The organism is Nocardia brasiliensis, from assembly GCF_042691675.1.
GTDB lineage: Bacteria > Actinomycetota > Actinomycetes > Mycobacteriales > Mycobacteriaceae > Nocardia > Nocardia brasiliensis_D.
On the sequence record NZ_CP170507.1, the window covers coordinates 4210734 to 4665201 of the forward strand.

The window sequence follows — 454468 nt, forward strand, 5'->3', positions numbered from 1 at the left end:
AAAGTGCGAGAGGGTCCACCGTGGTGTCCCGTTGATCTTGAACGTCGCCGTCGACGGTGGGGCAGCCATGATCAACGGGACGTGGTGGTGGCAAAGTGCGAGAAGGGGCACCGTGGTGTCCCGTTGATCTTGAACGTCGCGGTCGGGGGTGGGGCAACCAAGATCGACGGGACGTGGTGGTGGCAAAGTGCGAGAAGGGGCACCGTGGTGTCCCGTTGATCTTGAACGTCGCGGTCGGGGGTGGGGCAAGCATGATCAACGGGACGTGGTGGTGGCAAAGTGCAAGAGGGCCCACCGTGGTGTCCCGTTGATCATGCCTCCGGCGACATCTGACTGCCCTGTTTTGATCTGACAGGCATCCATACGGTTCACAGGGGCTGTAACTGCTGTGGACCGTGGGCAGGCTTTGTCAGCACCTGCGAAACCTGGTGCGATCCACGAAGAGAGCCCAGCAGCGGCGCTGAGCGCCTGCCGAACCGTCACCCGAGTGCCCTGGCCTGTTCGAGAACTCCCGAGACGGGACCACAGCCAGATGACCACGCTGGAACCTGCACCTCGCGTATCTAACTGTTGAAGAAAGCCGGGTACGGCACACGAGGTGCCCAGCACTGCTGGGTAACAGCGTTGGTAGGCAAACCTTCTCGGGGAAAGACCTGGGTAGGCGCACCCTCCCAAGCAGCTCGGGCCGATGGGATGCCGTAGTGCGACGTCGGATGGGCGCACCTTCCCGGGAAGGATGTGGGCCATGATCAACGGGACTTGGTGGTGGCAAAGTGCGAGTAGGCCCACCGTGATGTCCCGTTTGATCTTGAATGTCGCGGCCCGGGGTGGGGCAACCATGATCAACGGGACGTGGCGGTGGCAAAGTGCGAGAAGGTCCACCGTGGTGTCCCGTTGATCTTGAACGTCGCGGTCGGGGGCGGGTGTACATGATCAACGGGACTTGGTGGCGGCAAAGTGCGAGTAGGCCCGCTGTCATGTCCCGTTGATCATGAACGTTGCGGCGGGCGGAACGTTGCGGCGGGAGGCGGGGACGCCATGGTCAACGGGACGCGACGGTGGCAAAGTGCGAGAGGGTCCACCTTCATGTCCCGTTGATCATGAAATGACGGCTATGCGGGGTGGCTGTCTAGCGGTTGACTTCGGTTCGCTGGCTGCGCCAAAGGGGGAGGTAGGAGAGGGCTGATTCATTTGCCTTGCCGTCCGACAGAGTGGGTGCGGGGGTGGGGTGGAATGTCAGGCGGGGGTGGGGTGTTGCGACGGGGTGTGACGGAAGCTGGAATGAACGTACTTGTTGTGTACGCGCACCCGAAGCCCGATTCACTGACTGGGGCGCTGAAAGATGTTGCCGTCGAGCGGTTGCGGGCGGATGGGCATGCGGTGCGGGTTAGCGATCTGTATGCGATGGGGTGGAAGGCGCAGGCGGATACGGATGATTTCGGGGCGGTGGAGGAGGCCAATTTCATGTTGGCTTCGGGGGAGGCGTATCGAGCGGGGACACTGAGCCCGGATATTCGTGCTGAGCAGGAGAAACTGCTCTGGGCGGACACGGTATTGCTGCATTTTCCGCTGTGGTGGTTCGGTATGCCCGCGATCATGAAGGGGTGGGTGGATCGGGTGCTCACCTGCGGGTTTGCCTACGGGGCGGGGGGTACGGCGGTGCCGCGATACGGTGCGGGGGTGCTGGCGGGGCGGCGGGCGATGCTGGTGGTTTCGATCGGCGGGAAGGAGGCGTCGTATTCCGATCGGGGGATCAACGGGCCGGTGGAGGATCTGCTGTTTCCGATCCAGCATGGAATCCTGTACTACCCGGGGATGGATGTGCTGCCACCCTTCCTGGTGCACGGGACAATTCGGGTCGACTCGGTCCGCTTCGACGACATCGCCGATGATCTGCGTGAGCGGTTGTCGGGTTTGGCGACGGTCGAACCGATCCGGTATCGCCCACAAGGCGGCGGCGACTATGACCGAAGCCTGCGATTGGTGGCTGGCCGAGAGAGGCCGGGGGCCAACGGATTCGGACTACACGTAGCCGGGTGAGCCGATCAGGGCAGCGGTGCGGCGCCGCGTTGGACGAGCAGGACACCCATGAGCCCGGCTTCCTGGCCCTGCGCGTGGATCATCGAGCGCGCTGTTTCCTTGACCGGTCCGGACGGGAGGAGCTGGTCGGCGGCTTGCGCCATGGCGATCCCACCCTGATGGTGCCGAAACATGAGCTGTAGGAACAGGATTTCGGCGTCCCGGCCACGGGCGGCGGCGAGGGCGTCGAGTTCGGCCATCGTCGCCATCCCTGCCATCGTCGTGCCCGGGGACTGCTTCGGATCGGTCTGCGCGACCGGAGCCGAATGCTGGTGCGGCACAGACTCATCGGCCTGCATCCACGCCATAGGCCGCGCGGACACCGGCGACGCGTTGGCTAGGCGCAGCCACCCTAGCATCGTGCCGATCTCGAGCCGTTGCGTGTCGTCGAGCTGTTGAGTCAGGCGTAGCACGGCGGGATCGATGTTGCGGTCCAAGCGCTGCACCATGATCAGCGCCTGCTGATGGTGCGCGGTCATGTCCTGCACGAAACCGATCTCCACCGCACTGAGAATCGGTGCGGCCGTGTGCGTTTCCGGTAGAACGAGTGGGCGCAGGGCCGCACCGAGCACGAGTAGGGCAAAGGCGAGTGAGGCGAGCGCGGCACCCCGGATCCAGCGTGGCACCGCTACGACCCGACGATCGATTCTTGGTCCGCCGGTGGCGAGTACACGTCGTTGTCGAGCTGCAGCACCATGAATCCGTTGTCGGAGCAGGTGACATAAAGCTGCGACCCACGCCATTCCGGCGGTGAGAGGCACCAGTCGGTGGAGACGTCACCGAAGGCCAGCCTGCCGGTGCGTGGGGTGAGCGCGTCCGCGGGATTGAACTGCCCTTCCAGCACCGCACGAATGGCGGGTGGTGTGCTCATCAGTGGCACGCCGATGATCGACGCGAGGGCATGGGGCGAGTTCCACAAACTGAGGTTCTGACCTGTCCGAGCCGGCGGATTGTAGTAGGCGATCTCGTGGATATTGCGGGGGTTGCGTACGTCGAAAACCCGTATGCCAGAGGAGATCCAGCCGCACGCGAGCGCTGTCGGGTTGTCTCTGCGGTCGGCTGTGCAGTAGTGCGATTCGTAGGCGAAGGCTGAACCGCCCATGGATGAACCGATATTGCTGTCGAGGTTCTGCGGCAGATTTATTTCCAGCTTGATCTTCGCGGCGACCTTCGGGTTGGTGTCGTCGGTGATGTCGATGAGTTTCACACCGCCCGAACCACCTTCGTCGACGGTGTAGAGGTAGGGCTTGCCGTCGTAGGTCACCGGGATGCTGTGCTGGGTGGCCCAGCCGTCGGTCCAGAAGACCCGGCCGATGTGGTGCACCTGCGGGTTCGGGTCGCGGCGTTGCACCGCGCTGATATCGAGCACGGTGAAACCGCCGAGTGCGGAAATGTACATCCGGTTGCCGTCGGCACTGATACCGAACCCGTGTGCCTCGATGCCGGTCAGGCCCTGCCAGACGACGTGCGGGTTCGCCGGATCGGAAAGGTCGACGGCGCTGACGAAGCCGGGTGCGATACCCGAGGCCCAGTACGTGTTGCCGTCGGGGGAGAAGCCGCCCTCGTGCGTCGTAATGGGCAGTGGCATCAGCATATTCGTGCCGGGACCGGGGTTGAGCAGGCGCGGATGGGCGCAGTCGGAGATGTCGTAGACCGATAGGTAGCCCACGCCCATGCCGACCGGGACACCGGTGCCGACCAGCAGCTTGCGTGCGGTATTGACCTTCAGGCTCTCCCAGGTGCCCGCGAGCATCGCGGGTTCGGTCAGGTTGGCGGTCGGTCGCGGGTTCGCGGGGTCGGATACGTCGAGCACCTGGACGCCGCGGCCTTCGCTGATCAGGTCACCGGGGAAGAAGGAGCCCATGTACGAGCAGTGCTCGAAGCTGGTGGAGGTGATGCCCGCGCCGCGACCGGCGAAGCCGCCGACGAACGACATATTGCAGCGATAGCCCTGGGTGGAGCGGCCGCTGTCTCGGTCGGCGGCGGTGACGTCGCCCTGCATGCCGTTCTCCGGCATCGAACCGGGCCCGCAGTCCGCCCGCGGGACCGAGGTGCGGCCGACGTCGAGGAATTCCTGCACGGCGTTCTGGATATCGGACTGCAGGTCGGCCGATGCGCTGCTCGGCAGCATCAGCGCGGCGGCGAGGCCGACCGTAACCAGGGCCAGCGGTTTGAATCGGCGCAGGCTCGTCAGTGAGCGCATCGTCGGAATCCCCAACCTTCATCAATGAGTTGTCGTCGTCCCACTGCTGACTGGGACAGCAGTAGGAACTGACTGAATGGTAGGTACTACCGTTAACTTATGCGGGCGATTTCGACGAAATGCCGTGACGCGGTGCCGCCGACCGCTCGTCGAGGCAGGTCGATCGGTCAGGCTGCACACCGCTTTTGCGAGCCGCATGCCCAGCACAGAGGGTGTGCGACTGGCAAAAGCAGTGTGGTGTGCGGTTGGCTGGCGGACGGGGGATGGTGTGCGTGCGGCACGGGTCTTCGGTGACTTGCGTGCCAGGGTTGTGCCGCTCGAGAAAGGAGCGCGCGGTCGGACCGGCGGACGGCCGTCCGCACGATCGGTGAGCGGTGAGCGGTGAGCGGGTTCGCGGTTCGCAAAGAGGCGCACGCGGTGCGGTCAACCGGTGGACTGCTTGTGTCGTCTGCTGTGGGCGCGAGGAGTGTGTGTCTAGCGGAACGGCGCGGCGGTGTTGACCGGCCGGACTGCTCAAGGGGCGTCAGTCTTGCGTGAAGGGTCCGCGGCTGGCAAAGCGTTTGCGGTTGATCGGTGGACTGTGCAGGCAGCTGGGCAGTGGTCGGCAGTCTTCGCCGTGGCGACCACATGACCTCCTGCGCGAGCCACGGCCGCGATCGAGCACGGCCAAGGGGGCTCAGCGTGAGCGGAAGGTGCGGCCGGAGGTGGTGCGGGCTTCAGTCGGTTGCCAGTGCGGACGCGTCGTGCGTGAGGAGTTCGGTGCAGGTGTCGAGCAGAACCTGGCGTAGTTCGGCCGATCGGTCGGCGAGTGCGGACTGGGCTCGCACGTATTCCGCTCGCCCGGAGGGGGTTTCGATGCGCACCGGTGCGTAACCGTATTCGGATAGATCGTAGGGGCTGGCACGCATGTCGAGTTCACGTGCGGCGCAGGCCAGTTCGAAGCAGTCCAGCACCAGCGACGACGGGATCAGCGGGACGAGTTTGAAGCCCCATTTGTACAGATCCATGTTCGCGTGCAGGCAGCCGGGTTGTTCCCGACCGACCTGGTCGGCGCGGGTCAGCGGTTCGGCGTTGCGGCCGACAGCCTCGGGTGTGAAGAAGCGAAACGCGTCGAAATGGGTGCAGCGCAGCGACATCGACTCGACGACCTCATCGGTGCCCGACCGACCCAGACGCAGCGGCACCTGCTGGTGCCGCACGTCGTCTGTGCGGTACACCATCGCCCACTCGTGCAGCCCGAAACAGGACAGCTGCGCGGGTCGAGACGCGGTGGCGCGCAAGAGAGTCACGACGAACTCGATGGTGTCGCGGCGGCGTGCCAAATAAGCCGGGTCGGCCGTGAAAACGCTGGACGAATGCCCTTGTCGCGCAACAGAACCCGATCCGACATCCGGAAGCCGATAGTACCCTCGAGCTCCCTCGTATTCGCGAGCCCCAGCCAGCCCGACCCCGAACCCCGGATGCCAACGCCGCAGCTGCGCCGGCTTGTGCCCGTAATAGGTGAACAGAAAATCGATCACCGGATGCGACGACCCCGCCGCCCGCCGCTCGACATACGGCCCGACCAGCCGATCCACTCGCACCAGATGCGCAGCAGCCCGTGCCCGCCACTGCGCTTCATCAAGCACCGCCACCTCTGCTCGCTGTGCGCTCATGCGACAGACCAGAGTGGGTTGGACTCCGGCCACCATCCGACAACCGAGAGTGGGTTGGACTGCGGCAACCGTGCGACGGCTGGGTGTGGGCCGTGCTGCGGTGACCATCCGTCAGCCGGATGCGGGTCAGGTTCCGTCAACGGTGCGACGGCTGGGCCTGGACCGGTCTGCGCCCACAGTGCGACAGCCGCAGGTGGGTTGGACTGCGGCAACCGTGTACTAGCCCGGCGTGGGTTGGACTCTGGCGACTGTATGTCAGCCGAGCAGGGGTCGGTCTGCGATGACCATGCATCAGCTGGGTGTAGGTCGGACTGCGGCGACCATCCGTCAGCCGGATGTAGGTCAGGTCCCGGCAACGGTGCGACGGCTGGGCCTGGACCGGCCTGCGGGCACAGTGCGACAGCCACAGGTGGGTTGGACTGCGGCAATCGCGTGCCAGCCCGGCGTGGGTTGGACTCTGGTGACTGTATGTCAGCCGAGCGTGGGTCGGTCTGCGACGACCACGCATCAGCCGGGCATGGGTCGGACTGCAGCGACCATGCGACGGCCGAGTATCGATCAGACTCCGGCAACCGTGCTTCCTGCCGGTTGCACGCGATTACCGGAGTCACGTCGTACTGGCACGACCGTGAGTGGTCATACCGGCAGCACCGTGCGCGAAAGTGCCCCCGGAGGAACCAGTGCGAACCCATACGAACCACGCTCATTCGATGATCCGGTGTGTCCCGTCGCGGACCGTGCCGACGAACTCTTCCACCAAATCCTCCAGCGCCACAATGCCTGTGGTGTTGCCGCGGGTGTCCACGACGCGACCGAGGTGGCTGTTGGTGCGGCGCAGTCTGGCGAGGGCTTCGTACAACGGGGTGTGCATGCTCACGGTAGGTAGCGGGCGGATGTCGGTGCGCGGGATGGGGGTTCCGGGGCCTGCGCTTTCGTCGGCGACCTTGTCCAGTACGTCCTTCACGTGTAGGTAGCCGACCAGTGAACCGTCGCTCGCTTGCACGGGGTAGCGGGAGAAGCCGGTTTCGGCGACGCCGGTTTCGATGTCGCCGAGGGTGGTTCCGTTGCCGCGCAAGGGGACTGTCCTGGTGGTTTCCAGTGACACCATCACATCGGCGACCACTCTTTCGCTGGTGCCAAGTGCCTGAGTGAGTCGCCGGTGCTCCTCCTCGTCGAGCAGGCCCTCCGAGCGTGACTCGCCGATCATCTCGGCGAGTTCCACCGACGAGACGGTTGCTTGCAGTTCGTCTTTCGGTTCGATCCGGATCAACCGCAGCGAGAGATTGGCGGCGAGGTTGTAGATCGCGATCAGCGGGCGGGCCAGTCGCAACCACATGAGGTGCACCGGAACCAGCAGCAGTGCACTGCGTTCCGGACCGGCCAGGGCGATGTTCTTCGGGATCATCTCGCCGAACAGGATGTGCAGGACCACCACGATGGCCAGCGCGACCGCGAACGCCACCGGGTGCAGCAACTGTTCGGGCATGCCGAGGAAATTGAACGGCCCCTCCAGCAGGTGGGCCACCGCCGGTTCGCCGACGCGACCGAGCAGGATCGAGCAGATGGTGATGCCGAGCTGTGCGGCGGCCAGCATCATCGACAGGTTCTCACCGGCTCGAATCACGATGTTGGCGTTGCGCTTTCCTTGGGCGGCCAGCGCCTCCAGGCGATCACGGCGGGCCGAGATCAAGGCGAACTCGGCGGCGACGAAGAACGCGTTGCCCGCGAGCAACACCACGGTGAGCAGGACGCCGAACAGATCACCCATGACTGTGCTCCTGCTCGTGTTCCGCCTGAATCTGGCGGAATGCCAGGTCATCCGGGGCGACCGGAACCAGGCGAACCCGGTCGATCCGTCGTCCGTCCATGCGTTCCACCCGCGCGATCCAGCCGCCGGTGCTCGGCTGTTCGATCGAAGACCATTGCTGCGAGCGCGGATTCGGCAGCACCACCTCGTCACCGGCCACCGGGATGCGGCCGAGACGGGTGAGCACGAGGCCGCCGAGCGTCTCGTATTCGCCTTCGGGGGCGTCGTATCCGGTGGCCCGCGACACCTCGTCGATGCGCAGCAGACCGGAACAATCCCAGCCGTCGGACACCCGGCGCACGTCGAGTTCTTCCTCATCGTGCTCGTCGCGGACATCGCCGAGGATCTCCTCGATGATGTCCTCCATGGTGACGATGCCCGCGGTGCCGCCGTATTCGTCGACGACCAACGCGACCTGCATGCCGTCGGCCCGGATGCGTTCGAGCACCGCGTCGCCGTCGAGGCTGGCGGGCACGATCGGGACCGGGTGCGCCAGCATCTGCAGCGGGATGGTGCGGCGCACGCTGGCCGGATGGGTGAACGCCTGTTTGACGTGCACGACGCCGAGGGTGTTGTCGAGGTCGCCGTCGATCACCGGGAAGCGGGAGTAACCGGTGCGGCTGGCCGCCGCGATGAGGTCGGCGATGGTGTCCAGCTTGTCCAGCGACTCGATCTTCACCCGCGGGGTCATCAGTTCCTCGGCACTGCGCTCGCCGAACTGCAGGGACCGATCGATGACCAGTGCGGTGCGCTGGTCGAGTGCGCCGCGCAGCGCGGACGTGCGCACCAGGGAGCCGAGTTCCTGCGGTGACCGTGCGGATCGCAATTCCTCGGCCGGTTCCACACCGAGCCTGCGGACCACCCAGTTGGCGGTGTTGTTCAGGAAGTGGATCAGCCACTTGAACACGACGGAGAAGGCGACCATCGGCGCGGCGGTGGTGCGCGCGGTGGCCAGCGGCTTGGCGATGGCGATGTTCTTCGGCACCAACTCGCCGTAGATCATCGACAGTGAGGTGGCCAGCACGAGCGCGAGGGCCAGCGAGATGCCGCGCGCGGCGCCGTCGCTGAGACCGATGCCGGTGAACAGCGGATCGAGCAGCCGCGCGAGCACCGGTTCGGCGATGTAACCGGTGATCAGGGTGGTGATGGTGATGCCGAGCTGGGCCCCGGACAGCTGGAAAGACAGCGTGCGATGGGCTTGCCGGACCATTCTGGCGCGGACGTCACCGGCGCGCGCGTGCGCTTCGACGGTGCTGCGTTCCAGTGCGGTGAGCGAGAATTCGGCGGCGACGAACAGTGCGGTGCCTGCCGTGAGAGCGATGAACCCCAGCAGGCTGAGCGCCGTTAATGCGACGGACATCGTCAGCACCACCCGAACGGTACTGGGAACTGGCCGGTGGGGAACGGGGCTGGGGGAAGGAGGACGCCGGGTTTGTCACCCGGCTCGGTAGAGGAGCCCTCCTGTGCTGCGCCCTCGGACGCGGGTGACAACTGGATCCTTTCGCAAGCCGGAGACATGGGGCCGGAGACCGGCAACCCCCATGTTACCGGCCCACGCATGTGGTCGCGTGGGCCGGTGGGGTGCTGTCGCGGGCGTGTCGGACGGTGATCACGACGCTTGGGGCCGTCGAGGGCCGGTCGCGGCCCGTCTCACGTCCGCGCGATGCCGCGGCATCTCGAAATTCGATGCAGGCCACCTGCGACGCTGCCGGGCACGAGACCGACGGGGGCGCGGACACCGAGCGTCGCGGGCGGACAATCAGACGCAGCTCACCAACCGCTGGGCAGCGGGCGTCCTTCGGCGAAACCGGCGGCGGACTGCACGCCGAGCACGGCCTTCTCGTGCAACTCGGCGAGGCTGCGCGCGCCCGCGTAGGTGCACGCGCTGCGCACGCCGGAGCAGATGTGGTCGATGAGGTCTTCCACACCGGGGCGTTCCGGATCGAGGCGCATGCGCGAGCTGGAGATGCCCTCCTCGAACAGCGCCTTGCGGGCCCGGTCGAAGGCGCTGTCGGTGGCGGTGCGGGCGGCGACGGCCCGCTTGGACGCCATGCCGAAGCTCTCCTTGTAGGCATTGCCGTCGCGGTCGACGCGCAGGTCGCCGGGGGATTCGTAGGTGCCGGCGAACCAGGAGCCGATCATCACGTTGGACGCGCCCGCGGCCAGCGCGAGAGCGACGTCGCGCGGGTGCCGCACGCCGCCGTCGGCCCAGATGTGCACGCCGAGTTCCTTGGCGGCGGCGGCACATTCGGCGACCGCGGAGAACTGCGGGCGGCCGACGCCGGTCATCATCCGGGTGGTGCACATGGCGCCGGGGCCGACGCCGACCTTGATGATGTCGGCGCCCGCGGCGGCCAGGTCGCGGGTGCCCTGCGCGGACACCACATTGCCCGCTACCAGCGGCACGCCGAGGCCGAGATCGCGCACGGCGCTGAGGGATTCGAGCATCTTGGCCTGGTGGCCGTGCGCGGTGTCCATGACCAGGACGTCGGCGCCCGCGTCGACCAGGGCCTTCGCCTTGGCGACCACGTCACCGTTGATGCCGACCGCGGCGGCGACACGCAACTGGTTCTGGGCGTCGACGGCGGGCTGGTAGATCCCGGCGCGGACCGAGCCGGTGCGGGTCATCACGCCGGCCAACGTGCCGTCCTCGGCGGTGAGCACCGCGAGCTGGGCGTGCTTGGCCTCGAGCAGTTCGAAGATGTCGCGCGGCGAGGTGCTGGCGGGGGCCTGCACGAAATCGGTGATCGCGACATCACGCAGCCGGGCGAATCGGTCCACATCGGTGCACGACGCCTCGGTGACGACACCGACCGGGCGGCCCGCGTCCACCACCACTACGGCGCCGTGGGCGCGCTTGTGCATCAGGGCGACGGCTTCGGACACCGAGCGTTCCGGGTCGAGCGAGACCGGGGTGTCGGCGGTGAGCGAGCGGCTCTTGACGAAGGCGATGGTGTCGGCGGCCGCGCTGATCGGCAGATCCTGCGGGAGGACCACGATGCCACCGCGGCGGGCGACGGTTTCGGCCATCCGGCGTCCCGCGACCGCGGTCATGTTCGCCACGACGATGGGGATGGTGGTGCCGGACCCGTCGACGGTGGAGAGGTCGACATCGAACCGTGAGGCGACATCCGTCCGATTAGGGACGAGGAAGATGTCGTCGTAGGTCAGGTCATACGGCGGCTGATGGCCAGGGAGAAACTGCACTTAACCGATGATAACCAAGTCCGGCCGTTGGCGCGCAATTCGCCAGCACTCCACCGAGATGAACATCACACGCGGCGTCGGCGGCCCAGGCTGCGATGACGCCGCCCCTTGCCCCCACAAACGCACCATCCCACCTACCCGCAAAACCCCGGCGCGCCCTCAGCGAACCGCGCAGCGCAGCCCCCGAGACGGTCCCGAGAACGACGCGACGGGGGTGAGTCAGGCGGCGGCTTGGGCGCGGGAGAGACGGATTGTGGTGGCGCACATGACGACTACCGCGAGGCCGGTGAGCACGAGGCCGAAAGTGTTGGTGCGGAAGCGTTCGTCGAGGACGGTCACGCCGATGAAGGCCGCTGCGAGCGGTTCGGCGATGGTCACCGCGGGCAGTGAGGCCGAGAGCGGACCCGCTTGAAATGCCCGCTGTTGCAAGTAGACGCCGGTGAGTCCGGCCGCGACCAGTGCCCAGGTCTGCCAGCTGACGAGCACGTCGCCGATGCCGTGCTCGAACAGCCCGGTGACGTAGGAGGTGAGCGCGGCGGCGAGGCCGTAGAGCGAACCGCTCGCGGTGCCGAGGAGTAGGGCGCGGCGGCCGGGGGCGGGGGCACGGAGGCCGAGTGCGGTCGCGGTGCCGATGAGGCCGACCAGGATAGTCAGGGGGATCAGCCAATCCCGCAGCGGGGCATTGGTATTGCCCTCGGTGGGGTTGCCGACGAGCAGGAAGCAGGCGAGTGCCGCGGTGAGCGCGAGGGCGGTGGCCCAGGTCCTTCCGGTGATCCGGCGACCATTGAGTTTGGCGGCCAACGGCAGCGCGAACACCAACGCGCTCACCAGGATCGGTTGAACCAGCAGGACGGCACCGAGGGCGAGCGCGGCCACCTGCATCCCGTAGCCGCCCACATCGCCGACCACGCCTGCCCACCATCGCGGGTTGCTCAGCAGCCCGCGAACGAGCGAATCCCCTTCCGGCACTGCGGCGGCCGCGCGCTGCTGCGCGACCGCCGCCAGCGCGAAGAACAGCGCGGCCAGCAGCGCGCAGCCGATGGCGCCTACCGGATGGTTGGACACATCGGTCAGTTTGCCCCACGATTGCCGCGCTCCGGAGCGCGCTCTGGACGCACGGCGCGTCGTCGCCCATTCCCGGGCGTGTCGGCACCGGTCGAGCCGCCGGAGCGGCCGCTGAACCCGGAGGTAGTGCCTGCGGAACGACCCTCGAACCCCGAGGTGGAACCCGCTGAGCGGCCGGTCGATCCTGAGGTGCCTGCCGCGTTCCGCCCGGAGCTTCCCGACCCGGCCGCACGGTTCGAACCGCGCGCCCCGCCGGTCCCCGCCCCGACCTTCGCCGCGCCGCGCCCGCCCCGGCTCGCCCCGCCCCGGCTCGCCGCCGAACTGTCATCGCGAGAGGATCCCTTGACCGAACCGTCCCTCCGGCGTTCACCCGCCGAGGCCTCGGCCCGGACCGGTGCACCGCCACCGCGAGTCTCGGCCGAACCCGACCGACGGCCCGCTCCGGAGCGCCGCCGCCCGGTGCCCGAGTTCGACGCCCCTTCTGCCACAGGCTGCTTCGGCGGCGCGGGCGCGGCGACCGGTACCCCCGACGGCCGTCGCGCGCCGGTGATCTCGATCAGCCGACGATCGCCCGGCCGAACCTCGATGCCGACGATCTCCACGCCCGCTTTACGGGTCATCGTCTCGACTTCACGCCGTTCCTCGTCCATGACCAGGGTGACGACCACGCCGTCCTCGCCCGCCCGTGCGGTGCGTCCGGCCCGGTGCAAGTACGCCTTGGACTCGGCGGGCGGATCGACGTGCACGACCAGGGAAATGTTGTCGACGTGAATGCCGCGCGCCGCGACATCGGTGGTGACCAGGACCGGAATGGAGCCGTCGGCGAAGGCCGCCAGCGTGCGGGTCCGGTTGTTCTGCGCCTTGCCGCCGTGCAGCGCGCCCGCCGGAATGCCGGAGCCGCGCAGCTGCTTGGCCAGCCGATCGGCGCCGTGCTTGGTGCGCACGAACATGATCGTGAGCCCGTCGCGCGCGGCGATCTCGGCGGCGACGGTGCGCTTGGCGATCTTGTCCCGCACGTAGAGCAGGTGGTGCGTCATGGTGGCGACGGACGCGGACGCGGGGGCGGTCGAATGGGTGACGGGGGAGCGCAGGTAGCGCTTGACGAGCTTGTCCACCTCACCGTCCAGCGTGGCCGAGAACAGCAGGCGCTGACCATCTTTCGGGGTCTGGTCGAGCAGCTTGGTGACCTGCGGCAGGAAGCCCATGTCGGCCATGTGGTCGGCCTCGTCCAAGGCGGTGATCTGCACGTCGGACAGCGCCGCGGCGCCCTGCGCGATCAGATCGGCGAGCCGGCCGGGCGTGGCGATGAGCAGGTCGACGCCGCGCGCGAGCCGCTCCGCTTGCCGCCGGATCGGCGCGCCGCCGACCACGGAGGCGACCCGAAGGCCGATCGCGAGCGCGGGCTCGTCCAGGGCGCGTTCGATCTGCGCGGCCAGTTCCCGGGTGGGCACCAGCACCAGGCCGCGCGGCCTGCCCGGCTTGGTCGACCCGCTCGCCAGCCGGGCCAGCATCGGCAGCCCGAACGCGAGGGTCTTGCCGGAGCCGGTCGGGCCGCGGCCGAGGACATCCTTGCCCGCGAGCGCGTCCGGCACCGTCGCGGCCTGGATGGGGAATGGTGTCTCGATGCCGTCGCGGCGCAGTGCTTGCACGAGCACAGCGGGCAGGCCCAGGTCCATAAAGGTCACGCCGGGCGCAGCGGCGACGGGTGTCGAGGAGGTCACGGGTGGTTTGTGCCTTTCGTATGACGCGCTCGAATCCGTGCACGCGCTGTTCGGTGGGTCGGGGCGGTGACCGAGTTCCGGGGCACCGCGCGCTGCGACATCGGGTACAGCGCGAGAAGACGATGCGGCCGACCGAGCGGCGGGCCAAGGGTCCAGGATACGTCCTACGCGTGTCAGCCGTGGAACAGCCGACCCAGCTCGACGAGCCAGGGCACCGCGACGGCCATCGTCGGAACCACCAGAATGGCGGCCGAGCCGAGGTAGGCGGCACCGGCGATCCGCACGTCACCGGTGCGTCCGCTGAGTCGCTGAATGCGAATCAGGGTGGTCGGCCCACCCGCCGCGAGCGCGCCCTGCGGTGCGGTGGACTTGGAACACGCGACGAGGGCGCGGGCCAGCGGTTTCGGTCCGGTCACCTTCACCGCGGAATCGTCGGCGAGCAGTTCGATGAGTAGTTTCACCGAACCGAGCGCGGCCTTGCTGCGCACCACCCGCGGAAACGCTTCGTGCACCGCGGTGAACGCCTCGAGCACCAGGTCGTGCCGGGCCCGCAGGTGTGAGCGCTCATGGCTGACGATCGCGGTGATCTCGGCGTCGGCCAGGTTGGTCAGCGTGCCCTCGCTGATCACCACGCGCTGCCGCAGACCGGGCAGGCAGTAGGCGATCGGCTCGGTCGCGGCCAGCACCCGGATATCGGAGGCGCGGCGGCGCGGACCGCTCTGATCGAGCAGGTCGACCAGCATCCGGTGCCTGGCCCGGCGCCTGCGCGTGTGCACGCCCACCCGGACGATCGCGTAGATCAGCCGCGCACCGACCAGCAGCGTCAGCGCGAACACGAAGACATAGGCCAGCCACAGCGGCAGCCCGAGCGCGTCGATCTCGCGGGTGGGTGCGGTGGTGGGCCTGCCGTCGGGTCCGGGCACGAGCAACTCGGCGGCGATGGCCAGACCGGAGCCGAACGCGCTGAGCACGGCGGCCAGCGCGATCGCCTGCCAGAGCACGAGCGCGGCACGGGGCGTCCGGTATGTCCAGGTCGCCCGGCTGAGCAGGGCCGGAGCAGGCCCCGCGAGAAGCAATGCGAGTCCGGCGAATACCGGCGCGGTTGCGTTCATCGACTCAGCTCACTGCGTTGGGGGCCAGGACCCGAGAAGTCTACTGCGGTGGCGGTGTGTCCTCGGATGCTTCGAGCTTAGCGAGTGCCTCCCGCAGCGCGGCAGCCTCATCCTTGCCGACCTGTTCCACGAAGTGCACCAGCGCGGCGGCGCGGCTGCCCGCCGCGTCGGCCTGTTGCAGCGCGTCCACCATCAGGCTCGCGACGAGTTCGTCGCGAGTGTGCACCGGCGCGTAACGATGAGCACGGTCGTCACGCTGCTGGACCACGAGATTCTTCTTCGCGAGTCGTTGCAGCACCGTCATCACCGTGGTGTACGCGAGCTCGCGGCGTGCGGCCAATGCCTCGTGCACCTGCCGGACTGTCTGCGGTTCGTCGGTCGACCACAACTGGTCCATGACCGCTTTCTCGAGTTCACCAAGTCCTGCCATTCCCCAATTTTACGGACTCAACGACGCGCATGCGTACTACAGGGTGTCGTAACTATGGAATAGCTGGTGTGTCATTTGTCATACGGACGCGGATTCGGGCATGACGGGCCCGCCTGCCTTGCCGAGAACATGGCGGGTGCCGATCGGCACGACCATCGGTCGGCCGGAGACCGGATCCCGCAACACCGAGGCGTCGAGGTCGAAAACTTCGCGCAGCAGGGCGACGTCGATGATGTCGGCGGGGCGGCCCTGCGCGACGATCCGGCCGTCCCGCATGACGATCAGCTCGTCGCTGTAGCGGATCGCGAGATTGAGGTCGTGCAGCACCATCACCACGGTGCGGCCGAGCTCGGCGTGCAGCCGATCGACCAGGTCGAGCACGTCCACCGCGTGCGCGAGGTCGAGGTAGGTGGTCGGCTCGTCGAGCAGCAGGATGTCGGTGCCCTGCGCCAATGCCATGGAAATCCAAGCCCGTTGGCGTTGGCCGCCGGAGAGCTCGTCGAGGGCGCGGTCGGCGAGGTCGGCGATGCCGGTCTGCTCGAGCGCGGTCAGCACCTCGGCTTCGTCGGTGGCCGACCACTGCTGGAACCACGACTGATGCGGATGACGCCCGCGCGCAACGAGATCGGCGACGGTGAGGCCTTCCGGCGCGACCGGTGACTGCGGCAGCATGCCGATCACCCGGGCCACGTCCTTGGTCTTCATCGTCGAAATGGCCTTGCCGTCCAACAACACTCGGCCGTGCTGCGGGCGCAGCAGTCGGCCGAGCGAGCGCAGCAGCGTGGATTTGCCGCAGCCGTTCGGGCCGATCACCGTGGTGATCACGCCGGGAGCGATATCGAGGGAGAGACCGTCGATGATCACCCGGTCGCCGTAGGCGAGCTTGACGTCGTCGGCGGCAAGCCGGGTCAGTGCCCGGTCCGCGCTGGTCGCAGCGTCTGTGGTCATGACAGCGTCGCCTTCCGATTCATTCGCACGAGCAGATACAGCAGGAACGGCCCACCGAAGGCGGCGGTCACGATGCCCACCGGCAGGTCGGCCGGGAACACCGAGCGGGATGCCACATCCGCGCCGACCACCAGGATGGCACCGATGAGCGCGGACCCGATCAGTGGTTCGCCGGGAGTGCGCAGGACGCGCCGCGCGATCTGCGGCGCGGCCAGCGCCACGAAGCTCACCGGCCCGACGACCGCGGTCGCCACCGAGGAGCCGACCACCGCCGCGCCGATCAGGATCGCCTGCTGGGTCTGGATTCGCACACCGAGCGAGCGGGTGGTGTCGGCGCCGAGCCGAAGCGCGGCCAGCGTGCGCGCCGAGCCGAGCGCGACCACCACCACGATCGCGAGCGCGAATGCCGCGGGGAGCAAACCGGATCGGTCGGCGTTGTTGAGAGAACCGTTGAGCCACAACTGCGCTCGCTGGGCGTCTTGCAGGCTGGCGCGGGTGAGCAGCCAGCTGATGCCGGACAGCAGCAGCGCGTTCATGCCGACGCCGATCAAGACCAGGCGCATTCCGGTGACGCCCCGATCGCCGGTCGGGCTGCGCCCCCAGGCCAGCAGGTAGATCGCCGCGGCGGTGAGCAGACCGCCCGCCAGCGCGGCCAGCGGTCCGCCGAGGGTCGCGGCCAGGCCGCTGCCGCCGCCGATCACCAGCACCGTGACGGCGCCGAAGCTCGCACCGGCGGTGATGCCGAGCATGTCCGGCGCGGCCAGGGGGTTGTGCAGGATGGACTGGGTGATCGCCCCCGCGAGTCCGAGCGCCGCACCGACCACCAACGCGGTGAGCGCCCGCGGCAGCCGGGAATCGAGCACGATGAACCGCTGCGCTCTGGTCCCGCCGCCGGTCAGGACGTCGATCACCCGACCGAGCGGGATGTGTGATTCACCGGTGGCGATGTCGAGGCAGAACAGCAGGAGCATCGCCGCGGCCAGCGCGGCGACCACCAGCACCATGACCGGGCGCAGCACCAGTGAAACGGGCCCGACCCGCAGCGCGGGCCGAATGCTCTCGGTCTTCAGCGACAGTGTCACAGGCTCACCAACTTCCGACGCCGCACGAACGCGATGAAGAACGGGGCGCCGACCGCGGCCAGCATGACACCCACCTGGAGCTCGCCTGGCCGGGCCACCACCCGTCCGATGATGTCGGCGATCAGCAGCAGTAACCCGCCGATCACGCCGGAATACGGGATGAGCCAGCGATAGTCCGGTCCGGTGATGACCCGGGCGAGGTGCGGCACCACGAGCCCGAGGAACGCGATCGGACCGACCGCCGCCGTCGCCGCACCGGACAGCAGCACGATCGCGGCCAGACCGAGGGCGCGACTGCGGCCGATGTTCACCCCGAGCCCGCGCGCGACCTCGTCGCCGAGACTGAGCAGGTTCAACCCGGGCGAGGCCACCAGCGCCAGCAGCACCCCGAACGCCAGGAATGGCAGTACCTGCCACAACACCGCGGCGTCGCGGCCCGCTACCGAGCCGACGACCCAGAATCGGTAGGTGTCCAGCGCCGTAGGATCCAGGAGCACAACGGCATTCGTCATCGCCTGCAAAAACGCGGTGACTGCAGCCCCGGCCAGCACCAGACTCAGCGGGCTCGCCTTGCCGCCACCGACCGCCGACGCCCCGAACACCACCAGCCCGGCGATCAGCGCGCCCGCGAAGGCGAACCAGATGTATTGCTCCGGTGAGGTGAACCCGAACAGGTAGATGCTCAGCGCCGCAAGGAAGGCCGCACCGGCGTTCAGGCCGAGCAGCCCGGCGTCGGCGAGTGGGTTGCGCGTGTAGCCCTGGATCAGCGCGCCCGCGATGCCCAGCGCCAGCCCGGTGACCAGTGCCAGTGCCGTGCGAGGCAGCCGAAGTCCACGTACGATTTCCTCGGCGGTGGAACCGGCCGGACAGCTGAACGGTCCGCCCGGGCAGGTGACCGCGTTGTGCACGGCGTCGTAGACGGTGCCCGGCGAGAGTGACCTGGTGCCGATCGCGATGCTGGCGAGCACGGTGAGCAGGAGTAGCGCGGTCAGGACGACGAGCCCGGAAAGACGCCGCCGCCGTACGGTGCCAAGCGTGGTCACGGTGACGAACTACTCCTGAGATTCGATGTAGCAGAGTACTGATTGGTCTGGTAAGCCTAACCTATCTTGCGGTGCGTACCGCGACGGCCAATCCTCGAGGAGGTTCAATGCCCGAGCTCATGACCACCTGCCCGCCACGCCATACGCAGATGGCGTTCGAGCGCACGTGTGACAGGTTGCGCGCCTTGCAACCTGAGCATCCGCGTGTGTATGCGGTGGCGGCGATGGTCGAGCAGGGCAAACGTCGCTGGTGGCGGCTGGCCGACGGGGTGCGCGAGGGTCGCATCGAACTGATGTATCGCAGGCACGCGGCGGAGATGATCCGCGCCGATGTCGCGGCGGAAGTGGTGGCGACCGCGCTGATCCACGCGGTGGTCGGCCGGGTGGTCGCCCTGCTGGTGGCCGAGGGGCGGGCCTGGGATCCCGGTCTGGAGAACCTGTGGATCCACACCGACAACGACGGCGGCATCGACTGGGCCGGACTGGGGGACACCACCATCCGGGTGGTCGACGGTGATCCGCTGGCCGGCGAATCCGGCGCGGTGACGCTGCCGTGCGAGGGCGCCATGTATGTCTGGCTGGCGCACCGCTGCGAGCCCTCGCTGACGCTGATCCAGTCGAGCATGGCCCGCTACTCGGGTCTGAGCGCGCGCCGATTCTGGTTGCTCGTCGGTGAATCCATCGCGGGCGCTTCGACATACGTGCCGGAGCTCGCGCGTACCGACGCGGTCGTGGGGACGCGTCGCGGTCAAGGGATGTTGGCAGCATTGGAGCGGCGTGGATTGCCGGTTCGGCGCACGACGGGCTTGCTTAGTTAGGTAAGCCTGACCTATACTCGGAACCGGCGTACGGATTGGTCGAGAGTCCCGAGGGCTGCGGTGACCCCTGATCCATTGCCGCGATGGGCTCCACCGTTCAACGGTGGAGCCCATCGCTCTGTGTTGGTGACCGCTCGGTGGTGTGTGACCTATCTCGCTTTTCATTTTCTGGCGTGGCGCGTTTTCCCGGGTCTACTGTGACCGCCGACACGGATACGAAAACCCCTGACCCCGTGGGGTATTCGTCCCATTCCGCGCAGACCGGCGTGCCGACCACCGCCGCGTAGCCGATCGGCTCGGTGCCCGTGTCGCCGACCCTCGGTGCGCCCGCGCGCACCGCATCCGAGTCGCCGACGCGCGTTTGCCTTGTCCGGCAGACGTTCTCGCCGTCGCTCACGTTGTGCCTAGGAAGTGGTGCCGGGTGCTCGCCGAATCGTCCCGTATCCGTTCGTTCGCGGCTGTCCTGTCCGCGGCCGCGCTGCTACTCGTCCCCGCCTGCGGTGGCGATCAGGTGCAGCTGCGCAGCCAGGTCGACCGGCCGGGCGGCGCCGCCGCCGCGCCGCACTGGGACTACGACGCCGAAGGTCCCGATCATTGGGCCGAGCTCGATCAGGAGTTCGTGACCTGCCGGAGCGGGCACGAACAGTCGCCCATCGATCTGCCGGGCCACACCCGCTCGGACCCGGTCGAGCACATCAGCCTCGACTACGGCACGGTGCCCACGGTGCGGCTGGTCAACAACGGGCACACCGTGCAGGCAAACTTCCAGCCTGGCAACGGAAATCGCCTCGTCACCGGGGAAGTGCCGTACGAGCTCACCCAGTTCCACTTCCACCTGCCGAGCGAACACACCATCGACGGCGCGGGCGCCACCATGGAATTGCACCTGGTGCACAAGAGTAGTGCGGGCAAGATCGCCGTGCTCGGCGTCCTGTTGCGGGCGGCGGACGGACCCTCGGCATTCGACTCGATCCTCACGGCCGCACCGGAAGTGACCGATGCCGAAGCGACCGTCGAAGGCGCCGTGGACCTGCGTGCGCTGCTGCCCGCCGATCTCGACCAATTCCGCTATCAGGGTTCGCTCACCACACCGCCGTGCAGCGAGGGTGTCTCATGGACCGTGCTCGAGCATCCGGTCCCGGTGGCGACCGCTGCCGCGGACCGATACCGAATCCTGTTCGCGCACAGCAATCGTCCGATCCAGCCGCTGAACGGACGATCGGTCACCCTGGCGGGCGGGTGAGCCAGCGGTAATCGGCCGCGGGGGCTGTGCAAAAGTGGACCGCATGACAGAGCAGGAGACCCAGACGGCCGCGTGGCTGGCGAACATCACGCCGGAGTTGATGACCAAGGCCAGCGAAGGCACGTTCACCGACCTGATCGGCCTGCATTACACCGAAGTGAGTCCGGAGCGGGTGCGCGCCGAGTGGACCGTCAAGCCGCACCTCTACCAACCGGCGGGCATCCAGAACGGCGGCGTGTACTGCACCGTCATCGAGACGCTCGCCAGCGTCGGCGGCGGCGTCTGGTACGGCGGCCGGGGCACGGTCGTCGGCGTGAACAACAACACCGATTTCCTGCGCGCGGTCCGCGACGGCACCCTCACCGGCGAGGCCACTCCGGTGCACCGCGGCCGGTTGCAGCAGCTGTGGCAGGTGGTGATCACCGACGAGCAGGACCGGCTGGTGGCCCGCGGCCAGGTGCGGCTGCAGAACCTGCCCGCCGAGGCCTGACCGGGCGCTCGCCCCGAGCTATCGGAACGGGCGTGCCAGAATGTCCGTCACCTATCCACCCCGACCCGGTGAGGAGCCCGGATGCGACTGTCGCCGCATGAGCAGGAACGGCTGCTGCTGAGCTACGCGGCCGAGCTGGCCCGGCGCAGGCAGGCCCGTGGGCTCAAGTTGAACCACCCGGAGGCCGTCGCGCTGATCACCGACCACGTGCTCGAGGGCGCGCGGGACGGTCGCTCGGTCGCCGAGCTGATGTCATCCGGCCGAACAGTTCTCACGCGTTCCGACGTGATGGAGGGCGTGCCGGAGATGATCCACGACGTCCAGGTCGAGGCCACCTTTCCGGACGGCACCAAGCTGGTGACCGTCCACCATCCGATCGGCTAGGAGGGCCGCATGACAGACCACGGCGAAGCCCTCGACTGGGCGTGCACGCCATGATTCCCGGGGAGTACTTCTGTGCCGAGGGCACCATCGAGTTGAACGCCGGTGCCGATCGGATCGGGCTCGACGTGGTCAATACGGGCGACCGTCCGGTGCAGGTCGGCAGCCACGTGCACTTCCCGCAGGCCAACGCCGCGCTGCGCTTCGACCGCGTCGCCGCGCACGGCCGGCGGCTGGATATCCCGGCGGGCACCGCGGTGCGTTTCGAACCGGGTCTCGGACAGCGGGTTTCGCTGGTCCCGCTCGGCGGCACCCGCGAAGTGCACGGCATCAGCCTGAACCCGCCCGGACACCTGGATGGACCGCATGAGTGAACTGAGCCGCGCCCGCTATGCCGAACTGTTCGGCCCGACGACCGGTGACCGAATTCGCCTGGCCGACACCGACCTGCTGATCGAGATCACCGAAGACCGCAGCGGCGGACCGGGTCTCGCGGGCGACGAGGCGGTCTTCGGTGGCGGCAAGGTGCTGCGCGAATCCATGGGGCAGTCCCGCGCCACCCGAGCCGAGGGCACCCCGGACACCGTGATCACCGGCGTGGTCATCGTCGACCACTGGGGAATCATCAAGGCCGATGTCGGTATTCGGGACGGCCGCATCTGCGCCATCGGCAAGGCGGGCAACCCGGACACCATGGACAGGGTGCACCCCGACCTGGTGGTCGGCCCGTCCACCGAGATCATCGCGGGCAATGGGCGCATCCTCACCGCGGGCGCCATCGACTGCCACGTGCACTTCATCTGCCCGCAGCTGATGGACGAGGCGCTCGGCGGCGGCATCACCACCCTGATCGGCGGCGGCACCGGCCCCGCCGAGGGCAGCAAGGCGACCACGGTCACGCCCGGCTCCTGGCACCTGGCCCGGATGTTCGAGGCCACCGACGGCTGGCCGCTGAACATCGTGCTGCTCGGCAAGGGCAACACGGTCAGCGCCGAGTCCATGTGGGAGCAATTGCGCGCCGGCGCATCGGGTTTCAAGCTGCACGAGGACTGGGGTTCCACCCCGGCCGCGATCGACGCCTGCCTCACCGTCGCCGACGCGGCGGGCGTGCAGGTGGCGCTGCACTCGGACACGTTGAACGAGGCCGGTTTCGTCGAGGACACCCTCGGCGCCATCGCGGGACGAGGCATCCACGCCTACCACACCGAGGGCGCGGGCGGCGGGCACGCGCCCGACATCATCACGGTCGCAGCGCATCTCAACGTGCTGCCCAGCTCGACCAACCCGACTCGCCCGCACACCGTCAACACCCTCGACGAGCACTTGGACATGCTCATGGTGTGCCACCACCTCAGCGCGTCCATCCCGGAGGATCTCGCGTTCGCCGAGAGCCGGATTCGCCCGTCCACCATCGCCGCCGAGGACCTGCTGCACGACCTCGGCGCGATCTCGATGATCGGCAGCGACTCCCAGGCCATGGGCCGGATCGGCGAGGTGGTCATGCGCACCTGGCAGACCGCGCACGTGATGAAGCGCCGCCGCGGCGCGCTGCCCGGCGACGGCGCCGCCGACAATGCCCGCGTCCAGCGCTACATCGCGAAATACACCATCTGCCCGGCCGTGGCGCACGGCCTCGACCACGAGATCGGTTCCGTGGCGGTCGGCAAGCTCGCCGACCTGGTGCTGTGGGAGCCCGCCTTCTTCGGCGTCCGCCCGCACGCCGTGCTCAAGGGCGGTGCCATCGCCTGGGCGGCGATGGGCGACGCCAACGCGTCCATCCCGACGCCGCAACCGGTACTGCCGCGCCCGATGTTCGGTGCGGCACCACTCGTCGCGGCCGCCACCTCGCTGCACTTCGTCTCCGAGCAAGCCATCGACGACGGCCTCGCCGACCGGCTGCGGGTCAACCGAAAACTGGCCCCTGTCAAGAATGTTCGGGATCGCAAGAAGACCGACATGCCCCATAACGACGCGATGCCGCGCATCGAGGTGGACCCGGACACCTTCACCGTCCGCATCGACGGCGAGGTCTGGACCGAGCAACCCGCCACCGAACTCCCGATGGCACAGCGCTATTTCCTGTTCTGAGCGTTACGGCGACAGGTCGACCATCATCGTGGCCAGCTCGAGCGCGGCCGCGCAGGGATCGAGTGATGTTGTGCGCGAAAGGTTCTGGACGCGCCAGGTGATAGCGCCGTTGGACGCGGCGACAACGGCGCAGCCGGTGGGGTCGTGCGGGTCGCGGACGTAGAACGCGGTCGCGGTCACCGTGCCGAGCACGTGTTTGGTGATCACCATGTGTTCGGTCTGGAAACCGTCCGACCTGGCGCGGTCCCACAGTTGCTGGAGCGAGTCCGTGGCGGAGAAGGTGAAGCTGATGTCGGCGCCGCCGGCGCCGATCTGGGCAGCCCACCGGCAGGCCCGCGGAGTGTGCTGCGCGATGAGCTGGTCGGCGTGGACGGCGTCGCTGATCTGCTGGGTGGACAGCGGCGCGCAGTCGGCGAACGGGTCGGCGGGCGCCGTGCGGGCGGCCTCCGGTGGGGTACCGCTGCTACATCCGGTCAGCAATCCGGCCAGGGCAATGGCGGCAAGTCCGGCATTGCGGACAGAGAACGGGATCATCACCGCTCCCTTCTGGATCATCAACGGGTCAGACCAGGTCACGGTACCGAGCAGTACTCGACCATGCGACCTGAGCAGGCGCGATCTTGCTCTCAGTGGTCGAGATCGCCGGGCAGTGACCCGCCGCGCAGGCGATGGTGGCGGAAGGCGAGGCGGACGATATCGGCGATGCCCGGGTCGGCGATCGTGTAGACATTGCGCCTGCCCTCTTTACGCACATGCACCAAACCGGCCAGTTTGAGTTTGGCGAGGTGCTGGCTGACCGCGGGCACGGTCTGGCCGATGTCGGTGGCCAGCGTGCCGACGTCGCGTTCCCCTTGGCTCAGCAACCAGAGGATCTGCAGCCGGGCGGTGGCCGCGAGCATGCCGAAAACCGCTGCCGCGTCCTCTAGTTGAGCCGCCGGGATGGGGCCCGGCTCGCCGTGCTCGGTCACGTCCGCCTCCAACCTGTCGGTAGCGTGGCACGGAGTCGAATACTTGCGCAACTGATTGACGAACCCCGGGCGACGGGTTTCTAATGATGGGTGCGCAATTCTGCGTAGATGAGCAACCAACGCAGTGTCTTTATCAACGAAGTGGGGTGAGCGGCTGATGCCGGTTGACAGTATCGACGTCTCTAGCCGGGCCGCCCTAGCGAAACGGGTTGTGCCGGTTCGTCGTTGATCTGCCCGCGCGATCCGCGGCCGAGGATGACCGGTCGGCCGATCGCCTGACGCGGCACCGATTTTCAGCATTCTTCGACCCGACAGGTGCGCGTACGGCGCGGGCCTGACAGTTCGATGCGATCGTCCCGGACGGCCGCACCGATGTCCGGGCGCGGCTGCACACTGCCCGCGTCCGGGCTAGGCGCGCGCCGTTACCACCAGACGCTACGAAGTATTGGAGTTCCGCCATGGCGACCATGTTCAAGAGGGCCGAAACAGCGCACCGCGCACCGAATCTGGAACGTCAGTCGATCTGGTTCACGATCGGGCTCTACCTGCTGATCAGTGCCGGACTGCTGACGATGCATTATGCGCACCCGCAGGGGCCAGTCGGCTCGTCGTCGGTCTCACCCGCGCACGCGTCCTACGGCCAATAGCCGATGCGTGCCCGCAGTAGCGCCATGGCCGCCGACCGGTTCGATACCGAAGTCCTGCAACAACATTGGATACCGCTGGCGTCCTCGGACGCCGACACCGCCGCGGTGCTGCGGGAGCGGTTGGGTGTGGACTTCGCGGCAGCCCGGAATCGGGTCTGGGAAACGGATAACTTCCTCTACTTGCCGGTGGTCGCGAACTACAAGCGCGGCGACACGATCGAACGCGAGACGATCGTCTTCGCGCTCGGCACCGAATTCCTGGTGACGCTGCAACCCGACGAGCACTTCGTGCCGTTCGACAAGGCGATCGCGAAGATGCGCCGCAACCCGGCCCTCACCGGCTCCGCGCACGGCGTGATGTACGCGCTGCTGTGGGCCCTCAACGAGGCCTCCGAGCGGGTCATCTACTACGCGAGCGACGCGCTGGAGGCGATGACCGACGACATCGAGATGGCCACCAACGGCTACGACCAGCGCGGTCGCGAGATCGGTGTCGCCGACATGCGCGGCACCATGTCGCGGATGAACACCGCCGAGGAAATCGTCTCGCGCACCCAGGAAACCCAGCTCCAATTAGCCCGTGCCGCAAGGCATCTGATGGCCGACATCACCGTGCACAGCGCTGCGCTGGAGAGTCTGATCGCCATCCTGATCGCCGACATCGACGGGGTGAAACAGCATGCGGGCTTCGAACACGACAAGGTCCGCTACCTGCAGCAGTCGGTGATGACCTGGCTGGATGTCAAGCAGAACCAGATCGTCAAGGTGTTCACCATCATCACCGCGGTCTTCCTGCCGCCCACCCTGATCGCCACTTTCTACGGCATGAACTTCACCTGGATGCCGGAACTGGAATGGCAGCACGGCTTCCTCGCCACCACCCTGATGACCTTGGTGGCGGCGGTGATCCCGCTGGTCTACATCAAACGAAAAGGCTGGTTGCGCTGAGCGGCTACGGCAGTTGGTCGACGAGCGCATCCGTTGCGCCTGCGGTGAATACGGTGCGCACCGCGCCGAGTCCGGGCATGCTGGAGGGGTTGGCGTAAACGGGTAATCAGGGGTGGTGGTCACTGTGGACGACGAAGCCGCGATGGATGCCTATTCGCGCACGGTGATCGCGGTCGCCGCCTCGATCACGCCACACGTTGCCAGCGTGCGGACCAGGCGCGGGCACGGATCGGCGGTGGTGTTCACCGAGGACGGCTTCCTGCTGACCAACGCGCACGTGATCGGGTCGGCCACCGGGGGAGAGGTGGTGTTCGCCGACGGGGTGGAAGCCCGGTTCGATGTGGTCGGCGTGGATCCGCTGTCCGATCTGGCGGTGCTGCGCTCCCGTAACGGCGCCCCGGGGGCGGTGACGCTCGGCGATGCCGACGAGCTTGTCGTGGGTCAGCTGGTGGTCGCCGTCGGCAGCCCGCTCGGCCTCGCGGGCTCGGTCACCGCCGGGGTGGTGAGCGCGCTCGGCCGGGCCGTACCGGTCGCCTCGCGCCGGGCAGGGCGGGTGATCGAGGACGTGATCCAGACCGATGCCGCGCTCAATCCCGGCAATTCCGGTGGCGCGCTGTCGGATTCGTCGGGCCGGGTGGTCGGCATCAATACCGCCGTCGCGGGCATCGGTCTGGGACTGGCGATTCCGATCAACGCGACCACCCGTCGCATCATCGGCTCGCTGCACACCGACGGCCGGGTACGTCGCGCCTACCTGGGTTTGGTCGGCATGCCCGCACCGCTGCCCGCGGCGGTCGCCGCGCGCACGGGACAGTCGGCCGGGGTGCGGATCATGGAGGTGGTGCGCGGCGGCCCCGCCGACCAGGCCGGATTGCGGCGCGGCGATCTGGTGCTGAGCGTCGCCCGCGCCGAAGTCCATGACGCACAAGGTATTCAACGGCAGCTGTTCGCCGACGCGATCGGCACCAAACTACCGGTGACGGTGCTGCGCAACGGCGCGATGGTGGACGTGATCGCCGTCCCGATCGAACTGACCGTCGACTGACCGGAGCTGACGCAGCCAGCCGCGCACCTTCTGTTCCGCCGCGCACCGAATCGCCAGCGATTTCGTGCGCGGCGGCGCAGAGGGTGCGCGCCAGGGAGGGGCTAGTCGGCGACGGTGACGGGGGTAGGGACTTCGGCGGGCGCGTTGTTCCATCGCGCGTCGACGACCAGGCCGATGAGGCCGATGGCAACCAGCGCGCCGGAGAACACGATCATCGCCGGATGGGTGGTGCCGGTGAGCGCGTCGCCGAGGATGACCGTTCCGACGGTGCCGGGCAGCACGCCGACCAGCGTGGCGATCATGTACGGCCAGAAGCGGATCGAGGACAATCCGCAGCAGTAGTTGATCACCGAGAACGGCACCGGCGCGATCAGGCGCAACGAGCCGACGGCGAGCCAGCCGCGCCGCCGCAGCCGATCATCGACGGCCCGCACGGCCGGATGGGTGAGGCGCGAGGCCACCTGCTCGCGGTCCAGCGCGCGCACCAGCAGGATGGCGAGCGCGGCACTGACCGTCGTCGCACCCACGGCGAGCGCGATGCCGAGTATCGGCCCGAACAACAGTCCGGCGCTCACGGTGAACACGGTGCGCGGGATCGGCGCGACCGTCACCAGCGCGTGGACCACGAAGAACAGCAACGGAAATATCGGGCCGACCGAGGTTGCCCAATCCTGGATCTGCCGCGGACTCGGCAGCGGGACCAGCAGCGCCGCGACGAACAACACGAGCGCGCCGACGAGCAGCCCGAGCACGCGCGGGTCACGGATCAGCCTGGTCACCGGGGCCAGGTTACCGGGTGGTAGTGGTACTAGGGAGCAACCCGTAGCCGCAGTGCCGCTAGCATCAGAGGAAACGGGACGAATGCTCGTTAACCAAAGTAGTCGCTGAACTGGGCGAATACCGCGGTTTCGGCACACACCACGAGTGCGCTGGCGGTCGAGTGGAAGAGGAACAGCAAGCTATGCCGATTGCTTCAGAGCCCGGGCCGGGCGCGGAACCGGTTCCGCAGTTCTCCGCGTGGCGCAAGGGCGTGGCCGGGGTGCTGGCGAAGGTCCGGCGGGTCGATATCGCCGAGCTCCCCGAGGAACCAGAGCACCTGCTCGACGAAACCACCTACGACGGGCTGACCATCGCCCCGCTGTACACGCGCCGGGACGAGTTGCCCGAGCAGCCGCTGCCCGGGACCTTTCCGTTCGTCCGAGGCAGCGATGCCACCCGTGACGTGCACCGCGGCTGGTATGTGAGCGCCCACTTCACCGGCCACGACGCGGCCGCGGTGAATCGGGAGATCCTGGCCGGACTGGAGAGCGGCATCAGCGCCGTGTGGCTCGGTGTCGGCGATCGCGGCGTGCCGGTGGCGGAGCTGCCTGCCGCGCTGTCCGGACTGTTGTTCGATCTCGCCCCACTGACCCTGGACGCGGGCGCTGCCGCAGTCGACGCGGCAGCGCAGGTGTTCACCGCGCTCGACGGCTATGCCGCGACCTCCCGCAAGGAGATTCAGGTTTCGCTCGGCGCGGCACCGCTCACCAGCCGGTTCGCCGGGACCGCTGATCTCGAGCTGGCGGCGACCGTGACGTTGGCCGGTACCGCGGCGGCGCGCGCGGAGACGGTGCGCGCGATCACCGTGGACGGCACTGTATTCCACAATGCGGGCGCCTCCGACGCGCAAGAGCTCGGTGCCGCCGTCGCCGCGGGCCTGGCCTACCTGCGCGCCCTCAGCGAGAACCTGGACATCGCGGACGCGCTGGAACAGTTGAGCTTCCGTTTCGCGGCCACCGACGATCAATTCGCCACTGTCGCGAAATTCCGTGCCGCACGCCAGCTCTGGGCCCGGGTGGCGCATGTCTGCGGGGCGCCGAACTTCGGTGGCGCACCGCAGCACGCGGTGACCTCCGCGGCCATGATGACCCAGCGCGACCCGTGGGTGAACATGCTGCGCACCACCCTCGCGGCGTTCGGCGCCGGTGTCGGCGGCGCGGACACGGTGACCGTGCTGCCGTTCGATTCGGCGCTGCCCCCCGGCGAGCTCGGGATCTCGAAGTCGTTCTCGGACCGGATGGCTCGCAACACCCAGCTGCTGCTGCTCGAGGAATCGCACCTCGGCTTCGTGCAGGACCCGGGCGCGGGATCCTGGTACGTCGAAGACCTCACCAGCGCGCTCGCCGCCAAGGCGTGGGAGTTCATGCAAGAGCTGGAGGCCGCGGGCGGCTACCTCGCCGCGCTGGACTCCGGGTTGCTCGCCGATCGGATCGCCGCGACCAAGGCGGCCCGCGATGCCGATGTCGCGCACCGGAAGACGGCGGTCACCGGGGTGAACGAATTCCCGAATCTGGCTGAGCGGCCGCTGTCGGAGCAGGCCCGCCAGGCCGATCGGGTGGCCCGCTACGGCGCCACCTTCGAGGCGCTGCGCAACCGTTCCGACGCCTACCTGGCCGAACACGGTGCCCGGCCGAAAGCGTTGCTGGTGCCGCTCGGTTCGGTCGCCGAGCACAACGTTCGGGTCACCTTCATCGCGAACCTGCTGGCCTCGGGTGGTATCGAGTCCATCAACCCGGGACCATTGGAGGTGAGCGGAATCGCGGCGGCGGCAACCGAAGCCGGTGCCCCGATTGCCGTGCTGTGTGGTTCGGACAAGCGATACGGCGCGGAAGCCGGTGCGGCGGTGGCGCAATTGCGCGCCGCTGGCGTGGAGACGGTGCTGCTGGCCGGTGCCGCGAAGGCGGTGGCCGAGCTCAGTGACGCGCAGCGTCCGGATGGATTCCTCGCGGCCGAGATCGACGCGGTGGCCGCGCTGTCCGACCTGTTGGAGAAGGTGGGAGCCTGATGACACTGAGTCATGTTCACAAGCAGGGCGAAATCAAGCACGTGATAGGCAGTTTCGCCGATGTGCCGCTGGCCGAGCGCGCCCCCGAGCCCGCCGCGGTGGATGCCGCGCAGGTCGATGCCTACGTGCGCGCGGCCGCCGAAGCCAACCACTACTCGCCCGAGCAGTTGGTGTGGTCGACACCCGAAGGTATCGACGTGCCACCGGTGTTCACCAAGGCCGACCGGGATGCGGTTGCGGCCGAGGGCTATCCGCTCGACAGCGTGCCGGGTATCGCGCCGTTCGTGCGCGGTCCGTACCCGACGATGTACGTCAACCAGCCGTGGACCATCCGCCAGTACGCGGGTTTCTCCACGGCCGCGGACTCGAATGCCTTCTACCGCCGCAATCTTCAGGCCGGGCAGAAGGGTCTTTCGGTCGCTTTCGACTTGGCCACGCACCGCGGTTACGACTCCGACCACCCGCGCGTGCAGGGTGATGTCGGCATGGCCGGTGTCGCCATCGATTCCATCCTCGACATGCGCCAGCTGTTCGACCACATTCCGCTCGACCAGGTCAGCGTGTCGATGACGATGAACGGCGCGGTGCTGCCGATCCTCGCGCTGTATGTCGTTGCGGCAGAAGAGCAGGGCGTCACTCCCGAGCAGCTGGCCGGAACCATTCAGAACGACATTCTGAAGGAGTTCATGGTCCGCAACACCTACATCTACCCGCCGAAGCCCTCGATGCGGATCATCTCCGACATCTTCGCCTACACCAGCGCGAAGATGCCGAAGTTCAACTCGATCTCCATCTCCGGCTACCACATTCAGGAAGCCGGCGCGACCGCCGACCTCGAACTGGCCTACACCCTGGCCGATGGTGTCGAGTACATCCGGGCCGGTATCGCCGCGGGGATGGAGGTGGACAAGTTCGCGCCGCGGCTGTCGTTCTTCTGGGCCATCGGCATGAACTTCTTCATGGAGGTGGCCAAGCTGCGCGCCGGGCGGCTGCTGTGGAGTGAGCTGGTCGCGAAGTTCGAGCCGAAGAGCGCGAAATCGCTGTCGCTGCGCACGCATTCGCAGACCTCCGGCTGGTCGCTCACCGCGCAGGACGCCTACAACAATGTCGCGCGCACCTGCATCGAGGCGATGGCGGCGACCCAGGGCCATACCCAGTCGCTGCACACCAACGCGCTCGACGAGGCGCTGGCGCTGCCCACCGATTTCTCCGCCCGTATCGCCCGTAACACCCAGCTGCTGATCCAGCAGGAGTCCAACACGACTCGGCCGATCGACCCCTGGGGCGGTTCGTATTACGTCGAATGGCTGACCCATCAGCTGGCCAACCGGGCTCGTGCGCACATCGCCGAGGTGGAGGCGCACGGCGGCATGGCGCAGGCGATCGGCGAGGGCATTCCCAAGCTGCGCATCGAGGAAGCCGCGGCGCGCACCCAAGCGCGCATCGACACCGGTCAGCAGCCGGTGATCGGGGTGAACAAGTACCAGGTCGAAGAGGATCACGAGATCGAGGTCCTCAAGGTCGAGAACTCGCGGGTGCGCGCGGAGCAGATCGAGAAGCTGCGGCAGCTGCGGGCCGACCGTGATTCGGCCGAGGTCGAGCGCGCGCTGGCCGAATTGACCCGTGCGGCAGCCTCTTCCGAGGGCGGCATGGCGAACAACCTGCTGGCGCTGGCCATCGACGCGGCCCGCGCCAAGGCCACCGTCGGCGAGATCTCCGACGCGCTGGAGCGGGTATACGGCCGTCACCAGGCCGAGATCCGTACGCTCTCCGGTGTGTACCGCGACGAGGCAGGGAAGGTCAGCAACATCACCAAGGCGAGCGATCTCGTCGAGCAGTTCGCCGAGGCGGAAGGTCGTCGCCCGCGCATCCTCGTCGCGAAGATGGGGCAGGACGGCCACGACCGCGGCCAGAAGGTGATCGCCACCGCCTTCGCCGACCTCGGCTTCGACGTCGACGTGGGCCCGCTGTTCCAGACCCCGGAAGAGGTGGCGCAGCAGGCGGCCGACAACGACGTGCACGTCGTCGGGGTGTCCTCGCTGGCGGCCGGCCACCTCACGCTGGTGCCTGCCCTGCGGCAGGCACTGGCCGATGCGGGGCGACCCGACATCATGGTCATCGTCGGGGGCGTCATTCCGCCCGGTGACTTCGCCGCGCTGTACGAAGCCGGTGCCGCGGCGATCTTCCCGCCCGGTACCGTCATCGCCGACGCCGCGATCGACCTGCTGAAGAAGCTCGCGACCGAACTCGGCCACCCCGAGTTGTCTTCCGAAAGCGGCAGCGGCGCCGAGGATTCCGCCGCCGCCGAATGAGCGAGCGCAATTCCGCGGTGCCCTCGGCCGAAGGCGGCCCACAGCCGGACTCGTCCGGTGCGGGTCGCCTTCGGTCCGAATCCGGGGCGCCCGCGACAGACGCTCACGGGTCGGCCACGCGGGTTGAGCATGGCGTTGCGTCGAGCACCGGTGGCACCGGTGAGTCCGTTTCGCGTCCGACCGGCCGAGGCCGGGCGATCGATGTCGACGCGCTGGCGGAGGCGGTCCGGGGCGGGGAGCGGGCCGCGTTGGCGCGGGCGATCACGCTGGTGGAGTCGACGCGGGCCGATCACCGGGAACAGGCGCAGCAGTTATTGCTGAAGCTGACTCCGGACAAGCACAGCTCCGCGACCGCGGCCGTATCCAATCGTGTTGGCATCACCGGTGTTCCGGGTGTCGGCAAGTCGACATTCATCGACGCGCTGGGGATGGACCTGATCGGCAAGGGGCACCGGGTCGCGGTGCTCGCGGTCGATCCGTCGTCCACCAGGACCGGCGGCTCCATTCTCGGCGACAAAACCCGGATGGCGCGCCTGTCGGTGGAGCGCAACGCCTATATCCGCCCGTCGCCGACCGCGGGGACCCTCGGCGGGGTGGCCAAGGCGACCCGCGAGACCATCGTGCTGCTCGAAGCCGCCGGATACGACGTGATCCTGGTGGAGACGGTCGGTGTCGGACAATCCGAGGTCACCGTCGCGAATATGGTCGATGTCTTCTGTTTCCTGACCCTGGCCCGCACCGGAGATCAGTTGCAGGGCATCAAGAAAGGCGTGCTGGAACTCGCGGACCTGGTGGCGGTCAACAAGGCCGACGGCAAGCACGAGATGGAAGCCAAGTCGGCCGCTCGCGAACTGGCGGGCGCACTGCGCCTGATCCACCCGCACGACGCGCTGTGGCGCCCACCGGTGCTCACCATGAGTGGTCTGGAAGGCATCGGCCTGGACAAGTTCTGGGACACCGTCCTCGAACACCGTCGTGTCCTGACCGACGCGGGCGAATTCGACGAGAAGCGTCGTCGGCAGCAGATCGACTGGACCTGGACCATGGTGCACGACCAGCTCCTGCGCCGCCTCGCCGACAACCCCGCCGTGAAAGCTATTCGCGCCCAGGTGGAGAAGCAGGTCCGCGACGGTACCCTCACCGCCGCGCTGGCCGCCGAAGAACTCCTGCGCGCCTTCGACGGACGCTGAACTACTCTTCGGTGCCGCGCACCCGAAGGAGTTGCCGTAGTGGACATCTCGGCGCGGCACATGGCACGCTGGAGTCGGTTCACGCAACCGCGCGAATCATCCACACATATCGTCAGCGCCAGGTAGGTCGGTGGAGCGCGTTGGCGTGCTCGTCGGTCGGCGGGCACGGCCCGCTCCCTGCGGTGATGGCTGTGTTCGAGACCGGCGACGTCTCGAAAGGACACAGTATGAACACCGACCCCGTCAACCTTGCCGACGGCGAATACGTACCCGATGTCGCCGGTGACTCGGCCGCCATAGTCCAGGAATTCTTTGACCACCTCGCGACGAGTCTGCGCGACCGAGGCCTTCCGGATGAGCTGTTCACCGGTATGCGCGGCGAGCTCGTCGAGCTGGAAGCGGCCGATGCGGATCGTCTGGTGGACGAGGCCGCGCGCTACAACTTGCGGATGACCCTGGCCCTGGTGGTCGCCTATCGGGCATTGCGGCCGCTGCTCGGGACCGACGCCACGATTGCCGCGCTGCGGGCGGCGTTCGTCGAACCGCTCGGCGATCTCGTCCAGTCCGGGACCCGGGCGATGCTCGATGCCGTCGATGACCCGTTCGCGGCCATGGTCGCGGTCTCCAAGGCGCGAGAGGAACATTCCTTCGGCGCCGGTTTCACCTTTGTCCGCTCCGCGGACGACGACCGGAGCTACCACCTCGACGTCGTGCGTTGCTTCTATCACGAAGTGCTGGTTGCCCATTCGGCCTCGGAACTGACGCCGGTGATGTGTGAGTTCGATGCCAACTGGATCGGCGCCATCGATCCGGCCCAGCACGGCTTCCGCTTCGACCGCGCCACCACGATCGGGCTGGGCGGATCGCACTGCCCGTTCCATTGGGATCGCACCGAGAGCTGATCGCTCACCGGCCCGCCGACTGACCTCCGGCGCACCGAATTGCGCGCCGCGCGCAGATCAGCTAGCAATTTCGCGCGCGGGGTGAGAAGTGACGCGGGGCATCATCGCCGACGGGCCGTTGGCGGCGAATCAGGTTGAGTCGCCCAAGGATTCGAGCAAGGTACGGAGGGTGGCGGCCAGGCGGTTCCGCTGAGTGGGGGTGAGCGGCCCGAGGAGGCGTTCTTCAGTGGCGAGGTGATCGGGGAGCGCCGCGTCGACGACGGTGCGCCCCGCATCGGTGAGCGAGACACGGATGCCACGCCCGTCGGATTCGCTGCGGGATCGGCTCACCAGGCCACGTTCCTCCAGGCGATCCAGGCGCTGGGTGATGGCCCCGGAGGTGACCATGGCCGAGTGCATCAGCTCGGTCGGGGTCAGGTGCGGGGTGGCACTGCGTCGCAGCGTGGCCAGGACATCGAACGAGGCGGCGTCGAGATCGTGCGCGGCAAAGTTCTTCCGGAGCTCGGCACCGGCGAGCTGGGACAGCCTGGACAGCCGCCCGAACACGGCCATGGGGGAGACATCCAGGTCAGGGCGCTGCTCCTGCCATTGCGCGAGCACATGGTCGACGTGATCGGTCACCACCGCACTCTAGCGAATACCTCAGCGGTGAGGTATCTCATGCGGGAATTACTCAGCGCTAAGTTAAGTTACTTAGAGCTGAGCAACCAGCAGCGGACCGGTGGTCCGGAGGAGGACGAAATCATGCGCATCACGGTGTTCGGCGCGACAGGCGATGTCGGCAGCCGGGTGGTGACCGAGGCACTCGCTCGCGGCCACGAAGTCGTCGCCGTGCTGCGGGACCCGGCCCGCGCGGCCACCGTGCCCGCCGCGGCCGAGGTCCGGATCGGCGATGCGGCCGATCTCGACGATGTGGTAACCCTCAGCGCCGGACAGGATCTCGTGATCACCGCGACCCGGCCCGCGGTCGGCCGGGAACACGAGCTGTCCGGCGTCACCACGGTGCTGCTGAAGGCATTGGCGCACACCGGCGTCCGGTTGCTGGTGGTCGGTGGTGCCTCGACGCTGATAGTCCCCGGCTCCGACGGCACCACGCTGCACGAAACATCGGACTTCCCAGCGGAATTGCGGCCGATCGCCCAGGCGTGCGCCGATCAGCTCGCGCTGTGCCGAGCCGAAACCGTGGCGGACTGGACCTACCTGAGCCCGCCCGCCGAACTGGTGCCGGGTGAGCGGACCGGCACCTACCGTTCGGGCACCGACGAACTGCTCACCCGCCCCGACGGCGAATCGACCATCTCCATGGAGGATTTCGCGGTCGCCTTGCTCGACGAGGCCGAACGGCCCGCTCACCGCCGCAGCCGGTTCACCGTCGTCTCAGCTTGAGGGTCGACCGGATCTCAGTATTCCATCATCGAGCACCTGGGCGTGCGGCATGCGCGGGCCTACTCGATACCGAACAGATCTGCCGCATTCTGGTGGCAGACCTTGCGTAGCCAATCATCGCCCAGGTCGAGGCGTTCCAGCGCGTAGACGGCGTGGCCGTAGGAGTAGGGGATGTTCGGGAAGTCGCTGCCGAACATGATCCGGTCGGCGAAGGCGTGCAGCCTGCCGCGTTCGCTGGGCGGGAAGGGGTCTTCGGCCTCGAAGAAGTCGGTGAACGTCATGGTGGTATCCAGGCGGACGTCCGGGTAGCGCTCGGCCAGGTCCAAGAACTCGGTGTACTCGGGGGCGCCCATGTGCGCGACGATCAGTTGTAGTCGCGGAAAGCGTTGCAGCAGAGTGGCAACGGGTTCCGGTCCGGTGAATTCACCGGCGACGGGCCCGGATCCGCAGTGGATCAGTACCGGAATTCCGGCGTCCTGAATCATCCGCCAGACCGGGTCGAGCAGCGGGTCGCCGGGATGGAAGCGCCCCACCTGAACGTGCACCTTGAACAGACGGGCACCGCGTTTCAGCGCCACCCCGACATAGTTTTCGGCGCTCGGCTCGGGGTAGAAGGTGGCGGTGTGCAGGCAATCCGGTGTGCGCTCGGCGAACTCGGCGGTCCATTCGTTGAGCCACGCCGCCATCTCCGGCTTGTGCGGATAGACCAGCGAGCTGAAGGCGCGAACACCGAAGCCGCGCAATGTCTTCAACCGGACCTGTTCGTCGTCGCGGTAGGCGATGGGCCAGGTGCGGGCGGTGAGCGGGCCTGCCGAGTCGAAGTAGGCCCATACCTTGCGCATCACCGGCTCCGGCATGAAATGCGTGTGCACGTCGATGATTCCGGGCACGCCGAGCCGGTTGCGGAAATCGGCGAGGTAGGTGTTGTCGTCGTTGTCGTCGCGCACGGCCTCTCCTGTCATATCGACCTCACGCCTCCCGTGCGATCGGCGGGTAGACCGCTCGAGCGAAGTCGCCGACTTTGGTGATCAGGCGGTCGAAGAACACGGCTTGATCGGTGCCGATCACAATGTCGGCGTTGGGTTCCCGGCCCCACATGCCCGCCCAGTCGGCCACGGTGGTGGCGCGCGTCAGTGTCCCGGCCAGTTCGACGTCGACGGTCGCCGGACGGGTGACGGCGAGGGCGGGATCGAGCGCGACCGCCGCGGCGAACGGGTCGTGCATATGCGCGAGGTAACCCAGGTCGTAGAGCCGGTGGAAATCGAAATAGAACCGCACCGCATCCGTGACGTACCGGACGATGGGATTGCTCGTCATCGACCGGGAATCGAGCGGGTCCGTTTCCGCAACCAGCTCCACCGGAAAGCTTCCGGCGCGCTCGGCGAGCAGCGAAAGGTGCTTGGGCCGCATTTCGATGGTTTCGGTGATGTCGAGCGCGCAGACGATCGGCCTGCGGTCCGGTGGCGCGGCGGAGAAGGCGTCGAAGACCTCCTTGGCCGCCTCCGGGTCCACGTGCACGTTCCATTCGTTGGTGGGGGTGGTGTTGCCCGGATGGTTGAACGCACCACCCATGATCACCAAGCGGCGCAGCAGCGTCGGCAGCGTGGGTTCCAGCCGGAGGGCCAGCGCCAGATTGGTGAGCGGACCGGTGCACAGTCCGACGATCTCACCGGGATGCGCGCGCACCAGGTCGACCCACATCTGCGCCGCGGACCGTGCCGAAAGTGCCCGTGCCGAGGGCGGGAGTTGGGCGTATCCGACGCCCTGGGGCCCGTGCGTGTCCTCGGTGGTGCGCAACGGAATCGCCAGCGGTTCGGCGGCGCCGAGCGTGACCTCGATATCGGGCGCTCGGCAGACATCCAGCCAGGCCAGATTGTTCGCCGCCACCTGCGGCGCGGGCACGTTCCCCGCCGTCGAGGCGATCCCGATGATCTCGGCCTCGGGTGAGGCGAGCAGGTAGAGCAGGGCAAGGGAATCGTCGACCCCGGTATCGACGTCCATAATGATCTTCTGCCGCACCCCACGAGACTAGGTGGCACGCGTGCCGCACCGTAGCCGAGGGTCTGTCGGACGAGCGCCGGTAGTACGGGCGTCTAGTACAAATGTCTGAGAACGTTGTAGCCTGGGCTGATGGGAAACCGAGAAGACCTGTTGGCGGGGGCGCGCAAGGCGATCGTCGAGCGTGGCGTCGCCAAGACCACGGCCCGGGATATCGCGGCCGCCGCGGGAGTCAGCCTGGCCGCGATCGGGTATCACTTCGGCTCGAAAGAGCAGCTGATCACCGAGGCGCTCGCCGACGCGCTGGGCAATGCGATCGGCGACAGCATGGAGGCGATGATCCGCGACGCGAGCGGCGTTCCGCTGGCGACCGGGTTCGCCCGGCTGTGGAACGCGATGCCGCGGGTGTTCGAGGAGAACCGGGACAGCATGGTCGCGAGCATGGAGAACCTGGTCCGCGTCGCGCGTTCGGCGGAGTCGCGCAATTTCTACGCCGAGAGCCTGCCGACCATCTATCGCGAGATGGGCGAGACCCTGCGGGAAACGCATCCGCAGCTCACGCAGCAGCAGGCGGAATCGATCGCACAGCTGTATTTCGTACTGGCGCAAGGTCTCGGCGTGCTGTGGGTGGTCGCGCCGGACGGCGACCTGCCGAACGGCGACCGGTTGGCCGAAGCCCTTACCGCGATCGCGGGGACACCGCCGGACCCGGCAGACTAGTCGCCGTCGCGGAAAGTCGAGCGCGGCAACGCCGGTGGCGTACCGCACTCGACCCGATCAGTCCTGCTCTATGCCCGCACCCGCGGGCACGTGCCGCAGCCGTACCACCGCGATCACCGAAATGACCAGCGCCGCAACGGCGGTGATCGCCGCCGTGACATGCATGCCGTGCAGGAACGCGGCCCGTGCCGCGTGCAACACCGACTCGCCGAGCTCGCCGGACAGCTCGGCACTGGTTTGCACCGCCGCGCCCAGGGTGTCGCGCACCGACCGGCCCGCCTCGGCAGGCAGGTCCGCGGGCAACGTGGCGGCCAGGTCGCCCCGGTAGAGTGCGATGCTGATGCTGCCCAGGATCGAGATGCCCAGCGCACCACCGAGTTCCGCACCGGTCTCGGAAACTCCGGAGGCGGCCCCGGCCTGCTCCGGCGGCGCCGAACCGACGATGAGCTCGGTGGTGATGCCGAACACCGGCGCCAGGCCGAGCGAGATGACCACCGACGCGGTGACCGCGAGCACGAGGCTGCCGGTTTCGGCGACCTGCGTCATCATCAGCAGCCCGACCGACGAGGCGGCCATGCCGCCGCCGACCAGGTACCCGGGTCGAACCACCCGGACGATGCGCGGGGCCAGCTGGGAGCCGACGATGAAGCCGATACCCGACGGCGCCATCACGATGCCGGTGCCGAGCGGCGAAAGGCCGAGCACCAGCTGGAAGTACTGGGCGACGAACAAGAAGTAGCCGAAGGCGACGAAGATGCCGATGACGTTGATCAGCAAGGCGATCCGAAAGGTGCCGAGCCGGAACAGCCGCAGATCGAGCATCGGGTCCGGCCTGGTCAGCTGGCGGCGCACGAAGAGCGCGCCGACCGCCGCGCCCGCGACCAAGGCCAGCAGCGCGCCGCCGCCGAGGCCGTCCTGGGCGATCTTCTTCATGCCGAACACCAGCGCGATCATGGCGGCCACGCAGAGCAGCGCGCTGACCGGATCGAGTTTGCCCGCCTCGGGGTCACGGAACTCGGGCAGCACCTTCGGGCCGATCACCAGCAGCAGCGCCATCACCGGCACCGCGAGCAGGAATACCGAACCCCACCAGAAGTACTCCAGCAGCACCCCGCCGAACAGCGGGCCGACCGCGCCGCCCGCCGAGAACGCGCCGACCCACACGCCGACGGCGACCGAACGCTGCCTGGCGTCGCGAAACATATTGAAGATCAACGACAGCGTCGACGGGGCCAGGGTCGCGCCCGCGATGCCGAGCAGTGCCCGGCAGAGGATCAGGGTTTCCGCGGTGGGGGCGAACGCGGCGATCACCGACACCACGGCGAACGCGGCCGCACCGCCGAGGAGGATGCGTCGCCGGCCGATGCGATCGCCGAGGGTGCCCATGGTGATCAGCAGTCCGGCGACCATGAAGCCGTACACGTCGATGATCCAGAGCAGCTGTGAGCTGGTCGGATGCAGATCCGCGCTGATCATCGGCACGGCGAGATGCAGCACGGTGAGGTCCATCGCGTAGACCAGGCAGGCGAGCGCGAGCACCGCGAGCCCTAGCCACTCCCGCTGCCCGGCGCGCGGCCGCACCGCTTCCGAGGTCTGGTCGAGGGTGCTGTCCACGGGCCGGAATCCTTCTGCTGCGGTGTCCATGAGGGTCATGCCAGTTCTGACGAACCGAGCACCACCATCTCATCGGCCACCGACAAGAAACCGCAAACGATTTTCCGCTGGACGCCGTCGGCCGGGAGACGCGCACGGATAAGCCGGCAATCCGTGCGCGTCCCGTGGATGCGAGAAAAGCGGTCGACTAGTGGGTCTTCAGGGGCCACGCGGGGCGGTCCGCACCGTAGGTGGGCGCGGGCCAGTTGTACGCGGGGTATTCGGCGATAACGGGTGCCGCGGTGATGGTGCCCGCATGCGAAATCGCGTTGGCGGGGTCGGGCAAGGCGGCTTGCGGGTGACGGTGTGTGCGCTGCGGCGTGGTGAGCAGCCAGGAGGCGGTGCGCGCCAAGGACACTCGGACGTCGCGGCCGATACCGTCGGACGCACGGGCGGCCAACGCGTCGATCACGCCAGCGGCGAGCAGATAACCGGAGGCGTGGTCGAGTGCCTGCGCGGGCAGCGTGCCGGGCACGGCGGGCGCGCCCTCGGCGATCGAGATGCCGGACGCGGCCTGCACGATGCTGTCGAAACCGCGTCGTCCGCCCCATGGCCCGACCTCGCCCCAGGCACTGACCCGCCCGTGCACCAGCCCTGGACGCATGGCGGCGGTGAGGCCCGCGTGTTCCAGTGCGCCGGGGCGATATCCGGTGACCAGCACGTCGGCAGCGGCCAGTAGATCGCTGACCACCGGCAGTTGTGTCCACAAATCCAGCAGGGTGGAGCGTTTGCCCTGGCCGGTATCGGCGTACTGCCAAGGGATTTCGGGCAGCTGCGGCGGGTCCACCCGCAGGACGTCCGCACCGAGCAGCGCCAAGGTCCGGGTCGCGACCGGTCCGGCGATCACCCGGGTCAGGTCGAGCACCCGGATTCCGCGTAGCGGCTGGAACGGTGCCGCGCCGACCGGCAATCCGGGTTCGCCGCGGTCGGCGCGCCGGTCGATCGCGACGATCGGCCCGGCCGCGGCGGCCCGGCCTGCTGGGCTGTCCGCCCACTCGTGTTCGGTGCGAACGCGCACCGCGATCGCCCCGTGCGCGGCGGCGTAGTCTTCGATGTCGGACGCGCGGCTCATCGCCATCTGGGCGACGGCGAGATCGATAGGAGCGTCGGTGGGCAGGCCGAGGGCGGTGAGCAGACGATCACGGTGGTGCGGGTAGTTGGCGTGCGTGCGGACCCACCCGTCGAAGGTGGGGAAGAAACCGGAGAGGTCGGCGAACATGGTCGCGGGCCTGCCGTTGATCCGCAGCAGCAGTTCGCTGCGGAACGCCGCGGTGATGCGGGCAGGGTCGATGCGATGGGCTACCGGATCGAGGCCGCGGACGGCGCGGATCCGGTTCGCCGCAGCGGTCAGCGCGGCGACCGACCCGGCGGCCAGCGCCCAGACCGGCAGTGTCGCAGCAAGATTGCTGCCGGGATCAGGAGAAGGAGTAATGGCGGAGGCGGTGACACCGATTCCGGCTTCGTAGTCGTGGACCAGCCGTGTGTGAGCGTTCACGCGAAAGAGCGTAATAGTTGCGTCTGAGAAGGAGATCTACGTGGGCAGAACCATCGAGTCCGGTGAGTGGCTGCGGATCCTGCGATCCGAGGCGACTCCCCGCCACCACCTGCTGTGTTTCCCCGCCGGCGGCGGGCCGGCCAGCGCGTACCGGGAGTTGGCACAGCATGTCGGCGCGGGCATCGCCGTTGCCGCGGTGCAGTATCCGGGCCGACAGGACCGGCTCGCCGAAGCGCCGATCACCGAACTCGATGCGCTCGCCGAGCGGATTGCTGAAGAAGTGCTGCGCCACGGATTCATCGATCGGCTCGCGTTGTTCGGGCACAGCATGGGGGCTACCGTCGCGTTCGAAACCGCACGGCGGCTGGAGCGCGGGGGCCAAGCGGTGACCACGGTGTTCGTCTCCGGCCGTCCCGCACCGACTTTCGTGGAAACCCAGCGCCTGCACCTGGGCACCGACGACGACCTGATCGGCGACCTGGAGCGTTTGTCCGCCGACCCGGCACCCATCCAAATGCTGCGTGACGAACCAAGTCTCGCGGAATTGGTACTGCCCGCCGTCCGCAGTGACTACCAGGCCGTGGAAACCTATCGGTACACGCCGGGTGCCCCGCTGGCCGCTGACATCGCCGCGCTGGTGAGCTCCGATGACCCGACGATGACCCCGGATCAGGCCGACGAGTGGGCCGCCTTCACCAGCGGAACCTTCGACCGCGCAACGTTCTCCGGTGGCCATTTCTATATCGACGAACGCCCTGCCGAGGTCGCCGAATGCATCACCGCACACCTCACTGGCGACCGTACGCGAGCCTGAAAACGTTCCCGGACTGTTGGTCCGCGCTAGTGCGACGGTTGTAGGCGGGTGGCCGATCCGGCTGCCCGCCGCCGCAGCCAGCCGTACCCCAACCAGGACACCAGGACACCCACCGCGACGAGCACCCGCACCGTTACCAGCGCACTCTCCGGATATATCACCCCGGTCAGGTAATGGTCGATGAACCCGCTGGGCGGCAAACCCTCCTGGCCCGCCTGATGCCTTGCCCAATTCTCCAGGTGGGTGAGCGGGCAATCGAGCCGGAACAGTACCGTGCCGAACCCCCAGCCGAACGCGATCAAGTGCAGCCAGATACTGCGCGGCCACCGCCACGCTATGAACCCACCGACCACCACATACGCCACGAACACGAAATGCGCGGCGGCGGTGGCATCGGCCAATAGCCGATACAGCACATCATCAGCCTAGCGGGACCGGGCCCGGATGGAGCGTGTCCGCAGACCGCGCGCAGGTCCGCCTAGCCGGGCTCGCCCAAGTATTCGGATTCGAGCATCAAGTCGCGGATCAGGGATTGGTACTCGAGGTGGGTTTTGTGCTCGATGGTGCGCCAGGTGGAGCCCTCGTGGTCGCGCATATAGCGGCGGTAGTCGGGGGCGCCGGGGACCTTGACATTGTCGGCCACCACGACCGTGCCCGGATGCAGCCAGCGGGCCGCCATGATCGACTTCAGATCCGGGAGGTAGGCGCTCTTCAAGTGGTCGATGAACACGAAATCCAGTGTGCCGGGCCCGAAGTCGTGCTCGATGGCGAGGTGCCGCATGGTCGCGCCACCGTCGCCGATCTTGCCGACCACCACGGTGATCCGATCGGCCAGACCCGCGTGCTCGATGACGGCGCGGGCTATCTCGGCATTGGCGGAACTCGCTTCCACCGAAACCAGCCGCGCGGCCGGCGGCATCACCCGGCCGGTGCGCACCGCGCTGTATCCGCAGTAGGCGCCGAGCTCGAGCAGCTGTGTCGGCGCGGCCCGCCGGATGGCGCTGTCGAGCAGCAGGCCCTTTTCGTCGCCGACATTCATCAGCAAGCTGCGGTTGCGCGCGAAGTCGTCGATGGTGGCGAGCACGCTGTCCGGATCGCCCGCGGTGGCCTCGGCGCGAACGTAATCGAGCAGTGCCTGCTCGCGTCCATCACCCACCTGCCCGGTGCGCAGTACGCTGCGCCCGCCGAGCGCGAATCGGATCATCGACCAGCGCAGGAAGGGCAGCCGATCGCGCACGATCGCGCCGAGTCCACTCCGGTTCGCCATATCACCCCTCAACTGTCGGTGTGTGGCCGATTCTGCCCGGGGCGCGGGTGGATTACCAGGGTGAGGGTCGGTAATCCTTGAGGAAGCAGCCGTAGAGGTCGGTGCCGTTCTCGCCCTGCACGATCGGATCGTAGACGCGGGCGGCACCGTCGACCAGGTCCAGGGGCGCGTGGAAGCCTTCTTCGGCCAGCCGGACCTTCGTGTAGTGCGGGCGCTCGTCGGTGATCCAGCCGGTGTCGACGGCGGTCATCAAAATGCCGTCAGCTTCGAGCATTTCGCTCGCGCTGGTGCGGGTCAACATGTTCAGCGCGGCCTTGGCCATGTTGGTGTGCGGATGGCCGGGCCCCTTGTAGGCGCGGGAGAACTGACCCTCCATCGCCGAGACGTTGACGATGTACTTGCGCCGCGCCGGTGCCGCCGCCATCGCGGGGCGCAGGCGCGAGACGAGGATGAACGGGGCGACCGAATTGCACAGCTGCACTTCGAGAAGTTCGGTCGGGTCGACCTCGGCGACGGTTTGCACCCAGCTGTTCGTGTGCGCCAGATCCGGCACCAGGCCGCCCGCATCGATCGCGACGCCGCGCGAAATGCGGTCGGGCGTAGCCGATCCCGCGACCAGCGCGAGTTCGGCGACATCGACGGCGGACAGCGTCGGGGTGAGCGAGGCGGTGAGCGCGGTGGGGTGCGCCTGCATCGTCTTACCGAATGTCACCACGTCGGGCAGCGCGCCCGCGGGCAGCGGACCGGATTCGGCGTCGACCAGCGCGCTGTAGGCGCCGGGGGAGCGGCGGACGGTCTGGGCGGCATTGTTGATCAGGATGTCGAGCGGGCCCTGCGCCGCGACGTCATCGGCGAGCGCGACCACCTGGGCGGGATCGCGCAGGTCGATGCCGACGACGCGCAGCCGGTGCAGCCACTGCGGACTGTCGTCCATGGCGGTGAAGCGGCGGATGGCGTCGTTCGGAAAACGCGTGGTGATGGTGGTGTGCGCGCCGTCGCGGAGCAGTCGCAGCGCGATGTACATGCCGATCTTGGCGCGCCCGCCGGTCAGCAGCGCGCGTCGGCCGGTCAGATCGGTACGCGCGTCCCGCTTGGTGTGGCTGCTCGCCGCGCACTCCGGGCACAACTGGTGATAGAACGCGTCGACCTGCGTGTACTTCTGCTTGCAGATATAGCAGGGGCGCGGCCGGATCAGCGTGCCCGCGCTCGCGCCACGGGCGTTCGAGGCGAGCGGGATGCCCGCGGTCTCGTCATCGATCCGCTGCGGCGAGCCGGTGGCCGTCGCGGCGACGACCTCGCGGTCCGCTTCGGTGACCGCCGCCCGAGCCTCGATCCGGCGGCGCTGCTTGAGCTTTTTGAACATGTGGCCGACCGCGCGCTGCACCGCCACCGAGTCGGGATGCTCCTTTTCCAGCTGCCCGGCCTGGTCCAGTACCCGCAGACAGGTCGCGAGCTCGTCCGGATCGATCATGCTTTCGGCCATCGGTGGTACAGGCATCCTTCGGTGAGCTGGGAAGTCGACCCGACCATTGTCGCAAACACCGCAGCCCGGTTACCGCCCGGTTGCCTCCGCATCGCTCAGGCGCGCAGCAACGCCAGCGTCGTGACCGCGGTTCGCTTCAGCAAGTCGACGACTTCCGGCACCGTGAGGTCGGTGGTCGTGGTGACCGAGGGCGGGTGCAGCCAGCTGATCTCGTAGGTGGTCCAGCCATCGCGAACGGCGAGGGTGACGCCGCGGCGCGGGGCGTGCTTGCTGTCCATTCGGACGACGTACGCCTCGTCGCCGAGGCCGTCGACCGTTGCGACGCCGTCGTCCTCGCTGAGGGTGGACTGGGTCCAGGTCTCGAATCGAGCGGTGAACTCGGGGCCCGGATCGGTCCGCTTGTGTACCGCCGTGCTCACCGTGAGGGTGACGTCCTCGGAGCGCTCGGCGGACGCGGGCGGGGCGAGTCGGATGGTGCAGGTCATCGAGTCGATCGCCGGGTGCAGGAGGGTCTGGTGGAGCGGGTATTTCGGCCCGGTCGGGCCGTTCGGCGCCAAGGCGAACCCGGCGCGGGTGTAGGGCGCGGTATCGGTGATCGCACACAGGTTGTCGACGTGGTGATAGCCCCGTAAGTCGGGTACCGCCTCGGCGCGCCGATCACTGCCGAAGACGCGGAGCACGCCGAGTAGCAGCAGCACCGCGAGGCAGATCGCGGCAGCGAGCGCCCCCAGTCGGCGCGGACCGGGGCCGGCTTGTTTCCACCGGCCGAGCGGCCGCGGCGGCACCGGCCCATCCGGGTACGGCCGCGGCGGCGCGATCGGCGCCAACGGCTCGTGCAGCCATCCGGCGTTGCTGAGGCGTGGAGGCCTCTGACCCGCCGGTCTCGTCATGGCCGCAAAATATCATCACACCTGGTCGTCGCGCAGGCTGTCGGCCGCAGCGCTACGGCCACACTCGTCCGCGCGTGCGGCGAGCTGATCACGTAAGGCAGTGGGAATTTCCGTACGAACCTGGATCAGCCCGTCCCACACCACATCTGGTGTCGCCGGTGTCAATGCGGCAAGGAACTCGTCGAGATCGGCCATCTCGTCGATGATGCCGAGTACCCGGGCCCGGCCCGCGGGGTCTTGGGCGAGCGCGATATCGACCAGGGTGTCGATATTGTCGCTGCGGGACGCGGCGAGGACCGCGGCGAGCAGCTGATCCTTGCTCAGATCGCCGATACAGGAGGCGAGGATCGGGGTCGCGGAGTCGGGCAGTGCGTCCACCAAAGGCAGTGCCTGAGACCAGAGTTCGTGCGCGGCGGTGGTGTCGATCACCGCGCGGAGCACGTCGGGGTCGCGCATGATCGGCAGACCGGCCATCCGGCGGCGGTCGCTATCGGTCATGGCCAGCGCGATCGGCAGCATCGCGTCCCACAGGCCCGCCGTATCCGCTTGGGCGACAAGGTCGCCGAGTTCCTCGTCGGGTTTTTCGGCGAGGCGGGCGGCCAGCGTCGCCAGCTGCGACGGCTGCAGGTGGACGACGAGCGGCAGCAGGTCGAGCCAAAAGCCTTTGTTCAGTGCGGCATTCATGATCGAGGCGAGCACCGATTCCTCCTGTACCGCAGGCCTTTCGGCGAATGCGCGCAAACTGTCCGCGTTCATCGCGCTGGTCACCGGCAGCAGCGAGTCCCAGGCATCGAGCGCCCGCACCGCCTCGATCAGGCCGTCGAGTACGTCACCACCGAGCCCGGCCGCGATATCGCCGAGGGCGGCCCGATTCTCCGGGCCGACGCTGTCGAGCAGGTCGAGCCCTTCGGCCCAGAGGTCCTGTTCGTGCGCGGCGCGGATGACCCCGGCGAGCCGGTCGGTGACCAAGCCCATCAGCCGGTCCAGCGCGGATTTGTCCTCCATCAGGAAGCCGATGCGCAGCAGGTCGGCGTCGCCCAGCACCGGCACCGCGGCCCGCATCGACTCTTCCGGGACGACGCCGACGAAACGACTCATCGTCACGTGGTCGTCGATGCGCAGCAGCTCCCTTGCCACGTCGACGACCAACCGTGCGGGCACCGCCGCGATGATGTCGGCGGTGCGCCGCGGATCGAGCTGAATCGCGGTCTCGGCCAGAAACCGGGCGGGCAGCGCCTTCGCGATATCGATCGCACGGGAAGGTTCGACCGATCCCGCGACCGCGGCGCATAGCACCGGCCCGAACGCACGCTCGGCGGCCTTGGCGCTGATCGCGGTGGGCACCAATTTCGTTGCGGCGGCCACGCGTTTCATTCGCGTGGCATCGCCGTCGAAAAGCAGATCGGTGGCTCGCTCGCGGAACGTCCGAATTGCCTCGGGGGAAAGCGTGTTCAGAAAATCGAGCGCCGCGGGGTCGGCGATATCGAGCAGGCGCGCGAGCTGCGTGGTCTCGGCGCGCGCCATCAGTTGCGCACTCATAAACCGAGCGCTCGCTTCACGGCCGGACGCATCAGCCGGGGGATGAGTCGGAGCGAGGATTCGACCGCCGCACCGAGGCGTTCGCCGCGGGCGGTGACGGCGGTGCGCAGCAGCCGATCGAGTTCGGCGAGGTCGGAGTCGGTGAGCCGGTCGAACTCAGCGGGCAGGGGTGCGCCAAGCGTTCGGGTCAGCGGTTGGGCTGCGTCCGGCATGGGATCTCCGTATCGGTGTCGAGTTGTCGAGAAGGGACGCTCAGCTGTTGCGTGGGGTGATCGCGGACTTGTCGGCCCGCATGTCGTCGACGAAGTTGGCGATCGCCTCGGCGACCAGCAGCGGCTCGGTGACCGGCAGCCAGTGGTCGGCGGGCACCGCACAACGCCACAGCCGGTCCACCCAGCGGGTCGAGGTGTCGTAGAGGGCGGCGGGCACGAACGGGTCGGTGGTGTCGACGAGCAGCTGCACCGGCACCGCGGTGCGCCGCACCCGTGGCCGCCGCAGATGGTGCAGCAGGTTGGCCTGCGCGATCCGCCCGCCCGCAAGCAGATCCGTGCGCCAGGTGCGGGCGATCCTGGCGGGCACCGGCGAGAGCCCGCCGAGCCGTTCCACCAGCAGCGTGCGCACCCGCGGCGGATAGAGCCTGCGTGCCACGGGCACCGGGTTGAGGCTCCAGCGTGCTCCGCGCAGCCACCAGCCCAGATCGCCCGCCCGGAGCCGGAGGTGCGGCGCGACGGCCCGCAGCCACAGTCCGAGATGGTCCAGGTTGGGTCCGGAAATGGCGGTGAACGAGGCAATTCGGGTATTCGCCCGCGGATCGCAGACCGCCTCCCACAGTTGCACCGCGCCCCAGCCGTGCCCGCAGGTGTGCACCGGACGCTTCGGGCTCGCCGCGTCGATCACCGCGAAGAAGTCGGCGGCCAGCCGGTCCAGCCGGAACTCCGCGAGCAGGGCCGGGGTGGCCGAGCGGCCGTGGCCGCGTACGTCGTAGGTGATCACGCGGAAGCCGTCGGTCAGCAATGCCGCGACCGTGGCCCACACCCGGTGCGTGTCGGTGAGGCCGTGCACCAGGACCAGGGGTTCGGCGGCGGGATCGCCCCATTCGAAGACGGCCAGGTCGGCGCCGTCGGCGGTCACCGTCCACTGCCGGTCCGGGCGGGGCGTGTCGGTGTCGAGCAGGTTGGTCATGTCGTTGCCTCGTTCGGGTGCGAGCGGCCGGCCGGTGACGCGATGGTCGGCTCGGACCGCCATGCCCGCGCCTGCTCGCAGGTCGCTCGAAACGATCAGCCCGTACCGCCAGTACGTTTTCCGATACTGACAGTACGAAGAATTGGCCGAGAGCGGGAGGGGTAACCCCCAGAGTATGGCGCAGGTCACGCCCGCGCCGAGCTGACCCCGGCTCTCCGCTGTGCTGATATCCGTACCGCCGGTACGTGTATGCTGCGGTCGTGCCCCGGCCCAGCGTTCGTTCGACGACCTCCCGTGCGGAGATCGTCGACGCCGCGATCCGGGTGATCGACCGGGACGGGCCGCGGCCGAGCATGGACGACATCGCCCGCGAAGCGAACATCACCAAGCCGCGCCTGTATCGCCAGTTCGCCGACAAGGCCGATCTCTACACCGAGATCGGTAACCGGATGGCCAAGGCCGCCGCGGCCGCCGCGGGCAACGATCTGACGCTCATGCTGCAACCGCCGCGGACCGCGTTGCGGCGGGTGCTCACCGGATACGCCGACAGCATTCTGCAGCATCCCAACGTTTTCCGCTTCCTGGGTCAGGCGCAGGTGACCCAGCAGTCCGACGGCACGGTCCTGCAGTTCGACCTCGGCCGGGCCGCCTCGGATCGTTTCGCCCGACAGGCCCGCGAGATCGCCGAGTCCATCCCGATCGACACCGCGGGCATCGACTATCTGTCCCGCGCGGTGGTCGGCGTCGTCGTCTCGATCACCGATCTGTGGCTGGCCGATTCCGCGTTGCCGCACCCGGACCGCACCGCCGAATTCGTCGACCAGGCCACCGAATTCGTCTGGGGCCTGATCGACGGATTCCTGCGTAGGCAAGGCATTTCCGCCGACCCGGAGACGCCCATCTTCACCTCGCTCGCCGCCGTCAACCAGGCGCAACAGCCCGCAGGCTGACCGTCGCCGAGTCCTCGACGCAACTCGGTCGACTCGACGCGTGCCCGGGTTGTTGACACCCTGCCAATAGTGCGGGAATCTGTTGACGAGGGCCCGGCTTCAAGTCGGGGAACAGCGAGCAAAAGGATCCGAAATGGCACGCGCCGCATGGAGTGACGACGAGGTCGAAGCGGTACGCGACCTTGCGAAGACGTTCTTCGAGAAGGAGGTCGTCCCGCACGAGGAGAAGTTCGTCGCCCAGGGCCACCCCGACCGCGCGCTGTACAACCGGGCTGGCGAGCTCGGCCTGCTCTGCACCGCCATCCCCACCGAATACGGCGGTGGCGGCGGCACGTTCGCGCACGAGGCCGCGATCATCGAGGAACAGTCGCGGGCGGGCGACGGCTCGATGGGTATGCCGGTGCACAGTTCGATCATCGCGCCTTACCTCGCGGAATTCGGTTCCCCGGAACTCAAGCAACGGGTGCTGCCCAAGGCCGCCACCGGTGAAATGGTGCTGTCCATCGGCATGACCGAACCGGGCACCGGCTCGGATCTGCAGAACATCAAGACCCGCGCGGTGCGCGAGGGCGACGAGTACGTCATCACCGGCTCGAAGATCTTCATCACCAACGGCTGGCTCTGCGACGGCATCATCATCGCCGTGAAGACCGACCCGACCAAGGGCGCGTCGGGCGTCTCGCTGATCTTCGCCGATGTCTCCGACGACACCCCCGGCTTCAAGCGCGGCCGCATCCTCAACAAGATCGGCGGCAAGGCCCAGGACACCGCCGAACTGTTCTTCGACGGACTACGGGTGCCCGCGACGAACCTGCTCGGCGAGGCCGAGGGCCTGGGCTTCTATCAGATGATGCAGATGCTCGCCCAAGAGCGGCTGGTCACCGGCATCATCGCGGTCGCGATGATGGAAAAGGCCGTGCAGCTGACCATCGATTACACCAAGGGCCGGGAGGCCTTCGGCAAGCCGCTGTTCGCCATGCAGAACACCAAGTTCGAACTCGCCGAGTGCGCCACCATCGCGAAGGTCAGCCGCACCTTCCTCGACGATTGCATCGTGCGGCATCTGCGCGGCGAACTCGATATCCCCACCGCGGCGATGTCGAAGTACTGGCTCACCGACCAGCTGGGTATCGTGGTGGACCGCTGCCTGCAACTGTTCGGCGGCTACGGCTACATGACGGAGTATCCGATTTCGCAGCTCTACACCGGCGCCCGCGTCCTGCGCATCCTGGCGGGTAGCAACGAGGTGATGAAGGATCTCATTGCCCGGTCTCTCTGATACGACGAGTGAGACCGCGGACGGTGCTGCGCTGGACTCACCTACTCCGCCGGCCACGCCGGCTGCGGTCCCCCTGCCGCGCCGTCGCCGGCTCGAACCCGACGAGCGGCGGGCCCAGATTCTGGCGTGCGCGATCGACATGTTCGGTGAGCGGCCGTACGCGGCCGTCTCGACCGCCGAACTGGCCCAGCGGGCAGGCGTCGCCCGCGGTCTGATCAACCACTACTTCGGCAACAAGCGCGACCTGTACCTCGCGGTGGTTCGACGCATGGTCACCCTGCCCAAGCTCGACGACATGATCGTGCCCACCGGCACCGAGCGCGAGCGAGTCGATGCAAGTGTGCACTGGCTGCTGGACACCATCGCCGAGCACGGCAGCACCTGGGTGAAGGTGACCAGCCACGAGGGCGTCGGCGACGACCCCGAGGTGCAGCAGATTCTCGATCAGGCCGACGACGCGGCCGCCGAACGACTGCTGCTCATGGTCGGCCTCGCCGATTCGGCACGGAGTGCGGCTTTGCGCGCGATGGTCCGCGCCTATGGCGGGCTGGTCAAAGTGGCGGGCCGGGAATGGATCACCCGCGGCACGCTGACCCGCCCGCAGGTGCACGAGCTGCTCGCCGACATGCTGATGACGCTGGTCACCGAATCGCTGCCGAAGGTGGACCGCCGGCGCTGAGCGCACGGCGGTCCCCGGCTATCGGAGGAGTTATCAGGTGAGGGCCTCCGGGGCCGGATCGCCGGTCGCGGCACTCTCCGCGCTGTAGCGCACCGGCCGCCGGTGCCCCGGCGCGTGCCCCTGCCGCCCGTACTTCAGCTCGATCACTTCTTCGCGCCGATGTTCCACCAGCAGCGCGCCGACGCCGAGTATCCAGAGCGCGGCCGTCACGATCGCGCCGATCTGGGTCCATTCATCGAAGCCGTACCCGGCGGCGGTGAGCGTGCACGCCAGCGACACCATGCCGAGCGCGCAGAGAATAAGGCCGGGAACGTTGTAATTGTCGCCGAGCAGATCGCCGGCTTGAGCGTGCCACGGCCGGTTTTCGCGGTCGGGCGGAGTGGTGCTACCGAGCATGGATTCCTCCTAGGAGTCAACGCAAGATCAGTGACACTGCCCGATCAGCATGAACCCTGATCGAGGAAAACAGTAGTAATTGGACATTCCAGATGATGGCGCGCCGTTCCACCCCTATTGTGGGTCGGGAGATCGGGGCGGGTCCGGGCAGTCCGAGGTTCCTGCACGGTGTGTGGTGTGGAGAGGTACCTGGCATGGCACGGGCAGATCGCCGTGAAAGTGAACGCTGGCCTGCGGCGCAGCAGGACGACCGCTGGGCCGCGGCCGAAGAGGAACAGTGGGTCGAGCCCGAGCCCGACGAGCGCTGGCAGGAACCCGCGGCGGGCCGTCGCCGGACCGGTCGGCTCCGGGTGGAAATTCCGCCCATCGTGAATCCGTATGCGATCGTCGCGCTGGTGGCCGCGTTGGTCGGCCTGTTCCCGGTCGCGATCGTCTTCGGCTTCATCGCCTTCTCGCATCCGCGCGGCCGGGTGATGGCGATGTTCGCGCTGCTGATCGGCGTCGCGGAGGTGACGGCGCTGGCGGGACTCGTGGTGCTGTCGGGAAACATGCTGCCGGACTCGCTGACTCGCGCGGACCGCCTACCGACCACGGCAAGCCTCTCGGTGCCGTCGAGCGCCGATCGACTGCCCCCGCCGACGACATCCATCGCCCCCAACACGGTAGCGACCACCACGGCAGGCCCCACCACGACGAACCAGAGCAACCTGAAAAAGGGAGCGGCGTGCACCGAGGCGCAGGTCGGCCAGATCGGTAGCGCCGCCGACGGCGGCACCCTGATCTGCCTGCTCAGCGCGGGCAGCGGCTATCAGTGGTCCGGCCCGTTCACGGTATCCACCGCGATCCAGCAGGCCGGGGCGAAATGCGACGGCAGCACCGGGAAGACCGGTCGCACCGCGGACGGCCGCGCGCTGGTCTGCGAGACCGGGGGCCGCAGCGGCACCTGGGTGCTCTGGACCGAATAGCGGGCGCTGCCTACTCCTCTTTCTTGGCCCGACTCGGCTGAACGCGGGGCGGTTCGTTCGGCATTTTCGGATACTGCGGCGGCCACGGCGCGTCCATCAGGCCCGACGCCATGTCGCGCTCCGACATTTCCAGCAGCGGGGCAATGGATTGCGGTGCGCGATCGGCCCACGGGTCACCCAGTTCGGCCAGTCGCGCCGGCACGGTGGCGATGGTCAGCTCGTCCGGGACGACAGCGTCCAATTCGGACCAGGCGATCGGCGTCGACACCTGCCCGCCGACCTTCGGGCGCACACACCAGGCCCCGAAAACCGTCTTGTGCGGGGCATTCTGGTTGTAGTCGATGAACACGCGATTGCCGCGTTCTTCCTTCCACCAGTGTGCGGTGATCTCTTCCGGATGGCGGCGCTCCAACTCCCTCGCCAATGCGACGGAGGCGGCGCGCACCTGGTAGCCATCCCAATTCGGTGCCAGCGCAACGTAAATGTGCAGGCCGCGGGAGCCGGAGGTCTTGATCCGCGACTCGATGCCCAACTCGGCGAACAACTCCCGGGTCAGCACCGCGGCGTGCTTGAGGTCGTCGAGGGTGATGCCGGGGGAGGGATCGAGATCGATGCGCAGCTCGTCGGCGATCTTCAGATTGTCCGCGCGGTTGGGCCACACGTGAAAACCGAGACAGCCCTGGTTGACCGCCCACAGAATGTGCGCGAGATCGTGGGCGACCAGCGCGTCGCTGGTGGTGCCGTTCGGCGTGGTCACCTCGACCGTGTGCAACCAGTCCGGGGCCGTTTTCGGCACCCGCTTCTGAAACCACGACTTACCGGACGCCCCGTCGGGATAGCGCTCCAACAGCAGCGGACGGCCGCCGACCACATTCAGGAACGGTTCGGCCACCGCCTGGTAGTAATGCACGAGATCGAGTTTCGTCTCGCCGCGCTTGGTGAAATAGACCTTGCCGGGATTGCTGATGGTGACCGTCCGGCCGTCGACCTCGATATCGACGGACTCGCCGCGCGCGCTCATTTCGCCTCGCTGAAAATCGCACTCAATTCGGCGGGCGGCGCCTCGTCGAGCTGAGCGTAGGTGCACGATTCGGGTGTGCGGTCGGCGCGGAAGCGGACCAGCCTGCCGCCGTGCCGCAGCCGCCCGGATTGCACGTGTTCGTAGCGGACCTCGGCGACCAGTTCGGGGCGCAGCGCCTCCCAGGACAGGTCCTTGCCGCCGGTCCAGCGGCTCACGCCGCCCGGCATCTTGCCGTCGGCCCTGGCCTGTGCCGCGGCGTCGGCCCATTCCCGCCACGGATGGTTTTCCAGCGCGTTTTCCCGCAGTGGCGCGAGTTCCTCGACGAGTTCCTTGCGGCGGGCCGCGGTGAAGCTGCTCGCGACGCCCACGTGGTTCAGGTGGCCCTGGTCGTCGAACAGGCCGAGCAGTAGCGAGCCGACCCCTTCGCCGTCCTTGTGCCACCGGAAACCGGCCACCACGCAGTCGGCGGTGCGTTCGTGCTTGACCTTGAGCATCACCCGCTTGTCTTCCAGATAAGCCAGGTCGTTGGCCTTGACCATGACCCCGTCGAACCCGGCGCCCTCGAACCGGGTGAACCAGTCCTCGGCCAGGTCGGGATCCTGGGTGATCGGCGTCAGGTGCACCCGCGCGAGCGCGGTGTCCAGAATGGTTTCCAGCAGCCGTCTGCGTTCGGCGAACGGCTCCTCGGTCAGATTCTTGTCACCGAGGGCGAGCAGATCGAAGGCGACGAAACTGGCCGGAGTTTCCACGGCCAGCTTGTTGACTCTGGAAGCGGCCGGGTGCAGCCTGTTCTGCAGGGCGTCGAAGTCCAGGCCGTGCCCGGTGACCACCACGATCTCGCCGTCCACCACGCACCGTTCCGGCAGCGCCTGCTTCAGCAACTCGGCGACCTCGGGGAAATACCTGGTCAGCGGGCGGTCGTTGCGGGAGCCGAGCTCCACCTCGTCGCCGTCGCGGAAGACGATACAGCGGAAACCGTCCCATTTCGGTTCGTAGCTCAGGCCGGGCTCGCGCGGCACTCCGGACGTGGTTTTGGCCAGCATGGGTCGGACGGGTGGCATGACCGGTAAGTCCACGCGATCCTCCTCGGTTCGGTTCTCACCCGTACCGACGACATGATCGAACGAAATTCATCGGTGCGGCCTCGGACATTCGTCACTCGCAAGCGCTTCCTGCGGCCTCGGACATTCGTCACTCGCAAGCGCGCTGTACTCGCTGATGATCGTATGCGCCGCGGCCGACAAGATCATCGACCTCGCGGATGCCGTGAACCGAGAGCCCTTAGTTGTCCAGCCAGCCGTGTTGCTCGGCGAAGACCGTGAGCCGGTCGCGGATGGTGAGGATCTCGCCCGCCGTCAGTGCGGGGCTCGCGTCGAGGAGTAGCTCGGTGATCAGGCGTTTGTGTTCGGCGGCGGTGAGCTGTCCCGAGTTCGATCTGTGTTTGGATTTGTGCGGTACCGGGGGCGGGCTCGGCTGGCCACCGACCACACTCAGATTGACCGCCTTCGGCCCACGATCACCCTCTGTCATGTCGAATTCGAACACTCGACCCTGGCGCAACTCGTCTTCGTCCAGACCGATGTCGTTGACGTGCACGAATACGTCCGGCCCGCCGTCCTCCGGTCGAATGAATCCGAATCCCCGAGAGCTGTCGAACGACACCAATTTCCCGATGGACACCAACACCTGCTCCTCGCCGCGCCGTCGCTACCCGGTCACCTTAGCCCGCGTTATCGCCGTCGTTGGACGAAAGCGCCTTTTGTAATGAATTGAAAACAGTCAGCCCCTGACCGGCCATTCCGTTGACCAGTTCACGCACTCCGTCCGGCCCGCCGAGCACGGTGAGGTCGGCTCGCCAGCCCGTGCGTGGTAGCCAGCACTCCTGTCTCCCTTGCTGTTTCAAGATCTCTCGGCGGCGTCGGTGGTCAGCGGAATCCAGGGCACCACATCGACGATGCACCCGGGCGTGACGTCGATGATGAGTACGGTCGCCCCCACCGGGATCGCTTCGGTGGCACGTGCGACGAACAGTTCCATTCCCCCTCGAATCGCCACCTGCACCTCCCCGAGCATTCCCGCGCCTCGGATCGGCGATGTGAGCGTACCCGTCAAACCGACCAGGGGGTCACTCATCGCACCGATCTCCTCGCACAGGCGTCCGACCCCGCCACACTACGTCTCGCGCAGCGCGATTCGATATCGAAATGGGCACGGCCGACACAACTTGCCGACAACGGCGGGGAACGCTCAGATTCCGGGTGTGTCATTCCCCGGAGGGGCACGCGGGTATGTTTCTTGCATGGGAGGACGACTCGCTTTGGTTGTCGGGTCCGAATGTGAGGCGCTGGGGGAACTGGGGTTCACCGGCGAACTCGCCACAGGGTTGTATGGGAATCTGACCGAGGCCGGTGGGTGGCGCTCCGCGATCGCGGAAGACGGGCCGGTATTGAATCCGACTGCGGCGCAGCTGGTCACGGCGGTGGACGAGGCCTTCGCGGCGGCCGCGGAGCGCCAGGCCACCCTGCTGCTCGCCTTCATCGGTCACGGTGTCGCGACCAATGCCGAGGACTTCTATCTACTCGGGCTCGATTCGCCCGCGGTGCCCAACTCGCGCAACGCCTTTCATCTCACACAAGAGATCCGGGAGCGGCTGAACCAGGCGGCGCTGGATGGGCTGGTCGTGCTGGTCGACGCGTGCGAGACCGGTCAGGGCGTGATCGGTGCCGCGCGGCGGTGGACCGACCTGCTCGCCCAGTCGGCGGGGCGGATGGAGATGCTGGTCGCGGCGGGCGAGGGGCCCGCGTTCTCCGGTTGCTTCACCCGAACCATGCTGGCCACCTTCGGTGTGGGATTACCGCTGCGCGGCGAGAATCTGCTGCCGGCGGATCTGGTCGATCCGATTGCCGGGGAATGCGTTCACCAACAGCCCCAATATCTTTCGTTCACCACCGGGGCGGTGTCGATGGCGCAGGGCGCGGACCCCGGTCTCTGGCTGGTGCCCAATACCGCGCGGCATCGGGACGCGGTGAGCGGCCGCTCCGCCGCGGGCTTCGTCGACCAGCTGACCCGAGGGCTGCTGGTGACGCCCGATGTCCGCGAGCAGCTCGACGCCATCGTGGACGCGGGCAGCCATCGCCTGCGGGCGGTGATCGGCCCCGCGGGCTCCGGTAAATCCACCCTGCTTGCCATGCTGATCCGGCCGAGCCTGGTGGAGGGCCTGGCGGTGACGCCCGAATACATCACTGCCGCAGTGTTTCTCACCGCTGCCAGCTCGATCGAGGCGGTCGCGGCCGAGCTGGCAGCGCAGCTGAGCGCCCGGCTGCCCGGCTTCACCGAGGCGGCGCAGGCGGTGCGCGCGCACCGGGCCAGGGACGAGTTCGACATCTTCGACCTTTCGGTGCGGCATCCGCTGGCCCGGTTGTCGACTGCGGGCCGCCGGGTGACGCTGGTGCTGGACGGATTGAACCAAGCGCAGCCGGGGACGCGGCGGTTGCTGGTCTGCGCCATCGCCGATCTGACGAAACGCGAGGATTTGCGGCACGTCCGGGTGATCGTCGGTATCCGGGACGGCACCGGCGTCGAGGACGATCCGGAACTGGCCCACATGCACCGGATCGAGATCGGCGAACCCGCCGCCGACGATATCGCCACCCTCGTCGGGTCCGCCCGCGACAGCGGTGCGCCCGCGGATCCGGCGGATTGGGTGAACTGGATCCAGATGTTGCTGGCTCAGACGCCGACCTCGGTCGGCGACGGCCACCACGTCGTTTCGGGCGGCTGGCTGCTGGCGCGAATGCTGCGCGAGGTGGCGTCGAACATTACCGACGGCGCGGTCGCCGCCGGTATCGGCCTTGACCGGATCGTCGCGCTGCGGGTCGATGCCGCGATACGCGGGATGCATCCCGAAACCGTCAGTGCCACAGGGGCGTTCCTCAGCATCCTGGTCGCCGCCGGGGTCGGGCCGGTCCTACCGATCGAGCTGCTGGATGCGGCGTTGACCGCGCTCGGCGTGGACCTGCACATCGCCCGAATCCGCGATATGACGGTGGCGATGGGTGCGCTGGTCACCCGCAGCCGCCCCGGCACCCCGCGCGAGTCACTCGGGATAACCCATGGCGCGCTGCTGCCCGGACTGCGCGCCGAGTGCAAAGAACTCGGCGTGGAAATCGAGCACGCGCACCGGGCCATCGTCGCGGCGATCAAAGAGAGTTCCAGCGACCGCGCCGCCGACTACGCGCGCGGTTCGGCCGTGCGCCACTGCCTCGCCTACGGGGATTCCGCCAGCGCGCTGCACTTCCTCGAAATGTTGGAAACCATGAGGGCCGCAGACAACCGCGATCTCTGGGCCGCCTGGGTACCTGCGTTCGTCGACGCGCTCGGCCCGCACCATCCCGATACCCTGACGACGCGCAGCCGCGAGGCATACCACCGCGCCGAGAGCGGGGACCTGATCGGCGCGATCACGGCTTTCGAACAGTTGCTCGTCGACCGGTTCCGCGTACTGGGTCGCGACCACCCGAAAACCCTTGGCACACGCACTAATCTGGCAACCTACCGGGCCCGTTGCGGCGACTATATCGGCGCCAGAGCCGACTACGAACGTCTGTTCGCCGACCAGCGCCGCCTCCTCGGTCCCGACCACCCCGACACCCTGCGTACCCGAAACGACCTGGCGTCCAACCGCGCCGACCTGGCGTCCAAGCGCGCCGACCGGAGCGAGCTCGTCGCCGCTATCACCGATTTCGAAAAGCTGGTCGCCGACCGCGCCCGCGTACTCGGCCCCGACCACCCGCAGACCATGCGAACCCGCAACAGCCTCGCCTACTGGCGCGGTGAGATCGGCGATTTGCCTGGTGCGCGAACCGAATTCGAACAACTGCTCGCCGACTGCTTGCGCATCTACGGGTCCGACCACGCCGCGACGCTGGCCGCCCGAAATGCCCTGGCCGCCTTCCGTACCCGCAGCGGCGACCTGGTGGGCGCCAGCGCCGAATTCAATCACCTTCTCGCCGACCGCCTCCGGGTCCTCGGTCCCGACCACCCCGACACCCTGACCACCCGCAGCACCCTCGCCGGTTTCCGCGCCGATGCGGGCGATCTCCCCGAGGCCATCGCCGAACTCGAGCAACTGCTCGCCGACCGGCTCCGCGTCCTCGGCCCCGATCACCCCGACACCTTCGCCACCCGCAACGACCTGGCCACCCGCCGCGCCGAAAATGGCGACATCCGCCGAGCCATCGCCGAATTCGAAATCCTCCTGGTAGCCGAACTTCGCGCGCTCGGCCCCAACCACGCCGCCACCATCCGCACCCAAAAGTCCCTCTCCTACTGGCGAGAGCAACTCGACCGATAGGCGCGGCGCGTATGTTCCTCAGAGTCGGATTGCAAGAGGTGGGCACGCTGTTGACCGATACGACGACCGACGACGAGTTGCCCGCGCCGGACGAGGCGGGCAGTGGGACGGTTAGAGCAGGTCGCGGGCTAGGCGGGTGGCGCCGACGGTCATGTAGCTACCGGTCAGCGTGACCATGGCGACGGCTGTGGGTCGGGGGATGTCGCCGCGGGCGAGGTGGGTGGTGCCGTGGGTGGTGTCGATGATGTCGACCAGCAGGGACAGGCGTTGCCATCGGGGGCGCTCGGCGGCGGGGGCGGTCAGGTAGCCGAGGCCGAGTGCGATGGCTCGGGCACCGAAGATGCGGGTCATGTAGGTGAGTTCGGGTGTGGCGCGGATTCGGAAGGCCGCGGCCAGTGTTCGTGGTGCCGCGATGGCGGCGGCGCCGAGGACGATGCGGCCGATGGCCAGGCCGCGCAGGGCGGCGGCCAGGGGTGGGTGGGGTGGTGGCGCGGTGTTCGTTGCCATGGGGTGAGTGTTCCCGACAGACGATGCGGGGTCGATTACCTCGGAGGTAATCTGCCCCGCATCGACGTCGGTCGTGTTCCGGATGCTACGCGGTCCACTTCCCGCGCACGCCCGCGAAGATCTGGGCCGCCGGATCTGCGGTGATCTTGTCGGAATCGGTGTCGTAGTCGTACAACTCGGCGTAGCGCCCCCAGTCGATCGCGATATCGAGCTGGCGCCGGGCATCTTCGGGCCCGAAGCCGCGGCGGAGCAGGTCGAGAAAGAAACCGGCACGGAGGCTGCCATCGGAGCTACCGGCGAGTCCCTTACAGATGGTGCGGACCAACGGCGCGCGATGGCGGGCCTGTTCGGCGAAAATGCGCTTGCTCTCCTGGATGTCGGCCGTGGTGAACCGGGTGCCGATCTCGGTGAGCAGCACGTCGCCGTCTTCGACGGTGCTGAAACCGAGCATTTCGGCGGCGTCGACGAGCGGCAGCAGATCGTCGATCTCGAAGTTCAGTTCATCGGCGATGTCCGGGAGATCGGCGCGGCCGCCGGTGGCATAGACGAGCTCGACCAGACCGGCCAAGCCGCCGACCGAGGCGTCGGGCAGCGGCTGCGCGGTGGGCGTGGCCTTATCCGGTTCGCCGACTTCGGGTTCGGTGTCGCGACCGGTGAGCAGGCCGTAGATCTGGTCGACCATCGCCTCGAACCACGGTGCCCGCCGGTCGCGCGGGCGAGGTTGGGGCACCGCGATTTCGGCGATGATCCGGCCCGGATTGGAGCCCAGCACCAGCACCCGGTCGGCCAGCTGCACCGCCTCCTCGATGTTGTGCGTGACGACGCAGATCGCCTTGGTGGGAAAGCCTTCGGTGGCCCACAGATTCACCAGTTCCGTGCGCAGGTTCTCCGCGGTGAGCACATCCAGCGCGGAGAACGGCTCGTCCATCAGCAACAGGTCGGGTTCCAGCACGAGCGCGCGGGCGAAGCCGACCCGCTGGCGCATACCGCCGGAAAGCTCCTTGGGATAGGCGGATTCGAAGCCGTCCAGGCCGATCATGTCGATCGCGGCCAGCGCCCGCTGCTGGCGTTCGGCGGGCGCCACATTGCGGGCGGCGAGCCCGAGCTCGACATTGTCCTGCACGGTGAGCCACGGCATCAGCGCGAACGACTGGAACACCAGCGCGGCACCGGGGTTGCTGCCGTTGAGTGGGGTGCCCCGATAGGTCACCTCGCCATCGGACGGCGCGATGAGGCCCGCGATGATCCGCAGCAGGGTGGACTTGCCGGAGCCGGAACGCCCCAGCAGCGCGACGATTTCGCCGCTGCGCAGTTGCAGATCGATACCGTCGAGCACCCGCAACTCGTCACCGGCGGCGCCGGTGAATCGCTTGCCGACACCCGAGATGTCCAGGAGCACATCGCGGTCGGCCTGGGTGGTGGTCACGGTCATGATCGGTCTCCCGTCGAACGAATGCAGAGGTAGCCGGTGTTCACAGCGAGTACCGCCGTTCGGCCAGTGCGTAGAGCCGCCGCCAGAACAGTCGGTTGATACCGACCACGTAGATGCTCATGACGAGCACGCCGATGAGGATGCGCGGGGAATCACCGGCCTCGGTCGCCTCGGCGATATAGGAGCCGAGGCCCGCGGCCACCAGGGTGGTCGATCCGTACTGCACGACTTCCGCGACGATGGAGGCGTTCCAGGCGCCACCGGCCGCGGTGATCCCGCCGGTCACGTAGCTGGGGAAGATGGCGGGCAGGATCAGCTTGCGCCACCACAGGTTTCGCGGTAGTTGCAGATTGGCGGCGGCCTCGCGCAGATCGTTGGGTACCGCGCTGGCACCCGCGATGACGTTGAACAGGATGTACCACTGCGCGCCCAACGCCATCAGAATGGTGCCCGCCCAGTTCAAACTGGCTCCGCTCCAGACGAGTACGGCGGTGATGAACGGGAACAGGAAGTTGGCCGGGAAGCTGGCCAGCACCTGCACCACGGGCTGCGCGAGCCGGGAAACCTTGGGGTTCAACCCGATCCACACCCCGATCGGCACCCACACCACGGTGGCCAGCACCAGCAGCACCACGACCCGCAGCAGGGTCAGGAACCCGAGTCCGAAGGCATGCGCGACTTCGCCGAAGCCCGCGGTCGATTCGATGTAGTCGACAACCCGGTAGGCGCCGTAGCCGATCGGCACCGCGACCACCGCGGCGAACAGCACGTCACCGGCGCGGCGCCGGATCGGCGGCGTGTGCAGTGGATGCTCGGCCAGTCCGAACACACTCATCGCCCGGTCCATCGGCGCGACCAGCGGGCCGAATACCTTGCCGAGCAGCAGCGGAACGTGCGAGCGGCGCAGCAGATTCAGCATCAGGCTGCGCGGCGCCTCGGCGGCTTCGGTGTCCTCCACCCGGAACCGCTCAGACCACGCCGTGAGCGGTCGCCAGAACAGGAAGTTCACGCCGACGACCATCACGATCATGACACCGATCGCGATGAACACCTTGCCGAGATCGCCGTCTCGGGTCGCGGTCGCGACATAGGAGCCGATGCCGGGCACCACGTACTTGTGGTTGTTCACGCTGATCGCCTCGGACGCGACCAGGAAGAACCAGCCGCCGCCGAAACTCATCATCCCGTTCCAGACCAGCGGGATCATGCCGCTCGGCACGTCGACGCGCCAGAACCGTTGCCAGCGTGACAGTCTCAGGTTGCGCGCCGCCTCGTCCAGCTCACGCGGCTGGGAGGCCAGGCTGTGGTAGAACGCGAACGCCATGTTCCAGGCCTGCGAGGTGAAGATCGCGAAGATGGCGGCGCTTTCGAGGCCGAGCTCCGAGCCGGGAAATAGTGCGATGAACCCGGCGACAGTGATCGACAGGAACCCGAGGATCGGCACCGACTGGAGGATGTCGAGCAGCGGCAGCAGCACCGTGCGTGCCCGGCGCAATCGCGCCGCCGCCGTCGCGTACACGAAGGTGAACACGATCGACAGCCCCAGCGCGGCGAACATCCGCAGCAGCGAGCGCGCCGCGTAGTAGGGGAGTTGATCGGGATCGGTGGACACCGTCGCGGGCGCGTCGGCCTCGTCGAACGGCACATTCGCACTTGCCGAGACCCGCACGATCAGCCAGATCAGCACCGCCGCGCCGACGAACACGACGACATCGGCGAACCGGTTGCGTGGCCGATCGAGCGCACTACGGGAGGGGAAGGAACGCAACAGAGTCATGCCTGCGGTCCCTTCGCATCTGTCGCGGCGATGTGCCAGCCGACGCTGGTCACCGACGGTTCCAGGCTGAGCCTGCTCACCGCGGTCTCCATCTGGCGGTCGTCGCGCTGGTCGCCGAACAGCTCGGCGCGCACTTCGACCCGGCCCGGGGTGCCGGTATTGGCGCTGGAGATCGAGATCAGCTGGAAGTCGGTGCGGGTCAGCGCCTGCACCAGCAGGGCGCGCACGTGCGCCTCGTTGGCGTCGTTGGTGACGGCGACGAACGCGTAGGAAGCGGGTTGTTCGTGACCGGCTTCCGGCTGCCGGTCGACGGCGCGGCCCGCGGCGCGCAGTGCGACGTTGACCCCGACCACGGCGACCGTGCCCGCCGCGGCCGTGCCGAACATGCCCGCGCCGGCCAGTGCGCCGACCGCCGCCGCGCACCACAGCGTGGCCGCGGTGTTGAGCCCGCGCACGTTGAGTCCGTCGCGGATGATCACCCCGGCGCCCAGGAAGCCGATTCCGGACACGATCTGCGCCGCGACACGCGTCGGGTCGGCGACTTCGCCGTGGAAGCCGTGCGCCGACAACAGCACGAACAAGGTGGCGCCGACGGCGACGAGCGCATTGGTGCGCAGCCCCGCCATTCGGGCCCGATACTGCCGCTCGAAGCCGATGACGGCGCCGAGGCCGACGCCGGTGAGCAGCCGGAGGATCATCTCCACTGTTGTCATGACCGCACTCCCTGAACATGTCAGCGCACCGTCGAAAACAGCAGGTTACGGGGCTTGTCCCGAAACGGAATCGGCTGTTGAGGTGTCGCCGGGTGAATATTTGGCAAATTGGGGATACGGACTATTACCGCCGGGCATCCGGCTCACCTCCCTCGTCTCTCGGCGCACGGCGAAGCCGGGCGTTGTTTGTTCGATCGTTGCAGAGCGCAGCAGGAGAACCCGGCAAAAACGCCGGTGAGCGCCCCTCCTCGTAAGACCTTTGGCACTTCACGGCGTGAACCCGGGGGACCGGGAGCCAATCGGGATCACCCCTTAAGCCGGGGAGATCTGTCCTGACCCGGGGCGTCTCTCGACGTTCGGGGTCGCTGGCCTGTTTCCGTGAAGGAGCCTCAGCGAACGATCGGCACCTTGCGCTGGCAAGTAAACACCCGAATGGAAATATTGGCAACCCGGATGTGATCACGGTCGCAGCCGCTGCCCAATTCCGTTGCGGCGGAGCGGCCGTCGCGGTTTCAGGACTTGTACAGCGAGCGGTAAGCGGTGATGACCGCGACGCAGTGATCGACGATCTCGTCCCGGGTGGCCCGCAGCGAGCCGTTGAGCCAGGCGGAGAACATGCCCGCGTTGCCACTGGCCATGGTCACCGCGGCGAGCCTGCGCTTGACCGGGTCGTCGATGTGCGCGAACAGGTGGTCCTGCATCAGCCGGGTGAACACCGGCATCACCGAGATGGTGGTCTGGCCGAGGCCGGTGCTGGAGTACGGCTCGACCAGGAACAGCCGGGACTTGCGCGGGTCGGCGAGCACCTTGTCGACCAGGATCCGCGCCAGTTCGCGGTCGCGGGACGGTTCGTCGGTCGCGGCGAACGCGGTCATCGGCTGCAGGAACTCCTCGGCGACCTGCCGGTAGAGCACGTCGAGCAGTTCGTCGCGGCTGGTGAAGCTCTCATAGAAGTACCGGTCGGTGAGGTTGGCCCGGCGGCACACCGCGCGCATGGTCACCCCGCTCGCGCCCGCCTCACCGATCAGATCCAGTGCGGCCTCCAGTAGCGCGGTGCGGCGCGCCTCCCTGCGCTCGGTGAGGGTCGTGCCGCCCCAGATCCGCGGGCCCGCGTCGTCGTCTGTTTCCTGGCCTGATTGCACCGCACCAGACTAGTGCGTGATCGGCGGCGAGCCCGCCGACCCGCACCACACCGCGGATCTCGCCGAAAACCGGGCCGACCAGTCGCTCAGGGCAGCACGACGCAGGCGAAGCCGAGGTTGACGCCGTTGCCGACGGTGGCCGCCGTCGACACCCACGCGTTCGAACTGTGCACCGCGTAGACGGTGTGGTTACCGGGGACCAGCGGTGTCCACTTCGCGGTCACGGTGCCCGAGGACGGGACGGTGATCCAGCCCGCGGGATCGAAAGTGCCCAGGGGGTCGACGAATCCGATGACATCGCCGGGCGTGGCGGTTGCCGTCGCGATGTAGGTGCAGTTCGTGCCGTAGGCGGTGGAGGTGCCGAAACTCATCCCTGGCGCCAGGCCGATGGCGGTGACCGCGGCGGGTGCGGCGGGTGCGGCGAGCACGACGGCGGCGGTCATGGCGCTGAAGGAGGTCAGCGCGGCGGCAACGGATTTCTTCGACCGGAACATGAATCATCTCTTTCGGACGTGGATCGGGAAGCAGCGCCGGTTCTGCGCTCCCTGTAGTTTCCGCGCGACGCGAACGAGACACGCGCGGAATGGCGGACGTCCTCCGCGCGTCATTTGCCACTTTCCAGCGGTAGCCCGGCATCCCGCCAGGCAACGATCCCACCGGCCAGGCTCGCGGCGTCGTACCCCGCCTGCTGCGCGCGACCGGCGAACCGCAGCGACACCTCACCCACCGGGCAGACGAACACCACCGGTCGGGAGCGGGGGAACGGAATGCCCTGCGCGAACATCTCGTCGAGCTGATCGTCGCGAATATTGAGCGCACCGGGCACGTGCCCGATCCGGTAGGCCATCGCGCCGCGGGTATCGACGATCGTCGGCTTGCCGGTGCGCTCCAACTCGGCCAGCTCGGCGGGCGAAAGGGTCGGTGTGGCAGCCAATTCCGCGGGTGTCGGCGGTGGTCGGCGCTCGGCGCGACCGAACAGCTCCGGCCTGCGCTTCTTGATGTAGGACAGGTACGGTTCCAGCCGGTCGCAGACGATGAACACCGCGACGATCGGTCCGTCCGTCCGCTGTGCCGAATCCGCTGCTGCCGCAAGGGTGTCCAGGGCGGCCGCGTAGCTGGCGCCGCTGGTCGGCCCGGCCAGGATGCCGTACCCGGTGGCGAGCCGAAGGGTGGCGTCCACCGCATCCCCGGCCTCGACGGTCACGATGTCGTCGTAGAAGTCGGGCTGGAACAGGCCGACATCCCACATCTCGCTCTCCGAGCGGATCCCGGGAATGAAGTCGGTGCGACCGGAAACCACGGCGACGGTGCGCAATTCGGGATTGTGCTTGCGCAGATAGGTGGCAGCGCCTCTGGTCGAACCCGTGGTGCCCAGGCCGCCGATCAGGTAGTCGACCCTGGTGATGCCGTCGGCCGCCAGGTCCTCGTGGATCTCCCGGCCGGTGCCGTGGTGATGCGCTTCGATGTTCTTCTCGTTGGTGTACTGCGACGGGTGATGGTAAGCGCCAGGATGCTGGGCCATGGTCGCCTCGATCACCGAGTACACGTCGTTCGGTGTCGTCGGGTCCGGGCACTCGGACAGTCCGGGCAATTCGACGATGTCGGTGTCGAACAGCTGCAACAGCTCGCGGACCTCGGCGACCTTGATCCGGTTGGTGACCGCGCGCAGCCCGATGCCGTGGATGGCGCCCAGGATCCGTAGTGCCTTGGCGGTATTGCCACTCGACGCCTCGATGAAGGTCTGCCCGTTGGCCAGGATGTGGTCGAGGTCGTCGCGGATCATGCCCCACGCCACCCGGTCCTTGACCGAGCCGAAGGGATTGTGCGACTCCAGCTTCGCGTACAGCTCGACGTCGGGCAGGCCGTGCACGGCGGGATCGAGCCGCAGCAGGGGCGTATTGCCGATGAGCTCGGTGATGTGGTCGTAGCGCATCAGGGCGCCCCGGTGGGTCGGCGCGGCATCGGCGGGCGCCACGGTCCGTGCGGTGGGGTGCGGCGTTGCGGCGGCAACCCGACCGGCAGGTGCGGTTCATAGTCCAGGTCGCGGTAGACCTGGAAGCTGCCCGCCCGGTGCGCGACCGACAGTTTGATCGGCGGTGGCCGCATCGAGGCCGTCGCCGCCGACAGATCCATGTGATAGGCGGCGGTATTCGGGAAGACCACCAGATCGCCGGGGCGCGGCCGCTCCGGCAGCCAGACCTTGTGATTGGTGATCAGATCCCGCTCCAGGCAGAGACGCCCGGCGAAATACACACCGACAGGCCCGGTTTCGGTCACCGGGTGCAGGCTCGGCGAGGTGTCGCCCGCCCCGCGCGTCGGCACCACCGTCCCGTCGACCGGGACGGCAGGGGACGGACGGTGCGCGGTAGTGGGCAGGATGACCGGATCGACCATCACCTCCTGATCGGCCGGAGTCACCGAGTCGCGGCTGAGATCGACATTCACCAGGACGCTGCCGTCGGCGAGTTCCTTGACGAAGTCGACCCTGGCCACCGTCACCCCGGCCTGGTCGACCAGTGCCTTGCCCGGCTCCAGCCACACGTCCAGGAGATTGTCCGAGGCCAGCTCGGCGACCGTGCGCCCGCCGTGTCGCTCCAGCGGGGCGGTGAGCAGATCGTCGAGCATGGTAGTCGCCGGAATCGTGTTGGCGTACTTGTGGAAAATCGGTGTTCCGTGCACCGCGCCGCCTGCCACGTGATAGCCGAAGGTGTTGCTGCCCCAGCTCATCGGCTCACCGCGGCCGAGCAGCGATTCCCGCAGTACGTGCACGTAGTGGTCGAATCGATCGGCGTCGGCGGTGAAGACCTGGCGGAACCCGCCGCCGATATTCAGCACCGACGGCGTGAGCCCGTAACCGTAGGCGCGTTCGATCAGCGCCAGACATGCCTCGATCGCGCGGATCCGTTCGCCGATGTCACCGGAGTCGAGATGAAAAGCGAAGCCGAGTAACGCGATCCGGCTACGGTGGGCCGAAAGCACATCGAAGGCACGCTGGATGTGCGCCAGCGGCACACCGAACCGGCTCACCTGTGCCTCGTCGAATCCGGAAACCCGGAGCAGCACCGGCACTTTGGCGCGGTCCCCGGCCAGCTCGGCGATCCGCCGCAGTTCCCACAGATTGTCCACGTTGATCGTGACGCCGCAGTCGATCAGATCCCGCAGGAACACTTCGCCTTTCGGCCCGGTCACCTCGATCCGCATGGGGCCGAAGCCCGCACCCACCGCGGCGGCCAATTCCTGTGGCGAGGCGACGTCGATGGAAATTCCGGCGTGTTCGGCGGTGCGTACGAAAGCGCGCGACTGGTTGACCTTGTGCGCGTAGCAGATTCGGTGCCGTGGCAGCCTGCGATCGAGCACCGCGCGGAATCGCCTCAGGTTCTCCGCGTAGACCTGCGGGAACAGCAGATGCACCGGCGAGCCGAACCGGATCAGCGCCTCGTCCACGGCGTCCGGGGTATCGAGAAAGGCGCGTACCAGCGGATGGATCTTCGCGGGTAGCGCCGGTAGCGGTGCCGTCATACCGCGGTTTCCGACGGCTGTGCGGGCACGGCACCCTTGGGCGCGCTGTCGGGTTTATCGGCGACGGGGTTGTAGCCGCCGTCCCGGATGGCCTCGAACGCCCTGGCCCGATTGCGCGGACTGCGGAACTCGGCGACCACCCGCTTGGTGATCAGATCAATCTCGACCACCCGGATGTCCATCGACTCCAGCACCCCGCCGATCGTCCGAACACAGTGCTTGCAGGTCATATCCGGCACGTAGAAGACCCGGTCCTCGGCGGTGGCCGCGCGATCGGCGTCGTCGCCGTCCAGGTCGGCGCTCACCTCGACGAGCGCACACCGCTCGGCGACCTCGGTGAACACCGCGACGAACTGATCGATCACCACCGGCAGGATGCTGTAGTGCCCGCCGCCGAGGTGGTGCGGCATCGCGGCCAGGCAGGCGGGGCGGGTGCCCGCGGGCAGCAGCGCGTACTGGCGCGAGATCAGGTCCAGATCCTCGTGGTACTTGGCGATCGCCTCCTGCACGCTCATTCCCTCGACATGGGTGGCGCGACGCATCACCGTGTGGGCGTCGGAGATGGTCGCGTCCTTCATCGCGCGCAGCGTCGCCACGGTCTCGGCGGAGTAGCGCACCGTGCCGTCGGGCTGGGCGATCAGCGTTACCGGGATCATCCCGCGCCGGTAGGTGGACGCCTGTAGCTCCCAATACCAGCGGGTGGCGACGGCCGAGAAGAGACCGGATTCGCGCATGCCGCAAGCGAATTCGGCCGCGCCGCGGTACGGCGTCTGCCGCGCGAGCAGGGAGTGCTGGGCGAGCGCCCGACCGGCGGCTTCGATGCCGACCCGGAAGATGTCCATCGGCTCGTGGTCGGTGGTGGTGCCGGCCAGTACCGCGTGCTCACGCGGACCGAGTGCCGAAATGCGTTCGGCGAAAGCGGTATTCGCAGCGAGAGCATGCCAGAGGGCGAGCACGGTCTCGCGCATGGCGATGGGCACCAGCGGGCCGAGGCCGTCCACCCGATAGTGACCGGTATTGGGGATGCCGTCGCTGTCGGTCCAGGTGATCCGATGGGTAGCGCTGGTGACCTGATACGAGCGGCAGGGGCGCATGAACCGCTCCAGATACAGCCGCTGCGAATAGGTGAGGTGGCTGTTCGGCTCGGTATGCAGTGCGGTGCGAGTGAATTCGAACCGGCGTCGCTCGGGGATGGGCACCGGCGCCGCGAACAGCCCCGGCTGTGCCAGCCCGGCGAGCACCCGGGACGCGGCCCGGCGGTCGTAGCGCGGGGTGTCCATAGTCATCTGACCTCCTCGGCAATCGTCATGACGCACTTGGTGAATCGGTCGATCTCGTCGGCGGTGTTGTAGATGTGCGTGCTGACCCGCACCGAGTCGTCGGAGCCCGCGTCCGCTGTCGGCGCGTCGGCCACCGTGCAGTGCAGCCCGGTGCGGACCAGGAAACCCAGTTCGCTCAGCACGAATCCGAGGTCGGTCGCCGAGATGCCGTCGAGCGTGAACGACACGATGCCGTAGCCGACCGCGCAGGGCGCGTACGCCGGACCGGGCAGGAATTCGAGGCCGTGGATGGGGCGCAGGCCGTCGATCAGCCGCAACGTCAGCTCGCGATTGTGCGCGGCGATGGCGCCGACGTCGAACGACTCGAGCACCTCGAGCGCGCTGCCGAGCGCGAGCACGCCGGGGACATTGTGCGTTCCGCCCTCGAGTAACGCGGGCATCGCTTCCGGCATCAGCCCGGCCTCGCTCACCAGCACCCCCGAATTGCCGCCGGGCAGGAAAGGCACCAGCCTATCGTGAACACGCCTGTGGCAGTAGAGGATTCCGGTACCCGGTGCCCCGAACATCTTGTGCGCGGCGAAGATCGCGAAGTCCGCGCCCAGCGCGGTGACATCCACCGGCAGATGGCCGCCGCTCTGGCTGCAGTCGAAGCACAGCAGGATCTCGGGATCGAGCAGACCGCGCAGTTCCTCCAGCGTGGTCAGACCGCCGTAGACGTGGTGCAGGTGGCTGGTGGTGATCAACCGGGTGCGCGGGGTGACCTTGGCGAGGATGTCCGCGGTGTCCGCCTCGCCGACATCTGTCACTCGATAGGGGACCAGCTCGATGCGGCGGCCGAAACGGGCGAGCAGACCGCGCAGGTGGTGCCACGGGTGCACATTCGACGCGTGATCGGCTGGGCTGTACAGGATTTCGTCGCCATCCTCGAGCACCGCCAGCCCCCAGGACAGGGTGACCGCGTTGAGCGCGGCGGTGGCGCCGCTGGTGAAGACGACCTCGTCGGGGTGCTCGGCGCCGATGAAGGCCGCGGTGCGGTCCCGGATTCTGCTCAATCGGGTGCTGAGACTGGTCGCCCACGGATAGGTGCCGCGCCCGGCATTGGCGGTTCGTGAGCTGTGATAACGGTGAATGGTCTCGATGACCGGCAGCGGCTTCTGCGTGGTCGCGGCGCTGTCCAGATAGATCTCGGTGGATTCGGCGAGGGCGGGGAAGAGCTTGCGGAGGTCGGGGGGCATCGGTGTCGACGCCGACGATAATCGCGCGTCGGACGGCCGCGCGAAATGCGACCTCGAGGCATGGGATCGCAATGACGCTCCCTCCGCAAAAGCGCTTCACAAGGTGCGCTGGACGCTCCCAACGATACGCACTTTTCGTAAGGTCTTCGAAGGTTTCTCGTGGGCAACGGCTTTGACGCACTAGGGTGGGAGTCATGGCATTGACCTTGAACGAGCGTCAAGAGTTCCTCGCACAGCCGCACGTCGCGGCGTTCTCCGTGGCCGGTGCCTCCGGTCGCGGGCCGCTCACCGTGCCCATCTGGTACCAGTACCAGCCCGGCGCCGAGCCATGGGTGCTGACCGGCGCGGAATCGCAGAAAATGCGGGCGATCAAGGAGGCCGGTCGGTTCACCCTGATGGTGCACCGGACAGAGCCGACCGTTCGGTATGTGACGGTCGAAGGTCCGGTCTCCAGGGTCGAGCCGATGACCGACGAACTGCACCTCGAGCTGGTTCACCGCTACCTGAGCGGCGACGCGGCCGAGGCGTACCTGAAGCAGGCGGCAGGCTTCGGTGCGCAGGTCGTGGTCTACCTGCGGCCCGAGCACTGGCTGTCCGCAGACCTCGGCGGGGTGTAGCCGGCGGCTGGATCAGTACTTGCCCTGCAAGTATTCGACCAGGTGCTGACGTTCGGTCGTCAGTTCCGAAATGGCGCTCTTCACCACATCGCCGATGCTGACGATGCCGATCATCCGGCCCTTGTCGACGACGGGCAGATGCCGAATTCGATGCTCGGTCATGGTGTTTCGCAGCCCGTCGACCAGGTCGTCGGGCGCGCAGGTGCGCACGTCGGTGGTCATGATCTCCGACACCGGGGTGTCGAGCAGCTCCGCGCCGCGCGCGTGCAGGCTGCGCACGACGTCGCGTTCGGAGACTATCCCGACGATCCCTTCGCCGTCACGTGACACGACAACCGCGCCTATGTTGCGCTCGGCCAAGGCGGCCAGCAGGCTCCGAACTGTTGTGTCGGGCGCGACCATTGCGACGTCGCTACCTTTTCTGCGCAAGATTTCGGCTATTCGCATACTTCACCATCCAGACGTCCGCGGCAGTTTCAGGATCCCAAGTCGATCGCCTGGTGACCAGCACGAATCCGTTACAGGTCACGTGGCGATCACAAACGCCGGGTGACACTGTGGTCCAGGTCCCGGGCGAGCAGGGCGATGGCCGCCTGGGAAATTCCCGCCGAGGTGGCCAGGTCGACCGTGGTGAGCTGGGCGATGCGGCGCAGCCGGTAGTCGACGGTGTTCGGATGCACGTAGAGCTGACGCGCGGTGAGCTGGCGGTTCATATCGTTGCCGAGATAGGCGCGCATGGTTTCGAACAGCTCGGGATGCGCTTCGAGCGGATCGAGGATGGTGGCGATGCGCCGGGTCGCCGGTCCGCCGCGGGTCAGTTGGTACTCCACCGCCAAGTCGGCCATCTGATAGAGGCCAGGGGGCTTGCCACCGACGCGAACCAGATTGAGTAGTTCATGCGCCTGATCGGCCGACTCGGGCACCTCGTCGGTATCGCTGGCGACGACTGTCGCGGTGAGCGGGACCTCCGCGGCCTCGGCTAGTCGCGCCAACGTCTCGGCGGTCATCATGGCGTCGGTGCTTTCATCTACCGGGATGAGCATGGTGCCGCCCTTGGTGCTGAGTAGCGCCAGCGCGCGCGAGACGAACACGGTGGCCAGCGCGGATTGCAGCCTGCGTAGCTTGCGCCGGGCCGCGACGTGCGCGTCGACCCGCGGATCGCGTTCGTCCGGATGCTCCGAAAGGGACAGGGCCACTACCTGATACGAGTCGGCGATCGGGATGCCCGCCTGTCGGGCGAGTGCCGAGCTGCCCCGTCCGCTCAGCAGGGCCGAGGCGAGGGTTTGTGCCGCGGTCTGGTGTTCCTTGGCGACGAGATGCTGTTCGTCGACGTAGGCATCGGCCACTGCGGCGGTGACCGCCTCCAGCAGTTCCAGCATGAGGTCGGTGGCGACCAGCAGCTCGTCGACGTCGTCGGCTCTGGCGGGCGCGGTGACCAGACCGAACGCGATGCGCACCCCTTCGTGATATCCACGCAGGATGGTGCTGAGCGGTACGCCTTCTCTGGCCCATTGGGTGGCGGCCTCGCGTACCTCGCCGAGCTGCTCGTCGCCGGGCACGGTGCGGCGGTCGAACATTTCGGCGACCAAGGCCAGGCAGCTGCGGGTGACCTTGGTGACGTCTCCGCGCAATTGCTCGCCCGGCAGGGTGCGGCACGGTGCCATGCAGGTGGCGAAGTAGCCGACCATCCGCGAGGCGACGCGGTCGGTGTTCTGTAGTGGCACCGAAGCCGGCTGGCCGCCGATTTCGAGTGCCGCGTCGGAGGAACCAGCGGACATATCCAGCGCGGAGAAGGTCATTCGGGTCGCTCCATTGCCACGTCGGGCGTAATAGAACTGTGCCCGAATCGTTCGGCTCACTATACGAAAGGGTGCTGCGCGTGGTGTGTTATCGGTGAGATCTATTGGGAGCCTACGGCATTGTGCGGTAACCCGTTTGTGACCTACCACTGTTTCGAGATATCGGCGTGCGTTCGCGCTACGTTGCAACGAATGTGTCACGCGGCGAACACCGTTGTCCGCCAATTGATTCGGAGGTTTTACTCGTCGTCGAGACCGGCTGAGAGGTAGGCGGCTGCGGCCAGCCACTGCCTGCACTGGGGGCCGTGGACCTCGTGGGCGGACAGGATGTCGCGCGCCAGCCGGTAGGTGAGGCCGGGGGGTTCGACACCGCAATCGGATACCGGGCCCGTAGCGGGACACTGCCGCAGGGTCTCGACGCCGGTGCCGATGACGGCGACCCGGCGGGGAGTCCGGAATGGCTGGCTCATTCGACCGCCCCTCGCGTGTGGCGTGTGGGGAGGTTGCTGTGTAGGCGCCGCCGGCTCGAACTCCCTGCGTACCTCCCCGATATGGGGCCAAGTCTATGCTGCCGTCGCTTACAGATGCAAGTACATTTGCACAGACGAACACGATGAACGTGAGTTGAATCCGGGCCCAACGGCGTTCGTGAACGGCCGTCATTTCAGTCCTCCAACAGGTGATGGCTTTTCGGCCGACCGCACCGTTTTCGGAGATGGCCCGGTCAGAGGGGCTTTCATGGCGGTGGGTGGCCATTGAGAGATCGAAATGGAGCCTTGCCACATCAGTTCTGGTTGGTCGAAAACGCCGCGGTTCTCTTTTTGGTGTTGCGGAACATGGGGCGCGCCACCGGTTCCGGGGTAGCGCTCGTAGAGCTTGACGCAGTTCGGCTGTCATCGCTGCTGTCCCATATGGCGAGGTAGCTGTCCGATGGCACGACGCCGTATATGTGGGTCCAAGCTTTCGGGGCATTGGTCAGGGCCCTTGACGGGTGCGTGCCATCGGGGGTGCGCGGAGAGCGGGATGCCTGTCCAGATCACGGCTCTACCGTCCTTTTCGGCGCGAGGGGGCGTCTCGCGCCGCGAAGTAGCGGTGCGCCGCACGGGTGCGGAGCGGGGCTGGCGCGAACGATTGGTACATCGGATCTGCTTGCGCAGTACCAGTTTCGCGTCTGCCGGAGAGCGGTGATCAGCGAGCTGAGCAGCCGGTTCGTTGGCGAAACACTCGTGCGTCACATCCCGAACCGGATGGTCCGAATTAGTAGGGGCGCAGCGGCGAACTTCGTGCTATCGTCCAAAGCGTTGGTGCAAATGCAAGAACGTTTGAGCGTGCATCTGCACGAACTGTTCACCCAAAACTGGCGTAACCGAGGAGTGGGGAAAAATGTCGGATACATCCACCAACAAGATCACCGGTACCTGGCGCAAGAGCACCTACAGCAATCCGAGCGGGAACTGCGTCGAAGTCGCCGAGGCGACCAACGGCCAGGTAGCTGTACGTAACTCGCGGGATCCGGAAGGCGGCGTGCTCTTCTACACCCGCCCGGAAATCGATGCGTTCGTCCGCGGCGCGAAGGCCGGGGAGTTCGACTATCTGACGAGTTGAGCGGTAACATAAGCGATCGGTGCGGTGTGTTTCGCGACAGGTGGTTGTGACACACTGTGGGCAACCCCCGAGTATCGGAGACGAACTCAATGATCGCTGAACCCGATGACGATGGTCGGCTGGATTCCGTTGTCGCGGAACGTGGCCCGACAGTGCTGCGCATCGCACTGGGCGGTCAGTTGCGCAGGCTCCGGGAGGCGAAAGGCATCACCCGTGAGGCAGCGGGCGACGCCATCCGTGGGTCGCATGCGAAGATCAGTCGTCTCGAGTTGGGCCGCACCGGTTTCAAAGAACGTGACATCCGGGACCTGCTGACGCTGTACGGCGTCGACGAGGCCGAAGAGCGGGAACGGTTTCTCGATCTGGCCAGGCAGGCGAACGAGCCCGGCTGGTGGCATCGCTACAGTGATCTGCTGCCGCAGTGGTTCGGCACCTACCTCGGCCTCGAGCAGGCGGCGAGCAAGATTCGTACCTACGAGGCGCATCTTGTCCCGGGATTGCTGCAAACCCCTGAATACGCCAGGGCAGTGGTGGCGCTGGGGTACGAGGACGCCGACACCGATCGGCGAGTCCAGGTACGGCAACGCAGGCAAGAGATTCTGCATCGGTCGGATCCGCCGATCGTCTGGGCAGTGATCGACGAGGCTGCGTTGCATCGGCCGGTCGGCGGGCCGCGGGTGCACCGCGAACAGATGGAACATCTGATGCGGCTGGCCAAACTGCCGAACGTGACGGTCCAGGTGCTGCCCTACTCGGCGGGTGAACATGCCGCCGCGGGCAGCTCGTTCAGCATCTTGCGCTTCGCCGAGCCCGAGCTGCCGGACATCGTGTATCTCGAGCACCTGACGAGTGCGCTGTATCTGGATCGCCGGCAAGACCTCGCGCTGTACCTGTCGGTCATGGACCGATTGAGCGTCCAGGCCGAACGGCCGGAGAAGTCGATCGAGATCCTCGGTAGGTACGCCGAAGGTTACTGATCACCCGGTGAGGGGATCATGCCGGCACACGTCAATACCGATGAACAACCAGGACACCACGCGTCACGAAGTCGGCCGTGGTGCACTGGAACGCGGCCCACGTCTCGCTGCGCGGCGCGGGGCTGCTCGGGCGCTGTGCGCCACAATTCCGCCGAGGGCGAGTATTCGCCTGGGCTGCCGCGTGATGCGCGGCGCCTGATGGTGTCGGCAGCGCCATGGACGGGCGAGAATGGGCCGCCGCACGCACCTGTGCCGTACCGGGAACCGAGAGCCTGGGGGGCGAGCAGAGAAGTACGAGCCTATGGCGCAAGACGATTCGATGGGGGAGTCCGCCGTCACTCGCTGCCGGTTGCGCTGCGGGATCCATGGTCGTCGGCGTCGGCCGATTCGGCGCGGACATCGAGCGCCGATTCGGTACGGCCACTCGATAATTCGACGCGGCCGTCCTGCCGACATCGGGCGTGGACGCTACTTCCTTCAGCGCGGGCGCGAGGTCATTCAGCGCGGGCGCGAGGTCATTCAGCGCGGGCGCGAGTCAATTCAGTACGCGCACCAGGTATTTCGGTGCGAGCATCATCGGGCAGCTCGACGACCTCTGTCGCCTCAGTGCCTTGTACCGCAAACCCTGCGCCCGAGGGTAGATCATCGCCAGTGGAGCAAGTTGGCTCAGGGCTTGCGGTACAAGGCAATTCGGCGTCCACCGGACATCGAGATGCCCGGAAGTATCACTGCTTGATAAAGCTGGACGCTATCCGCCAGAACGTCGACGGCTGCAGTGTGTGGAAGTCCCAGTCGTCGACCACATCGTGCGCCGTGGTGACGATCCGGTCGATATCGAAATCGTGCCGGGTGGCCGCACCTTTGGACTCGACGGCATCGATGACGAACGCGACGGCGGTTTCCCGCGAGTACGCGGTGTTCCTGTGGCCACTTCGGGCCGACGGTGTGCTCATTTTTATACCGTTCGCTGGCTGGTCGACCAGTGCGGCGTCGGCTATTCCGAGCCGGCCGCCGGAAAGTGGTTGGTTCATCAGAACGCCCCTGACGTTTGGCGGCGGCGGACCCACGGCGACTTCGGCCTTCGGCTCGCCCATGCGGCCTCCCCTGGTTGTCCCCTATAAAGCGTTGCGGGACTGAGTTTAGGTCTCCGTACCTTTCAGATGCAAGCACATCTGCACGATCGATTTGCAAGCGCACGTGCGGGATCAGGCGTCTGAATGTTTGCTGACACCGCATTCGGATAAGAGGGTCAGTTGGCGAAAAGGACGTCTGTGCTGTAGTGAATCTGGGTGCCGGGCTCAACAAACCGCTCAGCCGCGGCGCGCATGGCCAGGAAATGTTCGGTGAAGCGGTGCGCCTCGGCGGCCTCGTCATCGGTGTACAGCTGGTAGAGGAAGAATCGGTGCGGATCGATGCGGTCGGCACAGACGTCGAAGCGCAGACAACCCGGTTCGTCGCGCAGTGCGGACAGCGCGCTGCGCGAGATGGCGTCGAGGAACTCGGCGCGCGATCCCTCACGGATCTTCATGGATACGATGCGGCTGAACAAGGTTGCTCTCTCCCATCGAGAACGTGAAGGTCAATCGGTAAGAGGGGCTGCACCCGCCGATGTGGCGCGGTCGGCGAGCTCGGCCACGGCCCGGCTGATCGCCGTGTCGCCGGAGACGAGCTCGAGGGTGGCGCCCGCGGTGTGCGTCGCGGGCAGCAATTCGGCGAGCACGGCCGCGACGTCGGCGCGGGCGATATCGCCGCGTGGAACCCGTGGCGCGGCCAGGGTGACCAGGCCGGTGCCCGCGGAGTCGACCAGACGGCCCGGCCGCAGGATCGTCCAGGCCAGATCGCGCTCGCGTAAATCGTTTTCGGCCTGTGTCTTGGCGTCGATGTAGGCGGCCCAGACTTCGTCGCTCCCGGGTGCGGGAGGCTGACCGGCGCCCATCGTGGAGATTTGCACGAAACGCCGCACTCCTGCCCGTTCGGCGGTGTCGGCCAGCCGGACGGAGCCGTCCCGGTCGACAGTGTACTTGCGGGCGGCGCCGCTACCGGCGCCCGCGCCCGCCGCGAAAACCACTGCGTCCGAACCCTTTACCGTGGCAAGCAGGTCAGCCGAGTCGGCCTGTTCCAGATCGAGCAGGACCGGTTCGGCACCGACGGCGGTCACATCGGCGGCATGATCCTGATTGCGGATCAGCGCGGCGACCTCATCGCCGCGGCGGGTGAGCAGGTCGGCGAGCAACAGGGCGATCTTCCCGTGTCCGCCTGCGATGACGGTGCGCATGCGTGAGTCCTTCCGGTCGGGGGTGGTTCCGCACTCAACGTTCGGGACCACCCGGATTGCAACGGGCTTCGACGGTGGCCTGGTAACCGACCGCGGGACGCCACGGTTCCAGGTTCCAGCTCGGCTTGTCGGGCTGGACCAGTCGAGCCCAGGCCCAGTGGCATACGAATTGGTCGCGCATACCGGGCGTGTCCGCGTCGGGCGACTGCGCGATCACCTCCTGCCACGCGCGTTCGTCGGTGCCGGGAAAGGTGGTGTGCCGCCCGGCCTGGGTGGGGTAGACGAGCAACCGTGGTCCGTCGACGGCCTCGGTCCAGTCGACATGGTCGATGAGTGGCATACCGGCGTACGGGTCGACGGTCGGCACGGTGCTCGGTGCCGTGGTGGCGGGCGGAGGTGTCGCGGAAGTCGTGGTCGTCGGTGCCGTGGGCTCGGTCGCGTCGGAGCCGCAGGCAGTCGCCGTCGGCAGGATTACCGCACACAACAGCGCGGTCGTCCGGACCTGAACTGGAATACCGGCCCGCCATAGCTTGCGGACCGGCCGGTTCGGGTCACCCACTCCGGCTCCTTCCGCGTCGTCCTCGGGCCGACCGAGGTGCGTTCTTGCCTTCGAGCCTAGCGACCGGCCGGTACCTTCGACAGTCCGCGCGCCCGTAACCGACGCCGTCCACGCACGGCGACAGTCGGTGGCACCCCGGTATAGGCCACTGATTGTGGTGGCTTGCCGTGGGGGTGCCGGGGTGTGGATAGTCGTTCGATGATGTGTACACGGATCATGGCGGGGGCGGCTGGGGTCGTGATCTCGGTGGCGGTCGTGCTGGCAACACCGGCGGCGGCGCGGGCGGGCGAAGCACCGGGAACGGTGACGAATCTGACGGAGCTCACCGGGCGATTCCGGGTGGACGGCGCGGCGACGGCGGAGCGGCTGACCTACTGGTCGCGCGGCCCGCGCGGGCCGATGCAGAGCACGGGCGCGGTCTACGTGCCGCCCGGCCCGCCGCCACCGGGCGGTTGGCCGATCGTGGCCTACGCGCACGGCACCACCGGGATCGCGGACCAGTGCGCCTTCACGACGGAACCCCGCGTGTATTACCTGGATTCGCTCTACCCAGAGTTGCTGCGGGCGGGATACGCGGTGGTGATCTCGGACTATGTCGGGCTGGGCACGCCGGGTACCCATCCCTATCTGGACGGGCCGTCGCAGGCCCGCAGCGTGATCGACGGTGTTCGGGCGGCCCGGGCGGTCGCGCCCTCGCTCGGCACCCGGTGGGCGGTGCTGGGCCAGTCGCAGGGTGCGCAAGCCGCCTTGTTCACCGCGCATCTCGGACCCGCCGACGCTCCGGAATTGCAACTGCGCGGGGCGGCGGCCACCGGCCCGCCGTCGAACCTCGAACTCGCCATCCCGTTGGCCGGGCCGTGGATACCGCGTCTTCCGCTGGAGAAGACCCCCGCCTACGTGGCCATGCTGTTGGCCGGATTGCGGGCCAGCGCACCGGAACTCGATGTCGACAGCTATCTGACGCCCACCGGTCAGGACGCGCTGCGGGTGGTGGAGTCGGAGTGCATCACCGAGGCCAACGCCCGGCTGGCCGACGTCCCGATCGGCGAAATGCTGGCCAAACCGCTGAACGATCCGGCACTGGTGGCGGCGGCCAGGGCGATGCTGCAAATTCCGACCTCCGGATACACGGTTCCGCTGTTCGTCGGTCAGGGCCTGACCGACATGGAAGTTCCGCCGCCGTTGACCGCCAAACTGATCGCCGAGCTGAAGTTGTCGGGTAGTGACCTCGAGACGCACTTCTACCCCGGCGATCATCTGGGTGCCGCGCGGGCCGCGCTGCCCGACGCCGTGGCTTTCCTGCATCGCGTGCTGGATCCGAGCTAGTACCGCGGACCGGAGTGCGGTGCGACGTCGCCCGGCGCTAGGCAACGCCGGTGCGACGTGGCACCATTTCGAATGTGACGAGCAGACCTGCCGAAGCGCAGCGCCTGAGCGATCTCGCCCGGCTGCGCCGCGTTCGCGATCGGATGGACCGGGAGTACGCGCAGCCGCTCGACGTCGAGGCGCTCGCCCGCGACGCACACATGTCGGCCGGGCACCTCAGCCGCCAGTTCCGGCTCGCCTACGGTGAATCGCCGTATGGCTACCTGATGACGCGGCGCATCGAGCGCGCGATGGCGCTGCTGCGGCGTGGCGATCTCAGCGTCACCGAGGTCTGTTTCGCGGTCGGCTGCCAGTCGCTCGGCACCTTCAGCACGCGCTTCACCGAGTTGGTCGGCGTGTCGCCCAGCGTGTACCGGCGCGAGGCGACGCTCGCGACGGCGGGGATGCCGTCCTGCGTGGCGAAACAGGTCACCAGACCGATCAGGAATCGAGAAGCGCAGGTCACCTAGCCGCAGCTAGCGTGAGCGCCATGAACATCAGCATTCTCGCGAGCTTCCTCCCGCAGAACGATCCGGCGGCCGCACTGGCCTTCTACCGCGATACCTTGGGCTTCGAGGTCCGCAAAGACGTCGGCTACAACGGGCTGCGCTGGATCACGGTCGGCCCCGTCGACCAGCCCGAAACGTCGATCGTCCTGTACCCGCCGGGCTCCGATCCCGGCATCACCGACGACGAGCGCCGCACCATCGCCGAGATGATGGCCAAGGGCACCTTCGCCTCCATCCTGCTGGCCACCAAGGATCTCGACGGCACATTCGAGCGGGTGCAGGCCGGCGACGTCGAGGTCGTCCAGGAACCGACCGACCAGCCGTACGGCGTGCGCGACTGTGCCTTCCGCGATCCCGCGGGCAACATGGTCCGCATCCAAGAGCTGAGCTGAGCGACGCAGTGGTCGAGCGGCGCTGCCCGCCGCATCGCCGCTCGCCACGCCGCCTGGTTCGCGAAGGTGCCTAGCTGACCGAACGAAGACGATGCAGGGCGGTCGGATCGAGGTCGAGGGTCAGGTTGATCGGCCCGAGTTCGGCCGCGATGCGGGCGAACTCCGCCACCCACCGACTGACCGGCTCGGCGCGGTGGACCAGCCCCCAACTCAGCGTGGGATTCTCCTCGATCGGGATGTACACGACGTCACCGCGGTCGTAGTACTTGATGCCTTGCCCGCACGCGAATGCCACGGCATCACCGGCGGTCACGGTCCACAGGACCTCCTCGCGGGTGGGCTGGGGAGCATCCGGCTCGCGCGCGCCGGGAGGCACCGGCGAGAACGACTCCTCCCAGTAGTCCGGCATCGGCAACCCCGACGGCAGGATCTTGTAGTCGGCCAAGTCGGCCAGCGACACCGAGGGGCGTTTGGCCAACTCGTGCGTGCGTCCGACCACCAACACGATGGGCTCGGTGAATGCCGGGGCGCCGACCTGGAGGTCGGGCTCACGCACGGGCATTGCCAGCAGGGCGACGTCGACATCACCGTTGCGGATCAGCGCGAACGGGTCGTCGATCCGCACCTCGCGCATGCGGAATTCGACCTGCGGACAACGGGTCCGGAACAGTGCCGTCATCGGTGCCAGGTCCTGCCACATCGGGCCGAGCACGCCCAATGTCAAGGTGTCCGAGCCACCGCGCGCGGCGTTCGCGGCCGATTCGACGCCGTCGAGAATTCGACGATAACCGGCTTGGAGGTCGTCGCGGAGTTGCTCGCCGAGCGGTGTCAAAGTCACCTTGCGACTGGTTCGTTCGAACAGTGGGGCACCGATTCGCCGTTCCTGCTTGGCGATTGTCTGACTTACGCGCGGCGTCGAGATGTGCAACCTCTCCGCAGTACGGCCGAAGTGCAATTCCTCGGCCAGGGTCAGGAAGATCTCGATTTCACGCAATTCCACCCCGTCATACTCCGCGATCGTTAACCCCCGACGCAACCGGCGTTTCGCGATTGCTCATTGTTCGCGGATCGCCGTGGCGGAAAACTAAGAGTCGTAAGGGAAACCGATCCGAGCCGAGAGGAAGCGACCATGGCAGTCGTACGAACGCACCGGTACACCGTCGTGACCGGCAAGCTGGCGCAGTTGCTCGAGCAGCGCACGCTGCTGCTCCGTGGCATCAGGTCGGCGAACGCAGCGTTCACCACTGCCACCTTGATTCGCCAGGACGACGGCTCCTACCTCGATATCTGGCGCTGGGAATCGGCCGAGGCGATGCGCGGCGCCGCGGACCGACTACAGAACTTCCCGCTGGCAGCGGCGACAGCGGCGCTGACCACCGGCCACTCGGTAGTCGAGGGCAAGGTCCTGGACGAGCGGTAGCCGCGGAATAACACCTCAACCAACCGATGCGCGATCGGGCGCAGCAGAAAAGGAGATCATCATGACCTGGAGCAAGCGCAATCGGCAGCTGCACCGCGCACTGTCCATCATTTTCACCTCGACCGTCGTCATCGCCTTCATCGGCGCCGCCCTCGGCCTGACGGAGACCGCGGTGTGGCTGTTCTACCTGCCGCTGCCGCCGCTCTTCTTGCTCATGGGCACCGGTTTGTACATGTTCGTGCAGCCCTACCGCAAGGGACGCGATAATCGCCGGACCGTCGTCCACCAGCACTGATCAGGTTAGATGTAGAAGATGGAGACCCGATGACCACGGCCACGAAAAACGGCGCGAAAGCGCCCGCGCTGCCCGCTGCCGACAGCCACGATCTGATCCGGGTGCACGGCGCGCGGGTGAACAATCTCCAGGACGTCAGCATCGAGATTCCGAAGCGCCGCCTGACGGTGTTCACCGGCGTCTCCGGTTCGGGCAAGAGCTCGCTGGTGTTCAGCACGATCGCCGCCGAATCGCAGCGGTTGATCAACGAGACCTACAGCACCTTCGTGCAGGGTTTCATGCCGACGTTGGCGCGGCCCGATGTCGACGTGCTCGAGGGGCTGACCACCGCGATCATCGTCGATCAGGAGCGAATGGGCACCGACCCGCGCTCCACGGTCGGCACCGCCACCGACGCCAACGCGATGCTGCGCATCCTGTTCAGCCGGCTCGGGAAGCCGCACATCGGTTCGCCGCAGGCGTTCTCCTTCAACGTCGCCTCGATCAGCGGAGCCGGTGCGGTCACGATCGAGCGCGGCGGGAAGTCGGTGAAGGAGCGTCGCAGCTTCAGCATCACCGGCGGCATGTGCCCGCGCTGCGAGGGCAGGGGCTCGGTGAACGACATCGACCTGACCCAGCTCTATGACGATTCCAAGTCGCTCAACGAGGGTGCGCTGACCATCCCCGGCTACAGCATGGACGGCTGGTTCGGCCGGATCTTCGCGGGCTGTGGCTTCTTCGACCCGGACAAGCCGATCAAGAAGTTCAACAAACGCGAGCTCAATGATCTGCTCTACAAGGAGCCGACCAAGATCAAGGTCGACGGCATCAACCTGACCTACGAGGGCATCATTCCGAAGATCCGGAAGTCGATGCTGTCCAAGGACGTCGACGCGTTGCAGTCGCACATTCGTGCCTTCGTGGAACGGGCGGTGACCTTCGCCGTCTGTCCCGAGTGCCAGGGCACCCGGCTCAGCGAGCTGGCCCGCTCCTCGAAGATCAAGAAGATCAATATCGCCGACGCCTGCGCGATGGAGATCCGGGACCTGGCCGAATGGGTCCGCGGCTTGAAAGAGCCGTCGGTCGCGCCGTTGCTGGAAAAGCTGCTGCACACCCTCGACTCGTTCGTGGAGATCGGGCTCGGCTACCTCTCGCTCGAGCGGCCATCGGGCACGCTGTCCGGCGGTGAAGCCCAGCGCGTCAAGATGATTCGCCATCTCGGCTCGGCACTCACCGATGTCACCTACGTCTTCGACGAGCCGACCGCGGGCCTGCACCCGCACGACATCCAGCGGATGAACGAGCTGCTGCTGCAACTGCGGGACAAGGGCAACACGGTGCTCGTCGTGGAGCACAAGCCGGAGATGATCGCGATCGCCGACCATGTGGTCGACATCGGCCCCGGGGCCGGTGCGGCGGGCGGCACCATCTGCTACGAGGGCACCGTGGACGGGCTGCGGACCAGCGGCACCATCACCGGCCGCCACCTCGACGACCGGGCCACCCTGAAGAAGGCGGTCCGCAAACCCACCGGCAAGCTGGGGATCCGCGGCGCGGACACACATAATCTCCGCAATGTCGACGTCGATATCCCACTCGGGGTGCTCTGTGTCGTCACCGGCGTCGCGGGTTCCGGGAAGAGCTCACTGATCCACGGTTCCATCCCCGCCTCGGAAGGCGTGGTGTCGATCGACCAGACGGCGATCCGCGGCTCGCGGCGCAGCAATCCCGCGACCTACACCGGCTTGCTCGAACCGATCCGTAAGGCGTTCGCGAAGGCCAACGGCGTGAAACCGGCGCTGTTCAGCGCCAATTCCGAGGGTGCTTGTCCCAACTGCAACGGCGCGGGCGTCATCTACACCGACCTGGGCATCATGGCCAGCATGGAAACCCCGTGCGAGGTGTGCGAGGGGAAGCGATTCGACGCATCGGTACTCGAGTACCACTTCGGCGGGCGGGACATCAGCGAGGTGCTCGCGATGTCGGTGACCGAGGCCGAGAAGTTCTTCGGGGACGGCGAGGCGCGTATTCCGGCCGCGCACGCCATCCTGTCCCGGCTCGCCGACGTCGGCCTCGGCTACCTCACCATCGGCCAGCCGCTCACCACGCTTTCCGGCGGTGAGCGGCAGCGGCTCAAACTGGCCACGCACATGGCCGACAAGGGCGGGGTCTACATCCTCGACGAGCCGACCACCGGCCTGCATCTCGCCGACGTGGAGAATCTGCTCGGCCTGCTCGACCGCCTGGTGGACTCCGGCAAGTCGGTCATCGTCATCGAGCACCACCAAGCGGTGATGGCGCACGCCGACTGGATCATCGATCTCGGCCCCGGCGCGGGCCACGACGGCGGCAAGATTGTCTTCGAGGGCACTCCCGCCGATCTTGTCGCCGACCGCTCGACCCTCACCGGCGAGCATCTCGCGGCCTACGTCGCAGGCTGACCGGGTCCCTCGCGAGCGGCGGGGGACTCACTCGGTCGTCAACGAAATGCGTTCAGCGCCACAGTGATCGGCAGGGGAGCCGGCGTAATCCCGGACGCACCTTGCCATCCACGGTGACGGTGAGCCCGGCATGCACCGCGGCGGAGGTGAATTCCCACGCCTCGGTGCTGCTGGCCGCGTATTCGAGGACAAGGGCGTCGTCAGGGGTGGGGCCGTCGAAGTAGACGGTGACGCGCCGCGTCGGTTCCTCCTCGATATCGTCGCGGTTCGCCAGTTCGCGCACAGTGCCGTCCATGCCACCGTCTCCTTCCGGCCGGACGCGGCAACCGCGCCGGCATTTGTGAAAGTAGAGGCGCTGTACCGGCTGCAACACGTTACGCCTCATTGGCTGGACATGTCACAGGGCCCGGCCGTGCCGGTCGGGCAGTGTCACGAGCGAATGCGCACAGTCGTCACAGACTGGTCGCCCCAAACTTGTGAATTCTCAACATGATCGAGGCGGTCCCTGCCGCTCGTCGGCGAAATTGCCGAGGATGAATCACAACGTTGGACCATTCGAGAGGCACCTATCGATGAGTCAGGCCCTACGTTCGATGGGCAGGGGAGCGACCCGCAGACGATTGACCCGCGCTTTCGGCGCAATGGCCGCGGGTCTTGTGCTCGTCGCCACGATGGCGGGGGCAGGTCACAGCGCACCTCTTTATCCCGTACCCGATCCGGACCCCTTCTACGCGACTCCGGCGGATCTGGCCGACAAGAAACCCGGCGATGTTCTGGCGACCCGGGTGATGCCGCCGCTGCTGATCTTCCCCGACACCACCGTGACGGTGGTGCGGTTCCGTTCAACCAGTTCCGAGGGCAAGCCGATCGCGGCGACCACCACCGTGCTCACCTCGCGGGCGCACGCCGAGGACGGGCCGCTGCTGTCCTTCCAGCACATCATCAATGGCCTCGGCGCCGAATGCTCGGTCTCCAAGGTCCTCTACACCGGCGACCCGAACCTGATCGTCCGCGAGGCGCCGGGGTGGAACGTGCTGCTGCAGCGCGGGTGGAGCGTGGCGCTGCCGGACCATCTCGGACCGAATTTCGCCTACGGCGCGGCCAAGCTGGGCGGCCAGATCACGCTCGACGGCATCCGCGCGGTCAAACAGGTGGCCGAACTCGAGGTGCAGCAGAGCCCGGTGGCGATGGTCGGCTACTCCGGCGGCGGGATGGCCACCGCATGGGCAGCGGCGCTCGCACCGGAGTACGCGCCCGAGCTGGATATCGCGGGCGCCGCGATGGGCGGCGTGCCGATGAATCTGGTGAAAATGCTGGAGGGCCTCGGTCTCGGCGCGCACCCGGTGTTCGGGCTGGCGCTGGCGGCCGGTCTCGGCCTGGAACGTGAGTATCCCGAGCGCTTTCCGCTGAGCGAGCAACTGAACGAACGCGGTCTCGCCGCCCGCGCGCAGATGGCGAACAGCTGTACCAACGACATTCTGGCGGCAGGTGCGGGTCGCGGCGCGCTGGACTTCGCGAAGTCGACCTCGATGATCAACGACAGCACCGCACGCGCCGTGGTGGAGGAGAACAGCCTGGAGCTGTACGACGGCGTGCCGAAAACGCCGGTCTTCGAATGGCATTCGCCGATCGACGGACTGATCCCGGTGGACGCGGTGGTCAATACCGACCGGCGCTGGTGCGCGGCGGGGGCGACGGTGCAGTCCGAACAGATCCCGGTACCCGATCACCTGACCGCGGCGGTGCTCGGCATCCCGGCGGCGTTGGCCTGGCTCGACGCCCGTTTCCGAGGGGAGCCCGCCCCGAGCAACTGCTGAACCGTACGACCACGACCGAGCCGAACTGATTCGCCACGAGCGGCATTCGGCTCGGTTGTTGCGGTTCGGCCACGTGTCACACACAACTCGGGCGCTTCGCCGCGTCGACGGGTACTCGCCGGGTTAGCCTGACGGTCTGGCCTCGGTGCGACAGGAGGCATTTCGGGGCCGAAGGCCACATCTCCCGGGCGCCAGGCGAACCCGACATCGCACCCAGAGGCGTGTGCCATGAGATGCTTGCCTGCCATTGCCGTGGCACTACTGATCGTCTGCCCGAACGCGATGGGGCGGGCGGCCGCCGAGCCGCCGCCTGCCCCGCCGGGGGTACCCGCATTGCCGGGGCTGCCCGAGCTACCGCAGTTACCCGGACTGTTCCCGCCACCGGTCGGCCCGCCGCCCCCGCTGCACGAACTGATCGATCAGGTGATCCCACCGCCGCCGATCGAGCCTGCCCCGCGCCGGTCGGAGCCGATCTGGGAGGCGAGCACGCTGTCGCCCTCGGTGGTCGCCCTGCGCGACGCGTCGCTGCCAGCGAACATCGGCGATCCGATCTTCGATGCCTGGCCCGCGAACCTGGCGGAGCTCGACGAGGGACAGATCATCGAGGTCAGGGACGTCACCGCGACCACAGCCCCGTTGATGCTGCTGCCGATCCAACGCGCGCAGCTGCTCAAATACCGGACCACCAACGCGCGCGGCGGGCCTTCCTACGCCACCGCGACACTGGTCGTTCCGGCCGCGGCCTGGCCGGGACAAGGCCCGCGCCCCGTGGTGGTGAACAACCTGCCCATCGACGCGCTCGGCCGCGGCTGCACGCCCGGATACACGCTGGCGCACGGATTGAACCCGGACACCAGCGTCACCGATTTCATTCCGCCGACCAGCTACGTCGCGGCCCTGCGCGGATACGCGGTGCTCATCCCCGACCACGAGGGTCCGTGGATGGCCTACGCCGAGCCGTACGTCGCGGGCCACGCGGTGCTCGACTCGATCCGTGCGGTGCGCGGTCTGTTCCCGGACGAGTTCGGTGCGAGCAGGTTCGGCATGGCGGGCTATTCCGGCGGCGCCATCGCCACGCACGGCGCGGTGAAGCTGATCGACGGTTACGCACCGGAATTGGCGGACGTCATCGTCGGCGCGGCGCTGGGCGGTGTTCCCGCGGACTACGAGATTCTCGCGCGCAGCATGAACGGCAATCTCGCGTCGGCGGTGTTCATGGCGGCCGTCTTCGGCATCGGCCGGGAGCGCCCGGAAATCCTTGCCCGAATGAACAATCTGGCGCAGTGGGTGGCGACCTCGCCGGTCAAGAACCTGTGCGGCAGCACCTATGGCGCGATCGGCGTGCTGATGCTGCCGATCGATATCGCGGCCAACATTCCCGACCCGCTGCATTCCGAGGTCGCCGAGGAGATCTATCGAGTGACCCGGATGGCGGACATGAAATCGGCTACGCCCCTCTATATCTACAACGGCGAGCAGGAATTCTGGATCCCGGCCGAGGGGGCGCGCAATCTCTACCACGAACAGTGTCGGCTCGGCGTGCCCTCGGTCTATCGCAGCGTGCTCGGCGAACACATCATCGCGGGCGGGCTCGGTTACCCGGAGGCAATGCTCTGGCTGGACGAACGGTTGCACGGTGTGCCCGCGCCCAACGAATGCTGACGGTTTGCCGTTCGCCGGGCGAGTTGTCAAGCCTGCTGAACACTTGATGTTACATTTTGCCCCGATTGTCGCGATCTATGACGGACGACCCCTTCCCTCGATGTCGGTCGGGCCGCGTCCGGACCGGCTGCCCGCGCTATCCGACTCCGTAGCGCTTCGGTATTGTGGGCCGGTCCGGGCGGGCTCGACGCCGGGATTCGCGAAAGAGGCAGATGAACGACATCACTACCACCGCATCCGCACAGGCAATGGCCTTGGTGGGGCGGCACTACCGGATGACCGAGCACTACGAGGTCGGGCGGGAGAAGATCCGGGAATTCGCCCGCGCCGTGCACGACAAGCATCCGGCGCACTGGCACGAGTCCGCCGCCGCGGAGTTGGGTTACGACGCGCTGATCGCGCCGTTGACCTTCACCTCGATCGTGCTGATGTTGATGCAGCGCAAGATGTTCGAGTCGGTGCTCACGGCCTATGACATCGGCCAGGTACTACAGACCGAACAGTCCATCGAGGTGCACCGCCCGGTGCTCGCGGGCGACCAGTTGCATTGCGTCTCCTATATCGAGTCGTTCCGTCAATTCGGTGACAAAGACTTCATGGTGACCAAGAACGTGCTCACCAATCAGCACAAAGAACTGCTGCAGACCGCGACCTCGACCGCCGTGGCCCAGACCGGTGTGGCGATCGCCGCGGAGCTGACGGCCGCTGTCGACGGCGTCATCATGACCGGGCAGTCGACGGCCGACCGGCACGACGCCGCGACACAGCGCGCCACGCTCGGCGAGGACGCGGGTGTGGTGGAGTGCTTCGACGAACCGGTGCGGGCCGACCCGCTCGATCACCGGCGGACCCCGCACACCCTGCCGAGTTTCGACGAGCTCGCCGTCGGCATGGAACTGCCGCCGCGCTCGATGCTGCTGTCCCGCGGAGACCTGGTGAATTACGCTGGGGTGTCCGGTGATTCGAACCCGATTCACTTCAGCGACGTGGTCGCGCGCAGTGCGGGCCTGCCCGACGTGGTGTCGCACGGGCTGCTCACCATGGGCCTCGGCGCGGGGTACCTGACCTCGTGGCTGGGTGATCCCGCCGCCGTCACCGGTTACGGGGTGCGGTTCGCCGGTTTCGCGCCGGTCACGGCGACCAAGGCCAGTGCCATCGAATTTCGCGGCAAGATCAAATCGCTCGATCCCGAACGTCGGACCGCCACCGTCGCGCTCACCGCGACATGCGACGGCCGCAAGCTGTTCGGTCGCGCGACGGCGGACGTCGCGCTTCGCTGAGCCATGCCGTCGGCCGAGATTTCGCACGCCGACCAGGCACTAAAGTCGCGGTCGGTTATCGGCACAGAGTCTTTGGTCCGTAGAAACAGACAAGCTACGCATGGCAAACTCGAGGTATGCGGGCTTCGGAGGTGCGACAGTCGACTGATGCCCCGCTGGCCGCGGTGACTCCCGCGAGTGGCCCCACCGTGCTGCGCATGGTGCTCGGCGCCAGGTTGCGCAAGCTCCGTGAATCCTGCGGGCTCACCCGCGAGGACGCGGGCGAGGCCATTCGCGGCTCGCACTCGAAAATCAGCAGGCTCGAACTCGGCCGCACCGGCTTCCGCGAACGGGACCTGCTCGATCTGCTCGACCTCTACCGGGTCACCGATCCGGTAGAGCGTGAGGAATACCTGGAGCTGGCGCGTCAGGCCAACGAATCGGGCTGGTGGCACCGCGACAGCGACTGGTTGCCCAAGTGGTACGACACCTATCTCGGCCTGGAACAGGCGGCCACGCTGGTCCGTGCCTACGAGCCGAGGGCGGTGCCCGAGCTGCTGCAGACCGCCGACTACGCCAGGGCGCTGCTGTCATTGGCCCACTCCGGCGAGCCGCAGCCCGTCATCGAGCGTCGCGTCGCCCTGCGGATGCGCCGCCAGAGCATCCTCGACCGGCCGAACCCGCCGCAACTGTGGGTGGTCGTCGAGGAGGCGGCGCTGAGTCGCCCGATCGGCGGTACCGCGGTGTGGAACGCCCAGATCGAGCACCTGCTGCGGGTCGTGGCCAAGCGGCACATCACCGTCCAGGTGCTGGCCGACCACGTCGGCGGACCCGCCCTCGCCGACGGCGCCTTCACCATGCTCCGCTTCGCCGAGGCCGACCTGCCCGACATCGTCTACCTGCAGCAGCTCACCAGCGCCCTCTACCTGGACAAGCAAGCCGACCTGGACGCGTATCGCGCTGTCGCCAACCAACTTTCGGTACACGCCGCACCGCCCGAATACACCATCGGCCTGCTGGAGGCGCTGCGCCGCCGTCAGCCGCGGATCCTCGATCAGCCCGCCGGCACCAAGCCCTGACGGGCTTGTGCCCCAGGCTGATTCGGCTCGACGCTCCGCGTGCCGCGCTGCGCGCAGCGGGGGCCGACCGGCCTTGCCACCCGGCCCCGAAACCGGCGAGCGAAGGGCCTGAAGTATTGTCCCAATGGGACAATAAGGTGGTAAACTGACGGTATGAGCGACGACGGTGTCGATCTCGATGGCCGCCGGCTGCGGACCAGGCGCAGCCGGCAAGCGCTGTCGCGCGCCGCCTTCGATCTGCTCACCGAGCGGGGTTTGGGCGCGGTCGCCGTCGAGGACATCGCGGTGCGGGCCGGAGTCACCCGGCGCACCTTCAGTCGGCATTTCACGTCCATCGCGGACGCCATCCTCGGCGAGGTCGACCAAGACGTCCACCTGTTCAACGCCGCCCTGCGCCGCCGACCGGCGGCGGAACCGCCACTGCTGGCCTATCACAACGCCATCCACGATTGGTTCACCGCCGAATACGGCGGCGAACGAGCCGCTCTACTGGCCCGGCGGTGGGCGCTGTTCCAGCGATTCGAGGACGAACCCGAGCTGTTCGCCGGATATCAGCGCATCCGGCTCGAAGGTCAGCGAGAATCGGTGCGGATCATTGCCGCCCGGCTCGGCGTCGACCCGGCACGCGATCTGCGCCCGGCCACCGCGGTGGCGGTGGGCGCGGGCTTGCTCATCGCGGCCCTGCAGGCCTGGGCCTCGGGTGATGATCCGGACGCCCTGCCCGACCTCATCGAGGGCTACTTCGGCACCCTCGTCGAACTGACCACCGAATTCCGGACCGAGGAGTCACCGTCATGACCACAGAGTCGGTGAATATCTACCGCAGGACCTGCCGCCGCGTCGGGCTGGATCGTAATCCCATGCGCCGCAGGGAAGATCGAGTGCAGACCCTGGTCGCCGCGGCGCTGACGCTGGTCTTCCTGATCGCCGTGCCGGTGCTGGTGATGTCGGTGGGCGCCCGGGTCTATCACACCGAAACCGCTGCGGTGCAAGCGGAAACCGCGAAACTGCAGAAGGTCGAGGCGACGGTGACCGCAACCGGTAAGGCACCGCTGTACGCCCCGATCATGCCCGCCAAGGTGGAGTGGAAAGACGCCGACGGCGTCATCCACACCGACGACTATCATTCGACCACCGTCGTGGAACCCGGTTCGACAGTGACCATTTGGCTGAACGGCGCCGGACGGATCGTCGAACCGCCGTCACCGGACCAGGCGCTCAGCAAGGCGGTGCTGCTCACCTCCGGCGCCCTGTTCGGCGTCGTGCTCGCCCTGGTGGGTTGCTACTTCACGCTTCGTCGCGCCCTCGACCGTCGCCGCCTGCGGCTGTGGGAAATGGAGTGGGCCACAGTGGATCTGCGCTGGGGCAGCCACAGCTGATCGTGCTCGGTGCGCGTCGATCACACCGGCATGAGGCTGTGCTTGCGCGGATTCGACTTCATGGTGTCTTTGTCGCGCAGCAAGCGCAGCGCCTTACGGATCTCCAGCCGGGTCTGTGCCGGCTCGATCACCGCGTCCACATATCCGCGCTCGGCGGCGATCCACGGCGTCGCCATGGTGGCGTTGTAGAAGTCGATCATCTGATCCCGTACCGCGGCACGCTGATCGACGGGGGTGGCCTCGAGCTGCTTACGCCCGATGATGCCGACCATGCTCTCCGCGCCCATCACCGCGATCCGCGCGGTCGGCCAGGCCAGGCTGACATCGGCGCCGAGCTGCTTGCAGCCCATCACCGCGTAACCGCCGCCGTAGGCCTTGCGCGTCACGACCGTCACGATCGGCACGGTCGCCTCGATCACCGCGCGGAAGAAACGACCGCCGCGCTTGATGACGCCATTGCGTTCCTCCTCGATGCCGGGCAGCACACCCGGGGTGTCGACGACGAAGATGACGGGAAGCCCGTAGGCGTCGCAGAGCCGGATGAAATGTGTCGCTTTGTCCGAGCACTGCGCGTCGAGCGCGCCACCGAGCACCTGCGGCTGGTTGGCGACCACGCCGACGCTGCGACCGTCGACCCTGGCGAAACCGGTGATCAGATTCTGCGCGGTACCGGCGGCCATCTCGTGGAAGGCGCCGTCGTCGAAGATCCGGATCAGGATCTCGTGCATGTCGTAGCCGACCTTGTCCGAATCCGGGATGATCGAGTTCAGTTCGAGGTCATGGCTGGTCAGCTCGGGCTCCAGCCCCGGATTCACCACCGGCGGCTGTTCCAGGCAGCTGGTCGGCAAGTAGCTCAGGTAATTTCGCACCCAGTCGAAAGCGGCCTGCTCATCGGGGGCGACATGGTGGACGGTGCCGTTGCGGGCCAGGGCAGCGGCGCCGCCGAGCTCCTCCGCGCTCACGTCCGCGCCGGTCACCGCTTTGGTGACCTCGGGACCGGTGACGAACATGTACGACTTCTCGGTCGCCACCAGCACGTCCATATTGACCGGCGCGTACACCGAACCGGCCGCGCACTTGCCGAGCATGATCGCCACCTGCGGCACGTATCCCGACATGTCACCTTGGCGCCGGCACATCAGCGCGTACCAGGCCAGCGAGGTCACCGCGTCCTGGATACGCGCGCCGCCGGAGTCGTTGATCGCCACCACCGGGCAGGCGTTCTCGTACGCGAACTCCATGGCGGCGGCGACCTTGCGGCCGAACATCTCGCCGACCGAGCCGCCGTGGACGGTCTGGTCGTGCGCGATCACCACGACGGGCCTGCCGTCGATGTAGCCGCGACCGGTAACCACCCCGTCGCCGTACATGGCGCCCGGTTGGGCCGACTGGCGCATCAGCGCGCCGATCTCCACGAAGCTGCCCGGGTCGAGCATTGCGCGCACGCGCTCTCGCGCACTCGGTATGCCCTTGGCCTTGCGTTTCGCGATGCCGGTCTCGCCGGCGGGTTCCTCGGCGAGCTCCAGGATGCCCCGCAGTTCGTCCAGCTTCTCTCGCGTACCGGTCATATCGTGGTGTTGCCCTTCGAACTCTGCAGTGTCGCCGTACGGGGGCGCAGCGCCCGATGGTATCCGTGGTGTGAGCCGCTGCACAGGTGTTCGTCACATGGGATGGGACAGCTCACAGGTTTGCCCGGCACGCTCTCGGTCTATGCGACGCCCCACGCAGCCTGCGAAGGGGCGCGGGGTTTGTGCAACTTACCAGTCGGCGTGCCTCGCGCCGATGACTGGTCCCGAGGATCACGTCGATGCCTATCCGGCCGCCGACGCGCGGCGTTATGGTGACGCCGACGCAGCGCCGGAATGCGCGGTCGGCGCTGCGTCACAAACTATTTGGGGTCGGGGAACTGCGCCGGGGGCATAATTTGTGTGCGCCGAATGCACGGTCGATACCGAAATCATGATCGTTTGGCGGCTGCGCGTAACGAAAATCACTCGGGTGCTTGTGAATTCGCCCAACGAATGGGGCGCCCGCTGATGACTTCCCTGATTCGGTGCAGCGTATCCCGTTTTCATCACGAATCGTCGCTAGTCTTCTTGAGTCATGACGGCTATGCAGGTCAGTTCGAGTACCGAGAGTCTGGCGTCGAAACTTCTCGACTACTTGGCACAGCACGCGGGCGGCGCTCCGATCGGCGATGTCGCGACGACCACCCGGGATTGTGTGGCGGCGGCGGTCGAGTTGCTCGCGCCGCGACCGCCGCAGCGGATAACCGGGCCACCCGAAATCGCGGGCACCGCAACGCGTTGGGCGCGGGAGGGGGTTGCGCTGGAAACCGTGCTCGGCGCCTATCACGACGAAATCCGTTCTGGCCTGGAATTTGTCGCCGAACACAGTGACGGCGAGGCGGTCGCCGGGGCACAGTTGATCCTGCGGGTGCTGGAAATGGTCACGGTCACCGCGTCGACCGCCTATGTGGACGAACATCGCGCGGTGGCCAGGGAGCACCAAACCGCCGCGCAGACCTTGATGTCCGCGCTGCTCGGCGGCCATGCGGTCGGGGAGTTGGCCGCGCAGACCGGAATCGCGATCGCACCGGCATATCAGGTGGTGGCGCTGAGCATTCCGGCCCACCCCGAGGAACGAAGACCGGGCGCGGGCGTCGTGGCGGCCCGGCGCAAACTGCGCCGGGTGCAGGCCGCGCTGGCCGACCCGCTCGGCTCCCGCGCGTTGTCGCTGCTGTCCGCGGCGGGCGGCACCGTGCTGGTGCCGTCCGACATCCGGCCCGCCCGCATCGGCGCCCCGGCGATGACCGCCGACGTGCTCGCCATCTTGAGTGAGGCCGCCGAAGTGCCGCTGACCGCCGTGGTCGCCACCGGCGGCACCGCACGCATCCCCGAACTCGCCGCTCGCACACACGATTTGCTGGACCGTATCCGCGCCGCGGGCAGGTCGCCGGGACTGTATCGCGTGGCCGACCCGGACGAGGCGGTCGGTTGTGATCCGGCCCAGCAGGTCCGGATTCCCATGGTCACCTCGGCCAACGATCATGAAATAGGCCGCTCGGCTTGACGTTTCCTCCCTACTGTCGAATTCGCCGCGCCACCGCCGAGCACAAGGAGTACGTGTGACCACCGCGTTGACCGATCGCGATATTCTGCGCGAACTGGAACCCGTCGCCGAACGTTTGCTCAATGACCATCTGCGCAAAGCGAAGGCGTGGAACCCGCACGATTATGTGCCGTGGGACGACGGCCGCAACTTCGCCGCACTCGGCGGAATCGATTGGGAGCCGGGCCAATCCAAGCTGTCCGAGGTGGCCCGGACCGCTATGGTCACCAACCTGCTCACCGAGGACAATCTGCCGTCCTATCACCGCGAGATCTCGGAGACGTTCTCCCTCGACGGCGCCTGGGGCACCTGGGTCGGCCGCTGGACCGCCGAGGAAAACCGGCATGCCATCGTCATGCGCGACTATTTGGTGGTCACCCGCGCGGTCGACCCGGTGCTGCTGGAACAGGCCCGGATGGCGCATATGACCACGGGCATCGCGAAACCCGAGAAAGGGCAGCAATTCCTGCGTTCGGTCGCCTATGTCACCTTGCAGGAACTGGCCACCAGAATCAGTCACCGGAACACCGGAACCGCATGCGACGAACCCATCGCCGAGCGTATGCTGCAACGGATCGCCGCCGACGAAAACCTGCACATGATCTTCTACCGCAACATCAGCGCAGCGGCCCTCGATCTGCTGCCGAACGCATCGCTGCGGGCCATCACCGACATCGTCACGCGCTTCCAGATGCCGGGCCTCACCCAGCCGAACTTTCGCCGCAACGCGGTGGTGCTCGCCAAACACGGCATCTACGACCTCCGTCAGCACCTGGACGTGGTGGTGCGGCCGGTGCTGCGGGCGTGGAATGTATTCGAGCGCACGGACCTATCCGGCGACGGCGAGCGGGCGCGCGACGAGCTGGGCGCCTACCTCGACGAGTTGGCCGTGAAGGCAACGAGATTCGAAGAGCAGCGAGACCGGGTGGCGGCCAGGCAGGCAGAACGAGCCGCCGTAGCGAGATGAGCATCCGGCGGCCGATCAGCGCGGCGGCGATGGCACTCATCGCCGCGACGGTCGCTGTTCCCGCCGTGGCGGATACGCCCGGCGTACCCAGCGGCCCACCGCCCGCCGTCGACCCGTCGATGACCCGGACCGGCCTCCTCTCGATCGAGAGCGTCGGCGCGCAGCGCGACCACCTGCGGATTTCGTCGGCGGCCATGCGCCGGGTCATCGAGGTCGATGTGTTGCGCGGCACCGGTTCGGCGCCGCGACCGACGCTGTATCTGCTCGACGGCGTCGACGGCGAAGCCACCTCGGGCTGGCTCACGAAGGGCGGTGCCGCGGAGTTCTTCGCGGACAAACCGGTGGACGTGGTACTGCCCAGCGGCGGCACCGGCAGCATGTACAGCGACTGGGTGCGCCACGACACCGCACTCGGGCTCAACCTGTGGGAAACCTTCCTCACCGACGAGCTGCCGCCGATCGTGGAGTCGCTGCTGAAGTCCTCCGGCCGCCGCGCGATCGCCGGGGTCTCGATGGGTGCGCAGGCGTCGATGATGCTGGCCCAGCGCCATCCTGGGCGCTATCACGCCGTGGCGGGCATGAGCGGCTGCTATTCCACCGCGGACCCGCTGGGTCGCGCCGTCACCACGATCACCGTCGCGTCGCGCGGTGGCAATGTCGAAAACCTCTGGGGCCCACCGACTTCACCGGAATGGGCGGCACACGACAGCCTGCTCGGCGCGGCCGCGCTGCGCGGCACCGCGATCTACCTCTCGGCGGCCACCGGCGTGCCGACCGGCGCCGATCTAGTGGCCATCGCACAGTCGCCGACGATCGTCGACGCGCTGCGGCTGGCGGGCGGCGGTGCGGCATTGGAGGCCGGTGCTCGGTCGTGCACCGAGCGGTTCGCCGGTCGGCTGGCCGAGCTGAACATTGCGGCCACCGTCGAATACGGGCCCGAGGGCATGCACACCTGGCCGGACTTCGAGGCGGGGTTGCCGCGGGCCTGGCAGGTGCTGGCACAGGCGCTGGAGCTGCCGTCAGCGAAGTGAGCGAGGACGTCGTCACGGAGTGACCGAAGACGCAGCGCGGAATCACCGGCCGGTCGGCGCGTTGACATTGATATGACCTCGGCACTTCCCTCCGTCCGGTTCTCCATCCTGGACCGGTCCCGCGTCCGGCGCGGTCAGAGCCATCCCGCGGCGTTGCGCGACACCGTCGAGTTCGCTCGCCTTGCCGAGGAATGGGGTTACCACCGCTTCTGGGTATCCGAACACCACAGCGTGCCCGGTGTGGCCGGGTCGGCGCCGACGGTGCTGGCGGCGGCCGCTGCCGCCGCGACCGAACGCATCCGGATCGGCACCGGTGGAGTGATGCTGCCCAATCATCAACCGCTGATCGTGGCCGAACAATTCGGCGTACTGGAATCGCTGTACCCGGGCCGGATCGACATGGGTCTCGGCCGCTCCGTCGGTTTCACCGACGGGGTCCGCCGCGCGCTCGGTCACGACAAACGCGACGCCGAGGACTTCGATGCCCAGCTGACCGAGTTGCTCGACTACTTCGACCACGGCCGAAACGGCGTCCACGGCTGGCCCGCCGAGGGATTGCGGATTCCGGCGTTCCTGCTGGCGACCGGATCGGGTGCCGAGCGGGCCGCGCGCTTCGGGCTGCCGTTGGTGATCGCCGCGGTGGGCGGAGCGGACCGGATGGTCGAAGCGATCGAGCGCTACCGCGCCGGGTTCCAGGTCACGGCCTGGGGCGCTGAACCATATGTCATGGTGTCCGGATCGGTCGTCATCGCCGACACCACCGAGCAGGCGCGCCGGCTGCTGTTGCCGGAGGCGTGGTCGAACGCGTACTCGCGCACCCGCGGCGAATTTCCGACGCTGATCCCGCCGTCCGAGATCGAGGCGCTGACCATGACCGACCGGGAGCGCCGGATCTTCGAGGAATCGCTGCTCGGCCACGTGCACGGCACCGAGGACGAGGTCGCCGACCAGTTGGAGCACCTGGTGAACAGCACGGGTGCCGACGAAATCCTGGTGCACACAAGCACTTACGATCGGGCCGCGCGGCTGGAGTCACACCGCAGGCTGGCCCGGCTCACCGGATTGCTCGGCGCCGCGGAAGCGGGTGCGTCGAATCGGACCGGCGCGGCGGTGTAACCGATAGTCAATCGGCAAGCGGGAAGCGGACTTCCGCGGCAGCGTAACCGAAGAGCTTGCGTCCGTCCGACCGCGCGTCGATCGCGACGGTCGCGCGACGGCGACGCCGATCGAGCGAGGTCACCCGGCCGTGGAATTCGATCGCACTGGTGGTCAGCCGCGGGATCCGCAGAGCGTGGGTGTAGTGCGCGAACTGCGCGCGAAACCTGGTGACGGCAGCCGGATCACCCAGCCAGGGACTCAGAAACGCCGCGGCCAGACCGAGTTTCAGCATGCCCGGAGCGACAACCGACGGCAAACGGCTCGCCATCGCGGCCTGCTCGATGAACAGGGCCGGATCGCCGTCCCCGACCACGCCCGCGTAGTTCACCAGATCGCCGCGAGACAGCCGCACGGTTCGCCGGGGCAGTTCGGTGCCGACCGCGAGTGCGTCGAAATCGACTGTGCTGCGCGGTATCCGGCTCGCACACGGCGGCGCGACCCGGTCGGCCGCCGACGGGACGAGGTTGCCGTGCGGTGGGCCGGACCGGGTGCGGGAGTAGCCGTTCACGGCGGTGCCGCGGACCGTTTCGGCGAGCCGGGGATCGGTCCGGGCGAGCAGCGCGGTCGAACCGGTCTGCACCGTTTCGCCGTGCTGATCGATGAGCACGCTCTTGATCGCCAACACGTCGTAGTCGGCGAAATGTCGGAACGATTCGAAATAGATGTCACAGGTCAGTCGGTCGCCCGCGACCAATGGCCTGCCGATGTCGAGCACCTGATCCGCGTGCAGTATGCGGGTGGGCTGGTAACCGGTGATCAGCGTGTCCAGTATTTCCCGCTGCACCCGGCTCAGGATTATCGAAGAGAAGGTGGCCGGTGCGAGTAGGCCCGGAAAACCGAGCTCGGCGGCCGCATCCTCGCTCCAGTGCGCCGGATGGAAGTCCTGAACGGCCCGGGCGAATTCGCGAATCTTTTCCGGGCCGACTTCATAGGGCGTCGTCGAACGATACCGATGGTCGACCAGTGCCTGGACCTGATCGGATGGATTCACGGCGATGTCGCGCATGGTTGCTCCCGTATTGCTGGTGACCGAAAAGTCCGCGTCGGCCTTTAGTGACCCGGCCCGAATTGCCAAGTGAGCCGCGGCACTTGGTCCGGCGTCACCGTGCCGACCACGTCCACACCGGCGTCGGTGAACGTGCCGACGGCCCGGTCGATATGGTCGGCCGAGGTGACCACCACGGCGTCCCGCGCGCCGATTTCGCGCATGATCCGCGCGGAGTGTTCGGCGTTCTGCACGGTCGAGTCCGCGTCCGGTTCGAGGTGGATCCGCTCGGCCGGAATGCCGTGTCGGAGGAGCCAGTCCGCCATCGCCCGTGCCTCGGTGACGCCGTTGTGCGGATTTCCGCCGGTAACGATGATCGGTGACGCCGGCGCCAGCAGGGCCTGCACAAATCCGGCGTGCAGGCGGTCGATCAGCTCCGGTCGCATAGTTCCGTCGGGCAGTAGGCCGTAGCCGAGCACCACGATCGCGGTCGCCGGACCGCGCAGTGCGGGAAGGGGCTCCGGTTCCGGCGGGACGAGGGTGCGCAGCGCGTCCGGGAGTCGGCCATCGGCCGAGCCGGTGCTGTCGGCGAAGGCGGCGGGCAGGTGGGCGAGGGCGACCGCGACGGCGACCGTGCCGAACAGCGTGCGAACGGTGCTCCTTGCTCGGTACGCGGGGCTGCGAAGGTTCGAAAGGACGGTGACGAACATAGGGATCTCCGGGGTTAGCCATCGGCTCACCACCGACGGCTGGAAAAGATTCACCCATGTTCGTCACTCCGTTGTATTCGCTCCACAATTCGGCTGTTTATCTGTAGACCTCACCGTTCGGCACGGCTGCTGTTCAGTGAAAATCACGTGCGGTTGTGCGTTGCCGGAACAGGCGGTCCGGCGCACTGTGACTATTCCTTACCGGCGTAATTCTCGGCGGCGGACTGTGCCGGTTCCCTAACCGCGACAGCGGCTTTGGTGAGGTGTCCAGACACCGCGTCGATCGATCGGTCGACGGTGCGCCCGGCTTTAGCGTTTGGCGCAGTTTCGGTGCCGTCGACCGGCATACCTCGGCACTGCGACTCGGACTCTGTGCTCGAAGCAGGAAGGCATGCAATGAAACGAAGTACCTCTGGCCGGTCGTCGATCGCGGCGGCGGTGATGATGGGCGTCTCGGTGCTGGTCATGGGCATCGCCGGGGCCGGCGCGAGCGCCGCGCCCCCGGCGGATGCGACTGAGCAGGCCCTCGCCGACTACATCGCAGCGGGCCGGAAGGCGGCGCCGGTCGCCGATTCCGGCAGCGCGTCCGGCTCCGCCTGCAACTCCGGCAGTGGCGCCGGATCAGGCAACGGCTCCGGGAACTGCTACGGCGGTTCCGGCAGCAGCTCCGGGTTGTCCGGCGGATATGCCAGTGACACAGTCGGTTACGGCCCGCCGATGACCTCCTGGCTGGCCGCCTTCGGTCACGGCCTGCTCAACCCCGATGTCGCACCGCCCGGTGCGAACGACTGGAACTGCAAGCCGACCGCCGAGCGCCCGCGCCCGGTGGTGATGCTGCACGGCACCTGGATGAACGCCTACAACGGCTTCGCGTACATGGGTCAGCCGATCAAGGATGCCGGTTTCTGTACCTTCACCTTCAACTACGGTCGGTCCAACCTGGTGCAGGGCGGCGGCCTCGGCTCGGTGCTGCCCGGCGTGATGGGCACCGGCTACATCCAGGACTCCGCCAAGCAGCTGGCGACCTTCGTCGACCGGGTGCTCGCGGCCACCGGCGCCGCCGAGGTGGACATCGTGGCGCACTCGCAGGGCGGCTCGATGGCGAACTGGTACACCAAGTTCGAGGGCGGCGCGGACAAGGTGCAGAACCTGATCACCTATGGCGCCACCCATCACGGCACCTCGTTGGTCGGCATCGGCGCGCTCGGCCGGGCGATCAACAACTTCGGCATCGACATCCTCGGTTTCATCGAGATCTTCGTCGGCCACGCCGGCATCCAGCAGACCGTCGGTTCCGATTTCGTCAACATGCTCAACGCCAACGGCGACACCATCCCCGGCGTCGACTACACCATCGTCGGCACCCGCTACGACGAGATCACCAACCCGTACGACCTGACCTTCCTGCGGCCCGGCCCTGGCGTGTCGGTGCAGAACATCACCCTGCAGGACGATTGCGAACAAGACGTATCCGACCATTTGACGATCATGTACTCGCCGCGTGCCCTGTCCATCGCCCTGCGCGCCATGGACCCGGTCGGTCACCCGAACCTCGAGTGCACCTTCAACCCGTGGCTGATCGGCGGTGGCGGACAGCTGTAAAGAACGTGCACCTCGTCGGACAGGTGAAACCCGCACTCTCCGAGTCTGTCCGACGGATGCACCCCCGCCACGTGACCCGTGCGCACCGAACAGGTTCCCCTCAACCGCTCTCTGTTCGGTGCCCACTCTCCGGCCCGTGGCGAAGTGCCCACCGAGCGGCTGCCGCACACGCCGCCGGTGGGCACTGTGCATTGCCGCTGAATCTGTAGGAGGTTTACCTGGCCTGGACCAGGTTCACCCGCCATTGGCCAACTGTCCATGTCGGCTCCACCCCCTGCTGCTTGCCTGTAGTCCTCACTGTCCGGCACGGGTTTGTTCGGATGAAAGCTTCGCTTTCGAACCTTCCCGCGCCGGACTGTGCCGTTTCCGTGGATCTCGAATGCTGCGCTCGACGCAGGAAGGCGTGTCAATGAAACGAAGGACCTCCAGTCGGCTATCGATCGCGGCCGTGTTGGCCGGTGTCACCGCGCTCGTCATGGGCGTCGCGAGCACCGGTGCGAGCGCCGCACCGGCGGACCAGTCGATCGAGCAAACGATCGCGGACCGCATCGCCGTGAGCGGAAAGGCCACCGCCGTCACCGATTACGGCTTCAGTTCCGGTCTGTCCGGCGGGTTCGCCAGTGACACAGTCGGTTCCGGCCCGCCGATGGCTTCCTGGCTGGCCGCCTTCGGTTACGGCCTGGTCAACCCCGACGCCGCGCCACCCGGCGCGAACGACTGGACCTGCAAGCCGACCGCCGAGCATCCCCGTCCGGTGGTGCTGCTGCACGGCACCTGGATGAACGCCTACAACAGCTTCGCTTTCATGGGCCAGCCGATCAAAGACGCCGGTTTCTGCACCTTCGCCTTCAACTACGGCCGAGCCGACCCCGCGCAGGGCGGTGGTCTCCCGCCGCTGCTGCCCGGTGTGATGGGCACCGGCAATATCGAGGACTCCGCGAAGCAACTGGCCACCTTCGTGGACCGGGTGCTCGCCGCCACCGGCGCGCCCGCCGTCGACATCATCGGCTATTCGCAGGGCGGCGCGATGGCGAACTGGTACACCAAGTTCGAGGGCGGCGCGGACAAGGTGCAAAACCTGATCACCTACGGCGCAACGCATCACGGCTCGACCATCGACGGCATCGCCGCCCTCGGCCGGGTCGTCGACACCATCGGTGTCGACGCCATCGGCGCCAGCTCGATCGTCGTCGGCCATGCCGTCGCCGAACAGACCGTCGGCTCGAACTTCGTCAACCGGCTCAACGCGAACGGCGACACTGTCCCCGGCGTCGACTACACGATTGTCGGCACCCGCTACGACGAAGTCATGACCCCGTACCACCTGAGCTTCCTACACGCGGGCCGCGGCGCCTCGGTGCGAAACATCACCCTGCAGGACGGCTGCGAGCAAGACCTCTCCGACCACCAGACCATGATGTACTCACCCCGCGCCCTCTCCATCGCCCTGCGCGCCATGGACCCCGCCGGTCACCCCAACCTCGACTGCACGTTCAACCCGTGGTTGATCGGCGGCGGTGGGCGGTTGTAACCCTGCTGTTCAGTCGGTGGCGCTCGCGTTACCGCACGACATTTCGGTGGCGATGTCGTGCGCGTCGAGCGCCGCCGAGGTCTTGGTCGCGAGGGACTCGGCCAGCGCCATCTCCGGGCCCCGAGCGGGCTCGGGACCGATTGTCGCGCAGCGGAATTGAGCTGACGCCACGGTGTTGTCCAGCGTGAAGATCACGTCGACCGCGATCTGGCTGTGCACCGCGACGGTGATCGCCGCGATCGCCCGGCGTTCGATCACGTGCTTCAGGTGCACGGTGGCGAGTGCGAGATCGTGCACCTGTGGCGTGCTGATGCCGACGACGTTGCCGTATCGCCACCGGCGCGTGGCCGGCCTGCCCGATTGTCCTGCCGCCTCGTGCACCGCGAGGATGAGCTCGCCGAGAGCCGAGGCCGGAACAGTCACCTCATATAAATGTCGCCGGTTCACGATCGGTGCCCCCACTTTCCGCATCCGGTCGCGATCCTGTCGCACCGGCGACCGAGTTCAGAGTCAAACAATGTCCGAGAAGATCGCGGGCGCAACCGATCCGCACGACGGTGCGTCTTGGCCGAATGCAATGGCCGGTAGTTCGTCCGCGAATTCTGACGATGTCACGATTACGCAACGTTGTCTGTCGGTCGAATGTCCGACAAAGAGACAGTGGGCACCGGCCGAGCGGTCGGCACCCGGCCGCGGCACAACCGAGCGGGCAGGATCGGCGCTACAACTCGTCCAGCACGATCAGCCCGTCTTGCAGAGCCCGAGCCACCAGCGCTGCCTTGGTGTTGGCCGCCCGCCCCGCCGCCGCGTACTTGCCGCGAATACGGGTGATGTGGGTGTTGACCGTACCGATCGACAGGTAGAGCTGTTTTCCGACTTGGGTTTTCGAATCACACTTGACCCAGGCGACGAGCACTTCGCGCTCGCGCGCGGACAAGTGCGGGTCTTGCCACAATCCCATCCGGTTCGGTCGTGATCGGGGGTCCGGAACGATGGAGGTCATCAAAGTTTCCCGCTTCATACAGTGCCATCCGGTTCCGGTACCACACCTCCCCGAAGGTTGCGGACCAATAACCGACGTGCCTAATGAATATATGAGCCGTTGTCGCCCATGGGAATTCCCCAACTCTCAGCCCGTAGGTCTTGGGTCTTGCTTAGCTTCGCGAACTGGTTGCCGGCGATCCAGGTCGGATCGCACCGCGCCGGTCGACTCGACCTCGATCCGCAGTTCTCCGTTGTCGCGCAACAGGATCGCCGCGAGCGTGGTGCGGCCCGGAGGCAGGATGCGGGCGGTGACCGTGCCGCCGTCGGCATAGTCGAGCGCGTCCCGTAAGACGGTGCGCACGAGTTGCCGAAGGTCGGTGTCGACGTCGTCGAGGCCGCCGCTGTCATCGAGCACCACCGTCACACCGCGTTGTCGCGCACTGCGCGCCGCCGCGCCGACCGAGGCGTCGATCATGACGCCGCCGAGAATATCGTCGCGAAGTTCCGCCTCGACGAGTCGGCACTCGGCCTGTTCGTGCGTGGTGAGCGCCCGGCCCGAGGCGATGATCTCCAGCAGCGGGCGCGCGGCGCTGTCGAGCCGGGCGACGCGCTCGTCGCGCTCCTGCTGGGCGGCCTGCGCCGCGGCCTCGGCGGCGGCTCGTTCGGTATCTTGTTGCCGCAGCGCGAGAATCGAATGAGCCATCGGGCGGACCACCCGGGCGAAGAACGTCGCCATCAGCAGCGGAGTGAGGTTGATGAACGAGAATCCCACCCCGGTGAGCAGTCCCTGACCGGTGCCCGCGGTCCACCACGCGCAGACCGCGATCTGCGCGAGCAAGCCCGCCCACGCCCACAGCGCGGCCCCGCGCACGCACAGAAAGTTCAGATACGCGGAGCAGGCCCCGAGAAACCAGATCTGGGTGGAGTTGGCCATCGGGACCGGCAACTGCCAGATGGCCAGCGCGGTCGCGAACGGGGCGGCCGCCGCGGTGGGCACTGCGAAACGGGCGGGCAGCGGATCGCCGGGCGCGAGCAGCATGCTCAGGCCGGCACCGAGGATGACAACCGCGGCCAGGGCGGTGAACCGGATGTCGCGGATCCCGTCGTCGGCGGTCAAGGCCATGGAGCAGATCGCGACGGCGAAAAGCCCGGTCAGCAGCCACGCGGTCGGCGTCCGCATGCCGAGAATGTCACGCACATCGTCCCGGACGGTCGAGGTCGTGGTCATTGCGCCACCCACCCGGTGCTGATCCGGCAGCCACGGCCCGGCGCGGTATCGATATCGGACCAGCCGCCCGGAAGTTCGGCGAGGCGGTCGGTGATGCTGGCGCGCAACCCGATCCGGTCCGGCGGGACGGTGGCGGGATCGAAACCGACACCGTCGTCCACGACATCGACGCGCACGGACGCGGCATCGGCGGTCACCAGCACCTCGCAGTCCGCCTCGCGTCCCCGGGAACCGGCGTGCCGCTGCCAATTACGCAGCGCCTCGCCCACGGCCGCGGCCAGCGCCGCCGCGACATCACTCGGCACCGCCAGCGCGACACCCGCGGCACCCGCGGCCCGCAGCCGCACCGTGTCGTCGACCTCGGCCGCCGCCGCGCGGATGCTGGAGACCACCTGGTCGAGATCGAGGTTGTCCTGCACGGGCAGCCCGGAGCGCAGTCGTTCGAGATCGCGCAGCGTGCTGTCCGCGTGGTGGGTCAGCACGGGCGAGTTGGGCGCACGCGACGCCTCGAGCAAAGTCGCGATGACCCAGTCGTGAGCGAGTGCGTCGAAGCGCCGCCGCTCGAATCGGCGCGCTTCCGCGGCGGCGGCAGTGGTGGCCTTCGCGCGCACCGCGGAGGCGGTTTGATCCAGCGTCCGCCCGACCCGGACCAGCACGACGCAAGCCGCGCAGGGCAGCGCCGAATAGGCCACGGCGAACAGCAATTCCGGCAGCAGTGGATTGTGGGCGTCCGGGCCTCTGGCGTAGGCCGCGTTGAGCTGGCTGAGCGCCGCGGTGACGGCGAGGTAGCCGAATGGCATGCGGCGCCAGAAGATACACAGGGAAAGCGCGGGCAGTCCTGGAATCCACGTGGTCCACAAGGATTCCTCGGGAGTCACCGTGGCGCCGGTACGCGCCACGAGCCAACTGGTCGCCGCGAGGAGGTAGCCGAGCGCGAACGCGAGGACCGCGTAGCGCACCAGGTCGAAGCGCCAGCGCAATGCCGCGCCGATGATGAACACGGTGGGCCCGTAGACCAGGACGAGCGCGACCGGTGTCCACCAAGGGTCCGCCAGCGCCGACTGAGCGAGGGCGATCGGCACGGTGAGGGCCGCATAGAACAGGCCACCGGACCCGACGAAAAGGCAAGCGCCACGGACCAGGCGGGATTCGGCGCTGCGCGGTGGCGCGGCCGTTTCGGTCATCGGGGTTGGGGATCGCCGCCGAGGAAACCGTCCCGCTTCGCCTCGCGGTAGAGGTCCACCCGCGACCGGACCGGACGGCCCGCCTCGGCGTACCGACGGCGGATCCGGCTCAGATAATCGTTGACCGTGTGTTCGGAGAGGCCGAGCTTGTGTGCGACGGAGGCGGCGGTCTCGCCATTCGCGTAGTGCTCCAACACGTCTCGTTGCCGGGGCGGCAGATCGATGTTGGTCAGCGCCGGATCGCTATCGATGGCCGAGGCCCATGCCATGGTCGCGACCTGTCGGCCGGAGGCGGCCGCGCGGATCATCGCGGTGGTGCGTTCGGCCGGGTCGCTTTTCAGCGCGACCCCGAGTACGCCAGCGCGGGCCGCGGAGCGGATGAGGTCGCGCCAATCGCCGGTGGTGTAGACCAGACACGGAATGCCGAGGCTGTGCAGCAGTTCGACATTCGCGCGTGGGCTGGAACCGTCGGGCAGCCGCAGGTCGAGGACGGCCAGATCCAATTCCGTTGTCCGGTCCAGCAGCGCGGGGACGGTCGGCGCGATCGCGACGACGGTCAGGTCGGGCTGATCGGACAGGATCGCGGCCAGACCGACCGCGACCGCTTGGTGGTCCTCGACGATACCGATTCGGCGCACCGTTCCTGGCGTCGCATAGTCACCGGGCAGATCGGTGACGGCGACTCCCGCCATTGTGAGCAGCCGGCGGATCACCATGAATGGAATTAAAGCACTCGATAACCGACGTGCCAAGAGAACCTGTTCTGATATTCGGGGTAGCACCGTGTGTCATCGGAATCGAATAGTGGTGGGCGGGCAGGACGAGATTTTATTCTTACATCGTAAGCTGATTTCGACCGGTCGGTTCGGCGACCGGGCTGCCGAATGTGCTTGTGGCAGTGGGGATCAGCGTCAGTTCCTGGACGGTGGTGGTAGCCGTATTATGTGTGCGCGGATTCGTGCAGGTAATTGCGCATTTGTGCGTGAAATGCGCTCGAGGTCGTCGTTATCGAGCCGGTTGAGGTATTGCGTGATATTTCCTCAAATTACCCGTTTTTACAGTCGGCGATCGCCGGTCGAGGCCGCTTCAGCGGCGCGTCGACCAGGATCACGCAGGCGACGCCGGGTCCGGTACCGGGATGTCGAGTGTTCGGTGGACAGACATCGGTCGCCGCCGCCACGAAACTCAGTAGGTGCCGCCACCGGACTCCGGGCGCGCGTCGGATAACCACACCGGACAACTGAAGAGATTGCTGGACAACACGTTTCAGATCTTGCAGAGCGAATCAGGGGCATTTGAGTGATGAGCATCTTCACAGAGTGGCGGCGGCCGAGCGCGGGGTCCGAACGGGTCACACTGGCGGACCCGCGCGACGAAGGCAACCCCAAACAGCGGGCTTTCCGCGGGCTCGACCGAGCCGGGCTCAGTATATTGATCTACGGCCCCGGCGACATTCTGCGTTGTTTCGCTGCCCTCAGCGCGGCGGCACCGGTTTTCCGCTCGGCCGAGTTACGGGCGGAGTCGCCCTACCTGGGCCGGTTCCCCGGCAAGAGTGACATCACGTGGATGGCATTGAACGGCCCGGCGGGGTCCGCGATCTCCGTGCAATGTTTCCCACAGTGCGACATCGACTTCGTCACCACGCAGATCGCAGTGCGGGTGAGCGGACCGAACGGTGTGCTGGCGCCGCCCTGGCAGTTCGGCATCGGGACAGTGGGCGCGCGGGTGCCCGCCGGGTTCGCGGATATCTTCGGCCCCGCCGACGCGGTGCCCCTCGGCGTCCTTCCCGGTCTGGCGCCGCTGCCCGTTTCGGCGCCACGACCGCAGGATGCTGCCGGACGTCAGGTCGTGCGATAGCTGCGCGCGACGAGGGCCGAGCGCAGGTACCAGAGGCCGGAGGGCTGGGATGGGTCGAAGCCGGTGAGTTGGCCGATGCGCTTGAGGCGGTAGTCGACGGTGTTGGTGTGCACGTGCAGGACTCGGGCGGTGCGCTGGCGGTTGAGGTTGTTGCCGATGTGGCGTTGCAGGGTTTCCAGCAGTTCCGGGTGCTCGTCGAGGGGGTCGAGCAGCTGACCGAGGTATTCGCGGCCGGGGCCGGGCCGGGTGAGTTGATATTCGAGTGCGAGTTCGTCGAAGCGGTACAGACCGGCCACCGCCTCCAGGCGCTGCACCATATCGAGCAGTTCGTGGGCTTGGTCGGCGGCATTGGGGATCTGTTCGGGGGTGGCCTCGACCATGGTGGCGGTGATGCCGACCTGCGCCGCACGGGAGAGCTGGGTGACGAGGGTTTCGAGGCCCGCGTTGTCGAACTTGGTCGACGGGATCAGTACCGTGCCGCCGTCGACGCTGAGCAGTGACAGGGCGCTGTCACCGCATCGCGTCGCGAGTTCGGCCTGCACCCGTCTCAGCTTGCGACGCGCGACGACCTGGCTGTCGAGCATCGGGTTGTGTTCCTCCCGATGCGGTGGGATCGCCACGGCGAGAACGGCATACGACGCCGCGATGGCAATGCCGCACTCACGCGCCATGGTGGAGGTGCTGTGCCCGCCGAGTAGCGCGGAGGTCAGCGTGTGCACGGCCGTGTGGTGTTCACTGACCACCGCCCGCAGTTCCCGGACGTAGGCGACGGAGATCGCCGAGCTGATCATGTCCAGCATTTCCAGCACCATCTTGGCGCCGTCGACCAGGCTGTCGTAATCCTTGATGGAGGCGTCGGAGATCACGAGATCCAGCCCCATCTTGAAGCCCTCGTGGATGGAGTGGTGAATCGTGTCGATCGGCACGCCCTCGCGCGCCCAGCTCGCGGCGGCGTCCTGGAGGCGCTGCAGCTTCTCCGGAATGTCCTGGCCGTCGAGCATGCTCACCGCGAACTCGAGGCACACCCGGGTGATGGTGGTGACGTCGCCGGAGATCGCGTCGGCGGGCAATGTGCCACAGGGGATGATGTTTTCGACGAAGTGCCCGACCATCTGACGGGATAGCGTGCGGACGTCCTTGAGCGGAGACGACATCGGTTTGCCTGCGAGAGTCAGGCTTTGCCGTGCCGAGTTGTCGATCGACATTGACGACTCCTTCCGCCCCCGGGATCTAGCTGTGCGGCGCATTCACACTAATCGTTTCCTGCTGGTAAGGGAACGATTCGGGATGTTCTGTGCAGCATCGGATACCGGTCGGTTGGCGTTTGTGACCGGTCACAGCGGCGAGCCGGGGCAGCCGATTGGTCGCTTGATTTGTTGAAACCTGGTCGGACTGTTATGAATTGACCGTTGTATCCAACATTGGGTCGGGGAGTTCGAAAAGGAGGGGGTTCGTGGCGTTTCGCCATACCACCGTGAAGTTTCGTCGTCTGTTGATCGCGGCCGCGTTGCCGGTTGCGGTCGCGGTGGCGTCGGTCGGCGTTGCTCAGGCTGACCCGGGTGTGCCCGGTAGTCAGCCGGTCGCCGTCACAGCGGTGGAAAACAGCGCGGCAGCGCCGGTCGCTGAGCCGGTCGCGCAGGTCGTGCCGGTTTCGCAGGAGGCCGGTCTGCCGCTGGAGTCGATCAAGAACGACGAGATCAAGAACGAGGACCCGCTGGCCAACGGCATTGTCGGCGGCGCGCTCGCCGGAGCCACCGGCTCGGCGATCATCGGCTGCATTGCCACGATTTACGTGCTGTGCATCCCGGGTGCCGTGAACGGCGCCATCTGGGGCACCGTGCTCGGTGCGGTGGTCGGTGCCCTCGTCGGCATCATCGCGCCGAACTCGGTTCCGCGCATCCTGCCGTAAGGCCGGTGCCGGCCGTGCCCGCACACCTCTCCGGTGTGTGGGCACGTTTTGCGTTGTGGCCCAAGATGATTACGCCAGCACCGCGATGTCGAGCGCGCGCAGGCGAGCGGGATCGGCGATCACCTCGTAGCCCGCGATCCGGCCGGCGCGCACTGTCACGGTAAGAGCGAGCAACAGTTTGCCGCGCGGCGCGACCAGGATGCCGACCGCACCGTTCACCACGGCGAGCGTGGCCACCCGCGAACGACGTTGCAGCAGTACGGTTTCCTCGGCCACCGCCCGCGCGCCGCGGACCACCGCCGCCATCCCCGCGGGCAGCACGGCCGGGTCGGCGACGCGGACCGCATCGGGGGCGAGCACGGCGAGCAGGGCGTCGAGGTCACCGCCGCGGGCAGCGGTCAGGAACGCCTCGACCACGTGCCGTTGTTCGGCGAGTTCGGTTGCCGTCGCGGTCGATTCACCCTGTGTGCGCTGCCGTGCCCGGCTGGCGAGCTTCTTCGTGGTCGCCGTCGTCCGCCCGACGATCGGCGCGATCTGATCGAACGGCACCGCGAACAGATCGTGCAGCACGAACGCCACCCGTTCGTCGGGGCCGAGCGTGTCCAGCACCACCAGCAGCGCGCGGCCGACCGAATCGATCAACACCGCTTCGTGTTCCGGGTCGCTGTCGTAGGCGGCGTCGCCGAGTTCGGCCAGCAGATCGAGGGGGTCCTCGCGGCGCGCGGTCCGTGCGCGCAACATGTCGAGGCAGATCCGCGAGACCACTGTGGTCAGCCAGCCGACCAGATTTTCCACGTCATCGGTGTCGTGGCGGGCCAGTCGCAGCCACGCCTCCTGTACGGCGTCGTCGGCCTCGCTGACCGAACCGAGCATGCGATACGCGACCGCCCGCAAGTGGCCGCGATACGTCTCGAATCGCCGCGCCAGCATGTCCTCGGCCCGCATCGGTCACCTTTCCGTTCCGTCATCCGTCACACGTTCGACAGATCCGACCGCGCCCGGCCGGGCGAGGTGCGGCGTCACCCGGCGCCACACCACGATCGCAGGCCCGTCGCCGCATGAACCAGGAGGGTATTACCTATGTCCACCGCCTACGTCATCGTCACCATCGCCGCCGCGGCCGCCATGCTGATCGCGTCCGGTGTCGATGTCTTCCGCGCCCAGTGGGTACGCGACAACATGAGGCGCTACGGCCTACCCGACTGGACGCTGTATCCGTTGGCCCTGATCAAGGCGGCCGGGGCGCTGGGCCTGCTCGTCGGGCTGGCCATTCCCGCGCTCGGCTTGGCCGCCGCGATCTGCCTGGTCCTCTACTTCATCGGCGCGATCATCACCATTGTCCGGGCCCGCGGCTACGGCGACCTTGCCTATCCGATGCCGTACCTGGTGCTGGCCGCCGCGTCGCTCGGCTTGTTCGTCGCGTCGTGATCACCGCCGAGCAGTCGGCGCACTGTCGGGAGGGGCCGCCTGCTACCCGTTCAGGATGAACCGTGCCGCCTGCTCACCGATGAAGACCGCCGGTGCGTGCGTGTGGCCGCGGATGAGCAGCGGCATGACCGACGCATCCGCCACCCGAAGGCCCTGCACGCCGCGCACTTCCAGGCGCGGGGTGACGACGCTGGCCACATCGGTGCCCATCCGGCAGGTGCCGACGGGGTGGTACAGCGTGTGCGAGTAGCCGTTCAAGGTGAGTTCGAGGGTCGCTTCCATGGTCGCCGGTGCTTGCGGCGGATAGATCAGCGGGCCGAGTACCGCCTTCATGGCCGGGGTGGCGGCGATTTCGGCGCAGGTGCGCAGGCCGGACATGATCGCGGCGCGGTCGATGCCCGCGCTGTCGGACAGGTAGCGCGGGTCGATCACCGGCTTGGCCGCCGGGTCCGCGGAGGCCAGCGTGATGCGGCCGCGACTGTGCGGTCGCAGCAGCACGGTCGCCAGGATCACGCCGTGCTCGGTCGGGTCGACCAAGCCCTCGTGGTAGAACGGCGCGGGGGCGAAGATCAGCTCTAGGTCGGGCAGGTCGAGATCGGGCCTGCTGCGCACGAACCCGTAGGCCTCACCCACATTGGAGGTGAGCATGCCGCGATGCCGGAGCAGGTAGTCGAGCAGTTGGCGCGGCTTCTCGGCGCCGAACAGCGAGTCGGCGGCGACGCCGTAGCCGATGCCCGCGACGAGATGGTCCTGCAGGTTCGCGCCCACCTCGGGCGCGTGCCGGAGGGCGCGAATACCTTGGCGCGCCAACTCGTCTCGATCGCCGATGCCCGAAAGCATCAGCAACTGGGGGCTGTTGATCGCGCCGCCGCAGAGCACTACCTCGCGCCGCGCGGTGACCGTGTGCGGCCCACCGCCCTGGTGATATTCGACGCCGACCGCGCGGGTTCCGTCGAACAGGACCCGGGTGGCCAATGCCTCGCTGCGGACGGTCAGGTTCGGCCGGCGCATCGCGGGCCGCAGATAGCCGTCCGCGGTGCTCCAGCGCCTACCGCCGTGCTGGGTGACCATGGTCTGGCTGAAGCCTTCCGGCTCCGGCCGATTCGGCGGCTCGACCTCGAAACCGGCCTCCCGCACCGCCGTCAGGTAAGCCGCCGTGAGCGAGCGGGGGCTGCGTTGCCGCGAGATGTGCAGGGGGCCGTTGGCGCCTTCGTCCGGATACTGTGCGTCCTCGACGTTTTCGATCCGCCGGAACTGCTCGACGGCGGCCGCGAAGCCCCACTCGTCACCGGCCAGCAGCGCCCATTCCTCGTAGTCGGCGCGGAAACCACGCACCCACATCATCGCGTTCATCGATGACGAGCCACCGAACATCTTGCCGCGCGGCCAATAGATCTGCCGGTTCTTCAGCTCCGGCTGCGGCTCGGTGAGGTAGTCCCAATCCACCTCGGAGCGAAACAGTTTCGCGAATCCGGCGGGGATGTGCGCGAATTTGTTCTTGTCCTGCGGCCCGGCCTCGAGCAGCACCACCGAGTTGTTCGGATCGGCACTGAGCCGGTTCGCCAGTACGGCGCCCGCGGATCCGGCGCCGACGATCACGTAGTCCGCGGTAAGCCCACCTGGTTGCACTTGTCCCACTCCGATCTGCGCTGCCTACGGCAAAGATACGAGGATCGGGTTGGCCGGGGTTCGATTTCGCCCAACCGGACACAAGTCACCGACTACGGAGGTATCGAACCAGTGGATGCGGGAACAGTGATCGTCACCGGCGGCAGTCGCGGCATCGGCGCCGCCACCGCCCGCCTGCTCGCGGGGGAGGGCCGCCGCGTCTGCATTGCCTATCGCGCCGACGCCGCGGCGGCCGAGGCGGTGGTCACCGATATTGCCGCCGAGGGCGGTACCGCGCTCGCGGTGCGCGCCGATATGAGCAGTCCCGCGGACATCGCGGCGCTGTTCAGCACCGTCGACACCGAGCTCGGACCCCTGCGCGGCCTGGTCAACAACGCGGCGACGCTCGAGACCCAATGCCGGGTAGACGAACTCGACGCCGAGCGACTGCACCGCGTGATGACCGTCAACGTCATCGCCCCGATGCTGTGCGCGAAACACGCGATTCAGCGCATGTCCACCGCGCACGGTAGCACGGGTGGCGCGATCGTCAATGTGTCGTCGGCGGCCGCGCGACTCGGCTCACCCGGTGAGTACGTCGATTACGCCGCGAGCAAGGGCGCCCTCGACACTTTCACCCGCGGACTCTCCGTCGAAGTCGCCGCGGAAGGCATCCGAGTCAACGCCGTCCGTCCAGGCTTCATCCACACCGATATGCACGCTCAGGGCGGTGAGCCCGGCCGCGTCGACCGGCTCGCCCCGACCCTGCCGATGCGCCGCGGCGGTCGCCCGGAGGAAGTCGCCGAAGCTATTGCCTGGCTGCTGTCCGAGCGCGCCTCGTATGTGACCGGCACCTTCATTGATCTCGCAGGCGGGCGCTAGAGTAATATGGTGACGCATATCACATAACGATCGATCGGTCGTATTACACGGCTAGCCTGGTTCCGTACCGTTCGGTTCGAATCGTGGAGAGGACGTGATGGCAATGGCCGACGAGGACCGCGCGCGCAAAGTCGCGATCATCGAGCAGTTCTTCGAGTTCACCTCGGCGAAGGAATTCGAGAAATTGTTCGCGTTGTTCACCGATGACGTTCGGATGTCCATCCCATACCAGCTGCCCGGATTTCCGTCCCACGTGGAAGGCATGGACGCGATGCGCCGGTCAACTGCGGCGATGGACCGATACGAGCGGAACATCAATGTCGTCGGCAAGATCGAGCCGATGCTCGACCCGGACAGCTTTCTGGTCGAGTCGAAGGGCGACATGGTCGTACAGGAGACCGGGCGGCCCTACCGCAACGACTACCTGAATGTCTTCCGCTTCCGCGACGGCAAGATCGCCGAGTGGGTCAGTTACCACGACCCGGTGCGTCAGCTCGTCGCGTTCGGAATCACGGAACTTCCCGTACCCGCGGAATCCTGATCGTTCGTTCCGGCATAGGCGACCCGGAAGCGTGCGGGCGAGGTGCCGTAGCGGTCGACGAAGGCTTGGCGCAAGGTTTCGGCGGAGCCGAAGCCGCAGCGGGTGGCGATGGCGGCGACTGGTAGCCGGGTCCCGGCCAGGAGTTGGGCGGCGGCCTCGGTCCGGGATCGGCGGACGAAGCGGCCCGGGCTGCGGCCGAGTTCGGCGACGAACAACCGGGTGAGATGGCGTTCGCTGACCCCGATTTCGGCCGCTAGGGTGCCCGCGGACAGGTCCTGGTCGAGGTGGCTGTTGATGTAGGTTACGGCGCGACGGACCAGGTCGTGATCGGCCGGTGGCGCGGCCACGAACATGCTCATCTGCGCTTGGTTGCCCGGGCGATGTAGGTAGGTCACCTGCGCTCTGGCGACTTCGCGCGCGGTCTCGGCACCGTGATCGTCCTCGATGAAGGCGAGCGCCAGGTCGAAGGCGCTGGTCACGCCCGCCGCCGTGGTCACGTTCTGTTCGCGGATGTAGATCGGTCCCGGATCCATGGTGACCTTCGGGTACCGGGCGGCGATCTGATCCGCGAAGAGCCAGTGCGTGGTCACCCGTTTGCCGTCGAGTAGTCCTGCGGCGGCGAGTATTTCGGCACCGGTGCAGACCGAGGCGATCCGGGTGCTTTCCGCGGCGAGGCGCCGGACGTGGCCGACGATGCGGGCATTGTCGGCGGCGGCGCGGCTGCCGAATCCGCCGGTGACGATCAACGTGTCGAGCGGCCCGGTGAGGCGTTCCAGGCAGTGGTCGCCGCGCAAGACCAAACCGGATTGGGTGGTGATGTCGTGGCCGCCCGGGGTGGCCAGGCGCACGCGGTAGGGCGGATCGACGCCGAGCCGGTTCGCCACGTCCATGCAGCTGGATACGCCGGAGATTTCGACCAGCTCGCTGTCGTGATAACCGACGATGACGACTTCACGTACCCGCACCCGTCAAGCGTACGTCGAATGACCGGTATCCCAAGATTTCGGACATCGCCCCTCGACTTCGTTGTCCGGTGACCGCGCGGCGGGCACGGTAGCGCCATGCTCATCGAAACATCGCCCGCGGCCGACACCCGCCCGCACTCCGGCAACGCCGCTCTCGCCGTCCTGAAACGCCGATGGCCCACGCTCGTCGGGGTAGTCGTCGCGCTCGCCCTGCCCGTCGCGACGCCGGACGCGTCCTGGATCGGTGCGGTGATCTTGATCGCCGCCGCCGTCGCCTATCCGCTCTTCGGTGCCTACCGCAGGCACCTGCATGGCCGAAATCTGCTGCTGGTCCAGGCGATATCCTTTGTCGCCTTCATCGCTGTCGCGGTGGTCGTGCTGCTCATCGATGAGACGGTGGGCCGGTACTTGCTCGCCGGAGGCTTTCTAGCCCACGCTGCCTGGGATTTCGCGCATCACCGCGCGGATCGGATGGTGCCGCGCTGGTACGCCGAGTTCTGCGCGGTGGTCGACGTGCTCGTCGCGGTGGTCTTGGTGCTCGCTCCGCTGCTGTGAGCGACTATTTCAGGATGAGCAACGCCGACTTCTCGATCCGGTCGGCGATCTCCGAATACGACGCGTAACCCATGCCCGCCCGCACGAGCGCGCCCGCGTACAGCAACTCCAATGACTCGACGACATCGGGATCGGAGTCCGGGCCGAGGGCGCGGATGATCCGCTTGCGGATCTCGGTGCCGATGCGCCCGCGCAGATGCTCGACATCGGGATCGCGGCCGAGCAGCGCGCTGGTCACGGCGCCGGACAGTTCCTGCTCATCGGCCACCAGCATGGCGATGTTGCGCAATTCGGCGATCACCCGGACGGTCGGGTCCGGGTCCTCGCTCGCCGGCGACGGCGCGGAAATCAAACGCCGCCAGAAGATCTCGGCGACCAGATGTTCCTTCGAGGAGAAGTACGTGTACGCGGTCGCGGTACCGACCCCCGCCGCCGCGGCGACCATCCGGATCGTCATTCCGGCGAATCCTTCGCGCGCAAGCACTTCCACCGCCGACCGGGTGAGTTTGTCGACGGTGTCGGCCTGCTTCCCGGACAGCCTGCGGCGGGTCGCCTCGAGAATGACGGAATCGGGTTCGGACATGTGTCTGGATACTACTATGGCCGGTTCAGTTCTTGGCCGCGGCCGAGCCGGCCCGGCGGCCGTAGAAACTGCCGTCGCCCAGCGAGGCCCCGCTCACGTAGCCGCCCGCGCACAGCCCGGAGGTGCAGCGCCCCGCGGCGTAGAGGCCGGAGATGGGCTCGCCGGATACGTGCAGCACCCGGGAATCCAGGTCGGTGCGCAGCCCGCCGAGGGTGAAACCCGCGGTGAAACCACGCATGTCGAATGCGGCCAGTGAACCTTGCAGCGGGCGAACCCATTCCGGCTTCTTGCCGAGCAACGGGTCCTTGCCGTCGGCGGCGTGCAGGTTGTAGCAGTCGACGGTCGACTGCAACGCCAACGTCGGCAGCCCCATTTCGCCCTCCAGCTCGGCCACCGTTTCGGCGGCCCAGTTCGGCGGCTGCCGGAAGAAGGGGGTGGCGGTCTCGGTGGCCAGCCCGGCCTCGTAGGCGGTCTCGTCGATGACCAGATACGCCTGGTTGTCCTGCTGGATGAGCGTCGCCTGGCCGATCCGGCCGGGATAGGTGTCCTCGGCGATGAACCGCTGGCCGCGCCCGTTGACCAGGATGCCGCGCGCCATCAGCTGCGGGTCGCCGAAGAACGCCACCTCGGTCGCGTCCATGTGCGCCAGCTCCGCGCCGAGCGCCTGCGCGACCCGGATACCGATGCCGTCGTGCTCCTCGATAGCGGCCGCGGGCCTGCCGATCAGTCGCGGCGCGTAACCCTCGATCATCTGCTGGTGGTAGGCGAAACTGCCGGTGGCCAAGACGAGTCCGCGATCGGCGCGGATCGCCACCGGCTTGCCGTAACGCTTGGCGATCACCCCGACGACGCGATCGTCGTCGTCCACGACCAGACGACCGATGCGCAGGTCGTATTCGACGCGGACACCGAGCGATTCGGCGGTCTCGGCCAGCGGCTTCATCAGCATGTAGCCGCCGCTCTTGCGGCCGATCTTCTTGTCGGCCAGCCGCGGAACATGGCCGCGCGGAGCTGGTTTCGCGATCGCGTTGAACGGGGCGGCGTTCTCGCCGCCGGAGTACATCAGCCCCTCGTCGTGCGGGGGCTCCCATCCGGGCTCACCCCAAAACGCCTCGCGGAACGGCACTCCGCAGGAGACCAGCCAGTTGTAGTGTTCGACGCTGCCGCGGCAGTAGTCGGCGATCTTGGCTTTGTCCACGCCGGGACCGAGCGCCGCGAGCAGGAAGGTCTCCATATTCTCCGGGGAGTCCTCGAAGCCGAGTGCCTGCTGGAGCGGGGTGCCGCCGCCGAGGTAGATGAAGCCGCCCGCCATCGCGGCCGCGCCGCCCCAGCCGCCGGTGCGTTCCAGGATCAGCACATCGGCACCCGCGCTGGCTGCCTCGATCGCCGCGCACACCCCGGCGATGCCGTAGCCCGCGACGACGACATCGGCCTGCTGGTCCCACTCGGTGATGCTGCTCGCGCGCAACGGGCGAAGGGAGGTGGCATCAGTCATGTTTCGGTCCTTCACTCTGGCGGGCGCCCTTCTTCTGTTGCGCCACAATGGTGCCCACCAACAGGTCCAGTTTGGTGCCATTCGGCCAACCGACGTAATGGCAGAGGAATACCGCGATCTCGTGCAGCTGCTCCTCGGTGAGTTCCGCGTTGCGCAGCGCCGCGCCGATCTGGATGCCCGCGGTGTCGATGGCCCCCTGTGCGGTGAGTGCCCCGAGCAGCAGCAGCCGCCGGTCCCGGATGGACAACGCCGGACGCGACCAGATGTCGGCGAACAGGTGGTCGGCGGTGACGGCGAAGTGGCTGCCGGGGTAGTCCTGGAATTCGGTGCCGTACACCTCGGCCATCTTGGCCAGTCCGCGCTGGCGGACGGAATCGGTGGAACCGTTGTCGGTCATGAACTGTGCCTTTCGGATGCGCCGACGCCGAGCCCCGGCCCGAGATGTTCGAGGGCGAGTTCGGCGAGGGGGAGGGCGACGTCGAGCCGGTTGCCGAGGTCGAGGGCGAGACCGAGGTCCTTCTCGCCGAGATCGCGCACGTGCCGCAGGATCGGCAGCCAGAAGTCGCCGTCCTCGATCGGTGCGGTGCGATCGCGCAGCATGATGGCGCCGGGCCCGCCGGTGACGGCATCGGAATGCCGCACCACCTTGCCGAGCACTTTCAGGTCGAGCCCGGCCGCCTCGGCCAGCCGCTGCGCCTCGGTGGCCGCGGTGAACGCGACGAAGTGCAGCAGATTGCGTGCCAGCTTCATTCGCGTGCCCGCGCCGACCGGCCCCGCGTGCACGATCAGGTCGGCGAAGCAGCCGAACGGCGCACGGACCCGCTCGAAGGCCGTGTCGCTGCCGCCGACCATGACCGCGAGCGTCCCCCGCGTGGCGCCCGGTGCGCCACCGCTCACCGGCGCGTCGACGAATTCGACGCTGTGCGTGGCGCATTCGGCGGCCAGTTCGTCGGCGGTGCGATCGCTGATCGTCGAGTGCACGGCCACGACCGTTTCCGGTGCGGCACTACGCAATAGGCCCTCGGGTCCGGTGATGACGTCTCGCACCTGCGCATCGTTCACCACGGCCACCGAGATGATGTTGGCCTGCTCGGCCAAACGGGCGGGGGAGTCGGCGGCTCCGGCACCGGCCTCGGTGTACGGCAGCACCGCGTCGGCCCGCACATCACACACCGTGAGCCCGCCGGGCCAGTCGAGTAGCCGGGTGGCCATCGGCGCACCCATGGCACCGATGCCGATGAAGCCGATCCTGGCGTCACTCATCAGCGGAAGACCTGCCCGCCATCGACATTGAAGATCTGCCCGGTGACCCAGCCCGCCTCGTCGGAGAGCAGGAAGAGGCAGGCGCCCACCAGATCCGCCGGTGTGCCCATTCGCTTGAGCGGTAGCCGATTCACCATGTCCTCCACGATTACCCCGGGTGTCACCGTTTTGGTGGCCTCGGTGTCGATGGGGCCCGGTGCGATGGCGTTGATCCGGATGTTCGACCCGCCCAGCTCGAACGCCAGCTGCTGGGTCAGGCCATTGATGCCGACCTTGGCCAAGCCGTAGAAACTGGCGTACATCCATGCGGCGGTGGACGATTGGTTGACGATCGAACCGCCGGTCTTGCGCATGTGCGGCCAGACGGCGCGGGTCATGTTCAGCGCGCCGTCCATGTTCACGCTCATGAACTTCTTGTAGTAATCCCATGGCACGGTGAGCAGCAGGTTGACCTTCATCTCGCCGTAGATCGCGGCGTTGTTGACGAGATGGTCGATCCCGCCGAATTCGGCGACGGTCAATTCGGCCAGCGCCGCGGCGGATTCGGGATCGGACACGTCGACCTGACCGAACACGGCGGTGCCGCCGTCCGCGGTGATCTTCTCTACTACCGCCTGTCCGCCTTCGGCATTCTTATCGGCGACAACGACTTTCGCGCCCTCGGCGGCCAGCGCCGCGGCGTAGGCGGCGCCGATGCCCTGTGCGGCACCGGTGACAATGACGGATCTTCCCGCGAAACGGGCCATGACAGTGTGCTCCTCTTATCCAGCGGTCGCGATCAGCTTGGTTTCCAGGTATTCCTCGAACCCGGCGATGCCCATTTCCCGGCCGATGCCGGACTGCTTGTACCCGCCGAACGGCGCGTCGGCGGAATACCAGACGCCGCCGTTCACGCTCAACGTCCCGGTCCGCACCCCGTCGGTGACGCGGCGGATCCGCTCCGGGTCGGTGCCCCACACCGAGCCGGACAGTCCGTAGGGGGAGTCGTTGGCGAGCCGGATGGCGTCGTCGTCGCCGTCGTACGGAATGACCACCAGCACGGGGCCGAAGATCTCTTCCTGGGCAACGGTCGCGGAGTTCGGTACGTCCGCGATCAGGGTCGGCTCGATGAAGAAGCCGCGCTCGTGATTCTTCGGGCGGCTACCACCGGTCACGATGCGGCCGCCCTCGGCCCGGGCGAGCTCGAGGTAGCGCTCCACTCTGGCGCGCTGGCGTGCGGAGATGAGCGGCCCGCACACCGTCCGCGGGTCGGCCGGATCGCCCGGTCTGATGCCGTCGAGCGTCGCGGCGGCCGCCTGCACCGCCTCGGTGTAGGCCGCCCGCGGGACGAGCAGCCGGGTGGTGATGGCGCAGCCCTGCCCGGCGTGCACGCACACCGAGAACGCGGCCACCCCGCAGGCCGCCGCGATATTCGCGTCGTCGAGCACGATGAACGCCGACTTGCCGCCGAGCTCGAGGAACGCCTTCTTGAGTGTCGTTGCGGCGCCGCGCATCACGGCCCGCCCGGTCTGGGTCGAACCCGTGAAGCTGATCAAGTCGACGCCGAGATGCTCGGTGAGCCGCGCGCCGATCCCGTGGTCGGCGGAGGTCACGATGTTCACTACGCCCGCCGGGATGTCGGTCTCCTCGGCAAGGATCGCGCCGACGGCCGCCGCGCACCACGGTGTGTCCGGAGCGGGCTTGAGCACCACGGTATTTCCGGCGGCGAGCGCGGGACCGAGTTTGGCGAAGGTGATCTGGTGCGGAAAGTTCCACGGGGTGATCGCGCCGACCACCCCGACGGGCTCGCGGCGCAATACCCTGCGGGTCTTGATACCCATGGGTTCCGCGGTGCCGAGATCCGTTTCCCAGCTGTAGGTTTCGGCCAGCGAGGCGGAGTAGGCGAGATCGGCTACCGGACCCTCCAACTGTGGGCCACGGGTGAACATGGCGGGCGCGCCCGCCTCGGCGATGGTGAGTGCGCGCAGCTCTTCGATGTGGGATCGCAGTGCGGTGCGCAGCTGGTCGAGGCAGTGCGCGCGGAAGGCGTGGTCGCGGGACCAGTCGGTCTCGTCGAATGCGGTGCGGGCCGCGGTGACTGCCGCGTCCAAGTCCGCGGCGCTCGCGTTCGCCGCGTGCCCGAGGACCTCTTCGGTCGCCGGATTCACGGTGGCGAACACCCCGTCCGCGCCCTCGACCAGCTTGCCGCCGATCAGCAGGCGCGCACCGTCGGCGGGGAGAAGGCTGCTCATGCATTGCTCCGATGCTGTCTGGACACGTGTACGGAATATAGTCTCGGGTCCCGTTTTGTTGCAAGAACAGGTTCTAACCCAGTCATTCTGATCCACGAGTCGCACGGTTGGTGAGGAATCTCCGTGGTTTCCGTGCGAGTCGATGCGATTGTGCGCAATGGTGTTGGTAAACCACCGGAACCGTTGTCGGAGGTGTGGCCCGGTGGTACTGTCCAGACACATGTCCAGCTATGTGTCTCTCGCAGGATTTATCTCCGGTCCAGCTCGGGAGAACGTGTTATCGAATGTGTGGTGGGTGTGGTGACAGCGGCATTGGAACCTTTGACGTTCGATCCCTACGACTACCGGTTCCACGAGGACCCGTACCCGACTTATCACCGGCTGCGCACCGAAGCGCCCCTTTACTACAACGCGGGCCTGGACTTCTGGGCGTTGTCCCGGCACGCGGACGTGACCGCCGGATTCCGGGACAGCGCACGGCTCTCCAGCGCCAACGGTGTTTCCCTCGACCCGGCGGCATGGGGCCCGCACGCGCACCGGGTGATGTCGTTCCTGGCCATGGACGATCCGCGGCACCTGCGCATGCGCAGACTGGTCTACAAGGGGTTCACGCCGAAGCGGGTGGCCGAAATGCAGGGCCGGATCAAGGAATTGACGCTGTCCTACCTGGAACCCGCGGTCGCCGAGGGCTCGTTCGACTGGATCGACGAGGTCGCGGGCAAGCTACCGATGGACGTCATCTCCGAATTGATGGGTGTGCCCGCGAGCGACCGCGTCGAAATCCGCAGACTCGCCGACCTGGTCGTGCACCGGGAAGACGGAGTGCTCGACATTCCGCCCGCCGCGGTCGATGCGTCGATCAAGCTGCTCACCTACTACACCGAGATGCTGGCCGAACGCAGGCGCACGCCGAGCGACGACCTGACCTCCGCGCTGCTGGACGCCGAAATCGACAGTGACACACTGTCCGACGAGGAGATCATCGGCTTCCTGTTCCTCATGGTGGTGGCGGGCAACGAGACCACCACGAAGCTGCTCGGCAACGCGCTGTACTGGGGCGCGAAGAACCCGGGGGAGTACGCCAAGGTCGCCACGCAACCCGCGCATGTGCCGGATTGGGTCGAGGAGACCCTGCGCTACGACACCTCGAGTCAGGTGATCGCGCGCACGGCCACCGCCGATCTCGAGTACTACGGCGGCACCATCCCCGCCGGCGCCAAGGTTTTGCTGCTGATCGGTTCCGCCAACCGTGATCCCGCGGTGTTCGACGACGGTGACAGCTTCCGCATCGACCGGGCCGACAAGGGCGGGCTCGCGAGTTTCGGTGCGGGCGTGCACTACTGTCTCGGTGCGCACCTGGCGCGACTGGAAGCGGCAGTCGCCTTGCGCGAGTTCGCCGCTCGGGTGCGGTCGTATGACGTCGTCGACGCGGGAATCGTGCGGGTGCACTCCTCGAACGTGCGCGGATTCGCGAAACTCCCGATCGTCACGGAGGTGAGATAGTGCCTCGTTTCGAACCGCACCCGGCGCGCCGCCCCGTTCTGGTGGCCGGAGCGTCCTCCGGTATCGGCGCGGCCACCGCCGCGACGCTGGCCGAGCTCGGGCATCCGGTCGCCCTCGGCGCACGTCGGGTGGACCAGTGCGTGGAGCTGGCGGACAAGATTCGCGCCGATGGGGGCGAAGCCTTCGCGCATCGGCTGGACGTCACCGAGGCCGCGTCCATCGAGCAATTCGTGGCCGCGGCCGAAGCGGCGTTGGGCCCCATCGAAGTGCTCGTCTCCAGCGCCGGGGACATCGAATTCTCGCCGGTGCACGAGATGGACCCGGAGCGGTTCCGCCAGCAAGTCCAGGTGCATCTGGTCGGTGCCCACCGGCTGGTACACCGGGTGCTGCCCGGCATGCTCGAACGGCGGCGTGGTGACGTGGTACTGATCAGCTCGGACTGCGCGCCCGAGCCCCGGCCGCGCACCGGCGCCTACAGCGCCGCCAAAGCGGGTTTGGAGGCCATGGCGAACCAGATGCGAATGGAGCTGGAGGGCACCGGGATTCGCGCGTCGCTGGTGCGCCCTGGCCCCACGCTCACCGGCATGGGCATGAACTCCACCCCGGACATCATCGGCCCGCTGCTGGCGTCCTGGCAGGACTGGGGCTTTGCCCGGCATCCGAACATGCTGCGCCCGCCCGATCTGGCCGCCGCGGTCGCGGCCGTCGTCTCCACCCCGCGCGGTGCGCATCTCGTGCTCGTCGAGGTCCAGCCGGAGGCGCCGTTGCGGGACCTCACGAATGAACAAGGCAGGAGCCGACAGTGAGAATTGTCGCCGATCTGGACCTGTGTCAGGGCCACGCCGTATGTCAGGACGAGGCGCCGGACGCGTTCCGAGTGCCCAAGCGGGGCAAGGTCGAAATCCTGATGGACGCGCCGGACGAGGCCGCCCGTGCCGACGTCGAGCGCGCCGTCCACTACTGCCCGACGCAGGCGTTGTCCATCGTTTCGACGGAAGGTTCACGGTGATGGCGAGTTTCGCACGTGACGAGCTGGACGAGATGGTTCGGCGCTGGGTGCTGGAGAACCAGCGCTGCGAGGAAAAAGGGGATTGGAAACCCCTGGCGGACATGTACACCGAGGACGCCACCTACGGCTGGAACTACGGTCCGACGCAGGAATTCATGGCCGTCGGCCGCGATGAGATCCGGGAACTGGCCCTCGGCCAGGAGATGCGGGGACTCGACGGCTGGACCTACCCGTACCAGGAATTCGTCATCGACGACCGCAGCGGCACCGTGATCGGCTTCTGGAAACAGGTGTCGGAGGTGAAACGGCCGGATGGGCGCCACTATTCGCCCGAGGGCATCGGCGGCAGCTGGTTCCGCTACGGCGGTGACTACCAATGGTCGTGGCAGCGTGACTTTTTCGACTTCGGCAACGTCTCGCACCTGTTCCTGGAAATGATTACCCAGCAGGTGCTGCCGCCCGGTATGCAGAAGCGGATCGAACGTTCGGTCGCGGGCCCACTGCCCGGGTGGTATCCCATCGGTGCGGCGCCGGTCCCGTTGTGGTGAACGTGATGCCGGTGAGCAATTTCGAGCAGCTGTCGCGGGTGCAGCTCGCCGCGCTGCTGCCCGAGTTGCTGCTGTGCGGTCATCTGATCGACAGGTCCGGCATGGCGCACACCATCGCGGCCTTCGGCCGGGCGGGCATGACCGCCGTCGCTATCGAGGAGTGGCAGCTGGCCAGCCCGGTCTACACCCGGCGGATGCAGCGAGCGTTCGGTTTCACCGGTGACGACGTGGCGACCATCTTCAAAGGGTTGCAGCTGGATATCGGCGCACCGCCGCAGTTCATGGATTTCCGATTCCGTGTCGACGACCGCGACCACGGGGAATTCTGGCTCGACCACTGTGGCGCGCTGCTGGACGTGGAGCCGATGGGGGACGACTTCGTGGTCGCCATGTGCCACGACATCGAGGACCCGACCTTCGACGCCACCGCGCTGGCCACCAACCCGCACGCCCAGGTCCGGCCGATCCATCGGCCGCCGCGCCGACCGGTCGACCGGAAACCGATGTGCGCGTGGACGGTCACCATCGACGTCGCGCACGTTCCGCCGCCGGTGCCGCCGAACGCGGACCTGGTCGCGAACTCCGCCGCCGCACGACTGGCGTTGGCCGAGATCGACCTCGACGACGACGGACAGTCGGACTACGCGGGCCCGCTGCTGAGCGATCTTCGCTTCGCGGACTTCTCGAAGTCGGCGCTGGTCCGCATGGCGGATGAAGTGTGCCTGCAGCACCACCTGCTGACCCTCGGCTTTCTGGTCGCGCTGCGCTCCCGCCTCGACCCGGCCGCGGCGTTCGAGATCGGCCGCAAGCAATTCGCGGGCATCGCCGGGCTCACCGCGGAACGCCTGCGCAAGGCATTGCAGCTCGGTGACGACCCGGCTGCCCTTGCCACCGTGCTGCGCCTGCACCCGGCATGGAATCCGGTGGCCTATACGGGCATCCGCGTCTTGCGGACCGAAGGCGGTGTCCGACTTGTAATTCCACGCGACAGCGGTGCCCAATCAGATGGCGCATGGCCCGCGCTGATCGATGCCGAGCACCTCGCGCCGGTCGACGCGATGGTCCGCGGCGTGAATCCCCGATTCACCGCGCAGGCGGTGGATTCCGGCGACGATGAACTAACGGTCGAAATCACCTGTGCCGACCAACCGTTTCGCGAATCGTCCGAGGTCGCGCTGACCCGATTCAGCACCGGCGCCGCCTTCGCCTTCACCGACCGAGGCATCCTCTTGCCGCTCACGGTGGTGTGACCAGTATCGAGAGAGTGAATAGCCGTGGCACGTAACTTCGCCGACCTGTTCGAACATTCCGTCGACGCGATGCCCGATCGAGTGGCATTGCTCGCCGGCGACCGCCGCCTGACCTTCGCCGAAGTCGACGCGCGAGCCAATCGGCTGGCCGCGCACCTGACCGCCGCGGGCATCCGAGTGGGCACACATGTCGGGTTCCAGATGCACAACGGCATCGAAACCGTGGAAACGCTGCTCGCCTGCTTCAAGATTCGAGCCGTCCCCATCAATATCAACTACCGCTACGGTGTCGAGGAACTGCGCTACGTCTACGACAACGCGGATCTGCAAGCGCTGGTGTACCACGCCTCCTACGCCCGCGCGGTGCACGAGGCGGCGGGACAGGTCCGTTCGATCCAGCACCGGATCGTGGTGCCCGACGACACCGCCGACACGGATCCGCCGGTCGACGCCGTGCACTACGCGGACGCCCTCGCCGGAGGCACACCGGAGCGTGCCTTCCCGGAACGCAGCGCCGACGACTTGTTCATGATGTACACCGGCGGCACAACGGGTTTGCCGAAGGGCGTGATGTGGCGCCAGGAAGACATGTGGCGCGTGCTCGGCGGCGGCATCGACTTCTACACCGGCGTCCCGGTCGCCGACGAATACGAGCAGTCGCGGGTCGGCGCGCAACGGGAGCAGAGCACCTGGTTCGTGCTGCCGCCGCTGATCCACGCGGCCGCCATGATGCCGACGTTCACCGCGCTGTGGTCCGGCAACGCCGTGCTCTTCGAGCCGCGATTCGACCCAGAGCGGGTGTGGCAGGCGGTGGTTCGGCATCGTCCGCAGGTCATGGTGATCACCGGCGACGCCATGGCGCGGCCGTTGATCGACGCCTATCGCGCCCGCCCTGTCGACGCGTCCGGACTGGTGGCCATCGGCTCCGGTGCCGCGCTGCTGTCGCAGCCGGTGAAGAACACTCTGCTGGAACTGTTTCCGTCGCTGGTCGTCACCGACTCCATCGGCTCGTCGGAAACCGGTTTCGGCGGAATCGGTTTCGCGCAGAAGGACGACAATCCCGGTCGCGGGCCCCGGGTGCAGACGGGGCGTGGCTCGGTGGTGGTGGACGACGACGGGCGTCCGGTCCGGCCCGGCGAGGAAGGGTGGTTGGCGAAGAGCGGGTCGGTCCCGATCGGCTACTACAAGGACCCGGTGAAGACCGACAAGCTGTTCAAGACGGTCGACGGGGCACGCATCGTGGTCACCGACGATCGCGCGCGGATCGAGGAGGATGGCTCGGTCACCCTGCTCGGCCGCGGCAACATGGTGGTCAATACCGGCGGCGAGAAGGTGTTCGTCGAAGAGGTCGAGGGCGTGGTCAAGGCCCACGAGGGGATCTACGACGCCGTGGTGATCGGCGTCCCGCACGAGCGGTGGGGGTGGCAGGTCGCGGCCGTGGTGTCGGCCACGGGCCCGGTCGATTTCGGCGCGCTGGACAGTTACGTGCGCAAGCACCTCGCGGGTTACAAGGTGCCCAAGAAGATCTGGGTAGCCGACGTCATCGGCCGGGCACCCAGTGGCAAACCCGACTACCGGTGGGCCAAGGACTACGCGGCACAGCACGCGCCGGACTTTCGAGCGGACTGAACCATGAGACCGAGCGAACGCCAGCGCCGGATAACGAGAACGTGTTCTAATTCGGAGACTATGCCCAGCCCGATACCTGCGGCGATTCCGCACGTCATGGAGAAGTCCCAATGAGTACTGAGACCACGAACAGTCCGACGGCAGTGCTGCCCGCACGGATCACCGGGGCACTGATCGAGCGGTTGACCGGCCTGGTCGCCGCCGACGGTAACGCCGCACCGTACTCGATGACCGAGGTCTACACCGGCGCCGCTGTCGGTGAGCTCCCGCAGTCCACGCCGGACAACGTGATCGCGGCTGCCTCGACCGCCCGTGCGGCACAACAGGAGTGGGCCGCGCTACCGTTGCGCACCCGGCTGCGTGTCTTCGAGCGGACGCACGAGCTGATCCTGACCGAGGTCGAGACGATCGCCGATCTCATCCAGATCGGCTGCGGCAAGACCCGCCGGATGGCCGTCGAGGAATCGTGCGACGTGCCGATGGTCATCAGCCACTACCTGAAGACCGCGCGCCGAGTGTTGCGCGCGAAGCGGCGCGGCGGTCCGATGCCGATCCTGACCACCTCGACCGAGGAACACCGGCCCAAAGGGCTGGTCGCCGTGATCGCGCCGTGGAACTTCCCGTTCGCGATCGCGCTGTCCGACGCCATGCCCGCGCTGATGGCGGGCAACGGCGTAATCCTCAAGCCGGACAACAAGACCGCGCTGTGCGTCCTCTACGGCGTCGAACTGCTGCACCGGGCCGGGCTGCCGCGCGGGCTGGTCCAGGTCGTCTGCGGCGAGGGTCCCGACATCGGTCCGACGTTGATCGACAATGTCGACTTCGTCATGTTCACCGGCTCGACCGCCACCGGCCGGGTGGTCGGCGAACAGGCCGGGCGCAACCTCATCGGATGCAGCCTGGAACTCGGTGGCAAGAACCCGATGATCGTGCTCGACGACGCGAACCTCGACGAGGTGATCCCCGGCGCGGCGTTCTCGGTGTTCGCCAACTCGGGCCAGGCGTGCATGCACATCGAACGGATCTACGTGCACCGCAGCCGCTATGACGAGTTCGTGCGCCGATTGGTCGCCGCCGCTGACGAATTGAACAGCAAGATGGGCGCCGCGTACGACTACACGCCGGAATTCGGGTCGCTGGTGTCGGTTCAGCACATGGAACGGGTCGCCGCGCACGTCGAGGATGCCCGAGCCAAGGGTGCCACCGTGCTGACCGGCGGCAAGGCGCGGCCCGACGTCGGCCCCGCGTTCTACCAGGCGACCGTGCTCACCGGCGTCACGCCGGAGATGACGCACGCGACCATGGAGACGTTCGGCCCGGTCGTGAGCGTCTATCCGTTCGACGACGAGCAGGCGGCCATCCGGCTCGCCAACGACACCGACTACGGCCTGAACGCGAGCGTGTGGAGCCGAGACCTGGCCCGCGCCAACCGAATTGCCGCGCAGCTCCAAGCGGGCAATATCAACATCAACGACGGCTTCGTGGCCACCTACGCCGCTAAGGCGACGCCGTCGGGCGGGGTGAAGCAGTCTGGAGTCGGGACGCGGCACGGCGACCAAGGACTACTCAAGTACACCGACACGGTGAACGTGGGCGTGCTCAAGCGTCAGGTGCTGTCCGCGCGAGCTGGGCAGCCGTACGAGAAGCAATTGAAGATGACGCTGACGTCCTTGCGACTGATGCGTAGAACAAGGCTGCGCTGAGCCCAAGCCCTGGGCTGTGGGCGCGGTTCGCAATCCACCCGAGGAGGTAGCCGTGGCGACACCGTCGTTGCCGGCCGGATTCGACTTCACCGATCCGGCGCTGTGGGAGACACGAAGGCCCGTCGAGGAATTCGCGATGCTGCGCCGGACCGCTCCGGTGTGGTGGAACCCGCAGCCCGACGATCACTCGGGTGGGTTCCGCGACGGCGGCTACTGGGTGGTCAGCAAGCTCGCTGACGTGAAGGAGATTTCGCGCAATGCGGAGCTGTTCTCGTCCGAGCGCAAGGGCTCGATCATTCGGCTGTCCGATGACATCACTCCCGAGCAGCAGGCGGCATCGAGCGTGCTGCTGGTGAATATGGATCCGCCGAAGCATTCCAAGTTTCGCAGGATCATCACGAAAGGCTTCACGCCGCGCGCGGTGGAGGGACTGCGCGCGGCATTGACTGAACGAGCGCATGCCATTGTGCACGAGGCGAAAAAGGCGGGCGGCGGAAATTTTGTCGAGCAGGTCGCCTGCGAGCTGCCGTTGCAGGCGATCGCCGAGCTGATCGGCGTGCCGCAGGCCGATCGGCGAAAGCTGTTCGACTGGTCGAATCAGATGCTCAGCTACGACGACCCCGATTACGGCGATCCCGCGCTCGCCTCGACCGAAATCCTCGGTTATGCCTGGAACATGGCCGAACAGCGGCGTGGCCATCCGGCGGGGGATATCGTGTCCGAACTCGTGCACGCCGACGTCGACGGTGAGTCCCTGGGCTCCGACGAATTCGGCTTCTTCGTCATCCTGCTTTCGGTGGCGGGCAATGAAACGACACGCAATGCCATTACGCACGGCATGAAGGCCTTCGTGGACAATCCGGAGCAGTGGGAGCCGTACAAGGCGCAGCGGCCGCGTACCGCGCCGGACGAGATCGTCCGCTGGGCCACACCGGTGTCCGCATTCCAGCGCACGGCTACCGCGGACACCGAACTCGGCGGTGAATTGATCCGGCAGGGCCAGCGGCTCGGGTTGTTCTACGGATCGGCCAACTTCGACGAGGACGCGTTCACCGATCCGTTCACCTTCGATGTGCTGCGCGACCCCAATCCGCATGTCGGTTTCGGCGGCACCGGCGCGCACTACTGCGTCGGCGCGAACCTGGCCCGGCTGGAAATCGACCTCATGTTCAACGCCATCGCCGACGCCATGCCCAAGATCACCGAGGTGGCCGATCCGGTACGGTTGCGGTCGGGGTGGATCAACGGAATCAAGAATTGGCAGGTCCGATACGAATGAATCTTCGAGACGTACCGCTAGAGACACTCAGCGGGGAACCCGCGACGCTGGCGGAACTGGCCGGCGACAACGTGGTGCTGCTGGTCAATGTGGCGTCGAAATGCGGGCTCACGCCGCAATACGCCGGGCTCGTCGAGTTGCAGAAGTCCTATGGTCCGCGCGGACTCAGCGTGGTCGGGGTGCCGTGTAACCAGTTCATGGGACAGGAACCCGGCTCGGCCGAGGAGATCCAGCAGTTCTGTTCGACCACCTACGGCGTCGACTTCCCGCTGCTGGCGAAGACCGACGTCAACGGTGAAAACCAGCACCCGCTGTATGCGACGCTGGTCGAGACGGCCGATGCCGACGGTACGGCAGGCGATGTTCAGTGGAACTTCGAGAAGTTCCTGATCGACCGGGACGGTAAGGTCGCCGGTCGCTTCCGGCCGACCGTCGCACCGGACGCCCCCGCGCTCGTCGCCGCGGTGGAATCGTTGCTCTGAGTGCAAAATGCGAGGCCCGGTCGCGTCATCGGCGCGACCGGGCCTCGAATCATATTCAGCGCCGCCGCCTTCGATAGCGCACCGTGCATGGTTGCAGTAGCTGCACAACCATCTTGCTGTGGTCGTTGCGGTAGCTCTCCGACGGCTGCGCCATCTCGAATTCCCAGTCCCGGAGCAGAATCGAGAAGATCGCCTTCAACTGCATCAGCGCGAACGCCGCACCGACGCAGCGATGCCGACCGGCCCCGAACGGGATCCAGGTCCACCGATTGACGATGTCCTCCTGCCTCGGATCCAAGTAGCGGCTCGGATCGAACCGATCCGGATTCGGGAAGTCGTCCGCGATGCGGTTGGAAATGGCGGGTGTGGCGGCCACCAGATCGCCCGGCGCGATGCGATGCCCGCACACCTCGAAATCACCGCGCGCGACCCGCATCAACACGATCAACGGTGGATGCAGGCGCAGCGTCTCCTTGATGACGGCTTCGAGGTTCGGGATCTGGCGGAGCGCGCCGAAACTGATGTCGGAACCGTCGGCGTACAACTCGTCGAGTTCATCGACCACCTGCCGCAGCTGGTCGGGGTGGCGGAGTAGTTCGATGACGGTCCACGCCGCGGTGCCCGAGGTGGTGTGGTGCCCCGCGAACATCATCGAGATGAACATTCCGGTGATCTCGCTGGCGCTGAACCGCGATGTTCCGTGCTCGTCTTCGATCGAAACGAGGACGTCGAGCATGTCCCGGTCGTCCTTGCCCGCGGGGGGATTCGAGGCGCGGGTGTCCATGATGCCCTGGACCAGCTCGACCAGTTCCGCCCGGGCGGCGTCCCGGCGGCGGAAGCTCTCGATGGGGGCGTAGGGGTCTACGTAGGCCAGGGCGTCGGTGCCACGCTCCAGGTCGTGATAGAGCCTGGCGAAGCGCTCGTCGAGTTCGTCGCGGAACTTGACGCCGATGAGGCAGGCCGACGAGGTGTAGATGGTCAGCTCGGCGAAGAAGTCGAGCAGGTCGATCTCGCCCGCGTCGCCCCAGCGCGCCAGCATCCGATCCACCTCACGGCCGATCGTGGCGGCATGGCCCCGCATCTGCTCGGCGCGCAACGCTTGGTTGTGCAGCATCTCCTTGCGCCGCTCCGGCGGTGCGTCGAACACGACACCCTCGCCGAAGATCGGCTTCATGAACGGATACGCGGCCGCCTGATCCAGATCCTCGTCGCCGGACCGGAAGAAGAACTCGTTCGCCTCGGCGCCGGACAGCAGGATCACCTGGCGCCCGGCCAGCTCGAACGATCCGACGTCCCCGCACTCCGCCCGCACCCGACGCATCAATCCGATCGGATCACTCCGAAACTCATCGAGATGCCCGTGTTCCTGCTGTCCTCCCGAAACACGTTGTGGCGTAACCAGAGTCATCGGAATCCTCCCGAGGATCGCGGTCCGGATCTATCATGGACACGTGTCTGGACAGTACTACGACACGGATGACCGGGCAAGCTGGTCGCTGTGGTCGGCGGTGCGATTGAAGCTGGCCGGGGCGGCGCTGGTGGTCACGCTGGTCGCGACAGTCGTTGCGGCCCTTTCGATGTTCGCGGGCCGGTACGGTGCGACGGCCACCGTCACCGTGGACGCGCCGCGCAGTGGGTTGGTGCTCGATCCCGCCGCGAAGGTGAAACTGCGTGGGGTGGAGATAGGGCGGGTGGCATCGGTGCGGCGGGTGGCCGACCGGGTGCTGCTGGGACTGGAGCTCGATCCCGAAGTACTGGAGCTCGTTCCGGCGAACGTGCGTGTCGATATCCGCTCCACCACCATCTTCGGCGCGAAATATGTGAATTTGGTTGTCCCGCGGCACCCGTCAGCCGAACCGCTGCGTGACGGCGCGACGGTGTCCGCGGCAGCGGTGACGGTCGAATTCAACACGCTGTTCGAACATCTCACGCAAATCCTGGCGAAGGTGGCACCGGAACGGCTCAATGCCACTCTCACCGCCCTCGGTATCGCGCTACAGGGCCGCGGCGAACGGCTCGGTGACCTGCTGGCGCGCGCCGACGCCTACCTGAAGGACCTCAACCCGAGCCTGCCCGCCCTGCACCGCGACACGATCGCTACAGCCGAGGTCAGTGGGCTGTACGCGGACACCCTGGAAGATCTGTTGCGTACCACGGCGAATGTCACGTCGACGAGCACGACGATCGCAGACCGGGAGCCTGAGGTGGACGCGCTGCTGGTGAACGTCATCGGGCTCGCCGATACCACCACGGCCGTGCTCACCGAAAACGAGCCATCCGTAAGCGCGGCTTTAGACCTGCTCCGTCCCACCACCGGCCTCCTGAACGCGTATGAGCCCGCGCTGAACTGCCTGATCCGCGGTCTCGCTCAGGCATTGCCCGCAGCCGAATCCTTCGTCGGCGGTGTGCAACCGGGCGCGGTCTTTTTCGCCGGTTTCATGACCGGCGGGGAACCGTACGCCTATCCCGACGACCTCCCGAAGGTCAACGCCACGGGCGGCCCGCACTGCGGCGGCATCCTCGATCGCATCCCCGGCAGCCACGCCCCGTACCTCGTCACCGACACCGCCGAACGGACCCCCTACGCGCCGTCCACCGCGGTGGTAGTCAACGGGCCCAAGGTTTTCCAGCTGCTGTTCGCCGGGCTCCCCGGCGTGCCGGACCCGTAGGGCGGCTCAGCTGCGGTGGGTGAGGGGTTCGCGGAGGGCGAGGTGGTGGCGGAGGGTGGTGCCGGTGTACTCGGTGCGGTAGACGCCTCGTTCCTGGAGCTCGGGGATCAGCCAGTCGACTATCTCGTCCAGCCCGGTGGGGACGAGGTAGGGGGAGACGTTGAAGCCGTCGACGGCGCCGTGGCGGACCCAGCGGGCCAATTCGTCCGCTACCTGGGCGGGAGTGCCCGCGAAGCCCGAACGTTCGGTGGTGGCGATGACCACTTCACGGAGGGAGAGGTTTTCGGCTTCGGCGCGGGCTCGCCATTCGCGGGCGATGGCGTGCGGGTCTTGTCCGTGACGGGGCGCGCCGCGGGTTTCGGAAATGGGCCGGTGTTCGGGATCGTCGGCGGGGAGCGGGCCGTCGGGGTCCAGGTGGGAGAGGTCGCGGCCCCAGACCTGCCCGGCCAGGGACAGGGCGGTCTGGCCGGTGTACTGGCCGTCCTTGACCCAGCGGACCTTCTCTTCGACTTCGGATTCCTTCTCCGCCAACACGATCTGGGTGCCGGGGAGGATCTTGATGTCGTCGTCGGGACGCCCCGCGGCGCGGAGCCGGGCCCGGATGTCATCGGCGAAGGCGAGTGCTTCGTCGAAATGTGTTCCGTGCCTGGAGAAGATGACCTCGGCGTGGGTGGCGGCGAAGTCGCGGCCGGTGGGGGAGTCACCGGCTTGGAAGATGACGGGATGGCCCTGGGGGCTGCGCGGCAGCGTGGGTGTGATCGTGACCTGGAAGTGGTCGCTGGATCTTTCGACCGGACGGATGGCGCCCGCACGTGCCCAGGACGGGCTCTGCTGGGAGGCGGCGACGGCCCCGTCGCGCCACGAATCCCAGATCGCACGGGCGATGTCGAGGAACTCCCCGGCTCGCTCGTAGCGCCGCGCGTGCGCCAGATAGCCACCGCGGCGGAAGTTTTCGCCCGTCCAGGCGTTGTCGGTGGTGACAGCGTTCCATCCGGCGCGGCCGCCGGAGATCAGGTCGAGGCCACTCAAGCGGCGCGCCAGATCGGCGGGCTCGTTGTAGGTGGTGTTCTGGGTGGCGACCAGGCCGATGTGCTGGGTGACACCGGCCAGCGCGGCCAACTGGGCGATCGCATCCGGCCTGCCCGCGATGTCCGATTCGAGGATCTTGCCGTCCTGCTCGCGCAGCCGCAGTCCCTCGCCGAGGAAGAACGCGTCGAACAGGCCGCGCTCGGCGGTCTGCGCGACGCGCCGGAAGGTCTCGAAGTCGATCTGCGAGCCGCTGGCCGGATCGGACCAGATGGTGGTGTGGTTGACGCCTTGGAAGAACACACCGAAATGGAGCTGAGCGTCTGGACGGGGATGGACTGTCATGTCGTTGGCTCCTGTCGGTCAGTGCGCCGCGGCATAGCGATTGGCGGGACGGGCCAGCCCGAGGTTCGCGCGCAGCGTCGAGCCGGGCACCGGACGGTGCGTGACGCCGGTACGCAGCAGCGCGGGCAGCACCTCGCGGGTCAGTACCGGCAGGTCTTCATCGATGACCGCCGGGTGCAGGCGTACGCCGTCGAGGTGGGCGCTGAGGTGGGTGAGCAGGTCGACGAGAGCGGCGGCCGATCCGGAAAAGGCCAGCCGGGCAGGAGAATTCGAGGGCGCGGCGCCGAACCGTTCGACTGCGGTCGCGGCGGGCGTATCCAGGGTGACGTCGATTTCGGCGAAGGCCAGCGGCGTGCCCGCCGATCGCGCCTGTTCCGCCGATTCGATCGCGGCGGCGACCGAATCGGCCGCGACGAGCCGGACGTCGACGTCACCGTCGGCGCCGAATACCACCGGTTGCCCCTGCGGCGGGCGTGGCACGATCGCCGGGCCCTTCACCGAGAACGTCGCCCCGCGAAAGTCGATGTAGTGCAGTTTGTTCCGGTCCAGGAAGCGCCCGTGGGGGTGGTCGCGGATTACCGCGTCGTCTTCCCACGAGTCCCACAGGCGGCGCGCCACCTCGATGGAATCGCGGTATTCCCTGGCGAGTTCGTCCTCACCGGTGATCCGCGGGCGGCCCCAGGCGGCGGCCGCGCGCGCGTCGTCGATACGTTCGGCGATCCAACCGGCCCGGCCGCGTGACGCATAGTCCAGCGTCGCGATCTGCGAGGAGGTGTGGAACGGTTCGGCGTAAGTGGTTTCGACCGTCGGAAGCAGGCCGATGGTGCTGGTGGTCGCCGCGACGAACGAGGCACGGGTCACCGCGTCGATGCGGCCCGCGACGGCGTCGGGCGGCAGGATGGAATCGGCGAAGGTCGCGAGCGTGCAGCCCGCGTTCTCGGCCGCGGCGACGCGGGTGCGCAGGGTGTCGCCGGTCAGCAGACGGTCCGGCGCATGTCTGGCGCGTCGCCATGCGTCGGGGTGGAAGCCTTCGCCGTCGAGTTCGATACCGAGCGCGAAAACGCCCATCCGACACCTTCTTCCGTGCTCCGATCGAAGGGCAGTGACAACGCCATTGTCGGCGGCGCAGCCCTCCTCGAGCATGCAATTCGGTGCGGTTGGGCGCGACGGTTTGCGTCGGGATGATTCGAAGACGACCGCGCCGACCCGAATCCCGGGCTCAGGCGAGCCCGGGACTCCGAGGACTACCGCGCGGCGCGGGCCGAAAGACCCGCTGCGAGCAGCACCGTCACTCCTTCCGCGATGGCGGTGCCGCCGAGCGCGTGCGCCGCGGACAGCGTCGTGCTACCCGCCAGCCCGAGGAACAGCGTGCCGAAGGACGCGATGCCGACCACGATGCCGAGCTGCACATTGGTCACCAGGATTCCGCTGGCGTCCGCGGCCAGGTTCATCGGCACCTTGGCCAGCGTCCGCGTCATCAGCGGACTGAACGCCAGCCCATTGCCCATACCGCAGATCGCCAGCAGCACCAGCACGAGCGCTCCGACGTCCGCACCGTTGCGCAGCAGCGCGCCGATGGCGACCATGCTCGCCGCGGCCAGCACCAGCCCGAGCGGAATCATGCTGGTGTGCAAGCGATTCGGGATGCGTTCCCAGTTCAGGCTCGCGAGTGCGAACGTCACGCCCATCGGAATGAACAGTAGCCCGGCATGCAATGCGCTGTAGCCGAGAGTGCTCTGCAGATGGATGGCCATCACGAACATCCACCCGCCGAAGGTCGCCATGATCACGAACAGCGTCGCGGCGGCGAGCAGCAGTCCCGGCGCGGCCAGCACCCGGTGTGAAAAGAGCGGTTCACCACCACGCGCCGCGACCGACCGCTCGATCCCGACGAACGCCGCGAAGCCGATCACGCAGGCGCCCAACGAGATCCACGACCAGACCGGCCAATCCAACTCCCGGCCGAGCACCAAGGGGAGTACCAGTGCCAGTACCGCCGCCGTCAGCATGGTGAGCCCCGCCAGATCGAGCTTGCGATCGAAGCGCTGGGTCGCCGTGGGCAGAATTCGCGGCGCGAGCACCAGCAGCACCACGCCGATCGGCACATTGACCAGGAACACCCCGCGCCAGCCGCTGCCCCACAGATCGGCGCTGACGATCAGCCCACCGAGCACCTGCCCGGCGACCATGCCGCCGGAGATGATCGCCGAGTACACGCTGAGCGCCTTGGCCCGCGCGTGACCGGTGAAGTTTCGCTGAATGAGCGTCATGATCTGCGGCACCATCGCCGCCGCTCCGACGCCCTGGGCGAACCGGAACACGATGAGTGCGGCCTCGTTCCAGGCCAGCCCGCAGGCCAGCGATGCGGCCGTGAACAGGGCCAGTCCGGCGATGAACATCCGCCGCTGACTGAATCGGTCGCCGAGCCGTGCGCCGGTCACCAGCAGCACCGCGTAGGCGATCACGTAACCGGCCACGATCAGCTGCAAGGCCGCGCCGGTGGTGTGCAGGGAATCGCGAATCGACGGAATCGCGACATTGACGATGGAGGCGTCGAGCACCGCCATGAACTGGCCGGTGAGGATCACCGCGAGGATGGCCAGGGTGCGCCGCGCACCGTACGCGGCCGGTGGAGCTGCCGGGGGCGCGGCAACCGGCGATGCGGCGGCCGACTCCGGCGACAAGATCTGGGTCATATGCTGATCTTGCGAGCTCGATGACACCGGTAACAGGAGCCCGTTGAAACTGGTACCGGCAACACCTGGATAAGCGGTCGGATCCTGGGCCGTTGCGGTGGAGTGGTCGCCTTACCTGTCCGATGTGGCCAAGACCACTCGAGTCGCCGCCGCGCATCACCTTTCCGGAAATATTTACTTAGGCTAACGTGTTTTAGGGGTTGCAGGGCTTTTCCTACATATGACAAGGGAGGCTTGCCATGGCGGTGGATTCACCGGATGAGCGGCTACAGCGCCGCATTGCACAGTTGTTTGCAGAAGATGAGCAGGTCAAGGCCGCGCGTCCGCTCGACGCGGTGAGCGCGGCGCTGCGCGAACCCGGAATGCGGCTGGCGCAGATCGTCGCCACCGTGATGGAGAGTTACGCCGACCGCCCCGCCGTCGGGCAGCGCGCGTTCGAACTGCGCACCGACGACGCGACAGGACGCACCTCGCTACGGTTACTTCCCCGATTCGAGACGATCACCTATCGCGAACTGTGGCAGCGAGTCGGCGAGGTGGCCGCGGCCTGGCATCATGATCCCGAGAACCCCTTGCGCGCAGGTGATTTCGTCGCCCTGCTCGGCTTCACCAGCACCGACTATGCCACCCTCGACCTGGCCGACATCCACCTCGGCGCGGTCACCGTGCCGCTACAGGCCAGCGCGGCGGTGTCCCAGCTGATCGCGATCCTCACCGAGACTTCGCCGCGGCTGCTCGCCTCGACACCGGAGCACCTCGATGCGGCGGTCGAGTGCCTGCTCGCGGGCACCACACCGGAACGACTGGTGGTCTTCGACTACCACCCCGAGGACGACGACCAGCGTGCGGCCTTCGAATCCGCCCGCCGCCGCCTCGCCGACGCGGGCAGCCCGGTGATCGTCGAAACGCTCGATGCCGTGCGTGCCCGGGGCCGCGACCTACCGGCCGCGCCACTGTTCGTCCCCGACGCCGACGATGACCCGCTGGCCCTGCTGATCTACACCTCCGGCAGCACCGGAACGCCGAAGGGCGCGATGTACACCGGTCGGTTGGCCGCCACCATGTGGCAGGGGAACTCGATGTTGCAGGGGAACTCGCAACGGGTCGGGATCAATCTCAACTACATGCCGATGAGCCACATCGCCGGTCGCATATCGCTGTTCGGCGTGCTCGCCCGCGGTGGCACCGCGTACTTCGCGGCCAAGAGCGACATGTCGACACTGTTCGAAGACATCGGCTTGGTACGTCCCACCGAGATCTTCTTCGTCCCGCGCGTGTGCGACATGGTCTTCCAGCGTTATCAGAGCGAGCTGGACCGGCGCTCGGTGGCGGGCGCCGACCTGGACACGCTCGATCGGGAAGTGAAAGCCGACCTCCGGCAGAACTACCTCGGTGGCCGCTTCCTGGTGGCGGTCGTCGGCAGCGCGCCGTTGGCCGCGGAGATGAAGACGTTCATGGAGTCCGTCCTCGATCTGCCACTGCACGACGGGTACGGGTCGACCGAGGCAGGCGCAAGCGTGCTGCTCGACAACCAGATCCAGCGGCCGCCGGTGCTCGATTACAAGCTCGTCGACGTGCCCGAACTGGGTTATTTCCGCACCGACCGGCCGTATCCGCGTGGTGAGCTGTTGCTGAAGGCGGACACCATGATTCCGGGCTACTACAAGCGACCCGAGGTCACCGCGGAGATCTTCGACGAGGACGGCTTCTACAAGACCGGCGACATCGTGGCCGAGCTCGAGCACGATCGGCTGGTCTATGTCGACCGTCGCAACAATGTGCTCAAGCTGTCGCAGGGCGAGTTCGTGACCGTCGCCCATCTCGAGGCCGTGTTCGCCAGCAGCCCGCTGATCCGGCAGATCTTCATCTACGGCAGCAGCGAACGTTCCTACCTGCTCGCGGTGATCGTCCCCACCGACGACGCACTGCGCGATCGCGACACCGCCACCTTGAAATCGGCACTGGCCGAATCGATTCAGCGCATCGCCAAGGACGCGAACCTGCAGCCCTACGAGATCCCGCGCGATTTCCTGATCGAGACCGAGCCGTTCACCATCGCCAACGGACTGCTCTCCGGTATCGCGAAGCTGCTGCGCCCCAAGCTGAAGGAACGCTACGGCGCTCAGCTCGAGCAGATGTACACCGATCTCGCGGCCGGCCAGGCCGATGAGCTGCTCGCGCTGCGCCGCGAAGCCGCCGACCTGCCGGTGCTCGAAACCGTCAGCCGGGCAGCGAAAGCGATGCTCGGCGTCGCCTCCGCCGACATGCGCCCCGACGCGCACTTCACCGATTTGGGCGGCGATTCCCTTTCCGCGCTGTCGTTCTCGAACTTGCTGCACGAGATCTTCGGGGTCGAGGTGCCGGTGGGTGTCGTCGTCAGCCCGGCGAACGACCTGCGCGATCTGGCGAAGTACATCGAGGCGGAACGGAACTCGGGCGCGAAGCGTCCCACCTTCACCTCGGTGCACGGCGGCGGTTCCGAGATCCGCGCCGCAGATCTGACCCTCGACAAGTTCATCGATGCCCGCACTCTGGCTGCCGCCGACAGCATTCCGCACGCGCCGGTGCCCGCGCAGACAGTGCTGCTGACCGGCGCGAACGGCTATCTCGGCCGGTTCTTGTGCCTGGAATGGCTGGAGCGGTTGAACCAGACGGGTGGCACGCTGATCTGCATCGTGCGCGGTAGTGACGCGGCCGCGGCCCGTAAGCGGCTGGACGCGGCGTTCGACAGCGGCGATCCCGGTCTGCTCGAGCACTACCGGCAACTGGCCGCACGCACCCTGGAAGTTCTCGCCGGTGATATCGGCGACCCGAATCTCGGTCTGGACGAGGCGACTTGGCAGCGGCTGGCCGAAACCGTCGACCTGATCGTCCATCCCGCCGCGTTGGTCAACCACGTGCTGCCGTACACCCAGCTGTTCGGTCCCAACGTCGTCGGTACCGCCGAAATCGTCCGGTTGGCGATCACAGCGCGGCGCAAGCCGGTCACTTACCTGTCGACCGTCGGTGTGGCCGACCAGGTCGACCCGGCGGAGTACCAGGAGAACAGCGACGTCCGCGAGATGAGCGCGGTGCGCGTCGTGCGCGAGAGTTACGCCAACGGCTACGGCAACAGCAAGTGGGCGGGCGAGGTCCTGCTGCGCGAAGCACACGATTTGTGCGGCCTACCGGTCGTGGTGTTCCGTTCGGACATGATCCTGGCGCACAGCCGGTACGCGGGTCAGCTGAACGTCCAGGACGTGTTCACCCGGCTGATCCTCAGCCTGGTCGCCACCGGCGTCGCGCCGTACTCGTTCTACCGAACCGACCCGGACGGAAACCGGCAGCGGGCCCACTACGATGGCCTGCCCGCCGATTTCACGGCGGCGGCGATCACCGCGCTCGGCATCCAAGCCACCGAAGGGTTCCGGACCTACGACGTGCTCAATCCGTACGACGACGGCATCTCCCTCGATGAATTCGTCGACTGGCTGGTCGAATCCGGCCACCCGATCCAGCGGATCACCGACTACAGCGAGTGGTTCAGCCGTTTCGAGACCGCGATCCGCGCGCTGCCGGAAAAGCAACGCCAGGCCTCGGTGCTGCCGTTGCTGGACGCCTACCGCAACCCCCGCCCCGCCGTCCGAGGCGCGCTGCTCCCGGCCAAGGAATTCCAAGCGGCGGTGCAAACCGCGAAGATCGGCCCGGAACACGACATCCCGCATTTGTCCGCGCCACTGATCGACAAGTACGTCAGCGATCTGGAACTGCTCCAGCTGCTCTGACGGCTGTCAGGCCGCCGCCCGCACCTCGTCGGTGCGTTCGGCACCTTCGCGCCGGAGGCGACGCAAAACTACGGCCGAGCCCCCGAGGACGGCGGCGTACACGATGACGAAGCTGTTGATCAGGACCTGGGCGAACGGCCACCACGGTGGGAACAGGAACAGCCCGACGACAACGTAGTCCGGGCTGTATTCCCACGTCCACGCGCCGATCGAGACGAACAGCGCGGCCGCACCGAGCCACCACCACGGCTGCGACTGCGCCTTGTGCAGGAGATAGACGAACAGCGGGACGAACCACACCCAGTGGTGGTCCCAGGAGAACGGCGAGACCGCGCAGGCGGTGAGTCCGGCGAGGGTGACCGCGAGGAGGTGTTCGCCACGCCGGTACAGGCCGACGGTGACGGCCAGACTCACCAGCGCGACGGAGCCCGCGATGAGCAGCCACAGCCACACCGGCGCCGGGTGATGGGTCAGGTGCGCGATGGTGCCGCGGATGGACTGGTTGGACGGGTGCATATCGTCCGCGATCCGATTGGACTGGAAGAACGTCGAGGTCCAGTACTGGCGGGAATCGGCGGGCAGCACAATCCAGGCGAGAACGATGGACGCGACGAACACCGCCACGGCGGTGCAGGCCGACCGCCATTGCCGCAGCGCGAGGAATTGCACGACGAAGTAGCCCGGGACGAGTTTGATGCCCGCCGCCACGCCGACGCCGAGACCGCGCAGCGTGCTGCGGTCTGGCCGGGAGAAGTCCCACAGCACCAGCAGCATCAGCATCAGATTGATCTGGCCGTAGAACAGCGTTGTCCGGACGGGCTCGATGAACGCGCAGGTGAGCCCTAGTAGGGCGCTGACGACGGCGAGCCTGGCGTTGATCCGGTACCCGAGGATGCGCCAGCTGATCAAGACACAGCCGAACAGGGCGATCAGGTTCAGCACCAACCAGGTGTCGGCTACGTACAACCAAGGAATCAGCGTGATGGGGATGAACGCGATGGTCGAGAAGGGCGTGTAGGTGTACAGAAGCCCAGCGATGGTCGGCTCGGTATAGAGCGGCAGTCCGTGCAGGATGCGCCACGCGCCGTCCCGATACACGTGCACGTCGAGCCCGCCGTCCAGGATGCCTGCCCGTTCCAGCCACGGATCGACCGTGGTGAACAGCAGGATCACCGCCAGAACGGCGCTTGCGGCCAGTATGAAAAGCGTTGGGCCCCTGCGTGGAAATTCCAGCATCCGGGACTTGGGCACAAGTGATCAACTTACCGAATAACTCGGTCCCGAGCACGCCCCGAAGTGTCGGGTCGCGCACCTGATCGCGAATGAACTTCGTAAAACTGGTACTACCAGCACCTGGATACCGTTAGCTGTTTCGGGCACGATCATCGGATGACCGATGTGCTCGATGTGCGGGCGGTGCGCAAAGCGCGGCGTGCGGAACTGGGAACCTTCCTGAAATCGCGGCGGGCGAAGATCTCTCCGGACGATGTCGGACTGCCACCCGGCCCGCGTCGCCGGACGCCGGGCCTGCGACGCGAGGAGGTCGCGCAGCTGTCCGGCATCGGCGTCACCTGGTACACCTGGCTCGAGCAGGGCCGCCAGATCAATGTCAGCGTGCAGGTACTCGACGCGGTGGCCAGGACGCTGGCGCTGGACGACGCCGAGCGCGCGCACCTCTATCGGCTGGCCGACGTACCGACCGTGCCGAGTCCGACCTCGAACACCGCGCTGCCCGAGGAAATGCAAACCATCCTCGATCATTTGGCGCCACTGCCCGCGGCGGTGCTGAGCGCGCGGTATGACCTGCTGGCGTACAACCAGTCCTACGCGGCGCTGTGCCCGGGCTTCCTGATGGGGGAGCGCAATGTCGCGCGGCGGGTGTTCCTCACCCCGCAGTGTTGCAACACCTACAAGCACAGCTGGGATGACTTGCGCCGGATGGTCGCCTACCTGCGCGGCTCCTACGCCAAGAACCTCGACGACCCGAGCTGGCAACAGTTCATCGAGGAAATGTGTTCCGAGAGCGCCGACTTCGCGGCGCTGTGGGCCCGCAACGATGTCGCGGTTCCGGCGAACCGGATCAAGCAGATCCGCAACCTGGCCATCGGCGAACTGGAAATGTTCATCACCAGCATGTCACTACCCGCCGTGGCCGGTGCCTGGGTGCAGATCTACACCCCGACCGACGAAACGCACTGGGCCCAACTGCGGCGGCTGCTCGCGATGAGCCCGGAAGAACAGCACGAACCGTGGATCGAACACCGTCGGCAGTACCACGCCGAACCCGCGGCGGTGTGAGTTCAGCCTGCGGCCGGGGTTTCCCGGATCTCGACGATCGGCAGCACCAGCGCCGCGGGCGCGTTCGCGGGTACCACGGGCGCGATCGGGGCGATCGGTGAGATCCGCTGATATCCCGCGCCGAGCGGGGGACGGATGTCCGCCTCGCCCTTGTTCGGCCAGTAGGCGGCGGCGCGCTCGGCCTGGGCGGTGATGGTCAGCGATGGATTCACGCCGAGGTTCGCCGAGACCGCCGCGCCGTCGACGACGCTGAGCGTCGGGTAACCGAAAACGCGGTGGTAGCCGTCGATTACGCCGTGCTCGGGGTCGGCGCCGATCACCGCGCCGCCGAGGAAGTGGGCGGTGAGCGGGATGTTGAAGATCTCGCCCCAGCTGCCGCCGGCGATGCCGCCGATCTTGGCGGCCACCCGCCGGGTCACATCGTTGCCCACCGGAATCCAGGTCGGATTCGGTTCGCCGTGGCCCTGTTTGCTGGTCAGCTTGCGGCCGAACAGTCCGCGCTTGGTGTAGGTGGTGATGGAATTGTCCAGATGCTGCATGACCAGCGAGATGATGGTGCGCTCGCTCCAGTTCTTGGTGCTCAGGAAGCTGATCAGGTCCATCGGATGACGCAGCAGGATGCCGAGAAAGCGCAGCCAGCGCGGAATTCGGCCGCCGCCGTCCACCATCAGCGTCTGCAGCAGGCCCATGGCGTTGGAGCCCTTGCCGTAGCGGACGGGTTCGATATGCGTGTCGGGCGTCGGGTGGATGGACGAGGTGATCGCCACCCCCTTGGTGAAATCGACACCCGGGGTGACCTTCTTGGTCGCCGCGCCGACGATCGATTCGGAGTTGGTGCGGGTCAGCTGGCCGAGCCGGTCCGAGAGCTTCGGCAGATTGCCCTTGTCCCGCATGGCGAACAGCAGCTTCTGGGTGCCGCGGGTGCCGGCCGCGAGCACGACGTTCGCGGCGGTGTAGGTCTTCGGTTGCTTGCGCACCCAGGCACCGGTGCGGGCGGTGGACACGTCCCAGGTGCCGTCCGGGTGCGGGCGCAGATCGGTGACCGTCGTCATCGGAATGACCTCCGCTCCGGCCTTTTCCGCGAGGTAGAGGTAGTTCTTCACGAGCGTGTTCTTGGCGCCGTATTTGCAGCCGACCATGCAGTCACCGCATTCGACGCAACCGGTGCGCTCGGGCCCGACGCCACCGAAGTACGGATCCGGCACCGTCTTTCCGGGTTCGCCGAAGAACACGCCGACCGGGGTCTGCACGAAGGTGTCGCCGACACCGAGGTCGTCGGCGACCTGCTTGAACACCTCGTCGGCCGGTGTCATGTGCGGGTTGCGCACCACGCCGAGCATCTTCTGCGCGCGTTCGTAGTACGGAGCGAGCTCGTCGCGCCAGTCGGTGATGTCGCGCCACTGCGCGTCCCGGAAGAACGGCTCCGGCGGCACGTACAGCGTGTTGGCGTAGTTCAGGGATCCGCCACCGACACCGGCGCCGCCGAGGATGAGGACGTCGCGCAACAGATGGATGCGCTGGATGCCGTAGCAGCCGAGCTTCGGCGCCCAGAGGAACTTCTTCAGCTCCCAGCTGGTCTTGGGCAGCTCGTCGTCGGCGAACCGCTGACCCGCTTCCAGGACGCCGACCCGGTAGCCCTTCTCGACCAGCCGGAGCGCGGTGACGCTGCCGCCGAACCCAGAACCGACGATGAGGACGTCGAAATCCGTTGCTCGCTGGTCCATGAAGAACTCCTCGATCGGGTCGCCAGTGACTCGGATAACACTACTACCGGGTAGGTTGCGTGCCGAATGAGGGAGGGTAGGCTCGAATTCAAGAGCGGTGCTCGCTGTTGTTGACATCGCTCTCCGAATATTGCACCGTGGGTAGATGCCGACGACGCCGCGGGCCCGAGCAAGAGCCCAGACCATGAACGACATAGTCCGCATCGGCCGCGAACACCTGGCTACGCACGGTGCCGCGGCCCTGTCGTTGCGCGCGGTCGCCCGCGATCTGGGCGTGGTCTCCTCGGCGGTCTACCGGTACGTCAGCAGTCGCGACGAGCTCCTCACCTTGCTGGTGGTGGACGGGTACAACGCACTCGGCGACGAGGTCGACGCCGCGCTCACCGCAGCGCCCGACGACCCGATCGAACAACTCCGCATCGTCGCCCGCACGATTCGCCACTGGGCGCACACCGAACCCGCCCGCTACGGACTGCTTTTCGGCACACCGGTCCCCGGCTACCAGGCACCCGCCGACGAAACCGTTGCCCCCGGCACCCGGGTGATCGCCGCCTTGCAAACCCTGTTCGCCCGCGCCCACCAGGCGCGCCTACTCGAACCGCCCTCCCCGGAGCCTCGGGTATCCCAGCCCCTCTCAGCCAGTTTCACCCGCATCCGCACCGAATTCGGCCTAGAACTACCCGATTGGCTGCTGGCCCGCGGAATCACCTTCTGGACCAGCCTGTTCGGCGCGATAAGCGCCGACGTATTCGACATGTACGGCGCCGACACCTTCACCGATCGCGACGAACTCTTCGAGCTCCAGCTCGACGGACTGCTGGACATGCTGGGCTACCGGCCGACGACCTGACTCATGTTGTCGCAGCGATTATTTCGGCACCCGGCGAAATTCTGTCGCGGTCAGTCTTCGCTGCTCGATCGATCCCCGATGAAGTGTAGGAGAGCCGGGTCGTCGGAGGTGAGTCGATCGACCTGTTGGCCGCCGGTGCACTCGTAGAGTGCGACGGTCACCTGGCCGGGTCTGCGACCGATGACGCGCCAGCAGGCACCGGAGTCTTGCCAACGACGCAGCATCGTTGTCGCGTCCGGTGTTTCGCCTTGTGCGCTGGACATTCGAGGTCCTACCGGGCGGGTTCAGCGGGGCACGGTGAGCGGGTCGAGGCAGCTGGTGGCGGCGTCGACGAGGGAGCAGAGTTGTGGGGCTCGGGTCGGGCGGTAGTCGGGGGAGACGCCGCCGGCGCGGGTGATCGCGGTGTAGGCGGGGACGGCGTCGGTGGGTGTGCGGGTCAGGGTGGGGTCGGTTAGGACGTCGACGGTGTAGAGGCCGAAACGCGGGGAGTAGGAGCCCCATTCGTAGTTGTCGGTGAGGCTCCAGTAGTTGTAGCCGATGAGGTTCATGCCGTCGGCCTTGGCGCGTTGCAGCCAGTAGATGGTGTCGCGCAGGTTGTCGGCGCGGGTGTAGCCGTCCGCGCGGGGTGCGCCGTTCTCGGTCGGCATGCCGTTCTCGACGATATAAAGCGGCTTTCCGGGGAACTGACGGGAGTAGTGCTCCAGCGCGTAGTAGATGCCCTCCGGGTGTAGCGGTTGCGTCCACAGCTTCTCGACGTCAGGCGGGGTGGTCACGAGGCTTTCGGGGGTGAGGCCGTAGTAGTAGTCGATGCCGATGTAGTCGAGTCGCGCACCGATCTTGTCGATGAGTGGCTTGTTGACCAGGTCTTCGCCCGCGGGGAGGTAGGCGACATTGCTGGTGACCATGGCACCCGGCTGGACCGCGTGGATGTGGTCGTAGATGCTGTTGTGCGCCTGGGCGATTCGATCGTGCATGGCGGGCACGTCGACCGGTGACAGTCCACCCTTGCGCAATTCGTTGGCGATGTAGACCGTCGGCTCGTTGAAGGTGACCCACAGCGGATCCTTCGAGGCATAGCGGTCGACGACCTTGCGTGCGGTGGCCAGCCAGTCGTCGACGATCCCCGGGTTACGCCAGCCGCCGCGATCGACCTCCCACCCCGGATACACCCAATGATCCAGCGTCAGCATCGGCCGCATGCCCGCCGCGGTGATCGCGGCGATGACATTGTCGTAGAACCGCAGCCCGTCCTCGTCCCACTCGCCGGGCTTCGGTTGCACTCGCGCCCATTCGATACCGATCCGATAGACCCGCACGCCCAGCTGCGCCGCCAGCTCGATATCCGAGCGGTACCGGTTGACGAAGTCGATCGAATCACCGTACGGGTCAGGGGTTTTCCCGGCCGCGACGTACCGCGACCAATTGCTGTCGGGCGCATGCCCTTCCGACTGGTATCCCGACGACGCGACACCCCAGAGGAAGTCCGCGCCGAACGGCGCGACCTGAGCCGGCGGTTCCGGCCGTGCGGCAGCGGTGCTGGTGCTTCCGATGATGAGCGCGGCGGTGGTAGCCGCCAGCGTGGCCAAGAGACGGCGATGTGATCGCATGGATCTCCTGTTCAACGAGATGACCGGGGGCCATGGAACTGGGGGACAGCCTAACTGGTCGAATGTCCGTTTCAGGCGGGATCCGTGTGTGTCGCTGCGGTCCGGCGTTCGGGCAGCAGCGTGTTCGTCCGGCACAGCGCTTACTGCGAGCTCGAGTCGGTAGCACTGGAACTGCCCAGGGTGTCGGCGAAGTTGGTGCCGGACAACAGCATCGCGGCGATGAGTTCGGCAAGATGGGCGCGGCCGGTGTCGAATTCTCCGCGCACCCACGCAGCGACCAGCTCCATGGTGCCGCTGACCAGCGTGAACGCCGCCATCTCGGTGTCCAACACGGCCGGAGCCGACTCGCCGAGAACGTCACGTGTCATCGCGGCCAGGGCGGCGGCGATCGTACGGATGCTGGCTTGCCGGGCGCGTTGCAGCACATCGACGGTGTAGGAGCCCACGAGTAGTTGACCTCGACGTGGGTCGGCGATCACGAAATCGAGCGCGGCATCGGCGGCGGCCTTGACTCGGACGCGCAGGTCCGGCGGTGCGTGCATGGTCGCGGTGACCACCGCTTCGAGGCCATGGGCCGTCAGCTCTTCGGCCACCGCTTCGATCAGCGCGTCGCGATCAGTGAAGTGCTCGTAGAAATAGCGGTCATTGAGGCGCGCGCGGGCGCACACGGCGCGCTTGGTGACCTGATTCCAGCCGCCCTCGCAGAACAGATCCAAGGCGGCCTCGAGCAGTGCGGCGCGGCGAACGGCACGGCGTTCGACTGCGGTCACTCCGCCGTAGGTGCGTGTCGCTGCTGCCATGTCGAGCCATTCTTCCTCATCCTCTTGACCATCCCGCATATTTGGTGCACTCTGACACCAGAATAATTTGGTGCCGCGCTGCACCAGATACGCGGAGATGGCGCACGAGCGGGACGATCCGTTGGCGCCGGAACAAGGGAGTTCACCGATGACATGTCCCGTGCGGCAATCGGCCGGACCTGGTCAACTGACCGCCGCCGCGCCGTCATCCGCGGCGGTTTCCTGGCCGGAAGGTGACGACGTCGCGGACCGCTTCGAACGGTTCGCCGGAACGATGTACATCGCCTTCTTCGCCGCGGGCCTGTTCGATCAGGCGATGCTGCCGGAAGTGTCGGCGGCCCTGGAGAACACCGGCCGCATCCGCAACGCGCCGTGGGGCCGTGCCTTGCGCACCGCGGCCTCGGATCAGATCGCCTTCTCGGGGCAGGACGCCGACCGGCGCGCGGAGATGCGGCGGCTCAAGGAACTGCATCGCGATGTCAAAGGTGTGGGCGCCAACGGGGTCCGCTATAGCGCGCTGATGCCCGAGTCCTGGAACTGGATCTTGATCAGCACCTTCTTCGTGCACCGCGGCGCCTTCGTCGCGGTGACCGGCCATCGGCTGAGTCCTGCTGAGGATCAGGCGATTTGGGACCGGTACCGGCAGTTGACCGAGGAATTGCAGCTACCCGGCCGTTCCCGACTGGTCGAGAGCTATCCCGAACTGTGTGCGTATTACGACCGCATGGTTGCCGAGAAGTTGGCGGCCACCGCCACGCTCGAGAACGTCACCGACATCGTGTTGCGGCCGCCGTTGCCCGACTTCCTCCCGACGGCCGCGACACCGCTGTGGAAGCTGGTCGGGCCGGTTGCCGGGCACGTCGGCTACGTCCTCGGCTTCGGCATCATGCATCCGGGCGTGCGGGCACTCACGCCGGTGCGCTGGGGCAGGCGTCACGACCTGGAATTCGCGGTGCTGACCAGGTCGCTTCGGCTCGCGAATCGGTTGGTGCCCGAAGCGATCACCCAGACGCCGCTGACTCGCAATCGACGTCGATACGCCCAGCTCATGAAGCAGTACCGGGAGATAGGTTTGGCATCTTTCGCTGCCGACGAGGTCGCCTCGAGCCGCTAGTCGACGCTGCGGGGGAGGGCAGTCGGGGGAAGCGTCGGTTGTGCGGCAGGGGAGTAGCCCTGGGGTCTTGTAGAGGCTCGAGCGAGGGCACTTCGTAGTACGGGAACTGTTCAGTGGCCGGGTCGAACAGGGCGGCAGGAACGCGGAAACTGGAATATCACATATGGATACGTGGATATGCGCATCTATGAATATAGCTCAGTCCAACATCAACAACCCACACATCACCACACGACCAACCTCACGCCGACATCCACTCACCCGGCACGGACGAGAGGGGTGGCAGCCAGCTGGCTGCCACCCCTCTCTACTAGAACTTCGATCAGTCGAGCGCGGCGAGGAGTTGCGCACCGGCCGCACGGGCGGGGGCGCGCATGACGAATCGATTGAACCCCCAACGCTTCTGGTGCTCACGAAGCTCGGTGACCAGTTCGTCTACCGTGCCGATCAACACGTAAGGCGCGCTGAGCAACTCGGCGACGCTGGTGGTCGGGATATCCGCGGCGAAGCGGGCACAGGCGGCCTCGGCGTCATCGGTGATCTCCACATGCTGCACCAGCGCCTCGAACGCGGGATCGCGCCCCGCCTTGGCCGCGGTCTCCCGCACCACCTCGACCTGCGCGTCGATTTGGTCACGGCCCCAACGGGTTTCGTGATTATGCCCGTCGGGCAGCGTCCGCCCGAGCCCGGAGAACCCGACGATATCCGCGTTCGCGGCGGCATAGCGAACCACGCGCGGCCCGCTGCCGCCCACCAGCAGCGGAATCTGCTCCTGCACCGGCCGGGGCCGGGTCAGCACGGCGTCGCGCAGTCGCACATGATCTCCGTCGAAGGTCACGGTCTCACCGGCGAGCAGCCGCCGAGTGGTGTCGGTGACTTCGATCATCCGATCGACTCGCGCGGCGGCCGACGGGTGCGCACGTCCCTGCATCGTCCATTCCGCCGGGGTGTGCCCGGCGCCGATCCCGAACAGGGCCCGGCCACCCGAGACGACGTCGAGCGTGGCGACCTCGCCGGCGAGCAGGTATGGCTCCCACATCCCGGCATTCACCACGTTGGTCCCGAGCCGGATGGTCTCGGTCGCCGTCGCTGCCGCGGCGAGGGCAACGAACGGGGAAGCGAACGAGCCGGGATGGTCCGGAACCATGAGGGCGTCGAACCCGTCTTGCTCACACCCTCGGGCGAATTCCGGCCAGGTGCCGACCTCGATCACATTGGCGGTCATCGAGAACTTGATCGGAGCGTTCATGCTCGACCTCCCTTCGAGGTGCTCACGCTAATTCGGAAGCCTGTGCGGGGTAAGTGATTCCGCTATGGGCGAATTCCGTCAGTGTCGCTGCTTCTCGTCGGTGATGATGGGGAGGGTCAAGGTGACCGGGTCGGTGATGGGTGTGGTCTCGACGAGGTCCGGCATGTTGCGGGTGGCGGCGTGTTCGTCGGCGAGGATCGGTTCGCTGAGCCCAACTCGTTTTTGTACGCGCTGCATCCAGGCGGGTGCCCACCAGCAGTCGTCGCCGAGCAGTTTCATGACAGCGGGGACCAGGAGCATCCGCAGGATGGTGGCGTCGATGAACAGCGCGGCGATCATGCCGTAGGCGATGTACTTCATCATCACCAGATCGGAGAAGGCGAAGGCGCCGGTGACGACGAGCAGGATGAGCGCCGCGGCGGTGATGATGCCGCCGGTGTGCGCGGTGCCGATACGGATGGCCTCGGTGGTGGTCGCGCCCTTGTTTCGGGCTTCGACCATGCGGGACAACAGGAATACCTCGTAGTCGGTGGACAGGCCGTAGACGATGGCGATGATCAGTACGAGGACGACCGCCTGGATCGGCTGCGGCGTGAAATTGAGCAGATCCGCGCCGTAGCCGACGACGAAGATGAGGGTCAGGATGCCCAGTGTCGAGCCGAGGCCGAGGATGCTCATCAGGACGGCTTTGATCGGCAGCACGAGGGACCCGAAGGTCAGGAACATGAGCAGCGTGGTGAGGAAAAGGACCACGACGACCATGAACGGGATGCGGCCCAAGAGTCCGTCGATCGTGTCCTTCTGGAACGCGGGCGTGCCACCGACCAGCATGGTGACGTCGTCGGGCAACTCGATCGAGCGTAGATAGTCGATCGTCTCGTTGGCGTCCTTGGGATTGGTCAGCGGCGCCTCCGTGCGGAACACGCCCGGCCGTTTGGTCGAGGGCACCGGGGAGTGGAACTGGGCCGATGTTCCCTGTGACAGCTGGACGAGCCCGGGCGCTCGGTTTGCCTGGTTGAGGGCCGCGCCGATGGCCGTGCGATTGTCGGTCTCGGTGAGGAACACGAGCCGTACGGGGTCGGGCTTGCGGAGCGGGAAGGTGGCGTCGAACTCCTCTTGGGCTACCCGGGTCGGGTTGTCCGGCGGAAGGTAGGTTTCGCTGAACGTGCCGAAGGCGATGTTCTTGACCGGGGTGATCAGGATCAGCAGTCCGATACAGATGGGGATGGCGATCTTCAACGGATGCTGCATCACCCATCGGGTGGTGCGGCCCCAGAAGCCGTTTTCGACCTCCTCGGCGGTCTTGGTCCGGAGGAAACGTTTCATCCCGAGCAGGTCGACGCGTGGTCCGAGAATGCTGAGGACGGCGGGCAGAATGGTGATGGCCGACAGCGCCGCGAGGGAGACGGTCGCGATGGAGCCGTAGGCCAGCGATCTGAGGAAGCCCTGGGGGAAGAACAGCATGCCGCCGAGGCTGATGACGATCATGGCCGCGGAGAAGACCACGGTGCGTCCGGCGGTCATCACGGTGCGGCGCACCGCGATGCGGGTGTCGTAGCCCTCGGCTAGTTCTTCGCGGAAGCGGCTGACGATGAACAGGCCGTAGTCGATCGCGAGGCCGACACCGACCATCGAGACGACGCTGGAGACGAACGAGTTGACGTCGGTGAACTCGGTGATGAATCGGACGATCCCATTGGCGCTGATGATCGTGAGGACGCCGATGATCAACGGCAGCGCCGCGGCGACGAGACCGCCGAAGACGAAGAACAGCAGGACCGCGACGACGGGGAAGGCGAGCAGTTCCATGCGGTGGATGTCGTCGGCGAGGGTGTCGGTCAGTGCGCCTGCCAATGGCTGCAAGCCCGCGACCTGGACGTCGACGCCGGGGATCTCGAAGGCTCCCTGCACCGCGCGGTAGTTGTTGACCGTGTCGGTGTCGTTGTCGCCCTTGATGGCGATAGAGGCGAAGGCTCGATTCTTCTCGGGTTTTCCGAAGGCGGCCGGTTGTCCCGGACCGGCCTCGGTCGTCCAGTAGGAGCCGTTGACCTTGTCGATCTGGTCGGGATGCTTGCGGCGCAGGTTGTCGAGATTGTCGATGATCTTGCCGCTGAACGCTGGATCGTCGAGTCGCACGCCGGGAGGAGCGGTGTAGAGCACGATTACGTCGGCCAGGTGGTCGCGGCCGTACGCGTCGTCTGAGATGCGGGCCGCGAGTGAGGATTCCGAGGTCGGATCGTCGAATCCGCTGGCGCCGAGATGGTTTCCGAGGTCGTGGCCGTATCCGCCGAGTCCGAGCAGTCCGGCGGCGACGATGCCGATGACGGCGAACCGCAGGCGATAGACGAGATCTCCCCAGCGCGCGAACATCAGGCGGCTCTTCGTAAGTGGCGGCGCAACGGTGGTGCGGTGGGCGGCCTGACGGCACCGATCATCAAGAGGCTGCATCCTTTCCGATGAGGTCGCGCCCGATGTGCGCGCTCTCCAAAGTACCGGGGTCGTGGAGTAGCCTTGGTCTTCGATGCCCGCGTGGTAGTGCGGGGTGGCGGTGCGCGCTCGGCTGTGTCCGGCGGCGGTGCTGGTCGGGCTATGCGGGTCGGTGCTCGAGCTCGATGACGAGTGGGTTGCCGGTGTCGAACCAATAGCGATGTAGCTCTTGGATTTTGGTTCGGCTCGGGCGGCCGCGTAGATGAAGGGCGCATTCGCCGTAATCGGTCGGCGTGACGGTCTCGCAGAGGATGGTTCGTGCGATCGCGCGTTCGGTCGGGTCGGTGATTTCGCGGCCGACGCCGTCGAATGTTCCGTCGGGCAGGCGGATTCGGACGTGCGGGTGGGCGCGGATGTTGAGCAGCCAGCCGCTGGGCGCGCCGGGGCGCGACATCGCGATATGTGGTGGGGTCAGTTGGACAAGGTAGGCGAGGTTGTCGCGACGGATCACCCGGACGCATGTGCGGCGCTTCTTGCCGGTCTTGCGTCCGATGGTGGTGAGCACGGCGTAGCCCTGGGGTGGGTGGACCAGGAACCATGGCAGCATGGCGCCGCTGACGAGGCGACCGGCGCGCTGGGTGCGTACCAGGACGGTGTGTTTTTCGGCCTCGACCTCGGCGGCGGCCCGGATTTCCCGCAGGCGTGCGCTGTCCGGCTCCGCGGGCTCGGCGGCGTCGTTCGGTAAGTCGTCCATGGCATTCATGGTCCGCCAGGCGTGGATGATGCGGACTGGTTTTGTCGTTCGTGGAGCGTTGTCTGTCAACGACTTTGCCGAACCGGGCCCGGTGGGTCCGATGTGAGATGCCCCTCGGTCCGGGCTGCCGATGCTTGCGCTGAACGAAGACGTGTCAGGATTCGAGGATGGTGTCGAATCCGCTGCCTCCGATTGCCCGTCGGCTCGCCCAACAGCGCTGGGTGATGCGCACGGCGCCGGTCGTGATTCCGGTGGAGCGGGCGGTGCGGCGCTGGACCGATGGCCGGATGGGTGTGCTGGATCTGGTCGGACTGCCCTCGATCGAGGTCACCGTTCCCGGCCGCAAGACCGGCATTCCGCGGACCACGTCGCTGCTGTACGTGCCGCGCGGTGAGAACTTCCTTGTGCTCGGTTCCAACTGGGGTAGTCCCAAGCATCCGGTGTGGTCGGCCAATCTGCGTGCCGCCGATACTGCCACCGTCCGGCACCAGGGCGAGCAGTTCACGGTCACCGTCACCGAGATCACCGGCGTCGATCGCAAGCGGGCGTGGGATCTGGCCGTCGAATTCTGGCCGGGGTACGAAATGGAATACGAATTGTCCGGCGGTCGTCAGTTCCGGATGTTCGAACTGCGTCGCGCCTGAATCGGGCAGTCTGCTCGGTTGAAAAGTGTTCGAGGCGTGGGTGAGTCGCGCGTCACATGGTGCTGACAGTTTGTCGGAGGCTGCCGTTACGGTGAGACGGTGACGACGCATTTGACACATTGGGGAGCTTTCGAAGCAGACAGCGATGGTGATCGCCTGACCGCCGTGCGGCCGTGGCGCGCTGACCCGGAGCCGACGCGGCTGATCGAGAATGTGGCGTCCGCGCAGCATCATCCGACCCGGGTGGATCAACCTTATGTTCGTCAGGGGTGGTTGGAGCGGGGGCCGGGCGGCACCGGGCGCGGGGACGAGCCGTTCGTGCCGGTGTCCTGGGAGACCGCGCTGGATCTGCTGTCGGGCGAGTTGGCGCGGGTGTACCGCGAGTACGGGGCCGAAGCCGTCTACGGCGGCTCCTACGGGTGGGCGAGTGCGGGGCGGTTTCACCATGCGCAGAGTCAGGTGCACCGATTCCTGAACTGTCTCGGCGGGTATGTGCGCCACGTCAACAGCTACAGCCTCGGGGTGTCGACGGTGCTGCTGCCGCACGTGATCGGCGATATCGGCTGGATCATGACGCAGGCGACGTCGAAGGAATCGCTGGCTGAGCATGCGGAGCTGGTGGTGGCGTTCGGTGGGTTGTCCCCGAAGAACTCGGCGGTGTCCCCGGGCGGTGTGTCTCGGCACAACACGCGGGGCTGGATCGGTGCCGCGCGGGCGCGGGGTTGCCGATTCGTGTCGGTCACGCCGCTGCGCGATGACACTCCGGCCGAGGCGGAGGCGGAATGGCTTGCCCCGCGGCCCGGTAGCGACGCGGCGTTGATGCTCGCGCTGGCTCAGGTGCTGGACGCCGAGGGGTTGGCGGACAAGGAATTCCTGGACAAGTACACGGTGGGCTATGAGCGTTTCGTCGGCTATGTGCGCGGCGAGGTGGATGGCGTCGTGAAGTCGCCGGAGTGGGCCGCACCGATCACGGGTCTTACTGTCGAGCGCATCCGGACGCTCGCGCGCGAGATGGCGGCCGCGCGGACCCTGGTGACGGTCAGTTGGTCGCTGCAGCGCGCGCAATACGGTGAGCAGCCGCTGTGGTTGGGTGTGGTGCTGGCGGCGATGCTGGGCCAGATCGGGCTGCCCGGCGGTGGGTTCGGGCACGGTTACGGGTCGGCGGCGAGCCTGGGTGAGCCGGCGCGCGGATTCTCGCCGCCGCGGCTGCCGCAAGGACCGAACGGGGTCGACACGTTCATTCCGGTGGCGCGGATCTCCGACATGCTGCTCAATCCCGGCCAGCCCTTCGAATACGACGGCCAGCATCTGGTGTACCCGGACATTCGGCTGGTGTACTGGGCCGGCGGCAATCCCTTTCACCACCACCAGGATCTGGCCCGGCTGCGGGCGGCGTTCACCCGGCCCGAGACCGTGGTGGTGCACGATTCGTTCTGGACGTCGACCGCCCGGCACGCCGACATCGTGCTCCCCTCGACCATGACCATCGAACGCGACGACTATGGCGCGGGGGAGAACGACCGTGTCTTCTTCGCGATGAAGGCGATCACGCGCCCGCACGGGCAGGCGCGAGACGACTACGCCATCTTCGGTGAGCTGGCCGAACGTCTCGGCGTCGGAAAGGAATTCACCGAGGGCCGCACCGTCGTCGAATGGCTGCGCCACCTGTACGAGGAATGGCGGCAGCGGCACACCGAGCATGAACTGCCCGACTTCGACACCTTCTGGGCGAGTGAGCACATCGAACTGCCGGTGCCCGACCCGCAGCAGGTGCTGGGTGCGGACTTCCGCGCCGACCCGCAGCGGTTCCCGCTCACCACGCCCAGCGGCAAGATCGAGATCTTCTCCGAAACCATCGACGGCTTCGGTTACGCCGATTGCCCCGGCCACCCGGTGTGGCTGGAGCCCGACGAGTGGTTGGGCGGTCCGGCCGCCGCCGAGTTCCCCCTGCAGTTGATCGCCAACCAGCCACGCTCCAAGCTGCACAGCCAGCTCGACGTCGGCGCGTACAGTCGATCCGCCAAAGTCGCTGGGCGCGAACCGGTTCGGCTACATCCCGACGAGGCCGCCGCCCGTGGGTTGCGCGACGGCGACGTGGTCCGCGTCTTCAGCAAACAGGGCAGCTGCCTGGCCGGACTGATCATCGACGACGCCGTCCGCCAAGGAGTAGCGCAACTGTCCACCGGCGCCTGGTACGACCCGGCCCCCACCGACCCGGCCTTCTGCCGCCACGGCAACCCGAACGTCCTCACCCCGGACCGCCCCTCCTCGACCCTGAGCCAAGGCAGCACCGGCCAACTATGCCTCGTCGACATCGAACGATACGAAACCGAGCCCCCAGACTTGACCGTCGACCGTCCGCCGGCCACGGTCGAGCAAGCATGATCAACGGGACATGACGGTGGGCTTACTCGCACAATGCCGCCACCATGTCCCGTTGATCATGGACAGCTGAGGGCTAGTCGGGTAGTGGGACTAGGCGTTGGGCGGAGTCGAACAGTGCTCGTTCGGCTACTCGGGCGGCGACGAGGGCGGCTAGGGCGGTGGCGGCGAGGAGCATGTACATGACGACGATTTGGTAGCGGATGGCGGTGAGGGGGTCGACGCCGGCGAGGATGAGTCCGGTCATGGCGCCGGGGAGGCTGATGAGGCCGACGACTTTGGTGGCGTCGATCGACGGGACCAGGGCGGTGCGCAGGGCGGACCGTCGGTGCGGCAGAAAGGCTTGGCGGGCGGGCAAACCCAGGCACAGGCGGGCTTCGATGGCGGGGCGGGATTGGTGGGCGTCCTCGCGGATTCGGCGTAGCGCGATGCCGGTGGCTTGCATGGCGCCGGAGACGACCATCCCGCCGACGGGGACGACGACGCGAGGTTCGGTGGAGATGACGCCGAGCAGCAGGAGCGCGCTGAGCGTGCTGGCAGCGCCGACGGCCACGCCGATCGTGGCGGCCCGCCGCGCCTGTGGCAGGCCCGCGCCGCGACGTCCGCCGACCTGTCCGGCGATGAGCACCATCAGGACCACCCAGGCGAACGCGCCGGGCAATGCGGTGTGCCGGAACACGATCAGCAGGATCGCACCCACCGCGACCAGTTGCACTCCGGCCCGGATCGCGGCGATCACCAGTTCACGGGTCAGGTTCAGCCGCTGCCGGTAGGCGATGACGGCGGCCAGGGCGACGAGCAGTAGTGACGCGGAGACACCGGTCCAGTCGGGTACCGAAAGGCCGTCCACCATCACGACTTCCGATCGATCTGATCGGAGTGCCCATCACGGATCAGGCGTTTGTTGTCGAGTAACAAGATGTCGTCGGCGACTGATCGCACGAAAGCGTGGTCGTGGCTGACCAGTACCACGGTGCCGCCCGCGGCGAGGTGCGCGCGGATGAGGTCGGCGATTATGGCCGCGGCGGCGGTGTCCAACGCGGAGGTCGGTTCGTCCAACAGCAACACGTCGGGTTCGACGGCCAGTGCGCGGGCCAGGCATACCCGTTGGGCCTCACCGCCGGACAGTTCGGCACAGCGGCGTTCGGCGAACGACTCCGGCAAGCCGACCCGGGCCAACAGCGCCGCCACCTTCGACATCGGCAGATCGGCTCGGCCGACCCGCACCTCGTCGACTACCAGATCGGTCAACAGCACCGCCCGCTGCGGCACCAGCCCGACTCGGCGGCGCAACTCCAGCACGTCGAGTCCGGTGATCGGGGCGCCGTCGAGCAGGATCCGTCCGCTGCTCGGTTCGGCGAGCCGGTTGAGTAGCCGCAGCAGCGTGCTCTTGCCCGTCCCGCTCGGCCCGACCACCGCGGTGCACCGCCCGCCGGGCAGGGTGAGGTCGAGGTCGACAAGCAGGGGTGTCGAACCGGCGATCACGTCGACCTGGTCGAAGACGAAGGAGTGCACCGGGCCAATCCTGCTATGCGGTCGCCTGCGCGGCGCGCGCCGGTCCGCCGCGAGCCACCCGAACCGGCAGTCTTATTGCGCTGCATCGGCACTCGGCTCACCGTTAGGCTCCCGGACATGATTCTTCGTCACGTGACCATCGACTGCGCCGACCCCTACGAGCTCGCGACGTTCTGGAGCACCGTCACCGGCTGGCCGGTATCCGACGAGGACAAACCCGGCGACGACGACGCTCTGCTGATCGCCCCCGCGCCCGTGCCCGGTTTGCTGTTCATCCGGGTCCCCGAGGCCAAGACGGTGAAGAACCGCATCCACTTCGACTGGATGCCGTCCGAGGGCACCCGCGACGAGGAAGTCGAGCGCATCATCGGCCTCGGGGCGACACTGTACGAGGATCACCGCACCGCCGAAGGTCTCGGCTGGGTCACCCTCCTCGACCCCGAAGGGAACGAATTCTGTGTCGAGCGAAGCACAGCCGAACGAGGTACCGAAGCCTGACCACGACGCGCACGACCAGCCGTCGGATCCGGCGGCTTTCGGTGCTTGTCCGACCTGCGGGGATCCCCTGGGTAGCCACGACAGGCATATCCGATTCATCTTGCCGGATCCTGTGCGCGACCTGCCGGGGAAAGAGCTGACACCCGGCACCTGGATGAGCGGGGACACCGCCCATGGGTCGGTCATGATGCAGGTTCCGCAGCTCGGTGCGTTCGTCCGGGCACTGCTTCCCATCACCCTCACCGCGGGATACACCCTCACCTATGGCGTCTGGATCGCGATCGACCCGCGCGAACTGCGGCCGATCTTCGATGTCTGGTTCGAACCCGAATACGCCACGTTGCGGGTGGACGGCGCGCTCGCGAATGCCATCGAACCGTGGGGCCTGCTGGCCGCTCCGGTCGTCGCGAGGGTCCGCGACACCGGCAAGACCCCCTACTGCACCGACTCCAGTGACCCGATCCTCGAACGTGTCCTGCGCGAGGAGTGGCCGCATGAGCTGTTCCTCGACCACCTCGGCCGGGCGTGAAATCTCGAGCGGATCACGACACTCCACTGGAATGGCCTGTGCGGCGGTGCGATCGGCGCCGACCTCTACGATTCCCGGGTGACCTACGACGACTTCGACCATCTCGACACTTCCCGGCTGCCGGAGCGGCAGCAGCGCATCCTTGCCACGATTCGGGACTGGGTGCTCCGGCACGGGTATGCGCCGAACTCGCGGCAGATCGGGGACGCGGTGGGGTTGCGGTCTTCGTCGTCGGTGTCGAAGCATCTGAACAGCCTGGAGGAGAAGGGGTTTCTGCGGCGCAGCGAGACCATGTCGCGGCCGATCGATGTGCGAATGTTCCTCCAGGGGTCGGCGCCGCGGGAATCGAACGAGGATTCGGTGGCCGTGCCGGTCGTCGGCGACATCGCCGCGGGGACGCCGATTCTCGCCGAGGAACACACCGACGACATGGTGACCATGTCGCGTCAGCTCGTCGGCCGCGGCACCGTGTTCGGTCTGCGGGTGCGCGGGGATTCGATGATCGATGCGGCGATCTGTGACGGCGACATCGTGGTGGTGCGTCAGCAGAACGAGGCGCATTCGGGCGAGATCGTCGCCGCGATGATCGAGGGCGAAGCCACGGTGAAGGTGTATCGGCGGCGCAACGGTCACGTGTATCTCGAACCGCGCAACCCCGCCTACTCGGTCATCGACGGTGACGAGGCCGTCGTGCTGGGCAAGGTGGTGTCGGTGATGCGGCGCGTCTGACCCCTCGGTGGCGGGCCGCCGTACCCTGAACTGATGTCGGATGTCTCGGAACTGCCTGCCGGTGCGGGCTTCGAGCGGCTGGTCGAGTTGCTCGCCGGTCGGCGCGTGGCGGTGCTGACCGGTGCCGGTGTGTCGACCGACAGCGGGATTCCCGATTATCGCGGGCCCGCCTCGCCGCCGCGCAATCCGATGACCTATCAGCAGTTCGTCGGCGACGCGGTGTTCCGGCAGCGGTATTGGGCGCGCAATCATGTCGGCTGGCGGCGGATGGATGCGGCGCGGCCGAATTCGGGGCATCGCGCGCTGGCCCGGCTGGAACGCATGGGCGTGGTGAGTGGTCTGATCACGCAGAACGTCGACCTGCTGCACACGAAGGCGGGGCATCGCCGGGTGATCGATCTGCACGGCACCTACGCGCGGGTGCGCTGTCTGAATTGTGATGCCGTGGTTTCCCGGATGGCGTTGGCGGAGCAATTGGAGGCGCTGAATCCGGGCTTCGCCGAGGGGGCCACGACCAATGGTGTGGAGGTTGCGCCCGATGCCGATGCGGTGATCGCTGATACCGACAGTTTCCGGATGGTCGATTGCGTGGGCTGTGGGGGAATGCTCAAGCCCGACATCGTGTATTTCGGGGAGAATGTGCCCAAGGAGCGCGTGGCGGCGGCATTCGAACTCGTCGACGAGGCGGACGCACTGCTTGTCGCCGGGTCGTCGCTGACCGTCATGTCGGGTTTGCGTTTCGTGCGGCACGCGGCGAAACATGGGCGGTCCGTGGTGATTGTCAATCGCGGAAACACCCGGGGGGATGAACTGGCGACGCTCACGCTGAATGCGGGATGCTCCGATGCGCTGGTCGCGCTGGCCGATGCGCTGGGGGATGCGCGTGTGCTCGCCGATTCGGTGTAGTCGATTTCTATTGCGGCGCAGAGTGTTCTGCATCGAGTGCAAGTCGGCATCCGCTGCTGATCGATGGCGTTGGCGTCTGGATCCGACGGCCCGACCGATCTCCTGCGTCTGGACGCCGCGGGCGGCCTCGGCGCGGCCGCCCACCCAGCCGGGCGCGTGCTGGTCATCGAACCGGTCGGGGGGCTGCGAGCCCACGGCGGAATGCGAGGGCCTGCGAACCGTTGTCGCGTCGGATCGATTTCGGCAGCCCCCACCGGTTGGTTCCCCAGTTGCAGCGTGGTTGCGTAACGTATTGGCCGCCAGCACGATTCCGTTTATGCCGTGCGACGACGGGACTGTGGCATGAACGAACTGCGACTGTGGCAGCCGTGGCGGGTAGTGCAGTTGTGGCGACTGTGGCGGGTAGCGAATCTGTGGCGACTGTGGCGGGTGACGCAACTACGGTGGGTGCGGCCACTGGCCGGTTCGTTGGCGGCAGTGGCACTGGTCATCGGCGGGCTTATGGCGTTCCAGTACCAGAGCGCACCGGCGCCGCCCTTGTGGCGGATCGATAACGCGCCGATTACGAAGCCGTTGCCCCCTGATCATTGGCCGAGGCAGGGGAATTGAGCGTTTCGAGTCGGCGGTGCGGGGGTCGGCTCGACGCACATCTTGTGGTGCCCCTGTAGAGCCTTTTCCGCTGTTCGCCCGGCGGCAACGAACTCGTCGAGCCCGTATTCCCGAGAATCGGCCCGAGCCGATCGGCAGCGCTGGTTCCGCGACGCCGCCGATGCGGTGGAAATCGAAGACAAGCGTCGGCATCGGACTCTGTCCAGGCTCGACGCGGCGGTGAAAGTCGAGTTCGAGGCGGTCGCAATTGCGGCACGGAAAAAGCGTCGGCTCGTGGTTTTGTCTCGGTGTGCTCGGGTATCGACTACTCGCCGTGGGATTGCCCGCGGTTAACCACTCCCACGAGATCAAGGTCGATCGAAAAGGAGAGGATTCACATGGCAACACCCAGGAAAATCGGTGTTTTCTTTGCCGTCGCGGCCTCAGTTGCCGCGCCGCTGATTGCCACACAACCTGCGGTGTCCGAGCCAATAGGCGGTTGGTGCCCGGCAAGTGAAATGACGTTCCACACCAACCCGATCGGCATGAACACCGTGCCCGTTCGGGGCGGATTCAACGCCGACATCGGCGGCTGCACCGGGACACCCGCCGCCGACGTTGCCTTCCGCACCGAGTTCAACGGCAACGCCAGCTGCAACGACGCGCTCGGACATGTCGAAGGCACCCTGGAGTGGGGCAACGGGGAGGTCAGCCGCGTTTCCGGGCAATGGCACGTTCCCGGCGGAAACCCCGCGGCCGCCGTCACGAACGTACTCAACATCATGGACGGACCCGGTGCGGGCGGTCGACTGCACGTGGATCAGGGACCGGTGGACAGCCAGCCGCTCGTCGGCCCATGCATGAACGGAACGATGCAAGGCGGTCGGATCCCCATCCACACCCTGCACTTCAACTGAACCGACCGAAAACGCGGCCCCGGCGGCGAGCCCATCAACTCCGCCGGGGTCGCAGGCCGATCGGGGGTGGGGGAGAACTGGGGTGCATACCGATCGGGGGTGGTTGGGCTCGAAGTGGATGCCGATCGAGCCGTGTACGACTCGAGGTGCACGCCGATCCGACCGCTGCGGTGGCACTCGCGTCAGCGGAAATGACCACCCCGCGCCGCACTGCGTCGGATGCAAGTACGCAGTGCACGCTGAACAGAGGCGATCATCGGGGGAGTCGAGGTGACGCGCGACTGGCCCGACGGTATCGCCGACGCCTGCCATTGATCTTCGCGCGTCGGCGCGCGGTCCAGCGTGTCCGATCCAGGTTGTCCACGGGTTCGCATACGTTGACGTACTGGTCCGTCTACCTCCAGAGATGGGAACTGCCATGCGTTTCGACGGCGCACGATGTGCCACCCTGGTCGCCGGGAGCCTCCTGCTCGGCGCGAACCAGCCCGTAGCGTTCGCCGCTCCCGCCTCGCCGCAACTGACGATCAAGCTCGTCGCCGAGGGCAAACTCGTCGCCGACTATTCCGCGGTCTTCAGAATGACGACCTAACCAGCTCGCCCCACCACCAGACGCCCGAGCGGCGAACGGGACAAGGCTGCGGCGACACGCGGGCTCGTGCGCGGTGAAGTCCCGTTCGACGGTGGGTGCGGGGCTCTTCTGCCTTGACCTGCCAAGGTAGGGGGGTTACCTTGGATGCTCAAGGTAAGGAAGGTGGGGGACGTGCGAGGACAATTGACGGTTCCGGCGATGACCGAGCTGGCGGTGACACTGGGTGTCACGATCGAGGACCCGACGCCGCCTCGTGAATTCCGCTTCTCTCGCGCGGGCTGCGCGTTGCATGGATTCGACTGGGGTGCAACGGGCTTCCCGGTGATCCTGCTGCACGGCGGCAGGCTGACCGCGCACACGTGGGATTTCGTCTGCCTCGGCCTGCGTGGCGCTGCCCGGTTGATCGCGCTGGATTTGCGTGGTCACGGCGACAGCGAGTGGTCCGACGACTACGGAATCGACACCATGGCCGCCGACGTCGTCGCCACGGCCGACCACTTCGGCTTCGATCAGGTCCGGTTGGTAGGTATGTCGCTCGGCGGCGTGGTCGCGGCTACCGTCGCCGATTCGCGGCCCGACCTGGTGGAGCGGGTGGCACTGATCGATGTCGCACCCGGCGCCGACTTCGCGAGCACCCGGCGAATGCGGGAATTCATCAGCGGGCTCGGTCCGGTGCGAGAACTCGAGACGGTGGTGGAGACCGCGATGCGGATCAACCCCCACGCCAACCGCGAGACCGTCCGCTACCGCATGAGCACCCTGTTTCGCCGTGTGCCCGAAGGCGATTGGGTGCCGAAGGCCGATCCCCGCCCACCCGACTACCCCGCCATTCTCGCGGCCATCACCCGGCTGCCCGCCCAGCTGACCGAAGTGCCGGTGCTGCTGGTGCGCGGCCAACGCAGCAGAGTGGTTCCCCAGGCAACCGCCGAACGCCTTGTCGGCCGCATCCCCTACGGCGAACTCGTGGTCATACCGGCCGCGGGCCACAACGTCCAAGAGGACAACCCGGCCGCGCTGATCACCGCATTACATACCTTCCTGACACGCTGACCGTGATCGAGCAGTAGTCCCGACGGATCCGCGGTTCAGTGGGAATCCTGGTGAAAGTTCCTGGAGCTGGTCGAGTCCGAGGTCATGTGGTGCGGCGGTAATGGGTTGGATTGCGACGTGGTCGGCGCCTGCGTCGAGGTGTTCGAGGACTCGTCGGCGGATCGTGTCCTGATCACCCCAGGCCACGAGTGCGTCGACAAGTCTGTCGCTGCCGCCGCCGGTGAGGTCGTCTTCGCCGAATCCCAGCGCTCGCAGGTGGTTGATGTAGTTGGGCCGGTCGATCGAGCGGGCAAGGTAGTGCTGGCGTGCCAGGGAGCGCGCGGTTGCCGGGTCGGTTTCCAACAGCACGGCTTGCTCGGGCGCCAGCAGCGGCCCCTCGCCGAGAATCTCGCGTGCCCTGCAGGTGTGTTCGGCCGTCACGAAATACGGGTGTGCCCCGCTCGCGCGATCTCTGGCCAGGGCCAACATCCCGGGACGCAATGCGCCCAGCACCCGGGGAACTGGCCGCGAGGGGAGCGGGCTGTCGTACCCGGCGGCGTCGATAGCGTCGAGATAATCGCGCATCGCGGTGAGTGGCTTCGCATAGCGGTGGCCGCGAACCTCGACCTCGGGGCCATGGCTGGCGCCCAAGCCGAGGACAAACCTATCGGGATATGCCTCGGCGAGGGTATGGGCGGCCGCGTTGGTCGCGGTCGCGTCCCGAGCCCAGATGTTCGCGACACCGGTGGCCACACTGATGTAGTGGGTCGCGGCGAGCAGCAGGCCCGCGTGGGTGAACGCCTCTCTGGTGGCGAAACCTTCGGGGATCCATAGCGCCCCGTAACCGAGGCGCTCGATCTGTGCGGCGGCAGCCTGCGCGACAGGTGCCGATGCCGAGTTGAGGCCGCCCAGCCAGACTCCGACCTTGCCCAATCGAGCGGCCAGCGCGCTTCCGCGCGTGTGGGACATTCGGTTTGCCCTCCATCCGTTGTGGTGAATCTTTCGACACCGAGAGCGGTTTCATGCCCGTCGGGTCAACCGGCCGGTTCAGCCGAAGACGGGCAGCACCAGCTGTGACGGCCGGGACGGGTCGTGGAAAATCTCGATGCGGTAGGGAGTCATGGTGGTGGCTGTGGCGGTGGGTTCGCCGCTGCCATGGTTGCGGGCGAAGCGGGGAAAGGCTCCTCCGGACACCTGAACTCGCAACCGGTGGCCGCGGCGGAAGCGGTAGGCGGTGGCGGTGAGCTCGAGCTGGGCGGTGGCGACCCCGTCGTGGTCTGCGGCAGGGAAATCGGGGCGCACACGCAGAATCCCGTCGGTGACATTGCGGGACACACCGTGCTGGTCGACATCGCACAGCCGCACGAAGACATCGCCGTGACCGGAGCTGGTGCGGACATGGATGCGGGCGGTGATCTCGCCGATCAGATCGAGGTCGCGGTCGAGCGGATCACCGGTGAACACCAGGACGTCCGCGCGCGCCTCGACCCTTCGATTGTCCTGCTCTTTCGCTTTGCCGATCAGTATCAGCCCGCCGACCGACGGGGTGGGATCGGCGGGGTTGTAGGTGAACGCATCCGGTGCGGATACCGCGGGCTGCGCACCGAGGTGACCGCCCGGACGCAAAAATATCGGGACGGCCGTGGATGGCGGCGGCCAGTTGTCGAAGTGGAGCCACCGGTTCGCCTGCTGGAGGAACAGTCGCACCGGAGAGCGTTGTAGTTGCGCCCGGTCGCCGAGCAGATGCGCGGTCAGCCACGACACCTGGTCGGCGACCATGGCGGGATAGCTGGCCGGTTCACCGTGACCCCACGGACCGATGGTGATCCGGGCCCGGCACCCCGCGGCGCGTAGCCGGGCGAAGTCACGCAGTTGGGCCGGCAAGAACAGGTCGTACCAGCCGGTGACAGCGCTGGTGGGCGTGGTGAGCGAGTCGGCGCCCGCACTGTGATCGCTCGGGTTCCAGAATTCGGGGGTCTCGGCGTTGCTGGTCGCCTCGGCGAAGAACCGCACCGGTTTACCGATCGCCGCCACGTCGGCGTCGCGAAGCGGCAGTGTGCTCATGGCCGCGCGGGTGCGTCGCCGGACTCCGAACAGCGGATGTATCTGACGTAGACCCGACAGCGGTGTTTCCTGAGTGCCGATCAGCGCCGACCAGGACAACGAGTTGTCCAGAGCGAACGCGCCGCCGGGGTAGGTCGAGCTGACGAACTCCGACGCACCGACACCGATGCACATCGCCTCGAGCGGCTCATCGAGATAGGGCGCGAGCGCCCATTGGGTGTGGCCCAGATAGCTGGCACCGGCCGTGGCGATTCGGCCGTCGCACCACGGCTGCGCGCGCAGCCACGCAACAGTGGCCAAGCCGTCGTCCCGCTCCTGGTGGAAAGGCCAGAACTTGCCACCCGAGCCGAACGTGCCCCGCGCGCTCTGCGTCACGACCTGTAGGCCGCGGCGTGCGAACACCGGCCCGAACAGGCTCATGAACGGCCCGCTCCGGCCGTACGGCGTGCGGATCAACACCACCGGCAACGGGGCCTCGCCAGGTGGGCGGTACCGATCGGCAATCAGTTCGACCCCATCGGGCATGGGGATCCGCAGGCCCTTTGTCACCTTCGGGACGGGCACCACCGCGGGCGGGAGCCCCAGCCACGCGTCGACCGCCCGTCCCAGCACCGCCGATCGGGTATGCCGCCAGTCGGCACTCATGCGGTGGCTCCGCTCGAGTCAGCCAGCCGTTCGACAGGGGAGCTCTCGCGAGCGTCGAGGAAGATGGTGCCGATCTCGACCATCCGCTCGACGGCGTAGGCGGAGTCGAGCAACGCCTCGGGGGTGTGGATGCCAGGCGCCACCTTCTCGCCGCGCAGACCGATCAATCGTTCGACACCGAGAGCGACACCGAGGGCGGTCAACGGGCCCTGCCCCGCAGGGTGGAGGAGATAACGGCTGATGCTCAGTGGCGCACCCGCTGCGCCGACACCTTCGATGTCGATCCGGATCTCCAGCGAAGCCGGTTCGCCCCGCCGCCTGGACGCGGTCTCCCCGACGGCAAGGTCGAAGCGAACATTCGGCGCCTTCGTCGCGAGAGCGATGCTCGGTACGTCGGGGATCGCCATGGTGTAACCCGGCAGCACGGTGCCATCGACGCTGCGGACACTCGCCTGGGCTTCGGCATCGCTGACCCAGGTGAAGACACCGTCACGGCGCACCAGTGATGCCGCGGCCACGGCGGACCAGCGCTGCAATTCCGCTATCGCGGCCGGTCCGCCCATGTCCTGGTCGTCCAGCAGCGCCCCGATCCGGATCGTATCGATCCGGTCGAACTCGCGAGCCCACTCGAGCGTGGTAAGGACCACCAGACCGGCGAACCAATGGCTGGCCAGCAGAACCGGTGCGGCGCCGAACGTTTGAGCGCTCGCGATGACCTCCGGTGCGAGATCCACCAGACCGCTGGAGATGCTCAGATACGGCAACCCGTGCCGACGCGCGTAGTCCAACCCGTGCAGGTGCTCGTCCCACAGTGCCGCGACAACCGCCGAATAGGTGTGGCCGGGGCGCAGTCCGAGATCCTCGCGTCGCAGGTCGATGGCGGCCGCCGACGCGGTGCCGAGCTCGTCGGCAACCCGTTGCGCACGGTCGAGGTCGCGGCCCGCGATCGTCAGCGGCAGCGACGGGTGCCACTCCCGCAAGAATGCCGCGGCACCCGCGCCCACCTGCCCCGAACCGCCCATGATCAGTACCGAGTCGACTTGCTCCACGGTCATTTCCTCGTCTCTCGTAGCGTTCGCCGATAACCTACTTTTTGTAACCTACTCTTTGTAGCTAAACTGAGCCGACATCGCAAGGAGGGACATGACCACCACACCGAGCCGGTTGTCCAAGCAGGCCAGGCGGGAGCAACTGCTCGACACCGCCATCACGATCGTGCGCACCGAAGGCGCCGACGGACTGACCCTGCCCACCCTCTCCGAAGCTGCCGGAGTCAGCAGGCCGATCGTCTACGACCACTTCGCCAACCGCCCCAGCCTGCTCCTCGCGCTATACCAGCGGCTCTACGAAGCCCACCGAGCCGCCTCGGCAAAGGCGTTGTCGGAGGCTGCGAACACGCTCGAGGACATCGCCGAGGTCATCAGTGCCGCATACTTTGCCTGCGCCGTCGACATGCCGGAGTTCAACGCCATTTCCGCTGCGCTGAAAGGCAATCCGGAAACAGAAGCGATCCATCACGCCATGTTCGACAGCTATCTGGACGCAATGGTGGCCGCGCTGCGGCCGCACGCCGACCTCACGACCGAAGCGCTACGGCTGCGCTGCGTCGGCCTGATCGGGGCGGCTGAGGCGATCGGTACCGAGCTCAACCTGGAGCGGGTCACTCGCGACGACGCGGCCGCCGCGCTGACCGACCTCATCGTGCGCAGCCTCGCCACGAAGACTTGCGAATAAGGTGTGCGCCTTGATGTTTCGCGATGTCGCGGCCAGCGGCTCAATCGCCGCCGAATTGGCCAGGCGCTGAACAGAATCCAGCCGCTTGGGGAGACCCACGAACGCCGGTGACGGGCATGGCTCAGGCCGGACGGAGATGCGTGATCGGCAGGCCGTGCTCGGCCCGCAGGCGCTCGGCCACGATGCGGCGGTGGCATGCCTCCGGATCGCGCTCGACGCAGAAAAGGGCGGTCGCCGAGTCGTCCGGAAGCTCGGCCACCAGCGCGCCGAGGTCGAACGGATCGAGGATTTCACGGGCGTAGCGCTCGGCATACTCGGGCGCCAGCACGATGCGGTTGCGCTTGCCTACGCCCTGGCGGTCGTCCTCGCGGTACTGGAGCTGTCGCAGTTCGGTCGTCGGCGCCAGCTCCTTGACGTGCCGATAGCCGATGTCCGCCTCGGCCAGCGCGCGCTGCAGCCGCGCCGAGTTCGCCCAGGAGTAGTCGGGACCCCGAACGCCGCGGCGCTGGCGGAGGTCGAGCAGCAACCCCACGCCGCCGCCGGTGAGCTTCTCGACGAAGGAGTCGACCGTGAAACCGTAGACGCCGATCGTCGCGATGCGCCTCATCGCAGCACCCGGCCGACTCGGTGGCGTAGCGGGACGCCAAACCGATGTACGAGGCGCCCACCGAAATCGGCGTGGCGCGGGCACCGCACGTCTACCTGCCGCCGCACGTCACCCCGCCCCCGCACGGCGGTGGGCTCGGTCGCACCGGCCCACCGCCGCCCCGCTACGGCACGAGTGCTGGCTGGTCCGCGGCCCACAACCACGATCCGTCCGGCTGGCGACGGGCGATCTCGACGACCACCTCGCCGTTGGGCAGTGTGGACGCGGTCAGTGCCACGTCGCCGCTCACCAGCGCCGGATGCTGCTTACCCGGCGAGAGCACCGGCGCGGCCGCGACGAACTGCTCGTACACCTTGCGGATCTCCGCATGCCCCGTCGCGAGGTTCCCCGGTGGGAACGCCAGTACGGCGTCCGGCTCGTACAACGCCACCAGTCCCTCGACATCGCCCGCGTTGGCGCGTTCGATGAAGTACCTACCCAGGTCGTTCGGCTCAGTGGCCACTTTCTTGTTCGTCATACTGATAAGGCTCTCAACGAATCACGACATCTTGTGTCGTGTATTTATGCAAAGGTTTTCGTATGCGCGCCGATCGATTGGTCTCGCTGGTACTGCTGCTGCGCCGGCACGGTCGGCTGTCCGCGACCGAGCTGGCCCGCGAACTGGAGGTATCCACCCGTACCGTGCTGCGCGACATCGAGGCGCTGTCCACCGCCGGCGTCCCGGTCTACGCCGAACGCGGCAGGCACGGCGGTTTCGCACTGTTGCCCGGTTTCCAGACCGAGCTCACCGGACTGAATCACGACGAGGCGCTCGCCCTGCTGGTCGCCGGATCACGGCGCGGCGCACAGGCATTCGGCCTCGGCTCGGCGCTCGCTTCGGCCATGCGCAAGGTTGTCGATGCGCTACCCGAAAGCTATCGGGCCACCGCGACCGGCGCGGCCCAGCGATTGCTCATCGACCCGGAGACCGATCTCCTCTCGCGTCGCCTGCCCGCCGCGGAGGAACCCGACGCCATCGTGACCGAGGTCCGGCGCGCAGTGCTCGCCGGACACAAGCTGCGCATTCACTACGCGGCAGTGAACCAGGCCCCGAAGTGGCGCACGGTGGACCCGATCGGTCTGGTCACCGTGCGCGGCCAGGGCTACTTGCTGGCCACGAGCTCCGGCGCGGACCGCACCTACCGGCTGTCGCGGATCGTGGCCGCCGAGGAACTTCCCGAACCCGCACAGCGACCAGACCGGGTCGATCTGGACCGGGCCTGGCAGGAACGCAGCACGCAGTTCCGGACCGGCGGCGACCAAGTCACCGTGTTGGTACGGGTGAACCCGGCACGACGCGAGGAACTAGTGGGCACCGCGCTGGCCGTCCGCGCCGAAGAAACCGACGCGGACGGCTGGCTGCGGCTCGAGGTGACCTTCCAAGATCCCAGACACGCGGAGTGGGCACTGTGGCAACTCGCCACGAACGCGGAAGCGCTGGCCCCGCAGTGGTTACGCACCTCCCTGCGCGACCGCGCCGCCGCGATCGCCACCTGCTACGAAGTGCCCACCTGAGAGTCGCCCCCGCCTAACCGTGTAGCGCCCCATCGTGGGATGGGATGTAGCACAGTCGATCTCGCCGCGCCGCCGACCCCGCGGCATTGTCGGACGTTCTCTACCGAAACGACGAAGCCTTATGTCGTCGAGGTGCAACAATCCCGGTATGACGCGCGAGCGAGAACCGACGGCTGAGCCGGTCGAGTGCGGCGATCAATGTTGTCGTTGACTACTTTGTAGGCAACGCCTACATTGGCGAGTATGGCCGATACCAGATGGACATCGAGCGATCTTCCTTCCTTTGCCGGGCGCCGAGTCGTCGTCACCGGTGCCAACAGCGGACTGGGCCTGGTGGTCACCCGGGAACTCGCCCGCGCGGGCGCCCATGTCGTACTCGCCGTGCGAGACGTCGCGCGCGGCCGCGAGGTCGCCGGACAGATCGCGGGCGACACCGAAGTCCGCGCCCTCGACCTCGCCGACCTGACCTCGATCCGGCGTTTCGCCGACGAATGGACCGGCGATATCGACGTCCTGGTGAACAACGCGGGCATCATGCTCGTCCCCGAGGGGCGGACGAAGGACGGCTTCGAAAGCCAGATCGGCACAAACCATTTGGGCCACTTCGCGCTGACGAAGCTGCTGTTGCCGCATATCACCGACCGCGTGGTCACCGTGTCCTCGCAGGCCCACCGCCGCGGCACCATCGACCTGGACGACCTCAATTGGGAAACCCGCAAATACAGTGCGGCGGGCGCGTACGCCCAGTCCAAACTCGCCAATCTCCTGTTCACCCTCGAACTGCAGCGACGGCTGACGGCAACCGGATCGCTACGCGCGCACAGTGCGCACCCCGGCTGGGCCGCGACGAACCTGCAGAGCCATTCGGGCAGCCGACTCCTCGACACCGTGATGCACCTCGGCAACAGACTGCTTGCACAGGACGCGGCCACCGGTGCGCTGCCCATCCTCTACGCCGTCAGCCAGGACCTACCGCCGGCAAGTTACGTCGGACCCGACGGCCTGTTCGAATACCGCGGCCACCCGACCCTCGTCGGACGGACCGCCGCGGCAAGCGACACCGAAAAGGCACGTCGGCTGTGGGAATTGTCCGAGCAGTTGACCCGAGTGCCATCCACCGTCTGACCCCTTGGTGATCGGGCTGCGATACGTCAGTCGCGAGGTCGTAGCCCGGCCATGAGCTGGGCAATAGTGTCGGCCAGCAGTTCGTCCAAATTATCCGCGGCGACGAATCCCGAGCCGACGAACATGGCGAGACCTTGCAGTGCCGCGACAGCGGGCATACCGATCCGCATCGGATCACCGGCCGCGACCTCCCCTCGCGCCTGCCCCTCGGCAATCGTCGCCATCGGCACCGCGAAGGCCTTCGCAACCGCAGCAGCCATCTCCGCGCCCGAATCAGGACTGTGCTTGCGCGCGAACATCACTGCGAGCAACTCCGGATTCTCGATCGCGAACGTCAGATAGGTCCGCGCTATCGCATGCAGCCGTTCCGCAAACGTCCCCGCCACCGCGGCACCCTGGTAGACCTCCGCGAGCCGCTCGAAGCCGCTCAGCGCCAGCGCATCCAGCAGCGCCTGTTTGTCCCGAAAGTGCCGACTCGGCGCCGCATGACTGACCCCGGCATCCCGCGCAAGCTGCCGCAACGACAGCCCATCGACCCCGGATTCGCGCAGTGTCACCTCGGCCCGCTGCAACAGCGTCGCGCGCAGGTCGCCGTGGTGATAAGAGCGCGAACGGAAACTCATCGATACAAAGTATCTGTCATGACACAAAGTGTAGGCGCTGACTACTTTGTAGTCGCCGACTGTCAAGCGCGGCGCTCCTGCCGGTGCACCCGATGCATCATTGTTGCGTCTGACGGCTGAGCCGCTGGTCAGGTTTCATCGGGGCAGGCCAGGACGCTGGCACCAGTCACGCTTCGGGCACTTTCGCTTCCCGCGGCGACTTGTCGGGTCGCAGGCCGCGCCAGCTCGGGTGGCGTAGCCCTTCGGCGCTGGCTTCGCGGAATTCGATGTCGGCGACGAGTTCGGGTTCTACCCAGTGCGCCGCGACCGCGACGGGGCGTGGTGGTGGGATGTCGAAGGGGCTGTCGGGGCGGGCGATGTCGTTGAGGCGTAGCTGCAGGGTTTTGCGGTCGCGCATCGTCCAGCCGGTTCCGACGTTGCCGATATGGACCAGGCGGCCCGCGTGGTCGTAGGCGCCCATCACGATGGAGCCGAAGATGCCGGAGAAGCGTCCGCTGCCGGGAAGCCAGCCCGCGACGACGACTTCGGTGGTTCTGCGCAGCGGGGTTTTGATCCACGCGGGGGAACGGCGACCGGGTTGGTAGCTGGAGTCGAGGCGTTTGGAGATGATGCCCTCGAGGCCGTGGTCGCGGGCGACACCGAGCATGGTGGTGGCGTCGATGTCGGCGTAGTAGGGCGGGGTGCGCACGAGCGGGGTGTCGATCGCCAATTTGTCGAGCCGGGCGCGTCGTTCGGTGTACGGGAGCCCCATGATGGACTCCCCGTTGTCGGCGAGCAAATCGAATACGAGGTATTGCACCGGCACTTCCCGCCTCAGTTCGGCACCGGGCCGCACGACGTGCATCCGGCGCTGCAGTCGCCGGAAAGACGGCACCCCGGTGCCCGGCTCCGGTGCCACGATCTCGCCATCGATCAGCACGTCCCTGCCATCCAGAATCTCACCGAACGCCGAGGTCAACTCAGGAAACGAACCGCTGATGTCGCGGTTGTTCCGACTGTAGAACCGCCACTGCCCACCCGCCGAACGCCCGATCGCGCGAATACCGTCCCACTTCATCTCGATCGCCCACAGACCGGTGTCCGCCGGTGGCCGCCCGGAGACGGCCAGCATCGGCGCCGGCGCAGACTGCACAAGATCAGCATATCCGCAGCAATCGCAATGCCGAGGATCCGGAGCCCTTCTTCTACCAAGTCAGCCGGGCGTGGCGAACCTCGATCCGGCGATGATCGCCGGACCCACGCCGCCGCGCCCGTCCATCCACGAGCCCTGACTACTCGACGCCGCGACTGGTGAAGTCGAAGGATCCGCCGTCGATGCCCCAGGAGATGACCCGTTCGGGGTGAATTCGGATGACCGCGCGTTCCTGGGGTGGGAACGGCGGCTCCTCGTCATCGAGTGCCTCGGCCGTGCCGCGTACCTCGATGCCGCGAATCACATACGGCTCCAAGGAAACCTGTTGGTCGACGACGAACGACACCCGGCTGCCCGCCTCGACATTGCGGTACTTCCGACTGGCCCGCATCCGCATGCCCCCGATGTCGATCGTGCCGTCGGCGTTCACCCGATAACTGGTCGGGTTGTTCTGCACAACGCCGTCGGGTGACACCGTGGCCAGCCGACCGATCCCGGCCTGCGCGAGGAACTGCTGTTCATTGTTGGTGAAGATCATGTCGATTACTCCTCGGTGAATTCGATATCAGGTGTGCCCCGGCGATCAGAACAGGATCAGCGTGGCGCACAGTCCGGCAATGGCAATGAACTGCAGGGTGACCCGGTACTTCAGAATGCTGTCCCACTTGTCCTGCAGCGCACGGGCATTGGCCGGAATGATGCCGCTCTGCGCAGCGGCGGTCTGCTGGGTATTGATCGGTTTGGCGATGCGGACGTAAAAGGCGAGCCAGGTGAGCAGTGCCGCCACCGTGATCCCCGCCGCGACAGCGGCGCCGAACTGCCCGGCCCACAGTGCGATCAGCAGGGTGAGCACCGCGGTGACCACACCGCCCGCGCCGACAACCGGCATGCGCTTGTCGCCGTAATAGTGACCCCACCCCGCACTCATGGTCACGGCCGCATCATCGAGCTTGCGGTACACCGACCGAGTGATCATGGCCCCGCAGACATCGGTGCCATAGACGATGGCATTGGCGAGAACGGCCACGGCGGCAACGATCTGGCCGGTGACGATGAGCATTTCGACTTCCCTTCTCCTTATCTAGCAGCGCTAGAAACTGGAGCAAAGGTAACATTCGTCGGCTAGCTTGTCTAGCGTTGCTAGATTTCAGATCACCACCGAACCCTGGCAGATTTTCGGTATGCAATGTCCCGCCTGCCGCGCAGCCGCGCGGGAGGGTGAGCAATCGGCGGCCCTGGATGCCGCTGAGGTCGGTCTGGCGGAGTTCGGTGAATGGCACCGCGAGACGCGCGTCGGGGAAAACCGGTGCGGAGCACGTCGACAACCGCGGTCAATTCGAGTGGCGCGAGTTGCGCGCCGGTGCAGTAGTGCGCGCCAGCGTCGAAGGTGAGGTCTGGGCCGATCGATCTGTCCGGGTCGGTGTTGATGCCCTAGATGTCGACCAGCACCGGGGATCGGGCGGGCAAGCGCACCCGGCGAGTGTGATGTCGGCGGAGGCGAAGCGCCAGAGCGAGAAGGGGGCGCGTGCGTGTAGGCGGAGGGTTTCCCGAACGAACGCGCCGGTCGTATTCGGTTCCGCGACAGCATGATTCGCCGCGAAGGCGTCCATCGCCATTCCCACTTCGCCGGGTCGTCGCTGTGCATGCGCCGACAAGCCGCGATAGCGGGGTCGACTCGGTCGAGCGGGACCTGGGGACCGCCCGAATACCTGGACGCGGGGTACCTATCCGCTTCCACCCCGGTAGATCGTCGGCATCGAACCGAGGTCGGCGAAGTTCAGCTTCCTGTCGCCGTCAGTGCCGAACCACGCGACGTAGGTGATGCCATTGATCGTCGCCACCGCGGGCGGCCACGGGCTGGTGTCGGCGAACTTCCACCGCTGTGCCTGCCCCTCGTTCAGATTGTCGATGTCGAAGAGCAGATAGATGTTGGTATTGCGCCCACTGTAGGCCGCCACGTAACGGCCGCCGATGGTGCACAGGTTAGGCCCGCCGACTAGGACGTCGCTGAAGGTGGCCCTGGTAGGAGGCACATTGAGACCGACGTAGCGCGCATTGAGGTGTAGGCCACTGGCATCGGTGCCCGTCCATGCCAGCAGCGTGCCCCTGGCGGGGTTGAGCACGAGCCCAGGGGTGTCCACGCTGAATTCGGGCGGATCAGGGCTCGCCACCGAGGAACTGAACGGCGGGTTCTGCGATCGCACCAACTGCAGCAACTGCTCGCGCTGTGCGGTGTAGGCCAACGAGAACGTGACGTTATCCGAAATCATCGCCGGACCACCGATCACGGGTTCCAGCCAGGTACGGCGGTCGGGATAGTCGACGCCATTGTGGGACCACGCGAGCCACAGCTGGTTGTCCGTGCCCGAGTAGCCGAGATAGAGCAGCCCGGTCTGCGCGTGAAAAGCCAGTGACGGCCGCTGCCTGCTGAAGTCGCCGGGCAGCGGCTTCGCATTGACGACACCGTCGGTCTCCATGCCCGACGCGACATACATCGTGCCGCTCTCCGTGGACCACACCAGCACCAACCGGTTGTTGAACACCGTCAGCGCGGGCGCGGCGAGCGGGCGATGGGACTGCCATAGCGTGCGTCCTGTGAACATGATTCCCCCAATCGCAGTGCAGTAGTAATCAGGGGAGCGTAGTTTCGGCGGCCCGCCACGTCAGGCTTCCGGTCCGGCCAGCGGACCGCCTGATCCCTGGTCAGAGACCCAGTTTCGTAACGGCGTTGTCTTCCAAGGGGTTTGCGGTGCGGATGTAGCCGTGCACGGTGCGCGGGTTGGACCAGCGACCCTGGCGCATGATTTCGCGGTCGCTGGCACCGCCGAGAGCGGCTTGGGTGGCGAAACCGGCGCGCAGGGAGTGACCGGAGAAGAGGTCGGGATCCAGGCCCGCGCGGGCGGCGTAGCGTTTGACGAGTTCGGCGACGGCGCGGCCGGACATGGGGTCGGCGCCGACCGTACCGTGACGATTTATGGTGGGGCACAAGGGTAGGTCCGGTTGCTCGGCGAGGGCGGTTCCGGTGAAGCCGTGGCAGCGGTGGATGTCCGCGTCGGTGGTGGCGTCCTCGGCGAGCCGGGCGCGTAGACCCGATGTGCCTTCGGCGGCGTGGATTTCGAGCAGACGAACCCAGTCGGCGAAGGCGCAGACGGGGCAGGTGCGTGGGCGTTGGCCGCGCGGCAGGGCGACGCGTTGTTCGGCGACACCGGTCGGATCGGTCTTCGTCGACGGTAGCCGCACCAGCAGTACCGGTTCACCGGTGGCGTGATCGAGTTGCACGTCCACGTCGGCGATGCGCAGCCCGGCGAGTTCGCTGCGACGCAGCGCACCGGCGAATCCGATCAGCAAGACCAGCGCGTCGCGCCGCCGGGCGGGTTCGGTGGGCCAGCCGGGATCGGGCAGCCCGGCAAGCAGCTGGTCGAGGGTGTGCAACAGCACGGGGCGTTTGCGTTTCGGCTGGGTGCGGCGAGTACGGCGGATACCGCGCAGCGTGAGCCGGACGACGTCGGAGCGGGTGGGGGAGGGTAATCCGTTGGCGGCGTGCACGGCCGCGATTGCCGCGGACTTGCGTTCCAGCGTCGCCGCGCTGAAAGCCCACTCGCCGGTATCGCGGCGTGCGTCGGCCGCGGCAGCGAGGTAGACGGCGACGTCGAGCGGGTCGGCGGGCATCGCCTGCCGACTTTCCGTCAGACACCAAGCCGACCAGGCGATCCAGTCGGTCCGATAGGCGCGCAATGTGTTCGCCGACTGCGAGGCCTCGAGATAGCGGCGCAGCGAGCTCGCCTGGGTGTCGTCGAAGCGTTCACGCACCAACCGCAATGCCGCGGCGTCCACGAGGACACTGCGTACCCCACGCCGCAGCTCGGTCCGCACCGACTCCGGCATCGCGACGACCGCGGCGCGCTCTTCCATCGACCAACTCCCTGTTTCTCGACCGCATTCATTCTCCTGCTGTCGCAGTCGAATTCGCGGTACCCGCAGGCCTCCGCGAGTCGGCGTCGGTTCCGGTCGCCGTCGAGCGGCCTGGCTCGATCGGTCTGGCCGCAGCCGAGGGATGCGTGCGTGCGTGCGTGCGTCCGTACGGTCGTCGGGCCTTACGGTCGTCGTGCCGCGGTGTCCTCGGTGCGCGGGACGTCGACCTGTGCGGCGATCGCGGCCGTCAGGTCGTTGAGTGACCGCCCGCCGTTCTGACGCCAACCCCGCAACTGTTCGCCCGCGCGATCCCGGATGATCCGTCCCGCACCGGGTCCGAGCAGCTGATCGAGGATCGCCATCAGCATGATCTCGTTCTGGTAGCAGCGTCGATCGATCCATTCGAGTGCGGTGGCGGCGTCGACCGTCTTGCCTTCGAAATTCACGAAGGTGAGTGCCATGAGTTCCTCCTCGTCGTCCCCGGGGTCGAGCGCGCCCGCGAACCACTCCGCCGGGTCGATGGCCCGCCCGCCCAGTCGTCCCGGCGTGGTCCACACCTCGACATGGGCGTGCGGCCCGGTAGATGTGCCATGCGTGTTCACATGGCCGATCAGCTGCCCGGCAAGCACCCGTTCACCGCCACGCACCGCCGGATCACCATGGCCGACAATGATGTCCACGCCGACCGACCCCTGACAATCCAGCCATACCCAGCGCCCGAACCCTTGGACATCGAACCGCTCCGCACCCTCCACGCACACCCCCTCCGCAGGCGCGTAAAAGGGTGTGCCACGGGCCGCCGCGAAATCGAGCCCGTAGTGGAACCCATCTGCCCGTGGTCCGAACGGGGAGGAGATCCGGTACGTACCCGCCGCGAGTGGCCAATATCGAGTCGGCTGGTCAATTCCGTTCACACCCACCGAGTGCCCGTCACCCGCCGGGCGACACGATCCAGCCGGTCCGGATTGTTCCCGAGTGAGCTCAGCACAAGCTGAACGCTGCCGCCATCCGTATGGGCCTACTGCGCATGGCGGCACCGACTGGAACTGAGTGATCCGCAAGTGGGACAACCCTATTCGGGGCGCAGTAGGTCCAGGGTGTCGAACCGGTGCGTGTGCCAGATGCGGCGCGATCGTTCCTCCGGGTAGAGCTGGGTGATCGGCTCGGCGGCGTAGACACGGGTGGATCGGGTCCCGGGATCGTAGGGCGCCCAGCCGGGGTTGCCGGTGGTCGCGAAGTTCAGCCAGTGGGTGCGCATGTGCTGGGCGACGCGGACGACCTCGTCTACGGCGTTCGGGACAGCGGATGGATGGCGGCGCACCTCGTCGGCACTGAGTGTGCCGAACACCAGGAGGACGTCGAGGCTGTGCGAGGCGCCTTCGTCCCGGTTATAGCTCCAGCAGAGTTCGTAAGCCCACGCGCGCCCACCCCCGGCATGCTGGGCGCCCGCGAGATGCAGGCTCGGCATCCGAAACAGCCAGTCGGCGTTGACCATTTCGTACAGCTGCCCGGGGGTGGCCTCGGGGTAGGCGGCGCGGTAACCGCCATGGCTGTTCGACGCGGGCCCGAGACGTTCTAGTGTGGCGGTCAATTGTTCATCGGTCAGCTCGCTGCCGAGCCGGGTAAGGAACAGCCGGTACTCGTCGCGAGTGTGTCCCACCAGTAGGTCGATGCCTCGCCCGGCGCCAGCGGCGAGCGCGTGCCATGGCGCGTGTGCGAGAACATCACCGTCCACCACGGGCGAAAACGGTGTCGGGGTCAGCGCCATCGGCCCCCACGATTCGACGAGCCCCGGCATCTTCTGGATGACTGCGTCCATTGCGTCGATCAGCGCGCCGGGGGAGATCCGCGCCAGCTCGTCGACGGTGGCTTGCACACCGAGTTCCCCTGCGATCTCCGCGGAGATCGCGGCGGCGAGCTTTGTAGAGAAGAAGGTGCCCGGCATGCTCTGGGCGATCGCCCGCTGAAACAGCCCAGCGGCCAACGGCATAGTCATCAGCGCCGCAATGCAACCCGCGCCTGCGGACTGACCGAACACGGTGACATTGCCCGGAGCACCGCCGAACGCGGAGACGTTGTCCTGTACCCACTGCAACGCGGCGGCCTGGTCCAGGATGCCTCGGTTGTCCGGAGCACCGCCGATGTGGGCGAAGCCTTCGACACCGACGCGGTAGTTGATGTTGACCACAACCACACCGGACCGGGCGAGAGTCGCACCGTCGTGGTGCGGGTTACCGGAGGTGCCCTCCAAGTACGCACCCCCATGGATCCACACCATCACCGGCAGCCCGGCGGCACCGAGGTCAGGTGACCAGACGTTGAGGGTCAAGCAGTTTCCGGCACCATCACCGGTGCTACCTGCTTGGGGAACCGATGGGCCGAACTCCAGCGCGTCGCGGCGGCCGTCCCATGGCTGTGCCGGAACGGGAGCCGCGAACCGCCGAGTGCCGACCGGTGGTTGAGCGTAGGGGATGCCCCGGAAAACCGCGACGGCGTTCTCCCACCTGCCACGCACAACTCCGGCAGTCGTGCGGACTTCAGGGTCGATAGTCACTCGGGGTACTCACTTTCGCTCCGTGGGTCATCTGCTCGTCCACTGGTCATGAGAACCGAAAGTGTGTGGGTTTGCAGCCCAACTGGCGGGCATCGGGAGGTGCGACCCGATGTCCGCCAGCTGAATTGGGGACGGTGCTAGCGAGTTCTTCTCATCTGAAGCGGTTCATGGGGCGCGCGGTCAGTAGGAGACGACGGCGGTGGCGTGGGCGTCGAGTACGGCGGCACCGTCCTCGAGGGGTGTTCGATGTGCGCCGACGGTGCCGACACCGAGCTGTTCGAGTTCGGTTCGCCCGCCGAGGTCAGGGACGGCCACGGCGACCGGTTCGGCGGTCTTGTTGATCAGGAGGAGTTTGCGGCGACCGGTGGCGGTGACAAACGCCTGGGCGTGGATGCGGGGGTCCGGGAAGCCGAACGCGCCGGTTGAGCTGGTCGCCAGGGCATCCCCCTTACCGAAGTGGCGTAGCAGCAGTGCGAGCGCGTGGTATCGAGTGTTGGGTGCGCCGGTTTCCCAGTCGATCAGGCTGACGCCGGGGATCATGCCGGGATAGTCCATGAATTCGGCGATGCCGACCAGGTCGATGCCGAGCTCGACGAGCTTGGCCCACAGGTAGGACTGGACCGAGGCGCTCAGTGCCCAGTATGTGTCGGGGATGTCGGGCTCCGGGTTCATCACGTCGGCCGGGTAGCTGCCCAACTCGTTGATGAAGGTCGCGGTGCCGGGCGACAGGCGCTTGCGGATCGAGTCGATATAGCGAACCTGGTCGAGGAACGCGTCGGCTTGGGCGAAGAAGATGTCGCGCCAGTGCGCGCTAGGGGCATTCCCTGCTGCCCCAAAGGGGTTGGCGATTTCGGGCTGGGCATAGAAGTGATAGGAGATCGCGTCGACCGGGACACCGTCGGCGTGATTGGCCGGATCGAGGAAATGCCAGAAGTATTCCGGCTGATGGTGCACGTGGCTCAGCGACAGCCCGATGAACTTCATGTCCGGGTCCAGCGGAGCCAGGCGGGCGACGACGGCGTCGTAGAGCTTGGTGTAATTCTCCGGTGAGATCCGGTGCCCGATATCGGGCTCGCACAACACTTCCCAGTAGGCGAAGCGGTAATGGTGACCCGACTCGTGCCATCCGCCCAGCTCGTCGGTGAAACCGCCGGCGATGTACCAACTCGCGATTCGGTAGAAATAGTCGGCGACCTCGGCGCAGGTGGGGTCACGCAGTTCGGAGCCCTGCTCGTAATGCCAATGGATTTCGTCGGGATCGTCGGCGACCGGCACGGGCTCGGGAGTAACGAACATCCAGGCCGGGATGGTGGCGAAGTTCACCACGATGGGCCGACCCTCCGATGCGGCAACGAAGTCCTCGACGTAGGGGTCGAGGAGTTCGAAGTTCCACGACGTTTCGGTCGGCGTCGGCGGGGTGAGCTCGGGAACCGCGATCCGTGGATGGCTGAACCACGGCAGGAAGCGAGCGAGATCGGCGCGCAGTTCCCGCAGGGCGTCGAATGCCTTGTCGTGGATCGGAGATTCGCGGCGCAGTGGCGGCGCGGTCCACAGGTGGGTGGTGAGCGTGGTCCGTGCGGTGCTGGTCGTCTCGTCCCAGTTCACCTGCACGGTGGCGGGCGGTGCCGCGGGAGCGTCGGGGGCGGTGCGGGTCATATCGAAGGTCCGTTCTCAGGTATGCGCGGGATTCCGAGCGCAGGCAGGATCACCTGGTCGACAATCGCGGCGCGGGTGTGCGCATCGGGCAGATTCCCGGTGTCGATCTGGTGTTTGATCACCAGTGCCTCGCCGATGTCGACGACGACAGGTGTGACCAGCCGAGGGTCGATGTCACCACGCTCGGCGTAGTGCTCGATCACAGTGCGGGTGAACCGATTGCCATGGGCGTCGAACACCCGGGTGTACAGGGCCTCGACGAGATCCGGTCGACGCTGCCGTTCGGCGACGATCGCCGCGACCGCCGGTGCGGTCGGCCCGCCGAGCCAGCCGACCAACTGTTCGAGCGACCGCAGCAGATCCGGCCGCAGCCCCCCGCCGTCGAGAGCGACCGTCTCCACGGGGTGGGTATGGCCTATCGCATCGAGCAGCAACTCCTCGACCGAGGACCAGTGCCGGTAGATCGAGGTCTTCGCGACGCCGGACCGCCGGGAAACCCCCTCGATCGAGAGCCGCCCGAGGCCCTTATCCGCCACTTCAGTCACCACGGCGGCTCGGCACGCGTCGAGGACCTCATCGAGGGAGCGGCGTCGTCCCTGTTGTTCATCATCGGTGGCCATGACAGGGATAGTAGATACGCTTTAGTAGCTTAGCAAGCGTAGCTACGGCGTCGTATTCAATTAGTGCATTTGTCGCCGCTTGAGAAAGCCACGGTTTCACCCAGTTGATTGCGAATCCGCCTACTGGGTCGTGCGGGCTGGCAGCTGCGAATGGGACGGGCGTACAGGGGTGTCTAGTTTTCGAGGGATTCCGTAGCGGTTTCGTTTCGTATGTGCCAACCAAACGTAAACGAAACTGCGGCAAGAGAGTTCGACGATCGAGGAGTGGGCTGACCGCCGATAATGTTCACTTATCGGTGGTCAGAAATCCTGGTCGACGTATGGGATTTCCTGCGACACGGCCTATTTCGTTTCGTCTCAATACGTCAATAGTGACGAAACAAACGCTACGATTCTCAGGTGTCCAACGTCTGCAACTACCCGGGCTGCGCTCGACCGATCACGCGCGGCGGGGGCCCTGGCCGCCCCTCGGAATACTGTGATCATCCCGATCACACGCGATGGCGCGCGTGGCGGGAACGTCAACGGCAACAACAGGAGTCAGAGGTACCGCTCGCTTCTGTCACTGTGACGCAGCAGGGCCCGGTCACTGTCGCTCGTTTGCGTGCGGACGAGCTGCTCACCCAATTCCGTGGATTGGCCGACCAACTGGGCAACACCCTCAACGCCGCCGTCGCCGAACTGTCCACCCTCGGCGACCCCTCGGTCGCGGAAGCACAGGTCCAGGCGGTCCAAGCCGATGCGGCCCGCCGCATCGCCGAAGCCGAAATGGCCACTGTCGCCGCCGAACAGGCACGCCGCGAGGCCGAGGAAGCCCGCGCGCTGGCCGAAGCCGCCGCCGACGACGCGGCCGGTGCGGCCGAACGCGCGGAAGCCGCGGTCGCCGATGCCAACAGCACGCGGGACGACGCACTACGCGAAGTCGAACGCACCACCAGGCAAGCCGCCGACGACGTGTTCGCCGCCCGCAGCGAAGCCGAGGCCGAGGTCCGCACCGCCCGCCGCGAAGCCGCCGAAGAAATCGAACGAATCCGCACGGAGGCCGCCGAACAGGTCGACCGCGCCGAACGCCGGGCAGCGACGGAAATCGCGCACGCACAACGCGAATCAGCCGCCCAGGTCGCCGCCGCCCACGCCGAACGCGACCTCGCCGTCCAACGCGCCGCCGACGCCGAACGCGCGACCGAACGCGCCGAGCAGGCAGCCATGGAACGCATCGAAGCGGCAAACGAGGCCCGCGAGGAATGGCGCAGGGTCCGTGCCGAACTCGACACCGCCCGCACCGAACTCGCGGACCTCCGCCGCACCGCCGCAGCCGACATCGCCGCGGCCCGCGCCGAATCCGCGGCCACCATCGACAAGGCCCGCGCCGAAGCGGCACAGCGCATCGAGGCCCTGGACGAGGCGCGCGCCCAAACTCTGGCCCGCGCCGAACGCGCCGAAGCCCAACTCGACGAACTCCTCGCCGAAACCCGCCGCCGGCCCGCCACGGTCACCGACCTCGGTAGTCGCGCGTCGGTCCCATAAACTGCGAAGCGCAGCGGCGGATCGTCTGGGCGCGCAGGAGGAGAACTCGACCATGGCCGTAATCCACGAGACCACAATGGTTCCCACGAAGACCGAGCTGCTGAGTTCCTGGCTGCCGACTCGCTCGTGGTATCGCGGCGATGCGCGGCCGGTGCTGCACCGGGTCGGCGGTTTCCGGCTCGACGATCCGGACGGGGAGGTCGGCATCGAGTTCATGGTGGTGACCGACAGCTCAGGGGAGCAGCCGGTCACCTATCAAGTGCCGTTCGGCTACCGCGGGGCGCCACTCGACGGCGCCGAGGACGCGCTCGTCGGTACGTCGATGCACGGTGTGCTCGGGCAGCGGTGGCTCTATGACGGAACGCGTGATCCGGTGGTGGTGGCACAGATTCTGGCGCTGCTCGCCGGAACGGCACAGGCGCAGGCGCAGAACGACAGTGCGACAGTGGATCGTTCGGTTGCTGTGACGATCGCCGACGTCGCGGTTCCCGCCCTCGGATCCGGGCCGGTGGCGGCGGAAGACGGAGCGACCGGCACCGACATCGCGGTCGGCATGCAGGTACCGGGAAACACGGCGATCATTCGGGTCAACCGGATCCTGCGGCCGGTCACCGAGTCTGCGGAGCCGGTCGGTGCCGGTCAGGTCATAGCGCCGTGGCGACTGCCGGACGGGACCCGGGCTCGCGGTGTGTTCCTGACCTTGAACGGCACCGCCGACGAGTAGCCCCAGACATCAGGCCGCGCAGAACTCGTTGCCTTCCGGGTCGAGCATGATCCACCAGTGCCCGGCGGGTCCTTTGTCGATCTCGCGAACCCTGGTCGCTCCCAGCCCTTCCAACCGCGCGACCAGTCCGTCGAGGTCGCCGGGCGCGCTGTGCACATCGACGTGCAGACGGTTCTTGCCCGACTTGTCCTCAGGCACGTCCTGGAAGAGCAGCCGCCGACCGCGGCCGACGCCACTGGTCTGGTCGAACGGATCATCGGGATGCCGGATCGCGGCGTAGCCCCGGAAGGTCTTGCGGCCGCGATGCTCGACCACCGCGTCCTCGCCCAACTGCCCGGCGCCCAGCAGTTGCTCGATGAGAGCGCTGGGATCTTCCACCTCGTACTCCAGCGCCGCGGCCCAGAAGTCAGCGAGCTCGGCGGCGTTCCGACTGTCGATGACCAGCTTCCAACTCAATGCCATGCGATTAGTTATAGCGGCGCGCCACCCTGTTTCGGGTCATCATCGACGGTCCTAGCGCGCCACGCCAATGGCAACAACCTGGCAACATTCAGCCGCGGTCGGTGACGAGAGTGGTCAACGAGTCCAGCGGCCCCCGTCCACCGCCGCCTCGGTCACTCGGGAAAGCTCCCGACCCAGCTCGCCGCACCGAGTGAAGGCAAACACGCCGCTAACTGGACGGCCCGGCCATATCATGTAGCTATGCCCGAAAACGAGCTCGAAGGGCGTACGGAACCACTAGCCGGGGGTGCCCGGCAGGCAGTACTGGTGGCCGGTGCCTGCTCGATGATCGTGGGTGTGGTCATAGCGGTGTGGCCACACAAGTCGCTACCGACCGCGGAGCTGCTTTTCGGTCTCTACCTGCTGCTCAACGGTGGATTGCAGATGATTGTCGCGTTCGGCGCGAAGTTCGCGTCCGTGCTGCGAGCGCTGATATTCGTCAGTGGCGTGCTCTCCGTATTGCTCGCTGTGCTGTGTTTCAGCGGCGGCAATTCGGCACTGCTGCTGTCCTTCTGGATCGCACTCGCCTGGTCGATCCGCGGGATCTGCCATGCCACGGTGGCGGCCTGGGCGGACGAGCTACCCGGCAGGCAGGAGGTTTTCGGTCTCGCCACCATGGTGCTCGGCATCCTGGTCGGCGTGCTCCCGTTCGACTCGTTCGACTCGCTCGGTGTGGTGGTCGGGCTGTGCCTCATCCTGATCGGGACGATGGAAGTGCTCAGCGTTGCCGCGGTGCGCCACGGTGTGGTGGACCTGCCCGGCGTTTCACGGCGGCAATTGCGCGCATAATGGTGGTGACCGCCCCCGCACACCAGGTTTGACTTGGCACCATGGCATCCCAGCACCGCGCGCTCCGGTCGCCTGCCGAACTGATCGTGGTCACGCACGGCACCGAACGCCCACTCACGCCGAGCGTGCTCGAGCAGAGTCGCGACATCGAGTCACGATTGGCCGCACTGCTCCCGCCCGGCGCTGAGCTCGCTCGCATCTTCGGGCCCGCCAACCGCCTGCCCCGCCGGCTCGCGGGCACTCCGCACGAGCCCGTCGCAGCGGAGTACCTGAAGTACTTCTCGGTCCGCGGGCTCGACCAGGACCTCGACGCGATCGCCGCGCGGCTGCGCGAAGACGACGCGGTCGACGGCGCCTACGTCAAGCCACCCGCCGAACCCCCGATCGCTCCGTACACCACCATCGAAACCGCGACAATCGACGCACCACCGGTCACTCCGAATTTCGAAGCGCGCCAGGGCTACCTGGACCCCGCACCCCAGGGCATCGACGCGCGTTGGGCCTGGACTGTCCCCGGCGGCCGCGGCACAGGTGTGCGCGTGATCGACGTCGAAGGCGCGTGGCGGTTCACGCACGAGGATCTGCTGGCCAACCAGGGCGGGGTGATCGGCGGTAACACCTCACCGGACCGGGGCTGGCGCAACCACGGCACCGCGGTCGCCGGCGAGGTGAGCGGTGACGTGAACGCCTTCGGCATCACCGGCATCGCACCGGAAGCTCTCATCCGGGCAGTCTCGATCTTCGGCGCGGGAACAGCCGCCGCGATCCGCACCGCCGCCGACGCACTCGGTGCGGGCGATGTCGTCCTGATCGAACTGCACCGTCCCGGACCGCGATTCAACTATGCGGAACGTCCGGACCAAGCAGGCTATATCGCGCTCGAATGGTGGCCCGACGACTTGGCGGCGATTCGCTACGCGAACGGTCGCGGCGTCATCGTGGTCGAGGCGGGTGGCAACGGTGCCGAAGACCTCGACGCCGCCCTGTATGACGCCCGTCCCGTCGGATTCCCGGCCTCGTGGCGCAACCCGTTCCGCGGTGGCGCGGCCGATTCCGGGGCGATCGTCGTCGGCGCGGGAGCCCCGCCGCCCGGTTTCCACGGCCGCGATCACGGACCGGCTCGGTCCCGGCTGGCCTTCTCCAACTTCGGTTCCCGCATCGACGCCCAGGGCTGGGGCCGGGAAGTCACCACCACCGGCTACGGCGATCTGCAGGGCGGTTCCGACGAAGACCTGTGGTACACCGACGTGTTCAGCGGAACATCCAGCGCCGCACCGATCGTCACCGGCGCCGTCGCGAGTTATCAGGGCATGAGCGCCGCGGCGGGTCGGCGCAGGACACCCGCCGAGATGCGTGCCCGACTGCGCGCCACCGGCGCACCGCAGACCAGCGCACCCGGACGGCCCGCAAGCCAGCGCATCGGCAACTTGCCCGATCTCCGGGCGATGGCCGCGCCAGACTGATCGTCAGGAGACCGTCGCGCGGGTCGATGGTTCGCTGCGGCGCTGTTGCATGATGCGTGCGCCGCCGATCAGCAGGACGAGCGCGGTGGCGGCCATCATTATGGGAGAGCGTTCCACCAGCGGGACGGCCAGGTTCAGCAGGATGTCCTTGAGGGAGGTCGTGGGCCGACCGGTCAGCTGCTGGTAGGCGAGCGGTACGGCGACCGAGAGCAGCAGCGGCGGCAACACCATGGTGGTGAACAGGCCGCGGTAGCGGACGGTCAGCACGGCCGCCACGCAACCGGCGATGTACAGCGCGGCGAACGTGCCGGTCAGGTCGGTACTGTTGCCGTTCGCATCGATCAAGAACCCCAGAAACGTGCAGGCAATCGCGATCAGGACCGCCGCGCCCATCGGGAGTCCCGGGACCGTCGGCAGGACCGAACGATACTGCGCGGGCACCCGGGATCGCCCATGTTGTGAAACACCCACGTCCGGAATCCTAACCTTCGCCCGCATCCGCCGATGGCGGGGCGATCGAGCTAGCCCCAACTGGGGTACTGGGCAGTTGTCTTGCACCGCATGCGTGTTCGCACCGTCCGCCACCGCCCGCTTACCCGAAACGGGGCCGCAGCGCCTCCGCCGCTCGACCGTCCGTGAGGGGCACACCATGGGGAGCCGCTCTCGGGGTTTTGCCGCAGCTATGTGCCACTCAACGGCTGCGGCGCGAGCCCAATTCGCAAGGGGGACATTCGGCGGGACGCACTCGAAGTCGCGAGAGCCACTGCGACGTGGTCGGGGATTCGCGAAGTCCACCAGTTGCCGAGTAGCAGCGGGCGCGAGATTCGAGTAGCTCGACACTCGTGGCAGCGGGGTTCGTGGTTGGCAAGGTGATGGTGGCGAGAAAGGAGCTCATCATGAGCGAGCGCAGCGAGGTGGAGTCATGAGCGCAATCCATATTCGTGCCCCTCGACACCACCATCAGCCCGGAATGGCAGGCGGTGCGGGGATGCATGGCATGGTGGTTTTCGGCACCGGCCTCGATTGCTACCTCTCGTACCGTCCGATGTTCCAGGAACCCTACAACTTCCAGGTTCTGCTCGCGGTCGAGTTCGACGAACGGGGTAGCCGCGCATTGGGTGCGGACCGGCGGGTCGGCTACACCGGCATCCACACCCTTGATCCCGAGGACTTCCCGATCGCGGAGCTGGATCCGGCCAGCGAACACCGACGCGGCTCGTTCCGCGGCACCCTGATTCGTGGCCGACATGAGCGCGGCGGTATCGCGATCGCGAACGACGTGGTCGCCACGGTGCGCCGGGTCGTGTACTTCGCCGAACTCGGCGCTGATCGCGAACGCGGTCAGGGACTGCTGACCCATTTGTGTTTCGGACGGCCGGACCGAATGTATCTGGCGCACCGCATCACCCGTCGACCCAGTTTCGACCAGATCGTCGGGGCGCGGCTCATCCCGGGGACGGTGACCGACATGCTCGGCGAACCCCTCCCGGACGACGTCGTGAGCGAACGCTTCGAGCAGGCGCAGCCCATCATCCTCGGGCAGCGCGAGTTCACCGGAACACGCTTGCGTGCGGGGGAACTGGCGGTCGCGGCGTTCCCGCCGACCGCGTCCGCGGGTGGCGCGCAAGGGTTCCTGACCGAGATCGTCGTCGAGCGGCAGATCTATCTGGAGGTTGCCGACCTGGTGTGACCCGAGGTGGTTGTCAATACGCCGCAGGTCGCAGACGCGGGCAGCCTTTGGTGGGGGCGAGTTCAGTCTGTCGATCGACGCTTCTTTCGGGTACGGGCGTCTATTTTCGATGGCATGACCGAATCGGTTCTCCCCGCCACCACTACGGGTCGACGGATCGCCGAGGTCGATATTCTTCGCGGATTCGCGTTGTTCGGCATCCTGATCACCAATGTGGTCGTCGCGACGACGCTGTGGTCGTTCCGCGGGACGAACGACGATCCGCAACGGCGCTTCGACGGTCCCGTCGACCTCGCGGTGAGCGGGATGGTCGACGCGTTGTTCGCCGGCCGGTTCTATCTGCTGTTCGCGTTCCTGTTCGGGTACTCGTTCACCCTGCAGATCGCGGCGGCACAGCGTGCGGGTGCGTCGGCCAACGCCCGGCTGCTGCGGCGCTGTGCGGCGCTGATGGCGATCGGACTCGCGCATGTGTTCCTGCTCTGGTTCGGCGACATCCTCACCCTGTACGCGTTCCTGTGCCTGATCCTGATCCCGCTGAAGAAGTTGACGCCGCGGACCGCCGTGATCACCGGCGCGGTGCTGTACGTGGTGTGGTGCGGATGGGCTTTTCTGCCGAGCGGAAAAGGTCATGCACTCTCGGCGCTCGGCGCACTCTTCGACCTCGAACGCATACATGAGGGATATACCGGCACCTTCGGCGAAACGTTCGCCACCCAGATGTGGCTGGCCCCCGGGTTTCTCTTGCTGATCTGGTTCACCCAGGGTGTCACCAGCCTCGGCATGTTCCTGATCGGCATGGCGGCAGGTAAGCGTGAGCTGTTCAACGACCGAGACACCCTGCGGCGCTGGGCCCCTCGCGTGCTGGTCGGCGGCCTGGCCATCGGCCTGCCGGTCTCGGCGGTGACCTTCGCGGGCGCGCTCAACTGGTTCACCCCGCCCAGCATCTGGTTCGGCATCCAACAACTGATCAACCCGCTCATGACCTTCGCCTACATCGCGGGCATCATCTGCCTGACCCAGTCACCCCGCACCGCCCAGCTGACCAGCCTGTTGGCCCCCGCCGGACGCATGGCCGCCTCCAACTACATCGCCCAATCGATCGTGCTCATGCTGATCTATACCGGCTACGGCTTCGCCTTGGCCGACAAGATCCCACCGGCAGGCGTCTTCGGCCTCGCACTACTCACCTTCACCGCCCAACTAGCTCTGAGCACCTGGTGGTTACGCAACCACCGATACGGCCCGATCGAGTGGTTACTGCGAGCCGCAACCTACCTGTCGATCCCGGAATGGAAGCGCCGCCGAGAACCCGTTCTGCCACAGGCAGATTGACGGAATCGGCCCCCGCCTCGCCCCCTGCGGCACGCTGGCATAAAAACTGGCGGCGCGCGTAGCCCGGCCCAAAGGAGACGACTCGGCCGCACGAGCGGGACATGACAGAGCGTCCTCTCGCACAATCGCGCAGTCATGTCCCGCTCGGTATCTCCGATGCTTAGCGGTGGGCGGGTAGCTCGGTGTGGTGCCGGACGGTGTAAGTGACTGGCGAGTGGTCAGTTGTAGCCGCCCGGCGTACTCGACAGACATTCGGGCCGGTGGTACCGACTGGTGTACGCGGGCAGGCGCGCGGCTCGGTGTTGCTCGCTGGTGTGCGCAATCAGGCGCGTGGGCCGGTGTCGTCGACCGTGTGCGTGACTGGCGAGTGCTCAGATGCCGCCGACGGTGTGCGCGGCTGCGCGGAGGCCGGTGCTGCCGTCCGGTCGGCAGGTCAGGTCGCTGGTCGGATGGTGCCGACCGGTGTACTGGCGGGTGCCCGGTCGATGGGCGCGGCTAGGGCACTCGCGCGGCGAGTAGCAGGTCCAGTAGCTGGGTGGCGAATTCTTCGGGGGCGTCGGTGAATCCGCTGTGGCCGCCGGGGAATTCGGTCAGTGGGAGATCGAGGTGTTCGGCGAGGGTGGCGGCGGGGCGGTAGGGGAGGTGGGGGCGGCTTTCGCGGCCTGCGCCGAGGACGAGGCGGTCCACGACGGCGGCGAGGGCGGGTTCGTCGGGTAGGTATGCGGTGATGGGGCGCAGTTCGTGGGCCATCATCGGCGTGGCGTTGGCGTGCAGCCTGCGGATCATGGCGGCGGTGCGCGGTAGCAGCTCGGCGGGGTCGGGCATGCTCTTCATGGTGCCGCCGATGCCTTCGACGAAGCGGGCGCCCGCCGCCGCCACGCCTTCGGTGCGGAACAGCGCGTACACCTCGTCGACGAACGCCTGCTGCTCGGCGGCATCGGGCAGCACCGCGAAACACGGCGGTTCGTGGGCGACGACCAGGCGCAACCGATCGGGGTGGTGGGCGAGTAGGTCGAGCGCGACGACCGCGCCGCCGCTTCCGCCGAAGACGTACGCGTCTTCCCCTGCGGGAGTGAGGGTTTCGAGCAGCCGGTGGGCGTCGTCGCGTTGCACCTCGACCTGCATATCGACCGGCTCGGCGGAGTCGAGCACGCTGCGTGAGTAGCCGCGCGGGTCGACGGTGACGACGGTGAAATGTTCAGCCAACGGCTCGGCGATCGGGTCGAAGACGGCCGCGTCACCGCCGCTGCCCGGCAGCAGCAACAGCACGGGCCCGCTGCCGCGCACCTCGTAGTAGAGGGTGGCGCCGGGGACCTTCAAGGTGTCGGATTTCATGTCGCGTCCTTCTCGGTGCTGGACGGCCACTGCTCGAGCGTGACGTGCAGGGCGTCGATGATGCGTGCCCAGGAGGCCTCGGTGTCGCGGGAATGGCTGAAACCACCGGCCGCTTCCAGGGCGGAGTAACCGTGAAAAGTGCTGCGCAGCAACCGGACCGCGTCGGTGAGGTCGGGTTCGGTCAGCCCGTAGGCGCGCAGCATGCCGTAGGTGAGTTCGATGCCGCGCACCGCGCCGGGGTCCGCCTCGACCAGTCCGGGCGCGACCGGGGTCTGGGTCGCGGTGTAGCGGCCGGGGTGCTGCAGTGCGTAGTCGCGCCAAGCGTGCGCGAACGCGGCGAGGGCGTCGCGTCCCGCTCGCCCCGCGACGGCGGCCGCGATCAGGTCGGTCTTCTCGGCCGCGGCCAGCATCGTGACCCGTGCCCGCAGTTCTTGCAGGTTCTTGACGTGGGAGTAGAGGCTGGCGTCTTTGACACCGAACTTCTTCGCCAACGCCGACATCGTCACGTTGTCGAAACCGATCTCATCGGCGAGATCGGCCGCGGCGCGCGTGACCCGCTCGGCGGTCAACCCGGCTCGTGCCATCATGTCTCAACCTCCATCAACCTACGGTTATTAGTTTATAACCTAGGAGGCCTAGGTTATGCAAGTGCGCCGATCGCGGCGCGCCAATCCATTGGCGAGCGATGAGTTTCCGGCAACGGCCCCGTCGACAGTCATAAGTCAGCACCGTTCAAAGGAGAACTCATGACCCGAACCTCGTCCGTCGACGCGCACACCCTCGACGTGCCCGGCGCCCATCTGTACTACGAGGTGCGCGGCAGCGGACCACTGGTCGCACTGGTCGGCGCTCCCATGGATGCGGCGGCCTTCGCCCCATTGGCCGAGCTGCTCGCCACCGAATACACCGTGCTCACCACCGACCCGCGCGGACACAAGAACAGCGTGCTCGACGACCCCGACCAAGACTCCACCCCACAACTGCGCGCCGACGACCTGGCCCGGCTCATCACCCACCTCGACGCCGGACCGGCCGTGGTCTTCGGTTCCAGCGGCGGCGCGGTGACCACCCTGGCCCTGGTACAGGCCCGCCCCGATCTCGTCACCACCGCGATCACCCACGAACCCCCACTGCACCGCGTGCTCGCCGACCACGACGAATTGCGCTCCAGGGCAGCAGATCTCGTCGCCACCTACGCCAGCGGCGATGTACTCGGTGCCTGGCGAAAGTTCTTCGCCAATGCCAACATCGAGATGCCGGAACCGGCACTGCACGAGATGTTCGGCGGCGACCGTGATCCGGCACAGGTGGCCAGCGAACGCTACTGGTACCTGCACGAAATCCAGGGAACCAACTGGTGGGAGCCCGATCTCGGGGCACTGCGCGCGACACCCGTGCGATTGGTCGCCGGTATCGGCGCCGAATCGACCGGCCAGTTCTGTGACCACACCACCCGGGCGCTTGCCGCGCAGCTCGGCATCGAACCGACATTGTTCCCGGGCGCGCACGTCGGATTCGTCGATGACCCAGCCGCTTTCGCGACTCGACTGCGCGAAGTGCTTCGTTGAGCCGACCCACTCGCGGTCACGTCCGCTCGGCACCCGAAGTCCTGGACGACGGTGCTGCCCTCACCGCCGTCCAGGACATTCACCGCGCGACCCGAAAGGCCGCTCGGCGTCACCGCTCGCGCACGCGAGCGGTGAGGACCTACTAGGTGAGCCCCCTGATGAATTCGGCCAGGTATTGACCGCTGTAATCGGGCTTGCCGTTGTTCTGTACCGCCGCGGCGCCGATCGTGTCGATGTGGGTGTATCCGGGAAGCGTCTCGACTTGCGCGGTCGCCGGGGTCGGGAGGTAAGCGCCGACGCCGTACTGAACCACGCTGTCACCGGCGTAGGCGACGAAGTTCGGTTTGGTGCGACTCATGTTGCGGTAGCGCAGGTTTGCCATATCGCCGCTGCGCGCACCGGTGAATCCAGCGCCCATGTCGAGCAGGATGCGGAGCGGGAAATAACTCTCCCAATAGGCCGTCGGCGCGCCGGTGCCCAACTGGCGGGCCACTTCTCGGATATCGGAGGTTTCCCGGTTCGGCGCGGTCCATGGCACACCGATGACGTCGTTGTAGTTGCGCCACGTATACAGCGCGGTCCGGTCGGTCGGCGCGACCCGTTGCTGCGGGCCCGCGCTCATCCGCAGCAGGTTGCCGAACACCGGAATCTGGGTGATCGAGCCAGGATTCGGGAAGGTCTTCTCCTGCACCGGCCCACCCGACAACGCGCCGACGCCCTGCTGTAGCAGGGCGAAGTTGCCGGAGTTGTTGTCGATCAGGGTGCCGAGCAATGCGGTATTGGTGAAGCGGAACTCGCGGATCGTGCCTTCGCCGTTGTTGCCGTTGGTCGCCACCGCGCTCCAGCTCTGACCGAACAAGATGGCCAGTGTGGCCTCGATCTCGGGATCACGCGGAAGGTGTGCCAGCAGTTGGCTTTCCGCGTCCGGGTCCAGGTGTGCGGCAAGTCCGGCGAGCCGATAGAGCATCAGGGCCTTGGTGCCGATGATCGGGGCGGGCCCGAAGATGCGCAGCGGCAGCGCTCCGATGTCGAGGCCGGCCTTCAGCACGGTGTTCGTCGGGCCGAAGATCGCGTCGGTGACGTCGCGGAAGAACGGGGTGTTCTGGATCGCGGCCGGGTCCGAGGACACCATCGAGTCCTGGGCGGCGAACGCGGCGCACTGGTTGTAGCCCGCGTCGGCCTGGGTCGCGGGGTTGCCGTCGAAATCCCAGTCCGAGAAGAAGCCGGTCATCATCCCGCCCATGGAGATGCCGGTGCAGATGTATTTGCGTTGCCGCTCGGCCTGGTCGGGCACCTCGTGCAGCATCATCTCGTATTGGTCGCGCACCACCCGCTCGACGCCGATCGAATCCAGGATCGGCAGGTCCGCGGAATGCTTGAAACCGGGGAAGGTTCGTCCATCGATCGGCTTGCCGTTGAAGTAGTAGTCGACCGCGTCCAGGTAGTTCCCGCTCTGCAAAGCGGCGTCGAAACCGGTCTGCTCGTCCAGGCAGGACCCGCGCCGCGCCAACGCCCAGAACTCGACCGACCGGCCCAGTGTCTTCGCCGAGCGCACGGTATTCGCGGCGACCGCATCCGAATTCACCGCGCCGCCGAGCAATCCCTGCTGCTGCACCACCACCGCGTCGGCCTCGCGCGAGTTCACCGGCCCGTCGGCGGGCCGGTAGCGCAGGAAACCGGTGCGATCGCAGGCATCCGGGTGCGCCGGTGCGCCGCTGGGCAGCGGTAGCCGGAAACTGACGTGGGAGACCGTGATCCCGTCGCGCGTCGCCACCGGTTGTTCCTGCCGATCCGTCGCCACCGATGTCGGGACCGCCTCCTCGGCCGCCGCGACCCCCAGTGGGACCAGACCGGCGGCAACCACCGTCATCACCACCGTTGTCGCCCAACCATTTCGGCGCCTAGCGCGCCGCTCCTGTCGTTCCGACCGTCCGAGACGCCGCGCCGCATTTGCCACGATGAGTGACGTTGCCAGGCGGTGGGGTTCGCGTCACTGGGCGATTTGTCAGGAGTTTGCTGATGTGTTCATGCAGTTCGCCAAGGGTGAAAACGCTTTGCCCGCGCGCAACTCGCTCCGGCTCAGACACCGTGTGGTCCAACGGATTACCGTTCTCCTGGGTAGACAGCCATTTAGCTAATTGCCATAATGCCTTCATGTTGGACGTGGATCTGGTCAAGGCGCTGGCCAACGACAAGCGTCTGCTGATCTTGGCGTGGTTACGCGACCCGGAACAGCACTTCCCGGCGCAGCGCGACGGCGATCTGGTGCGCGACGGGGTGTGCTCGCAGAGCATCGCGCAGAAACTCGGCGTGAGTCAGCCGACCTGCGGTGAGCACCTGAAGGTTCTCGCCGCCGCCGGGCTGGTGCGCGGTACGAAGATCAAACAGTGGGTGTTCTACCAACGCGATGAAGACCGCATCGCGCAAGCGAAGGAGCTGCTGAGCAGTGAATGGTGAGCACAACGGGCTCTACGAGCGGCTGATCGGTGATCTGAATGCCGCGGGGGCACGATACCGATTGATCGACCACGCGCCCGAGGGACGGACCGAATTGGTCAGTGCCATGCGCGGACACGACGTCGCGGCAGCTGCCAAGTGTTTGATCGTGATGGTCAAGATCGGCAAGAAGCAGACCCGGCATGTGCTCGCCGTGGTACCCGGTCACGCGCGCCTTGACCTCCAAGCGGTGAAGGCGCTACACGAGGGGACCTACGTCGCGTTCGCCAGCAAAGAAAAGGCTGAACAGCTGGCAGGCAGCGTCAGCGGAACCGTACTGCCATTCAGCTATCACCCGGAATTGGAAGTCATCGCCGACCCCGCGCTGCTAACGGTGCCCGAGCTCTACTTCAATGCCGCGCGACTGGATCGATCCTTGGCTGTAGCCACCGAGGACTACCTTCGAGTGGCCGCCCCACGCATCGCACCCATCACCGCTGAGTGAGCGTCGAGCGTGCTGTAGCAATCGAGGGATACCTTCGGGCGGCCCACGCATCGCGCCGCTGACCGAGCGTCGAGCGTGCTGTAGCGACCGAGGGCTACTTTCGGGTGGCGGCCCACGCATCGCACCGCTGACCGAGCGTCGAGCGTGCTGTAGCGACCGAGGGCTACCTCGGGTGGCGCCCCGTCGCACCTATCACCGCTGAGTGAGCGTCGAGCGTGCTGTAGCGACCGGGCTACCTCGGGTAGTGGCCCACGCATCGCGTCGCAGACTGAGCGTCGAGCGTGCTGTAGCGATCGAGGGCTACCTCGGGTGGCCGCCCCACGCATCGCACCTACCAGCGCTGACTGAGTGTCGAGCGTGCTGTAGGCCACCGAGGGTTACCTTCGGGTGGCGGCCCACGCATCGCACCGCCGACTGAACGTCAAGCGTGTTGTAGCGACCGAGGAATACCAGCGGGCGGCGGCAGCCACGCACAGCGCCCATCACCGCTGATTGAGTGTGGAGCGGGGACTTGGTCGGGTAGGGGCAGGCGATGTGCGCGGCGACGTGCGCCGCCTCGTCCAGCCAGCGGATCCGTCGCGAACGACCTGCTGCGGTCGGCCGATTCGCGTCCTATTTCATCGGCGTCGCGGGCCGCGGCGAGAGTTGCGGGTGCAGCAGGGGTGGGACCGGGGGTTGCGTGTGGGGACTGTGCGACAGATATGCCAGCTCAACCGCGTGGTGGGCTCGATCGTTCCGCCCGCCCCCTCGAAATCACGCCCTCCATGGTTGTGCCACCCGCGGGCCAGCGGTGGACTTGCTGCCCGCCGAAAGACCCCGCCGCCTCGGATGCCGAATGAGGGCTCGGTGGTGTCCCGTTCGAGGACCCGCCGCACGGGTGTGGTCCGTCGAGAGGGACCTGGCTGAGGGATTTGTCGAGTGGGAGCGCGGTGGTGTTCCGTTCGAGGCCCCGCTGCACGGGTGTGGTCCGTCGAGGGGGACCTGGCTGAGGGGCTTGTCGAGTGGGAGCGCGGTGGTGTCCCGCTTAAGGCCCCGCCGCACGGTTTTGGTCTGTCGAGGGGGACGTGGTGGCTGAGGGGCTTGTCGAGGGAGGGCTCGGTGGTGTCCCGTTCGACGTGAGGCGAGGGGCCCCGGCCGGGGCGGGCGCGGTCAGCGGGGGACGGGGAGGACCAGTACCTTCGGCCTGCTGGAGTTGGACCGCACCGTCCTGCGAGGGTTGGGCGCCCGTTCAGTGCGGCGTTGGCAGGGTGGTAATGGCAAGCTTGGCGAATGGTGATCACAGGATGAGTCGGGGCGTGTTGGTAACGGGGGCTTCGCGGGGGATTGGGCGGGCAATTGCGCTGGCGTTCGCGGAGATCGGCGATCGGGTGGCGGTGCACTACTCGTCGAGTCGAGACGATGGTGAAGAGACATTGCGCGGATTGCCTGGCGAGGGTCATGTTCTCGTCGGTGGCGATATCAGGTCGCCGGAGGCTGTCGCGGAGATCGTCGGCGCTGCCGTGGACGGGCTCGGCACGGTGGACGTGTTGGTCAACAATGCGGCGGTGAACATCGCGCATCCGGTGGCCGACACCGACTATGCGGAGTGGCAGCGGGTGTGGCGGGAAACCATGGACGTCAATGTCTTCGGGACGGCCAATATGTCCTACTGCGTCGCCCGGCACATGATCGACAAGGGTATCGCGGGACGGATCGTGAACATCGGCTCGCGCGGCGCGTTCCGCGGCGAGCCCGAGTACACGGGCTACGGCGCCAGTAAAGCCGCTGTGCACGCACTGGGTCAGTCGCTGGCGGTCGAGTTGGCGCCCTACGGGATAGCGGTCGCGTCCGTCGCACCGGGTTTCGTCGCCACCGAGCGGGTGGTGCACCGGGTCACCGACGAGGTCCGCGCCCAGAGCCCCTTCGGGCGTGTCGCAGCTCCGGAGGAAATCGCCTCCGCTGTGCGCTACCTCGCGTCACCTGAGGCGACGTGGACATCCGGCTCTGTGCTGAACGTCAACGGTGCCTCGTATCTGCACTGAGACAACAGGATCGATAATTGCGGGTCCTTCGGCACACGCAACTCTGCCAACGCTTGGGTGGTCACCTGAGAACGATGGAGCGTGAAGGTGACCAGGTCCGTGCTGGGCGTGGTCTCGACGAGGTCCGGCATGTGCGGGTGGCGGCGTGTTTGCCGGTGACGGCCGGTTCGCTGAGTCCGACGCGTTTTGTACGCGCTGCATCCAGGCGGGTGCCCACCAGCAGTGGTCGCCGAGCAGTTTCATCACGGCGAGGACGAGCAGCATCCGCAGGATGGTGGCGTCGATGATCAGCGCGACGTGATCGAATACTGGGGTTCCGCGGTAATGGCTCGTCTTAGGTAGCCGGAGGCGACGCCCACCGAGATCACGTTGTCTAAGCGGCGATCCTGACATCACCGCCTTCTCGCTCGCCCAGTCGGACAGCGCGTATCGGCCGCAAGATCGAACCGTGGCGAGGGGTCAGCATCGGTAGCAGGAGGCGATGTCCGCTGGGATCACGTTGTCTAAGCGGCGATCCTGACATCACCGCCTCCTTTCGCCCACCCAGTCGGACAGCGCGTATCGCCGCAAGGTCGAACCGTGGCGACGGGTCAGCATCGGTAGCGGGAGGCGATGTCCGCTGGGATCACGTTGTCTAAGCGGCGATCCTGACATCACCGCCTCCTTTCGCCCACCCAATCGGTGGGTGGGTATACGCCTGGCATGATCGAATACATGGTGGTTCCGCAGCGGCAGGTGGCGTTGGTGACGGGGAGTTCACGCGGGTTGGGTAGCGCGGTCGCGCACCGGCTCGCCGCCGATGGGATGGCTGTCGCCGTCAACGGTTTGCGGGACGAGAAGGTGCAGGCGGTGGCGCGCGGTATCCGTGACAAAGGCGGTGTCGCCGAAGCTTTTTCGGCCGACGTCACGGACGAGCATCAGGTACGCGAGCTCGTCGCGGCGATCACCGAACGCCTCGGTCCGGTCGATGTGTTGGTGTTCAATGCGACCGGCCCCCAACCGGAAGCGCCGCTGACCGTTGTCGCATGGTCGGACCATCTGGCGCAACTCGACTTCTTCGTCAAGAGCCCAATCCTGCTCGGCCGCCAAATAATCCCCGGCATGCAGGAACGCCGCTACGGCCGCATCGTGCACATCGACTCCGAGGTCGCCGACCGGCCACCACCGGGCCGCTCCGCCTACGCCACCGCCAAACACGCCCAGATCGGCCTCACCCGCAGCTGGGCCAGCGAACTCGCCCCGTTCGGCATCACCGTGAACGCGGTCGCACCTGGCTTCGTCCCCGTCGAGCGCCACACCGACGTCCCCGACACCACCCGAGACGCCTACCTCGCCACGGTCCCGATCGGCCGCTTGGGAATCCCCGACGACATAGCCAATGCCGTGAGCTTCTTCGCCTCACCCCAAGCGTCCTTCGTCACCGGCCAACGCCTCGTCATAGACGGCGGCCGCAGCCTCACCGCCTGACCCACCCTGCGAAATTGACCCCTTCGTGTTCGCCCCTTGCGGTTTCAAACTCTCGGGGTGTGCTGTCCCGTCATGGTGTGCTGTTCTGTGGAATGCCCGGATTAGTGCGGGGCGCGTGAGGTGGGGTTCCCGGCTTTCTCTTCCGCGCCTTGGGAGCATCGGGTCAGGTTCCGGCGTGGTCGACTGGCTGTGGTGCTGTTTTCGAGCGGGTTTTTCCGGTGGTGCCGATGGTTGGAGGGTGGGTTTCATGATCAACGGGACCTGGTGGCGGCGAACTCCGAGAAGGTCCACCGCCGTGTCCCGTTGATCATGAAGGATGCCGTGGGAGGTGGCAGGTTCATGATCAACGGGACGTGGTGGTGGCAAAGTGCGAGTGCGCCCGCCGTGATGTCCCGTCGATCATGAAGTGGGCGTGCTGTCGGTGCGGTTGCACTGGTTCTCGGGGTTGCGCACCCCTCTACGGCGTCCAGCGGAGGGTGCGGATCTGGAGAAAGTGTTCGGATCGATCCGGTGATCGAGTGGTGCAGCGACCATGATCAACGGCACATGGTGCGGCAAAGCTTCCGAGAAGGCCCACCGTCATGTCCCTTCGATCATGAACGTCGCCGTCGACGGTGGGGCAACCATGATCAACGGGACGTGGTGGTGGCAAAGTGCGAGAGGGTCCACCGTGGTGTCCCGTTGATCTTGAACGTCGCCGTCGACGGTGGGACCACCATGATCAACGGGACATGGTGGTGCCAAAGTGCGAGAAGATCCACCGTGGTGTCCCGTTGATCATGCCCTCGGCGACATCTGACTGCCTGTTTTGATCTCACAGGGCATCCATACGGTTCACAGGGGCTGTAACTGCTGTGGACCGGGTGCAGGCTTTTGTGGGCACCCGTGAAACTTTGTGTGATCCATGGAGAGAGCCCAGCAGCGGTGCTGAGCGTCTGCCGAACCGTCACCCGAGTGCCCTGGCCTGTTCGGGAATTCCCGGGACGGGACCACCGCCAGATGACCACGCTGGAACCTCCGCTTCGCGTATCTCACTGTTGAAGAAAGCCGGGTACGGCACACGAGGTGCCCAGCACTGCCGGGTAACAGCGTTGGTAGGCAAACCTTCTCGGGGAAAGACCTGGGTAGGCGCCCTTCCCAAGCAGCCCGGGCCGGTGGGATGCCGCAGTGCGACGTCGGAATGGGTGCACCTTCCCGGGAAGGGGTGTGGGCCATGATCAACGGGACTTGGTGGCGGCCAAGTGCGAGAAGGCCCACCGTGATGTCCCGTTTGATCTTGAATGTCGCGGCCTGGGGTGGGGCAACCATGATCAACGGGACTTGGTGGCGGCAAAGGGCGAGAAGGTCCACCTTCATGTCCCGTTGATCATGAGTGGGTATGGAGCGGGTGACGCGCACACCCAGTGGACGGGTGAGCCGCACACCCGACGGGGTGTGCGGCTCAGGCCGTGTGGCTGGTGGAGCGGGACCTCAGCGGACGAAGGTTGATGCGCGATCTGCCAAGTTGAGCAGGAGCTGGGGGAGAATGCCGAGGAGGATGGTGGCTCCGGCGCCGAAGGTGACTACGGCGGTGGTGAGGAATGGGGTGACGATTATGGGGGTGTCGGTGGGTGGGTCGGTGAAGAACATGAGGACGATTACGCGGATGTAGAAGAAGGCGGCGATGGCGCTGCAGATGACGCCGACGATTACCAATGGGGTGGCGTCGCCTGCGGCGGCGGCTTCGAAAACGGCGAACTTGCTGACGAATCCGCTGGTGAGGGGGAGGCCGGCGAAGGAGAGCAGGAAAAGGGCGAAGACGCTGGCCAGCCAGGGGGAGCGGCGACCGAGACCGGCCCACTGGGAGAGTGTGGTGGCTTCGTCGCCTGCGGCATCGCGAACGAGGCTGACCACGGCGAAGGCGCCTATGGTGCCGACGCCGTAGGCGACGAGGTAGAACAGCACCGCCGAGACGCCCTTGTCGTTCGCGGCGACCAAACCGGTCAGGATGAAACCGGCATGGGCGACAGAGGAATACGCGAGCATCCGCTTGACGTCGGTCTGCGTGATGGCCATGACCGCGCCGACCGCCATGGTGGCGATGGCGATGGCGGCCAGCACCGGACGCCAGTCGTCGCGCAGCCCGGGCACCGCGATGTGCAGCACGCGCAACAGTGCACCGACTGCGGCGATCTTGGTCGCGGCCGCCATGAACGCCGTAACCGGTGTCGGCGCACCCTGATACACATCGGGCACCCACGACTGGAACGGCACCGTCCCGATCTTGAACAACAGCCCGACCGCGAGCAGCGCGATGCCGAGCAGCGCGAGCATCGCGTTGTCCGGGTGCAGCGCGATGGCATCGGCGATCCCGGCCAGCTCCACGGTCCCCGCCTGCCCGTACAGCAGCGCGACGCCGTAGAGGAAGAACGCCGACGAAAACGCGCCGAGCAAGAAGTACTTCAGCGCAGCTTCCTGGGACAGCAACCGCTTGCGCCGCGCGAGCCCGCACAGCAGATACAGCGGCAACGACAGCACCTCGAGCGCGACGAACATGGTGAGCAGATCGTTGGACGCCGGGAACAACAGCAACCCGCCGACCGCGAGCAGCGTCAACGGGAACACCTCGGTCGTCGCGATCCCCGCACGAAGCGCGACCCGCTCCATCGAGCTACCCGGCACCGAAGAAGCCTGCGGCGTAAACGCATCCACTCCACGCCCGAGCGTCGCCGCCGCCACACTCCAGGTGCCGGGCCCGCTGCGCGCCGCGACCCGAGGCTCGGCGCCCCGCTCGGCCATGAACAGCACCCCGAGGATCGACACCATCAAAATGGTGCCCTGCAAGAACAGCGTCACCCCATCGATAGCGACCGCGCCGACCACCGCGGTCGCCTCGGTTCCCGCCAACCGCACCACCGCGACCAACGCGGCGATCAGCCCGACGAGGCTCAGCAGCACCTGCGTGCCGAACCGGAACCGCCGCCCCATGAACGCCTCGACCAGCACACTGATCACCGCGACGCCGAAGACGATGAGCATCGGCGAAAGCAGCCCGTATTCGATGCTCGGCGCCGGAATGGCTGCGGCGAGCGTTGTTCCGTAGTCCAAGGAAGTCACTTAGGCCGTCCTCGAGAAGGAGATCACGGCGGCGAGCAGGCCCGCCGCGATGAGGGCGATGGCGACGCGAACACTGGTGCGACTCATTTGTGGACACCTCCGGGATGATCGGCCTTACCCGCCTCGGGCAGCGGCGGCACCGTGGGCACGGGGTCGTGCTTGCCGATGGTCGTCAATGTCTGGCTCACCGCGGGATTGATGAAATCCAGGATCGGTTTCGGATAGACGCCGAGGAAGATCAGCGCCGCGATCAACGGCACCACCACCGCGAGTTCACGCGGCACCAGGTCGTAGATGCGTTCGCTGCCCTCTTTGACCGGCCCGGTCATCATCCGCTGGTACAGCCACAGCACATACAGCGCCGCCAGCACCAGCGCACCGGTCGCGACGACCGCGGCGAACTGGTAGCGGCTGAAGGTGCCGACCAGCACCAGGAATTCACTGATGAACGGCGCGAGCCCGGGCAGCGACAGGGTGGCCAGGCCCGCGATGAAGAAGGTGCCCGCCAGTACCGGCGCCACCTTCTGCACGCCACCGAAATCGGCGATCACCCGAGTGCCGCGCCGCGACACCAGGAATCCCGCGATCAGGAACAGGGCCGCGGTGGAAATGCCGTGGTTCACCATGTACAGCGTCGCGCCGGTCTGCCCCTGACTGGTCATCGCGAAGATGCCCAGGATGATGAACCCGAAGTGGGAGATCGAGGTGTAGGCGATCAACCGCATCACGTCGGTCTGCCCGATGGCCAGCAGCGCACCGTAGACGATGCCGATCACGGCGAGCGTGATCACCAGCGGCGCATAGGTATTCGACGCCTCGGGAAACAGCATCAGGCAGTAGCGCAGCATGCCGAAGGTGCCAACCTTGTCGACCACCGCCATCATCAGCACCGCGCTGGACGGGGTCGCGGCGACGGCGGCGTCGGGCAGCCAGGTGTGCAGCGGCCACAGCGGCGCTTTCACCGCGAACGCGAACATGAATCCGAGGAACAGCGCGTTGAGCACCGCCGGTGCCGCGCCGAGCTGGCCGGAGTTGGCGGCGGCGACCACCGTGCGGAAGTCGAAGGTGCCCGCCGAATCGTCGCCGAGTCCTTCCCGTGCGGTGATCACGTACAGCCCGATCACCGCAGCCAGCATGATCAGCCCGCCGAACAGGTTGTACAGCAGGAACTTCACCGCCGCCCGCGACCGCTGCTGCCGCAGCTGCACATCCGCCGACCGGGGTCCGAAGCCACCGATGAGGAAGTACATCGGAATCAACATGGCTTCGAAGAACACGTAGAACAGCAGGATGTCGAGCGAGATGAAGGAGACCAGCACCATCGCCTCGACGAGCAGGGTGAGCGCCACATAGGTGTGCGACACCCGCCGTCCGCTGCCGACCTCGCGTTCGTCGTGCCAGCCGGCCAGGATCAGCAACGGCACCAGCGCGGTGGTGAGCAGCACCAGCACCAGTGCGATCCCGTCCAGCCCGACGGTGTACCCGGCGCCGAACGCCGGAATCCACTCGTGGTCCTCGACGAACTGGTACTGCGCCCCACCGGGTTCGAAGCGCACCGCCAACACCACGGCGAACGCCAGCACCGCCACCGACACCACCAACGCCACACAGCGCGCGAGCAGCCGTTGACTTGCGGGCAGCACCAGTACGACGACCGCACCGAGCACAGGTGCCAACCACAAAGTGGTCAACCAGGGAAAGTCCGTCACCACAACCTCACCGCCAGCAGGGCGGCAGCCACCAGGGCCGCGCCGGTGAACATGGACACACGGGACACAAGCACCGCCAGTATTGGACGCCACCACGCAGGCGACCGGGGATCCGCACTCACCACAACCTCACCGCCAGCAGGGCGGCAGCCACCAGGGCCGCGCCGGTGAACATGGACAGGGCATAGGACCGCACGAAACCGGTTTGCACCGGCCGGATCCGGGCGGACAGCCCGCCGATCAGCGCGGCCGTCCCGTTGACGATCCCGTCGATACCGCGGTTGTCGAGGAACACCAGCGCGCGGGTCAGGTAGCTGCCCGGCCGCATGAACGCCGCCTCGTTGATCGCGTCACCGTAGAGGTCCTTGCGGGCCGCGATGGTCAACGCGGATACGGCTTCCGGTGCGGTCTCCGGGATCTTCCGCTGTGCGTACTGGTAGTAGGCGAACCCGACCCCGGCGGCGACCACCGCCAGCGCGAGCGCCGTGACGACGGCCGCCGGGACCGCTTCCTCGCCGTGATGCGCGCCGACCACGGGTTCCAGCCAGTTCTGCAACGAGGAGCCGAAGGCGAACAACGCACCGGCCGCGACCGATCCGATGGCCAGCAGGATCATCGGTCCGGTCATCACCGCCGGGGCCTCGTGCGGATGGGTGTCCGGCTTCCAGCGCCGCTCACCGAAGAAGGTCAGGAACATCACTCGCGTCATGTAGAACGCGGTGAGCCCCGCACCGAGCAGCGTCACCGTGCCGAGCACCAAACCGCTTACGCCGCCTTGGTTGAACGCCACTTCGATGATCTTGTCCTTGGAGAAGAACCCGGCGAACGGCGGCACCCCGATGATCGCGAGATAGCCGAGCCCGAAGGTGATGTAGGTGATCGGCAGCAACGTGCGCAATCCGCCGTAGCGGCGCATGTCGGTCTCGTCGTCCATCGCGTGCATCACCGAACCGGCCCCGAGGAACAACCCGGCCTTGAAGAACCCGTGGGTGAGCAGATGCATGATGGCGAAGGCGTACCCGGCCGGGCCGAGACCGGCGGCGAGCACCATGTAACCGATCTGGCTCATGGTCGACGCCGCGAGGGCTTTCTTGATGTCGTCCTTCGCGCAACCGACGATCGCACCGAACAGCAGTGTCACCGCACCGACGAGAACAACCCCGAGCCGCGCGTCCGGTGCCAGGTCGAAGATCGGGCCGGACCGCGCGATCAGGTACACACCCGCGGTGACCATGGTGGCCGCGTGGATGAGCGCCGACACCGGGGTCGGGCCTTCCATCGCGTCCCCGAGCCAGGACTGCAGCGGCACCTGCGCGGACTTACCACACGCGGCGAGCAGCAACAGCAACCCGATCGCGGTCAGCGTGCCCTCCCCGGCCTGCGGCGCACCCGCGAACACGTCGGTGAAGTTGATCGACCCGAACGTCGAGAACATGACGAACATGGCGATCGCCAGTCCCATGTCACCGACCCGGTTGACCACGAACGCCTTCTTGGCCGCCGTCGCCGCCGTCGGCTTGTGGTACCAGAACCCGATCAGCAGATAGGACGCCAGGCCGACGCCTTCCCAGCCGAGGTAGAGCACCAGATAGTTGTTCGCCAGCACCAGCAGCAGCATCGCCGCGAGGAACAGGTTGAGGTAGCCGAAGAACCGCCGTCGCCCGGGGTCGTGGCTCATGTAGCCGATGGAGTAGATGTGGATCAGCGAGCCGACACCGGTGATCAGCAGCGCGAAACATACCGAGAGCTGGTCCAATTGGAGGCTGAAGTCGACTTGCAGCCCGGCGGCGGGCACCCAGCTGAACAGGTCGGTGTGGATGCCGCGTTGCGCGGTGTCGCGGCCGAGCATGTCGACGAACGCGATCGCGGCGACCACGAACGCGGCCAGCGCCATCAGCGTGCCGAGCAGGTGACCCCATTTGTCGCTGAAGCGGCCGGTGAGCAGCAGGACGATCGCACCTGCCAGGGGCAGGGCCGGCAGCAGCCAGAGCGTTGCCATATCTTGCATAGTCCCAGCCATGTCAGAACTTCAACAGGTTGGCGTCGTCGACCGAGGTCGAGCGACGGGCGCGGAAGATGGTCATGATGATGGCAAGGCCGACAACGACTTCGGCCGCGGCGACCACCATGGTGAAGAACGCGAATACCTGACCGTCCAGGTTGGCGTGCAGCCTGGCGAAGGTGACGAACGCGAGGTTCACCGCGTTGAGCATCAACTCGATGCACATGAAGACCACGATGGCGTTGCGCCGCAGCAGCACGCCGGCCGCGCCGATCGTGAACAGCAGGGCGGACAGGAACAGGTAGTTCTGGGGATTCACCGGTTGCCTTCCTCGTCGCTCTGGTTCTCGGCCCCGACCGAGATGACGGCCGCTTGGGTCAGCGCCCGGGTGCGGCGGTGCCGCAGGATGGTGCTGACCGACAGTTCCTCGAAGGAGCCGTCGGGCAACCTGGCCGGAATGTCGACCGCGTTGTGCCTGGCATACACGCCGGGGGTAGGCAGCGGAGTCGCCCGGTGGCCCGCTTCACGGAACCGGCGCACCGACATTTCCCGCTGACCGATCCGTGGGCCGAACTGCTCGCGGTGCGCGAGCACCATGGCGCCGATGGTGGCAGTGATCAGCAGCGCGCCGGTGAGCTCGAAGGCCCACACGTAGCGGACGAAGATCAGCTCGGCGAGTTCGCCGATCACGTTGCGTCCGGCGAATCCGGTGGCGGGGAAGGTGATTCCGGAGTCGCCGATGCCGCGGGCGATGCCGCTGATCAGCAGCAGCCCGAAGCCGAGACCCACCGCCGCCGCGGCGAGCTGCTGTCCGCGCAGGTTTTCCCGCAGCGATTCGGCCGAGTCGACACCGACCAGCATGAGCACGAACAGGAACAGCATCATGACCGCGCCGGTGTAGACGACGATCTGCACCACTCCGAGGAACAGCGCGTCCTGTGCCATGTAGAACACGGCGAGCACGATCATGGTGGCCGCCAGGCAGATCGCGGAATGCACCGCTTTGCGGGCGAAGACCATGCCGAGCGCGCCGAGGGTGGCCAGTGGAGCCAGCACCCAGAAGTTCACCGCTTCGCCGGTGGAGGTCCGGGTGAGTGGTTCTGCGGCAAGGAGGAATTCGTTCATTGCGCCGCTCCTTCCACGCCTGCGGCGGCGGGTTGCTTCGCCTCGTCCGGCACGGTGGCGCCGTTGGGTTCCGCGATGCTGCCGAGCACGTTGCCGAGGTAGTAGTCGCTCTCGTCGGTGCCCGGCTGCATCGCGTGCGGTGGCGGGGTCATGCCGGGTGCCAGCGGGGCGAGCAGCCGGTCCTTCTCGTAGATGAGGTCGGCCCGGTTGTCATCGGCCATCTCGTAGTCGTTGGTCATGGTCAGCGCGCGGGTGGGGCACGCCTCGATGCACAATCCGCAGCCGATGCAGCGCAGATAGTTGATCTGGTAGACCTGCCCGTATCGCTCACCCGGCGAAAAGCGTTCGGTCTCGGTGTTGTCCGCGCCTTCGACGTAGATGGCGTCGGCGGGGCAGGCCCAGGCGCACAGCTCGCAGCCGATGCATTTCTCCAGCCCGTCGGGGTGCCGGTTGAGCTGATGGCGCCCGTGGTAGCGCGGCGCGGTCGGCACCTTCTGTTCCGGATAGAACTCGGTGTTGGGCTTCTTGAACATCGTCGCCGCGGTGACCAGGAATCCGGCCAGCGGATCGAACAAGCCCGACTTGGCGACCTCGCGGGGGTGTTCGGGCAGCGGGGGTGTCGGGAACCCGAGGAACACCGCCGAATCCGACGCCGGTGCCGTGGGGATCGGTTCGGCGGGCGGTGGTGCGCCGCCCCGGCGTCCGGCGCGCAGGAACATGCCCACCATCAGTCCGGAGACCAGCAGGCCGCCGATGACCAGCGCCGGTGTCTGGATCTCGTAGCCCTCGGCCTGCAGCACGCGCGCCGTGGCGACCAGCATCACCCACAGCAGCGCGGTCGGGATCAGCAGCTTCCAGCCGAGGTTCATGAACTGGTCGTAGCGCAGCCGGGGCAGTGTGCCGCGCAACCAGATGAACACGAACAGGAACATCCACACCTTGGCGGTGAACCACAGCACCGGCCACCAGCCGGTGTTGGCGCCCTCCCACATGTTCAACGGCCACGGTGCCCGCCAGCCGCCGAGGAACAGCGTGGTGGCGAGCGCGGAAACCGTTGCCATGTTGATGTATTCGGCCATCATGAACATGGCGAACTTCAGCGAGGAGTACTCGGTGTGGAAGCCGCCGACCAGCTCGCCCTCGGCTTCGGGCAGGTCGAACGGCGCCCGGTTGGTCTCACCGACCATCGAGATGCAGTAGATGAGGAACGAGGGCAGCAGCAGGAAGACGTACCAGGTGCCCTGCTGTGCCTCCACGATGCCGGAGGTCGCCATGGTGCCGCCGAGCAGGAACACGGTGGCGAAGCACAGCGCCATGGCGATCTCGTAGGAGATCACCTGCGCGGTCGAGCGCAGCCCGCCCAGCAGCGGATAGGTGGAGCCGGACGACCATCCGGCCAGCACGATCCCGTACACGCCGATGGAGGTGATGGCCAGGATGTAGAGCACCGCCACCGGCATATCGGTGAGTTGCAGCGCGGTCTGGTGACCGAAGACGGAGACCTCGGGGCCGAATGGGATCACCGCGAACGCCATCACCGCCGGGATCAGCGAAATGACCGGCGCCAGAATGAAGATCGGCTTGTCCACGATGGCCGGGATGATGTCTTCCTTGAGCGCCATCTTCACGCCGTCGGCGATGCTCTGCAGCATGCCGTAGGGGCCGATCCGGTTCGGGCCGATGCGCATCTGCATGCGCGCCACGATTTTTCGTTCCGCGACCACCGCGATCATCGGGGTGAGCAGCAGGAAGACGAAGATGGCGAGAGATTTTCCGAGCACGAGCCACAAGGGGTCGTGGCCGAAGAGGGACAGATCACTCATGCCTGCGCCTCGCTTCGCTCGGCTCCGGCATGAGCGAAGCACGCTGCGCCGATGATTCGTTCGCTTCGCTCACTCATGCCGGTGCTCCTTCATCCTCTCGTCGGCGCGCCGCAGCTGCACGATGCCGCCGGGCTGGGTGGCCAACTGTTCGGCGATCGAGCTGCCGGGCGAGTGCTGGGGCAGCCAGACCACCCGGTCGGGCAGGTCGGTGATCACCAGCGGCAGCGTGATGGTGCCGTGGTCGCTGGCGACGGTCACCAGATCGTCGGTGGCGGCGCCGATTTCGGCGGCGGTGCCGGCGGACAGGCGGGCCACGGGTGTGCGGGCGATGCCGGGCAGGTTGGGTTCGCCGTCCTGCAGGCGGCCGAGGTCGAGCAGCATCCGCCAGCTCGCCAGCACCGCGGTGCCCGGTCCCGGCTGGGTCAGCGGGTGCGGCCGGTGCGCGGGCGGCGCGACGGGTGCGCCGTCCCATGCGCCGAGTTCGGCGAGTTCGGCGCGGGCCGCGGCGGTGTCGGGCAGGCCGAGGCGCACCTTCATCTCATCGGCGATGGCTTGCAGCACCCGCTGATCGGACAGTGGGGCGGACTGGCGGCGCACCATGTCGTCGCCGAGCGCGGCCTCGAATGGGCGTGGCCTGCCCTCCCAGGTGCGGAAGGTGCCGGACTTCTCCATCGCCGTGGCGACCGGGAACACGACGTCGGCGCGGTCGGTGACCGTGCTGTGCCGCTGTTCCAGGCTGACGACGAACCGCGCGGCGTCGATGGCGGCCAGTGCGCCGTTCGGGTCCGGCAGGTCGGCGACGTCGACGCCACCGATCACCAGCGCACCGAGACCGGACGCGGCTTCCAGGATGGCGGCGGTGTCGCGGCCGGCCGTCACCGGCAGGTCCGGCACGTTCCAGACCGCCCGAACCTGTTGGCGGGCAAGGGGATCCGCTACCGGGCGACCACCGGGGAGCAGGCCGGGCAGCGCACCGGCCTCGACGGCGCCCCGCTCACCGGCGCGTCGCGGCACCCAGGCCAGCGCGGCACCGGTCTCGTCGGCGAGCCGCACGGCGGCCGACAGCGCGCCGGGGATACCTGCCATCCGCTCACCGACCATGATCACCGCGCCCGGTTCGCGCAGCAGTCGACCGACATCGGCGATCTGGGTGGGATCAGCGCCCGGTGTCGCGGAATCGCCGGTGCGCACCGCGTCGAGCAGGTGCGGTTCGGCACCCGGCACGGCCTGCATCAGCGTGCCGGACATGCGGTCCAGTCCGCGCGAGGAGTACGGCGCCAGCGAGTAGATCGGTATGCGACGCTTGCGGGCGGCCTTGCGCAGTCGCAGATAGACGATCGGCGACTCCTCCTCCGGCTCGAATCCGACGAGCAGGACGATCGGCGCGGCTTCCAAGTTGTCGTAGCTGACCGTCATGCCCTGGCCCGCGACGCGCGCGGCGAGGAAGTCGGCCTCCTCGGCCGAGTGCGCCCTGGCGCGGAAGTCGACATCATTGGTGCCCAGGGCGATTCGGGCGAACTTGGCGTAGGCGTAGGCGTCCTCTTCGGTGACCCGGCCACCGACCAGCACACCGGCGCTGCCGAACGCGGCGGCCAATCCTTCCGCGGCCGCGGCGAGGGCCTCGGACCAGGAGGCGGGTGCCAGGTTGCCGTCCCAGCCGCGGACCAGTGGCGTGCTGAGGCGGTCGCGTTCGGTCGCGTAGGCGAAGGCCCAGCGGCCCTTGTCGCAGTTCCATTCCTCGTTGACCTGCGGGTCGTCCCCGGCCAGTCGGCGCAGCACCTTGCCGCGGCGGTGATCGGTGCGCTGCGCACAGCCGGATGCGCAGTGCTCGCACACATTCGGGCTCGACACCAGATCGAACGGGCGGGCGCGGAACCGATAGCTGGTGCCGGTCAGCGCGCCGACCGGGCAGATCTGCACGGTGTTGCCGGAGAAGTAGGAGTCCAGCGGTTCGGCCTGTGCGGTGCCGACCTGTTGCAGCGCACCACGTTCCAGCAGTTCGATGAACGGGTCACCGGCGACCTGCTGCGAGAAGCGGGTGCAGCGCGCGCACAGCACGCAGCGTTCCCGGTCCAGCAGCACCGCGGTGGACAGCGGAATCGGCTTGGGAAAGGTACGTTTCTCGCCCTCGAACCGGGATTCGGCGCGCCCGGTGGACATCGCCTGGTTCTGCAGCGGGCACTCCCCGCCCTTGTCGCACACCGGGCAGTCGAGCGGGTGATTGATGAGCAGCAGCTCCATCACGCCCTCTTGTGCCTTGTCGGCTACCGGCGAGGTGAGCTGGGTGCGCACCACCATGCCGTCGGTGACGGTCATCGTGCACGACGCAACGGGCTTGCGCTGGCCCTCGACCTCGACGATGCACTGGCGGCAGGCACCGACCGGGTCGAGCAGCGGGTGGTCGCAGAACCGGGGGATCTGGATGCCGATGAGCTCGGCCGCCCGGATCACCAGGGTGCCCGCGGGCACGCTGACGGTGGTGTCGTCGATGGTGACGCTCACCAGGTCGGCGGGCACGACCCCGCTGGTGTTGGTGTTCACGGTGGCTGTCATCGCACTCCTTCCGTGTCTTGTGGGACACCCGCGGCCCACGCGGTGGACCACGCCGGGTCGAACGGACACCCGCCGTGTTCGAAGTGGGCGATGTACTCGTTGCGGAAGTACTTCAGCGAGGAGAAGATCGGGCTGGCCGCGCCGTCGCCGAGTGCGCAGAACGACTTGCCGTTGATGGTGTCGCTGATGTCGAGCAGCTTGTCCAGGTCGGCCTCGGTGCCCCGGCCCTTCTCGATGCGTTCGAGCAGTTGGACGAGCCAGTAGGTGCCCTCCCGGCACGGGGTGCACTTGCCGCAGGATTCGTGGGCGTAGAACTCCGTCCAGCGCAGCACGGCGCGCACCACGCAGGTGGTGTCGTCGAAGATCTGCAATGCCTTGGTGCCCAACATGGATCCGGCCGCCGCGACACCCTCGTAGTCGAGGGGCACGTCGAGGTGTTCGTCGGTGAACAACGGTGTGGACGAACCGCCGGGAGTCCAGAACTTCACCTTGTGCCCGTCGCGCACGCCACCGGCGTAGCCGAGAAGTTCGCGCAGGGTGACACCGAGCGGCGCTTCGTACTGTCCGGGCCGATTCACGTGCCCGGACAGCGAGTAGAGGGTGAAACCGGGGGACTTCTCGGTGCCCATCGAGCGGAACCACATGGTGCCGTTGAGGATGATCGGCGGCACGCTGGCAATGGATTCCACGTTGTTCACCACGGTCGGGCAGGCGTAGAGCCCGGCGACGGCGGGGAACGGCGGCCGCAGCCGGGGCTGGCCGCGCCGGCCTTCCAGCGAATCGAGCAGCGCGGTTTCCTCACCGCAGATGTAGGCGCCCGCTCCGGCGTGCACGATGAGTTCGAGATCGTAACCGGAGCCGAGGATATTGCGACCTAGGAACCCGGCCTCGTAGGCCTGCGCGACCGCGGCTTGCAGTCGGCGCAGCACCGGCACCACTTCACCGCGTACGTAGATGAACGCGTGCGCGGCGCGGATGGCGTAGGAGCCGATGATGATGCCCTCGATCAGCGCGTGCGGGCTGGACAGCATCAGCGGAATGTCTTTACAGGTACCGGGTTCGGACTCGTCGGCGTTCACCACCATGTAGTGCGGCTTGGTGACGCCATCGGTACCCGCGCGCTGAGACGTCGAGTCGCTCCGCTCCTGCGGGATGAAGCTCCACTTCATGCCCGTCGGGAAGCCCGCGCCGCCGCGGCCGCGCAGTCCTGCGTCCTTGACCGTCTGGATGACCTGGTCCGGCTCCATCGCCAGCGCCTTGCGCAGGGCCTGGTAGCCGTCGTGGCGGCGGTAGGTGTCCATCGTCCACGACTGCGGGTCGTCCCAGTACCGGGTGAGTACGGGGGTCAGCGTCATCTCAGGCGCCCTCCGAATCCTGTTGCGGCGCTGAACTTTCCAAGAGCGCTGGGATTTCCGCGGCCGCGGGGGCTTGCATGTTCTGTTCGCGCGCGACCCGGAGTCCGGCCAGGGTGGCCTCGCCCGCCGCGCCGTCGAGCACGCCCGGTCGCTCGTCGGGGAAACCAGCGAGGATGCGCGCGGTCTCCTTGAACGTGCACAGCGGCGCGCCGCGAGTCGGCGTCACCTGCTGACCCGCGCGCAGCGCATCGACCAGGGCCTGCGCCGACTCCGGGGTCTGGTTGTCGAAGAACTCCCAGTTGACCATGATCACCGGCGCGAAATCGCAGGCCGCGTTGCATTCGACATGCTCGAGGGTGATCTTGCCGTCGGCGGTGGTGTCCCCGTGCCCGATGCCGAGGTGTCGCTCCAGCGCGGCGAGGATGGCGTCACCACCCATCACCGCGCACAGCGTGTTGGTGCACACACCGACGTGGTAGTCGCCGGTGGGGGTGCGACGGTACATCGAGTAGAACGTCGCCACCGCGGTGACCTCGGCGCCGGTCAGACCGAGCTGGTCGGCGCAGAAGTCGATGCCGGTGCCGGTGACGCAGCCCTCCTCGGACTGCACCAGGTGCAGCAGCGGCAGCAGCGCCGACCGCGGGTCCGGGTAGCGGGCGATGATCTCCTTCGCATCCAGCTCCAGCCGCTCACGGATGAACGGCTGATACGGCTCGGGCCGGACGGACAGTTTCAGCAGAATGGCTGCGCCGGATTGCGCTTCGGTGCGCTCGATAGTCATCGGTCAACTCCGCCCATCACGGGGTCGATGCTGGCGACCGCGGCGATGACGTCGGCGACCATGCCGCCCTCGCAGGTCGCCGCCACCGCTTGCAAGTTGGTGAACGAGGGGTCGCGGTAGTGCACCCGGTAGGGCCGGGTACCGCCGTCGCTGACCATGTGCACGCCGAGTTCGCCGCGTGGTGACTCGACGGCGGTGTACACCTGGCCCGCTGGCACCCGAATGCCCTCGGTAACCAGCTTGAAGTGGTGGATGAGTCCCTCCATGGACGTGCCCATGATCTTGCCGATGTGCTTGGGGGAGTTGCCGAGTCCGTCCGGGCCGAGTTCCAGATCGGCGGGCCAGGCGATCTTCTTGTCGTCGACCATCACCGGGCCGGGGCGCAGTTTGTCCAGGCACTGTTCGACGATCTTGAGCGATTCCTTCATCTCGTCCACCCGGATCACGTAGCGGCCGTAGCAGTCACAGCCGGTGGTGGTGGGGATGTCGAATTCGTAGTTCTCGTAACCGCAGTACGGCTGGGATTTGCGCAGGTCGTGCGGCAGGCCGGTGGCGCGAAGCACCGGACCGGTGATGCCGAGAGCCATGCAACCTTGCAGGTTGAGGTAGCCGATGTCCTGCGTGCGGGCCTTCCAGATCGGGTTCGAGGTGAGCAACTGCTCCATGTCGCGCAGTCGCTTCGGCATCAGGGCGAGCAGCTCACGGACCTTGGCGACGCCGTCGGCGGGCAGGTCCTGGGCGAGCCCGCCCGGCCGGATGTACGCGTGGTTCATCCGCAGGCCGGTGATGGTCTCGAACACGTCCAGGATCAGTTCGCGTTCGCGGAAACCGAACAGCATCGGGGTGAGCGCGCCGAGCTCCATGCCGCCGGTGGCCAGCGCCACCAGGTGCGAGGAGATCCGGTTCAGCTCCATCAGCATGACCCGAATGATGTTGACCCGCTCCGGGATCGCGTCGGTGATGTCGAGCAGTTTCTCCACGCCGAGGCAGTACGCCGTCTCGTTGAAGAACGGCGACAGGTAGTCCATCCGGGTGACGAAGGTGACGCCCTGCGTCCAGTTCCGGAATTCGAGATTCTTCTCGATGCCGGTGTGCAGGTAGCCGATTCCGCAGCGCGCCTCGGTGACCGTCTCGCCCTCGATCTCGAGGATCAGTCGCAGCACGCCGTGCGTGGACGGGTGCTGGGGCCCCATGTTGACGACGATGCGTTCCTCGCCCGCCCCGCGCAGCGAGTCGGCGACTTCTTCCCAGTCCTGTCCCGCGACAGTGACAACAGTGGGTTCCGGACCGGTGTCACCACTGACATCGGCCCGGGTCTCGGTCTCGTTCAGCCCACCCGTCGCCCGACCGCCGCCCCCCACGGAATCGCTTCGTGATGTAGTCATTAGTTGTAAGCCCTCCGCTCGTCGGGCGGCGGTATCCGCGCGCCCTTGTACTCGACCGGGATCCCGCCGAGCGGGTAGTCCTTGCGCTGGGGGTGACCGCGCCAGTCGTCGGGCATCAGGATTCGAGTGAGCGAGGGGTGCCCGTCGAAGATGATGCCGAAGAAGTCGTAGGTTTCCCGCTCGTGCCAGTCGGTGGTCGGGTACACCGCGTACAGCGACGGGATGTGCGGGTCGGCGTCCGGTGCGGACACCTCGACGCGCAGGCGGCGGTTGTGCGTGATCGACATGAGCGGGTACACGGCGTGCAGTTCCCGGCCCGCGTCCTCTGGGTAGTGCACGCCGCTGACGCCGAGGCACAGCTCGAATCGCAATGCGGCATAGTCACGCAACACCTGGGCGACGGCCACCAGGTGCTCGCGGTGCACGTGCAGGGTGAGCTCGCCGCGGAAGACGACCACCTTCTCCAGCGCGGTCTCGAACCGGATGCCAACCGCACCGAGCGCGGCGCGCACCGCGTCGACGATCTCGTCGAAGTAGCCGCCGTAGGGCGCCGGGGTGCTGCCGGGCAGGGTGACCGGGCGGACCAACCTGCCGTAGCCGGAGGTGTCGCCGGTGCCGGTGACACCGAACATGCCGTGGCGCACGCCGATCACCTCGGCGCCGACGGCCTGCTGTTCGTCCGCGCCGGGCAGCGTGCCTTCGGGGCCCGCCGTTGCGGCCGCGTCGATTTCGTCGTGCGCGGTGGTGGTTTCGTCGGGAGAATCGAATGTCATCGCAGCAGACCCTCCATTCGGATGGTCGGTGTCGAGGCCAGTGCCGCCGCTTCGGCGGCCCGGACGGCCTCTTCGCGATTGACGCCCAGTGGCATCTCCTGAATCTTTGCGTGCAGTGCCAGAATCGCGTTCAACAGCATCTCCGGCCGCGGCGGGCAGCCGGGCAGGTAGATGTCGACCGGCACCACATGGTCGACGCCCTGCACGATGGCGTAGTTGTTGAACATGCCGCCCGAGGACGCGCACACGCCCATGGCGAGTACCCATTTCGGTTCGGTCATCTGGTCGTAGACCTGCCGCAGCACCGGTGCCATCTTGTTGCTGACCCGGCCCGCGACGATCATCAGATCGGCCTGCCGCGGCGAGGCGCGGAACGCCTCCATGCCGAAGCGGGCGATGTCGAAACGGCCTGCGCCGGTGGCCATCATCTCGATGGCGCAGCAGGCCAGACCGAAGGTGGCGGGCCACAGCGAGCCCTTACGCATATATCCGGCGAAATCCTCGACCGTGCTCAGCAGAAAGCCACTGGGCAGTTTTTCCTCTAACCCCATATCCGACTAACCTTCACTTCCACTCGTCGCCCGAACACACTGCGCGGCAATCACTCCCAACTGAGGCCACCGCGCCGCCATTCGTAGGCGTAGGCCACGGAGACGTTGAAGATGAACAGCGCCATCGCGGCGAGACCGAAGAGACCGAGCGCATCGAAGTGGACTGCCCACGGGTAGAGGAACACGATCTCGATGTCGAAGATGATGAACAGCATGGCGGTGAGGTAGTACTTCACCGGAAAGCGTTGGCCGGTCACGTTTCCCGGCCCGCCCGCGATGGCGTGCGGGGTCGGTTCGATACCGCATTCGTACGCCTCGAGCTTGGCTCGGTTGTTCCGCTTCGGCCCGACCAGGGCCGCCATGATGATGGTGAACACCGCGAACGCCGCAGCGACCGCGCCTAATACAAGAGTCGGCACCTCGATATTCACGACTGCCCTCCCTCCAATGTGAGCCGGCCCCTCCTTGCGACCTGGAGCCTGCGGGTGGGTCGCCCGTTGCCGGACGGCAGCTTCCGAGGCGGGCTGACGTCGTTGTCCGCCTCGGCCAGACTCGCCTCATGGCCTGCTCGAGGCGGGTAAGGCTGGTGCCCGCGCTCCTGTGAGCTAGGGCACAGCCTACAACTGATCGGTCTGAGTGCTGCGGGATTGACTGCTGCGTTTGATCTAATTCGTGACCCCGATTCATGACTGAAACGGGGGTAATCCGCGCTGTTGTCACGTGACGTTGGTTGACCGGTCAGTCCGTACCGCGAAAACCTCGTGCTCGCCGATGCTTTCGCCGTTCCGATCCGCCTGCTACGCCGTCACAGACCTCCGCGACGCTGCACAGCGCATACCTCTGTTGTGTCGCGCGCGAAAGCTCTGTGAGGGCAAAGCACCGGCTGCGGACCGACCCCCGGGGGCGGTGCGATTAATGCGCAGACTGCATGAATGCGTGAACCGCTCAGGCTGCTGAGCGGTTGCGGAGCAAACCGACTACGGCCTCGGTGAGGCGGATCGGATCGATGGGGTGCGCGACCGCTGCTTCGGCTCGGGACCAGTTGGCCAGCCAGGCGTCGTCCGGGCGACCGGTGAGCACGAGCACCGGTGGGCAGTGGGCGATTTCGTCCTTGAGTTGTTTGGCGATGCCGAGCCCGCCGGTGGGGGCCGACTCGCCGTCGAGGATGGCGAGGTCGATGCCGCCCGCGTCCATGTGCTGGATCACCACGGGGCCGGTGGCCACTTCGAGGTAGTCGAAGGCGGGTAGTTCCGGGTGCGGGTGCTTGCCCAGTGCCAAGATCACCTGACGCCGAGTATCGGCGTCATTGCTGTACACGAGTACCCGCAGCGGGGTGGAACGCGTCGAGTCGGCCACGACCGCATGATATGTCGGCAAAGCTCCCTCCCGTGGCATGTTCGCCTAGATCACCTCGCGCGTCGCCACGCACCCGACGCCGAAAGCACGGGTGATCGTAAGTTGGCGATAAGCGGGTGGCGGTAGAGTCCGGCCAATGCGGGGCGATCTCACCCCGGTCCTCGTCGAAAGCGATGTGTGGGCCGATGAAATGCTGGACAGGGCCGGTATTCCGGTAGTCGATGTGCCGTTCGTGACGATCGGCAGTGGGATCGGATCGTTCGTCACCTATGACACGTTGCGGATCTACGGGGTGCCCGCGCAGTCGATGGCGGTGCTCGGGCCGCAGGAGCATCCGTGGGCGTCTTATGAGTATCTGACCCGGGTGTCGCAGATTCCGCGCGGCGAGCGGTTGCGCAGCGATTCGGCGTCGGAGCCGGACAACATCTGGGGCTTTCCCTCCTACGCGGTGCGCGAGGCCATCGCGGACAAGTCGATCAAGCCGCTGTGGAACGTCTTCGTGGAGCCGATCTTCGCGAATTACTACACGCCACGCGCGGGGATGGCGTTCGTCGGGATGGAGCGCGAATTCCATCGCATCGGCTATGCGAGCTCGTGGCACCGCGGGCAGGTTCGCATGGTGCGCAAGCGGCACGGTGGCGGCTATTTCACTATCCTGACCCCGCCGGTGGGTTCGACGCCGACCAAGCGGGTGGCGTTTCGCAGCACGTATGTGCATGTGGCAGTGGGGTATCCGGGCCTGAAGCTGCTGCCGGACCTGCAGGAGTATCGGGAGAAGCATCGTGACCCGACGCGGGTGGTGAATGCGTACGAGCCGCACGAGCACGTCTATCAGGCGTTGCAACGCAGGCCGGGAACGGTGCTGATCCGCGGCAGCGGGATCGTCGCGAGCCGCGTGTTACAGCGGCTCATCGACGACCGGGACAACATGCGGCTGAACACCCAGATCCTGCACCTGTTCCGCACCTATGTCGCCAAGGCGCACGGCAAGAACCTGTTCAACCGGCGCAAAGGCGGCGACGGCTGGGCGTACCAGGGCTTCAACTACCCCAAGTCGGTGTGGGGCGGCCAGCTCAAACAGAAGATGCGCAACCTGCAAGGGGAGCAGCGGGCGGCGGCCTACCGAGAGATCTCCGGTACCAATACGCCGATCCGGTCCTCTTGGCAGGAGCAGCTGCGTCGCGGACGCAAGCAGGGCTGGTACCAGGTGATGGCCGGGACCATGCGCGCACCGCGGCCCGCCGAGGGACGGCAGGGCGTAGTCGCCACCATCATCCCGGACAGCACGGCGGAGCTGCCGTTCCCACCACCGACGCAACCGTTCGACACGACGGTGGACTACATCATCGACTGCACCGGACTCGAGGCCGATATCCGGGAGCATCGGTTGCTCGCCGATCTGCTGGATCACACCGGTGCCGGGCGCAATCCGGTCGGGCGGCTCGACGTCGACACCACTTTCGAGTTGATCGGCACCCGAAGTGGCACCGGGCGCATCTACGCATCCGGTAGCGCGACGCTCGGCGGGCCGTTCGTCGGGGTGGACACCTTCCTCGGCCTGCAGATCGCCGCGCAGGAGATCGCGGACGATCTCGCGGCGCTGGGGTTCTGCCGCCGGATGGGTCCGCTGCGCTCGACGAGCCAGTGGTGGTCCTGGGTCACGAACACGAAGATCTGAGCTGATGCTGCCAACCTTGAACGGGCGAATTCAGACCCGTGTGCTCGCGCTGAGCGTGATCGGATGCTTCGTCGCGCTGATCATCACACCGTTGCTGCCGACCGGATCGCTGGGTCTCGGGCAGGCCTACCGGGTGACGCTGTCGGTCCTGCTCGGCACCGTTCTGGTCGGGGTGCTGTGGGAGTTGCTTTACCATTTCTTGCAACAGTTCCGCTGGGAGAAGGATTGGCCGACGCTGTTCGGCTTTCTGACCATGGTCAACGAGGGGGCGCTCATGTGGGTCCTCGTCCGTCACACGACCATCGTGCTGCCCGAGTCGCTGCGCCCGTCGCTGGTCGCGTTCCTCATCCAGTTCATCCTCACCTGGCTCGTGTTCTGGCTCATCGTGAACGGTCCGATGCGAGTGGTGTTCCATCGGTGGCGATTCCAGGGCGGCAGATTCGTGTGAGCAGGCAGATCGAGGTCCTTCCCGGTCGGCACCTGGTGGCCGGTACCGAGGGTGTGGTCGTGGTGGTCGCGCACCGGCTCGACACCGCGGTGACCGCGGATTCGGTGGCGGCGCGCGCGATGACGGCGTTGCTCGGGATCGTGCGGCAGGCCGCCTCGAACGAGCCGCGGCGCAGCGGGCGGACGCTGGCGCGGCTGGCGACGAACTGGTTGATGGGTTTGGAGAACGGGGACGAGGACGCGGTCGAGTTCGGCGTGATCACGCCGGGGGACACCGGGATCGCGGTGTTTCTGCACGGTGCGGTGACGGCGGTGCTGGCCGGGCCGCGGGGTTCGGAGATTCTGCGTGGGCGCGACGCCGGGTTCACCGTCGATCGGGTGGTGACGCCCGCGCCGGGGATCGGGGCCGGGTTGTTCGTGGACGAGCCGGGTCGCGAGGTCGAGAAGCTGCCCGAGCGTGGGTTTTTCGCGTTGACGGAGGGGACCGCGCCGGGGTCGGGAGCGGTGCTGTGGTTCGGTGCGGGAGGTGCGAGTATGCCCGCCGCGGAGCCGGTACCGCAGCGAGCATCCCCGCCGCGCCCAGGACCGGATCTGCGCAAGCGTGACGAATCCATGGATGCCCCAACAGAGTCCTACAGCGGCCCAGCGGTGCCACGGACCGCTCCGCAGGAGCCGGTTGCGCAGGATGTCCGGGCGGCAGCTGCTGAGCCGCCACGGTCCGGCAACGGCCCGTCGCATGCCTCTGGCACCGGCCCGTCGCATGGTCCGGCCAGACCGGACCTCTCGAAGCGCTCCGCGGCCCCCGAGGGTGACCCCGTGCGCGGCTTCGTCGGCGACGTCGACCTCGTAGAGACCGTGGTGCCCGCGGAGACGCTGGTGTCGCGGGTGCCCGACAGCGCCACCGTGCGCGAGTCGGCCTCGCCTGGTGTGATCGTCAAGGGATTCAAGTGCGCGCGTGACCATCTCAACGATCCCCGTGTGTCGTTTTGCGCGGTCTGCGGCATTCGCATGGATCAGCTGACCTGTGTGCTCACCGATGGTGTGCGCCCGCCGCTCGGCCTGCTGCTGCTCGACGACGGCACTTCGTTCGTCCTCGACAACGATTGCGTGCTCGGCCGCGAACCCGAGCACGCCGAAGCGGTTGCTCGCGGCGCGCGCCCGGTGCGGCTGGAGGACCGTTCCGGTGGAATGTCGCGGGCCCACGCGGAGATTCGGCTCATCGACTGGGATGTCACCGTTGTCGACGGCGGCTCGACCAACGGCACCCACATCCGCCAACCCGGCCATCCGGATTGGACCCGAGCCATTCCCGGGCATCCGGTGAAACTGGTCCCCGGCGCCCAGGTCCAGCTCGGCGGGCGCGTCGTCACCTTCGACTCCCAGCACGGTCAGCTGTAGCCGCGCGCATCGTCTCCCCAGTTGTCGCCATTGGAGATGATCAGTCTGGTTGTGGTTCTACTTGGGTATGAATTCCACCGGTGGCTCTCGTGGAGTCGGCCGTCGCTCGGCACTCTTCGGATGCGTGATGGCAGTGTTGGCAATGATCGGCGCGATGGTGGTCGCGGTCGCGCCGGAGCTGGCCGCGGCACCGAACGACACGACGTGTCCGACCAAACCGCGCCCGACAGGCAAAGTGCTGCAAGGGTATTGGGAGAACTGGGACGGCGCGGCCAATGGCGTTCACCCCGGCATGGGCTGGATTCCGATCACCGACGCCCGCATCGCCGCGCACGGCTACAACGTCATCAACGCGGCGTTCCCGGTCATCGAATCGAACGGGACCGCGCGGTGGGAGGACGGGATGAGCCCGACCGTCAAGGTCGCGACCCCGGCGGAGATGTGCCAGGCCAAGGCGGCGGGGGCCACCATCCTGATGTCCATCGGCGGCGCGGCGGCCGGTATCGACCTCAGTTCCGCCGCGGTCGCGGACCGGTTCGTCGCGACGATCGTGCCGATCTTGAAGACCTACAACTTCGACGGCGTCGACATCGACCTGGAGACCGGCCTCACCAACAGCGGTGACATCAAGAAACTGTCGACCTCGCAGGCCAACCTGATCCGCATCATCGACGGCATCCTCGCGCAGATGCCCGCCGGTTTCGGGCTGACCATGGCGCCCGAAACCGCGTACGTCACCGGCGGCAGCGTCACCTACGGTTCGATCTGGGGCGCCTACCTGCCGATCATCAAGAAGTACGTGGACAACGGCCGACTGTGGTGGCTCAACATGCAGTACTACAACGGCAGCATGTACGGCTGCTCCGGCGACTCCTACCAGGCCGGAACGGTCCAAGGGTTCGTCGCGCAGACCGATTGCCTGGCAAAGGGTTTGACCATACAAGGCACCACCATCACCGTCCCCTATGAGAAGCAGGCCCCCGGCCTGCCCGCCCAGCCGGGTGCGGGCGGTGGCTACATGTCGCCCAGCCTGGTCGCCCAGGCCTGGAACCACTACGGCACCGGTTCCGCAAACGCTCTCAAGGGCCTGATGACCTGGTCGATCAACTGGGACGGCTCCCGCGGCTGGACCTTCGGCGACAACGTCAAGGCGCTGCAACGCCGTTAGCCGCCGGGCAGCACACCGCGCTAAACCGTCTTGATTACTCCGCCGTCGGCCAAATAGTCGGCGCCGGTGAGGTTTCCGGACCGAGGGGACGCCAGGAAACTGACCAGTGCCGCGATTTCGGTTGGTTCGGTGAGTCGGCCGGTGGTGATGCCCATCTGGGTGGGGGCCTGGTCGAGAAACTCGTCGAGGGTCATCGAGTTCTGGGCGGCCACGTCGGCGGCGTAACCGTCGGGGGCCGACCAATTGCGGGTGCGGGTGGGCCCCGGGGAGACGGTAAGCGCCCGCAAACCGTGCGGACCGAACTCTTCGGCGAGTGCCTTGGTGAGATTGTTCAGTCCGGCTTTCGCGGTGCCGTAGTCGACGGGGTGGTAGGCGGCGCGTGCGCCGATGGAGGAGATGTTGATGATCACGCCGCGCCGCCGGAGCAGACCGGGCAAGGCGCGACGGGTGACCCGGACGGTGCTGAACAGATTGAGTTCGTAGGTGCGCTGCCAGGCATCGTCGGCGATCTCGAGGAAGCCGCGGGCGTCGGCGCTGCCGGGGACGACACCGCCGACATTGTTGATCAGGATATCGAGGTCACCGAGGATCTCGGTGGCTCGTTGCACCAAGGCGGCGGCCCCGTCCGGGGTGGCCAAATCGACGGTCACCGCGGTGGATGGGCCGTCGAGCGCACGCAGTTCCGCAGTGACAGTGCGTGCGGCGGCGACGACGCGCACGCCTTCGGCGATGAGTGCCCGGACTATCTCCAGTCCGATACCTTTGCTCGCCCCGGTGACGACGGCGGTCTTGCCTGCGAGTTGCAGATCCATGGCGTTCCCTTTCTTGAACTACAATTACAAAATCAGGGCAACGTAATTGCCCGCTGCTGAACGTTTGTCTATCGAGTCGACGGGGGAGGTGAATTACAATGCGCGCATTGCTGTTTCGGCCAGGGCGGCGAGTCGGGCCGGGCTGGGGTCGACTTTGGCGAGCACCCGCATACCGTTGATGGTGGCGAGCAGGAAGTCGGCTGCCGCCCGCGGATCGAGATCGGCGCCGAACTCCCGCGCGCGCTGCCCCTCCTCGATAGCGCCCCGGAAGGCGTCGCGCTGTCGGTCGAAGATGCGGCGAACAAGCAGCGTGGCCGCCTCGTCAGCGCCACCCAGCTCGACCGCGGCATTCGTGGCCAGGCAGCCGCGGCGGTCGGTGTCCGCGCAGGCTGCCTCGAGCACCAAGGTCAAGGCGGCGTGCACCCGCTCCCGCGGCGAACCCGGCCCGTCGAGCAGATCGATCAGCCGCACTGTTTCTTGCGCCTGATACCGGCGCAGCGCCCGTTCGAACAAGTCGTGCTTGCCCGTGAACGCGTTGTACAGACTGCCCCGGCCGATGCCGATCGCGTCGACCAGGTTCTGGGGAGTTGTGCGGGCGTATCCCTTGCGCCAGAAGACCTCCATCGCTTTGGCGACCGCGTCGTCGGGATCGAAACTCTTTGTGCGTGCCACAAGATGAACCATAGAGGTTTTGTAATCGTAGGTCAAATATGGCGGATGCTCGCGCCGGATGCCTGCGCAGTCGCTCAGCCAAGGGTGTCGGGGTGAGATTCAGGTGCGTCGAGCGGCGGGGCGGCTCGCTGGGCGGGTTCAAGCCGGGTGGAAGGCGGCGGGGCCGACTTCGGTGGGGTCGCAGATGTGGGCGAGGAACAGGCGCGCCGTAGGGGTGGCGGTGCGGGTGGTGATGGCGTGCCAAGGGCGGTCGAGGGGGGTGCCGGTGACCGGAAGTATTTGCAGCAGACCGGATTCGAGATCTTGGGAGATGGCGTCGCTGTGGATCAGGGTGACGCCCAGCCCTGCTCGGGCGGCGGCCAGTACGGCCCCGTGACTGCCGAGGGTGAGGGTGGGCGGGTTGATTTCGAGTTCGTCGAGCAAACTCAGGGTGGCGTCGCGGGTGCCGGAACCGCGGCCGCGCAGCAGCCAGGTGGCCTGTAGTGGGTCGGGGCTGTGGTCGGCGGCGCCGACGACAACGAGACGGCTCGGTCTGCGGGCGCGGATGACCAGGCCGGTGTTGCGGGGTGGGCGGCCCGCGATGACGAGATCTGTTTCGTGATGCTGCAATTCGAGAAACAGGACATCGCGCGGGTGCACCGACAGGCTGAGTTCGATGTCGGGGTATCGGTGGCGGAACGAGGCGAGTGGGCGCAGCAGCACGTATTCGCCCGCGGTGGCGACGACGCCGATGCGCAGCCGCCCGGTCTCGGCTTGCTGGACGGCGGCGTGGGCTTCCCGCATCAGTCCGAGGATGCTGCGACAGTATTCGGCGTAGACCCGGCCGGCTTCGGTGAGTGCGATCCCGCGCCCGGATTTGGCGATCAGCTTGGCGCCCAATTGTTTTTCGATGTGCGCGACGGCGGCGGAGACGGCGGCCTCGGTGATGTGCAGTTGGGTGGCGGCGCGGCGGATGCTGCTGAGCCGGGCGACGACCAGGAATGTTTCCATCCTGGCCGCACTGACCGCTCCCATCCGCCGACGGTAGCAAAACTTCGACCGCGACTCTGGTGCCAACGGAATTGACGTCCCCGCGCCTGCGGTGATCTGTGCAAACATCGGTGTTGTCGAGGTCAACCCGACTGCGGCGCGTGACTCCCCTTCCGCGTCGCGCTCGAACACCTCGGGGCGGTGCGCGCCCCGAGGTGTTCGCGGCGGGTCAGGAAGTTTTCCACTGCCCGGGGGCTTCCTTACCCCATTTCGTGGGGCACGAAACCTGACTATTCGGTTGAACTTTCGCAGGAACAATCAAATTGTTTGTTGTGCACGCTGCCGTCATCCTGGAATTCGCAAGGCGCGCAATCCCTTCCCGGATCCGGGCGTCCCGCAGTAGCGACTGCCAGGAGGAACGATGGCCGAAGAGACCGAGCGGGACCGGTGGGATCCGGGTGTTCAATCGTATGCGTCGATGGGATATTACGCGCCGGACTATCAGCCGTCGGATACCGATGTGCTCGCCGTTTTCCGGGTGACCCCGCAGCCGGGAGTGGATCCGATCGAGGCGTCGGCCGCGGTCGCGGGCGAATCGTCCACGGCGACGTGGACGGTGGTGTGGACCGACCGATTGACCGCGCACTCGAAGTATCAGGCCAAGTGCTACCGGGTCGACGAGGTGCCGGGTCGGCCGGGTGAGTATTTCGCCTATGTCGCTTACGATCTCGACCTGTTCGAGGAGGGCTCGATCACCAACCTGACGTCCTCGGTCATCGGCAACGTGTTCGGTTTCAAACCGCTGCTGGCATTGCGGTTGGAGGACATGCGAATTCCGGTGGCCTACGTGAAGACCTTCCAAGGCCCGCCGCACGGCACGGTGATGGAACGCGAATATCTCAACAAATACGGCAGACCACTGCTCGGCGCCACGGTGAAACCGAAACTCGGTCTGTCGGCACGCAATTACGGCCGGGTGATCTATGAAGCGTGCAAGGGCGGGCTGGATTTCACCAAGGACGACGAGAACATCAATTCCCAGCCGTTCATGCGGTGGCGGGACCGCTATCTGTTCGCCATGGAGGGCGTCAACCGCGCCATGGCCGACACCGGCGAGATCAAGGGCCATTACCTGAATGTCACCGCGGCGACCATGGAGGACATGTACGAGCGGGCCGAGTTCGCCAAGGAACTGGGCAGTGTCGTGATCATGATGGATCTGACCGTGGGATACACGGCCATGCAGTCGATGTCGCACTGGGCGCGGCGCAACGGGGTGCTGCTGCACCTGCACCGGGCCGGGCATTCCACCTTCACCCGGCAGAAGACGCACGGTGTGAGCTTCCGGGTGCTGGCCAAGTGGTGCAGGCTGATCGGCGTCGATCACCTGCACGCGGGCACGGTGGTCGGCAAGCTCGAGGGTGATCCCGCGACGACCAGGGGTTTCTATGACACGTTGCGGGAGAACCACATTCCCGCCAACCCGGGCAACGGCATCTTCTTCGACCAGCACTGGGCGAGCCTGCCGGGGGTGATGCCGGTGGCCTCCGGCGGTATCCACGCCGGTCAGATGCATCAGCTGCTGGATCTTTTCGCCGACGACGTGATCCTGCAGTTCGGTGGTGGCACCATCGGACACCCGCTGGGTATCGCGGCGGGCGCCGAGGCGAATCGGGTGGCGTTGGAAGCGGTTGTCAAGGCGCGCAACGAAGGTCGTGATCTGTTGAAGGAGGGCCCGGAGGTGTTGCGCAAGGCGGCCGAGCTCTGCCGTCCGCTCGAGGTGGCGTTGGCGACCTGGGGCGATGTCACCTTCGAGTACACCTCCACCGACGCCCCGGACGCGGTGCCGACCGCTACCCGCTGAAATCCCTTGGAGCCTCGCCATGTATCTGCGTCACGGAACTTTCTCGTATCTGCCGGAGCCCACCGACGCGGAGATCGCCGCCCAGGTGCGCTACGCGCTGCTCAACAGCTGGCCGGTGTCGATCGAATACACCGACGACCCGCATCCCCGTAACGCCTACTGGGAGATGTGGGGCCTGCCGCTGTTCGATCTGGACGAGCCCGACGGTGTGCTCGCCGAGATCAACGCCTGCCGGGCGACCTTTCCCCGCCACTACGTCCGGGTGCTGGCCTACGACGCCCGCTTCGGCAGGCAGACCACGGCGCTGAGCTTCCTGGTGCAGCGCCCGGCCGACGAGCCCGGTTTCGGCCTGACCCGCCTGGAGGGGCCGGATCGCCAGCAGAAGTACGGCCTGCGCCCCTACGCCACCGACAAACGCCAGGGACAGCGGTATGGCGGCTGAGCCCAACGGTTTCCGACTGCACCGTCCCGGCGCAGGTGACGGCAGGCCGGTACCTGCCGAGCCTGCCGAGGACGCGGTCGAGATACTGGATGATGCCGCACTGCTGGATCTTTCGACCGATATCGCGGGCAATGACGTCGAGGACACGTTGGCCAGGCTCGACGCCGAACTCGTGGGCCTGGCGAATGTGAAGCGCCGGGTGCGGGAGATCGCCGCGCTGCTGCTCATCGATCGAGCCCGGCAACGGTTCGGCTTGAGCTCGTCCCGGCCCACCATGCACATGAGCTTCACCGGCGGGCCCGGCACCGGCAAAACGACCGTGGCGCTGCGGATGGCGGAGCTGCTGCACGCGCTGGGTTACATCCGAAAACCCAAGGTGCACACCGTCACCCGTGACGATCTGGTCGGCCAGTTCATCGGCCACACCGCGCCGAAGACCAAGGAGGCGCTGGCCAAGGCGGCTGGCGGGGTGTTGTTCATCGATGAGGCCTACTACCTGTTCCGCCCGGAGAACGAGCGGGACTACGGGCAGGAGGTGATCGAAATCTTGTTGCAGGAGATGGAAAGTGAGCGGGCCAGCCTGGTGGTGATCTTCGCGGGCTATCCGGATCGGATGGAGCGCTTCTTCTCCGCCAATCCCGGCCTGTCCTCACGGGTCGCCCACCATCTCGCGTTCGCCGACTACACCCACGCCGAACTGCTCGGCATCGCCGAACTCATGGTGGCGCGGGAGAACTTCCGCTTCGACGAACCCGCGCAGGCCGCCTTCGCCGAATACCTGGCATTGCGGATGACCAGGCCGCGGTTCTCCAACGCGCGCAGCGTGCGCAACGCATTGGACCGGTGCCGATTGCGGCAGGCGAAACGGCTGGTGGAACTGCGGCGACCACTGACCAAAACCGACCTGATCACGCTGACCGACCAGGATGTCTACGGCAGCAGCGTGTTCACCGACAGCACCGAACCGCAGGACGGGCCCAGCGCGCGGGCCCCGGCGTGACGAGATCGAGGCGCCCATGCCCGAAGGACTGAAGACGCTCACCCGCTACACGATCGAGGAGGAACACCGGCACCCCGGGTCGTCCGGTGAGTTCTCCGCCCTGGTGAATGTGGTGGCGACCGCGACGAAAATCATCGCCAACCAGGTGACCAGGGGCGCCATCGTCGGCTCACTGGGCGCGTCGGAGCCGGACAATCTGCCGCCGACGGTGCACCGCAAGCTCGATGCCATCGCCAACGACATCATGGTGGCCGAGACGCAGTGGACGGGGCATCTGTCGGCGCTGTTGTCGGAGCAGATGCCGACGATTCATCCGGTGCCCGACGCCCACCGGCGCGGAAAGTATCTGCTGGCCTTCGATCCGCTGGACGGATCGTCCAATATCGACGTGAACCTGCCCGTCGGAACGATATTCAGTGTGCTGCGGACACCGGACCGCGACGACGGCGCGCCTGCCGCCGAGGATTTCTTGCAACGCGGTGTGCGCCAGGTCTGTGCCGGATTCACGCTGTACGGGCCCGCGACGATGCTGGTGCTCACCACCGGCAGTGGCGTCGACGGGTTCACCCTGGATCGGGAGATCGGCGCGTTCGTGCTGACCCATCCGCGGATGCGGATCCCGGATGACACCTCGGGTTTCGCGATCAACGCCGCCAATGAGCGGTTCTGGGAGCGGCCGGTGCGCAGGTATGTGCACGAATGCCTCGACGGGGTGGAGGGGCCGCGCGGGCGCGACTTCAATATGCGCTGGGTCGCGTCGCTGGTCGCGGACACCTTCCACATTCTGACCCGTGGCGGGGTCTATCTGTATCCGCACGACAACCGTCCGCCGGTGCGGCCGGGGCGGGTGTCGTTGCTCTATGGCGCCAATCCGGTCGCGTTCATCGTCGAGCAGGCCGGCGGGTGGGCGAGCACCGGTGCCGAGCGGGTGCTGGAGGTGCCGCCCGAGCACGTGCATCATCAGGTGCCGTTGATCTTCGGCTCGCGCAACGAGGTCGAGCGGATCGAGCGCTATCACCGGGAGCCCGAGGCCGGGCCCAGCTTCGACAGTTCGTTGTTCGGGTCCCGGTCGCTGTTTCGTCCGGCACCGCGCTGAGTTCTGTTGTCCGGCAATCGAGGAGGTGTCATGTCGGTCAAGCATCCCGTCGTCGCGATCACCGGATCATCCGGTGCGGGAACGACCAGCGTCACCCGGACCTTTCAGGAGATATTCCGTCGCGAGGGCATCAATGCTGTTGTCGTGGAGGGGGATTCGTTTCACCGGTACGACCGCAACGAGATGAAGCTCGCGATGGCCGAGGCCGAACAGCATCGCAACCTCACCTTCTCGCATTTCGGCGAGGAGGCGAATCTGCTCGCGGAGCTGGAGACGTTGTTCCGTGAGTACGGTGAGACCGGGGTCGGTTCGGTGCGCAAATACCTGCACGACGAGTTCGAGGCCAAACCCTACGGGCAGCCCGCGGGCACGTTCACGCCGTGGGAAGACCTGGCGCCCGGCAGCGATCTGCTGTTCTACGAGGGACTGCACGGCGCCGCGGTCACCGACAGCGTGAACATCGCGCGGTACGCGGATCTGCTGGTCGGGGTGGTGCCGATCGTCAATCTCGAATGGATCCAGAAGGTGATCCGGGACAAGACCGAACGCGGGTACTCCAGCGAGGCGGTCATCGATACGATCCTGCGCCGGATGCCCGACTACGTGAAATACATCTGCCCGCAGTTCTCGCACACCTACGTCAACTTCCAGCGGGTGCCCACCGTGGACACCTCGAATCCGTTTATCGCCCGCAGCATCCCGACCGCCGACGAGAGTTTCGTCGTCATCCGCTTCGCCGACCCGAAGGTGATCGACTTCCCGTACCTGCTTTCGATGCTGCACGACTCGTTCATGTCGCGGCCCAATTGCATCGTCGTGCCCGGCGGCAAGATGGAGTTGGCCATGCAGCTCATCTTCACGCCGCTGATCCTGCGCCTGATGGACAAGCGACCCAAACGATCTCGCTGATTTCGGTACAATTGTGCTGGTCAGCAGCCGACTTCTGGAGGAATCATGAGTCAGCTTCCTGTGTCACAGCAGTCCCGTTCGCCCCTGGCCGGCATCGGCGATTTCCTGCGCAAGTTGGTGCCGTTCGTCGGCTCGGGATCGGGTAACAATCTGCGGGTGGAGGAGACGCCGGACGACGACCACTATCACGTGGTGCGGGCGGAGATCCCCGGAATCGATCCGGACAAGGATCTCGAGGTCTCCGTGCACGATGGGCGACTGACGATCAAAGCCGAGCGCAGTGAGCGGCGTTCGGAGGGCGGGTACTCGGAGTTCCGCTACGGATCGTTCATGCGCACCGTCGCACTGCCGGTCGGCGCCCGCGACGACGACATCTCCGCCACCTATGCGAACGGGATCCTCACCGTGCGCATCCGGATGGGTGAATCCAGCAGCACCGCCCGCAAGATTCCGGTGAAGATGGAATAGGGCCGGGCCCAGTACCTCCGCCGGCGACCGCCCGTCGGCGGAGGTCGTCCTGTGCCGTCAAGCCGGTCAGCTGGCACGCAACACTGATTCTGGGTTACGCTCGCGTCAGACCCTAGTCAACTAGTTGCATATGCGAGGTGCTGGCATGACCACGTTCCGGGAAGCCGTCGAGACCAGGGATTTCGACGCGCTCGAGTCGCTGCTCGCCGACAACGTCGTGTTCACCAGCCCCGTCGCCTTCAAGCCCTACCCGGGCAAGGCCATCACCGCCGCCATCCTGCGCGGCGTCATGCGCGTCTTCGAGGACTTCCACTACCTGCGCGAGATCATCGACGCCGACGGCCGCGACCACGCCCTCGTCTTCGAAGCCACCGTCAACGGCAAAACCGTGAACGGCTGCGACTTCCTGCACTTCGACGACAACGGCAAAATCGACACCTTCACCGTCATGGTCCGCCCCCTCTCCGCCGCCCAAGCCCTCTCCGAAGCCATGGGCGCCCAGTTCCCCCGCATCCAGGAAGAGGCGTTGGCCGCCGCGCAGGGGCAGTCCGCTTCATAAGCATCGAATTGCTCGAATCAGCCTGCGAGAACGTCCTTTTCGAGGCGGAACACACCTCGTCCGCGATGGCGATCGGCTGAATCAGTCCGGAAGCAGCGGGACGGAGAGGCCTTCGCCTCGGGTGAGCAGGGCGGCTCGGGTGATGGCGGTGGAGCCGAAGCGGTGGCGGAGGGTGTCGAGGGTGGCGTCGAGGGTGTTGGTGGCTCGGGGGGTGAAGGGGAGAGTCAGTTGGTAGGGGTTGGCGTCGGTGAGGTTGGTGAGGGCTAGGCCGATGAGGGTCAGGCCGCGTTCTTCGATGGTGGGCATGGCGGTGGCGAGGAGGGTGCGGGCGGCGTGCAGCAGGGTTTCGGTGTGGTCGGTGGGTTCGGGGAGGGTGTGCGAGCGGGTGGCTCGGGTGAAGTCGTCGAAACGCATGCGCAGCACGATTGTTCGGCAGATGCGGTCGGCGGCGCGCAGACGGCGGCCCAGGCGATCGGTGAGGCCGTGCAGGTAGGCCTCGATGTCCTCGGGTGGGTGTGGCCGGCGGCCGAGGGCGCGTTGGGCGCCGATGGAACGGCGGCGCACGCCGGTTTCGACGCGGCGTGGGTCGCGCGCCCAGGACAGGGCGTAGAGGTGGCGGGCGGCGGCGGGGCCGAGGATCGCGCGCAGCGGGCTTTCGCCGAGGTCGGCGAGCTGGCCGACCCGGGTGATGCCGTGGTCGTGCAGGGTGCGGGCGGTGACTTCGCCGACGCCCCAGAGCCTTTCGATCGGCAGCGGGTGCAGGAAGTCGAGTTCGCCGTCGGGGGCGACGAAGCGCAGGCCGTCGGGTTTGGCGACGGCACTGGCGACCTTGGCGAGGAATTTGGTGCGAGCGATGCCGACCGAGATGGGCAGCCCGACCTGATCGCGCACCGTGGCGCGCAGTCGCTCGGCGATCCCGATCGGCTCACCCGCGATCCGGCGCAGCCCGCCGACATCGAGGAACGCCTCATCGATCGACACACCCTCGACCACCGGGGTGGTGTTGTGGAAGACCTCGAATACCGCCTTGCTCGCCTCCGCGTAGGCCGACATGCGCGGCGGGACGACGATCGCGTGCGGGCACAGCCGCCGCGCCTGCCCACCGTTCATCGGGGTGCGCACCCCGAACGCCTTGGCCTCATAACTGGCCGCGAGCACCACCCCGCCGCCGACGATCACCGGCTTGCCGCGCAACCGCGGGTTGTCGCGCTGCTCGACCGAGGCATAGAACGAATCGAGGTCGGCGTGCAGGATGGACGACTCGGCCCGCGCCACTATCCGCGGACGGGTGGCGGGTGCGTCGGACACGAACATATGTTCGCACGGCCTACCGACATCCGCCGAGCAACCGCCCAAATCTACGGCTTGGCTACGTAGCAATCCGGACTAACCGGTACGCTGACCCGACAGCACGGCACGTTCAGGATGAGGGAGTCGGTAGGTTGCGCGGATTTGGAGACCTGGAGGCGGTGATCATGGACCGCATCTGGGATCGGGACGCGGAGGACACCACGGTGCGCGAAATCTTCGACGAACTGTCCGCGCAACGCGACATCGCCTACACCACCGTCATGTCCACCATGGACAATCTGCATCGCAAGGGCTGGCTGGCGCGCGAGCGTTCCGGGAAGGCCTACCGGTACTGGCCGACGCTGACCCGCGAGGAGCACAGCGCCCGGCTCATGCTGGAGGCGCTCGGCGCGGGTGGACGTTCCGATCTGGTGCTCAGCCACTTCGTCGATCGGATCAGCGCCGAGGAATCCGCCGGTCTGCGGGCCGCGCTCCGCAGGCTCACCGCCCGCAAGACGCCCGGCGCGCTGCCGGGTGCCGAGAACGCCACGCCGTGACGCTGGCGATCGCGTTGATGCTCTACGGCAGCACGGTGGCCACGCTCGGCCCGCCGGTGCTGACCCGGCTGACCCGGCGCGGCAACGCCCCGCGGCTCGGCATCATCGCCTGGGTCGTCGCGATCGTCGGCGCGCTCGGCGCGTGGGCGGCGGCCGCGACCATGCTGACCGTCGAGTTCGCGACCTACTGGGGACATCCGCACGAGGCGCTGCGCGCCTGCTTCGCGATCATGTGGACCCCGATCCACGAGGACGGCAGCGGCGCGACCAAGGCCGCCACCTTCGCGGTCGGCGCGCTGGTCGCCACCTGCACTGTCGCGGTGGTGGCGCGGGCGGTCGCGGTGGTGCGGGATATGCGCAGGCGCACCCACGCGCACGCGAAGGCGCTGCGGCTGGTCGGGCGCCGGGTGCCCGGTCTCGGCGCGCTGGTGCTGGATTCGCCGCAGCGCCAAGCCTATTGCGTGCCGGGACGCCCCGACACCATCGTCGTCACCAGCGCCGCCCTCGACGCGCTGGCACCGGACCAACTCGCCGCGGTCCTGGCTCACGAACGCGCCCACCTGTCCGGCAGGCACGCCCCGCTGACCGCGGTGTTGCGCGCGATCGCGACCACGCTGCCCGGGCTGCGCCTGGCCACCGCGGGCGCCGCGGAGATCACCCGGCTCTTGGAGATGTGCGCCGATGACAAGGCGGCCGGCAAGCACGGTTCCGAACCGCTGCTCGGCGGGTTGCTGGCGATCCTCGGCGTGTCCGGGGCGGTACCGGCGGGTGCGCTGGGCGCCGCGGGGACGGCGGTGCTGGCCCGGGCCGAGCGGCTGGTGGATCCGGTGAGCCCGATCCGGCGGGCGACCACCCGCACCGCGCTGCTCGGGGTGATCGCGACAACGGTGACCGGATTGGCGGTGGCCGCGGCTACGGTAGCGTTCTGCAGCGCTGTGCTCTGAAGATCGAAGGGGGACCCGTGCGCCTCACCTGGGACCAGGTTTTCGCGTGGCGGCTGCGACGCCAGTACGTCACCTCGGGCGCCGCGAGTGTGTCCGAGATCGTCGGTCGGTTGAGCGGGGTGCAGGCACAGGTCACCTCGGCCGCGGAACTTGCGGTGGCGCTGCGTAGTTCGGCACCGGCGCCGGGCGCGCTGGTGCGCGAATTGACCGAGGGCACGCTGATCAAGACGTGGGCGATGCGCGGCACGCTGCACGCGCTCACTCCCGAGCTCGCCGCGGCCTGCCTCGCGCTGCTCGCCTCGGCCCGCACCTGGGAAAAACCGGTGTGGCAACGCAACTTCGGCGCCTCACCCGACGAGGTCGCGGCACTGACCGAGCAGGTGCGCCACCTCCTGGACGGCGCCACGCTCACCCGCGAGGAACTCGTCGACGCGCTCACCGCCGACGCCGCCTTCCATCGACTGGGCGAGCAGCTGCGCTCCGGCTGGGGCGCGCTGCTCAAACCCCTTGCCTGGCAGGGCGCGATCTGCCACGGACCAGCGCGCGGCAGCAAAATCACCTTCGCCGCACCGGCGCGTCAGGTCAGCGACTGGCCGGGCTTGCCGGAACCCGACGCAGCCGCACCGTTGGCGATCACCGCCTACCTGGGGGCATACGGCCCGGGCACCCCGGAGACGTTCGATGCCTGGCTCAGCCGCGGCAGCCTGCGCAAAACCGTACTGCGCCGGTGGTTCTCGGAGCTGGGGGACACGGTGACCGAGGTCGAGGTGGAAGGGCGGCCCGGCTATCTGCTGAGCGACCACGTCGATGAACTGGTCGCGACCGAGCCGACGACGTCGGTGCACCTGTTGGGCGCCTTCGACCAGTACGTCCTGGGCCCCGGCACCAAGGACACCGCTTTACTGCCGGAGGCGCACCGGGCGAAGGTGAGCCGAACCGCGGGCTGGATCTCACCGATCGTGGTCGTCGCCGGACGCATCGTCGGCACCTGGGAGCTCATCGACGACACGGTGCACATCACCATGTTCGATGGTGCGCCGTTGCCGAAGAACGGTCTCGATGCGGCCCTCGACAACCTCGCCGCGGCCCTGGGATCGGCCACCCCGCACGTGCGGGCACGGTGACCGTGGTGGGCAGATATTTGCCGAGCATGCGCACCCGGAATGCGTTGTCCCCGCCCGATGATCGAGAGTTGCGCACGGCGGGGATCCTGCTGATCCTCGCGTGTGCGTTCGTTCCGATGATGGACACGTTCATCGCCGGTGTGGCATTACCGGGTATCCGGCGCGACTTCGGCATCGAGCAGGGGTCGGCGCTGCTGAGTTTGGTGCTGGTCGGTTATCTCGCCGGATTCGGGTCGCTGCTGATCCTCGGCGGTCGCGTCGGTGACCGCTTCGGGCGTCGCCGGGTGCTGTGGGTGGCGGTAGCCGGGTTCCTTGTCACCTCGGCGCTCTGCGGTGCGGCACCCACGTTCGAGGTACTGGTCGGCGGCCGAATATTGCAGGGCGCCAGCGCGGGGTTCGTCATGCCCCAGGTGCTGGGCTTGGTCACCGCCCGGGCCGGGCAACGCCGGGAGCGCGCGATCAGTTGGTATTCGTCGATGAGTGGCCTCTCCGCGCTCATCGGTCTGATCGGTGGCAGCGCGCTGCTCGACGTTATCGGTGGCGACGCGTGGCGGTGGCTGTTCCTCATCAACATTCCGGTCGGCATCGTCGCGTTGATTCTGCTGCCACGCATGGTGCCGGACACCGAACCGAATCTCGGGCAATACATCGATGGTCGCGGCGGTGCGCTGTTGTCGTCGACGGTGTTGTCGTTCTTGTTGACAGTGTCGTTGTCGTCGATCCTCGGGCCCGCGGTGATCGCCCTGGCCGTGCTGACGGTTGTCGTCGGCTGGGCGTGGCTGTCGCAGCAACGGCGACGGGCGGGCACGACCGAGCCCGCGGTGATCCCGCAGGGCATGTTCGCCAACCCCGATCTGCGCTGGGCGCTTGCCCTGATGTTGCCGTTCTTCGCCGGCGCCGGGGGATTTCTTTACGCGCTGCCGCAAACGTTGCAGGAGGGTTTGGGGCATTCACCGCTGCTCGCGGGCGCGTTGACCGCGCCGATGGCATTGGGGTTCCTGATTTCGTCGTTCGCGGTCCCGCGGATACGTGGTCGACTCGGTGTCGGCGCGATCGCGCTGGGCGCGTCGGTGCAAGGCGCCGGTCTGGCGGGCATGGCTGTCGCGGTGACGGCGGCGAGTTCGCCGCTGATGTGTGTGGCGATGTTGCTGATCGGCACCGGGCAGGGCATCACCCTCGGCGCGATGAACGCGCACCTGCTGGCGCTGGTTCCCGCCGAACTGGCGGGCATGGGTGGTGGTGTGCTGCTCACCGCGCAACAGGTTTCCATCGCGACCGGCGCAGCCGTGCTGGGGACCGTGTTCGGTGTGCTCGTGCAGTCGTCGGGGCATCGCACCGCGATGGTGGCGGTACTCGGCGTGCAGGTGCTGCTGGCGGCGATCGTGATCATCGCCAGTTTGCGATCAGCGGCCGGTCGGCGCGTCGGCAGGCGCTAGCGACGAGATGTCGCTGAGGCTGTACCCCATTTCTTCGTGCAGGAAGCGCACCATCGTCCACCATCTGCCGCCGTCGGCGTCGAACTCACCGAATCTGCGGCTGTAGAGCGGAATCCACCGCAGGAATTGCTCGATCATGACTTCACGCGAGGGCTGCTGCTGTCCGTAGTCGTCGTAGGAGATCGACCGGTGATGGATGAAATGTCCACCGGGGAGCCGATTCTCGCAGAGATCGACATACTCCCGGGTTTGCAGAATGAGGTAGTGCCAGACCTCATCGATGGCCTGCTCGACCGGAAGGAACAGCCCGCTGAGCTCGTCGCGGTGCGCGGAGACCAGCGTCAGGTACCGCACCGCCTCGCGGACCTGGACGCGGGCGGTGGGCTCATCGACCTGATTGTGCTGCCGCACATAGCGGACCGTCTCCTCGTAGAGGTCGCCGAGAATCTGGTGTTCGGTCATCCGCGAGCTCCTTCATCGAACCAGCCAGGCGTACTTGCCGGACTTGCCGATCGGAATGTGGGTGTGGTGCGCGACGGTGACGGTCGACCCGGTCAATCTGGTTGCCGCGTCGGCCAGTTCGTCGGCGCAAGCGCGATCGAGTGCCGCGCCGTCGAAGGTGGTGTAGGCCAGCCGCGACTGTGCACCGTCGACGCGCAGCTGGTAGACGAACACCCGTGGGCTGATGTCGGCGATGACATCGTCGAGCTCGGCCTGCGAGGTGATGGCGGTGTCGGTGACGAGCAGTTCCTTCTCGCGGCCGCAGAAGCGCACGATCTGGCCGGGATCCGACGATCCGTCCCGGGTGTGCACGCAATCGCCGGTGTTGTAGCGGATCAACGGCATGAACGGGTTGCGGATGCTCGACACGACCAGGCTGTGAATGCCACGGGTGCCGGGAATCGGCTGGAGCTCGACTTCCATCTCACCGAGGTGCGGGTGGTAGCGGCCCTGCGTATCGCCGTAATACAGGTATCCGAGCTCGGTGCTACCGAACAGCTCGATCACCGGACAGTCGAGCCGTTCGGCCAGGAAGCGCCGGACGTTGCGCGGGGTGAATTCGTAGCCGTGGATGGCGCTGACCGGCTGCGCGAACCGGTCACCGGCCGCTTGCAGCAAGTAGGCCGCATGGTAGGACGAGCAATCGAGATGATAACGGCCGCTACCTCTTTCGGCGCACACCGTATCGATCTCCGTCAGCATCTGGTCGACGGCCGCCGGAGTCCAGCGTGCCGGGTCCAGCTCCTGATTGACATACACGGTGCGGTCGTCGAGCCACCGCCGTGCGATATCGGCCGGCGTGCCGCCCTTGGCTTCGTTGATCCGCGCCACGTGGTCGGTCGCCAACCGGGTGGTGACGGAGATGCGCGGGACACCGGCGGCGAAAGTGTCACCGATCTCCGGGTGGTCCCGCCATACCGCGTAGTAGGTCTTCAGCAGGAACAGTGGCGGCCGGATCAGCTGCATGCGGGCATGATTCGTTCCGGTAGACCAGACATACTGTGCGGCACCGGATTCCAGTGCCGCGCGGACCCTCGATGTCAGGAACGAATCCGGAAAAGATTCGGCGAGGTCGGATTTCGTGATGATCGGGAAGGAATTCGCCGCCGCGTGCTCGCGGTAGAAGGGGATGTCGCGGATCGCATCGACGAAGACGCTCGGCAGCGGGCGGGTGCGGGGAGTGTTGGTCATAATGTCCGGGGAGTCCGGGCCGGGCCGGGAACGCGGCTCGGCCCGGAGACCGCGACTAGGAGATGCAGCCCGCCTTGGAGATACAGCCTGCCTTGGAAATGCAGCCGTCCTTGGTGCCGGATTCGGAGTTGGCGGCTACCCACTTGTCCCAGTTGGCATCTTGCGCGAGGGTCTTGATCAGATCGTTCATGGTGTATCCCTTTCGATCGACATAACCTGGCTGCCTGCCATGGTAAAGGCTCGGTAAAGCCCTGTCCTGCCCTGTGATCGCTGTCACTGCGCGGCCGACCCGGCCGCACAGTCCGCAGCTCAGCTGTGGGTCAGGGTGCGGTCGAGGAGGGGAAGCAGCGATCCCAATGGCGCTGTAGTGCGGCGGGGTTGAAAGCGGCGGTGTCGGACATGGTGAAGCCGTGGACGGTGTCGGGGTAGACCTCGCAGGTGTAGCGGACGCCCGCGCCGTCGAGGGCCCGCTCGAGATCGCCGATGGCCTCGGGGGACATGTCGCCCTCGGCGAGGCCGAGGTGGACTTCGGCGGTGAGCTCGGAGACGAGGCGGTGCGGGCTGTCGGGTGCGTCGGTGACCAGGAAGGCGGGGTGGAATCCGGCGACGGCGGCCACCCGGTCGGGGTGGGCCGCCGCGGTGCGCATCGCCAGCAGGCCGCCGAGGCGGTAGCCGATCACGGCGACCGGTCCGGCACCGACCTCGGGCCGGGTGGTGAGGAATTCGAGGTAGGCGTCGGCGTCGCGCAGGATGCGTTCGGTGGTGTGCGCCTGGATCAAGGGCATCAGCTTAGCGATGAGCGCGGGGCGGGTCTTTTCGCCGATGTGCTCGGGAAGCTCGACCACCGGTGCTGGGCCGTGCCGGTACAGCAGGTTGGGGACGAGCACGAAGTACCCGTGCTCGGCCAGTTCGCGGGCCATGCGCTCCAGCACGGGCCGCGGGCCGAAGGCGTCCGGGTACAGCAGCACGCCCGGGTGCCGCTGGCCGCGATCGGGGAAGACGGCGAAAGCGTCGGCCCGACCACACCGGCACCCCGATTGCGCGCACTGCCCAGTCGGCTGTTGAGTCAGGCTGCGGCGCATGGCGATCGGCTGGTGTCGACCGGCCTCGCCCGGATCGGCGCGCGCAAGTGGCACTACGCGGTGCTGGCCACGCTGGCCGAATGGGGGCCGTCCAGCCAGGCCGAGCTGAGCCGGCGTACCGGCATCTACCGCAGCGACATGGTCGCGGTGCTCAACGAACTCGAACGCGACGGGTACGCCGAACGCGTGCCCGACCCCGACGACCAGCGGCGCAACGTCATTACGTCGACCGATTCGGGCACCGCGCGGCTGCACGAACTCGATGTCGTGCTTTCCGGCCTGCAGAACGAACTGCTCACCCCGCTCACCGCGGCACAACGCAAGCAGCTGGCCGCGCTGCTGACCAAGCTCGTCGACCACCACAGCGCCAATTCCTAGCGGCGGCTACTCATCCGGAGTTTTCGTGTAGCCGGAACCCCAGGTGTCACCGTCCGCGCTGTCGTGGTGTCTGGACCGCAGGTAGTCGCGGAGTGTGGTGAGCGGGGGGTGTGCGTTGTCGCTGCGCCAGATCAGCGAGTGCGGGTAGACCGGGGTCGGGTTGCGCACGGGAATGCGTCGCAGATCGTAGTGCGCGGGCCACAGGAGTCGAGCCTGCTCGCCGACGAAGGTCGCCACCGTCGCGGAATCGGCGATCACGTCCAGTAGGGCCTCGGTGCCGAAATTGGGACCGGTGGCGTCGATGGTGAGCCCGAACGCGGCGGCGAGTTCGGCGTAGTAGTCGGCCCATTCGGTTCCGGTGACGATGCCCGGTATCCAAATCCGGTGTCCGGCAAGCTCTTCGAGGGTGACCGCCGGGGCGGTGGCGAACCGGTGGTGCGGTCCGGTGAGCAGGTGGTGGGGTTCGTCGAGAACGGGAACGGTCTCGATGCCGTCCGGCAGCTGTCGGACGGGCACGGTGACGGCGCGGAAGGAGGCATCGACCTCGCCGGAGCCGACGGCCGCGATCGCCTCGTCGGCTTGGAGCAAGGCAACGATGTCCAGCTCGATCTCCGGATAGGCCCGATGGAAGTCGCGCATCAGATGTGCCGGTGCGATCCGCCGTCCGATCACGTCGACGCGCAGCGCGCGGCGGCCGGGTCGCACGGACGCGGCTGCTCGCTCCGCGGCCCGCAGCAGATCGCGGGCGTGGGGCAGGAACGCCTGCCCGTCGATGGTGAGTCGGGCGCCGCGCGCGGTGCGGGTGAACAGGCGCACGCCGAGCTGCTTCTCCAGGGCGGCAATGCGTTTGGAGACGCCCTGCTGGGTGATCGACAGCTGCACCGCTGCTTCTTGGAACTGGCCCGCGTCGGCGACGGCGGCGAAGGTGCGTACGGCATCGAGATCCACGGCGACAGACGTTAGTCGGACAACTGATCGTTGTGGCTCGCTGGTGCGGCGGTTGTTTGATCAGCAGCCACGCCGGTTGTTTGGATATCGCGGGTCAACGTCGGGTTGTTCGATCGAGTTCGCGAGGCTGGGCATGAGTACAGGCGGGTCGTGGGGGCGGCAGTTCGGGTGGCTGTGGGCGGCGTATGCGGTGAGCACGTTCGGCACCTGGCTGGCGTTCGATGCGTTCGCCCTCATCGCGATCCTGGTACTGCACGCCGGGCCCGCCGAGGTATCGGCGCTGGCCGCCGCGGGACTGGCGGTGGGTGCGGCGCTGGCGGTGCCGCTGGGGCCGTGGGTGGAGTTCCGGCACAAGCAGCCGGTCATGATCGGGATGGACCTGGTCCGGTTCGTGGCGTTGGCCAGCGTTCCGGTCGCGTATCTGCTGGGCTGGCTCAGTTTTGGTCAGCTCCTGGTCGTGGCGGTGGTCGTCGCCGCGGCGGGCAACGCATTCACCGCGGCGAGTGGCGCGTTCCTCCGGACGCTCGTTCCGTCCGCGGATCTGCTCGTCGCCAACGGTCGATTCGAGGCGACCAGGTGGACCGCCACCGCGCTCGGACCGCCGCTCGGCACCGCCGCGATCGGGCTGTTCGGTCCGGTGACGGCCGTGCTGGCCGATGCGCTCAGCTTTCTGCTCTCCGCGGTGGGGATCCGAGCGATCGGTGCCGACGAGCAACCTCCCGTACGCACCGCCGAATCACGGTTGCGCGCAGGCGATGTGCTCGACGGGTGGCGCTACCTCCTGACCCATCCCACGTTGCGTCCGTTGTTCTTCAACGCGATCCTGGTCAACGGCCTGATCATGGCGAGCTCGCCACTGGTCGCGGTCCTCATGCTCGCCCACCTCGGGTTCACGCCGTGGCAGTACGGCATCGCATTCGGCGCGCCCTGCCTCGGCGGCCTGATCGGTGCCCGGCTGGCCCGCCGATTCGTCGCCCGGTTCGGACAGCACAACGTGCTGCGCACCGTCGGGGCACTGCGCGCGGTCTGGCCGCTCGGATTGGCCTTCGTCGGCCCGGGCACCACCGGGCTCATGCTCGTCCTCGCCGTTCAGTTCGGGCTGGTGACCTGCATGGGCGTGTTCAACCCGGTGTTCGCCACGGTCCGGCTCGATCAGGTCCCGGTCGAGCGAGCCGCCCGCACTCTGTCTGCGTGGTCGATAACCAGCAACGCCACCATCGCCGCCATGACCGCCCTGTGGGGACTGCTGGCCGCCAGCACCGGTCCGCGCACCGCGATCGCGATCGCGGGCCTGCTCATCCTGGCCACCCCAGTGCTGCTTCTCCGTCACCCCTATTGCGTATCCCGTTGCGCGACATAATGTTCGAGCCCGTCGAGAATGCGTTGCAGGCCGAAGCCGAAGTGGTCGAAGCCCCGATCGAAGGAGTCCTCGGCCAAGGAGGCCATCACCGGGTAGCGGCCGCTGGCCAGTGCCCGCTCCAGGACGGGGTACTGGGCCGCCCAGAATTCGGCGTCGGTCAGGCCCGTCTTGCGTTCCACCTCTTCCTGATACAGCTGGGTGCGAGCGACCCCGTCGACGTAGCCGCTGATCATGATGACCACGGAGACGAGCTCGCGATCGGGCAAGCCCATCGGCCGGATCCGGGACAGCATCACCTCCATCCCTTCGACCGCGCTCGGGCCGAGCACGGGGCGGGCCTGATTCACCTGGAGTAGCCAGGGGTGGCGGCGGTTGAGTTCGAGTTGCTCGTAGGCCATCGTCTCGAGCGCACCCCGCCAGCCGTCGCCGCGCACGGGCTCGCCGGTCGGGCGTTGCACCCGATCCAGCATCACCCCGAGCAGTTCGGCCTTGCCGGGGACGTAGCGATACAGCGACATGGCGCCGGTGCCCAGCTGGGTGGCGACCCGGCGCATGGTGACCGCGTCGAGCCCCTCGCTGTCGGCCACCTCGATCGCCGCCTCCGCGATCCGATCCAAGGTCAGGCCGGGCTTCGGTCCCCGGCTCGGGCGCGGACCGGAATCCCACAGCAGCGCGAGGGTGCGCGTGATCTGACCGCTTCCGCTGGCCTCCGTGCTCGTCATGATGGCCAGAATAATCGCTTGGCCAAAGAACTGGGTACGTTGTACTCTTATTCGGGTACAACGTACCCAGTTTAGGGTGCAGGTTCGATTCGGAGGGTGATAGTGAACGATTACGCGGTCTTCGCCGAGGGGCTCGAGAAGAGATATGGGGACAAGCGCGCCCTCGACGGGTTCGATCTGACCGTGCGACGCGGCACGGTGCACGGTCTGCTCGGACCGAACGGCGCGGGCAAGACCACGGCGGTGCGCATCCTGTCCACCCTGATCCGGCTCGATCGCGGCTCCGCCACCGTGGCCGGGCTCGACGTGGCGAAGTACCCCAGGCAGGTCCGCGCGCGGATCGGACTCACCGGTCAGTACGCGGCGGTCGACGAGGTGCTCACCGGCAGGCAGAACCTGGAGATGTTCGGCAGGCTCTTCCATTTGGGCAATGCCGAGGCCAAGCGGCGGGCGCGCGAGCTGCTGGACCGGTTCGACCTCACCGACGCCGGCGACCAGGGGGTCGGCAAGTACAGCGGCGGCATGCGGCGCAGGCTGGACCTGGCGGCGTCGATGATCCTCGCCCCCGACGTGTTGTTCCTCGACGAACCGACCACCGGCCTGGATCCGCGCAGCCGCGGCGAGGTGTGGGATTCGGTGCGGGCCTTGGTCGCCGACGGCACCACGGTGCTGCTCACCACCCAATATCTGGAGGAGGCCGACAAACTCGCGTCCAGGATCACCGTGATCGATCACGGACGCTCGATCGCCGACGACACCCCCGACGGGTTGAAGAACACGATCGGGGCCGACCTGATCGAGGTCGTCGCGGTGGACGCGATCGATCTGCCCGCGGTCGCCAAGGTGGTGGCCCGGGTCTGCGTCGGCGAACCCGATATCGACGAGGTGGAGCGGCGCGTGCACGCACCCGTCACCGATCGCGTGGCCGCGCTCACCGAGGTGGCGCGCACCCTGCAGGACGAAGGCATCAATGTCGAGGACATCGGGCTGCGCAGGCCCAGTCTCGACGACGTCTTCCTGCACCTGACCGGACACCGCACGAGCACGGAGGAAGCGGCCTGATGACCACCATGGATCTCACCTCGGGCAAGACCCGATCCCGCGTCTACTGGACGCTGATGGATTGCTGGAATGTGGTGCGGCGCGGGCTGACCCACTATCAGCGCCAACCGGTGAACATCGCCTGGCAGCTCGGCTTCCCGATCCTGTCGGTGCTGCTGTACGGGTATGTGTTCGGTAGCGCGATGACCGTGCCCGGCGGCGGCGACTACCGGGACTTCCTGATGCCCGGCATGTTCGCGATGACGATGGCCTTCGGCTTCATCAATACCGCGACGCTGGTCGTGCACGACGCCACCAAGGGTGTCATCGACCGCTTCCGTTCGATGCCGATGTCCCCGTCGGCGGTGGTGTCGGGGCGCGGTGTCACCGATCTGATCGTCGCCTGCGCCGAGTTGACGATCCTGATGCTCACCGCGCTGGTCATCGGCTGGCGGCCCGACGGTGGCGTTCTCGGCGGTCTCGCGGCGTTCGGTTTGCTGCTGTGGCTGCGGTTCGCGCTGATCTGGGTGGGGGTGTGGCTCGGGCTGATGGTGCCGAACCCGGAGGCGGCGGGCGGTCTGTTCGCGGTGGCGTTCCCGTTGACGATGATCTCGAGCATTTTCGTTGCGCCCCAACTGATGCCGAGCTGGCTGGGAGCGATCGCCTCGTGGAACCCGATCTCCTCCACGGTCGCGGCGGCACGCGAGTTGTTCGGCACACCGGTCGGCAGCGGGGACACCTGGATCGAGCAGCACGCACTGTTGATGGCCCTGGTCTGGCCGCTGATCCTCACGGTTGTCTTCCTGCCGCTGGCGGTGCGCCGCTTCCAGCGACTGAGCCGGTGAGCTAGCCGGAGCTTCGCACTGATCGAACGGGACAGCACGGCGAGAAAGGGCGAGTGGTCGCTCGGTGGTGTCCCGTTCGGTGCCGAGGGGCGGGCGGTTAGGGTGCGGGGGTGGCGGATGGGCGGCTGATCGATACGGTGGCGTGGGTGCGGATCGAGGGCGGGCGGATTCTGTGCGCGCGACCGCGCGGTAAGGATGTCTTCTATATTCCGGGCGGGAAGCGGGAGGGGGACGAGACCGATCTGCAGACGCTGGTGCGTGAGATCGAGGAGGAGCTCACCGTCGCGTTGCGGCCGGAGACCGTCGCCCACGTCGGCACTTACCAGGCGGTGCACGAGCCGGCGATCGGCCTGGTCGTGCGGATGAGCTGCTACACCGGCGACTATCACGGCACGCTGGCCGCCAGCAGCGAGATCGAGGAGATGGCGTGGTTCAGTTACGCCGATCGCGCCCTGGTACCTCCGGTCGATCAACTGTTGTTCGATGACCTGGTGGATGCGGGCCGATTGAGTTGAGCCCTCGGCACAACACGCTACCGTCGGCGGTATGACTGTGCTCCTCGGGTGGCTGCGCGCGGCCGCCTACGCGTTGTGGGCGCTGCCACTGGCGCTCGGCCCGGTAGCCACGCGGCTGCGGGTGCCCCGGCGGCTGCTCGGCGAATCCATCACCCCGCGTGACCGTTTGGCAGTGCGTGCGGTGCTGCACTCGGTGCTCGGTGCCGCGCTGGGTCTGCTGAGCTGGTTCTTCGCGTTCCTGGCCGTGGTGGGTCTGGTGCGCGGCGTCTGCTACCCGCTGGTCGCCTCGGACGACTACGAGAACTCCTGGGGCGGGCCGACGTTGACCGGTGCGTGGTCGGTGCACGCGCTGATCGGTATCGCGATGCTGCCGGTGTGGTTGCTGCTGCTGGCCGGGCTGGGCACGCTGCAGGTGCGGGTCGCCCGCGGTCTGCTCGGACGCGCGGGCCCGCGCTGGCCGGTGCCGGTGGCGCTGTTGTTGTGTGCCGCCGGTGTGCTGTTCTTCCTCGCCTGGCTGCAGCAGGCGTGAGCGCGGCTGTGCCCGACAGCTTTCGGCTGTCGGGGCCCGGCTGCCTCAGGTGGTGACGATCGGCCGCTGGACGCGTTCGATGAGGTGTTCCACCAATGTCATCAGCACCGTCTTGCACGAGCCGCGGTCGCGGGCATCGCAGAGCAGCACGGGAGTCTGCCGGTCGAGGTCGAGTGCGTCACGCACCTCCTCGACGGTGTACACCGGTGCGCCGTCGAAGCAGTTGACCCCGACCATGAACGGCAGTCCGCGCCGCTCGAAGAAGTCGACGGCGGCAAAGGAATTGCCGAGCCTGCGGGTGTCGGCGAGCACGACCGCGCCGAGCGCGCCGCGGGCCAGCTCGTCCCAGAGGAACCAGAAGCGGTCCTGTCCCGGCGTGCCGAACAGGTACAGCACCAGGTCTCGGTCGATGGTGAGCCTGCCGAAGTCCAGTGCGACCGTGGTCGTGGTCTTCGATTCCACCCCGGACAGATCGTCGACGCCGGTGCTGACTTCGGTGATCAGCTCCTCGGTGCGCAGGGGCGCGACCTCGCTGATCGCCGAGACCATGGTCGTCTTGCCGACACCGAACCCGCCGGCGACGAGGATCTTGACCGAGGCGGCCAGGTGTGGGGTGCCGCTCGGGTCAAATTTTTCGGATTCCATCCAGTACCGCTCGCAATATGTTGAGGTCTTCGGGCCCGGCTTCCGTCGGAACGGGAGCACGGAATATCAGGTGTCCGTCGCCGATGAGGTCGCCGACGAGGATCTTCGTCACCGCGAGCGGTAAACGCAACTGTGCCGACACTTCGGCCACCGACTGCGAAACCCGGCACAGCCGAAGGATATCGGCGTATTCGGGTTCCATCCGGCGCAGTGCGCCCGCGGTGTCGTCGACGACCACCGAGGTGAGCATGTCCAGCTCGGGACCGGCGCCGGTGGTGCGCCCGCGCGTGAGCGCGTACGGGCGGACCAGCGGGCCGGCCGCCTCGTCGAACCAGGGCTCACGCGGGTGGGTCATGACAGATTCGACTCGCCTTGTCCGACGAGGTCGCGTCGTGGCGTGGTGGACAGATAGGTGCCGACCCGCTGGACGGTCAGGTTCATCTCGTAGGCCACCATGCCCAGGTTCGCGGACTCGATGGCTTGCAGTGCGAGACAGGCGTTGTCGCCGGCGGAGGTGACGAACAGCACGGCCCGGTCCAGTTCGATGACCGCCTGGCGGACCCCGCCGCCGTCGAATCGGTTGCCCGCGCTGCGGGCGAGCCCGTACAGCGCCGAGGACATGGCACCGAAGTGTTCGGCGTCTTCCCGGGTCATCGCGCTGGAGCGGCCGAGTAACAGTCCGTCGGTGGACAGCACCACCGCGTGCCGTACCCCGGCCAGCCGGTCGACGAGATCGTCGAGTAGCCAATTGAGATCACCTGTGGGAGAAGAGGACACCCCTAACCTTCCTGTTCGTCCGGGACGACAGCGGCGCGGCGGCCCTGCCTGGTCCCGTTCTCGATGGCGGACATGAGATCGCGGGCTTGTTCGGCCGACCGGGTGGTCGCCACGGGTGCGGCCGGTGCCGGGGTGGGTTCGGCCAGTGGCGGTGCGAGATTGGTCTGCCTGCTGCGCCGTGGCAGTGCGGGTCTGCCGTCGCCGTCGGGCTGCGGCGGTGCGTCGATGTGGGGTCGCGGGCCGTAGGGTGCGGGGGATTCGATGGCCAGGGTCGCGACCGAACCGGTTGCGGGTTCGGCCGATTCGCCGGGTTCGGCCACCGGCGCCGGGATGCGGCGGCGTCGGCCGGGGTCGGTCAGTTCCGCCGGTGCCGGGGCGGGCACGCGGTCGGTGACGATCAGCGCGGACGGGATGAGCACGATCGCTTTGATGCCGCCGTAGTCGGATTCGGCCAGTCGCACGGTGACGCCGTGGCGCACCGCGAGCTGGGCGACGACGAACAGTCCGAGCCGGGCGTCCGCCGACAGTGCCGCGACACCGAAATCCGGTGGGGTGCGCAGCATGTCGTTCAGCCGGGCGAGTTCGGTCTCGGACATGCCCATGCCCTGGTCGGTGATCTCGGTGACCACACCCTTGCCGACGACGTTGCCGCTGACCTCGACCCGGGACTGGGGCGGGGAGAACGCGGTGGCGTTGTCGACGAGTTCGGCGAGCAGGTGGATCAGGTCGGCGACGACGGTGCCCACGACGTGCACCTCGGGCAGCCGGGAGACCCGAACCCGGGCGTAGTCCAGGGTTTCACCGACCGAGCTGCGCACCAGGTCCATCAGCGGGACCGGGTTGCGCCACTGCCGGCCGGGCTGGCCGCCGCCGAGGATGGTCAGGTTCTCGGCGTTGCGGCGTTCCCGGGTGGCCAGGTGGTCGAGCCGGAACAGGAGGTCGAGCAGGGCCGGATCTTCTTGGCGCTGTTCGGCTTCGTCGAGGATCTCGAGTTGCCGGTGCACCACGATCTGGCTGCGGTGGGCGATGTTGAGGAAGACCGCCTTGACGCCTTCGCGGGTGCGGGCCTCGGCGACGGCGGCGCTGATCGCCGCGGCGTGCGCGTGCTGGAAGGCCCGGGCCACCTGGCCGATTTCGTCATGGCCGAAGTCGAGGACGGGGGTTTCGGCCGCGGGGTCGATGGTTTCACCGGCGTTGAGCCTGCGCATCGTCTCGGGTAGTCGGTCATCGGCCATCGCGAGGGTCTGTTTGCGCAGCCGCTTGAGCCTGCGGATGATGCGGTTGGCCAGTACGAGGGTGATCAGGAAGGCCGCGATGCTGACCGCGAGCACCCCACCGCCCGCGTAGAGCGAGTTGGCGGCGGAGTTGGCGGCCTTGTCCTCGGCCAGGGCCTGGGCTTCGCGGTTGTGCGAGATCCACGCGTCGACCAGGCCGCGATTGACCTCGGCCGCGGCGTTCTGCCACTCGGTCGTCGACAATGGCAGCGCGGGAGTGGACCCTCGGGTGCTCGACGAGCTGGTCGAGCCGGTGGACGAGGTGCTGTTGCCGGTCGAGTTCGCGCTCAGATGACGTTGGGCGAGCGCGGTTTCCATTGCCGAGAGCTGCTGCCAGGCGTTGCTGCCGGTGAGTTCTCGAAGCCGGTGGCTCTGCACTTCGGCGGCGCCGAGTTCGGTGGTCAGGTAGCCGATTTCGCTGTGGTAGAAGCCGACTTGGCGCAGGAACTCCTCGATCGGGATCGGGGCGGGTCCGTCGGTGTTGGCGAGCATGACGCCGAGCGCGTGGCTGCGCGCCATGGCTTCGGCGGCGTTGAGGAAGCGCATGCCCTCGGCGATCGCGACACCGATCTCGGCGTCGGGTGCGCTCTGTTCGGCGATCTCGGTGCCGACGAAGATGACGTCGAGGATCCGGTTGTAGAACATGTAGGCGTCCGACGGTTGCAGCTGGGCCGCGTCGGTTGCCATCCGCACCTGGGTCATCTGGCTGAGCAGGGTGTTGAACCCGGCGACGTCGTCGCCGATCTTCGAATCATCGACCTCGCGAAGGCCACTGGATACTTCGATCAGGCCCTGCATGGCCCCGTCGAGCCGGATGCGGGCCGCGGCGAGCGCGGGCGGGGTGGTGTCGTCGCCGGCGAGTTGGGCGAGGGTCAGTCGCCGTTCCTGCTGGACCGCTTCCATCAACTCGCGGGTGGACGGGATGGCCTTCTGGTTCTGGACCGCCCACTCTTCGGCCTTGGTCCCCTCGGCTACCAGATACCCCGCTGCGCCCACGCCGACTACAAGCAGAGTCAAGCTCGGAATGAGCGCGATTGCCAGAATCCGCGTACGGACCCCGAGCCTCGCTCTGAACATCGGCACAACCTAAACCAGAAAACGGACCGCACGACCGTTGTGTCCCGGTGAGTGGGACTCGAGTTGACTTTGCCCCGGCGACCGAGCTGATACCGGTCGAACCCGGCATTTCCGGCGGACTGTGCGCCGAACGGCCGGTGTGAAGGGCAGTGACTTCTGATCGGGGCCGCTCCGGCGTAGATTGTGTGTATCTCGCGGTAACACGAGATCGCAGGGACACCTATGTAGGAGGCACCGATGCCCGCACCGGAAGCCGCGGTCTTCGACCGGCTCAGCGCGCTGGCCGCGATCGACACCCCGGATGCCCGCCGGCGCAAGACGATCGCCGAGACCTTCACCGGCACCCCGCTCGGCAGCGTGCCCGTCGGCACCGTCGAGGATGTGGCGGCCGCGTTCGCCAAGGCCAGGGCCGCGCAGACCCGATGGGCCGCGCGCCCGGTCGCCGAGCGCGCCGCGGTCCTGGAACGGTATCGGGCGCTGATCGTCGAGAACCGCGAGTTCCTGATGGACGTGGTGCAGGCCGAGACCGGCAAGGCGCGCTGGGCGGCGCAGGAAGAGATCATGGGCCTGATCTTCGCGGCCCGCTATTTCGCCAGAACCGCACCGAGCCTGCTCGCCCCGCACAGTGTGCCCGGCGCGTTCCCGGTGCTGAACCGCACCTCGGTACGCGCCCAGCCCAAGGGCGTCGTCGGTGTCGTCGCACCGTGGAACTATCCGATGCTGCTGTCGATCGGTGACTCGATCCCCGCACTGATCGCGGGCAACGCCGTGGTCGTCAAGCCCGACAGCCAGACCCCGTTCTCCTCGCTGGCCAACGCCGAACTGCTCTACCGCGCGGGTCTGCCCCGCGATCTGCTGGCGGTCGTGCCGGGCCCGGGCACCGTGGTCGGCACCGCCATCGTCGAGCACTGTGACTATCTGATGTTCACCGGCTCCTCGGCGACCGGTCGCACCCTGGCCGAACAGTGCGGGCGCAGGCTGATCGGCTTCTCCGCCGAACTGGGCGGCAAGAACCCGATGATCGTCGCCAAGGGCGCGAAACTGGACAAGGTCGCCAAGGCCGCGGTGCGGGCCTGTTTCTCCAATGCCGGGCAGCTGTGCATCTCGATCGAACGGCTCTATGTCGAACGCGCGATCGCCGAGGAGTTCACCGAGAAGTTCGTCGCCGCCGTTCAGGCCGCGAAACTCGGTGCGGCTTATGACTATTCGGCCGATATCGGGTCACTGATCTCCGAGGCACAGCTCGAGACGGTGACCAAGCATGTCGCCGACGCCACCTCCAAGGGCGCGAAGGTGCTCGCCGGTGGCAAGGCCCGCCCGGATCTGGGTCCGCTGTTCTTCGAGCCGACCGTGCTCGCCGAGGTCACCGACGAGATGGAATGCGGCCGCAACGAAACCTTCGGCCCGCTGGTCGCGATCTACCCGGTCGATTCGGTCGAGGAGGCCATCCGCCTGGCCAACGACACCGAATACGGCCTCAACGCCAGCGTGTGGGCGGCCAGCAAATCCGAGGGTGAACGCATCGCCGCGCAACTGCACGCGGGCACCGTCTGTGTTGACGAGGGCTACGCCCCCGCGTGGGGCAGCACGGCCGCACCGATGGGCGGGATGGGCATTTCCGGGGTCGGGCGCCGGCACGGTCCGGACGGGTTGCTCAAGTTCACCGAACCGCAGACCGTGGTCGTCACCCGGTTCCTCAATCTGGATGCGCCGCCGATGATTTCGCAGGACAAGTGGCAGCGGTTCCTGATGACGATCGCGCGTGGCCTGCGGTTCCTGCCCGGCCGGTGACTCGACGCCCGCCAGGTGGTCGTGCCCACCTGGCGGACGCCGCCGCCGGTTCGCGTGTCCGCGCTCGGTCGTCCGGTTCGACCGCGCGGCCGGGCGTCCCGGAGGTCTAGGTCATCCGATCGGCCCCGGTGCGCGGGGGCGGCAACAGCGCCGCCTCCTCGTCGGTGAGCAGCCGCGATCGGATCAGGAAACGCACACCGTCGGGTGCTTCCAGCGAGAAGCCGCCGGTGCGCGCGGTTACCACGTCGACGGTCATATGTGTGTGCTTCCACAGCTCGTATTGGTCTGCGGTCATCCAGAATTCGGTGTGCCAGGGCAGGTAGCCGAGCAGCACGTCAGCGCTGCCGACCAGGAACTCGCGCACCGGAAAGCACATCGGTGAGCTCCCGTCGCAGCAGCCGCCGGACTGATGGAACAGCACGGCGCCGTGCTGGTCGATCAACTGCCGCAACACCGTTCGCGCCCGCTCGGTCATCGCGACGCGATGGGTTCGATACTGCTGCATCAGAACAGCCCCAGTTTCGTCGGTGAATAACTGACCAGCAGGTTCTTGGTCTGCTGATAGTGATCCAGCATCATCTTGTGGTTCTCCCGGCCGATCCCGGACTTCTTGTAGCCGCCGAACGCGGCGTGCGCCGGGTATGCGTGATAACAGTTGGTCCACACCCGGCCCGCCTTGATCGCCCGCCCCATCCGGTACGCGGTGGTGCCGTCGCGAGTCCACACCCCGGCGCCGAGACCGTAGAGGGTGTCGTTGGCGATACGCACCGCTTCCTCGACGGTGTCGAACCGGGTCACCGCGACCACCGGTCCGAAGATCTCCTCCTGGAACACCCGCATGGTGTTGACGCCCTCGAAGATGGTGGGCTGGATGTAGTAGCCGCCGGGCAGGCCGTCGACCTTGCGCGCTTCCCCTCCGGTGAGCACGCGCGCACCCTCCTGCCTGCCGATATCGATGTAGGACAGGATCTTCTCGTACTGGTCGTTACCGGCCTGGGCACCGATCATGGTGGTGGTGTCGAGCGGGTCGCCGCCCCGGATGGCCTCGGTGCGGGCGATGCAGCGGGCCAGGAACTCGTCGTAGATCGAGGAGTGGATCAGCGCCCGCGACGGGCAGGTACACACCTCGCCCTGGTTGAGCGCGAACATCACGAACCCCTCGATGGCCTTGTCGAGGAATTCGTCGTCGGCGGCCATCACGTCGGGCAGGAAGATGTTGGGGCTCTTGCCGCCCAGTTCCAGGCTGACCGGGATGATGTTCTCGCTGGCGTACTGCATGATCAGCCGCCCGGTGGTGGTTTCGCCGGTGAACGCCACCTTCGCCACCCGCGGGCTGCAGGCCAACGGTTTTCCGGCTTCGACACCGAACCCATTGACCACATTGAGCACGCCGGGCGGTAGCAGGTCCGCGATCAGTTCGACGACCAGCATGATCGAGGCCGGTGTCTGCTCGGCGGGCTTGAGCACCACGCAGTTGCCCGCGGCCAGCGCGGGCGCGAGCTTCCACGCGGCCATCAGGATCGGGAAGTTCCACGGAATGATCTGACCGACCACGCCGAGCGGTTCGTGGAAGTGGTAAGCGACTGTGTCGCGGTCGATTTCGGCGACACTGCCCTCCTGGGCGCGGATGGCGCCGGCGAAGTAGCGGAAGTGGTCGACGGCCAACGGTAGGTCCGCGGCCAGGGTTTCGCGAACCGGTTTGCCGTTGTCCCAGGTTTCGGCGACGGCCAGCGGTTCGAGGCTGCGTTCGATGCGGTCGGCGATGGCATTGAGAATGTCGGCTCGCTCGGTGGGCGAGGTGGCCGCCCATCCTTCGGCGGCGGCGTGCGCGGCCTCCAGGGCCATATCGATGTCGGCGGCACCGGATCGGGCCACCGCGCAGAATGTTTCGCCGTCCACCGGGGAGGCGTTGTCGAAATATCGTCCCTCGATGGGAGCCGCCCAGTCGCCACCGATGAAGTTGTCGTAGCGGGTGGCGTAGCTGACTATGCCGGTCTCGGAACCCGGCCTGGCGTAGATCATGGCACTCGCTCCTCACAGACTCACGCTGAGAGGGCCACTATGACCGGTGAAGGTTGGTGCGAGGTTGGTGTGCGGCGCTTACGAGCGCAACGCGGTGTGCAACCGGGCGGCGACCACGGCGCGGCGCACGTCGTCGAGGGGCAGCAGGCGCAGCGCGTGTTCGTGCACCTCGATATCGCCGGGTGCGCGTTCACCGAAGGCCACCGCGTGCTCGGCGCGGTCGCTGGCCAGCACCGCATTGCGCACGCCCACATCGAGATACGCCCGCCACTGCATCACCCCGGGAGTGTCCGAGCCCGGTAGCAGCGGCCCGCGATACAGCCACACCGCCGATGTGGTGTCGCCGGCGGCGACGGCGGCCAGCAAGTCCACCGCATCGCAGGCGACCGGCCCGGTCAGCAGGTAGCGGCGGTTGGTGATCTCACCGCCGGTGGCCCGACGCAGGTGCGAGACGTCGGCTTTGAGGGTGCTGGTGGAGACCGCGCGATCGCCGTACACCGCCGCGTGCAACTGTTCGGGGGTGAACCCGTCGGGTTCGAGGGCCAGCAACGCCAGGATCTCGAGCTGACGCGGCGGCAGCGGGACGGGGCGGCCGTCGCGCATCAGCCGTGCGGTGCCCAGACATTCGAGACGCACGCCCGGTGTGGGCGCGGGTTCGGCGGCGCGCAGCATGGTTTCGACGGCGGTGACCAGTGCCCGCACCGAGGTCATCACCGCCGGATGGCAGCGGTCCCAGGAACTGGACAGGTCCAGCACGCCGACTTGGCGGCCGTCGGGGGCGTGGATCGGCGCGGAGTAACAGACCCAGCCGTGCAGGGCGGCGACCAGGTGTTCGGCGGAGAACACCGAGCACGCGCGGTCGTCGTGCAAGGCCAGTGACAGACCGTTGGTGCCCATGTGGGTTTCGTCCCAGCAGCCGCCGGGTGCGAAGTTCACCGCTTCGGCCTGCCTGCGCAGGGTGCGGTCGCCGCACGACCACATGATGGTGCCCGCGTCGTCGGTGACCACGGCGAGATAGCCGGCGTCCTCGGTGATGCCGCGCAGATCGGCCGACAGCTCGGTGATCGGTGTGCGCAGCGGCGATTCCGACCATTTGTCGCCGACGTCGGCGAGTCCGGGGGCGACGGTGACGGCCGGGTCGACGCTGTGCAGTGAACGTTGCCAGGATTGCGCGACGTCGCTGCGTAGCAGGGTGGTTCGGGGTGGCGGCGCGGCGGTATTCGGAGCCGTCGCCCAGCGCTCCCATTCTTTTTCCAGTTCGGCCCGCTGCTGGGTCAGGGTGCGGAACTGTGCCACCTCGGGGAACCCCATCGTCGTGTGAGCTCACATTCGCTCTCTCATTCTGGCGTACGCACGACGGGAACGGGAGGGTTTGACGGCAAGCCGAACGGTCCCCATGCGGTTGCCCGTGTCGTCCCCGGCGTGGCGGCCGAGGCGCGGCGATTATGCTGCTGGCATGGCTACCGTTTCGCGGCGGGCCCGGGTCGCCGACGTGCACGAACTGGCGGCGGGCATGCCGCATGTGACGCGCCTGGACGGCCCGCACGGCAACCCGGTCTATCAGGTCGGCGGCAAGTCGTTCGTGTTCTTCCGCAACCCACGCCCCGATGCCGTCGACGCGGACACCGGGGAACGCTACGCCGATGTCATCGTGTTCTGGGTGCCTTCGGAGTCCGACAAGCAGGCGATGGTGCAGGATCCGGACTCCCCGTTTTTCACCACCGCGCATTTCGACGGTCACCCGTCGGTGCTGCTGCGGGGCAGCCGGATCGGTGAGCTGACCTATCGGGAGCTGTCGGAGGTGGTGCAGGACGCGTGGCTGTCGCGGGCCTCGCGCAAACGGGCGGCCGAGTGGCTGGCGGCGCACCCGCTCCGGTGATCACGGCAGCCGGTGCGGTGGTGCATCGACTGCCGGTTCGGTTCACTTGTTGATGAAAATGCCTGCCACGTCGGCGTTCTTGATGGGGGTTTCGGCGTTCATCTGGGCGCCGCACAGCAGATCGACCGACACCATGGTCGCGTCGACGACGGTGCCGGCGGGCTCGTGGTCGTCCTTGGTCTGCTGCTTGACGAATTTGGTGATCGTCATGCGCTTTTCGTCTTGGCCCTGCTTGACGTACTCGCTGCACGGGGTGTCGCCACCGCGGTTGAGGGCGCGCTGGACGTCGGTGCAGCCGGCGAGCACCAGCGCGACCGCCGCGATCCCGAGGCCGGTCCGTCCGGCCCGTGACAGCGTGGCGTTCATGTGCTCCTCCTGAATGCTCGGTCGCGCGGCGATCCGCGGCGATCGCCCCTCAGCCTAGAGCCACCGGGTGACCGCACGGTTCGGTGCCGGGTCGGGCGACCTCGTGTCGCTCAGGCGCGGAAGATGCACAGGGGGATGTCGAGTTCGGCGGGGGTGAGGGAGCCATGGTGGCCGAGCATGATCGACTGCAACGGTTCGGCGCCACTTCTGATGACACCGCGGGTGCCGGTGGCGGCGACGACGAGGTCGCCGATGCGTTCGGCGACCCGCGCGGAGACGCGCGGGCCGAACCAGCCGCGCTCGATCACCTCCGCGCGGGGCAGGACCGCGAAGTCGGCGCCGAGGGTGGCCCGCCAGGCGGCCGCGACGTCGGTGGCGGCGCCGGGCTCGGTATAGATATGGCGCGCACGGGGTTCCCCGCCCAGCTGGCGCACCGAGGCGCGCAACTCCGGGTGGTGGTCGACATCGATGCGTTCGGTGAGTTCGACCATGCCGTGGTCGGCGGTGACGACCAGCACGGCACCGGGTGGCAAACGTTCGGCGATCTCGGCGGCGATGCGGTCGACGTGGGCGAGTTCCAGCAGCCACGCGTCCGAGGACGGCCCGCGCACGTGCCCGGTGGTGTCGAGGTCGCCGTGGTAGGCGTAGACCAGTGCGCGCTCACCGGCGCGGGCCGCGGTGCCGATGCCGTCGACGAGATCGCCGACCGAGACGTTCGGGCGGAACTCGCAGCCGCGCAACGCCGCTCGGGTGAGCCCGGAACCGTTCTGATAGTTCGGGGCGACCTGGGTCACCGTGATCCCGTGTGCCGCAGCGCGTTCGAAAACCGTGGGCAGCGGCTGGGCTTGCTCGGGAACCAGCTCGGTCAGCAGATCGACCTTCGGGCCCTCGCCGTGCAGACGCCAGCGCAGCGCGTTCACCAGCCGATCCTGGCCGGGGACACGCATCAGGTAGCCGATGATGCCGTGCTCGCCCGGTGGCACGCCGACACCGAGGCAGCTCAGGCTGGTGGCGGTGGTGCTGGGGAATCCGGCGGTGAGGGTGGCCGGGGTCAGGCCGGACAAGAACGGCGCCACACCGGGATCGGCGGCGAGCGCGGCCGCGCCGAGACCGTCGACCAGCAGCACACAGACCCGGTCGGCGGTGATACCGAGACCGAGCCGATCGACCTCGCCCGGCACCCCGAAACCGGCCAGCAGCGAGGGGAACAGATCAGCGAGGGAGCCCGTACCGTAACGGGGCGCGTCGAACACGAGCGTCAGGATGTCAAGGCGGGTGGGCGGCGGGCAAGCCGTTATCAGGCCTGGCCGGTCTCGAACCGGGCGACCTTGCCGTCGCGCACGGTGAACCGCCAGCTGGTGCGCATCGAGCCCCAGCGGGAATTGGTGTAGTCGGCAACGAGTTCGGTGCCGCCGTCGGCGACCGACTCGACCTTCATGTGCCCGTTGGCGCCGAAGACCTCCGAGCCGGTCCACTGGGCGATATTGCGCTCCACACCGTCATCGGACATCGTCGCGTCGTCGGTGAGGGCGGCGAAGAGCCGGTCCTGGTCGTTGGCGTTGAGCGCGTCCACGAATTCCTGTACCACGGGATCTAGCTGAGTCATCGAGTTACCCCTCTCGGATCAGGTGGCAGAGCATCAGCGGTCATTCAGCAAACCTCTGGCGTCTACTCTAGGGCAGATCGGTGACCGGTGCCGGGATGGCCGCGGGCGCTGTTGTCGCGCGCCACCTGCTGGTAGACAGGACTGGTGACTGCGCAGCGTGCGTTCCGTTTCGGTGTCAACATGGTGACTGCCGACTCGCGGCGCAATTGGCTCGAAAAGTGCCGCAGGGCCGAGGAACTCGGTTACGACGTGATCGGGGTGGCCGACCATCTGGGGTGTCCGGCGCCGTTTCCGTCGATGATCCTGGCCGCCGAGGCGACCGAGCGGGTGCGGCTGAACACCTTCGTGCTGAACGCGCCGTTCTACAACCCGGTGCTGCTGGCCCGCGATATCGCGGGCGCCGATCAGCTCACCGACGGGCGGGTGGAGATCGGGCTGGGCGCGGGCTATGTGCAGGCCGAATTCGAGGCCGCGGGTATCCCGTTCGAGAGCGGCGCCACCCGCGTCGCGCACCTGGAGCACACGGTTGCCACATTGCGTACCTTGTTCTCCGATCCGGAGTATCAGCCGCGCCCGGCGCAGCCCGCGGGGCCGCCGCTGCTGATCGCGGGCTGGGGTAACCGGATTCTGCGCCTGGCCGCCCGCCACGCCGACATCATCGCCTTTCCCGGCGCTTCACCGACCGAGAACGGCGGGCCGCTGCACTTGGCCGGGCTCGCCGAGGTGGGTGAGCGCGTCGACTACGTGCGCGGGCTGCTCGGGGACCGCCTCGACAGCGTCGAATTGAACATCCTCATCCAGCGGGTGGTGCCGCCGGAGGAACGCACCGCCGTGCTCGAATTGTTCGGCCCGGCCCTGCCCGACGATGTCGCCGACCATCCCGAAGACCTGCCCACCCTGCTCTTCGGCACACCGAAGGAAATGGCCGACCGCGTGCGCGATCACCGCGACCGCTACGGATTCAGCTACATCACCGTGCTCGAACACAGCATGGAGGAGTTCGCGCCGGTCATCGAGTTGCTGCGCGGACAGTGACGCCCGGCGCGGCCACCGTCAGGGCAGCAGGTCGATGATCACCCGCGGGTCGAGCTGACGCAGCTTCTTGGGCCGTGACGTCAGACAGGGCCAGTCCCGGGCGACGGCCTCGGCGGCGGCGTGACCGGCGGGCAGCAGCACCTCGGCGTCGGGGTTGCCCGCGAAGGCGGCGCCGAGCCGTTCGGCGGCGGCACGGTCGAGTGCGGTGATGACGGTGTGCGGAAGTTCCAGCAGCACCTCGAGCACGTCGAGCCGATCGTCGGGGATATGGGCGCGCGCCGCGGCCAGCGCGGTGGCGGGCACGACGATGGTGTTGCCCGCGCCCACCGTCGCCCAGACCACCGCTTGGGCGTAGTGGGCTTGATTGGCCCAGCTGACGACGGCGGCGGTGTCGAAGACGACACCGCCCAGGGCTGGGGTCCTCACGCGGCGCCGGCGTGCGATCCGCCGGCATCCTCCTCGGATAACGGCGGCAAACCTTGAATGGCGCGAGCTCGGTTGATCAGATCCAGCGGTGGCCGCCCGCCGAAGACTTCCTCGAGTTTGGCCAGCGATTCGGCGGTGTTGAGCCGCGCCAGCACCGATTCGGCGACGAAGGCCGACAGCGATTCGATGCGCCCTTCGGCGCGCCAGTGTTCGAGGGTGGTGACCAGTTCCTCGGGCAGCGTGACGGTGACCTTGCGTGTCCGGTGCGCGCGCGAGGGGGCCATCTCACGACTTTATCTCGGGCGGCCCCGGTCCGGCAGGGGTGTCGGGGGCTTGTGTCAGAGGTGCCACGAGACGGTGCAGGGCGGTCGGCCGTCCTGCAGTGGGACGTGGTGCAGGCTCGCCACGGTGGTGACGGCGTCGAAAGTGCCTGGCGGGTCGAAGAAGTCGCCCGGTAATAGGTGGCAAGTATTAATGTGATCTGCGTCACAACGCCGTGCGCGAAATGTCGGTATCGGATGGCATGGTGTTCGGTATGTCTTCTGCCGTATCCGCTTTGTCCTCCGATGTCATCCGCGTCCTCGGAGCCAGCGAACACAATCTGCGCAACGTGTCGCTGGAAATCCCCAAGAACAAGATCACCGTGTTCACCGGGGTGTCCGGTTCCGGCAAATCGTCGATCGTGTTCGACACCATCGCCGTGGAATCCCAACGTCAGCTGTATGCGACCTTCCCGGCGTTCATCCTCAACTTCCTGCCGCGCTACGAACGCCCGCACGCCGAGGCGATGGAGAACCTGACCGCGCCGGTGATCATCGATCAGCAACCGGTCGGTGGCGGACCCCGCTCGACCGTGGGCACGATGACCGACATCTTCTCGATGGTGCGGGCGATGTTCGCCCGATTCGGTTCGCCCTCGGCCGGTTTCGTCTACAACTACTCGTTCAACGTGCCGCAGGGCATGTGCCCGGACTGCGACGGACTCGGCGTCGCCGTCCGCGCCGATCCGGATCGGTTGCTGGACCGGACCAAATCGCTCAACGAGGGTGCGATCCTGCTGCCCGGTTACGGCGTCGGCAGCGGCGACTGGCAGCTCTACGGCAATTCGGGCCGTTTCGATCCGGACAAGAAACTCGCCGACTACACCGACGAGGAGTTCGAAGATCTGCTGCACGGCACCGGCGGCAAGGTGGAATTGACCTTCGCCAAAGGCACCTGGAAAGCCAACTACGAGGGCATCGCCACCAAATTCACCCGCACCCGGCTGCAACGCGACACCTCCACGCTCAGCGAGAAGACCCGCGAGCAGATCCGGCAGTTCCTCACCGAGGGCGTGTGCCCGACCTGTCACGGTGCCCGGCTCAACGCCGCGGCACTGGCCACCAAGATCAACGGCCGCAATATCGCCGACTGGGCGGGACTGCAGATCACCGATCTGATGGTGGTGCTCGACGAGATCAGCGACCCGGCCGCGATCGGACTGGCCGCCGCGATCCGCACCTCGCTGCAGCGGGTGGCCGATATCGGACTGGGATATCTGAGTCTGGACCGGCCGACCTCGACGCTGTCCGGCGGCGAAGGCCAGCGGCTGAAGATGATCAAGCATCTGTCGAGCACGTTGATCGGGATGACCTACATCTTCGACGAGCCGAGCGTCGGGTTGCATCCGCGGGATGTGGGGCGGTTGAACACTCTGCTCGAGGCGTTGCGGGACAAGGGAAATACGGTGCTGGTGGTCGAGCACGATCCCGATGTCATCCAGATCGCCGACCATATCGTCGATGTCGGGCCGCGAGCCGGGCTGCACGGCGGGCAGATCGTGTTCGAGGGCAGCTTCGCCGAGCTGCGCGCGGCCGACACCCCGACCGGGGCGGGACTGCGCAGGCCGTTCACGGTGAAGGACACTTTCCGCACGGCCACCGGTGCCTTGCTGATCGAGGGCGCCGACGTGCACAACCTCAAGAACGTGACCGTCGCGATCCCGACCGGCATTCTGACCTCGATCACCGGGGTCGCCGGCTCCGGTAAGAGCAGTCTGATCCGGGATGTGTTCGTGGTCGAGCATCCCGAGGCGATCTTCGTCGACCAGTCCGCCATCGCCGCCTCCTCGCGCTCCACACCGGCGACCTATCTGGGGTTGATGGACCCGATCCGCAAACTGTTCGCCAAAGCCACCGGGGAATCGCCGGGCCTGTTCAGTTTCAACTCCGCCGGTGCCTGCAAGCAGTGCGAGGGCCGCGGTGTGATCATCACCGAAATCGCCTACATGGACCCGGTGACCACCCACTGCGACGCCTGCGACGGCCGCCGCTTCTCCGAGGAGGTGCTGGCACTGACGTTGCGCGGCAAGTCGATCGCCGACGTGCTGGAGCTGACCGCCGAAGAGGCGCTCGAGTTCTTCCCGGAGAAGGCGCTGCACACCAAGTTGCGCACGATGAACGAGGTCGGCCTGGACTATCTGAGCCTCGGTCAGGCGATGAGCACCCTGTCCGGCGGTGAGCGCCAACGCATCAAACTCGCCACCCAGCTCGGCAACACCGGCAGCGTCTATGTCCTCGACGAACCGACCACCGGCCTGCACATGTCCGACGTCGACACCCTGCTCGCCTTACTCGACGGTCTCGTCGAGCGCGGCAACACCGTGATCGTCATCGAACACAACCTCGACGTGGTCGCCCACTCCGACTGGGTGATCGACCTCGGCCCCGACGGCGGCAAGGCAGGCGGTGAAGTGGTTTTCACCGGAACCCCCGCCGACCTCCTCGACCACCCGACTTCCCTCACCGGAGAGTACTTGCGTAAGTACAAGGCGGCGTAGATGTTTCGGCGCTGGGCCGGGTCGCAGGCGGCCCGGTCGGCAGCCGCGCAGGTTCTGACTCCCGCGCACGGTTTCGGCGGTGCGCGGCGGGCGAAGATGTGCGCGGCTGTGAGGTGGTTCAGGTGGGGGTGGTGAATTGTTGGGTGCCGGTGATGCGGAGCAGGTCGAGGGCGGTGGCGGCGGGGGTTCCGGGGGCGGCGGAGTAGACGACGACGGATTGGTCGGTGTCGGGGACCAGCAGGGTGTCGCATTCCAGGACCAGGACGCCGACTTCGGGGTGGTCGATGGTTTTGGTGGCGCTGCGCCATTGTGCGGTGGGGCGCTCGCGCCAGAGTTGTTCGAATTCCGCACTGCCGGTGCGGAGTTCGGTGATGAGGCGGTCCAGGTCGGGGTCGGTGGGGTAGCGGGCCTTGGCGCTGCGCAGGGTGCCTGCGCCGTACGCGCCGACCGTTCGGAGTTCGTCGGGGGTGAATCGCACTCGGCCGGGGTCGGTGCCGAGGAAGCATTGCCAGATGATGTTGCGCCGCGGCGGCGGCCAGGCGGAGAAGTCGCCGAGCAGCGCCGCCGCCATCGAATTCCACGCCAGCACATCAGCTTTCGCGGACATCACCAGCGCGGGCAGGTCCGCCATCCGGTCCAGCAGCCGCAACACGCTGGGCCGGACCACCTGGGCGATGCGGCCTGCCTGCGGTGGCGCCGATCCGGCGAGTTGGAACAGCAGGTCGCGGTCGTCGTCGGTCAACCGCAACGCCCGCGACAGTGCGCCAAGCACGGCGGTCGAGGGTCGCGGTCCACGGCCTTGCTCGAGCCGCACCACGTAGTCGACGCTGACTCCGGCGAGTTGGGCCACTTCTTCGCGGCGCAGTCCGGGCACCTGACGGCGTGAACCCGTGGGTAGTCCGACATCGCGCGGCTGTATCCGGGTGCGCGCCTGCCGAAGTAGCGCCGCGAGTTCCGAGCGATCCATCACTCGATCATCCCGCAGCCGGACCGGCGCGGGGTGGTACCACCGGTCCCAGGACAACGCGGCCCTGGTGGGGTGCTGGGCGCAGGCCGAGGCTGGGTGCATGAACGCAACGACGACGGCTTTGGTGACCGGAGCGAACAGGGGACTGGGGCGGGAGACGGTCCGCAGGCTCGGCGAGTTGGGCTGGCAGGTGTTTCTGGGCGCACGCGACGCCGACCGCGGGAAGGCGGCGGCGGTCGAGCTTGCCGAGCAGGGGATGAACGTCGAATTCGTCCAGCTCGACGTCACTTCCGTCGCATCGATCGCGGCGGCGGTCGAGCTGGTGCGCGAGCGAACCGCGCACCTGGACGTGCTCATCAACAACGCGGGAATCTCCGGCGGATTCCATCCGCCGGAACAAACCCGAGCCGCCGACTTCCGTGCGGTCTTCGAAACCAATGTCTTCGCACCGGTCCAGGTGACCCACGCATTCCTGCCGTTGCTGCGCGCCGCACCGCAACCGCGCATCGTGATGGTGTCGAGCGGAATGGGTTCGCTGGCCATCACCGCCGACCCGAACCGCCTCGAATCCACCTTGCTGAACCTGCCCTACACCGCCTCCAAATCAGCCCTGAACATGATCACCTCCCAGTACTCCCGAGCCCTACCCGGAATCCAGATCAACGCCGCCGACCCCGGTTACACCGCAACGGATTTCAACAATCACATGGGTCACCAAACCCTCACCGAAGGCACCGACGCCATCGTCCACCTGGCCACCCTCGACCCCGACGGCCCCACCGGCGGCTACTTCGACCGCCAAGGCCCGATCCCATGGTGAGGGCCTCATGATCGACGGGACGTGACGGAGGCTCCACTCGGGAAATGTCTCCGCGATGTCCCGTTGATCATGAGGGTTAGCGGGCGCCGCCGTTGACGTAGAGGGTTTGGCCGCTGACGTAGGAGGCTTCGTCGCTGGCCAGGAAGGCGATGACGGCGGCTACCTCTTCGGGTCGGCCGACGCGGCCGAGGGGGGTGCGTTCGGCAACCGATTTCTGGTGGTCCTCGGGAGTCATGCCGACCCGGTCGGCGGTGGCGGCGGTCATCGCGGTGGCGATGTAGCCGGGGGCGACGGCGTTGACGTTGATGTTGTAGGGGCCGAGTTCGATGGCAAGGGTGGCGGTCAGGCCCTGGATGCCTGCCTTGGCGGCCGCGTAGTTGGCTTGGCCGCGGTTGCCGAGGGCCGAGCGGCTCGACAGCGAGACGATCTTCCCGTAGCGCTGGGCCACCATGTACTTCTGCGCGACCTGGGCGCAGTGGTAGACACCGGTCAGGTTGACCGACAACACGGCGTTCCAGTCGTCCTCGGAGAGCCGGAAGAACAGGTCGTCACGGGTGATGCCCGCATTGTTCACCAGGATCTGCGGGTCCCCCAGATCGGTGGCGATCTGGTCGAATACCGTTTGGACGGAACCGCGGTCGGTGACGTCGCAGACGTAGCCGCGTGCCGTGCCACCTGCCCGGGCGATCTGTTCGAGGGTGGCGTCGGGGGCATTGCGGTCGAGCACCGCGACGGCGGCACCCTCGATCGCGAGCCGCAGCGCGGTGGCCGCGCCGATACCCTGCGCCGCACCCGTCACCACGGCGATCCTGTCGGTGAAACGGTCCATTGATTCGTTCTCCTCTCCGAACGCGCCCGCTCCGGTCTCGACGCGGCCGACAAGCAATTGGTGTGCAGGCTAGCGACCACGAACCCGACGCGCCGAACCAGGGCATGCGCCGCCCAACGCAATTCGCCGAACCGAGGGATCTTCGTGGGTCGGATCGCGGCGTGCACCGACCAGATCTCGTTGCTGCGCTGAAACATGCGGCGGCTCCGCCACCTGTGCCGTCACCGCGCGCCTCGACTATGGGCGTTCGAGACCGCTCACGAGTCACCGAGGGTCGGACGGCACCCAGGACGACGTGGCGAGCTGTGACCGCTGGTAGGGCACCGGGGTTCAAGATGGTCGGCATGCTGGGGCGAGTATTCGAATTCGTCGGTGCACAACGTCGCGGCATCGCAATGGCGGTGCACACAACGTCGCGGCATCGCGACCGCGGTTACCCGGCGTCGGCGACCGGCCCGAGCTCGTCAGCGAGCCACTGCGGGAATTCGGTGAGGTCGGTCAGGATCACGTCCGCGCCCGCGGCGCGGAGTTCGTCGGCGTCGCACGGCCCGGTGGTGACGCCGACCGCGAGGACACCCGCCGCCTGCGCGCCGCGCATGTCGCCGACGTGGTCACCGACGAAGATGTTCGCCCGCTCCTGTCGCAGCACGGTCGCCTTCCCCGCGGACCACAGATCGCCCGCGAGATGATCGATCCGCCAACCGAATTCGTCTATGTGCAACTGTGCCAGCGGCCCGTGCTTGCCGGTGACAACCAGCACCCGACCACCGCGTCGGTCGATTGCGGCCAGCGCCGCCGCGGCGCCCGGCATCGCCGGAATGCTCGACACGATCGTCGGATACAGCTCGCGATACCGAGCGACCAGCGCCGGAATGAGCTCCTCCGGTGCCCCCGCCTCGGCAAGCAGCGTGGCCAGCGGCGGTCCCAGCCGATCGGCGAACTCGGCCCCGCGCACCGGCACATCGAACTCCGCCGCGAGAATGTCGATGGCCCGGCTGACCCCCGGTCGAGAGTCGATCAGCGTCATATCCAGGTCGAAGCCCACCGTCCAGGTCACCCCCCGACCCTATCCGCCACCGCACCCCAGCCAACGCACCCCTCTCCGCCTCGGCAACGCACCTCCTCGGGCAAACACCACGGCTGGTGACGTCGGCCCGGCACCGAACCGCCGGTTCCCATCTCAACAACGCACTTCCCCGGCAAGCATTACGGCTGGTGACCCCAGCCCGGTGTCGCAGTACCGATTCCCTCCTCGGCAACGCACCTCTCCGGGCAAGCATCACCGCTGGCGATGTCGGTCCGGTGCCGCACCGCCCGTTCCCCCGCCCGTTCCCACCGCCGCATGCTGATCGGGGCTGCCGCGCGGTCTGGTCCGGTGCGGATCGATCGAGCACCATCACCATGATCAACGGCGCATGACGGTGGCATCGACCGAGATGACCCCACCACCATGTCCCGTTGATCATGGTCACCCGCCGCTCTTCCATGATCAACGGGACATGGCTGCGGCATTGTGCGAGAAGGGGCTCCGTCAGGTCCCGTTGGGCACGTGCGGTCGCCGTTGGCGACCGGTGCGGTGTCGGACTCGGCTGGATGGTGGCGAGGTGGTATTCGGGAGTGGGAATGGTTGGCGGGCAGTGGGGTTCATCGGGGGGCGGAGATCGGGAGGGTGCCTTAGGGTCGAGGCAAGGATCGGAGCGCTGGAGGGCACTATGGGGCATGTCGAGCACAGTGCGACGTGTAAGGCGCCGGTGGATTACGCGTTCACCTATGTCGAGGACTACCGGAACGTTCCAGAGTGGATGTACGGGATACGGCATTTCACCCCGGTGGGGGAGCAGACCTCCGGGGTCGGGTCGGTATTCGACACGGCGCTGCATCTGGGCCCGACCACGCTGCACCTGCGCACCGACACGATCGAATGGGTGGCGGGTTCGCGGGTGACGATGCGTGCGATCAAAGGCATCGAGGGCACGATTCGCTGGGACTTCGCCTCGCTGGGCCCGGAAACCACCAAGGTCACCGCCACCGCCGACTACCGAGTACCCGGCGGCCTGGCCGGACGAGCCCTCGACCGCATAATCCAGGCATTCATCGGACCGGCGATCCGGCACACCGAGAAGCACCTGCGCGAGAAGATCGAGACGAGCTACCAGGAGTCACTGCGCGACGGCAGCTGAACCCGGCTCCCCACCGTCGTGATCGGGTCCCCGAATTAACCGGACAGTCAGCCTGATTCACGTGGAACCCCGCGTGCAGTCGATGAATTACCAAGCCCGCCAACATCGTTCACGCGAGTTCGATGCATCGGACGCAAGTCTGCACCGGACGCAAGGCCGAACCAGGAAAGCGCTTGCGACGGGCGGTTTGCCGCAACGGTGAAACTCAGCCGAATCACACGACCAACAGAAACGGCCGCGAGTGCAACATTGCGTCGGATGCCACCGAGTCGACCCCGGGTGAACATCGGGGCACGCCCCGCCGCGGGGATGGTGAGCGCGTGCAGCTCTTCGATGCGCGATGGCCGCGCCAGAACGGGCACGGCATCGGAGAGTCGGCCGCGATCAGTGAGCCGGAGCCGATCACCACGCCGTTGAGCACGGTGGCGCTCGCGCCCGGGTTCATAGCGACACAAGGCAATTCCCGGCCTCCACGACCGAGGACCGGTACGTCGGCCCCCGCACGGACGGCTGCGAAGCCCGATTCCGGATCCGGAACGCAGGTTGCGCGCCCATTGCCATGGCTCGTGTGACCTCGGCACCCTGTGCGGTAGCCGGTGGTCGTATGTGGTGTGCGCGTTGGTTCGGTGGCGTCCACCCATACTGCGGGCAACAGGTGGTGCATGGTTCGGAAAGCTGGTTGTTGTCGCGGGGACAGCGGACATCGGCGACCGTAAAGTTCGGCCCATGGCGTTCCAACTCGAATTGCGGCCTACTCCACCGTTGCGGTTGACGCCGGAATGCTTGGTCCACACCGGGATCGCGCGACTGTTCGTGACGGGCATGCTCGTCCAGGGCTCCGGCGCCCCACCCGAACCGTTCGGGTTCTTCATCCCCACCGCGACCCCGCTGCGCGCGGCCGCACCCGAACCGCGACTGCTCGCCGAAGCGCATCTGATGACCGGAATCGCCACCTCCACCTCGGGCAACTTCCCCTTCGGCGTCGAACACGTCCAAGCCACCTACCTGCCCGACCCCCGCGGCGGCACCGACCGCTGGCTCTACCTCAGCGGCGCCGCCCACATCGGTCGCGAAATCCGCCTCGGCTACCGAGTCACCGTAGTGACCGGTTGACCCCTCCGGCACGACCCCGGCCGCGGTCGAGCTACCGCCAACGAAACCTAGCTGAGGCGTGGATCCGCGCCGACGCATCCGGGGGCCACGGCAGCACGCCCGTTGATCATGATGGTGTTGACGTAACGGGACATGTCCGAGGATGCGATGCGCTGAGGGCGGTGAATTCATATCGGCCGTTGGTCACTGGATGCTTGCCAGGATTTCCGACCCCCTCGAGAAAAGGACAGGCCAGTGCGAACCCTCTACGTCATCGCGCACCCGGAGTCGACCCACCACATCGACGGTCTGGTGGGTGGATGGTACGACTCCCCACTCACCCCAACGGGTTTGCGCGCTGCGGCGGCCATCGCCGAGGCACTGCGGACAACGATCCCCGAGCACGCCGACGTCGAATTGTTCTCCTCCGATCTCCAGCGCGCCGCGCAAGCCGCCGAACCGATCGGCGACATCCTGCGAACCAAGCCGATCCTCGATCGCAGACTGCGCGAGAAGTCCTACGGCGAGGCCGAAGGCAAGTCCCAGGAATGGCTGCGCCAGCGGTTCGTACCCCCGCCCGCGGTGGGCGAGCGGCTGGCACACGAGGAGGGCATACCGGGAGCGGAGACCATGGCCGCGTTCGGTGCGCGCGTCTACGCGGCAATGCACGCGATCATGGCCAGCGATTGCGACCATCAGGTCATCGTGACGCACGGCGGCGCAATCACTTTCACCGTGGCGGCATGGACCGGGCTACCGATCGACGCACTCGCCTACGCCCGCTTCAACGCCCCCTCCGGCAGCATCACCGAACTCCGCGAGGACGACTACTTCCACAACCGCCAACTCGTCCGGCTCGGCGACACCCGTCACCTGTGAGCGTTCAGGACGACGCCACCGACGCCGCAGTGCCCTCATCGACCAGGGCCGCGGCCGCGCGGGTGACCGTCACCCAGGTGTTGTTGACCGCCGCATTGCCGGAGAACGTGTCCGTGATCGACGGATCGTGCAGCAGATTGACATTGGCGCCCGGCAGCGCGGCGGCGACCGACCAGCCGACACCGGGCTCCCCATGCCCCCAACCGTGCGGGACGGCAATGGTGCCCACCCGGATATCGTCACTGACCTCGAGCGGCACCACGATCGAACCGGTGGGGGAGGTGACCGCCACCGGTTCACCATCGGTCAGCCCGCGCGCGGACGCATCCGCGGAATGCATCAGGGCGGTACAGCGATCACGCCCCTTCACCATCGCGGGGACGTTGTGCAGCCAGGAGTTGTTGCTACGCAAGTGACGCCGACCGATCAACTTCAGGTCATAACCGTCCACCGGCATCGTGATCGCGCTACCGGCACGGGCGTCATCGAGAACCTTGCGGGCGGCGGCCAGGAAATCCGCCGGCGCCAAACGCACCTTGCGATCCCTCGTCCCGATCAGCGACCGCAACCTCGGCCGCAACGGACCCAAATCGATCCCACCGGCCGATGCCCGCACCTTACCGACCGTCAACCCCTTCCGCCCCCGCCGCAACACCCCATACGGACCGGTGGCCACCCCGACCGTCGCCAACCGCACCGGACTGAACTGCTCCCACACCCCATTGAGCGCCCGCCCCGTCAACCGCCGCACCGGCAACGGCACCAACTCGGTGACCAGCCGCGCCATGATCTGCCAATCCTCCAACCCATCGGCAGGCGGATCGAAAACCCGAGCGTCATAGCGCAGGTTGTTGCGCACACTGAACACCGGGAACAGCAGGTTGACGTCCTCGCGCTCCAGCGGCGAGATCGGCGGCAGAATGATGTCCGCGTGCCGGGTCGTCTCGGTGATGTACATGTCCACGGCCACATAGAAATCCAGCGAATCCAGCGCTGCGCCGAGCCGACCGCGCTGTGGCGTCGACAGCACCGGATTGCCCGCGTAGGTGATCATCGCCCGGATCCGGCCGGGGCCTTCGTTCAGGATCTCATCGGCCAATACCGCGACCGGCAGCTCGGTACGGAACGACTTGTAGACGCCGGAACGATCCGTCCACGCTCCGTACGCCATCGGCAGATACTTCGTGAACCGTGCCGCGTCCACCGGCGGGCTCGCGAACATCTGACCACCCGCCCGATCCAGGTTCCCGGTGACCGCGTTGATCGTGTTCACCAGCCAATGCGTGAGCGTGCCGGTCACCTGCTGACACACCCCGATCCGCGCGTACAACACCGCCGACGACGCGGCGGCATGCTCACGAGCGAGCACGCGAATGGTGTCCGCGTCGACACCGGCATGCGGGGCCATCCGCTCCGGCGTCGCCTCGGCTACCAGCTCCCGCAGCTGCTCCCACCCGGTGCACTGCGCGCGAACCGCCTTCTCGTCGCACAGATTTTCCGCGACCAGCACCTGCAACATCGCCAGCAGCAGATACACATCACCACCCGGGCTCACCGCCACATGCTGATCGGCCAGCCGCGCGGTCTCGGTCCGCCGCGGATCGATCACCACCACCTTCCCGCCCCGGCCCCGCACATTCCGGATGCGCTGCTTGGCATTGGGCATCGTGGTGATCGACCCGTTCGACACCGCCGGATTCGCACCCAGGATCACCAGCCGATCGGTGCGATCGATATCGGTGACCGGCATCAGCACATTCGACCCGAACATCCGCCACGCCACGAACTCCTGCGGAAACTGATCGATCGACGACGCCGAATAAAAATTCTTGGTCAACAACACCGCACGCAGCAGCGCCCCGTAGATCACCGACGAACTGTGTGCCGCCGGATTCCCCAGATACATGCCGATCGCACTCGGCCCGTACGCACCACGCACCGCACGCAGCCGCTGCCCGATCTCCCGGAATGCCTCATCCCACCCGATCGGTTCGAACCCGTCACCCACCCGCCGCACCGGCGTCCGCAACCGATCCGGATCATGATGCAGCCCACCCATCGCCGTCGCCTTCGGACAGATATAGCCCTGCGACAGCACGTCATCCGGATTCCCCTCGATCCGCGTGACCCGCTCGCCCTCGACGGTCACCAGAATTCCGCAATGCGCCTCACACAACGTGCACTGCCGGGCAACGGTGGTAGCACTCATGGGATTTACCCCTTCCGCCGGTTCGCTTGCCAAAGGCTACCAAGCAAACCGTAGGTACCTCTATGCTCACAACCCGCCGAATCAGCACCCAGGCGGGTCACGAAACGCACACCCCGCCGCGCAACCAACGGAACCCGCCCCGTCAGGCGGCACCATGATCAACGGGACCTGACGGTGGCGTTACTCGCGAAACCACTCAGCCATGTCCCGTTGATCATGGAATTGGTGGGTCCATCCGGCCTGAAGGACTATTTACCCAGGGCTGCCAGCACACTGCGGGCCTGGTGGTCGGCGCCGAGTTGGTTGGGGTGGAACGGCACCGCCGGACCTGTGGGGTTGCTCGACCAAGGGACCAGCCCTTCCGCCCACCGGACACCGGGAGGCTGGCAGGCATCGTGGCCGCTGCTCGTGCTGTAGGTGTCGACCAGCTCGACGCCCGTGGCCTGCGCGACCCGCGCCAGCATGCCATTCAGCTCGATCAGCTTGCGACCCAGCCAATCCGCGTCGGCATCGGAAATCGGGACAGTCGGGAAACAGCCGGGTCCGGTGCTGACTCCCTCGAAGTAGTCCAGCAGCAGAATCCGCGCCCGCGGCGAGCGCTCCCGAATGCCGTCGATGGTCGCGGTCACCTTCTGTTCTGCCGCGGCGATATTCAGCGACATCTGATCCACGTCACCGGCCACCAAAGTATCCAGGCACGGGGACAGCGCCGCGTCACCGGTCACGCACTGCTGCACGGTCGCCGCCAACCCCGCGTCGTTGCCGCCGATTCCGAGCGTCACCAGATCGGTGGACGCGGTGAGCCGATCGAACTGCGGGGGATTGACCCCGAACGGAACACTCTGCGGGCCGGTCATATGCACCGAGGTCGCGCCCCCACACGTCGCATCCCGGAAAACCGGGACCCCCAGTGCGGCCGCCACCTGTTTGGGATAGCTACCCCGGCTCTGCGCACACGCCAACGGCACGAACTCACCCGTCGCCTGACTCAACGACGCATCCGCCGACCACGAATCACCCAGCGCCACATACTCACCGAACACCGGCCCCGCCGACGCCACCGGCGCACCACCGCCCACCGACACCATTCCCACTGCCGCACACGCGATCACAACTCGCGACGTCTTACGCACCATGCCTCCACACCAACCGGCCCGACCCAACTGGACACACGCCCAGCGCTGGTGAACCTAACATCCGCCCACACACGACCAATCTCCGGTCACCCCAGCGCTACACGCTGCAGCCCATGCCATATCGCCGCCGCTTGCTCGCGGCCATGGTCTCGGTGCTCGCCGTAACCACCACCGGATGCATTGGCGCAGCCGACCGCGCCGACTTCGAAAAGACCGTCCGGGCACGCGGCGGCGGACTCGTCTCGGCCTCACCGGTCACCGCCGCCGTCGTGATCGTGCTGGTGATGAGGGCGCGGATACGGCGGTGCTGGAGCCCCCGGGGAATCAAGGCCGATCACGCAACCGACCACAGCCACGGAACTTTGAGCCACATGCGACATCGCCGACGCCAGCGCGCGTCCCATCGTGTCTGAGCGACCCAGCCCGGGATCGCGCGCAGCTTGCGTCTCCTTGGCGATGTGCCGCGTTGCGCGGATCCTGCACCGTAGCTGATGGGTGTGCCTGGCCGGGTGACTCGACACTCGCCAGGTGCGCGACTTCCCCACGCGCCCTTACCTTATCGTCACAGTGACGTTTCAAGGTGGACCACCAAGACCTACCGTCGCGCCAGCAGGGGAGTCCCTCCCCGCCCACCACGAACACCAAGCATGATCAACGGGACATGCTGAGGCATTTCGCGAGTAGCGGCCACAACCATGTCCCGTTGATCATGACGAACCTCGGCTTACGCGGGGACCGCGGTGACCGGCTGGTCTGTCGGGTGGTTCTGGAAGCCGGGTAGGTGGCGGTTCACTGCGGGGATCATGAGTTGGATCAGTGGGCCGATACCGAAGGCGTACACCAGGGTTCCGATGCCGACGCTGCCACCGAGTACCCAGCCGGTCGACAACACCGTCACCTCGATCCCGGTGCGCACCATCCACACCGAGACTCCGGTCCGTCGAACCAGTCCAGTCATCAGTCCATCGCGCGGCCCCGGACCCATACCGGCCCCGATGTACAGCACCGTGGCCATCGCATTGAGCACCACGGCCGCACCCATCGCACCGACCTGCGCGGGAATCATCTGCCACGCAGGCAACAGCCACAACCCCACATCGACCGACACCGCGATGACCACCACATTGCTCACCGTCCCCAAGCCGGGCCGCTGCCGCAACGGAATCCACGCCAGCAGAACGACAATCCCGGTCACCGCCGTCACCGCGCCGAAGCTGATCGGCACATGCTCGGCCACACCCTGATGAAACACATCCCACGGATCCAACCCGAGACCCGCCCGCACCATCACCGCCATCGAGAACCCGTACAACCACAAACCGACATACAACGCAACCAACCGCCGAATCAACACCCGACCAGCATGCCGACAACTGGCATCTCGAAACAGAGCCACTCATCACAAGCTGGACTCACAACCGATAGTGGAAGTGGACCGGGGCGCACGGAACGGGTCCGCAAGACTTGTGGGTAAGAAGCCCGAGAGTCGCCGTCACCTCTCGCGGCAACGGCGGCAGTGGGGTGAAGCTGGCCGGAACAGCTGACTCGCAACGGGATTCAGCGTCTACTTCCCTACCTTCAAAACGTCACTGTGACGTTTTGAAGGTAGGGAAGTAGACCCAGGGGAGAGGTCCAGAATGACCAATCCAGAACCAGGCCAATACTTTCCACCAAATTGTCCATAGACCGGAATATTTACATCACCGGATAATCCGCCAAGAGGAGATCAACATCGATCCCACGCACACGCCGCATGCAACCATCAGCTACGGCGCAGGGTGGCCCGGCCATACGAGTCAGCACAAACGCGGTACATCGCACACACCGAGCCGATATGGCCCGGCACAGCCCCGATTATCGACTCCGTTTCTGCGCCGATAATGCACATTATGTCAAGTAGAAGAGATGGCAGGCGATCCGACACATCGCCCACCATCCCCCGCCGCTCCCGACCTAGTTCCAGTTGTCGACCTTCACATCATCGGGATACGGTGCGCCCGTGCCGGTTTCGACCAGCGACTTCAAGCTCATCAGGAAGATCGCCCACTTGGTGCTGCAATGGTGCATGAACTCCACGGGCTCCTTCCATCCTCGATGCTGGAACAGAACGATCGTGTACTCACCGTCCTGCTTCAGGCCCCACACCACTTCGGTGCCGATCCATTCGTCCGGCCCGCCAACGACCTCCCAGCGCACCCGCTCGGCAGGCTTGCGGTCGAGCACCTTCATATCGAATCCGTCCGCCCCGAAACGGAACTGGATTACTCCCCCGATATTCGTGTCCCCCTTGGTGTCGGTCGTCCACCAACCGGCCAGCCCGTCGGTCGTCGTCAACGCCGCGTAGACGTCATCGATAGCCGCCTTGATCCCGGCCCGGTGCAGGATGTCCACCATGTCGAACTCCTCTTCTCGTTGTTACTGCTGCTTGTTGCGTTGAATGGTTTCGGCGATCCGCTTGATGCGCTGCAGCCTCGCGTCCCACGTGGACCCGACGGCATTGAGTTGCGCTACAGCGCGAGCGAGTTGGGCATCATCGACGCGGTAGCGCCGCTCCCGGCCCTCGGGTGTCCCGTGCACCAAGCCGACCCGGTCGAGCACGCCGAGATGACGCGCGACCGCCTGCCGGGTCACGGGTAGCCGCTCACTGAGACTGGTCGCTGTCCCCTCCCCGTCGGCAAGGAGCAGATCGAGCATGCGCCGCCGGGTCGGGTCGCCGATGGCCGACCAGAGGTCGTCGTCGACCAGGCCGCTCATCGGCTCGAAACCAGCCGGACGACGTACTCGCCCAGACGCGGCAGGTACAGGTCCCAGCCCTCGCAGTGCTCGTTGTACTGCTGCTCCAGAACGGCGACTTCCCAACCCATTTCGCGGAATCCGGTCTCGGTCATCCGGACCGTGGTGCCCTCGCCCGAAGGGGTGAGTTCGAAGGTCACGAACATCGAATTGCCGACGGCCGCCGGTTCGTCGGCCGGATGGATCCAGCGGAAGGAGAACAGCCGGGGCGGTTGCGCGTCGACCACGGTGATCGGGACGGTCTCCGCGTCCGGTGAGCTCCGGTCGCCCCAGACCAGCTCACCCACCGCACCCGGAACGGGCTCCAACTCGACATCGTCGGGCCACCACTCCTTCAGGTGGGCGGGACTGCTGATGACCTCATAGACCACTTCCGGCGACGCTTCGATGTACAGCGTCCGCTCGATCTGCCCGTACTCCATGTGAACTCCCTCGACTCGCAACGTTTGGTTGCACATGAACCTAGCCGACGATAGGCAGACACGCAACACTTCATTGCGCGTTGCTCGCCTGCCCTACGCGGAGCAGCAATGCAGAAAAGACCACCAGACCTGCGGAAACGAGTAATTCAGAGGCCGCGGCACAGGTGATCGCCTATTCTCGGTTGGGGGCTCGGGAAGCCTTTCGATCGGGTGGGATACATGGAGATGGACCGAGTGGCGGCGGCGCAGAGCGCGTTGACGCGACTGGTTGCCGGCTTCGACAGCGCTTGGGAGGACGCGGACGAGCCGCCGGATCTGGCGGCGCATCTGCCCGCCGAGGGCGGATTGCGCCGGTCGGCATTGATCGAGCTGATCAAGGTGGATCTGCAACACCGATGGCGCGAGGCACGCAACGCCAAGCGACTCGCGGAGTACCGAGAACAATTTCCCGAACTCGACGCCGCCCCACTGCCGCCGGATCTGATCTACGAGGAGATCACCGCCCGTAGCCGCGGCGGCGACCTGGACCTCGATCTCACGGAGTACGAGCACAACTTCTCGACGCAGATGGCGCAGCTCGCCGACCAACTCGACACCGGCCGCCTCACCGCCGAGAACTTCCGCACCACGGTGCTCGCCGACTCGACGGCGAGCACCGCACTCGACACCATCGCCCCCGGCGCCACGGTCGGCGACTTCGATCTACTGATCCAACTCGGACAGGGCGCCTTCGCCCGGGTATTCCTGGCCCGGCAGCGGTCCATGCAACGCCTTGTCGCGGTGAAGATCTCCCGCGACCGCGGCAGTGAACCGCAGACCCTCGCACAACTCGACCACGAGCACATCGTGCGCGTCTTCGATCAGCGCCAGATCGAGGAAAAACATCTGAAGCTGATGTACATGCAGTACGTGCCCGGCGGCACCCTGCTCGGCGTGCTCCGCCTGGTACGCACGACGCCGGTGGAGAAGCGCACCGGTCAACTGCTGCTGGACGCGGTCGACGCCGCGGTCACCTCGGGGGGCGTACTGACTCCGCAACCGTCCGCGACCCGGACCGACCTGGCGAGCCTGAGCTGGCCCGAAACCGTGGCATGGCTGGGCAGCAGGCTGGCCACCGCCCTGGACTACGCCAACCGCTCCGGCGTGCTGCACCGCGACATCAAACCCGCCAACGTGCTGCTCACCGTCGACGGCCAACCCAAGCTCGCCGACTTCAATATCAGCTTCAGCACCCACACTCCGGGGGCGAGCCCGGTCGCCTACTTCGGCGGGTCACTGGCCTACATGTCCCCCGAACAACTCGAGGCCTGCCATCCCGGCATCCCCACCACGGCCGCCGATCTCGACACCCGCAGCGACCTCTACGCCCTCGCGGTCGTGCTGTGGGAACTACTCACCGGCCGACTCCCCTTCGCCGACCAACTCGGCATCGGCGAATCGGACACCTCCCTCACCAGGATGATCGAACTGCGCCGCCAGCCGATCGACGCGCGCCTCGAAGCCGCGGTGCCACCGGACTGTCCGCAGATCCTGCGCCACGCTCTACTGACCTGCCTGTCCCCCAACCGTGACGATCGATATGCCAGCGGCGCCGAACTCGCCCAGCACCTCGAACTCACGCTGGATCGGACCGCCCGCGATCTCGTCGACCCACCCTCGCACAGCCTCCGCGGCAGGCTGCGCATGCGGCCGATGCCGGTGGTGACCTTGTCGAGCGCGGTCGGGCAGCTGCTGGGCGGCCTGTATCTCTCGACGCACAACACGAAACTGCTTCATCTGGAACTCGGACCCGACGGACAGGCCGAACTCACGCGCCTCGCCCTGCTGGTGGCCGCCATCGGCTATCCGGTCGGGATCGCGTTGCTCCTGTACTGGTGTCGGCTGGTGTTCCTGGTTCCGTTCGGTCTGCGTCGGGGCAAGCACTACGACGAGCAGACCCTGGCGAAGGCGCGAGCGGACACCCTTGCCTGTAGTGACCGAATCGCCGCTGTCGCGTTCACGGGGTGGGCCCTTGCGCTGGTGGTATTCCTGATCAAGTTGCACGACCTCGCTGATCTGTCCGCGGGGCTGCTGTTCAACTTGATCGCCTCGCATCTGGTCGCGGCCGCGGTCGCGGTGGTGTACACCTATTTCCCGGTGACCTTCTTCGTCCTGCGTTGGTATTACCCGGGACTGGTCGCCGCTGGGCACAGTTCCCCTGCCGAGTCGGTGCAGTTGCACCGGCTGGCGCGGCGGAGCCGGATCTACCTCGGCATCGCCGCTTCGGTTCCTCTCTTCGGTGTCGCGGCCGGGGTGGCGTTCCTCGATCCCGCGCAACAGCAGACGGTGATCGCCTCGATTGTCGCGCTGTGCGTGTGCGGGCTGTTCGCGTTCGTCGGCGCCTTGCGGGTGTTCTACTCACTGGATTCCGACCTGCACGCGCTCGATCGGATCGTCAACCCGCATGGGCGACCGTGATCGGGTTGCGCGTGCGCTGCGAGGCAGATGAGCGCCGCGGAGAACCGTTGCGAGGCTAGGTGGAGAAACCCCTGGAGACCGTGCGGGCGCTCGCATAGCCGTGCTCCCCCGCTGCCCTCGCGCGTCCGCTGACGGGTCATGACCAGGCAGGAAATCGGTCATACATACTCGTCGCCGCCACCGGGCCACGACTTACCTGGGTGCCCGGCCAATCCTTGCTGTTTTTGGATGGACCTGATGGGTGGAGTGGTGTGTGCTTATAGGATCTATATTCATATATACGCACATGTACGTAACCAGATGCTTTATTATCTAAATGCTTGCCAATCCATTCCATCGGTGCGCAACCGCAAAGCATGACACTGCCTCGCAGCCGTGGCCTGCCTCCCCATCGCCAGATCCTGCACGACAGCGCAGCCGCCCTCCCCCAACCGAACATCCTGTCGCCCTTCCATATCGACTTATCCCCTCCCCTCGCCCCGATTGGCGAACAGATCCACCGATTGCCTCTTGGACCGTGTGGGCCAGCCTCGACCGAAGCCGACCCACACGAATCAGTAAGCGCGAGAGAAGATCAGCCGCTTGCCGTAGGCCGCCGGTGCGGCACAGCGCACGCACTGTCCACTTTCGGCAGTCCCGGTCAACGGCACACAGCGCGGGGTTGCCGCGGTGAGCGCCTTGATGTTGTCCTCACAGCTGGGCTGTCCGCAGTGCAATGCCAGCGCCCACCCCGCGGCGACAGCGGTCTCGAACGACGCCCAGTCGTCGACTGTGCGGGTGTGTTCGTCCCGAAAGTCGGTGGCCCGCTGCAGCAAATAGGCCTGAAAGGCTTCGAGGATGTCCGGCACGGTCGCAGGCAGGCTCGCCAGCTCCACCGTCTGCTTGCCCTCATCGCCGAGTCGGCGCACCAGCACTGCGGTGCCCGCGGCGAGATCGCGCGGCCCCAACTCGATACGGATCGGGACGCCACGCATTTCCCACTCGTTGAATTTCCAGCCTGGCGTCTGGTCGCGATCGTCGACGTGCACGCGAATGCCCGCCGCACGCAGCTTTCCAGCCAGCTCGGTGGCGGCGGCCACCACCGTTGCGGCGGTGTCGCCGCGCATGATCGGCACGATCACCACCTGGTGCGGTGCCAGCCTCGGGGGTAGCACCAGGCCGCGCTCGTCGCCGTGGGTCATCACGATGCCACCGAGCATGCGGGTGCTCATCCCCCATGAGGTCGTGTGGCACAACGTGTCCCGGCCGTCCGCGGCGGCATAGCGGATGCCGAACGCCTGCGCGAAGTTGGTGCCCATATAGTGCGAGGTCCCCGCTTGCAACGCCTTGCCGTCGCGCATCATCGACTCGATGGTGATCGTCTCGACCGCACCGGCGAACCGTTCACCCGGGGTCTTCTCCCCCGGCACGACCGGCATGGCCGCCCATTCCCGGGCGACCGTGGCGTAGATGTCGAGCGCCAACTCCATCTCCGCCCGCGCCTGCGGTTCGTCGGCGTGCGCAGTGTGGCCCTCCTGCCACAGGAATTCTGTGGTGCGCAGGAACATTCGGGGGCGCATCTCCCAGCGGACGACGTTGGCCCACTGGTTGAGCAACATCGGCAGATCGCGGTGCGAGGAGATCCACTTCGCCATCATCTCGCCGATGATCGTCTCCGACGTGGGCCGCACCACCAGTGGCTCTTCGAGGTCCTTGCCGCCGGCATGGGTGACCACCGCCAGTTCCGGGGCGAATCCCTCGACGTGATCGGCTTCGCGTTCGAGGTAGCTCTGCGGAATCAGCAGCGGGAAGTAGGCGTTCTCGTGCCCGGTCTCCTTGATCCGGCGGTCCAGTTCGGCCTGCAGTAGCTCCCAGATCCGGTACCCGTACGGTCGAATCACCATGGTGCCCTTGGCCGGACCCCGGTCGACGAGACCGGCCGCGAGGACCAGCTCGTTGTACCAGGTGGAGAAGTCTGCGCTCTGGGCGGTAACTCCGCGCTCATCACGTGCCATACCGGCAAGGCTATCGCCCTGTGCCAGTGAATTTGTGAGCTGAATCGCCGCTGGTCGCGATCACTGAACCGGCATTCGCTGAAAGATGCTGAGGTGAACTAACCTTCAACCGGTGCTTGGACATTCACATGCGACCAGTGGCGCTTTGGCCTGGTCAGGGGCGGCAGCGGCGCTGCCCGTCACGATCTTGACGTACCCCACGATTCAAGGCGCGACAGGACATCTCGGCCCGGTCGATCTGCTGCTCGGGACATTCCTCACCGCGGGCGCCGCGTTGCTCCCGGACGCCGACCACCCCAACGGAACGATCGCGCATGTGCTCGGTCCCATCTCGTATTACCTCTGCAAGTTGATCTCGTGGATCTCGGGCGGACACCGCCATGCCACCCACTCCTTCGCTTTTGTTGCCGCCGTCTCCTACGGCACGTGGGCGGGCGAGCATTGGATCGGGCGGTGGTTCACTCTCGGGCTGGTGTTCTTCCTCCTGGCGCTGGCCGTGCGGGCACTGCACCTGTGCCCGCCGGGTGACGGGTTCAAGGCCTGGGGCACCATCGTCGTCCTCGCAGTCGCGGGAACTTTCGCGATGGACCATTGGATCTCGGACAAGCCGGTCTGGCTGCCGTTCTCCGTCGGCCTCGGCGCACTGGTGCACCTGCTCGGCGACTGCCTCACCGACCGCGGCTGCCGCCTGTTCTGGCCGTTCAACCTGCGCACCAGTGTGCCGATCATCGACCGAACCGGGAACAAGTTCGAAACGTGGATCCTCTCACCGCTATTCGTCATCGGCACCCTCGCGGTCCTCTGGTACTCGATCACCCATCAGCCGTAGCCGCATGATCAACGGGACATGGTGGCGGTCCTACTCGTGAAATGCCGCGGCCATGTCCCGTTCAGCGCTTACGCGGATGGTTGGCGCGGGTGCTGCCCCGGTTTCTGTTGGGTAGCCCCCGGCGTCTATGCGTTTTTTGTCGGAACTAGTGACTGTCGGGAGGTTCCAGTTGGATGAGTTCCAAATGCGTAGATGCGTATATCTACGTATCAACATATTATTTTCCTGATCTGCATCGCCCATGGACGCGATATCCGCAGTCCGTGGCCCTCGAGGCGCCACGTCTGATTCACGTTCGGACACTGCGCATTCCCCTACCGGCCTCCCTACGCAGCCCTCTCCCCTCCCCGCGCGATTCCGGCGGGCAGTCCCCTACCCCGGAGCTACCCTGAGGCGTGCTCGCATCGACGATGAACCCGCAACGCTGGACACCCCCTCCCGCTTCGTCGCGGGCGCGCCGGTCGCGTAGTACGCCACCTCTTCCGGACCTCACCCGACTGGAGTTGCCGGGTGCCGGTCCGGAGGATGTCGTGCTCGGACCCGACGGACGGGTGATCGCCGGGATCGAGGACGGATCGATCCTCAGCATCGACCCCTCCGACGGCGACGTACGCAGGCTCGCGAATACCGGCGGACGGCCGCTGGGACTGCACGCCGACCCCGACGGCACGATCTTGATCTGCGATTTCGACCGCGGCCTGCTCGAATTGAAGCCGGGTGGCGAACTCGAGGTGCTCGTCGACGAGGTCGACGGCGCGCCACTCCCCTTCGCCAGCAATGTCGTTCGCGACGACGAGGGCACCATCTACTTCACCTCGTCATCGAGCCGGTATCCGTTGAGTGAGTACATGGGCGACATGCTCGAGCATTCGGGAACCGGCAGGTTGTTCCGCCGCGATCCGTCCGGCAATGTCGAAACCTTGCTCGACAACCTCTATTTCGCCAACGGCCTGGTGCTCGCTCCCGACCGCTCCTGCGTGATCGTCGCCGAGACCGGTGCGTACCGGCTGTCGCGCTACTGGCTCACGGGTCCGAAGGCGGGCACCCGCGACTACCTCATCGAGAATCTGCCCGGCTTCCCGGACAATCTGGGCCTCGGCAGCGATGGGCTCGTCTGGATTACTCTGCCTGCCGCCCGAAACCCGTTGCTGGACCGACTACTTCCGCTCCCCGGCATCCTGCGTCGCATCGTGTGGGCGCTGCCCGAGTGGGTGCAGCCGAAACCGGCGAAGACCGTCTGGGTGCTGGCGGTCGATTTCGACGGCAAGGTGGTGCACGACCTGCAGACCGAGGGGACGAACTTCGCGATGGTTACCGGCGTCGTGGAGCGCGCTGGCACTTTGTATTTGGGCAGTCTCACCGAGTCGGCGGTGGGAGTGAGCCGGATCCCCTGACTCGGCGGGTACCGCAGAGGGCCACAACGGATTTGCGTCGACGAGACGATTTCAGTGCACGATTGTACACTGAAAGAATGAGCGAGCAGACGCACCAGCGGCGGGCCGAAGTCCGGGCGCTCGCCCGGTTGGCGGGCGACGAGCTCGGTGGTGCGGTGGGTGGGATCGGGGCGGTGCACCGGGCGATCGCCGATCGGGTCTTCGCGGCGGTGCGGTTCGGAGTCGGCCCGGCCGTGGCGCCGGTGGAGTTGGTGCACGATGCGATCACCGACGGTGTGTACCGGGTGGTGCGCGAGACGGCGGTGGTGGCGGGCAAGCTGGCCGAGCGGACGGTGGATCTGCCCGGTGCGGAGGTGCCGTCGAGGACGGTGTTCGGCGCGGGTTTCCTCGGCGCGTTGCAGGGATTGATCGGCGATGACCTCGAGGAGTCGCGACCCATTCTGGCCGGGCCGATGACGTTGCGGGTGGATGGGGAGCCGGTGCCGCCCGAGCAGATCGGAAACTATGTGGCGCAACCGAGTCCGCAGGTGGTGGTCTTCCTGCACGGGTTGGTGGAGACCGAGCATGCGTGGCGGTTCGGGGGCCGAACGAGTTACGCCGAAGGGATCGAGCAGGATCTCGGATACAGCACTCTGCAGGTTCGGTACAACAGCGGACTCCACATTTCGGAGAATGCTCGTCAGTTGAGTGAGCTGCTGGAGCGGGTGGTCGAGCATTGGCCGGTCGAGGTCGAGCAGTTGTCGTTGGTCGGGCATTCGATGGGCGGGTTGATCGCCCGGGGCGCGTGTTTCGACGCGTGCGAGTCCAAGCGGGCTTGGGTGGGCCGGGTTCGGCATCTCGTGTGCCTCGGTTCGCCGCATCTCGGTGCGCCGCTCGAGCAGTTCGTCCACTATGCGTCCGCTGCTCTGGTGCGGGTGCCCGAGACCCGGCCGTTCGGTCGGCTGTTGCGTCGGCGCAGCGCGGGAATCCGTGATCTGCGGCAGGGTTCGCTCGTGGACGAGGACTGGCGCGGCGTGGACACGGACGCGTTGAGTCGCCGGGCCATTCGCGAGGTTCCCCTGCTCGACGGCGCCGCGCACTACTTCGTCACCGCGTGCGTGACCCGTAGCCCCCGCCACCCCCTCGGCCGGATCGTCGGCGACGGCTTGGTCCTCACCCCCAGCGCCGCGGGCCGAAACCGGGCCCGCCGCATCGGTTTCGATGACTCGAACGGCCTACACGTCCCCGCCGCCAACCACTTCACCCTCCTGAACCACCACGCGGTCTACGAAGGCCTCCGCCGCTGGCTCAGCACGGCCCCCGAAAACGCCGCCGAACGCGCAACTCGGTAACCCGCCCCGGCCCGAGAGTGGCACACCCTGGAGGGCAGTTGTGCACCCTGGCGGGCCCCGGTGCGTTTCGCCGCAGTCATGTGCCACTCGACCGTCCGATCGCCGGGCATCGGCCGATAGGCGACGGGCGGTGGGCTCAGAGGAGGTGTTCGGGGTCGGCGTCGGCTTCTAAGCGGACGTCGGCGGTGAAGAGGGTTTCGACGTCGGCGTCGTCATCGGTGTGGGCTGCGTAGAGGAGTAGGCAGCCGCGGATGCCGTCGAGGAGGTCTTCGAGAAGGTCGAGGGCGGGACGGGACGGGTCGAGGCGGCTGATTCGGAACCCGGCGAGCATGGCCGCGCGGGTGTCGGCGTCGACCTCGAATTTGCGGGCCTGCTCTTCGATTTCGGCGACCCGGGCGACGACGGCCCACGGGGCGGGCACTCGGCCTTCGTGCACGGCCATGGCTTCGGCGATCAGGTCGACGACTACTTCGGTGGGGCTCTCCCCCGCGTCGAGTCGCTCGAGCACCAGGGTGGGTGTCTCCACTTGCAGTGCTTCGATGTCGTCGGCTTCGACGACCACGTCGGTGCATGGCACGCCCGCCATTTCACCGGCGACCTCGGCGGCGGCGAGCAGCCAGTGCGCGGCGGCGACCGCGGCGGAGGCTGGGTCGAGTTCGGTGAACAGTTCGACGGAGCCGAGTGGGTCGGCGCGCAGCAGGTCGTCGGCGGCCTGTACCTGTGCCGGGGACACGTCGGGGCGGGACAGTTCGACGGCTTGGCGGGCGCGATCGGACAGGTCGCCGCGTTCGGCCGATTCGATGGCGGCCTGTTCGGCGCTCACCTCGGCGGCGATGGCGTCGCGGAGGGTGGGGTCGTCGATCTCGTGCAGGGTGCGGCCGAGGCGGTGCGCGGATTCGACGACGCCACTGTAGGAGACAACCAGTCCTTCTTCGGAGGGCAGGTTGGGGGCGTGGATACCGGCCTCGACTTCCTTGAAGTTGCGGCGTTCCTCGGCGCGGCGCCAGGCCTCGCTGTTGGGGATGTCGGGGTCGCCCGCCGCACTGGCCGGATGGGTGTAGGTGCGCCATTGGAACCGCGACAGCGTGGTCAGGTGCGACGCCAGACTTGTTGCCTGGTCATGGGTTACCGTCGGGGGGAGTACGGCAACCGTCTGCGCGAGGTCACCGCGGCCGCTCGGCCAGGTGGCGACGAGCACGTTGCGGTCGGCGTCGAATGCATATCGGGTCACCCGGCAAGTCTGGTCTATTCGGGCGCGTTCCGCTCGGTCAATCCGATCCATTGACCGCGACGCGCATCGCGATTCGGCGTGGCACGCTGGAGAAAGTTCGCTCGGTGGCGGCACCCGCTGTCATTGTGTCGGAGGGGCAGGAGAGGATGGACGGTATGACTCTCGACCACGGTGACCCGGGCGACGCCCCTTCGATTCCGCAGCCGACCGCGCCGGTGGCGAATCCGGCGCGGCCGTCCGCCGCCGAGGAGGCGAGAACGGTTGCCGCGTCGACGAATACCGCGACGCTGGCGAGTTTGAGCGAGGACGGGACGCCGTGGGCGTCGTTCGTGACGTACGGGCTGTTGGACGGGCAGCCGGTGCTGTGTGTCTCCCGGATGGCCGAGCACGGCCGGAACCTGGCCGCCGATCCGCGGGCCAGTCTCGCGATCGTCGCGCCCGACCTGCCCGCGGATCCGCTGGCGGGTACCAGGATCACGCTGGCCGGTGTGGTCGAGCAACCGGTGGGTGTGGAGGCGGCGGCGGCGCGGGAGGCGCATCTGGCGGCGGTGCCCGCGGCCAAGCATTACATCGACTACAGCGATTTCTCGGTGTGGGTGTTGCGGGTGCGGCGAGTTCGGTGGGTCGGCGGGTACGGGCGGATGGATTCGGCGACTGCGGAGCAGTATGCGCAGACGACGCCGGATCCGATCGTGCCGGTGGCGGCGGGTGCCATCGCGCACCTGAACGAGGATCATGCCGCCGCGTTGTTGACGATGGCGCAGGCGTTGGGCGGGTACCCGGACGCGACCGAGGCGAGCTGTGAGCGCGCCGACCGGTATGGGTTGGACTTGCGGGTGGTGACGCCGCGCGGGGTGGCGCGGACCCGGGTGGGTTATGTCACGCCGATCGATTCGATCGACGAATTGCGGTCGGCGACAGTCGAATTGGCGCGGCGGTCGCGGGGGATGAATCAGACTTCGTAGAGTTCGAGGGGCAACTCGTCGGGGTCGAAGAAGAACGCCATCCGCTTGCCGGTGACCTCGTCGACCCGCAGTTCCTCGGTGCGGACACCCTTGGCGGCCAGCTCGTCCAGGGTCGCGGCGACGTCGCGGACGGCGAACGCGAGGTGCCGTAGGCCCGCCGCCTCCGGCCAGCTGGCGCGGTCGGGCGGGTCGGGGAAGGAGAACAGTTCGATCCGGCTGCCACCCGGGATGGCCAGGTCCAGCTTGTAGGAGCGGCGTTCGGCCCGGTACTGCTCGGCGATCACCGCGAGCCCGAGGGTCTCGGTGTAGAACCGCTTGGATCGCACATAGTCGGAGGCGATGACCGCCACGTGATGAATACCTAGGAGTTCCACCCCGCGACCGTATCCCAGGGAACGCGCCGTTCCGGACGACGCACCAGGATGTCGGGTCGCAGGACGTCGAGGCGGGTGCTGTGCGGCCGGTGCCCATCACCGGAACCCGCGGCGGCGACCCAGTGACAGGGGAACGAATCCGCAAGCTTCTCTTCCGCTGCCTGTCGCCCGAGCATGCAGGCGGTAGTGCCCTTCCCCGGAACGAGCTGCGTGCGGGCCCTGCGGTCAGCGGCGACGGGTGGTGGGCACGGTGAGCATGGCGACGATCATGTCGGTGATCTCGGCGGCGTCGTCGGGGTGGGGTTTGCGGATGCCCGCTTCGAGGCCGCGCTCGTAGTCGGCGATGAGGGCGAACAGGACGGTGGCCATGGTTTCCAGGCGTTGGCGGCGGCTGCGCGGTGGGAGGTGGGGTAGAGCGGCGGCGAGGCGGGTGGTGATGATGCGCACGGCGGCGCGGTCGGCGCCCGCGAGGCGGCGGGGGTCGGCGACGACGGGGTGTGCGCGGATGACTTCCAGGAAGCGGCCGTAGTGGGTGACCTCGTCCTGGGTGATGAGTTCGAGGCTCGGGGCGACGAGCATGGCGACCAGGGTGTTGATGTCGTGGGCGGTGCCGTCGGCCTCGTGGGTGGCGAGTAGGTGCATGCGGCGTTCTTCGAGCCAGTTCATCCGGCGCTCGACGATGGCTTCGATCAGGCCGTGGCGGGAGTCGAAGTAGTAGTGCACCGCGGAGTTGTTGCGCTGGCCCGCTGCCGCGGCGATCTCCCGCAGCGGTACGTCGACTCCCCGTTCGGCGATGAGTCGCTCCCCCGCGTCGAGCAGGGACGCGCGCGAATCGGCGATGAGCATGACTGAACTGTACTAAACCCAAGCCTTGACGGAGTTAAGCACACGTGTTTAGTTGAAGGCGTGGGAAGTCAGGCGATGGGTGCGGTACCGCCCGAACCGTTGCGGCACAGGGCAATCGCCGCGTCGCCGCACCGGCATCCGCGGCCGGTAACGGCGCGCGGAGTGCCCGAACGTCGCGCGGGCAGTCGATGATCGCGGGCGGGCCGATCTTTCAGCTGTGCTGGGTGGTGCGCGATATGGGCGCGGCGCAGCGGCAGTCCACCGAGCGATACGGGGTGGCGAAGTGGATCACGATGCCGGACGTGCACTTCGGGCCGGAAGTGGGCGAATTGCGGGGTGTGCCAGCTGATTACACGATCACGGTGGGGTTGGGGTATGCGGGCGGGCAGCAGTTGGAGCTGATCGAACCGCGGGGTGGGAACAGTTTGTATGCCGAACATTTCGAACGAGTGGGACCCGGACCGCATCATGTGGCGTGGGTGCCCGAGGACTACGACCGGGCACTCGACGAGGCGCGTGCTGCGGGTATCGAGGTGGTGGCACAGGGAAAGTTCGTGGACATCGGGATGGAGTTCGCCTACCTCGACGGCGGGCCGATCGGGTCCTACATCGAGCTCATGCGACTGTCCGACGACATGAAGGCGATGTTCGACGCGTTGATCCCGGAAGGTTTCGCCAACCCATGGCGGTAGGAACCGAAGTCCCCGAACTGGATTCGGGCCCGCTGGCGTGGGACGACACCGCGGACGTGCTGGTCGCCGGTTTCGGCATCGCCGGTGTCTACGCGGCGCTCGGCGCGGCCGAGGCGGGCGATTCGCCGACGCCCTCGCCCGGTGCGGTGTCGGCTTGCGCTCGCGTGTTGATCCTGGAACGCACCGGCGCCGCGGGCGGTGGCCCAGCGGCGGCCGGATCGACGATTCGGGGGCTGTACGCGGCCGATGCTCGCGCATCCGAGATCGCGCAGGACGGCGGCGGTTATTCGAGTGGAACCTGTCTCGGTGGGGGCTCGTTCTTCGGGCGCCGCGCCGGGGCGCACGCGGTGCTGCGCTCGCGGCGCCAGGAAGGCGACTGACATGCGCTTCACCTATGCCGAGACGATGACCAACCCGGCGTACTACCTGCCACTGGCCCGTGCCGCCGAGGAGGCGGGGTACTCGACGATGGCGGTCGCGGACAGCATCGCCTATCCGCGCGACTCCGACGCCAAGTACCCGTACACCCCCGACGGGAGCCGAGAGTTCCTGGAGGACAAGCCGTTCATCGAAGCGTTCGTGCTGAGCGCGGCGATGGCGGCGGTGACCACAACGCTGCGGTTCACCCCGTTCGTGCTGAAGTTGCCGATCCGTCCACCGGTGCTGGTCGCCAAACAGACCGCCTCGGTGGCCGCATTGAGTGGCAATCGCTTCGGGCTCGGTGTCGGGATCAGTCCGTGGCCGGACGATTTCGAAATCATGGACGTGCCGTTCGACAAGCGCGGCGCACGAATGGACGAATGCATCGACATCGTGCGCGGGCTCACCGCGGGCGGGTACTTCGAGTTCCACGGCGAGTTCTACGACATTCCGCCGATCAAGATCAACCCAGTGCCCACCCAACCGGTGCCGATCCTCATCGGCGGGCACAGCAAGCCCGCCCTGCGACGCGCGGCACAACGCGGCGACGGCTGGATGCACGCCGGCGGCGACGGAGCCGAACTCGACCGGCTGCTGGCCGAATTGGCTACGCTGCGCGCCGAATACGGGACCCGCGAGGATTTCGAGGTCCACGTGATCTCACTCGACGGGTTCACCGTCGACGGCATCAAGCGGCTGGAAGACAAGGGCGTCACCGACGTCATCGTCGGCTTCCGCCTCCCCTACACCCTCGAACAAGACACCGAACCCCTCGACACGAAGATCGCCAACCTCTCCCGCTTCGCCGAGAAAGTCATCGCCCGAACCAACCGCTGAGCAGACGCGGCACCGGTTGACGCCACCTACCCGCTAGCTGGCGAGGGCGGCTTCGGCGGCGGCGAGGGTTTGGGAGCGGTAGGTCGGGCCGAAGAGGACTACGTGGACGAGGAGGTGGTGTAGTTGGTGGAGGGGGATGCGGGTACGCCAGCCCTCTGCGAGGGGGTGGGATTCGTGGTAGGCGGCCCGGATGCGGTCCAGGTGCGGGGCACCGAAGAGGGCCAGCAGGGCCAGGTCGGTTTCGCGGTGCCCGCCATGGGCGGCGGGGTCGATGAGCATGGCGCGGTCAGCGGTCCAGACGATGTTGCCGGACCAGAGGTCACCGTGGATGCGGGCAGGCGGTTCCGGTGGGCACGCCAGGGTGTCGATACGGTCGATGACCTGCTCCAGCAAGCGGATTCCGTCCCGGCCCAGGTGGGTGGCGGCGTCGGGCAGGTAGGGCGCGAGTCGGCGTTCGGCGTACCACTGCGCCCACGGCCCGGGCGAGGGTGTGTTGTCCAGGGGCAGGTCGGCGATCCAACCGGGCCAGGGTGCGCCGAACATATCGGGCGAATTCGCGTGCAGCGCGGCCAGTTCGCGCCCGAACCGGTCGGCAGTGGTCGATGTCGGTCCGCTGTCGTCCAGCCAGGGCAAGACGATCATCCGGTCATCGGCGGCCAGTACTTCGGGGAGGAGTTTCGCCACAGCCGCAGCACCATCAGTGCCACCACCAGCGTCAGCGCCACCAGCGGTTTCAGAGCCACCAGCGGTTGCACCGGCTCCAGCGGCTCCAGCGGAACCGGCTCCAACGGCTCCAGCGGTTGCAGCGAAACCAGCTTCAGCGGCTCCAGCGGTTGCAGCGGAACCAGCTTCAGCGGCTCCACAAGTTGCCTTCCGTTGCTCCGCGGCATCAACTGCCGCGCCGAGCCCATCGGAAGCGTCACCCTCCGACTCGCGCGAGCCACTGCCATCGACACCCGCTCCTGCGACGGACGCGAGCCAGCGTAGGCCCGCCGCTTCGGCTGCGAAGACCGAAGTTGGCTCGGCGGCGGCCTTCACGAAAATGTTGCGGCCGTCGGCCAGGGTGGCACGGTGCAGGGTCCACGCGTGACTCGCGCCGAGGTCGGTGACGGCGCGGATGGGCGTGTCCAAAAGCGCGCCTAGGTGGTCGCTGAAGTTCATGCGGCCGGTGCGGTGAGGCGCTTCATGGTCTCCTCGTCGGCGGGGAAGAACGATTCGATGGCGAGTTCGGCGACGGTCACATTCATGGGCGTGCCGAAGACCGTGGTGACGCTGAGGAACGACAATTCGTGGCCGTCGCGGAGCAGGCGCAGCGGGACGACGGACTGGTCGGGCTCGGGTAGCGCGGGGTCGATCTCGCCGCCGGGATAGGCGCGCAGTTCGTCGCGCAACTCCATCAGCGCGGGCGAGCCGGTGACTTCGATCTGGCGGGACAGTCGCGCGAACACGTGCCCGCGCCATTCCGCCAAGTTGACGATGTGACCCGCCATGCCGTCGGGGTGCAGGCTGAGCCGGAGGGCGTTCGCGGGCGGAGTCAGCAGGGCGGGGTCGATGTCGGGCAGCAGCAGCGCGACACCGGCGTTGGCGTCGATCATGTTCCAGCTCTGGTCGATAGCCAGCGCCGGATAGGGCTGATGGCCGACGAGGATCTGCCGCATCGCGCTCCGGACCGCGTCCATGGCGGGTGTATCGAGGGCGGGTTCGGCGTAGGCGGGTGCGTACCCCGCCGCCAGGAGCAGCCGATTGCGTTCGCGCAGTGGGATTTCCAGGTGCTCGCTCAGGTGAACCAGCATGGTCCGGCTCGGCGTGGCGCGACCGGTCTCGATGAAACTGAGATGCCGAGCTGACGTCTCCGCGCGCCCCGCCAACTCCAATTGACTGAGCCTGCGCTCGAGCCGCCAATGTCGCAACAGGTCACCGGCTGTTTGCGTACTCACTCCCCGATCCTACGAACAACCCGGCGCCACGACGATTACCCCGGAGGTAATCGACACGGCGACGGTGTCGGGCAATCGTGGGAACGATCGGAAGAATCCCATGACCTAACCCACCATGCACCCTGATATCCCGCCCAGAGGCCGGACTTCACGACCATTGCCGACCTGACAAGTTCGCCAGAGTTCGACGCAGGGGACGTGACTGAGGCAAACGTCGAGTAGGCCCACAGTCATGTCCCGCTCGACGTATGGGGTCCACGGGCGGGACATGCCGGAGGCAAACGTCGAGTAGGCCCACAGTCATGTCCCGCTCGACGTATGGGGTCCACGGGCGGGACATGCCGGAGGCAAACGTCGAGTAGGCGCACAGTCATGTCCCGCTCGACGTATGGGGTCCACGGGCGGGACGTGACTGAGGCAAACGTCGAGTAGGCGCACAGTCATGTCCCGCTCGACGGGGGCAGGTCGATGCCGACCCGGCAGGGTTGGCCGGGGGTCGACGGACGGGACGTGGGTGAGGCGAAGGCCGAGTGGGCGCATGATCATGTCCCGCTCGACCGGGCGGGGTGGATGGGTGAGGATGAGGCGTTGAGTCGATGAGAGGGTGAGGGATGACTACTACCGCGGATTTCTTGTTCGATGGGGATACGGCGAGTGATCCGGCTGGGGAGCACGAGTATGCGCTGACGTTGCCGGATCGGTGGTCGACGTTTATCGGCACGGTCAATGGCGGGTACATGCTGGCGAGCTGCTTGCAGGCGCTTCGGCGGGAACTTCCGCAGCCGGATCTGTTGTCGGCGTCGGCGCATTACCTGCGGCCGGGTAGTCCCGGGCCGGCGCGGATCAGCACCGACGTTGCTCGCATCGGGCGGCGCACCGCGACCGGGCAGGCGTCCCTGTTTCGGGATGATCGCGAAATTGTCCGGGTACTGGCGACTTTCACCGACCTCGCGGCAGCCGACGGGCCGACTCTCGTCCGGGGCGAACCACCCGCCCTGCCCGCGCCGGAGCAGTGCATCGACCCCACCGACGGGTTTCCCGGCGAACCTCCTGAGCTTTCTCGGCGGGTGGAGTTCCGCATGGCGGAGGTTCCGGGCTTCTGGCGCGGCAACCCCGGTGGCGTCCCTGCCGCGGAGTTCTGGATGCGCTTCGCCGACGGCCGCGACCCCGATCCGATCGCCCTCGCGCTCCTCGTCGACGCCGCCGCCCCGATCATTTTCGAGCTCGGCGTCTCGGGCTCGTCCACCATCGAATTGACCGTCCACGTTCGCCACCGTCCGGCGCCGGGTTGGTTGGCCTGCCGCGTGTCCACCAACTACCTGATCGACGGCTTCCATGAGGAAGAGTTCGAAATCTGGGACAGCACAGGGACTTTGGTCGCGCAGTCGCGTCAACTGGCTATCGTCTCGCCGTAAGCCAGGCTTGGGTCCGGGCACTCCGAAGCCAGCCGGGCGCGGGCACTCTGATCAGACCGGCAGCGCTCGCCCGGACGCACCCACCGATACTTGCCGAGCGGGACATGGTCGTGGCAAAGGTCGAGTAACTACTCGCTCATGTCCCGCACGGCGGGCTCGATCGGAACCTAGGAGGTGGCGGTGCGGCAAGTTGCGGTGTGTGGGCCGAGTGAGTGCGGGGTGGTCGAGGGTGAGCAGGCGCGGATGGTTGGGCGGCTGTTGGCGGAGGCCGGGGTGACGGTGCTGTGCGGGGGCGGGGGTGGTGTGATGGCGGCGGTGGCCGAGGGGGCGGCGAGTGCGGGTGGGCTCGTGGTCGGGGTGCGGCCGGATAGCGATCGGGGTGCGGTGTGTGCGGGGTTGTCGGCGGTGTTGTTCACCAATATGGGTGAGGCGCGCAATGCGATCCTGGTGGAGTCGGCGGACGCGGTGATCATCATCGGCGGGTCATGGGGCACGCTGTCCGAACTCGCCCTGGCCCGGCACCGCGGTGGTATCCCTGTGATTTCGCTCGGCGGCTGGCAATTACTCGACGCCGAGGGGAACCCGCTGGTGGCAGCGATTTCCGCCACCGATCCCGCCGACGCCGTCGCCCGCGCGCTGGCGACCGGTTGAGCCGAGCCCGCGTGGAGTAGCGCGAATCAGGTCCACCGCGAACGGGTTCGATAACGGGCTCCGCCGAACTTCCTGGCAGTCATAACTTTCCGGTCACGCAATCTTGCGCGGCACGCAACTTCGCTACTGTTGGCAGCGTGGCATTCGTACTCGGCCTGCGGGAGCGTAAGAAGCTGGCTACGCGGGAGGCGCTGGGTTTGGCGGCGCTGCGGCTGGCGGTCGAGCGTGGGTTGGATGAGATGCTGGTCGAGGACATTGCCGCGGCGGCGGGTGTTTCGCCGCGGACGTTCAACAACTACTTCGCCAGCAAATACGAGGCGGTCTGTTCGGTGGCGGTGGATCGGGTCCGCCGGATCGCGGACAACCTGCGCGCGCGGCCGGGCACGGAAGCATTGTGGCCCGCGGTCATCCACGCCGTGCTCGACGAGTTCCGCGACGCCGAAACACCCGATCCCGCCTGGACGGCAGGAGTGCGGCTGATCACCGGTGCACCCGCGCTACAGGGTGAGTATCGCAAGGCGCAGGCCGTGATCGAGGCGGCGCTCGCCGAAGCCATCGCCGAGCGCATCGGCCGCGACCTCGGCACCGACATGTTCCCGCAGATCATGGCGGGGGCTGTCGCGGCAGCACTACAGGTGGCCATCGATCGGTGGGTCGATGCCGACCCGCCCGTTCCCGTGCTGCCCGTGATCCGAGAGGCGTTGCGGCAGCTGTCCCTTCTCCCAGGAGCGTTCCCCATGAATGTCCCCACCCAGCACACCCTCGAAGTGCCCGGCGCCACCCTCCACTACGAGATCCGCGGCGGTGGACCACTGCTGCTGTTGATCCCCGGCGCCAACGGCGACACGGACGTGTTCGACGCGCTCGCCGAACGGCTCGCCGACCGCTACACGGTGGTCGCCTACGATCGGCGCGGCTTCGCCCGCAGTCCGCTCGCCGAACCCTGCGAAGACCGGTTGGCCACCGACGCCGCCGACGCCGCCGCGCTGCTCACCCACCTCGCCGACCGACCTGCCCACGTGCTCGGCAGCAGCTCAGGCGCGATCGTGGCGCTCGAACTGCTCAGTAAGCACCCCGAATTGGTGCAGACCCTGGTGGCGCACGAACCACCGCTGGCCACGCTACTGCCCGACTCCGACACCTGGTTGGCGTTCTTCGACAACATTTACCGCACCAGCCGCACCGACGGCATGATGTCGGCCATGGGCGCCTTCGCCGAGGGCATCGGGCTTCGGATGGAGGCTCCGCAGACCGCGGACCTGGCGCCGGAAAGCGCCGAGGCGTTGCTCGCCCGAATCCACCAGAACATGCACTTCTGGATGGAGCACGAGTTGCGCCAATACATCCGCTACGCACCGGATTTCACGGCCCTGCGGCAGTCCGTCGACAAGCTCGTGCTTGGCATCGGGCACGACTCGAAAGACACCTTCCCCGCCCGCCCGAACACCGTCCTCGCCGAGGAACTCGGACCCGAGGTCGTCGAATTCCCCGGCGACCACATCGGGTACGTCAACGCGGCCGACGGATTCGCCGCACAGTTGGATGAGCTTCTTGCCCGGCGGGCGGCGGGAATCGCGCCCTGAGGAGGGCTCGGCCAGACCTTCCTGAACGGATTCGCCGCGCAGTCACCGGACGGGGGCACGGAGGAGGACGCTGCCCTGTGGAGTAATCGACGGGGAGGGGCTTGTGTTGGTGCTGAGCACGAAGCGAACGCCACTGCTGGGCGCCACGCATAAACGCAAAGGGCCCGCTCCGAACCGAGATACTCGGACGGAACGGGCCTCTGGACAACGATTTAACGGAGATGTGTCACCCCTCGGTCGCCGTTAGGGTTACAAGCCCTTATCCAATCGAACGGATGCCCAATTCCTGCATCACACGTTGTGCGGCGGCCCGGCCCGGTCCCCGGGTTGTGCTGATCTTGTCGTCCGTGATGATGTTGCCCTGCCAGATGCCGGCTTCACGGCGCCAGTCGATCTTGGTTGCGAGGTCGACGTAGCAAGAGCGGCGCCAATCTGGATCACGGCTCTTTTCGATCTCGTATGCAACGTGCCCGATGATGACCAAGCCGGTCGCGGTCATGTTGATGTAGTGGCGACGGAAGTCGACTACCTGGTTGGCCGGACCGCCTGATGTTGGAAGCTCCGCGATCGTCTTCCAAGGCTCCATATGGGTAGTTAGCAGTTCCAGCATCGTCAAGGTACGGGAAACGAACGCATCTTGGTCAGCCGTGGTTCCAATCACCTGTGCGCTACGGGCGGGTATACTGCTTTCGCTCAGTGCATAATCACGAAAGAGTAGTTCTTTGACCATTCCGCGTACCTGGTTCAGCAAGAACGCGGACGGAGAGTTCTTTGACAGGCTCTTCGATGTCTCATCGATCCTGCCCCGGAAGAATCGCGAACCGTCCACGATCTTTGTAAGCACGCGATTCAAAGGCTCCCTGGTGTTGAACGCTGCCAAGAGGCTTGCCGGAATCTGTTTAGTCTGCGCAGCATCTGCGAAATCCTGGTGAATACGTGCGAGATCCGGCTCGACGACGATTACGACCGAGATGCTGTCCGCCATGAAGTTCGAGTTGTCATCCAGCGTCTCCCTCCGCCTGGAGATCGCCATCAAGCGGTGTTGCCCATCCGTGACGGAGAACTGGGTCTCATCACCGATCACGACGAACCCCACTGTCGTAGCGAAGTTCCCGCGGGGGACGTGGATCGCGGGAACCGAGCGAACATTGAGAGTGACCGGCGGAAGGATGTAGTCTCCCTCGTTCTCAGTCAGGTACTTGGTGATCACACGTACGTGCCCACTGTCGACCGGGCGATTGGTCGCCATCCGGGGGTTACCCCCCTTCGCCGCTGGCGATGAAATCACGTGCCTGACCAGGAACGCGTACGAGAACGCAGTGGTGAGCATCAGGCGCCCACCTTGCCGAAACACAACGCAGGTGAAGACACGACCGCCCGATGATGAGGCGGCTTCGTTGGCCGCAGCCTGTGCTGCAGTCAGGGAGTCGTGCTGTGTAAGTCCCATCTCTGCCAAAAACATGAAACCTCTTCTCTAACAAGAATGAACGAGCACAGCTTACGGGAACGGGTGAGGAGTACGTGCACTTTTCAACGTATTACGTGGCGATGATTGCTAGCAGATGATCGGCGCCCACAGACTCAGCGCTAGCGGAGGGCAACAACGCCCGAGGACCCCTGTAGTCCTGCAGAGGATCGGCCCGACCCATCGACCTGCGCCCGCCTTAGCCAGATTCGTCCGTTCGACCAGCATGACCCGACTGTCGCAGAATTCGAACCTATGTTCTATAGGGTACTGCGGACTATGTTCTCAAGTAGTCGACGTATGCGGTTGTCTGTTAATGGCCATGCGTCGCTTGCCAGCGTTGTGGGGCCACCGCGTTGCCGATCGCGGGACTACCGACAGCAGGCGATCCGTGAGGGTACGTGTTTCAAATCTGCTATGCGGACCGATCATGGCGACGGCAGTTGACCGTTCGGTATTGCCGAATTGCGGACGCTTGTGGCCGCCAGGTTTGCTGCAGTGCCGACCACGCGGGTGAGACCGGCCGCAGACCCGATGGCACGCCCTGCGACAGAGGCATCAGGGCAGAGGTGATGCCAGTCCAATGTGACCTTCGAGGTGGGTACCCCACGCTGAGCAAAGCACCCGCAGCAGGACCCGACGCCGCGAGACCTGCAGCAGCTCAGGACATCTGGTTGTGCCCACCCGGGCGGCGTCACGTTCTACGATCTCGGATATGGGGGAATCCAGCTCGACAATGAAAACGACTCGAACCGCCAGATTGTTGTTACGCCGTCCGACCACTGCGGACATCGATGCGATCTTCACGATCCACAACGATCCACTCACCTGCATCCACAACCCTTCGGATGCGCTGACCGAGCGGGAGCAGGCGCAGCAGCTCTTTGCTCGCTGGGATGATCAGTGGCAGCGCCACGGATACGGCTACTGGGTCGTGCTGCGACATAGTGCGGCAGAGCCTGTCGGGTTCTGCGGCGTCAAGCCAATGGAACTGCACAGAACACCGGTGCTCAACCTCTTCTGCCGCTTCGCGCCCGCAGCATAGGGGCGAGGTCACGCAGGCGAGACTACGGCCGCTGTCGTTGCTCGGGTGTCCCAACACGTTCCCCACGTGCCATTGATAGCCCGAATTCGACCGGACAACATCGCATCTCAGCGTTTGGCCCTGCGCGCAGGACTGACCCGTGCACAACACCTCGACAGCCCGGGCTACGACGGCTTGGACTGGATCTACACAGCCGACCCTGCGGGCTGCCGATGCGACAGAGCTGTCCGCACGCCAACGCATGTTTGACCTGTCCGGTATTCATCACCACCCCCGAATTCCTGCCCCAGCACCGCGACCAGCTCGAACTGACCCGCGGCACCATCGACCGCGCCCAGCAGCGCGGGCAGCTGCGCTTGGCCGAGATGAACCAACGCACCGCCGACAACCTCCTGGCGATCATTACCGGCCTCGAGAAGGCTACGGACGCGACAGAATCCGCTACCGATGCGAGCTGACAACACCGAGCACCTGCGGGCCGCAGCCCGACAGCGGCATGAGCACACCCGAGCCAAAAGCCCTCACGGCCCTCCACGAACTGGACCAGGCCGGGCACGGATCAACTTCGAATCGGTCGCCGGTCACGCCGGAATCTCGCGCTCCTGGCTTTACAACCAGACCGACCTAAAAGACGAGATCCGGCGCTTACGCGCCCCGGCAGCAGCCCGAACGCGCAGATCGCGCTGCGACCTCAACAAGCCAGCGACGAGTCATGGCGCCGCCGCCGCCTCGAACTCGCACACAACCGGATCAAGGAACTGACCGACGAGGTCAAGACCCTCCGCACCCAGCTCGCATTGGCTCACGGCCAACGCCGAGCCGACCAGATAACCGACCAGATAACTGCGACAAGGACACCGTCCACAAGGCAGAACGACAGGTCACTGCCCTGAAGGCACCGGCGCCCTGGGGAACATTCGTGCGATGCGTAGCCGGATCCGTTTGAGCCGCGCCCTCGCATCGCGCGTCTATCCACCCAAGCGAGTCATCATCGACATCAGTCAGTTGATCAAGGTGCCGGATGGCCACGCGGGACGTGCCGCTGCGCGTCAAGAATGGTGGGCTCATGTTTGCCGGCAGAACTCCGGGCCTTCTCCGCGCTTGGGCGCGAACTTTGCAAGGGACGTGGATTGCGTACGCGTCAGTTGGTTGTCATGACGGGAAACCGTCAGGGGCGCATGTGGCTTTACCAGTGATTTTCACAGCGCGGCATCACTGCCCGACTCCGGAGCTAAAGACTCGCCGTCAACACTGTCGCCAGATCTGTGCGGGCACGCTCCAGCTGTGCCCGAGGACGGTCGCGCCGTTGCGTATCTGCGGGGATCACCTTGTGGCGTTCGCGCGGGACAGGTTCCAGCTGTACCAGGTGTCGGAGTCGAGATCGTCGCGGATCTGCTCGCGCACGGTGGCGCGCAGCTGTTCGGGGAGGCGGTCGGTGGCGGGGAGGATGTCGGGCGACAGGGTGGTCAGATATTCGGCGTCGAACGGCTTGCCCCGCTGCCAGCCGTCGATGTTCCGGTCGGCGATGAAGAGCTCGGGATTCAAGATAGCCAGTGCGAGCAGGGTGGCCATGGCGGTGCCGACCATAGCGCGCGGCAACCACATTCGGCGCAGGCTCAGCACAGCAGCGATCACCAGCAGGTAGACCAGGCCGAGCCACAGTTCGCAGACCTCCACCAGCAGCCGCAGCACAGTGAACCCATATGCCTGCTGGTAGGTCCACATGCGGCCGAGGGCCGAGGCGACAATGATCAGCGACAGTACGCTCACCGCACACAGCAGCGCGCGCAGCCAAAGACGGTCGGCCGCAGACTCTTTGGCTGCCGAGCGCAGGACCACCAAGATCACCGCCAGGGTCAGGACGGTGACCACCGACAGCTGCCAGAACCCGCTACGCGCGTACTCGGCGTAGGTGAGCCCCGCAGTGCGCTGCACATAGTCGTCGCCGCCGAACAGCGCCACGAACTGCGCGCCGACGAACACCGCGAACAGCACGGTCAGCGCACCGACCGGTAGTGCCCACTCGAGGCGGCGCAGCGTTCGAACCGGCTCGCTCCCAGCGGATTCCGCAGCTGGCAGAGGCGGACCAGCGAGCACGTACAGAGCACCGGCCGCACCGAGCCCGACAACGGTGAACAGCACGATCCACTGGACCGCCAGCGCACTGTCGACCTTCGGTGTCACCGATTCGAGCAGATACGCGAAGGTCGCATCGGCGCCACCGAGCAGCGGAACGAACACCGCGAGCAATGCGATGGTGACGGTCACCGACAGCGCGATACCGCGTTCTCGCCGCGACTTGCCGCCGCGCAGCCGCTCGACCCCCGCATACACCCACGGGATACTGGTCAATGCCCCGATCGGCAAGGCGATCATGTCGTAAAGCAGGCCATTCGCCGTCCGGCGTCCCACGACGGCTAATGACCCGGCGACACCCGCCGCCAGCACGCACAGCACGAACAACCAGCCCGCCGCACGAAACGTACCTACCGCCAGAAACGCCAAAAACATTCCGGCCCACCAGATCCGTGCGGAATTCTCGCCGAATACGGGCCAGGCCGTCGACCGCGCGGGACTCTCGTCCGCGGGAGGGGATCCCGCGAGCGAAGTAGACCTTCGACTCCGATCAGCGGCCGACGTCGATGCGGGGTCAGCATCCTCGGACTTCGCCGGAGTATCAACGACTTTCGGATCCGACTTTGTGACGCCCTGCGGAGATTCACGTGTATGTCTTGGAGCACCCTCGTCTCCCGGGCTACCCGCTGCCGAGTCAGCGGCGCGTCCGGTTCCGCTCGGCTGCCGGTTCGTCTCGGCTGCGGCATCGGTGTCGGTGTCATTGATCTGGTCTGCCTGCGCGGCGCGGGTCGAATCCTCCCCTCCGGGATTCGACACCGCCGCAACGGCTTTCCGCTCGACCACTTCTCGCGGATCGATCGAGGTTGATTTCGCCCGGCTAGCGGGCCCGCTGCTCTGGACGTGGTCTTCAGTCGAGCCCGAATCGGGTTCAGCGCGCATCGTCCGCGCAGTCAGATCCTCTGCCGCGGGATTCGATCCCCTGGCGGAGGAGGTCGGCGCACCAGCACGCGCAGACCCAATCGATGAATTGCCGTCGACCCCAACACCTTCCGCGCCCGACCCGTCGGCCGCACTGCGGGCGGATTTGCGAGCGTTGCGGTCTACCACGTACACCGCGCCGACGGCGACAGCTCCCGCAAGCACCCAACCGATTCCAGGGCGGTCCCACGGGATCAAGGCCGCACCGGCCAATCCGGCGACACCCGCAGCGGGCAGGACGCCGGGCGGGCAGGCGACGCGACGCCATCTCGGCGTCGGTACGGGGGCCGAGCGCGTCGGGCGGGGCTGCGGCGGTGGCACACGTTCCGGAGGCGTTGATACTTCGGTTGATTCGGGCATGGCCCCTCCTAAGGGTGTGCGGGATCGCCCCGCGACCTGATGTGGTGCGGGTTGGTAGGTGTGGTGGGTCAGTGGTCGGGTAGGACCACGCGGATGCGAGAACCGGGGTCGGCTACGGCGATGGTGCCGCCGTGCAAGTCGACGATCCAGCGGGAGATGGCGAGGCCGAGACCGGTGCCGCCGCCGGCGGTGCGGCCACCGCGGGTGAAGCGGTCGAAGACGCGGGCGCGTTCGGCCGGTGGGATGCCGGGGCCGTCGTCGGCTACCTCGATCACCAGTTGGCCGGGGTGCCTGCGTGCCCTGACGTGGACCTCGCCGCCGGCCGGGCCGTGTCGTGCGGCGTTGTCGAGCAGGTTGAGCAGCACCTGATGCAATCGCGCACGGTCTGCGAATACGCTTGCCGTGCTCGGTTGCACGTCGGTCGTGAACCGGACGCCGCGGCCGAGTGCCGCGGCGGCGACTTCGGACTCGGCCACGACCTCGGCCAACAGCGGTGTGACCGCAAGTCTTTCGCGGTCGAGCGGGAAAGCGCCCGCCTCGATACTGGATAAGTCGAGCAGTTCGGAGACGAGCAGGCTCAGCCGTTCGGTCTGGGCGAGTGCGGTGCGCAATGTCTTCGGGTCCGGTTCGGAGACACCGTCCACCAGGTTCTCCAGCACCGCGTTCAGGGCCGTGATCGGGGTGCGCAGTTCGTGCGAGACGTTCGCGATGAGGTCCCGGCGTTGTTGATCGGCGGCCGCCAGATCCGCGGCCATCTGATTGAATGCCTCGGCCAGCTGCCCGACCTCGTCCCGGGAACTGGCGCGCACCCGCCGGGTGTAGTCACCGTGCGCCATCCGCTTGGCCGCCGCCGTCATCTCACGCAGCGGCCTGGTGATGCCGTGCGCGAGGAACTGCGAGGTCACCAGTGCGATGACCACCGCGGCGACCGTCGTTTTCGGAGGCAACCAGCCGATCTTGACCCGGAAGAATCCGAACGCGATCCCGCCCGCACACAACATCAAGATGGCCAGCTTCAGTTTGATCGACCGGACCGGATCCAACGGCCGTGGCAGCACCTCGGCCACCTTGTCCGACAACTCGCGCAGCCGTTCGACGGGCGCATGACCCCAGGAAGCGCCGCCGGTACGAACCGGGCTCGCCACGCGGGCGCGCGACGGCTCTTTCGGAGCACTCCGGGCGCCCGCCGGATCTGCTGACGAATCCGACGTCCGCGCCGAGACCATTCCGTCGCATTGCACTCCCTCGTGCAGCGCCCCGCCACGCTCCCCACCGTCGCTGTCCACGGCGTCGCCGTCGACGCCGTGCCGTTCTACGCCACCGCGCCGCACACCATCGCCCTCCGCGCCACCGCGCCGCACGCCATCGCGCCGCACGCCATCGCGCCGCACGCCATCGCGCCGCACGCCATCGCGCCGCACGCCATCGCGCCGCACGCCATCGCGCCGCACGCCATCGCGCCGCACGCCATCGCGCCGCACGCCATCGCGCTTCGCGCCACCGCGCTCCGCGCCCTGCATCATCGTGCCTCCAGTGCGTAACCAACGCCGTGCACGGTGCGGATCAAGTCGGCACCGAGCTTGCGTCGCAATGCCTTCACGTGGCTGTCGACGGCGCGGGTGCCTGCGGCGTCGGCCCAGTCCCACACCTCTTCGAGCAGGCGTTCGCGGGCCAGGACCACGCGGGGGCGGCGGGCCAACCGGGCGAGTAGGTCGAATTCGAGAGGGGTGAGCTGGGCTTCGACGTCGGCGCGCCAGACGCGGCGTTGGTCTACATCGATGCGCAGGTCGCCGACGACGATGGTGTCGCCGTCGCGGTCGGCGGCGCGGTCCATGCGGCGCAGTAGTGCGTGCACGCGAGCGGTGAGGACGCGCAGGGAGAACGGTTTGGTCAGGTAGTCGTCCGCGCCGACGCCGAGCCCGACGAGTTGGTCGGTTTCGTCGGTGCGCGCGGTCAGCATCAGCACCGGCACCGGACGCTCCGCTTGGATCCGCCTGCACACCTCGAGACCGTCGAAACCCGGCAACATCACATCCAGCACCACCAGATCAGGCGCAATCGCCGACGCCGCCGCCACAGCCCCGGGCCCGTCGTGCGCCACATCCACCGTGAACCCCTCGGCCCGCAGCCGCGCCGCCACAGACTCCGCGATGGTCACTTCGTCATCCACCACCAGAATCCGCCGCGCCGCCGGTCCCCCAGCCGCTCCGTTCTGCTCCATGCCCGGAACCCTAGCCACCCCCTGTGGAGAGCTCCGGCACCAAATGTGGAGATTCCGTGTGGGCGGCCAGCCCCGGGCAGCCCCAGTCCCACGAAGATGGTCGCCAATCCGCACCCCGGATGAAGCTGTCGGATACGACATTGTCCATGTCCCCGCTGTCGTCTCCACCATCGGTCCGCTGCTTGTCCACCGTTGATCCTCTGCTTGCCTTGGCAGGCGCCAGAACTCGCCGCGTCGGCAGCAGCGTCGTAGCGGCTGTGCTCCCATACAGCCCCGACCCCCCACGCTCCGCCGATACCTCCTCGCAAAAGCCTCCTCGCAAGAGCTCAACGATGCCCTCCACCCAACGGTCCCCACCGCACCGTAACCAAGGTCTCCCGCAACCACGTCCCACCCGACCCAGCCATCCCCCGAACGGGACACCACAGAGTCGCCACTCGCACTTCGACGCAACCATGTCCCACTCAACAACCACAACGGCATGCGCCGGATCGCCAACGGGACACCACGGAGTGGCCACTCGCACTTCGGCACAGCCATGTCCCGTTCAGCGACCACAACCGCCAGGGCCGGTCGCCAACGGGACACCACGGTGCGGGTACTCGCACATCGGCCCAACCATGTCCCACTCGACGCCAGACCGGCCGAGCCGGATCGCCTGACCGGGACACTGCGGAGTATTCAGTCGCGGTTTCGGGCTGGGATGTCCTACTCCGGAGATAATCCGACAAGGGCCGGACGCGCTATAAGTGGAGTGTGCCGAGCTGGGCTAATAGAGTGCCCCAAGCCAGCCCACCGAACGGGACACAACAGTAGAGGTACTCGCACTTCGGCACGGCCATGTCCCGCTCAGCGACGCCAACAACCAGGGCAGGGTCGCCAACGGGACACCACGGAGTCGCCACTCGCACTTCAGCACGGCCATGTCCCGCTCAGCGACCACAACGGCCAGGGCCGGATCGCCAACGGGACACAACGGTCCGGGTACTCGCACGTCGGCGCAGCTGTGTCCCGCTCAATGACCACAACGGCCGGAAGGCGACGCTCGATCGCGACGAAGACACCGACACTGCGGCCGAGGCAGACTCGGCACCTCGCCCCGACCGCGGCCGAATGGCACCCACTCCGCGGGCCTCGACGGATTCGGCTAGCCGTACTCCGGTGCCGAGCGGGACACAACGGTGCGGGTACTCGCACGCTGGCGCAACCATGTCCCGTTCAGCCACCACAACAACCAGGCCCGGATCGCCAACGGGACACCACGGAGTCACCACTCGCACGCCGGCGCAACCATGTCCCGCTCAATGACCACAACAACCCGGGCCGGGTCGCCAACGGGACACCACGGAGTCGCCACTCGCACTTCGACGCAACCATGTCCCGCTCAGCGACCCAAACACCAGGGCCGGGTCGCCAACGGGACACCACGGAGTCGCCACTCGCACTTCGGCACAGCCATGTCCCGCTCAATGACCGCAACGGCCGGGGGCTGGTTGGCGGCGGGTCCCGGTGGGGGCCATGCGTTCTGTCGCGCCATGGCCGTTATAGGACCGGCAGCAGTTCGGTGTCGAGCGGTCTGACGGAGTGATCACTGGTTCGTCGCCGTCCTATCCCGCCAGGGGGCCAAACCGGGTGGCCGAACGAGACGACGCAGGGAGAGTGCTCGCCACCGCCGTCGGGCCCCTTCCAACGTGCTGATCCTGAATTGGGTGCAGCGCGGCAGCTGGCTCCGCCGTCGTCACCGGAACGGTGAACGTTTCACGAATCGAAATGATCGGCTCTAATGCCTCTCCCCGCGCGGCCAACGTGCGGCACTACCGTGCCCAACTGCACACGGACGGCCGGGATGCTGAACGTTCCGAGGAATCGGAGGACATTGGCTGAGCATGCTTCTCCCCGCAAAGCCGACGGGTGGCGCTGCGGGGAGGTGGGCTTGTGGCGGGAGGTGTTTAGATCGTGGCGGGTCTCGGTTCGTGATCGATGCCCTCGTGCTCGGCGCCGCGGCCGAAACGCAGGAGGCGCAGGGCGTTTGCTACGACGAGGAGGGTGGAGCCTTCGTGGATGAAGACTGCGGGGCCGATCGGCAGGCCTAGGAGGGTGGCGGGGACCAGGGCGGCGACGATCAGCAGGGAGAAGGTCAGGTTCTGGCGGATGATGCGGGCGGTCTGCCTGCTCAGTGCGACGGCGAAGGGTAGGCGGCCGATATCGTCGACCATGAGAGCGATGTCGGCGGTTTCCAGTGCGACGGCCGAACCGCTCGCGCCCATCGCGATGCCGACCGAGGAGTTGACCATCGCGGGTGCGTCGTTGACGCCGTCGCCGACCATGGCGGTGCCGTTGCGGCCGCCGAGTTTGCCGATCATGGTGACTTTGTCTTCGGGCAGCAGTCCGCCGTGGGCGGCGTTCAGTCCCATGTCGGCGGCGACGGCGTCCGCTACCCGCTGGTGGTCGCCGGAGATGAGGACGATGTCGTCGATGCCCAGTGCCCGCAGGCGTTCGACCACGGGGGCGGCCTCGGCGCGCGGGAGATCCATCACGCCGACGACGCCCAGGTACACGCCGCCGTGCCGGACGATCATCGTGGTGCGGCCGCGGTCGTGCAGTTCGTCGACGGTTCGGACGATCTCACTCGGCACCCCCTCGGGATCGAGTTCGAAGAACATGGTGCGGTTGCCTACCTCGGTGGCGCGGCCGTCGATGAGGGCCGTCACGCCGCGACCGGTCACCGAATTGACGGCGGTCGCAGTGCGTTCGGCGCCCGCGGGCACCAGCGGGGCGAGGTCGCGGGTGATCGCACCAGCCAGCGGATGGTCACTGTAGGACTCGACCGCGAACAGGGTGGCGATCAGTTCGTCGCGCAATTCCGGGTGTGCCGGGACGATGTCGGTGACCTTCGGCTGACCCCAGGTGAGGGTGCCGGTCTTGTCGAACGCCATCGACCGCACCCGGCCGAGGGTTTCCAGCGGCCCGCCTCCCTTGGCGAGCACACCGGCCTGCGCGGCACGGGCGATGCCCGCCAACACCGCACTCGGGGTGGCGATCGCCAGCGCGCACGGGCTGGCCGCCACGAGCACGACCATCGCTCGATAGAAGCTGTCGGCGAACGATTCCGAACCGGCGAACACGCCGTAGGCCAGCACGCCGAGCACGCCGGCGAGTACCACAGGCACGTAGAACAGCTGGAACCGATCGATGAACCGCTGCGTAGGCGACTTCTGGGTGTCGGCGTCACGCACCATCGTGATCACCCGCGCCAGCATGCTGTCCGCGGCGCGGCTGGTCACCAGGACATCCATCGCCCCGGAACCGTTCATCGTGCCCGCGAACACCCGATGCGTTTCCGGTACCGAGGTACTACTCGCCAGTGCGACGTCGGCGATCGGCGCCTTCTCCACGGGAATGCTCTCGCCCGTCACCGACGACTCGTCGACGCTACTCACGCCATCGACGACCACACCGTCGGCGGCGAGCCTCGAATTCGGTAGCACGACAACCACATCACCGATCGAGAGCGAATCCACAGCCACCTCGCGCACCACTCCGTCGGAGCCACGCACGAGCGCGGTGGCGGGTGCGAGTTCGGCGAGCGCCTCGATCGACCGCTGCGCGCGACCCATCGCGTACTCCTCCAACGCGTGCCCGAGGCTGAACAGGAACAGCAGCACCGACCCTTCGGCCCACTTGCCGACCATCGCCGCGCCGACCGCCGCGACCAGCATCAGGAAGTCGACCTCGAATCGGCCGCGTCGCACGGTGGCAAGCGCCGTGCGGATGGTGAAGAAACCACCGAAGAAGTAGGTCGCCGCGAACAGCGCGAGCGCCACCCATTCCGGCGCGGACACCAGATACTTCGCCGTCATACCTCCGGCGTAGGTCACGCCGGAGGCGATCGCGAAGATCAGCTCTGACCGCTCCCCCAGCAATGCGGCGCCATGGCCGTGGTCGTCTTTTCGTCCCGCTGTGCTCATGCGTCCATCATATGCATAGATCGCAATGTTTGCATAGATCCGATCGGCCTGAAGTAGTGGCGCCGACCACATGTGCCAGACATCCGGCCGCCGGATACCGCTCCGGCAGAGAGCGTTCAGACGCGGTCCCCTAGCATCGCGACCTGTGATCACCGTTGCCACGTGGAACGTCCTGCACCGCATCCACGCCGAAAACTGGTACGAGGACGTCTCCAGCCGCTGGCCGGACGAGGCGGCCCGCATCGACGCACTCACCGCCCGCGTGGCCGCGCGGACCGAGCGGGTCATCGCGCTACAGGAGGTCAGCGGCGACCAATTGATCAGTCTCCGTGCGGCATTACCCGGTCGGACGGTCCACTCCATGCAGTATCAGCGGGTACCGACGGCACGCCGGCACGCCAGCGCGCTGCGCGATCCCAGCGAGCACCTGGTGCTCATCGTCGAGGGACCGAGCCGGGAGATCACCGCCGAATCCTTCACCGACGACCCGGGCAAGGGCGCGCTGGCGGTCGCCACGGGCGGAGCGGTGGTCATCGCCACGCACCTGACCGGGGACCGGCGGCGCACCAAGCAGCTCGCCCGGCTTGTCGAATTGGCTTCCGCCACACCGGAATACCCGGCGATTCTGCTCGGCGATTTCAATATCGACCGGGATACCGTCGCGGCGAGCCTCGGCGAGAGTTTCACCGTTGCCGACCTGCCGCCCGACTCCCTGCCGACGCGCCCGCGCACCTCGGGGGCGAAGTCGCACTTCATCGATCAAATCGTCGTGCGCGACGCCACCGTGCGCGAGGTCGTGGTCGAGGACGCGGGCGGCCTCTCCGACCACAACCTCGTCCGCGCGACTATCGCGTTGTGAGCCCGGCTATTTCGTAATACCAGGTCGACATATCGAGCGCGGTGACCACGATTCGGTCTGCGCATCGACGCGGAGCCGATCAACGTCCAGCGGATTACCCAGCCACCCGCACCGACGCAGCGCCGATCAAGGTTCAGCGGATTACCGAGTTACCCGCACCGACATAGCGCCGATCAGGATTCAGCGCGTGACCGACTTACCCCACCGACGCAGCGCGATCACGGATCAGCGGATTACCGAGTCACCGCGCCGACATAGCGCCGATCAGGATTCAGCGGGTTACCCCCACCAACGCAGCGCCGATCACGGATCAGCGGATTACCGAGTCACCGCCCCGAGCCTGCGCTGCGACTGTGGCCGAGGGCGCGTCACTGCCCTTGCACCCAAAATCTGCTCGCAGAACCAGCATTCGCCGCAGCCCGCAACGAACCGACGCCGCGACCCCACCGTCGCAGGCGTCCAGCGCGAACCGACGCCACGACCCCACCGTCGCAGGCGTCCAGCGCGAACCGACGCCGCGATTCCACTGTCGCAAGAGTCCGGCGCGATTGAGAATGCTCCTATGGTCGAGATCAGCCGCGGCGTCGCCACCGTCAACGGCATCCACATGCACTACCGGCGCGCGGGGTCGGGTTCAGCCGTGGTGTTGCTGCACGGCTGGCCGCAGACCGGTTACTGCTGGCGGCGAGTCCTGCCCGCGTTGGCCGAACGACACACCGTCATCGCCCCCGACCTGCGCGGTTACGGGTACACCGACAAACCGACGACCGGCTACGACAAACGCAGCATGGCCGCCGACGTGGCCGCGCTGATCGAATCGCTGGGCTTCACCGCGGCCGCGGTGGTCGGGCACGATCGCGGCGCGCGGGTGGCCCACCGGTGGGCGCTGGATCGCCCGGATCAGGTCAGCAAGCTCGCCGTGCTCGACATCATTCCCACCAGGGAGACCTGGCGGCGGATGGACGCCGCGCTCGGTCGTCGCTACTTTCACTGGCTGTTCCACCTGCAACCGGATCTTCCGGAACGCCTTGTCGGCCATGATATTTCCGGTTATCTGCGCTACTTCTTCGAGACCTGGACCGTCAATCGGCACGGTTTGCCCGGCGAAGCCATCGATGAATACATCCGCGCCTTCAGCACGCCCGGTGCGCTGCGGGCCGGTTTCGACGACTATCGCGCCGCCGACCTCGACACCGAACACGACAACGCGGACGCAGGCCACCTCCTGAGCATGCCGGTGCTCGTGCTTTGGGGCGCCGCCAGCTTCCTCGAAGAGATTCCGGCACTGGATGTTTGGCGCGGCTATGCCGAGGACGTGCGCGGCGGGGCCATCCCCGACTGTGGCCATTTCATCGCCGAGGAGCGGCCCGAGGCCCTGCTCGCCCATCTCGACGACTTCCTCTGAAGGGTCGGCCTGCCGGGTCCGAGTTGCGGTTGGCCCAAGATCTGGTCACGGAACGGTTATCAGTCAACGTAAAGACCGGCCGGTCTGGAAGGATCGGACCCACCGCTTGGATGCTCGTGACCTGATACATCCCCGGATGAAGGGTGCGACATGGTTGGGCTGGGACGGTTCGGGATTCGAATAGCTGTCGGTGTAGCCGCGATGACGTTCACCGCCGTCGGTGCGCCGGGACTCGCGGCCGCCACGCCGATGGCGACGCTCGGCGGTGGTTCGGGGATTCTGCTCGGACGCGGGGTGTGCACGCTGACCACGATCGGGTACGACCGCCGGGACCGGCTGGTCGGATTGACCGCGGGACACTGCGCGGAAATCGGGATGTCCGTGCGGGCCGAGCGGATGCCGAACGCGGGAACCGTCGGCACTGTCGCCGCGGTGGACCATCACGACGATTACGCGGTACTCGAATTCGATCGAGCCAAGGTCATCCCGATCCGCCAGGTAGCCGCCACCGTGATCAGCGGTATCGGAACGCCGCCGCAGCAGGGCGATGTGGTGTGCAAGAACGGGCGCACCTCCGGATACAACTGCGGGGTCGTATGGGATACGCATCGGTGGTGGTTCCAGAACCAGTCCTGTTCCCAGCCGGGTGATTCCGGTGGACCGGTCACCATCGGTGACCGGCTGGTCGGCATGAATGTCGGGCACATCGGCGTGCAGGTGGTCGGCGTCACCGTGTTCGACATGGTGTGCCAGCCCGCGGTGGCGCCGTTGCACGATCCGGCCGTGGCGACCCAGATCGGCATGGTGCTCGAAGACATCGATCATGCGGGTGGCGTCGGGTCGGGATTCCGGCCGCTCTGAAGGCGTGCGACGATGAAGCGGAAAGCGGCGCGCCCCTAGCGTTTCCGCCCGACGCAGGAGCTCGACGTGCAGCCCACTCTCGTTCGCCGATGCGTCGCCCTCGGTGACAGTCAGACCGAAGGCATCGGCGATCCCGACGGGAACGGCGGATACCGCGGCTGGGCCGATCGGTTCGCCGCGCTGCTCGGCACCGCCGATCCGGGTCTGGAGTACGCCGATCTCGCCGTCTGCGGGCGGCGCGCCGCCCAGGAGCGGGCCGAACAGCTCGGACCCGCACTCGCCATGGAATTCGATCTGGTCTCCGTGTCGGCGGGTATGAATGACATCATCCGGCCGCGCTTCGACCGGGCCGCGCTGCTCGCCGACGTCGAGGCGATGTTCGCCAGCCTCACCGCGAGCGGCGCTGATGTGGTGACCTTTACCGTCTCCGACATCGGCGCCGTCGCGCCGTTCGCCCGCCCGCTGTCCGCGCGTGTGCGCACGCTGAACGCGACCTGCGTGAGCTGGCCGCACAGCACGGCGTCACCCTCGTCGACTTCGAACCCGTCGCCGCCGCGACCCACCCTGCGGCGTGGGACGAGGATCGGCTGCACCTGAGTCCGATCGGTCACGACATCGTCGCCCGCGCCCTCGCCGCCGCGCTCGCCGTTCCTGGATCCGACGACACCTGGCGGGAACCGTTGCCGCCAGTCGACCGATCCTTCGCGGGGACGCTTGCGACAGAGTTCCGATGGGCCACCCGTTACCTGGCGCCCTGGATCGGTCGGCGCCTGCGTGGAACGTCCTCGGGCACCGACCTCGAACCTAAACGCCCCGGTCTGTTGCCTGTGGTGGCGTGAGCGGAGGTTTACGGGGGGTTCGGCCCCCAGGTCGGTGACGGAGAGTGCGTCGCGCAGGTCCGGAGAGTGCATCGCGCAGATATCGACCGACACGGCTGACGCGCTGTCCCAGCAGCTGGGCAACCCGGCCACGAGCCGACTCGGCCATGATCAACGGGACATGGTGGAGGCATTTTGCGAGTAGCGCCTCCACCATGTCCCGTTGATCATGAAGCGCGCAATGCGAGCGGGATGGCGTCGACTTCGGTTGAGCGGGGCGGCGCTGCGGATCCAGTCGTGGCTGTGGGCGAGGGCGGCGCTGGCGGCCGAGGCCGCGCCGCGGGCCACAGCAATCCTTGCTAACCCCGAATCCGGACGGCGTGCCGGTGCGGGCGGCGTGACGTAGGCCGTCGGTCAAACCGGTGCATTTCGGCACTACGACCGGAAGTAGTATGGGTCGGTGCGGACATCGGCGGAGGCAGCGGCGCGACTGCGCGGGGCGTTCGTCGGATCCTCGTCGGGGGCGGTGAGCATTGCGGCGCATGCGCTCGGGGGTGGGGTTGTCTCCCCTGGTCAGTCTTCGGTCGCCCTGCTGATAGCCGCCTGCGCGGTTGTCGGTGTGGCGGTCGCGGTCCGGCGGTCCCGGCATGGGGTTGCCGAAGTGATGGTGCTGCTTGCGATCGGGCAGGCGGTCGGCCACGTGGCGCTGACGATGTCGTCCGGTCACCAGCACGGCAGTGGCATGACCGCGGTCATGGTTGTCGCGCACCTCGCTGCCATTCCGGTGGGAGCGCTGCTCATCCGAGGCGCCGAAATCGCGGTCGCGCGAGCGGTGTCCGCGGCGAACGGCACTGTGCGGGTGCTCAGCTCCCGTCCCGCCGCGCCCGCCACCGTCGCTTACGCCGTACTTGTCGGCCCGCTGAGTGCGCCGCGCCGACTGCTGTTCAGCTCCGGATTCGGACTGCGCGGGCCACCGGCGCTTCGCTGAACCTGCTTCGCTGCCGCGAGTAGTGGACCAATCACGCTGCTGCACAACGCTTCTGCTGTGCGGGCGCGTTACACCTGTAAGCGAACACTCGGCACTGTTCCGCACGATCAGTGCGACCAGTCTGCTCATCGAGCCGCATCACCGGTTCGGCGCGGCCGACGCCATTTGTCACACGTATTGCGCAGAGCCGCCAGGGCTCAGCTCTCAATGGGCTCAGTGCGTCAGTGCTGACCGAGTGAGCTACAGGTTCTCGCGCCACATGCACGACCTATTGGCCGAGCCGACGAGACAGCGCTATTGCCGTCCACGGATCGAACCAGCACGCCAGCACGCCAGCACGCCAGCACGCCAGCACGCCAGCACGCCAGCACGCCAGCACGCCAGCACGCCAGCACGCCAGCACGCCAGCACGGACCACCGTCTGCCACTCGGTTCGTCCGTAAAGGTCGGCCCCGCAACACATTGCGTGTTGTGCGCTGACAGGTTCACAAGCTCGCGCGAACCGCCGGTTTCGGTCCTCGGCTCGCGGCTCACCACCAACCCCACACGATCGGAGATTTCCATGCGCACCCCAACCAGCAAGGCAACACCCAGCTCTCGCCCATCAGCCCGTGTATTGCGCGGCGCCGCCGCAGCTCTGGCCATCCCGCTACTGCTCGTCGCCTGTTCGTCCAATGACAAGACCGACACCCGCGCCGCCGATTCCGTAACCATCCAAGACCAGTGGGTGAAGGCGGCGGACGGCGGGATGTCCGCGGCGTTCGGTGAGCTGAGCAACGCGGGCGACAAAGCGCTGACGGTGGTGTCGGCGTCGAGCCCGGTGTCCAGTCGGGTCGAGTTGCACGAGGTCGTCTCGGATGCGAGCGGGACCAAGACGATGCGTCCCAAGGCGGGCGGTTTCGTGATTCCGGCGCACGGGAAGATCGATCTGCGCCCCGGTGGCGATCACATCATGTTCATGGGCCTCAACGGTCCGTTGCGCACCGGCACCGAAACACCCGTCACGCTGATCTTCGATGACGGGTCGAGCAAAGAGTTCACCGCGCAGGTGCGTGACTTCTCCGGCAACCAGGAGAACTACGCACCCGATCACGCGAGCGGTGCGCAGGCACCGGCGCACGGTGGCTGAGCAGACCAGCTCCCGCCCGGGACGCCTCAACCGACGACGCTTGCTCGGTGGCGGTGCCGCCGCGGCGGGCGCCGCGGGCATCGGGTGGGGTGCGGTCGCGCTGACCGGCCGCGACGAAACACCACAGGCTCCGACCACCGAACCGTTCTACGGTCCGCACCAGGCCGGGATAGCCACGGTTCCGCAAGCACAGGCGGCGTTCGTCGCGTTCGATCTGAGACCGGGCGTCACCAGGGACGACATCGTCGGCATCCTGAAGATCTGGACCGGCGACGCCGCCCGGCTCACCCAGGGCCGCCCCGCCCTGGCCGACACGGAACCGGAACTGGCACAACGACCAGCCCGGCTCACTGTGACCATCGGCCTCGGCCCGGCCGTGTTCACCGCCGCGAACCTCGGGCACAAGCGCCCGCCCTGGCTTCGCCCGCTGCCGCCGTTCGCTATCGACCGGCTCGAATCGGCCTGGAGCGACGGCGACCTACTCGTGCAGGTCTGCGCCGACGAGGCGACCACGGTGTCGCATGCGGTGCGGGTGCTGTGCCGGAACGTGTCGTCGCTGGTCACCGTGCGCTGGGTGCAGCGCGGATTCCGCGATGCCGCGCCTGGTCGGACGCCACGCAATCTGATGGGTCAGGTGGACGGCACGGTGAACATCGCACCGGGCACCGCCGATTTCGATCGGCTGGTGTGGGATGACGGCGCGGCCCAGCCGTGGCTCGCCGGCGGCACCTCGTTCGTGCTGCGCCGGATCGCGATGACGCTGGACACCTGGGACGAAATCGACCAGGCGGGAAGGGAACTCACCGTCGGCCGCACCATCGCCAACGGTGCGCCGCTGACCGGCGCCGCGGAGTTCGACGAGCCGGATTTCGCGGCGGTCGACGCGAACGGCATCCCGATCATCCCGCCGTCCTCGCACATCGCTCGCGCGCACCACACGCATGACGGTGAGCGGTTCCTGCGCCGCGGCTACAACTACGACGATGCCCCGACACCGGGCGCGATCTCGAATTCGGGTCTGCTCTTCGCCGCCTATCAGCGCGACGTGGACACCCAGTTCTTGCCGGTCCAGCAACGGCTCGCGGACTTCGACGCGCTCAATGTGTGGACGACGCCGGTGGGTTCGGCGGTGTTCGTCATCCCACCGGGTGTGCCGTCACCGGGTGGCTATGTCGGAGAGTCGCTGTTCGAATCCTGACGGCGGATCCGGTGCCGACACCGTGTGTCGGCATCCGCTGATCGGTCGAGCCGGCAACACATGGCGGCCGCCGCGCCGAATCGACGCGGCGGCCGCAGACCGAAGCGAATCCGTCAGACGACGGTGTCGTGCATCGCCCGGACGTCCTTGCGAACTCCGAACGCCACGATGACCTCCATAATGCCGAGCACGATCAACCACACCCCGACAACCACGGCCAGCGTGGCCACCGACTCCAACGGCCAGGCGATCAACACCACGCCCGCGATCACCGTGATCACGCCGAAGAAGATGTTCCAGCCGCGGCCGGGCATCGTCGGCTCGGACAGCGACATCACCACCACCGAAACACCCCGGAACAGCCAGCCGATGCCGATCCAAATCGCCAGCAGCAGAATCGAAGTCAGCTCGTCGCGGAAGCAGAAGATGCCGATGGCGATGGACAGCACGCCGCTGATGAAAGCCAGCACCCGGACCCCGGTGCTACTCGGAAAGCCGAAGGCCGCCATCAGCTGGAGGAATCCGCTGACCACCAGATAGATACCGAACAGGACACCCGCGGCCAGCAACGTCGGCCCCGGCCAGATCAGAATGATCACACCGAGTACCACCGACAACAGGCCGGTGACCAGAACGGTTTGCCACGCACTGCGGGCAAGCGACTGCAGAGGACCCTCGAGCACGCTGTTTGTCGTCATAGCTGGAATGCTATGCCCTACACGGGGGGTTTCCTGGGAATTTGCTCGCGCGACCCGCTAGTTCCGTGGCCCGTGCCGTGCCGGTCAGGCAGACGGGTCCGCGGCCGACACACCCGAGCCCGCGGTCGCCGGGGCGGCGATATTGACCATCCAGGAGATGCCGAACCGGTCCTGGCACATGCCGAACTCGTCGCCCCACATCTGCTTCTCCAACGGCACCGAGACGGTGCCCGCGGCCGACAACCGGTCCCAGTAACTCCGCAACTCCGCGGCGTCCTCCCCGCTGAGACTGATCGAAATGCTGCTTCCCGGTTTGTATTCCATGCCGGGTGGGGTGTCCGCGGCCATCAGGGTGAAGCCGCTGGGGGTCTCCAGGATGCCGTGCATGACCAGGTCGGCGCCGGGCGCGTCCTGGTCGCTGAATTCGCCGAAGGTGCTGATGGTCAGGGTGCCGCCGAACACGTCGCGGTAGAACTCCAAGGCTGCGCGGGCCGTGTCGCCGAAACTGAGGTACGGGTTGAGCCGGGAGGTCATGCACACGAGGTTAGTGCTCCTGCGGAAAAGGTGCGATCACTAACGCCTGAGTGGGGTTTATCGCCGGTGGGGGTCGGGTAGTCATCCCTAAGTGACTCTCGTCGTGTACGCCTATGGGGTGGAGCGGGTGGGTCGGGTTTCGTGAGTCTCGGGTGGCTAGGAGAAGAGGGTGGCGGTTGTACTCGTGCTGCAGGCACGTGGGCTCGGTGATCTACTCACCGCGGTCCCGGCTTTACGTGCGCTGCGCCGGGCCAAGCCACACGACCGGATCGTGCTGGCCGCGCCGCACCGCCTCAAACCGATCGTCGACCTGACCGCCTCGGTCGACGCGATCATGCCGACCGCCGAGCTCGGCGGACTCCGCTGGGACGCACCGCCACCCCAACTCGCCATCAACCTGCACGGCCCGAGCACCGAAAGCATTGTGGAGCTGGAGAAGACCGACGCGGGACGCATCCTCAGCTACCGCAACCCGGCGTTCCCCGAACTGTCCGGCCCGGAGTGGCAGACCGACATGCACGACGTGGACCGCTGGTGCCACCTGCTCGAATCCGACGGCATCGTCGCGGACCGGCGCAATCTCGGTCTGGTGCCGCCGGTGTCGACTACGAGCCACCGGGGATGCGTCGTCGTACACGTCGGCGCGGGCGCACCGGCGCGGCGGTGGCCGCCGGATCGGTTCGCGGCCGTTGTCCGGCATCTGCTGGTGCTCGGCCGTGAGGTGGTGCTCACCGGGGATGCGCACGAGCGGGACATCGCGCTGAACATCGCCGCGCGGGCGGGTCTACCGACCGGACAGGTGCTGGCCGGGGAACAAAATCTGATCGAACTGGCCGCCACCGTCGCCGAGGCCGGTCTGGTGATCTGCGGCGATACCGGGGTCGCGCACCTGGCCACCGCATTCGGCACGCGCACCGTGCTGCTCTTCGGGCCCACACCGCCCCGCTGGGGTGGGCCGCCCCCGCATCTGCTGAACCGGCACGCCGTGCTGTGGGCCGGGCAGCTCGGCGACCCGTACGCCGATACCCCCGATGCCGGGCTGCTGCGGATCGGTGTCACCGAAGTGATCAATGCCGTGGACAAGCAGCTCAACAAGGGCGGTGCGCCGGGCAACGGTGTGCAACCGCGGCGGGCGACTTATCGCCGCGTGGGTTGACGGCGGCGAAAAGGCGCACGCCCGCAGGGACGGAGCCGAGCGAATCCGGCTGAGATCATCGTGCGATCAGGGCGTCCCCTCAGCACGGGCGGTTTGCAGCGCGGCCGAGTACGCGGCCAGCGCGCTCGGCCAGAACTGGTCGAGGTAGTCGCGGGCGTCGCCGAGGCCGCGGGGGTCGAGGGAGTACAGGCGGCGGTTGCCTTGCGGGCGCATCATCACCAGGCGGGCCTCCCGGAGAACCCGTAGGTGCTGGGAGACGGCGGAGCTGGTCACGCCGGTGATCTCCGCGAGTTCGCCGACCGCGCGCGGGGCCTGCGGAAGGGCCTCGAAGATGGCGCGGCGGGTCGGGTCGGACAGCGCCATGAGGGCGCGAACTCCATTAGTCGCCACTCAAATAGTGTGATCAACGAGCGACCAATTGGTCAACTCGGCGCAATACGGAATTTTCCCAGGTGAACACGCGAGGCGCGCCGTGCCGTTACCTACTTGTGACATGCCAACTGGGCTTTCGTAGCGCTGTGACGGTAGCCACACGATTGCCGAACCCGCATGGACCTCCCGTACGTTCGTCCCATGCCCGTGACCGTTCCGTTATCTTCTCGTCGGGGCGCGACCCGGACCCGACGCCACCGTGCCGCCACCCGCGCGGTGGCCGTGTCCGCGGTCGTCAGCGCCTCGCTCGGCGTCCTCGCCGCCGCCGATCAGCAATCGACCGAATCCACCGGCCACCTGGCCGCCGGAAAGCCCGCCTCCGCTAACGCCGATGTGGCCACGCAGGCCAAGTTCACCGCGTTCACCCCGCGCGAAGCGCAGATGCCGCAGATCGTGCCGGACAACGTCGTGTGGGAGCAGCACCGCATCGCGGTGGAGGCCGCTCGACCCAGGACCGTTCGCCCCATCGGCGGAATCCTGACCTCGACCTTCGGCATGCGCTGGGGTTCGCTGCACGCGGGCCTCGACCTGGCCGACGCGATCGGCACACCGATCGCCGCGGTCACCGACGGCGTCGTGATCGAGGCCGGCCCGGCCAGCGGCTTCGGCATGTGGGTGCGGGTGCAGCAGGACGACGGCACCATCGGCATCTACGGCCACGTGAACGACATCCTGGCCACCGTCGGCCAGCAGGTCCGCGCGGGCGACATCATCGCCACCGTCGGCAACCGCGGCTTCTCCACCGGCCCGCACCTGCACTACGAGGTCCACCTGCCCAGCGGCGAGCCCATCGACCCGCTCCCCTGGCTGGCCGGCCGCGGCATCGACATCCTGCGTAACCCGTCCTAGCCCAACACCTTTCGTGAGTCGATGAGGGGCTCACGAAATGGTGAATGCGAACGCCCCGGCCGCGGCCGTGTCAACGGAGACACGTTCGCGGCCGGGGCGTTCGCGCGTTCGAAGTGCCGATTGCATCACGTTGCCGCACAACGGCTTCCGGGCGCACCATGCGCGATCAGCGCGACTGCTTCGGTGCCCGTGCCACTTCCGTCGTCACCCATTCTGTAGCGCCTCGATGCGCGCGGGAACGTGTTTGTGCCACGGCGTGCCCGCGATGGCGTCGCGCCAGGTGATGTCGGTGAGTTCGTTGGCGGCTACGCCGGTGCGTTGGGTGCCGTCTCCGTCGGGCAGGTCGAGGCCGAGTCCGTTGGGGAGGGAGGCGTGGCCTGGTTGCATGCGGTCGTTGATTTCCACGGTCGAGATGGCGGTGCCGCGGCGGGTGGTGATGCGAGCGCGGTCGCCGGTGGTCAGGCCGAGGTCAGCGGCGTCGTCAGGGTTGAGACGCAGAGCGCCGTCGGAATCGCGGCGGCGCCAGGTGTCGTCACGGAAGATGGTGTTGGCGGTGAAGGAGCGACGTTCCCCCGCGGCCAGGACGAACGGGAACTCGGCGCTCGTGTGGACGGCCGGAGTGTTCGCGAGGTCACGCAGGGCGTGTAGCAGTTCCGGTATCGCGACGGGGATGCGCTTGTCGGGGTGGGGTAGGTAGTCCCACGCGTCGGCGTAGTCGTCGACGGTGAAGGTGACGCCGGAGCGGCCTGCGAGGATCGCATCGAAGAGGGCCTCGGCGTCGCGATGCCCGGCGCGGCGCATGGCGGCGGGATAGATCTTGGCGATGCGCTGGGCGAGCGCCCACAGGACCGCGGCGGAGCGGGCGTTGTCGGGCAGGGTCGGGCCCAGTGTTTCGTACAGCACGTACGGCGCGACACCTGCCAGGGATTTGTCGGTCGCGAGCAGTGCGGCAAACGCCCATTTGTACGGTCGGCGACCGAGTTTCGCGGCCGTCCGCAGCACGGCGAGCTTGCCGCCGCCGACGACGCCGAGCTCACGCAGCAGCCTGGCGTAGATTTCCGGTTCGGGCAGAGTGCCCGGCAGCGGGTCGAGGACCGGCGCGCGGAGATGAAAAGTGTTGTGCGGGAACTCGAGATTGAAGAAGGTCGCTTCCCACTTCTCGAATTGACTGGCCGCGGGCAGCACGTAGTCGGCGTGCCGCGCGGTCTCGGTGAACGCGACGTCGAGCACGACGACCAGGTCCAGGGCGTCGAGAGCTCGGCGGAACGTAGCCGAATCAGCAAGGGAGTGTGCGGGATTCGATGATTCGATGATCATCGCGCGGAAGCGGTCGGGATGGTCGGTGAGGATTTCCTCGGTGATGGAGTTGCACGGCACCATGCCGCCGAGGATCGGAGCGCCGGTGACGGGGGTGCGTTTGATGTCGACGCTGTACCCGGCCAGCGGAGCCATCCACGAATGGGGATGCATGGCACCGCGTTTGGCGAAGTTTCCGGTGAGCAGCCAGAGCAGTTTGTTCAGATACGAGATGAGGGTGCTGTTGGGGCTCTGCTGGACGCCGAGGTCTTCGTACGTGGCGACGCTGTCGGCAATGCCGATGCGGTAGGCAGCGGCGCGCAGGAGTTGTTCAGGAACACCGCAGATTTCGGCGTGGGCGGCGACGTCGATACCGGAGAACTCGCGCAGTACAGCCTCGGACCCGGTGGTGTGCTCGGTGAGAAAGTTGTGGTCCACGAGGTCGTCCTGGACCAGGACGGCGAGGATCGCGGACAAGCACCAGGCATCGGTGCCCGGGCGTAGTTGCAGATGGAGGTCGGCAAGGTCGGCGGTTTCGGTGCGCACCGGGTCCAGCACGATCATGCTGCGGGCAGGATCCTTGGCGATCTGTTGCAGCACCGTTCGCGCGCGCGGGACGCCATGCGACTGCCAGGGGTTCTTGCCGAGGAACACCGACACTTCGGCATGTTCGAAATCGCCGGTGGTGTGACCTCCGGTGAGATGCGCGTCGACCCAGCCTTCGCCGGTCTTCTCCTGCGCCAGCGCGCTGGATCGGTAGCGGGCGCCGACGGCGCGCCGCAGTGCGCCACTGTAAGCGCCGCCGAGGTGATTGCCCTGCCCCCCGCCGCCGTAGTAGAAGATCTTGTCGCCGCCGTAGCGGTTCTTGACCTCTGTGAGACGCGCGGCTATCTCGGAAATGGCGGTGTCCCAGCCGATTTCGGTAAAGCTACCATCGGGTTCGCGGCGCAGCGGTGCGGTCAGGCGAGCGCCGCCGTTCTGATAGTGGTCCAGCCGCAGCGCCTTGTTGCAGGTGTAACCGGCGGAGGCGACATGCTCCTTGTCGCCACGGATTTTGGTGAAGCGGCGGTCGTCGAGTTGGATCAGCAGGCCGCAGTTGTTCTCGCAGAGGATGCACGCCGTTTTGTGCCACTGTTCCTGGGCAGTGCTCATGACTTCGTCCCACTAACGCTCGACTTCGACACGCCTTCTGGCGCTGTATCTCCAATGTGCCTCGACTCCGGCATTCCCGCAGGCACCGAACCTGTGATTCGCTCGCTCATTTGCTGACCTGGTCGACGCGGGTGCCGTCGAGCCACGGTTTGACATCGGCGAGAAACGGGGTATCTCCGAGCCTTTCGAGATCTTCGAAGAAGGCAGTGGTGGTGCGTCCCGCCGCGGCGGTCGTGCCCGCCGAGATGAATCCGGCTTGCTCGCGGTCGAGGCCGCGGGACAGCGACTTGTCGGTGCCGAAGTAGATGGCGCGCTTGGCTTCCGCGATGACGATGGGGTTGCGGGTGGCCAATCTGGCCGCGGTCGCTTGGGTTTCGGCCAGGAGTTGGGCCTCCGGGACCAGTCGATGGACGAGGCCGAGTCGGTAACCTTCCCGCGCTGACAGCGGTGCGCCCTCCAGGGTGACCTCAATCGCCTTGGCGGCGCCGAGAAGTCGAGACAGCCGCTGGGTTCCGCCGCCGCCCGGGATCAAGTTGGCCAGTGTCTCGATCTGACCGAGTTTGACGTGGTCGGCGTCGGCGGCATAGCGCAGGTCGCAGGACAGGGCGATCTCGTGGCCGCCGCCGAGCGCGGGGCCGTTGATCGCGGCCAGATACACCACTCCCGAGCGATTCATCCGCAGGGTCGTCTTTTTCCAGCGATGCCCCCACACCAGGCCCGCGCCGAGCCCACCGCCGAAACGTTCGGCCAGCCGCGCCGCGCCGGGCAACCGCATCGCCACGTCACCGACCCGTAGGAACGGTGCCGCCACTCGGGCCGGGATGAACGGATGCGGCAGCTCGATCATGCCGGTGAGCGCGCTCGGGTCGGCATGGGTGAGGAACCGGCCGGGCAGCCCGCCGGTGAGCACGACCGCGCCCACCGTGTCGTCGGCTTCCACGGCGGCGGTCAGTATGTCCAGGTCACGAACGAATTCGGGAGTGGCGAAGTTGAGCGGTGGCGCGACGACCCGCGCCGTCAGCACCCGCCCGTCTTGGTCCAATTTGATGGTCTCCAACTGGAGGTCGGCAGCAGACATCGGGGGCTCCTTCGATGCGCACGTCAACGGCCGGACCACGAGTCTGCTTCGGCGCAAACCCGATTCATTCGAGCCCGGACCCGTTCCTGACTATGGTGTCCACCATAATAGGTGTGTCAAGTGGTACCACCCATCACTGCGGCTGAGCGGTGCCGATCGACAGCCTGGAGCCGCACCGGATCTCGGATCTGCGCCTCTTCTGGCAGAGGGTGCGATCAAGGCCTTGTCGCCTACTCGGGACGGCAAGTAGTAGGCGCACACACTGATGCGACGACGCCACGCCGCCGAATATGCGCCAGTGGGGCGACGGGCCGCCGCCGGAGCGTTGTGTCGCCGCCTAGTGCGCAGCGGCTCTACACGGCCGATGAACTCGTCGGCGACGAATGCTCCCACTGGGCCTGATCGGATAGTCGAGCTGGCTCCGGCGCAATGTCCATCGCAGTGCGACGTAACGGCGGTCCGGCGGAGCGGAATGTCAGTCGTGGCGGCTGACCGTCGGGATCAGGTCGCGCAGTTCGTGGGCGATGTCGTCCAGCGGGGAGAGGTCGCGCTGGGCTCGGCACAGGGCGATGGCGCCCTCGAATGCCGTGACGGTGAGGGTCGCGAGGCGGCGGGCGCGGGGTTCGGGGATGCCGTCCCGGACGAGCATGTCGGCGAGGGCGCGTTGCCAGCGGGTGAAGATGTCGGCGGCGGCACGCGCGAATTCCGGTGCGTCGTCATTGGTTTCGACCGCCACCGCGAACACCGGACAACCGGCACGAAAGTCACTGTCGACCAAGGTGCGCCGCCACAGCGCCGCGAACTGGTCGAGCGCGGTCACCGGATCGCTGTCCCGGGTCAACCGTTCGATGAACTCGGACATGACAGCGCCCGCCGCGACCACCGCGTCATTGATCAGCTCCGTGCGCCCACCGGGAAAATGGTGATACACCGACCCCCGCGGCGCACCGGTACTGCTGAGCACTCGATCCACACTCGTAGCACTGGCCCCATGAACCCGCAACGACTCCACCGCGCCCTCGATCATCCGCCGCCGCGCATCCCCCGACCGCGGCCGTACAGAACCCTCACTACGCGCTCGGCGTGTCGCTGCCATACCGTCATGTTATGGGATGTGCCATAAACGTGACGCCGGCATGGGTCCAAGGGGACGCCCAGGGACCAACCGCCGTCCTCGGCACTAAACCCGGCTGCCTCATGATCACCGGGACATGGTCGAGGCATTTCACGAGTAAAGCCTCGGTGACGTCCCGTTGATCATGCGAGCGAGTCCGGTGGACGGGCAAACTCGACGACTGGGCGGTCGCCCCACGTCCCGAGCCACGAGGTTGACCAAGCTGGTACGCCCACAGCGGATTCCGCATCACCACATGATCACCGGGACATGGTCGAGGCATTTTCCGAGTAAGACCTCCGTCATGTCCCGCTGATCATGATCGGATTGGCTGCCTGGCATCGGCTGGGCTGAACGACCGCCCTCTGCCAGCCTGGCAACCGGATTACGCGGGGACTCCAGCGAACCCGCGAATCGCATGATCAACGGGACGCAGCTGAGGCATTTCACGAGTGCAGCCTCGCTGACGTCCCGTTGATCACCGCGGCAAGCGCGGGGCCGACGACGGGCGCACCAAAGCCGGGTCGGCCGATGATCAACGGGACATGGTGGAGGCATTTCGCGAGTAAGGCCTCCGCTATGTCCCGTTGACCATCATCGGGGTTCGATGGGGGCAGCGGCCCCTGCCAGTGGATCGGCTGAACACCCAGCTCGCCATGCCCACCGGATCACGTGGACTACAGCGAACACGCAGCTCGCGTGATCAACGGGACGTGGCTGAGGGGTTTCGTGGGTGCGGCCTCCGTGGTGTCCCCTCTGATCGGGGTCAGGTGGCGTGGGATGCTACTCGGGTGGCGTGGAAGTCGAGGAAGGCTGCGAGGGTGTCGGCGGGGGCTTCGACCTGGGGGTAGTGGCCTACCTTGGGGAGTTCGACGACGTCGGGGGTGGGGATCAGTTCGCGGTAGCGGCGGACCATGTGGGCGCCGGAGACGGGGTCGAGCAGGCCGTCGATGAGGCGGAGCGGCACCTTGGTGTCGCGCAGGGCGCCGACCCAGCGTTCGCGGTGTTTGCGGCGTTCGCTCATGTAGCGGATCAGCTTGTGGCCGTTGCGTTTACCGTGTTTGCTGCACCACAGGGTCCAGAACTGGTCCAGTTCTTCCCTGCTCGGCTTGGTGTCGGGGCCGAAGACGCCGGACAGGCTGCTGGTGAAGGCGCGCTCGCTGGCGAGCATGGCGGCCAATGGTCCGAGCGGACTGGCGAGCAGGCGCTGAACCGGTCGGGCGCGGTGGGTCTCGGGGAACAGTCCGCCGTTGAGCAGGCATACCGATTCGATCGCCAGCGACTCATCACCCGCGGCACGGCGTTCGATATCGCGGGCCAGCAATTCCTGGGCGACGGTATCGCCGTAGTCGTGGGCGAGGATGTGGAAACGGGCTATCCCGTGTTCCCGCAACAGTTCCTCGTGGATGTCGGCCTGGTCGGCGATCGAATAGGTGTAGTTGCGCGGTTTGGCCGACCAGCCGAAGCCGATCATGTCCGGCGCGATCACCCGGCCGAACCGGTCGCTCAGGCCGGGCCACATGGCGTGCCAGTCCCAGGACGCGGTCGGGAATCCGTGGATGCAGAGCAGTGTACCGGCGGCCCCACCACCGTCGTCGCGATAGAAGATCTGATGGCCGCGATGGGTGTACCGCCTGCCGTTCGCCCGCCAGGACGCAAACTCCTCCATGCCTACCTCCTTGTCGCCGACAAGCATGGACCCCGAACCCCGTCGGCACAGGAAATTCGTCGACACCGGACGTGTCATCTACCGCGCGTCGGGTTGCCGTGAATGCGCTCTGCGAGAATGCCACGGTGCATGTCGCGATCGGCTTGGTGGTTCTTGTTGCGTCGGCGGCGGCGCTGGCGGCGCTGGCCCGTCGGTTCGGGATCTCCGAACCACTGGTGTTGACCCTGGCCGGAGTAGCGGCGTCGTATCTGCCACTGGTGCCGGAGGTCCACGTCGAGCCGGAGATCATTCTGCTCGGCTTGCTGCCGCCGCTGCTGTACACCGCGGCGATCCGGACCTCGCTGGTGGATTTCCGCGCGAACGCGGCGACCATCGCGTTTCTGTCGGTGGGCTTGGTGCTGTTCAGCACCTTCGTCGTGGCCGCTGTGGTGTGGTGGCTGCTTCCGGTGCCGTTCGCGGTCGCGGTGGCGCTCGGCGCGGTGGTGGCGCCGCCGGATGCGGTGGCCGCGACGGCGGTGGCGCGGCGGATCGGGATGCCACGTCAGATCGTCACCATCCTCGAAGCCGAGTCGCTGTTCAACGACGCGACAGCACTGGTGACGTTGCGGACCGCGATCGCGGCGTCGGCCGGTGCGGTGTCGGTGTGGAGCGCGGGCGGAGACTTTCTGCTGGCAGCGGGCGGCGGCGCGGTGGTCGGCATCGCCGTCGCGTATCTGCTTGCGCTGCTGCGCCGTCGGATCACCGACCCGGTGCTGGATACGACGCTGTCGTTCCTCGCGCCGTTCGCCGCGTACCTGCCCGCCGAAGGTATTCACGCATCCGGGGTGATCGCGGTGGTCACCTGCGGGATGATCCTCGGGCACGGCGCACCGGTCTGGCAGAGTGCGGCCTCACGGATCGCGGAACGGACGAATTGGCGCACCATCCAGTTCATTCTGGAGAGCTCGGTGTTCGTGCTCATCGGGTTGCAGGTGCGCGGGATCCTCGAAGGCGCGTGGAGCAGCGGACTCGACCACGGCACCCTGGTGGTCACCGCGATCGCGGTGCTGCTCGCGACGATGGTCGCGCGGCCGCTGTGGATCTTCCCGTGGGCGTTGGTGTTCCGCAGGATCGGCCGGACCGCCGCGGATGTGCCGCTGACGCATCCGGCGGTGGTGTCCTGGGCGGGGATGCGTGGCGTGGTGACGCTGGCCGCGGTGCTGCTGCTGCCGGAGGACACGCCGCAGCTGCCGGTACTGAAGCTGCTCGCGCTCGTGGTTGTCGCGGGAACCCTACTGCTGCAAGGGACTTCGCTGCCGTGGTTGGTGCGGCTACTGCGGCTGCGTGGGCCGAGCCGGGCCGAGGACGCGTTGCGCAAGGCGAGCCTGCTCCAGCAAGCCACTACGGCGGGACTGAGCGCGCTGGAAGCCCAGATCACGCCCGACACACCGCCAGGGGTGGTGCAGCAGTTGCGCGATCGGGTGGCGTGGAAGGCCAATGCCGCGTGGGAGCGGTTGGGGCGCGCGGAGTCCGAGCAGGCCACACCGACCGCGGAGTATCGCAGGCTGCGCCTGGAAATGTTGCGCGCGGAACGGGAAACGGTGCTGCGCGTGCGGGATTCGGGCACGGTGGACTACGAGATCCTGCAGCACGTGCTGGCCAGACTGGATCTGGAAGAGTCGATGATCGATCGATACGACGAGGCCGAGGAGGACCGCGTCGAACCGCTCGCCGTTCCGCTCGCCGCCGAGAACTGCGCGCATTTGCGGGCCGCGCCGCTGGTCATGGACCCCGTCGAACCCGACGAGTGCACCGAATGCCTCGCCGAAGGGCTGACCTGGGTGCATTTGCGAATGTGCTTGTCCTGCGGGCACATTGCGTGCTGCGATTCGTCGGTCGGCAATCACGCGACCAAGCACTACGGCAGCAGCGGGCATCCGGTGATGCGCAGTGTCGAGCCAGGTGAGGCGTGGCGCTGGTGCTACGTGGACGAGTTATTGGGCTGATCGATCGGCCCAGGGCTTGCCCGTCATTCCGAACAGGCAGCCCGCGCGGTCAGCGGCGGGCGTGTGAGTAGATGAGGCGGGCGTATTCGGTGAGGAGCTTGTCCAGGGACAGGTCTTCGCCGCTTGCGGCGATCTGCTGATAGCCGATGAGCATTGCCATGCCGAGCGAGGTGACCACGGCGGAGGTGTCGTCGTCGCCGACTACTCCCTTGATTGCCTTGTGCACAGTGCGCCTGCGGGATTCGTCGACCCGCTTGAGCGCCAGATTGACCGATTCGTCATTGGCGGCCCAGGCGCGGATGGCTGCTTCGGCGGCGTGGTGCAGGCCGACGGCGAGGTCGGACATCGCGCGGATGTCGTCATCGGGGTTGCCCTGGTTGAACTTCAGCGTCCGCAGGATCAGCACCTGCCGGTTCTCCCAATGCTCGAGTAGGGCGTCGACGAATCCCTGCCAGCTGCCGAAGTGGTGATAGAACGAGCCGCTGGTGACACCGAGCCGCCGGCACAGCACGCCGATGTTGAGGCCCTTGAAGCCGAATTCCGCGAGCACCTCCAGAGCGGTGTCGAAGTACTGCTCCTTGGTGACCACACGTGACATGCCGGGTGCCGTTCTGTTCGTTCGGGCAGGAGTGGGGAGGACCGAACAGTACCCCATTGTCTCGTCGGCTCGTACGAGGATAGCCATGCGGTCGCGATGCCGTTCGAGCGACCCCTAGTACCTGTTACCTGGCGAAATACGTAGTGCGCGTGAGTGATCGAGAGCCTGCGACCGGCTCCATCATCGGCCCGTACACATCCCGGTCATGCCCCGCCCCCGTACCCACGATCCCGACATCGTGCTCGATGCCGCCGAGACGCTGGCCGCGCACTCGGGACCGGCCGCGGTCACCACGCGCGCCGTCGCGGCCGCCACCGGGGTTTCCAATGGCGCGATCTACCACACCTTCGGCTCCCGCGCTGAGTTGCTCGGTCGCACCTGGTTGCGGGCCGCTAACCGATTCCTGGCACTTCAGTCGGCATTGATCGACGCCGCATTGGACGGACCCCGGCAGGACCCCATCGATGCCGTAATCGCTGCCGCCGAGGCACCCGCGGTGTTCGCCGAGCGATTCCCGGACTCCTCGCGGCTATTGCTGACGGTCCAGCGCGAGGAACTTCTCGGCGAGGTGCCCGACGCCATCGCTCGCGAGCTCGCGGCGACGGACAAGGTGTTGGTGGAGTTGATGATCCGGCTATCCCAGCATCTCTGGGATCGCGGTGACCGGGGCGCGGTCGATGTGCTCACCCTGTGCCTGGTCGACCTGCCCACCGCGATCCTGTTGCGTCGCGATCGAATCGCCAATCCCGTTGCCCGCGAACAACTGCGCGCCGCTGTGCGCGCCGTTCTAGCCGTGGGTCCGCCACCGTGACAGCGTCCCTTCGCTGACCACTATCCACTCTCGACACAAGGAACCTCATGCCTACCGTCACCTACCACGACAAGATCGCCGTCCTCGACCTCGGCGATGACGAAAATCGTTTCTCCCCCACCTTTCTCGACGAGGCGAACACCCACCTCGACGCCGCACTCGCCGAAGGCGCGCAAGGCCTCGTCACGACCGCGAGCGGAAAGTTCTACTCGAACGGCCTCGACCTGGACTGGCTCGGCGCCAACGGCGACCGCGCCCAGTGGTACGTCGGCCAGGTCCAGGCACTGTTGGCGCGCGTGCTCACCCTGCCCGTGCCCACCGCGGCCGCCCTACCCGGCCACGCGTTCGGCGCGGGCGCCATGCTGGCGATCGCCCACGACTACCGCGTCATGCGCGCCGACCGCGGCTATTTCTGCTTACCGGAGGTCGATATCCGTATCCCCTTCACCACCGGCATGGCGGCGCTCATCCAAGCGAAGCTCACCCCGAAAACCGCCATCGCCTCGATGACGACCGGTCGCCGGTTCGGCGGAACCGACGCCCTCGCTGTCGATATCGTCGACGCCACCGCCGCCGAAGGCGCGGTCACCGACGCTGCGCTCGGCCTGCTCGCTCCTCTCGGTGCCAAGGATCCGGGCACCCTGGGCGCGATCAAGAACACCATGTTCGCCGACGCAGTCGCGGCACTGACAGCGGATTCGGTTGCCCACCAGGCGGACTGAGTCAGATCAGAACGACTCGGCAAGCAGCGAACGGTCACGCGGCAACCCGCTGGACCGCTGGACCGCTGGACCGCGCATCGCTGAACCCGGGCATCGCTGAACCCGGGCATCGCTGACCAGCCGCGCCATCATTGCGGCGCGGGCTGAACCTCCTCCTCCGCCTCCGGCGGCGCGGCGGTCACCACATCGATCTGCTCACCGATGTACCGGATCACCACCGCCGCCACCGCCGCGACCGGAACGGCAAGGAACGCACCGACAACTCCGTACAGCGAAGCTCCCGCGGTGACGGCGAGCAACACGAGCACCGCGTGCAACTTCATGCTCCGACTCTGCAACACCGGTTGCAGCACATTCCCTTCGAGCTGCTGCACCGCGATGATGATGCCGAGCACGATCAACGCCGTGGTGAACCCATTGCCGACCAGTGCGACCAGCACCGCAAGCGCACCGGCCACGAACGCACCGACCATCGGAACGAAGCCACCGATAAACGTGATCACGGCAAGCACCAGCGCCAACGGAACACCAAGGATTACCAGCCCGGCCCCGATGAAGACCGCGTCGATCAAGCTGACCAGCGCCTGGGTCCGGATGAAACCGCCGAGGGTGCCCCAAACCCGATTCAGCACCTCTTCCACATGACGGCCGCTGCGGCTGCCCAGCACGGCATGCAGCCAGGGCAGCAGGCGCGGCCCGTCCTTGACGAAGAAGAAGGTCAGTACGAGCACCAGGAACACGGTGACGAGCACCGACGTCGCCGTGGACACGCCGCTGAACACCCCACCGGCGATCTGCGCGGCGCTCGATTGGAGCCGGGACACGATCGCGTCGACCGCGGAATCGAGTTGCTCGTCGCGGATGCGCAGCGGCGGACCTTGCAGCCAGTCGCGTACCCGATTGACCCCCTCGGTGGATTTATCGGCGAGGTCAGGCGCCTGATCCACCACCGACGGCACGATCAGCGCGATGACACCGGCCAGCGCGCCGATGAATCCGACCATCGTGATCGTCGCCGCGAGGGCGGGACGCAAGCCGTGCCGGACGAGCCACCCGGTGGGCGGCCACAACACGGTGGCCACGACGATCGCCAGCGCCACCGGCAACAGGACCACCCACAGCTTCGCGAAGACGTACATCAGCACCCAGGCGCCCGCTGCGATCGCGACGATGCACAGTGCCCATTTCGCCAGCCAGATGATCCCGGCGCCGATCACGTCGCCGCGGTCGGGCACCGCGTGGCTGCCGGTCAGCTTGTCGGTGTTCTCGGGTCGCTTGTCGGTGTTGTCGCGACTCTTGTCGATGTTGTGCTGAATGTCTTCGCTGGGCCCACTCACGGGCCAAGTCTTGCACGAGGGCTATGCACGAGCAGGTCATTGCGTGCCGCGCGCCGCGGTGCTGTCGTCACTGCCGGACGGATTCGCGAGCTCGTGGTGTGGTCGTTCGGTATCTGCTGACTGAGACCTGCTCCCCAGGGTCGGTGGTGTCCCGGTAGGTTCGACTGATCTTGTCTGAAGGAGGCCCATCTTGACCGCCGCAGCCACCCTGGAACGCAACGGGCACATCGCCGTCATCACGCTGAACCGCCCCGAGGCCATGAACGCTGTCAACGCCGCGTTGTCCCGTGCGGTGGGTGCCGCGCTAGATGAACTTGCCGCCGATCCGGAGCTGCGCGTCGCGGTGATCACCGGGGCCGGGCGCGCTTTCTGCGCCGGTGCCGACCTCAAGGAGCTGGCGCGTGGCAACGGGATTCACGATCCGGAGCATCCGGAGTACGGATTCGCCGGGCTGGTGCAGCATTTCGTGGACAAGCCGCTGATCGCGGCGGTCAACGGGTACGCGCTCGGTGGTGGTACCGAGATCGTGCTGGCCAGCGATCTCGCGGTGATGAGTGCGGATGCCTCGCTCGGACTGCCCGAGGTCAAGCGTGGATTGCTGGCTGCGGCAGGCGGGTTGCTGCGACTGCCCCGCGCGATCCCGCCCAAAATCGCGCTCGAGATGGCGTTGACCGGCACCGCGATCGATGCCGCCAGCGCCGCCCACTGGGGCCTCGTCAACCGGGTGGTACCGGCGGATCAGGTGCTGCCCACCGCCCTCGAACTGGCCGAAACCATCGCCGCGAACGCGCCGCTGTCGGTTCGTGCTTCCAAGCGAATCATCCACCGGGTCAACGACTTCGGCTCCGATTGGGATACGCCGATTTGGCAGATGAGTCTCGAGGAAGCGGCCCCCGTATTCGTCAGCAAGGACGCTGCCGAGGGTCCCCGCGCTTTCGCCGAAAAGCGCGCCCCCCGGTGGCGCGGCGAGTAGGACCGGGTTTCACGATCAGTGGCACCTGGTTGCGGCGAGTAGCGGTCTCTCCATCATGTGCCGTTGACGGCTGGGCGACGAGTCAGGGCTGTTCGGGTGGGGTGAGGTGGGTGTCGAAGAACTTGAAGATGCGTTGCCAGGCGTCGCGGGTCGCGTCCTCGTTGTAGCCGAGGCCGGTGACGCGCAGGATCGGGTCGGCGGGGGTGAGGTTGGCGAAGGCGTGGGTGACCTTCGGGTAGACCTTGATGTCGTGGTCGACGCCGAGCTCGGTCAACGCCAGATCCAATTTGCGTGGGGCACCCACTAACAGCGGGTCGCGTTGCGCGTAACTGGCGACCACTGGGCAGGCGCCCTCGAGTTGGGCGCGGTAGTCGCCGTAGAGCGTCGGATAGAACGGCGCGGACGCGTCGAAACCCTTCGGCGCGACCAGCAACGCGAACCCGCCGCCCATGCAGAAACCGACGACGGCGGTGCGCCCGGTGCAATCGGGTTCGGCGACGAGCCGATCACGCGCGGCCAGAACGTCACGCACCGGCGGTCCGTCTCCGGTGAAGACCAGCGCCCGATAGATCGCGCGAATGCACCGAACACGCCCGCGCGAGAACAGATTCGGCGCGATCGTCAGATAGCCGTAATCGGCCAGCATCCGCACTGTCCGGCGCACATCCGCACTGAATCCCACCCCATCGTGAATCACCACCACTCCCGGCCACGGCCCCTCCCCCGACGGCCGCGCCAGCATCGCCGCCAGCCGCCCGTCCGGCGCGCTGAGCTCAATCGTCTTCATATCCATCGAATCTAGGTCAGTGTCTGAGACATGTACAGGACACTCCGGGCGCGGGCACATTTGCCCGGTGGGGCGCGAACCCCGTGTGAGATCGAAGTATGGCGTGAACCGCGCGCTCACCACGGCTTCACTGGCGGGCTCGCTGTTCGACCACGGGACAGGCCGTGGCGGCGGGTTCGGGCCATGCGACCGAGAGGACGATGGCGCTGACCGGGTCGGTAGCGCGGGGTCAGCGGGGTGCGAGGGCGGCGAGGAGGCTGCGGGCGAAGCGTTCGTAGCGGGCGATGCTGAACTGTTCGGGGTCGGTGAGGAGCTGGCGGCCTGCGCGTTCGCCGGCGGCCAGTAGGGAGTCGGCCAGTAGTTCCAGATCGATGTCGGCCAGGCCGGGTCGGCGGTCGCGACCCCATTCGAGCAGGGTGCGCAGTTTTGCTCGCGCGAATCGCATTGCGGCTGTGGATCGTTCGCGGACCTGGCTCGGTGCGTCGTCAGCGGGGAGCAGTAGTAGGCGCCACGAGTCGGGCTCCGCGTTGACCGCGGTGAGCAGGTTCTTCATCGCCGCGACGAGTGTGTCGTCGAAGTCGGCGTCACTGGTGCAGACGGGCATCGCCTCGGCCAGTGTTGCCAGCGCCCGCTGCCCCTCGCGCTCCAGCACCGCGAGCAGCAGGGGTTCCACGCCCGGATATGCCGCGTAGACACGAGGTTTGGCAAGTTGCGCCTCGCGGGAAATCGCCTCCATGGTGATCGCCCCATACCCGTGCCGAGTGAGCAGCCGCAGCGCGGCATCGAGCACCTGCTCGCGACGCACCGCCAGCTGCATCCGCGGCTGGCGGGGACGCTTTACGGGCTCACTCACCGCGCTCACATTAGTCGTCGGCAGGCACCGATCGCCGAGTGAGCGCGCTCCACCCACCCCGGCCTTCTCGTCTGGCCACGCACGATGTCTGCTCCGCGCACGATACGGCTGCCCACGCATATCGCCGCTGGCCGCGCCAGATTCAGACTGCCGCGCACAACCACTCCGGTCGCGCACAACACGTCCTGCCGCACACAACCCCTCCGGGCGCGCACGACACGTCCTGCCGCGCATAACACGTCCTGCCGTACACAACACGTCCTGCCGCACACAACACGTCCAGCTGCGCACGATATGTCCGACAGCGCACGAAGCTGCTAGTTGATCCGTGCGCGTAGCGCGAAATCGGTTGCAGCAGTTGCCGCGCTGGCCGGTTCAGGAATGGGTGGGGCTGTGGGGGTTGGGCTTGGCGGGGGTTTGGCCGGGGAGGCGGAGGCGTTTGAGGGACAACGCGTTCAAGGCGACGATGATGCTGGAGCCTGACATCGACATGGCGGCGATCTCGGGGCGCAAGGTGAAGCCGAAGGCGGGGACGAAGACGCCCGCGGCGATGGGGAGGGCGATGGTGTTGTAGCCGACGGCCCAGGCGAGGTTCTGGTGCATTTTGCGTAGGGTGCCGCGGCCGATACGTAGGGCGGTCGGGACGTCGAGGGGGTCCGAGCGCATCAGGACGAGGTCGGCGGTTTCGATAGCGACGTCGGTGCCCGCACCGATAGCGATGCCCAGGTCGGCACCGGCCAGCGCGGGAGCGTCGTTGACGCCGTCGCCGACCATGGCGACTTTGCGGCCATCGCGTTGCAGCTCAGCGACTTTCGTGGCCTTGTCGCCGGGGAGGACTTCGGCGATGACGGTGTCGATGCCGAGGTCGGCGGCGATGCGTTCGGCGGTGGCGCGGTTGTCGCCGGTCAACATCACTACCTCCACACCGAGGTCGTGCAGTTCGGCGACCGCGGCTGCGGAGGTGTCGCGGGGTGCGTCGGCCAGGGCGATCACTGCGGCGGCGGTTCCGTCGATCGCGGCGAGGACGGCGGTGTGGCCGGAGCTGGTGAGCCGATCGCGGTGCGCGGCAAGGGATCCGAGAGCGATGTGCTCGCGGTCGAACAGTCGTCGATTGCCGACCACCACCCGATGGCCGCCAACCTCGGCGATGGCGCCGTGCCCGGGAATGTTCTCGAAGTTGCTTGCGGCCAGCCCGGCACCCAGGGTTTCTGAAGGCTTGCCGTCGATGTCGGGAGCACCGCGATCGGACACGTTTTCGGACTTGCCTGCGGCCATTCCAGCACCCACGGCTTTCGAACGCTCGCCGCCGACCTCGCGAGCGGCTCCGCGACCCGGAACGTTCTCGAACCTGCCTCTGATCAATCCGTCATCCAAGGCTTCCGCACGCTTGCCGTCAACCGCGCCGGTGGTGGCGTGACCGGGAGCATTCTCGAACCTGCCCGCGGTCGACCCGTCACCCGAGGCTTCCACACGTTTGCCGTCGATCTCGCGAGTGGTGTTGCTGGACTCATCGGCCGACGACGCGGTACCGACGCCGAGAGTTCCTTCGGCACTGAGGGTTGCGGCGTGCCGGACGATGGCGGCGGCGAGTGGGTGTTCGGATTCGCGTTCTAGGGCGGCGACGAGACGCAGCACCTCGTCCGGTGAATATCCGTCGGCGGTCACCACGTCGGTGACTTCCGGTTCGCCTTTGGTGAGGGTGCCGGTCTTGTCCATCACGACGGTGTCGATGCGTGCCGCGGCTTCCAGTGCCAGCGCATTCTTGAACAGCACACCGCGTTTCGCGCCGAGGCCGGTGCCGACCATGATCGCTGTGGGGGTGGCGAGGCCGAGGGCGTCGGGGCAGGTGATCACGACGACGGTGATGGCGAACAACATCGCCTTGGCGAAGGACGCACCGACCAGTAGCCACACTGTCAGCGTCAACGCGCCGCCGATCAGGGCGACCAGCACCAGCCAGAATGCGGCACGGTCAGCCAGCTTCTGGCCTGGCGCCTTCGAATTCTGTGCCTGCTGAACCAGTTCCACGATCTGTGCCAGCGCGGTGTCCGCCCCGACTTTGGTGGCGCGGACCCGCAAGGTGCCGTTGGTGTTCAGCGACGCGCCGATGACCGTCGACCCCGGTTCCTTGTGCACCGGCATGCTCTCACCGGTCACCATCGACTCGTCGACCTCGCTGTCACCCTCCTCCACGACACCGTCGACGGCGATCTTCGCGCCAGGTCGCACCAGGAGCGTGTCGCCGACCACCACTTCGGCGGTTGGCACCTCGACCGGCGTGCCGTCGCGGATCACCTCTGCCTTGGGCGGCGCCAGATCCAGCAGCACGCGGATGGCATCGTTGGCACCGCCGCGGGCCCGCATCTCGAACCAATGCCCGAGCAGCACAAAGGTTGCCAGCATGGTCGAGGCCTCATAGAAGACCTCACCACCGCCGGTCAGGGTGATTGCCAGCGAGTACAGCCAGCCCGCACCGATCCCGACCGCGACCAACACCATCATGTCCAACGTGCGCGCCCGCAGCGCCGCCACCGCACCGGTGAAGAAGATCGCCGACGAATAGAAGATCACCGGCAAACTCAGCACCAGCGCCCAAATGTCCTGCCGCAGACCGAACGGGACCGGCAGGTGCAGGCCGAACATGTGGGTGGCCATTGGCGACCACAACATGACCAATACCGAGAACACGGCGGCCACGACGAACCGGTTTCGCATGTCGGCAGCCATATCCGCCATCGACATACCGGCGTGACCGGCGTGTGCCATGTGCGCATCGTGGGTGGCGTCGGCCTCGTGGGTGGCGTGCGCGATGTGCGCGTCGTGTCCGGCGGGCTCATCGTGGTCGGCGCGCGCATCGTGTGCGGCGTGTGCGGCACGCGCATCGTGTGCGGCGTGTGCGGCACGCGCATCGCGGTCGGCGCGGTCGGCGCGGTCGGCGCGGTCGGCGCGGTCGGCGCGGTCGGCGCGGTCGGCGCGCGGAGCCCGCGTGTCGTCAGGCACGGCGTCGCCGGTGTGACTGTCGCGCACAGCATGCGGATCACGATCGGCACGCGCAGTCCGAGTGTCGCCGGGCACAGTGTCGGTGGGGTCGTCGTGCACAGTATGTGCGGTCGCCGAGGTGTCCGCGGTCAGCCCGGCATCGGCCATCGGCGCGGCACCGGCCATTGGGGCGGCGTCGGCGGGCGCAGCGGCGTCGGCGGGCGGAGCGGCGTCGGCGGGCGCAGCGGCGTCGGCGGGCGCAGCGGCGTCGGCGGGCGCAGCGGCGTCGGCGGGCGCAGCGGCGTCGGCGGGCGCAGCGGCGTCGGCGGGCGGAGCGGCGTCGGCGGGCGCAGCGGCGTCGGCGGGCGGAGCGGCGTCGGCGGGCGGAGCGGCGTCGGCGGGCGGAGCGGCGTCGGCGGGCGGAGCGGCGTCGGCGGGCGGAGCGGCGTCGGCGGGCGGAGCGGCGTCGGCGGGCGGAGCGGTTTCAGTGGCGCGGGTGCGGTGCGTGGGGCTATCGTCCGCCGCCGTGTGATCCGGCCGCCGCTGTCCGTCGGTCCGGGGCTCGACCAACGGATCGCAGATGTGGTTCGGGACCGAGCGGCCTGCGCAGTGGTAGCCGCAGTCGCGGACCCAACCGGCGAGCTCGGCGACCGAGGTGATGGCGGGGTCGTAGGCGACGGTGGCGGTTTGGGCGGTGGGGTTGGCGGCGACGTCGAGGACGCCCGGTCTGCGGCGGAGTACGGCCGTGACGACATTGGCTTGGCTGGCCCAGCGGACGCCGCGCACGTCGAGGACGGCGGTGCGGTGGCGCGGGTTGCGGTCCTGCATGTCGTGGTTCACGTAGCTCACTCCTTCGAAAGCTCGGCTCGATGATCGAGCCCACGCGTGCCGTCGGTCAGAACTTCCCCTCGACCATATACCCCTACGGGGTAGGTGTCTAACATGGATCGCGAGTGCCGAAGCGTGAAACCAGTTGTCCCGGGCTCGTAGTGTCTATCTCGTGGTTGATATCACCAGCTTGCGCGCGGCCTACGACGAGCAGATGCGCGGGGCGCCGCCGAACCTTCCCGCGGGCGTCCGTTGGGAGCAGGACGGGCCGCTCGTCCGCGTTGTCGGGAAATTCCGCGGCTTCCTCAGCGCACCGCCCGACGTGGGAGTTCGTGGCGCGGAACTGAATCGGCTGATCGTCCGGCAGCGCGACTACTTCGCTGCCCGTGGCGAGGCGGTGGAGTGGACGACCCGCGGTCACGACCGGCCGAACGATCTCCCTGACCGCCTGCGGGCCGCGGGCTTCGTCCCCGAGGAAGAGGAGACGATCCTCATCGCCACGACGGCCGAGTTGTCCGCCGAAGCGGCGCTGCCGGACGGCGTTGTCATTCGTGAGGTCGCCCAACCGCCCGATCTGCGACGCATTGCCGCCATGGAGTCCAGCGTCTGGGGCACCGACATGGGCTGGCTGGCCGACGACCTCACCGGACGCGTCGCCGCCGCACCCGACGACACCATCATCTACGTCGCCGAAGCCGCTGGCGAGGTGATCTCCGCGGCCTGGATGGTCGTCCGCGCGGGCACGGAGTTCGCCGGTCTCTGGGGCGGCTCCACCCTTCCCGCCTGGCGCGGCAAGGGCATCTACCGAGCCCTGGTCTCGGCCCGCGTCGAACGCGCCATCGCCCGCGGCATCCGTTACCTCCAGGTAGACGCCTCCGCCGACAGCGCCCCCATCCTCCGCCGTCTCGGCTTCCACGCCGTCACCACCACCACGCCGTACGTCTGGTCACCCCCGGTGCCCTGACCCATCCGAAACCCGTGCGGCACAAGACGCCGCACACCGACGCGCAGCCGCACTGCGCGCCAACGTGACCGGCCACGTCAATCAACCGACCACGCCGTCTGCACCCCCTTCTGATTCGGCACGTGAAAGCCCGTCCAGGACGCCATCGACCACACCAGTGGCGCGAGAAGAACCTCTCCCACGGTGTGCCACTCACGGTCGGCGGACGGGGGAAATGGGACGAAACGTTCCCGTGGGGGTTTCGGGGCACTTACCGTCTCAGAGAGATAGATGTAGTGAACGGGGTTGTGTCATGACCGAACCGAAGACGTCCTGTGCCGCATTCCAGCGAGTTGCGGCCATTGATCCCGACGCGGTTGCGGTTCGGTCGGTCGGCGGCGAGCACAGTTTGACCTGGCGGGACTATGCCGCACAGGTGCGGGAAATCGCGGCGGGGTTGAGTGCGCTCGGGGTCGGGCGCGGCGACACGGTCGCGTTGATGATGGCCAATCGGGTGGAGTTCTATCCGCTCGAAGTGGGTGCACAGCACACCGGGGCTACTTCGTTTTCGGTGTACAACACGCTGGTTCCGGAGCAGTTGAACTATGTGTTCGGCAACGCGGGCAACCGGGTGGTGATCTGCGAGGCGCAGTATGTGGACCGGATCCGGGCATGCGGGGTGCCGATCGAGACCATCGTCAGCCTGGACGGCAACCCGCCAGGGACGCTCAGCGTGGCGGAACTGAAGGCGTTGGGGCGCAGCGATTTCGACTTCGAGGCGAGCTGGCGCGCGGTGCGGCCGGACGATGTGGTGACCCTCTGCTACACCTCCGGCACCACCGGGAACCCGAAGGGCGTCGAGCTCACCCACGCCAACCTGCTGTTCGACGCGCACGCCTTCGCCTCGGTGCTCCCCGTCGAATTCGGCGACCGACAAACCTCCTACCTGCCGACCGCACACATGGCCGACCGATTCACCGCCCTGTACCTGCAGGAGGTGTTCGGCACCCAGATCACCGTCGTACCGGATCGCAACGAATTGCTCGCCGCGCTGCTGGACACCAGGCCCACGATCTGGGGCGCTGTCCCGCGCGTGTGGGAAAAGTTCAAGGCCGCACTGGAATTCGCCGCCGCCAACGAGCCCGACGATGCCACTCGCGCGGGTCTGCAATGGGCGCTCGGCGTCGCCGCACGCAAGGCCGCCGCGCAGCTCGCCGGCGAACCGGTCGACGACGCTCTTGCCGGGGAATGGGCGAAGGCCGATGCCGCGGTGCTGTCCAAGCTGCGTGCGAAACTCGGTCTCGACCAGGTGAAGTGGGCGATGTCGGGTGCGGCGCCGATCCCGCCGGAGACGCTCGGCTTCTTCTTCGGCCTCGGCATTCCCATTTCCGAAGTCTGGGGTATGTCCGAGCTGACCTGTGTGGCCTCGGTCAGCGCACCGCACGAAGCCCGGCTCGGCACGGTCGGCCGCCTGCTGCCCGGCCTGGAAGCCACCATCGCCGAGGACGGCGAATTCCTGGTCCGCGGTCCATCGGTCATGCGCGCCTACCGCGACGAACCGGTCAAGACCGCCGAGGCGCTCGACGCCGACGGCTGGCTGCACACCGGCGACATCCTCACCCAGGACGCCGACGGGTACCTGCGCGTCATCGACCGCAAGAAAGAACTCATCATCAATTCCGCCGGAAAGAACATGTCCCCGGCCAACATCGAGAACGCCATCAAAGCCGCGACCCCGCTCATCGGCTCGATCGCCACCATCGGCGACCAGCGCCCGTTCAACACCGCGCTCATCGTCATCGACGCCGAAACCGCGGAACCCTATGCCGTCCAACACGATTTACCCGACGCCTCCGCCGCCGCACTCGCCGCCGACCCTGGCGTCATCGGCGAGATTGCCCGCGGCGTAGCGGCGGGCAACGCCAAATTGTCCCGGGTAGAACAAATCAAACGCTTCACCGTCCTCCCGACCTTCTGGGAACCCGGCGGCGACGAAATCACCCTCACCATGAAACTCCGCCGCAAACCCATCGCCGCCAAATACGCCCCCGACATCGACCGCCTGTACGCCCCCGACCTAGCCCCCGAAGTCCACGAACCCACCACCGCCGAAACCACCACCCCCGGCTAGCCCCTGACAATCCGTCGAACGGGACATCCCCGAGCGCCCGCCCGCGATTCACCGCAGCCAAGTCCCGTTCGGCGAATAGGTCGAGCCGTCTCGAGGCCAGCGGGCGGAGATGCCACCAACCAACACCTCGGTAACGCGGCGAGCGGGACACCACCGAGCGCTCACTCGCGATTCTCCGCATCCACGTCCCGCTCGGCGAATAGGTCGAGCCGCGTCGGGACCAACGGGCGGAGACGCCACCAACCAACACCCCCGGAGCGCGCGAGCGGGACAGCATGGAGTGCTAGTCCTCGATGGACTGCCTCGGACAGGCGGAGCGGGACAGTCGGCGGTGTAAGTGAGGCTGCGGGTGCCGTACTCCTCGGTCTCTCGCGGGTGCCCGCCGCAGCCACTTTCAGGACTTGAGGATTGTGGTCCAGACTCGGATGGTGAATATGGCTTCGGCGGGCGCGTCCTTGGGGAAGAAGGGCCGGATTTCCTCGGAAAGCGAGTGATGCAGTTCTGCCAGGTCGCAGGTTGAGGTCGCGACTGCCGTGTTGCTCTGGCTCACGAGGTAATTGGCGGCTGTCTCGGGTGTCAGCGGGACCTGCCACTGCTCTTCGGAGTGTGTGGTCGGGCCGAAACCTGCTTCGAGGGCGGCCACGGGGTCGAAGTGCGGCTGGCGGCGGACCGATGGATAGCGGGACGCGTACTCGCCCGCCATCCACTCCGCGAACGCGGGGTGATCCACCAAATCGCCGTGGAAGTAGTCGCTGTAGACCGCGAGCCCGCCACCGCGGCGCAGGACACGGGCTAATTCGGACAGCACACTCGGCTGATCGAACCAATGGAATGCCGCGCCGACCGTAGCCAATTCGGCGGTGCCGTCCGCCAACGGAAGTCGCTCGGCCGCCGCCGCGACGAACTGCGCCTGCGGATGCGGCTCGGCCGCGCGCAACATTGCCACCGACGCGTCACAGGCCACCACCCGCTCCGCCGCCGCGAGCACGGCCCGCGTCGACAGCCCGGTACCACAGCCGACATCCACCGCGACGCCGACGCGGCCGATCCCCAGCTGCCGCAACGCAATCCGCAGGGCCTCCGGATGGTAGTAGAGCCGCCCGCGAACATAACGCCCAGCGATCGCCGCACTGTCGAACGGATTGCGCACCGATACCCCCTCGCCGAACCGTGCTTCCGCACCATCCAGTGCACCGCGGCACCTAGTGCATCACAGCAGTGAGTGCATCACGGCTAACGACGGTGCACCGAAACACCTTGTCGACCAGGCTATCTCGCAAGACGAACACCACGCCACAACCAGGGACCGGCGCGACACCAGCACCCGAAGAACTACAGCGTAATCCCCAGCAGGCCGTCGACCGCGGCCGTGATCGCTGCGGGGGCGTCGGTTTCGGGGCCACCGTAGTCCAGTGCCTGGCGGGCCCAATTGTCCACGGCGTCCAGGGCTTTCGGGGTGTCGAGGTCGTCGGCCAGGTGTTGGCGGAGGCGAGCGATGGTGTCGGTGGCGGCGGGGCCGGACTCCAGGGCCGTGGCGCGGCGCCACCGGTCGAGGCGGGTCTTGGCCTGTTCGAGGACCGCGTCGGTCCACATGCGGTCCTGGCGGTAGTGGCCCGCCAGCAGTCCGAGGCGGATCGCGGCGGGGTCGACGCCGCTGCGGCGCAGGGTGGAGACCAGCACGAGGTTGCCCTTCGACTTGGACATTTTCTCGCCGTCCAGGCCGATCAAACCGGCGTGCACGTAGTGGCGGGCGAACCGGCGGCCCGCGATGAGCGCCTCGGCGTGCGCGGCGGAGTACTCGTGGTGCGGGTAGATCAGGTCACTGCCGCCGCCCTGGATATCGAACTCGGCGCCGATCCGGTTGAGCGCGATCGCCGAACACTCGATGTGCCAACCGGGACGGCCCGCGCCGAACGGGGCAGGCCAGGACGGCTCGCCGGGACGCTCGGCGCGCCACAGGAGCGCATCGATCGTGTCGCGCTTGCCGGGACGCTCGGGGTCGCCGCCGCGTTCAGCGAACAGCCGCTCCATGGTGGCGCGGTCGTAACCGGATTCGTAGCCGAACTGCTCGGTGGCGTCGGCGCGGAAGTACACATCGGGGAACTCGGCGTCGTCGACGATGTACGCCGCACCCGAGGCCAGCAGCTTCTGCACGAATTCGACGACCTCGTCGACGGATTCGATGGCGCCGACGTACTCCCGCGGCGGCACGATGCGCAGCGCGGACATGTCCTCACGGAACAGTTCGATCTCGCGGGTGCCCAGCTCGCGCCAATCCAGGCCGTCGCGCTCGGCCCGCTCGAACAGCGGGTCGTCGACGTCGGTCACGTTTTGCACGTAGTGCACCTCGTGGCCCGCGTCGCGCAGCAACCGGTTGACCAGATCGAAGGTCAGGTAGGTGGCGGCATGACCGAGATGGGTGGCGTCATAGGGGGTGATCCCGCAGACGTACATGGTGGCGGTGGCACCGGGTGTCACCGGCCGCACCTGGCGGTCGGCGGTGTCGTACAACCGCAACGGTGGCCCTGCTCCGGGGATGGTGGGTAGGGCTGTATCGGACCAGGACTGCATGATTCGAGGGTAAAGGTGTGGTCGAGATCATCGCCGCCCGCCCCGGGCCAGCGGCCGCCATACGCCGCTGACCTGCCGGTCCCGACCTGCACATTTCAGCAAATCATGGGATGTCAAGATTTTCGCTCACGCAGAATCAGCTGTCGGCGGCCCGGCGAGCGGGTGCATCCCGGCGTCGCGAGCCGTGGAGTCAAGCGGAAACGGTATCGCCCCACCGTCGCCGGGGCAACGAGGAATTCGACCTCGTGGGTCGGGCCGGAGCCTGGCGGCGGCACAGCGTGCAACTCTGCGGCCGCTGCGGGATCGCCGTGATCGGCGCGGCACCCGCGCTGTCGGACTGGGTGACGACAGTCGCGTGAACCCCGCCGTGTGCAATCTCGCATTCAATGCCGGATAGGAACCGCCACTGCCCCAACCTATTTCAAAACGCTGGCCACGGAATCGGCCGGGAAGTACGCGGAGTCGGCATCACCGGGTCGTCCACCAACTCTTGGGTGCGGTCCACGAGTGCCTCGATCTCGGCGTCGGTGATGTGCTCGGCGAGTTCGTCCGCGACGGCGCCGGGCAGTTCCTTGGCGAACGCGGTGATGTCGGCGACCAGGGCGTCGCTGAGCGGTTGTCCGGCCCAGCCCCACAGCACGGTGCGCAATTTGTGCTCGCTGTGCAAGCAGATGCCGTGGTCGACGCCGTACACCTGTCCGTCCGTGCCTTCCAGCGCGTGCCCGCCTTTGCGGTCGGCGTTGTTCAGCATTACGTCGAGCACGGCCATTCGTTGCAGCCGCGGGTCGTCGGCGTGGATGAGCGAGACCTCGTTGCCTGCCGGGTCCTGCGCGCGCAGCACCTCACGGAAGCCGTCGGGTACCGCGCCGGGCGGGCAGAGGTCCACCAGGTCGAGGCGGTCGCCCTGTTCGGTGTGGTTGTCCACGCCCTCGACCCAGCGCTGCACCATGCCCACGCCGTACGGTCCGTCGCGCAGGATCGTCTCCGGGATCACGCCCCAGCCCAGCGCGGCCGAGATCAGATAAGACGCCACCTCCCGGCCCGCGAGCGTGCCATCGGGAAAGTCCCACAGCGGTCGTTCGCCGCGGACCGGCTTGTACACCACCCGCAGCGGCGGCTCGACCTCATCGAGGATGTCGCAGACCAGGGTCACATTGCTGGCGGTACTGATCCGCCCGATCACTGTCAGCTCGCCGCTGTGGAACCGATCCCCCGCCCGCGTCACCGATCACTCCTCTAGCTCGGCCGCGCCGAAGATGTCTCCGCGCTTGTATCCATTGGTGCGCACGCACATGTGTCCACGGGACGACAACGGTTCCCCGCACAGCGGGCACGGTGGCCGGCCCGCCGCGATCACCCTGGTCGACCGCAACGCGAACTCGCGGGCCTGGATCGGGGTGAGGAACACGCGGACCGCGTCCGGACCCTCCTCGGTGTCGTCGAGCACCACCGACTCGTCGACCTCGGTCTCGGTGATCGCCAGCAACTCGACCACCACGGCGTTCGCGTCGGCGTCCCAGCCGAGGCCCATGGTGCCGACCCGGAACTCCGCGTCGACCGGCGTCACCAGGGGCGCGGTGTCGCCGATGTCCTCGGGCTGCGGCGGCACCTCGGCGCCGAAGCGGCGGGCCACCTCGTCCAACAGCAGGCCCATCCGGTCGGCGAGCACCTTCACCTGCTGCTTTTCCAGCAGCACGCTGACGACTCGCGGTTCCTGGACGGCCTGCAGATAGAACGCGCGATCGCCCGGCTCACCGACGGTCCCGGCGACGAAACGATCGGGGGTGCGAAATACATGGATTGCGCGTGACACATGCACCTCCTGATACGTGACCCTGATCGACTACCCACGGCGTTGCAACGCCGACTACCCGTTTACAAGTAATCTCAGCGCTCCGCATTCCCATTATCCGCACTCCCGGTATTGCCTAGCTCGCCGCCGGGAACGGGACCGGTGGTGTCGACCGTGGCGTCTTGCTGTTCGGCGCGGAAATCGGCAACGGGGCGTTGCTGATTCGCGAGCGCGGACAGGTCGGTGCCGGTGTCGTTGAGCCGCCACACATACGGCGCGGTCGGGGTGTAGCGGATGACACTGATCGACGCGGGTTCCACCATGATCCGCTGGAACCCATCAAGATGGATACCCAATGCGTCGGCAAGTACCGACTTGATGACGTCGCCGTGCGTGCAGGCCACCCACAGCGCGTCGTGTCCGTGCTGCTCGGCGAGCGCGCGGTCGTGCTCGCGCAGCGCGGCAACCGCGCGGCTCTGCACCTGCGCCAGCCCTTCCCCACCGGGGAACACGGCGCCGGAGGCGTGCCGCTGCACGACCTTCCATAACGGCTCGTTCAGCAGTTCGGCGATCGGTCGCCCGGTCCACTCGCCGTAATCGACCTCGATCAGCCGGTCGTCGAAGACCGGTTCCAACCCGAACTTCTCCGCCAGCGGCGCCACCGTTCGCTGGCAGCGCAGCAGCGGCGAGTGCACGATCCGTTCGATCGGCAGCCCGGCGAGCCGTTCGGCAACGGCCCTGGCCTGCTCGTTGCCGTGCTCGGTCAGTTCGACGCCGGTGCTGCGACCGGCCAGGGTGCGGGCGGTGTTCGAGGTCGAGACTCCGTGTCGGAGCAGAATCACCGTCATGTAGCCACCCTAAGCCCACCCGTCGCCCGGCCCCCGCCCCTCATGGAATCGCTCCGCGATGCTGATTTCATGTGGCCGACACAACCCCGGTCGCCAGCAGCCCCATCACGATCAGACCGAGCACGATCCGGTAGCCGACGAACCAGTCCAGCGAATGCTTCGCGACGAACTTCAGCAGCCACGCCACCGACGCGTACCCGACGACGAACGCGAGCAGCGTCGCCACGATCAGCTGCGCGCCGCTGGCGTTGAGCCCCTCACCGGCGGGTTTGAAGGCGTCCGGGATGCTGAACAAGCCGGACGCGGTGACGGCGGGAATCGCCAGCAGGAACGAGAATCGCACGGACGCTTCGCGCGTCAGCCCGAGGAACAGCCCCGCCGACGAGGTGGCGCCGGAACGCGACACACCGGGAATCAACGCGAGGCACTGGGCGAACCCCATCACCAGGCCGTCCCGGGTGGTCAGCTGCTCTATCGGGCGCTGCTTACGTCCGTAGTACTCGGCGGCCGCGATGACCAGCGCGAACGCGATCAGCATGAACGAAATGAGCCACAGGTTGCGGGCCGCGGTGCGGATCACGTCCTTGAACAGGTAACCGAGCACGCCGATCGGAATGGTGGCGATGATCACATACCAGCCGATGCGGTAGTCCAGCTCGCGTTGGGTGTCCTCGTCGAGGTAGCCCGCCTGGGCGGCATTCCAGATCGGCAGTTTCGTCGTGACCTGGTCGGTGATCGGCACCGTCTGCCTGGACGACGCGCTCAACTTGCGCAGCACCGTGGTGAACCAGGCCTGCACGATCCGCCAGATGTCCTTGGCGAAATACACCAGGACGGCGGCCTCGGTGCCGAGCTGGGTGACGGCGGTGAACGAGGCGCCCGCGTCGTCGCCGAAGAACACGCCCGACACGATCCGCAGATGCGCCGACGACGAGATCGGCAGGAACTCGGTGAGTCCCTGCACGAGTCCGAGCACCAGCGCCTGCACCCAGGTCATCGATTCGCCCGTCACGCAGCCTCCTGGTGTCTCATGCCGCCTCCATCTGTTCTTGCCCGAAAGAACTGTTCCGACTGGGCAATTGGTCAACCCGGGTCGCGGGCGAGTGATGACCGCCGCAATCCCGCAGCGACAGTACAGTGTCGAGGCCGTAGCGGCATGCCCGCACCGGCGGCCGCAGCGGGTTCACAGGCATCTCTGACCTGCCGCACAGCCGCGGCCCGGTTCGGTAACTCGGCTGCCCGCACGGTGGTTCGCCGATTCCGCCCGCGACGCGCGAGGCGCTGTGCGGGTAGGCGGCCGCATGCCCGCGCACGCTCTAGGCTTGGCGCCGTGACGATTGCGCGGACACGGTGATGGAACAGCGGACGGTCGGCCGCAGCGGCCTACGGGTGTCCCGGATAGGGCTGGCGACCCATACCTGGGGTTCGCATACGGATGCCGACGAGGCGTCGGTGCAACTGGCGGCGTTCGTGGAGGCGGGCGGCACGCTCGTCGACACTTCCCCTGCCTACGCCGGTGGTGGTGCGCAGCGAATCCTGGCGGAACTGCTCGGCGACCTGGTCTCCCGCGACGATCTGGTGCTCAGCGGCTGCGCGGGTATCGCGCCGCGAGTGATGCCCGCGCCCGCAGGACCGGCCGTGCCGGACGCGACCCATATCGCGATCGATACCTCTCGCCGCGCTCTGCTGCGGCAGCTCGACCGGACGCTGCTCGAATTCGGCACCGATCATCTGGATATCTGGAATGTCGCGGTATGGGATCCGCGGACCCCGCTCGATGAAGTCGCGGCCACCCTGGAACAGGTGGTGCGGTCCGGCAAGGTCCGCTACGCGGGGGTCCGTGGCTTCGGTGCCTGGCAGCTGGCCAGCCTCGCCGCCGTCGTGCCGGTCAGCGTCGCGCAGACGCCGTACTCGCTGCTGGCCCGCGACGCGGAAACCGATTTCGTGCCCGCCGCGCTGCACCACGGCGTCGGCGTGATCGCGTCGGCGCCACTCGCGGGCGGCATCCTCACCGGCAAGTATCGCGACGGTGTTCCCGCCGATTCGCGCGGCGCGGACGAGGCCACCGCGGCCGATATCCGCAGCAGCCTCGACGAACGCGCGACCAGGGTGGTCGACGCGCTGGTCACCGCTGCCGACGGGTTGGGTACGTCGCCGTTGGCGGTCGCGCTGGCCTGGATTCGGGACCGGCCTGGCGTGGCGAGCATGATCGTCGGCGCGCGCGATATCGGGCAGCTCACCGGCGTGCTCGCCGCGGAAGCCCTCGAACTGCCGCGCGCCATCGCGGCCGCACTGGACGATGTCAGTGCCCGTACCGAGTGACAGAGGCGAGGGTGGTGTGATCGGCGCCCGGGGCGGTGCGTTCGGCGGCCGGGGCGGTGCGATCAGCGCCAGGGGCGATGCGATCAGCGCCAGGGGCGATGCGATCAGCGCCAGGGGCGATGCGATCAGCGCCAGGGGCGATGCGATCAGCGCCAGGGGCGATGCGATCAGCGCCAGGGGCGATGCGATCAGCGCCAGGGGCGATGCGATCAGCGCCAGGGGCGATGCGATCAGCGCCAGGGGCGATGCGATCAGCGCCAGGGGCGATGCGATCAGCGCCAGGGGCGATGCGATCAGCGCCAGGGGCGATGCGATCAGCGCCAGGGGCGATGCGATCAGCGCCAGGGGCGATGCGATCAGCGCCAGGGGCGATGTGAACAGCGCCAGGGGCGATGCGATCAGCGCCAGGGGCGATGTGAACGGCGCCAGGGGCGGTGCGATCAGCGCCCGGGGCGATGTGAACGGCGCCGACCCGATGCCCGGCGTCGTGGGGCACGTCTTAGGCTTACCTTCATGAGTGCGAGGTCCGGAAGCCCGTCCGTGCAGACCTGGGTCACCGGTATCCGATCCGGCTGGGCGCGCTGTGTTCTCGCGCTGCTGGCGCTGACCCTGGTGGTGGCCTCGGCTGCGTGCGGCACCGACAAAGCGGCACCAGCCGCCGGGCAGCGTGGTCCGGCCACCGCGACGCTGACCGATCTCGATCCGGTGCCGATCGGGCCCGAACCCACGCCGACGCTGCCGGTTACGGTGCGGTCCTTCGACGGTTCGGATGTCACCGTCACCGACAGCAGCCGCATCGTCGCCGTCGACCGCTACGGCACCCTCGCGCAGATCGTGTACGCGCTCGGCATGGGATCCAAGCTGACCGGCCGCAGCACCACCGCCGCCTTCCCCGCCGTCCGTGACGTGCCCAACGTGGCGGGCGGCAACGGCTCGCTGAACGTGGAAGGACTGCTGGAGCAACGGCCTTCGGTGTTCCTCACCGACACCGTCAGTGTGACGCCCGCCCTTCGTGAGCAGCTCCGCGCGGCCGGTGTCACCGTCGTCTTCTTCGATCCGCAGCGCACCATGGAGGGTGTCGGCCCGCAGATCGAGGCCGTCGCCGCCGCGCTCGGCGTGCCCGACAGCGGGAAGGCGCTCGCGAAACGCACCCGCGACGAGATCGCCGCCGCCACCGCCGCGGTGCCCGAGCAGGATCCGCAGCTCACCATCGCGTTCCTTTACCTGCGCAGCACCGCCATCACCTTCCTCGCCGGACCCGGTTCCGGTGCGGACTCGCTCATCGCGGCCCTCGGTGCCAAAGACGCGGGCGCCGGACTGCCCGAGCCGTTCGTCTCGATCACCAGTGAGGCGATGATCGGTGCCGCGCCCGACGTGCTGCTGGTGATGTCGGATGGTTTGAAATCCGTTGGCGGAGTTGACGGATTGCAGAAGGTGCCCGGCATCGCGCAGACACCGGCCGGGCGGAACAAGCGCATCGTCGACATGTCCGACTCGGTGCTGCTCAGCTTCGGCCCCAACACCGGCCGGGTGATCACGGCGCTCAGCGAGGCCGTCTACGGCGCTCGGCCCGCATGACCGGATCGGCCACCAAGATCGAACCGGCGGACCCGCCCTCGTCCAAGTCACGCGGGCGTTCGCGCACCACGCTGGTGTTCGCGGTCGCGATCGCCGGACTGATCGCGCTCGCGCTCGCCTCGGCCGCCATCGGGCAGGTGCCGACCACGCCTGCCGAGGTGGCGGGCAGTGTGCTGCATCGGATCGGGCTGGATTGGGGGCCGATGCCCGCGCATCCCGCCGGTGAAGTGACGCTGTGGGAGGTGCGGTTTCCTCGGGTGCTGCTGGCCATGCTGGTCGGTGCGGCGCTCGCGACGGCAGGCGGGCTGTTGCAGGGGGTGTTCGCGAATCCGCTCGCCGAACCCGGGGTGATCGGGGTGTCGGCCGGGGCCGCGGTCGGGGCGGGCACCATGATCGTGGTCGGTGGGGCGTTCGTCGCGGCCTGGTCGGTTGCCGGGGCGGCGTTCGTCTCGGGGTTGGCCACCACGCTGCTCGTGTATCTGCTGGCGCGGTCCAATGGGCGTACCGAGGTGGTCACGCTGGTGCTGACCGGTGTCGCGATCAACGCCTTCGCGGGTGGGCTGATCGCCTTTCTGCTGTTCGTCGCCTCGCCCGCCGCGCGCGATCAGATCGTGTTCTGGCAGTTGGGTTCACTGAATGGCGCCAACTGGGATTCGGTTACCGTTGTCGCGATCCTCACCGCCGTCGGTGTCACCGCCGCCATCCTCATCGCCCCGCGCCTGGACCTCCTCGCCCTCGGCGAAGCCTCCGCTCGGCACCTCGGCGTCGACGTGGAACGCCTGCGCCGCAACGTCATCCTGGTCGTCGCCATACTCGCCACCGCAGGCGTCGCGTTCACCGGCATCGTCCTGTTCGTCGGCCTCATCGTCCCGCACCTGGTCCGGATGCTCGTCGGCCCCGCCCACCGCGTCCTGATCCCGTTGAGCGCCATCCTCGGCGCCGTCGTCCTGCTCGCCGCCGACGTCGGCGCCCGCTCCCTGGTCCACAACGCCGACCTCCCCCTCGGCATGCTCACATCCCTCGTGGGCGGCCCCTTCTTCTTCTGGTTGCTCCGCCGCACCCGCGCCCGCGCCGGAGGATGGGCATGATTACCCATTTGCGTTGGGGCTCACAAGGTTTCGGTGCACCTCACCGCGGCTGCGGGGGCTGTGGGGTGGGTGGTAGCTCTGTGGGGGCTGGGGTTCGGTGGGTTGGGGGTGACTGGTGAACGGGGTTCGGCAGGGGTTGGGGGCGGTGTTCGCGCGGACGCATGAGTTGCCTGCGGAACCGGAGAAGGGCGCGGTTACGTTGCGGGCGCGGGGGGTGAGTGTGGATCGGCGGGGGGCGCATACGGCGCAGCGACGGGTGCTCGAGGCGGTGGACTTCGATGTTGTCGCGGGTGAGGTGGTTGCGCTGGTGGGGCCCAATGGGGCTGGCAAGTCCACCTTGCTTGCCGCGCTGGCCGGGGAACTCACGCCGAGCGAAGGGGCGGTAGAACTGGAGGGGCGGGCGTTGACGCACTGGTCGCCGCTGGACATGGCGCGGCGGCGGGCCGTGCTGCCCCAAACCCACACTGTCGGTTTCCCGTTCACGGCCCGTGAAGTCGTGGCGATGGGCCGCGCCCCCTGGGTACGCACCGAGCGCCGCGAACTCGATGACGAGCGCATCGCCGCCGCCATGGCCGCCGCCGACGTGGAACACCTTGCCGCCCGGTCCTTTCCGACGCTCTCCGGCGGTGAACGCGCCCGCGTCGCCCTCGCCCGGGTCCTCGCCCAGGACACCGGCACGCTGCTCCTCGACGAACCCACCGCCGCCCTCGACCTCGGCCACCAGGAAGCCGTCCTCCGCCTCGCCACCGCACGCGCGGCAGCCGGCTCCGCCGTCGTCGTCGTCCTGCACGACCTCGGCATCGCCGCCGCCTACGCCGACCGCGTCGCCGTCCTCGAATCCGGCCGCATCGCCGCCGACGGCCCACCCCGCCAGGTCCTCACCACCGACCTCCTCACCCGCGTCTACCAACACCCCGTCGAAGTCCTGAACCACCCCCTAACCGGCGCCCAACTAGTCCTCCCCGTCCGCCGCTGACCGCCCAGTCCGGCTGGCCCGCCCGGCTGACCGCCCCGCCCGCCTGGCTGACCGCCCCGCCCGCCCGGCTGACCGCCCCGCCCGCCCGGCTGGCCCGCCCCGCCCGCCAGCCTGGCTGGCTGCCCGGCTGGCCGCCCCGCCCGCCCGCCCGGCTGGCCCGCCCGCCTGGCTGGCCCGCCCGCCTGGCTGGCCCGCCCGCCTGGCTGGCCCGCCCGGCTGGCTGGCTGGCTGGCTGGCCCGCCCCGCTGGCTGGCCCACTCCGCTCCTGGCCATCGAACGGGGCCCCACACCCGAGCCCTCACCCGACATCGGCCGCAGCCACGCCCTCTCGACAGGGCCACACCCGGGTAGCGGAGACACGACCGGGACACCACCGAGCCCTTACTCGACAAACCCCTCAGCCACGTCCCCCTCGACAGGCCACACCCGGGTAGCGGAGACACGAACGGGACACCACCGAGCCCTTACTCGACATTCGTCGCAACCATGTCCCGCCCGGTGGCGACGATTCCACTACTGGCCCGCGAGTGGCACATGATGGAGGGCAGTACTCCACGTTGCCGCAGCCACATGCCGCTCAACGCGGCCGACGGCGTCTCCAGCCGCAGGCAAGCACAGTTAGGCGGCCAGCACGGCACCCTGGCCGATCACGGCAACCTTGGGCGGTCACGCGCCTTCGTCGTTGCCGACCTCGGCAGGAACGCGATCATCGAACGGGACACCACCGAGCCCTTACTCGACAAACCCCTCAGCCACGTCCCCCTCGACAGGCCACACCCGGGTAGCGGAGACACGAGCGGGACACCACCGGGCGCCCACTCGACGTTCGTCGCGACCATGTCCCGTTCGGCGGGCCCGGCTGGTTCAGCGCCAGATCAGTTTCAGGACGGCGGGGGTGAGGAGCATGCGGATTACGGTGGCGTCGAGGATCAGGGCGGCGATCATGCCGTAGGCGATGTACTTCATCAGGACCAGGTCGGAGAAGCCGAAGGCGCCGGTTACTACGATGAGGATTGCTGCGGCGGAGGTGATTACGGCGCCGGTGTGGGCTATGCCGTAGCGGATCGCCTCGGGTGGGTCGGCGCCGCCCGCTCGGGCCTCGGCTACTCGGGACAGCAGGAAGACCTCGTAGTCGGTGGATAGGCCGAACACGACGGTCACGATCAGCGCCAGCACGGCGAACATCAACGGGCCGGGTGTGAAATGGAATACCCCTGACCCATGACCTTCGACGAACACCCAGGTGAGCACGCCCAGCGTCGACACCAAACTCAACGCACTCATCACTACAGCCTTGACCGCCAACACGATCGACCGGAACGCCGCGTACATCAGTGCCAGAGCCGCCGCCGCGAGAATGGCTACCAGCAACGGCAGCCCACGCAGCAACCCGTTGATGCTGTCGCGTTCCAGCGCGGGCACTCCGGCCACCATCACTTCCACCCCTGCGGGTTCCGGAATCGCCCGCAACGCCGAGATCACCCGATCGGCATCCTGCTTGTCCGCCAACCCGGCCTGCAGCACATTGATGCCGTCCTTGGTCGGCACCGACGGTTCGAATCGTCCAGTGAGCCCAGGGATTCGGCTCGCCGCGTACCGAATATCGCTGAGCTGTTGCGGATCAGCACCCAGCACAACAAGTTTCAACGGCTCGGTGCGGAAACTCGGGAACAGCTCGTCGAACCGCTCCTGCGCCACCCTGGCCGGATTGTCGGCCCCCAGATATTTCTCGCTGATCCCGCCGAATTCGATGTTGCGGAACGGAATGCTCAACGCCAGCAGCGCGAGCACGATCGGCACCGCCACCGCCCACGGACGCCGCATCGCCCACTGCGCGAGACGCGAGAAGAACCCGGCATCGATCTGCGCCTCGGTCTTGCTACGAGAGAACCGTTTCCAGCCCAAGAAGTCGATCCGCCGCCCCGCGATGCTCAGCGCGGCAGGCAACGCGGTCACCGAGAGCAACGCGGCGAGCAGCACCGAACTGATGCCGCCGTAGGGCACCGACCGCAGCACCCCGTTCGGGAAGATGAACAACGCGCCGAGACTGACCGCGATGATCGCCGCCGAGAACAGCACGGTGCGCCCCGCGGTCGCGACGGTGCGCGCGGTCGCCTCCTCCACACTGCGCCCCGCGGCAAGTTCCTCCCGGAACCGGGTGACGGTGAATAATCCATAGTCGATGGCCAACCCGAGACTCACCAAAGTCATGACGGTGCTGGCGAATACGTTCACATCGATGACTCCGGTGAGCACCCGCATGATCCCCGCGGTCCCCATGATCGTCATCCCGCCGATCACCACCGGCAGCAGCGCCCCGATCACCCCGCCGAACACGAAATACAACAGAATCGCCACCAACGGCAACGCGATCAGCTCGGCCCGATGGATGTCGTTCTGCATACCGGTATTGAGACCGGCCAGCACCGGCTGCAACCCGGCCAGCTGGACCGTAGTGCGGCCGGGCCCACCACCGTCGCGCCCGGCACCCAACTCGTCCTTGATCGCCGAATAGTTCTCGACGGTGGCCGTGCCCTCACCCCGCAGCCCGACGCTGGCGAACGCGTGGGTGCGCGAGGCATCGGTGGCGTTCGCCGCGAACGGACTGTCCCAATAACTGTCGATCTTCAGAATCCGGTCCGGAAACCGCGCGCGCAGCCCGCTCAGCGCACCGGTCACCGCGGATCGCACGGCCGGATCATCGACCGTCGTCCCCGGTGGCGCCGTGTAGAGCAGGATCAGGTCGCTGTCGGTGTCGCGCCCGAAGGTCGCGTCGGCGATCTTGGACGCCGCCACCGACTCACTGGACTCGTCGAACCAACCTTCCTGAGTCAGCCGGTCCACCAGACCGCGACCGTAGAAACCGGACGCCAGCACCGCCAGCGCGAACACGCCGAGTACAAGTAGGCGATGGCGATAGACGAACCTGCCCCACCGCAGCAATCCGGAGTGCAACTCGTCCGACGAAGTACCTGATCCACCCGACGAAACCCGCGGACTCCGCACAGCCGACACAGTCAGCCGCAGGCCGGGGTGCGGTAATCGGCGGACCGCAGGATGCCGCACAGATCGGTGCGCGAGATCTTCCACTTGCCGTCGATCAGCACGAAGTGCACCACCGTCGTGCGCACCGCGGTCCCGGTGCCGTCCTTGTCCAGGCGCATGGTCGCGGTGAGCGTGCCGTCGTGATTGTCGAACACCGGGTCGGTGACCCCGTAGACAGCACGCGGATTGTCCTGCAGCGCCTTGTACATGTCGGGGATCGCGGTGCGGAAGGCGTCGCCGTCCTCGATGAGGTCGGTGCGTTCACTGTCCGGCAGGTTCGGGTCCAGCGCCCGCTTGATCTGCGCGTCCAGCTGAGCGGCGGTCGGCAGCGGCGGGTGTGCGGCGATGGAGGACGTGGTGATGGAGGCGGACAGTGACGCGTTGGCCGACGAACGTGCGGCGTCGACGGCCGCCTCGTCCGGTCCGGTGCTGCATGCCGCGGTCGCGGCCACCAGGAGGAGGCCGGTCGCGGTCAGCGCGGTGCGGGCGAGAAATGTGTATGGCATCACCATCTACATACCATCAATCACGGAGCTTATTCTTCCCAGCAACGCGCGCACGGTGGTCACTTCACGGTCCGGGACCGCTTCTACCGGCACGGCATCGGGGATCATGTCGCGCACCAGCGCGACGACGCTGCGTTCGTCGTCGAGGTCGATATCGGTGACCCGCGCCTCGGCGACGGCGACGACATCCTCCGGACCAGGCACGTCGCTGTCGAGGTCGGCCCGGTAGATCTCCAGCGTCAAGGTGGACCGGACCGTGCGAAACGCGTACGGCCGGCCGTCGCCGGTGGTCCCGAACCCATGAGCGAACGGACCAACGGTTACGTCATCGATGGCAAATCCCGACGTATGGTCGGCTATCAACCGGATCTCCCTGATTTGGACACTGTTTCAACTCAACCGTAACCCGCATCACCGACATTCTCCGCCCGCCGCCACCCCGGTACGCCGCCGTGGTGCGCCATCATGGTCAGATGGTGGAGTTGCGGTTTACTCGTCGGTAGAAGGAGTTCGGAGGATGCGCCCTCGCGGCTGGGTTGGATTGGCGGCGTTCGCGGGGCCCTCCGTGGTCACCTTCCGGACCCGTCGCACGCACCGCGCGGTTCGATCGTCCGCGATGCGCTGGCTCCCCGCTGCCCTCGCGGGCGCGATCCTGCTCACCGGCTGCTCGTCCAGCTCCGACGGTGCCGACCTGCCCACCCGCGATCCGGCCACCGCCGCGGCCGCACCCGCCGAAACCGTCCGTCCCGCAGGCGAAGTCATGGGACTCGCCAATCCCCTCGGCCCGCTGCTCGTCGAGGCCGGTACCGGGCAGATCGCCGCGCTCGGGGCCAGCAGTGAAACAAGCACCGCCCTGTTTCTCATCGACCAAGCCGCGCTCACCCGCACCGGCCAGGGCGGCGTGCCCGACCCCGGCTTCCGCACCCTGTCGCTGCCCGCGCACGGCGCGAGCCTGGCCCAGGGCACACCGGGTGAGCTGCTGATCCCGGCCCCCGAGCGGATCGTCCGCGTCGACGTAGCCACCGGCACCGTCACCGAGCTCCCGGTCGACGGTGACGCCAGATCGGTGCGGCGCCGCGACGACGGCACCCTGCTCGTCGGCACGGCGGACGGCAAGGTCCGCACCCTCTCCCCCGAGGGCAAGGTCGTCCGGACCGTCTCCGGCCTCGCCTCCGCCGACGCGCTCGCCGTCACCGACGACCACGTGGCCGTGCTGGACCGCCGCCAGACCTCGGTCACCGAGATCGAACTCGGCGAAGACAACCTCGGCCTGGCGCTGCGCGCGGGCGACGGCGCCACCAACATGATCTCCGACAAGTTCGGCCGGATCATCGTCACCGACACCGCGGGCGGCGAACTCTTGGTCTACAGCGCCGGACCTCTCGTCCTGCGTCAGCGGTTCCCGGTAAACTCTTCGCCTTACGCGCTCGCCTACGATCAGCGGTCCGACACCGTGTGGGTGACGTGCACGCAGAGCAACGAAGTCGTCGGATTCGATCTGTCGACGGGCATACCGGTAGAAGTGGGCCGCTTCCCCACGGTGCGGCAGCCGAACTCGGTGACCATCGATCAGCGCACCGGTGACATGTTCGTCGGATCCGCGGCCGATTCCGGTCTGCAACGGATCCGCGCGGACGATCGGAAGAGAGGGCAGTGATGGCTCCCGCAACGCGCGCAGACGACGAACCTTCAGCCCGCGAGCAGCGAGCGCGGCGACGCGCCCTACCCGCGGGCTGGGAAACCACCAGCGACGACTACGAATACGTGCCGCTGCGGCTGCCACCCGAAGTGAACCGGGTGACCGCGTCCATGCGGCTGGCCATCCAGGCCGAGTTCGGCGGCTGGGAACTGTCCCGCGTGCGGGCCTACACCGACGGTAGCCGCCGGGTGCTGCTGCGCCGCCGAAAAACCGCACTACCCCAGCCCGAACCGGGAATGTGAGCTGATGTACGCCCTGTTATTACGCCTGATGTTCCTGGTTCCGCCGGAACGCATCCACCACCTGGTCTTCGCCACCATGCGGTTGGCCACCCGTTTCGCGCCCGTTCGCTGGGTCATGACCAAACTGCTCGTCGCCGACGATCCGATACTGCGCAACACCGCCTTCGGCATCGACTTCCCCGCGCCACTCGGCCTGGCCGCCGGATTCGACAAGAACGCCGACGGGGTAGACGCCTGGGCGCCACTCGGTTTCGGCTTCGCCGAGATCGGCACCGTCACCGCCCAGGCCCAGCCGGGCAATCCCGCGCCGCGCTTGTTCCGGCTGCCCGCCGATCATGCCCTGATCAATCGCATGGGATTCAACAACTTCGGCGCCGCGGCCGCTGCCGAGCACCTGCGCGGCCGCCGCGGGGACGTACCCATCGGCGCCAACATCGGCAAGACCAAAATCGTCGAACCGGCCGAGGCCGCAGCCGATTACGCGCTCAGCGCCGCACTGCTGGGACCGCTCGCCGACTTCGTCGTGGTCAACGTCAGCTCCCCCAACACTCCCGGCCTGCGTGACCTGCAGGCCGTGGAATCGCTGCGCCCGCTGCTGCAAGCGGTGCTCGACAGCGTCCGGGTGCCGGTGCTGGTGAAGATCGCCCCCGACCTCTCCGATGAGGACATCGACGCCGTCGCCGACCTCGCGGTGGAACTCGGCCTCGCCGGAATCGTCGCCACCAACACCACCATCCGTCGCGACGGCCTGCGCACTCCCGCCGACGAGGTCGCGGCCATGGGTGCGGGCGGCCTGTCCGGCGCCCCGGTCGCCGACCGCTCGCTCGACGTGCTGCGCCGCCTCTACCGCCGGGTCGGCGACCGCCTCGTCCTCATCTCGGTCGGCGGCATCGAAACCGCCGACCAGGCCTGGGAGCGCATCCGCGCGGGCGCCACCCTGCTGCAGGGCTATACCGGTTTCATCTACGGCGGCCTGTTCTGGACCCGCAGAATCCACCGCGGCCTGGCACAACATCTGCGCGCCAACGGGTATCAGAGCATTGCCGAGGCCATCGGCGCGGAGCACGCCGCCAAAGCCTGAGCCGTGTCGCGAAAGCCCCGTGAACGCGGTGCATCTCGCCCGCCGCGGCTTATTCTGGTGGGGCACAACTAAACCGCACCCGAGGGGGTGGCGCATGGACTCTCGGGATCGAGGCGTGCTCACCATCATCGGCGACTCCGTCGTGGATCACATCTACCGCACCGACCGCCTGCCCGCGGAAGGGGTGCCCGCGCGCGGCCGTTTCGAGGAGCACTTCGGCGGCAAAGGGCTCAACCGCGCCGTCGCGGCCGCTCGCCTCGGCCTCGGCGTGCGGTTGATCAGCGCGGTGGGTGACGACGTCGCCGGTCGCCGGATCATCCGGTGTCTGCGTCGCGAGGGCGTGGACACCGAGTTGGTCAAGGTCGTTCCCGGTGAAACGACGCCGGTCGTGGCCCTCATCGTCGCGAGCAGCGGTTTCACCGGCATCATCCAGGACGGCGAGGACGCGGTCCGGTTGAGCCGCGACGATCTGCGCAGCGCCGCCGCCAGGTCGGCGATCACCTCCTCGGACGCGGTCCTGCTCACCTTCGCGCCGCCGATCGCCGTCATCGAACAGGCGATGGCGGTGGTCCGCGCCGCGCACGAACGGCCACGCCTGCTGGTTCAGGCCACGCCGCAGACGGATTCACCGCAGTACCTCACCAAACACCTCAGCCGGATCGACTACCTGATCGGAACCCGCAGGGAGCTGTGCGAATTGGTGGCCGATCCGGGCCGAGACACCGAAACGCCCACGGCGGATTTCGAATCCGAGGTAGCGCCGCAGTTGCTTGCGCGCGGCGTCGGCTGCGTCTGTGCCGTCGAGGGTTTTGAATGCAGCGTCCGTTCCGCCGAGCTGAGCCTCGACGTCCCCCGTTCGCTCGCGGCGGTGCTGGCCGACTCGCCCGGGGCGTACGCGGCCTTCGCCGCCGCGCTCGCCTACCGGCTGGTGAGTTCGGGCCGACCAGCGGATCGCGGCGATTTCGAGTGGGCGACCGCCGCCATGGCGGCAACCCAGTCCTTCGGCGACATTCCCGCCGCCATGCCGACGGCAGGCGAGGTCGATCGGATCGCCCGGCTCCCCGCGGTCTCCGACACGCCGGATTGACCCAGCGTGTCGGCGACACTCGCTGTGCGAGTAGTTACCTCGCCTACCCGTGGACGAAGGGCTCGATAACGTGCGACCGCAACCGATAGGCGTGGCCTGTGCGGCAAGCGGCGGGCGGATCACCCGCGTGCCGCACCGGCTGCTGTAGTCGCGCCGCGATCCGCTGTGCCAGCAGAATCACCGCCTCCTCCCGGCGCACGCCCAATTCCTCGGCGCAGGCGTCCACGCGGGTCGCGGTGTCCTGGTCATGCACCCGCAGCGGGTCGCTGAGCAATTCGTCGAGTTCCATACCCGCGGTGGCCTGGGCGCGAGTCAGCGCCCGGTCGGCCAACCAGCTCAACCGCCAGGTGTCGGCGTCCTCGGTGTCGCGGTAGGCGGATTCCGGGGTGCGGTCGCTGGTGATCGTCCATTCGGTGCTGTGAAGGGTCATTGCTGCCTCCGATACAACGGATCGAGCGTGGTCGGCTCGACGTTCCTCACGAATGCCTGTCGTGCATCCGCTGGTGCAGCAACGCCAGTGCCTGCTGCACACTGAGTCCCAGTTCGCCGGCGAGCGCGTCGGCCCGCGCCCGCGCCTGCGGATTCGCGGCCCCGTCCGGCCGGCTGAGGATCTCGTCCAATTCCATTCCGGCCCTGGCCTGTTCACGGGTGAGCCGGGTCGGCAACCAACTCAGCCGCCAGGCCGGGTCCGCGCCGGAGACCCGGCACGCCCACTCGAGCGTGCCGCTGCTGGTCATCGACCGGCTGTTCTCGTAAATCGTCACGGCATGTCTCCATCGCGGAGGAGCCGTCGCCGAATAACGCCGACCCGTGCGGAATACGCGACCGGATGACACGGAATACGGGTCGGGCCGGGCGATGCTTCCCCTTGGCGCGGCGGAGCGGGCAACGTACTGAGGCTGGCTGGGGGCGAGTGTGGTGGCGCGCGGTTTCGGCCTACGCCGCGTGCAAGCCGGGCTCGCGCTCGGTATCGGCGCCGACGCGGCGGTGCAGCCTGCGTCGCCGGATCTGCCGGATCTGCTGAATCGTTCTCATCACCAGGCCCTCCCGAGTTCTCTGGTGGGGCGACGGTATCGCCATGACCAGTGTGGCATTTGCCGTTCTCAATGGTCAATTGCCGTTGTAGTTTGGTAATTGCCAGTTCATGTCCCGGCTAAACCGCCTACTGTGAGCAGCCGGACATCATCACGATCAACTACAGCCACACGGAGGGTGGAGCGCACAGATGGTCCCGCAGGACTCGGCCACGGTCGCCGTTCGCAACATCCTCACCCGGCTGGGCAAACGCTCCGGCTTGAGTTCGGATCGGTTGCGCACCACCGAGATCGATGTCGCGCCCCTGCTCGACCTGCTGGTGGTGCGCCAGCACGCGCACCGCGCCGGGATCGAGCGCGAGGACGCGGTGCTGCCGGTGGTCCGCGAACTGGCCCGCCACCTGAATCCATCGTCGATGCTGATCGTCGACGCCGTGCTGGCGCTGGGGCTGTTGCGCGAAACCACCGAGCCCGGCGTCGATCTCGACCGGCTCTACGCCCCCGATCTCGGCGAGCGCCGCGAGTATCTGGCCGAGCACTGGCAGCTGCTGCACGAATCCTTGTGCGCCAACCCCATTCCACCCGCCCCGAGCGTGCGGTCGCTACGCGGCACCCAGGAATGGCGCGCGTTCACCGAGCTCGCCGGCCTACTCGCCAACGAATCGGTCTACGGCTCGGGACCCGCACACACGCCGAGCCCGCCGGAAACCGTTGCCACACCGCAGGTCCGGGGCATCGTCACGGTCTTCGGCGACGCGGTGATCGATCACATCTACCGCGTCGACCATGTCCCACCGGTCGGCACATCCACTCCGGGCAATTTCGAAGAACACCCGGGCGGAAAGGGACTCAACCGTGCCGTCGCCGCCGCGCGGCTCGGGCTGCAGGTCCGGCTGATCACCGCAGTCGGCGACGACGAGGCGGGCAGGCGCGTGCTGGACTATCTGCGCGCCGAGAACGTCGACACCGACCTGGTGAAGGTCGTGCCCTACGCACCCACCCCGGTGACCGCGGTGCTGATCACCAGCACCGGCGCGGCGAGCAATATCGGCTGCAAGGACGACCGTATCCGGCTGAGCACCCAGGACCTGCGCAGCCCGGTGATCCGCGCCGCGATCAGCTCGTCCGACGCGGTGCTGGTGACCTTCGAACAGCCGAGCGCGGTGATCGAGCAGGTCATGGCCGCGGTCCGGCGGCTGGATTCGCGACCGCTGCTGATGGTGCATCCGGCGCCGAAAGTCGATCTGCCGCAATACCTTTACCAGTACCTCGGCGTGGTGGACTATCTCGCGGGTACCAGCGCGGACCTGGCCGCCATGGTTCCGGAGGTGCACGCGGGTTCCACCGCGGACAACGCCCAGCGGTTGCGCGCGCTCGGCGTCCGGTCGGTGTGCGCGATCGAGGACTTCCAGTGCACGGTCTGGTCGGATCAAGTGAACGTGGCGATACCGCCCTTCCCCGCGGCACTCGAAGACTCCCCCGGTGCTCAAGCTGCCTTCGCCGCCGCGCTGGTATATCGTCTCGTTTCGACGCGCCGCCCCGCCGAAGAACAGGACTACGTCTGGGCGACTGCCGCGATGGTGGCGACGCAATCTTTCGGGGATGTCCCGGGTGCGATGCCACTTGCCACAGAGATCGATCGAATCGTCAGACTCGCTTCGGAGGAGCATTGACCACACCCGTGTCGAGCCTTGCCGACACCGACCACCGGTTTACGCGCAAGGGGAATGACCTGCAGGTTCGCGTGCTGGACCTGGAAGACGACCGCGAACGAGGGCATCTGCTGGTGTTCGGCGAGGTCGCCGATGGTTGTCTGGTCCGGGTGCACTCGCGCTGCCTGTACGGCGAGGCGCTGCGGTCCGACGACTGCGATTGCGGCGCCGAACTCGATGTCGCCCTCGACCTCATCCAGGCCGCGGGTTCGGGTGTGCTCGTCTATCTGGAGCAGGAGGGACGCGGCGTCGGCCTCATCGCCAAGGCGCGCGGCTATCGCGAAAGCGAGCGTGCGGGTACCGACACCTTCGCCAGCTATGAGGCACTCGGCTATCCGGCCGACGCCAGAACCTACGACGTGGCGGCCCAGGGACTGTTGGGGCTCGGCTTGCGGAAGGTGGAACTGCTCACCAACAACCCGGCCAAGCGGGAAGCACTCGAACGAGCGGGCATCGCGGTCACCGTGCGGCCGTTGCATACCCGGGTGCTCAGCGAGCGGGCGCGTGATTATCTCGAGGCCAAGCGCCGCCGCAGGCAGCACTGGATTCCCACCGACGCGCCGCCGTGGGCGGTCGAGTCCGTGCCGGTGATCCCGCCCGACCCGCAGTTGCGACCTGTCGAGGAGGCAACGCTGACGGTCGTCGGCCCGCCGATCGTCGACGAGGTCGCATAAGCATTACTTCCCGAGTAAGCCGCCCGACTACCCCGCCGCCTGGCTACCATAAGTGAGCCGCGCCACACCCGGCGCGCCGACCCGTGAGAAACTGACAGAAGCGTCGCAGCATTATGTCAGGATCGGGTCTCGAACCGCCCGCGTGCGGACGCCGCGAGGCGCGGTTCACGGCATGAATATCGGGAACAGGGATATGACGACAACAGACATCGGCTTCGCGCACGAATCGGGCAGAACGGTCTACACCGTCCCGGAGGCATTCCAGGAAACCCTCACGTTGCGGCCCGAGCAGGTCGCGTTGCGGACGGTCGGCGGAACACAGCAGATCACCTGGCGGGAATACGGCGAACGGGTGCGCGCGATCGCGGCGGGCTTGGCCGAGCTCGGCGTCGGGCGCGGCGACACCGTCGGGATCATGCTCACCAACCGGCCCGAGTTCAATCTGATCGACACCGCCGCGCTGCACCTGGGCGCGACCCCGTTCTCGATCTATAACACCAGCTCGCCCGAGCAGATCACCCACCTGTTCACCAACGCGGCGAACAAAGTCGTTGTGACAGAACAGGTCTTTCTGGACAGGGTGACCGGTGCCGGGGTAGACCTCGCGCACATCATCCTGGTCGACGGCCCGGCCACCGGCACGATCACCCTCGCCGAGGTCGAGGCCAACCCCGCCGCCGACTTCGATTTCGACGCCGCCTGGCGGGCGGTGCAGGCCGACGACCTGGCCACCCTGATCTACACCTCGGGCACCACCGGTCCGCCCAAGGGCGTGGAGATCACCCACCGCAATGTGCTCGCCCAGATCATCGCGCTGGTCAACGGCCCGCTGCGGGTCGGCCTGGACGACCGGTCGGTGTCCTACCTGCCCGCCGCGCACGTCGCCGACCGCATCTCCGGGCACGCCATCAACCTGCTCACCGGCATCCAGATGACCACCGTGCCGGACCCGCGCGAGGTCGCCGCCGCGCTGCCCGACGCCCGCCCGACCATCTTCTTCGGCGTGCCGCGGGTGTGGCAGAAGATCAAGGCCGGCATCGAGGGCAAGCTCGCCGCCGAATCCAGCGCGGCGAAGAAGGCGCTCGCCAACTGGGCCATCGAGACCGGAATCGCCGCGGCCCGAGCCGATCTCACCGGTCGGGGCGGCGGCCCGGTGCTGGCCGTACAACACAAGCTGGCCGAGGCGCTGGTGCTGTCGAAACTGCGTCACGCCATGGGCCTGGACGAGCTGAAGGTGGCGGCCTCCGGTGCCGCACCGATCCCGCCGGAGACGCTGGAGTACTTCATCGGTCTCGGCTTCACCGTGACCGAGGTGTGGGGCATGTCGGAAACCACCGGTGTCGGCACCTATACGGAGCTGGAAAAGCCGCGCCCCGGCTCGGTCGGCCGCCCCGTCGACGGCATGGAACTGCGCCTGGACACCGACGGCGAAGTACTGGTACGCGGGCCCATCGTCACCCGCGGCTACCGCAATATGCCGGAGAAGACGGCCGAGGCGATCGACGCCGACGGCTGGCTGCACACCGGCGATGTCGGCACCCTCGACCCGGACGGCTACCTGCGCATCGTCGACCGCAAGAAAGAACTGATCATCAACGAGGCGGGCAAGAACATCGCGCCGAGCAATATCGAGAACGCGGTGAAGGCCGTTTCCTCGCTGGTCGGCCAGGTCGTCGCGATCGGCGACGCCAAGCCGTACATCGCCGCGTTGATCATGCTCGACCCCGATGTTGCCGCCTTGCGCGCCAAGGAGTTCGGTGCCACCGACGCCGACGTGGCGACGCTGGCGACCCGCCAGGAGATCATCGACGAGGTGCTGGCCGCGGTGCAAACGGGCAACGTCAAGCTGTCGCGGGTGGAGCAGATCAAGCGCTTCACCATCATCGGCTCGGTCTGGGAGCCCGGCGGCGACGAGCTGACCCCGAAGATGTCGCTGAAGCGCACCCCGATCGCGAACAAGTACGCGGCCGAGATCGAGGCGCTTTACGCCAAGAAACCCTCCGACAAGGTGATCAACGTCAAGTGATGGCTCCCCGCATCAGCACCTGAACCGAACTGTGGCCCTGAGCATTTCGCTCAGGGCCACGGTCATTCGCGGCTACTTCTGTTCGTAGGTGCCCACGATCGTGGCGCGGGCGATGGCGTGCGAGAACAGATTGAACCCGAGGTACGCCGGGCTCGCGCTCGCATCGATCCCGAGGCTCTCCACGTCCACCGCGTGCACCACGATGAAGTAGCGATGGTAGCCGTGGCCGGGCGGCGGCCCCGCGCCGACGAACCCGGCGAACCCGCCGTCGTTGCGCAAAGTGATCGCACCGGTCGGCAGCGCACCGCCCTCCTCACCGCTGCCCGCGCCGCTGGGCAGCGAGGTCACGCTTACCGGAATGTCGGCCACCGCCCAGTGCCAGAATCCCGACGCCGTCGGCGCGTCCGGGTCGAACACGGTCACCGCGAAACTCTTTGTCTCCGCGGGGAATCCGGACCAGGACAGCTGCGGCGAGATGTCCTTGCCGCCCGCGCCGAACACGCCGCTGACCTGGTCGTTGCCGAACGGCTGTCCGTCGGTCACATCGTCGGAGGTCAGCGTGAACGACGGCAGCTGCGGGAGCGCGTCGTAGGGGTTGTACGAATAATCGGGCACAGTGGTCCTTTCGGTCGTCAGCTGTTCAGAAGGAAGTGTTCCAGCACCCGGGTGCCGAATTCGAGTGCTTGCACCGGAACCCGTTCGTCGACCCCGTGGAACAGCGCGGTGAAGTCCAGCTCCGGCGGCAGCTGCAATGGCGCGAAGCCGAAGCAGCGAATGCCCAAGCGGGCGAATGCTTTCGCGTCGGTGCCGCCCGACAGCATGTAGGGCACCGTGCGGCCCTGCGGATCGTGGGCGAGGATCGCGTCGTTCATCGCGTCGACCAGGTGGCCGTCGAATGTTGTTTCGTACGAGTCGAGTTTGGTGATCCACTCGCGTTCGACGTCCGGGCCGATCAGCTCGTCCACTTCCCGCTCGAACGCCGCCTGGCGTCCCGGCACCACCCGGCAGTCGACCACGGCCTCCGCGGTCTGCGGGATCACATTCGCTTTGTACCCGGCCTGCAGCATGGTCGGATTCGCCGTATCCCGCAGTGTGGCACCGATAATGCGGGAAATGGTGCCCAGCTTCGCCAGCTGGCCCTCGATATCGGGACTGGCCGGATCGAACTCCAGCCCGGTCTCCTCGGCGACGGCGGCCAGGAACTCGGTGACCGAATCCGACATCACCACCGGGAAGGTGTGTTTGCCGAGCCGCGCCACCGCGTCGGCCAGAATGGTGACCGCGTTGTCCTCGTGCAGGAACGAGCCGTGGCCCGCGCGGGCCTTGGCGCGCAACCGCATCCAGCCGAGCCCCTTCTCGGCCGTCTCCACCAGATACAGCCTGCGTTCGGTGCCGTCGGGACGCGGGACCGTCAGCGAGAAGCCACCGACCTCACCCACCGCCTCGGTGATGCCCTCGAACAGGTCGGGCCGGTTGTCCACCAGCCACTGCGACCCCCACTTGCCGCCGTTCTCCTCGTCGGCCAGGAAGGCGAACACGATATCGCGCGGCGGGACCGTCCCCTCGAGCTTGAACTGGCGGGCGATCGCCAGCATCATCCCGACCATGTCCTTCATGTCGATGGCGCCGCGGCCCCATACGTAGCCGTCCCGCACCGCCCCGGAGAACGGGTGCACGCTCCAGTCGGCCGCCTCGGCGGGCACCACATCCAGGTGTCCGTGCATCATCAGCGCGCCCCGGCTCGAATCGGCACCCTCGAGCCGCGCGAAAACGTTCCCGCGCCCCGGCGCGCCCGACTCCACGTACTCGGTCGTATATCCCGCCTGGTGCAGTTGGTCGGCCACCCATTGCGCGCACTCACGCTCCCCCTTGGTGGTGGCCAGGTCGCCGGTGTTCGAGGTATCGAACCGGATCAGCGCGCTGACCAGGTCCACCACCTCGTCGACCGCGCGAGAGCTGCTGTTGGGGATCGATCCTTCGACAGTTGTGGACACGTACCCTTTCCTACCACCTGTCGCGACTATGGCCACCGGCGTCCCTCCCGCCGCGCCACCCGACGTCACCGGCGCGGCACAGCGTACGGTGCCGATCACCGCGACCGCAGGGGTCAGCATCACGCTGAACGCAAAGGCGTCATCTCACCCGCTCCGCTCGCGGCGCTCGCCCGGCGGCGATCCACCTGCCGCCGACCGCCTTCCGGCACCCGCGGTATCGACCGTCAGCGGTTGAGGTGCTTGTGGACCGCGTCGTTCATCCGGCCGAGCATGTCTTCCAGGACCGGCCGGAAGGTCGCGAAGTTCAGGCGGGCGAATCCGGCGCTGTCGGGTCCGAAGTCCGGTCCGGACAAGAGCAGGACTTTGGCCTGCTCGTGGAAGAACGCGGCGGGGTCCTGGTCCAGGTCGAGCGCGCGGCAGTCGAGCCACGCCAGGTAGCCCGCATCGGGGCGGTGGTAGCGGATCTCGGGCGGCAACGACTCGGCGACGAGGTCACGGTTGCCGGTGAGGGTGCGTTGCGTTTCGGCCAGCCACGGGTCACCGGCCCGCCAGGCGGCGCAGGTCGCCAATACGCTCAGGGTGCTCACCTGCCCGTACAGCTGCGGTGGTTGCGCGTCCAGCGCCGCGCGGACGCGGCTGTCGCCCACGTGCGCGACGCAGCACCGCAGGCCCGCCAGATTGAATGCCTTGCTCGCGGAGTTGAGCGTGACGGTGCGCGCCGCGATTTCCGGGCCGAGCGAGCCGAACGGAATGTGCTGGTGCTGCTCGTGGGTCAGCTCGGAGTGGATCTCGTCGGAGATCACGAGAAGGTCGTGCCGACAAGCGATCTCCGCGATCGCCGACAGTTCGTCGCGATCGAACACGTGCCCGGTCGGGTTGTTCGGATTCACCAGTATCAACGCACGGCATTCGCGCAGACGGACATCCGCCGCCATCCGGTCGGCATCGAAGGTCCAGCCATGCTCCCCTTCGATCATCGGGATCGGCACCAATCGCCGCCCCATCACTCGCAGCGTCTCCAGGAACGGCGGGTACGCGGGCGTGTGCACCGCCACCGCGTCGCCAGGACGGGTCATCAGTTGCAGCACGACCTGCACGACTTGGATGAGCTCGGTGAAGACGTACACCTGACCCGGATCGAGAATGAAGTCGTACCGATCGCGCATCCGATCGACGAAGGCGTGCCGCATCGGATTTCGATCGGGCTGGTCGTCCCACTCCGGATACCCCAGGTCGCCCTCGGCGGCCCGCCGCAACACTTCACGCACCGGGTCCGCCACCGGATAGTCCATGTCCGCGATCCAGCCGGGAAGCACATCCGCGCCCGCTCGCGCCCACTTGATTCCCGCCCGCCGCCGTAGCGCACCGATATCGACAAGATCGTCCATACGAAAAACCCTAGAAGGGATGCCGCCGGACGCGATTGACAATTTTCCCGCCTTCACGCAAATTTATTGCGTGACCGCTCTTCCGCTGGACCATATCGATCACCGACTACTCGAGCTCGTGCAGGTCGACGCGACTCAGCCCTTGCACGAGCTCGGCGAACGAGTGGGTCTGTCGCCGAGTGCGGTTCAGCGCAGGCTCACTCGGCTGCGCGCGGGCGGGGTGATCACCGCGGAGGTCGCCGTGGTCGATCCGCGCGCCGTGGGGATGGGGCTCACCACCGTGGTGCTGGTCGAGTTGGCCGAGGACGACGCCGACGAATACCTCGCGTTCTGCGACCTCGTGCTTGCCGAACCGGCCGTGCAACAGTGCTATTCCGTTGTCGGCCAATGGGATTACGTGGTAGTGATGGTCACCGCGGATCTCGCCGCGTATCGCCTGATCTCCAATGACCTGTTCGTCCGGAACAAGTCCGTGCTCAGATACGAGACGCTGCCGACCTACGAACGGGTCAAAGCCCAACTCGCCGTGCCGTTGTCGCCGTCGAGCTGACCTGCGCTCCAGTGACCGAACCGTAATGATCTTCACAGGATCTGCACGGCTAACCGTGACCGACTGCACGGGTCGAGGCGGTTGACTGGACTAGTGCCGATCGGCACGGTCCCACCCGAGGAGGTCCGGCCATGTGCTCAGCACCTGCCACCGACGGCCCCGATCCCGACCTGGTCCGCCTCACCGGCGCGACATGGGAGTCGGTGAGCAGACGCGGTTCCCGTTCCCTCAACGCCGACGCGGCGGCCGCCGTGACCGATTCGGTCACCGGGCACACCGCATTCGTCGTCGCCGACGGCGTCGGCGACCACTTGTCCGCGGTCCGGGCAGCACGCACCGCGGCCGCGGTTGCCGCGGTGTTCGGCGCCCGCGGTGGCGCATCCGCCGGAATCCTTGCGGCCCAACGCGAATTGCTACGCCAGTTCGCGCAGTCGGCGGCCGACAGCGTCCTCGTCGTAGCCGTGCTGCCTACCGCCGACGGCCCCGATGCACCGTGCGACATAGCCTGGGTCGGCGATTGCCGCGCCTATCGATGGAACGGACGCGTCTTGCACCAGATCACCACCGACCACACCGTCGCCGAGTTCTGGCTGGCCCGGGGTCACTGCCCACCACCGCGCCTGAACCACCTCGTCACCACGTCGGTGCGCACCGTACGCGCCGCCGACATCGGCCGCGCCACTACAGGATCCAGCACCGGCCGACTGCTCTTGAGTACCGACGGTGTCCACAAACGCCTCGACATAGCCGCGATCAAGACCGTGCTCGCCGCCGAGGAATCCCCCGCCACCGTCGCGGAGACACTGGTGGACAACGCTCTTCGCACCGGCGGAACCGACAACGCCACCGCGCTCGTCGCCGACCGTCGCTTGCCTTGAACACGGGTCGAATCCGTATTTGCTACAAATTCGCTCGGCTTATTCAATATTGATCACACTTCGGTAACTTAGCCACCGTCAAGCAGTCGTCCAGGACTAATCTTCGATGGTTGCTGTCTAATATTCCCATGCCGGGGTCGCCTCGGCCGCTCAACCATGCACTCGGAAATCAGTTGTACCGACTTTGACCGGGAAAGCGGAGCGAGATGGCTCAAGAATTGCTCGTTGCGTTCGGCGCCGCACTGATCGCGGTGGGGGTATTCATTGTCGGCGACCGATTACGCCCGAAATCGTGGCGGCAGACCGGTGACGAGGCGTCCGGTCATCTCGCGCTCGACCTGGGCAAGACGTTCTTCACCGCGGTACTGGCGTTTGTCTTCGTGACCTGCTGGCAGCAGACCCAGAACGCACACAACCACACCATCGCCGAGGCGAAGGGATTGGTCGACGTCCATTGGGCGGCACACGCCATGCCCGGGCCGGAGCAGCAGCGGATCCACGCCCAGGTACGGTCCTACACCGAGCACGTCCTCACCGAGGAGTGGGCGCTCATGGAGCATCAGAGTCGCCTCAGCCAGTCCGCCGGAGACGCACTCCATTCCCTGCGCGACACCGTGGCGGCGGTGCACTCGCCGGAATCGACCGTCATGGAGGCACGGTCCCGAGCGCTGGCAGGTCTCGAGCGGGCCACCCAGGCCCGCCATGATCGCGCCGTCGATGTCGAGCGCGCCATCCCCGAATTCCTGTACATGGCCCTGCTTTTCGGGGCTGTGCTGGTGTTGCTGCACCCGGTGCTGACCGGCATGCAGGTCACTCGGCGCAGCGTCGCGATGACCGCTCTGCTCGGCATCGTGATCGGCGCGGCCCTGATGGCGGTGCACGACCTGGAGCGGCCGTTCTCCGGTGTGCTCGGCGTTCCGAAAGACGCCTTTGTCTATGCCGAGTCGCAATATCAGCTGGCCACCGGCGGACCGGTTACCAACGCCGAATGAGACTTCCACACATGACATCCGGCGGCATCGCGCCGCGAATGGCAAGGGGTGCGCGGAGCTTCGTCGTGGTGAGCGCGTTCGTACCCGCCGCGGTGCTGTGCGCGGGGCGGTCCGACGCCGAGGAGACGATCCCGCCGTGGTACAGCGATCTCGCGACCGGAAGCGCTGTACCGCAGGCTATTTCGACCGGAAGTGCGGTCGACGGCACACCGCTGGCGCTGGAGCCGCCGATACCCCTGGCCGCCGCGAGCGGAATTCCCCGGTTCGGCAATGTGACCGGCCCCGCAGCGGTGGGCGAGATTCCAGCGCCCGAGACAAGTCCAGCCGTCCTCGGGCTCGACAGCGGCAGCCTCCTCACGGCCTGCGCCGGTAGCGCGGTGACCGGAGGTGCGTTGCTCTTGCTCGGGTCGGCCACGGGCTCCGGCGTGATCGGGCCGGGGATGCTCGCCCCGCCGTGGTTGGCGATGGTCGGTTCGGCGGGTTCGGTGATGGTTCCGCCGGGCATAGGCTCCGGTTTCGGCTCGAACGGATCCTCGCTCGGCAGCGCCGCGGTCGGCAGCGCGGTCACCGGCAGTGCGATACTGACGTGCCTGCTGGCACTTGCCACCGTCACACCACCCCCACCCGCGCCCAGCTTTCCGCTCTTGATCCCGTCACCGGTGCCGAGTCCCCCGCTGTGGCCGGTGGCCGCACCCGTCGTCGCGCCCGGATCATCAATCGCACCAGCACCATTCGAGCGCACGGCGCCGTCCCCGCTCACCCAGGAAGCCGCCCCCGCCGCGGCACCCCTGGCATGGAACATCCTCGAAATCGTCGTCCTGCTCCTCGTGCTCGTGATCATCGCCTACCACGGTGCGACAGAACCCAACCGGAAGAAAGTCATTCCCTAGCCGAGTCGTTCCGAATCGGTTGGACCACGAAGGGGGCCCAACCAACTCTCACCGGATTACTCGGCCGATGACGGCCTACCTACCCCAGAGGGCATAGGGCGGGTAATGCGAATTGTCGAAGACGCATTTCCACTCGCGGATGGCGTGTTCGCGCTGAAACTGCTGGCCCGCGTCGACGCATCGCGAATTGGTGTTGTACCAGCCGATGAACCGCCAGCTGGCCAGTTCTCCTTCCGGTGCGAGCTGGGTGTGGCCGGGTGAGGCGACCGCTGAAGCCGGAGCGGACATTCCAGTGAGCGCCAGAATCGCGATCCCGACGGCCATGATTGCTGCACGTATGCGCATTGCTCTTCCTATCTCTGAAGGGTAGTCGAACCCCAGATGCCGATCGGTCGGCGACTGCCGATGATCGGCCTACCCGCACTGGTGGGACGAGCCTATGTTTCGATGATCGTTTCCATGATCGGAAACCGCGAATCTTAAGGGCGAATTAGGGTGGGCGGCATCGGGATTCGAGCGCCCTCAGGCGTGCCTGGCGTCCCGGCCACCGTCCTCCTCAGCGGGACGGAAGGACTCGGCTGCTCGCCGGGCACGGTGGCCGCGGGCGATCTCGGTGGCGAGGGCGTCGAGCGGCTGGGCGAACTGGGCCAGTGGGTCGGCCAGGCCGGTGAGCCAGGACTGGGCCGCCGCTACGCCGGTGGGGTCGAGAGTATAGAGCCGACGAGTGCCTTCCGCGCGGACGCGCACCAGTCCGGCATCGCGAAGCACCTTGAGATGCTGGGAGATGCCGGGCTGCGAAATCCGCGTGTGCCCTTGCACGGCGGCGACGACGGTGCCCGCGGGCTGTTCGCCGGTCGCCACCAGTTCGAGGATGTAGCGACGGACCGGGTCGCCCAGGGCCTCGAAGATCTTCGCCGGGGAGTGCGCCATCAGGACTGCGGGCCGTCCTCGGGCTCGGTGGTGTAGAAGACCACCGTCTGCTCCGCAGCCGCGTGCGCGGTGGCCGGGTCGTCGCCGTCACCGACGGCCGCGTCCGCCCAGGCGACGGCCGCCGCCCGGATGAACTCCTTGCCTTCGGCAGTGGTGTGAATGGTCAGCGCCGCAGCCCGATCCATCGCCGCACCGCTCGACAGGTACAGGTCCAGGCCCATCAACGCGAGGTCCCAGCCGACACCGACAGCGCCGGGACCGTATTGCGACCACAGGTCCGGGTCGACCGGCGCCTCGTGCACCAGTTCCAGCAGGGTGCCCTCGTCGACGGGGCTCAGCGTCACCTCCAGCCAGGACACCTGCGGGCCCATCTCCCAGGTGACGGCGAACCGTCGTGGCTCCTCGCACTGCTCGACGACACCGTTGGCGTTGCCCTCGATCTGATAGTGACCGCCGAGCTTCAACTCACCGCTGACCGGCAGGAACCAGCGCGGCAGTCGCTCGGCATTGGTCAGCGCGTCCCAGAGGTCGGCTCGGTCGGTGGCGTAGCTACGCCGGGCCACAGCGATCTTGGTCGGTGCGCCGTCCCGGGAGCCGGTACGGACTTCGCGGGCGACGAGCCCGGCGGTGGCGGCGGGGTCGGTCAGCAGGGGCATAGCATCTCCTTAGATAAGTTTCTGCTTATATTAGCTCCCGCACCGCTCCGCCGCTATGGGTTCGTCCGCACTACGAACGCAGCGGCGCGTGCCGCAGGCTCTCCCCCGTCCGCCACAGCAAGCCGAGTACGCGTTGCTCCGGCGGATGGCCACAACCGAGCAGTCGGTTGCAATGCATGTGCACGAAGCTGCGCGCCAATTCCAGCCGCGACCGGCCCAGTTCGCCGCGATCGGCTAGAGCGTCGAGACGGGAGGCGCTCGCCCGCACGTGGATTCGGCGGCGCGCGAGCACCGCGGCGATCGCGTCCCCACCGGGTTGATCGGACAACCACCCGGGATCCCCGAGCATCGACCGGAGGATCGGCTGCTGACCGCGGTACTCCTCGGAGGTGGCGCGTCGATCCAGCACCCCGCGCCGGAAGAGCTCGTCCCGCTCCGCCTCCGCCAGGCCGAGCGCGGCGACCAGGTCGGCCACCGTGTACACGCCGAGCAATGTGCGATCCAGCTCGATCGCCCGCTGATCGATCAGCGCCAGCAGGTCGAGCACGGCGACGCTGTCGGCGGCGAACAAGTCCTCGGCCACCGCCATGCCCGCCGCGCCGCCGTAACGCTCCACCTCCTGGTCATAGGTGTCCAGGCCCACCCGGCGGCAGAACCCGTTGGCCACCAACGCGTTTCCCCACCGCAGCAACGTGGGTGCCAGTTTGTCCGCGAGCTGGTCGGCAGCGCCGTGCCAGCGAATTCGAAGGTGCGGATCGGGATCGGCATACCGCATGAAGAACCAGCTGTCCGCCGATCCGTCCGCGACGACCTGCGCGCAGAACGTGCGGATCGGATCGGCGAGCAAATCCTCCTCGAAGGTCGGCACGTGGTAGAGCTTCGCGAACAACCAATCGCTGCCCGGTGGACGCAGACGTTCGATACTCGACGACCGGGCGGCGTGCATCGACGCCCGCACCGGCTCGGCCGCGGGTTCGACGGCATCGAGCACCACCGGCACCACGATTTCACTGACGTAGTGCCCATCGGGCCCGCACAGCCACGCCTGATCCGGCGCGGGCAATGCTTCGTCCAGGTACAACCGGCCACCGGGGGTGCGGCGGGCCTCGACCCGGAGCTGTTCGACCTGGTCAGGGGCGTCGAGATCGAGCAGCAGGCGGTGGTCGGCCATCGTCAGGTACACATATCGCGGCGGCTGCCACCGGTCCCGCCATGCGGCGAAGGTTTCCGCGAAGGACTCGGCCAGGTCGTCGGCGTTCACCCGCCAGCGGGCCGGTGCCACAATGATCCGGCCTACCTGAACCCTTGGCAGGAAGGGGAATCCGGCCACCGGACCCCAGTCGAAGGTGGCGGGTACCGCCCGCCCGCTGCGGTTGATCTCGTCCAGAAAACGCACGACCGCCGGTGCCGCCTGCGAATTGAGCATGTGCCCCGCGCAGGCGACGACCTCCTGCCCGGTCCGCGGCCACCGCACCACGAATCGGTCATCCCGCAGGCCGACAACCAGTTCGGCCAACGGAACCACTCGGTCGGACCGACCACCGGCCGTCGTGTCGAAGGCGAGCTCCCACTCCCGCACCAGCGGCCGGATCGTCACGTTCGCCAGTCGGCCGGGTCTCGGCAGATAACTGACCTCCGCCCACAGCCTTCCGGGTCGGCAAGCGGCCTCGGCCGCCGCGGCGGCCCGCAGCGCCGCATCCGCCGCTGGCCCGATCAGGTCGGCGAAGCGGCCGAGCACGCGCCCGGCCGCCGAAGCACCCATATTGGGACCGACCACAACTCGGAAGTCCCCGGCATCGACCGCCGCGGCCGACTCGGCGACCACGAACAGTGAAATATCCATGGAGGTAGGAGCTTTCGCCACGTCGAGCGGTTGTAACTCCAATGCGGCAATCGCGGCCGCATCGAGCTCGACCACCTGCCTGCCATCCTTGATCGCGTTGAGCGCCAGCTCGGTAAGTGTGCGCTGGCGCAGCTGCCGTCGGCTGTCGTCCGGCGTGGTGTTGTCGAACTGACCTGGGCCGCCGAGCCCGATCTCCGGGTCGAGCAGTTCCAGCAGCCCTACCTCACGTTCGGCTCCGTAGCGATCGAGGAAGGCGGTGCGGTAGCTGTCCAGATGGGTCGGGCCGGTCGGCCACGAGGTCAGCCGTAGCGTGAGTTCGGCGGCGCGGGCCGCTTCGGTCGCGACCGCCCGGCTGATCGTTCGTCCGGCCAGCGGTGTGCCCATATCCGTCTGGAACGGGCCTTTGGGCGTCGGCACCGAATGCACCGCCTGAGCGCGGTCCACCAGCTTCGGAAATCGGGCTGCGGCCTGGTCGTTGTCGAGCCGGTCCCAGGCCGCTAGTTCGTCGAGCAGTTCGCCGAGCGCCACCGCGTCATCGGAGGCAGCTGGGATCTCGGCGAGCCTGCGCGCCACATAGCGGGCCGGTTCGGCGGCGGTGAGTGGCGGCCGCAGGTCGGTCAGCAACAGGGTTTGTTCCCACAGCTGGTCCAGCAGCCGCTCCACCTTTTCGGTGGTCGCTCCGCACACACCGGTCAACTCGGCGACCAAATCGCTGTAGGGCAACGGGATTCGCGCGCACTCCAGTGCCCGCCGCACCGCCGCGGTGGCTCGTAGCGACATCGGCCGACCGGGTTCGGCATCGTCGCCGATGGGGGTGCGCTCGCTCAGGAACACCCGGTCGGCTTCGACGAACGCCGCGGGATTCGTGAACAGGCGCAGCCGCGAACGTACGTCCGCGCGCTGCTCCATCGTGTGCACGAAGTCGAGCAGCCAGCCCATGTCCGGCCTGGTGCGCACGATCCGAGGCGCGTCGGCGATGGCCAGGTCGGTCTGGTCACCCCAGCCCGCGAGTCCGACACCGGCGAACAGGCCGAACGGTGTCGGCCTACTCGACATCCTGATCAGGTACCGCTGGAGTTTGCCCGCCAGCCGCCTGCGGGCGCGTGCATCGGCGACCGGCCGTTCCAAGGCGCGCAGCAGGTCGCCGCCGCCCACCGCGAGCGCCCGCTGCATCCTCGGGTCGGCAGGCACCAGCGTGCCCGGCGCGGTCTCGATCGGCCAGTCCGGTGTCGCGGCGCCACCGAGCGCCAGATACTCCTCGATCGGCAGAAGCGGCGCGCGGACCAGCAGCCAGTCCAGCGGGCGATACAGCTTCGATCCGGTCATCGCCATCTCATCTCCTCAGGCCAGCAACAACATTCGGTCCCAGGTCGGCGGCACATCGGTACCCGCGGCGAGCAGGGCGAGGGCGGGTCCGGCGGCGCCGTCGAGCAGGCCGGGGCGGTCTTGCGGCTCCTCGCCGGAAAAGCGGAAGCCGAACGGGTATCCCGGGTCGTAGAGGTCCAGCAGCAGATCGGTCAGGGCCACGGTGGCCCGGGCAAATCTCGCGTCGCCGGTGTCCTGGGTGAAGCGCGCGGTGATCTGCAAGAGCCCGGCGATGCCGTGGCACAGTCCAGGTGAGGTGTCGGGGTCCGGCACCGAGGCGAGGCGCAGCCACGCGGCGGCCATCGCGTCCACCGCGAGCGCCCGCAGCTCAGCGTCATCTATTGCCTTGCCCGCCAACCACAACGCCCGGGCGACTCCCGGCCCGCCGTAGCACCAGGCGTTGCGCGGAGCCGGTGCGCCGACCGCCGTCCCGCGAGGTAACGCGACCCCTTTCGGCCAATTCGGCCCGTACTCGTCATCGACCCGTTGTGCCGCCAGCCAATGCGCGACGGTGGTGATCGATGCACGTTGTCCGGCAACGGGAATGCCGTCGAGTTCGGCGAGCGCCAGCAGTGCGAGCGGGCCCGGCACACCATGTGCGAGACCGCAGTTGAGCACACCGCTGGGAAACGATTCGGCCATCGGGGTTCCCGGAGCGATGCGCGATGGCGGGGTGTACCAGTTGGGTACGCCGGCATCCCAACGGCATACGGCCACCAAAGCGGTCAGCACGGCCCGCAGGGCCTGCTTCGCCTCGGCGATCTCACTGCGCCGCAACAGGTATGCGCCGATCCCGGCGAGGCCGGAAATGATGTCGAAGGCTTCGAACGGCAGTCCGCGCGGCGCGTGTGTCACCGCATCCGCGCGGGCAGTGGCGTCGCGGATGACGAGGCGGTCCACATCCGCGAGCAGGTGCCGGTAGCGGGCGCCGTCGCGGGACAAGGTCGCGGTCGCGAACGCTACCCCGGCAAGCCCGTCGAACAGGCCGGGAAAGCCGAACCCGGCCTGCGCGATATCGCCGACCGCCGCGCCGAGACACCGGTGGGCGGCCGATTCCCAGTCGTGCCCGGTGAACTGGCCGAGTAACAGCGCGCAGCCCACGGCCCCGGACGCACCGTCGCGCAAACGGGTCGACCGGTGCGGCGCGGGCGGCAGACTGTCCGGCGTGGCGAGGCGAGCAGCCACCTCCCGCGCCACCGCGACGGCCCGCGCCGCGGTCGCGGTCGGCACCACACTCCCCCAAGTCATTCGGTCTCTTCTCAGGCCAGCAGCAACGTGCGGTCCCACTCGGGTGGGGCGTCGGTGGCAGCGGCGAGCAGGGCGAGGGCAACCCCGGCCGCACCGTCGAGCAGACCGGGATCGTCTGTGGCTGTGCCGTTTTCGGTGAGCGCGGGGTATCCGAACCGTCGGTGCGGCTGGAACATCGCCAGCAGCCGGCCGGTCAGGGTGGCGGCAGCGGCCGCGAACACCGCCTCGCCGGTGTCATGCGCGAACCGCAGCGTGATCTGCAGCAGCCCGGCCACCCCGTGGCACAGGCCGGGCGAGGCATCGATGCGCCGAACATCCGCCGGACGACGGAACACCGCGGTCATGCTGTCCACCGCGAGCGCGCCCAATTTCGGGTCCGCCAGCGCCGTCCCGGCCAGCCACAGCGCTCGGGCAACTCCAGGACTGCCGTAGCACCATGCGTTGTGGGTCGGACCGTAGGCACGCGGCGTGGCTCCGGTCGCGTCCGGCATGGGGATTCCGGTGGGCCAGTTCGGCCCCCATTCGTCGTCGCTTCGATGGGTGGCCAACCAGTGTGCCGACCGCTCGATCGCCGCTTGCTGGCCTGGCACGGAGATGCCCGACATCTCGGCCAGCGCCAGCACCGCCAGCGGGCCCGGGACCCCATGCGCGAGGCCACAATTGAGCACGCCGTCGGGATAGGAACGTGATATCGGCGTGTTCGGAATCATCACGGAGAACGGCGTATGCCAGTTGGGCAGTCCCTCGCTTTCACCACAGAGGCCGACCAGCCCGGTGAGCGTCTCGCGCAACGCGGCCTCGGTTCGCGGTTCATCTCTGCGGCACAACAGGTATGCGCCGATGCCCGCCAACCCGGAGATGGCGTCGAACGCGGCGAACGGCAGCCCGGCCGGGGCTCGGGCGACCGTGCGGCCGAGTTCGCCCGCCGATGTCGCGATGGCGCCGTCCAAGCCGCTCAGGAGACGTTGATATCGGGTGCCGTCCCTGGACAGCGCGTGGGCCGCGAACGCCACCTCGCACAGCCCGCCGAACAAGCCGAGCACTCCGCGCTCGGTCTGCTCGACGGTCCGTGCGGCGGCGGTCAGGCGGGTGTGCGAGCGCCGTGCCCAATCCTGCTCCGGCAGTGACCGGTCCAGCTGACCGAACAACACGGCACGCCCCGCGTTGTGCGGCGGAACCGCCGATTCGATGGCGCACAGCCGTTCGCCCACTTCCATGGACATGGCGATGGCCGAGGCCGCCAGGTCCGCGGGCAGCACGCTCCGCCACGCTCGCCCGGCGGCGTGGGATTCCATCTGGATTCCTCCCGACCGATCAGCAGTACTTGGTGCAGCGTGGCGGGTGCTCGGTGTTGCAGGCAGAGCCACAGGTCGCGCAGTGCGAGTCGGCACACGTTTCGAAATCGGATGTCCTTGCGGCCATGGCCGGGTCGAGCAACCGGACGGCGTCGCCGATTCGAATATCGAGATCGAACTCATCAACTGGTGCGGACATATTCATCCTTCTTTCAGCAAGTCCGTTCGGTGGTCTTGCACATCGGGTAACTACTACATTCATCGGTGGGGCAGACGGCTTCGTTGGTCCGCATCACCAGCGGAGTGAGCTGGTCATTCGGATTCGGTGCCGGTACGTCACCCAGGCGAATATCGAGATCGAACTCGTCTACCGGAGCGGACATTTTGTTCCTTCCCCGGCGGCCCGATTGCCGCCGCGTGGATTGCACGCCTACCACCGTGCGGCACGCTGGACCCCCAGCGATAGAGGAGGTGACCGGGAATGTCCGGGACGTTTTCCCGAAAGTTCCCGGCCGTAGTCCCTGCCGATCGGGAGGGCCGCCGAGCGAGCCTGGTGTGGTGCCACTACCGCGAACGACCCTGGAGGACAAGGTGAAAGCCACGCTCGACGCGTTCGACCTGGACATCCGGCTCGGCAAACCGGTCCGCGCCGCGGGGCTGCCCGGAGCGGGCGACCCGCCGACAACGGATCCGAACCCGGACTCGCACGAATACACCTGCGGCAGCCTCTGTGTCAGCCAAGGGCCAGGGTGCCTGAAGTAACTCCATGACGTCGGCTGCCGACCGCATGACGAAAACCCAATTCGCCGATGCGCCCCTCGTCGGCGTGGACGAAATGACCACACCCAAGTGGATGACGGTGGATCAGCAGGTCGCCAACGCCGGACTGTGGCGAACTTTGCTGGCACTGCCCGCCGGTGCGCGTGTGGTAATCGGCTTGGCCTGGCACGCCTCTCGACGATTGACCATCCTCACCGCTGTCCTCGCCGTCGCGGGTGGATGCGCGACCGCGTTCGGCCTGCTGGCCACCGCCGACGTGCTGACCATGCTGCTCGCGCAAGGCCCGACACCACAGCGTGTGGTGTCCGCGTTGCCCGCGGTGGGGTTGGTCGTGGCGGCACTCGCCGCACGCGCCCTGATCGACAGTGCCACCGCCACCGCGCAAGCCGTGCTGAAGCCCCGGGTCGAGCAGATAGCGCGGGACAAGGCGCACACCGCGATCGCGCGGGTCGACCTGATCGCCTTCGAGGACAGCGAATACGCCGACCTGATCCGGCAGGGCCTGCAACGCGGGATGGGCAGCATCGCCCGCTCGGTCGACGCGATCACCAGCGTGTCCGGCGCGCTCATCCATGTCGGGGCCGCGGTGAGCACGGCGGCGGTGCTGCACCCCGTGCTCGCACCGTTGGTGCTGTTGGCCGTCGTCCCCGATATGTGGGCTTCGGCGCGGGCGGCGAAGCTGTCCTATCAGTCTTACGTCCGGATGGTGAGCCGCCACCTGCGCACGGCCATCGCGAGCGAACTGCTGTCGGACCGGGACACCGCGGCCGAGCTACGGGCCGGTACCGCGGGCCCGGCCTTGCTCGCCGAGTATCGGCGGATCAGCGAGCAGATCACCGAGGAAACCAGCCGGGTCGAATTGGCAAGGGCGCGCGTGCGTTTGGTCGGACGGACGATCGCGGGGGCCGGCATGGGGGTGGCCTTCGGCGTGCTGGGCCTGTTGCTCTACCTCGGCGCGCTGCCGCTGGCCATGGCGGGCACCGCGATCGTGGCGATGCGGATGGCCGCCGCCGCACTGTCGCAGACCATGGTCGGCGTCAACAGCCTCTACGAGAACATTCTGTACCTCGAGTTCTACACCAACCTGCTCACCCAAACCGAACAACGCACCCGCCCGCCATCAGCGACCCGCGCGCCCACCGATCCACGCGAGATCACCCTGCGCTCAGTGTCTTTCACCTATCCCGATCAGGACGAACCTGCCGTGCGCGAGGTGAACCTGACCATTCGCCGCGGCCAGGTCATCGCGTTGGTCGGCGAGAACGGCTCGGGCAAGAGCACGGTCGCCAAGCTGATCACCGGCCTGTATCTGCCGACAGCAGGGCAGGTGCGCTGGGATGGGGTCGACCTGTCCACGGTCGATGAGCAGTCGATCTACCGGCACGTCGCGATGGTCATGCAGGATCCGGCCCGCTGGCCGATGACGGCGCGGGACAATATCCGCATCGGCCGGATCGAGCGCGTCGACCCGAACGACCTCGTGTTCGCGGCGGCGGCGCGCGAGTCCGGTGCCGACACGGTCATCGACGAGCTGCCCTACCGCGAGCGCACGGTCCTCTCGCGCCGATTCACCAGAGGCAGAGACCTCTCAGGCGGGCAGTGGCAGCGGATCAGCGTGGCACGCGGGCTCTACCGGGACGCGCCCATCCTGGTGGCCGACGAACCCACCGCGGCCATGGACGCCAGGGCCGAGCACGCGGTCTTCCAATCGCTGCAACACCTCAGCCGTGGCAACGGCCGAAGCGCGGGCAATCGCACCACGATCCTGATCACCCACCGGCTGGCCAACATTCGACATGCCGACAAGATCATCGTGATGGACCGCGGTCGCGTCATCGAAGAAGGCACCCATGCCGAACTCATGATGCTGGCCGGAACCTACGCCCACATGTTCGGCCTGCAAGCCGCCGCCTACCAGCTCGAGCCGAGCAGCTGAGCCGCAGACGTCCATTCCAGCCGACTGGACCGTCGGTCGGCGATACATTGAATAGGTCCCAGCCGAGCGCTGTGCGGCTCGGCGAGTTCGGAAAAGTGTTTCCGGATGTCCGGAGCACGGACGAAGGGGCTCTGTCATGCAGCGTGACGAGACGATCCGGATTGCCGGGCGTCGGGCCAGATCTTTCCTCGAACATGTAGTGGCAGTATGCATAGCGGTGGTACTGCTGCTCGCCACGGGATGCACCTCGGGTTCCGACGACACGGCCTTCCGCTTCGAGGTGACGGAAGGACTGAACCTCAACCACCTCACCCGCGATGGCGACAGTGCGGCCCATCTGCTGCTGCGGTCCGGCCGAAATCCGCGCATCGTGGTGGCGTTCCCCGCCGGAAACAGCGGGGTCGGGCTCTGGTTCGAGCCGCTGGCGAACTCGGCGGAGTGGGTGCTCGACAGCCAACCCGAGGCGGAGACCATCAAGGATCCGCGCGGACGGCCGCTGCACGGCATCCGCTTCGAAGCCTCGATCGCGGCGCCGGAGGTGGCGCTGAAGCGCGCCGTGCTGTCCAATGTCCGTGTCCTGCGCGACTACGACCAGTTCGGTTTCGTGCCCACCGAGATCCCGGTCGCCCCAACGACTTCGGACAACACCGTGACCTGGGCCCGGGACCGCTTGGATGGCGCGCCCGGTTACCGCCTGAGTCTCGATGTGCTCGACGGCACGGTAGCGGCCGGGCGGACGATCACCGCGGGCGCCGACGGCCGGATCAAGCTCCGCGTCACCGCCGCGACCGGCGACACCCCGCTGACACCGCTGTCCGGGAGCGCCCTACTGAACGGCCGCGAGCGAAACCTCGACAGCGCGAAGAACACGCTCACCTTCCTCAGCTACCGAGAGAAGTTTCTCGCCGGATCGTGGCGGTTCAATACCTATTTCGGCCGCGACACGCTGATCTCGATGATGCTGCTGAAGCCGGTGCTGGCGCCAGACGCGCTCGAGGCGGGCATCCGCGCTGTGCTCGCCCGGCTCGGTCCCGAAGGACAGGTGGCGCACGAGGAGGCGCTGTCGGAATTCGCGATCCTCACCCACAAGCGAGAGACCGGCACCCTCAGTGACACACCGATTCTCGACTACAGCATGATCGACGGAAACTACCTGCTGGCACCGGTGGTCGCCGCCTATCTGCTCGACGATCCGGCGGGAGCCGAACGCGCGGCCGCTTATCTGAACTCTGACGCCGCGCCGCTCGACAAGACCACCGCGTCGATCGGCCAGGCCCTGGTCCGCAATCTGCGGCTCGTCCTGTCGACCACCGAGGCGTTCGCGGGCGATCCGCGCTACGAGAATTTGATTGCGTTGCGAGAGGGGCGCGATGCCGGTCAGTGGCGGGACAGTGGCATCGGGCTCGGCGGAGGCCGGTATCCCTATGACGTCAACGCCATCCTGGCCCCGGCCGCGCTGGAGGCAACCGCTCGGCTGCTCGACAACGGAGTGCTCGATCCTTTCCTGAACTCCGACGACCGCATGGAACTGTCCCTCGCCGCCGCCGCGGCGAAAACGTGGCGCGCCGAAGCGCCACGTCTGTTCGCCGTGACCATCGACGCCGGGCAAGCCGAAGCCGCCATCAGCTCCTACGCCGAAATGCTCGGCGTACCAGCACAAGACGCGCTCGCGGCGGTCGACCAGAGCCCGGTCACCTTTCCCGCTGTCTCGCTCGACGCCGCCGGTACGCCGATACCGATCGCGCATTCCGACGACACCTTCGACCTGCTGTTCGGCTCTCCCCCGCCCGAAATCCTGGACAAGCAGGTGAGCACGCTGTTCCGCCCGTTCCCCTTCGGACTCATGACCGGAGCCGGGCTGGTGGTCGCCAATCCGGTCTTCGCCGACCCCGGGCTCCAGGCGCAGTTCACCAACCGCGACTATCACGGCACGGTGGTGTGGTCCTGGATGCAGGCCGCGCTGGCCAGCGGTCTCGCGCGCCAACTGGACCGTACCGATCTGCCGGAACCCGTGCGCGACCGCCTCCGCACCGCCCAACGCACCCTGTGGCAGGCGATCACCGCCGCCGAGCCGATGTCGAACTCGGAACTGTGGAGTTGGCGTTTCGCGGACGGCCGCTACCAGGTCGCGCCCTACGGCGCCAACGAAGGGGACGTGACGGAATCCAATGCGGCACAACTGTGGAGCAGTGTGTACCTGGCTATCACGCCGCCGTAGCTAGTTGACGGCAGGCTCGGGCGAAGCTGCGGCCATGGCCGTGCCGGTGAGCTCGACGGAGCGCACGCGGTCCTCGATTCGGGTGGCGTGGTGGGCGAGAATCAGCTCGTCGGCCTGGATCGAGGCGGCGAACTCGTCCAGATAGTCGCGCACTTCGGTCGGTGTTCCAGTGGCGGTGTAGCGGGTCATCGACGCGAGCTGACGGCCGTTGGGCGAGGCGAGGAACGCGTCGATCTCGGCGTCGGTGAAGTCGGCGCCCGCCGCACCCCGCTTGATCATCAGCCGGGCCCGCGCGCGGTAGGCGATCGTCTGCTGCGCTGCCGCGTCGTCGGCGTTCTCGGCGGCGAAGACATTGACTCCCGCCATCACATACGGCTCGGCCAGTTGCTCCGACGGCCGGAAGGTTTCGCGGTATACGGCGACCGCTTGGTGCAGCGCCTCGGGGGCGAAATGCGACGCGAAGGCGTACGGCAGGCCGAGCTGCGCGGCGAGCTGCGCACCGAACAGCGACGAACCCAGAATGTAAAGCGGCACAATTTCTTCCGCCCGCGGCACCGCCCGCACGCCCGGCACCCGCGAGTGCCCCGACAAATACCCTTGCAGTTCCAGCACATCCTGCGGGAAGGAATCCGCCGACGCGGGGTTGCGGCGCAGCGCCAGCATCGTCTTCTGGTCGCTACCCGGCGCCCGGCCGAGGCCGAGGTCGATCCGGCCGGGGAACAGCGTCGCCAAGGTGCCGAACTGTTCGGCGATCACCAGCGGTGAGTGGTTGGGCAGCATGATGCCGCCGGAACCGAGCCGAATGGTGTCGGTCTGTGCCGCGACGTGACCGATGAGCACGCTGGTGGCACTCGACGCGATCGAACGCATGTTGTGGTGCTCGGCGTACCAGACGCGGCGGTAACCGCTGCGTTCGGCGGCCCTGGCCAGTGCCACGCTGTTGCGGAAACTGTCGCGCGCGGTCTGGCCGGGTGCGATCGTCGCCAGGTCGAGGATGGACAGAGCAGTCGGCATGAGAAGTGCCTTTCAGGTCAGAGAACGCGGTGCAGTTGTTCGGTGAAGGCGCGGATGCGGGCGTCGTCGCGGCGGTAGTAGGTCCACTGCCCGCGCCGGGTGGCGTTCAGGAAGCCGACACGCTGCAGGATCGCCAGATGCACCGACATGGTCGAGGCCGAGGTGCCTGCCTTCTGCTGGATGAGACCGACGCACACGCCGAGTTCGGCCGTCTCATCGGCTCGTCCCGGAAAGTGCGTCTGCGGGTCCTTGAGCCACTCCAGGATGCGCAACCGGGTCTCGTTCGCCAGGGCCTTGCACTCGTCGAGCACGCTCACCACCCTTCGGTATTTCGCTAATTAACGAACTTACGCCTGGAGTGCTGGCGGGGCACCATGACGCTGCTCACTCGTCCCCGCACCGGCTCCGCCGTCCTGTGTAGCGCGCGGCGCGGCAATTACATTCCGGTCGCGGACAAACCGTCAGATCGGCAGACCGTCCCGCAACCTGGTCGCCGCGGTGACGATGGCGCCCGACTGGATCGCGACCAACCGATCCAGCGGCACCGCCCGACCTGGCGCGTTGCGCTCGATATCAGCGCTCCACCCCTCGAATATCGCGGCGACGCGCGCGCGTTCGGCGGCCAGTTCCGGCGACGGATCCCGCCGCACCTCCTCATCGAGCAGGCGCAGCAGCATGCCGCCGCTGCGCAGGCGGTGCAGGCCGGTCCAGACGTACTCCTCGGTGAATACCTCACCGCGGGTCGCGACACGCTGCTGATCGGCTGCCGCATCCTTGGCCGCGGCCAGATCCAGCAGGTCCGTCAGCCCGGCCCGCAGCGACCGTTCGAACGGACTGCGCCCGGTCGCCCGGCCACCCAGCCGATCCAGCACGCCGGTCACGAGGTCGACGAGCTCCCGGCATGCCGTTGCGGCGGCGCGCATTACGCTGCCGACGGAGCGGTCGCTCGCCGCCGGGTCGGTGATCCGCGGATCACCCCACAGCGGTAATTCGACGACCAGTACCGCTGTCCCGTAGGCAGCCGAGTAGTCCCGGCTGCCACCGCCACCGATCGACGGCACCGGATCCACGCCGACCGCCACCAAGGCGTCGGCCATCTGCGCGAACGTCGGTAACTCGAAAACGCCCGGCGCCCAGCTCTTCGCGCCGGGCGCGTCCGGCTCGCCTTGATACAGCGGCACATTCGCATCGGCGAGCAACTGGGTCAGCGCCGCGTAATACCCGGCGTCACCGCCGGTGGTGTAGAAGAACCCGCCACCGAAATCGGCGTTGTGCAGCGACGCGATCAGTGCGGGACGGGTGCGGTCGATGAGGGCCATCAGCGCCTTGGTCTCCGGAAGCGCCACACCGACTTCGGTGCCCTGCCAGGTGATCGGGAAACACCATTCCGGTTGTTCGGACCCCGCCGGGCGGTAGAAGTCGCGGGCGACAGCGGTCCTGGTCATCGGTCCGGCGAACCACCCTTCGTTGAGTCGAGTCCCGTCCGGATCCACGCAGAGCACGAAATGCCAAGTGGCGCCGAGGGTGTCCGCGTCGCCACGAGTCAGCCTGTGCAGCAGATGCTGGATCGTCGCCATCCCGATGGGTTCGTTCGGGTGCGGATTGCCGAGTACGACGAGGTGCCGCTGCCCCGAGCCGATCCGGACCTCGCGGATCGGATCGCCACCGCGGGAACGCCCGATCTCCTCGACGGTGACCACGCCCGGATGCGCGGCTGCCAACCCATCGACGAACTTGTTCAGCTCGTCGACCGTCGGGAACGAGTCCATCCGCTCCACCGGCCCGACGATCTCGGCTACCTCATCCACCACGCGCACCTTGTCCTCCTCGTCGCCGCGTCCGCAGCCGGTCGACGCGGCAGCAACGCCTGCGGCAACCAGGGCAAACAGTCTGCGTCTTGCCAGTTCGCGCATCACGACTCTTTCGATAATCTGATTATTTCAATAATGAGATTATCATCAGAGGATGAAGCGCGCTCAGATCCGGCAGAACAACCGGGAGGCCCTGATCACGGCGGCGATCACCGAGATCGCCGCCCACGGATACCAGTCGGCCAGGCTCGGCGATGTCGCCGACCACGCGGGCCTGACCACCGGCGCGATCTACTCGATCTTCGGCAGCAAACGAGCGCTGCTCATTGCCGCGATCCACCAGATGGTCGCGGAATATCACGAAACCATGCGCCCGCTGGCCGATCCCGCGCTGACGCTCGACGAGGTGCTGCGGGGCTACGCGGATGCGGTACTCGATGCCACAGGAGACACCCGCGCCCGGGAGTACTTCGCTTTCGAACTGGAAACATTGGCCACCGCATTGCGGGACCCGCAGCTGATGGCGGACGTCGACGCGCAGGTCCCCAGCGGCCTGGAACTGCTGCGGGCGCTACTCACCGATCGCGTGATCGACCCGCCCGGCGACCGCGGCACCACCGCCGAACAAGCCGCCCGGTTGGCCCCGGCCGTACACGCCCTGGTGAACGGCTTCGCCCACCGTGCCGTCATCGATCCCACCGAGGTGGACCGCGCCGACGTCATCGACGCCCTCACCGCATTGAAAACGCTCGTCGCCTGAGCACCGCGCGGATTATCGCCGTGCGGCCCATCACCTTCCGCGGCAACGGGCCGCACGGTTCGTGAATCAGTAAGCGATGAACAGGATTTCGTCGCGGGAGTAGTCGTGACCGGGGTGTTTCTCGGCCAGGTGGGCCTGGGTCTTCGCCACCAGGTCGTCCTCGTCGGTTCCGACGATGGCTTCTCCGCAGGGGCAGTTCAGGTTTCGCTTCATCAGCCGTCCTTCCTCTCGATGACGAGTCTAGGCGGGCGGTGCTATCGAACCGCTGGGCAACCCGGCGTCATCGCGGGGCGGCGCGGTGTGGATCTCGGGTGCGCTCGCCGAGGCACGTTTCGGCCGGTTCGGTGGTGGCTCGTCCTGACCGGCGATCGCTACGGCGTTGCCGCCGCGTCGTTTCGCCCGATACATCGCCGAATCGGAGCCGCGCAGCAGTCGGCGGTAGGTGGTCTCGTCGTACGGTGTATCCCGGCGCGACGTGTCGAGGACCGCGACGCCGACGCTGGCGGTGATCCGCACCGGAAGCTCGGACATCGTCTCGATCGCCTCGCGTAGCCGCTCGCCGACCATCGCGGCGTCCCCGCGCAGGCGCCCGACGACCACGAACTCCTCCCCGCCGGTGCGCGCGACGAGGGTGTGGGGTTCGACGGCCGCGAGTATCCGCTGCGCCGTTCGGATCAGCACCTCGTCGCCGAACGCATGGCCGAAGCTGTCGTTGACGGCTTTGAACCGGTCCAGGTCGAGCGTCGCGACGTACACCGCCCGGCCCTGGCAATGGCCGATGTGCGATGCCAGGTAGGCGTCCAGGCCGCGCCGGTTCAACAGCACGGTCAGCGGATCGGACAAGGCGTCCATGCGCAGCAGCCAGTGGCAGAACTGCACGAACGGGAGAATCACGCCGACCACGACGAGCATGACCAGGATGACGGCAAGGCCCAAGGCGAGATCTTCCGGCCGATGACCGGCATTCGTCTGCCCGGGGTCGGCCAGCGCTCCGGTGTACATCAACCACGCCAACATCACGCTCGTCAGGAATGTCCACCCGACGTGTAACGCCAGCACCCGCGGTCCGTGAAACACGGTCACATAGCCGCCCATCGCCATCAACAGAAAGACGCCCAATACCCCGACCACGCGGTCGTGCACCAGCAGGTTGTTGGCGGTGGTGTCGATATCGAAAAGCACGATCCAGACGAGCGACTCGGTTTCGCGCGGCCACGGCAAAAACCACCAGCGCACCGTCCACGCCCCGGCGACAACGGCTTCGACGATGCCTTGTATTTCCCCCACCGGCCCGGCGACATCGCCCTGCGCGATCGAGGCGAGCACCGCGATCACCAGCATGACCAGCCCACCGGCACCGAGCATGAACTTGAATCGGCCGAGCGCGCCATGGGAACCGAACGTTTCGACGAGACCGCGGTAATCGACCGGGTCTCGCCACCATGTTCGAAACATCGATCGATTATCGGCCATTCAGTTACCGCCCTCGAGTCGACAACGGACCCGGGTGTACCCGGGGATTACCCTGGTCATCCAACTTGGCGTGCTAATCGACGTTAAGGCGGTTTTTCATATTCTGCAATGTGAGATCAGCACACTATCCGTTCGGATACCGACGGCCTATTCTCCTGGTGGATTTCCGCGGGCCTCGGCGGGCCGGTCATTTCTTCCTCGCCCGGTAGGCTGCCACGGCGTTACGGTTCCCGCACGCGGTGCTGCAGTACCGGCGAGATCGGTTGCGGGACAAGTCGAGAACGATCCCCTCGCACGCGCTGTCGGCACAGATGGACAACCGGCTCAGCTCATCGGAGCGGATCAGGTCGATCATCGCCATCGCGGTCTCGACCGCGATCCGGACCGGAAGCGGCGCCTCGGCGGGCACCGCGTGAATGTGATAGTCGATGTCGCCGTGCCGGACCAGCTGCGGCACCGCCCGATGCCGCGCCAGGGACTCGTTCACCAGCCGCACCGCCGTATCGCGGTCACTGGTGAGCATCCGGCGTAGCGGCGCACGCAAGGCCCGCACCGCCGCGAGCTCCTCGGCGTCGCCGGTGTGTACGCCGGTGTAGGTGTGCCTGACGAAAAACTCGTCCAGCTGGGCGATTTCGGTGAGCGTATCCGGGTCCTCCGCCGAGTTCACCAGCTCAACCGCGGCCATCAGCGCAGCCTCGGTGTCATCAGCAAAAGTCATGTTGACATATTACCCCCTCGGCCATACCGTCATTACCCATGACGACGATGACTCATGACATAGCGGTAGCTCGACGGCTCAGATCAGGACTGCTCTTCGCGATGTTGTCCGCCTCGTCGTTCGGACTCTCCGGTCCATTGGCCCGCGGTTTGATGGACGCCGGTTGGAGCTCCGCGTCCGTCGTCGCGGTCCGCGTGCTGGTGGCCGCCGCGGTGCTCCTGCCGATCGCCGCCGGCCAGCTGCGCGGAAATTGGCAACTGTTGCGCCACAACGCATCCCTGATCACCGCGTACGGCCTGGTCGCCGTGGCGGGCACCCAGCTGGCGTACTTCAACGCCGTCGCCCACATGGCGGTCGGGGTGGCGCTGCTCATCGAGTACACCGCCCCGATCGCCGTCGTCGGCTGGCTGTGGCTGCGGCACCGCCAACGCCCGGGTGCCGCGACGGTCGCCGGTGCCGCACTGGGGATCACCGGCCTGTTCCTGGTCATCGACCTGAGTTCCGGCCGCACCACCAGCTGGGTCGGCATCGCCTGGGCACTGGCCGCCATGGTCGGCGCGGCCGCGTACTTCGTGCTCTCCGCCCACGGCGACGGCACGCTACCGGGCACCGTCCTGGCCGCGGGGGCTCTCCTCATCGGCGGACTCGCCCTATTGGCAGCGGGCGCGGTCGGCATCCTCCCCCTGCATGCCACCACCGATCCCGTCGTCTTCCAGCACTTCACCGTCTCTTGGTGGCTGCCGGTGCTGGCCCTCGGCGTGGTGACCGCCGCTCTCGCCTACGTCTCCGGCATCGTGGCCACCCGCCTCCTCGGCTCCCGGCTCGCCTCCTTCATCGCCCTCTTCGAGGTCCTAGCCGCGCTGGCATTCGCATGGGCGCTGCTCGACGAGGCGCCCCGCGCCATCCAACTCCTCGGCGGCGCACTGATCCTCACCGGCGTGATCGTCGTCCGTCGCGGCGAGCGCGCTGCCGCCTCCGCAACGACCACCGAACAGCTCGACCTCGAGCGTCCGGTGCTGACCGAGGCCCGGTAACCGGTCGATCTTGTTTGCCGTCGCCGCCGCGGGCTATCTAGTCGGTGGCGGCGGTTCGGAACTGAAGTGGCCGGGATCACCTGTGGCACAGCGTGACGGCCGTAGGCTCGGTCGTGTCGACCGGATGGTCGACAGCTGAGACGTTGTCGCAATGGGTAGTGCCGACCGGAAGGGCGATAAGCAATGCTGCGAAAGTTCCTCGATCAGGGTGTCGTCTCGTTGATCGACAAGTCGGCGCGGGTGCAGGCACCGCTGGTGCGCAAGTACACCGGGTTCGTTCGGGGCAGGCACCCCGGTGCGTCGCCGGAGCAGATCATCGAGCGACTCGAGAAGCATTACCTGATCGCGGTGACCGCCAGCGGCGTGCTCGTCGGGTTGAGCGCGGCCGTCCCGGGCGTGGGCACCCTGATCGGGCTCGGCGCTGCCGGTGCCGACACCCTCTTCTTCCTGGAGGCATCGACGGTCTACGCCGTCGGCGCGACCGAAGTTTCCGGCAGCAAGGCGACGGCCCCCCGCCGTCCGCTCGTCTCGGCTGTCGTGCTCGGCCAAGCCGGGACCGAAGCTCTCGGCACGGCGGGACGTTCGGCCAAACAGTGGGACACCAGGTTGGCGAACAAACTGCCGATCATCAGGAACATGGACGACTCGCCGATCAAGCGGTTCCTCGTCCAGTTCATCGTCAAACGCGGTGCACTCGCCTTCGGCAAGGTGATCCCCGCCGGTATCGGCGCGGTCGTCGGTGGTGTGGGCAACAATGCCCTCGCCCGCGGGGTGATCAAGAACCTGCACGAAGCTATCGACGAGGCGGACCACCCGGAACAGCCGGTTTCCGCGCTGGACGCCTGACCCGGATGGACAGCGGCTCCCACGTGGCGCGCGTCGCCGCGTGGGGGCCGCTGAAATCATTCGTTCGAACGACTGGTCACCCGATTCCCGCGGTTCCTAGCATAGGAGTACTCAAATGCCCGGAGGCGCGGCGTCTTCGGCGTAGATCTCCAGATGCCCGAGGGTTCAGATGGCCATTCTGCACGGTAGGACCGAGCCGGTCGCGGTGGAAAACGAGCTCCATTCAATTTTCGAGCGCTTCATCCCCGGCCGGTGGACGTGCCTGGTACCCGGCGAGATGACAGTCACGCACAGCGGATTGTGTTTCGTCTATTTCGACGATCGCTTCCTGCAGCTGGGTTACGGCATTCGTGCGGGTCTCACACCCTCGCCCGGAGTGTTCGACGTCATCGCGAAATACAACGGCGACAATCCCTTTGTGCACGCCTGGCTGTCACCGCACGTGAGTAGCGGCAGCGACGAATGGAGCGTCATGTGCGGCTACAAAATGTTCTATCACTGGCTGACGCTCGACCGCATGCACAACTTCACCTTCCAGATCATGCAATCCCAGGACCACGTCGTCACCGAAATGTCCGGCGAGCTGGCACCTTTCGGCGGATATCCGTTCTGGAACCCGGACGCGAGTTTCCCGGACGTCACCGACCCCGCCGAGCGCATCAGGCTCGCCGGGTTCTCCCTCGTCGCGTCCCTGAAACCGGTGGTGCGCGAAATGGTCGAACACGCGGCGAGCTCTGATCGTTGACCTGACTCAGGCCGGATCCGTCACCAGTACGAAGAAACGAGCCGCACCGTAGATGCTGTCGTTGGACTCATCGGTGGTGATCATGTCGAAAGCGTAGATATCGCCCGGCTTTTCGCCGTCATACGGTGCGATGGTCAGCGCGACGGGGATGTTCTCGCCGGGTTCCAGGCAGATACCGAGCTCGTGGCTCGGGTCGCCGTTGTCGTCGATGGTCACCGTCTCCATCGGGTCGTCCGGGCAATGGTGTGTTGCCAGACCCGCATGCGTTGCCAGGCCGGCCAATTGGGGTTCGCCCTGGGTCAACTGAAGCGCTTTCAGGGCGACCTCGGCTTCGAGCGTGCAGCGATCGGTGGCCGGCACGCCCACCATTACGGTGCGGGTCTCGGTGCTTCCTACCGTCCGATACACGATGTCGAGATTCAGCTGTCCGTGTCGCCGGTCGCAATATGGCCGCACGTCGCCGATGCCGAGCGGCTCGCCTTCCGAAGGCGTGGCGGCGATTCCCTCGTCACTGGAGCCCTCGGTGTACACATTGGCGATAAGGCACGTGTGACCGTTGTTGTACTGCAACTGTTCCGCGTTCGGAGTCCAGGTTTCGCGGCCGACGAGCACCGCCATCTTGGTGGGGTCATCCGGGTCGGCCGGGTTCTGCGGGGGCACCTCCTGGGCGCTGTGGATGAGGTCCGTCTTGAACGACACCTTGCTTCGGTCGGTGGTGCTGTTCGGGAATCTCCGGATCGCGGCAGCGGATCCGGAGCCCGCGTTCAAATCCGCAACCCATGCCTCCAGGGTGATATTCCGGCGATAGGTCACGTCGGTGTTCCGGACCCGGACAACGAGTTTGTAGGCGGTCCCGATCTCTACCTTCTGGACGATGAGATCTTTGCCGTTCCAATGTTCCGGCTTCTTCCACAGTTCCAACTCCCCGATCGGGACCAGCCGGATATTCGGGCTCACCCAGAACGCGAAGACAAAGTTGCCTTGCGTGTCCTTGGGGATCGGGCGATCGCCGTTATCGATCGTCGCGACGTTGAGTCCGATGTGCAGACCCTTGGTCGTACCGCTGCCTACGCCTTCTGGACAGGTCATTGCATTTCTCCCTTGTTGTGCTGGTTCAGCCGGCCGCGCACGCGACCTGCAGGCTGTTGATCTGGATGGAGGAGGTGGTCGAGCCGCTCTGCCCGTCGGCGTAGATGAAGTACGACGAGGCCGGGTCGATGCGGTGCCCATTGGCACTCCTGGTGACCGTGAACGGGATCTCCCCCGCCTGGCCGTCTACCCGCGCCACCACGATCGAGCTCTGGGCGCCGCGGGTGTCGATGCGGTACAACGTCACCTGCAGCACGCCGGGCCCAATGGTGCGTCCGGTGACCGCCAAAGAGGACACCAGTCCGGCCGCCGGCAACTGCACCTGCACCGCACCCGAGGCGTCCGCCCCCGCCAGCGTGTGCGCGGTGCCGATATTGCTGAGATCCCACGGCGCTCCGCTCGTCGTGACGAACAGCGGTGGCACCGTGATCACCCGCTCACCGCCGCCACCGGCCGCCACCGCGTTCAATGCCGCGCTGACCTGCTGGAAGCGGTCCTCCAGGGTGTCGAGGTCGGCCTCCAACGCCTGGAATCGAACGTTGAATCCGTTGTCTCCGCCCGCGGTCACCCGGTCGCGGGCGTCGACCCAGGGTTGATGTTTGAAGGTCTTCGTGAAATTGATGTTGAAGGGCACGATTCAGTCCTTTCCGATGGGGCGCGCGATGTGCTGACCACGCAGCCGATAAGTGGGGTAGGTGTAGGCGGGGAAGAGTTCCAGTTGCCCCGCTTTGAGTTCCAGCACATGGGACCGGATCACGCTGGTTTCGAATTCCACGCCCACCGGGTGTAATTCGTTGAGCACATTCATGATTCGCTCGTATTGGTCCCGCCGGATCACCACCGGTGTGCCGGACTGCTCCATATCGAGCAGGGCCTGATCGAGACCGATCCGAGCGGTGTAGGGCGGATTGCCGTCGACCCGTGCGCGGGCCCGAACCTGCACGGCGCCTGCGCTGGTCGCGGTGAGCTTCGCGAGTTCACCGGTGGACCCGTCGAGGTGGGCCTTCGCCTCGTCGGCCGTGCGCACCGACCATTCGAGGCGCCGGCCGCCGACGGGGGCCAGGGGCCACAGCGCGGTGATACGGAGGGCCGGGCCGGTCGTCAGCGTGGCGACCGCATCGATTCCCCCGCTGTGCGGCTCGCCACGAAGCACAGCGAAAACCGAAGCGCCCGAGCCGAGGATGGCGACGGGCGCACCCGGGGTCGCGACGAAGCCCTGCCGCTCCCCCGCCGCGTTTCTGCGCTCGACGCCCTTGTCGAACCACGAGCCGACGTACACGGCACCCGCGGACGCGTCCACGTGCAGCCGGGATGGGAAAAGATCCAGGTCGTCGAAGCTCCGGGTCACCGTCCCGTTCGCCGAATCGAGTATCAGCAGCGAACGATTGGCCGTCACGTAGACCCGGGTGCCGCTCACCGCCAGCGCCAGCGGGACGACGGGCAGTGCGGATGCCGCACCCCAAGTACCCCCCTCGACGGCGACGCTGCGCAGCGTCCCGTCCGTGCACGCGACCCACGCGGTCGTCCCGGACGGGTTGAGCGCCAAGAGCTTTCCGGTCGTCGCATCCGGGATGGCCAGTTGCTTGACGACCGCCAACGAGCTGGTGTCGACGATGACGACCTGCGCGGGCAGCAGTAGCACCAACCACGGCTTGCTCGGGTGCGCCACCATGGCGACCGGGGCCGCGGCGAGCGCCGGACCAACGGCCACGACCTTCGCGGTCGCCACGTCGACGGCGGTGACTGTGCGGTCGGTGCTGCTCGCGGTATACACCGTCCCGCCATTCGCGTTCGCGGCAATACCGACCGGCGACCCGGCTACCGGGACGGTGCCGAGCAACGCACCGGTTGCACTGTCCAGCAACGACACCGTAGCCCTGCCGCGGTTCACCGTGGCAAGCGCGGATCCCGCCCGAACCGCACCCACCGGGTTGCCGTGCTGCGGCATCGCGAACGACGCCGTGCTGCCCTCGTCCACCTCGGCCGGTCCGCCGATCTCGACGTGTTCACCTGCCCGATGCCTGACCCGCACCACCGTGCCGGTGTTCTCGACGTGGTCGAACCCGGCGCCGTGTGCCAGTACGCCCAAGGTGGCCAACGACAGCGGTGCCTCCGCCGTCGGGGCGAGGGCGAGCTCGCGGCCGACCCGGTCCAGACCGGTGCCGTTGGCGTTCCAGCCCTCGACCAACCGGACCCGTGGCGGCTCCGGCGGAAATACCCCGGCGAGCAGTCGTCCCAGGCAGTCCGCGACATTCGCCTGCATCCGGTTGATGCCGGGGGTTGCTACCTCGAGCGTCGGATTGTCGACGGTGACCAGGTATTCCGGCGAGTACGCCCCGTCGCCCGGCGTACCGGCAATCGACGCGTCGACGCCGGTCGAACCGTCCGCCCCGATCGTTTGCCCGGCCTCGAGCTGCACCGGCCCCATACTCAATTTGCGTGTCGCGGAATAGGTTTTGCCGCCGAGCCGGACCTCCACTTTCACGGTGACTTCGCCGGTATGCCGTCCGCGCAGTTCGATCCGCTTGCCGGTGACCGGCCCGAGCAGCTCAGCGCGTCCCGGCCCCGCCTGCAGCACGGACCAACGCAACAGGCTGTCGCCCGGCGGCGGCGGTGCGATGTCGAGCGGGATCGGGTTGTCGACCGGGATGTCCTTCCCGTACCAGTTCCCCGGCAGCGGACCGGTGATCTCGATCGACGAGGTATCGGCGATCGAGGCATAGACATCAGCACTGCCCGCACGGTGCTGCACCCAGGAGAAACCGGCCCGGTGAGCCAGGGCGGCGAGCCGGTCCGCCGGAATCCTGGGATGCCGCAGTACCACCGCGCGCCCGACGGCACGCAGGTCGGCGGCTTTCGGGTCGTACAGGGCGACACTCAGCCGGATGTCGGGCAGCACGTCGTCGGGTTGCACGAGCCGGACCAGTGCCTCCAGGTTCCGCCGCATGGGCTGGCGAATCCGGCGCTCGCCGCCGGTGAAGGCGGGCCGATCGTTGTCGTAGGCCACCAGCCACCGTGGATCGAACTGGTCGTCGGCGATCGTGCCGCAGATCTCGGATTCCGTTGTGCCCCTTTGTCCCCGCGCGTCGATCGTCTCGCCTGCCCGAAGGGCAACCGGCCGGATCGTGACGGTATGCGAGCCGACCGGCGACCGAACGAAGGCGTCCGACACGGTGATCGGGCGCGGGACCCCGTTGATCTCGACGACGATGTCGTTCAACGCGTTCCCGATGTTCGCCGGTGTCGGCAGGTTCCACCGCCGGAACAGTGCGAGGCGTTGCCGGTAGCTCTCGTCGTCCTCGCCGAGTACGGGCGCGAACGAGGTCAGCGCCCGCCGGGAGATCCGGACCTCATCGAGCGTGCCGTAGAAACCGCTGCTGAAGCCGCCGCCTGTGTTGTCGCTGAAACCGATCCGCAGCGGCGCGGAATTGGTCAGCGCCCCGATGGTGGTCGCCTGCGTGGCCGCGAGTTCACCGTTGACGAACAGCCGAGCCAGCCCGCGGTCGCGATCGAGGACCCCGGCGAGGTGATGGAACCTGTCGGTGTCGAGAGACACGTCGGCGAACAGCTCGGTCCGCATCGTCCCGTCCGACAACAGGAACCAGACATTGCGGTCGAGTCCGCGAAAGTGCCCGATGTGCAGGCCCCAGCCCGGCTTTGCCGGGTCGAGCATGTCGGTGTGCTTCGAGAGCACCGCCCCGCGCCATTCGCCGGGGGCGGGCCGGACGAAGCATTCGGCGGTAAAGCTGTCGGCGGCGGCCACGGCGAAGTCGGCGTGATCGGGGACGGTGATCTCGGATTGGCCGTACACGAAGCCCATGCCGGACCCGAACCGACCGTCCACACCGGGCGTGGCGTTGGTCCTGCTGCCTGGATGGCCCGCGCCGGTGTAGAGCGTCATCGCATCCACCACCGTCGGCGTCTCGACCTTGTCCTCGAGGTGATAGAGCGCGATCGTGTCCGGCGCGAAGCCGTAGGGCAGCGGCGGGAATCGCGGGATGCCGAGATCGGAGCCGATGAGATCGAGCGAGAGCCCGACGGCCGCGGCGACATTGCGCTGTCCGCGCACCCGATTCAGCTGCGCGGCAAGCACATCCCGTTCGCCGCCGAGCACCCACAGCAGCGCGGCGAGATCACCGAGCAATGCCGTGAACCGGAACACGCCCCGAACCCCGTGGGACGGCTCCCCCGGCGGCACCTCCACCGAAACGCTCTGCAGCACCGCGGTCGCGGCATCGGCGCCGAGCGGGACGAGCAGCGAGGTGCCCGCCGGGGTGCCGGCTGGAATGACAAAGGAGAGACTGGCATTCGATGATCCCGATGCCCGGTAGCGGACCGTCATCGTGACCTCGACGGGGATATCTTCCCGCGCTGTGACGAGGTACCGCACCCGGGGATCGGTGCCGAACCGCGCCCGGTGCTCCCCGAAATCGTAGGCAGCGAATCTGGTCTCGCGACTCTGTTCACCGGGGACGAAGGGCAGCGCGAGCCGATCGGCACCGGCGGCGAAAGGGGTGGTGAGGGTGCCCGCCATCCGGTCGAGCGCGGCTGGGTAGCTGATCATTGACCCACCACCTGCATGTCGATGAGCAAACTGTCCTGCCGGAATTGCGCGATCTCGGTGGGCCCGAGCGTCAGGTTCTCCCCGAACCCGACCTCGATGGGCTCGGCCTGGAACAGCTCCGCGCCGAAGGTGATTCGACCCAGCGTCGGCGGGAACCGCCGCAGGCGGAGGTCGCGGACATCCAGCACGCCCGGCTGATCGACCAGCACGCACATCACCTGGGAGAACACCACGTCACTGCCGAGTCGCAGCACACCGAGGTTGTTCGAGAGGCGATCGAGCAGGGCCGCGCGCAGGGACTTCGGATCCTGACCCGGCTCGATCACGACGGTCGCACGCAGTCCGACCTCGATGTGGTCGGCCTCGACGACGTTCGGGTAGATGCCGACCGGCCGTACCCGGTCGACCTCCGCCTTGACCTGTTCGTAGATGCCGGCGACCGGTCCGGTCGTCCGCCATGGCCGCGCGAACTCGTGCGCGACAACGACATCGAAGAAATAGGGTTCGCCGAACTTTCGTTCACCGCTGAAAGTGCGCTCGCCGAAATTGAATTGGTCGAAGAAGCTCTGCGTGACGTCGGTGCCACCGAGCGAGTCCGACAACAGCACATCGACCACACCGCGCACCCGGAGCGCGGCCGCGCGCACGCTCTGCAGCGTCCACATGTCGCGGGGAAAGCCGAGTTGCCTTGCCCGGTAGGCGGTGTCGTCCTCGGTGTCGGCGCCGCCCGCGAAGGGGCCCGGATTGGTCGCGGTAACGGTCACCGTCGTCGGGAAGTGCAGTTGCGTGCGCAGGTAGTCGGGGTCCACGCCGACGAGCTGCTCCGGTTCGATGTCGGCTCGGCCACCCGCCACGAAGGCGCGCGCACGCACCGTCGCGACGGGCGACTTCGCACTCAGTGTCACCGGTGCCGTGAGGTAGAAGGTGTTGGGTGTCGGCAGGTTGTCCAGCAGCACCGTGCCTTCCGGCAACAGGTAACTGCGGCCCGGCTCGGCGCCGACGATCTCCAACTGCGCGTCACCCTCGGCGAACAGATGGTTGCGCGCCAGCCCGATATCCTCGCCGAGCAGATTCAGATCGTCGCCGGACGCGGTGGAGGCGAACTGACCGTAGTAGACGTCCTCCAGCCGTTTCCAGAGCATGGCGTCTTCATCGGAGGTCGCCTGCAACAATTTGGTCAGCACACTGGTACTGGACAGGTCGATCTCGGGACCGAACACCTCGATCGCTCGCTGCTGGGCCGCTCGCAGGATCTCGGCAAGGCCCTTGAGCACGAATCCGTCTCCGGTCACCCCGAATTGCGTCATGCCGCCACCCCCAATCCTGTCGTCAATGTCGCGGCGGTGCCGTCACCGGCGATGATCGACACCTCGACGTTCCACTTCCGGTGGTGCGGATCGACCCGGGCATCGAGCACGTCGATATCGCGAATCTCGCGCACCCGCTGATCCGTGCTGATGGTGCGAACAAGGTTGAGCCGCACGAGATCCCGCATTTCATACGCCCCCGCCGCGCTGGTGAAGACGGCGCGGTAGTCGAATCCGTACCTGGTGTCGTAGCGATCACTGCCCAGTGGGGTCAGCACGCGCAATTGGAGCGCCTGCGCCAGGTTGGGCAGTCCGGAGACGAGCGCTATGGTGCCGTCCTCGAGCACGATGTCGCCGCGATCGAGCCGAATCCCGATACCGTGTCCAGTTGCCATGATCGTTCCTCCTACTTCGCATCGAGAATGGTCTGGGCCGCGTCGACCACCGTGAACTTGCCCGCGTTCGCTGCCGACGCGTCGGTCAACGCCGCCGCCGTGGCCAGCACCACCGGCTGCCCACCGACTTTCAGCACGGTCGACACGCCCGCGGTGAAAGGGAGCAGCTTCTTGCAGGGGCCGCCCGCCGGAGTGACCGTCGTGCAGGCGAACGTCGCGGCTGGAAAATCCGTCACCAGCAGCACCGGGTTGCCGTTCACGGTGAGCGCGGCGCTGGAGCGCACGATGAGCGGTGCGTGCGTGCAGGTGAGTTGTGAGTTCGTGACCAGCACTTTCGCCATCACCCCACCTCCACCGAGGTGGCCGCGAGCTTGATCGAGTCCGCGGTCATGGTGATCTCGCCGCCGCTGATGGCGATCGACGCCTTGCCGTTGCCGAACGTCAGATCTTTGCCTTCGGTGGTGATGTCCACCGAGCCGTCCTCGGCCACCGTGATCGTTGTGCCCTTGCCGTGCTTGATGGTCAGCGTCTGCGCCGTCGGCGGGGTCGGGCGCTCTCCGACCTCGGGCAGTACCTCCGTGCCCACCTCGATGGCGAGTCCGACGGACTGGACGACGCGGTGTCCCCCGGCGTCGGTGAGGTCGTTGGCGCCCTTGCCCTCGGGCCGCCCGTCCGATACCGCGGTCGGCAAGCACAGCCAGTAGTCACCGGCCTCGTTCTTGGGCGGAACGTGATTCGCGTGGCGCGACCACAGGAATCCCGCGGCGATCGCGTCGTTCACCGCCCCGCCGTTGTGCACCAGCAGCGATCGCATGCCCGGATAGACCGGAACCATCAATCCTGTTCGGTCCCAGGCGAATACCGATGCCAGCGGTTTGTCGTGCAGCATCAACCGGTTGTCCACCGGGTCGTCGACGCTCGATGCGGACGGTTGCTGCCCGTAGCGGAGCGTGGCCCGATGCCCGCCGTTGTCGCCCTCCCCGGTCTTGCGGTACCCGGCGATGTCACCCACGTCGACGTCGGGGTGTCCGGCGAGGACGCCGCGGGTCAGCGCGTGCAGGCCATCGATCACCGCGTGCGGCCCACTGACCGCCTCGGCGCGACCGGCCGAGCCGGCGTCGAGCACCGTTACCGCACAGGTGTATCCGCTGCGCAGGCTGAACAGGTGTTGCACCGATTCGACGCGCAGGTCGTGCGTCTCCAGACCATCCAGGGACACCCTGGCGCCGATCTGGAGGGCGGGATCGCCGAGCACCGTCAGCTCGTAACGGGTCGTCGTGCCCGGTGCCGCCCGCAGATCCGGTGATCCGCTGTCCCATCGGCGTCGGTCGACAATGTTGTCCGCGTTACGGAACACGGCGGGCGGCGCGGGGTCGCTGAGGGTGCCGAGCACCGCCTTTTCATTGCGCACTGCCAACGGCGCGCCCGCTTCGGCCGCCAACTGCCCCAGCGCGCTCAGCGCCGTGCCGTCCGCGATCGTGACATCCTTGTCCGTACCGGTGACCCCGTCGTGCAGGATCTGCACGGTGGTTTCCGCCGCCACGGCGGCGAGGATCTGGGCAAGGGTGGACTCGCCCGGCCTGTGGTACGAGAACCTTTGCCGCAGTAGGTGGTAGCCACCCAACTCCGTCCCCTTGAGGTGAGTCAGCAGACTTCCGTCGGCGGCGACCTCGGTGCGGATGTCGGTGACCGCGCCGCGCAGCACGGGCCGCAACTGGGTCGATGGCTGGTCGAAATAGCCGAGGCCGAGGTCGACGAGCAACGGATCCCCCGACCCGGCCCGGGACCGGGACTGTTCGGCGAGTCTCTCGGCTTCGTCCAGCGGCAGGTCCCACAGGGTGATCTCGAAGGTCGTCGCGTGGGGGCCGAGCGTCGCCTTCGTCCTGACGGCGGCATCGAGCAGCAGGTCCCCGTGCAACACGTCGTTGGACAGCCGCAGCAGTGGCGTCGGCGCGGCGGTGCCCGCGCGGAATTCGAGTTTGTACCAGATTATGAAGCCCATCGCAGCGCCACACCCCCTACCACCGACGAGTTGTGCGCACCGGACGCGTTGAGGTTGCGCGGGTGCACGGCCAACTCGGTGAAGAGCAGAGCCAGCTCCTGGGCGCGATACTCGTGGTGCGGAACAAGCTTGCGGCGAAACAGGATTCGGGTGCCCGTCGCCTCCTCGGTGGCGACCTCCAGCACCAGGAACGCGCCGGGTTGCGGCAGCGGCAGCGGCTCGTCGCGGTCGAGCAGTTCCTCGTCGGTCACGTTCACGTAGCACGACAAGACATAGGTGCGGCCGCCGAAGGACATGCGCACGGCCTGCGGAAATCCCTGATCGGCGTCGATCGGGAGTCGAAGATAGCGATACGGTGTCGGGTTCATGGCTTCCTCGCGATTCACAGCGGGATCGACGGGACGGTGGGCACGGACGCGGGCTCGGCCGGGCCCGCGAAAAGCGCGCTGCCCCCGGCCAGCGCCAAGTCGGCCAGCTCACCGAGCACGGCCGTCACGCTGCTCCTCGGCACATGGCTGAGGCTGATCGAGACGTCGATCGCGTCTCGCTTCTGCGCGCTCTGGGTGAACCGGAGGTCGGTGATCTGCATGTCCAGGCTGATCGTCAACCCACACACCACCGGGATACCGGTCACAGCAAGGGCTTTCGCGGTGGCCGCGACCAGGAGCCGGGACGTCAGCGCGAGCGCTTCCAGCTCCTTCTTCAGCAGCAACCGGTCCGGCCCCAGCAACATGGCCTCGATCGCGATGGTCTTGCGGGTCGGCGCGATCGCCTGCGAGAACGAACTATCCGCGACCCGCTGGATCTGGTATCCCTCGGTCATCGAGATGCTCTGCACGTAGAGCAACGGGACGGGGCCGATAAGTACTGGTTGCGCCGTCATCGCTGCGGCTCCTTCGTGATCATCTGTTCGGGTGCTTTCGCCGCGGCGTCAGCCGCCGAACCGACGGGTTCTTCGGCGGCCAGCCGATAGCTGAGCCGCGGCGCACCGGCCACCACCGCCGGATCGAGAGAGCCTTTGGCGACCAGATCGACCGCGGTCTCGATGTCGATCGGTATGCCTTCGATGTCGAGCGCGGCCTCGATGCTCATGAACCCACCCTTCGACGGATGCTCGATGGTGCTGCTGGCCAGCCGATTCCGGTACGCGGACATCACGACGAGCTGGTCGCTGCCCGCTTCGGTCAGCGATTTCGCACTGCGGAGGTGACCCGCTTCGGAAATCTCCGGATGTTCGAACCAATGCGCGGCGTCCCCGATCGTCGTCCGGAGATTTCCGTTCTCGTCCAACAGAACTCGCAGCGGGTGCGACGGGTTCTCGCGAAGGATTCTGGCCACCTCGCGACGGAAGGCTTCCTTGCTCGCGATGCGCCCGATCTTGCCGAGCGAGGACACCGGCACCATCGGGCGCGAGGTCGGCCGCACCGCCTTCTCGGCGGCTTCGGTGACCTTGGACAGGAAGTCGGCATCGTCGAAGTCCGCCAGATCACCTGCCGCGATCCGCTCCATCAGGTGGTGGTACTGCTGCGGCCCAAGCGTTTTGCGGGCTTCGGCGACCTTCTCGAGGAAGTGCTCATACCGTGCGGGGTAGGTACCGAACGCGCGCGCGGTCGGTGCCAGCGCGTGCCCGCCGGCGTCGATGACGAACTCCAGCGCACCCCGTGCGCGGGCCACTTGGTTGAACGCCGTCGGGCCGAGATCACGCAGTTGCTCGCCCGTGAGGCGGCCCGCAACCCGCAGCATCGCGGACATCTCCTGGCTCGGTATACCTTTCAGCAACGCACGCATCGCGTCGCCGGACCAGCCGGGCGCGGCGTCGACGAGACCCAGCATCCGGTGCGCGCCCGCCAGCACGTCCTCGGTCAGTCCGCTCGCCGGGCCGACCGCGTCCGCGACGACCTCGGCGACCCGCAGTCCGGCCGTCAGCCGCTTGCCCGCCGCCCTGGCTTCCGGGCTCGAGGCAAGGAACCGTGGCAGCGTTTCGGCCCGGCTCGGCGCGTTCGTCAGCAGCCGAAGGACGTCGTCGGAATACGACTCGGGCAACAGCCACATCAACCTGCCCACCTCGCCCGCGTCCGCCAGCTTCAGCGCGGTGGCCAGTGCCTCGAACAACCGGGCCCGCGCCGCGATCTTCTCGGCGACCGCGGCAGCCTTGGCCTCCGGCAGGCCGGTGACGAACGCGGCGAGGATCTCCAGCATCACCACCCGCGCTACCCGGCGCGCCAGTGCACTGGCGACAGCTCCCGTGCCCGCGAGCTGATCGATGTGCCGCAGACCGAGCATCGCCGTGCGCGCGGTTGTGCCCGCGCTCGCGAGCAGCGCGCGCAGCCGCGCCTGCGCCGCCGGGTCCGGCGGCAATGGCACGGCCGGGAATCCGGGGATCGGAATCGGCATTTCGCCGAGCGCCCGGGACGCCAGCACGTATAGCTCGAACAGTTTGGGCACGCCCGAGGCGAGTTCAACAGGCAGCAGGGGCAGCTCGCCGAGGCTTGCCACCGTGCCGCGCAGCCAGTCGTAGGCGGTGCCGACGAGTTCGGCGATGTCGATCATCGACATCGGGTGTTTCAGTTGGTGGACAACGATATCCAGTAGCTCCGCGGGCTCGAGCGGCGTGATCTGGAGATGTGCGCCGACCGCGATCAGCAACCGGAATGTGGGCTTGTCGAACTGGCTGAACAACTTCAGCAGCGTGCCGTCCGCGGCGAGCGGAGCCAGCAGTGCGTCCAATTCGGACTTGGACCGGCACGACGCCACCAGCTCGACCATCGCCGCATCGAGTTGATCGGTGTCCACACCGCTCACCGGCTGCTCCGCCAGCCGCATCAGGACAAGCAGATAGCGGCGACGATCATCGAGGGCCATCGCGGCGAACAGCGAACGGTCCAGTGCCGCAAGGACATGCGCGATGCCGAGGTCGTCGGCGTGTTCGGTGGTCAGCAGCTGCACCACCGCGCCGACGTCGGATTCGGCCAGCGATGCCGCATCGGCCGGGTCGGCCAGCCAGCGCTCGATATTCTCGCCGACCCACGCGGTCGGTGAGTCCGCGATGTTCGTGCGATACAGCCGAACGCCCTCGGCCGTCGAGATGATGAGGGGGTTGTTCTCCGGATCGGTGAGGAAGGTGGCGCCGCTGGCGGGGGCACTCGACACGGTTCCCACGTGGCCCGGCTCGCGGCTGACCGCGGGCGCGAAGCCGCCGAAGTCGTTGACGTGTAACGCCTTGACGAGCGGGCGGACCAGCAATCGTCCTTGCTCATGCGGCTTCGCCAGCACCGCGAAGCCGCGTGCACCGAACAGCCTGTTGCCCCAGTTGACCGCGCGCGCCGGGTTATCCGTCTCTACCTCGACATAGCCGCCTGCTTTGATCCACAGCGGCAAGTCTCGACCGAGGCTGAGCACCGGGCTCCGCGCGGTCGCACCGACGCGCAGGATGTCACCGAACACATGGAAAACGCGCTCCCGCAGGACCGTGCCACCGGCGGCGGTCGCTGCCGGATCGACTGTCGGATGCTCGTACTCGAACTCCCGCACCGCTCGGCGAATCCCGCGCCGAATCGCCTCCGCCACCCTGTGCGGGTCGTCGAGCGCCAGCGAACCGGTGAAGGTGACCGGAATCGACTCGGGCTTCCGCGAATCGGGGCTCATCGTGGCGGCTCCCGGTATTGCGGCGCGTCGAACAGCCGGACGTTGTCCGCACCCAGGTGCTTGATCGCCTTGTCCAGCACCTCTTTCGGCGTATCGCTGGTGAAGTAGGCGATGGCACCGACTCGTCGTTGCGCCGCGGCGAGTTTCAGATCCGCGATGCGCTGGATCGTGAGCGACATCTTGGCGCCGCTCTTTCCCGGCCCGCCGACGAGGATCAGCTCGCCTTGCGGACCGATCACATCGACATCCACGGCCCCGGACTCACCATTGGCGCGCCGGAACCGCAGTTTCAGATCCTCCAGCGTGCCGCCTTCGCTTACGCGTCCGCTTCTGGCCAGTCGACCGCCGGTGAGCCGGGCCACCGCGAACTCGCGTTGGAAACCGACATTGCTTCGGACTTCGCCGGGCGGTGCCGGTACCAGACCCGTGAACGGTGCGGCCGTGTCCTTGCTCGCGCCGGTGCGGGGTAGGTAGGTCCGCGCAGGCCCATCTGCCGCGCCCGCGCGCGGCACGACCAGATCCGCCGACGCGCTGCCCCGCTTGGCCCCGCCGAGGGCGTAGAGCAGCCCCCAGATCAGCTCCTCGGCCTGTTGCCGGACGGCGGCTTGCTGCCGGGCTCGCAGATCCCGAGCGATGCTGTTCGCCTCCCGCTCGGTCTTGCGCCGCGCCAGAATCCAGCCGGTACCGGTGCCGTCGTCGATCGCCCAATCCCGGACCGGGGTCCCAGCCGGGGCGAATCCGGTGGCGGTGAAGATCCGGTCGACTTCCGCGATATCTTCGGCGGTCATGCCTGTGTCGAGCAGCTCGGACTTGCCGATCCGGTAATCGACGGAGCCTGCTTCGTCGCGCACGGCCCGATAGAGGCTCGTGATCGCCTCGGCCACGGCGAGATAGGTCGCTGGATCCGTCTCCGATCGCGACGCCACTCCCCGGAGCAGATCGGCGAGCGGCTGCCACCGATACCGGGGGTTCAGGATGGTCGACGGCCCTTCCGCGCGCAGCTTCGCCTCGGTGTCGGCGGCGTGCAGCCAGTCCGCCTGTGCCCGCAGGTGGGCCAGCTCGGCCTCGGTGGCGGGACGCGAAGTCAGGCGGGACGCTCGCAGCCGCTGACCGATGCCCCTGGCCACCGACTCGGTCACCTTGTCCAGATCCGCGGCCGTGGGGGTGCCGACGATCCGTACTTTGACCGCGAACCGGTCGGTCGTCGGCACAGTGTGTTGCGGCCGCGCATGCGGTGGCGGCGTCTCCGTCGGCATGGCTGTCCTCCTTTCAGCCGCGCCCGCGCAGCGTGGTGTGCAACTGGTCGAAGACGTACTCGGCGACCTGGCGCAGCTGCTCTTCGCGCAACTCGCCGACCACCTCCACTTCCACCGGGAAGTGGTAGGCGGGTTCGCTTGGCTGGTCCGCGGTTTCGGCGGGCCAGGACGGTTCCGGGTGCATCGCCTACTCGATTCCCGGTTGCAGGCACATGCAGGTGAACGTCGCCTGCGGCACGCCGTCGATCACGACATTGCTCGGGTTGGCGGAGGTGATGATGCACCTGCCGAACTTGAGCGCCTTGAAAGACCAGTCGGTGCCGGTCTTTTCGGCGACGGCGATCTCGAATTCCTTGCCGGTCACGGCAAGTTGGGTCAACTCGGCGACGACGGCAGCGAACGCCTGCACCGTCATGGTGAAGGTGAAGGTCTGCGGTTGGCGGACATAGCCGAGGTTGTCGGCTTCGACGCTGTGCACCACCGTGTGTGGCACGTTGAAGGTAGGGGTGAACTGGGAGATCGGGCTGATCACCGTGCTGCCCAGTCGAACTTCGAGTCGGGTATTCCAGTTGGCCATTGCTCTGTCCTCGGATTCGTGGGATCGGCCGCTAGTTGAACTTGAGGTTGATGTGGATGCGGTGCATCGCTCCCGCGTACTCGACACTGGCGAGCACCTGGGCGACCCGGCTGGTGTAGGCGTCGTGGATCGCCTGCACCTGGGTGTCGGTGAGGGTCGCCGGATCCGCGTCGAGCAAGTTGAGGATCGGAATGGTGAGCCGGTAGCTCTCCAGTACTCCGCCCGCGACCAGCGGGTTGAGCACGGCCTCCATCGTGACGATCAGTGCCCGCAACCCGGAGCGGCTGATCCGCAGATTGCCGATCGCGCCGATCAGCCGGGCCTTGAGCCGGAAGGTGACGTCGTCGATCGTGCGCTGCACGTCGATGTACTTCTTCTTGTTCGGGTTGCCGGTGTAGCCCTCGCCGAGGTAGGTGCCCTTGCCCGGAATGAGGGCCGGAGAGGTCAGCCACACGACACCCTTACCGGCAATCGGCGCGGGCACCGGTGGCGGCGCCTCCGGGTTGCCCTCGTCTTCGGTGCCGTTGATCGTGTCGATCTGGGCGTTGGTGAACGGAATATTGTTGATGGCAACCTGTTTGAGCACCATCGAGGTATGCGGCGGATATCCGGCGATGGTGCCCGCCACCGCGCTCGCCGCGTCCTCGTCGCTCTGATGTGCCACATAGACCATCCGGTCGTCGACCAAAGTTCCGGCGACCAAGGTCGTTTCGGCTACGCCCTTCGTCAGCATCGCGACGCCCATCCGCTCTTTCCCGTCACCGGTCCGGGACACCGCGTTGACGTGCTCGCGCAGCGCGGCGATGGCACCGCCGGGCTTGGCCGTGTCGGTGGTCAGCGGTGTCTGCGCGATCACCACGAACTGGACGTCCAGCGTCTCGGCGGCAGTGAGGGACTGCGCGATGGCCGTGCCCTGCTTGATGCCCCAAAGCCTGCTCGGGCTGGGGTTCTGGGTCATGGCGGTGATGAGCGACTTGGTCAGGGCGGACGGCGGGCCATTGGGCGCGCTGAACTTTTCGGTCGCCTCGGCGAGCGTGCTCACCTCGACCGCGACATTCGGCGCGCTCGCAGTCGCGTCACCGATCACAACCATGTTCCCGGTCGGCCGGACGACAGGCGAGAAATTGTCGAGTACGGGGTACACCCGGACGTAATGGAGTGGCATACGGATCTCCTCCTGAATGGGAGCGAATTGAATAGGTGGCGCGGCCGCGTCACGGTTCGTGGTAGAGGGCCTGCAATTTCGCCCGGAACGCCTCGATTTCCGCGCGCGACATGGTTACTCGGGAATCTTCGGGGGCCGCTGGTGTCTGTTCGGCGTCTTCCTTTTCCGCCGCCTCCGCCCGGGTTTGCTTCTGTGCCATGCTTACTCCTTTGTGTTTGCCCCACCGACGGCTCAGCCGAAAACAGCGAGAATGCGCTGGCGGCCGAAGAATGCGACGATCTGCTCCTTGGTGAATCCGCTGCCCGGCACCGCCGTCTCCGGAAAGACCACCAGCGGCGCGATAGCCGAGGTGACTTCGGCGAAATCCCGGTCGGTGCGCTCCGCTACGACGGGACCGTGCGCGGCCGACAACTCACGCACATCGCGTAGCGCGCCGGTGAGATCGAGGCTGTCGCGGATCAGGATGCCGACCCGCAACGACAGCCGTCTGGTGTTCGCCGGATCGGCGGGGTCGAATGCGGGTACCGGCTTCAGTTTCACCTCGGTGCGCAGGTAGCGGAACGCCCGTCGCAGGTCGTCGACCGTCGCCAGCCGGTGCTCCAGCATGAAGGCGTCCAGATCGAGGTAGCGGAACTTCGCTCGGAATTCGTCCAGCGTGGCGAAGTCGTCGATCTCCTCGGTGCGCAACGATTCCAGTTCGCCGGGATCGATCTCGAGCACAACCGTCGCGGACAGTTCGGCGGCGACATCGATCCATCGCGGTGCGGCGCCGTCGTTGCCCGAGATGTCGATATCTGTCCGGATATGCGCCGGCATGGTCTGCGTCCAATTGCCGGTCCTGCGGACGATCGGAAACAACGGCTGCGCGCAGTCGACGGCGACCACATCCACCGCCGTCACGTCGTGAATCGCGGCGAAAGGCAGTTGGTACACCGCGGAAAGCAACGTCCGGATTCTGGTACGCCCGGTATCGCCCGATGGAAAGACAATGTCATGCACACCCGCCTCGTCCGCGAGACGAAGCAGAATACTGTCGATCTGAGCACCCATGTGTACACCTCCCATTTCCCGAGGGCATCGCCGAAACAATCGCCGCTCGTGCACACATCGGCGCTGAGACCAATCGGTGTCGATTCGACGAGAGCCATCGTGCGTTCAGCGGGTACGGGAGGTAAGCATTTGTTTCGGCCAACGAACTGTGCGATCCGTTCAGCGAACCGAGTTCCGGTCGTCGACCGGAGGTAGTCGGCGTCGTCGGCCCGCCGCGTCGCGTGCCGACGCGCTTCCCAACGCCCGCGCCCGTGTGTCACCTAGGCGCGTGGACAGCAAATTTCGGGGCAGGCCCCGTCGGCACGGGTACAGGGGTCCTTTAGGCTTCTGCTCTTATGGCCCTGAGCGCAACAATGCACAACTTCGCCGTCCAACTGGCCGACGTCGACCGGGACGTCTATCAGGACCTGGAGTTGCGGATCGCGCGCCACCCGTCCGAAACCGACGAGTTCATGCTTACCCGGCTGTTGGCCTACTGCCTCGAATACGAGGAAGGCATCGCCTTCAGCGACGGCGGCGTCTCGTCCACCGACGAGCCCGCGGTGCTGGTACGCGATCGCACCGGCCGCCTCACCGCCTGGATCGAAGTCGGTGCCCCCGACGCGGAACGGCTGCATCGCGGCAGCAAGCTGGCCGGACGCGCCGCCATCTACACCCACCGAGATCCGGCCAAGGTGCTGGCCCAACTGGCAGGCAAGCGGATCCACCGCGCCGAAGCCATTCCGCTCTACAGCCTCGACCGCGACTTCGTCGATGCCGCCGTCGCCGCCATCGAGCGTCGCAATACCGCGACGCTGTCGATCACCGAGCGCCTGCTGTATCTGGATCTCAACGGCACCAGCCTGAGCACTTCCGTCGAAGAGCACTCCCTCGGGTAATCCCGCCGAACTTCACCCGGAACGCCGCGTCCGATTCTCGCCGGAGTCGAGCTGTTGCGCGACGGCAGGATGGCGGTATGACAGCTAATGCTTTGGGGCACTTGCGGATACGGGCGATCCCGATGGAGACGGTGCGGCGGCTCCGGGATCAAGGGTGCGACGATCAGAAGCGGTATCCCACGGAATGGGCACGGGTCCGGCCACAGGTGTTGCGGGCTTATCGGGCCGACGGGTCGATCGCCGATGGGGTACGTGTCACCCCGGGTGACGACTATGACGCAGCGGCCCGGAAACTATTATCCGATCCGGATATTGCTTTCTTGCATGCCCGCAATGTCGTATTCGGTTGTTACATGTTGGAAATTCTGCGCGCTTAAGAAGCTGCGTGGTTTGCGAATCCTCCCCACTTCACTGGGGAGGTTCGGCGAAGCTTCGGGGATTTACAGTGAGGTATTTCCGCCACCGGAGCATTGTAAGGAATTCTCATGTACAAGAATATCGCCGCCCTCGCCGCAGCCATATTCGCGTTGGCCATCCCCCTGTCGGGCGCACCGGCGGCCGGGGCGCCGGCACCCGACTGGAACGGACCCGTTCCGCCCGACAAGATTGTGATCGATATCGTGACGGTCAATGGATCCGGTTGTCCGCAGGGCACCGCGGCCGTCGCGGTCTCGCAGGACAACACGGCCTTCACGGTGACCTACAGCGAGTACACGGCGCAGGTAGGCGTGGGATCAACGCCTACCGACTTCCGCAAGAACTGTCAGCTCAACCTGAAAGTTCACGTCCCGCAGGGCTTCACCTACGGGATCGCACAGGCGGATTACCGTGGGTTCGCGCATTTGCAAGCGGGCGCCACCGCATTGGAAAGGGCCAGGTACTACTTCCAGGGGATGTCACCGACCGAATTCGTCGACCACACCTACAAGGGCCCGTTCAATGACGACTGGCAGGCGACGGACAAAACGGAGGTCGGCGCGATCGTATACAAGCCGTGCGGTGAATTCCGAAACTTCAACATCAATACTCAATTGCGGGTAGATGCCGGTACCTCGGACCCGAAGAAGACCACCAGCTTCATCACGATGGACTCCGTTGACGGAAACATTTCCACCACTTATCACTTCGCCTGGAAGAAGTGCTGAGCACAGGTCGGCACTGCCGACCGGGTAGTTGACCGCTGGGGTCGGACCTAGTTGTATCTGCCTGTGCCCGAAAGGGTTCGCCCCAACGGCGCGGGCAGGTATCGTCCGACCCCAGCAGGGCGAGGTCTCGGAGCGGCGGATCGCTTCGGGGCCGCGCCGTTATCCGGAACGAAGAGAGCGTTTGTGATCCCCACTGCCACCGCACGTATCCCCCGCCGCTGGACAGCCGCCCTGGCCGCGCTCATCGCCGCCACCGGCTTCGTTGTGCAGCAAGCAGATTCGGCGAGCGCCGCGCCGCCACCGGGGGTAACCTTGCCACCCGCACAGGTCGGCTTCGACTACCAGATCACCGAACCCTACGACCCGCCACCCGGCGTCGGGATCGTCAGCCGCGACCACACCGCCGCTCCGGCTCGGGGCATGTACAACATCTGCTACGTCAACGCCTTTCAGGTTCAGCCGGACGCCCAGGGCGACTGGCCGCCAGACCTGTTGCTGCGCGACGCGAACGGTGAAGTCGTCATGGACGAGGTGTGGAACGAAGCCCTGCTGGATACCCGCACCCAGGCCAAACGCGACCGGATCGCGGTCAAGATCAACGAGTGGGTCGACGGCTGTGCAGCCAAGGGTTTCAATGCCGTCGAGCCGGACAACTACGACAGCTACACCCGATCGCAGAACCTGCTGACGGCCGATCACGCGGTCACCTTCATCAGCGCGCTCGCCACACACGCGCATGCCCGCGGCTTGGCCATCGCCCAGAAGAACGCCGCGGAGCTGGCCGACCGCCGAGTCGACGCTCATCTCGATTTCGCCGTGGCCGAGGAATGCGGCGACACCGAAGAATGCGGCGTCTACGCGCAGGCGTTCGACAACCACGTGGTCGATATCGAATACACCGATGCGGGCCTGGCCAAGGCGTGCGCAGGCTACAAAGACCGGATGAGCATCGTGCGCCGGGACACCGACGTCACCGTCCCCGGCGACCCCAACTATGTCCGAAAGACCTGCTGAACAGCCGAACTACCGGTACCTGATCAGTCCGGCGGTTCCTGGGTATCGTCGGGCGTGGTCAGTTCCGGGGCGAGCTCCCTCGTCGCCATCCCGCCCTCGCGGCCCTGATCCGTCGGGCCCGGGGCGGGCTCCTTCGACTCGTCGGCGTTTTCGTCGTCGATATCTTTCGCACGTGACACAGCAAACCCCTTTCGTCGTCCGCCTCGACTTACCCACCCCCAACCGGCTCAATCACACGGTGCGCGCAGCAGACGCGACGCCCGCACGACACCGTCAACCCGTCACGTGGTCATGGAGAAGTCCAACGTGGCGGCAGAATTCACGCCGCCGAACTGTTGCGCCCAGAGTTTGTAGTACGCGTACTCCTCCTTGTTGCGCATGGTCGGCGCTTCGCGATCGCGGGCGGCGAATTCTCGGTCGTCGATCAAGGTGGGCGATGCACGGCGCAGAATGGTCGATACACCGGAACCGTCACCGAACTGTTCCTTTTTGCGCCACGCTATCGACGGCGGCAACCACGGGGCGAAGGCCCGGCGCAGCAGTCGCTTCTCCGTCTGGCCGTCGCTGGTCAGTTTCATGGCGGCGGGTATCGACAGGCCGAGTTCGATCATTTCGGTCTCCAGGAACGGAACCCTCGCCTCGAGTCCGTGCGCCATTGTGGTGCGGTCACAGCGTTGGAGGTTCAGGCTGTGCAGCGTGGTGACCGAGCGGACCAACTCCGTGTGGAGTTCGTCCGGCGTGCTCATCGCCCGCATATAGCGGTAGCCGGCGAACAACTCGTCGGCGCCTTCGCCGGTCAAGACGACTTTGACGTGGCGCGCCACGTATTCGGCGAGTAGAAAATTCGCCACCGAGCTGTGGATCAATGCCGGGTCGTACTGCTCGACGGCGGTGATCACCTTCGGTACCGCCGCGATGACGTCGGCGGCGGTGAACGAGCTCTCGTGATGGTCGGTATCCAGATATTCGGCGACCGTTCTGGCCGCGGTCAGATCCGGCGAACCTTCGAGACCGACCGCGAACGTCTGCAGCCGGGTACCGCGCGCGCTACACCAGCGGGCAGCGATCGCGGCAACGATACTCGAGTCGAGGCCACCGGAAAGAAGTACACCGACCGGAACGTCTCCCATCATTTGTTTCTCGGTCGATCGGGTGAGCACATCTGCTGTCCGCTGAATGTAGTAACCCTCCTCGGCAACATCCGAAGGCGCGGCGTCCGGTATCGCCGCATAGCGCACCAGACCCTGCTCGGGCGTCCAATAGTGCCCTGGCGGAAAGGGACGCACCAGAGCGCGGACTTCGGCGTCGAAGGCTTTCAGTTCGGACGCGAAGATCACGGCATCGGCCGTGGTAGCCCAGTACAGCGGTTTGATGCCGACGCGATCGCGGGCCGCGCAGAACGCACCACCCGGCCCTGCGATGGCGAAGGCGAACATGCCTTCCAGATCCTGGAAGCGGGTGGTGCCGAACTCGGCGTAGAGATGGAGAACCACTTCGCTGTCGGAGCCGGTGGCGAAAGTCGCGGCGAAGTCGTTCCGCAGCGAAAGATGGTTGTATATCTCGCCGTTCACGATCAGACCGTAACCCCGCCCGACCAGCGGTTGCCCGCCGTGCCGGACATCGACGATGGCCAGCCGCTGATGGCCGAGCCAGCTGTTCCCGCACCGTAGCTCCCCCGTTCCATCGGGACCACGGTGCGCCAAGCGGGCCAGCATCCGCCTACCCATGGCACTGTCCGGATTACCGTGAATCGCTACTATCCCGCACATGCGGCATCAACTCCATCCGACCGCGTGGTCCCGAGATCCGCACCAAAGGGATGCGGCTAATTCTTGGCGGCGCGTTTACGCGCACTCTGCCGATGAGATTTATTGTGGGTGCCGCACATGGACATGCTGCACCATCGTCGTGAGTTGTTCTTGGACGTATCGTAGAAAAGCCAGCCGCAGGAACCGTCGTGCCCTGGGCATTGCCGGATGCGCTCGAATGATCCGCCCCGCAACAGATCTACCGCGGACAACACGATCGGTCCGAGCGTCGCCGCTGGGCTGATTCCCGGCCAGGTCAGCGCCGCACGGTCGGCATCGACACGTAGCACAGCGTCACCCAGCAAGGCCGTATAGCTTGCCAGGATGGCCGAGACATCGCCCGGATGCGGCTCACGCGACGCGGCAATGGCGGAGAAGGTTCGATAGATCGCTTCACGAACGCCGATGCAGTAGGAATACGTCACGAGCCCGGAGTCCGCGGCGGTCGCTCCGTGTTCCAGAGCGGCGACACTGCGTCGATCGATAATGCCCGCCGCAGCGCACCATCGCAGGAAGTCGCCGATGTTCTCCAGGTATTCTTCCGATTGCTTGTCCGGACGCGAATACCGAGGTCCGACCGTATTCGCGAAGTCCAAACATAATGCTCCCCCCACCCTTTCCAAGTCCACTGGAATACTCCTGCCGGATTCGTTCACTGATATCGCCCCCGCGGATCGGGTGGGCCGCGTCCGAGGTCGACATCCATTCGGCGGGGCCGCACCAAGAATGTCGCGGCCACCACTATCGACAGTACGGCGAATACGATCTCGGTGTCGAATGCGTCGACGAGGATTCCGAACACCGCGGGCCCCGCCGCCGCGCCGACCGTCAGCGCGATGATGACCCAGCTGAATCCCTCGGTCGGCCGGTCCGGGAACACCCGGGAACTCCACAGCGACACCACGGTGCCGGACACCATGAAACCCGTGCCATAGAGTGCGGCCGCCACGACGAACATGACCGACGACGGACTTCCCATCGCAAGAATCCCGCAGGACAACAAGGTGCAGACCTGCGCGACGACGAAGACCGTTGGCATGCCCCACTTGCCGGCAAGCGCACCGGTGGCGGTACCGATCACCCCGGCAACGCCGATCAAACTCCAGAACAACGGTGCGGAGCCACTGCTTTCGCGGTCGCCACCCGCCACCAGGATGCCCGCATAAGACCAGTAGACCGCGCCGACCAAGCCGACGGAGAACGCCGCGGCCAGCAGCCGACGGTGTGGTGCGGTCTGCAGCAGGGCATACCAGCGCAGCCTCGGCGGATTGCGACCCGACCGTCCGGTATGGGCCGCCTTGGGCAGGACAAGAAAGTTCCATGCCGTGACGAGCAAGGCACAGCAGGCGGTCCCGAACCAGATGGTTCGCCAGCCCGAGCCGGTGACGAGCAGGACGGCGGGACCGGCGACCATCACCCCGAACGTCGTGCCCGTGCTGATCATCGAGAGTGCGTGCCCACGAGCGTCGGGCCGGGTCGAGGCCGCGACGGCGTCCGAATACGGAGCCCAGACCCAGCCCGGCGCCGTACCGGCGAGCGCCACACCGATCGCGAGCACCGCGGTGCTCTGCGCCGCGGCCATCATGGCCATACCGACGGCCGCGCTCAATCCACCGATCACCACCGGAACACGGGGACTGCAGCGGCCGGACAGTCGTGCGACGACGACCAGGACGACGAGTTCCGCGACATAGCCCACACTCGATATGGCGCCGAGAACGCCTGCGCTGCCGCCGAATTCGCGTTGCAGTTGTGGCAAGAAGAGACCGTAACCATAACGGCCGTACCCGTAGACGATCGCGAGGGTCAACAAGCCGGGCACACCGACTCGAAACGCTCCGGACCAGACGGCCCGCACCTCGTCGGACGCTGCGGTGTGGCGGGCAGGCGCGGCCACCGGCCCGCCACCGCGAGCGCTGTCGCTATTCGCCATCTCTCTCCCCACGACGCATTGTCCGCTTACCAGCTATCTGCGTTTTGTCGGTAGGTCACTTTCCATATAACACCGGTTGCATGCGCACCGCAACCAAGGACCTAGATCATCTAATCCGCCAGAAGATGCGCTATCGCACTCGAAGGCGACTCCGGTCCAGTACTGGATACGTTGTCACACACCCTTTCTCAGTAGACATCAAGTGGCACACCAGGTGTCGACGCACCGGCGGACCGCACCGGCACCGGCGTATGCGAATACCCAAGGCGCACACACCAAAACGCCAATTTCCGAATGCCGCCGATCGGCTGATAGATGGTTGACACTCGTTACCTTAGGCACGTAACCTCGACGACAGCTGGAATGACGGTCGCGCAGCGAGCCGGTTCCGGCGGGGGCCGGACTGGATTTCATCCATGGGGCGCACGGCAATTGCCGGAGGGGTTTAGACCAAAGCCCTGTCTCAAACTCATTCGCCAGGCCTGTCCATGCAGGCTCGTTCGATCAGTTGTCGGCGTGTCTACTGGCGCGCGACGAGCCGTCGAGCGGTCGTGCAGCTACCACGGGGAAGGTTTCTCATGACCATTCAAGATTTACCAACGGCTTTCCGAGCCAATGCCCAAGGCATCGAATACGCGGGCGTTCACATCACTGTTGACATGTGGGATGCCACCTTGCTCGACGACGCCACCCTCGTCAGCCGAACACTCCGCCGGGCCGCCACGGCATGCGGTGCCACCGTGCTCGATGTGTTCCTCCACCGCTTCGAACCCCAAGGTCTAACGGGCGTAGCACTTTTGGCCGAATCACATATATCCATGCACGCCTGGCCGGAACGTGGCTACGCCGCCTGGGACATCTTCACCTGCGGCAGCTGCGACCCCTATCTGGCGATCCCGGTGCTGAACGAAACCTTCTCGCCCGGCAGGCTACAGATCGCCGAGCAGAAACGAGGAGTGTCCTGCCCGGTGACCGACGTGCAAGGGGCATTGTCGTGAACACACACCAGCGCCGCTCCGGCACGCCCATCGGCTTTCCCATCGACCGCACCGACAACAACCGCCCGATCCTGCTGACCCCGGCCCTCGCCGCCCAACTGACGGGGGCCGGTTTCGCCGTGCTCACCGAGCCGGGTATCGGCGCCCGATTCGGTATATCCGACGACGAATACGCTACGCACCGAGTATCTTTCGTCGACACCGCGACAGTCTGGTCATGCCCGCTGCTGATGAAGTACAAGGCCTTCGAGCCGGCGGAGATCCGGACGTTGCGAGCCGACCAGACGGTCGCGGCGGTATTCCACGCCGAGGGACGCCCGGACATCACCTCCGCTCTGCTGGAGTCCGGAGTCCGCGCCTACAGCTATGAATTCCTGCACGAAGACAATCAATTTCCGATGATGCGCGCGGGCGGCCGTATCGCGGGCATCCAGTCGGTGCTCTACGCCGCGCACTACCTACAGACCTCCGAAGGCGGACGCGGCGTCCTGCTGGCCGATGTGCCGGGTTGTCCCGTGCCGCGCGTCCTGGTCATCGGCTCCGGCAACGTCGGCACCTCCGCCGCTGAAACGGCCGTCAGCCTGGGCTGCGACGTCGTCGTCCTCTGCCACTCGGTGGCGAGCCTGCGACGCTTCCAGGCGAGAACCGGCGGCACTATCCGCGCGGAAGTCAACGACGCGGCCACGCTGGCGCGGGAGATCCGAGAGGCCGACGCCGTCATCGGCGCGATCCTGATCTCGACCTACAGCACGCCCGCCATGATCACCGAACAGCACGTGCGGACGATGAAATCGGGGGCGGTGATCGTCGACGCGACCGCCGGCTACGGCGACGGCTATCTGCCCACCGCCGGGCCGGTCCAGCGCCCCGGCGATCCGGCGCGCATCGTCCACGGTGTGGGCCATGTCAAGGTCGACGTGCTCCCGTCGGTCGTGCCCCTGACGGCCACCTTCGCCTACACCACGAACGCGGCACCCTACCTGCTCCGGCTCGCACACGCGGTGCTGCACGGCGTGCCGGATCCGGCGATCGAATCGGCCGTCATCACCGAGGGCGGCCGGGTCCGGCATCCCGTGCTCGAGGAGCACATGGGATATCTGGAGAGCGGGCTCGTCACATGACCACCTCCTACGCCGAACGCGCGGCACTGTACGCGATCGAGATCGCCGCGACGCCGGTGCCGAGCAGCTTGCCCGAACTCCTACACCCCGGCGTCAGTATTGCCGAACTACCGTGCGGCACCGGGCATTTCCTGCCGCTGTACCGGGCGTACCGCGCGGACTGCTGGCTGCTCGACGCCGAACCCGCGATGCTGGCGGAAGCGGAACGACGGTGCGCGGCACTCGGGCTCCCGGTCCGCACGAACCCCGTGCTCATCGGCCGTGATCGACCACCTGGACACTTCGATGTCGTGGTGTGCCCCAACGCGGCGCTCAATTACCTGGCCGCACAGCTCGGAATGACCGGCGTGCTCAGATCCCTGCTCCGATTCACCACCACCGAGGGACATCTGCTGCTGCAGGCCGTCCTCCGCCATCCGGACGGACGCATCGACCCGACCGCGTGCTACGACCCGCGGGCGCCGCACGACCGTTGGATACCCGAGTGGGAGCGCCCGGACGGCAACGGCGGCACGGTAACCCGCAGCAGATGGCAGCGCCGCCGTGGCGATCGCATCACCGTCACGTTCGCGCGCACGCACAACGGCACCGAGCTTCCGGAATCCACCGTCGAGCTCGTCGTCATCGACTGTGCCGAGATCGTCCGATTCACCGAGGTCGAGGGACACCGCCTGGCCGACATCGGCATTCGTGACGGCATGACCGAAATACTCCTCCAGCGATAGACCGGAAGACCAATGGACGCACTGGAATACTGGGACACCTACTACTCGCAACCCTTCTTGTACGGAATGGGCACCGAGAACATCCTGCAACTGCTCGCGGGACTCCCCCGGGTCGCCACCTGGATAGATCTGGGGTGCGGCTCCGAATCACTGCTGTGGGCCTGCGCCATCCGCGCGGGTGCCCTGCACGCTGTCGACTCCGACGCGGAGCGGCTCCGCCTCCTCGAAAAGCATTCCGAAACAACAGAACCCACAGGTTCTTATGCCACCGCGATAGCTCTGGCCGGTGCCGGGCGAAGCTGGGACGACATACGCGCAACGCTGCGGACGACCACCGTGGCGAACTGCCTGACCGATCAGCCCGCCATCCCCGGCAACGCCGAGTTGGTCACCCAGTTCGGCCTGCTCGGGCTCTGCGAATCGCGGGCTGGATTCCACGCCGCGGTAACAGGTTCCGCGGCACTCGTCGCGGCGGACGGCTGGGTAGCGGGTGCGAACTGGGTGGCAGCGGACAAGCCGGAGCGAGTCCGGCTCGACGAGCAGCTGTACCTGGACAGCTTCGCGGACAACGGCATTCGGCTGGACCATGTCGAACGGATAGCGAGCACCGATCCGGCTTATCCGTTCGTCTGGATGTATCGCGGCAAACGCGACCCCCTCGTCGCACCGGCGAAATGAGTGCGCCCCTGGCGGAAAGCCACCAGGGGCCACGCTCCGGCTTACTACGCGGTGGTCTGCCGCTTCGGTAGCTTCCAACCCGGCCGGGGGAAGTGGCAGGTGTAGCCGTCCGGGTAGCGCTCGAGATAGTCCTGGTGCTCGGGCTCGGCCTCCCAGAACTCGGGTGCCGGGGTCACCTCGGTGACCACTTTGCCCGGCCACAGGCCGGAGGCGTCGACGTCGGCGATGGTGTCCAGTGCGACGCGCCGCTGCTCGTCGTCGAGATAGAAGATCTCCGACCGGTAGCTGGTACCGATGTCGTTGCCCTGGCGGTCCTTCGTCGTCGGATCGTGGATCTGGAAGAAGAACTCCAGCAGCGCCCGGTAGTCCGTTTGCGCGGGGTCGTAGATGATCTCCACGGCCTCCGCGTGACCCGGATGATTGCGATAGGTGGGATGGTCATTGCGTCCACCGATATAGCCGACCCGGGTCGACAGCACACCGGGCTGTTTACGGATCAAATCCTCCATGCCCCAGAAGCATCCGCCCGCCAGAATGGCCTTCCGCGTGTCGGTCACACGTCCTCCTTCGTGAACAAAGTCCGGTACTGCCCATAGCCCTGTGCCTCGAGGTCGTCGAGGTGGATGAACCGTAGCGCCGCCGAATTGATGCAGTACCGCAGGCCGCCCGCCTCGCGTGGCCCATCGGTGAAGACATGCCCGAGATGGCTGTCACCGTGCGCCGACCGCGCCTCGGTGCGGATCATCAAATGACTGAAGTCCCGCTTCTCGACTACATTTCCGGCATCGATCGGCTTGGTGAAACTCGGCCATCCCGACCCGCTGTCGAACTTGTCGACCGAGGCGAACAACGGCTCACCGGACACCACGTCGACGTAGATACCGGGCTCGTGATTGTCCCAGTACTCGCCCGTGAACGCCCGCTCTGTCCCGTTCTTCTGGGTGACCTGGTACTGCTCCGGCGACAGGGCGGCGACGGCCGCGGGATTCCGGTTGTATTCCTGTGCCACATGACCTCCTCATATCGGCCCCACGTACAACCCACGCGCCTGCCCGGAAAGTCCCATCCGACCGGGCAGCACGGTTCGCGGTGACTCCGACCACACAGTCCGCTCGGCGGCCCGCAGTGGGCTCGGCGAACTAAACCCGAACGTAAGTCTATTCACATTTGCCTATCCTCCGTTTGCGTAGCTTGTTCGCTCGCTGGTCGACTGGGGCGCATGGCCAGCGAAAGTTCGACGATAAGCAGACGCAGGGGTTTCCTTCCGCGGCTGCGTCGTCGCAACCTCGACGGCTACGAGATGGTTATCGCGGCGTCGGAGAAACCGACGCCGGATGAAACGCAGACCGCCAACCGCAATGTGCTGATCGTGGCCTTGTTCGCCGCGTTGGGCGGCATGCTCTACGGCTACGACACCGGCATCATCTCCGGCGCGCTGCCCAAGATGTCGGCGCAATGGGGCATCGGCCACGCGCAGCAGGAGGTCGTGACCGCCGCAATCCTGGCCGGTGCGGTGGTCGGCGCGCTGGTGGGTGGCTCGCTGTCCAAGGCGCTCGGCCGCCGGAAAGTCATCTTGATCATCGCTTGCGTCTTCGCCGTCGGCGTCGTGGCGTGCTCGCTCGCGGTGAACGCCTGGATGATGGTGGCCTGTCGGCTGTTCCTCGGCCTCGCGGTCGGCGGCTGTTCCCAGATCGTGCCGACCTATATCGCGGAGCTCGCACCACCGCACCGCAGGGGCGCGATGGTGACCTTCTTCAACCTCGCGATCGGTGTGGGCATCTTCCTGGCCAACCTGGTCAGTCTGCTCGCGGCCGCCGGCGGCGCGGACGGCACCTTCGAGGCGAGCGGCGACTGGCGGTGGATGATCGGTATCGCCGTGGTCCCGGCGCTGGTGCTGGCCGCGGCGATGCAACGGCTGCCGGAGACACCGCGCTGGCTCATCGACAACGGGACAGTCGGCAAGGCCCGGGTGGTGCTGCGGTGGATGCGCCCGAACAGGTCGGCCGCCGTCGACGAAACCCTGAAGATCTGGGCGATCTCTCAGCAGGAGCACAAGGAGTCCCGTGGCGGCTGGGCCAACCTGACCCAGCGGTGGGCCCGCCCCGCCCTGGTGGCCGGCCTCGGCATCGCGGCGTTCACTCAGCTGTCCGGGCTGGAGATGATGATCTACTACTCGCACACCATTCTCGGCACCGCCGCGGGTTTCGGCACCAGCATGGTCGTCTGGTCGGGCCTGGGCATCGCCGCGGTCTATCTGATCTTCACCGCGGTGGGTGAGCGGCTGGTCGATGTGGTCGGGCGCCGCCGGTTGATGCTCATGCTCATCCCGGGCGCGACGATCTTCCTGTTCGGCTTCGGACTTCTCTTCGTACTCAGCGACCACCCCAACCGCTATCTCACCCTTACCCTGATGCTCGCTTACATGGCATGCAATGCGGCAGGGCTCCAAGCGGTGGGCTGGCTACTCGGTTCCGAGCTCTATCCGCTGAGCATCCGCGACCGCGCTACCAGCCTGCACGCGGTTGCGCTCTGGGGTTCGAATCTGGTGCTCACGCTGACCGCGCTCACCACTATCGACAGCCTCGGGCTCGGCCCCGCGTTCGTCATGTACGCGATGTTCAACCTGTTGTCGTTCGTCTTCGTGTATTTCCTCGTTCCCGAGACCAAAGGGCATTCGCTCGAGGACATCGAACAGTCCCTGCGCGAGGGGACATTTCTGCCCTTGCACGGCAATATCGGCAGCCGTGTCGAGGTCTCCGCAGCCCGACCCGTTTGACCACGCACCACCTCCATGGGCCGCCGAGCGTCGCACGCCGGGCACTGCTCCAGGCCCGACCCCATCCCCCACCAGACGCTTGTGACACCGGGCGGGTGCCGAGATCAAGCTTCCCGCACAACACATTTCGAGCACCGGCGCGTCGACGTGATAGACCGTGACCGGCACGTGATCCGCCCGTGATCGCCCTACACGCTGTTAATCGGACCTCAACTCGATTTTAGAATGCGCCGCATTACTCGTAGTTCACCTCGGCAAGTTCTACGTTGGTGACAACGAGTCAGGCCGCCTTCCTACGGGACCCACACTTCGAGCTGACGCCTTCGACAAGCGTGGATACGGCACCAACTGGACGCAGACGACGGCCCCGTAAGAACAAAGCCCACGGGGCACGAATTACTGCCAGTCCATCCAGAAGAGGTTGAAATGGCGCTTTATTTCACCGAGTTGTCGATCACCAGCGATACCACGCCAGAATGTGCATCTCGCACAATCTCGCGCGGCCGAGTGGCGTGGCGGCTGAGCTGGCTGCCCGACCGGACCCTGACCTTCGAACAAGCAAGGGCCGGAATGGAACTCGACGAACTGCTGAGCCAACCCGGTAGCGCACACGACGGCCCAGCTCTGGCGCTGGCGAATGAGTACGCAGGCAAGCTCGGAATGCTGCGGGAACACGTGGTGATCTTGTTGGCCAAGCGGATGGCGGCCCGACTCCAATGCGCCGTCAGTACGCGGTAACCCGACCGCCACGAAAAACGACTGTCCGAGCTGATTCTCTGGTCCGACAGTTTCACAGAACGAAACCGACCGCTCGCGCCGGTATTCGCGACAGCCCCCAAAAATATGGGCTCATCCCATGACTAATTCCATTGCTGCCGTGACGTGCCCGGTGGTAGGGTTTGCGATAGCCGGCGAAGGTAATGCAACTCAAAAGCACTTCGAGGATTGGCACACATGGGGACTTCAACGTAGGTTGCGATATCTAGCATTTCTAGACACCTGACTTGACTATTTTTGCATCGGGGGTTCAGCTATGCGCAGCACTAGGACGTGCGCTCACTATAGTTATTCCGATATAGGTGCAGCCCGCTAATCCAGCCATTCGCAGAACATGTAATTCGTGCGTAGTAATAAACATCCCGTTATCGGGGTACCAGCACGGTGCACCCTTGCCGACCACTTCGGTCGCTGCCGGGAAACGTGCTCATTCATCCAATCTCCGCATGCCAGTCTCCCGGCCCGGAGCGCCAGCGCTGTGCTGTGCCCATCCGGCCCGGACAGCGAACCAGCGGGCCCGCGCACCTGACCGGGCCGAGGGAGGGAGCCCAATGAACGATCCGACGCTGTTGGCATACATCGAAGTCGAGCCAGGACGGTTTCGCGAAGACCCCGGCCTGCGCTACGAGGACTACGTCGTCGGCCACGTCTTCGAACACCGTCCCGGCCGGACAATCACCACGACGGACAACATCTGGAGCTCGCTGCTCTGCCTCAACCAGCACCCGCTCCACATCGACGCCGTCTACGCCGCCGAAACCGAATTCCACCAACTCCTGGTATCCAGCCTGGTCACCTTCGGGATCGTCAACGGCATGACGGTCAAAACCATCAGCCAGCAGGCCGTCGCCAACCTGGGCTGGGACAAGGTCCGGCTCAACGCCCCCGTGTTCGTCGGTGACACGCTGTACGCCGAAACCAGGATCGTCGACAAAAGACCGTCGGCCTCCCGGCCGGGCGAAGGCATCGTCACCGTCCACACCATCGGTCGCAACCAAAACGGCGTCCAAGTCATCGAATTCGACCGCACCCTCCTCGCGTCCATGCGGCACCCGGCCAGCGATCCGGTCGAGGAAGTAGACGCGCTCGCCGGTGGGAAGGCTCGATCATGAACGTCGACCCGTGCCTGTTCTTCGTGCCGGCATCCCGCGTCGACACTCTGCTCAAAAACGTTCCGCGGCACTCGATCGCGCTGGTACTCGACCTCGAGGACTCGGTGCCGAAACACGCGAAACCCACCGCCCGCGCGCGGCTCGCCGACGTCGACTTGTCCGGAACCGGCCTATCCGGAGTCACGTTGCGCATCAACAGCATCGAAACACCCGACGGGCTGCTCGACATCCAGACCATCCTGGCGCTCGACGGAGAGGTCGGCGGACTCCCCATCCAGACGATCCTGGTGCCGAAAATAATCACCGGCCGCGACGTCGCCATCTATCGGTCACTGCTGTCCGGACTGGTCGACCCGCCCGAAATCTGCAGCATCATCGAAACATTGGACGCCGTCGAGAACGTCTTCGACATCGCGGCCGCTAGCAACGGGCTCATCTTCGGGCCCTCCGACTTGGTCGCGGAGATGTGGGCGCCGGACGAGTCCTACCTCGCCCACGCACGGGCCAGATTGTGCATTGCCGCCTCCCGTTACGGTCTGCCCGCCATCGACGGGAACTCCTTCGAGCTCTGGGACACCGACGTCATTCGAGCCCAGTGCGAGGCCGCGAAGCAATGCGGTTTCACCGGCAAGGCGGCCATCCATCCCAGACAGGTCGAGCCGATCGTCGAAACGTTCGCCGTCGACCCGGAACAACTGGATCGCTACCGCCAGACGATCAAGGACTACGAAGCCGACGACGCGGGCTTCGCCGTCACCAAGGACCGGGTACTCGCCCCGCCTTTCGTCCTGAAGGCCCGGCGCATGCTCGCGCTGTACGACGGGAACGCCCGCCCGATCCGCTGACCGACCGAACCACGACAACCTCACCCGACCAGGGCGAACCGGAAACTGAGAGGAAATCATGAGCACCTCGATTACCGACATTGTCAAGCAGGCGATGGTCGACGTCTCCGACTACGACGTGGCACTGACCGACGGCCGATTCGGCCCGGTGCCAACGGAATTGACGAAGCAGCTGGTAGCGCGGGTCGCGGACGGTGAAGGCCTCGGCGTCTGCTGTGGCGCGAGCGCGCTGCTCGCCCAGCACGGCATGGACGTGCACCGCGAAGCCGACGCCACGGCCATGCGCGACTACTTCCAAGCGATCTTCAGCGCGTTCGTGGACGCGGTCGACCTCACCGTGCACAGCCCGCTCGTCATGAACTACGAGAAGGTATCGGGCGTCGACTTGGATGGGTTCAACAAGAACGTCGCCTTCACGGTGAACTCCGAACACACCGAGTCGCGGGAATTCCTGAGCACCAAGTGCGTCCACTTCGATTCCGCCACCACGTTCATCGGCAATGTCTACGGCCCGAACACGAACATCACCGGCGGCCTGCCGATCATCTGCGACACCCGGGAATACTGCCGCAAGAAGGGCCTCGATCCGGCCGACCTCGTCGAGCTGATGCCGCACAGCTACAACGTCGCGGTCAAGCAGGAGTACGCCGACGAGATCCTCGCCGAACACGCGGCCACCGTGGACGCCGACCTGATCGACGACATGATCATGGTCGTACTCAACAACGAGGTCTCCGGCGGACTGGCGCACGCGGGTTCCACGCCGCGGCTCGCCGACCCGACCAAGCCCGGCAAGCGCCCACTGCGCCACATCGAGCTGCAGTTCGCCGACGATCAGAATCTGCGCAACTGGTACAGCCACTACCGCCTCGATATGCCGCAGGTGAAGGTGACCGTGCCCGACGAACACACCCCCGACCACGATCGCTACCACGTGGGCGTGGACGCCGCGCTCCCCGGAACCAGGTAACCGAGCAGCGACCGGGCAACCGTCGTAATCAGCCAAAAGCCCTGCGGCGCTGTAAGTGTGGAGCTTTCGCCACCCGGCGCCGCAGGGGCGCTGCTGCGCGCCACGAGGGGAACAGATGCACGTCAGAGACAGGGTGCCCGACACGGGAGCCCAAGAAGAAATCATGGGACCGCATCGGTTCCGGAACAACCAGCGGATGGTCCCGGCGAGCGAGACGGCGTGGCAGGTCGTCGCCGACAACGGGATGCTCGATATCCGCGTCGACGCCAGGAACGGCCAGAACCGGCTGCGCGATGCCCGGACCGGGCACGAGTTCGTCAACCTCGCGTCGTGCTCCTACTTGGGGCTGAACAGTCACCCGACGGTCATCGAGGCCGGCATCGCGGCGCTGCGGGAGGAGAACATCACCGGACTTGCCATGGCGGAGTGCCGGATTCGATTGGACGTTATGCATCAGCTGGAGGAGGAGCTTTCCGAGCTGTTCGGCACGCGGGTGTTGCCGTCGATCTCCTGCGGTGTGCTCAGCGCCGCCGTCTTGCCCCTGCTGGCGTCCGGGCACCTGACCGACACCGATCCGCTGGTTGTCGTGTTCGACAGGTTCGCGCATTTCTCGATGAACTTCGTCAAGCCGATCGTGGCGGATGAAGCGCTGGTCCTGACGTGTCCGCACAACGACATGGCGTTCCTCGAGGATGTGTGCAAGAAATATCCCCGCGTGGCCTATGTCTGCGAGGGCGTCTACTCCACCGGTGGTCGGGCCGACCTGGCGGGCATCAAATCGCTGCAGGAGCGGTACGGAATGTATGTCTACCTGGACGATTCGCACGGCCTGTCGACCGAGGGCCCGAACGGTGCCGGTTACGCGCGGTCGGTGTTCGACGAACTGGACGACCGGACGATGATCGTCGCCTCGATCGCCAAGGCCTTCGGCAGCACCGGCGGCATCGCGATGATCGGTTCATCCGAAAAGTTCGACTTCCTGTACCGGACCGGTCCGATGGGCTGGTCCCAGGGGCTGCGCACCGCCGCGGTCGGGACTACCCGGGGCAGCATCGCCGTCCATCGCACCCCCGAACTCGTTGCGCGCCAACGTCAACTGGCGGAGAACATCGACATCTTCGACCGGCGGATGAAGGACCGCGCCGTCCGCGGCGTCGGGTCGCACATCAAGTTCGTCACCGTGGGTGACAACGACCGGGCAGTGCGGCTGTCCACCGAGCTGTACCGGCGCGGCTACTACTGCTCGGCGATGTTCTTCCCGATCGTGGCGCGCGGGCAGGCCGGCGTCCGAATGATGCTGCGCGGCGACATGACCAGCACAATGACCGAGGACTTCGTCACCGTCCTCGAGGACGTATTGGACGAGTTCGCATGACGGCGGCCGATTCTCCCGCCCTGTCGTCCGTCCGGCTCGTCCGGTCATTGGCCGAGTCGATGCGCGAGGCATTGCGCAGTGGTGCCGTCGGTCGGATGCTGGTCCCGGTTCGGGAAACCATCGAGGACGCGACCGGGACGAAGTTCCTCTCGATGCCCGCCGTGTCGCCCGACCACGACCTCTATATCAACAAGGTCGCGACAATCGCGGCCGCGCCGGGCCAGGGCACGACCGTGACCTCGGTGGTGCCGATGTTCGCCGCTTCCACCGGACGATTCCTCGGCACCTTGGACGGCGCCGCGGTCACCAACCTGAAATGCGCTGCCGTGACGGCTTTGGTGACCGATCGGTGCGCCGCGCCGAAAAGCCGGATCCTGGGGATCATCGGGTCGGGGGTACAGGCTCGGCAGCAGTTCCTCGGCGTGTCCGCGATACGCGACCTCACCGAGGTCCGCATCTGGTCCCGTGACGCGGGCCACGCCGCCGCGTTCGCCCGTGACATCGCGGCGGCCGACCCGACCGTGAAAGTCGTCGTCTGCGACTCGGCCGAGCACGCCAGCCGCGGTGTCGACGTCCTGTCGACCGCGACCACTTCGGTGTCTCCCCTGCCGATCTCGGCAGAGTTGCCCGCGCACGTGCACATCAACTGCATGGGCGCGCACACCACCGAATCACGCGAAATTCCGGTCGAGCTGCTCCGCTCCAGCGTCGTTGTCGTCGAGGACCGGCGCACTGCGATCGCCGAGGCGGGTGAGAGCCACAGTGCCGCAATCGAACTCGACACTCTCATGGCAACGGATCCCGCCGATTTCAGGGACAGGCGGACGGTCTTCGCCTCCACCGGGTGCGCATATCTGGACCTGATCACCTGCGCCCAACTGGCCGCTCAGCACGACGCGGAGGACTTCTGGACAGCGAGCCTTCCCCTGTGACCAGGACACAGACCACGGCAAAGGAGGAACACGCGGTGGACGACTTCGGACAAGGCCGGGTCCCGGACACGGACGCCCGCGGGAACGGAGCCCCGACGCCGACCCCCGTCGAGCAACCATCCGACGCGGCGATCGAGGCCGAATACGACGCCTGCACAAGACGACTCGGCATCGAGGTGCCCGCGGATCTCAAGGGCGGCATCCTGCGCGGCTATCGGGGACTGCGGGACATGGCCGCGGCGCTGCGCGACGTCCCGGTCGAGTCGACGAGAGAGCGAAAGGAAATGCCCAATGGCTGACGGAGTGGCGGCTCGGCCGTCTACCGCGCTGCACGAGCTGTCGGTTCCGGAGGCAGGGGCGCTGTTACGCGCGGGTGAGCTGACTTCGGTCGAGCTCACCAGGCACGCGCTCGACCGAATCGCCCGGCTCGATCCCGCGCTGCACGCCTTCATCCTGGTAACGGAGGAGAGCGCGCTGCAGCGGGCCCGAGCAGCCGATCGAGACTTACGAGCCGGCGTCGACCGCGGTCCGATGCACGGGATTCCGTACGCGTTGAAGGACATCTTCGATGCGGAGGGGGTGCCGACCACCAACGCCTCATGGCTCTGCGTCGATCACGTGGCCGGTGCGGACAGCACCGTCGAGCGCCGCCTACGGGTCGGGGGTGCGGTCGGTCTGGGCAAACTGACCACGTTCGAGTTCGCGCTCGGCGGCCCGAGTTTCGAGTTGCCGTTCCCGCCCGCACGCAACCCGTGGAGCGATGAGCACGTGCCGAGTGGTTCGTCGTCGGGTGCGGGCGCCGCGGTCGCCGCGGGACTGGTCCGTGCCGCCGTCGCCTCCGATACCAGCGGGTCGATCCGCGGTCCGGCCTTCCACTGCGGTGTGGTGGGGCTCAAACCCACCTATGGCCGGGTGTCCGGGCACGGCGCCCAACCGCTTTCGCACACCCTGGACCACTTCGGCACGCTGAGCTGGACGGTCGGCGACACAGCCGCGCTGTTGCAGGTGATCGCGGGTGCCGATCCGGCCGATCCGCGCACCGCCGATACCCCGGACCCGAACTACCTCGCGACACTCGACCATGGCGTCGCCGGGCTGCGCGTAGCCAGCGCGCCCGGCTGGTACGCCGAAGATCCCTCGACAATGCCCGAGATCCTCACCGGAATCGAGGAGGCGCTCGGGGTGCTCGACGGACTGGGTGCGACCGTCGGGCACGTCACCTTGCCTCCGTACGACGTGTTCAACGGGTGCGGCCGCGTCATCTTCGGTGCGGAGGCGTTCGCGACCTATGAGGACGATCTGCGCAAGCACCCGCGGTCTTTCGCGCGCTACACCTATCAGCGCATGATGCCCGGAGCCGGGCTCGGGGCGGCGGACCTCTTGCGGGCCTACGACGTTCGGCGATGGCTGATCCAGCAACTCGACGAGATCGTTTTCGGCCAGCACGACGTCCTGGTCATGGCGTCCGGCCAGACCACCGCCGCCCGATGGGGCGACTTCCCCGAGAATTGGCCGCCACCGAAGCTGGTCAACGACATGCTGGCCATCCCGTTCAATGTCACCGGTCATCCGGCGCTGTCGTTGCCCATCGGGTTCGCCGCGAACGGCCTGCCCATCGGCCTGCATATCATCGGACGCGCGTTCGGCGAGGCGACGGTGTTCCGCGTGGCGGCGGCGCTGGAAGCCGCACTGGGGCAACGTCATCGGCGTCCGCCGGAACCTTCGGAGGTGGCTTCGGCAGAGGGGAACCGTCGGATATGAAGCCGTTTCACTTCGCCACACCGGCTGCCTCCGGCGTAGTGAGCCCGAAGGAGATACAGGAGACCGCTCGATTCGCCGAGTCGGTGGGATTCGGCACCCTGGTCCTTCCGGATCACCTCGATGTGCCATATGCCCCCATCCCGCTGTTGACGGCGGCGGCGTTGGCCACCGAACGCATTCGCGTCTGCCCTTATGTCCTGAACGTCGACTTCCGGCATCCCGCCGTGGCCGCGCAGGAGCTCGCCACGCTGGATTTGCTCTCCGAGGGACGACTGACCATCGGGTTGGGCGCGGGCTGGAACCGACCGGAATACCTGACGTCCGGGATTCCATTCGAACCGGTCGGCGTTCGGGTTACCCGAGTGCGCGAGGCGGTCGCGGTACTCAAAGGTTGCTTCGGGGACAAGCCTTTCTCGTACGCCGGGGACAACTACACGATTACCGATCACGACGGTCAGCCCAAACCCGTTCACCCGGCAGGCCCGCCGTTCCTGCTCGGCGGTGGCGGCCGGAAAATGCTGGCGTCAGCGGCACAGCTGGCCGATATCGTCGGGCTGGCGCCGCGAGTTCCCCCTAGCCGCCCCGGCGGCGTCTTCTTCGAGCCGGCCAGCATCACCTTCGCAGCCACCGCCGAGAAAATCGCCTGGATCCGCAAGGCGGCCGGCGAACGGTTCGACGAGCTGGAGTTGTCGACCTACGCCTCGGCGACTCATCCGTCCGCCCCGCCGGTCATCGTGACCAACAACGCGCTGGCCATCGCCCGGAGCCGCGTCGACGACATCCGCTCCCGCACCGGCGCGGAATTGACCGTCGACGAGTACCTGGACTCGCCGCACGTATGGATAGGCACGATCGACCAATTGACCGAGAAGTGCCTGTCGTTGCGAGAACGCCTGGGGATCAGTCATTTCATGCTTGGACCGTCGCGCGTCTGCGCCGAACTGGTCGAGCGGCTGGCCGGACAGTAGATGAGCATCGTTCGATATGCCGAGAAATTCGAGCGGAAGGCGCGCTCACGCGTAGACCGCAAGAGGTCGAGCGCGGGCTGGCAGTGCGCGGTGCTGTATTTCCTGTTTTTCGTGATGGGTACCGAGGGCTACCTGATGCCGCCGATCCTGCCGACCATCGCCGCGGACCTGCACATCTCGGTACCACTGGCCGCCGCGGCGTCCACCGCGTTCGTGGTCGCGTACGCGGTGTTCGGGCCGCCGCTCGGTGTGCTGTCCGACGTTCTCCCCAAGCGGGGGCCGATCCTTGTCGGGATGGCGCTGTTCGCGGTCACCAATATCTGTGTCGGCCTGGCGCAGAACCTTCCCCAGCTGGTTATCGCCCGAGTGCTGATGGGATTCAGCGCGGCCGTCGCCACCCCGGCGGCATGGGCGCACCTGTCCGAGGTCTGTCCTCCGGGACGGCGCGGACGTGCGGTCGCCCGCGGTTTCGCGGCATACGGACTCGGCCAGGTGATCGGTGTTCCGCTGGGGGCGTTCGGCACCCTCGCCGTCGGGTGGCGCCTGCCCTACATTGTCATCGGCGTCGGCTTCCTGCTCGTGCTGCTGTGCGCATGGCGGACGGTCGACACGATCCACCCGCGCGATACCGTCATGCGCTGGTCGAATCTGTTCCGGCCGTTGCTGTCCCCCGTGGTGTGCTTGGCATTGGCCGCCACCTTCGCGGTGATGGCGGGACGGCTGGGTGCTTTCACCTATCTCGGCGCGCTGCTCGAGATGCGGTTCGGGTTCGACGTGGTCGCCAGCGGGCTGGTCGGCGTCCTGGTCGGCGTCACGGTCATCGCGGGTTCGCTGCTCAGCGGATCGCTGGTGGACATCCAACGCCGGAGCGGCCGAAGCGAAGGCTGGGTGATGGTGGCGAGTTCGCTCATCTTCGCGGCCGCCGTGGCGATCGCGGTACTCAGCGGAACGCTATGGCTCTTCCTCGTCGCGCTGGTGCTCTGGTGCCTGGCGGGCAGCGTGTTCTATTCAGCGCAACAGGCATATCTGGCGAATATGCGCTCCGACACCCGAACAACCCTCGTTGCTTGGCACAGCACCGTCATGAGCTTCGGAAACGCTTCGGGCAACACCATTCTCGGCAGTGTTCCGATCGGCGGCGGCGCGTTCGCCGCGATTGCCGCGGGACTTGGTGTACTCGGCGCGGCTCTGGCGTTCTCGGTCATGCTCGTCCAGCGTCTGCGCGGCTCTTCGCCCCATGGTCCGGCCCGCACAGCGACCACGGTGACTGTTGGCAGGTAACACATTTGGCGACGGTCGGGCACCACTGCGTCGGCATGCTCACAGCGCCAGCGCCCGCGTGCTCGCGTTCGGACCGTCAGTTCGGCACGGTGGCCCCCTTCGATCCCGGTCGGTTGATATACACCGTGACCGCTGAGGAGCCATTTCCTACCACGGTGACTACCCGGGCACCCGGAGTCGAGGTGACGGTGCCGCCTTCGACGCGGACCTCGTAACCGTTCGGGTAGTGCAGATCGGAGACGTAGATCTCGGTCGGCACGGACAGCGCGCGGGGCGTGTACCGGTAGGCGAAATCGCCAGTGGCGGGGTCGAAGATCAGCCGGCCCGGCGTGCCCGCGGTCGCCCGTGGATAGGTACGGACCAGGTCGCGCCCGATGTCGCCGAGGAACGGGTCCGGTTTGCTACCGCCCGGGCCGAAGCCCGACGCGTAGTGCCAGTATTGCCAGCCGATGAATCGCTCGTCGGCGCGCACGAGGGTGTTGCGCAGCACCGTGGCGTCGCCGTCGCCGAATTCGGTGATCAGCGTGGGAATGCCGGTTCGCCGGGTGAACGAGTCGATGTTGCCCCAGGTCTTGTCCTGCTGCGCCGGGCACAGCCCGCGCAGCTGTTCGGGCAGACCGAGGTAGATCGCCAGCTGGCTGGGGATGCAGTAGTCGTGCGGGGCGAAGACGATATCGTTCGAGGTGATCGGCGGATTCTTGCCCAGATTCGAGGGCATGGTCTCGTTCCAGGTCACATTCGGTTCCCAGAAGACCGGGATATCGGCGTTGCGGGCGCGCACCGCATCGGTCAGTTTCTGCAGCGCCGCTTGATATTTGGCGTCGAAGCGCGGACATCCATTGGGGAAGCAGGAGAGGAACGGCGATCCCGGCCACGGCTCGTTCATCAGCTCGATGCCGAGCACGCCGGTGCGGCCGTGCATCTTCGCGGCCAGCGCGGCCAAGGCTTGGCCGAGATAGTCGAGCACCCCATTGCTGTTGTCCCACACTTCATCCCAGCCCCGGTTCATGCTCGGCATCAAGTAGTACAGGGGGAAGCCGGGATTCGGCTCCAGGGCGCCGGGCCGCGATCGCAGCGACCATTCCGGAAAACCGTTGCCGCCCCAGATCTTCGACAATCCGTCCTGGTGGTTGTCGAGCAGGGTGTAGATGCCTCGTGCCGCCAGCGTGTCGACCGTCCTGGCGATGCGGTCGAGGTAAGCCGTGTCGACGACGCCGCGGGTCGGCATCAAACCGTCGAAGCTGACGCCGAGCCGAACGGTGTTGAAGCCGTGCCCCGCGAGCCGTGCCGCGTCTTCGTCGGTCACGGTGAAGCCGTCGCCGGGCTCGACGTACGGCGCTTCCTTGTCGACGTTGTTGACTCCGTGCAGCAGCACCTTGCGGCCGTGGTCATCGACGAGATAGGTGCCTTCGGCCTGGATTCGGCTGATCGGCGCGGCCACCGGGGCGGCCAGCGCCGGTTCCGGAAGCGCGACCAGCGTCGCACATCCGATCGCTGCCGCGGCGGCTCCGGCCACCCATCGTCGCCCGCGCCCCCGGGTCGCGGCCATCGTGATCATCATGATTCTGCGCATCGGCGTCCCCGATCGGTTGGTCCACAGGGCTTCATGGTCACACGTCCAGTTCGGGCGGGGATAGACATGACATCCCCCAGTCGTCGACTGGGGACGCAGGATCCAGCGGCCTATCGGTGACATCTAGATCGAATGCGCGACGTTGCAGACTACGACGATCGCCACCGCCACACCATGATGGAAATATGCGGGTTGTTTCGTTGTCAGAAACAGGGTTTCCTTACTACGAACGACTCGCGAAGTGGAGACTCAGATGCACAGACCTCGACGGTTGACCATGGCGTCGGCATTGGCCGTAATCACAGTGCTGGGTGGTCTCACCTGCGCACCCGCGGCCGCGGATGGGCCCGAACCGACGATCCTCGGCGACCTGTGCCTGCGGGCGCAGACCCAGACCGCAAACCTGCGAATAGTAGAATTCCGCCGCGCCGGTGGCACTTTCGAGAACGTCGTCTATCCCGATCTCGGCGGCTTCGCCGCATCCAAGCCGCAAGTGCAGCCGCTCACCACCACCCGGTACAACACCTACGAGGACGACGCGGGAACACTGCTCGAGCAGGTGCGCTGCAAGGGGAAATCGGCCGATCACATCGCCGCCGTCTACGGCGCGGGCGTCGTCGGAGCCGAAGACGACTGCGCGAAGGTGAACCAGCAGACCGTGGTTGAGGCGGCCCTGATGCTCACCCCTGCTGAACGCAGAGAGCTCGTGCATCGACCCGACGACATCGTGATCGACCCGGATACTCCGGCCGTCACCGGACAGGACTGGCTCACGGAGTTCCCGGCGGCGACGAAGGACGCGCACGGAAAGATCCATCTGCCCTCGAAATCGCTGTACGTCCCGCTCAATACCCCGGGCATTCCGGACGCCTTCAAAGGTCAGCACTACTGCACTCTCGCCGCGCATTCCTACGTGAAAGGCTTGATGCTCGGCCGCGTTCAGCCATGACGCCACTGCGAATCAAGTGATGGTCTCGGCAATCTTCGCCACCCTCGCCGCCGGGCAGCTATTGCTCGGCTGGCAAGCGGCGCGGCGCTGGCGTACCGACGGTGGCCGATTCACGGCGCTCCCGACGGTGCTGTGCCTGGCGCTGGTGTACGACAACGCGGTGATCGCGATGGGCAGCACGCTGGGTCCGGGACCAACGCTCGAAACGCTCAGTGCGCCACGCTTTGTCATGCACGCGATGCTCACCCCGCTGCTGATTCCATGGTCGCGAGACGTCGCGGCCCGCGCGGGCCTGGCAGCTGCCCGAAGCCCGCGTGCTCGCGTGGGCGCCTGGCTGCTCGCCGCCATCCTCATAGTGACCGGCGTCGGCCATTGCTATTTCCAGCTGACGGCGCAACCGAAATGGTGGGCAGGAACGTTGCGCTACTCCGATACCGCCGCCACGTTTGCCGCCACCGCACCGGTGCTGGTTTCCGGGCTCACCGTGCTGATCGTCGGAATTATTCTGTGGCAACGGCATTCGTTCGCCGGTCTGGCCGTTCCCGCGTTCGTCATGGCCGCGGTCGCGGGGCTGTCGACGTCGGTTCCGGTGCTGGGCAACGCCGGTGAACTCGTCTTCGACGCCGGGCTCATCGCGACGGCGCGCCGAAGCGCAACCTGCGCCGTCGACCGGTTGATGTAGCCGCATTGTGGTTGCCCGAGTTCTACTGTCTTATCGCGCGCCTTCCCCCGGTTCGATGTCGCTGTCCAGCCAGGAGCGGATGCGCTCGGTTCCGGAACCGAGCGCGGGCGGCGGGCTGGTGTAGCGAACAGGGTTGCGCGACAGGGTGATCGGGTTTGTGACCAACGGCGGCATGTCGGCACCATCCGATGCGATGCGGGGTTGCAGACCGAGCCGGTCGGCGAGTGCGAACGCTCCCGCCATGTCGTTGACGGGTCCACACGGGACGCCGAGCGGGGTGAGCAGCGCTTCCCACTCCGCGGCAGGGCGGGTCGACAAGATCTCCCCCAGCTGCGCGGCCAGCACCTCGACATGCGCGACCCGCGTGGCGTTGTCGGCGAATCGCGGGTCCACGGCTAGATGTTCGGCTCCGATCGCCTCGCACAGCGTCCTGAATTGGCCGTCGCTGCCGACGGCCAACGCCAGCGGTAGGTCCGCGGTGGGAAATACCTCGTACGGGGCGATGGAAGGGTGGCGGTTGCCGAGGATGGTGGGCACGACACCCGCCAGCGAATACGCCGCGCTTTGGTTCACCATGCCCGCCAGCAGACTGGACAGCAGATTGATCTCGACGAGCTGTCCCTCGCCGGTGGCGTCGCGATGGCGAAGGGCGGCAAGGACTCCCACCGTCGCGTGCAGACCCGCGAGGACATCGACCACCGCCACACCCGTCTTGGTCGGCTCCCCCGCCCCCGGCCCGGTGATACTCATCAGCCCGCCCGCAGCCTGAATCAGCAGGTCGTAGCCCGGCAGCTCAGCGCCCTTGCCGCCACCGAACGCCGACAACGAGCAGTAGACGAGCCGCGGATTGAGCGCGCGAACCTGTTCGTAGGCCAGTCCGAACTTCGCCATAGTGCCGGGCCGGAAGTTCTCGACCACGATGTCGGCCCGGCGCACCAGTTCCCTGGCGTAGCGCTGCCCTTCCTCGCTGCGCAGGTCGAGTGCTACCGACGTCTTGTTCCGATTCACCGATTGGAAGTAGGTGGACTGACCGTCCACGAACGGCGGCCCCCAGCCGCGGGTGTCGTCACCGACGCCGGGCCGCTCCACCTTGATCACCTCGGCACCGAGGTCGGCCAACAGCATTGTCAGGTAGGGCGCGGCGAGGATCCTGCCGAAGTCCGCGACCACAATCCCGGACAGGGCGCCTGGTGTTCGATTCTCGTCGGTCATACCCGCCACTCCACCACAAGCACCGTGCGGCAGGACCAGCGACTCTGCCGCACCCGTCTCATGTGGTCGCCCGGCGCCGCCTCGTCAGCGCTGACGTCCCGCCTGCGCGAATCGGGCTGCCGCCGCCTCGGGGTCGGGGCGGTCGTCGATGAGGCGCTGGATCGGTTTCAACGCTACTTCGACGCTGGTCGCCCGCAGGGCAACATCGCGGAGGAGGGCTATTGTTCTGCTGCGGCGGAACATGATTCGCGCAAGGCGGCGGGAGGTGTTCTGCGCGGCCTCGACGCGGGGCCGCTGCGTGTACTGGTAGGCGCGTAGCAGTGGTTCGATGGTGTCCGGTCGCGCTCGGCGCAGCATTCGGCTCAGTACCCACGCCGATTCCAGCGCCATCCCGGCTCCGAGACCGGCGGTGGGCAGGAAGCCCGCTGCCGCGTCGCCGAGGAGCACGCTGCGGCCGGTGGTCCAGGCGGGTGCCCGGCAGTCGGTCAGCGGCCAGTAGTAGCGGCCGGGATCGTCGAGGACCGCTTGCAGCGCGCGTTCGACGCGGGGATCGATGGTGGTGAGCCGGCGGCGCACCTGGTTCACAAAGGGGCCGGGTCCTGCGTCGGTGTCGGCGCGCGGGCCGCCGAGGAATACGCCAAGTCGGTCGAGGACTGGATAGGTGCCCAGGAAAAACCCTGCGCCCCAGAGTTCTTCGCCGAGATCGGGCGCACTGTCCGTTGGCGTCCAGACGACCCAGCCGCCCCACCCGGTGTCGAACTTGTCGACTTCGCGGCCGGCGAGTACCAGCTGGCGGGTGGTCGAGTTCAGGCCGTCGGCGATGATGACCAGATCGAATTCGAGCTCGGTGTGGGTACCCGCGCGGGACAGTGTGGCAATGATCGCGCCGGGGGTCTCGGTGAGCGCGCTGACGGTGGTGCCGAAGCCGACCGGGCAGCCGTCGGGGGTCAGGGCGTCGATCAGCTCGCCGCGGGCGATACCGCGATAGTCGCCGAAGCGCGCGAGGATCCGCTCCACCGAGTCCGCGCGCAGGACGCGACCGCTATGCGCGCGTAAACCGAAGCGGCGCAACGGAACACTGCGGGCACGATAGCTGGGCCGCACCGCTAGCTCGTCGAGCACCGGATCGATCATGGGCATCAACGCCAGCATGTAGCCGACGTGCGAGTCGTCGTGGGCACGCTCGATCAGTACCGGATGCTGTCCGGCCCGCCGCAGCAGTTGCGCGGCGGTGACTCCCGCTATGCCCGCGCCGACGATCAGCACGCGCAACTCGTCCTGGCTCGCGTCCGCGTACTGGCCGGTGATGTCAGCTGGTGTCAGCATCCTGTACTCCTTCGAATCGCATCGGGGCAGCCGCCGGACGTTCCCGTTCAGGCATCGGCCGCGCTCGCGGACGGTCCGTCGATCAGCCTGGCCAGCACCGGCACCGCGGCGGCCGGTTGGAGGCGCGGGTTCAGTAGCCGGTGCAGCAGTACACCGTCCATGGCCGCCGCGAGCACCGACGCGGTGTCGTCGGTGTACGGGTGGCCCGCCTGGTCGAGCCAGCGGGTGATGATGTCGCGGAACTCGGCGGCCGTGGCGGCGAGTTGCGCGCGTAGCTCCTCGTCGCGCGCCGAGGCCAGACATGCCTCGATGAACAACAGCGATGCGGGATCGTCCGCGTCGGTCTCGGTCAGCGGGCCGAGCATCGCCGCGATCACCGCCTCCGGTGACTCGGCCTGCGCCACAAGGGGTTTTGCTACGTCGAGCAGATCGCGCAGCACCCCGGTCACCGCCTGGCGCAGCAGCGCTTGCACGGACGGGAAATGGTAGTGCACCACGCCGACGGTGACGCCCGCGCGAGCAGCGATCGTTCGGGTACTGACCGCACCCCAGCCGAGCTCGGGAATGAGCTCTGCCGCGGCGGCCAGCAGCTTCTCGCGCGCCTCGCGACCTCGCTCCACCGCGGTTCGCGACATGGCACCTCCTTCTTGGGCGATCGCACTGTACGACCGCATTGGGCGTTCGCCCAGATTGTAGCGCGGGGCCGCCGCATCCGCAGGATTCGGACTCAGTCCCAGAGCTCGAGGCTGTGAGACGCCGATGCGGGTGAGGACATCGTCCACGGGCTGCGGGTCCATCCGACGTCGGTCTCGCAGTCGTACTGCAATGTGGCCGTTGGCTGATTCTTTCGGGCCGATGATGGCTTGGTAAGGCACGAGTCGGACTCCGCGAATGCGGGCACCCAAACTGCCCCTGTCCGGTCCAACTATTTCCGCTCGCAGGCCGAGGTCCACGCATCGCTCGAATAATGCTGCGGCATCGGGGGATTCAGCCTCGGAGAGCGGGAGTATCGCGACTTGGGTGGGCGCGAGCCAAGCGGGGAACGCACCGCCGTGCTGTTCGATCAGATGGGCAACGGCGCGTTCCACACTGCCGACAATGCTGCGGTGCACCATGACCGGCCGGTGCTTCGCGCCATCGGCACCGACATAGTGCAGGTCGAACCGCTCGGGCTGATGGAAGTCGACCTGGACGGTGGACAGGGTGAATTCATGACCGTTCTTGTCGGTGAACTGCACGTCGATTTTCGGACCGTAGAAGGCGGCCTCCCCCTCGGCGGCCTCGTACGGCAGGCCGGAGCGGTCCATGGCCTCGGTCAGCAGGGCGGTCGCGCGCTGCCACATCTCCGGAGCCGCAACATATTTCCCGCTCGACCCCGGCAATGACAACCGATAGCGGGTCGGGCTGATGCCGAGCGCGCCATACGCGCGGCGGATCAGCTGCAATGCGGCCTGCGCCTCCGCGGTGACCTGGTCCATGGTGCAGAAGATGTGTGCGTCGTTGAGTTGAATCGCCCGCACCCTGGTCAATCCGCCGAGCACACCGGAGAGTTCGGAGCGATACATCCCGCCCAGCTCGGCCATCCGCAGCGGCAGCTCGCGGTAGCTGTGCGAGCGGGAGCGGAATATCACCGCGTGGTGCGGACACAGGCTCGGCCGCAGCACTACCTGTTCGCCGCCCGAATCCATCGGCGGGAACATGTCGTCGCGATAATGCGACCAATGCCCGGAGATCTCATAGAGCTGACGTTTGCCAAGCACCGGTGAGTACACGTGCTGGTAGCCCGCCCGCCGCTCCGCGGTGCGGATGTACTCCTCCAGGGTGTGCCGCACGGTCGCCCCGTCGGGCAGCCAATACGGCAGTCCCGCACCGATAAGCGGGTCGGTGTCGAACAGGCCGAGTTCACGGCCCAGTTTCCGATGGTCGTACACAACGTCTCCCTCGCAGACAGAGGGCAAGCGACCACAAGACAAAAGCCCCGGGCACTTGCCCGGGGCTTCGGATCAGAACATCAATCAGCGCGCCGGGACATCGTCCGGCGTCGTCGTCACAGCAGCGCGCTTCATGTTCGCCACGATACTACGAACACCGGCCACCGCCGCTTCGACCACAGCTCTCGTCACGAAATGTCCGACGGCCGTAGTCAGGAACATCGCCGCGATGAGCACCGGTGCCCACGACCACGTCAGCGCGAGCAGCATGCGCTCGAAGGTCCCGCGCGGTTGGACCACCGGCTCCCAACTGTTGAGGCGGGTCCAGCGGCCGAGGAAAACGCCCACAGCACAGAGCAAGTGGAGGCCGAGGGTGACCGGCGTGCGCCATCGGGTCAGCCCGACATGGTCGAGGTAGCGCCCGAGTTCGGCCAGCGCGAGGTAGTAGGCGAGGAAGCCGGACACGATGAAGGCCACGTAGACAGGCAGCACGGTGGTGACCACCGGACCATCACCGACGAATCGAATGTCGTCACGCAGATGAACCAGATCGGTGACCACGTACGGCGCATTGGGCAGGAACAGCACGAACAACGCGACCCCCGCCCACCACACCGGCGAGCGCGACACCCTTCGATCACTACGGCGCATCCGAAATACCAACAGCGCCAACACCACCGGCACCCAGGCCAACACCGTGTTCCAACTCAGCCACATGAAGTCTCGCCGAACCACATCCAACAGGCCCGGTCCCACCCGATCGAGTACATCCATCTCGCCATCATGCCGACCGAACATGCCCCACCAGCCCGCCCAGCCCGAAGCCCACCACATCACTACAGATCCCACACACGATCTCCACAGCACCGATGAGTTTGTTGGGCACGTGGCGTCTTACCTACATGACTACACCCACGATCGGCAGTCTGTTGTTGTCCAGCACCGAGCCCGCCCGTCTGCGCGACTGGTACGCATCGGCATTCGCGCTGAAGGTTGATCACACGCCCGGCGAGCCCGGCTACGATGTGCTGGACTTCGGCGGCTTCTACGTGATGATCGACAGCCGCGATGACATCGGAACCACCAACCCGGAGCCGGGCCGGATGATCCTGAACGTCGATGTGGACGATGCCCGGGCGGTCGCCGCTCGCATCGATGACCTCGGCGGGCAGTGGCTGGCCGAGCTCGACGATCGCGACGGAAGTCTGTTCGCCACCGCGATCGACCCCGATGGAAATTACATCCAACTCGTACAGCTGAGCCCGCAGCATCGCGCTGCCATGACCGAAGGGGACAAGTGATGCTCGCTGACAGCAACGCATTCAGTGGATTCTCGGTAGACGACATCGAGGCAGCCGAGAAGTTCTATGCCGAGACCTTGGGTATCCGGGTCTCATCGGAGAACGGGATGCTCAACCTGCACCTCGGCGGCGGGGGCACAGTTCTGGTGTATCCGAAACGGGATCACACCCCCGCGTCCTTCACCATCTTGAATTTCCCGGTCGCCGACATCGAGGCGACCGTCGACGAACTCACCGAACGCGATGTGCGTTTCGAACGCTACGAGTTCGCCGAACAGGACGAGAAAGGCATCCACCGTGGCGGCGGTCCCCTGATCGCCTGGTTCACCGACCCCGCGGGCAACGTCCTGTCCGTCCTGCAGCAGTAACCACTTCGAAGCGATACGTGGCCCGCCTGACCTCCGGCGGGCCACGTTGCGGTGTATCAACCACCCAGCGCCAGCTGGGTGAGCGCCCGAAGCGCGTCGTCGATCGGATGGGGCTGCGGCTGCTGCGCGGAGCCGAGTCGGCTCCATCGCTGCAGGTTCACCGCGACAGACATTTGCCGTTTACCGTCAGCACTGATCATCGACATCGCGCCGCCGCCCCAGACGGAACCCTCATGGCCCCAGTAGGTTCCGCGACCGGGCACCGTCATCTTCTGCAGGCCGAGACCGTAGTCGAGGGTCTTTCCCTCGAAGGAGATGACCGGAACGGTGCGCTGCATCTGCGCCAGCGCCGAGCGGCTGATGATTTCGCCGGCCAGCAGCAGACCGAAGAAGCGGTTCAGGTCCGCGACGGTCGAGATCAGCGAAGCCGCCGGCCCCACCCATGACATGTCGAAGACGCTGTAGTCGCGCGGCGGCTCGATCATGCCGAACCATGCCTCGTAGTGCAGGGAGTGCGGTCCATTGATATACGGTCCGTCCGGTAGCTCGGTGTCGCGCAGCCCGGCGCGCTCGATGACGTCGCGGGTGATGCATTTCTCCGCTGAAGTACCGGCTACCAACTCCAGGAGTTGGCACAGGAGAAGGTAATTCGTGTTCGAGTACATTCCTGGTGCGCCACCGGGAGCCGCGGTGGCGGGTGCCGAGACGCCCATCTCGATCAGCTCGGTCGGGTCGAACCGGGTGAACCGATGATCGTCCAGGCTGTCCGGCGTCGTTCTCGCCACGGCCGGGAAGGCCGCGAGGGACGGGTAGGCATGCGGGAGGTATTCGGCGAGGCCGCTGGTGTGGTTGATCAACATCCGAACCGTGATCGCCGCACCTCGTTCGCCGGGAACCAGACGTGGCAGGTAGTGGCCGATCGGGGTGTCGAGCCCTATTTCACCGTTGTCGACCTGCTGTAGCACAGCGGCGGCGGTGAACGTCTTGGTGAGGCTGCCGACGCGATGCCGCATATCTGCCGTGATGGGGCGGCCGTTGGCGACATCGGCGACTCCGGCTGCGCCACGCCAGTTTTGGTCGTCGTCGCGCACCTCGGCGAAAAGTCCCGGCATGCCCGCGCGGTGGACGGCCTCCAGGGCGGTCTGTAGTTTCGCGGGGTCGAGGGTGTTGGTCACGGACATGTGTCCTCTCGCTGTCGATGGGTGGTGTTCGGGTCGCGGTCACCGACCGCCCCCGAGGCGAACACCACTATCGACCGACCGGTCCCACCCGGTATTGGAAAAATCTTCCCCAGGCCCGGTACCGGTGCCAGGCGATGGCGGGCAGATAGTGCGCCGTCAGTGCCCCCGGCGTGTGGTCCGCGAATATCGACACATCTCGACACAGATGAGCCTGATCGGTGTACCCGCAGTCAACCGCGACATCGGCAGCGGGCCGCCCCGCCAGCAGACCGTCGACCGCGTGCCGGAATCGGACCAGCATCGCCGCGCGTTTCGGCGTCAGGCCGATCTGGGACTCGAACCGCGCCCACAGCCGCTTATGGCTCCAGCCGAGGGATTCGGCGAGCTCACCGATCCTCACCTGGCCCCGGGAGGTGAGGATGCGATTCCAGCTGGCGATCACCTCCGGGTCAGGGGTCCGCGACGGTCTGTCGCATTGTGCCAGAAACGATTTCGTCAATGCGAAACGCTCGTCCCAGGTCCGGGTGGACGCAAGTTCCGCACGCAGTCGCCGAACCCGCGATCCCCAGAGGTCCTCGACGTCGACAACACCTCGACCCAAATGCGTTGGGGAAACACCCAATAGCGAATACGCCTGGATCGGCGACAACCGAACCTCGATGCACTCTGCCCGCTCACTACGCACACGCATGGCCTCGATGGGAAGCCCGACAACGAAGCCGCCGAGGGTCCGCCGCCCGACAGCATCATCGACGGTCAGCTCCCGATCCCCGAACCCGATCACCACGGTGATCGCCGCGGTCCCGGCAACCCGAAGATCCAACCCGGTGCCACCCACATCGCGGTAACCGATGATCGCCGCACCCAACGGCGCGGCACCGGCCGGACCTGCGAAATCCCACGCAGCATCACGCTCGCGGCCGAAGTCAGCTCCCACCCGTTCAGGCTAACCAGCTACCGACCCGGCCAGAACAACAGATCCCAGAGTTTGAAGGTTTGGTCGCGCTGCCCTGGCATTTTCGCCGGAAAGTCCCAACCGGTTGTCCAACGATACTGTCTAACTTTATGAACGCGGCAGACGGGGATCCGAAAATCGAACTCAGCATTGCCGAGCTGCGCGAGATCACGCGGTATGCCGTGGCCTGCGCGGAGCCCGCTCTGGAGATCTTCGAACGTGCACGTCCCAACGATCAGCGGCCACGAGACGCGATCGACGCCGCGCGGGCGTTCGCGGCGGGAGGCAAGCGGACCAAGGCGATCCGGGACAGCGCGTGGGCGGCGCACCGGGCGCATCAGGACGCACGCGATAGCGGACAGGCCGCGGCGAGCGATGCCGCGCGCGCGGCCGTAGCCGCGGCCAGCGCGGCGTTTCTGCATCCGCTGGCGAAAGCGACTCAGGTCTTGCACATCCTGGGACCGGCCGCCCATACGGCTCGCGCATTCGAGCTCGACGATGGCGACGACTCCGGCGTCGGCGCCGAATACCTCGAAAGAGCAAGGGATTCGGCCGGGCCCGTCGTGGTGAGCGTCCTGGCGCGTTACCCCAACGCCCCGAGCGGTCGCGGCCGGGTGGGCGAGCTGATGCGGAATTTGGACGCATCCTTGCGACAGCCGACGGCCGCACCTTTCCCATGGTCCCCGAGTCCGCCCTCGAGGCCACCCTCGGAATCCTCGAGCGCACCGTCCGCCGGAGAGCCGCCGCCGAGTCCTAGCTTCCTCCATCATGCGGCCGCTCCGAGACCGAGGTGTGGTCCCGGAGCGGCATGATCCGCCGATGATCGGTTTGTGATTACCAGAACGGGCGAATCCGGCGAAAGGACCGTATGATCCGCCGCTGTGAAGAAGGTGAGCGCCGCTGCCGCGGTTCTGTTTTCGGTTGTAGTCGCCGCGTCGTCCTGTTCGTCCACCCAGCCGAACCCGACTACGCAGGCTGAACAACCTGCGTATCCGGAGTTCCTGTCGGCGGAGGACAAAGCGACGATCGCCTACCGCGACACCCTGCGCACACTGGATCCATGCGGCTATCTCGACGATGCCGCGATACGCCGGATCGGGACACCGATCTACATCGGTGCGGAATCCATTTTCAGCTGGTGCACCGTGCGCTTCGCATCCCCGAGCGCGGTACCGGGTATCGGCTCGATCAGCGCCGCCATGATGCGATCGGGATCAGCGGACGCGACACACCAGGTCGGGGAGGTCAAGGCATGGACCATCCCTTCCGCGAAGCCGGGAGAGTTCTGCCGGGCGGGCATTCCCGTCGACGGCCGCTTGGACATAGTTTTGAGCGCTTACGCCGATCCCGACGCCAGGGCAGACGAACCGAAAGGCGACCTGTGCGCGACGGCGCTGGACCTCGCCAGGGCGACTGTTCCGCACCGGCTCGAACGCCCACTACGGGCGACATCTCAACGCGCACACATCAACACACGCCTCGCCACGCTCGACCCGTGTTCCGTACTCGGCACCATCGCACAAGGGCACCGCCCAGCCCTGACGCCCCCGGACGCCGACCCCTATGTGGACCCGTGGAAATGCGAATTTCTGCTCAACCCCGACGACGGCTCCACCGCGCAGACTGTCCGCTACATGTTCGAATCCGACGCCGAACACATGACGGCGAAGGGCACCCGGAAGGAGACCGAGATCGGTGGGCTCCGCGCCACGGAGGACCCCACTCCCGGGGATCATTTGGCCGCGGGAACCTGCGAGATCAGCCTCTCGACCGCTCCGCAGCCACCTGCCGTCGAACCCGGTGCGGCTACCGGGCGCGCGGACGCCGGATACTCCGAGATCATCTCGATCCGCGCCCTCAACGGGTGCGGCCCCGCCCGCACCACGGCCGAAGAACTCGCCCGGCTTTACCACCAGATCCCCGGCTGACATGCCCTCGTCCTGGGTGCCCGCCTTCTGGTGAGTGGGTTCTGGCCTCAGGTTTCGAAGCCGGTCATGACTGGTGTTTCATCTGTGCTGAATCACGCTGAGCGGAGATCCGTCGGCGAATCTCGTCCCAGGACATGGGCAATTCGTCGACGGGCGCATCGAAGAAGACAAAAGTTGCATCCCGCATGATCTTTCGCTTGCGCTCGACCGTGGACTTATGCGGTTCACCGCCCGCGTAGGCGTAGATGGCTGCCTTGTCGGCGACCGACAAGCCTGCCGCCACAGCTTCAGCGAAGCGATCAGGAAGCCGGGCGCGTTGCGCAACGACTTGACCTCGAGACGCGACGCCATGCATTGGACCTCGGGTGTAGTGGGCGTGGCGACTGTCGTCCAGGGAATCGTGGGCATGGCCACTCTTTCGATCAGGAGGGTGACGGCAACCGCCGACTGCCACAACATTCCACAGTGGAATGTAACTTGTCAACAGCAAGATGCGCGCCTGGGCGTGGACCCTAGGGCACCGGGCAGACCGCGGCACTGAGTGCATTCATTCCAGCGGGGGAACGCTCCTTGTCGGTAAAGTCTTGGTTGAGCGCGATGGTCACGGCCCGCCCGGTAGCCGGAACCACACCCACATTGGTGAGTGACCCCGGTATGCCACCGGTATGCCCCCAGACTTCTGTTCCACAAGGCATCGCGATCCGCATCAACCCGAGTCCGTATGCCACTGCGCTGTTCTCGGCGATCGACCTGACACTCTTCATTTCCGCCAACTGCGCGGGCGGAATCAGTTTTCCGCCCAGGAGCGCGCTGAAGAACCGGTTGAGATCCGCGCCGGTAGCGACCATCGCTCCCGCCGCACCGGCCGCCGACACATTCTGGCTCGTGTAGTCGACCCGCTGTCCGCCGATCTCGGTGTAACCGACGGGATGCGGTCCGCGGATATCGATTTCGTCAGGCGCCGGGTAGTAGGTGTCGCGCAAACCGAGCGGCTCGATGATCCGGTGAGTGATCTCCGCGCCGACCGAATCGCCGGTGATCTTCTCGATCACCATCCCGGCGACGGTGTAATTGGTGTTGGAGTACTCCCATCTCGCGCCGGGCTCGAAATCGGCGGGCGCGGTCAGGGCATTGCGCAGGATCTCGGCCATATCCGCGGTCTGCCACCGCACCTGCTCTGTCATGAAGCCGATTTGGCCCGGCTTGGGGACCGCCCCGAACTCCGCCGCGTATTCGGGCAGCCCGCTGGTGTGCTGCAACAGATTTCGGATCGTGATCCGGTTCCCGTCGATACCCGGACCTTGTACCGCTCCCGGCAGATACCCTTCCACCGGCGCATCCAATTCGACCTTGCCCTCGGCCACCAGCTGCAGCATGACCGTCGCCACGAATGTCTTGGTGTTGCTACCGATCCGGACCCGGGCATCGTCGGCGAACGGCTCGCCGGTGGCCAGATCACCGGCGCCCGCCGCGACGGTCCAGCGGTGACCTCGATCGTCGATCACCGCCTGCGCACCCGGAAACCCCAGCCGCACAGCATCATTCAAGGAAGCAGTGACCTGCTCCCGCCCCACTTCCCGCGTATCGGCCGGATGATCGTCCACACCGCAAGCCGTCGCCGCCAAAATCACTACCCCGAGCACCCCAAGTTTCAACCTCACGGCATCAAGCTACGGAAAACGCTGTGCGGCAAGCAGCCTGCTGACGCCCCAAAGAATGGTCGTGCTGGCACCACCCTGACCGGGCCAGCGTCCACCTGGTTGCCCTCGGAGCGGGTGCGCAGAACCTCTGTGGATGTTCCCCCGGGCACCGGTCTAGTGCGTGTGGTCGACGGAGGGGGCGTCCGGGTGGGCCGAGAGCCAGTCCATCCGGCGCTTGCTTTCGTTATCGGCCGGGGTCCAGATGGTGAGGCGGGTTTCGGGGGTTGCGGTGAGGTCGAGGGTGGTGAGCGAGAACGAGAGTTCGCCGATTCCGGCATGGCGGTAAGTCATGATCGAGCTCGGTGGCGTGGCCACGTCGTGGGTGGCCCACAGCTGGGCGAACTCGGGGCTGGCAGCGGAAAGTCGGCGGATCAGTTCGGTCCACGCGGGGTCATCCAGATGCTGGCCGAATGCTGCGCGGAACGAAGCCACCATGTGCGGCAGGCCGGTATCCCGATTCACGAACCGCCGACAGCACTCCGGCGTGACGAACAGTTCCCACAGAACGTTGCGGGAGCTGTCCGGCGCGGTCAGCCTCGGCCACAATGCCGCGCACGGCGTGTTCCAGCCGAGTACATCCCAGCGACTGTTGAGCGCCGCGGCGGGGAACCCGGAAATGCTGTCGAGGATGGCCTGCACGGTGGGGGTGATTCCGGCGGCGATGGTTGCCACCCCGGGGATCGGCACGTCGGCCAAGTGGTAGAGGTGGTCGCGTTCTGGGCCGCTGAGCTGCAAGGTGTCGGCGATGGCGTCGAGGACTCGCCCGCTGACGTTGATCGGCCGCCCCTGTTCCAGCCACGTGTACCAGGTGACACCGATTCCGGAGAGCAGCGCGACCTCCTCGCGCCGCAATCCCGGCGTTCGGCGCCGCAACCCCGGCGGCATACCGACGTCGGCGGGCGTGATGCGGTCCCTGCGGCTGCGCAGAAACGAGGCGAGCTCGGTCCGACGGGAGGAAGACACGGTCACAGGCACGCGCCCATGATCCACCATCCCGGAACCGGTTGCCAGGTGTTGCCAACACCAGTGTCGCGAGGCTCTTGGTATCCGCGATCCGACCTCCGCAGGCTGCTCATCCATGAGGTTGCGGAATCAATCGATATCGGAGGCGCGAGCATGAGCGCGGCAACAGAGCGGGCGCGGTTCGAGCAGTCGGTCGCGGGCCGGACGATCTGCCGGGCGCTGGCCGACACGGCCCGGCGCCATCCCGAACTTCCGGCATTCACCCAGAACGGGTCGACCATGACGTGGGGCGAGACCCGGCAGCGGGTGCTCGAGTTGGCCGCGGGGTTGACCGAGTTGGGAATGGAGCGCGGTGACGTGGTGGTCCTGGCCATGGGCATCCGCACCGAACACGTCATCGCCGACCTCGGCACGGTGCACGCGGGCGGGGTCCCGAGCACCGTCCACGACACCCTCGCCGCCGACCAGATCGCCTATGTCGCACGCGATTGCGCCGCGAAATTCGCAGTCCTGGACGGTCGGGAACAGCTCGACCGATGGCTGCCGGTGCTGTCCGAACTTTCAGGACTTCGCAAGATCGTGGTGGTCGACGAAACGGCATGCCCCACCGGAGAACAGTTCATCAGCTGGCACGAGTTACTGCGAATAGGCCGGGACCGGCTCACCGCCGCGATCGATGACCGCTGGCAGGCGCTCACTCCCGACGACACCCTCACCATCCTCTACACCTCGGGAACCACGGGAAACCCGAAGGGCGTGATCATCACTCATCGGATGGCGCTGTATCAGGAGGCCGTCTCGTCAGCGGCCGCCTCCTCGGCACGCGGCACCGAGGTTTGCCACATCCCGTTCACAGCCGTCTCCGCCCGAATGTTCAACCTCTACATGCCGGTGGTGCGCGGCTCCCACACGCACTTGTGCGCCGACCTCGCACAATTGCCCGCGGTACTGCGGGAGGCTCGTCCGCACATCTTCCGCGGCGTGCCCCGAGACTGGGAACAGATGATGGCCACCATCCAGGCAAGGCTCAGCCTGGAGACCGAAGCCGCCGCCACCGCGATGCGAGCGGGGCGAGCCTATGTGGAGAGTCGCCAGTACGGCCAGTCGCCCGCACCGGAACTAGCCGACGAGTTCGCGGCGGCCGACGCCTCCGTACTCGCGGAACTGCGCGCTCAGATCGGGCTGGACCGGGTGCTGTACACGATGAGCGCCGGTGCCCCGCTGCCGCGCGAGGTATCTCGTTTCTTCGCCGGTTTGGGACTTCTCATCCTCGACGTCTACGGCATGACCGAGATGACCGGCGCGGTCGCCGGAAACAACCCTGTCGCCTTCAAACTGGGCACGGTCGGCCGACCACTACCCGGCATCGAACTACGCCTCGCCCCCGACGGCGAGATCCAGGTCCGGGGTGCCGCGTGCACCCCCGGTTATCTCGGATTGCCAACGGCCACAGCCGAACTGATCGACGCCGATGGCTGGCTACATACCGGAGACATCGGCGTATTCGACGCCGACGGCTTCCTGTCCCTGGTCGGCCGGAAGAAGGAGATCATCATCACCGCCAATGGAAAGAACATCGCACCGGCGCTGGTGGAGCACCTGGTGACAGCACACCCACTGATCGGACACGCCTTGGTCTTCGGCGACCGACGCCCGAACCTCGTCGCCGTGCTCACCCTGGAAAGCGAGGTGGCCCAGGCGTGGGCGGCGGCCCGCGGCATCTGCGCGGACCCGGCCGAGCTCGCCCAGCACCCGGCGGTATTGGCCGAGGTCGAGTCGGCGGTGGCGGCGGCCAATGCCCGGCTCGCCCCATTCCAGCAGGTCAAGGCCTGGTCGTTGCTGTCGACGCAGTGGGCCGCGCACAGCGGCGAACTGACCTCGACCGGCAAGCTCAAACGACAGGTCGTGCACGCCAAATACGCCGACACATTCGACGCCATGTACTCCGCCTGACACGCCGCCGAATCCCGCCAATTCACCGGTCCCCCAACCAATCCGACTACCTCATGCCGAGGAGGCACCATGAGCACCGAACCGTTCACCATCCGATTCGCGGTCCGCAGCTACGAACTCGACACCCAGCACCACGTCGCCCACACCGTCTACATGCAATACGCCGACCAGTCCCGCTTCGCCTGCGCCAAGGCGGCCGGGCTGTCCCCCGCCCGCCTGCTCGCCGACGGCCTCGGTCCGATAAATCTCGAAACCACCCTGCGCTACCACAGCGAATTGCGCGGCGATGACGATGTCGATGTGTCGTGCGCCTTCATCTGGGGCACCGGCAAAACCCACCGCGTCGAACACGTCCTGCGCAAGCCGGACGGAACACTGGTCGCCGAGGTGAGCAGCGTCAGCGGGCTGCTCGACCTACGCACCCGGCGTCTGGTCAGCGATCCGGCAGCCGCGCTGCGTGCACGTGCTACCGAACCCGGCCTACTCGGCCTCGCCTGAGGTACTTGCTCCTGCCCGTTGCCGACCGGGCAGGAGCAAACACCCGCCGGGCTCCGGATACGACCTCGCGCCGAATCTCACGCAGATTGCGAGCGTGCTGGCGGTCGTTGCCGCGCTGGTGGCGCTCGCCCTGTGGTTTACCGACACGCGCGCCGGGCATAGCCACGCTGTTGCGGCGTGCCGAAAGTAGGCTGCACACGCACCTCATGTTCATGCTGAATCCATTTCGGACGGAAAGGAAGACGCGATGAGAGCGGCAATGATCACGCCATTCGTGGTTGCGGCGGCGGTAATAACGGCGTCCTGCGGCAACGACTCGGCGGACACGAGCACGACCAGCACGACCGCAGGGATAACGACGATGAACAGCCCCGCGACGACCGGTGCGAACGTCGCGCAGGTCGACCTCGCGCACCATACGTTCCCGGTGAGCGCTCAGGACGCACTCGGCACCGCTCGGAAGAACTTCGACGGCACGGTGACGAAAATCGAACTGGAGCGCGAGGGTGTCAACGCGCAGAACATCTACGTCTACAAGGTCGAACTGATGTCGGATACGGAGAAATATGCCGCACAGGTCTCCGCCGACTCCGGCGCGATCGTCGCCGAGAAGAAGGAACCCTTGGATGCGGACGAGCAGGGCACCGAGCGCACCAAGGAGGCCGTCGACCTCGCCGCCGCGGTGCCGTTGAACCAGGCGATGGATACCGCCTCGAAGGCCCGTCCCGGCCGTATCGAGAAGTGGAAGATCGAGGGCAAGAACAACACCGCACAGTACGAGTTCGATGTCGAGGGTCCCGGCACCGGTGACGAAGACTACGAGGTACAGGTAGACGCTTACTCCGGCCAACTCAAAACGGCCGGGTAGCGGCGGGGCGCGCTGCGCCGAGCTACCGGGTTTGCCTTCGGTGCGCCCTTTACGGCATCTTTACGGGTGGTGCGCCGGGAAGTCTGGTCGGCAACCCGGCCCGTGACCGCGGGTCGGGCCGTCCGGCATAGGGAGCCCACCTTGCGGTTGCGCGTGTCCTTGACAATGTCTATACGGGCATTCGACGTCTACCAGGGTGGATGTGCGGCGTCGGGGGTCTCGGGAGCCGTATCGTTCTGTTGTGCAGGCAAAACAGATAGCCGAGGACTACCCGTCGGTCACGATGGATTCCGAAGCGCTGGCCGCGGCGAAGCTGCTGGCCGAGCATCGGCTCCCCGGCATCGTGGTCACCGACGGCAGCTCGGCACCGCGGGCGGTACTGCCCGCGTCGCAGGTCGTGCGGTTCTTGGTACCGCGGTATGTGCAGGACGATCCCTCGCTGGCGGGCGTGCTGTCCGAGTCGGTGGCCGACCGCATCGCGGATGCGTTGCGCGGCAAGACCGTTGGCGAGCTGCTGCCGGAACCGGCGTCGAAGTCCAAGTCGGTATTGCCGGTCGCTCGCGCGGACGACACCGTCGTGGAGGTCGCCGCGTTGATGGCCCGCAGCCGATCGCCGCTGATCGCGGTGGTCGACGGCACGAAGATGGTCGGCGTGATCACCGCGTCGCGGCTGCTGCAGGTGGCGCTCGCCGACATGTGACCGGCGACGGCCGCCCGGGCGGCCTCCGGTGACCGCGATCGCGCTGACGTCGTTCGTGGTGGCGTACGTGTTGATCGCCACCGAACGGATTCACAAGACCAAAGCCGCCCTCGGTGGCGCCGCGATCGTCCTGGCCGCCGGTGTGCTCGACTCCGGTGAGGCATTCTTCTCCCACGACACCGGCGTCGACTGGGACGTCATCCTGCTGCTGTTCGGCATGATGATCATCGTCGGGGTACTGCGCCAGACCGGCGTATTCGAATACACCGCGATCTGGGCGGCCAAGCGCGCCAAGGGATCTCCGGTCCGGATCATGATCCTGCTTACGCTGATCACCGCGGTCGCGTCGGCGTTCCTGGACAATGTCACCACGGTGCTGTTGATCGCGCCGGTCACCCTGCTGGTGTGCGACCGGCTCGGGATCCGGCCGGTGCCGTTTCTCATCGCCGAGGTACTGGCCTCCAACATCGGCGGCGCGGCAACACTGATCGGCGATCCGCCGAATATCATCGTGGCCAGCCGAAGTGGGTTGACGTTCAACGACTTTCTCGTGCACATGGCACCGATCGTGGTGGTCGAGCTCATCGTGTTCACGCTGATCCTGCCGATCCTGTTCCGGGGTTCGTTCGATTCGGACCCCGCGCGGGTCGCCGATGTGATGGCCCTCAACGAGCGGGAAGCGATCCAGGATTCGCGACTACTGATCAAATGCGGTGTCGTGCTGTTCGCGGTATTCACCGGGTTCATCGGACACCCGGTACTACACGTCGATCCCGCCGTCGTCGCCCTGCTCGGCGCCGGTGTGCTGATCCTCATCTCCGGTACCGAGTCCGAGGACTACCTCTCCGGCGTCGAATGGGAGACGTTGCTGTTCTTCGCCGGACTGTTCGTCATGGTCGGCGCCCTGGTCAAAACAGGTGTCGTCAAGACGATGGCGCAGTGGGCCACCGACGCCACCGACGGAAACGCACTGCTCGCCGTGATGCTGATCCTCGTGGTGTCGGCGTTGCTGTCGGGCATCATCGACAACATCCCGTATGTGGCGACGATGAGCCCGCTGGTCGCCGATCTCACCAAAACCGTCGACAACCCCGTCCACGCCGACGCGCTGTGGTGGTCGCTCACGCTGGGCGCGGACTTCGGTGGCAATCTCACCGCTGTCGGCGCCAGCGCCAACGTCGTGATGCTCGGAATCGCCGCGCGAGCCGGCACTCCGGTGTCATTCTGGGAGTTCACCCGCAAAGGCGCGGTGGTCACCGTGATCACCATCGCGGTCGCCGCGCCGTATCTGTGGCTGCGCTATTTCGTGTTCAGCTGATACACCGCTACTCCCCGCTTATGCCGTACCAGCCGATCGTGAGAGGGGCATGCCTGTGCCGACACCGGACGCCGTCGCCGACCAACAGATGCGCGGCGCGCTCGACGCACCGAACCGGCACGACACGGCACAGTCACCGCTCCCGGCGGTCTCGGAATACCGCCACGATCTGGACGGGTTGCGCGGCATCGCGATCGCGCTGGTGGTCGTATTCCACATCTGGATGGGCCGGGTGTCCGGCGGCGTCGATGTGTTCCTGGTGCTGTCCGGGTTCTTCTTCACCGGAGTGGTGTTGCGGCGCACCGATATCGGTGGAGTGGATGGCTGGCAAGTGGTGCGGCGCACCGCGCGCAGACTGTTGCCCGCACTGGTGGTGGTACTCGCTACCGTCGCCGTCGCGACCGTAATACTGCGCCCCTATACCCAGTGGGCCGACATCGCGGACCAGACCCTGGCCGCCGCGTTCTACTACCAGAATTGGCATCTGGCCTACGCCGAGCTGGACTATCTCGCGCCCGATCCCTCGGTCAGCCCGCTGCAACACCTGTGGTCGATGGCCGTGCAAGGCCAGTTCTATCTCGCGATGCTGGTCCTGCTCGCGATCGCCGCCTGGATCTCGCAGCGCATCGGGCGCCGGGCGCTGCACCGGCCCGGCCTGGTCGCCGTGCTGGCCGGACTGACGGCGGTGTCGTTCTGGTACGCCGCCGACGGAACCGGCCAGCACCAGACGTGGACCTACTACGACAGCTTCGCCCGGGCATGGGAACTGCTGATCGGCGCGGCCCTCGCGGTCGCCGCGCCGTGGATCGCGGTGGCGAAGCCGTTGCGGACGGTGCTGGCGATCCTCGGACTCGCCGGGGTGCTCACCTGTGGACTGCTGATCGACGGCGCCACCCGCTTCCCCGGTCCGGCCGCGTTGTACCCCGTCGTGGCGGCGGTGGCGTTGATCGTGGCGGGTATGAACACCCCGGCCCCGCAACGGCCGTGGACCAACCGCCTGCTCGGCACCCGCGTGTTCACCGAACTCGGCGCGCTGGGATATGCCCTTTACCTCTGGCATTGGCCGATCCTGATCTTCTACCTGGCCGAGTACGGCAAACCGACGCCCGGCATCGGTGGCGGCCTCCTGGTCCTCGGCCTCTCGCTCGGCCTTGCGTTGATCACCCAGCGATGCATCGAAACCCCGCTGCGTCGGCGCTCGACATCGGCGCCGGTCCCGACTCCGCGACTGCACCGCGGAGCTACGGGTGTGGTCATGACTCTCGGGATCGGCGTGCTGGTGTCGGCGCTCGGCTGGCAAGCCGTGCTGAAAGTCAGTCCACCACAGCATCCGCGGGGTCTCGATCCAGTGCGATACCCGGGGGCAGCGGCGCTTGTCGACCAAGCCTTCACACCCTCGGCACCGATGCGGCCGACCGTCCTCGAGGGGCCGACCGATTCACCGCCGCCGACGACCGACGGCTGCATCACGCCGAACCGGGAAATACGCAGCTGCACCTACGGCGATCCGACGGCTCCGCACGCCATCGCACTGGTCGGCGGCTCCCATTCCGAGCACTGGATCCCCGCGTTCGAACTCCTTGCCCGCGAACACAATTTCCGCATCGTCACCTTCCTCAAAGAGGGCTGCCCACTGACGCTGGTCGAGCAACCCTCCTACGCCGAAACGCCGTTCCCGGAATGCTCGGAATGGTCGGTGCAAGTCCTGGACCGCCTCACCGAATCACGTCCGGACTGGGTATTCACCATCGCCACCCGCAATCGC

Annotated in this window: 433 protein-coding genes, 1 pseudogene and 1 riboswitch (1 of these 435 running past the window's edge); of the genes and pseudogenes, 200 read left to right on the forward strand and 234 right to left on the reverse strand. The window is 67.1% G+C overall.

All coding sequences use genetic code 11. The features are described from left to right. The first annotated feature begins 1281 nt into the window (after positions 1–1281). Positions 1282–2040 (forward strand): NAD(P)H-dependent oxidoreductase, encoded by a 759-nt coding sequence (locus tag ACFK0J_RS19385; RefSeq protein WP_378742271.1) that lies wholly within the window; start codon positions 1282–1284, stop codon positions 2038–2040. Between the two features lie 5 nt (positions 2041–2045). Here the strand turns inward: ACFK0J_RS19385 and ACFK0J_RS19390 are convergent, their stop codons facing one another. The 13 genes from ACFK0J_RS19390 to ACFK0J_RS19450 all read right to left on the reverse strand — a co-directional run bounded on the left by ACFK0J_RS19390 (position 2046) and on the right by ACFK0J_RS19450 (position 18352). Continuing rightward, complete coding sequence (locus ACFK0J_RS19390) at positions 2046–2705, reverse strand: DUF305 domain-containing protein (protein ID WP_378742273.1); 660 nt, start codon at positions 2703–2705, stop codon at positions 2046–2048. A gap of 2 nt (positions 2706–2707) precedes the next feature. After that, positions 2708–4282, reverse strand: coding sequence for an LVIVD repeat-containing protein (locus ACFK0J_RS19395; protein WP_378742276.1), 1575 nt, complete (start codon positions 4280–4282; stop codon positions 2708–2710). 716 nt (positions 4283–4998) lie between these two features. Beyond that, positions 4999–5937 carry a 3-methyladenine DNA glycosylase gene (locus ACFK0J_RS19400; protein ID WP_378742278.1) on the reverse strand — a complete coding sequence of 313 codons (939 nt, stop codon included), beginning with the start codon at positions 5935–5937 and terminating at the stop codon, positions 4999–5001. Positions 5938–6640: 703 nt separating this feature from the next. Then, positions 6641–7705 carry a hemolysin family protein gene (locus ACFK0J_RS19405; RefSeq protein WP_218477899.1) on the reverse strand — a complete coding sequence of 355 codons (1065 nt, stop codon included), beginning with the start codon at positions 7703–7705 and terminating at the stop codon, positions 6641–6643. Next, positions 7698–9104, reverse strand: a complete 1407-nt coding sequence (locus ACFK0J_RS19410) for a hemolysin family protein (RefSeq protein WP_378742281.1) — start codon at positions 9102–9104, stop codon at positions 7698–7700. Before ACFK0J_RS19410 ends, ACFK0J_RS19405 begins: the two co-directional genes overlap by 8 nt. A gap of 410 nt (positions 9105–9514) precedes the next feature. Next, the gene (locus ACFK0J_RS19415; protein WP_378742283.1) at positions 9515–10951 is read right to left on the reverse strand and encodes a GuaB1 family IMP dehydrogenase-related protein; all 1437 of its coding nucleotides are present in this window, start codon (positions 10949–10951) and stop codon (positions 9515–9517) included. Positions 10952–11170: 219 nt separating this feature from the next. Further along, entirely contained in the window at positions 11171–12016 is an 846-nt protein-coding gene (locus ACFK0J_RS19420) for a DMT family transporter (protein ID WP_378742286.1), read from the reverse strand. Positions 12017–12021: 5 nt separating this feature from the next. Beyond that, entirely contained in the window at positions 12022–13692 is a 1671-nt protein-coding gene (locus ACFK0J_RS19425) for a DEAD/DEAH box helicase (RefSeq protein ID WP_378742920.1), read from the reverse strand. 218 nt (positions 13693–13910) lie between these two features. After that, positions 13911–14849 carry a M48 family metalloprotease gene (locus ACFK0J_RS19430; protein ID WP_378742289.1) on the reverse strand — a complete coding sequence of 313 codons (939 nt, stop codon included), beginning with the start codon at positions 14847–14849 and terminating at the stop codon, positions 13911–13913. Positions 14850–14889: 40 nt separating this feature from the next. Continuing rightward, positions 14890–15279: a BlaI/MecI/CopY family transcriptional regulator gene (locus tag ACFK0J_RS19435; RefSeq protein ID WP_029899854.1), complete on the reverse strand. Its 390-nt coding sequence runs from the start codon at positions 15277–15279 to the stop codon at positions 14890–14892. Between the two features lie 78 nt (positions 15280–15357). Continuing rightward, positions 15358–16227: an ABC transporter ATP-binding protein gene (locus ACFK0J_RS19440; RefSeq protein ID WP_378742293.1), complete on the reverse strand. Its 870-nt coding sequence runs from the start codon at positions 16225–16227 to the stop codon at positions 15358–15360. Continuing rightward, on the reverse strand, positions 16224–17309 hold the full coding sequence (locus ACFK0J_RS19445; protein ID WP_378742296.1) for a FecCD family ABC transporter permease: 1086 nt from the start codon (positions 17307–17309) through the stop codon (positions 16224–16226). Before ACFK0J_RS19445 ends, ACFK0J_RS19440 begins: the two co-directional genes overlap by 4 nt. Next, positions 17306–18352 (reverse strand): FecCD family ABC transporter permease, encoded by a 1047-nt coding sequence (locus tag ACFK0J_RS19450; protein ID WP_378742298.1) that lies wholly within the window; start codon positions 18350–18352, stop codon positions 17306–17308. The genes ACFK0J_RS19445 and ACFK0J_RS19450 overlap by 4 nt, the downstream gene beginning before the upstream one ends. Before the next feature lie 107 nt (positions 18353–18459). Here ACFK0J_RS19450 and ACFK0J_RS19455 point away from each other — a divergent pair, with 107 nt between their 5' ends. The 6 genes from ACFK0J_RS19455 to ACFK0J_RS19480 all read left to right on the forward strand — a co-directional run bounded on the left by ACFK0J_RS19455 (position 18460) and on the right by ACFK0J_RS19480 (position 23372). Then, positions 18460–19170 carry a hypothetical protein gene (locus ACFK0J_RS19455; protein ID WP_218477908.1) on the forward strand — a complete coding sequence of 237 codons (711 nt, stop codon included), beginning with the start codon at positions 18460–18462 and terminating at the stop codon, positions 19168–19170. 400 nt (positions 19171–19570) lie between these two features. Beyond that, positions 19571–20413 (forward strand): carbonic anhydrase, encoded by an 843-nt coding sequence (locus tag ACFK0J_RS19460; protein WP_378742301.1) that lies wholly within the window; start codon positions 19571–19573, stop codon positions 20411–20413. Positions 20414–20513: 100 nt separating this feature from the next. Continuing rightward, complete coding sequence (locus ACFK0J_RS19465) at positions 20514–20903, forward strand: PaaI family thioesterase (protein ID WP_378742922.1); 390 nt, start codon at positions 20514–20516, stop codon at positions 20901–20903. A gap of 81 nt (positions 20904–20984) precedes the next feature. Continuing rightward, entirely contained in the window at positions 20985–21287 is a 303-nt protein-coding gene (locus ACFK0J_RS19470) for an urease subunit gamma (protein ID WP_355038636.1), read from the forward strand. 50 nt (positions 21288–21337) lie between these two features. Next, positions 21338–21658: an urease subunit beta gene (locus ACFK0J_RS19475; protein ID WP_378742303.1), complete on the forward strand. Its 321-nt coding sequence runs from the start codon at positions 21338–21340 to the stop codon at positions 21656–21658. Then, positions 21651–23372 carry an urease subunit alpha gene (locus ACFK0J_RS19480; protein ID WP_378742305.1) on the forward strand — a complete coding sequence of 574 codons (1722 nt, stop codon included), beginning with the start codon at positions 21651–21653 and terminating at the stop codon, positions 23370–23372. The genes ACFK0J_RS19475 and ACFK0J_RS19480 overlap by 8 nt, the downstream gene beginning before the upstream one ends. 3 nt (positions 23373–23375) lie before the next feature. On the opposite strand, the gene ACFK0J_RS19485 is transcribed toward ACFK0J_RS19480, so the two are convergent. Together ACFK0J_RS19485 and ACFK0J_RS19490 are read right to left on the reverse strand one after the other, a co-directional pair. After that, positions 23376–23948: a DUF3558 family protein gene (locus tag ACFK0J_RS19485; protein ID WP_378742307.1), complete on the reverse strand. Its 573-nt coding sequence runs from the start codon at positions 23946–23948 to the stop codon at positions 23376–23378. A 50-nt stretch (positions 23949–23998) separates the two neighbouring features. Further along, a complete protein-coding gene (locus tag ACFK0J_RS19490; protein WP_378742309.1) occupies positions 23999–24340 on the reverse strand; it encodes an ArsR/SmtB family transcription factor in 342 nt (113 codons plus the stop codon). 458 nt (positions 24341–24798) lie between these two features. On the opposite strand from ACFK0J_RS19490, the gene ACFK0J_RS19495 reads away from it, so the two are divergent. The 3 genes from ACFK0J_RS19495 (at position 24799) to ACFK0J_RS19505 (ending at position 26980) form a co-directional block, all read left to right on the forward strand. Next, entirely contained in the window at positions 24799–24987 is a 189-nt protein-coding gene (locus ACFK0J_RS19495) for a hypothetical protein (protein WP_378742311.1), read from the forward strand. A gap of 24 nt (positions 24988–25011) precedes the next feature. After that, positions 25012–25935: a magnesium transporter CorA family protein gene (locus ACFK0J_RS19500; protein ID WP_378742314.1), complete on the forward strand. Its 924-nt coding sequence runs from the start codon at positions 25012–25014 to the stop codon at positions 25933–25935. 142 nt (positions 25936–26077) lie between these two features. Continuing rightward, a complete protein-coding gene (locus tag ACFK0J_RS19505; protein WP_378742924.1) occupies positions 26078–26980 on the forward strand; it encodes a S1C family serine protease in 903 nt (300 codons plus the stop codon). A gap of 101 nt (positions 26981–27081) precedes the next feature. Here ACFK0J_RS19505 and ACFK0J_RS19510 read toward each other — a convergent pair whose 3' ends face one another. Next, entirely contained in the window at positions 27082–27759 is a 678-nt protein-coding gene (locus ACFK0J_RS19510) for a TVP38/TMEM64 family protein (protein ID WP_378742317.1), read from the reverse strand. Between the two features lie 182 nt (positions 27760–27941). Here ACFK0J_RS19510 and ACFK0J_RS19515 point away from each other — a divergent pair, with 182 nt between their 5' ends. The 4 genes from ACFK0J_RS19515 (at position 27942) to ACFK0J_RS19530 (ending at position 34208) form a co-directional block, all read left to right on the forward strand. Further along, positions 27942–29804: a methylmalonyl-CoA mutase family protein gene (locus ACFK0J_RS19515; protein WP_378742320.1), complete on the forward strand. Its 1863-nt coding sequence runs from the start codon at positions 27942–27944 to the stop codon at positions 29802–29804. After that, on the forward strand, positions 29804–32116 hold the full coding sequence (gene scpA / locus ACFK0J_RS19520; protein WP_378742323.1) for a methylmalonyl-CoA mutase: 2313 nt from the start codon (positions 29804–29806) through the stop codon (positions 32114–32116). The genes ACFK0J_RS19515 and scpA overlap by 1 nt, the downstream gene beginning before the upstream one ends. Further along, on the forward strand, positions 32113–33306 hold the full coding sequence (meaB, locus tag ACFK0J_RS19525; RefSeq protein ID WP_378742326.1) for a methylmalonyl Co-A mutase-associated GTPase MeaB: 1194 nt from the start codon (positions 32113–32115) through the stop codon (positions 33304–33306). The genes scpA and meaB overlap by 4 nt, the downstream gene beginning before the upstream one ends. A 227-nt stretch (positions 33307–33533) precedes the next feature. Next, on the forward strand, positions 33534–34208 hold the full coding sequence (locus ACFK0J_RS19530; RefSeq protein ID WP_378742328.1) for an L-2-amino-thiazoline-4-carboxylic acid hydrolase: 675 nt from the start codon (positions 33534–33536) through the stop codon (positions 34206–34208). Between the two features lie 129 nt (positions 34209–34337). Here ACFK0J_RS19530 and ACFK0J_RS19535 read toward each other — a convergent pair whose 3' ends face one another. After that, positions 34338–34829 (reverse strand): MarR family winged helix-turn-helix transcriptional regulator, encoded by a 492-nt coding sequence (locus ACFK0J_RS19535; RefSeq protein WP_378742331.1) that lies wholly within the window; start codon positions 34827–34829, stop codon positions 34338–34340. A 123-nt stretch (positions 34830–34952) separates the two neighbouring features. On the opposite strand from ACFK0J_RS19535, the gene ACFK0J_RS19540 reads away from it, so the two are divergent. Then, entirely contained in the window at positions 34953–35594 is a 642-nt protein-coding gene (locus ACFK0J_RS19540; protein WP_378742334.1) for an NAD(P)-dependent oxidoreductase, read from the forward strand. Between the two features lie 59 nt (positions 35595–35653). Here ACFK0J_RS19540 and ACFK0J_RS19545 read toward each other — a convergent pair whose 3' ends face one another. Further along, the gene (locus tag ACFK0J_RS19545) at positions 35654–36556 is read right to left on the reverse strand and encodes an amidohydrolase family protein (RefSeq protein WP_378742336.1); all 903 of its coding nucleotides are present in this window, start codon (positions 36554–36556) and stop codon (positions 35654–35656) included. A 7-nt stretch (positions 36557–36563) separates the two neighbouring features. Further along, complete coding sequence (locus ACFK0J_RS19550; protein WP_378742338.1) at positions 36564–37613, reverse strand: nucleoside hydrolase; 1050 nt, start codon at positions 37611–37613, stop codon at positions 36564–36566. 111 nt (positions 37614–37724) lie between these two features. Here ACFK0J_RS19550 and ACFK0J_RS19555 point away from each other — a divergent pair, with 111 nt between their 5' ends. Next, positions 37725–38312, forward strand: a complete 588-nt coding sequence (locus ACFK0J_RS19555; RefSeq protein WP_378742340.1) for a TetR family transcriptional regulator — start codon at positions 37725–37727, stop codon at positions 38310–38312. A gap of 57 nt (positions 38313–38369) precedes the next feature. Here ACFK0J_RS19555 and ACFK0J_RS19560 read toward each other — a convergent pair whose 3' ends face one another. Beyond that, a complete protein-coding gene (locus ACFK0J_RS19560; RefSeq protein ID WP_378742926.1) occupies positions 38370–39926 on the reverse strand; it encodes an MFS transporter in 1557 nt (518 codons plus the stop codon). A 187-nt stretch (positions 39927–40113) separates the two neighbouring features. Further along, complete coding sequence (locus ACFK0J_RS19565) at positions 40114–41460, reverse strand: CoA transferase (RefSeq protein WP_378742342.1); 1347 nt, start codon at positions 41458–41460, stop codon at positions 40114–40116. Positions 41461–41500: 40 nt separating this feature from the next. Here ACFK0J_RS19565 and ACFK0J_RS19570 point away from each other — a divergent pair, with 40 nt between their 5' ends. Further along, on the forward strand, positions 41501–42274 hold the full coding sequence (locus ACFK0J_RS19570; RefSeq protein WP_378742344.1) for a thioesterase II family protein: 774 nt from the start codon (positions 41501–41503) through the stop codon (positions 42272–42274). Between the two features lie 26 nt (positions 42275–42300). Here the strand turns inward: ACFK0J_RS19570 and ACFK0J_RS19575 are convergent, their stop codons facing one another. The 7 genes from ACFK0J_RS19575 to ACFK0J_RS19605 all read right to left on the reverse strand — a co-directional run bounded on the left by ACFK0J_RS19575 (position 42301) and on the right by ACFK0J_RS19605 (position 48698). After that, a complete protein-coding gene (locus ACFK0J_RS19575) occupies positions 42301–42690 on the reverse strand; it encodes a DUF2784 domain-containing protein (protein ID WP_378742347.1) in 390 nt (129 codons plus the stop codon). Between the two features lie 62 nt (positions 42691–42752). Beyond that, positions 42753–43541, reverse strand: coding sequence for an O-methyltransferase (locus ACFK0J_RS19580; RefSeq protein WP_378742349.1), 789 nt, complete (start codon positions 43539–43541; stop codon positions 42753–42755). A gap of 52 nt (positions 43542–43593) precedes the next feature. Then, a complete protein-coding gene (locus ACFK0J_RS19585; protein WP_378742351.1) occupies positions 43594–45024 on the reverse strand; it encodes an SDR family NAD(P)-dependent oxidoreductase in 1431 nt (476 codons plus the stop codon). 95 nt (positions 45025–45119) lie between these two features. Continuing rightward, positions 45120–45914, reverse strand: coding sequence for a hypothetical protein (locus tag ACFK0J_RS19590; RefSeq protein WP_378742353.1), 795 nt, complete (start codon positions 45912–45914; stop codon positions 45120–45122). Between the two features lie 15 nt (positions 45915–45929). Then, on the reverse strand, positions 45930–47453 hold the full coding sequence (locus ACFK0J_RS19595; protein ID WP_378742355.1) for a hypothetical protein: 1524 nt from the start codon (positions 47451–47453) through the stop codon (positions 45930–45932). Then, the gene (locus tag ACFK0J_RS19600) at positions 47450–47665 is read right to left on the reverse strand and encodes a hypothetical protein (protein WP_378742357.1); all 216 of its coding nucleotides are present in this window, start codon (positions 47663–47665) and stop codon (positions 47450–47452) included. Before ACFK0J_RS19600 ends, ACFK0J_RS19595 begins: the two co-directional genes overlap by 4 nt. 40 nt (positions 47666–47705) lie before the next feature. Continuing rightward, positions 47706–48698 (reverse strand): alpha/beta fold hydrolase, encoded by a 993-nt coding sequence (locus tag ACFK0J_RS19605; RefSeq protein ID WP_378742359.1) that lies wholly within the window; start codon positions 48696–48698, stop codon positions 47706–47708. Between the two features lie 197 nt (positions 48699–48895). Here ACFK0J_RS19605 and ACFK0J_RS19610 point away from each other — a divergent pair, with 197 nt between their 5' ends. The 3 genes from ACFK0J_RS19610 to ACFK0J_RS19620 all read left to right on the forward strand — a co-directional run bounded on the left by ACFK0J_RS19610 (position 48896) and on the right by ACFK0J_RS19620 (position 51543). Then, a complete protein-coding gene (locus tag ACFK0J_RS19610; protein ID WP_378742361.1) occupies positions 48896–49585 on the forward strand; it encodes a TetR/AcrR family transcriptional regulator in 690 nt (229 codons plus the stop codon). Between the two features lie 133 nt (positions 49586–49718). Further along, positions 49719–50864, forward strand: coding sequence for an acyl-CoA dehydrogenase family protein (locus ACFK0J_RS19615; protein ID WP_378742363.1), 1146 nt, complete (start codon positions 49719–49721; stop codon positions 50862–50864). Between the two features lie 31 nt (positions 50865–50895). Next, positions 50896–51543, forward strand: coding sequence for a TetR/AcrR family transcriptional regulator (locus ACFK0J_RS19620; protein WP_378742928.1), 648 nt, complete (start codon positions 50896–50898; stop codon positions 51541–51543). 33 nt (positions 51544–51576) lie between these two features. On the opposite strand, the gene ACFK0J_RS19625 is transcribed toward ACFK0J_RS19620, so the two are convergent. After that, complete coding sequence (locus ACFK0J_RS19625) at positions 51577–51939, reverse strand: hypothetical protein (RefSeq protein WP_378742369.1); 363 nt, start codon at positions 51937–51939, stop codon at positions 51577–51579. 194 nt (positions 51940–52133) lie between these two features. On the opposite strand from ACFK0J_RS19625, the gene ACFK0J_RS19630 reads away from it, so the two are divergent. Then, the gene (locus ACFK0J_RS19630; RefSeq protein WP_378742371.1) at positions 52134–52904 is read left to right on the forward strand and encodes a DUF4190 domain-containing protein; all 771 of its coding nucleotides are present in this window, start codon (positions 52134–52136) and stop codon (positions 52902–52904) included. A 10-nt stretch (positions 52905–52914) separates the two neighbouring features. On the opposite strand, the gene ligD is transcribed toward ACFK0J_RS19630, so the two are convergent. From ligD to ACFK0J_RS19650, 4 genes are all read right to left on the reverse strand, one after another. Beyond that, positions 52915–53925 carry a non-homologous end-joining DNA ligase gene (gene ligD, locus ACFK0J_RS19635; protein ID WP_378742373.1) on the reverse strand — a complete coding sequence of 337 codons (1011 nt, stop codon included), beginning with the start codon at positions 53923–53925 and terminating at the stop codon, positions 52915–52917. Then, a complete protein-coding gene (locus tag ACFK0J_RS19640) occupies positions 53922–55001 on the reverse strand; it encodes an ATP-dependent DNA ligase (protein ID WP_378742375.1) in 1080 nt (359 codons plus the stop codon). The genes ligD and ACFK0J_RS19640 overlap by 4 nt, the downstream gene beginning before the upstream one ends. A 205-nt stretch (positions 55002–55206) precedes the next feature. Continuing rightward, complete coding sequence (locus ACFK0J_RS19645) at positions 55207–55611, reverse strand: cold-shock protein (protein WP_378742377.1); 405 nt, start codon at positions 55609–55611, stop codon at positions 55207–55209. 213 nt (positions 55612–55824) lie between these two features. After that, positions 55825–56058, reverse strand: a complete 234-nt coding sequence (locus ACFK0J_RS19650) for a hypothetical protein (protein WP_378742379.1) — start codon at positions 56056–56058, stop codon at positions 55825–55827. Between the two features lie 166 nt (positions 56059–56224). Between ACFK0J_RS19650 and ACFK0J_RS19655 the strand changes: the two genes are divergently transcribed. Then, the gene (locus ACFK0J_RS19655; RefSeq protein ID WP_378742381.1) at positions 56225–59278 is read left to right on the forward strand and encodes a tetratricopeptide repeat protein; all 3054 of its coding nucleotides are present in this window, start codon (positions 56225–56227) and stop codon (positions 59276–59278) included. A 111-nt stretch (positions 59279–59389) separates the two neighbouring features. Here the strand turns inward: ACFK0J_RS19655 and ACFK0J_RS19660 are convergent, their stop codons facing one another. From ACFK0J_RS19660 to ACFK0J_RS19705, 10 genes are all read right to left on the reverse strand, one after another. Continuing rightward, positions 59390–59785 (reverse strand): hypothetical protein, encoded by a 396-nt coding sequence (locus ACFK0J_RS19660; RefSeq protein WP_378742383.1) that lies wholly within the window; start codon positions 59783–59785, stop codon positions 59390–59392. An 85-nt stretch (positions 59786–59870) separates the two neighbouring features. Then, complete coding sequence (locus ACFK0J_RS19665) at positions 59871–61217, reverse strand: AAA-associated domain-containing protein (protein WP_378742385.1); 1347 nt, start codon at positions 61215–61217, stop codon at positions 59871–59873. Positions 61218–61257: 40 nt separating this feature from the next. Beyond that, on the reverse strand, positions 61258–62994 hold the full coding sequence (locus ACFK0J_RS19670; RefSeq protein WP_378742387.1) for an ABC transporter permease: 1737 nt from the start codon (positions 62992–62994) through the stop codon (positions 61258–61260). Continuing rightward, on the reverse strand, positions 62991–63707 hold the full coding sequence (locus ACFK0J_RS19675; RefSeq protein ID WP_378742389.1) for an MgtC/SapB family protein: 717 nt from the start codon (positions 63705–63707) through the stop codon (positions 62991–62993). The genes ACFK0J_RS19670 and ACFK0J_RS19675 overlap by 4 nt, the downstream gene beginning before the upstream one ends. 237 nt (positions 63708–63944) lie before the next feature. Then, positions 63945–64115: riboswitch (M-box (ykoK) riboswitch) on the reverse strand. A 104-nt stretch (positions 64116–64219) separates the two neighbouring features. Beyond that, positions 64220–64849 carry a TetR/AcrR family transcriptional regulator gene (locus ACFK0J_RS19680; protein ID WP_378742391.1) on the reverse strand — a complete coding sequence of 210 codons (630 nt, stop codon included), beginning with the start codon at positions 64847–64849 and terminating at the stop codon, positions 64220–64222. A gap of 86 nt (positions 64850–64935) precedes the next feature. Then, a complete protein-coding gene (locus tag ACFK0J_RS19685) occupies positions 64936–65343 on the reverse strand; it encodes a hypothetical protein (protein ID WP_378742393.1) in 408 nt (135 codons plus the stop codon). Between the two features lie 110 nt (positions 65344–65453). After that, positions 65454–66824, reverse strand: coding sequence for a pyridoxal-phosphate dependent enzyme (locus ACFK0J_RS19690; RefSeq protein ID WP_378742395.1), 1371 nt, complete (start codon positions 66822–66824; stop codon positions 65454–65456). Next, entirely contained in the window at positions 66782–68368 is a 1587-nt protein-coding gene (locus tag ACFK0J_RS19695; protein WP_378742397.1) for a decarboxylase, read from the reverse strand. The genes ACFK0J_RS19690 and ACFK0J_RS19695 overlap by 43 nt, the downstream gene beginning before the upstream one ends. After that, positions 68365–69654 (reverse strand): heavy-metal-associated domain-containing protein, encoded by a 1290-nt coding sequence (locus ACFK0J_RS19700; protein ID WP_378742399.1) that lies wholly within the window; start codon positions 69652–69654, stop codon positions 68365–68367. The genes ACFK0J_RS19695 and ACFK0J_RS19700 overlap by 4 nt, the downstream gene beginning before the upstream one ends. After that, on the reverse strand, positions 69651–70883 hold the full coding sequence (locus ACFK0J_RS19705) for an aminotransferase class V-fold PLP-dependent enzyme (RefSeq protein ID WP_378742401.1): 1233 nt from the start codon (positions 70881–70883) through the stop codon (positions 69651–69653). The genes ACFK0J_RS19700 and ACFK0J_RS19705 overlap by 4 nt, the downstream gene beginning before the upstream one ends. 194 nt (positions 70884–71077) lie before the next feature. Between ACFK0J_RS19705 and ACFK0J_RS19710 the strand changes: the two genes are divergently transcribed. Beyond that, positions 71078–71500, forward strand: a complete 423-nt coding sequence (locus ACFK0J_RS19710) for a pyridoxamine 5'-phosphate oxidase family protein (protein ID WP_378742403.1) — start codon at positions 71078–71080, stop codon at positions 71498–71500. 12 nt (positions 71501–71512) lie between these two features. Here the strand turns inward: ACFK0J_RS19710 and ACFK0J_RS19715 are convergent, their stop codons facing one another. The 3 genes from ACFK0J_RS19715 to ACFK0J_RS19725 form a co-directional block, all read right to left on the reverse strand. Then, positions 71513–71947, reverse strand: coding sequence for a CBS domain-containing protein (locus ACFK0J_RS19715; protein WP_378742405.1), 435 nt, complete (start codon positions 71945–71947; stop codon positions 71513–71515). 89 nt (positions 71948–72036) lie between these two features. Continuing rightward, on the reverse strand, positions 72037–73299 hold the full coding sequence (locus ACFK0J_RS19720; protein WP_378742406.1) for a PucR family transcriptional regulator: 1263 nt from the start codon (positions 73297–73299) through the stop codon (positions 72037–72039). A gap of 239 nt (positions 73300–73538) precedes the next feature. Then, positions 73539–73769 (reverse strand): hypothetical protein, encoded by a 231-nt coding sequence (locus tag ACFK0J_RS19725; RefSeq protein ID WP_218477987.1) that lies wholly within the window; start codon positions 73767–73769, stop codon positions 73539–73541. 913 nt (positions 73770–74682) lie between these two features. Between ACFK0J_RS19725 and ACFK0J_RS19730 the strand changes: the two genes are divergently transcribed. Both ACFK0J_RS19730 and ACFK0J_RS19735 read left to right on the forward strand, forming a co-directional pair. Continuing rightward, positions 74683–74904: a DUF397 domain-containing protein gene (locus ACFK0J_RS19730; protein WP_218477989.1), complete on the forward strand. Its 222-nt coding sequence runs from the start codon at positions 74683–74685 to the stop codon at positions 74902–74904. 89 nt (positions 74905–74993) lie between these two features. After that, the gene (locus ACFK0J_RS19735; protein ID WP_378742409.1) at positions 74994–75881 is read left to right on the forward strand and encodes a helix-turn-helix domain-containing protein; all 888 of its coding nucleotides are present in this window, start codon (positions 74994–74996) and stop codon (positions 75879–75881) included. A 725-nt stretch (positions 75882–76606) separates the two neighbouring features. On the opposite strand, the gene ACFK0J_RS19740 is transcribed toward ACFK0J_RS19735, so the two are convergent. The 4 genes from ACFK0J_RS19740 to ACFK0J_RS19755 form a co-directional block, all read right to left on the reverse strand. Continuing rightward, on the reverse strand, positions 76607–76975 hold the full coding sequence (locus ACFK0J_RS19740; RefSeq protein ID WP_378742411.1) for a hypothetical protein: 369 nt from the start codon (positions 76973–76975) through the stop codon (positions 76607–76609). A 155-nt stretch (positions 76976–77130) separates the two neighbouring features. Continuing rightward, on the reverse strand, positions 77131–77409 hold the full coding sequence (locus tag ACFK0J_RS19745; protein ID WP_378742413.1) for a putative quinol monooxygenase: 279 nt from the start codon (positions 77407–77409) through the stop codon (positions 77131–77133). 51 nt (positions 77410–77460) lie between these two features. Continuing rightward, positions 77461–78156, reverse strand: coding sequence for an SDR family oxidoreductase (locus tag ACFK0J_RS19750; RefSeq protein WP_378742415.1), 696 nt, complete (start codon positions 78154–78156; stop codon positions 77461–77463). 34 nt (positions 78157–78190) lie between these two features. Next, positions 78191–78715, reverse strand: coding sequence for a DUF2599 domain-containing protein (locus tag ACFK0J_RS19755; protein WP_378742417.1), 525 nt, complete (start codon positions 78713–78715; stop codon positions 78191–78193). Between the two features lie 198 nt (positions 78716–78913). Between ACFK0J_RS19755 and ACFK0J_RS19760 the strand changes: the two genes are divergently transcribed. From ACFK0J_RS19760 to ACFK0J_RS19770, 3 genes are all read left to right on the forward strand, one after another. Then, positions 78914–80041 carry a lipase family protein gene (locus tag ACFK0J_RS19760; protein ID WP_378742419.1) on the forward strand — a complete coding sequence of 376 codons (1128 nt, stop codon included), beginning with the start codon at positions 78914–78916 and terminating at the stop codon, positions 80039–80041. Positions 80042–80115: 74 nt separating this feature from the next. Further along, the gene (locus tag ACFK0J_RS19765) at positions 80116–80550 is read left to right on the forward strand and encodes a helix-turn-helix transcriptional regulator (protein WP_378742421.1); all 435 of its coding nucleotides are present in this window, start codon (positions 80116–80118) and stop codon (positions 80548–80550) included. A 20-nt stretch (positions 80551–80570) separates the two neighbouring features. Then, positions 80571–80981 carry a VOC family protein gene (locus tag ACFK0J_RS19770; RefSeq protein WP_378742423.1) on the forward strand — a complete coding sequence of 137 codons (411 nt, stop codon included), beginning with the start codon at positions 80571–80573 and terminating at the stop codon, positions 80979–80981. Between the two features lie 70 nt (positions 80982–81051). Here the strand turns inward: ACFK0J_RS19770 and ACFK0J_RS19775 are convergent, their stop codons facing one another. Continuing rightward, on the reverse strand, positions 81052–81981 hold the full coding sequence (locus ACFK0J_RS19775; protein ID WP_378742425.1) for a LysR family transcriptional regulator: 930 nt from the start codon (positions 81979–81981) through the stop codon (positions 81052–81054). Between the two features lie 129 nt (positions 81982–82110). Here ACFK0J_RS19775 and ACFK0J_RS19780 point away from each other — a divergent pair, with 129 nt between their 5' ends. The 3 genes from ACFK0J_RS19780 (at position 82111) to ACFK0J_RS19790 (ending at position 85116) form a co-directional block, all read left to right on the forward strand. Then, positions 82111–82401: a hypothetical protein gene (locus ACFK0J_RS19780; protein WP_378742426.1), complete on the forward strand. Its 291-nt coding sequence runs from the start codon at positions 82111–82113 to the stop codon at positions 82399–82401. Between the two features lie 61 nt (positions 82402–82462). Next, positions 82463–82696, forward strand: a complete 234-nt coding sequence (locus ACFK0J_RS19785; protein ID WP_378742428.1) for a hypothetical protein — start codon at positions 82463–82465, stop codon at positions 82694–82696. Between the two features lie 29 nt (positions 82697–82725). Continuing rightward, positions 82726–85116 carry an ATP-binding cassette domain-containing protein gene (locus tag ACFK0J_RS19790; RefSeq protein ID WP_378742430.1) on the forward strand — a complete coding sequence of 797 codons (2391 nt, stop codon included), beginning with the start codon at positions 82726–82728 and terminating at the stop codon, positions 85114–85116. A 52-nt stretch (positions 85117–85168) separates the two neighbouring features. Here ACFK0J_RS19790 and ACFK0J_RS19795 read toward each other — a convergent pair whose 3' ends face one another. Then, entirely contained in the window at positions 85169–85411 is a 243-nt protein-coding gene (locus tag ACFK0J_RS19795; protein WP_378742432.1) for a hypothetical protein, read from the reverse strand. A gap of 298 nt (positions 85412–85709) precedes the next feature. On the opposite strand from ACFK0J_RS19795, the gene ACFK0J_RS19800 reads away from it, so the two are divergent. From ACFK0J_RS19800 to ACFK0J_RS19825, 6 genes are all read left to right on the forward strand, one after another. After that, positions 85710–86933, forward strand: coding sequence for a lipase family protein (locus tag ACFK0J_RS19800; RefSeq protein WP_378742930.1), 1224 nt, complete (start codon positions 85710–85712; stop codon positions 86931–86933). Positions 86934–87161: 228 nt separating this feature from the next. Beyond that, positions 87162–88595: a lipase family protein gene (locus tag ACFK0J_RS19805; protein WP_378742434.1), complete on the forward strand. Its 1434-nt coding sequence runs from the start codon at positions 87162–87164 to the stop codon at positions 88593–88595. A 212-nt stretch (positions 88596–88807) separates the two neighbouring features. Next, entirely contained in the window at positions 88808–89875 is a 1068-nt protein-coding gene (locus ACFK0J_RS19810) for a fused (3R)-hydroxyacyl-ACP dehydratase subunits HadA/HadB (protein WP_378742436.1), read from the forward strand. 116 nt (positions 89876–89991) lie between these two features. Beyond that, entirely contained in the window at positions 89992–90933 is a 942-nt protein-coding gene (locus ACFK0J_RS19815) for a helix-turn-helix domain-containing protein (protein ID WP_378742438.1), read from the forward strand. A gap of 153 nt (positions 90934–91086) precedes the next feature. Continuing rightward, complete coding sequence (locus ACFK0J_RS19820; RefSeq protein WP_378742440.1) at positions 91087–91731, forward strand: TetR/AcrR family transcriptional regulator; 645 nt, start codon at positions 91087–91089, stop codon at positions 91729–91731. Continuing rightward, positions 91728–92312 (forward strand): hypothetical protein, encoded by a 585-nt coding sequence (locus ACFK0J_RS19825; protein ID WP_378742442.1) that lies wholly within the window; start codon positions 91728–91730, stop codon positions 92310–92312. Before ACFK0J_RS19820 ends, ACFK0J_RS19825 begins: the two co-directional genes overlap by 4 nt. A 20-nt stretch (positions 92313–92332) precedes the next feature. On the opposite strand, the gene ACFK0J_RS19830 is transcribed toward ACFK0J_RS19825, so the two are convergent. Then, positions 92333–93880, reverse strand: coding sequence for an acyl-CoA carboxylase subunit beta (locus ACFK0J_RS19830; protein ID WP_378742444.1), 1548 nt, complete (start codon positions 93878–93880; stop codon positions 92333–92335). 535 nt (positions 93881–94415) lie between these two features. Between ACFK0J_RS19830 and ACFK0J_RS19835 the strand changes: the two genes are divergently transcribed. From ACFK0J_RS19835 to ACFK0J_RS19850, 4 genes are all read left to right on the forward strand, one after another. Then, on the forward strand, positions 94416–95384 hold the full coding sequence (locus ACFK0J_RS19835) for a transcriptional regulator (protein WP_378742446.1): 969 nt from the start codon (positions 94416–94418) through the stop codon (positions 95382–95384). A 55-nt stretch (positions 95385–95439) separates the two neighbouring features. After that, on the forward strand, positions 95440–96390 hold the full coding sequence (locus ACFK0J_RS19840) for an acyl-ACP desaturase (protein ID WP_378742448.1): 951 nt from the start codon (positions 95440–95442) through the stop codon (positions 96388–96390). Next, complete coding sequence (locus tag ACFK0J_RS19845; RefSeq protein ID WP_378742450.1) at positions 96387–97421, forward strand: alpha/beta hydrolase; 1035 nt, start codon at positions 96387–96389, stop codon at positions 97419–97421. Before ACFK0J_RS19840 ends, ACFK0J_RS19845 begins: the two co-directional genes overlap by 4 nt. Positions 97422–97493: 72 nt before the next feature. After that, positions 97494–98537, forward strand: a complete 1044-nt coding sequence (locus ACFK0J_RS19850; RefSeq protein WP_378742452.1) for an LLM class flavin-dependent oxidoreductase — start codon at positions 97494–97496, stop codon at positions 98535–98537. Between the two features lie 7 nt (positions 98538–98544). Here the strand turns inward: ACFK0J_RS19850 and ACFK0J_RS19855 are convergent, their stop codons facing one another. Both ACFK0J_RS19855 and ACFK0J_RS19860 read right to left on the reverse strand, forming a co-directional pair. Continuing rightward, complete coding sequence (locus ACFK0J_RS19855) at positions 98545–99585, reverse strand: fused (3R)-hydroxyacyl-ACP dehydratase subunits HadA/HadB (RefSeq protein ID WP_378742454.1); 1041 nt, start codon at positions 99583–99585, stop codon at positions 98545–98547. 44 nt (positions 99586–99629) lie between these two features. Further along, on the reverse strand, positions 99630–100328 hold the full coding sequence (locus ACFK0J_RS19860) for a YdcF family protein (protein WP_378742456.1): 699 nt from the start codon (positions 100326–100328) through the stop codon (positions 99630–99632). A 387-nt stretch (positions 100329–100715) separates the two neighbouring features. Between ACFK0J_RS19860 and ACFK0J_RS19865 the strand changes: the two genes are divergently transcribed. Beyond that, positions 100716–101876: an esterase/lipase family protein gene (locus ACFK0J_RS19865; RefSeq protein ID WP_378742932.1), complete on the forward strand. Its 1161-nt coding sequence runs from the start codon at positions 100716–100718 to the stop codon at positions 101874–101876. 409 nt (positions 101877–102285) lie between these two features. Next, on the forward strand, positions 102286–103407 hold the full coding sequence (locus ACFK0J_RS19870) for an esterase/lipase family protein (protein ID WP_378742458.1): 1122 nt from the start codon (positions 102286–102288) through the stop codon (positions 103405–103407). A 9-nt stretch (positions 103408–103416) separates the two neighbouring features. Here the strand turns inward: ACFK0J_RS19870 and ACFK0J_RS19875 are convergent, their stop codons facing one another. From ACFK0J_RS19875 to ACFK0J_RS19895, 5 genes are all read right to left on the reverse strand, one after another. After that, entirely contained in the window at positions 103417–103830 is a 414-nt protein-coding gene (locus ACFK0J_RS19875) for a hypothetical protein (protein WP_378742460.1), read from the reverse strand. Positions 103831–104128: 298 nt separating this feature from the next. Next, positions 104129–104410, reverse strand: a complete 282-nt coding sequence (locus ACFK0J_RS19880; protein ID WP_218478023.1) for a response regulator transcription factor — start codon at positions 104408–104410, stop codon at positions 104129–104131. Between the two features lie 126 nt (positions 104411–104536). Further along, positions 104537–105619, reverse strand: coding sequence for a hypothetical protein (locus ACFK0J_RS19885; RefSeq protein ID WP_378742462.1), 1083 nt, complete (start codon positions 105617–105619; stop codon positions 104537–104539). Then, complete coding sequence (locus tag ACFK0J_RS19890) at positions 105616–106803, reverse strand: ATP-binding protein (RefSeq protein ID WP_378742464.1); 1188 nt, start codon at positions 106801–106803, stop codon at positions 105616–105618. The genes ACFK0J_RS19885 and ACFK0J_RS19890 overlap by 4 nt, the downstream gene beginning before the upstream one ends. Then, positions 106800–107495 carry a response regulator transcription factor gene (locus ACFK0J_RS19895; protein ID WP_378742934.1) on the reverse strand — a complete coding sequence of 232 codons (696 nt, stop codon included), beginning with the start codon at positions 107493–107495 and terminating at the stop codon, positions 106800–106802. Before ACFK0J_RS19895 ends, ACFK0J_RS19890 begins: the two co-directional genes overlap by 4 nt. Positions 107496–108105: 610 nt before the next feature. On the opposite strand from ACFK0J_RS19895, the gene ACFK0J_RS19900 reads away from it, so the two are divergent. Then, entirely contained in the window at positions 108106–108660 is a 555-nt protein-coding gene (locus tag ACFK0J_RS19900) for a hypothetical protein (RefSeq protein ID WP_378742466.1), read from the forward strand. Here the strand turns inward: ACFK0J_RS19900 and ACFK0J_RS19905 are convergent. Continuing rightward, complete coding sequence (locus ACFK0J_RS19905; protein ID WP_378742468.1) at positions 108645–109865, reverse strand: PucR family transcriptional regulator; 1221 nt, start codon at positions 109863–109865, stop codon at positions 108645–108647. The two genes, ACFK0J_RS19900 and ACFK0J_RS19905, sit on opposite strands and share 16 nt — an antisense overlap. A 248-nt stretch (positions 109866–110113) precedes the next feature. Here ACFK0J_RS19905 and ACFK0J_RS19910 point away from each other — a divergent pair, with 248 nt between their 5' ends. Then, a complete protein-coding gene (locus ACFK0J_RS19910; RefSeq protein WP_378742470.1) occupies positions 110114–110569 on the forward strand; it encodes a hypothetical protein in 456 nt (151 codons plus the stop codon). 69 nt (positions 110570–110638) lie between these two features. Here ACFK0J_RS19910 and ACFK0J_RS19915 read toward each other — a convergent pair whose 3' ends face one another. Then, complete coding sequence (locus ACFK0J_RS19915; protein WP_378742472.1) at positions 110639–111514, reverse strand: sigma-70 family RNA polymerase sigma factor; 876 nt, start codon at positions 111512–111514, stop codon at positions 110639–110641. Between the two features lie 135 nt (positions 111515–111649). Between ACFK0J_RS19915 and ACFK0J_RS19920 the strand changes: the two genes are divergently transcribed. After that, positions 111650–111997, forward strand: coding sequence for a DoxX family protein (locus ACFK0J_RS19920; protein WP_378742474.1), 348 nt, complete (start codon positions 111650–111652; stop codon positions 111995–111997). A gap of 42 nt (positions 111998–112039) precedes the next feature. Here the strand turns inward: ACFK0J_RS19920 and ACFK0J_RS19925 are convergent, their stop codons facing one another. Then, the gene (locus tag ACFK0J_RS19925; protein WP_378742476.1) at positions 112040–113626 is read right to left on the reverse strand and encodes a GMC family oxidoreductase; all 1587 of its coding nucleotides are present in this window, start codon (positions 113624–113626) and stop codon (positions 112040–112042) included. 111 nt (positions 113627–113737) lie between these two features. Between ACFK0J_RS19925 and ACFK0J_RS19930 the strand changes: the two genes are divergently transcribed. Further along, the gene (locus ACFK0J_RS19930) at positions 113738–114487 is read left to right on the forward strand and encodes an SDR family oxidoreductase (RefSeq protein ID WP_378742478.1); all 750 of its coding nucleotides are present in this window, start codon (positions 113738–113740) and stop codon (positions 114485–114487) included. A gap of 97 nt (positions 114488–114584) precedes the next feature. Further along, positions 114585–115028 (forward strand): nuclear transport factor 2 family protein, encoded by a 444-nt coding sequence (locus ACFK0J_RS19935; RefSeq protein WP_378742480.1) that lies wholly within the window; start codon positions 114585–114587, stop codon positions 115026–115028. On the opposite strand, the gene ACFK0J_RS19940 is transcribed toward ACFK0J_RS19935, so the two are convergent. Continuing rightward, the gene (locus ACFK0J_RS19940; RefSeq protein ID WP_378742482.1) at positions 114977–115993 is read right to left on the reverse strand and encodes a GlxA family transcriptional regulator; all 1017 of its coding nucleotides are present in this window, start codon (positions 115991–115993) and stop codon (positions 114977–114979) included. The genes ACFK0J_RS19935 and ACFK0J_RS19940 overlap by 52 nt on opposite strands. A 96-nt stretch (positions 115994–116089) precedes the next feature. On the opposite strand from ACFK0J_RS19940, the gene ACFK0J_RS19945 reads away from it, so the two are divergent. Further along, a complete protein-coding gene (locus tag ACFK0J_RS19945; protein ID WP_378742484.1) occupies positions 116090–116548 on the forward strand; it encodes a hypothetical protein in 459 nt (152 codons plus the stop codon). A 4-nt stretch (positions 116549–116552) separates the two neighbouring features. Here ACFK0J_RS19945 and ACFK0J_RS19950 read toward each other — a convergent pair whose 3' ends face one another. Genes ACFK0J_RS19950 through ACFK0J_RS19975 form a run of 6 tightly spaced genes read right to left on the reverse strand, consistent with a single transcriptional unit; the run spans position 116553 to position 122120 of the window. Next, the gene (locus ACFK0J_RS19950) at positions 116553–117131 is read right to left on the reverse strand and encodes a TetR/AcrR family transcriptional regulator (protein ID WP_378742485.1); all 579 of its coding nucleotides are present in this window, start codon (positions 117129–117131) and stop codon (positions 116553–116555) included. A 25-nt stretch (positions 117132–117156) separates the two neighbouring features. After that, positions 117157–118626 (reverse strand): FAD-dependent oxidoreductase, encoded by a 1470-nt coding sequence (locus ACFK0J_RS19955; RefSeq protein ID WP_378742486.1) that lies wholly within the window; start codon positions 118624–118626, stop codon positions 117157–117159. After that, positions 118619–119023: a carboxymuconolactone decarboxylase family protein gene (locus tag ACFK0J_RS19960; RefSeq protein WP_378742487.1), complete on the reverse strand. Its 405-nt coding sequence runs from the start codon at positions 119021–119023 to the stop codon at positions 118619–118621. Before ACFK0J_RS19960 ends, ACFK0J_RS19955 begins: the two co-directional genes overlap by 8 nt. Next, a complete protein-coding gene (locus tag ACFK0J_RS19965) occupies positions 119020–119889 on the reverse strand; it encodes an NAD(P)-dependent oxidoreductase (protein ID WP_378742488.1) in 870 nt (289 codons plus the stop codon). Before ACFK0J_RS19965 ends, ACFK0J_RS19960 begins: the two co-directional genes overlap by 4 nt. After that, on the reverse strand, positions 119889–120635 hold the full coding sequence (locus tag ACFK0J_RS19970; RefSeq protein WP_378742490.1) for an SDR family oxidoreductase: 747 nt from the start codon (positions 120633–120635) through the stop codon (positions 119889–119891). Before ACFK0J_RS19970 ends, ACFK0J_RS19965 begins: the two co-directional genes overlap by 1 nt. A gap of 15 nt (positions 120636–120650) precedes the next feature. Next, entirely contained in the window at positions 120651–122120 is a 1470-nt protein-coding gene (locus ACFK0J_RS19975) for an aldehyde dehydrogenase (RefSeq protein WP_378742491.1), read from the reverse strand. A gap of 297 nt (positions 122121–122417) precedes the next feature. Between ACFK0J_RS19975 and ACFK0J_RS19980 the strand changes: the two genes are divergently transcribed. The 9 genes from ACFK0J_RS19980 (at position 122418) to ACFK0J_RS20020 (ending at position 131523) form a co-directional block, all read left to right on the forward strand. Then, positions 122418–123623, forward strand: coding sequence for a cytochrome P450 (locus ACFK0J_RS19980; protein WP_378742936.1), 1206 nt, complete (start codon positions 122418–122420; stop codon positions 123621–123623). After that, the gene (locus ACFK0J_RS19985; protein WP_378742493.1) at positions 123623–124429 is read left to right on the forward strand and encodes an SDR family oxidoreductase; all 807 of its coding nucleotides are present in this window, start codon (positions 123623–123625) and stop codon (positions 124427–124429) included. Before ACFK0J_RS19980 ends, ACFK0J_RS19985 begins: the two co-directional genes overlap by 1 nt. Further along, positions 124426–124632: a ferredoxin gene (locus ACFK0J_RS19990; protein WP_378742495.1), complete on the forward strand. Its 207-nt coding sequence runs from the start codon at positions 124426–124428 to the stop codon at positions 124630–124632. Before ACFK0J_RS19985 ends, ACFK0J_RS19990 begins: the two co-directional genes overlap by 4 nt. Next, positions 124632–125180, forward strand: a complete 549-nt coding sequence (locus ACFK0J_RS19995) for a nuclear transport factor 2 family protein (RefSeq protein WP_378742497.1) — start codon at positions 124632–124634, stop codon at positions 125178–125180. The genes ACFK0J_RS19990 and ACFK0J_RS19995 overlap by 1 nt, the downstream gene beginning before the upstream one ends. Positions 125181–125185: 5 nt before the next feature. Continuing rightward, positions 125186–126430, forward strand: a complete 1245-nt coding sequence (locus ACFK0J_RS20000) for a hypothetical protein (protein WP_378742499.1) — start codon at positions 125186–125188, stop codon at positions 126428–126430. Between the two features lie 24 nt (positions 126431–126454). Continuing rightward, positions 126455–128059, forward strand: coding sequence for an acyl-CoA synthetase (locus tag ACFK0J_RS20005; RefSeq protein ID WP_378742501.1), 1605 nt, complete (start codon positions 126455–126457; stop codon positions 128057–128059). A gap of 110 nt (positions 128060–128169) precedes the next feature. Further along, positions 128170–129762: a succinic semialdehyde dehydrogenase gene (locus ACFK0J_RS20010; protein WP_378742503.1), complete on the forward strand. Its 1593-nt coding sequence runs from the start codon at positions 128170–128172 to the stop codon at positions 129760–129762. 52 nt (positions 129763–129814) lie between these two features. Beyond that, entirely contained in the window at positions 129815–131041 is a 1227-nt protein-coding gene (locus tag ACFK0J_RS20015; protein WP_378742505.1) for a cytochrome P450, read from the forward strand. Then, complete coding sequence (locus ACFK0J_RS20020; protein WP_378742507.1) at positions 131038–131523, forward strand: glutathione peroxidase; 486 nt, start codon at positions 131038–131040, stop codon at positions 131521–131523. The genes ACFK0J_RS20015 and ACFK0J_RS20020 overlap by 4 nt, the downstream gene beginning before the upstream one ends. A gap of 55 nt (positions 131524–131578) precedes the next feature. On the opposite strand, the gene ACFK0J_RS20025 is transcribed toward ACFK0J_RS20020, so the two are convergent. Then, positions 131579–132931: a cytochrome P450 gene (locus tag ACFK0J_RS20025; protein ID WP_378742509.1), complete on the reverse strand. Its 1353-nt coding sequence runs from the start codon at positions 132929–132931 to the stop codon at positions 131579–131581. A 43-nt stretch (positions 132932–132974) separates the two neighbouring features. Between ACFK0J_RS20025 and ACFK0J_RS20030 the strand changes: the two genes are divergently transcribed. Then, the gene (locus ACFK0J_RS20030; protein WP_378742511.1) at positions 132975–134192 is read left to right on the forward strand and encodes an MCE family protein; all 1218 of its coding nucleotides are present in this window, start codon (positions 132975–132977) and stop codon (positions 134190–134192) included. A gap of 6 nt (positions 134193–134198) precedes the next feature. Here the strand turns inward: ACFK0J_RS20030 and ACFK0J_RS20035 are convergent, their stop codons facing one another. The 3 genes from ACFK0J_RS20035 to ACFK0J_RS20045 all read right to left on the reverse strand — a co-directional run bounded on the left by ACFK0J_RS20035 (position 134199) and on the right by ACFK0J_RS20045 (position 138259). Then, positions 134199–135563, reverse strand: a complete 1365-nt coding sequence (locus ACFK0J_RS20035) for an NtaA/DmoA family FMN-dependent monooxygenase (RefSeq protein WP_378742513.1) — start codon at positions 135561–135563, stop codon at positions 134199–134201. Between the two features lie 18 nt (positions 135564–135581). Beyond that, complete coding sequence (locus ACFK0J_RS20040; RefSeq protein ID WP_378742515.1) at positions 135582–136631, reverse strand: LLM class flavin-dependent oxidoreductase; 1050 nt, start codon at positions 136629–136631, stop codon at positions 135582–135584. Between the two features lie 176 nt (positions 136632–136807). Continuing rightward, on the reverse strand, positions 136808–138259 hold the full coding sequence (locus ACFK0J_RS20045) for an MFS transporter (protein ID WP_378742517.1): 1452 nt from the start codon (positions 138257–138259) through the stop codon (positions 136808–136810). 239 nt (positions 138260–138498) lie between these two features. On the opposite strand from ACFK0J_RS20045, the gene car reads away from it, so the two are divergent. Next, a complete protein-coding gene (gene car / locus ACFK0J_RS20050; protein WP_378742519.1) occupies positions 138499–142023 on the forward strand; it encodes a carboxylic acid reductase in 3525 nt (1174 codons plus the stop codon). A 6-nt stretch (positions 142024–142029) separates the two neighbouring features. On the opposite strand, the gene ACFK0J_RS20055 is transcribed toward car, so the two are convergent. After that, the gene (locus tag ACFK0J_RS20055; RefSeq protein WP_378742521.1) at positions 142030–143196 is read right to left on the reverse strand and encodes a glycosyltransferase 87 family protein; all 1167 of its coding nucleotides are present in this window, start codon (positions 143194–143196) and stop codon (positions 142030–142032) included. Positions 143197–143412: 216 nt separating this feature from the next. Between ACFK0J_RS20055 and ACFK0J_RS20060 the strand changes: the two genes are divergently transcribed. After that, positions 143413–144321 carry a helix-turn-helix transcriptional regulator gene (locus ACFK0J_RS20060; RefSeq protein WP_378742523.1) on the forward strand — a complete coding sequence of 303 codons (909 nt, stop codon included), beginning with the start codon at positions 143413–143415 and terminating at the stop codon, positions 144319–144321. Between the two features lie 2 nt (positions 144322–144323). Here the strand turns inward: ACFK0J_RS20060 and ACFK0J_RS20065 are convergent, their stop codons facing one another. Continuing rightward, a complete protein-coding gene (locus ACFK0J_RS20065) occupies positions 144324–146045 on the reverse strand; it encodes a GMC oxidoreductase (RefSeq protein ID WP_378742525.1) in 1722 nt (573 codons plus the stop codon). 145 nt (positions 146046–146190) lie between these two features. On the opposite strand from ACFK0J_RS20065, the gene ACFK0J_RS20070 reads away from it, so the two are divergent. Continuing rightward, entirely contained in the window at positions 146191–146895 is a 705-nt protein-coding gene (locus tag ACFK0J_RS20070) for a TetR/AcrR family transcriptional regulator (RefSeq protein WP_378742527.1), read from the forward strand. 50 nt (positions 146896–146945) lie between these two features. Here the strand turns inward: ACFK0J_RS20070 and ACFK0J_RS20075 are convergent, their stop codons facing one another. The 3 genes from ACFK0J_RS20075 to ACFK0J_RS20085 form a co-directional block, all read right to left on the reverse strand. Further along, the gene (locus ACFK0J_RS20075; protein WP_378742529.1) at positions 146946–147158 is read right to left on the reverse strand and encodes a hypothetical protein; all 213 of its coding nucleotides are present in this window, start codon (positions 147156–147158) and stop codon (positions 146946–146948) included. Positions 147159–147179: 21 nt separating this feature from the next. Further along, the gene (locus ACFK0J_RS20080; RefSeq protein ID WP_378742531.1) at positions 147180–148502 is read right to left on the reverse strand and encodes a glycoside hydrolase family 1 protein; all 1323 of its coding nucleotides are present in this window, start codon (positions 148500–148502) and stop codon (positions 147180–147182) included. Positions 148503–148642: 140 nt separating this feature from the next. Then, the gene (locus tag ACFK0J_RS20085) at positions 148643–149302 is read right to left on the reverse strand and encodes a TetR/AcrR family transcriptional regulator (RefSeq protein WP_378742533.1); all 660 of its coding nucleotides are present in this window, start codon (positions 149300–149302) and stop codon (positions 148643–148645) included. A 148-nt stretch (positions 149303–149450) separates the two neighbouring features. Between ACFK0J_RS20085 and ACFK0J_RS20090 the strand changes: the two genes are divergently transcribed. Further along, complete coding sequence (locus tag ACFK0J_RS20090; RefSeq protein ID WP_378742535.1) at positions 149451–150416, forward strand: oxygenase MpaB family protein; 966 nt, start codon at positions 149451–149453, stop codon at positions 150414–150416. 322 nt (positions 150417–150738) lie between these two features. Here the strand turns inward: ACFK0J_RS20090 and ACFK0J_RS20095 are convergent, their stop codons facing one another. The 3 genes from ACFK0J_RS20095 to ACFK0J_RS20105 all read right to left on the reverse strand — a co-directional run bounded on the left by ACFK0J_RS20095 (position 150739) and on the right by ACFK0J_RS20105 (position 154846). Continuing rightward, positions 150739–151665, reverse strand: a complete 927-nt coding sequence (locus ACFK0J_RS20095; protein ID WP_378742537.1) for a TIGR03621 family F420-dependent LLM class oxidoreductase — start codon at positions 151663–151665, stop codon at positions 150739–150741. 78 nt (positions 151666–151743) lie between these two features. Further along, complete coding sequence (locus ACFK0J_RS20100; RefSeq protein ID WP_378742539.1) at positions 151744–154035, reverse strand: MMPL family transporter; 2292 nt, start codon at positions 154033–154035, stop codon at positions 151744–151746. 217 nt (positions 154036–154252) lie between these two features. Next, positions 154253–154846 carry a nitroreductase family deazaflavin-dependent oxidoreductase gene (locus ACFK0J_RS20105; protein WP_378742541.1) on the reverse strand — a complete coding sequence of 198 codons (594 nt, stop codon included), beginning with the start codon at positions 154844–154846 and terminating at the stop codon, positions 154253–154255. A gap of 167 nt (positions 154847–155013) precedes the next feature. Between ACFK0J_RS20105 and ACFK0J_RS20110 the strand changes: the two genes are divergently transcribed. Both ACFK0J_RS20110 and ACFK0J_RS20115 read left to right on the forward strand, forming a co-directional pair. After that, entirely contained in the window at positions 155014–155490 is a 477-nt protein-coding gene (locus tag ACFK0J_RS20110; protein WP_378742543.1) for a nitroreductase family deazaflavin-dependent oxidoreductase, read from the forward strand. 99 nt (positions 155491–155589) lie between these two features. Further along, a complete protein-coding gene (locus tag ACFK0J_RS20115; RefSeq protein ID WP_378742545.1) occupies positions 155590–157875 on the forward strand; it encodes a molybdopterin guanine dinucleotide-containing S/N-oxide reductase in 2286 nt (761 codons plus the stop codon). 73 nt (positions 157876–157948) lie between these two features. Here ACFK0J_RS20115 and ACFK0J_RS20120 read toward each other — a convergent pair whose 3' ends face one another. Next, on the reverse strand, positions 157949–158725 hold the full coding sequence (locus tag ACFK0J_RS20120) for an ABC transporter permease (protein WP_378742547.1): 777 nt from the start codon (positions 158723–158725) through the stop codon (positions 157949–157951). Next, the gene (locus ACFK0J_RS20125; RefSeq protein WP_378742549.1) at positions 158725–159387 is read right to left on the reverse strand and encodes an ATP-binding cassette domain-containing protein; all 663 of its coding nucleotides are present in this window, start codon (positions 159385–159387) and stop codon (positions 158725–158727) included. The genes ACFK0J_RS20120 and ACFK0J_RS20125 overlap by 1 nt, the downstream gene beginning before the upstream one ends. 117 nt (positions 159388–159504) lie before the next feature. Here ACFK0J_RS20125 and ACFK0J_RS20130 point away from each other — a divergent pair, with 117 nt between their 5' ends. From ACFK0J_RS20130 to ACFK0J_RS20165, 8 genes are all read left to right on the forward strand, one after another. After that, the gene (locus tag ACFK0J_RS20130) at positions 159505–159885 is read left to right on the forward strand and encodes a VOC family protein (protein ID WP_378742551.1); all 381 of its coding nucleotides are present in this window, start codon (positions 159505–159507) and stop codon (positions 159883–159885) included. Next, positions 159845–160414 (forward strand): DUF2199 domain-containing protein, encoded by a 570-nt coding sequence (locus tag ACFK0J_RS20135; RefSeq protein WP_378742553.1) that lies wholly within the window; start codon positions 159845–159847, stop codon positions 160412–160414. Before ACFK0J_RS20130 ends, ACFK0J_RS20135 begins: the two co-directional genes overlap by 41 nt. A 78-nt stretch (positions 160415–160492) precedes the next feature. Beyond that, positions 160493–161143 carry a transcriptional repressor LexA gene (lexA, locus tag ACFK0J_RS20140; protein WP_378742555.1) on the forward strand — a complete coding sequence of 217 codons (651 nt, stop codon included), beginning with the start codon at positions 160493–160495 and terminating at the stop codon, positions 161141–161143. Positions 161144–161176: 33 nt separating this feature from the next. Then, positions 161177–162049 carry an NAD-dependent protein deacetylase gene (locus ACFK0J_RS20145; RefSeq protein ID WP_378742557.1) on the forward strand — a complete coding sequence of 291 codons (873 nt, stop codon included), beginning with the start codon at positions 161177–161179 and terminating at the stop codon, positions 162047–162049. A gap of 342 nt (positions 162050–162391) precedes the next feature. Next, positions 162392–162658: a hypothetical protein gene (locus tag ACFK0J_RS20150; protein WP_378742559.1), complete on the forward strand. Its 267-nt coding sequence runs from the start codon at positions 162392–162394 to the stop codon at positions 162656–162658. A gap of 497 nt (positions 162659–163155) precedes the next feature. Beyond that, complete coding sequence (locus ACFK0J_RS20155) at positions 163156–163554, forward strand: hypothetical protein (RefSeq protein ID WP_378742561.1); 399 nt, start codon at positions 163156–163158, stop codon at positions 163552–163554. 418 nt (positions 163555–163972) lie between these two features. Then, positions 163973–164143, forward strand: coding sequence for a hypothetical protein (locus tag ACFK0J_RS20160; protein WP_378742562.1), 171 nt, complete (start codon positions 163973–163975; stop codon positions 164141–164143). Between the two features lie 171 nt (positions 164144–164314). Then, the gene (locus tag ACFK0J_RS20165; RefSeq protein WP_378742564.1) at positions 164315–165193 is read left to right on the forward strand and encodes an alpha/beta fold hydrolase; all 879 of its coding nucleotides are present in this window, start codon (positions 164315–164317) and stop codon (positions 165191–165193) included. Here the strand turns inward: ACFK0J_RS20165 and ACFK0J_RS20170 are convergent. The 3 genes from ACFK0J_RS20170 to ACFK0J_RS20180 all read right to left on the reverse strand — a co-directional run bounded on the left by ACFK0J_RS20170 (position 165170) and on the right by ACFK0J_RS20180 (position 168930). Continuing rightward, positions 165170–166141, reverse strand: coding sequence for a TIGR03620 family F420-dependent LLM class oxidoreductase (locus tag ACFK0J_RS20170; protein WP_378742566.1), 972 nt, complete (start codon positions 166139–166141; stop codon positions 165170–165172). The genes ACFK0J_RS20165 and ACFK0J_RS20170 overlap by 24 nt on opposite strands. 78 nt (positions 166142–166219) lie before the next feature. Further along, positions 166220–167881 (reverse strand): CocE/NonD family hydrolase, encoded by a 1662-nt coding sequence (locus ACFK0J_RS20175; protein WP_378742568.1) that lies wholly within the window; start codon positions 167879–167881, stop codon positions 166220–166222. Beyond that, the gene (locus ACFK0J_RS20180; protein WP_378729470.1) at positions 167878–168930 is read right to left on the reverse strand and encodes a saccharopine dehydrogenase; all 1053 of its coding nucleotides are present in this window, start codon (positions 168928–168930) and stop codon (positions 167878–167880) included. Before ACFK0J_RS20180 ends, ACFK0J_RS20175 begins: the two co-directional genes overlap by 4 nt. A gap of 94 nt (positions 168931–169024) precedes the next feature. On the opposite strand from ACFK0J_RS20180, the gene ACFK0J_RS20185 reads away from it, so the two are divergent. Beyond that, positions 169025–169615, forward strand: a complete 591-nt coding sequence (locus tag ACFK0J_RS20185) for a TetR/AcrR family transcriptional regulator (protein WP_378729472.1) — start codon at positions 169025–169027, stop codon at positions 169613–169615. 121 nt (positions 169616–169736) lie between these two features. Here the strand turns inward: ACFK0J_RS20185 and ACFK0J_RS20190 are convergent, their stop codons facing one another. Next, positions 169737–170222 (reverse strand): DUF488 family protein, encoded by a 486-nt coding sequence (locus ACFK0J_RS20190; protein WP_378729474.1) that lies wholly within the window; start codon positions 170220–170222, stop codon positions 169737–169739. A 163-nt stretch (positions 170223–170385) separates the two neighbouring features. Next, on the reverse strand, positions 170386–170739 hold the full coding sequence (locus ACFK0J_RS20195) for a YybH family protein (protein ID WP_378729476.1): 354 nt from the start codon (positions 170737–170739) through the stop codon (positions 170386–170388). Between the two features lie 62 nt (positions 170740–170801). On the opposite strand from ACFK0J_RS20195, the gene ACFK0J_RS20200 reads away from it, so the two are divergent. Beyond that, a complete protein-coding gene (locus tag ACFK0J_RS20200; protein WP_378729478.1) occupies positions 170802–171776 on the forward strand; it encodes a helix-turn-helix transcriptional regulator in 975 nt (324 codons plus the stop codon). Between the two features lie 243 nt (positions 171777–172019). Further along, positions 172020–172901 carry an oxidoreductase gene (locus tag ACFK0J_RS20205; protein ID WP_378729480.1) on the forward strand — a complete coding sequence of 294 codons (882 nt, stop codon included), beginning with the start codon at positions 172020–172022 and terminating at the stop codon, positions 172899–172901. A 26-nt stretch (positions 172902–172927) separates the two neighbouring features. Here the strand turns inward: ACFK0J_RS20205 and ACFK0J_RS20210 are convergent, their stop codons facing one another. From ACFK0J_RS20210 to ACFK0J_RS20255, 10 genes are all read right to left on the reverse strand, one after another. After that, the gene (locus ACFK0J_RS20210; RefSeq protein ID WP_378729482.1) at positions 172928–173524 is read right to left on the reverse strand and encodes a TetR/AcrR family transcriptional regulator; all 597 of its coding nucleotides are present in this window, start codon (positions 173522–173524) and stop codon (positions 172928–172930) included. Between the two features lie 166 nt (positions 173525–173690). Then, complete coding sequence (locus ACFK0J_RS20215; protein ID WP_378742938.1) at positions 173691–174635, reverse strand: ATP-dependent DNA ligase; 945 nt, start codon at positions 174633–174635, stop codon at positions 173691–173693. Positions 174636–174795: 160 nt separating this feature from the next. Beyond that, on the reverse strand, positions 174796–175194 hold the full coding sequence (locus ACFK0J_RS20220) for a PPOX class F420-dependent oxidoreductase (RefSeq protein ID WP_378729484.1): 399 nt from the start codon (positions 175192–175194) through the stop codon (positions 174796–174798). A 45-nt stretch (positions 175195–175239) separates the two neighbouring features. Continuing rightward, complete coding sequence (locus ACFK0J_RS20225) at positions 175240–175716, reverse strand: DUF1772 domain-containing protein (RefSeq protein ID WP_378729486.1); 477 nt, start codon at positions 175714–175716, stop codon at positions 175240–175242. A 664-nt stretch (positions 175717–176380) separates the two neighbouring features. Then, on the reverse strand, positions 176381–177259 hold the full coding sequence (locus ACFK0J_RS20230; protein ID WP_378729488.1) for a hypothetical protein: 879 nt from the start codon (positions 177257–177259) through the stop codon (positions 176381–176383). A 100-nt stretch (positions 177260–177359) separates the two neighbouring features. Beyond that, positions 177360–178568, reverse strand: a complete 1209-nt coding sequence (locus ACFK0J_RS20235; RefSeq protein WP_378729490.1) for a site-specific integrase — start codon at positions 178566–178568, stop codon at positions 177360–177362. 182 nt (positions 178569–178750) lie between these two features. After that, on the reverse strand, positions 178751–179605 hold the full coding sequence (locus tag ACFK0J_RS20240; protein WP_378742940.1) for a M23 family metallopeptidase: 855 nt from the start codon (positions 179603–179605) through the stop codon (positions 178751–178753). Between the two features lie 35 nt (positions 179606–179640). Next, positions 179641–181122 carry a carboxylesterase/lipase family protein gene (locus ACFK0J_RS20245; protein WP_378729492.1) on the reverse strand — a complete coding sequence of 494 codons (1482 nt, stop codon included), beginning with the start codon at positions 181120–181122 and terminating at the stop codon, positions 179641–179643. A gap of 180 nt (positions 181123–181302) precedes the next feature. Continuing rightward, on the reverse strand, positions 181303–182778 hold the full coding sequence (locus tag ACFK0J_RS20250; RefSeq protein WP_378729494.1) for a hypothetical protein: 1476 nt from the start codon (positions 182776–182778) through the stop codon (positions 181303–181305). Continuing rightward, on the reverse strand, positions 182775–183398 hold the full coding sequence (locus ACFK0J_RS20255) for a TetR/AcrR family transcriptional regulator (protein WP_378729496.1): 624 nt from the start codon (positions 183396–183398) through the stop codon (positions 182775–182777). The genes ACFK0J_RS20250 and ACFK0J_RS20255 overlap by 4 nt, the downstream gene beginning before the upstream one ends. A gap of 600 nt (positions 183399–183998) precedes the next feature. On the opposite strand from ACFK0J_RS20255, the gene ACFK0J_RS20260 reads away from it, so the two are divergent. Together ACFK0J_RS20260 and ACFK0J_RS20265 are read left to right on the forward strand one after the other, a co-directional pair. Further along, the gene (locus ACFK0J_RS20260) at positions 183999–184925 is read left to right on the forward strand and encodes a hypothetical protein (RefSeq protein ID WP_378729498.1); all 927 of its coding nucleotides are present in this window, start codon (positions 183999–184001) and stop codon (positions 184923–184925) included. A 52-nt stretch (positions 184926–184977) separates the two neighbouring features. Continuing rightward, positions 184978–185649, forward strand: coding sequence for a 1,4-alpha-glucan branching protein (locus ACFK0J_RS20265; protein WP_378729500.1), 672 nt, complete (start codon positions 184978–184980; stop codon positions 185647–185649). 9 nt (positions 185650–185658) lie between these two features. Here ACFK0J_RS20265 and ACFK0J_RS20270 read toward each other — a convergent pair whose 3' ends face one another. Continuing rightward, complete coding sequence (locus tag ACFK0J_RS20270) at positions 185659–186111, reverse strand: VOC family protein (RefSeq protein WP_378729502.1); 453 nt, start codon at positions 186109–186111, stop codon at positions 185659–185661. A 240-nt stretch (positions 186112–186351) separates the two neighbouring features. Between ACFK0J_RS20270 and ACFK0J_RS20275 the strand changes: the two genes are divergently transcribed. Both ACFK0J_RS20275 and ACFK0J_RS20280 read left to right on the forward strand, forming a co-directional pair. Next, positions 186352–186939, forward strand: coding sequence for a DUF308 domain-containing protein (locus ACFK0J_RS20275; protein ID WP_378729504.1), 588 nt, complete (start codon positions 186352–186354; stop codon positions 186937–186939). Between the two features lie 41 nt (positions 186940–186980). Continuing rightward, positions 186981–188402 carry a S8 family serine peptidase gene (locus ACFK0J_RS20280; RefSeq protein WP_378729506.1) on the forward strand — a complete coding sequence of 474 codons (1422 nt, stop codon included), beginning with the start codon at positions 186981–186983 and terminating at the stop codon, positions 188400–188402. Between the two features lie 3 nt (positions 188403–188405). On the opposite strand, the gene ACFK0J_RS20285 is transcribed toward ACFK0J_RS20280, so the two are convergent. After that, positions 188406–188873, reverse strand: coding sequence for a DUF6542 domain-containing protein (locus ACFK0J_RS20285; RefSeq protein ID WP_378729508.1), 468 nt, complete (start codon positions 188871–188873; stop codon positions 188406–188408). 451 nt (positions 188874–189324) lie between these two features. On the opposite strand from ACFK0J_RS20285, the gene ACFK0J_RS20290 reads away from it, so the two are divergent. Together ACFK0J_RS20290 and ACFK0J_RS20295 are read left to right on the forward strand one after the other, a co-directional pair. Continuing rightward, complete coding sequence (locus ACFK0J_RS20290; RefSeq protein WP_378729510.1) at positions 189325–190092, forward strand: hypothetical protein; 768 nt, start codon at positions 189325–189327, stop codon at positions 190090–190092. 114 nt (positions 190093–190206) lie between these two features. Further along, on the forward strand, positions 190207–191424 hold the full coding sequence (locus ACFK0J_RS20295; protein WP_378729511.1) for a DUF418 domain-containing protein: 1218 nt from the start codon (positions 190207–190209) through the stop codon (positions 191422–191424). Positions 191425–191919: 495 nt separating this feature from the next. Here the strand turns inward: ACFK0J_RS20295 and ACFK0J_RS20300 are convergent, their stop codons facing one another. Together ACFK0J_RS20300 and ACFK0J_RS20305 are read right to left on the reverse strand one after the other, a co-directional pair. After that, complete coding sequence (locus ACFK0J_RS20300) at positions 191920–192759, reverse strand: alpha/beta fold hydrolase (protein ID WP_378729513.1); 840 nt, start codon at positions 192757–192759, stop codon at positions 191920–191922. Then, positions 192756–193346, reverse strand: a complete 591-nt coding sequence (locus tag ACFK0J_RS20305; protein ID WP_378729515.1) for a TetR/AcrR family transcriptional regulator — start codon at positions 193344–193346, stop codon at positions 192756–192758. Before ACFK0J_RS20305 ends, ACFK0J_RS20300 begins: the two co-directional genes overlap by 4 nt. A gap of 159 nt (positions 193347–193505) precedes the next feature. Between ACFK0J_RS20305 and ACFK0J_RS20310 the strand changes: the two genes are divergently transcribed. Beyond that, positions 193506–194327 carry an alpha/beta fold hydrolase gene (locus ACFK0J_RS20310; protein WP_378729517.1) on the forward strand — a complete coding sequence of 274 codons (822 nt, stop codon included), beginning with the start codon at positions 193506–193508 and terminating at the stop codon, positions 194325–194327. A gap of 142 nt (positions 194328–194469) precedes the next feature. Here ACFK0J_RS20310 and ACFK0J_RS20315 read toward each other — a convergent pair whose 3' ends face one another. Further along, on the reverse strand, positions 194470–196197 hold the full coding sequence (locus tag ACFK0J_RS20315; RefSeq protein ID WP_378729519.1) for a hypothetical protein: 1728 nt from the start codon (positions 196195–196197) through the stop codon (positions 194470–194472). A gap of 284 nt (positions 196198–196481) precedes the next feature. Between ACFK0J_RS20315 and ACFK0J_RS20320 the strand changes: the two genes are divergently transcribed. The 4 genes from ACFK0J_RS20320 (at position 196482) to ACFK0J_RS20335 (ending at position 200756) form a co-directional block, all read left to right on the forward strand. Then, on the forward strand, positions 196482–196784 hold the full coding sequence (locus tag ACFK0J_RS20320) for a helix-turn-helix transcriptional regulator (RefSeq protein WP_218468979.1): 303 nt from the start codon (positions 196482–196484) through the stop codon (positions 196782–196784). Further along, positions 196774–197268: a YbaK/EbsC family protein gene (locus ACFK0J_RS20325; protein ID WP_378729522.1), complete on the forward strand. Its 495-nt coding sequence runs from the start codon at positions 196774–196776 to the stop codon at positions 197266–197268. The genes ACFK0J_RS20320 and ACFK0J_RS20325 overlap by 11 nt, the downstream gene beginning before the upstream one ends. Positions 197269–198551: 1283 nt before the next feature. Next, positions 198552–199289, forward strand: coding sequence for an SDR family NAD(P)-dependent oxidoreductase (locus ACFK0J_RS20330; RefSeq protein WP_378729524.1), 738 nt, complete (start codon positions 198552–198554; stop codon positions 199287–199289). Between the two features lie 702 nt (positions 199290–199991). After that, positions 199992–200756 (forward strand): SDR family NAD(P)-dependent oxidoreductase, encoded by a 765-nt coding sequence (locus tag ACFK0J_RS20335; RefSeq protein WP_378729526.1) that lies wholly within the window; start codon positions 199992–199994, stop codon positions 200754–200756. 1470 nt (positions 200757–202226) lie between these two features. Here ACFK0J_RS20335 and nuoN read toward each other — a convergent pair. The 14 genes from nuoN to ACFK0J_RS20405 form a co-directional block, all read right to left on the reverse strand. Continuing rightward, the gene (gene nuoN / locus ACFK0J_RS20340; RefSeq protein WP_378729528.1) at positions 202227–203852 is read right to left on the reverse strand and encodes an NADH-quinone oxidoreductase subunit NuoN; all 1626 of its coding nucleotides are present in this window, start codon (positions 203850–203852) and stop codon (positions 202227–202229) included. Between the two features lie 83 nt (positions 203853–203935). Continuing rightward, positions 203936–205561 carry an NADH-quinone oxidoreductase subunit M gene (locus ACFK0J_RS20345; RefSeq protein WP_378729530.1) on the reverse strand — a complete coding sequence of 542 codons (1626 nt, stop codon included), beginning with the start codon at positions 205559–205561 and terminating at the stop codon, positions 203936–203938. 118 nt (positions 205562–205679) lie between these two features. Further along, positions 205680–207569 (reverse strand): NADH-quinone oxidoreductase subunit L, encoded by a 1890-nt coding sequence (gene nuoL, locus ACFK0J_RS20350; RefSeq protein WP_378742942.1) that lies wholly within the window; start codon positions 207567–207569, stop codon positions 205680–205682. A gap of 13 nt (positions 207570–207582) precedes the next feature. Continuing rightward, positions 207583–207882, reverse strand: coding sequence for an NADH-quinone oxidoreductase subunit NuoK (gene nuoK / locus ACFK0J_RS20355; protein WP_107656630.1), 300 nt, complete (start codon positions 207880–207882; stop codon positions 207583–207585). After that, the gene (locus ACFK0J_RS20360; RefSeq protein ID WP_378729532.1) at positions 207879–208688 is read right to left on the reverse strand and encodes an NADH-quinone oxidoreductase subunit J; all 810 of its coding nucleotides are present in this window, start codon (positions 208686–208688) and stop codon (positions 207879–207881) included. Before ACFK0J_RS20360 ends, nuoK begins: the two co-directional genes overlap by 4 nt. Continuing rightward, on the reverse strand, positions 208685–210511 hold the full coding sequence (gene nuoH, locus ACFK0J_RS20365; RefSeq protein WP_378729534.1) for an NADH-quinone oxidoreductase subunit NuoH: 1827 nt from the start codon (positions 210509–210511) through the stop codon (positions 208685–208687). The genes ACFK0J_RS20360 and nuoH overlap by 4 nt, the downstream gene beginning before the upstream one ends. Before the next feature lie 69 nt (positions 210512–210580). Further along, the gene (locus ACFK0J_RS20370; RefSeq protein ID WP_378729536.1) at positions 210581–213064 is read right to left on the reverse strand and encodes an NADH-quinone oxidoreductase subunit G; all 2484 of its coding nucleotides are present in this window, start codon (positions 213062–213064) and stop codon (positions 210581–210583) included. Beyond that, complete coding sequence (gene nuoF, locus ACFK0J_RS20375) at positions 213061–214419, reverse strand: NADH-quinone oxidoreductase subunit NuoF (RefSeq protein WP_378729538.1); 1359 nt, start codon at positions 214417–214419, stop codon at positions 213061–213063. The genes ACFK0J_RS20370 and nuoF overlap by 4 nt, the downstream gene beginning before the upstream one ends. A gap of 1 nt (position 214420) precedes the next feature. After that, positions 214421–215200, reverse strand: coding sequence for an NADH-quinone oxidoreductase subunit NuoE (gene nuoE, locus ACFK0J_RS20380; protein WP_378729540.1), 780 nt, complete (start codon positions 215198–215200; stop codon positions 214421–214423). After that, entirely contained in the window at positions 215197–216585 is a 1389-nt protein-coding gene (gene nuoD, locus ACFK0J_RS20385) for an NADH dehydrogenase (quinone) subunit D (protein ID WP_378729542.1), read from the reverse strand. Before nuoD ends, nuoE begins: the two co-directional genes overlap by 4 nt. Then, positions 216585–217358, reverse strand: coding sequence for an NADH-quinone oxidoreductase subunit C (locus ACFK0J_RS20390; protein ID WP_378729543.1), 774 nt, complete (start codon positions 217356–217358; stop codon positions 216585–216587). Before ACFK0J_RS20390 ends, nuoD begins: the two co-directional genes overlap by 1 nt. Further along, positions 217355–217909: a NuoB/complex I 20 kDa subunit family protein gene (locus ACFK0J_RS20395; RefSeq protein WP_378729545.1), complete on the reverse strand. Its 555-nt coding sequence runs from the start codon at positions 217907–217909 to the stop codon at positions 217355–217357. The genes ACFK0J_RS20390 and ACFK0J_RS20395 overlap by 4 nt, the downstream gene beginning before the upstream one ends. 50 nt (positions 217910–217959) lie before the next feature. After that, positions 217960–218340: an NADH-quinone oxidoreductase subunit A gene (locus ACFK0J_RS20400; RefSeq protein WP_378729547.1), complete on the reverse strand. Its 381-nt coding sequence runs from the start codon at positions 218338–218340 to the stop codon at positions 217960–217962. A gap of 514 nt (positions 218341–218854) precedes the next feature. Next, the gene (locus tag ACFK0J_RS20405) at positions 218855–219304 is read right to left on the reverse strand and encodes a hypothetical protein (protein WP_378729549.1); all 450 of its coding nucleotides are present in this window, start codon (positions 219302–219304) and stop codon (positions 218855–218857) included. Positions 219305–219401: 97 nt separating this feature from the next. Here ACFK0J_RS20405 and ACFK0J_RS20410 point away from each other — a divergent pair, with 97 nt between their 5' ends. The 4 genes from ACFK0J_RS20410 to ACFK0J_RS20425 all read left to right on the forward strand — a co-directional run bounded on the left by ACFK0J_RS20410 (position 219402) and on the right by ACFK0J_RS20425 (position 223956). Next, a complete protein-coding gene (locus tag ACFK0J_RS20410; RefSeq protein ID WP_378729551.1) occupies positions 219402–220943 on the forward strand; it encodes a hypothetical protein in 1542 nt (513 codons plus the stop codon). A 4-nt stretch (positions 220944–220947) separates the two neighbouring features. Further along, positions 220948–221391, forward strand: a complete 444-nt coding sequence (locus ACFK0J_RS20415) for a hypothetical protein (protein WP_378729553.1) — start codon at positions 220948–220950, stop codon at positions 221389–221391. Further along, the gene (locus ACFK0J_RS20420) at positions 221388–222788 is read left to right on the forward strand and encodes an FHA domain-containing protein (protein WP_378729555.1); all 1401 of its coding nucleotides are present in this window, start codon (positions 221388–221390) and stop codon (positions 222786–222788) included. The genes ACFK0J_RS20415 and ACFK0J_RS20420 overlap by 4 nt, the downstream gene beginning before the upstream one ends. Positions 222789–222915: 127 nt before the next feature. Further along, on the forward strand, positions 222916–223956 hold the full coding sequence (locus ACFK0J_RS20425) for a chitinase (RefSeq protein WP_378729557.1): 1041 nt from the start codon (positions 222916–222918) through the stop codon (positions 223954–223956). A 20-nt stretch (positions 223957–223976) separates the two neighbouring features. Here ACFK0J_RS20425 and ACFK0J_RS20430 read toward each other — a convergent pair whose 3' ends face one another. From ACFK0J_RS20430 to ACFK0J_RS20440, 3 genes are all read right to left on the reverse strand, one after another. Beyond that, a complete protein-coding gene (locus ACFK0J_RS20430) occupies positions 223977–224768 on the reverse strand; it encodes an SDR family NAD(P)-dependent oxidoreductase (RefSeq protein WP_378729559.1) in 792 nt (263 codons plus the stop codon). A 93-nt stretch (positions 224769–224861) separates the two neighbouring features. Then, positions 224862–225440, reverse strand: a complete 579-nt coding sequence (locus ACFK0J_RS20435; protein WP_378729561.1) for a TetR/AcrR family transcriptional regulator — start codon at positions 225438–225440, stop codon at positions 224862–224864. A gap of 138 nt (positions 225441–225578) precedes the next feature. After that, positions 225579–226454, reverse strand: coding sequence for a LysR family transcriptional regulator (locus tag ACFK0J_RS20440; RefSeq protein ID WP_378729563.1), 876 nt, complete (start codon positions 226452–226454; stop codon positions 225579–225581). A 376-nt stretch (positions 226455–226830) separates the two neighbouring features. On the opposite strand from ACFK0J_RS20440, the gene ACFK0J_RS20445 reads away from it, so the two are divergent. From ACFK0J_RS20445 to ACFK0J_RS20475, 7 genes are all read left to right on the forward strand, one after another. Then, positions 226831–228273 (forward strand): form I ribulose bisphosphate carboxylase large subunit, encoded by a 1443-nt coding sequence (locus tag ACFK0J_RS20445; protein WP_378729565.1) that lies wholly within the window; start codon positions 226831–226833, stop codon positions 228271–228273. A gap of 19 nt (positions 228274–228292) precedes the next feature. Next, positions 228293–228715: a ribulose bisphosphate carboxylase small subunit gene (locus ACFK0J_RS20450; protein WP_378729567.1), complete on the forward strand. Its 423-nt coding sequence runs from the start codon at positions 228293–228295 to the stop codon at positions 228713–228715. Continuing rightward, a complete protein-coding gene (locus ACFK0J_RS20455; protein ID WP_378729569.1) occupies positions 228705–229715 on the forward strand; it encodes an AAA family ATPase in 1011 nt (336 codons plus the stop codon). The genes ACFK0J_RS20450 and ACFK0J_RS20455 overlap by 11 nt, the downstream gene beginning before the upstream one ends. 16 nt (positions 229716–229731) lie before the next feature. Beyond that, positions 229732–230811: a class 1 fructose-bisphosphatase gene (locus ACFK0J_RS20460; RefSeq protein ID WP_378729571.1), complete on the forward strand. Its 1080-nt coding sequence runs from the start codon at positions 229732–229734 to the stop codon at positions 230809–230811. 30 nt (positions 230812–230841) lie between these two features. Further along, positions 230842–231720: a phosphoribulokinase gene (locus ACFK0J_RS20465; RefSeq protein ID WP_378729573.1), complete on the forward strand. Its 879-nt coding sequence runs from the start codon at positions 230842–230844 to the stop codon at positions 231718–231720. Between the two features lie 45 nt (positions 231721–231765). Further along, on the forward strand, positions 231766–232188 hold the full coding sequence (locus ACFK0J_RS20470) for an Hsp20/alpha crystallin family protein (protein WP_378729575.1): 423 nt from the start codon (positions 231766–231768) through the stop codon (positions 232186–232188). Positions 232189–232333: 145 nt separating this feature from the next. After that, entirely contained in the window at positions 232334–232747 is a 414-nt protein-coding gene (locus ACFK0J_RS20475; protein ID WP_378729577.1) for a nuclear transport factor 2 family protein, read from the forward strand. A gap of 81 nt (positions 232748–232828) precedes the next feature. On the opposite strand, the gene dinB is transcribed toward ACFK0J_RS20475, so the two are convergent. Beyond that, a complete protein-coding gene (gene dinB, locus ACFK0J_RS20480; RefSeq protein WP_378729579.1) occupies positions 232829–234061 on the reverse strand; it encodes a DNA polymerase IV in 1233 nt (410 codons plus the stop codon). 128 nt (positions 234062–234189) lie between these two features. Here dinB and ACFK0J_RS20485 point away from each other — a divergent pair, with 128 nt between their 5' ends. The 4 genes from ACFK0J_RS20485 to ACFK0J_RS20500 are packed head-to-tail and all read left to right on the forward strand — an operon-like array spanning position 234190 to position 238098. Continuing rightward, positions 234190–234594, forward strand: coding sequence for a BlaI/MecI/CopY family transcriptional regulator (locus ACFK0J_RS20485; RefSeq protein WP_281427662.1), 405 nt, complete (start codon positions 234190–234192; stop codon positions 234592–234594). Then, positions 234591–235538 (forward strand): M56 family metallopeptidase, encoded by a 948-nt coding sequence (locus ACFK0J_RS20490; RefSeq protein ID WP_378729581.1) that lies wholly within the window; start codon positions 234591–234593, stop codon positions 235536–235538. Before ACFK0J_RS20485 ends, ACFK0J_RS20490 begins: the two co-directional genes overlap by 4 nt. 17 nt (positions 235539–235555) lie before the next feature. Next, positions 235556–236662 (forward strand): winged helix DNA-binding domain-containing protein, encoded by a 1107-nt coding sequence (locus ACFK0J_RS20495; RefSeq protein WP_378729583.1) that lies wholly within the window; start codon positions 235556–235558, stop codon positions 236660–236662. Positions 236663–236688: 26 nt separating this feature from the next. Beyond that, positions 236689–238098 carry an MFS transporter gene (locus tag ACFK0J_RS20500; protein WP_378729585.1) on the forward strand — a complete coding sequence of 470 codons (1410 nt, stop codon included), beginning with the start codon at positions 236689–236691 and terminating at the stop codon, positions 238096–238098. On the opposite strand, the gene ACFK0J_RS20505 is transcribed toward ACFK0J_RS20500, so the two are convergent. The 4 genes from ACFK0J_RS20505 to ACFK0J_RS20520 all read right to left on the reverse strand — a co-directional run bounded on the left by ACFK0J_RS20505 (position 238066) and on the right by ACFK0J_RS20520 (position 240872). Beyond that, complete coding sequence (locus ACFK0J_RS20505; RefSeq protein ID WP_378729587.1) at positions 238066–238560, reverse strand: hypothetical protein; 495 nt, start codon at positions 238558–238560, stop codon at positions 238066–238068. The two genes, ACFK0J_RS20500 and ACFK0J_RS20505, sit on opposite strands and share 33 nt — an antisense overlap. A gap of 12 nt (positions 238561–238572) precedes the next feature. Continuing rightward, positions 238573–239790 carry a hypothetical protein gene (locus ACFK0J_RS20510; RefSeq protein ID WP_378729589.1) on the reverse strand — a complete coding sequence of 406 codons (1218 nt, stop codon included), beginning with the start codon at positions 239788–239790 and terminating at the stop codon, positions 238573–238575. A 55-nt stretch (positions 239791–239845) separates the two neighbouring features. Continuing rightward, positions 239846–239980: a hypothetical protein gene (locus tag ACFK0J_RS20515; protein WP_263407250.1), complete on the reverse strand. Its 135-nt coding sequence runs from the start codon at positions 239978–239980 to the stop codon at positions 239846–239848. A 130-nt stretch (positions 239981–240110) separates the two neighbouring features. Next, positions 240111–240872, reverse strand: coding sequence for a dienelactone hydrolase family protein (locus ACFK0J_RS20520; protein WP_378729591.1), 762 nt, complete (start codon positions 240870–240872; stop codon positions 240111–240113). Between the two features lie 60 nt (positions 240873–240932). On the opposite strand from ACFK0J_RS20520, the gene ACFK0J_RS20525 reads away from it, so the two are divergent. Beyond that, complete coding sequence (locus ACFK0J_RS20525) at positions 240933–241250, forward strand: MarR family winged helix-turn-helix transcriptional regulator (RefSeq protein WP_378742944.1); 318 nt, start codon at positions 240933–240935, stop codon at positions 241248–241250. A 6-nt stretch (positions 241251–241256) separates the two neighbouring features. On the opposite strand, the gene ACFK0J_RS20530 is transcribed toward ACFK0J_RS20525, so the two are convergent. Next, positions 241257–242198 carry a LysR family transcriptional regulator gene (locus ACFK0J_RS20530; protein ID WP_378729593.1) on the reverse strand — a complete coding sequence of 314 codons (942 nt, stop codon included), beginning with the start codon at positions 242196–242198 and terminating at the stop codon, positions 241257–241259. 133 nt (positions 242199–242331) lie between these two features. Between ACFK0J_RS20530 and ACFK0J_RS20535 the strand changes: the two genes are divergently transcribed. Continuing rightward, positions 242332–243558 (forward strand): MFS transporter, encoded by a 1227-nt coding sequence (locus tag ACFK0J_RS20535; protein WP_378729595.1) that lies wholly within the window; start codon positions 242332–242334, stop codon positions 243556–243558. Here the strand turns inward: ACFK0J_RS20535 and ACFK0J_RS20540 are convergent. Then, entirely contained in the window at positions 243531–244280 is a 750-nt protein-coding gene (locus ACFK0J_RS20540) for a TetR/AcrR family transcriptional regulator (RefSeq protein WP_378729597.1), read from the reverse strand. The genes ACFK0J_RS20535 and ACFK0J_RS20540 overlap by 28 nt on opposite strands. Positions 244281–244382: 102 nt before the next feature. On the opposite strand from ACFK0J_RS20540, the gene ACFK0J_RS20545 reads away from it, so the two are divergent. From ACFK0J_RS20545 to ACFK0J_RS20560, 4 genes are all read left to right on the forward strand, one after another. Next, positions 244383–245342 carry an ATP-binding cassette domain-containing protein gene (locus tag ACFK0J_RS20545; RefSeq protein WP_378729599.1) on the forward strand — a complete coding sequence of 320 codons (960 nt, stop codon included), beginning with the start codon at positions 244383–244385 and terminating at the stop codon, positions 245340–245342. Further along, positions 245342–246166 carry an ABC transporter permease gene (locus ACFK0J_RS20550; RefSeq protein WP_378729601.1) on the forward strand — a complete coding sequence of 275 codons (825 nt, stop codon included), beginning with the start codon at positions 245342–245344 and terminating at the stop codon, positions 246164–246166. Before ACFK0J_RS20545 ends, ACFK0J_RS20550 begins: the two co-directional genes overlap by 1 nt. Positions 246167–246276: 110 nt before the next feature. Further along, complete coding sequence (locus ACFK0J_RS20555; RefSeq protein WP_378729603.1) at positions 246277–246681, forward strand: NUDIX domain-containing protein; 405 nt, start codon at positions 246277–246279, stop codon at positions 246679–246681. Between the two features lie 31 nt (positions 246682–246712). Beyond that, positions 246713–247210 (forward strand): hypothetical protein, encoded by a 498-nt coding sequence (locus ACFK0J_RS20560; RefSeq protein WP_378729605.1) that lies wholly within the window; start codon positions 246713–246715, stop codon positions 247208–247210. 45 nt (positions 247211–247255) lie between these two features. On the opposite strand, the gene ACFK0J_RS20565 is transcribed toward ACFK0J_RS20560, so the two are convergent. From ACFK0J_RS20565 to ACFK0J_RS20580, 4 genes are read right to left on the reverse strand one after another with little or no spacing between them, the layout of a single operon-like run. Then, on the reverse strand, positions 247256–247855 hold the full coding sequence (locus ACFK0J_RS20565; RefSeq protein WP_378729607.1) for an ATP/GTP-binding protein: 600 nt from the start codon (positions 247853–247855) through the stop codon (positions 247256–247258). Further along, complete coding sequence (locus ACFK0J_RS20570) at positions 247836–248210, reverse strand: DUF742 domain-containing protein (RefSeq protein WP_218469030.1); 375 nt, start codon at positions 248208–248210, stop codon at positions 247836–247838. Before ACFK0J_RS20570 ends, ACFK0J_RS20565 begins: the two co-directional genes overlap by 20 nt. Then, entirely contained in the window at positions 248207–248632 is a 426-nt protein-coding gene (locus ACFK0J_RS20575) for a roadblock/LC7 domain-containing protein (RefSeq protein WP_378729609.1), read from the reverse strand. Before ACFK0J_RS20575 ends, ACFK0J_RS20570 begins: the two co-directional genes overlap by 4 nt. 2 nt (positions 248633–248634) lie before the next feature. Continuing rightward, the gene (locus ACFK0J_RS20580) at positions 248635–250983 is read right to left on the reverse strand and encodes a nitrate- and nitrite sensing domain-containing protein (RefSeq protein ID WP_378729611.1); all 2349 of its coding nucleotides are present in this window, start codon (positions 250981–250983) and stop codon (positions 248635–248637) included. Between the two features lie 237 nt (positions 250984–251220). On the opposite strand from ACFK0J_RS20580, the gene ACFK0J_RS20585 reads away from it, so the two are divergent. After that, complete coding sequence (locus tag ACFK0J_RS20585; protein WP_378729612.1) at positions 251221–252774, forward strand: succinic semialdehyde dehydrogenase; 1554 nt, start codon at positions 251221–251223, stop codon at positions 252772–252774. A gap of 106 nt (positions 252775–252880) precedes the next feature. Here ACFK0J_RS20585 and ACFK0J_RS20590 read toward each other — a convergent pair whose 3' ends face one another. The 3 genes from ACFK0J_RS20590 to ACFK0J_RS20600 all read right to left on the reverse strand — a co-directional run bounded on the left by ACFK0J_RS20590 (position 252881) and on the right by ACFK0J_RS20600 (position 256107). Beyond that, complete coding sequence (locus ACFK0J_RS20590; protein WP_378729614.1) at positions 252881–253279, reverse strand: DUF779 domain-containing protein; 399 nt, start codon at positions 253277–253279, stop codon at positions 252881–252883. Further along, entirely contained in the window at positions 253279–254796 is a 1518-nt protein-coding gene (locus ACFK0J_RS20595; RefSeq protein WP_378729616.1) for an aldehyde dehydrogenase family protein, read from the reverse strand. Before ACFK0J_RS20595 ends, ACFK0J_RS20590 begins: the two co-directional genes overlap by 1 nt. Positions 254797–254874: 78 nt before the next feature. Next, on the reverse strand, positions 254875–256107 hold the full coding sequence (locus ACFK0J_RS20600) for a transcriptional regulator (RefSeq protein WP_378729618.1): 1233 nt from the start codon (positions 256105–256107) through the stop codon (positions 254875–254877). Positions 256108–256252: 145 nt separating this feature from the next. Here ACFK0J_RS20600 and ACFK0J_RS20605 point away from each other — a divergent pair, with 145 nt between their 5' ends. Then, entirely contained in the window at positions 256253–256675 is a 423-nt protein-coding gene (locus ACFK0J_RS20605) for an MmcQ/YjbR family DNA-binding protein (protein WP_378729620.1), read from the forward strand. A 42-nt stretch (positions 256676–256717) separates the two neighbouring features. Here the strand turns inward: ACFK0J_RS20605 and ACFK0J_RS20610 are convergent, their stop codons facing one another. From ACFK0J_RS20610 to ACFK0J_RS20620, 3 genes are all read right to left on the reverse strand, one after another. Further along, positions 256718–257041 carry a hypothetical protein gene (locus ACFK0J_RS20610; protein ID WP_378729622.1) on the reverse strand — a complete coding sequence of 108 codons (324 nt, stop codon included), beginning with the start codon at positions 257039–257041 and terminating at the stop codon, positions 256718–256720. A gap of 110 nt (positions 257042–257151) precedes the next feature. Further along, positions 257152–258294 carry an alkaline phosphatase family protein gene (locus tag ACFK0J_RS20615; RefSeq protein ID WP_378729624.1) on the reverse strand — a complete coding sequence of 381 codons (1143 nt, stop codon included), beginning with the start codon at positions 258292–258294 and terminating at the stop codon, positions 257152–257154. 44 nt (positions 258295–258338) lie between these two features. Continuing rightward, on the reverse strand, positions 258339–258647 hold the full coding sequence (locus tag ACFK0J_RS20620; RefSeq protein WP_378729626.1) for a nuclear transport factor 2 family protein: 309 nt from the start codon (positions 258645–258647) through the stop codon (positions 258339–258341). Between the two features lie 144 nt (positions 258648–258791). On the opposite strand from ACFK0J_RS20620, the gene ACFK0J_RS20625 reads away from it, so the two are divergent. Continuing rightward, positions 258792–259682 (forward strand): LLM class F420-dependent oxidoreductase, encoded by an 891-nt coding sequence (locus tag ACFK0J_RS20625; protein WP_378729628.1) that lies wholly within the window; start codon positions 258792–258794, stop codon positions 259680–259682. 18 nt (positions 259683–259700) lie between these two features. Here ACFK0J_RS20625 and ACFK0J_RS20630 read toward each other — a convergent pair whose 3' ends face one another. Together ACFK0J_RS20630 and ACFK0J_RS20635 are read right to left on the reverse strand one after the other, a co-directional pair. Continuing rightward, complete coding sequence (locus tag ACFK0J_RS20630; RefSeq protein WP_378729630.1) at positions 259701–260108, reverse strand: hypothetical protein; 408 nt, start codon at positions 260106–260108, stop codon at positions 259701–259703. Beyond that, positions 260105–260392, reverse strand: a complete 288-nt coding sequence (locus ACFK0J_RS20635; protein ID WP_218469042.1) for a hypothetical protein — start codon at positions 260390–260392, stop codon at positions 260105–260107. The genes ACFK0J_RS20630 and ACFK0J_RS20635 overlap by 4 nt, the downstream gene beginning before the upstream one ends. A gap of 251 nt (positions 260393–260643) precedes the next feature. On the opposite strand from ACFK0J_RS20635, the gene ACFK0J_RS20640 reads away from it, so the two are divergent. Further along, the gene (locus ACFK0J_RS20640; protein WP_378729632.1) at positions 260644–262926 is read left to right on the forward strand and encodes an ATP-binding cassette domain-containing protein; all 2283 of its coding nucleotides are present in this window, start codon (positions 260644–260646) and stop codon (positions 262924–262926) included. 118 nt (positions 262927–263044) lie between these two features. On the opposite strand, the gene ACFK0J_RS20645 is transcribed toward ACFK0J_RS20640, so the two are convergent. Beyond that, positions 263045–263995 carry a helix-turn-helix transcriptional regulator gene (locus tag ACFK0J_RS20645; protein ID WP_378729634.1) on the reverse strand — a complete coding sequence of 317 codons (951 nt, stop codon included), beginning with the start codon at positions 263993–263995 and terminating at the stop codon, positions 263045–263047. Between ACFK0J_RS20645 and ACFK0J_RS20650 the strand changes: the two genes are divergently transcribed. Then, positions 263994–264713, forward strand: coding sequence for an SDR family oxidoreductase (locus ACFK0J_RS20650; protein WP_378729636.1), 720 nt, complete (start codon positions 263994–263996; stop codon positions 264711–264713). The two genes, ACFK0J_RS20645 and ACFK0J_RS20650, sit on opposite strands and share 2 nt — an antisense overlap. Positions 264714–264789: 76 nt before the next feature. Here ACFK0J_RS20650 and fabG read toward each other — a convergent pair whose 3' ends face one another. After that, a complete protein-coding gene (gene fabG, locus ACFK0J_RS20655; protein WP_378729638.1) occupies positions 264790–265542 on the reverse strand; it encodes a 3-oxoacyl-ACP reductase FabG in 753 nt (250 codons plus the stop codon). A gap of 433 nt (positions 265543–265975) precedes the next feature. Beyond that, complete coding sequence (locus ACFK0J_RS20660) at positions 265976–266599, reverse strand: HAD family hydrolase (RefSeq protein WP_378729640.1); 624 nt, start codon at positions 266597–266599, stop codon at positions 265976–265978. Between the two features lie 655 nt (positions 266600–267254). On the opposite strand from ACFK0J_RS20660, the gene ACFK0J_RS20665 reads away from it, so the two are divergent. From ACFK0J_RS20665 to ACFK0J_RS20675, 3 genes are all read left to right on the forward strand, one after another. Next, entirely contained in the window at positions 267255–267722 is a 468-nt protein-coding gene (locus tag ACFK0J_RS20665) for an SRPBCC family protein (protein ID WP_378729642.1), read from the forward strand. A gap of 726 nt (positions 267723–268448) precedes the next feature. After that, positions 268449–268835 carry a hypothetical protein gene (locus tag ACFK0J_RS20670; RefSeq protein WP_378729644.1) on the forward strand — a complete coding sequence of 129 codons (387 nt, stop codon included), beginning with the start codon at positions 268449–268451 and terminating at the stop codon, positions 268833–268835. 234 nt (positions 268836–269069) lie between these two features. Next, positions 269070–269693 (forward strand): histidine phosphatase family protein, encoded by a 624-nt coding sequence (locus ACFK0J_RS20675; RefSeq protein WP_378729646.1) that lies wholly within the window; start codon positions 269070–269072, stop codon positions 269691–269693. A gap of 4 nt (positions 269694–269697) precedes the next feature. Here the strand turns inward: ACFK0J_RS20675 and ACFK0J_RS20680 are convergent, their stop codons facing one another. The 6 genes from ACFK0J_RS20680 to ACFK0J_RS20705 all read right to left on the reverse strand — a co-directional run bounded on the left by ACFK0J_RS20680 (position 269698) and on the right by ACFK0J_RS20705 (position 276253). Next, positions 269698–271902: a molybdopterin oxidoreductase family protein gene (locus tag ACFK0J_RS20680; protein WP_378729648.1), complete on the reverse strand. Its 2205-nt coding sequence runs from the start codon at positions 271900–271902 to the stop codon at positions 269698–269700. Positions 271903–272150: 248 nt separating this feature from the next. Continuing rightward, positions 272151–273038, reverse strand: coding sequence for an SGNH/GDSL hydrolase family protein (locus tag ACFK0J_RS20685; RefSeq protein ID WP_378729650.1), 888 nt, complete (start codon positions 273036–273038; stop codon positions 272151–272153). A 724-nt stretch (positions 273039–273762) separates the two neighbouring features. Next, a complete protein-coding gene (locus ACFK0J_RS20690) occupies positions 273763–274392 on the reverse strand; it encodes a YitT family protein (RefSeq protein WP_378729652.1) in 630 nt (209 codons plus the stop codon). Positions 274393–274991: 599 nt separating this feature from the next. Then, on the reverse strand, positions 274992–275432 hold the full coding sequence (locus ACFK0J_RS20695; protein ID WP_378729654.1) for an SRPBCC domain-containing protein: 441 nt from the start codon (positions 275430–275432) through the stop codon (positions 274992–274994). Between the two features lie 21 nt (positions 275433–275453). Then, positions 275454–275792 carry an ArsR/SmtB family transcription factor gene (locus ACFK0J_RS20700; RefSeq protein ID WP_378729656.1) on the reverse strand — a complete coding sequence of 113 codons (339 nt, stop codon included), beginning with the start codon at positions 275790–275792 and terminating at the stop codon, positions 275454–275456. Next, positions 275789–276253, reverse strand: coding sequence for an SRPBCC domain-containing protein (locus ACFK0J_RS20705; RefSeq protein WP_378729658.1), 465 nt, complete (start codon positions 276251–276253; stop codon positions 275789–275791). The genes ACFK0J_RS20700 and ACFK0J_RS20705 overlap by 4 nt, the downstream gene beginning before the upstream one ends. A gap of 219 nt (positions 276254–276472) precedes the next feature. Here ACFK0J_RS20705 and ACFK0J_RS20710 point away from each other — a divergent pair, with 219 nt between their 5' ends. Next, positions 276473–278710, forward strand: coding sequence for a serine/threonine-protein kinase (locus tag ACFK0J_RS20710; RefSeq protein WP_378729660.1), 2238 nt, complete (start codon positions 276473–276475; stop codon positions 278708–278710). 554 nt (positions 278711–279264) lie between these two features. Here the strand turns inward: ACFK0J_RS20710 and proS are convergent. Continuing rightward, entirely contained in the window at positions 279265–280704 is a 1440-nt protein-coding gene (gene proS, locus ACFK0J_RS20715; RefSeq protein ID WP_378729662.1) for a proline--tRNA ligase, read from the reverse strand. Between the two features lie 112 nt (positions 280705–280816). On the opposite strand from proS, the gene ACFK0J_RS20720 reads away from it, so the two are divergent. The 3 genes from ACFK0J_RS20720 (at position 280817) to ACFK0J_RS20730 (ending at position 284258) form a co-directional block, all read left to right on the forward strand. Beyond that, a complete protein-coding gene (locus ACFK0J_RS20720; protein ID WP_378729664.1) occupies positions 280817–281533 on the forward strand; it encodes a metal-dependent hydrolase in 717 nt (238 codons plus the stop codon). Between the two features lie 395 nt (positions 281534–281928). Beyond that, a complete protein-coding gene (locus tag ACFK0J_RS20725; protein WP_378729666.1) occupies positions 281929–282927 on the forward strand; it encodes an SMP-30/gluconolactonase/LRE family protein in 999 nt (332 codons plus the stop codon). A 77-nt stretch (positions 282928–283004) separates the two neighbouring features. Further along, positions 283005–284258 (forward strand): lipase family alpha/beta hydrolase, encoded by a 1254-nt coding sequence (locus tag ACFK0J_RS20730; RefSeq protein WP_378729668.1) that lies wholly within the window; start codon positions 283005–283007, stop codon positions 284256–284258. Positions 284259–284394: 136 nt separating this feature from the next. On the opposite strand, the gene ACFK0J_RS20735 is transcribed toward ACFK0J_RS20730, so the two are convergent. Further along, on the reverse strand, positions 284395–285489 hold the full coding sequence (locus ACFK0J_RS20735) for a hypothetical protein (RefSeq protein WP_378729670.1): 1095 nt from the start codon (positions 285487–285489) through the stop codon (positions 284395–284397). 155 nt (positions 285490–285644) lie between these two features. On the opposite strand from ACFK0J_RS20735, the gene ACFK0J_RS20740 reads away from it, so the two are divergent. Continuing rightward, entirely contained in the window at positions 285645–286454 is an 810-nt protein-coding gene (locus ACFK0J_RS20740; protein ID WP_378729672.1) for a HugZ family protein, read from the forward strand. Here the strand turns inward: ACFK0J_RS20740 and ACFK0J_RS20745 are convergent. After that, a complete protein-coding gene (locus tag ACFK0J_RS20745; RefSeq protein WP_378729674.1) occupies positions 286442–286828 on the reverse strand; it encodes a VOC family protein in 387 nt (128 codons plus the stop codon). The two genes, ACFK0J_RS20740 and ACFK0J_RS20745, sit on opposite strands and share 13 nt — an antisense overlap. A 225-nt stretch (positions 286829–287053) precedes the next feature. Beyond that, positions 287054–287674, reverse strand: coding sequence for a helix-turn-helix domain-containing protein (locus ACFK0J_RS20750; RefSeq protein WP_378729676.1), 621 nt, complete (start codon positions 287672–287674; stop codon positions 287054–287056). A 188-nt stretch (positions 287675–287862) separates the two neighbouring features. Here ACFK0J_RS20750 and ACFK0J_RS20755 point away from each other — a divergent pair, with 188 nt between their 5' ends. The 3 genes and pseudogenes from ACFK0J_RS20755 to ACFK0J_RS20765 all read left to right on the forward strand — a co-directional run bounded on the left by ACFK0J_RS20755 (position 287863) and on the right by ACFK0J_RS20765 (position 289623). Next, positions 287863–288366, forward strand: coding sequence for a VOC family protein (locus ACFK0J_RS20755; protein ID WP_378729678.1), 504 nt, complete (start codon positions 287863–287865; stop codon positions 288364–288366). Between the two features lie 215 nt (positions 288367–288581). Next, a pseudogene (locus tag ACFK0J_RS20760) lies at positions 288582–288746 on the forward strand (FAD-binding protein); the annotation flags it as partial. Position 288747: 1 nt separating this feature from the next. After that, complete coding sequence (locus ACFK0J_RS20765) at positions 288748–289623, forward strand: TIGR03619 family F420-dependent LLM class oxidoreductase (RefSeq protein WP_378729680.1); 876 nt, start codon at positions 288748–288750, stop codon at positions 289621–289623. A gap of 33 nt (positions 289624–289656) precedes the next feature. Here ACFK0J_RS20765 and ACFK0J_RS20770 read toward each other — a convergent pair whose 3' ends face one another. The 3 genes from ACFK0J_RS20770 to ACFK0J_RS20780 form a co-directional block, all read right to left on the reverse strand. Continuing rightward, positions 289657–290307 carry a fructosamine kinase family protein gene (locus ACFK0J_RS20770; protein ID WP_378729681.1) on the reverse strand — a complete coding sequence of 217 codons (651 nt, stop codon included), beginning with the start codon at positions 290305–290307 and terminating at the stop codon, positions 289657–289659. Next, complete coding sequence (locus tag ACFK0J_RS20775; protein WP_378729683.1) at positions 290262–290486, reverse strand: hypothetical protein; 225 nt, start codon at positions 290484–290486, stop codon at positions 290262–290264. Before ACFK0J_RS20775 ends, ACFK0J_RS20770 begins: the two co-directional genes overlap by 46 nt. 294 nt (positions 290487–290780) lie before the next feature. After that, positions 290781–291560 (reverse strand): helix-turn-helix domain-containing protein, encoded by a 780-nt coding sequence (locus tag ACFK0J_RS20780; protein ID WP_378729685.1) that lies wholly within the window; start codon positions 291558–291560, stop codon positions 290781–290783. A 611-nt stretch (positions 291561–292171) separates the two neighbouring features. On the opposite strand from ACFK0J_RS20780, the gene ACFK0J_RS20785 reads away from it, so the two are divergent. The 3 genes from ACFK0J_RS20785 (at position 292172) to ACFK0J_RS20795 (ending at position 295209) form a co-directional block, all read left to right on the forward strand. Further along, positions 292172–292975, forward strand: a complete 804-nt coding sequence (locus ACFK0J_RS20785) for a thioesterase family protein (protein ID WP_378729687.1) — start codon at positions 292172–292174, stop codon at positions 292973–292975. A gap of 180 nt (positions 292976–293155) precedes the next feature. After that, positions 293156–293626: an LOG family protein gene (locus ACFK0J_RS20790; protein WP_378729689.1), complete on the forward strand. Its 471-nt coding sequence runs from the start codon at positions 293156–293158 to the stop codon at positions 293624–293626. Between the two features lie 137 nt (positions 293627–293763). Continuing rightward, positions 293764–295209: an alpha/beta fold hydrolase gene (locus tag ACFK0J_RS20795; protein WP_378729691.1), complete on the forward strand. Its 1446-nt coding sequence runs from the start codon at positions 293764–293766 to the stop codon at positions 295207–295209. Positions 295210–295468: 259 nt separating this feature from the next. Here the strand turns inward: ACFK0J_RS20795 and ACFK0J_RS20800 are convergent, their stop codons facing one another. Next, positions 295469–296671, reverse strand: a complete 1203-nt coding sequence (locus ACFK0J_RS20800) for a DNA sulfur modification protein DndB (RefSeq protein ID WP_378729693.1) — start codon at positions 296669–296671, stop codon at positions 295469–295471. A gap of 718 nt (positions 296672–297389) precedes the next feature. Here ACFK0J_RS20800 and ACFK0J_RS20805 point away from each other — a divergent pair. Then, entirely contained in the window at positions 297390–297719 is a 330-nt protein-coding gene (locus ACFK0J_RS20805) for a GNAT family N-acetyltransferase (RefSeq protein WP_378729695.1), read from the forward strand. A gap of 212 nt (positions 297720–297931) precedes the next feature. Then, the gene (locus tag ACFK0J_RS20810) at positions 297932–298177 is read left to right on the forward strand and encodes a hypothetical protein (protein WP_378729697.1); all 246 of its coding nucleotides are present in this window, start codon (positions 297932–297934) and stop codon (positions 298175–298177) included. Positions 298178–299042: 865 nt separating this feature from the next. Here ACFK0J_RS20810 and ACFK0J_RS20815 read toward each other — a convergent pair. After that, positions 299043–300230 carry a DUF4153 domain-containing protein gene (locus ACFK0J_RS20815; protein ID WP_378729699.1) on the reverse strand — a complete coding sequence of 396 codons (1188 nt, stop codon included), beginning with the start codon at positions 300228–300230 and terminating at the stop codon, positions 299043–299045. A 216-nt stretch (positions 300231–300446) separates the two neighbouring features. Between ACFK0J_RS20815 and ACFK0J_RS20820 the strand changes: the two genes are divergently transcribed. After that, complete coding sequence (locus tag ACFK0J_RS20820) at positions 300447–300662, forward strand: hypothetical protein (protein WP_378729701.1); 216 nt, start codon at positions 300447–300449, stop codon at positions 300660–300662. A gap of 539 nt (positions 300663–301201) precedes the next feature. On the opposite strand, the gene ACFK0J_RS20825 is transcribed toward ACFK0J_RS20820, so the two are convergent. Continuing rightward, positions 301202–302278, reverse strand: a complete 1077-nt coding sequence (locus ACFK0J_RS20825; protein WP_378729703.1) for an ATP-binding protein — start codon at positions 302276–302278, stop codon at positions 301202–301204. A gap of 102 nt (positions 302279–302380) precedes the next feature. Here ACFK0J_RS20825 and ACFK0J_RS20830 point away from each other — a divergent pair, with 102 nt between their 5' ends. After that, positions 302381–302674, forward strand: a complete 294-nt coding sequence (locus ACFK0J_RS20830) for a hypothetical protein (RefSeq protein ID WP_378729705.1) — start codon at positions 302381–302383, stop codon at positions 302672–302674. On the opposite strand, the gene ACFK0J_RS20835 is transcribed toward ACFK0J_RS20830, so the two are convergent. Next, positions 302653–303354 (reverse strand): response regulator, encoded by a 702-nt coding sequence (locus ACFK0J_RS20835; RefSeq protein ID WP_378729707.1) that lies wholly within the window; start codon positions 303352–303354, stop codon positions 302653–302655. The genes ACFK0J_RS20830 and ACFK0J_RS20835 overlap by 22 nt on opposite strands. Before the next feature lie 1949 nt (positions 303355–305303). Further along, a complete protein-coding gene (locus ACFK0J_RS20840; protein ID WP_378729709.1) occupies positions 305304–307322 on the reverse strand; it encodes a heavy metal translocating P-type ATPase in 2019 nt (672 codons plus the stop codon). Positions 307323–307467: 145 nt separating this feature from the next. On the opposite strand from ACFK0J_RS20840, the gene ACFK0J_RS20845 reads away from it, so the two are divergent. The 7 genes from ACFK0J_RS20845 to ACFK0J_RS20875 all read left to right on the forward strand — a co-directional run bounded on the left by ACFK0J_RS20845 (position 307468) and on the right by ACFK0J_RS20875 (position 314580). Beyond that, a complete protein-coding gene (locus ACFK0J_RS20845) occupies positions 307468–308181 on the forward strand; it encodes an endonuclease/exonuclease/phosphatase family protein (RefSeq protein ID WP_378729711.1) in 714 nt (237 codons plus the stop codon). A gap of 562 nt (positions 308182–308743) precedes the next feature. Next, complete coding sequence (locus ACFK0J_RS20850) at positions 308744–309586, forward strand: alpha/beta fold hydrolase (protein WP_378729713.1); 843 nt, start codon at positions 308744–308746, stop codon at positions 309584–309586. Positions 309587–309787: 201 nt separating this feature from the next. Continuing rightward, on the forward strand, positions 309788–310447 hold the full coding sequence (locus tag ACFK0J_RS20855; RefSeq protein WP_378729715.1) for a hypothetical protein: 660 nt from the start codon (positions 309788–309790) through the stop codon (positions 310445–310447). A 66-nt stretch (positions 310448–310513) separates the two neighbouring features. Further along, entirely contained in the window at positions 310514–311044 is a 531-nt protein-coding gene (locus tag ACFK0J_RS20860) for an SGNH/GDSL hydrolase family protein (protein ID WP_378729717.1), read from the forward strand. 681 nt (positions 311045–311725) lie between these two features. After that, positions 311726–312253, forward strand: coding sequence for a hypothetical protein (locus ACFK0J_RS20865; RefSeq protein ID WP_378729719.1), 528 nt, complete (start codon positions 311726–311728; stop codon positions 312251–312253). 562 nt (positions 312254–312815) lie between these two features. Then, complete coding sequence (locus ACFK0J_RS20870; RefSeq protein ID WP_378729721.1) at positions 312816–313382, forward strand: copper chaperone PCu(A)C; 567 nt, start codon at positions 312816–312818, stop codon at positions 313380–313382. Continuing rightward, entirely contained in the window at positions 313375–314580 is a 1206-nt protein-coding gene (locus ACFK0J_RS20875; RefSeq protein WP_378729723.1) for a Dyp-type peroxidase, read from the forward strand. Before ACFK0J_RS20870 ends, ACFK0J_RS20875 begins: the two co-directional genes overlap by 8 nt. 113 nt (positions 314581–314693) lie before the next feature. Here the strand turns inward: ACFK0J_RS20875 and ACFK0J_RS20880 are convergent, their stop codons facing one another. Together ACFK0J_RS20880 and ACFK0J_RS20885 are read right to left on the reverse strand one after the other, a co-directional pair. Next, on the reverse strand, positions 314694–315278 hold the full coding sequence (locus ACFK0J_RS20880) for an HdeD family acid-resistance protein (protein ID WP_378729725.1): 585 nt from the start codon (positions 315276–315278) through the stop codon (positions 314694–314696). A gap of 84 nt (positions 315279–315362) precedes the next feature. Continuing rightward, positions 315363–315812 carry a VOC family protein gene (locus tag ACFK0J_RS20885; RefSeq protein WP_378729727.1) on the reverse strand — a complete coding sequence of 150 codons (450 nt, stop codon included), beginning with the start codon at positions 315810–315812 and terminating at the stop codon, positions 315363–315365. A gap of 169 nt (positions 315813–315981) precedes the next feature. On the opposite strand from ACFK0J_RS20885, the gene ACFK0J_RS20890 reads away from it, so the two are divergent. After that, a complete protein-coding gene (locus ACFK0J_RS20890) occupies positions 315982–316968 on the forward strand; it encodes a glycosyltransferase family 9 protein (protein ID WP_378729729.1) in 987 nt (328 codons plus the stop codon). A gap of 66 nt (positions 316969–317034) precedes the next feature. Here ACFK0J_RS20890 and ACFK0J_RS20895 read toward each other — a convergent pair whose 3' ends face one another. Next, a complete protein-coding gene (locus ACFK0J_RS20895) occupies positions 317035–317331 on the reverse strand; it encodes an ArsR/SmtB family transcription factor (RefSeq protein WP_378742946.1) in 297 nt (98 codons plus the stop codon). A 210-nt stretch (positions 317332–317541) separates the two neighbouring features. On the opposite strand from ACFK0J_RS20895, the gene ACFK0J_RS20900 reads away from it, so the two are divergent. Beyond that, positions 317542–318249, forward strand: coding sequence for a M23 family metallopeptidase (locus ACFK0J_RS20900; protein WP_378729731.1), 708 nt, complete (start codon positions 317542–317544; stop codon positions 318247–318249). Positions 318250–318453: 204 nt separating this feature from the next. Here ACFK0J_RS20900 and ACFK0J_RS20905 read toward each other — a convergent pair whose 3' ends face one another. The 4 genes from ACFK0J_RS20905 to ACFK0J_RS20920 all read right to left on the reverse strand — a co-directional run bounded on the left by ACFK0J_RS20905 (position 318454) and on the right by ACFK0J_RS20920 (position 324558). Next, a complete protein-coding gene (locus ACFK0J_RS20905) occupies positions 318454–320697 on the reverse strand; it encodes a molybdopterin-dependent oxidoreductase (RefSeq protein WP_378729733.1) in 2244 nt (747 codons plus the stop codon). 106 nt (positions 320698–320803) lie between these two features. Next, entirely contained in the window at positions 320804–321775 is a 972-nt protein-coding gene (locus ACFK0J_RS20910; protein ID WP_378729735.1) for an enoyl-CoA hydratase/isomerase family protein, read from the reverse strand. A gap of 475 nt (positions 321776–322250) precedes the next feature. Further along, positions 322251–322871: a TetR/AcrR family transcriptional regulator gene (locus ACFK0J_RS20915; RefSeq protein WP_378729737.1), complete on the reverse strand. Its 621-nt coding sequence runs from the start codon at positions 322869–322871 to the stop codon at positions 322251–322253. 784 nt (positions 322872–323655) lie between these two features. Further along, positions 323656–324558, reverse strand: coding sequence for an alpha/beta fold hydrolase (locus ACFK0J_RS20920; protein ID WP_378729738.1), 903 nt, complete (start codon positions 324556–324558; stop codon positions 323656–323658). A 125-nt stretch (positions 324559–324683) separates the two neighbouring features. Between ACFK0J_RS20920 and ACFK0J_RS20925 the strand changes: the two genes are divergently transcribed. Continuing rightward, the gene (locus ACFK0J_RS20925; protein ID WP_378729740.1) at positions 324684–326543 is read left to right on the forward strand and encodes a Na+/H+ antiporter; all 1860 of its coding nucleotides are present in this window, start codon (positions 324684–324686) and stop codon (positions 326541–326543) included. Between the two features lie 49 nt (positions 326544–326592). On the opposite strand, the gene ACFK0J_RS20930 is transcribed toward ACFK0J_RS20925, so the two are convergent. Next, a complete protein-coding gene (locus ACFK0J_RS20930) occupies positions 326593–327141 on the reverse strand; it encodes a TetR/AcrR family transcriptional regulator (RefSeq protein ID WP_378729742.1) in 549 nt (182 codons plus the stop codon). A 205-nt stretch (positions 327142–327346) separates the two neighbouring features. On the opposite strand from ACFK0J_RS20930, the gene ACFK0J_RS20935 reads away from it, so the two are divergent. Next, positions 327347–327952, forward strand: coding sequence for a TetR family transcriptional regulator (locus ACFK0J_RS20935; protein ID WP_378729744.1), 606 nt, complete (start codon positions 327347–327349; stop codon positions 327950–327952). A gap of 47 nt (positions 327953–327999) precedes the next feature. Continuing rightward, entirely contained in the window at positions 328000–328674 is a 675-nt protein-coding gene (locus ACFK0J_RS20940; RefSeq protein WP_378729746.1) for an enoyl-CoA hydratase-related protein, read from the forward strand. Between the two features lie 128 nt (positions 328675–328802). Here ACFK0J_RS20940 and ACFK0J_RS20945 read toward each other — a convergent pair whose 3' ends face one another. After that, positions 328803–329927 carry an AI-2E family transporter gene (locus ACFK0J_RS20945; RefSeq protein WP_378742948.1) on the reverse strand — a complete coding sequence of 375 codons (1125 nt, stop codon included), beginning with the start codon at positions 329925–329927 and terminating at the stop codon, positions 328803–328805. A gap of 274 nt (positions 329928–330201) precedes the next feature. On the opposite strand from ACFK0J_RS20945, the gene ACFK0J_RS20950 reads away from it, so the two are divergent. Next, positions 330202–330984 (forward strand): crotonase/enoyl-CoA hydratase family protein, encoded by a 783-nt coding sequence (locus ACFK0J_RS20950; RefSeq protein WP_378729748.1) that lies wholly within the window; start codon positions 330202–330204, stop codon positions 330982–330984. Positions 330985–331066: 82 nt separating this feature from the next. On the opposite strand, the gene ACFK0J_RS20955 is transcribed toward ACFK0J_RS20950, so the two are convergent. The 3 genes from ACFK0J_RS20955 to ACFK0J_RS20965 all read right to left on the reverse strand — a co-directional run bounded on the left by ACFK0J_RS20955 (position 331067) and on the right by ACFK0J_RS20965 (position 336443). Further along, the gene (locus ACFK0J_RS20955; protein WP_378729750.1) at positions 331067–331771 is read right to left on the reverse strand and encodes a dienelactone hydrolase family protein; all 705 of its coding nucleotides are present in this window, start codon (positions 331769–331771) and stop codon (positions 331067–331069) included. 229 nt (positions 331772–332000) lie between these two features. Continuing rightward, on the reverse strand, positions 332001–332624 hold the full coding sequence (locus tag ACFK0J_RS20960; protein WP_378729752.1) for a TetR/AcrR family transcriptional regulator: 624 nt from the start codon (positions 332622–332624) through the stop codon (positions 332001–332003). A 375-nt stretch (positions 332625–332999) separates the two neighbouring features. Beyond that, entirely contained in the window at positions 333000–336443 is a 3444-nt protein-coding gene (locus ACFK0J_RS20965; protein ID WP_378729754.1) for a heavy metal translocating P-type ATPase, read from the reverse strand. Positions 336444–336603: 160 nt separating this feature from the next. On the opposite strand from ACFK0J_RS20965, the gene ACFK0J_RS20970 reads away from it, so the two are divergent. Together ACFK0J_RS20970 and fadD11 are read left to right on the forward strand one after the other, a co-directional pair. Beyond that, positions 336604–337395 carry a GNAT family N-acetyltransferase gene (locus tag ACFK0J_RS20970; protein ID WP_378729756.1) on the forward strand — a complete coding sequence of 264 codons (792 nt, stop codon included), beginning with the start codon at positions 336604–336606 and terminating at the stop codon, positions 337393–337395. 292 nt (positions 337396–337687) lie between these two features. Next, positions 337688–339505, forward strand: coding sequence for a fatty acid--CoA ligase FadD11 (gene fadD11 / locus ACFK0J_RS20975; protein WP_378729758.1), 1818 nt, complete (start codon positions 337688–337690; stop codon positions 339503–339505). A gap of 394 nt (positions 339506–339899) precedes the next feature. Here fadD11 and ACFK0J_RS20980 read toward each other — a convergent pair whose 3' ends face one another. The 6 genes from ACFK0J_RS20980 to ACFK0J_RS21005 all read right to left on the reverse strand — a co-directional run bounded on the left by ACFK0J_RS20980 (position 339900) and on the right by ACFK0J_RS21005 (position 345713). Beyond that, positions 339900–340655 carry a class I SAM-dependent methyltransferase gene (locus ACFK0J_RS20980; RefSeq protein ID WP_378729759.1) on the reverse strand — a complete coding sequence of 252 codons (756 nt, stop codon included), beginning with the start codon at positions 340653–340655 and terminating at the stop codon, positions 339900–339902. A 182-nt stretch (positions 340656–340837) separates the two neighbouring features. Next, positions 340838–342076, reverse strand: coding sequence for a cysteine--1-D-myo-inosityl 2-amino-2-deoxy-alpha-D-glucopyranoside ligase (gene mshC / locus ACFK0J_RS20985; protein ID WP_378729761.1), 1239 nt, complete (start codon positions 342074–342076; stop codon positions 340838–340840). A gap of 421 nt (positions 342077–342497) precedes the next feature. Then, positions 342498–343301, reverse strand: a complete 804-nt coding sequence (locus ACFK0J_RS20990; RefSeq protein WP_378729763.1) for an SCO1664 family protein — start codon at positions 343299–343301, stop codon at positions 342498–342500. Positions 343302–343304: 3 nt separating this feature from the next. Then, positions 343305–343889: a DUF3090 domain-containing protein gene (locus ACFK0J_RS20995; protein WP_218469115.1), complete on the reverse strand. Its 585-nt coding sequence runs from the start codon at positions 343887–343889 to the stop codon at positions 343305–343307. A 74-nt stretch (positions 343890–343963) separates the two neighbouring features. After that, positions 343964–344716 carry a histidine phosphatase family protein gene (locus ACFK0J_RS21000; RefSeq protein ID WP_378729765.1) on the reverse strand — a complete coding sequence of 251 codons (753 nt, stop codon included), beginning with the start codon at positions 344714–344716 and terminating at the stop codon, positions 343964–343966. A 67-nt stretch (positions 344717–344783) separates the two neighbouring features. Further along, a complete protein-coding gene (locus ACFK0J_RS21005; protein ID WP_378742950.1) occupies positions 344784–345713 on the reverse strand; it encodes an undecaprenyl-diphosphate phosphatase in 930 nt (309 codons plus the stop codon). A 356-nt stretch (positions 345714–346069) separates the two neighbouring features. Between ACFK0J_RS21005 and ACFK0J_RS21010 the strand changes: the two genes are divergently transcribed. The 5 genes from ACFK0J_RS21010 (at position 346070) to ACFK0J_RS21030 (ending at position 350680) form a co-directional block, all read left to right on the forward strand. After that, positions 346070–347038, forward strand: a complete 969-nt coding sequence (locus ACFK0J_RS21010) for an aldo/keto reductase (protein ID WP_378729767.1) — start codon at positions 346070–346072, stop codon at positions 347036–347038. A 16-nt stretch (positions 347039–347054) separates the two neighbouring features. Beyond that, on the forward strand, positions 347055–347555 hold the full coding sequence (locus ACFK0J_RS21015) for a hypothetical protein (RefSeq protein ID WP_378729769.1): 501 nt from the start codon (positions 347055–347057) through the stop codon (positions 347553–347555). After that, positions 347552–348616, forward strand: coding sequence for a hemin ABC transporter substrate-binding protein (locus tag ACFK0J_RS21020; RefSeq protein ID WP_378729771.1), 1065 nt, complete (start codon positions 347552–347554; stop codon positions 348614–348616). Before ACFK0J_RS21015 ends, ACFK0J_RS21020 begins: the two co-directional genes overlap by 4 nt. Next, positions 348613–349704 carry a FecCD family ABC transporter permease gene (locus ACFK0J_RS21025; RefSeq protein ID WP_378729773.1) on the forward strand — a complete coding sequence of 364 codons (1092 nt, stop codon included), beginning with the start codon at positions 348613–348615 and terminating at the stop codon, positions 349702–349704. Before ACFK0J_RS21020 ends, ACFK0J_RS21025 begins: the two co-directional genes overlap by 4 nt. Positions 349705–349819: 115 nt before the next feature. Then, positions 349820–350680 carry a heme ABC transporter ATP-binding protein gene (locus ACFK0J_RS21030; protein ID WP_378729775.1) on the forward strand — a complete coding sequence of 287 codons (861 nt, stop codon included), beginning with the start codon at positions 349820–349822 and terminating at the stop codon, positions 350678–350680. A gap of 864 nt (positions 350681–351544) precedes the next feature. Here ACFK0J_RS21030 and ACFK0J_RS21035 read toward each other — a convergent pair. Genes ACFK0J_RS21035 through ACFK0J_RS21045 form a run of 3 tightly spaced genes read right to left on the reverse strand, consistent with a single transcriptional unit; the run spans position 351545 to position 354474 of the window. After that, positions 351545–353695, reverse strand: a complete 2151-nt coding sequence (locus ACFK0J_RS21035; protein ID WP_378729777.1) for an MMPL family transporter — start codon at positions 353693–353695, stop codon at positions 351545–351547. A 2-nt stretch (positions 353696–353697) separates the two neighbouring features. Continuing rightward, the gene (locus ACFK0J_RS21040) at positions 353698–354237 is read right to left on the reverse strand and encodes a hypothetical protein (protein WP_378729779.1); all 540 of its coding nucleotides are present in this window, start codon (positions 354235–354237) and stop codon (positions 353698–353700) included. Further along, complete coding sequence (locus ACFK0J_RS21045) at positions 354238–354474, reverse strand: hypothetical protein (RefSeq protein ID WP_378729781.1); 237 nt, start codon at positions 354472–354474, stop codon at positions 354238–354240. It abuts the gene before it with no gap. 373 nt (positions 354475–354847) lie between these two features. Between ACFK0J_RS21045 and ACFK0J_RS21050 the strand changes: the two genes are divergently transcribed. From ACFK0J_RS21050 to ACFK0J_RS21065, 4 genes are all read left to right on the forward strand, one after another. Next, positions 354848–355888 carry a YncE family protein gene (locus ACFK0J_RS21050; protein WP_378729783.1) on the forward strand — a complete coding sequence of 347 codons (1041 nt, stop codon included), beginning with the start codon at positions 354848–354850 and terminating at the stop codon, positions 355886–355888. Further along, positions 355888–356172: a DUF5703 family protein gene (locus ACFK0J_RS21055; protein ID WP_218469123.1), complete on the forward strand. Its 285-nt coding sequence runs from the start codon at positions 355888–355890 to the stop codon at positions 356170–356172. The genes ACFK0J_RS21050 and ACFK0J_RS21055 overlap by 1 nt, the downstream gene beginning before the upstream one ends. Positions 356173–356176: 4 nt before the next feature. Continuing rightward, entirely contained in the window at positions 356177–357253 is a 1077-nt protein-coding gene (locus ACFK0J_RS21060; RefSeq protein WP_378729785.1) for a quinone-dependent dihydroorotate dehydrogenase, read from the forward strand. Positions 357254–357347: 94 nt separating this feature from the next. Then, on the forward strand, positions 357348–358340 hold the full coding sequence (locus ACFK0J_RS21065) for a PfkB family carbohydrate kinase (protein ID WP_378729787.1): 993 nt from the start codon (positions 357348–357350) through the stop codon (positions 358338–358340). A 43-nt stretch (positions 358341–358383) separates the two neighbouring features. Here ACFK0J_RS21065 and ACFK0J_RS21070 read toward each other — a convergent pair whose 3' ends face one another. Together ACFK0J_RS21070 and ACFK0J_RS21075 are read right to left on the reverse strand one after the other, a co-directional pair. Next, entirely contained in the window at positions 358384–358770 is a 387-nt protein-coding gene (locus ACFK0J_RS21070; protein ID WP_378729789.1) for a hypothetical protein, read from the reverse strand. A 46-nt stretch (positions 358771–358816) separates the two neighbouring features. Continuing rightward, a complete protein-coding gene (locus ACFK0J_RS21075) occupies positions 358817–359104 on the reverse strand; it encodes a hypothetical protein (RefSeq protein WP_378729791.1) in 288 nt (95 codons plus the stop codon). A gap of 461 nt (positions 359105–359565) precedes the next feature. On the opposite strand from ACFK0J_RS21075, the gene ACFK0J_RS21080 reads away from it, so the two are divergent. The 3 genes from ACFK0J_RS21080 to ACFK0J_RS21090 all read left to right on the forward strand — a co-directional run bounded on the left by ACFK0J_RS21080 (position 359566) and on the right by ACFK0J_RS21090 (position 363786). After that, a complete protein-coding gene (locus ACFK0J_RS21080) occupies positions 359566–361047 on the forward strand; it encodes a PfkB family carbohydrate kinase (protein WP_378729793.1) in 1482 nt (493 codons plus the stop codon). Next, entirely contained in the window at positions 361044–361760 is a 717-nt protein-coding gene (locus ACFK0J_RS21085; RefSeq protein WP_378729796.1) for a GTP cyclohydrolase II, read from the forward strand. Before ACFK0J_RS21080 ends, ACFK0J_RS21085 begins: the two co-directional genes overlap by 4 nt. A 193-nt stretch (positions 361761–361953) precedes the next feature. Then, a complete protein-coding gene (locus ACFK0J_RS21090; protein WP_378729798.1) occupies positions 361954–363786 on the forward strand; it encodes an AMP-dependent synthetase/ligase in 1833 nt (610 codons plus the stop codon). A gap of 72 nt (positions 363787–363858) precedes the next feature. Here ACFK0J_RS21090 and ACFK0J_RS21095 read toward each other — a convergent pair whose 3' ends face one another. From ACFK0J_RS21095 to ACFK0J_RS21105, 3 genes are all read right to left on the reverse strand, one after another. Continuing rightward, complete coding sequence (locus ACFK0J_RS21095) at positions 363859–364401, reverse strand: YbhB/YbcL family Raf kinase inhibitor-like protein (protein ID WP_378729800.1); 543 nt, start codon at positions 364399–364401, stop codon at positions 363859–363861. Between the two features lie 17 nt (positions 364402–364418). Next, positions 364419–365780, reverse strand: coding sequence for a M20/M25/M40 family metallo-hydrolase (locus tag ACFK0J_RS21100; protein WP_378729802.1), 1362 nt, complete (start codon positions 365778–365780; stop codon positions 364419–364421). Between the two features lie 224 nt (positions 365781–366004). Further along, positions 366005–367168 carry a MalY/PatB family protein gene (locus ACFK0J_RS21105; RefSeq protein WP_378729804.1) on the reverse strand — a complete coding sequence of 388 codons (1164 nt, stop codon included), beginning with the start codon at positions 367166–367168 and terminating at the stop codon, positions 366005–366007. Positions 367169–367238: 70 nt separating this feature from the next. Between ACFK0J_RS21105 and ACFK0J_RS21110 the strand changes: the two genes are divergently transcribed. The 4 genes from ACFK0J_RS21110 to ACFK0J_RS21125 all read left to right on the forward strand — a co-directional run bounded on the left by ACFK0J_RS21110 (position 367239) and on the right by ACFK0J_RS21125 (position 370478). Next, positions 367239–367718, forward strand: a complete 480-nt coding sequence (locus tag ACFK0J_RS21110; protein WP_378729806.1) for an Lrp/AsnC family transcriptional regulator — start codon at positions 367239–367241, stop codon at positions 367716–367718. Between the two features lie 131 nt (positions 367719–367849). Continuing rightward, positions 367850–368596, forward strand: a complete 747-nt coding sequence (locus ACFK0J_RS21115) for a PP2C family protein-serine/threonine phosphatase (RefSeq protein ID WP_378729808.1) — start codon at positions 367850–367852, stop codon at positions 368594–368596. A gap of 206 nt (positions 368597–368802) precedes the next feature. Then, positions 368803–369588 (forward strand): DUF4239 domain-containing protein, encoded by a 786-nt coding sequence (locus ACFK0J_RS21120; protein WP_378729810.1) that lies wholly within the window; start codon positions 368803–368805, stop codon positions 369586–369588. Beyond that, positions 369585–370478, forward strand: a complete 894-nt coding sequence (locus ACFK0J_RS21125) for a hypothetical protein (protein ID WP_378729812.1) — start codon at positions 369585–369587, stop codon at positions 370476–370478. The genes ACFK0J_RS21120 and ACFK0J_RS21125 overlap by 4 nt, the downstream gene beginning before the upstream one ends. A 75-nt stretch (positions 370479–370553) precedes the next feature. Here the strand turns inward: ACFK0J_RS21125 and ACFK0J_RS21130 are convergent, their stop codons facing one another. From ACFK0J_RS21130 to ACFK0J_RS21165, 8 genes are all read right to left on the reverse strand, one after another. Continuing rightward, on the reverse strand, positions 370554–370823 hold the full coding sequence (locus ACFK0J_RS21130; protein WP_378729814.1) for a hypothetical protein: 270 nt from the start codon (positions 370821–370823) through the stop codon (positions 370554–370556). Positions 370824–371000: 177 nt separating this feature from the next. Continuing rightward, positions 371001–371408, reverse strand: a complete 408-nt coding sequence (locus tag ACFK0J_RS21135; RefSeq protein ID WP_378729816.1) for an ArsR/SmtB family transcription factor — start codon at positions 371406–371408, stop codon at positions 371001–371003. Further along, the gene (locus ACFK0J_RS21140) at positions 371408–372064 is read right to left on the reverse strand and encodes an SRPBCC family protein (RefSeq protein WP_378729818.1); all 657 of its coding nucleotides are present in this window, start codon (positions 372062–372064) and stop codon (positions 371408–371410) included. The genes ACFK0J_RS21135 and ACFK0J_RS21140 overlap by 1 nt, the downstream gene beginning before the upstream one ends. A 70-nt stretch (positions 372065–372134) precedes the next feature. Continuing rightward, the gene (locus ACFK0J_RS21145) at positions 372135–375233 is read right to left on the reverse strand and encodes a lantibiotic dehydratase (RefSeq protein ID WP_378729820.1); all 3099 of its coding nucleotides are present in this window, start codon (positions 375231–375233) and stop codon (positions 372135–372137) included. 15 nt (positions 375234–375248) lie between these two features. Next, positions 375249–376520 (reverse strand): lanthionine synthetase C family protein, encoded by a 1272-nt coding sequence (locus ACFK0J_RS21150; protein ID WP_378729822.1) that lies wholly within the window; start codon positions 376518–376520, stop codon positions 375249–375251. 11 nt (positions 376521–376531) lie between these two features. Then, positions 376532–377815, reverse strand: a complete 1284-nt coding sequence (locus tag ACFK0J_RS21155) for a lanthionine synthetase C family protein (protein ID WP_378729824.1) — start codon at positions 377813–377815, stop codon at positions 376532–376534. Between the two features lie 19 nt (positions 377816–377834). Then, complete coding sequence (locus ACFK0J_RS21160; RefSeq protein WP_378729826.1) at positions 377835–378014, reverse strand: hypothetical protein; 180 nt, start codon at positions 378012–378014, stop codon at positions 377835–377837. A gap of 13 nt (positions 378015–378027) precedes the next feature. Beyond that, the gene (locus tag ACFK0J_RS21165) at positions 378028–378198 is read right to left on the reverse strand and encodes a hypothetical protein (protein WP_218469144.1); all 171 of its coding nucleotides are present in this window, start codon (positions 378196–378198) and stop codon (positions 378028–378030) included. A 175-nt stretch (positions 378199–378373) separates the two neighbouring features. On the opposite strand from ACFK0J_RS21165, the gene ACFK0J_RS21170 reads away from it, so the two are divergent. The 3 genes from ACFK0J_RS21170 to ACFK0J_RS21180 all read left to right on the forward strand — a co-directional run bounded on the left by ACFK0J_RS21170 (position 378374) and on the right by ACFK0J_RS21180 (position 382749). Further along, a complete protein-coding gene (locus tag ACFK0J_RS21170; RefSeq protein ID WP_378729828.1) occupies positions 378374–378577 on the forward strand; it encodes a hypothetical protein in 204 nt (67 codons plus the stop codon). A gap of 4 nt (positions 378578–378581) precedes the next feature. After that, positions 378582–380531 (forward strand): ABC transporter ATP-binding protein, encoded by a 1950-nt coding sequence (locus tag ACFK0J_RS21175; protein ID WP_378729830.1) that lies wholly within the window; start codon positions 378582–378584, stop codon positions 380529–380531. A 136-nt stretch (positions 380532–380667) separates the two neighbouring features. After that, on the forward strand, positions 380668–382749 hold the full coding sequence (locus ACFK0J_RS21180) for a hypothetical protein (RefSeq protein WP_378729832.1): 2082 nt from the start codon (positions 380668–380670) through the stop codon (positions 382747–382749). Here ACFK0J_RS21180 and ACFK0J_RS21185 read toward each other — a convergent pair whose 3' ends face one another. The 3 genes from ACFK0J_RS21185 to ACFK0J_RS21195 form a co-directional block, all read right to left on the reverse strand. Beyond that, on the reverse strand, positions 382750–383763 hold the full coding sequence (locus ACFK0J_RS21185; protein ID WP_378729833.1) for an LLM class flavin-dependent oxidoreductase: 1014 nt from the start codon (positions 383761–383763) through the stop codon (positions 382750–382752). A 17-nt stretch (positions 383764–383780) separates the two neighbouring features. Continuing rightward, a complete protein-coding gene (locus ACFK0J_RS21190) occupies positions 383781–384080 on the reverse strand; it encodes an ArsR/SmtB family transcription factor (protein ID WP_378729835.1) in 300 nt (99 codons plus the stop codon). A gap of 144 nt (positions 384081–384224) precedes the next feature. Beyond that, complete coding sequence (locus ACFK0J_RS21195; RefSeq protein ID WP_378729837.1) at positions 384225–385676, reverse strand: M14 family zinc carboxypeptidase; 1452 nt, start codon at positions 385674–385676, stop codon at positions 384225–384227. A gap of 52 nt (positions 385677–385728) precedes the next feature. Here ACFK0J_RS21195 and ACFK0J_RS21200 point away from each other — a divergent pair, with 52 nt between their 5' ends. After that, a complete protein-coding gene (locus ACFK0J_RS21200) occupies positions 385729–386334 on the forward strand; it encodes a TetR/AcrR family transcriptional regulator (RefSeq protein WP_378729839.1) in 606 nt (201 codons plus the stop codon). Positions 386335–386400: 66 nt separating this feature from the next. On the opposite strand, the gene ACFK0J_RS21205 is transcribed toward ACFK0J_RS21200, so the two are convergent. The 3 genes from ACFK0J_RS21205 to ACFK0J_RS21215 all read right to left on the reverse strand — a co-directional run bounded on the left by ACFK0J_RS21205 (position 386401) and on the right by ACFK0J_RS21215 (position 388525). Then, positions 386401–386547 (reverse strand): DUF1059 domain-containing protein, encoded by a 147-nt coding sequence (locus ACFK0J_RS21205; protein ID WP_218469150.1) that lies wholly within the window; start codon positions 386545–386547, stop codon positions 386401–386403. A gap of 27 nt (positions 386548–386574) precedes the next feature. Beyond that, on the reverse strand, positions 386575–387789 hold the full coding sequence (locus ACFK0J_RS21210; protein WP_378729842.1) for a diguanylate cyclase domain-containing protein: 1215 nt from the start codon (positions 387787–387789) through the stop codon (positions 386575–386577). 205 nt (positions 387790–387994) lie between these two features. Then, the gene (locus ACFK0J_RS21215; RefSeq protein ID WP_378729844.1) at positions 387995–388525 is read right to left on the reverse strand and encodes a CGNR zinc finger domain-containing protein; all 531 of its coding nucleotides are present in this window, start codon (positions 388523–388525) and stop codon (positions 387995–387997) included. Positions 388526–388563: 38 nt separating this feature from the next. On the opposite strand from ACFK0J_RS21215, the gene ACFK0J_RS21220 reads away from it, so the two are divergent. The 3 genes from ACFK0J_RS21220 to ACFK0J_RS21230 all read left to right on the forward strand — a co-directional run bounded on the left by ACFK0J_RS21220 (position 388564) and on the right by ACFK0J_RS21230 (position 391150). Beyond that, positions 388564–389559 (forward strand): EamA family transporter, encoded by a 996-nt coding sequence (locus ACFK0J_RS21220; protein WP_378729846.1) that lies wholly within the window; start codon positions 388564–388566, stop codon positions 389557–389559. 183 nt (positions 389560–389742) lie between these two features. After that, positions 389743–390405, forward strand: coding sequence for a hypothetical protein (locus tag ACFK0J_RS21225; protein WP_378729848.1), 663 nt, complete (start codon positions 389743–389745; stop codon positions 390403–390405). A 169-nt stretch (positions 390406–390574) separates the two neighbouring features. Beyond that, a complete protein-coding gene (locus ACFK0J_RS21230; RefSeq protein WP_378729849.1) occupies positions 390575–391150 on the forward strand; it encodes a hypothetical protein in 576 nt (191 codons plus the stop codon). A gap of 6 nt (positions 391151–391156) precedes the next feature. Here ACFK0J_RS21230 and ACFK0J_RS21235 read toward each other — a convergent pair whose 3' ends face one another. Genes ACFK0J_RS21235 through ACFK0J_RS21310 form a run of 16 tightly spaced genes read right to left on the reverse strand, consistent with a single transcriptional unit; the run spans position 391157 to position 408200 of the window. Next, complete coding sequence (locus ACFK0J_RS21235; RefSeq protein ID WP_378729851.1) at positions 391157–392239, reverse strand: hypothetical protein; 1083 nt, start codon at positions 392237–392239, stop codon at positions 391157–391159. A gap of 25 nt (positions 392240–392264) precedes the next feature. Further along, on the reverse strand, positions 392265–392873 hold the full coding sequence (locus ACFK0J_RS21240) for a hypothetical protein (RefSeq protein WP_378729853.1): 609 nt from the start codon (positions 392871–392873) through the stop codon (positions 392265–392267). A gap of 3 nt (positions 392874–392876) precedes the next feature. Beyond that, positions 392877–396803 (reverse strand): LamG-like jellyroll fold domain-containing protein, encoded by a 3927-nt coding sequence (locus ACFK0J_RS21245; protein ID WP_378729855.1) that lies wholly within the window; start codon positions 396801–396803, stop codon positions 392877–392879. Then, positions 396800–398110 carry a baseplate J/gp47 family protein gene (locus tag ACFK0J_RS21250; protein ID WP_378729857.1) on the reverse strand — a complete coding sequence of 437 codons (1311 nt, stop codon included), beginning with the start codon at positions 398108–398110 and terminating at the stop codon, positions 396800–396802. The genes ACFK0J_RS21245 and ACFK0J_RS21250 overlap by 4 nt, the downstream gene beginning before the upstream one ends. Next, positions 398107–398505 (reverse strand): hypothetical protein, encoded by a 399-nt coding sequence (locus ACFK0J_RS21255; RefSeq protein ID WP_378729859.1) that lies wholly within the window; start codon positions 398503–398505, stop codon positions 398107–398109. Before ACFK0J_RS21255 ends, ACFK0J_RS21250 begins: the two co-directional genes overlap by 4 nt. Before the next feature lie 11 nt (positions 398506–398516). Continuing rightward, positions 398517–398846, reverse strand: coding sequence for a hypothetical protein (locus tag ACFK0J_RS21260; protein WP_378729861.1), 330 nt, complete (start codon positions 398844–398846; stop codon positions 398517–398519). Next, positions 398846–400507: a hypothetical protein gene (locus tag ACFK0J_RS21265; protein ID WP_378729863.1), complete on the reverse strand. Its 1662-nt coding sequence runs from the start codon at positions 400505–400507 to the stop codon at positions 398846–398848. The genes ACFK0J_RS21260 and ACFK0J_RS21265 overlap by 1 nt, the downstream gene beginning before the upstream one ends. Next, entirely contained in the window at positions 400495–400875 is a 381-nt protein-coding gene (locus ACFK0J_RS21270; protein ID WP_378729865.1) for a hypothetical protein, read from the reverse strand. The genes ACFK0J_RS21265 and ACFK0J_RS21270 overlap by 13 nt, the downstream gene beginning before the upstream one ends. Before the next feature lie 14 nt (positions 400876–400889). Then, positions 400890–401390 carry a hypothetical protein gene (locus ACFK0J_RS21275; RefSeq protein WP_378729867.1) on the reverse strand — a complete coding sequence of 167 codons (501 nt, stop codon included), beginning with the start codon at positions 401388–401390 and terminating at the stop codon, positions 400890–400892. Then, positions 401387–404152 (reverse strand): polymorphic toxin type 5 domain-containing protein, encoded by a 2766-nt coding sequence (locus ACFK0J_RS21280; protein ID WP_378729869.1) that lies wholly within the window; start codon positions 404150–404152, stop codon positions 401387–401389. The genes ACFK0J_RS21275 and ACFK0J_RS21280 overlap by 4 nt, the downstream gene beginning before the upstream one ends. Next, on the reverse strand, positions 404149–405408 hold the full coding sequence (locus tag ACFK0J_RS21285) for a hypothetical protein (RefSeq protein WP_378729871.1): 1260 nt from the start codon (positions 405406–405408) through the stop codon (positions 404149–404151). Before ACFK0J_RS21285 ends, ACFK0J_RS21280 begins: the two co-directional genes overlap by 4 nt. A gap of 13 nt (positions 405409–405421) precedes the next feature. Next, positions 405422–405592, reverse strand: a complete 171-nt coding sequence (locus tag ACFK0J_RS21290) for a hypothetical protein (RefSeq protein ID WP_378729873.1) — start codon at positions 405590–405592, stop codon at positions 405422–405424. 3 nt (positions 405593–405595) lie between these two features. After that, positions 405596–405985 (reverse strand): hypothetical protein, encoded by a 390-nt coding sequence (locus tag ACFK0J_RS21295; protein WP_218469168.1) that lies wholly within the window; start codon positions 405983–405985, stop codon positions 405596–405598. A gap of 31 nt (positions 405986–406016) precedes the next feature. Beyond that, on the reverse strand, positions 406017–407150 hold the full coding sequence (locus ACFK0J_RS21300; RefSeq protein WP_378729875.1) for a hypothetical protein: 1134 nt from the start codon (positions 407148–407150) through the stop codon (positions 406017–406019). 49 nt (positions 407151–407199) lie between these two features. Continuing rightward, positions 407200–407349 carry a hypothetical protein gene (locus ACFK0J_RS21305; protein WP_378729877.1) on the reverse strand — a complete coding sequence of 50 codons (150 nt, stop codon included), beginning with the start codon at positions 407347–407349 and terminating at the stop codon, positions 407200–407202. A gap of 32 nt (positions 407350–407381) precedes the next feature. After that, positions 407382–408200, reverse strand: a complete 819-nt coding sequence (locus ACFK0J_RS21310) for a hypothetical protein (RefSeq protein WP_378729879.1) — start codon at positions 408198–408200, stop codon at positions 407382–407384. Between the two features lie 335 nt (positions 408201–408535). Here ACFK0J_RS21310 and ACFK0J_RS21315 point away from each other — a divergent pair, with 335 nt between their 5' ends. From ACFK0J_RS21315 to ACFK0J_RS21330, 4 genes are all read left to right on the forward strand, one after another. Beyond that, complete coding sequence (locus tag ACFK0J_RS21315; RefSeq protein ID WP_378729880.1) at positions 408536–409078, forward strand: YaeQ family protein; 543 nt, start codon at positions 408536–408538, stop codon at positions 409076–409078. A gap of 122 nt (positions 409079–409200) precedes the next feature. Next, complete coding sequence (locus ACFK0J_RS21320; RefSeq protein WP_378742952.1) at positions 409201–409455, forward strand: DUF1203 domain-containing protein; 255 nt, start codon at positions 409201–409203, stop codon at positions 409453–409455. Positions 409456–409563: 108 nt separating this feature from the next. Next, positions 409564–410223, forward strand: a complete 660-nt coding sequence (locus ACFK0J_RS21325) for a DUF4360 domain-containing protein (RefSeq protein ID WP_378729882.1) — start codon at positions 409564–409566, stop codon at positions 410221–410223. 183 nt (positions 410224–410406) lie between these two features. Further along, positions 410407–411237: an endo alpha-1,4 polygalactosaminidase gene (locus ACFK0J_RS21330; RefSeq protein WP_378729884.1), complete on the forward strand. Its 831-nt coding sequence runs from the start codon at positions 410407–410409 to the stop codon at positions 411235–411237. A 23-nt stretch (positions 411238–411260) separates the two neighbouring features. On the opposite strand, the gene ACFK0J_RS21335 is transcribed toward ACFK0J_RS21330, so the two are convergent. The 4 genes from ACFK0J_RS21335 to ACFK0J_RS21350 form a co-directional block, all read right to left on the reverse strand. After that, positions 411261–411416: a hypothetical protein gene (locus ACFK0J_RS21335; RefSeq protein WP_378729886.1), complete on the reverse strand. Its 156-nt coding sequence runs from the start codon at positions 411414–411416 to the stop codon at positions 411261–411263. 102 nt (positions 411417–411518) lie between these two features. Further along, positions 411519–413006 carry an asparagine synthase B gene (gene asnB / locus ACFK0J_RS21340; RefSeq protein ID WP_378729888.1) on the reverse strand — a complete coding sequence of 496 codons (1488 nt, stop codon included), beginning with the start codon at positions 413004–413006 and terminating at the stop codon, positions 411519–411521. 56 nt (positions 413007–413062) lie between these two features. Continuing rightward, complete coding sequence (locus ACFK0J_RS21345; protein WP_378729890.1) at positions 413063–413641, reverse strand: CGNR zinc finger domain-containing protein; 579 nt, start codon at positions 413639–413641, stop codon at positions 413063–413065. A gap of 56 nt (positions 413642–413697) precedes the next feature. After that, positions 413698–414978 (reverse strand): MFS transporter, encoded by a 1281-nt coding sequence (locus tag ACFK0J_RS21350; protein WP_378729892.1) that lies wholly within the window; start codon positions 414976–414978, stop codon positions 413698–413700. Between the two features lie 578 nt (positions 414979–415556). Here ACFK0J_RS21350 and speD point away from each other — a divergent pair. From speD to ACFK0J_RS21370, 4 genes are read left to right on the forward strand one after another with little or no spacing between them, the layout of a single operon-like run. Further along, entirely contained in the window at positions 415557–415976 is a 420-nt protein-coding gene (gene speD, locus ACFK0J_RS21355) for an adenosylmethionine decarboxylase (RefSeq protein ID WP_378729894.1), read from the forward strand. After that, positions 415973–417097: an NAD(P)-dependent oxidoreductase gene (locus ACFK0J_RS21360; protein ID WP_378729896.1), complete on the forward strand. Its 1125-nt coding sequence runs from the start codon at positions 415973–415975 to the stop codon at positions 417095–417097. The genes speD and ACFK0J_RS21360 overlap by 4 nt, the downstream gene beginning before the upstream one ends. Then, entirely contained in the window at positions 417094–417822 is a 729-nt protein-coding gene (locus ACFK0J_RS21365) for a class I SAM-dependent methyltransferase (protein WP_378729898.1), read from the forward strand. The genes ACFK0J_RS21360 and ACFK0J_RS21365 overlap by 4 nt, the downstream gene beginning before the upstream one ends. Before the next feature lie 12 nt (positions 417823–417834). Continuing rightward, positions 417835–418500, forward strand: coding sequence for a hypothetical protein (locus ACFK0J_RS21370; protein ID WP_378729900.1), 666 nt, complete (start codon positions 417835–417837; stop codon positions 418498–418500). 44 nt (positions 418501–418544) lie between these two features. Here ACFK0J_RS21370 and msrA read toward each other — a convergent pair whose 3' ends face one another. Both msrA and msrB read right to left on the reverse strand, forming a co-directional pair. Beyond that, the gene (gene msrA / locus ACFK0J_RS21375; protein WP_378742954.1) at positions 418545–419009 is read right to left on the reverse strand and encodes a peptide-methionine (S)-S-oxide reductase MsrA; all 465 of its coding nucleotides are present in this window, start codon (positions 419007–419009) and stop codon (positions 418545–418547) included. A gap of 44 nt (positions 419010–419053) precedes the next feature. After that, positions 419054–419509 carry a peptide-methionine (R)-S-oxide reductase MsrB gene (gene msrB / locus ACFK0J_RS21380; RefSeq protein WP_378729902.1) on the reverse strand — a complete coding sequence of 152 codons (456 nt, stop codon included), beginning with the start codon at positions 419507–419509 and terminating at the stop codon, positions 419054–419056. A 210-nt stretch (positions 419510–419719) separates the two neighbouring features. Here msrB and ACFK0J_RS21385 point away from each other — a divergent pair, with 210 nt between their 5' ends. The 11 genes from ACFK0J_RS21385 (at position 419720) to ACFK0J_RS21435 (ending at position 431297) form a co-directional block, all read left to right on the forward strand. Next, a complete protein-coding gene (locus tag ACFK0J_RS21385; protein ID WP_378729904.1) occupies positions 419720–421276 on the forward strand; it encodes a sugar porter family MFS transporter in 1557 nt (518 codons plus the stop codon). A gap of 426 nt (positions 421277–421702) precedes the next feature. After that, positions 421703–422014, forward strand: a complete 312-nt coding sequence (locus ACFK0J_RS21390) for a hypothetical protein (RefSeq protein ID WP_378729906.1) — start codon at positions 421703–421705, stop codon at positions 422012–422014. A gap of 590 nt (positions 422015–422604) precedes the next feature. Beyond that, complete coding sequence (locus ACFK0J_RS21395) at positions 422605–423165, forward strand: MaoC family dehydratase (RefSeq protein WP_378729908.1); 561 nt, start codon at positions 422605–422607, stop codon at positions 423163–423165. Continuing rightward, positions 423162–424010, forward strand: coding sequence for an HpcH/HpaI aldolase/citrate lyase family protein (locus ACFK0J_RS21400; RefSeq protein WP_378729910.1), 849 nt, complete (start codon positions 423162–423164; stop codon positions 424008–424010). Before ACFK0J_RS21395 ends, ACFK0J_RS21400 begins: the two co-directional genes overlap by 4 nt. Positions 424011–424068: 58 nt before the next feature. Continuing rightward, positions 424069–424980 carry a hypothetical protein gene (locus tag ACFK0J_RS21405; RefSeq protein ID WP_378729912.1) on the forward strand — a complete coding sequence of 304 codons (912 nt, stop codon included), beginning with the start codon at positions 424069–424071 and terminating at the stop codon, positions 424978–424980. Between the two features lie 163 nt (positions 424981–425143). Continuing rightward, positions 425144–426355 carry an aminotransferase class I/II-fold pyridoxal phosphate-dependent enzyme gene (locus ACFK0J_RS21410; protein WP_378729914.1) on the forward strand — a complete coding sequence of 404 codons (1212 nt, stop codon included), beginning with the start codon at positions 425144–425146 and terminating at the stop codon, positions 426353–426355. Next, positions 426352–427287, forward strand: coding sequence for an ornithine cyclodeaminase family protein (locus ACFK0J_RS21415; RefSeq protein WP_378729916.1), 936 nt, complete (start codon positions 426352–426354; stop codon positions 427285–427287). Before ACFK0J_RS21410 ends, ACFK0J_RS21415 begins: the two co-directional genes overlap by 4 nt. Further along, complete coding sequence (locus ACFK0J_RS21420; protein WP_378729918.1) at positions 427284–427586, forward strand: hypothetical protein; 303 nt, start codon at positions 427284–427286, stop codon at positions 427584–427586. The genes ACFK0J_RS21415 and ACFK0J_RS21420 overlap by 4 nt, the downstream gene beginning before the upstream one ends. After that, entirely contained in the window at positions 427579–429048 is a 1470-nt protein-coding gene (locus ACFK0J_RS21425) for an amidase (RefSeq protein WP_378729920.1), read from the forward strand. The genes ACFK0J_RS21420 and ACFK0J_RS21425 overlap by 8 nt, the downstream gene beginning before the upstream one ends. Continuing rightward, positions 429045–430016 (forward strand): TIGR03621 family F420-dependent LLM class oxidoreductase, encoded by a 972-nt coding sequence (locus tag ACFK0J_RS21430; protein WP_378729922.1) that lies wholly within the window; start codon positions 429045–429047, stop codon positions 430014–430016. Before ACFK0J_RS21425 ends, ACFK0J_RS21430 begins: the two co-directional genes overlap by 4 nt. Beyond that, positions 430017–431297 carry an MFS transporter gene (locus ACFK0J_RS21435; protein WP_378729924.1) on the forward strand — a complete coding sequence of 427 codons (1281 nt, stop codon included), beginning with the start codon at positions 430017–430019 and terminating at the stop codon, positions 431295–431297. Positions 431298–431373: 76 nt separating this feature from the next. On the opposite strand, the gene ACFK0J_RS21440 is transcribed toward ACFK0J_RS21435, so the two are convergent. Next, positions 431374–432846 carry a cellulase family glycosylhydrolase gene (locus ACFK0J_RS21440; protein ID WP_378729926.1) on the reverse strand — a complete coding sequence of 491 codons (1473 nt, stop codon included), beginning with the start codon at positions 432844–432846 and terminating at the stop codon, positions 431374–431376. Between the two features lie 277 nt (positions 432847–433123). On the opposite strand from ACFK0J_RS21440, the gene ACFK0J_RS21445 reads away from it, so the two are divergent. Together ACFK0J_RS21445 and ACFK0J_RS21450 are read left to right on the forward strand one after the other, a co-directional pair. Next, positions 433124–433819: a hypothetical protein gene (locus ACFK0J_RS21445; RefSeq protein ID WP_378729928.1), complete on the forward strand. Its 696-nt coding sequence runs from the start codon at positions 433124–433126 to the stop codon at positions 433817–433819. A 19-nt stretch (positions 433820–433838) separates the two neighbouring features. Continuing rightward, entirely contained in the window at positions 433839–434501 is a 663-nt protein-coding gene (locus ACFK0J_RS21450) for a hypothetical protein (RefSeq protein WP_378729930.1), read from the forward strand. A 30-nt stretch (positions 434502–434531) separates the two neighbouring features. Here the strand turns inward: ACFK0J_RS21450 and ACFK0J_RS21455 are convergent, their stop codons facing one another. The 4 genes from ACFK0J_RS21455 to ACFK0J_RS21470 all read right to left on the reverse strand — a co-directional run bounded on the left by ACFK0J_RS21455 (position 434532) and on the right by ACFK0J_RS21470 (position 439819). Next, complete coding sequence (locus ACFK0J_RS21455) at positions 434532–435713, reverse strand: CaiB/BaiF CoA transferase family protein (RefSeq protein WP_378729932.1); 1182 nt, start codon at positions 435711–435713, stop codon at positions 434532–434534. A gap of 84 nt (positions 435714–435797) precedes the next feature. Further along, a complete protein-coding gene (locus ACFK0J_RS21460; RefSeq protein ID WP_378729934.1) occupies positions 435798–437039 on the reverse strand; it encodes an FAD-dependent oxidoreductase in 1242 nt (413 codons plus the stop codon). Positions 437040–437086: 47 nt separating this feature from the next. Beyond that, a complete protein-coding gene (thrS, locus tag ACFK0J_RS21465; RefSeq protein ID WP_378729936.1) occupies positions 437087–438970 on the reverse strand; it encodes a threonine--tRNA ligase in 1884 nt (627 codons plus the stop codon). An 84-nt stretch (positions 438971–439054) separates the two neighbouring features. Further along, complete coding sequence (locus ACFK0J_RS21470) at positions 439055–439819, reverse strand: DUF1361 domain-containing protein (RefSeq protein ID WP_378729938.1); 765 nt, start codon at positions 439817–439819, stop codon at positions 439055–439057. A gap of 53 nt (positions 439820–439872) precedes the next feature. On the opposite strand from ACFK0J_RS21470, the gene ACFK0J_RS21475 reads away from it, so the two are divergent. Together ACFK0J_RS21475 and ACFK0J_RS21480 are read left to right on the forward strand one after the other, a co-directional pair. Beyond that, positions 439873–440271: a VOC family protein gene (locus tag ACFK0J_RS21475; protein ID WP_378729940.1), complete on the forward strand. Its 399-nt coding sequence runs from the start codon at positions 439873–439875 to the stop codon at positions 440269–440271. Beyond that, positions 440271–440639, forward strand: a complete 369-nt coding sequence (locus ACFK0J_RS21480) for a VOC family protein (protein ID WP_378729942.1) — start codon at positions 440271–440273, stop codon at positions 440637–440639. Before ACFK0J_RS21475 ends, ACFK0J_RS21480 begins: the two co-directional genes overlap by 1 nt. 56 nt (positions 440640–440695) lie before the next feature. Here ACFK0J_RS21480 and ACFK0J_RS21485 read toward each other — a convergent pair whose 3' ends face one another. Together ACFK0J_RS21485 and ACFK0J_RS21490 are read right to left on the reverse strand one after the other, a co-directional pair. Continuing rightward, positions 440696–441814: a serine hydrolase domain-containing protein gene (locus ACFK0J_RS21485; RefSeq protein ID WP_378729944.1), complete on the reverse strand. Its 1119-nt coding sequence runs from the start codon at positions 441812–441814 to the stop codon at positions 440696–440698. A 73-nt stretch (positions 441815–441887) separates the two neighbouring features. Beyond that, positions 441888–442757, reverse strand: a complete 870-nt coding sequence (locus ACFK0J_RS21490; protein ID WP_378729946.1) for a helix-turn-helix domain-containing protein — start codon at positions 442755–442757, stop codon at positions 441888–441890. A 128-nt stretch (positions 442758–442885) separates the two neighbouring features. Here ACFK0J_RS21490 and ACFK0J_RS21495 point away from each other — a divergent pair, with 128 nt between their 5' ends. Both ACFK0J_RS21495 and ACFK0J_RS21500 read left to right on the forward strand, forming a co-directional pair. Beyond that, positions 442886–443587 (forward strand): putative immunity protein, encoded by a 702-nt coding sequence (locus ACFK0J_RS21495; RefSeq protein WP_378729947.1) that lies wholly within the window; start codon positions 442886–442888, stop codon positions 443585–443587. Positions 443588–443656: 69 nt separating this feature from the next. After that, positions 443657–444703 (forward strand): hypothetical protein, encoded by a 1047-nt coding sequence (locus tag ACFK0J_RS21500; RefSeq protein WP_378729948.1) that lies wholly within the window; start codon positions 443657–443659, stop codon positions 444701–444703. 64 nt (positions 444704–444767) lie between these two features. Here the strand turns inward: ACFK0J_RS21500 and ACFK0J_RS21505 are convergent, their stop codons facing one another. From ACFK0J_RS21505 to ACFK0J_RS21515, 3 genes are all read right to left on the reverse strand, one after another. Beyond that, positions 444768–444986, reverse strand: coding sequence for a hypothetical protein (locus ACFK0J_RS21505; RefSeq protein WP_378729950.1), 219 nt, complete (start codon positions 444984–444986; stop codon positions 444768–444770). A gap of 229 nt (positions 444987–445215) precedes the next feature. Then, positions 445216–446364: a serine hydrolase domain-containing protein gene (locus ACFK0J_RS21510; RefSeq protein ID WP_378729952.1), complete on the reverse strand. Its 1149-nt coding sequence runs from the start codon at positions 446362–446364 to the stop codon at positions 445216–445218. Between the two features lie 153 nt (positions 446365–446517). Beyond that, positions 446518–447378, reverse strand: coding sequence for a helix-turn-helix transcriptional regulator (locus ACFK0J_RS21515; protein ID WP_378729954.1), 861 nt, complete (start codon positions 447376–447378; stop codon positions 446518–446520). A 141-nt stretch (positions 447379–447519) separates the two neighbouring features. On the opposite strand from ACFK0J_RS21515, the gene ACFK0J_RS21520 reads away from it, so the two are divergent. Further along, positions 447520–449319: an AMP-dependent synthetase/ligase gene (locus ACFK0J_RS21520; RefSeq protein ID WP_378729956.1), complete on the forward strand. Its 1800-nt coding sequence runs from the start codon at positions 447520–447522 to the stop codon at positions 449317–449319. Between the two features lie 69 nt (positions 449320–449388). Then, positions 449389–449817: an acyl-CoA thioesterase gene (locus ACFK0J_RS21525; RefSeq protein WP_378729958.1), complete on the forward strand. Its 429-nt coding sequence runs from the start codon at positions 449389–449391 to the stop codon at positions 449815–449817. Between the two features lie 210 nt (positions 449818–450027). Here the strand turns inward: ACFK0J_RS21525 and ACFK0J_RS21530 are convergent, their stop codons facing one another. After that, entirely contained in the window at positions 450028–450159 is a 132-nt protein-coding gene (locus ACFK0J_RS21530) for a hypothetical protein (protein WP_378729960.1), read from the reverse strand. 19 nt (positions 450160–450178) lie between these two features. Between ACFK0J_RS21530 and ACFK0J_RS21535 the strand changes: the two genes are divergently transcribed. The 4 genes from ACFK0J_RS21535 to ACFK0J_RS21550 all read left to right on the forward strand — a co-directional run. After that, on the forward strand, positions 450179–450685 hold the full coding sequence (locus tag ACFK0J_RS21535) for a PepSY domain-containing protein (RefSeq protein WP_378729962.1): 507 nt from the start codon (positions 450179–450181) through the stop codon (positions 450683–450685). A 241-nt stretch (positions 450686–450926) separates the two neighbouring features. Further along, the gene (locus tag ACFK0J_RS21540; protein WP_378729964.1) at positions 450927–451385 is read left to right on the forward strand and encodes a CBS domain-containing protein; all 459 of its coding nucleotides are present in this window, start codon (positions 450927–450929) and stop codon (positions 451383–451385) included. A gap of 28 nt (positions 451386–451413) precedes the next feature. After that, positions 451414–452703 carry an SLC13 family permease gene (locus ACFK0J_RS21545; protein ID WP_378729966.1) on the forward strand — a complete coding sequence of 430 codons (1290 nt, stop codon included), beginning with the start codon at positions 451414–451416 and terminating at the stop codon, positions 452701–452703. A 49-nt stretch (positions 452704–452752) separates the two neighbouring features. Then, positions 452753–454468, forward strand: the 5' portion of a protein-coding gene (locus ACFK0J_RS21550) for an acyltransferase family protein (RefSeq protein ID WP_378729968.1). It continues 408 nt past the right edge of the window; the window shows 1716 of its 2124 coding nt (coding positions 1–1716); the start codon lies at positions 452753–452755; the stop codon falls past the right edge of the window.

Bases quoted from the DNA above. Each gene is read 5' to 3' on its own strand.
- ACFK0J_RS19385 (WP_378742271.1), top strand. From the start codon at position 1,282: ATGAACGTACTTGTTGTGTACGCGCACCCGAAGCCCGATTCACTGACT.
- ACFK0J_RS19395 (WP_378742276.1), bottom strand. From the start codon at position 4,282: ATGCGCTCACTGACGAGCCTGCGCCGATTCAAACCGCTGGCCCTGGTT.
- ACFK0J_RS19400 (WP_378742278.1), bottom strand. From the start codon at position 5,937: ATGAGCGCACAGCGAGCAGAGGTGGCGGTGCTTGATGAAGCGCAGTGG.
- ACFK0J_RS19405 (WP_218477899.1), bottom strand. From the start codon at position 7,705: ATGGGTGATCTGTTCGGCGTCCTGCTCACCGTGGTGTTGCTCGCGGGC.
- ACFK0J_RS19410 (WP_378742281.1), bottom strand. From the start codon at position 9,104: ATGTCCGTCGCATTAACGGCGCTCAGCCTGCTGGGGTTCATCGCTCTC.
- ACFK0J_RS19425 (WP_378742920.1), bottom strand. From the start codon at position 13,692: ATGGACCTGGGCCTGCCCGCTGTGCTCGTGCAAGCACTGCGCCGCGAC.
- ACFK0J_RS19430 (WP_378742289.1), bottom strand. From the start codon at position 14,849: ATGAACGCAACCGCGCCGGTATTCGCCGGACTCGCATTGCTTCTCGCG.
- ACFK0J_RS19435 (WP_029899854.1), bottom strand. From the start codon at position 15,279: ATGGCAGGACTTGGTGAACTCGAGAAAGCGGTCATGGACCAGTTGTGG.
- ACFK0J_RS19440 (WP_378742293.1), bottom strand. From the start codon at position 16,227: ATGACCACAGACGCTGCGACCAGCGCGGACCGGGCACTGACCCGGCTT.
- ACFK0J_RS19455 (WP_218477908.1), top strand. From the start codon at position 18,460: ATGCCCGAGCTCATGACCACCTGCCCGCCACGCCATACGCAGATGGCG.
- ACFK0J_RS19465 (WP_378742922.1), top strand. From the start codon at position 20,514: ATGACCAAGGCCAGCGAAGGCACGTTCACCGACCTGATCGGCCTGCAT.
- ACFK0J_RS19470 (WP_355038636.1), top strand. From the start codon at position 20,985: ATGCGACTGTCGCCGCATGAGCAGGAACGGCTGCTGCTGAGCTACGCG.
- ACFK0J_RS19475 (WP_378742303.1), top strand. From the start codon at position 21,338: ATGATTCCCGGGGAGTACTTCTGTGCCGAGGGCACCATCGAGTTGAAC.
- ACFK0J_RS19480 (WP_378742305.1), top strand. From the start codon at position 21,651: ATGAGTGAACTGAGCCGCGCCCGCTATGCCGAACTGTTCGGCCCGACG.
- ACFK0J_RS19495 (WP_378742311.1), top strand. From the start codon at position 24,799: ATGGCGACCATGTTCAAGAGGGCCGAAACAGCGCACCGCGCACCGAAT.
- ACFK0J_RS19500 (WP_378742314.1), top strand. From the start codon at position 25,012: ATGGCCGCCGACCGGTTCGATACCGAAGTCCTGCAACAACATTGGATA.
- ACFK0J_RS19505 (WP_378742924.1), top strand. From the start codon at position 26,078: ATGGATGCCTATTCGCGCACGGTGATCGCGGTCGCCGCCTCGATCACG.
- ACFK0J_RS19515 (WP_378742320.1), top strand. From the start codon at position 27,942: ATGCCGATTGCTTCAGAGCCCGGGCCGGGCGCGGAACCGGTTCCGCAG.
- scpA (WP_378742323.1), top strand. From the start codon at position 29,804: ATGACACTGAGTCATGTTCACAAGCAGGGCGAAATCAAGCACGTGATA.
- meaB (WP_378742326.1), top strand. From the start codon at position 32,113: ATGAGCGAGCGCAATTCCGCGGTGCCCTCGGCCGAAGGCGGCCCACAG.
- ACFK0J_RS19530 (WP_378742328.1), top strand. From the start codon at position 33,534: ATGAACACCGACCCCGTCAACCTTGCCGACGGCGAATACGTACCCGAT.
- ACFK0J_RS19540 (WP_378742334.1), top strand. From the start codon at position 34,953: ATGCGCATCACGGTGTTCGGCGCGACAGGCGATGTCGGCAGCCGGGTG.
- ACFK0J_RS19545 (WP_378742336.1), bottom strand. From the start codon at position 36,556: ATGACAGGAGAGGCCGTGCGCGACGACAACGACGACAACACCTACCTC.
- ACFK0J_RS19555 (WP_378742340.1), top strand. From the start codon at position 37,725: ATGGGAAACCGAGAAGACCTGTTGGCGGGGGCGCGCAAGGCGATCGTC.
- ACFK0J_RS19580 (WP_378742349.1), bottom strand. From the start codon at position 43,541: ATGGCGAACCGGAGTGGACTCGGCGCGATCGTGCGCGATCGGCTGCCC.
- ACFK0J_RS19585 (WP_378742351.1), bottom strand. From the start codon at position 45,024: ATGGCCGAAAGCATGATCGATCCGGACGAGCTCGCGACCTGTCTGCGG.
- ACFK0J_RS19590 (WP_378742353.1), bottom strand. From the start codon at position 45,914: ATGACGAGACCGGCGGGTCAGAGGCCTCCACGCCTCAGCAACGCCGGA.
- ACFK0J_RS19595 (WP_378742355.1), bottom strand. From the start codon at position 47,453: ATGAGTGCGCAACTGATGGCGCGCGCCGAGACCACGCAGCTCGCGCGC.
- ACFK0J_RS19600 (WP_378742357.1), bottom strand. From the start codon at position 47,665: ATGCCGGACGCAGCCCAACCGCTGACCCGAACGCTTGGCGCACCCCTG.
- ACFK0J_RS19605 (WP_378742359.1), bottom strand. From the start codon at position 48,698: ATGGCGGTCCGAGCCGACCATCGCGTCACCGGCCGGCCGCTCGCACCC.
- ACFK0J_RS19615 (WP_378742363.1), top strand. From the start codon at position 49,719: ATGGCACGCGCCGCATGGAGTGACGACGAGGTCGAAGCGGTACGCGAC.
- ACFK0J_RS19625 (WP_378742369.1), bottom strand. From the start codon at position 51,939: ATGCTCGGTAGCACCACTCCGCCCGACCGCGAAAACCGGCCGTGGCAC.
- ACFK0J_RS19630 (WP_378742371.1), top strand. From the start codon at position 52,134: ATGGCACGGGCAGATCGCCGTGAAAGTGAACGCTGGCCTGCGGCGCAG.
- ligD (WP_378742373.1), bottom strand. From the start codon at position 53,925: ATGAGCGCGCGCGGCGAGTCCGTCGATATCGAGGTCGACGGCCGGACG.
- ACFK0J_RS19650 (WP_378742379.1), bottom strand. From the start codon at position 56,058: ATGAGTGACCCCCTGGTCGGTTTGACGGGTACGCTCACATCGCCGATC.
- ACFK0J_RS19655 (WP_378742381.1), top strand. From the start codon at position 56,225: ATGGGAGGACGACTCGCTTTGGTTGTCGGGTCCGAATGTGAGGCGCTG.
- ACFK0J_RS19660 (WP_378742383.1), bottom strand. From the start codon at position 59,785: ATGGCAACGAACACCGCGCCACCACCCCACCCACCCCTGGCCGCCGCC.
- ACFK0J_RS19665 (WP_378742385.1), bottom strand. From the start codon at position 61,217: ATGACCGTGACCACCACCCAGGCCGACCGCGATGTGCTCCTGGACATC.
- ACFK0J_RS19670 (WP_378742387.1), bottom strand. From the start codon at position 62,994: ATGACTCTGTTGCGTTCCTTCCCCTCCCGTAGTGCGCTCGATCGGCCA.
- ACFK0J_RS19675 (WP_378742389.1), bottom strand. From the start codon at position 63,707: ATGACAACAGTGGAGATGATCCTCCGGCTGCTCACCGGCGTCGGCCTC.
- ACFK0J_RS19685 (WP_378742393.1), bottom strand. From the start codon at position 65,343: ATGTTCCGGTCGAAGAAATCCGTTGCCGCCGCGCTGACCTCCTTCAGC.
- ACFK0J_RS19695 (WP_378742397.1), bottom strand. From the start codon at position 68,368: ATGACGGCACCGCTACCGGCGCTACCCGCGAAGATCCATCCGCTGGTA.
- ACFK0J_RS19700 (WP_378742399.1), bottom strand. From the start codon at position 69,654: ATGACTATGGACACCCCGCGCTACGACCGCCGGGCCGCGTCCCGGGTG.
- ACFK0J_RS19705 (WP_378742401.1), bottom strand. From the start codon at position 70,883: ATGCCCCCCGACCTCCGCAAGCTCTTCCCCGCCCTCGCCGAATCCACC.
- ACFK0J_RS19710 (WP_378742403.1), top strand. From the start codon at position 71,078: ATGGCATTGACCTTGAACGAGCGTCAAGAGTTCCTCGCACAGCCGCAC.
- ACFK0J_RS19715 (WP_378742405.1), bottom strand. From the start codon at position 71,947: ATGCGAATAGCCGAAATCTTGCGCAGAAAAGGTAGCGACGTCGCAATG.
- ACFK0J_RS19720 (WP_378742406.1), bottom strand. From the start codon at position 73,299: ATGACCTTCTCCGCGCTGGATATGTCCGCTGGTTCCTCCGACGCGGCA.
- ACFK0J_RS19725 (WP_218477987.1), bottom strand. From the start codon at position 73,769: ATGAGCCAGCCATTCCGGACTCCCCGCCGGGTCGCCGTCATCGGCACC.
- ACFK0J_RS19730 (WP_218477989.1), top strand. From the start codon at position 74,683: ATGTCGGATACATCCACCAACAAGATCACCGGTACCTGGCGCAAGAGC.
- ACFK0J_RS19735 (WP_378742409.1), top strand. From the start codon at position 74,994: ATGATCGCTGAACCCGATGACGATGGTCGGCTGGATTCCGTTGTCGCG.
- ACFK0J_RS19740 (WP_378742411.1), bottom strand. From the start codon at position 76,975: ATGGGCGAGCCGAAGGCCGAAGTCGCCGTGGGTCCGCCGCCGCCAAAC.
- ACFK0J_RS19745 (WP_378742413.1), bottom strand. From the start codon at position 77,409: ATGAAGATCCGTGAGGGATCGCGCGCCGAGTTCCTCGACGCCATCTCG.
- ACFK0J_RS19750 (WP_378742415.1), bottom strand. From the start codon at position 78,156: ATGCGCACCGTCATCGCAGGCGGACACGGGAAGATCGCCCTGTTGCTC.
- ACFK0J_RS19760 (WP_378742419.1), top strand. From the start codon at position 78,914: ATGATGTGTACACGGATCATGGCGGGGGCGGCTGGGGTCGTGATCTCG.
- ACFK0J_RS19770 (WP_378742423.1), top strand. From the start codon at position 80,571: ATGAACATCAGCATTCTCGCGAGCTTCCTCCCGCAGAACGATCCGGCG.
- ACFK0J_RS19780 (WP_378742426.1), top strand. From the start codon at position 82,111: ATGGCAGTCGTACGAACGCACCGGTACACCGTCGTGACCGGCAAGCTG.
- ACFK0J_RS19785 (WP_378742428.1), top strand. From the start codon at position 82,463: ATGACCTGGAGCAAGCGCAATCGGCAGCTGCACCGCGCACTGTCCATC.
- ACFK0J_RS19790 (WP_378742430.1), top strand. From the start codon at position 82,726: ATGACCACGGCCACGAAAAACGGCGCGAAAGCGCCCGCGCTGCCCGCT.
- ACFK0J_RS19795 (WP_378742432.1), bottom strand. From the start codon at position 85,411: ATGGACGGCACTGTGCGCGAACTGGCGAACCGCGACGATATCGAGGAG.
- ACFK0J_RS19800 (WP_378742930.1), top strand. From the start codon at position 85,710: ATGGGCAGGGGAGCGACCCGCAGACGATTGACCCGCGCTTTCGGCGCA.
- ACFK0J_RS19805 (WP_378742434.1), top strand. From the start codon at position 87,162: ATGAGATGCTTGCCTGCCATTGCCGTGGCACTACTGATCGTCTGCCCG.
- ACFK0J_RS19810 (WP_378742436.1), top strand. From the start codon at position 88,808: ATGAACGACATCACTACCACCGCATCCGCACAGGCAATGGCCTTGGTG.
- ACFK0J_RS19815 (WP_378742438.1), top strand. From the start codon at position 89,992: ATGCGGGCTTCGGAGGTGCGACAGTCGACTGATGCCCCGCTGGCCGCG.
- ACFK0J_RS19820 (WP_378742440.1), top strand. From the start codon at position 91,087: ATGAGCGACGACGGTGTCGATCTCGATGGCCGCCGGCTGCGGACCAGG.
- ACFK0J_RS19825 (WP_378742442.1), top strand. From the start codon at position 91,728: ATGACCACAGAGTCGGTGAATATCTACCGCAGGACCTGCCGCCGCGTC.
- ACFK0J_RS19830 (WP_378742444.1), bottom strand. From the start codon at position 93,880: ATGACCGGTACGCGAGAGAAGCTGGACGAACTGCGGGGCATCCTGGAG.
- ACFK0J_RS19835 (WP_378742446.1), top strand. From the start codon at position 94,416: ATGACGGCTATGCAGGTCAGTTCGAGTACCGAGAGTCTGGCGTCGAAA.
- ACFK0J_RS19845 (WP_378742450.1), top strand. From the start codon at position 96,387: ATGAGCATCCGGCGGCCGATCAGCGCGGCGGCGATGGCACTCATCGCC.
- ACFK0J_RS19850 (WP_378742452.1), top strand. From the start codon at position 97,494: ATGACCTCGGCACTTCCCTCCGTCCGGTTCTCCATCCTGGACCGGTCC.
- ACFK0J_RS19855 (WP_378742454.1), bottom strand. From the start codon at position 99,585: ATGCGCGACATCGCCGTGAATCCATCCGATCAGGTCCAGGCACTGGTC.
- ACFK0J_RS19865 (WP_378742932.1), top strand. From the start codon at position 100,716: ATGATGGGCGTCTCGGTGCTGGTCATGGGCATCGCCGGGGCCGGCGCG.
- ACFK0J_RS19870 (WP_378742458.1), top strand. From the start codon at position 102,286: ATGAAACGAAGGACCTCCAGTCGGCTATCGATCGCGGCCGTGTTGGCC.
- ACFK0J_RS19880 (WP_218478023.1), bottom strand. From the start codon at position 104,410: ATGACCTCCATCGTTCCGGACCCCCGATCACGACCGAACCGGATGGGA.
- ACFK0J_RS19885 (WP_378742462.1), bottom strand. From the start codon at position 105,619: ATGACCACGACCTCGACCGTCCGGGACGATGTGCGTGACATTCTCGGC.
- ACFK0J_RS19890 (WP_378742464.1), bottom strand. From the start codon at position 106,803: ATGACCGAAACGGCCGCGCCACCGCGCAGCGCCGAATCCCGCCTGGTC.
- ACFK0J_RS19895 (WP_378742934.1), bottom strand. From the start codon at position 107,495: ATGGCGGGAGTCGCCGTCACCGATCTGCCCGGTGACTATGCGACGCCA.
- ACFK0J_RS19900 (WP_378742466.1), top strand. From the start codon at position 108,106: ATGAGCATCTTCACAGAGTGGCGGCGGCCGAGCGCGGGGTCCGAACGG.
- ACFK0J_RS19905 (WP_378742468.1), bottom strand. From the start codon at position 109,865: ATGTCGATCGACAACTCGGCACGGCAAAGCCTGACTCTCGCAGGCAAA.
- ACFK0J_RS19915 (WP_378742472.1), bottom strand. From the start codon at position 111,514: ATGCGGGCCGAGGACATGCTGGCGCGGCGATTCGAGACGTATCGCGGC.
- ACFK0J_RS19920 (WP_378742474.1), top strand. From the start codon at position 111,650: ATGTCCACCGCCTACGTCATCGTCACCATCGCCGCCGCGGCCGCCATG.
- ACFK0J_RS19935 (WP_378742480.1), top strand. From the start codon at position 114,585: ATGGCAATGGCCGACGAGGACCGCGCGCGCAAAGTCGCGATCATCGAG.
- ACFK0J_RS19945 (WP_378742484.1), top strand. From the start codon at position 116,090: ATGCTCATCGAAACATCGCCCGCGGCCGACACCCGCCCGCACTCCGGC.
- ACFK0J_RS19950 (WP_378742485.1), bottom strand. From the start codon at position 117,131: ATGTCCGAACCCGATTCCGTCATTCTCGAGGCGACCCGCCGCAGGCTG.
- ACFK0J_RS19955 (WP_378742486.1), bottom strand. From the start codon at position 118,626: ATGACTGATGCCACCTCCCTTCGCCCGTTGCGCGCGAGCAGCATCACC.
- ACFK0J_RS19960 (WP_378742487.1), bottom strand. From the start codon at position 119,023: ATGACCGACAACGGTTCCACCGATTCCGTCCGCCAGCGCGGACTGGCC.
- ACFK0J_RS19965 (WP_378742488.1), bottom strand. From the start codon at position 119,889: ATGAGTGACGCCAGGATCGGCTTCATCGGCATCGGTGCCATGGGTGCG.
- ACFK0J_RS19970 (WP_378742490.1), bottom strand. From the start codon at position 120,635: ATGGCCCGTTTCGCGGGAAGATCCGTCATTGTCACCGGTGCCGCACAG.
- ACFK0J_RS19975 (WP_378742491.1), bottom strand. From the start codon at position 122,120: ATGAGCAGCCTTCTCCCCGCCGACGGTGCGCGCCTGCTGATCGGCGGC.
- ACFK0J_RS19995 (WP_378742497.1), top strand. From the start codon at position 124,632: ATGGCGAGTTTCGCACGTGACGAGCTGGACGAGATGGTTCGGCGCTGG.
- ACFK0J_RS20000 (WP_378742499.1), top strand. From the start codon at position 125,186: ATGCCGGTGAGCAATTTCGAGCAGCTGTCGCGGGTGCAGCTCGCCGCG.
- ACFK0J_RS20010 (WP_378742503.1), top strand. From the start codon at position 128,170: ATGAGTACTGAGACCACGAACAGTCCGACGGCAGTGCTGCCCGCACGG.
- ACFK0J_RS20020 (WP_378742507.1), top strand. From the start codon at position 131,038: ATGAATCTTCGAGACGTACCGCTAGAGACACTCAGCGGGGAACCCGCG.
- ACFK0J_RS20025 (WP_378742509.1), bottom strand. From the start codon at position 132,931: ATGACTCTGGTTACGCCACAACGTGTTTCGGGAGGACAGCAGGAACAC.
- ACFK0J_RS20035 (WP_378742513.1), bottom strand. From the start codon at position 135,563: ATGACAGTCCATCCCCGTCCAGACGCTCAGCTCCATTTCGGTGTGTTC.
- ACFK0J_RS20040 (WP_378742515.1), bottom strand. From the start codon at position 136,631: ATGGGCGTTTTCGCGCTCGGTATCGAACTCGACGGCGAAGGCTTCCAC.
- ACFK0J_RS20045 (WP_378742517.1), bottom strand. From the start codon at position 138,259: ATGACCCAGATCTTGTCGCCGGAGTCGGCCGCCGCATCGCCGGTTGCC.
- car (WP_378742519.1), top strand. From the start codon at position 138,499: ATGGCGGTGGATTCACCGGATGAGCGGCTACAGCGCCGCATTGCACAG.
- ACFK0J_RS20060 (WP_378742523.1), top strand. From the start codon at position 143,413: ATGACCGATGTGCTCGATGTGCGGGCGGTGCGCAAAGCGCGGCGTGCG.
- ACFK0J_RS20065 (WP_378742525.1), bottom strand. From the start codon at position 146,045: ATGGACCAGCGAGCAACGGATTTCGACGTCCTCATCGTCGGTTCTGGG.
- ACFK0J_RS20070 (WP_378742527.1), top strand. From the start codon at position 146,191: ATGCCGACGACGCCGCGGGCCCGAGCAAGAGCCCAGACCATGAACGAC.
- ACFK0J_RS20075 (WP_378742529.1), bottom strand. From the start codon at position 147,158: ATGTCCAGCGCACAAGGCGAAACACCGGACGCGACAACGATGCTGCGT.
- ACFK0J_RS20080 (WP_378742531.1), bottom strand. From the start codon at position 148,502: ATGCGATCACATCGCCGTCTCTTGGCCACGCTGGCGGCTACCACCGCC.
- ACFK0J_RS20085 (WP_378742533.1), bottom strand. From the start codon at position 149,302: ATGGCAGCAGCGACACGCACCTACGGCGGAGTGACCGCAGTCGAACGC.
- ACFK0J_RS20090 (WP_378742535.1), top strand. From the start codon at position 149,451: ATGACATGTCCCGTGCGGCAATCGGCCGGACCTGGTCAACTGACCGCC.
- ACFK0J_RS20095 (WP_378742537.1), bottom strand. From the start codon at position 151,665: ATGAACGCTCCGATCAAGTTCTCGATGACCGCCAATGTGATCGAGGTC.
- ACFK0J_RS20100 (WP_378742539.1), bottom strand. From the start codon at position 154,035: ATGTTCGCGCGCTGGGGAGATCTCGTCTATCGCCTGCGGTTCGCCGTC.
- ACFK0J_RS20105 (WP_378742541.1), bottom strand. From the start codon at position 154,846: ATGGACGACTTACCGAACGACGCCGCCGAGCCCGCGGAGCCGGACAGC.
- ACFK0J_RS20110 (WP_378742543.1), top strand. From the start codon at position 155,014: ATGGTGTCGAATCCGCTGCCTCCGATTGCCCGTCGGCTCGCCCAACAG.
- ACFK0J_RS20120 (WP_378742547.1), bottom strand. From the start codon at position 158,725: ATGGTGGACGGCCTTTCGGTACCCGACTGGACCGGTGTCTCCGCGTCA.
- ACFK0J_RS20130 (WP_378742551.1), top strand. From the start codon at position 159,505: ATGATTCTTCGTCACGTGACCATCGACTGCGCCGACCCCTACGAGCTC.
- ACFK0J_RS20145 (WP_378742557.1), top strand. From the start codon at position 161,177: ATGTCGGATGTCTCGGAACTGCCTGCCGGTGCGGGCTTCGAGCGGCTG.
- ACFK0J_RS20150 (WP_378742559.1), top strand. From the start codon at position 162,392: ATGAACGAACTGCGACTGTGGCAGCCGTGGCGGGTAGTGCAGTTGTGG.
- ACFK0J_RS20155 (WP_378742561.1), top strand. From the start codon at position 163,156: ATGACGTTCCACACCAACCCGATCGGCATGAACACCGTGCCCGTTCGG.
- ACFK0J_RS20160 (WP_378742562.1), top strand. From the start codon at position 163,973: ATGCGTTTCGACGGCGCACGATGTGCCACCCTGGTCGCCGGGAGCCTC.
- ACFK0J_RS20170 (WP_378742566.1), bottom strand. From the start codon at position 166,141: ATGTCCCACACGCGCGGAAGCGCGCTGGCCGCTCGATTGGGCAAGGTC.
- ACFK0J_RS20175 (WP_378742568.1), bottom strand. From the start codon at position 167,881: ATGAGTGCCGACTGGCGGCATACCCGATCGGCGGTGCTGGGACGGGCG.
- ACFK0J_RS20185 (WP_378729472.1), top strand. From the start codon at position 169,025: ATGACCACCACACCGAGCCGGTTGTCCAAGCAGGCCAGGCGGGAGCAA.
- ACFK0J_RS20190 (WP_378729474.1), bottom strand. From the start codon at position 170,222: ATGAGGCGCATCGCGACGATCGGCGTCTACGGTTTCACGGTCGACTCC.
- ACFK0J_RS20195 (WP_378729476.1), bottom strand. From the start codon at position 170,739: ATGACGAACAAGAAAGTGGCCACTGAGCCGAACGACCTGGGTAGGTAC.
- ACFK0J_RS20200 (WP_378729478.1), top strand. From the start codon at position 170,802: ATGCGCGCCGATCGATTGGTCTCGCTGGTACTGCTGCTGCGCCGGCAC.
- ACFK0J_RS20205 (WP_378729480.1), top strand. From the start codon at position 172,020: ATGGCCGATACCAGATGGACATCGAGCGATCTTCCTTCCTTTGCCGGG.
- ACFK0J_RS20210 (WP_378729482.1), bottom strand. From the start codon at position 173,524: ATGAGTTTCCGTTCGCGCTCTTATCACCACGGCGACCTGCGCGCGACG.
- ACFK0J_RS20215 (WP_378742938.1), bottom strand. From the start codon at position 174,635: ATGCTGGCCGTCTCCGGGCGGCCACCGGCGGACACCGGTCTGTGGGCG.
- ACFK0J_RS20220 (WP_378729484.1), bottom strand. From the start codon at position 175,194: ATGATCTTCACCAACAATGAACAGCAGTTCCTCGCGCAGGCCGGGATC.
- ACFK0J_RS20225 (WP_378729486.1), bottom strand. From the start codon at position 175,716: ATGCTCATCGTCACCGGCCAGATCGTTGCCGCCGTGGCCGTTCTCGCC.
- ACFK0J_RS20230 (WP_378729488.1), bottom strand. From the start codon at position 177,259: ATGTTCACAGGACGCACGCTATGGCAGTCCCATCGCCCGCTCGCCGCG.
- ACFK0J_RS20235 (WP_378729490.1), bottom strand. From the start codon at position 178,568: ATGGAAGAGCGCGCCGCGGTCGTCGCGATGCCGGAGTCGGTGCGGACC.
- ACFK0J_RS20250 (WP_378729494.1), bottom strand. From the start codon at position 182,778: ATGACCCGCACCGCCCCCGACGCTCCCGCGGCACCGCCCGCCACCGTG.
- ACFK0J_RS20255 (WP_378729496.1), bottom strand. From the start codon at position 183,398: ATGGCCACCGATGATGAACAACAGGGACGACGCCGCTCCCTCGATGAG.
- ACFK0J_RS20265 (WP_378729500.1), top strand. From the start codon at position 184,978: ATGGCCGTAATCCACGAGACCACAATGGTTCCCACGAAGACCGAGCTG.
- ACFK0J_RS20270 (WP_378729502.1), bottom strand. From the start codon at position 186,111: ATGGCATTGAGTTGGAAGCTGGTCATCGACAGTCGGAACGCCGCCGAG.
- ACFK0J_RS20275 (WP_378729504.1), top strand. From the start codon at position 186,352: ATGCCCGAAAACGAGCTCGAAGGGCGTACGGAACCACTAGCCGGGGGT.
- ACFK0J_RS20280 (WP_378729506.1), top strand. From the start codon at position 186,981: ATGGCATCCCAGCACCGCGCGCTCCGGTCGCCTGCCGAACTGATCGTG.
- ACFK0J_RS20290 (WP_378729510.1), top strand. From the start codon at position 189,325: ATGAGCGCAATCCATATTCGTGCCCCTCGACACCACCATCAGCCCGGA.
- ACFK0J_RS20295 (WP_378729511.1), top strand. From the start codon at position 190,207: ATGACCGAATCGGTTCTCCCCGCCACCACTACGGGTCGACGGATCGCC.
- ACFK0J_RS20300 (WP_378729513.1), bottom strand. From the start codon at position 192,759: ATGAAATCCGACACCTTGAAGGTCCCCGGCGCCACCCTCTACTACGAG.
- ACFK0J_RS20305 (WP_378729515.1), bottom strand. From the start codon at position 193,346: ATGATGGCACGAGCCGGGTTGACCGCCGAGCGGGTCACGCGCGCCGCG.
- ACFK0J_RS20310 (WP_378729517.1), top strand. From the start codon at position 193,506: ATGACCCGAACCTCGTCCGTCGACGCGCACACCCTCGACGTGCCCGGC.
- ACFK0J_RS20315 (WP_378729519.1), bottom strand. From the start codon at position 196,197: ATGACGGTGGTTGCCGCCGGTCTGGTCCCACTGGGGGTCGCGGCGGCC.
- ACFK0J_RS20320 (WP_218468979.1), top strand. From the start codon at position 196,482: ATGTTGGACGTGGATCTGGTCAAGGCGCTGGCCAACGACAAGCGTCTG.
- ACFK0J_RS20330 (WP_378729524.1), top strand. From the start codon at position 198,552: ATGAGTCGGGGCGTGTTGGTAACGGGGGCTTCGCGGGGGATTGGGCGG.
- ACFK0J_RS20335 (WP_378729526.1), top strand. From the start codon at position 199,992: ATGATCGAATACATGGTGGTTCCGCAGCGGCAGGTGGCGTTGGTGACG.
- nuoL (WP_378742942.1), bottom strand. From the start codon at position 207,569: ATGCAAGATATGGCAACGCTCTGGCTGCTGCCGGCCCTGCCCCTGGCA.
- ACFK0J_RS20360 (WP_378729532.1), bottom strand. From the start codon at position 208,688: ATGAACGAATTCCTCCTTGCCGCAGAACCACTCACCCGGACCTCCACC.
- nuoH (WP_378729534.1), bottom strand. From the start codon at position 210,511: ATGAGTGATCTGTCCCTCTTCGGCCACGACCCCTTGTGGCTCGTGCTC.
- ACFK0J_RS20370 (WP_378729536.1), bottom strand. From the start codon at position 213,064: ATGACAGCCACCGTGAACACCAACACCAGCGGGGTCGTGCCCGCCGAC.
- nuoF (WP_378729538.1), bottom strand. From the start codon at position 214,419: ATGACGCTGACCCCCGTACTCACCCGGTACTGGGACGACCCGCAGTCG.
- nuoE (WP_378729540.1), bottom strand. From the start codon at position 215,200: ATGACTATCGAGCGCACCGAAGCGCAATCCGGCGCAGCCATTCTGCTG.
- nuoD (WP_378729542.1), bottom strand. From the start codon at position 216,585: ATGACTACATCACGAAGCGATTCCGTGGGGGGCGGCGGTCGGGCGACG.
- ACFK0J_RS20390 (WP_378729543.1), bottom strand. From the start codon at position 217,358: ATGACATTCGATTCTCCCGACGAAACCACCACCGCGCACGACGAAATC.
- ACFK0J_RS20395 (WP_378729545.1), bottom strand. From the start codon at position 217,909: ATGGGGTTAGAGGAAAAACTGCCCAGTGGCTTTCTGCTGAGCACGGTC.
- ACFK0J_RS20405 (WP_378729549.1), bottom strand. From the start codon at position 219,304: ATGCCACGGGAGGGAGCTTTGCCGACATATCATGCGGTCGTGGCCGAC.
- ACFK0J_RS20410 (WP_378729551.1), top strand. From the start codon at position 219,402: ATGCGGGGCGATCTCACCCCGGTCCTCGTCGAAAGCGATGTGTGGGCC.
- ACFK0J_RS20415 (WP_378729553.1), top strand. From the start codon at position 220,948: ATGCTGCCAACCTTGAACGGGCGAATTCAGACCCGTGTGCTCGCGCTG.
- ACFK0J_RS20425 (WP_378729557.1), top strand. From the start codon at position 222,916: ATGGCAGTGTTGGCAATGATCGGCGCGATGGTGGTCGCGGTCGCGCCG.
- ACFK0J_RS20430 (WP_378729559.1), bottom strand. From the start codon at position 224,768: ATGGATCTGCAACTCGCAGGCAAGACCGCCGTCGTCACCGGGGCGAGC.
- ACFK0J_RS20440 (WP_378729563.1), bottom strand. From the start codon at position 226,454: ATGGGAGCGGTCAGTGCGGCCAGGATGGAAACATTCCTGGTCGTCGCC.
- ACFK0J_RS20445 (WP_378729565.1), top strand. From the start codon at position 226,831: ATGGCCGAAGAGACCGAGCGGGACCGGTGGGATCCGGGTGTTCAATCG.
- ACFK0J_RS20450 (WP_378729567.1), top strand. From the start codon at position 228,293: ATGTATCTGCGTCACGGAACTTTCTCGTATCTGCCGGAGCCCACCGAC.
- ACFK0J_RS20455 (WP_378729569.1), top strand. From the start codon at position 228,705: ATGGCGGCTGAGCCCAACGGTTTCCGACTGCACCGTCCCGGCGCAGGT.
- ACFK0J_RS20460 (WP_378729571.1), top strand. From the start codon at position 229,732: ATGCCCGAAGGACTGAAGACGCTCACCCGCTACACGATCGAGGAGGAA.
- ACFK0J_RS20465 (WP_378729573.1), top strand. From the start codon at position 230,842: ATGTCGGTCAAGCATCCCGTCGTCGCGATCACCGGATCATCCGGTGCG.
- ACFK0J_RS20470 (WP_378729575.1), top strand. From the start codon at position 231,766: ATGAGTCAGCTTCCTGTGTCACAGCAGTCCCGTTCGCCCCTGGCCGGC.
- ACFK0J_RS20475 (WP_378729577.1), top strand. From the start codon at position 232,334: ATGACCACGTTCCGGGAAGCCGTCGAGACCAGGGATTTCGACGCGCTC.
- dinB (WP_378729579.1), bottom strand. From the start codon at position 234,061: ATGTTCGTGTCCGACGCACCCGCCACCCGTCCGCGGATAGTGGCGCGG.
- ACFK0J_RS20500 (WP_378729585.1), top strand. From the start codon at position 236,689: ATGCGCACCCGGAATGCGTTGTCCCCGCCCGATGATCGAGAGTTGCGC.
- ACFK0J_RS20505 (WP_378729587.1), bottom strand. From the start codon at position 238,560: ATGACCGAACACCAGATTCTCGGCGACCTCTACGAGGAGACGGTCCGC.
- ACFK0J_RS20510 (WP_378729589.1), bottom strand. From the start codon at position 239,790: ATGACCAACACTCCCCGCACCCGCCCGCTGCCGAGCGTCTTCGTCGAT.
- ACFK0J_RS20515 (WP_263407250.1), bottom strand. From the start codon at position 239,980: ATGAACGATCTGATCAAGACCCTCGCGCAAGATGCCAACTGGGACAAG.
- ACFK0J_RS20520 (WP_378729591.1), bottom strand. From the start codon at position 240,872: ATGCGCCGCAGCCTGACTCAACAGCCGACTGGGCAGTGCGCGCAATCG.
- ACFK0J_RS20535 (WP_378729595.1), top strand. From the start codon at position 242,332: ATGAGTACAGGCGGGTCGTGGGGGCGGCAGTTCGGGTGGCTGTGGGCG.
- ACFK0J_RS20540 (WP_378729597.1), bottom strand. From the start codon at position 244,280: ATGACGAGCACGGAGGCCAGCGGAAGCGGTCAGATCACGCGCACCCTC.
- ACFK0J_RS20550 (WP_378729601.1), top strand. From the start codon at position 245,342: ATGACCACCATGGATCTCACCTCGGGCAAGACCCGATCCCGCGTCTAC.
- ACFK0J_RS20560 (WP_378729605.1), top strand. From the start codon at position 246,713: ATGACTGTGCTCCTCGGGTGGCTGCGCGCGGCCGCCTACGCGTTGTGG.
- ACFK0J_RS20565 (WP_378729607.1), bottom strand. From the start codon at position 247,855: ATGGAATCCGAAAAATTTGACCCGAGCGGCACCCCACACCTGGCCGCC.
- ACFK0J_RS20570 (WP_218469030.1), bottom strand. From the start codon at position 248,210: ATGACCCACCCGCGTGAGCCCTGGTTCGACGAGGCGGCCGGCCCGCTG.
- ACFK0J_RS20580 (WP_378729611.1), bottom strand. From the start codon at position 250,983: ATGTTCAGAGCGAGGCTCGGGGTCCGTACGCGGATTCTGGCAATCGCG.
- ACFK0J_RS20585 (WP_378729612.1), top strand. From the start codon at position 251,221: ATGCCCGCACCGGAAGCCGCGGTCTTCGACCGGCTCAGCGCGCTGGCC.
- ACFK0J_RS20590 (WP_378729614.1), bottom strand. From the start codon at position 253,279: ATGCAGCAGTATCGAACCCATCGCGTCGCGATGACCGAGCGGGCGCGA.
- ACFK0J_RS20595 (WP_378729616.1), bottom strand. From the start codon at position 254,796: ATGATCTACGCCAGGCCGGGTTCCGAGACCGGCATAGTCAGCTACGCC.
- ACFK0J_RS20600 (WP_378729618.1), bottom strand. From the start codon at position 256,107: ATGGGGTTCCCCGAGGTGGCACAGTTCCGCACCCTGACCCAGCAGCGG.
- ACFK0J_RS20605 (WP_378729620.1), top strand. From the start codon at position 256,253: ATGGCTACCGTTTCGCGGCGGGCCCGGGTCGCCGACGTGCACGAACTG.
- ACFK0J_RS20610 (WP_378729622.1), bottom strand. From the start codon at position 257,041: ATGAACGCCACGCTGTCACGGGCCGGACGGACCGGCCTCGGGATCGCG.
- ACFK0J_RS20620 (WP_378729626.1), bottom strand. From the start codon at position 258,647: ATGACTCAGCTAGATCCCGTGGTACAGGAATTCGTGGACGCGCTCAAC.
- ACFK0J_RS20635 (WP_218469042.1), bottom strand. From the start codon at position 260,392: ATGGCCCCCTCGCGCGCGCACCGGACACGCAAGGTCACCGTCACGCTG.
- ACFK0J_RS20640 (WP_378729632.1), top strand. From the start codon at position 260,644: ATGTCTTCTGCCGTATCCGCTTTGTCCTCCGATGTCATCCGCGTCCTC.
- ACFK0J_RS20650 (WP_378729636.1), top strand. From the start codon at position 263,994: ATGAACGCAACGACGACGGCTTTGGTGACCGGAGCGAACAGGGGACTG.
- ACFK0J_RS20645 (WP_378729634.1), bottom strand. From the start codon at position 263,995: ATGCACCCAGCCTCGGCCTGCGCCCAGCACCCCACCAGGGCCGCGTTG.
- fabG (WP_378729638.1), bottom strand. From the start codon at position 265,542: ATGGACCGTTTCACCGACAGGATCGCCGTGGTGACGGGTGCGGCGCAG.
- ACFK0J_RS20665 (WP_378729642.1), top strand. From the start codon at position 267,255: ATGGGGCATGTCGAGCACAGTGCGACGTGTAAGGCGCCGGTGGATTAC.
- ACFK0J_RS20670 (WP_378729644.1), top strand. From the start codon at position 268,449: ATGGCGTTCCAACTCGAATTGCGGCCTACTCCACCGTTGCGGTTGACG.
- ACFK0J_RS20680 (WP_378729648.1), bottom strand. From the start codon at position 271,902: ATGAGTGCTACCACCGTTGCCCGGCAGTGCACGTTGTGTGAGGCGCAT.
- ACFK0J_RS20685 (WP_378729650.1), bottom strand. From the start codon at position 273,038: ATGGTGCGTAAGACGTCGCGAGTTGTGATCGCGTGTGCGGCAGTGGGA.
- ACFK0J_RS20695 (WP_378729654.1), bottom strand. From the start codon at position 275,432: ATGGTGGACATCCTGCACCGGGCCGGGATCAAGGCGGCTATCGATGAC.
- ACFK0J_RS20700 (WP_378729656.1), bottom strand. From the start codon at position 275,792: ATGAGCGGCCTGGTCGACGACGACCTCTGGTCGGCCATCGGCGACCCG.
- ACFK0J_RS20705 (WP_378729658.1), bottom strand. From the start codon at position 276,253: ATGGAGTACGGGCAGATCGAGCGGACGCTGTACATCGAAGCGTCGCCG.
- ACFK0J_RS20710 (WP_378729660.1), top strand. From the start codon at position 276,473: ATGGAGATGGACCGAGTGGCGGCGGCGCAGAGCGCGTTGACGCGACTG.
- proS (WP_378729662.1), bottom strand. From the start codon at position 280,704: ATGGCACGTGATGAGCGCGGAGTTACCGCCCAGAGCGCAGACTTCTCC.
- ACFK0J_RS20730 (WP_378729668.1), top strand. From the start codon at position 283,005: ATGAGCGAGCAGACGCACCAGCGGCGGGCCGAAGTCCGGGCGCTCGCC.
- ACFK0J_RS20740 (WP_378729672.1), top strand. From the start codon at position 285,645: ATGACTCTCGACCACGGTGACCCGGGCGACGCCCCTTCGATTCCGCAG.
- ACFK0J_RS20750 (WP_378729676.1), bottom strand. From the start codon at position 287,674: ATGCTCATCGCCGATTCGCGCGCGTCCCTGCTCGACGCGGGGGAGCGA.
- ACFK0J_RS20755 (WP_378729678.1), top strand. From the start codon at position 287,863: ATGATCGCGGGCGGGCCGATCTTTCAGCTGTGCTGGGTGGTGCGCGAT.
- ACFK0J_RS20765 (WP_378729680.1), top strand. From the start codon at position 288,748: ATGCGCTTCACCTATGCCGAGACGATGACCAACCCGGCGTACTACCTG.
- ACFK0J_RS20785 (WP_378729687.1), top strand. From the start codon at position 292,172: ATGACTACTACCGCGGATTTCTTGTTCGATGGGGATACGGCGAGTGAT.
- ACFK0J_RS20800 (WP_378729693.1), bottom strand. From the start codon at position 296,671: ATGTTTTTGGCAGAGATGGGACTTACACAGCACGACTCCCTGACTGCA.
- ACFK0J_RS20805 (WP_378729695.1), top strand. From the start codon at position 297,390: ATGGGGGAATCCAGCTCGACAATGAAAACGACTCGAACCGCCAGATTG.
- ACFK0J_RS20810 (WP_378729697.1), top strand. From the start codon at position 297,932: ATGCGACAGAGCTGTCCGCACGCCAACGCATGTTTGACCTGTCCGGTA.
- ACFK0J_RS20815 (WP_378729699.1), bottom strand. From the start codon at position 300,230: ATGTTTTTGGCGTTTCTGGCGGTAGGTACGTTTCGTGCGGCGGGCTGG.
- ACFK0J_RS20820 (WP_378729701.1), top strand. From the start codon at position 300,447: ATGTCTTGGAGCACCCTCGTCTCCCGGGCTACCCGCTGCCGAGTCAGC.
- ACFK0J_RS20835 (WP_378729707.1), bottom strand. From the start codon at position 303,354: ATGGAGCAGAACGGAGCGGCTGGGGGACCGGCGGCGCGGCGGATTCTG.
- ACFK0J_RS20840 (WP_378729709.1), bottom strand. From the start codon at position 307,322: ATGAGCACAGCGGGACGAAAAGACGACCACGGCCATGGCGCCGCATTG.
- ACFK0J_RS20850 (WP_378729713.1), top strand. From the start codon at position 308,744: ATGGTCGAGATCAGCCGCGGCGTCGCCACCGTCAACGGCATCCACATG.
- ACFK0J_RS20855 (WP_378729715.1), top strand. From the start codon at position 309,788: ATGACGTTCACCGCCGTCGGTGCGCCGGGACTCGCGGCCGCCACGCCG.
- ACFK0J_RS20870 (WP_378729721.1), top strand. From the start codon at position 312,816: ATGCGCACCCCAACCAGCAAGGCAACACCCAGCTCTCGCCCATCAGCC.
- ACFK0J_RS20880 (WP_378729725.1), bottom strand. From the start codon at position 315,278: ATGACGACAAACAGCGTGCTCGAGGGTCCTCTGCAGTCGCTTGCCCGC.
- ACFK0J_RS20885 (WP_378729727.1), bottom strand. From the start codon at position 315,812: ATGACCTCCCGGCTCAACCCGTACCTCAGTTTCGGCGACACGGCCCGC.
- ACFK0J_RS20895 (WP_378742946.1), bottom strand. From the start codon at position 317,331: ATGGCGCTGTCCGACCCGACCCGCCGCGCCATCTTCGAGGCCCTTCCG.
- ACFK0J_RS20900 (WP_378729731.1), top strand. From the start codon at position 317,542: ATGCCCGTGACCGTTCCGTTATCTTCTCGTCGGGGCGCGACCCGGACC.
- ACFK0J_RS20905 (WP_378729733.1), bottom strand. From the start codon at position 320,697: ATGAGCACTGCCCAGGAACAGTGGCACAAAACGGCGTGCATCCTCTGC.
- ACFK0J_RS20910 (WP_378729735.1), bottom strand. From the start codon at position 321,775: ATGTCTGCTGCCGACCTCCAGTTGGAGACCATCAAATTGGACCAAGAC.
- ACFK0J_RS20915 (WP_378729737.1), bottom strand. From the start codon at position 322,871: ATGGCAGCGACACGCCGAGCGCGTAGTGAGGGTTCTGTACGGCCGCGG.
- ACFK0J_RS20920 (WP_378729738.1), bottom strand. From the start codon at position 324,558: ATGGAGGAGTTTGCGTCCTGGCGGGCGAACGGCAGGCGGTACACCCAT.
- ACFK0J_RS20930 (WP_378729742.1), bottom strand. From the start codon at position 327,141: ATGTCACGTGTGGTCACCAAGGAGCAGTACTTCGACACCGCTCTGGAG.
- ACFK0J_RS20935 (WP_378729744.1), top strand. From the start codon at position 327,347: ATGCCCCGCCCCCGTACCCACGATCCCGACATCGTGCTCGATGCCGCC.
- ACFK0J_RS20940 (WP_378729746.1), top strand. From the start codon at position 328,000: ATGCCTACCGTCACCTACCACGACAAGATCGCCGTCCTCGACCTCGGC.
- ACFK0J_RS20955 (WP_378729750.1), bottom strand. From the start codon at position 331,771: ATGAAGACGATTGAGCTCAGCGCGCCGGACGGGCGGCTGGCGGCGATG.
- fadD11 (WP_378729758.1), top strand. From the start codon at position 337,688: ATGACCGAACCGAAGACGTCCTGTGCCGCATTCCAGCGAGTTGCGGCC.
- mshC (WP_378729761.1), bottom strand. From the start codon at position 342,076: ATGCAGTCCTGGTCCGATACAGCCCTACCCACCATCCCCGGAGCAGGG.
- ACFK0J_RS21000 (WP_378729765.1), bottom strand. From the start codon at position 344,716: ATGACGGTGATTCTGCTCCGACACGGAGTCTCGACCTCGAACACCGCC.
- ACFK0J_RS21005 (WP_378742950.1), bottom strand. From the start codon at position 345,713: ATGACCTGGGTGCAGGCGCTGGTGCTCGGACTCGTGCAGGGACTCACC.
- ACFK0J_RS21010 (WP_378729767.1), top strand. From the start codon at position 346,070: ATGGAACAGCGGACGGTCGGCCGCAGCGGCCTACGGGTGTCCCGGATA.
- ACFK0J_RS21020 (WP_378729771.1), top strand. From the start codon at position 347,552: ATGAGTGCGAGGTCCGGAAGCCCGTCCGTGCAGACCTGGGTCACCGGT.
- ACFK0J_RS21025 (WP_378729773.1), top strand. From the start codon at position 348,613: ATGACCGGATCGGCCACCAAGATCGAACCGGCGGACCCGCCCTCGTCC.
- ACFK0J_RS21040 (WP_378729779.1), bottom strand. From the start codon at position 354,237: ATGGTGATGCCATACACATTTCTCGCCCGCACCGCGCTGACCGCGACC.
- ACFK0J_RS21050 (WP_378729783.1), top strand. From the start codon at position 354,848: ATGCGCTGGCTCCCCGCTGCCCTCGCGGGCGCGATCCTGCTCACCGGC.
- ACFK0J_RS21055 (WP_218469123.1), top strand. From the start codon at position 355,888: ATGGCTCCCGCAACGCGCGCAGACGACGAACCTTCAGCCCGCGAGCAG.
- ACFK0J_RS21060 (WP_378729785.1), top strand. From the start codon at position 356,177: ATGTACGCCCTGTTATTACGCCTGATGTTCCTGGTTCCGCCGGAACGC.
- ACFK0J_RS21065 (WP_378729787.1), top strand. From the start codon at position 357,348: ATGGACTCTCGGGATCGAGGCGTGCTCACCATCATCGGCGACTCCGTC.
- ACFK0J_RS21070 (WP_378729789.1), bottom strand. From the start codon at position 358,770: ATGACCCTTCACAGCACCGAATGGACGATCACCAGCGACCGCACCCCG.
- ACFK0J_RS21080 (WP_378729793.1), top strand. From the start codon at position 359,566: ATGGTCCCGCAGGACTCGGCCACGGTCGCCGTTCGCAACATCCTCACC.
- ACFK0J_RS21090 (WP_378729798.1), top strand. From the start codon at position 361,954: ATGACGACAACAGACATCGGCTTCGCGCACGAATCGGGCAGAACGGTC.
- ACFK0J_RS21105 (WP_378729804.1), bottom strand. From the start codon at position 367,168: ATGGACGATCTTGTCGATATCGGTGCGCTACGGCGGCGGGCGGGAATC.
- ACFK0J_RS21115 (WP_378729808.1), top strand. From the start codon at position 367,850: ATGTGCTCAGCACCTGCCACCGACGGCCCCGATCCCGACCTGGTCCGC.
- ACFK0J_RS21120 (WP_378729810.1), top strand. From the start codon at position 368,803: ATGGCTCAAGAATTGCTCGTTGCGTTCGGCGCCGCACTGATCGCGGTG.
- ACFK0J_RS21125 (WP_378729812.1), top strand. From the start codon at position 369,585: ATGAGACTTCCACACATGACATCCGGCGGCATCGCGCCGCGAATGGCA.
- ACFK0J_RS21130 (WP_378729814.1), bottom strand. From the start codon at position 370,823: ATGCGCATACGTGCAGCAATCATGGCCGTCGGGATCGCGATTCTGGCG.
- ACFK0J_RS21135 (WP_378729816.1), bottom strand. From the start codon at position 371,408: ATGGCGCACTCCCCGGCGAAGATCTTCGAGGCCCTGGGCGACCCGGTC.
- ACFK0J_RS21140 (WP_378729818.1), bottom strand. From the start codon at position 372,064: ATGCCCCTGCTGACCGACCCCGCCGCCACCGCCGGGCTCGTCGCCCGC.
- ACFK0J_RS21145 (WP_378729820.1), bottom strand. From the start codon at position 375,233: ATGACCGGATCGAAGCTGTATCGCCCGCTGGACTGGCTGCTGGTCCGC.
- ACFK0J_RS21150 (WP_378729822.1), bottom strand. From the start codon at position 376,520: ATGACTTGGGGGAGTGTGGTGCCGACCGCGACCGCGGCGCGGGCCGTC.
- ACFK0J_RS21155 (WP_378729824.1), bottom strand. From the start codon at position 377,815: ATGGAATCCCACGCCGCCGGGCGAGCGTGGCGGAGCGTGCTGCCCGCG.
- ACFK0J_RS21160 (WP_378729826.1), bottom strand. From the start codon at position 378,014: ATGTCCGCACCAGTTGATGAGTTCGATCTCGATATTCGAATCGGCGAC.
- ACFK0J_RS21165 (WP_218469144.1), bottom strand. From the start codon at position 378,198: ATGTCCGCTCCGGTAGACGAGTTCGATCTCGATATTCGCCTGGGTGAC.
- ACFK0J_RS21175 (WP_378729830.1), top strand. From the start codon at position 378,582: ATGACGTCGGCTGCCGACCGCATGACGAAAACCCAATTCGCCGATGCG.
- ACFK0J_RS21180 (WP_378729832.1), top strand. From the start codon at position 380,668: ATGCAGCGTGACGAGACGATCCGGATTGCCGGGCGTCGGGCCAGATCT.
- ACFK0J_RS21185 (WP_378729833.1), bottom strand. From the start codon at position 383,763: ATGCCGACTGCTCTGTCCATCCTCGACCTGGCGACGATCGCACCCGGC.
- ACFK0J_RS21195 (WP_378729837.1), bottom strand. From the start codon at position 385,676: ATGCGCGAACTGGCAAGACGCAGACTGTTTGCCCTGGTTGCCGCAGGC.
- ACFK0J_RS21200 (WP_378729839.1), top strand. From the start codon at position 385,729: ATGAAGCGCGCTCAGATCCGGCAGAACAACCGGGAGGCCCTGATCACG.
- ACFK0J_RS21205 (WP_218469150.1), bottom strand. From the start codon at position 386,547: ATGAAGCGAAACCTGAACTGCCCCTGCGGAGAAGCCATCGTCGGAACC.
- ACFK0J_RS21210 (WP_378729842.1), bottom strand. From the start codon at position 387,789: ATGTTTCGAACATGGTGGCGAGACCCGGTCGATTACCGCGGTCTCGTC.
- ACFK0J_RS21215 (WP_378729844.1), bottom strand. From the start codon at position 388,525: ATGACTTTTGCTGATGACACCGAGGCTGCGCTGATGGCCGCGGTTGAG.
- ACFK0J_RS21220 (WP_378729846.1), top strand. From the start codon at position 388,564: ATGACGACGATGACTCATGACATAGCGGTAGCTCGACGGCTCAGATCA.
- ACFK0J_RS21225 (WP_378729848.1), top strand. From the start codon at position 389,743: ATGCTGCGAAAGTTCCTCGATCAGGGTGTCGTCTCGTTGATCGACAAG.
- ACFK0J_RS21230 (WP_378729849.1), top strand. From the start codon at position 390,575: ATGGCCATTCTGCACGGTAGGACCGAGCCGGTCGCGGTGGAAAACGAG.
- ACFK0J_RS21235 (WP_378729851.1), bottom strand. From the start codon at position 392,239: ATGACCTGTCCAGAAGGCGTAGGCAGCGGTACGACCAAGGGTCTGCAC.
- ACFK0J_RS21245 (WP_378729855.1), bottom strand. From the start codon at position 396,803: ATGATCAGCTACCCAGCCGCGCTCGACCGGATGGCGGGCACCCTCACC.
- ACFK0J_RS21250 (WP_378729857.1), bottom strand. From the start codon at position 398,110: ATGACGCAATTCGGGGTGACCGGAGACGGATTCGTGCTCAAGGGCCTT.
- ACFK0J_RS21255 (WP_378729859.1), bottom strand. From the start codon at position 398,505: ATGGCAACTGGACACGGTATCGGGATTCGGCTCGATCGCGGCGACATC.
- ACFK0J_RS21260 (WP_378729861.1), bottom strand. From the start codon at position 398,846: ATGGCGAAAGTGCTGGTCACGAACTCACAACTCACCTGCACGCACGCA.
- ACFK0J_RS21265 (WP_378729863.1), bottom strand. From the start codon at position 400,507: ATGGGCTTCATAATCTGGTACAAACTCGAATTCCGCGCGGGCACCGCC.
- ACFK0J_RS21270 (WP_378729865.1), bottom strand. From the start codon at position 400,875: ATGAACCCGACACCGTATCGCTATCTTCGACTCCCGATCGACGCCGAT.
- ACFK0J_RS21275 (WP_378729867.1), bottom strand. From the start codon at position 401,390: ATGACGGCGCAACCAGTACTTATCGGCCCCGTCCCGTTGCTCTACGTG.
- ACFK0J_RS21280 (WP_378729869.1), bottom strand. From the start codon at position 404,152: ATGAGCCCCGATTCGCGGAAGCCCGAGTCGATTCCGGTCACCTTCACC.
- ACFK0J_RS21285 (WP_378729871.1), bottom strand. From the start codon at position 405,408: ATGCCGACGGAGACGCCGCCACCGCATGCGCGGCCGCAACACACTGTG.
- ACFK0J_RS21290 (WP_378729873.1), bottom strand. From the start codon at position 405,592: ATGCACCCGGAACCGTCCTGGCCCGCCGAAACCGCGGACCAGCCAAGC.
- ACFK0J_RS21295 (WP_218469168.1), bottom strand. From the start codon at position 405,985: ATGGCCAACTGGAATACCCGACTCGAAGTTCGACTGGGCAGCACGGTG.
- ACFK0J_RS21300 (WP_378729875.1), bottom strand. From the start codon at position 407,150: ATGCCACTCCATTACGTCCGGGTGTACCCCGTACTCGACAATTTCTCG.
- ACFK0J_RS21305 (WP_378729877.1), bottom strand. From the start codon at position 407,349: ATGGCACAGAAGCAAACCCGGGCGGAGGCGGCGGAAAAGGAAGACGCC.
- ACFK0J_RS21310 (WP_378729879.1), bottom strand. From the start codon at position 408,200: ATGGGTGCTCAGATCGACAGTATTCTGCTTCGTCTCGCGGACGAGGCG.
- ACFK0J_RS21315 (WP_378729880.1), top strand. From the start codon at position 408,536: ATGGCCCTGAGCGCAACAATGCACAACTTCGCCGTCCAACTGGCCGAC.
- ACFK0J_RS21320 (WP_378742952.1), top strand. From the start codon at position 409,201: ATGGAGACGGTGCGGCGGCTCCGGGATCAAGGGTGCGACGATCAGAAG.
- ACFK0J_RS21325 (WP_378729882.1), top strand. From the start codon at position 409,564: ATGTACAAGAATATCGCCGCCCTCGCCGCAGCCATATTCGCGTTGGCC.
- asnB (WP_378729888.1), bottom strand. From the start codon at position 413,006: ATGTGCGGGATAGTAGCGATTCACGGTAATCCGGACAGTGCCATGGGT.
- ACFK0J_RS21350 (WP_378729892.1), bottom strand. From the start codon at position 414,978: ATGGCGAATAGCGACAGCGCTCGCGGTGGCGGGCCGGTGGCCGCGCCT.
- speD (WP_378729894.1), top strand. From the start codon at position 415,557: ATGACCATTCAAGATTTACCAACGGCTTTCCGAGCCAATGCCCAAGGC.
- ACFK0J_RS21365 (WP_378729898.1), top strand. From the start codon at position 417,094: ATGACCACCTCCTACGCCGAACGCGCGGCACTGTACGCGATCGAGATC.
- ACFK0J_RS21370 (WP_378729900.1), top strand. From the start codon at position 417,835: ATGGACGCACTGGAATACTGGGACACCTACTACTCGCAACCCTTCTTG.
- msrA (WP_378742954.1), bottom strand. From the start codon at position 419,009: ATGGAGGATTTGATCCGTAAACAGCCCGGTGTGCTGTCGACCCGGGTC.
- ACFK0J_RS21385 (WP_378729904.1), top strand. From the start codon at position 419,720: ATGGCCAGCGAAAGTTCGACGATAAGCAGACGCAGGGGTTTCCTTCCG.
- ACFK0J_RS21390 (WP_378729906.1), top strand. From the start codon at position 421,703: ATGGCGCTTTATTTCACCGAGTTGTCGATCACCAGCGATACCACGCCA.
- ACFK0J_RS21395 (WP_378729908.1), top strand. From the start codon at position 422,605: ATGAACGATCCGACGCTGTTGGCATACATCGAAGTCGAGCCAGGACGG.
- ACFK0J_RS21400 (WP_378729910.1), top strand. From the start codon at position 423,162: ATGAACGTCGACCCGTGCCTGTTCTTCGTGCCGGCATCCCGCGTCGAC.
- ACFK0J_RS21405 (WP_378729912.1), top strand. From the start codon at position 424,069: ATGAGCACCTCGATTACCGACATTGTCAAGCAGGCGATGGTCGACGTC.
- ACFK0J_RS21410 (WP_378729914.1), top strand. From the start codon at position 425,144: ATGGGACCGCATCGGTTCCGGAACAACCAGCGGATGGTCCCGGCGAGC.
- ACFK0J_RS21415 (WP_378729916.1), top strand. From the start codon at position 426,352: ATGACGGCGGCCGATTCTCCCGCCCTGTCGTCCGTCCGGCTCGTCCGG.
- ACFK0J_RS21425 (WP_378729920.1), top strand. From the start codon at position 427,579: ATGGCTGACGGAGTGGCGGCTCGGCCGTCTACCGCGCTGCACGAGCTG.
- ACFK0J_RS21430 (WP_378729922.1), top strand. From the start codon at position 429,045: ATGAAGCCGTTTCACTTCGCCACACCGGCTGCCTCCGGCGTAGTGAGC.
- ACFK0J_RS21435 (WP_378729924.1), top strand. From the start codon at position 430,017: ATGAGCATCGTTCGATATGCCGAGAAATTCGAGCGGAAGGCGCGCTCA.
- ACFK0J_RS21440 (WP_378729926.1), bottom strand. From the start codon at position 432,846: ATGGCCGCGACCCGGGGGCGCGGGCGACGATGGGTGGCCGGAGCCGCC.
- ACFK0J_RS21445 (WP_378729928.1), top strand. From the start codon at position 433,124: ATGCACAGACCTCGACGGTTGACCATGGCGTCGGCATTGGCCGTAATC.
- ACFK0J_RS21450 (WP_378729930.1), top strand. From the start codon at position 433,839: ATGGTCTCGGCAATCTTCGCCACCCTCGCCGCCGGGCAGCTATTGCTC.
- ACFK0J_RS21455 (WP_378729932.1), bottom strand. From the start codon at position 435,713: ATGACCGACGAGAATCGAACACCAGGCGCCCTGTCCGGGATTGTGGTC.
- ACFK0J_RS21460 (WP_378729934.1), bottom strand. From the start codon at position 437,039: ATGCTGACACCAGCTGACATCACCGGCCAGTACGCGGACGCGAGCCAG.
- ACFK0J_RS21475 (WP_378729940.1), top strand. From the start codon at position 439,873: ATGACTACACCCACGATCGGCAGTCTGTTGTTGTCCAGCACCGAGCCC.
- ACFK0J_RS21480 (WP_378729942.1), top strand. From the start codon at position 440,271: ATGCTCGCTGACAGCAACGCATTCAGTGGATTCTCGGTAGACGACATC.
- ACFK0J_RS21495 (WP_378729947.1), top strand. From the start codon at position 442,886: ATGAACGCGGCAGACGGGGATCCGAAAATCGAACTCAGCATTGCCGAG.
- ACFK0J_RS21520 (WP_378729956.1), top strand. From the start codon at position 447,520: ATGAGCGCGGCAACAGAGCGGGCGCGGTTCGAGCAGTCGGTCGCGGGC.
- ACFK0J_RS21525 (WP_378729958.1), top strand. From the start codon at position 449,389: ATGAGCACCGAACCGTTCACCATCCGATTCGCGGTCCGCAGCTACGAA.
- ACFK0J_RS21535 (WP_378729962.1), top strand. From the start codon at position 450,179: ATGAACAGCCCCGCGACGACCGGTGCGAACGTCGCGCAGGTCGACCTC.